General features: G+C 64.0%; 433 protein-coding genes, 12 tRNA genes, 2 other RNA genes, 7 pseudogenes and 3 riboswitches (2 of these 457 cut by a window edge). Of the genes and pseudogenes, 165 read left to right on the top strand and 289 right to left on the bottom strand.

Going from position 1 to position 456,365, the window contains the following annotated elements; translation table 11 throughout:
* The 4 genes from QFZ60_RS08700 to QFZ60_RS08685 all read left to right on the top strand — a co-directional run.
* A protein-coding gene (locus QFZ60_RS08700; protein ID WP_307089778.1) for a restriction endonuclease subunit S crosses the window boundary here: on the top strand, positions 1-220 show its 3' end. The gene continues 971 nt to the left of window position 1, outside the view; the window shows 220 of its 1,191 coding nt (coding positions 972-1,191); the start codon falls outside the window, past its left edge; the stop codon is at positions 218-220.
* Positions 221-308: 88 nt separating this feature from the next.
* Positions 309-3,497, top strand: a complete 3,189-nt coding sequence (locus QFZ60_RS08695) for a type I restriction endonuclease subunit R (protein WP_307089776.1) — start codon at positions 309-311, stop codon at positions 3,495-3,497.
* A gap of 56 nt (positions 3,498-3,553) precedes the next feature.
* Entirely contained in the window at positions 3,554-4,069 is a 516-nt protein-coding gene (locus QFZ60_RS08690) for a hypothetical protein (protein WP_307089774.1), read from the top strand.
* The gene (locus QFZ60_RS08685; RefSeq protein WP_307089772.1) at positions 4,066-4,668 is read left to right on the top strand and encodes a DUF4230 domain-containing protein; all 603 of its coding nucleotides are present in this window, start codon (positions 4,066-4,068) and stop codon (positions 4,666-4,668) included. The genes QFZ60_RS08690 and QFZ60_RS08685 overlap by 4 nt, the downstream gene beginning before the upstream one ends.
* 108 nt (positions 4,669-4,776) lie before the next feature.
* Here QFZ60_RS08685 and QFZ60_RS21660 read toward each other — a convergent pair whose 3' ends face one another.
* The 4 genes from QFZ60_RS21660 to QFZ60_RS08670 all read right to left on the bottom strand — a co-directional run bounded on the left by QFZ60_RS21660 (position 4,777) and on the right by QFZ60_RS08670 (position 10,661).
* On the bottom strand, positions 4,777-5,643 hold the full coding sequence (locus tag QFZ60_RS21660) for a zinc-ribbon domain-containing protein (RefSeq protein WP_373427716.1): 867 nt from the start codon (positions 5,641-5,643) through the stop codon (positions 4,777-4,779).
* A 1,093-nt stretch (positions 5,644-6,736) separates the two neighbouring features.
* Positions 6,737-7,687 carry a TniB family NTP-binding protein gene (locus QFZ60_RS08680; RefSeq protein ID WP_307089770.1) on the bottom strand — a complete coding sequence of 317 codons (951 nt, stop codon included), beginning with the start codon at positions 7,685-7,687 and terminating at the stop codon, positions 6,737-6,739.
* Positions 7,688-7,782: 95 nt separating this feature from the next.
* A complete protein-coding gene (locus QFZ60_RS08675; RefSeq protein WP_307089768.1) occupies positions 7,783-9,891 on the bottom strand; it encodes a Mu transposase C-terminal domain-containing protein in 2,109 nt (702 codons plus the stop codon).
* A complete protein-coding gene (locus tag QFZ60_RS08670) occupies positions 9,888-10,661 on the bottom strand; it encodes a hypothetical protein (protein ID WP_307089766.1) in 774 nt (257 codons plus the stop codon). Before QFZ60_RS08670 ends, QFZ60_RS08675 begins: the two co-directional genes overlap by 4 nt.
* Positions 10,662-11,182: 521 nt before the next feature.
* Here QFZ60_RS08670 and QFZ60_RS08665 point away from each other — a divergent pair.
* From QFZ60_RS08665 to QFZ60_RS08620, 10 genes are all read left to right on the top strand, one after another.
* Positions 11,183-11,860, top strand: a complete 678-nt coding sequence (locus QFZ60_RS08665; RefSeq protein WP_307089764.1) for a metallophosphoesterase — start codon at positions 11,183-11,185, stop codon at positions 11,858-11,860.
* Between the two features lie 558 nt (positions 11,861-12,418).
* Positions 12,419-12,736 carry a hypothetical protein gene (locus QFZ60_RS08660; protein WP_307089762.1) on the top strand — a complete coding sequence of 106 codons (318 nt, stop codon included), beginning with the start codon at positions 12,419-12,421 and terminating at the stop codon, positions 12,734-12,736.
* Positions 12,737-13,263: 527 nt separating this feature from the next.
* Positions 13,264-13,872, top strand: coding sequence for a hypothetical protein (locus QFZ60_RS08655; RefSeq protein ID WP_307089760.1), 609 nt, complete (start codon positions 13,264-13,266; stop codon positions 13,870-13,872).
* A gap of 93 nt (positions 13,873-13,965) precedes the next feature.
* Positions 13,966-14,460 (top strand): DM13 domain-containing protein, encoded by a 495-nt coding sequence (locus tag QFZ60_RS08650; RefSeq protein WP_307089758.1) that lies wholly within the window; start codon positions 13,966-13,968, stop codon positions 14,458-14,460.
* 71 nt (positions 14,461-14,531) lie between these two features.
* Positions 14,532-15,191, top strand: a complete 660-nt coding sequence (locus QFZ60_RS08645) for a hypothetical protein (RefSeq protein WP_307089756.1) — start codon at positions 14,532-14,534, stop codon at positions 15,189-15,191.
* Complete coding sequence (locus tag QFZ60_RS08640) at positions 15,188-15,934, top strand: hypothetical protein (RefSeq protein ID WP_307089754.1); 747 nt, start codon at positions 15,188-15,190, stop codon at positions 15,932-15,934. The genes QFZ60_RS08645 and QFZ60_RS08640 overlap by 4 nt, the downstream gene beginning before the upstream one ends.
* Positions 15,935-15,990: 56 nt before the next feature.
* Positions 15,991-16,857: a hypothetical protein gene (locus QFZ60_RS08635; protein ID WP_307089752.1), complete on the top strand. Its 867-nt coding sequence runs from the start codon at positions 15,991-15,993 to the stop codon at positions 16,855-16,857.
* 279 nt (positions 16,858-17,136) lie between these two features.
* Positions 17,137-18,138: a DUF6228 family protein gene (locus QFZ60_RS08630; RefSeq protein ID WP_307089750.1), complete on the top strand. Its 1,002-nt coding sequence runs from the start codon at positions 17,137-17,139 to the stop codon at positions 18,136-18,138.
* Complete coding sequence (locus QFZ60_RS08625; protein WP_307089748.1) at positions 18,135-18,794, top strand: helicase associated domain-containing protein; 660 nt, start codon at positions 18,135-18,137, stop codon at positions 18,792-18,794. Before QFZ60_RS08630 ends, QFZ60_RS08625 begins: the two co-directional genes overlap by 4 nt.
* A 52-nt stretch (positions 18,795-18,846) precedes the next feature.
* Positions 18,847-19,083 (top strand): hypothetical protein, encoded by a 237-nt coding sequence (locus QFZ60_RS08620; protein ID WP_307089746.1) that lies wholly within the window; start codon positions 18,847-18,849, stop codon positions 19,081-19,083.
* 523 nt (positions 19,084-19,606) lie between these two features.
* Here QFZ60_RS08620 and QFZ60_RS08615 read toward each other — a convergent pair.
* From QFZ60_RS08615 to QFZ60_RS08540, 17 genes and pseudogenes are all read right to left on the bottom strand, one after another.
* Entirely contained in the window at positions 19,607-20,152 is a 546-nt protein-coding gene (locus QFZ60_RS08615) for a hypothetical protein (protein WP_307089744.1), read from the bottom strand.
* Entirely contained in the window at positions 20,133-20,672 is a 540-nt protein-coding gene (locus tag QFZ60_RS08610; protein WP_307089742.1) for a hypothetical protein, read from the bottom strand. Before QFZ60_RS08610 ends, QFZ60_RS08615 begins: the two co-directional genes overlap by 20 nt.
* Entirely contained in the window at positions 20,669-20,929 is a 261-nt protein-coding gene (locus QFZ60_RS08605) for a helix-turn-helix domain-containing protein (protein ID WP_307089740.1), read from the bottom strand. Before QFZ60_RS08605 ends, QFZ60_RS08610 begins: the two co-directional genes overlap by 4 nt.
* A gap of 99 nt (positions 20,930-21,028) precedes the next feature.
* Positions 21,029-22,111, bottom strand: coding sequence for a hypothetical protein (locus QFZ60_RS08600; protein WP_307089738.1), 1,083 nt, complete (start codon positions 22,109-22,111; stop codon positions 21,029-21,031).
* A 241-nt stretch (positions 22,112-22,352) separates the two neighbouring features.
* A pseudogene (locus QFZ60_RS08595) lies at positions 22,353-22,822 on the bottom strand (PspA/IM30 family protein); the annotation flags it as partial.
* A 9-nt stretch (positions 22,823-22,831) separates the two neighbouring features.
* The gene (locus QFZ60_RS21655; protein WP_373427715.1) at positions 22,832-23,608 is read right to left on the bottom strand and encodes a TatD family hydrolase; all 777 of its coding nucleotides are present in this window, start codon (positions 23,606-23,608) and stop codon (positions 22,832-22,834) included.
* A 5-nt stretch (positions 23,609-23,613) separates the two neighbouring features.
* Positions 23,614-24,903, bottom strand: coding sequence for a hypothetical protein (locus QFZ60_RS08590; RefSeq protein ID WP_307089736.1), 1,290 nt, complete (start codon positions 24,901-24,903; stop codon positions 23,614-23,616).
* Positions 24,900-25,376 carry a hypothetical protein gene (locus QFZ60_RS08585; protein WP_307089733.1) on the bottom strand — a complete coding sequence of 159 codons (477 nt, stop codon included), beginning with the start codon at positions 25,374-25,376 and terminating at the stop codon, positions 24,900-24,902. Before QFZ60_RS08585 ends, QFZ60_RS08590 begins: the two co-directional genes overlap by 4 nt.
* Before the next feature lie 329 nt (positions 25,377-25,705).
* On the bottom strand, positions 25,706-27,556 hold the full coding sequence (locus QFZ60_RS08580) for a P-loop NTPase fold protein (RefSeq protein ID WP_307089731.1): 1,851 nt from the start codon (positions 27,554-27,556) through the stop codon (positions 25,706-25,708).
* A 421-nt stretch (positions 27,557-27,977) separates the two neighbouring features.
* A complete protein-coding gene (gene nrdF, locus QFZ60_RS08575; RefSeq protein WP_013601219.1) occupies positions 27,978-28,952 on the bottom strand; it encodes a class 1b ribonucleoside-diphosphate reductase subunit beta in 975 nt (324 codons plus the stop codon).
* Between the two features lie 98 nt (positions 28,953-29,050).
* Positions 29,051-31,171 (bottom strand): class 1b ribonucleoside-diphosphate reductase subunit alpha, encoded by a 2,121-nt coding sequence (nrdE, locus tag QFZ60_RS08570; protein ID WP_307093270.1) that lies wholly within the window; start codon positions 31,169-31,171, stop codon positions 29,051-29,053.
* Positions 31,172-31,191: 20 nt separating this feature from the next.
* A complete protein-coding gene (nrdI, locus tag QFZ60_RS08565; protein ID WP_307093268.1) occupies positions 31,192-31,662 on the bottom strand; it encodes a class Ib ribonucleoside-diphosphate reductase assembly flavoprotein NrdI in 471 nt (156 codons plus the stop codon).
* Between the two features lie 127 nt (positions 31,663-31,789).
* Positions 31,790-32,035, bottom strand: a complete 246-nt coding sequence (gene nrdH, locus QFZ60_RS08560; RefSeq protein WP_013601222.1) for a glutaredoxin-like protein NrdH — start codon at positions 32,033-32,035, stop codon at positions 31,790-31,792.
* Positions 32,036-32,403: 368 nt separating this feature from the next.
* Positions 32,404-32,925 carry a TspO/MBR family protein gene (locus tag QFZ60_RS08555; RefSeq protein ID WP_307089729.1) on the bottom strand — a complete coding sequence of 174 codons (522 nt, stop codon included), beginning with the start codon at positions 32,923-32,925 and terminating at the stop codon, positions 32,404-32,406.
* Between the two features lie 32 nt (positions 32,926-32,957).
* The gene (locus tag QFZ60_RS08550; RefSeq protein WP_307089727.1) at positions 32,958-34,334 is read right to left on the bottom strand and encodes a class I SAM-dependent methyltransferase; all 1,377 of its coding nucleotides are present in this window, start codon (positions 34,332-34,334) and stop codon (positions 32,958-32,960) included.
* Positions 34,331-35,062, bottom strand: a complete 732-nt coding sequence (locus QFZ60_RS08545; RefSeq protein WP_307093266.1) for a DUF1365 domain-containing protein — start codon at positions 35,060-35,062, stop codon at positions 34,331-34,333. Before QFZ60_RS08545 ends, QFZ60_RS08550 begins: the two co-directional genes overlap by 4 nt.
* Positions 35,059-36,456: an NAD(P)/FAD-dependent oxidoreductase gene (locus tag QFZ60_RS08540; RefSeq protein ID WP_307089725.1), complete on the bottom strand. Its 1,398-nt coding sequence runs from the start codon at positions 36,454-36,456 to the stop codon at positions 35,059-35,061. The genes QFZ60_RS08545 and QFZ60_RS08540 overlap by 4 nt, the downstream gene beginning before the upstream one ends.
* 96 nt (positions 36,457-36,552) lie before the next feature.
* Between QFZ60_RS08540 and QFZ60_RS08535 the strand changes: the two genes are divergently transcribed.
* From QFZ60_RS08535 to QFZ60_RS08525, 3 genes are read left to right on the top strand one after another with little or no spacing between them, the layout of a single operon-like run.
* Complete coding sequence (locus QFZ60_RS08535) at positions 36,553-37,470, top strand: LysR family transcriptional regulator (RefSeq protein WP_307089723.1); 918 nt, start codon at positions 36,553-36,555, stop codon at positions 37,468-37,470.
* Between the two features lie 45 nt (positions 37,471-37,515).
* Positions 37,516-38,022 carry a DUF2004 domain-containing protein gene (locus QFZ60_RS08530; protein ID WP_307089721.1) on the top strand — a complete coding sequence of 169 codons (507 nt, stop codon included), beginning with the start codon at positions 37,516-37,518 and terminating at the stop codon, positions 38,020-38,022.
* A 52-nt stretch (positions 38,023-38,074) separates the two neighbouring features.
* Positions 38,075-38,830, top strand: a complete 756-nt coding sequence (locus tag QFZ60_RS08525; protein WP_307089719.1) for a hypothetical protein — start codon at positions 38,075-38,077, stop codon at positions 38,828-38,830.
* Positions 38,831-38,998: 168 nt separating this feature from the next.
* Here the strand turns inward: QFZ60_RS08525 and metE are convergent, their stop codons facing one another.
* From metE to QFZ60_RS08490, 7 genes are all read right to left on the bottom strand, one after another.
* Positions 38,999-41,341 (bottom strand): 5-methyltetrahydropteroyltriglutamate--homocysteine S-methyltransferase, encoded by a 2,343-nt coding sequence (gene metE, locus QFZ60_RS08520; protein WP_307089717.1) that lies wholly within the window; start codon positions 41,339-41,341, stop codon positions 38,999-39,001.
* A gap of 140 nt (positions 41,342-41,481) precedes the next feature.
* On the bottom strand, positions 41,482-42,447 hold the full coding sequence (locus QFZ60_RS08515; protein ID WP_307089716.1) for a methylenetetrahydrofolate reductase: 966 nt from the start codon (positions 42,445-42,447) through the stop codon (positions 41,482-41,484).
* A gap of 331 nt (positions 42,448-42,778) precedes the next feature.
* Entirely contained in the window at positions 42,779-43,495 is a 717-nt protein-coding gene (locus QFZ60_RS08510; protein WP_307089713.1) for a hypothetical protein, read from the bottom strand.
* Positions 43,492-45,468 (bottom strand): VWA domain-containing protein, encoded by a 1,977-nt coding sequence (locus QFZ60_RS08505; RefSeq protein WP_307093264.1) that lies wholly within the window; start codon positions 45,466-45,468, stop codon positions 43,492-43,494. Before QFZ60_RS08505 ends, QFZ60_RS08510 begins: the two co-directional genes overlap by 4 nt.
* Positions 45,468-45,884 carry a hypothetical protein gene (locus tag QFZ60_RS08500; RefSeq protein ID WP_307089711.1) on the bottom strand — a complete coding sequence of 139 codons (417 nt, stop codon included), beginning with the start codon at positions 45,882-45,884 and terminating at the stop codon, positions 45,468-45,470. The genes QFZ60_RS08505 and QFZ60_RS08500 overlap by 1 nt, the downstream gene beginning before the upstream one ends.
* Positions 45,885-45,936: 52 nt before the next feature.
* Positions 45,937-46,857, bottom strand: a complete 921-nt coding sequence (locus QFZ60_RS08495; RefSeq protein ID WP_307089709.1) for a DUF58 domain-containing protein — start codon at positions 46,855-46,857, stop codon at positions 45,937-45,939.
* A 6-nt stretch (positions 46,858-46,863) separates the two neighbouring features.
* Entirely contained in the window at positions 46,864-47,871 is a 1,008-nt protein-coding gene (locus QFZ60_RS08490; RefSeq protein WP_307089707.1) for a MoxR family ATPase, read from the bottom strand.
* A gap of 139 nt (positions 47,872-48,010) precedes the next feature.
* On the opposite strand from QFZ60_RS08490, the gene QFZ60_RS08485 reads away from it, so the two are divergent.
* On the top strand, positions 48,011-48,208 hold the full coding sequence (locus tag QFZ60_RS08485) for a hypothetical protein (protein ID WP_307089705.1): 198 nt from the start codon (positions 48,011-48,013) through the stop codon (positions 48,206-48,208).
* Here QFZ60_RS08485 and QFZ60_RS08480 read toward each other — a convergent pair.
* The 6 genes from QFZ60_RS08480 to QFZ60_RS08455 all read right to left on the bottom strand — a co-directional run bounded on the left by QFZ60_RS08480 (position 48,205) and on the right by QFZ60_RS08455 (position 55,005).
* A complete protein-coding gene (locus QFZ60_RS08480) occupies positions 48,205-48,987 on the bottom strand; it encodes a carbohydrate ABC transporter permease (protein ID WP_307093263.1) in 783 nt (260 codons plus the stop codon). The two genes, QFZ60_RS08485 and QFZ60_RS08480, sit on opposite strands and share 4 nt — an antisense overlap.
* Before the next feature lie 98 nt (positions 48,988-49,085).
* Positions 49,086-49,967, bottom strand: coding sequence for a carbohydrate ABC transporter permease (locus tag QFZ60_RS08475; RefSeq protein ID WP_307089703.1), 882 nt, complete (start codon positions 49,965-49,967; stop codon positions 49,086-49,088).
* A gap of 2 nt (positions 49,968-49,969) precedes the next feature.
* Positions 49,970-51,322: an extracellular solute-binding protein gene (locus QFZ60_RS08470; protein ID WP_307089701.1), complete on the bottom strand. Its 1,353-nt coding sequence runs from the start codon at positions 51,320-51,322 to the stop codon at positions 49,970-49,972.
* A 6-nt stretch (positions 51,323-51,328) separates the two neighbouring features.
* Positions 51,329-52,531, bottom strand: a complete 1,203-nt coding sequence (locus QFZ60_RS08465; RefSeq protein WP_307089699.1) for an ROK family transcriptional regulator — start codon at positions 52,529-52,531, stop codon at positions 51,329-51,331.
* A gap of 204 nt (positions 52,532-52,735) precedes the next feature.
* Positions 52,736-53,872: a class I SAM-dependent methyltransferase gene (locus tag QFZ60_RS08460; RefSeq protein WP_307089696.1), complete on the bottom strand. Its 1,137-nt coding sequence runs from the start codon at positions 53,870-53,872 to the stop codon at positions 52,736-52,738.
* A gap of 50 nt (positions 53,873-53,922) precedes the next feature.
* On the bottom strand, positions 53,923-55,005 hold the full coding sequence (locus QFZ60_RS08455; RefSeq protein ID WP_307089695.1) for an FAD-dependent oxidoreductase: 1,083 nt from the start codon (positions 55,003-55,005) through the stop codon (positions 53,923-53,925).
* Between the two features lie 46 nt (positions 55,006-55,051).
* On the opposite strand from QFZ60_RS08455, the gene QFZ60_RS08450 reads away from it, so the two are divergent.
* Complete coding sequence (locus tag QFZ60_RS08450; RefSeq protein ID WP_307089693.1) at positions 55,052-56,437, top strand: class I SAM-dependent methyltransferase; 1,386 nt, start codon at positions 55,052-55,054, stop codon at positions 56,435-56,437.
* Between the two features lie 13 nt (positions 56,438-56,450).
* Here the strand turns inward: QFZ60_RS08450 and mctP are convergent, their stop codons facing one another.
* The 15 genes and pseudogenes from mctP to QFZ60_RS08375 form a co-directional block, all read right to left on the bottom strand.
* Positions 56,451-58,127, bottom strand: a complete 1,677-nt coding sequence (mctP, locus tag QFZ60_RS08445) for a monocarboxylate uptake permease MctP (protein WP_307089691.1) — start codon at positions 58,125-58,127, stop codon at positions 56,451-56,453.
* Positions 58,124-58,501 carry a DUF3311 domain-containing protein gene (locus QFZ60_RS08440; protein ID WP_142122341.1) on the bottom strand — a complete coding sequence of 126 codons (378 nt, stop codon included), beginning with the start codon at positions 58,499-58,501 and terminating at the stop codon, positions 58,124-58,126. Before QFZ60_RS08440 ends, mctP begins: the two co-directional genes overlap by 4 nt.
* A 228-nt stretch (positions 58,502-58,729) precedes the next feature.
* Positions 58,730-58,802, bottom strand: a tRNA-Ala gene (locus tag QFZ60_RS08435).
* Between the two features lie 211 nt (positions 58,803-59,013).
* A tRNA-Ala gene (locus QFZ60_RS08430) sits at positions 59,014-59,086 on the bottom strand.
* Positions 59,087-59,214: 128 nt separating this feature from the next.
* Positions 59,215-59,616, bottom strand: a complete 402-nt coding sequence (gene rsfS / locus QFZ60_RS08425; protein WP_056336274.1) for a ribosome silencing factor — start codon at positions 59,614-59,616, stop codon at positions 59,215-59,217.
* A gap of 39 nt (positions 59,617-59,655) precedes the next feature.
* A complete protein-coding gene (locus QFZ60_RS08420) occupies positions 59,656-61,044 on the bottom strand; it encodes a hypothetical protein (RefSeq protein WP_307089688.1) in 1,389 nt (462 codons plus the stop codon).
* Between the two features lie 7 nt (positions 61,045-61,051).
* Positions 61,052-61,723 (bottom strand): nicotinate-nucleotide adenylyltransferase, encoded by a 672-nt coding sequence (gene nadD / locus QFZ60_RS08415; RefSeq protein ID WP_373427714.1) that lies wholly within the window; start codon positions 61,721-61,723, stop codon positions 61,052-61,054.
* Between the two features lies 1 nt (position 61,724).
* Positions 61,725-61,964, bottom strand: a complete 240-nt coding sequence (locus QFZ60_RS08410) for a hypothetical protein (RefSeq protein WP_056336270.1) — start codon at positions 61,962-61,964, stop codon at positions 61,725-61,727.
* A gap of 79 nt (positions 61,965-62,043) precedes the next feature.
* Positions 62,044-63,408 carry a glutamate-5-semialdehyde dehydrogenase gene (locus tag QFZ60_RS08405; protein ID WP_307089686.1) on the bottom strand — a complete coding sequence of 455 codons (1,365 nt, stop codon included), beginning with the start codon at positions 63,406-63,408 and terminating at the stop codon, positions 62,044-62,046.
* Positions 63,409-63,434: 26 nt separating this feature from the next.
* The gene (gene proB, locus QFZ60_RS08400) at positions 63,435-64,586 is read right to left on the bottom strand and encodes a glutamate 5-kinase (RefSeq protein ID WP_307089684.1); all 1,152 of its coding nucleotides are present in this window, start codon (positions 64,584-64,586) and stop codon (positions 63,435-63,437) included.
* Positions 64,576-66,165: a GTPase ObgE gene (gene obgE, locus QFZ60_RS08395; protein WP_142122349.1), complete on the bottom strand. Its 1,590-nt coding sequence runs from the start codon at positions 66,163-66,165 to the stop codon at positions 64,576-64,578. The genes proB and obgE overlap by 11 nt, the downstream gene beginning before the upstream one ends.
* Before the next feature lie 117 nt (positions 66,166-66,282).
* Positions 66,283-66,546, bottom strand: coding sequence for a 50S ribosomal protein L27 (rpmA, locus tag QFZ60_RS08390; RefSeq protein ID WP_009372867.1), 264 nt, complete (start codon positions 66,544-66,546; stop codon positions 66,283-66,285).
* A gap of 61 nt (positions 66,547-66,607) precedes the next feature.
* Positions 66,608-66,916, bottom strand: a complete 309-nt coding sequence (gene rplU / locus QFZ60_RS08385; RefSeq protein ID WP_056336264.1) for a 50S ribosomal protein L21 — start codon at positions 66,914-66,916, stop codon at positions 66,608-66,610.
* A gap of 263 nt (positions 66,917-67,179) precedes the next feature.
* Positions 67,180-68,700 (bottom strand): bifunctional hydroxymethylpyrimidine kinase/phosphomethylpyrimidine kinase, encoded by a 1,521-nt coding sequence (gene thiD / locus QFZ60_RS08380; RefSeq protein ID WP_307093260.1) that lies wholly within the window; start codon positions 68,698-68,700, stop codon positions 67,180-67,182.
* Positions 68,701-68,707: 7 nt separating this feature from the next.
* Positions 68,708-68,805, bottom strand: a riboswitch (TPP riboswitch).
* Positions 68,806-68,956: 151 nt separating this feature from the next.
* A pseudogene (locus QFZ60_RS08375) lies at positions 68,957-72,398 on the bottom strand (Rne/Rng family ribonuclease).
* A 438-nt stretch (positions 72,399-72,836) separates the two neighbouring features.
* Here QFZ60_RS08375 and QFZ60_RS08370 point away from each other — a divergent pair.
* Positions 72,837-73,505 (top strand): vitamin K epoxide reductase family protein, encoded by a 669-nt coding sequence (locus QFZ60_RS08370; protein ID WP_307089682.1) that lies wholly within the window; start codon positions 72,837-72,839, stop codon positions 73,503-73,505.
* A 72-nt stretch (positions 73,506-73,577) separates the two neighbouring features.
* On the opposite strand, the gene ndk is transcribed toward QFZ60_RS08370, so the two are convergent.
* From ndk to ileS, 4 genes are read right to left on the bottom strand one after another with little or no spacing between them, the layout of a single operon-like run.
* Complete coding sequence (gene ndk / locus QFZ60_RS08365) at positions 73,578-73,997, bottom strand: nucleoside-diphosphate kinase (RefSeq protein WP_018769466.1); 420 nt, start codon at positions 73,995-73,997, stop codon at positions 73,578-73,580.
* 51 nt (positions 73,998-74,048) lie between these two features.
* Positions 74,049-74,513 (bottom strand): DUF4233 domain-containing protein, encoded by a 465-nt coding sequence (locus tag QFZ60_RS08360; RefSeq protein WP_307093258.1) that lies wholly within the window; start codon positions 74,511-74,513, stop codon positions 74,049-74,051.
* Positions 74,514-74,515: 2 nt separating this feature from the next.
* The gene (locus QFZ60_RS08355) at positions 74,516-75,874 is read right to left on the bottom strand and encodes a folylpolyglutamate synthase/dihydrofolate synthase family protein (RefSeq protein WP_307089680.1); all 1,359 of its coding nucleotides are present in this window, start codon (positions 75,872-75,874) and stop codon (positions 74,516-74,518) included.
* A 3-nt stretch (positions 75,875-75,877) separates the two neighbouring features.
* On the bottom strand, positions 75,878-79,198 hold the full coding sequence (gene ileS, locus QFZ60_RS08350) for an isoleucine--tRNA ligase (RefSeq protein ID WP_307089678.1): 3,321 nt from the start codon (positions 79,196-79,198) through the stop codon (positions 75,878-75,880).
* A gap of 396 nt (positions 79,199-79,594) precedes the next feature.
* Between ileS and QFZ60_RS08345 the strand changes: the two genes are divergently transcribed.
* A complete protein-coding gene (locus QFZ60_RS08345; protein WP_307089676.1) occupies positions 79,595-80,602 on the top strand; it encodes an endonuclease/exonuclease/phosphatase family protein in 1,008 nt (335 codons plus the stop codon).
* A gap of 15 nt (positions 80,603-80,617) precedes the next feature.
* Here QFZ60_RS08345 and QFZ60_RS08340 read toward each other — a convergent pair whose 3' ends face one another.
* Both QFZ60_RS08340 and QFZ60_RS08335 read right to left on the bottom strand, forming a co-directional pair.
* A complete protein-coding gene (locus QFZ60_RS08340; RefSeq protein WP_307089675.1) occupies positions 80,618-81,376 on the bottom strand; it encodes an SDR family oxidoreductase in 759 nt (252 codons plus the stop codon).
* A gap of 18 nt (positions 81,377-81,394) precedes the next feature.
* Entirely contained in the window at positions 81,395-81,775 is a 381-nt protein-coding gene (locus QFZ60_RS08335; RefSeq protein WP_307089674.1) for a DUF488 domain-containing protein, read from the bottom strand.
* A 72-nt stretch (positions 81,776-81,847) separates the two neighbouring features.
* Between QFZ60_RS08335 and valS the strand changes: the two genes are divergently transcribed.
* Entirely contained in the window at positions 81,848-84,469 is a 2,622-nt protein-coding gene (gene valS / locus QFZ60_RS08330; RefSeq protein WP_307089672.1) for a valine--tRNA ligase, read from the top strand.
* A gap of 358 nt (positions 84,470-84,827) precedes the next feature.
* Here the strand turns inward: valS and QFZ60_RS08325 are convergent, their stop codons facing one another.
* The 6 genes from QFZ60_RS08325 to QFZ60_RS08300 form a co-directional block, all read right to left on the bottom strand.
* Positions 84,828-85,442 (bottom strand): DsbA family protein, encoded by a 615-nt coding sequence (locus QFZ60_RS08325; RefSeq protein ID WP_307089670.1) that lies wholly within the window; start codon positions 85,440-85,442, stop codon positions 84,828-84,830.
* A gap of 14 nt (positions 85,443-85,456) precedes the next feature.
* Positions 85,457-86,737 (bottom strand): ATP-dependent Clp protease ATP-binding subunit ClpX, encoded by a 1,281-nt coding sequence (gene clpX / locus QFZ60_RS08320; RefSeq protein WP_142122372.1) that lies wholly within the window; start codon positions 86,735-86,737, stop codon positions 85,457-85,459.
* 175 nt (positions 86,738-86,912) lie between these two features.
* Positions 86,913-87,572, bottom strand: a complete 660-nt coding sequence (locus QFZ60_RS08315; RefSeq protein WP_018769476.1) for an ATP-dependent Clp protease proteolytic subunit — start codon at positions 87,570-87,572, stop codon at positions 86,913-86,915.
* 36 nt (positions 87,573-87,608) lie between these two features.
* Positions 87,609-88,232, bottom strand: coding sequence for an ATP-dependent Clp protease proteolytic subunit (locus tag QFZ60_RS08310; RefSeq protein ID WP_142122739.1), 624 nt, complete (start codon positions 88,230-88,232; stop codon positions 87,609-87,611).
* Positions 88,233-88,465: 233 nt separating this feature from the next.
* Complete coding sequence (gene tig, locus QFZ60_RS08305; protein WP_307089668.1) at positions 88,466-89,860, bottom strand: trigger factor; 1,395 nt, start codon at positions 89,858-89,860, stop codon at positions 88,466-88,468.
* Positions 89,861-89,941: 81 nt separating this feature from the next.
* Positions 89,942-90,016 (bottom strand) — tRNA-Pro (locus QFZ60_RS08300).
* 131 nt (positions 90,017-90,147) lie between these two features.
* On the opposite strand from QFZ60_RS08300, the gene QFZ60_RS08295 reads away from it, so the two are divergent.
* Positions 90,148-90,221: transfer RNA gene (locus QFZ60_RS08295), tRNA-Gly, on the top strand.
* 163 nt (positions 90,222-90,384) lie between these two features.
* Here the strand turns inward: QFZ60_RS08295 and QFZ60_RS08290 are convergent.
* From QFZ60_RS08290 to QFZ60_RS08280, 3 genes are all read right to left on the bottom strand, one after another.
* Complete coding sequence (locus tag QFZ60_RS08290; protein WP_307089665.1) at positions 90,385-91,344, bottom strand: Fpg/Nei family DNA glycosylase; 960 nt, start codon at positions 91,342-91,344, stop codon at positions 90,385-90,387.
* Complete coding sequence (locus QFZ60_RS08285) at positions 91,344-91,838, bottom strand: ribose-5-phosphate isomerase (protein WP_056336236.1); 495 nt, start codon at positions 91,836-91,838, stop codon at positions 91,344-91,346. The genes QFZ60_RS08290 and QFZ60_RS08285 overlap by 1 nt, the downstream gene beginning before the upstream one ends.
* An 87-nt stretch (positions 91,839-91,925) precedes the next feature.
* The gene (locus QFZ60_RS08280) at positions 91,926-92,945 is read right to left on the bottom strand and encodes a hypothetical protein (RefSeq protein WP_307089662.1); all 1,020 of its coding nucleotides are present in this window, start codon (positions 92,943-92,945) and stop codon (positions 91,926-91,928) included.
* A 172-nt stretch (positions 92,946-93,117) separates the two neighbouring features.
* Between QFZ60_RS08280 and pepN the strand changes: the two genes are divergently transcribed.
* Together pepN and QFZ60_RS08270 are read left to right on the top strand one after the other, a co-directional pair.
* Positions 93,118-95,691, top strand: a complete 2,574-nt coding sequence (gene pepN / locus QFZ60_RS08275) for an aminopeptidase N (RefSeq protein ID WP_307089660.1) — start codon at positions 93,118-93,120, stop codon at positions 95,689-95,691.
* Positions 95,688-96,161 carry an OsmC family protein gene (locus tag QFZ60_RS08270; protein WP_307089658.1) on the top strand — a complete coding sequence of 158 codons (474 nt, stop codon included), beginning with the start codon at positions 95,688-95,690 and terminating at the stop codon, positions 96,159-96,161. The genes pepN and QFZ60_RS08270 overlap by 4 nt, the downstream gene beginning before the upstream one ends.
* On the opposite strand, the gene QFZ60_RS08265 is transcribed toward QFZ60_RS08270, so the two are convergent.
* Complete coding sequence (locus QFZ60_RS08265) at positions 96,158-97,156, bottom strand: epimerase (protein ID WP_307089656.1); 999 nt, start codon at positions 97,154-97,156, stop codon at positions 96,158-96,160. The genes QFZ60_RS08270 and QFZ60_RS08265 overlap by 4 nt on opposite strands.
* A 67-nt stretch (positions 97,157-97,223) precedes the next feature.
* Here QFZ60_RS08265 and QFZ60_RS08260 point away from each other — a divergent pair, with 67 nt between their 5' ends.
* The gene (locus QFZ60_RS08260) at positions 97,224-97,907 is read left to right on the top strand and encodes a mechanosensitive ion channel family protein (RefSeq protein WP_142122389.1); all 684 of its coding nucleotides are present in this window, start codon (positions 97,224-97,226) and stop codon (positions 97,905-97,907) included.
* 1 nt (position 97,908) lies between these two features.
* On the top strand, positions 97,909-98,367 hold the full coding sequence (locus QFZ60_RS08255; protein WP_307089654.1) for a globin: 459 nt from the start codon (positions 97,909-97,911) through the stop codon (positions 98,365-98,367).
* Between the two features lie 44 nt (positions 98,368-98,411).
* Here QFZ60_RS08255 and QFZ60_RS08250 read toward each other — a convergent pair whose 3' ends face one another.
* The gene (locus tag QFZ60_RS08250; protein WP_307089652.1) at positions 98,412-99,071 is read right to left on the bottom strand and encodes a hypothetical protein; all 660 of its coding nucleotides are present in this window, start codon (positions 99,069-99,071) and stop codon (positions 98,412-98,414) included.
* A 64-nt stretch (positions 99,072-99,135) separates the two neighbouring features.
* Here QFZ60_RS08250 and QFZ60_RS08245 point away from each other — a divergent pair, with 64 nt between their 5' ends.
* Complete coding sequence (locus tag QFZ60_RS08245) at positions 99,136-100,056, top strand: acyl-CoA thioesterase II (RefSeq protein ID WP_307089650.1); 921 nt, start codon at positions 99,136-99,138, stop codon at positions 100,054-100,056.
* A 131-nt stretch (positions 100,057-100,187) separates the two neighbouring features.
* On the opposite strand, the gene ettA is transcribed toward QFZ60_RS08245, so the two are convergent.
* The 3 genes from ettA to QFZ60_RS08230 form a co-directional block, all read right to left on the bottom strand.
* Positions 100,188-101,870, bottom strand: a complete 1,683-nt coding sequence (gene ettA, locus QFZ60_RS08240) for an energy-dependent translational throttle protein EttA (RefSeq protein WP_307089648.1) — start codon at positions 101,868-101,870, stop codon at positions 100,188-100,190.
* A 61-nt stretch (positions 101,871-101,931) separates the two neighbouring features.
* Complete coding sequence (locus tag QFZ60_RS08235; RefSeq protein ID WP_307089646.1) at positions 101,932-102,498, bottom strand: hypothetical protein; 567 nt, start codon at positions 102,496-102,498, stop codon at positions 101,932-101,934.
* Positions 102,499-102,750: 252 nt separating this feature from the next.
* Positions 102,751-103,302: a single-stranded DNA-binding protein gene (locus QFZ60_RS08230; protein WP_142122401.1), complete on the bottom strand. Its 552-nt coding sequence runs from the start codon at positions 103,300-103,302 to the stop codon at positions 102,751-102,753.
* 206 nt (positions 103,303-103,508) lie between these two features.
* Here QFZ60_RS08230 and QFZ60_RS08225 point away from each other — a divergent pair.
* Positions 103,509-103,584, top strand: a tRNA-Arg gene (locus QFZ60_RS08225).
* Positions 103,585-103,632: 48 nt separating this feature from the next.
* On the opposite strand, the gene QFZ60_RS08220 is transcribed toward QFZ60_RS08225, so the two are convergent.
* Positions 103,633-104,859, bottom strand: a complete 1,227-nt coding sequence (locus tag QFZ60_RS08220) for an ROK family protein (RefSeq protein WP_307089643.1) — start codon at positions 104,857-104,859, stop codon at positions 103,633-103,635.
* A gap of 147 nt (positions 104,860-105,006) precedes the next feature.
* On the opposite strand from QFZ60_RS08220, the gene xylA reads away from it, so the two are divergent.
* Both xylA and xylB read left to right on the top strand, forming a co-directional pair.
* Entirely contained in the window at positions 105,007-106,194 is a 1,188-nt protein-coding gene (gene xylA / locus QFZ60_RS08215) for a xylose isomerase (RefSeq protein WP_307089641.1), read from the top strand.
* Between the two features lie 3 nt (positions 106,195-106,197).
* Positions 106,198-107,631, top strand: a complete 1,434-nt coding sequence (xylB, locus tag QFZ60_RS08210) for a xylulokinase (protein ID WP_307089638.1) — start codon at positions 106,198-106,200, stop codon at positions 107,629-107,631.
* Positions 107,632-107,745: 114 nt separating this feature from the next.
* Here the strand turns inward: xylB and QFZ60_RS08205 are convergent, their stop codons facing one another.
* Genes QFZ60_RS08205 through QFZ60_RS08195 form a run of 3 tightly spaced genes read right to left on the bottom strand, consistent with a single transcriptional unit; the run spans position 107,746 to position 110,965 of the window.
* Entirely contained in the window at positions 107,746-108,585 is an 840-nt protein-coding gene (locus tag QFZ60_RS08205; protein WP_307089636.1) for a sugar phosphate isomerase/epimerase, read from the bottom strand.
* Positions 108,582-109,796, bottom strand: coding sequence for a dihydrodipicolinate synthase family protein (locus QFZ60_RS08200; RefSeq protein ID WP_373427669.1), 1,215 nt, complete (start codon positions 109,794-109,796; stop codon positions 108,582-108,584). Before QFZ60_RS08200 ends, QFZ60_RS08205 begins: the two co-directional genes overlap by 4 nt.
* Positions 109,796-110,965 (bottom strand): Gfo/Idh/MocA family protein, encoded by a 1,170-nt coding sequence (locus QFZ60_RS08195; protein WP_307089635.1) that lies wholly within the window; start codon positions 110,963-110,965, stop codon positions 109,796-109,798. The genes QFZ60_RS08200 and QFZ60_RS08195 overlap by 1 nt, the downstream gene beginning before the upstream one ends.
* 167 nt (positions 110,966-111,132) lie before the next feature.
* Here QFZ60_RS08195 and QFZ60_RS08190 point away from each other — a divergent pair, with 167 nt between their 5' ends.
* On the top strand, positions 111,133-112,212 hold the full coding sequence (locus QFZ60_RS08190; RefSeq protein ID WP_307089633.1) for a LacI family DNA-binding transcriptional regulator: 1,080 nt from the start codon (positions 111,133-111,135) through the stop codon (positions 112,210-112,212).
* A complete protein-coding gene (locus QFZ60_RS08185; protein WP_307089631.1) occupies positions 112,212-112,970 on the top strand; it encodes an alpha/beta hydrolase in 759 nt (252 codons plus the stop codon). The genes QFZ60_RS08190 and QFZ60_RS08185 overlap by 1 nt, the downstream gene beginning before the upstream one ends.
* Positions 112,971-112,989: 19 nt before the next feature.
* On the opposite strand, the gene QFZ60_RS08180 is transcribed toward QFZ60_RS08185, so the two are convergent.
* Positions 112,990-113,904: an aldose 1-epimerase family protein gene (locus QFZ60_RS08180; RefSeq protein ID WP_307089628.1), complete on the bottom strand. Its 915-nt coding sequence runs from the start codon at positions 113,902-113,904 to the stop codon at positions 112,990-112,992.
* Positions 113,905-113,986: 82 nt separating this feature from the next.
* On the opposite strand from QFZ60_RS08180, the gene QFZ60_RS08175 reads away from it, so the two are divergent.
* The gene (locus QFZ60_RS08175; protein WP_307089626.1) at positions 113,987-114,694 is read left to right on the top strand and encodes a DNA alkylation repair protein; all 708 of its coding nucleotides are present in this window, start codon (positions 113,987-113,989) and stop codon (positions 114,692-114,694) included.
* A gap of 27 nt (positions 114,695-114,721) precedes the next feature.
* Here QFZ60_RS08175 and mptB read toward each other — a convergent pair whose 3' ends face one another.
* Entirely contained in the window at positions 114,722-116,278 is a 1,557-nt protein-coding gene (gene mptB, locus QFZ60_RS08170) for a polyprenol phosphomannose-dependent alpha 1,6 mannosyltransferase MptB (RefSeq protein ID WP_307089625.1), read from the bottom strand.
* 154 nt (positions 116,279-116,432) lie between these two features.
* On the opposite strand from mptB, the gene orn reads away from it, so the two are divergent.
* From orn to def, 3 genes are all read left to right on the top strand, one after another.
* Positions 116,433-117,062, top strand: a complete 630-nt coding sequence (gene orn / locus QFZ60_RS08165) for an oligoribonuclease (protein ID WP_307089622.1) — start codon at positions 116,433-116,435, stop codon at positions 117,060-117,062.
* 130 nt (positions 117,063-117,192) lie between these two features.
* Positions 117,193-117,265: transfer RNA gene (locus QFZ60_RS08160), tRNA-His, on the top strand.
* A 133-nt stretch (positions 117,266-117,398) separates the two neighbouring features.
* A complete protein-coding gene (gene def, locus QFZ60_RS08155; RefSeq protein ID WP_142116731.1) occupies positions 117,399-117,971 on the top strand; it encodes a peptide deformylase in 573 nt (190 codons plus the stop codon).
* Between the two features lie 38 nt (positions 117,972-118,009).
* Here the strand turns inward: def and QFZ60_RS08150 are convergent, their stop codons facing one another.
* The 5 genes from QFZ60_RS08150 to rnpB all read right to left on the bottom strand — a co-directional run bounded on the left by QFZ60_RS08150 (position 118,010) and on the right by rnpB (position 121,933).
* Positions 118,010-118,807 carry an HNH endonuclease family protein gene (locus tag QFZ60_RS08150; RefSeq protein WP_307089619.1) on the bottom strand — a complete coding sequence of 266 codons (798 nt, stop codon included), beginning with the start codon at positions 118,805-118,807 and terminating at the stop codon, positions 118,010-118,012.
* Positions 118,808-118,934: 127 nt separating this feature from the next.
* Complete coding sequence (locus tag QFZ60_RS08145; protein WP_307089617.1) at positions 118,935-119,144, bottom strand: hypothetical protein; 210 nt, start codon at positions 119,142-119,144, stop codon at positions 118,935-118,937.
* A 75-nt stretch (positions 119,145-119,219) separates the two neighbouring features.
* Entirely contained in the window at positions 119,220-120,698 is a 1,479-nt protein-coding gene (locus tag QFZ60_RS08140) for a glyceraldehyde-3-phosphate dehydrogenase (RefSeq protein ID WP_142116735.1), read from the bottom strand.
* Positions 120,699-120,967: 269 nt separating this feature from the next.
* The gene (locus QFZ60_RS08135; RefSeq protein WP_307089615.1) at positions 120,968-121,501 is read right to left on the bottom strand and encodes a TspO/MBR family protein; all 534 of its coding nucleotides are present in this window, start codon (positions 121,499-121,501) and stop codon (positions 120,968-120,970) included.
* 45 nt (positions 121,502-121,546) lie between these two features.
* An RNA gene (rnpB, locus tag QFZ60_RS08130) (RNase P RNA component class A) lies at positions 121,547-121,933 on the bottom strand.
* A 57-nt stretch (positions 121,934-121,990) separates the two neighbouring features.
* Between rnpB and QFZ60_RS08125 the strand changes: the two genes are divergently transcribed.
* Positions 121,991-122,755 carry a YaaA family protein gene (locus tag QFZ60_RS08125; RefSeq protein ID WP_307089613.1) on the top strand — a complete coding sequence of 255 codons (765 nt, stop codon included), beginning with the start codon at positions 121,991-121,993 and terminating at the stop codon, positions 122,753-122,755.
* A gap of 79 nt (positions 122,756-122,834) precedes the next feature.
* On the opposite strand, the gene QFZ60_RS08120 is transcribed toward QFZ60_RS08125, so the two are convergent.
* Together QFZ60_RS08120 and QFZ60_RS08115 are read right to left on the bottom strand one after the other, a co-directional pair.
* A complete protein-coding gene (locus QFZ60_RS08120; protein ID WP_307089611.1) occupies positions 122,835-123,572 on the bottom strand; it encodes a zinc ribbon domain-containing protein in 738 nt (245 codons plus the stop codon).
* A gap of 108 nt (positions 123,573-123,680) precedes the next feature.
* Positions 123,681-124,604, bottom strand: a complete 924-nt coding sequence (locus QFZ60_RS08115; RefSeq protein ID WP_307089609.1) for a Nif3-like dinuclear metal center hexameric protein — start codon at positions 124,602-124,604, stop codon at positions 123,681-123,683.
* A gap of 99 nt (positions 124,605-124,703) precedes the next feature.
* Here QFZ60_RS08115 and msrA point away from each other — a divergent pair, with 99 nt between their 5' ends.
* The 3 genes from msrA to epsC all read left to right on the top strand — a co-directional run bounded on the left by msrA (position 124,704) and on the right by epsC (position 126,853).
* Positions 124,704-125,228 carry a peptide-methionine (S)-S-oxide reductase MsrA gene (msrA, locus tag QFZ60_RS08110; protein ID WP_307089607.1) on the top strand — a complete coding sequence of 175 codons (525 nt, stop codon included), beginning with the start codon at positions 124,704-124,706 and terminating at the stop codon, positions 125,226-125,228.
* Between the two features lie 65 nt (positions 125,229-125,293).
* A complete protein-coding gene (gene cysK / locus QFZ60_RS08105; RefSeq protein WP_056336829.1) occupies positions 125,294-126,229 on the top strand; it encodes a cysteine synthase A in 936 nt (311 codons plus the stop codon).
* Positions 126,230-126,268: 39 nt separating this feature from the next.
* Complete coding sequence (gene epsC, locus QFZ60_RS08100) at positions 126,269-126,853, top strand: serine O-acetyltransferase EpsC (protein WP_142031517.1); 585 nt, start codon at positions 126,269-126,271, stop codon at positions 126,851-126,853.
* 107 nt (positions 126,854-126,960) lie between these two features.
* Here the strand turns inward: epsC and gndA are convergent, their stop codons facing one another.
* Positions 126,961-128,397 (bottom strand): NADP-dependent phosphogluconate dehydrogenase, encoded by a 1,437-nt coding sequence (gndA, locus tag QFZ60_RS08095; protein ID WP_307089605.1) that lies wholly within the window; start codon positions 128,395-128,397, stop codon positions 126,961-126,963.
* Positions 128,398-128,628: 231 nt separating this feature from the next.
* Between gndA and QFZ60_RS08090 the strand changes: the two genes are divergently transcribed.
* A complete protein-coding gene (locus QFZ60_RS08090) occupies positions 128,629-129,354 on the top strand; it encodes a FadR/GntR family transcriptional regulator (RefSeq protein ID WP_307089603.1) in 726 nt (241 codons plus the stop codon).
* A 204-nt stretch (positions 129,355-129,558) separates the two neighbouring features.
* On the opposite strand, the gene QFZ60_RS08085 is transcribed toward QFZ60_RS08090, so the two are convergent.
* From QFZ60_RS08085 to QFZ60_RS08065, 5 genes are all read right to left on the bottom strand, one after another.
* Complete coding sequence (locus QFZ60_RS08085) at positions 129,559-129,849, bottom strand: hypothetical protein (RefSeq protein ID WP_307089601.1); 291 nt, start codon at positions 129,847-129,849, stop codon at positions 129,559-129,561.
* A 97-nt stretch (positions 129,850-129,946) separates the two neighbouring features.
* A tRNA-Val gene (locus tag QFZ60_RS08080) sits at positions 129,947-130,022 on the bottom strand.
* Positions 130,023-130,126: 104 nt separating this feature from the next.
* Positions 130,127-131,047 carry an NAD-dependent protein deacetylase gene (locus tag QFZ60_RS08075; protein WP_307089599.1) on the bottom strand — a complete coding sequence of 307 codons (921 nt, stop codon included), beginning with the start codon at positions 131,045-131,047 and terminating at the stop codon, positions 130,127-130,129.
* Positions 131,048-131,060: 13 nt separating this feature from the next.
* Positions 131,061-131,555 carry a peroxiredoxin gene (locus tag QFZ60_RS08070; protein WP_307089598.1) on the bottom strand — a complete coding sequence of 165 codons (495 nt, stop codon included), beginning with the start codon at positions 131,553-131,555 and terminating at the stop codon, positions 131,061-131,063.
* Positions 131,552-131,971: a DUF3052 domain-containing protein gene (locus QFZ60_RS08065; protein WP_056336822.1), complete on the bottom strand. Its 420-nt coding sequence runs from the start codon at positions 131,969-131,971 to the stop codon at positions 131,552-131,554. Before QFZ60_RS08065 ends, QFZ60_RS08070 begins: the two co-directional genes overlap by 4 nt.
* Positions 131,972-132,400: 429 nt before the next feature.
* Between QFZ60_RS08065 and aceE the strand changes: the two genes are divergently transcribed.
* The 6 genes from aceE (at position 132,401) to fabF (ending at position 140,394) form a co-directional block, all read left to right on the top strand.
* On the top strand, positions 132,401-135,142 hold the full coding sequence (gene aceE, locus QFZ60_RS08060) for a pyruvate dehydrogenase (acetyl-transferring), homodimeric type (RefSeq protein ID WP_307089595.1): 2,742 nt from the start codon (positions 132,401-132,403) through the stop codon (positions 135,140-135,142).
* 195 nt (positions 135,143-135,337) lie between these two features.
* Complete coding sequence (locus QFZ60_RS08055; RefSeq protein WP_307089593.1) at positions 135,338-136,582, top strand: CdaR family transcriptional regulator; 1,245 nt, start codon at positions 135,338-135,340, stop codon at positions 136,580-136,582.
* A gap of 88 nt (positions 136,583-136,670) precedes the next feature.
* The gene (locus tag QFZ60_RS08050; RefSeq protein WP_307089592.1) at positions 136,671-137,600 is read left to right on the top strand and encodes an ACP S-malonyltransferase; all 930 of its coding nucleotides are present in this window, start codon (positions 136,671-136,673) and stop codon (positions 137,598-137,600) included.
* On the top strand, positions 137,597-138,658 hold the full coding sequence (locus QFZ60_RS08045; protein ID WP_307089590.1) for a beta-ketoacyl-ACP synthase III: 1,062 nt from the start codon (positions 137,597-137,599) through the stop codon (positions 138,656-138,658). Before QFZ60_RS08050 ends, QFZ60_RS08045 begins: the two co-directional genes overlap by 4 nt.
* Positions 138,659-138,735: 77 nt before the next feature.
* Positions 138,736-138,981 carry an acyl carrier protein gene (locus tag QFZ60_RS08040; RefSeq protein ID WP_066292130.1) on the top strand — a complete coding sequence of 82 codons (246 nt, stop codon included), beginning with the start codon at positions 138,736-138,738 and terminating at the stop codon, positions 138,979-138,981.
* 177 nt (positions 138,982-139,158) lie between these two features.
* Positions 139,159-140,394, top strand: coding sequence for a beta-ketoacyl-ACP synthase II (gene fabF / locus QFZ60_RS08035; RefSeq protein ID WP_142116768.1), 1,236 nt, complete (start codon positions 139,159-139,161; stop codon positions 140,392-140,394).
* A gap of 116 nt (positions 140,395-140,510) precedes the next feature.
* On the opposite strand, the gene QFZ60_RS08030 is transcribed toward fabF, so the two are convergent.
* From QFZ60_RS08030 to QFZ60_RS08015, 4 genes and pseudogenes are all read right to left on the bottom strand, one after another.
* Positions 140,511-141,014, bottom strand: a complete 504-nt coding sequence (locus tag QFZ60_RS08030; protein WP_159631751.1) for a DUF3145 domain-containing protein — start codon at positions 141,012-141,014, stop codon at positions 140,511-140,513.
* Between the two features lie 238 nt (positions 141,015-141,252).
* The gene (locus QFZ60_RS08025) at positions 141,253-142,179 is read right to left on the bottom strand and encodes a tyrosine recombinase XerC (protein ID WP_307089586.1); all 927 of its coding nucleotides are present in this window, start codon (positions 142,177-142,179) and stop codon (positions 141,253-141,255) included.
* A gap of 46 nt (positions 142,180-142,225) precedes the next feature.
* Positions 142,226-143,362: a DNA-processing protein DprA gene (dprA, locus tag QFZ60_RS08020; protein ID WP_307093255.1), complete on the bottom strand. Its 1,137-nt coding sequence runs from the start codon at positions 143,360-143,362 to the stop codon at positions 142,226-142,228.
* 152 nt (positions 143,363-143,514) lie between these two features.
* A pseudogene (locus tag QFZ60_RS08015) lies at positions 143,515-144,129 on the bottom strand (ATP-binding protein); the annotation flags it as partial.
* Positions 144,130-144,166: 37 nt separating this feature from the next.
* On the opposite strand from QFZ60_RS08015, the gene QFZ60_RS08010 reads away from it, so the two are divergent.
* The gene (locus tag QFZ60_RS08010; protein WP_307089583.1) at positions 144,167-145,621 is read left to right on the top strand and encodes a recombinase family protein; all 1,455 of its coding nucleotides are present in this window, start codon (positions 144,167-144,169) and stop codon (positions 145,619-145,621) included.
* Here QFZ60_RS08010 and QFZ60_RS08005 read toward each other — a convergent pair.
* Positions 145,584-146,216 carry a hypothetical protein gene (locus tag QFZ60_RS08005; protein WP_307089581.1) on the bottom strand — a complete coding sequence of 211 codons (633 nt, stop codon included), beginning with the start codon at positions 146,214-146,216 and terminating at the stop codon, positions 145,584-145,586. The two genes, QFZ60_RS08010 and QFZ60_RS08005, sit on opposite strands and share 38 nt — an antisense overlap.
* Before the next feature lie 130 nt (positions 146,217-146,346).
* On the opposite strand from QFZ60_RS08005, the gene QFZ60_RS08000 reads away from it, so the two are divergent.
* The 5 genes from QFZ60_RS08000 to QFZ60_RS07980 all read left to right on the top strand — a co-directional run bounded on the left by QFZ60_RS08000 (position 146,347) and on the right by QFZ60_RS07980 (position 149,350).
* Positions 146,347-146,523, top strand: coding sequence for a hypothetical protein (locus QFZ60_RS08000; RefSeq protein WP_307089579.1), 177 nt, complete (start codon positions 146,347-146,349; stop codon positions 146,521-146,523).
* On the top strand, positions 146,520-146,669 hold the full coding sequence (locus QFZ60_RS07995; RefSeq protein ID WP_307089578.1) for a hypothetical protein: 150 nt from the start codon (positions 146,520-146,522) through the stop codon (positions 146,667-146,669). Before QFZ60_RS08000 ends, QFZ60_RS07995 begins: the two co-directional genes overlap by 4 nt.
* Positions 146,670-146,672: 3 nt before the next feature.
* The gene (locus QFZ60_RS07990) at positions 146,673-146,873 is read left to right on the top strand and encodes a hypothetical protein (RefSeq protein ID WP_307089576.1); all 201 of its coding nucleotides are present in this window, start codon (positions 146,673-146,675) and stop codon (positions 146,871-146,873) included.
* Between the two features lie 33 nt (positions 146,874-146,906).
* Positions 146,907-147,077 carry a hypothetical protein gene (locus QFZ60_RS07985; RefSeq protein WP_307089574.1) on the top strand — a complete coding sequence of 57 codons (171 nt, stop codon included), beginning with the start codon at positions 146,907-146,909 and terminating at the stop codon, positions 147,075-147,077.
* Between the two features lie 110 nt (positions 147,078-147,187).
* Positions 147,188-149,350, top strand: coding sequence for a type IV secretory system conjugative DNA transfer family protein (locus QFZ60_RS07980; protein WP_307093253.1), 2,163 nt, complete (start codon positions 147,188-147,190; stop codon positions 149,348-149,350).
* A gap of 44 nt (positions 149,351-149,394) precedes the next feature.
* Here QFZ60_RS07980 and QFZ60_RS07975 read toward each other — a convergent pair whose 3' ends face one another.
* From QFZ60_RS07975 to QFZ60_RS07900, 16 genes are all read right to left on the bottom strand, one after another.
* Complete coding sequence (locus tag QFZ60_RS07975; RefSeq protein ID WP_307089573.1) at positions 149,395-149,730, bottom strand: Lsr2 family protein; 336 nt, start codon at positions 149,728-149,730, stop codon at positions 149,395-149,397.
* Positions 149,731-150,093: 363 nt separating this feature from the next.
* Positions 150,094-150,579, bottom strand: coding sequence for a hypothetical protein (locus QFZ60_RS07970; protein ID WP_307089572.1), 486 nt, complete (start codon positions 150,577-150,579; stop codon positions 150,094-150,096).
* Positions 150,579-151,283, bottom strand: coding sequence for a hypothetical protein (locus QFZ60_RS07965; protein WP_307089571.1), 705 nt, complete (start codon positions 151,281-151,283; stop codon positions 150,579-150,581). Before QFZ60_RS07965 ends, QFZ60_RS07970 begins: the two co-directional genes overlap by 1 nt.
* Positions 151,280-151,600, bottom strand: a complete 321-nt coding sequence (locus QFZ60_RS07960) for a hypothetical protein (RefSeq protein ID WP_307089570.1) — start codon at positions 151,598-151,600, stop codon at positions 151,280-151,282. The genes QFZ60_RS07965 and QFZ60_RS07960 overlap by 4 nt, the downstream gene beginning before the upstream one ends.
* 2 nt (positions 151,601-151,602) lie before the next feature.
* Complete coding sequence (locus QFZ60_RS07955) at positions 151,603-152,544, bottom strand: hypothetical protein (protein WP_307089569.1); 942 nt, start codon at positions 152,542-152,544, stop codon at positions 151,603-151,605.
* 506 nt (positions 152,545-153,050) lie between these two features.
* Positions 153,051-153,521, bottom strand: coding sequence for a hypothetical protein (locus QFZ60_RS07950; protein ID WP_307089568.1), 471 nt, complete (start codon positions 153,519-153,521; stop codon positions 153,051-153,053).
* An 11-nt stretch (positions 153,522-153,532) separates the two neighbouring features.
* Positions 153,533-154,009, bottom strand: coding sequence for a hypothetical protein (locus QFZ60_RS07945; RefSeq protein WP_307089567.1), 477 nt, complete (start codon positions 154,007-154,009; stop codon positions 153,533-153,535).
* Positions 154,002-155,141: a hypothetical protein gene (locus QFZ60_RS07940; RefSeq protein WP_307089566.1), complete on the bottom strand. Its 1,140-nt coding sequence runs from the start codon at positions 155,139-155,141 to the stop codon at positions 154,002-154,004. Before QFZ60_RS07940 ends, QFZ60_RS07945 begins: the two co-directional genes overlap by 8 nt.
* Positions 155,142-155,975: a phage tail domain-containing protein gene (locus QFZ60_RS07935; protein WP_307089565.1), complete on the bottom strand. Its 834-nt coding sequence runs from the start codon at positions 155,973-155,975 to the stop codon at positions 155,142-155,144.
* A complete protein-coding gene (locus QFZ60_RS07930) occupies positions 155,972-158,746 on the bottom strand; it encodes a tape measure protein (RefSeq protein ID WP_307089564.1) in 2,775 nt (924 codons plus the stop codon). Before QFZ60_RS07930 ends, QFZ60_RS07935 begins: the two co-directional genes overlap by 4 nt.
* Before the next feature lie 231 nt (positions 158,747-158,977).
* Positions 158,978-159,364 carry a hypothetical protein gene (locus tag QFZ60_RS07925; RefSeq protein ID WP_307089563.1) on the bottom strand — a complete coding sequence of 129 codons (387 nt, stop codon included), beginning with the start codon at positions 159,362-159,364 and terminating at the stop codon, positions 158,978-158,980.
* The gene (locus QFZ60_RS07920; RefSeq protein ID WP_307089562.1) at positions 159,357-160,349 is read right to left on the bottom strand and encodes a phage tail tube protein; all 993 of its coding nucleotides are present in this window, start codon (positions 160,347-160,349) and stop codon (positions 159,357-159,359) included. Before QFZ60_RS07920 ends, QFZ60_RS07925 begins: the two co-directional genes overlap by 8 nt.
* Entirely contained in the window at positions 160,339-160,533 is a 195-nt protein-coding gene (locus QFZ60_RS07915; protein WP_307089561.1) for a hypothetical protein, read from the bottom strand. The genes QFZ60_RS07920 and QFZ60_RS07915 overlap by 11 nt, the downstream gene beginning before the upstream one ends.
* Before the next feature lie 41 nt (positions 160,534-160,574).
* Positions 160,575-161,045, bottom strand: coding sequence for a hypothetical protein (locus QFZ60_RS07910; protein WP_307089560.1), 471 nt, complete (start codon positions 161,043-161,045; stop codon positions 160,575-160,577).
* Positions 161,045-161,503, bottom strand: coding sequence for a phage virion morphogenesis protein (locus QFZ60_RS07905; RefSeq protein WP_307089559.1), 459 nt, complete (start codon positions 161,501-161,503; stop codon positions 161,045-161,047). Before QFZ60_RS07905 ends, QFZ60_RS07910 begins: the two co-directional genes overlap by 1 nt.
* A complete protein-coding gene (locus QFZ60_RS07900) occupies positions 161,504-162,400 on the bottom strand; it encodes a phage protein Gp36 family protein (RefSeq protein WP_307089558.1) in 897 nt (298 codons plus the stop codon). It abuts the gene before it with no gap.
* Positions 162,401-162,466: 66 nt separating this feature from the next.
* Between QFZ60_RS07900 and QFZ60_RS07895 the strand changes: the two genes are divergently transcribed.
* On the top strand, positions 162,467-163,372 hold the full coding sequence (locus tag QFZ60_RS07895) for a hypothetical protein (RefSeq protein WP_307089557.1): 906 nt from the start codon (positions 162,467-162,469) through the stop codon (positions 163,370-163,372).
* A gap of 88 nt (positions 163,373-163,460) precedes the next feature.
* Here the strand turns inward: QFZ60_RS07895 and QFZ60_RS07890 are convergent, their stop codons facing one another.
* Genes QFZ60_RS07890 through QFZ60_RS07850 form a run of 9 tightly spaced genes read right to left on the bottom strand, consistent with a single transcriptional unit; the run spans position 163,461 to position 171,353 of the window.
* Positions 163,461-163,808 carry a hypothetical protein gene (locus QFZ60_RS07890; protein ID WP_307089556.1) on the bottom strand — a complete coding sequence of 116 codons (348 nt, stop codon included), beginning with the start codon at positions 163,806-163,808 and terminating at the stop codon, positions 163,461-163,463.
* A gap of 8 nt (positions 163,809-163,816) precedes the next feature.
* Entirely contained in the window at positions 163,817-164,740 is a 924-nt protein-coding gene (locus tag QFZ60_RS07885; RefSeq protein ID WP_307089555.1) for a hypothetical protein, read from the bottom strand.
* 33 nt (positions 164,741-164,773) lie between these two features.
* Positions 164,774-165,148 carry a hypothetical protein gene (locus QFZ60_RS07880; protein WP_307089554.1) on the bottom strand — a complete coding sequence of 125 codons (375 nt, stop codon included), beginning with the start codon at positions 165,146-165,148 and terminating at the stop codon, positions 164,774-164,776.
* A complete protein-coding gene (locus QFZ60_RS07875; RefSeq protein WP_307089553.1) occupies positions 165,148-166,368 on the bottom strand; it encodes a phage protease in 1,221 nt (406 codons plus the stop codon). Before QFZ60_RS07875 ends, QFZ60_RS07880 begins: the two co-directional genes overlap by 1 nt.
* Before the next feature lie 39 nt (positions 166,369-166,407).
* Positions 166,408-167,202 carry a phage minor head protein gene (locus tag QFZ60_RS07870; RefSeq protein ID WP_307089552.1) on the bottom strand — a complete coding sequence of 265 codons (795 nt, stop codon included), beginning with the start codon at positions 167,200-167,202 and terminating at the stop codon, positions 166,408-166,410.
* Positions 167,177-169,120 carry a DUF935 family protein gene (locus QFZ60_RS07865; protein WP_307089551.1) on the bottom strand — a complete coding sequence of 648 codons (1,944 nt, stop codon included), beginning with the start codon at positions 169,118-169,120 and terminating at the stop codon, positions 167,177-167,179. The genes QFZ60_RS07870 and QFZ60_RS07865 overlap by 26 nt, the downstream gene beginning before the upstream one ends.
* A gap of 16 nt (positions 169,121-169,136) precedes the next feature.
* The gene (locus QFZ60_RS07860) at positions 169,137-170,447 is read right to left on the bottom strand and encodes a PBSX family phage terminase large subunit (RefSeq protein WP_307089550.1); all 1,311 of its coding nucleotides are present in this window, start codon (positions 170,445-170,447) and stop codon (positions 169,137-169,139) included.
* Positions 170,422-170,859 carry a terminase small subunit gene (locus QFZ60_RS07855; RefSeq protein ID WP_307089549.1) on the bottom strand — a complete coding sequence of 146 codons (438 nt, stop codon included), beginning with the start codon at positions 170,857-170,859 and terminating at the stop codon, positions 170,422-170,424. The genes QFZ60_RS07860 and QFZ60_RS07855 overlap by 26 nt, the downstream gene beginning before the upstream one ends.
* Positions 170,859-171,353 carry a hypothetical protein gene (locus QFZ60_RS07850; protein ID WP_307089547.1) on the bottom strand — a complete coding sequence of 165 codons (495 nt, stop codon included), beginning with the start codon at positions 171,351-171,353 and terminating at the stop codon, positions 170,859-170,861. The genes QFZ60_RS07855 and QFZ60_RS07850 overlap by 1 nt, the downstream gene beginning before the upstream one ends.
* Before the next feature lie 127 nt (positions 171,354-171,480).
* On the opposite strand from QFZ60_RS07850, the gene QFZ60_RS07845 reads away from it, so the two are divergent.
* A complete protein-coding gene (locus tag QFZ60_RS07845; protein ID WP_307089543.1) occupies positions 171,481-171,804 on the top strand; it encodes a hypothetical protein in 324 nt (107 codons plus the stop codon).
* Positions 171,805-172,056: 252 nt separating this feature from the next.
* Here QFZ60_RS07845 and QFZ60_RS07840 read toward each other — a convergent pair whose 3' ends face one another.
* From QFZ60_RS07840 to QFZ60_RS07825, 4 genes are all read right to left on the bottom strand, one after another.
* Positions 172,057-172,491 (bottom strand): hypothetical protein, encoded by a 435-nt coding sequence (locus tag QFZ60_RS07840; protein ID WP_307089541.1) that lies wholly within the window; start codon positions 172,489-172,491, stop codon positions 172,057-172,059.
* A gap of 139 nt (positions 172,492-172,630) precedes the next feature.
* Positions 172,631-175,435, bottom strand: coding sequence for a DEAD/DEAH box helicase (locus QFZ60_RS07835; protein ID WP_307089539.1), 2,805 nt, complete (start codon positions 175,433-175,435; stop codon positions 172,631-172,633).
* 8 nt (positions 175,436-175,443) lie between these two features.
* The gene (locus QFZ60_RS07830; RefSeq protein ID WP_307089537.1) at positions 175,444-177,507 is read right to left on the bottom strand and encodes a site-specific DNA-methyltransferase; all 2,064 of its coding nucleotides are present in this window, start codon (positions 177,505-177,507) and stop codon (positions 175,444-175,446) included.
* Positions 177,508-177,648: 141 nt separating this feature from the next.
* Positions 177,649-178,599, bottom strand: coding sequence for a hypothetical protein (locus QFZ60_RS07825; RefSeq protein ID WP_307089535.1), 951 nt, complete (start codon positions 178,597-178,599; stop codon positions 177,649-177,651).
* A gap of 132 nt (positions 178,600-178,731) precedes the next feature.
* Here QFZ60_RS07825 and QFZ60_RS07820 point away from each other — a divergent pair, with 132 nt between their 5' ends.
* From QFZ60_RS07820 to QFZ60_RS07810, 3 genes are all read left to right on the top strand, one after another.
* Entirely contained in the window at positions 178,732-179,016 is a 285-nt protein-coding gene (locus tag QFZ60_RS07820; protein ID WP_307089534.1) for a hypothetical protein, read from the top strand.
* 192 nt (positions 179,017-179,208) lie between these two features.
* Positions 179,209-179,349 (top strand): hypothetical protein, encoded by a 141-nt coding sequence (locus QFZ60_RS07815; protein WP_307089532.1) that lies wholly within the window; start codon positions 179,209-179,211, stop codon positions 179,347-179,349.
* Positions 179,350-180,021 (top strand): biosynthetic peptidoglycan transglycosylase, encoded by a 672-nt coding sequence (locus QFZ60_RS07810; RefSeq protein ID WP_307089529.1) that lies wholly within the window; start codon positions 179,350-179,352, stop codon positions 180,019-180,021.
* Here the strand turns inward: QFZ60_RS07810 and QFZ60_RS21650 are convergent.
* The 6 genes from QFZ60_RS21650 to QFZ60_RS07785 all read right to left on the bottom strand — a co-directional run bounded on the left by QFZ60_RS21650 (position 180,018) and on the right by QFZ60_RS07785 (position 182,981).
* Positions 180,018-180,539 (bottom strand): HNH endonuclease, encoded by a 522-nt coding sequence (locus QFZ60_RS21650; RefSeq protein ID WP_373427668.1) that lies wholly within the window; start codon positions 180,537-180,539, stop codon positions 180,018-180,020. The two genes, QFZ60_RS07810 and QFZ60_RS21650, sit on opposite strands and share 4 nt — an antisense overlap.
* A 190-nt stretch (positions 180,540-180,729) precedes the next feature.
* Positions 180,730-181,242, bottom strand: a complete 513-nt coding sequence (locus tag QFZ60_RS07805; RefSeq protein WP_307089527.1) for a hypothetical protein — start codon at positions 181,240-181,242, stop codon at positions 180,730-180,732.
* Positions 181,239-181,430, bottom strand: coding sequence for a hypothetical protein (locus tag QFZ60_RS07800; protein WP_307089524.1), 192 nt, complete (start codon positions 181,428-181,430; stop codon positions 181,239-181,241). Before QFZ60_RS07800 ends, QFZ60_RS07805 begins: the two co-directional genes overlap by 4 nt.
* Positions 181,427-181,786: a YopX family protein gene (locus QFZ60_RS07795; RefSeq protein WP_307089523.1), complete on the bottom strand. Its 360-nt coding sequence runs from the start codon at positions 181,784-181,786 to the stop codon at positions 181,427-181,429. The genes QFZ60_RS07800 and QFZ60_RS07795 overlap by 4 nt, the downstream gene beginning before the upstream one ends.
* Positions 181,783-182,205: a hypothetical protein gene (locus QFZ60_RS07790; protein WP_307089521.1), complete on the bottom strand. Its 423-nt coding sequence runs from the start codon at positions 182,203-182,205 to the stop codon at positions 181,783-181,785. Before QFZ60_RS07790 ends, QFZ60_RS07795 begins: the two co-directional genes overlap by 4 nt.
* Before the next feature lie 566 nt (positions 182,206-182,771).
* Positions 182,772-182,981 (bottom strand): hypothetical protein, encoded by a 210-nt coding sequence (locus tag QFZ60_RS07785; RefSeq protein WP_307089519.1) that lies wholly within the window; start codon positions 182,979-182,981, stop codon positions 182,772-182,774.
* 306 nt (positions 182,982-183,287) lie between these two features.
* On the opposite strand from QFZ60_RS07785, the gene QFZ60_RS07780 reads away from it, so the two are divergent.
* Both QFZ60_RS07780 and QFZ60_RS07775 read left to right on the top strand, forming a co-directional pair.
* Complete coding sequence (locus QFZ60_RS07780) at positions 183,288-184,235, top strand: hypothetical protein (protein WP_307089516.1); 948 nt, start codon at positions 183,288-183,290, stop codon at positions 184,233-184,235.
* Positions 184,236-184,286: 51 nt separating this feature from the next.
* Positions 184,287-184,688, top strand: a complete 402-nt coding sequence (locus QFZ60_RS07775; protein WP_307089514.1) for a hypothetical protein — start codon at positions 184,287-184,289, stop codon at positions 184,686-184,688.
* Positions 184,689-184,738: 50 nt separating this feature from the next.
* On the opposite strand, the gene QFZ60_RS07770 is transcribed toward QFZ60_RS07775, so the two are convergent.
* From QFZ60_RS07770 to QFZ60_RS07755, 4 genes are all read right to left on the bottom strand, one after another.
* Positions 184,739-184,927, bottom strand: a complete 189-nt coding sequence (locus QFZ60_RS07770; RefSeq protein ID WP_307089512.1) for a hypothetical protein — start codon at positions 184,925-184,927, stop codon at positions 184,739-184,741.
* Positions 184,928-185,263: 336 nt separating this feature from the next.
* Complete coding sequence (locus QFZ60_RS07765; RefSeq protein ID WP_307089510.1) at positions 185,264-185,719, bottom strand: hypothetical protein; 456 nt, start codon at positions 185,717-185,719, stop codon at positions 185,264-185,266.
* A gap of 749 nt (positions 185,720-186,468) precedes the next feature.
* Positions 186,469-186,696: a hypothetical protein gene (locus tag QFZ60_RS07760; RefSeq protein WP_307089509.1), complete on the bottom strand. Its 228-nt coding sequence runs from the start codon at positions 186,694-186,696 to the stop codon at positions 186,469-186,471.
* Positions 186,697-186,784: 88 nt separating this feature from the next.
* On the bottom strand, positions 186,785-187,555 hold the full coding sequence (locus tag QFZ60_RS07755) for a replication-relaxation family protein (RefSeq protein ID WP_307089507.1): 771 nt from the start codon (positions 187,553-187,555) through the stop codon (positions 186,785-186,787).
* Between the two features lie 728 nt (positions 187,556-188,283).
* Here QFZ60_RS07755 and QFZ60_RS07750 point away from each other — a divergent pair.
* The 21 genes and pseudogenes from QFZ60_RS07750 to QFZ60_RS07650 all read left to right on the top strand — a co-directional run bounded on the left by QFZ60_RS07750 (position 188,284) and on the right by QFZ60_RS07650 (position 197,893).
* On the top strand, positions 188,284-188,529 hold the full coding sequence (locus tag QFZ60_RS07750) for a hypothetical protein (RefSeq protein ID WP_307089506.1): 246 nt from the start codon (positions 188,284-188,286) through the stop codon (positions 188,527-188,529).
* A gap of 15 nt (positions 188,530-188,544) precedes the next feature.
* Positions 188,545-189,453 (top strand): ERF family protein, encoded by a 909-nt coding sequence (locus QFZ60_RS07745; protein ID WP_307089504.1) that lies wholly within the window; start codon positions 188,545-188,547, stop codon positions 189,451-189,453.
* On the top strand, positions 189,454-189,759 hold the full coding sequence (locus QFZ60_RS07740; RefSeq protein ID WP_307089502.1) for a hypothetical protein: 306 nt from the start codon (positions 189,454-189,456) through the stop codon (positions 189,757-189,759).
* A gap of 25 nt (positions 189,760-189,784) precedes the next feature.
* On the top strand, positions 189,785-190,222 hold the full coding sequence (locus QFZ60_RS07735; protein WP_307089499.1) for a hypothetical protein: 438 nt from the start codon (positions 189,785-189,787) through the stop codon (positions 190,220-190,222).
* On the top strand, positions 190,219-190,476 hold the full coding sequence (locus QFZ60_RS07730) for a general stress protein (protein WP_307089498.1): 258 nt from the start codon (positions 190,219-190,221) through the stop codon (positions 190,474-190,476). The genes QFZ60_RS07735 and QFZ60_RS07730 overlap by 4 nt, the downstream gene beginning before the upstream one ends.
* A gap of 682 nt (positions 190,477-191,158) precedes the next feature.
* Positions 191,159-191,713: a hypothetical protein gene (locus QFZ60_RS07725; protein WP_307089496.1), complete on the top strand. Its 555-nt coding sequence runs from the start codon at positions 191,159-191,161 to the stop codon at positions 191,711-191,713.
* Positions 191,703-192,455, top strand: a complete 753-nt coding sequence (locus QFZ60_RS07720; protein ID WP_307089494.1) for a LemA family protein — start codon at positions 191,703-191,705, stop codon at positions 192,453-192,455. Before QFZ60_RS07725 ends, QFZ60_RS07720 begins: the two co-directional genes overlap by 11 nt.
* Positions 192,456-192,457: 2 nt before the next feature.
* Positions 192,458-192,829, top strand: coding sequence for a potassium channel family protein (locus QFZ60_RS07715; protein ID WP_307089492.1), 372 nt, complete (start codon positions 192,458-192,460; stop codon positions 192,827-192,829).
* Positions 192,830-192,860: 31 nt separating this feature from the next.
* Positions 192,861-193,001, top strand: coding sequence for a hypothetical protein (locus QFZ60_RS07710; RefSeq protein WP_307089490.1), 141 nt, complete (start codon positions 192,861-192,863; stop codon positions 192,999-193,001).
* The gene (locus tag QFZ60_RS07705) at positions 192,994-193,179 is read left to right on the top strand and encodes a hypothetical protein (protein ID WP_307089488.1); all 186 of its coding nucleotides are present in this window, start codon (positions 192,994-192,996) and stop codon (positions 193,177-193,179) included. The genes QFZ60_RS07710 and QFZ60_RS07705 overlap by 8 nt, the downstream gene beginning before the upstream one ends.
* An 84-nt stretch (positions 193,180-193,263) precedes the next feature.
* Positions 193,264-193,419: a hypothetical protein gene (locus tag QFZ60_RS07700; RefSeq protein ID WP_307089486.1), complete on the top strand. Its 156-nt coding sequence runs from the start codon at positions 193,264-193,266 to the stop codon at positions 193,417-193,419.
* On the top strand, positions 193,416-193,658 hold the full coding sequence (locus QFZ60_RS07695) for a helix-turn-helix domain-containing protein (RefSeq protein WP_307089484.1): 243 nt from the start codon (positions 193,416-193,418) through the stop codon (positions 193,656-193,658). Before QFZ60_RS07700 ends, QFZ60_RS07695 begins: the two co-directional genes overlap by 4 nt.
* A 235-nt stretch (positions 193,659-193,893) precedes the next feature.
* On the top strand, positions 193,894-194,265 hold the full coding sequence (locus QFZ60_RS07690; protein ID WP_307089483.1) for a YopX family protein: 372 nt from the start codon (positions 193,894-193,896) through the stop codon (positions 194,263-194,265).
* Positions 194,255-194,749 carry a WhiB family transcriptional regulator gene (locus QFZ60_RS07685; protein ID WP_307089481.1) on the top strand — a complete coding sequence of 165 codons (495 nt, stop codon included), beginning with the start codon at positions 194,255-194,257 and terminating at the stop codon, positions 194,747-194,749. Before QFZ60_RS07690 ends, QFZ60_RS07685 begins: the two co-directional genes overlap by 11 nt.
* A 107-nt stretch (positions 194,750-194,856) precedes the next feature.
* A pseudogene (locus tag QFZ60_RS07680) lies at positions 194,857-195,534 on the top strand (ArdC-like ssDNA-binding domain-containing protein); the annotation flags it as partial.
* A 1-nt stretch (position 195,535) separates the two neighbouring features.
* The gene (locus QFZ60_RS07675) at positions 195,536-195,844 is read left to right on the top strand and encodes a hypothetical protein (RefSeq protein ID WP_307089479.1); all 309 of its coding nucleotides are present in this window, start codon (positions 195,536-195,538) and stop codon (positions 195,842-195,844) included.
* Positions 195,841-196,299, top strand: a complete 459-nt coding sequence (locus QFZ60_RS07670) for a hypothetical protein (protein ID WP_307089477.1) — start codon at positions 195,841-195,843, stop codon at positions 196,297-196,299. The genes QFZ60_RS07675 and QFZ60_RS07670 overlap by 4 nt, the downstream gene beginning before the upstream one ends.
* Before the next feature lie 2 nt (positions 196,300-196,301).
* Complete coding sequence (locus QFZ60_RS07665) at positions 196,302-196,562, top strand: hypothetical protein (RefSeq protein ID WP_307089475.1); 261 nt, start codon at positions 196,302-196,304, stop codon at positions 196,560-196,562.
* A gap of 552 nt (positions 196,563-197,114) precedes the next feature.
* Positions 197,115-197,309, top strand: coding sequence for a hypothetical protein (locus tag QFZ60_RS07660; protein ID WP_307089473.1), 195 nt, complete (start codon positions 197,115-197,117; stop codon positions 197,307-197,309).
* Positions 197,302-197,475, top strand: coding sequence for a hypothetical protein (locus QFZ60_RS07655; protein ID WP_307089471.1), 174 nt, complete (start codon positions 197,302-197,304; stop codon positions 197,473-197,475). The genes QFZ60_RS07660 and QFZ60_RS07655 overlap by 8 nt, the downstream gene beginning before the upstream one ends.
* Positions 197,476-197,500: 25 nt before the next feature.
* A complete protein-coding gene (locus QFZ60_RS07650) occupies positions 197,501-197,893 on the top strand; it encodes a hypothetical protein (RefSeq protein ID WP_307089469.1) in 393 nt (130 codons plus the stop codon).
* On the opposite strand, the gene QFZ60_RS07645 is transcribed toward QFZ60_RS07650, so the two are convergent.
* From QFZ60_RS07645 to QFZ60_RS07640, 3 genes and pseudogenes are all read right to left on the bottom strand, one after another.
* A complete protein-coding gene (locus QFZ60_RS07645; RefSeq protein WP_307089468.1) occupies positions 197,890-198,084 on the bottom strand; it encodes an AP2 domain-containing protein in 195 nt (64 codons plus the stop codon). The genes QFZ60_RS07650 and QFZ60_RS07645 overlap by 4 nt on opposite strands.
* A gap of 78 nt (positions 198,085-198,162) precedes the next feature.
* Positions 198,163-198,210, bottom strand: a pseudogene (locus QFZ60_RS21645) (hypothetical protein); the annotation flags it as partial.
* Positions 198,211-198,221: 11 nt separating this feature from the next.
* Positions 198,222-198,374, bottom strand: coding sequence for a hypothetical protein (locus QFZ60_RS07640; protein WP_307089467.1), 153 nt, complete (start codon positions 198,372-198,374; stop codon positions 198,222-198,224).
* Positions 198,375-198,658: 284 nt separating this feature from the next.
* On the opposite strand from QFZ60_RS07640, the gene QFZ60_RS07635 reads away from it, so the two are divergent.
* Positions 198,659-199,159 carry a DUF3846 domain-containing protein gene (locus QFZ60_RS07635; protein WP_307089465.1) on the top strand — a complete coding sequence of 167 codons (501 nt, stop codon included), beginning with the start codon at positions 198,659-198,661 and terminating at the stop codon, positions 199,157-199,159.
* Positions 199,143-199,625, top strand: a complete 483-nt coding sequence (locus QFZ60_RS07630) for a hypothetical protein (protein WP_307089463.1) — start codon at positions 199,143-199,145, stop codon at positions 199,623-199,625. The genes QFZ60_RS07635 and QFZ60_RS07630 overlap by 17 nt, the downstream gene beginning before the upstream one ends.
* 148 nt (positions 199,626-199,773) lie before the next feature.
* On the opposite strand, the gene QFZ60_RS07625 is transcribed toward QFZ60_RS07630, so the two are convergent.
* The 18 genes from QFZ60_RS07625 to QFZ60_RS07540 all read right to left on the bottom strand — a co-directional run bounded on the left by QFZ60_RS07625 (position 199,774) and on the right by QFZ60_RS07540 (position 213,127).
* Entirely contained in the window at positions 199,774-200,076 is a 303-nt protein-coding gene (locus QFZ60_RS07625) for a hypothetical protein (RefSeq protein ID WP_307089461.1), read from the bottom strand.
* A gap of 246 nt (positions 200,077-200,322) precedes the next feature.
* Positions 200,323-201,300, bottom strand: a complete 978-nt coding sequence (locus QFZ60_RS07620) for a toll/interleukin-1 receptor domain-containing protein (protein ID WP_307089459.1) — start codon at positions 201,298-201,300, stop codon at positions 200,323-200,325.
* Positions 201,301-201,326: 26 nt separating this feature from the next.
* The gene (locus QFZ60_RS07615) at positions 201,327-202,082 is read right to left on the bottom strand and encodes a hypothetical protein (RefSeq protein ID WP_307089457.1); all 756 of its coding nucleotides are present in this window, start codon (positions 202,080-202,082) and stop codon (positions 201,327-201,329) included.
* A gap of 171 nt (positions 202,083-202,253) precedes the next feature.
* Complete coding sequence (locus tag QFZ60_RS07610; protein WP_307089455.1) at positions 202,254-203,276, bottom strand: hypothetical protein; 1,023 nt, start codon at positions 203,274-203,276, stop codon at positions 202,254-202,256.
* Positions 203,277-203,312: 36 nt separating this feature from the next.
* Complete coding sequence (locus QFZ60_RS07605; RefSeq protein WP_307089453.1) at positions 203,313-204,290, bottom strand: YifB family Mg chelatase-like AAA ATPase; 978 nt, start codon at positions 204,288-204,290, stop codon at positions 203,313-203,315.
* Entirely contained in the window at positions 204,290-204,646 is a 357-nt protein-coding gene (locus tag QFZ60_RS07600; protein WP_307089451.1) for a YraN family protein, read from the bottom strand. Before QFZ60_RS07600 ends, QFZ60_RS07605 begins: the two co-directional genes overlap by 1 nt.
* Before the next feature lie 109 nt (positions 204,647-204,755).
* Entirely contained in the window at positions 204,756-205,082 is a 327-nt protein-coding gene (locus tag QFZ60_RS07595) for a DUF2469 domain-containing protein (protein WP_056335405.1), read from the bottom strand.
* A 48-nt stretch (positions 205,083-205,130) separates the two neighbouring features.
* Entirely contained in the window at positions 205,131-205,886 is a 756-nt protein-coding gene (locus QFZ60_RS07590; protein ID WP_307093252.1) for a ribonuclease HII, read from the bottom strand.
* A gap of 50 nt (positions 205,887-205,936) precedes the next feature.
* Positions 205,937-206,761, bottom strand: coding sequence for a signal peptidase I (lepB, locus tag QFZ60_RS07585; RefSeq protein WP_307089449.1), 825 nt, complete (start codon positions 206,759-206,761; stop codon positions 205,937-205,939).
* Positions 206,762-207,439 (bottom strand): signal peptidase I, encoded by a 678-nt coding sequence (lepB, locus tag QFZ60_RS07580; protein WP_307089447.1) that lies wholly within the window; start codon positions 207,437-207,439, stop codon positions 206,762-206,764. It lies immediately after the preceding gene.
* Positions 207,440-207,523: 84 nt separating this feature from the next.
* Positions 207,524-207,883, bottom strand: a complete 360-nt coding sequence (rplS, locus tag QFZ60_RS07575; protein ID WP_018768283.1) for a 50S ribosomal protein L19 — start codon at positions 207,881-207,883, stop codon at positions 207,524-207,526.
* Positions 207,884-208,119: 236 nt separating this feature from the next.
* A complete protein-coding gene (trmD, locus tag QFZ60_RS07570; protein WP_307089445.1) occupies positions 208,120-208,932 on the bottom strand; it encodes a tRNA (guanosine(37)-N1)-methyltransferase TrmD in 813 nt (270 codons plus the stop codon).
* Positions 208,933-209,478: a ribosome maturation factor RimM gene (gene rimM / locus QFZ60_RS07565; protein WP_307089443.1), complete on the bottom strand. Its 546-nt coding sequence runs from the start codon at positions 209,476-209,478 to the stop codon at positions 208,933-208,935.
* Positions 209,479-209,596: 118 nt separating this feature from the next.
* Positions 209,597-209,839, bottom strand: coding sequence for an RNA-binding protein (locus QFZ60_RS07560; protein WP_142116785.1), 243 nt, complete (start codon positions 209,837-209,839; stop codon positions 209,597-209,599).
* A 1-nt stretch (position 209,840) separates the two neighbouring features.
* Positions 209,841-210,263, bottom strand: a complete 423-nt coding sequence (rpsP, locus tag QFZ60_RS07555; RefSeq protein WP_056335390.1) for a 30S ribosomal protein S16 — start codon at positions 210,261-210,263, stop codon at positions 209,841-209,843.
* 235 nt (positions 210,264-210,498) lie between these two features.
* On the bottom strand, positions 210,499-210,954 hold the full coding sequence (locus QFZ60_RS07550) for a hypothetical protein (RefSeq protein ID WP_307089442.1): 456 nt from the start codon (positions 210,952-210,954) through the stop codon (positions 210,499-210,501).
* A 116-nt stretch (positions 210,955-211,070) separates the two neighbouring features.
* The gene (locus QFZ60_RS07545) at positions 211,071-211,946 is read right to left on the bottom strand and encodes a VOC family protein (protein WP_307089440.1); all 876 of its coding nucleotides are present in this window, start codon (positions 211,944-211,946) and stop codon (positions 211,071-211,073) included.
* A gap of 98 nt (positions 211,947-212,044) precedes the next feature.
* Positions 212,045-213,127 carry an amidohydrolase family protein gene (locus tag QFZ60_RS07540; protein ID WP_307089438.1) on the bottom strand — a complete coding sequence of 361 codons (1,083 nt, stop codon included), beginning with the start codon at positions 213,125-213,127 and terminating at the stop codon, positions 212,045-212,047.
* Positions 213,128-213,206: 79 nt separating this feature from the next.
* A riboswitch (TPP riboswitch) is annotated at positions 213,207-213,314 on the top strand.
* Between QFZ60_RS07540 and thiC the strand changes: the two genes are divergently transcribed.
* Positions 213,310-215,136 carry a phosphomethylpyrimidine synthase ThiC gene (gene thiC / locus QFZ60_RS07535; RefSeq protein ID WP_373427667.1) on the top strand — a complete coding sequence of 609 codons (1,827 nt, stop codon included), beginning with the start codon at positions 213,310-213,312 and terminating at the stop codon, positions 215,134-215,136. Its footprint overlaps the riboswitch before it by 5 nt.
* Here the strand turns inward: thiC and QFZ60_RS07530 are convergent.
* Positions 215,133-215,867: an alpha/beta fold hydrolase gene (locus QFZ60_RS07530; RefSeq protein ID WP_307089437.1), complete on the bottom strand. Its 735-nt coding sequence runs from the start codon at positions 215,865-215,867 to the stop codon at positions 215,133-215,135. The genes thiC and QFZ60_RS07530 overlap by 4 nt on opposite strands.
* 105 nt (positions 215,868-215,972) lie before the next feature.
* Positions 215,973-217,559 carry a signal recognition particle protein gene (gene ffh / locus QFZ60_RS07525; RefSeq protein WP_307089435.1) on the bottom strand — a complete coding sequence of 529 codons (1,587 nt, stop codon included), beginning with the start codon at positions 217,557-217,559 and terminating at the stop codon, positions 215,973-215,975.
* Between the two features lie 84 nt (positions 217,560-217,643).
* Here ffh and QFZ60_RS07520 point away from each other — a divergent pair, with 84 nt between their 5' ends.
* Positions 217,644-219,047: a glucose-6-phosphate dehydrogenase gene (locus QFZ60_RS07520; RefSeq protein ID WP_307089433.1), complete on the top strand. Its 1,404-nt coding sequence runs from the start codon at positions 217,644-217,646 to the stop codon at positions 219,045-219,047.
* A gap of 107 nt (positions 219,048-219,154) precedes the next feature.
* On the opposite strand, the gene QFZ60_RS07515 is transcribed toward QFZ60_RS07520, so the two are convergent.
* Both QFZ60_RS07515 and QFZ60_RS07510 read right to left on the bottom strand, forming a co-directional pair.
* Positions 219,155-219,493 (bottom strand): P-II family nitrogen regulator, encoded by a 339-nt coding sequence (locus QFZ60_RS07515; protein WP_307089431.1) that lies wholly within the window; start codon positions 219,491-219,493, stop codon positions 219,155-219,157.
* A complete protein-coding gene (locus tag QFZ60_RS07510; RefSeq protein WP_307089429.1) occupies positions 219,490-220,842 on the bottom strand; it encodes an ammonium transporter in 1,353 nt (450 codons plus the stop codon). The genes QFZ60_RS07515 and QFZ60_RS07510 overlap by 4 nt, the downstream gene beginning before the upstream one ends.
* A 226-nt stretch (positions 220,843-221,068) precedes the next feature.
* Between QFZ60_RS07510 and QFZ60_RS07505 the strand changes: the two genes are divergently transcribed.
* A complete protein-coding gene (locus QFZ60_RS07505; RefSeq protein ID WP_307089427.1) occupies positions 221,069-222,313 on the top strand; it encodes an MFS transporter in 1,245 nt (414 codons plus the stop codon).
* Positions 222,314-222,348: 35 nt separating this feature from the next.
* On the opposite strand, the gene ftsY is transcribed toward QFZ60_RS07505, so the two are convergent.
* Positions 222,349-223,554, bottom strand: a complete 1,206-nt coding sequence (ftsY, locus tag QFZ60_RS07500) for a signal recognition particle-docking protein FtsY (RefSeq protein ID WP_307089426.1) — start codon at positions 223,552-223,554, stop codon at positions 222,349-222,351.
* Between the two features lie 101 nt (positions 223,555-223,655).
* Positions 223,656-227,243: a chromosome segregation protein SMC gene (gene smc, locus QFZ60_RS07495; protein WP_307089423.1), complete on the bottom strand. Its 3,588-nt coding sequence runs from the start codon at positions 227,241-227,243 to the stop codon at positions 223,656-223,658.
* Positions 227,244-227,470: 227 nt separating this feature from the next.
* Between smc and QFZ60_RS07490 the strand changes: the two genes are divergently transcribed.
* Genes QFZ60_RS07490 through QFZ60_RS07480 form a run of 3 tightly spaced genes read left to right on the top strand, consistent with a single transcriptional unit; the run spans position 227,471 to position 232,133 of the window.
* Positions 227,471-228,493 (top strand): 3-oxoacyl-ACP synthase III, encoded by a 1,023-nt coding sequence (locus QFZ60_RS07490; protein WP_200830407.1) that lies wholly within the window; start codon positions 227,471-227,473, stop codon positions 228,491-228,493.
* A complete protein-coding gene (locus QFZ60_RS07485; protein WP_307089421.1) occupies positions 228,487-231,165 on the top strand; it encodes an alpha/beta fold hydrolase in 2,679 nt (892 codons plus the stop codon). Before QFZ60_RS07490 ends, QFZ60_RS07485 begins: the two co-directional genes overlap by 7 nt.
* Complete coding sequence (locus tag QFZ60_RS07480) at positions 231,162-232,133, top strand: NAD(P)-dependent oxidoreductase (protein ID WP_307089420.1); 972 nt, start codon at positions 231,162-231,164, stop codon at positions 232,131-232,133. The genes QFZ60_RS07485 and QFZ60_RS07480 overlap by 4 nt, the downstream gene beginning before the upstream one ends.
* A 29-nt stretch (positions 232,134-232,162) precedes the next feature.
* On the opposite strand, the gene mutM is transcribed toward QFZ60_RS07480, so the two are convergent.
* The 5 genes from mutM to coaD all read right to left on the bottom strand — a co-directional run bounded on the left by mutM (position 232,163) and on the right by coaD (position 235,274).
* The gene (gene mutM, locus QFZ60_RS07475) at positions 232,163-233,131 is read right to left on the bottom strand and encodes a bifunctional DNA-formamidopyrimidine glycosylase/DNA-(apurinic or apyrimidinic site) lyase (protein WP_307089418.1); all 969 of its coding nucleotides are present in this window, start codon (positions 233,129-233,131) and stop codon (positions 232,163-232,165) included.
* A 6-nt stretch (positions 233,132-233,137) separates the two neighbouring features.
* Positions 233,138-233,866 carry a ribonuclease III gene (gene rnc, locus QFZ60_RS07470; protein ID WP_307089416.1) on the bottom strand — a complete coding sequence of 243 codons (729 nt, stop codon included), beginning with the start codon at positions 233,864-233,866 and terminating at the stop codon, positions 233,138-233,140.
* A gap of 20 nt (positions 233,867-233,886) precedes the next feature.
* Positions 233,887-234,090, bottom strand: a complete 204-nt coding sequence (rpmF, locus tag QFZ60_RS07465) for a 50S ribosomal protein L32 (protein ID WP_009356569.1) — start codon at positions 234,088-234,090, stop codon at positions 233,887-233,889.
* Positions 234,091-234,126: 36 nt separating this feature from the next.
* Positions 234,127-234,651 carry a DUF177 domain-containing protein gene (locus tag QFZ60_RS07460; protein WP_142116821.1) on the bottom strand — a complete coding sequence of 175 codons (525 nt, stop codon included), beginning with the start codon at positions 234,649-234,651 and terminating at the stop codon, positions 234,127-234,129.
* A gap of 122 nt (positions 234,652-234,773) precedes the next feature.
* A complete protein-coding gene (gene coaD, locus QFZ60_RS07455; protein ID WP_056335335.1) occupies positions 234,774-235,274 on the bottom strand; it encodes a pantetheine-phosphate adenylyltransferase in 501 nt (166 codons plus the stop codon).
* Positions 235,275-235,317: 43 nt separating this feature from the next.
* Between coaD and QFZ60_RS07450 the strand changes: the two genes are divergently transcribed.
* Together QFZ60_RS07450 and QFZ60_RS07445 are read left to right on the top strand one after the other, a co-directional pair.
* A complete protein-coding gene (locus tag QFZ60_RS07450; protein ID WP_307089413.1) occupies positions 235,318-236,547 on the top strand; it encodes an aminotransferase class I/II-fold pyridoxal phosphate-dependent enzyme in 1,230 nt (409 codons plus the stop codon).
* The gene (locus QFZ60_RS07445; protein WP_307089412.1) at positions 236,547-237,335 is read left to right on the top strand and encodes a spermidine synthase; all 789 of its coding nucleotides are present in this window, start codon (positions 236,547-236,549) and stop codon (positions 237,333-237,335) included. Before QFZ60_RS07450 ends, QFZ60_RS07445 begins: the two co-directional genes overlap by 1 nt.
* Here QFZ60_RS07445 and rsmD read toward each other — a convergent pair.
* From rsmD to thiL, 4 genes are read right to left on the bottom strand one after another with little or no spacing between them, the layout of a single operon-like run.
* Complete coding sequence (gene rsmD / locus QFZ60_RS07440; RefSeq protein ID WP_307089410.1) at positions 237,332-237,976, bottom strand: 16S rRNA (guanine(966)-N(2))-methyltransferase RsmD; 645 nt, start codon at positions 237,974-237,976, stop codon at positions 237,332-237,334. The genes QFZ60_RS07445 and rsmD overlap by 4 nt on opposite strands.
* A gap of 57 nt (positions 237,977-238,033) precedes the next feature.
* Entirely contained in the window at positions 238,034-240,304 is a 2,271-nt protein-coding gene (locus QFZ60_RS07435) for an ATP-dependent DNA helicase RecG (RefSeq protein ID WP_307089408.1), read from the bottom strand.
* Positions 240,294-241,280 carry a DAK2 domain-containing protein gene (locus QFZ60_RS07430; protein WP_307093249.1) on the bottom strand — a complete coding sequence of 329 codons (987 nt, stop codon included), beginning with the start codon at positions 241,278-241,280 and terminating at the stop codon, positions 240,294-240,296. The genes QFZ60_RS07435 and QFZ60_RS07430 overlap by 11 nt, the downstream gene beginning before the upstream one ends.
* 22 nt (positions 241,281-241,302) lie before the next feature.
* Positions 241,303-242,349: a thiamine-phosphate kinase gene (gene thiL / locus QFZ60_RS07425; RefSeq protein ID WP_307089406.1), complete on the bottom strand. Its 1,047-nt coding sequence runs from the start codon at positions 242,347-242,349 to the stop codon at positions 241,303-241,305.
* A gap of 69 nt (positions 242,350-242,418) precedes the next feature.
* Between thiL and QFZ60_RS07420 the strand changes: the two genes are divergently transcribed.
* The gene (locus tag QFZ60_RS07420) at positions 242,419-242,922 is read left to right on the top strand and encodes a DUF3515 domain-containing protein (protein WP_307089405.1); all 504 of its coding nucleotides are present in this window, start codon (positions 242,419-242,421) and stop codon (positions 242,920-242,922) included.
* A gap of 54 nt (positions 242,923-242,976) precedes the next feature.
* Here QFZ60_RS07420 and QFZ60_RS07415 read toward each other — a convergent pair whose 3' ends face one another.
* From QFZ60_RS07415 to leuC, 6 genes are all read right to left on the bottom strand, one after another.
* Positions 242,977-244,125: a D-alanine--D-alanine ligase family protein gene (locus tag QFZ60_RS07415; protein ID WP_307089404.1), complete on the bottom strand. Its 1,149-nt coding sequence runs from the start codon at positions 244,123-244,125 to the stop codon at positions 242,977-242,979.
* 2 nt (positions 244,126-244,127) lie between these two features.
* Positions 244,128-245,177 (bottom strand): NAD(P)H-dependent glycerol-3-phosphate dehydrogenase, encoded by a 1,050-nt coding sequence (locus tag QFZ60_RS07410; RefSeq protein ID WP_307089403.1) that lies wholly within the window; start codon positions 245,175-245,177, stop codon positions 244,128-244,130.
* Positions 245,174-245,944 carry a 1-acyl-sn-glycerol-3-phosphate acyltransferase gene (locus QFZ60_RS07405; RefSeq protein WP_307089402.1) on the bottom strand — a complete coding sequence of 257 codons (771 nt, stop codon included), beginning with the start codon at positions 245,942-245,944 and terminating at the stop codon, positions 245,174-245,176. Before QFZ60_RS07405 ends, QFZ60_RS07410 begins: the two co-directional genes overlap by 4 nt.
* A gap of 10 nt (positions 245,945-245,954) precedes the next feature.
* Positions 245,955-247,280 (bottom strand): UDP-N-acetylglucosamine 1-carboxyvinyltransferase, encoded by a 1,326-nt coding sequence (murA, locus tag QFZ60_RS07400; protein WP_307089401.1) that lies wholly within the window; start codon positions 247,278-247,280, stop codon positions 245,955-245,957.
* A 158-nt stretch (positions 247,281-247,438) separates the two neighbouring features.
* Positions 247,439-248,041 (bottom strand): 3-isopropylmalate dehydratase small subunit, encoded by a 603-nt coding sequence (leuD, locus tag QFZ60_RS07395; RefSeq protein WP_307089398.1) that lies wholly within the window; start codon positions 248,039-248,041, stop codon positions 247,439-247,441.
* Between the two features lie 9 nt (positions 248,042-248,050).
* Positions 248,051-249,505 carry a 3-isopropylmalate dehydratase large subunit gene (gene leuC / locus QFZ60_RS07390; protein WP_307089395.1) on the bottom strand — a complete coding sequence of 485 codons (1,455 nt, stop codon included), beginning with the start codon at positions 249,503-249,505 and terminating at the stop codon, positions 248,051-248,053.
* Between the two features lie 113 nt (positions 249,506-249,618).
* Between leuC and QFZ60_RS07385 the strand changes: the two genes are divergently transcribed.
* Positions 249,619-250,338: an IclR family transcriptional regulator gene (locus QFZ60_RS07385; protein ID WP_009356552.1), complete on the top strand. Its 720-nt coding sequence runs from the start codon at positions 249,619-249,621 to the stop codon at positions 250,336-250,338.
* A gap of 57 nt (positions 250,339-250,395) precedes the next feature.
* Positions 250,396-250,941 carry a DUF1697 domain-containing protein gene (locus tag QFZ60_RS07380; RefSeq protein WP_307089394.1) on the top strand — a complete coding sequence of 182 codons (546 nt, stop codon included), beginning with the start codon at positions 250,396-250,398 and terminating at the stop codon, positions 250,939-250,941.
* Between the two features lie 23 nt (positions 250,942-250,964).
* Here QFZ60_RS07380 and QFZ60_RS07375 read toward each other — a convergent pair whose 3' ends face one another.
* From QFZ60_RS07375 to QFZ60_RS07360, 4 genes are all read right to left on the bottom strand, one after another.
* Complete coding sequence (locus QFZ60_RS07375; protein ID WP_307089391.1) at positions 250,965-252,581, bottom strand: GTPase; 1,617 nt, start codon at positions 252,579-252,581, stop codon at positions 250,965-250,967.
* On the bottom strand, positions 252,578-254,344 hold the full coding sequence (locus tag QFZ60_RS07370; protein ID WP_307089390.1) for a dynamin family protein: 1,767 nt from the start codon (positions 254,342-254,344) through the stop codon (positions 252,578-252,580). The genes QFZ60_RS07375 and QFZ60_RS07370 overlap by 4 nt, the downstream gene beginning before the upstream one ends.
* A 190-nt stretch (positions 254,345-254,534) precedes the next feature.
* Positions 254,535-254,610, bottom strand: a tRNA-Glu gene (locus QFZ60_RS07365).
* A gap of 128 nt (positions 254,611-254,738) precedes the next feature.
* Positions 254,739-254,810: transfer RNA gene (locus QFZ60_RS07360), tRNA-Gln, on the bottom strand.
* Positions 254,811-255,118: 308 nt separating this feature from the next.
* Between QFZ60_RS07360 and QFZ60_RS07355 the strand changes: the two genes are divergently transcribed.
* Entirely contained in the window at positions 255,119-256,714 is a 1,596-nt protein-coding gene (locus tag QFZ60_RS07355) for a hypothetical protein (protein WP_307089388.1), read from the top strand.
* A 79-nt stretch (positions 256,715-256,793) separates the two neighbouring features.
* Here the strand turns inward: QFZ60_RS07355 and QFZ60_RS07350 are convergent, their stop codons facing one another.
* The 4 genes from QFZ60_RS07350 to QFZ60_RS07335 form a co-directional block, all read right to left on the bottom strand.
* Complete coding sequence (locus tag QFZ60_RS07350; protein ID WP_307089386.1) at positions 256,794-257,534, bottom strand: HAD family hydrolase; 741 nt, start codon at positions 257,532-257,534, stop codon at positions 256,794-256,796.
* Entirely contained in the window at positions 257,534-259,048 is a 1,515-nt protein-coding gene (gltX, locus tag QFZ60_RS07345) for a glutamate--tRNA ligase (protein ID WP_142031566.1), read from the bottom strand. Before gltX ends, QFZ60_RS07350 begins: the two co-directional genes overlap by 1 nt.
* Positions 259,049-259,126: 78 nt before the next feature.
* Positions 259,127-259,903: a fumarylacetoacetate hydrolase family protein gene (locus QFZ60_RS07340; protein WP_142116853.1), complete on the bottom strand. Its 777-nt coding sequence runs from the start codon at positions 259,901-259,903 to the stop codon at positions 259,127-259,129.
* A 5-nt stretch (positions 259,904-259,908) separates the two neighbouring features.
* Positions 259,909-260,736, bottom strand: a complete 828-nt coding sequence (locus QFZ60_RS07335) for an MBL fold metallo-hydrolase (protein ID WP_307089382.1) — start codon at positions 260,734-260,736, stop codon at positions 259,909-259,911.
* Between the two features lie 141 nt (positions 260,737-260,877).
* Between QFZ60_RS07335 and QFZ60_RS07330 the strand changes: the two genes are divergently transcribed.
* The gene (locus tag QFZ60_RS07330) at positions 260,878-261,471 is read left to right on the top strand and encodes a hypothetical protein (protein WP_307089380.1); all 594 of its coding nucleotides are present in this window, start codon (positions 260,878-260,880) and stop codon (positions 261,469-261,471) included.
* A 77-nt stretch (positions 261,472-261,548) separates the two neighbouring features.
* Here QFZ60_RS07330 and QFZ60_RS07325 read toward each other — a convergent pair whose 3' ends face one another.
* From QFZ60_RS07325 to ilvD, 10 genes are all read right to left on the bottom strand, one after another.
* Positions 261,549-262,661: a branched-chain amino acid aminotransferase gene (locus QFZ60_RS07325; protein ID WP_307089378.1), complete on the bottom strand. Its 1,113-nt coding sequence runs from the start codon at positions 262,659-262,661 to the stop codon at positions 261,549-261,551.
* Between the two features lie 103 nt (positions 262,662-262,764).
* Entirely contained in the window at positions 262,765-263,817 is a 1,053-nt protein-coding gene (locus QFZ60_RS07320; protein ID WP_307089376.1) for a 3-isopropylmalate dehydrogenase, read from the bottom strand.
* A gap of 91 nt (positions 263,818-263,908) precedes the next feature.
* Complete coding sequence (gene metG, locus QFZ60_RS07315; protein WP_307089374.1) at positions 263,909-265,465, bottom strand: methionine--tRNA ligase; 1,557 nt, start codon at positions 265,463-265,465, stop codon at positions 263,909-263,911.
* A 34-nt stretch (positions 265,466-265,499) separates the two neighbouring features.
* Complete coding sequence (locus QFZ60_RS07310) at positions 265,500-266,255, bottom strand: ABC transporter ATP-binding protein (RefSeq protein WP_056335262.1); 756 nt, start codon at positions 266,253-266,255, stop codon at positions 265,500-265,502.
* Positions 266,252-269,050 carry an ABC transporter permease gene (locus QFZ60_RS07305; RefSeq protein WP_307089372.1) on the bottom strand — a complete coding sequence of 933 codons (2,799 nt, stop codon included), beginning with the start codon at positions 269,048-269,050 and terminating at the stop codon, positions 266,252-266,254. The genes QFZ60_RS07310 and QFZ60_RS07305 overlap by 4 nt, the downstream gene beginning before the upstream one ends.
* Positions 269,051-269,264: 214 nt before the next feature.
* The gene (gene serA, locus QFZ60_RS07300; RefSeq protein ID WP_056335256.1) at positions 269,265-270,854 is read right to left on the bottom strand and encodes a phosphoglycerate dehydrogenase; all 1,590 of its coding nucleotides are present in this window, start codon (positions 270,852-270,854) and stop codon (positions 269,265-269,267) included.
* A gap of 125 nt (positions 270,855-270,979) precedes the next feature.
* Positions 270,980-272,005 (bottom strand): ketol-acid reductoisomerase, encoded by a 1,026-nt coding sequence (gene ilvC, locus QFZ60_RS07295; RefSeq protein WP_056335254.1) that lies wholly within the window; start codon positions 272,003-272,005, stop codon positions 270,980-270,982.
* Positions 272,006-272,087: 82 nt separating this feature from the next.
* On the bottom strand, positions 272,088-272,600 hold the full coding sequence (gene ilvN, locus QFZ60_RS07290; protein WP_018768340.1) for an acetolactate synthase small subunit: 513 nt from the start codon (positions 272,598-272,600) through the stop codon (positions 272,088-272,090).
* A gap of 2 nt (positions 272,601-272,602) precedes the next feature.
* Complete coding sequence (locus tag QFZ60_RS07285) at positions 272,603-274,510, bottom strand: acetolactate synthase large subunit (protein WP_307089369.1); 1,908 nt, start codon at positions 274,508-274,510, stop codon at positions 272,603-272,605.
* A 375-nt stretch (positions 274,511-274,885) separates the two neighbouring features.
* Positions 274,886-276,604: a dihydroxy-acid dehydratase gene (gene ilvD, locus QFZ60_RS07280; protein WP_307089367.1), complete on the bottom strand. Its 1,719-nt coding sequence runs from the start codon at positions 276,602-276,604 to the stop codon at positions 274,886-274,888.
* Between the two features lie 259 nt (positions 276,605-276,863).
* On the opposite strand from ilvD, the gene QFZ60_RS07275 reads away from it, so the two are divergent.
* The 3 genes from QFZ60_RS07275 to QFZ60_RS07265 all read left to right on the top strand — a co-directional run bounded on the left by QFZ60_RS07275 (position 276,864) and on the right by QFZ60_RS07265 (position 279,313).
* Positions 276,864-277,961 carry a hypothetical protein gene (locus tag QFZ60_RS07275; protein WP_307089365.1) on the top strand — a complete coding sequence of 366 codons (1,098 nt, stop codon included), beginning with the start codon at positions 276,864-276,866 and terminating at the stop codon, positions 277,959-277,961.
* A 40-nt stretch (positions 277,962-278,001) separates the two neighbouring features.
* On the top strand, positions 278,002-279,123 hold the full coding sequence (locus QFZ60_RS07270; RefSeq protein WP_307093247.1) for a sorbosone dehydrogenase family protein: 1,122 nt from the start codon (positions 278,002-278,004) through the stop codon (positions 279,121-279,123).
* 114 nt (positions 279,124-279,237) lie between these two features.
* Positions 279,238-279,313, top strand: a tRNA-Lys gene (locus QFZ60_RS07265).
* 369 nt (positions 279,314-279,682) lie between these two features.
* Here QFZ60_RS07265 and QFZ60_RS07260 read toward each other — a convergent pair.
* Entirely contained in the window at positions 279,683-280,141 is a 459-nt protein-coding gene (locus tag QFZ60_RS07260) for a MarR family winged helix-turn-helix transcriptional regulator (RefSeq protein ID WP_142033003.1), read from the bottom strand.
* Between the two features lie 96 nt (positions 280,142-280,237).
* Between QFZ60_RS07260 and bcp the strand changes: the two genes are divergently transcribed.
* Complete coding sequence (gene bcp, locus QFZ60_RS07255; RefSeq protein ID WP_307089364.1) at positions 280,238-280,711, top strand: thioredoxin-dependent thiol peroxidase; 474 nt, start codon at positions 280,238-280,240, stop codon at positions 280,709-280,711.
* 119 nt (positions 280,712-280,830) lie between these two features.
* Positions 280,831-280,912: transfer RNA gene (locus QFZ60_RS07250), tRNA-Leu, on the top strand.
* Positions 280,913-280,969: 57 nt separating this feature from the next.
* On the opposite strand, the gene QFZ60_RS07245 is transcribed toward QFZ60_RS07250, so the two are convergent.
* Positions 280,970-281,314: a hypothetical protein gene (locus QFZ60_RS07245; protein ID WP_307093429.1), complete on the bottom strand. Its 345-nt coding sequence runs from the start codon at positions 281,312-281,314 to the stop codon at positions 280,970-280,972.
* On the opposite strand from QFZ60_RS07245, the gene QFZ60_RS07240 reads away from it, so the two are divergent.
* The 6 genes from QFZ60_RS07240 to QFZ60_RS07215 all read left to right on the top strand — a co-directional run bounded on the left by QFZ60_RS07240 (position 281,199) and on the right by QFZ60_RS07215 (position 290,223).
* Positions 281,199-281,837: a fasciclin domain-containing protein gene (locus tag QFZ60_RS07240; RefSeq protein WP_307093246.1), complete on the top strand. Its 639-nt coding sequence runs from the start codon at positions 281,199-281,201 to the stop codon at positions 281,835-281,837. The genes QFZ60_RS07245 and QFZ60_RS07240 overlap by 116 nt on opposite strands.
* 154 nt (positions 281,838-281,991) lie before the next feature.
* Positions 281,992-283,659 (top strand): ABC transporter substrate-binding protein, encoded by a 1,668-nt coding sequence (locus tag QFZ60_RS07235; protein WP_307089363.1) that lies wholly within the window; start codon positions 281,992-281,994, stop codon positions 283,657-283,659.
* A 79-nt stretch (positions 283,660-283,738) separates the two neighbouring features.
* Entirely contained in the window at positions 283,739-285,241 is a 1,503-nt protein-coding gene (locus QFZ60_RS07230; RefSeq protein WP_307089361.1) for a malate:quinone oxidoreductase, read from the top strand.
* Positions 285,242-285,310: 69 nt separating this feature from the next.
* Positions 285,311-288,541: an efflux RND transporter permease subunit gene (locus tag QFZ60_RS07225; RefSeq protein WP_307089359.1), complete on the top strand. Its 3,231-nt coding sequence runs from the start codon at positions 285,311-285,313 to the stop codon at positions 288,539-288,541.
* A gap of 105 nt (positions 288,542-288,646) precedes the next feature.
* Complete coding sequence (locus tag QFZ60_RS07220) at positions 288,647-289,756, top strand: LLM class flavin-dependent oxidoreductase (RefSeq protein WP_307089356.1); 1,110 nt, start codon at positions 288,647-288,649, stop codon at positions 289,754-289,756.
* Positions 289,756-290,223: a MarR family winged helix-turn-helix transcriptional regulator gene (locus QFZ60_RS07215; protein WP_142031582.1), complete on the top strand. Its 468-nt coding sequence runs from the start codon at positions 289,756-289,758 to the stop codon at positions 290,221-290,223. The genes QFZ60_RS07220 and QFZ60_RS07215 overlap by 1 nt, the downstream gene beginning before the upstream one ends.
* A gap of 86 nt (positions 290,224-290,309) precedes the next feature.
* Here the strand turns inward: QFZ60_RS07215 and QFZ60_RS07210 are convergent, their stop codons facing one another.
* Positions 290,310-291,116 carry a transglutaminase family protein gene (locus QFZ60_RS07210; protein ID WP_307089353.1) on the bottom strand — a complete coding sequence of 269 codons (807 nt, stop codon included), beginning with the start codon at positions 291,114-291,116 and terminating at the stop codon, positions 290,310-290,312.
* Between the two features lie 70 nt (positions 291,117-291,186).
* Entirely contained in the window at positions 291,187-292,014 is an 828-nt protein-coding gene (locus tag QFZ60_RS07205; RefSeq protein WP_307089350.1) for a hypothetical protein, read from the bottom strand.
* A gap of 195 nt (positions 292,015-292,209) precedes the next feature.
* On the opposite strand from QFZ60_RS07205, the gene QFZ60_RS07200 reads away from it, so the two are divergent.
* The gene (locus QFZ60_RS07200; RefSeq protein WP_307089348.1) at positions 292,210-292,872 is read left to right on the top strand and encodes a DUF1684 domain-containing protein; all 663 of its coding nucleotides are present in this window, start codon (positions 292,210-292,212) and stop codon (positions 292,870-292,872) included.
* Positions 292,873-292,958: 86 nt separating this feature from the next.
* On the top strand, positions 292,959-293,447 hold the full coding sequence (locus QFZ60_RS07195; RefSeq protein ID WP_307089346.1) for a GtrA family protein: 489 nt from the start codon (positions 292,959-292,961) through the stop codon (positions 293,445-293,447).
* Between the two features lie 18 nt (positions 293,448-293,465).
* Here QFZ60_RS07195 and QFZ60_RS07190 read toward each other — a convergent pair whose 3' ends face one another.
* From QFZ60_RS07190 to QFZ60_RS07170, 5 genes are read right to left on the bottom strand one after another with little or no spacing between them, the layout of a single operon-like run.
* A complete protein-coding gene (locus tag QFZ60_RS07190; RefSeq protein WP_307089344.1) occupies positions 293,466-294,632 on the bottom strand; it encodes a cysteine desulfurase family protein in 1,167 nt (388 codons plus the stop codon).
* 7 nt (positions 294,633-294,639) lie between these two features.
* Positions 294,640-295,557: a carboxylating nicotinate-nucleotide diphosphorylase gene (gene nadC, locus QFZ60_RS07185; RefSeq protein ID WP_307089343.1), complete on the bottom strand. Its 918-nt coding sequence runs from the start codon at positions 295,555-295,557 to the stop codon at positions 294,640-294,642.
* Positions 295,550-297,328 carry an L-aspartate oxidase gene (locus QFZ60_RS07180; protein WP_307089341.1) on the bottom strand — a complete coding sequence of 593 codons (1,779 nt, stop codon included), beginning with the start codon at positions 297,326-297,328 and terminating at the stop codon, positions 295,550-295,552. Before QFZ60_RS07180 ends, nadC begins: the two co-directional genes overlap by 8 nt.
* Positions 297,328-298,632, bottom strand: coding sequence for a quinolinate synthase NadA (gene nadA, locus QFZ60_RS07175; RefSeq protein ID WP_307089340.1), 1,305 nt, complete (start codon positions 298,630-298,632; stop codon positions 297,328-297,330). Before nadA ends, QFZ60_RS07180 begins: the two co-directional genes overlap by 1 nt.
* A complete protein-coding gene (locus QFZ60_RS07170; protein ID WP_307089338.1) occupies positions 298,629-299,339 on the bottom strand; it encodes an NUDIX domain-containing protein in 711 nt (236 codons plus the stop codon). Before QFZ60_RS07170 ends, nadA begins: the two co-directional genes overlap by 4 nt.
* 306 nt (positions 299,340-299,645) lie before the next feature.
* Here QFZ60_RS07170 and QFZ60_RS07165 point away from each other — a divergent pair, with 306 nt between their 5' ends.
* The 3 genes from QFZ60_RS07165 to QFZ60_RS07155 all read left to right on the top strand — a co-directional run bounded on the left by QFZ60_RS07165 (position 299,646) and on the right by QFZ60_RS07155 (position 302,768).
* Positions 299,646-301,043, top strand: a complete 1,398-nt coding sequence (locus QFZ60_RS07165) for an amino acid permease (protein WP_307089335.1) — start codon at positions 299,646-299,648, stop codon at positions 301,041-301,043.
* Positions 301,044-301,126: 83 nt separating this feature from the next.
* A complete protein-coding gene (locus QFZ60_RS07160; RefSeq protein ID WP_307089334.1) occupies positions 301,127-301,954 on the top strand; it encodes an alpha/beta fold hydrolase in 828 nt (275 codons plus the stop codon).
* A 166-nt stretch (positions 301,955-302,120) separates the two neighbouring features.
* The gene (locus tag QFZ60_RS07155) at positions 302,121-302,768 is read left to right on the top strand and encodes a phosphoribosyltransferase (RefSeq protein ID WP_307089333.1); all 648 of its coding nucleotides are present in this window, start codon (positions 302,121-302,123) and stop codon (positions 302,766-302,768) included.
* 65 nt (positions 302,769-302,833) lie between these two features.
* On the opposite strand, the gene QFZ60_RS07150 is transcribed toward QFZ60_RS07155, so the two are convergent.
* On the bottom strand, positions 302,834-304,168 hold the full coding sequence (locus tag QFZ60_RS07150) for an MFS transporter (protein ID WP_307089332.1): 1,335 nt from the start codon (positions 304,166-304,168) through the stop codon (positions 302,834-302,836).
* Positions 304,169-304,421: 253 nt separating this feature from the next.
* Between QFZ60_RS07150 and QFZ60_RS07145 the strand changes: the two genes are divergently transcribed.
* The gene (locus tag QFZ60_RS07145) at positions 304,422-305,153 is read left to right on the top strand and encodes an IclR family transcriptional regulator (protein WP_307089331.1); all 732 of its coding nucleotides are present in this window, start codon (positions 304,422-304,424) and stop codon (positions 305,151-305,153) included.
* A gap of 34 nt (positions 305,154-305,187) precedes the next feature.
* Here the strand turns inward: QFZ60_RS07145 and QFZ60_RS07140 are convergent, their stop codons facing one another.
* The 4 genes from QFZ60_RS07140 to QFZ60_RS07125 all read right to left on the bottom strand — a co-directional run bounded on the left by QFZ60_RS07140 (position 305,188) and on the right by QFZ60_RS07125 (position 311,886).
* The gene (locus tag QFZ60_RS07140; RefSeq protein WP_373427666.1) at positions 305,188-306,525 is read right to left on the bottom strand and encodes an MFS transporter; all 1,338 of its coding nucleotides are present in this window, start codon (positions 306,523-306,525) and stop codon (positions 305,188-305,190) included.
* An 82-nt stretch (positions 306,526-306,607) separates the two neighbouring features.
* Positions 306,608-309,721: an SMC family ATPase gene (locus tag QFZ60_RS07135; RefSeq protein WP_307089329.1), complete on the bottom strand. Its 3,114-nt coding sequence runs from the start codon at positions 309,719-309,721 to the stop codon at positions 306,608-306,610.
* Positions 309,718-310,896 carry an exonuclease SbcCD subunit D gene (locus tag QFZ60_RS07130; RefSeq protein ID WP_307089328.1) on the bottom strand — a complete coding sequence of 393 codons (1,179 nt, stop codon included), beginning with the start codon at positions 310,894-310,896 and terminating at the stop codon, positions 309,718-309,720. Before QFZ60_RS07130 ends, QFZ60_RS07135 begins: the two co-directional genes overlap by 4 nt.
* 57 nt (positions 310,897-310,953) lie before the next feature.
* Entirely contained in the window at positions 310,954-311,886 is a 933-nt protein-coding gene (locus QFZ60_RS07125) for an aquaporin (RefSeq protein ID WP_307089326.1), read from the bottom strand.
* Positions 311,887-312,112: 226 nt separating this feature from the next.
* Here QFZ60_RS07125 and QFZ60_RS07120 point away from each other — a divergent pair, with 226 nt between their 5' ends.
* Positions 312,113-313,198, top strand: a complete 1,086-nt coding sequence (locus tag QFZ60_RS07120) for an ADP-ribosylglycohydrolase family protein (protein WP_307089324.1) — start codon at positions 312,113-312,115, stop codon at positions 313,196-313,198.
* Here the strand turns inward: QFZ60_RS07120 and QFZ60_RS07115 are convergent.
* Together QFZ60_RS07115 and QFZ60_RS07110 are read right to left on the bottom strand one after the other, a co-directional pair.
* On the bottom strand, positions 313,179-313,658 hold the full coding sequence (locus QFZ60_RS07115) for a DUF4395 domain-containing protein (protein ID WP_307089322.1): 480 nt from the start codon (positions 313,656-313,658) through the stop codon (positions 313,179-313,181). The two genes, QFZ60_RS07120 and QFZ60_RS07115, sit on opposite strands and share 20 nt — an antisense overlap.
* Positions 313,659-313,739: 81 nt before the next feature.
* The gene (locus tag QFZ60_RS07110; protein ID WP_307089320.1) at positions 313,740-314,798 is read right to left on the bottom strand and encodes an exonuclease domain-containing protein; all 1,059 of its coding nucleotides are present in this window, start codon (positions 314,796-314,798) and stop codon (positions 313,740-313,742) included.
* Between the two features lie 82 nt (positions 314,799-314,880).
* Here QFZ60_RS07110 and QFZ60_RS07105 point away from each other — a divergent pair, with 82 nt between their 5' ends.
* A complete protein-coding gene (locus QFZ60_RS07105; RefSeq protein ID WP_307093243.1) occupies positions 314,881-315,675 on the top strand; it encodes a VTT domain-containing protein in 795 nt (264 codons plus the stop codon).
* A gap of 91 nt (positions 315,676-315,766) precedes the next feature.
* Here the strand turns inward: QFZ60_RS07105 and rdgB are convergent, their stop codons facing one another.
* From rdgB to clpS, 6 genes are all read right to left on the bottom strand, one after another.
* Entirely contained in the window at positions 315,767-316,426 is a 660-nt protein-coding gene (rdgB, locus tag QFZ60_RS07100; protein ID WP_307089318.1) for an RdgB/HAM1 family non-canonical purine NTP pyrophosphatase, read from the bottom strand.
* Entirely contained in the window at positions 316,423-317,181 is a 759-nt protein-coding gene (gene rph / locus QFZ60_RS07095) for a ribonuclease PH (RefSeq protein ID WP_142116890.1), read from the bottom strand. Before rph ends, rdgB begins: the two co-directional genes overlap by 4 nt.
* Before the next feature lie 28 nt (positions 317,182-317,209).
* Positions 317,210-318,007, bottom strand: a complete 798-nt coding sequence (locus QFZ60_RS07090; RefSeq protein WP_142031605.1) for an MBL fold metallo-hydrolase — start codon at positions 318,005-318,007, stop codon at positions 317,210-317,212.
* The gene (gene murI, locus QFZ60_RS07085; RefSeq protein ID WP_373427713.1) at positions 318,004-319,017 is read right to left on the bottom strand and encodes a glutamate racemase; all 1,014 of its coding nucleotides are present in this window, start codon (positions 319,015-319,017) and stop codon (positions 318,004-318,006) included. The genes QFZ60_RS07090 and murI overlap by 4 nt, the downstream gene beginning before the upstream one ends.
* A 123-nt stretch (positions 319,018-319,140) precedes the next feature.
* Entirely contained in the window at positions 319,141-319,707 is a 567-nt protein-coding gene (locus tag QFZ60_RS07080) for a DUF2017 domain-containing protein (RefSeq protein WP_142116892.1), read from the bottom strand.
* Positions 319,700-320,083: an ATP-dependent Clp protease adapter ClpS gene (clpS, locus tag QFZ60_RS07075; RefSeq protein ID WP_307089313.1), complete on the bottom strand. Its 384-nt coding sequence runs from the start codon at positions 320,081-320,083 to the stop codon at positions 319,700-319,702. The genes QFZ60_RS07080 and clpS overlap by 8 nt, the downstream gene beginning before the upstream one ends.
* A gap of 95 nt (positions 320,084-320,178) precedes the next feature.
* Here clpS and QFZ60_RS07070 point away from each other — a divergent pair, with 95 nt between their 5' ends.
* Both QFZ60_RS07070 and QFZ60_RS07065 read left to right on the top strand, forming a co-directional pair.
* Positions 320,179-321,507 (top strand): nicotinate phosphoribosyltransferase, encoded by a 1,329-nt coding sequence (locus tag QFZ60_RS07070; RefSeq protein ID WP_307089311.1) that lies wholly within the window; start codon positions 320,179-320,181, stop codon positions 321,505-321,507.
* A 10-nt stretch (positions 321,508-321,517) separates the two neighbouring features.
* A complete protein-coding gene (locus QFZ60_RS07065; RefSeq protein ID WP_307089309.1) occupies positions 321,518-322,150 on the top strand; it encodes an isochorismatase family protein in 633 nt (210 codons plus the stop codon).
* A 4-nt stretch (positions 322,151-322,154) separates the two neighbouring features.
* Here the strand turns inward: QFZ60_RS07065 and QFZ60_RS07060 are convergent, their stop codons facing one another.
* From QFZ60_RS07060 to QFZ60_RS07040, 5 genes are all read right to left on the bottom strand, one after another.
* Positions 322,155-323,936, bottom strand: a complete 1,782-nt coding sequence (locus tag QFZ60_RS07060; RefSeq protein ID WP_307089307.1) for a DEAD/DEAH box helicase — start codon at positions 323,934-323,936, stop codon at positions 322,155-322,157.
* Complete coding sequence (locus QFZ60_RS07055; RefSeq protein WP_142031611.1) at positions 323,936-324,277, bottom strand: DUF3039 domain-containing protein; 342 nt, start codon at positions 324,275-324,277, stop codon at positions 323,936-323,938. Before QFZ60_RS07055 ends, QFZ60_RS07060 begins: the two co-directional genes overlap by 1 nt.
* A 108-nt stretch (positions 324,278-324,385) precedes the next feature.
* A complete protein-coding gene (gene nagB, locus QFZ60_RS07050) occupies positions 324,386-325,165 on the bottom strand; it encodes a glucosamine-6-phosphate deaminase (RefSeq protein ID WP_307089304.1) in 780 nt (259 codons plus the stop codon).
* Between the two features lie 21 nt (positions 325,166-325,186).
* Positions 325,187-326,758, bottom strand: coding sequence for a transporter (locus QFZ60_RS07045; RefSeq protein ID WP_307089302.1), 1,572 nt, complete (start codon positions 326,756-326,758; stop codon positions 325,187-325,189).
* Positions 326,740-327,534, bottom strand: coding sequence for an ABC transporter ATP-binding protein (locus QFZ60_RS07040; protein ID WP_307089300.1), 795 nt, complete (start codon positions 327,532-327,534; stop codon positions 326,740-326,742). Before QFZ60_RS07040 ends, QFZ60_RS07045 begins: the two co-directional genes overlap by 19 nt.
* Before the next feature lie 51 nt (positions 327,535-327,585).
* On the opposite strand from QFZ60_RS07040, the gene QFZ60_RS07035 reads away from it, so the two are divergent.
* Positions 327,586-329,460, top strand: coding sequence for a Na+/H+ antiporter (locus QFZ60_RS07035; protein WP_307089298.1), 1,875 nt, complete (start codon positions 327,586-327,588; stop codon positions 329,458-329,460).
* Positions 329,461-329,474: 14 nt separating this feature from the next.
* Here QFZ60_RS07035 and QFZ60_RS07030 read toward each other — a convergent pair whose 3' ends face one another.
* Genes QFZ60_RS07030 through QFZ60_RS07015 form a run of 4 tightly spaced genes read right to left on the bottom strand, consistent with a single transcriptional unit; the run spans position 329,475 to position 333,607 of the window.
* On the bottom strand, positions 329,475-329,768 hold the full coding sequence (locus QFZ60_RS07030; protein WP_307089296.1) for a DUF3253 domain-containing protein: 294 nt from the start codon (positions 329,766-329,768) through the stop codon (positions 329,475-329,477).
* A gap of 14 nt (positions 329,769-329,782) precedes the next feature.
* Complete coding sequence (locus QFZ60_RS07025) at positions 329,783-330,880, bottom strand: NADH:flavin oxidoreductase/NADH oxidase (protein WP_307089295.1); 1,098 nt, start codon at positions 330,878-330,880, stop codon at positions 329,783-329,785.
* Entirely contained in the window at positions 330,880-331,884 is a 1,005-nt protein-coding gene (locus QFZ60_RS07020) for a tetratricopeptide repeat protein (protein ID WP_307089292.1), read from the bottom strand. The genes QFZ60_RS07025 and QFZ60_RS07020 overlap by 1 nt, the downstream gene beginning before the upstream one ends.
* Positions 331,885-331,936: 52 nt before the next feature.
* Positions 331,937-333,607, bottom strand: coding sequence for a hypothetical protein (locus QFZ60_RS07015; RefSeq protein WP_307093240.1), 1,671 nt, complete (start codon positions 333,605-333,607; stop codon positions 331,937-331,939).
* A 234-nt stretch (positions 333,608-333,841) separates the two neighbouring features.
* On the opposite strand from QFZ60_RS07015, the gene QFZ60_RS07010 reads away from it, so the two are divergent.
* Positions 333,842-335,161 (top strand): AI-2E family transporter, encoded by a 1,320-nt coding sequence (locus QFZ60_RS07010; protein WP_373427665.1) that lies wholly within the window; start codon positions 333,842-333,844, stop codon positions 335,159-335,161.
* On the opposite strand, the gene QFZ60_RS07005 is transcribed toward QFZ60_RS07010, so the two are convergent.
* Both QFZ60_RS07005 and QFZ60_RS07000 read right to left on the bottom strand, forming a co-directional pair.
* Entirely contained in the window at positions 335,158-335,955 is a 798-nt protein-coding gene (locus tag QFZ60_RS07005; RefSeq protein ID WP_307089290.1) for an alpha/beta hydrolase, read from the bottom strand. The two genes, QFZ60_RS07010 and QFZ60_RS07005, sit on opposite strands and share 4 nt — an antisense overlap.
* An 81-nt stretch (positions 335,956-336,036) precedes the next feature.
* Positions 336,037-336,390 carry an ATP/GTP-binding protein gene (locus QFZ60_RS07000; protein ID WP_307089287.1) on the bottom strand — a complete coding sequence of 118 codons (354 nt, stop codon included), beginning with the start codon at positions 336,388-336,390 and terminating at the stop codon, positions 336,037-336,039.
* A 114-nt stretch (positions 336,391-336,504) separates the two neighbouring features.
* Between QFZ60_RS07000 and nucS the strand changes: the two genes are divergently transcribed.
* Both nucS and QFZ60_RS06990 read left to right on the top strand, forming a co-directional pair.
* On the top strand, positions 336,505-337,200 hold the full coding sequence (nucS, locus tag QFZ60_RS06995; protein WP_142031621.1) for an endonuclease NucS: 696 nt from the start codon (positions 336,505-336,507) through the stop codon (positions 337,198-337,200).
* 306 nt (positions 337,201-337,506) lie between these two features.
* On the top strand, positions 337,507-337,710 hold the full coding sequence (locus tag QFZ60_RS06990; protein WP_011692441.1) for a cold-shock protein: 204 nt from the start codon (positions 337,507-337,509) through the stop codon (positions 337,708-337,710).
* A 96-nt stretch (positions 337,711-337,806) separates the two neighbouring features.
* Here QFZ60_RS06990 and QFZ60_RS06985 read toward each other — a convergent pair whose 3' ends face one another.
* The 16 genes from QFZ60_RS06985 to QFZ60_RS06910 form a co-directional block, all read right to left on the bottom strand.
* A complete protein-coding gene (locus QFZ60_RS06985; protein WP_307089285.1) occupies positions 337,807-338,661 on the bottom strand; it encodes an IS3 family transposase in 855 nt (284 codons plus the stop codon).
* Positions 338,658-338,984 carry a helix-turn-helix domain-containing protein gene (locus QFZ60_RS06980; RefSeq protein ID WP_307089283.1) on the bottom strand — a complete coding sequence of 109 codons (327 nt, stop codon included), beginning with the start codon at positions 338,982-338,984 and terminating at the stop codon, positions 338,658-338,660. Before QFZ60_RS06980 ends, QFZ60_RS06985 begins: the two co-directional genes overlap by 4 nt.
* 324 nt (positions 338,985-339,308) lie before the next feature.
* Positions 339,309-341,879: a bifunctional lysylphosphatidylglycerol flippase/synthetase MprF gene (locus tag QFZ60_RS06975; protein WP_307093238.1), complete on the bottom strand. Its 2,571-nt coding sequence runs from the start codon at positions 341,877-341,879 to the stop codon at positions 339,309-339,311.
* Positions 341,880-341,911: 32 nt separating this feature from the next.
* Positions 341,912-343,240, bottom strand: a complete 1,329-nt coding sequence (locus QFZ60_RS06970) for an esterase family protein (RefSeq protein WP_307089281.1) — start codon at positions 343,238-343,240, stop codon at positions 341,912-341,914.
* A 5-nt stretch (positions 343,241-343,245) separates the two neighbouring features.
* A complete protein-coding gene (locus QFZ60_RS06965) occupies positions 343,246-343,677 on the bottom strand; it encodes a DUF2550 domain-containing protein (protein ID WP_307089279.1) in 432 nt (143 codons plus the stop codon).
* A 10-nt stretch (positions 343,678-343,687) separates the two neighbouring features.
* Complete coding sequence (locus tag QFZ60_RS06960; protein WP_056335099.1) at positions 343,688-343,972, bottom strand: F0F1 ATP synthase subunit epsilon; 285 nt, start codon at positions 343,970-343,972, stop codon at positions 343,688-343,690.
* Position 343,973: 1 nt separating this feature from the next.
* The gene (atpD, locus tag QFZ60_RS06955; protein WP_056335096.1) at positions 343,974-345,428 is read right to left on the bottom strand and encodes a F0F1 ATP synthase subunit beta; all 1,455 of its coding nucleotides are present in this window, start codon (positions 345,426-345,428) and stop codon (positions 343,974-343,976) included.
* Positions 345,429-345,510: 82 nt separating this feature from the next.
* Entirely contained in the window at positions 345,511-346,401 is an 891-nt protein-coding gene (locus tag QFZ60_RS06950; protein WP_307089275.1) for a F0F1 ATP synthase subunit gamma, read from the bottom strand.
* Between the two features lie 72 nt (positions 346,402-346,473).
* Positions 346,474-348,111, bottom strand: a complete 1,638-nt coding sequence (gene atpA / locus QFZ60_RS06945; RefSeq protein ID WP_307089273.1) for a F0F1 ATP synthase subunit alpha — start codon at positions 348,109-348,111, stop codon at positions 346,474-346,476.
* A 77-nt stretch (positions 348,112-348,188) separates the two neighbouring features.
* The gene (locus QFZ60_RS06940; RefSeq protein ID WP_307089272.1) at positions 348,189-349,016 is read right to left on the bottom strand and encodes a F0F1 ATP synthase subunit delta; all 828 of its coding nucleotides are present in this window, start codon (positions 349,014-349,016) and stop codon (positions 348,189-348,191) included.
* Positions 349,016-349,567, bottom strand: a complete 552-nt coding sequence (locus QFZ60_RS06935; protein WP_056335084.1) for a F0F1 ATP synthase subunit B — start codon at positions 349,565-349,567, stop codon at positions 349,016-349,018. Before QFZ60_RS06935 ends, QFZ60_RS06940 begins: the two co-directional genes overlap by 1 nt.
* 51 nt (positions 349,568-349,618) lie before the next feature.
* On the bottom strand, positions 349,619-349,822 hold the full coding sequence (gene atpE, locus QFZ60_RS06930; RefSeq protein ID WP_009356484.1) for an ATP synthase F0 subunit C: 204 nt from the start codon (positions 349,820-349,822) through the stop codon (positions 349,619-349,621).
* Between the two features lie 107 nt (positions 349,823-349,929).
* The gene (atpB, locus tag QFZ60_RS06925; RefSeq protein ID WP_056335080.1) at positions 349,930-350,730 is read right to left on the bottom strand and encodes a F0F1 ATP synthase subunit A; all 801 of its coding nucleotides are present in this window, start codon (positions 350,728-350,730) and stop codon (positions 349,930-349,932) included.
* A gap of 81 nt (positions 350,731-350,811) precedes the next feature.
* The gene (locus QFZ60_RS06920) at positions 350,812-351,150 is read right to left on the bottom strand and encodes an AtpZ/AtpI family protein (RefSeq protein WP_307089270.1); all 339 of its coding nucleotides are present in this window, start codon (positions 351,148-351,150) and stop codon (positions 350,812-350,814) included.
* A gap of 4 nt (positions 351,151-351,154) precedes the next feature.
* Positions 351,155-351,625 carry a hypothetical protein gene (locus tag QFZ60_RS06915; protein ID WP_307089268.1) on the bottom strand — a complete coding sequence of 157 codons (471 nt, stop codon included), beginning with the start codon at positions 351,623-351,625 and terminating at the stop codon, positions 351,155-351,157.
* Between the two features lie 111 nt (positions 351,626-351,736).
* Entirely contained in the window at positions 351,737-352,849 is a 1,113-nt protein-coding gene (locus tag QFZ60_RS06910; protein WP_142116909.1) for an MraY family glycosyltransferase, read from the bottom strand.
* 286 nt (positions 352,850-353,135) lie between these two features.
* On the opposite strand from QFZ60_RS06910, the gene QFZ60_RS06905 reads away from it, so the two are divergent.
* Positions 353,136-354,032, top strand: a complete 897-nt coding sequence (locus tag QFZ60_RS06905; protein WP_307089265.1) for a glycosyltransferase — start codon at positions 353,136-353,138, stop codon at positions 354,030-354,032.
* 52 nt (positions 354,033-354,084) lie between these two features.
* Here the strand turns inward: QFZ60_RS06905 and QFZ60_RS06900 are convergent, their stop codons facing one another.
* The 10 genes from QFZ60_RS06900 to argS all read right to left on the bottom strand — a co-directional run bounded on the left by QFZ60_RS06900 (position 354,085) and on the right by argS (position 366,799).
* Positions 354,085-354,849, bottom strand: a complete 765-nt coding sequence (locus QFZ60_RS06900) for a WecB/TagA/CpsF family glycosyltransferase (protein ID WP_307089264.1) — start codon at positions 354,847-354,849, stop codon at positions 354,085-354,087.
* Positions 354,849-355,661: an L-threonylcarbamoyladenylate synthase gene (locus QFZ60_RS06895; RefSeq protein WP_307089262.1), complete on the bottom strand. Its 813-nt coding sequence runs from the start codon at positions 355,659-355,661 to the stop codon at positions 354,849-354,851. Before QFZ60_RS06895 ends, QFZ60_RS06900 begins: the two co-directional genes overlap by 1 nt.
* Positions 355,658-356,557: a peptide chain release factor N(5)-glutamine methyltransferase gene (gene prmC, locus QFZ60_RS06890; RefSeq protein ID WP_307089260.1), complete on the bottom strand. Its 900-nt coding sequence runs from the start codon at positions 356,555-356,557 to the stop codon at positions 355,658-355,660. The genes QFZ60_RS06895 and prmC overlap by 4 nt, the downstream gene beginning before the upstream one ends.
* Before the next feature lie 13 nt (positions 356,558-356,570).
* Positions 356,571-357,644 carry a peptide chain release factor 1 gene (prfA, locus tag QFZ60_RS06885; RefSeq protein ID WP_307089258.1) on the bottom strand — a complete coding sequence of 358 codons (1,074 nt, stop codon included), beginning with the start codon at positions 357,642-357,644 and terminating at the stop codon, positions 356,571-356,573.
* 182 nt (positions 357,645-357,826) lie between these two features.
* Positions 357,827-359,977 (bottom strand): transcription termination factor Rho, encoded by a 2,151-nt coding sequence (gene rho / locus QFZ60_RS06880; RefSeq protein WP_307089256.1) that lies wholly within the window; start codon positions 359,975-359,977, stop codon positions 357,827-357,829.
* Between the two features lie 293 nt (positions 359,978-360,270).
* Positions 360,271-361,245, bottom strand: coding sequence for a homoserine kinase (thrB, locus tag QFZ60_RS06875; RefSeq protein ID WP_307089254.1), 975 nt, complete (start codon positions 361,243-361,245; stop codon positions 360,271-360,273).
* A 2-nt stretch (positions 361,246-361,247) separates the two neighbouring features.
* Positions 361,248-362,354 (bottom strand): threonine synthase, encoded by a 1,107-nt coding sequence (gene thrC / locus QFZ60_RS06870; RefSeq protein WP_307089252.1) that lies wholly within the window; start codon positions 362,352-362,354, stop codon positions 361,248-361,250.
* Complete coding sequence (locus QFZ60_RS06865) at positions 362,355-363,671, bottom strand: homoserine dehydrogenase (RefSeq protein WP_307089251.1); 1,317 nt, start codon at positions 363,669-363,671, stop codon at positions 362,355-362,357. It abuts the gene before it with no gap.
* On the bottom strand, positions 363,672-365,144 hold the full coding sequence (lysA, locus tag QFZ60_RS06860; protein WP_307089248.1) for a diaminopimelate decarboxylase: 1,473 nt from the start codon (positions 365,142-365,144) through the stop codon (positions 363,672-363,674).
* A gap of 5 nt (positions 365,145-365,149) precedes the next feature.
* Positions 365,150-366,799, bottom strand: coding sequence for an arginine--tRNA ligase (gene argS, locus QFZ60_RS06855; protein WP_307089245.1), 1,650 nt, complete (start codon positions 366,797-366,799; stop codon positions 365,150-365,152).
* Between the two features lie 165 nt (positions 366,800-366,964).
* On the opposite strand from argS, the gene QFZ60_RS06850 reads away from it, so the two are divergent.
* The 4 genes from QFZ60_RS06850 to QFZ60_RS06835 all read left to right on the top strand — a co-directional run bounded on the left by QFZ60_RS06850 (position 366,965) and on the right by QFZ60_RS06835 (position 370,095).
* A complete protein-coding gene (locus QFZ60_RS06850) occupies positions 366,965-367,456 on the top strand; it encodes a hypothetical protein (RefSeq protein ID WP_307089243.1) in 492 nt (163 codons plus the stop codon).
* 3 nt (positions 367,457-367,459) lie between these two features.
* Positions 367,460-368,332, top strand: a complete 873-nt coding sequence (locus QFZ60_RS06845) for an FAD:protein FMN transferase (RefSeq protein ID WP_307089241.1) — start codon at positions 367,460-367,462, stop codon at positions 368,330-368,332.
* Positions 368,329-369,912, top strand: a complete 1,584-nt coding sequence (locus QFZ60_RS06840) for a ferredoxin--NADP reductase (RefSeq protein WP_307089239.1) — start codon at positions 368,329-368,331, stop codon at positions 369,910-369,912. The genes QFZ60_RS06845 and QFZ60_RS06840 overlap by 4 nt, the downstream gene beginning before the upstream one ends.
* A 110-nt stretch (positions 369,913-370,022) precedes the next feature.
* Positions 370,023-370,095, top strand: a tRNA-Arg gene (locus tag QFZ60_RS06835).
* An 83-nt stretch (positions 370,096-370,178) separates the two neighbouring features.
* On the opposite strand, the gene QFZ60_RS06830 is transcribed toward QFZ60_RS06835, so the two are convergent.
* Positions 370,179-371,129: a cation diffusion facilitator family transporter gene (locus QFZ60_RS06830; protein ID WP_307089237.1), complete on the bottom strand. Its 951-nt coding sequence runs from the start codon at positions 371,127-371,129 to the stop codon at positions 370,179-370,181.
* 125 nt (positions 371,130-371,254) lie between these two features.
* On the opposite strand from QFZ60_RS06830, the gene QFZ60_RS06825 reads away from it, so the two are divergent.
* From QFZ60_RS06825 to QFZ60_RS06810, 4 genes are all read left to right on the top strand, one after another.
* On the top strand, positions 371,255-372,307 hold the full coding sequence (locus QFZ60_RS06825) for a M4 family metallopeptidase (protein WP_307089235.1): 1,053 nt from the start codon (positions 371,255-371,257) through the stop codon (positions 372,305-372,307).
* 59 nt (positions 372,308-372,366) lie between these two features.
* Complete coding sequence (locus QFZ60_RS06820; protein ID WP_307089233.1) at positions 372,367-372,705, top strand: protealysin inhibitor emfourin; 339 nt, start codon at positions 372,367-372,369, stop codon at positions 372,703-372,705.
* Between the two features lie 66 nt (positions 372,706-372,771).
* Positions 372,772-376,737, top strand: a complete 3,966-nt coding sequence (hrpA, locus tag QFZ60_RS06815; protein WP_307089231.1) for an ATP-dependent RNA helicase HrpA — start codon at positions 372,772-372,774, stop codon at positions 376,735-376,737.
* A gap of 30 nt (positions 376,738-376,767) precedes the next feature.
* Positions 376,768-377,751: a beta-ketoacyl-ACP synthase III gene (locus tag QFZ60_RS06810; RefSeq protein WP_142116926.1), complete on the top strand. Its 984-nt coding sequence runs from the start codon at positions 376,768-376,770 to the stop codon at positions 377,749-377,751.
* A gap of 14 nt (positions 377,752-377,765) precedes the next feature.
* Here QFZ60_RS06810 and QFZ60_RS06805 read toward each other — a convergent pair whose 3' ends face one another.
* The 3 genes from QFZ60_RS06805 to QFZ60_RS06795 are packed head-to-tail and all read right to left on the bottom strand — an operon-like array spanning position 377,766 to position 380,271.
* Complete coding sequence (locus tag QFZ60_RS06805; protein WP_307089228.1) at positions 377,766-378,200, bottom strand: HIT family protein; 435 nt, start codon at positions 378,198-378,200, stop codon at positions 377,766-377,768.
* A complete protein-coding gene (locus tag QFZ60_RS06800; RefSeq protein WP_307089226.1) occupies positions 378,197-379,357 on the bottom strand; it encodes an NAD(P)-dependent alcohol dehydrogenase in 1,161 nt (386 codons plus the stop codon). Before QFZ60_RS06800 ends, QFZ60_RS06805 begins: the two co-directional genes overlap by 4 nt.
* Complete coding sequence (locus QFZ60_RS06795) at positions 379,354-380,271, bottom strand: sulfurtransferase (protein ID WP_307089224.1); 918 nt, start codon at positions 380,269-380,271, stop codon at positions 379,354-379,356. Before QFZ60_RS06795 ends, QFZ60_RS06800 begins: the two co-directional genes overlap by 4 nt.
* Positions 380,272-380,379: 108 nt before the next feature.
* Here QFZ60_RS06795 and QFZ60_RS06790 point away from each other — a divergent pair, with 108 nt between their 5' ends.
* Complete coding sequence (locus QFZ60_RS06790) at positions 380,380-381,489, top strand: PLP-dependent cysteine synthase family protein (RefSeq protein WP_307089222.1); 1,110 nt, start codon at positions 380,380-380,382, stop codon at positions 381,487-381,489.
* Here QFZ60_RS06790 and QFZ60_RS06785 read toward each other — a convergent pair.
* Positions 381,486-382,142, bottom strand: a complete 657-nt coding sequence (locus QFZ60_RS06785; protein ID WP_307089219.1) for an MBL fold metallo-hydrolase — start codon at positions 382,140-382,142, stop codon at positions 381,486-381,488. The genes QFZ60_RS06790 and QFZ60_RS06785 overlap by 4 nt on opposite strands.
* 116 nt (positions 382,143-382,258) lie before the next feature.
* Here QFZ60_RS06785 and QFZ60_RS06780 point away from each other — a divergent pair, with 116 nt between their 5' ends.
* Positions 382,259-382,720 (top strand): Fur family transcriptional regulator, encoded by a 462-nt coding sequence (locus QFZ60_RS06780; protein WP_307093236.1) that lies wholly within the window; start codon positions 382,259-382,261, stop codon positions 382,718-382,720.
* Here the strand turns inward: QFZ60_RS06780 and QFZ60_RS06775 are convergent.
* The 5 genes from QFZ60_RS06775 to QFZ60_RS06755 form a co-directional block, all read right to left on the bottom strand.
* Positions 382,698-383,582, bottom strand: coding sequence for a metal ABC transporter permease (locus QFZ60_RS06775; protein ID WP_307089217.1), 885 nt, complete (start codon positions 383,580-383,582; stop codon positions 382,698-382,700). The genes QFZ60_RS06780 and QFZ60_RS06775 overlap by 23 nt on opposite strands.
* On the bottom strand, positions 383,582-384,397 hold the full coding sequence (locus tag QFZ60_RS06770; RefSeq protein ID WP_307089216.1) for a metal ABC transporter ATP-binding protein: 816 nt from the start codon (positions 384,395-384,397) through the stop codon (positions 383,582-383,584). The genes QFZ60_RS06775 and QFZ60_RS06770 overlap by 1 nt, the downstream gene beginning before the upstream one ends.
* Complete coding sequence (locus QFZ60_RS06765) at positions 384,394-385,371, bottom strand: metal ABC transporter solute-binding protein, Zn/Mn family (protein ID WP_307089215.1); 978 nt, start codon at positions 385,369-385,371, stop codon at positions 384,394-384,396. The genes QFZ60_RS06770 and QFZ60_RS06765 overlap by 4 nt, the downstream gene beginning before the upstream one ends.
* Before the next feature lie 67 nt (positions 385,372-385,438).
* Positions 385,439-386,518, bottom strand: a complete 1,080-nt coding sequence (locus QFZ60_RS06760) for a hemolysin family protein (RefSeq protein WP_056334992.1) — start codon at positions 386,516-386,518, stop codon at positions 385,439-385,441.
* Positions 386,515-387,849 carry a hemolysin family protein gene (locus tag QFZ60_RS06755; protein WP_307089213.1) on the bottom strand — a complete coding sequence of 445 codons (1,335 nt, stop codon included), beginning with the start codon at positions 387,847-387,849 and terminating at the stop codon, positions 386,515-386,517. Before QFZ60_RS06755 ends, QFZ60_RS06760 begins: the two co-directional genes overlap by 4 nt.
* Positions 387,850-388,442: 593 nt before the next feature.
* Between QFZ60_RS06755 and QFZ60_RS06750 the strand changes: the two genes are divergently transcribed.
* The 5 genes from QFZ60_RS06750 (at position 388,443) to QFZ60_RS21640 (ending at position 394,577) form a co-directional block, all read left to right on the top strand.
* Positions 388,443-392,252 (top strand): multifunctional oxoglutarate decarboxylase/oxoglutarate dehydrogenase thiamine pyrophosphate-binding subunit/dihydrolipoyllysine-residue succinyltransferase subunit, encoded by a 3,810-nt coding sequence (locus QFZ60_RS06750; RefSeq protein ID WP_307089212.1) that lies wholly within the window; start codon positions 388,443-388,445, stop codon positions 392,250-392,252.
* Positions 392,253-392,407: 155 nt separating this feature from the next.
* Positions 392,408-393,007, top strand: a complete 600-nt coding sequence (locus QFZ60_RS06745; RefSeq protein WP_056334984.1) for a GDSL-type esterase/lipase family protein — start codon at positions 392,408-392,410, stop codon at positions 393,005-393,007.
* 82 nt (positions 393,008-393,089) lie between these two features.
* Positions 393,090-393,920, top strand: a complete 831-nt coding sequence (locus QFZ60_RS06740) for a DUF4097 family beta strand repeat-containing protein (protein ID WP_307089208.1) — start codon at positions 393,090-393,092, stop codon at positions 393,918-393,920.
* Positions 393,920-394,381 (top strand): PadR family transcriptional regulator, encoded by a 462-nt coding sequence (locus QFZ60_RS06735; protein ID WP_307089206.1) that lies wholly within the window; start codon positions 393,920-393,922, stop codon positions 394,379-394,381. Before QFZ60_RS06740 ends, QFZ60_RS06735 begins: the two co-directional genes overlap by 1 nt.
* Positions 394,382-394,502: 121 nt before the next feature.
* Positions 394,503-394,577 carry a 50S ribosomal protein bL37 gene (locus QFZ60_RS21640; protein ID WP_369299106.1) on the top strand — a complete coding sequence of 25 codons (75 nt, stop codon included), beginning with the start codon at positions 394,503-394,505 and terminating at the stop codon, positions 394,575-394,577.
* A gap of 119 nt (positions 394,578-394,696) precedes the next feature.
* On the opposite strand, the gene rsrA is transcribed toward QFZ60_RS21640, so the two are convergent.
* A complete protein-coding gene (gene rsrA, locus QFZ60_RS06730) occupies positions 394,697-394,957 on the bottom strand; it encodes a mycothiol system anti-sigma-R factor (RefSeq protein WP_056334975.1) in 261 nt (86 codons plus the stop codon).
* Positions 394,954-395,727, bottom strand: coding sequence for a sigma-70 family RNA polymerase sigma factor (locus QFZ60_RS06725; RefSeq protein WP_235565178.1), 774 nt, complete (start codon positions 395,725-395,727; stop codon positions 394,954-394,956). Before QFZ60_RS06725 ends, rsrA begins: the two co-directional genes overlap by 4 nt.
* A 276-nt stretch (positions 395,728-396,003) precedes the next feature.
* On the opposite strand from QFZ60_RS06725, the gene QFZ60_RS06720 reads away from it, so the two are divergent.
* The 10 genes and pseudogenes from QFZ60_RS06720 to QFZ60_RS06675 all read left to right on the top strand — a co-directional run bounded on the left by QFZ60_RS06720 (position 396,004) and on the right by QFZ60_RS06675 (position 404,490).
* Entirely contained in the window at positions 396,004-396,552 is a 549-nt protein-coding gene (locus tag QFZ60_RS06720; RefSeq protein WP_307089204.1) for a DoxX family protein, read from the top strand.
* Positions 396,553-396,558: 6 nt separating this feature from the next.
* The gene (gene aroA, locus QFZ60_RS06715) at positions 396,559-397,941 is read left to right on the top strand and encodes a 3-phosphoshikimate 1-carboxyvinyltransferase (protein ID WP_307089202.1); all 1,383 of its coding nucleotides are present in this window, start codon (positions 396,559-396,561) and stop codon (positions 397,939-397,941) included.
* Positions 397,931-399,046, top strand: coding sequence for a ribosome small subunit-dependent GTPase A (locus tag QFZ60_RS06710; protein WP_307089200.1), 1,116 nt, complete (start codon positions 397,931-397,933; stop codon positions 399,044-399,046). Before aroA ends, QFZ60_RS06710 begins: the two co-directional genes overlap by 11 nt.
* A 44-nt stretch (positions 399,047-399,090) precedes the next feature.
* A pseudogene (gene hisN, locus QFZ60_RS06705) lies at positions 399,091-399,904 on the top strand (histidinol-phosphatase).
* A gap of 152 nt (positions 399,905-400,056) precedes the next feature.
* Positions 400,057-400,170, top strand: a riboswitch (SAM riboswitch).
* A gap of 37 nt (positions 400,171-400,207) precedes the next feature.
* Positions 400,208-401,626 (top strand): aminotransferase class V-fold PLP-dependent enzyme, encoded by a 1,419-nt coding sequence (locus tag QFZ60_RS06700; RefSeq protein ID WP_307089198.1) that lies wholly within the window; start codon positions 400,208-400,210, stop codon positions 401,624-401,626.
* A gap of 101 nt (positions 401,627-401,727) precedes the next feature.
* A complete protein-coding gene (locus tag QFZ60_RS06695) occupies positions 401,728-402,486 on the top strand; it encodes a class I SAM-dependent methyltransferase (RefSeq protein WP_307089196.1) in 759 nt (252 codons plus the stop codon).
* Between the two features lie 45 nt (positions 402,487-402,531).
* A complete protein-coding gene (locus QFZ60_RS06690) occupies positions 402,532-403,245 on the top strand; it encodes a metal-dependent transcriptional regulator (protein WP_307089194.1) in 714 nt (237 codons plus the stop codon).
* A gap of 7 nt (positions 403,246-403,252) precedes the next feature.
* Positions 403,253-403,654 carry a CrcB family protein gene (locus QFZ60_RS06685; RefSeq protein ID WP_307093234.1) on the top strand — a complete coding sequence of 134 codons (402 nt, stop codon included), beginning with the start codon at positions 403,253-403,255 and terminating at the stop codon, positions 403,652-403,654.
* A complete protein-coding gene (locus QFZ60_RS06680) occupies positions 403,651-404,049 on the top strand; it encodes a CrcB family protein (protein WP_307089192.1) in 399 nt (132 codons plus the stop codon). Before QFZ60_RS06685 ends, QFZ60_RS06680 begins: the two co-directional genes overlap by 4 nt.
* A 63-nt stretch (positions 404,050-404,112) precedes the next feature.
* Positions 404,113-404,490, top strand: coding sequence for a hypothetical protein (locus QFZ60_RS06675; RefSeq protein ID WP_307089191.1), 378 nt, complete (start codon positions 404,113-404,115; stop codon positions 404,488-404,490).
* A 97-nt stretch (positions 404,491-404,587) separates the two neighbouring features.
* Here QFZ60_RS06675 and QFZ60_RS06670 read toward each other — a convergent pair whose 3' ends face one another.
* Complete coding sequence (locus tag QFZ60_RS06670; RefSeq protein WP_307089189.1) at positions 404,588-405,571, bottom strand: S1C family serine protease; 984 nt, start codon at positions 405,569-405,571, stop codon at positions 404,588-404,590.
* A 163-nt stretch (positions 405,572-405,734) separates the two neighbouring features.
* Between QFZ60_RS06670 and QFZ60_RS06665 the strand changes: the two genes are divergently transcribed.
* Positions 405,735-406,199, top strand: a complete 465-nt coding sequence (locus QFZ60_RS06665; protein WP_307089187.1) for a pyridoxamine 5'-phosphate oxidase family protein — start codon at positions 405,735-405,737, stop codon at positions 406,197-406,199.
* 31 nt (positions 406,200-406,230) lie between these two features.
* On the opposite strand, the gene QFZ60_RS06660 is transcribed toward QFZ60_RS06665, so the two are convergent.
* Complete coding sequence (locus QFZ60_RS06660) at positions 406,231-407,286, bottom strand: zinc-dependent alcohol dehydrogenase family protein (RefSeq protein ID WP_307089186.1); 1,056 nt, start codon at positions 407,284-407,286, stop codon at positions 406,231-406,233.
* Entirely contained in the window at positions 407,283-408,203 is a 921-nt protein-coding gene (locus QFZ60_RS06655) for a hypothetical protein (RefSeq protein ID WP_307089184.1), read from the bottom strand. The genes QFZ60_RS06660 and QFZ60_RS06655 overlap by 4 nt, the downstream gene beginning before the upstream one ends.
* Before the next feature lie 148 nt (positions 408,204-408,351).
* Between QFZ60_RS06655 and QFZ60_RS06650 the strand changes: the two genes are divergently transcribed.
* Positions 408,352-408,822, top strand: coding sequence for a pyridoxamine 5'-phosphate oxidase family protein (locus QFZ60_RS06650; RefSeq protein WP_142116952.1), 471 nt, complete (start codon positions 408,352-408,354; stop codon positions 408,820-408,822).
* Between the two features lie 21 nt (positions 408,823-408,843).
* Positions 408,844-409,851, top strand: a complete 1,008-nt coding sequence (locus QFZ60_RS06645; RefSeq protein ID WP_307089181.1) for a zinc-dependent alcohol dehydrogenase family protein — start codon at positions 408,844-408,846, stop codon at positions 409,849-409,851.
* 9 nt (positions 409,852-409,860) lie between these two features.
* On the opposite strand, the gene QFZ60_RS06640 is transcribed toward QFZ60_RS06645, so the two are convergent.
* The 16 genes from QFZ60_RS06640 to QFZ60_RS06565 all read right to left on the bottom strand — a co-directional run bounded on the left by QFZ60_RS06640 (position 409,861) and on the right by QFZ60_RS06565 (position 425,170).
* Positions 409,861-410,886 (bottom strand): ATP-dependent 6-phosphofructokinase, encoded by a 1,026-nt coding sequence (locus tag QFZ60_RS06640; RefSeq protein ID WP_307089179.1) that lies wholly within the window; start codon positions 410,884-410,886, stop codon positions 409,861-409,863.
* A complete protein-coding gene (locus QFZ60_RS06635; RefSeq protein ID WP_307089177.1) occupies positions 410,883-414,068 on the bottom strand; it encodes an HAD-IA family hydrolase in 3,186 nt (1,061 codons plus the stop codon). The genes QFZ60_RS06640 and QFZ60_RS06635 overlap by 4 nt, the downstream gene beginning before the upstream one ends.
* A gap of 57 nt (positions 414,069-414,125) precedes the next feature.
* A complete protein-coding gene (locus QFZ60_RS06630; RefSeq protein WP_307089176.1) occupies positions 414,126-414,590 on the bottom strand; it encodes a pyridoxamine 5'-phosphate oxidase family protein in 465 nt (154 codons plus the stop codon).
* Between the two features lie 204 nt (positions 414,591-414,794).
* Positions 414,795-415,163, bottom strand: a transfer-messenger RNA (tmRNA) gene (gene ssrA, locus QFZ60_RS06625).
* 73 nt (positions 415,164-415,236) lie between these two features.
* Positions 415,237-415,710, bottom strand: a complete 474-nt coding sequence (smpB, locus tag QFZ60_RS06620) for an SsrA-binding protein SmpB (RefSeq protein ID WP_043453530.1) — start codon at positions 415,708-415,710, stop codon at positions 415,237-415,239.
* An 84-nt stretch (positions 415,711-415,794) separates the two neighbouring features.
* Complete coding sequence (locus tag QFZ60_RS06615) at positions 415,795-417,225, bottom strand: M23 family metallopeptidase (protein WP_307089174.1); 1,431 nt, start codon at positions 417,223-417,225, stop codon at positions 415,795-415,797.
* A 27-nt stretch (positions 417,226-417,252) separates the two neighbouring features.
* On the bottom strand, positions 417,253-418,167 hold the full coding sequence (ftsX, locus tag QFZ60_RS06610; protein ID WP_142116958.1) for a permease-like cell division protein FtsX: 915 nt from the start codon (positions 418,165-418,167) through the stop codon (positions 417,253-417,255).
* Positions 418,164-418,952, bottom strand: a complete 789-nt coding sequence (gene ftsE / locus QFZ60_RS06605; RefSeq protein ID WP_307089172.1) for a cell division ATP-binding protein FtsE — start codon at positions 418,950-418,952, stop codon at positions 418,164-418,166. Before ftsE ends, ftsX begins: the two co-directional genes overlap by 4 nt.
* Positions 418,953-419,136: 184 nt before the next feature.
* The gene (prfB, locus tag QFZ60_RS06600; RefSeq protein WP_307089170.1) at positions 419,137-420,252 is read right to left on the bottom strand and encodes a peptide chain release factor 2; all 1,116 of its coding nucleotides are present in this window, start codon (positions 420,250-420,252) and stop codon (positions 419,137-419,139) included.
* Positions 420,253-420,329: 77 nt separating this feature from the next.
* Positions 420,330-420,776, bottom strand: coding sequence for a pilus assembly protein TadG-related protein (locus QFZ60_RS06595; RefSeq protein WP_307089169.1), 447 nt, complete (start codon positions 420,774-420,776; stop codon positions 420,330-420,332).
* Positions 420,773-421,396: a TadE family protein gene (locus QFZ60_RS06590; RefSeq protein ID WP_307089168.1), complete on the bottom strand. Its 624-nt coding sequence runs from the start codon at positions 421,394-421,396 to the stop codon at positions 420,773-420,775. Before QFZ60_RS06590 ends, QFZ60_RS06595 begins: the two co-directional genes overlap by 4 nt.
* On the bottom strand, positions 421,377-421,790 hold the full coding sequence (locus tag QFZ60_RS06585) for a TadE family protein (RefSeq protein WP_142116962.1): 414 nt from the start codon (positions 421,788-421,790) through the stop codon (positions 421,377-421,379). The genes QFZ60_RS06590 and QFZ60_RS06585 overlap by 20 nt, the downstream gene beginning before the upstream one ends.
* Positions 421,791-421,793: 3 nt before the next feature.
* Positions 421,794-422,081: a hypothetical protein gene (locus QFZ60_RS06580; protein ID WP_307089167.1), complete on the bottom strand. Its 288-nt coding sequence runs from the start codon at positions 422,079-422,081 to the stop codon at positions 421,794-421,796.
* A 73-nt stretch (positions 422,082-422,154) separates the two neighbouring features.
* Complete coding sequence (locus tag QFZ60_RS06575; protein ID WP_307089165.1) at positions 422,155-423,096, bottom strand: type II secretion system F family protein; 942 nt, start codon at positions 423,094-423,096, stop codon at positions 422,155-422,157.
* Positions 423,093-423,950 carry a type II secretion system F family protein gene (locus QFZ60_RS06570; protein ID WP_307089164.1) on the bottom strand — a complete coding sequence of 286 codons (858 nt, stop codon included), beginning with the start codon at positions 423,948-423,950 and terminating at the stop codon, positions 423,093-423,095. Before QFZ60_RS06570 ends, QFZ60_RS06575 begins: the two co-directional genes overlap by 4 nt.
* Positions 423,947-425,170: a CpaF family protein gene (locus tag QFZ60_RS06565; RefSeq protein ID WP_307089161.1), complete on the bottom strand. Its 1,224-nt coding sequence runs from the start codon at positions 425,168-425,170 to the stop codon at positions 423,947-423,949. The genes QFZ60_RS06570 and QFZ60_RS06565 overlap by 4 nt, the downstream gene beginning before the upstream one ends.
* A 290-nt stretch (positions 425,171-425,460) precedes the next feature.
* Here QFZ60_RS06565 and QFZ60_RS06560 point away from each other — a divergent pair, with 290 nt between their 5' ends.
* Positions 425,461-427,917 carry a hypothetical protein gene (locus QFZ60_RS06560; protein ID WP_307089160.1) on the top strand — a complete coding sequence of 819 codons (2,457 nt, stop codon included), beginning with the start codon at positions 425,461-425,463 and terminating at the stop codon, positions 427,915-427,917.
* Between the two features lie 715 nt (positions 427,918-428,632).
* The gene (locus tag QFZ60_RS06555; protein WP_307093232.1) at positions 428,633-431,032 is read left to right on the top strand and encodes a lysozyme; all 2,400 of its coding nucleotides are present in this window, start codon (positions 428,633-428,635) and stop codon (positions 431,030-431,032) included.
* A 266-nt stretch (positions 431,033-431,298) separates the two neighbouring features.
* Here QFZ60_RS06555 and rfbA read toward each other — a convergent pair whose 3' ends face one another.
* Positions 431,299-432,186: a glucose-1-phosphate thymidylyltransferase RfbA gene (rfbA, locus tag QFZ60_RS06550; protein WP_307089158.1), complete on the bottom strand. Its 888-nt coding sequence runs from the start codon at positions 432,184-432,186 to the stop codon at positions 431,299-431,301.
* 55 nt (positions 432,187-432,241) lie between these two features.
* Here rfbA and rfbB point away from each other — a divergent pair, with 55 nt between their 5' ends.
* From rfbB to QFZ60_RS06530, 4 genes are read left to right on the top strand one after another with little or no spacing between them, the layout of a single operon-like run.
* Positions 432,242-433,240, top strand: a complete 999-nt coding sequence (gene rfbB, locus QFZ60_RS06545) for a dTDP-glucose 4,6-dehydratase (RefSeq protein WP_307089155.1) — start codon at positions 432,242-432,244, stop codon at positions 433,238-433,240.
* 3 nt (positions 433,241-433,243) lie between these two features.
* Positions 433,244-434,668: a bifunctional dTDP-4-dehydrorhamnose 3,5-epimerase family protein/NAD(P)-dependent oxidoreductase gene (locus QFZ60_RS06540; RefSeq protein WP_307089153.1), complete on the top strand. Its 1,425-nt coding sequence runs from the start codon at positions 433,244-433,246 to the stop codon at positions 434,666-434,668.
* Complete coding sequence (locus tag QFZ60_RS06535) at positions 434,665-435,396, top strand: glycosyltransferase family 2 protein (RefSeq protein WP_307089151.1); 732 nt, start codon at positions 434,665-434,667, stop codon at positions 435,394-435,396. The genes QFZ60_RS06540 and QFZ60_RS06535 overlap by 4 nt, the downstream gene beginning before the upstream one ends.
* An 8-nt stretch (positions 435,397-435,404) precedes the next feature.
* Positions 435,405-435,818, top strand: a complete 414-nt coding sequence (locus QFZ60_RS06530; RefSeq protein ID WP_307089149.1) for a DUF2304 domain-containing protein — start codon at positions 435,405-435,407, stop codon at positions 435,816-435,818.
* 64 nt (positions 435,819-435,882) lie between these two features.
* Here QFZ60_RS06530 and QFZ60_RS06525 read toward each other — a convergent pair whose 3' ends face one another.
* Positions 435,883-436,764 (bottom strand): glycosyltransferase, encoded by an 882-nt coding sequence (locus tag QFZ60_RS06525; protein ID WP_307089147.1) that lies wholly within the window; start codon positions 436,762-436,764, stop codon positions 435,883-435,885.
* A 206-nt stretch (positions 436,765-436,970) separates the two neighbouring features.
* Here QFZ60_RS06525 and QFZ60_RS06520 point away from each other — a divergent pair, with 206 nt between their 5' ends.
* Together QFZ60_RS06520 and QFZ60_RS06515 are read left to right on the top strand one after the other, a co-directional pair.
* Positions 436,971-437,750, top strand: a complete 780-nt coding sequence (locus QFZ60_RS06520) for a glycosyltransferase (RefSeq protein ID WP_307089146.1) — start codon at positions 436,971-436,973, stop codon at positions 437,748-437,750.
* A gap of 47 nt (positions 437,751-437,797) precedes the next feature.
* A complete protein-coding gene (locus QFZ60_RS06515; RefSeq protein ID WP_307089144.1) occupies positions 437,798-438,724 on the top strand; it encodes a glycosyltransferase in 927 nt (308 codons plus the stop codon).
* Positions 438,725-438,796: 72 nt separating this feature from the next.
* Here the strand turns inward: QFZ60_RS06515 and QFZ60_RS06510 are convergent, their stop codons facing one another.
* Positions 438,797-439,801 (bottom strand): glycosyltransferase, encoded by a 1,005-nt coding sequence (locus tag QFZ60_RS06510; RefSeq protein WP_307089143.1) that lies wholly within the window; start codon positions 439,799-439,801, stop codon positions 438,797-438,799.
* Between the two features lie 137 nt (positions 439,802-439,938).
* Between QFZ60_RS06510 and QFZ60_RS06505 the strand changes: the two genes are divergently transcribed.
* The 5 genes and pseudogenes from QFZ60_RS06505 to istB all read left to right on the top strand — a co-directional run bounded on the left by QFZ60_RS06505 (position 439,939) and on the right by istB (position 448,145).
* Positions 439,939-441,159 (top strand): lipopolysaccharide biosynthesis protein, encoded by a 1,221-nt coding sequence (locus QFZ60_RS06505; protein WP_307089141.1) that lies wholly within the window; start codon positions 439,939-439,941, stop codon positions 441,157-441,159.
* 406 nt (positions 441,160-441,565) lie between these two features.
* Positions 441,566-443,542, top strand: a complete 1,977-nt coding sequence (locus QFZ60_RS06500) for a DUF6541 family protein (RefSeq protein WP_307089139.1) — start codon at positions 441,566-441,568, stop codon at positions 443,540-443,542.
* A 28-nt stretch (positions 443,543-443,570) separates the two neighbouring features.
* Positions 443,571-445,721 (top strand): acyltransferase family protein, encoded by a 2,151-nt coding sequence (locus QFZ60_RS06495; RefSeq protein WP_307089138.1) that lies wholly within the window; start codon positions 443,571-443,573, stop codon positions 445,719-445,721.
* 591 nt (positions 445,722-446,312) lie between these two features.
* Positions 446,313-447,357: pseudogene (locus QFZ60_RS06490) on the top strand (DDE-type integrase/transposase/recombinase).
* Positions 447,357-448,145 carry an IS21-like element helper ATPase IstB gene (istB, locus tag QFZ60_RS06485; protein WP_307089137.1) on the top strand — a complete coding sequence of 263 codons (789 nt, stop codon included), beginning with the start codon at positions 447,357-447,359 and terminating at the stop codon, positions 448,143-448,145. Before QFZ60_RS06490 ends, istB begins: the two are co-directional and overlap by 1 nt.
* 198 nt (positions 448,146-448,343) lie before the next feature.
* Here the strand turns inward: istB and QFZ60_RS06480 are convergent, their stop codons facing one another.
* Genes QFZ60_RS06480 through glf form a run of 4 tightly spaced genes read right to left on the bottom strand, consistent with a single transcriptional unit; the run spans position 448,344 to position 453,156 of the window.
* Positions 448,344-449,069, bottom strand: coding sequence for an ABC transporter ATP-binding protein (locus QFZ60_RS06480; RefSeq protein ID WP_307089135.1), 726 nt, complete (start codon positions 449,067-449,069; stop codon positions 448,344-448,346).
* Positions 449,070-449,951, bottom strand: coding sequence for an ABC transporter permease (locus QFZ60_RS06475; protein WP_307089133.1), 882 nt, complete (start codon positions 449,949-449,951; stop codon positions 449,070-449,072).
* The gene (locus QFZ60_RS06470; RefSeq protein WP_307089131.1) at positions 449,948-451,972 is read right to left on the bottom strand and encodes a glycosyltransferase; all 2,025 of its coding nucleotides are present in this window, start codon (positions 451,970-451,972) and stop codon (positions 449,948-449,950) included. Before QFZ60_RS06470 ends, QFZ60_RS06475 begins: the two co-directional genes overlap by 4 nt.
* Positions 451,969-453,156 (bottom strand): UDP-galactopyranose mutase, encoded by a 1,188-nt coding sequence (glf, locus tag QFZ60_RS06465; RefSeq protein WP_307089130.1) that lies wholly within the window; start codon positions 453,154-453,156, stop codon positions 451,969-451,971. The genes QFZ60_RS06470 and glf overlap by 4 nt, the downstream gene beginning before the upstream one ends.
* Positions 453,157-453,400: 244 nt before the next feature.
* Here glf and QFZ60_RS06460 point away from each other — a divergent pair, with 244 nt between their 5' ends.
* On the top strand, positions 453,401-456,365 hold the 5' portion of the coding sequence (locus QFZ60_RS06460; RefSeq protein ID WP_307089129.1) for an FtsK/SpoIIIE domain-containing protein. Its footprint extends 1,124 nt past the window's final position; 2,965 of the gene's 4,089 nt are visible here — the first part of the coding sequence; the start codon lies at positions 453,401-453,403; the stop codon falls past the right edge of the window.

Below are 456,365 nucleotides of genomic sequence, written 5' to 3'. Positions count from 1 at the left end.
GAACAAGAAGGACCTCCAGGACGCCGAGATCCTGATCCCAGGCACCGATAGCTTGGCAATTTTCGAGGCTTCTGTTGAAGTTCTTTACTCGAAGCGGGTAGCGCTGGCAGCGGAAAACCGAAGGCTAGCTGCGACGCGAGACACTCTCCTCCCCCAGCTCATGTCGGGAAACCTCCGGGTTAAGGACGTGGAGAAAGTCCTGGAAAACGCCGGGGTGTAAACGCGGAGTGCGCTTGTAGGGGGCACCTCGGGATAGCCGCCCGAAGCCTGAGTATGCTGAAGAACAAATCGATTTTGGGGGAATTACCGTGACAGCACCAGCAGTAGCCTTTTCGGAAGCCGACTGGGAAGGCGCCGCGAAGGAAAGGCTCGGCGAGCTGGATTGGAAGCCCTTGGAAGGCCAGACCATCGCTCCCGGCAGCGGGGAACGCGAGTCCTGGTCCGAGCTTCTCATCCGGCCCCGCTTGCTCACCGCCCTCCAGCACCTTAACCCGGAGGTCCCCGCCCAGTACCTGCAGCAGGCACTGGCGGAAATTTCATCCCCCAAGTCGAACGACGCGGTGGCGGAGAACCACCGCATCCACAACTGCCTGGTCGACGGCTACCGGCTGACCTACATCGACTCCGACGGCAACGAAGCCAACCCAACCATCCGGCTGCTCAGCCAGTCTCCGGACCAGAACGACTGGCTCGCCGTCAACCAGGTCACCTTGGTGCAGGGCGACTATAAGCGGCGCTTCGACGTCGTGCTCTACTGCAACGGCATGCCCGTCAGCATCATCGAACTCAAGAAGGCCGGCAGCGCCCACGCCGACCTCCCCGGCGCCCACGCCCAGCTCCAGACCTACCTCCGCGAATTCCCCATGGCGTTCCGCTTCTGCGTCTTCACCCTCGCAAGCGACGGAATCCAGGCCAAGTACGGAACGCCGTTCACCCCCTTCAACCACTTCTCACCGTGGAATGTCGACGACGACGGCGTGCCGGTTCCGCAGGGCTACATGCTCGACGGCGATGCGGTCACCGCACTCGATACAGCGCTGGACGGTCTCTACAACCAGGAACGCTTCCTGCAGCTCGTCCGAAACTTCACAGCCTTCGACCAGGGCTCCGGCGGCCTCGCCAAGCGGATCGCCAAGCCGCACCAGTACTACGCCGTCACGAAGGCCGTGGCCAGCACCATCCAAGCTGTCGAAAGCAACGGCAAGGCAGGCGTCGTCTGGCACACCCAAGGCTCCGGCAAGTCCATGGAAATGGAACTGTACGCCAACATGGTGGCGCGGCAGCCGAAGCTGAAGAACCCGACCGTTGTGGTCATCACGGACCGCAACGAGCTGGACGGCCAGCTGTTTGAAGGCTTTGACCGCAGCCTGCTGCTCGCCGAGTCGCCCAAGCAGATCAAGAGGCGCTCCGAACTGCGGGATGAGTTGAGCAACAGGACGACCGGCGGCATCTATTTCACCACGCTGCAAAAGTTCGGCCGCAGCAAGTCCGAGAAGGACGCCGGTGCCGACCACCCTCTGCTGTCCGACCGCCGCAACATCATCGTCGTGGTGGATGAAGCGCACCGCTCCCACTACGACGACCTTGACGGCTACGCCCGGCACCTACGAGACGCACTCCCCCACGCCACGCTGATCGCCTTCACGGGCACCCCGATCTCCTTTGATGACCGGAACACCCAGGAAGTGTTCGGCGACTACATCGACATTTACGACCTGTCCCGGGCAGTTGAGGACGGCGCAACAGTGCCCGTGTACTTCGAGCCGCGCCTGATCAAGGTGGGACTGTCCGAAGGCGTCACTGAGGAGGATCTCGACAAATCAGCGGATGAACTGACACTCGGGCTCGACGACACGGAACGCGCGCGCATCGAGGCGAGCGTCGCCGTCGTCAATGCTGTTTATGGTGCCCCGCAACGCATCGCTGCCCTGGCCGAGGACCTGGTGGCACACTGGGAGAACCGGCGCGAACGGATGCTCAAATTCATCGAAGCTCCGGGCAAGGCAATGATCGTGGGCGGCACCCGGGAAATTTGCGCGAATCTCTACTCCGCCATCGTCGCACTGCGGCCCGACTGGCATTCGGACGACCTACCGAAGGGCAAGATCAAGGTGGTGTACTCGGGCGACGCGACTGACGTGCCGCCGGTGTCCGACCATGTGCGCCGTGATTCGTTGAACGCCCAGGTGAAAGAGCGACTCAAGGACGTCGACGACGAGCTTGAGCTGGTGATCGTTAAGGACATGATGCTCACCGGCTACGATTCTCCGCCGCTGCACACGCTGTACCTGGATCGGCCGCTCAAGGGCGCGCTGCTGATGCAGACGCTTGCCCGGGTCAACCGCACGTTCCGCGGCAAGGAAGACGGCCTGCTGGTGGCGTACGCGCCCCTGGCGGAGAACCTGTCCAAGGCGTTGAGCGAGTACACGCAGTCTGACCAGGCGAACAAGCCGGTGGGCAAGAACATCGAGGAGGCAGTGGGTCTGACGGTCTCCCTGGTGGAATCTCTGCGGTCCCTGCTGGCTGGCCATGACTGGAAATCCGCCCTGATGAAGGGCGGGCCGAAAGCCTTCCTGAACGCCGTGACCGGTGCGGTCAGTTACCTGCGGAATCCTGCGACACCAGGCAACCGGCCGGCGGACGGTGAGGAGTCGGTTGCCGCGAAGTACCGCAAGTTCTCCAGCCAGCTATCCCGGGCCTGGGCGCTGTGCTCCGGCTCGGACACGCTGGCGGAACTGCGTCCCGAGATCCAGGTGTACGAGGAGATCCGGGTCTGGATGGCTAAATACGACGCCGCCGACCGGCAGGCAAGCGGCGAACCGGTTCCGGAGGAGATCCAGCGGCTGTTGGGGAACCTCATTGCTTCCGCCACCTCTTCCGGTGAAGTACTCGACATCTACGATGCCGCGGGAATGCCCAAACCGTCGTTGGATGACCTGACACCGGAGTTTATTGCGAAGACGCAGGAGGCTCGGAACCCGCAGCTGGCTATCGAGGCGCTGCGGAAACTGATTGCCGATGAATCTGCGTCTTCCACGCGGAACAACGTGATCCGGCAGCGGGCATTCTCGGAGCGGATCACCGAGCTGATGAGGAAGTACACGAATCAGCAGCTGACGTCAGCCGAAGTTATCGCTGAACTGGTGGAGTTGGCCCGCGAGGTGGCCGCGGAGGGTAAGCGTGGTGAGCAGTTCACTCCCCCGCTGAACTCCGACGAGCTAGCGTTCTATGACGCCGTGGCCCAGAACGAGTCAGCCGTAGAAGTCCAGGGCGAAGGCGTTCTGGCTGAGATCGCCCGTGAACTGGTAGCTGTCATGCGGCGGGATGTGCGGACTGACTGGACCGTGCGCGACGACGTCCGGGCGAAGCTTCGCTCCTCCATCAAACGACTTCTTGTGCGGTTTGGTTACCCACCGGACAAGCAGCCCGCGGCAATAAAACTGGTCATGGAGCAGATGGAGTCCATGGCGCCAAGGTTTGCAGAGGCCCGCATTTAGCAACTAGATCTTCTGCCAACGGGCAGCAAGCAACAAATCACGAAAATGGGAAAACTATGTCGTCTTACGATCCGCCTACGAGCTACAACATCCCCGCCGTTCCTCCTGCCCCGGAGAGCGCTCCCCAAGTGAACGTCGGCAAAAGTAAAGGCCGGATTAGAAAATTTGCAGCGTCCGCAGGGCCAATCCAGCTGACCCGTGTCATCTTGGGCGCAGTCCTCGGATTGTTGTTCATCTTGACCTGGGTCGGCACCGGACCTGCTGCAGTCGACGCCGGCAGCCCTTCCAAGTGGAAGTCCGACCTCGCTGCTGCAAGCGTCAAGAACGATGTCAATAACGGGGAAACAAAGGGAGCCCCGCAGCAGTCGGTGGTCAACGGTTGGTACGCCAACGATATTGCTGCTATCACAGCCACGCAGAACACCTACATCGCCGCCAGCTCCGCCCGGAACGGCACCCTTCTGACGCTGCTCGGCCTCGGAGTTGCTGGTGAGCTGATCCTTCGAGGACTGGATCGTGCTCGTCTTTCGGCAGTGAATGCCGGGACGCCGCAAAGGACGCACATCCAGTGATCAAGCGCATCATGATGGTGCTGGTCGGCACCATCATCTTGGGATTAGCCGTAGTGGGCGTATCGAATATGGCAGGGTTCAACCCATTTCAGTCGCAACGGACCGACCGGAGCCAGCCCGCGTTGCTGAAGTCGATCAAAGACATCAGCCAGTATCACGCCGCCGTGGGTAACTTTGAAACAGTGCTGGACGTCGAGGACAACATCGCTGGCATCCCAACCCTCATTACTGGACGGCGGACCCTGTTCGTTGCCGCCGGCACGGTCGACGCCTATGTCGATCTCTCTGGTTTCGCGGACAACGACCTGACACTGTCAGCCGACGGGAAGTCGGTGACTGTTCGGTTGCCCGAGCCACAGCTGGACAAGCCCAACCTGGACCATGATCGTTCATATGTGTTCAGCCAGGACCGCGGTGTTTTGGATCGGATCGCCGACGCCATGGAGGCGCCCCAACAGGCACAGTTCTTTAAACTTGCCGAAACAAAGCTGGCCTCTGCCGCGGAGGAATCGAGACTGCGTGAACAGGCCGCCCAAAACACTAGGTCTATGTTAACGGGCATGTTGAGCTCCTTGGGAATACAAGCCACTTTCCTCTAGAAAGAACGACCCCGCATGCCCTGTAGTGTGCGGGGGCATTCAGTAGGCGGCAGCAATGAACCCCGCACGTGGCGCTATGTGTCCGAGGGGAGTGTGCGCCTGCCCCGTCTAGGATCCGGACCCGCCGGAGCGGCGCTGCCGCACCTTGTTTGGTAATGCCCGGCTGGCGGGCGGGCAGCTTGTGCATCCTCCTGCCCTGCGCCTGTTGACGACGGAGACATGTTTGGTGTGGCCAGCTGGGCAAGTCCAGCAATATTTTCTTGTTCCTGGCACCACTTCTGCAGGAGCAAAGCCGTTGCGATCGTGGTCCCAGTCGCGGACTAGTAACGGCTCGAGTGTGGCGAGGTCGGACACCCCAGGCTGCAGGATCTTCCCTGTCTCCACAGGGCACGTGAGTTTCGGGTACCTGCAGCGGTTTGAGATTCGCCGTTCGAATTCATGGCGATTGGGGCAGACCCACCACACCTTCGTGTCTGACCCGGCCAGGACTTGATCGGGGGTTAGTGTCCCGTTGCGGGTGTGGTGCCATTGTGCCGCGACATCCGGCCGCTTTGTGGCCAAGTCATTGAAGCCCGTTAGTAGAGTGCGGCCCGTGCAGATGTTGCAGCGACCGCCAGAAGAAACAAGGCGGACAGGTGTCCGAACGAAGCGATGTCCCTGGGCGCACCGCCAATTGATGCGATCCTTTGCGTTTCCTGCTGAGATTTGTTGGGGTGTCTTTCTATTGCTCTCAGAGTCCCACAACTTTGCTAACTCGGGGTGAGTGGTAGCGAGGTCATTTGTGCCTACGAGTACTTTGCCAAATCCACAGTGGGGGCAGCCGGTTCCCCTCGAGGCACGTTGAGCGAAGATTGCGTCATAATGGTGGTTTTGCGGGCAAATCCAGTGCCCTAATTTATTGCTGCCTGTTGACACTGTCCATGGCGTTGGTCCATGATCTGCGTCATGGTCCCACTCGGCAGCTAGCCAGGGCATCCTGTCAGCGAGTGAGTTGTATCCCGCGTACACCTGACGACCGGAACAAATCGAGCAGGCGGTGTCGTAGGGATCACGGAAACTGTTTTTCGGGGGGTGTCGTCGGCTCACGTGTCCTGCCGGGCACAGGTATCGCGTAATGATTCCTCTCTGCCGGTATCGATCGTCCCACCATTGCTGGTCTTGCCTCTCGCGTGCTCGAAGGCAGTCAAGGAATGTATGGAAAGGTTGCAGAGGTGGCCCCGCGCTGCTTCTCACATCAACAGGGTCAATCAGGGGGCAAGGGTCTTCTGTGTTCCATTCACCTCCGAATCGATACCGGCTGGCGGCCGCTGTCCACCGGAGCATTAACCAAGCCTGATCTGTACCAGCGTCTCCGACGGGATTTGCAGCCTCAGACATCCTTCGCGAGACTTCGTCGTACGCGTTACTGTACGGCCGAGTGTGGTCACTAATGGCGTGAATGACGCCTGAATCTGTAACGGATTCGAGTATGGCCGCCGCTGCTGTGAGGTCTCCGGGCTTTGGCTCTGAGTTGTTTTCGTTTCGGACCGCGGACGCTGCTCGGCGAAGTACTTCCTCGATGATTAGCCTCGGCGCGCTGCTGAGGCCGATGCGTGCGGCGGCTTCTGCAACTTCCTTGCCCACTGGTTGCGAATGTTCTGCCGCCGGCGGTGGGATAGCCCAAGGGGGAGGCGTATTCCGGCTCGTGATTACTGTTGGTCCGGTCCATGTTTGGTGGACGGGGCAGACCAGTTGTCCGTGGTCTGGGTGGAGCGAGAGGATCGCTCCATTGCTGCAGTTCTGACACGCATGCCACACGGTCCTTGAGGTGCGCCCTTGTAGTACCAGTCTGTCGGCCATGCTCCCGGCTACTTTGCGGCAGAGAGCTAGTGCTTCGCGCTCTGCAATCTCCTGACTGATGCGGCTACGGGCAGGTAGGTTTCGGTTTTGTCTGTAGGTCGAAACGGCAAGGCGCCAGAGGTGCCCCTGGTGGGCGGCAGTCGCGCCATCTAACCGTGCCGCATAGCTTGCGACAGTTTCCCCGGGAAAAGGAACTGGTGTCATAGTCAGAGGCAGGTCGCCGACTTCTTCAATGTCCAATGTGCGCTCCACGCCGCATAGCGGATTTGAAGAGACTTTCCTCGGCAATTTCTGCCGCTTTATCCTTCGCAATTCCGAATGTAAGGACCTCATCTTCAGGCTTACGAAGATCTATGAGGTCCAGTGCCGCGCGGCTGACGAGCGAGTTGAGTGCACCTATTCGGCCGTTCGTAAGTGTGTGCAAGTCAGCGCCTAGGGCCTTTAGCCCAAGTTGGTTTTCACCGAACAGGGGCATCGAGCTGACAAGGCTGCTGACGAGCATTTTCCAACCCTTGGAACTCCTCTTCTCGTAGGAAACCATTTCCGCCACCCGGTATCTCTCTGCAATCTGTGCTCCTTCCGGTCCGCTAAGCAAGTTGGTGTTCTGCAGCCCGATTCCTATCAGGAGTATGGGGCAATCTATGTCATCGCCGAGTCGTCGGATGGCTGCACTGACCTTACGGGAATGCGCTCCGCCGTACTTGAGATTATGAACGTCATCTATCACGAGCAATTCTGTGCGGCAGTCGTTGATCGCGTGCTGAACCATTCCCTCTAACCGTGCCTCGGTTTCGCGATGGCCGATCGGGAGCCCATAGAACTGGGCGATCATTCGATACAGCCCCAATGGCGTTCCGGTCGAGGGAAGGTTCACGTAGGCTACGGGCACCTCACCGCGTTCAACACAGCGAGGATCCTGATTCAGGCGTTGTGTCAGCAGGTCCAGCATTAGAATTCGGGCGACGGTTGTTTTGCCCGTGTACGAGTCTCCGGTCACGAGCACGCCATGACCGCCACCGCTGGCATACTGGTGTTCGCGCATGACCCTAGCGAGCACCCCCTGCACGTTCAGGTATGAGTCGTTTTTGACCATTACTCCACGAGTGATGATTCGCCGGCGCATGTCGTCAAATGCAATCCTTTGGAGCGAAGGCAGGGATAAGTATTCGTTAACGCTCACCGGGGTAGTACGCCTACCATGATCTAGGAGCTCTTCTGTAAATCCGCGGTGGTTTTTGAGGTCCAGCCCGCTACGCATACGAAGGGGGTATTCCATCATGTTCCCCACCCGTTCACACCCTCGAAGCCATCTAGATCGTCGTCGTCGGCTTCGTCATCTACCTCCTGGACGTGTTCATCGACCGGAGATGAATAACCCTCCTCACCGTGTAGGCTAACCATGTTGGGCAAGGTCCCCCGCTGTGCGTCCTGGATTCCACGTTCGAGGTCCATAGCTGCCTGCTTCTTCCGCTGCCGCCTGAGCTCCTGCAGCGCAACTTCAAGGAAGTTCCTCGTAGTTGAAGCCTCGGTAAAGGCAGGATCCACGCCTCCATCATCGAGAATTTGAAGTGCGAGATCACGGACGTCTTTTGAAAACGGCTTGTCGAGCCGGTCCTCTTTCCAATCGCAGGCGATGTAGTCCTGGACGGCTGGGTCATAGACCCAGACAACCCTTGGATCTGCTGGCATGTAGTGAACCTCCCACTTTCCGTTCAGCTCAGTACCTGACGTGCGTTGCCGGAGGTGCCCCAGGCCCGGAGCGTCGTACATTCGGTATTCGATCTGGATGCCGTCATTTTGGATTGTTCGGGTAACGACAGGCAGGAGCCCAACGTAGTCTTTGCGGCTCAGCGGTTTGGGTACAAATCCGACATAGGGAAACATGGCCCGGTATTCTGCATTTGGACTCAAGAGAGCACCACCGCCCAAGCGGGGATCGCGTAACCCGTCCGTGGGTGTGTTCTGCCAGTAATGGACAAGCCACCTGTCCAGTAACCAGGCAAATTCTCCCAAGGTCAACAAGTCTTTCCTGTTCGGTTTCTTGTCGCCCCCACTTGAGGTCGAGCCCCCGGTGAACCCCGGCAAGTGCGCCAAGAACATGGTTTTCAGTGTCCCGAACAAGCGCTCGGCAATTCCCTTATCTGTGGGGGAATATGGCGCTGCCCTGACGAGGGTGATGCCTAACTGCCGACACGTCGCGTCCACGACATTCGAGCGATAATCGCGTCCGTTATCGGTCATGATGAGCCGGGGCCGGATCAGCGGGACCATTCCGTCAAAGCGGCCCCGCTCTTCGAGATCGAACATCTGAACCCAGGGCAAGTCCCGGCGCCCCGTTTCCCACCGGTTCTTTAACTCCTCTGGCAAATCGTAGCGGGGGCGCGGCGTCATCGCCTGGGCGATCATGAAGGCAAGATCCGCTCCACATATATCCCTCGCCAACGCGAAGGCGCTTACTGTTCGGGTTCCTTGGTCGCTCATCATGGACGCATCGGGTCTTTGAACCGAGCCGTCAGGAAATATAAGCATTATGTCAAGGCGGGTGGAATCCACCTGCATGCGGGATCCCGGCATTAGAGCCGGATGGGAGCGATACATCCAATTCGGGGCGTTAGCTGCTGAGCGGCGGTTTGCGGCATCGCCATCCAAATACATCCCATGGGAGAGTTCGTCCAGGATTTGCTTCAATCGCCGGTCCCCCGGAATGCTGAAGTCTCTCTCTTTCATTTTCTCTAAGCGCCCCCGGACCATATCGACGCGCTGTCTTTTACTCACCCTTGGCCGGCGCACAAGTTCCTTGATAACACGTGCACAGACTTCCAGCACTTCCGGGGCGATTCCATCGGTCACTCTGTGATTAACCGTTTTGCGTCCGTCAATCAGGCCCGCCGGACCGTCCTGCAAATAGGCTGCTGCTCGGCGGAACAGCGTTGAACGAGATACGGCCACTTTCTTGGCCAGCTGCGGATCCCGTGACTTCAATTGCTCGCCCAGTGCTGCTAACTCGGCCGCTTTGAGACCCGCGCGGGACCAGGTCGAAGAACCTAAGCCGTAGCCTTCCCGGTAGCTTTCTGCTCCTGCCGGTTTACCTAGGGCTACTTCCTCGATGTCGACAAGGCTGCGTTCGATGTCCTTCAGGATCTCGGTCTGCTGTTTTGGCTTGCTTCCGTTGCGGCTGAGTTCCGACTCGGCTGCATTCAGCTTTGCGGTCCCTTGGCTGAGCCGATCGCTGGGCGGGTTCTCTTGGGCCACTCGGCTGATGGACGCGCTCAATCTCTCGTCCCCGTCAGCGTCGTAAAGGCCTAGGACACTTCCAGCGATGTCTGTGATTTCCCACGGTCGCTCCAAATACGTCACCACGTCGCCGATACTAAAGATGTTCATTTCTTACCTTTCCCATCTCCTGCAATAACCATGAGACCGGGGTATAAGGGGCCCTGCTCGAGCGGCACGACGCGGCGGTGGAACATCATGTTCGATAGCAGCGCGTAGCCAATGCCAAGGTCTGCACGGGGGTCGAGACGAAGGGCTGCTTCCTCCATCGTCCGCGGTACCGCCAAGAAGTCAGCAAGCTCAGTCGCTAAAGCTGGGGCAGGAATGTACTCCTCGTATCTGAAAGCGCACATCCATTCGAGGTTGTCTCTCTGCCACCCTTGGCAACCGTGCATAATGCAATATCGCCACTTCTGACTAGCGCAGGCCTTTTCAGTAAGAACGGCGGCGTGGACGAACCTGTCGTGAGTGGCAAATTCCAGAGGCTTGACATCTATAACCAAGGTCGTCCCATCGCGGAGCCGTGCGGCGAAATCAGGGTAGTGAATGGTCCGGTCGCCGAACACAAGGCCGAAGGGTTGCGCGGCGACACGCACGACTTCTCCCCTGTGATCCAACTCCATCAGGCAAGCGAGTTCGGTCAGCGACTCGAACATGACCATGTGTCGATCTTCGCCGAAGGGATACAGCCCAGGATAGTTGCGCCTGTGCGGAAACTCGTTACTACTTCGGCACGGTTCAAAGGTGACCGGATCCAAGTCGCGGGTGGGTTCATTCAGAAACCACCACTTGCGCCTTCCGCCCTTCCCCTTGGTGATCAACAAAGGATAGGGCGTGTCGTTGACGACGTCAGCGTACGGATTGTTGTGTAGGGTGGGCACTTTTTTGATCGTTCTCTTGATTCGTCTTCTCGCCATAAGCTGAGGACGGAAGACGCGGTGTTTAAATTTGCCCTTTCACGAAGTCGTAGACCACGAGCTTCGTCTGGCATATGTGAATTGAGCTTGCATTCGGCTAAGGCCGAGGGAAGTTAGTCTAATCCCGCTTGAAATAGGGCCATAGCTGCAAACCACCAAGCGAGGACTCTTGACGGTCCAGGCAGCGCAAAAATAAGGTTCTTCAATAAAGCTACGCCTTCCACACCAATTTGCAAGAGCAATAGAAAGATTTTGCCTCTGAACTAGATTTCTTTGCGTACAGGAAATAGAAGTATTAGAAGAAATAGAAGTATTAAAATTTGGAACATGAAACCTGTCAGCTGCGTATGCTGGCTATATGCCTGAAACTCATCCCCTAGCGCTCTTCGGGGACTGGCACGGCGCCTCCGGTTGGGCTCTGACAGCTATTCGTTCCGCAGCACGGGAAGGCGTCCGCACTGCGATCCATGTAGGGGACTTCGGGCTTGACTGGCCGGGCCCCTAAGCGGGGGCGTTACGAGGCAAAACTCAACAAGTACCTGACGGACTTGGGGGTCACGCTTGTCGTCTCAGGTGGCAACCACGACAACTGGGACACGATTGAGAAGCTCGTCGTCGAAGATGACGGCTTGGCAACCATCCGACCAAACATCCGGGTACTACCCCGTGGCGGCAGAACCATCATCGATGGCCTTGTCGTCGGGGGCCTGGGCGGCGCGTTCAGCGTCGACTATGAGTACAGGGTCGAGGGGAAGGATTGGTGGTCGAATGAGGAGCCCACCCGTCAGGAAGCTGAAGCCCTCATCGCCGGTGGTCCTGTCGACATCCTAGTAACGCACGATGCGCCTGAAGGTGTTCCGCTGAGGGGAGACTTTCAACTCAGTGCAGAACTAAGTGAGAAGGCGAACAGGACCCGCGGGCTTCTGCGAGAAGTAGTCGATGCGCTGGCAGTGCCTCATCTGTTTTGCGGCCACTGGCATCAGCGGCGCATCCACGATTTGAGCCATCCGAGCGGAATGGTCACGAGGGTAGACGTACTCAACATGGAAAACTCCCGTCACGGTAATGGAGTGCTCGTTTGGCCTGGCAAGCCTCCGCTTCGGATTGAACCGCTCGAAATCAGGGACCTTCCGGTACGTGCTTCTTCGCGAAGGCTGACCTAAAGTAGGCTGCATGGACGCGGCCGAGTGGGCGCACGAGCTGGCCTATTCCTTGCATGCTGGCCCAGGAACACCTTCCCTACTGACAATCGCTACGTGTGTCGGGCCCGCTGCCAGCAGGGAAGTCATAGAAACGGCCAAACGAGTAGTCGGGGAGGCCGGATGGCCGGTCTATGAGCTCGTCGCCCGCGAAGTATCCCCTGATCCGTCACTTCTGCGCGAAAGCGGCTTCCTAATCCTTCGGGACGTTCGCCAACCGCTAGCCCCAGCCGTGCCGGTTCTCATTGGCGCTCACCAACTGAATATCAGTCGGGGCCTGCCAGTCGGTCTCCTCATCGTCGGGTCTCCTGCCGGAATTAAGGGCCTGCGGAGACATCCCGGATTAGGCTTTCTTAGCCGCGCCGAGTGGGTGGTGCAGAACTAGCGTGGGAACAGTCTCCAGGTAAACACAGCCCACTTGTCCTCGGCACTACGCACTCGCAGGCATCACGGCAAGGCCGGGCATGCTTGGACTCCGCTGGCACCGCGAGCGGTGTCTGAGGCCGCCGCTACACTCTCTCCATGGTGCAAGAGCTACGCAATGACGATGCGGGCCGCTACCTTGTGACCACTGCGACCGGCAGCCAGTATCTGCTGGATCTGACCGCCAGGACAGTGCAGCGGGTTATGGCCGCGACCGCTCCACTCGTCGAGTATTTGGATGTGGGGTTTTCGCAGCTTCGCCGCGACGGGGAAACACTTGAACTGCTCATGCTTGAGTCTTGCAGCATAGGCTCGCCCGCCCGGTACTGGCTCCAAATCCGCGACGACCATATCGTGACGCTCCGAACCACCTCCCCTGTGGTGGGCATCCTCGCCGTGAACCAACTGGAAGCCTAACCTGTGTAGCCACGCTAATACCCAAGCTCGATGCCCCCCCCCCCCCCCCCCCCCCCCCCGCCAAGATCTTCTGAGCTGACGTGCAAGCCGCAGCAGCTGCAGCGTACTCGTGGCGTTATCGCTACGAATGTGCAGCGGCCCTTTGGAGCAAAGCATGCCCGCGAAGGGTTCGACCGAGATCTCCTGGTTACTGCCCGACCTAGACGTTCGGCTGGGCTGCTTCCGGGTATGCGTGAAGTTATGTTTCCCGCGGCGGGTCGGGGGCGGCGCAACAAGTTTTGGCGTAGACATGATGCCTGTGAAGGCCGCTACCGAAACACAGAACACGCCCAGCACCAATGTCGTAGCTGCATCGGGTGTTCATCAAGTCATTTTCTCGGATCCTAATGGCGTGAAGATGGATGGGGTAAGTGACTCACAGGTCCAGAAGGCCCTTCTGACGCCCGCCTTCTCACATCGCTGACTGAGCCCCGACAAGTGGGCTGCCTACGGTGATCAAAGTCGACGTCGTGTGAGAGGCTCAGCCCATGACAAAACCTGATGCAATAGCGCCTCTTTTGAATGAGCACACCTGGAGCCTCCTCCGTCAGGCACATGCCGACTTTCACTCCGAGGCGTCAGAGGTCTACGACGAGGTTCTCATCGAGGTATCCGACCGAATCCGCAGTTCGAGGTCGATTGGCAAGGCTGACATCGGGGCTTTGCTCTTCTGGAAACGTCTCCGCGCCGACACTCGTTGGGTCCGAGACCTCATGGCTTTGGCCGATTCCGAAGTTCGCGACACCACGGGTCACGCCGTCTCAGCGGTGAACGACGCTGCCCTGGACATTGCCTCAGCAGCCGCTGAAGGCCGAAAAGCTCTGAGCGCCTTGCCAGGCTTCGTCCGCGGTGATGCCCTTGCCTCAGCTCTGCTTACAGCGGCCGCCCCAGACCGCATGGCTGTCTACGATCGGAGGGCCCAGTCGGGGCTCGAAAAGCTTGGGCTTTCGCTGTCCGCTGCAAGGGGGCGGTACGGGAGGTACATGGCCATCGTCAATGGACTGGCGTCCGAGGCCGAACGTCGAGGTCACCCTTGGTCTCCCCGTCAGGTGGACCTGGCCCTGTTTGCCTTGGGCGGTCAAAAGAGGATCAGCTAAGGCGGTTTGAACCCACCCGGCCTTGGCGCTCAGCTGTGGCATCGGCTTTGCATGGCTTCCGGTAAGGTGCCAAGGAAACGAATCATTGGGGGAATGATGGAACTGATCCGACGTGTGCTGCTCGCTGGGGTCCTCGTTGTGGCACTCACCGGCTGTACCTACACAGACCAGGTGGAGACCCAGGAGAGCCGGCGGGTGGAAGCGTCTACGGCCGCCACTACTCCCCCGGCGGTGTCCTCCGCGATGCGGGGCGAGTTCCAGTCCCTGGCTGCCGCTACCACTGGCACGGCCATTCTGGAGGTCAACGAGTCCGGAGCAGTTCTGCAGCTCGACGACATGGCAACCGAACCCGGCAAGGACCTTCGGGTCATGCTGAGTCCCGGGGCTCTTACCGCCAGCGCAGGAGGGCAGGAATTGTCATCGACAAGAATGATTGAGATTGGACCGTTCCGAACCGGCGCCACCCAGCGTTTCGTGATGGATTCCCCAATGTGGTCTGCCATGAAGGAGCCGGTGCGGAGCGTGCTCATCTATGACTACTCCGCCAAGACCGCACGGGGCGTCGCAGTCCTCAGCGACCGAAAGTGAAGGCTCCGGCTGGTGCCGCGGTGAACCCCGCCGCGTGGGACCGCCCTTGGACCTTGGCCGCAGTCTGCGTCATGACCACTGCCGTAGCCTTCCTGTTGTTTGGATTGCGGCCAGTGTCGCTGATCGAGCTGTTGCCTGGCTATGTGACCGCATACCTGCTGATCGGGGCCTGTATCTTCGGCCCGATCAGGAAGGTCCCGTCGCTGCGGCAGGCCGTGGCGTTCCTGCTGCCCGGCACCCTGCTCGCCCCCCTGGCATTGCTGAACATGGGCTTCTGGGCCGGTTCATGGCTGCTCGGCCTGCCGGCGTGGGGACTGCTGCTGAGCCGGTGGACCGGGGAAAAGCCGCTGAGGCCCATCCAGCTGCTGAAGTTCCTGGGGCTGCTGGTGCTGGGACTGGTGGTCTTCACATTCAATGCCATCTACCCCGTGGCCAGCGTTGGCCTGTTCCTACTGCCGGTCATCCCACTGGTCCGGCTGGCCAGCCCCGAGCGCCGGCTGCAGGCCGGCGTCGAGTTGCTCCTGGGCGTCGCCACAGTCTGGATCGCCATCGCCATCCCCACCCCTGAGGGGGCATGGTCCTCGCCTTGCGTTCACGCTGGCGGGGCCGCGACTGTCGGGCTGATGATTGCCGTCTGGGCCCGGGGACTCCCCCGCCGGTCGCGCCGCCTGCAGTACAAAGCGGGACGGTCATCTAAGACCCGGAAAGCCCACATTGGGATGACGGCATGAATTTGGATGATGGCTACGGGGCGTTGCGGCGCCGTCCGGTGAAGCATTTCGGCGAAACCCTGCGTGCCAGCAAGTCCAGTTACCGGCTCAAGCGGCACGAGTACGCCGTACCCAATAAGAGGAACACGCTGTGGCGCCGGCGGGAGGACTGCACCGAGGCTCGCTGGGCCGCGGAGACATGGATGTACGAGGACGAGGACCACCGGATCTACTCGGACCAGTTCTGCGACCTATACCGGGCGGCAGCGCTGAAGAACTTCGACGCGAACATGGCCTTCTTCCGGCAGCTGTCCGGCAGTGGGTTCCTGGAAACCATCACTGCGATGCTCGAGCAACATCCCACTCTGCAACGTGTCACTGAGCTCTCGGTCTGGAAGGGCGTCGAGGGCGTCTATGTCATGGTGCTCGACCGGTACATGCAGGCATACGTCGGCCATGCCGGGGACATCCGGGCACGCATCATGAAGCACTGGAGCCGGACCATGGACTTCGACCATCTCATCTTCGGAACCCCCGAGAGCTCGGTCCTGCCCATCGACGCGTTTCGCGCCCTGGACACGACCCGCATCTTCGCCGTGAAAACGTCACGGCGGCAACAGATGGAGCAGCGCCTGGTCGACGACCTCCCCCCGGACTTTCTGCTCAACCGCGTTCCCGGCGGAGAACGACCCATGGGAGGCATGTTCCTGCCCTCGGAAGTGAAGCGGCGGCAGCTGCCGGCTGCTCCTGAAGGCAGCCAGTAGCCGGACTTCATTGGTAAAGTCAGGCCGGCGGCGCGGCCGCAGGACAAGGGGGATTCGTGGGAATTGGTTCCTGGCTTCGCGAAGCCATCGGTAGAGTGCAGTCCACCCAGGCAGAGACAGCGCCGCCGGCTTCGGCTCGGTCGGTCGTGACGTTCTCCATCGGTTTCCACCCGTGTGTTGAGGTGGCCGGCACGACGACGTTCGCCGCCAGCGCCGTGGCCGCCCTCGCGCACCGCAAGGGCCTGGCAGAGCGCGGCTACTTCGAGGGCCAGGCGCAACTGCAACGCCAACCTGAGAACCCGATCGATCCAAAGGCCGTCGCCGTCCTGGTGGATGGCGAGCAGGTAGGGTGCCTGCCGTCCTACGCCGCGAAGGACTTTCCGCTGCCGGTCGGGGCCAGCCACCCTGTCCCGTACCAACTGCACGTCGCGCCCGGAAAGAAGCTGCTCGCCAAGGCGTACGTCTGGCTGGGTGAAGGCAAGCCGGAATGGGCTCACACCCGCGATAACCCGCCGGCCCTGACGACAAAGGAGCGGATCAACGACTCCCATAACCAGAAGACCGCCATGGTCCGTGAGGCGCTGAGCGAAGGCGGCGCCCGGGCCCAGCAGTTCAGGCGCGGCATGGTAGATGGCGTCCACTACCTGGAGCTCGTGGAGCCGATCAAGCAGCTCAAGCGCGAAGGCCGACTGAACGAAGCACTGGTGCTCTGCTACAAGGCCATCGAGGCGGCCGAACGGGACCGCGACGGCCGGGAGCCTGCGCCCTGGTACACGGAGCAGGCGGCCATCGTGCACCGGAAGCTGGGCCAGAAGGATGAGGAAATCGCCGTACTGAAGCGGTGGATCGACAACACGCCGAAGTCGCGCCGGGCCGGCAGCCGGATCGCTGAACGCCTCGCGAAGCTAGAGGGCGTCCAGTAAAGCGGTACCGCGTGCCCTTCCTGATGATTTCGCATTGGTGGCGGGGCCGCTACGAATACGCAATCATCTTGACGAACTAACTATCAGCAGGCTTATGATATTGGTATTCGGATGGGGATCCGGGTGCGGGGAAGCGAAAAGGGTGCGCTCAGCGAACGGGGCGCACCCTTTCCCATGTCCGCTGGAGGACGTAGGCCCAAAACTCAAGCTTTCGCGAATTCATACCCGGTTGGCCCTGGTTTCGGTACGGTGGTCGAATCCGCGAAAAAGGGGTCCCACGTGAAGCGACCGCTTCGAATCGTCTTAGTGTTCCTCTTCATCGTCGTCGCATTCACCCTCATTACGCTCGCCCGTCCCCTGCTGAGCGGGGAAGACGTCGGACTGGACCGCGTACTTTCTGCCCTCGCCGTGGGTGTCGTCGTGGCTGCAGCCGCCTACGGGATCGTCCGCTGGCAGCAGGCCAGGGAAAACAAGAAGCCCCAAGGATTCCCGACGGTGACGCGGTTCAGGGCGGCGTTGTCCAAGGGACGGCTCCCCGCCGGCGCAGCCCCGGACCTCTGGCAGCGCGAACTGACCAAGACCATTCGAGTGGAAAAGCCCTTCATCTGGGCCGGCCCACTCATCTTCGGAGCCTTCGCCGTCCTAGGGGCTGTTCTCGCAGTTTCGAATCTTGACCATCCCTGGTTCTGGGTGATCTGCACCTGCCTCTTCCTTGGCTTGGCCATCTGGGCGCCCATCTCCGTCATCCACAGACGACGCACGATGGAATCGCTTATCTCCGAGCTGGCTGATTCCCCACCTCAGCGCGCAGTAATCCTTGACACCTTCCCCGGTAGGCTCGTCCTCATGGGGACGATGGACCGCGTTGAGGTTGGCCAGCCGCCGGAGCGCCTGATCTTCACCCAGGTCCAGCGCGGAACTGACGGCATACCGTTCAACATGGTCGTTGCCGTGGAACTCGGCGCCCTCACCGCCGGTCGCGAAGTGGCCTCCCACTACGCGACCGGTTTCGATGACCTCGCTCTGTTCTTTGCCGATCTGGCCGAGACCTGGCGCGGCTGGAACGGCACAAGGAACTATGAGTCGATGGAACGCGACTTCCTGCTGGAGGCCACCCACACCGGCAGCCACGTCGAGCTCCACTTCACGCTTCAGGATCCTGAGTCCAGCAGTGCGTGGTCATTGCGGGGCAAGCTGACGCTCGACGCCGGCGAAGAACTCAGCCGCGCCAGCGGAGACGTCCAGGACCTGCTCAGGCACGGACCGGCAAAGACTCCATGACCCAGATCAAGCGTCCGGCCCCGAACCCGGAGTGGGTGCAGATGTACCGGCAGGGAATCCCGACGGCGGAGATCGCCGTGGGTGCCGGCGTCGCCGAGAGCACTGTTCGGTTTCACCTGGCCAAGGCTTCAAAGAAGGAACCGGGCCTGCGGGCCGTGCACCAGGCCGCTCTGCCCCCGTCGGCGCCCCGGGTGACCGACGCGGGCCGGCGGAACCTGGAGGACATTCTGGCGTTCTACCGGGCCGAGGGTCGGCTCCCGGTGCACCGCCGGTCCACCCGGGAATCCAGTCTGGCGGGCTGGTTGGTCAGGCGCCGGGAAGAGGCAGCGGCCGGCACCCTCTCCCCCGTTTACGCCGCGGCCCTGGACACGATCCCGGGCTGGCGTGACCACCCGGCCAAAAGGGACGCCGACGCCGCCCGCTGGAACCAGCGCCTGGCCGGGGTCGCCGCGTGGCTGGCCGCCGGAAACGACTGGCCCCGACACAACAAGACCGACGACCAGGAAGAACGCACCCTGGGCGTGTGGCTGCACACCCAGCGCATCGACGCCCGTGCCGGGAAACTCACCGCCGCCAAAGAGGCGCAGCTGAACACGGTCATCCCCGGCTGGCGCGCGGGCAGGGTCCGGCGGGGACGCAACAGCTGCCTGCCTTGAAGCCGGCCGTCCTGTGACTGGCCATATGCGTGACCGGATGGGAGACTGCCGGATGGGGAAAATACCAGCAGATCCGTATCTTCAAAGCATTCGGGCCCAGGTGCTGGGCGTCCTTATGGGGGTGTGCCTCATCGCGCCGCCGCTGATCCGCTTGGGCGGAGGCCGGTGGACCGGCATCGATTGGATCTTCGTCATTGGCGGCGCTGCGTTCGTAGTGTTCTGGCTGTCCATGGGGCTTCTCGGCTGGCGGTCGAGGCGGAGGGACACCCGCCACCCGGAAGGGGAATAGAGGCTCTCCAGCGGAGCTTTGCTCGGGCGACTTCAGCCGACCCCGTGCAGACTCAATCGTCCTGGATGGATAAAGACGATGAACTTTTCGAACTCGACAGCGTCAAAGTCGATTCCTCTATTCGTCGGCGACTCCCCGAGTCAGAGGCTGAAATACGTTTCGACACTCCTCACAAGGACTAGTTTCCTTGGCCAGCGTCGCCGTGAACGGGCCAACGGCCGTCTACTCCGGCGATCCAACGCTCGGCACGGAAAAGGTTTGGCCCCTAAATAGCTGAGACCCGGTCAGAACCAATGCAAAACGTCCCTGGCCAGCCAAAAAAGGAAGGCGACGAAGGCAAAGGGTGGCAATAAGTACAACACCCAATTACCGTGCATCGCCCGCTTGCCCACACCTTGCTCCCATCCGATCTACCGGCGAGTGTACTGCGTTGCAGTCACACCGGGTACGTTCGACGACGCAACCCGAGTTTCCTCAGAGGGGTCAAGAATAACCGTCATGCCGGGGTCACTTTCGGCGCGGGCTATTGAGGGGCCGGCTCCACGGCTTTCTGGATCTTTTGGAGCGTGTCAGGGCTAGCCGCGATCTCGATGGGTCCGCCGTCAGAGTCGAAGGTGACGATCTGGAAGCCGAACGGGACGGCCTGCTTGTTGTCCCGACGGTCAGCCTTCCGAGGCTGGGACCCGGTGGCATGGAGTCCGGTGAGGGCCCGGCTTCGGCCGCTGGGGACCAGGTCTTCGTAGACGGCCGGCTGGAAGTCGATTCGGCCCTGCGAAGGGGTGGCCACCCCCATCTGCCAGACGCCGCTGAGGGACCCTGGCCTTGAGTCTGGGTACCTCAGGAACATGAGCGACTGGCCGTTCTCGTCCAGTCTGGCCTTGGTCTTCCGCGTGCGCTTCTGAGCGAAGTAACTGCTGCCCCAGAAGAACAGCATCCAAAACACTGTATTCGCGATAGCGGTATCCAGCTTTCGTCCCAGGAGTATGTCAACGATTAGGACGACGACGCCGGCGAGGAGGGCGAAAAGGGCGGACGACAGGACTGGATGCTTAGCGGCCCACTTCCTCATGGCCAGAGTCTAAGGGCGAACGCGGTCCGCCACTACGCTCTTCGTCTTCCGGGCCGGCGTCCACGATCTCGCTGGAGACCATGCGCTGGGAGTCTTGAAAACCCTGCCGACTCTTGGTTTCCAAGAGAGCGAGCAGGGAGCTGAACGGTTCGGGGTCGAATTCGACCTGCTTTCGCCCCGACCAGGCTTTGGCCGCGTCAACGGCTGCTCGCATGGCTTGAGCCCCATACGCATATGGGTTGTCCGGCGGATCGACCGGGACGCCTACCTGAACCTTTAGGAGGCGGTCAGCCTTCCGGAACGTTCCGGTACGAACTCCCTGAAAATCAGGGGCAATGAGGTGCCCGGGCACGTGGAACTCGACCGTCAGATTCAGGTCGGAGCTGAGTTGATCTCGCACGCCTGAAACGTCCCGCGACAGCCGCATGAGAGCCTCGCGCCAGATCCTGCTTTCGGGTGTGAAGCCGCCGACGATGACCCCCACGGAGAGTTGTTTGGGCCGGTCGGGTGAATCAGTCATGCCTCCTCGGCCTCTGACCCGGCGTCCTCGAGCTCACCGGCGGCGATCCGCTCAGCGGTGCGGCGGTAGGCTTCGGCGATGTAGTCCTCAAGGTCCTGCCGACCGATGCGCCACATCCCGCGTCCGCCAACCTGGAGGGCCCGCAGCTCCCCTGCCTTGATCATGGCGTGAATCTGGCTCGGCTTCACGTTCAGTTCTTCGGCAGCCTGGGTGGGCGTCATGAAGCGGGACGGCTTGCTTTCGGGTACGTCGGTCACCGTTTCATCCTATGTGCGGAGGTAAACGGCTTCACGGGCAGGGTGTAGCACCAGCGGCGCACAGGCCGCCGCGTAGCTCAGACGCGTCAGCTCATGGCCTCACGGTGGACCGGCATCGGGCATGGTCACTGGACCGGCCCATTTGCCAAGCAGAAGTTTGTTGGCCGCTCTGAGTGCATCAAACCCGCTTTCGGGATAGCCCTCCCGCCGGCCCCACCAGGCACTCGGGTCCCGGGAAATGATCATGCGCTTACCGCCGTCGAGGGGGAAAGTCTGCCAAGCATCCCCCGGTTTCATCTCCGGGTGGCCGGGTCCTAAGACCTGAAAGGCGAAAATCCCTGGCGCCGACGTCTTCACGAAAGAATGATCAGCTGCGAACTCAGAGTCTGAAGGACCTGGAACAGGCGACCTCACCATCACGCTGTTGGGTGTGACGGCTCCGAAATGGTTGAGTGTGACGGCGGCGTAGTCGTATAACGGCTCCAGCTCCTGAAGCAATGTAGTGAGAGCGTTGAGACCTTCCGGCGCCCCGTCCTTGTACTCGACCCCGACATGAAGCCACCCTTCTCGTGAAAAGTTCACGTACCAGTCACCGTGCTTTGTGGGAACGAGCAAATTGGCCCATCCGACGTCACCACAACACTGTTTGAGTACTGCGGCGGCCTGCTCTGGGCCGCACCTGATCATCGTGAAGTGGAGCCCGGCGAGGATCAGGCCTTTGGTGTTTTCGGCAGCCCACCCTGTCAGCCGATCCACCAAGGTCGAGAACGCCGACGATTCAGTAGCCCAACACGACTGGTTGTCTTTCACCTCGCGGAATGCAAGAGGCATCCGACTCTGATCGATCGCGGCATCAACTGCACAGATGGAGGCGTTGTAGGCAAATCGCGGCTTTTTGCGTGGCCGCGGACCTAGTCTGCCCGCGCATGCGGTGATGGTTCCAGCGAACCCCAATGGCTGCAGAGCTTGGGCGGTTGCCTGGGCGACGCGAATCGCGAAGCTGGGAGAGATCGGAGAAACGAAGAATGCGATTCCCTGAGCGACCTCTACGGCGTGGAACCGCTGATGTGGCGCCGAGGGAAGGGTGATTTGAGCAATGACATCGTTGACGTCGGCGAGTAAGGGCAGAACGGATTCCGGGGCAGGTGCACAGAGGAATCCCAGATCCAGGATGGAGTCCATGTTCTTCCGGCGGATCTTCCCAGCTTCGATGGTTACGGAGCCAACTGTCAGCCGGTTGCTCGGCGGAGTCCTCATGAAGCGATCCAAGCGGGAAGATCTGCCCGGAGCAAGGGATTCGACCAGCCTTGATCGAAAATTCGGGTACCAAAGGCACTCAGGCGAACGCGTCTGCGCAGTGGCTCCATGAGCCGACTCCGCCAGGCCCGGTCCGATGAAGGTCCGGGCCTAGGGCAGCCATCACCTAATACTCGATGGCCTTCCGGTCCATGGACTTGAGCGCGGCGAGCCGGGCTTCCACTTCGGTCTGCTCGCCGAGGTCTTCGAGGGAAGCGAACTGGGCGTCCAGGGAGGAGGCTGCGAGTCCCTGCTGGCCGCGGACGGTGGCTTCCTCGCGGCGGATTCGCTCCTCATACCGGCCGATGGCGGATGTCGGGTCACGGCATCCAGGGCTTTGAGCGCGTCGTTCACCTGCGTCTGGGTGGCGGCCACCCGGGCACGGTTGACCAGCTCGTTGCGCTTGGCGAACAGCTCGCCGAGCTTGCCGCGCATCTGGTCCAGGCCCTGCTTGAGCTTGTCGACGACCTCGTTCTGGGTGGCCAGGGCCGGTTCCTGAGTTCTGGCGGTCGTTTCGGCGGTCACCTGCCGGCCGATGGCGACCTTGGCCAGGGCGTCGAACTTGTCGGCGTCAGCGCTGTTGCCGGCGGCCCGGAACCACCTAAATCAGCTAGGTTGGGACCGTACCGCACTAAGCATCCGCTGAACAGGCTTAGGCATAAGGTGGGCGGTGTTTGTCGCATCTACTATGTGAACGAAATTTCGCCAGCATTGCAGTCGTACTTCATGACCTGTTAGGCCGTAATGATTGCCCAAGAGTGCCTCGACATCGCTAACGCTTCCGGGCTGACGAGGACGGGAAGAAAAACGGTCTCCAGAAGGATGATCCGTCTCAATCAGGAGTCGATTCAGGGGTATCTGTTTTAGAGTCCCATATGACTTAGCCATTGAATAATTAACTGAGAAGTAGCATCCAAGTTCCACCATTTCTTCCGTTTCAAGTTCGGTTCCTAGCCACCAATGCAAGATAATGCCGGAACGACGCATACTTTCGTTCTTCAACGCTTGGACCAGCTCTGCTGTTGCCCTGTAGCTGTGAAGGGAGACTATTCGCGGAAGCTGGCGCGTCGCGGCCAACACCGAATCCAAGACTGCACTCTGTGTTGTAAGTGGCACGCGCGAGGAGCCGTCCAAGCCTACTTCAGCTACATACGGTGTCTTCTCCAGCGCCGCTCGAAAGTCTTCATCACGAAAAGACCTTTGGGCCCGAACCAGGGAAGGGTGACATCCGACTCCCCAAACACTTACGAGGTCTTCGCGGTCCTGAACTACTCCGAACTCTTCTATTGATCGAGTCGCGATAAAGATTACGGCCCCAAGATTTTCAAGATCCCGGGTAGAGACTGCGAGGTCCACGTGGGCGTGTGTGTCGAGCGGGGGCATCTTCTTCACCCTACGAAGTCCGCCAATTCCCTCATCCCCCGCCGAGCCAGCTCCAAGGCGCTGCGTGCACTGTAATTGGGAGGGAGCGGCATGGACATTATCGTTGCTTCTTCAATGCCCGAGTCGATGAAGTCAGAGACGGCAGTCAAGACGGATTTTCCTTCCAGGTACTTCCCAGCGTCTAAGGTCGGCATGTTGTCCAGGTACGTCGTTTGATCGACAATGCCGGCGGCCATGAATGATGACCGCCGAACGACACAACCGAAACAAACGCCGCAGTGAGTTCCACTGGGAACGCCAAGGTAGTGCTGGTCGGTATGCGAACATGAGTTGGTCTCGCTCAGATAATGAGACGCCCCATCCGCACCCAAAATGGCTTTGACGCGGCCAAACATCTCGCCCTTGGTTAAACGCTCGTAGGGGTTGATGATGAGGCCGTGGCCACTCAGATCTGAGATCAAAGTACTTACACTCCAGAGAAACCAAGGTTGCGTTGTGCGAGTGGAGAGCGCCCCAACGCGTTCGGGCCCCAAAGGGGGATTTAATGAAGCAAATCCGTTCTCCGGAATCAGCAACGGACCACCGCTTTGACCAGCCACAGCGAGACCGAGGGCAAGGAACAGCAAAGACCTGGAACGGCTGGATCGCTCATTGCGGAACCTTGAGCCATCGAGGCGCTTCTTGCTCCTCCGAAGGAAGATTCGATGGTGGGTTGCGGTGGTTCCCGGGTATTGAGCATTGAGGGCGGCAGACACCCGCTGTTGGGCAGTCTTCGCGACCCCAGAACTGGCGTGAGAAACGAGGTTGTGTGTTTCTCCCGGGCGAAGACTTTCGGCGGAAAGCAGCGCTCCCGTTGCCGAATCCGCTCCACCACTAAGCAGGACAGTTCTGGGGGAACTGTCCTCAATCAACATGTCCGCCGCTAAAGGAATCTCTCCTGAACGAAAGTCGAGCGACCACTGGTCGCCCGTCAGATACGCGAGAAGGGTTGTGACAGACTCCCGGTGTGCAGTCCATATTGCGGGGTCACTGACCGGTACGGAGAGTTCTAACGTCCGCCGGTTCCAATTAGAGCCATGGAAGTCGCGGCGAACAGACTTATCCGCTGCGTATACTGCAAGTGCTAATCGGACGAAATCGGCATTTATACTTGTCACGGCCCCTAAAGAATTCAGCGAGGGCGAAAGCTTCGTTCTGAAGGTACCCAAACCGGTGGCAGGCCACAGGAAAACTTCGTCGAATCCAGCAAGGTCATCGGCCTCGCCCCGGTCCAGCACAAGCGCAATCCGTGTCATTTCTCGTCCCCATAGAAACTACTGAGCAATGTGACGTTGGTTTCAATAGCCTGTGAAATCTCCGTCGGAGTCGTCCCGAGCTCCCCCAGCGGAACCTGACTGGCCATTACGGCTGCAGCGCTCTTGATCTCGGCCTCGATGGCCCGGCGCTTGCTCTTGTCTTTTTCAGCACGGATCGTTGCGCCGACTTCGTTCACCGTCCCTTGGAAAATCATCAGTTCGATTGTGTGGCGAACGATGTCGTCTGGCTTACGGAGAGTTCCTTCCGGCGCTGACATCATCCAGGCGACCAAGTCGGACACTATTATCCGCGCTTCGCTGTCTTCTATTGAGCCGTCGGGTTGAGTTTGAAAGGCCGCGTCGGTTATGCGCTTCCCTATTTCCAAGGGGTCATTCAGTGCTCGAAGCTCGTCATAATCGAGACCGGATCGTCCAAGAGTAAGTCTGTCGCCAGCAACATAGGCGCGAACCATGCCGCTCGCGCGCCCTGCAGGGCCGGCCACCCTCCCAACAGACCGTTTAGGCCCTCCGGAGGAACGTCCTCCCGTTCTGCCCGATCCGCCGGCTCCAGCAGCTCCTCCCGGGCCGTCGCCACCACCCCCACGCCGCCATAGCCTTATGACGGGCGCCAGGCTTGCAGGGTCAAGGCCGGGTACGGATGCTGAATCTGCCCCCGAAGTCGCTTCGGTATCGGGCCCCTGTGCCCCTGGAGGCGCCTCACCGAGCCACCCCGAAATGACATCTCGTAAGCTGCCGGCGTCGGGGCCACCACTACCCTTGAACGCGCCACTGGTGCCCAAGTCTACTTAGCACCTGACGCGAGAACGGATTCGATCGCCTTTACCACAGGCTTGTGGGGAGTTCCAGATGCCCAAACTTCAAGGACTTCGCCGAATTGCGCCGCGCCAGAGGCGTTGAACAGCAGGACAGTCGATAGGTTCAGCTCCTGGGCGGGCAATTTCTGCAGCGCATTACGGGCCGCCTGCTTCAGATCAGGGTGAGTCTTTGTAAGCGTCAAAATGCCATTGACGGTACCCAGCTGCAGCGACGGATCGTCCTGCATTCTCCTGCCCAGATGCTGAAGGAGAGTGTCGACATCACCACGAGAAAGGGCGGCCAACTCTGCTTCTTTCACGGAGGATCGGTCCACTTGAGAGCTCGAAGTCATTGCGGCCGCAATGTCCCGAAGTTGCTGTGGCAGTGACTCGTCTATCAGCTGACGTCCTTTGAACGCTGCAGCCAGTGTCAGGTAGCCCGAAACTTCAGTGGCGTCGAGTTGCGGTGGCAACTTGGACCAACGAACCATCGTATCCGAGAAGCCGCCTAGCGAATCATCAACAGGATCAGCGTCGGTGGGCTTGCCTGGCTCAGCGCTCTTATCGTGGTTTTTCGTTTCCTGCACATGGGGTTCTTCTACAGCAGAAATCTTGTCGAGCGCCATAAGTTGTGGCCTGAGCGTGCCACCGGCCAACCAATCGAGAACCGTTGTGAAGTCATCCTCGAACAGCTTCTCAAGCACCATCAGTTTGGCAATTGCATCCGACGAAAGGGTGATTCCGCGCCGGGCAGCAACGGCTTGCCTAACATAAAGGTCATTCATGAACCGCTTGATCCGACGCGGGTTGCCTTTGAAGCGCTCGTAAAGTATTGGGGTGAGCCGCGATGCAGTTGCCGCCTCAAGCGCCAGGTCGATTCCCGAGGGCAATACTAGATCGTCGAGGCTACCAGCACCCAACCGCAGGGCATCACAGGAGGCAATCAAATCGGCGTACGCGCCATCGTCGAGCTTTCCGTTGGCAAGGAGAAGGAAAAGATAGGCACGCGTGTCGAAATTACTTAGCGCTGGCAATGGAACCGTCGTCTGGACTATCTTGTGCAGGTACAGGCTGGCAACGCTTTCCTCGTCCGCAGGCAGCTTCGGAGCCTGCAGCCTTTGCTGGATTGCCTCAGCCACGCGCACCTCGTCTGCAGCTATGACGAACGACATGCCTTCTACAGCAAGGAAGAGCCGAATCGCTTCGAGCGTCTCCACGACCGTCTCGGGCAGGCATCGGTCTAGGTCATCGACAAGTACGACGACTTGGGATACATGCTTGAGAGCGTCACCGTTGAGAAAATCAGCGAAGTCTTTTCGAAAAGCGGTCAACCCCTTTTCGTTATCGAGCGACTCCTTGTCGTCACTGACCAAATCGAAAAGGTCATCGAGACTCGGAAGCTGCAGGGTGATGCCAGTCTTGGCGGCCATTTTCAGAGCCTTCGACCAGTTAACTCGCTTCGCTAGGTTTTTAAGCGCTCCCTGGGCGTGGTGGTTTACTGGATCATCGGTGCGGTACTCCTCGGATAGTGCGCCGAGCACCTCAGTGATCAGGCTTTCCTTGGGTCCGACGGCAGGATCGAACCGCCATGGGTCCGAGCGGACGAAGACGATCTTCTGATCTTTATCGTCCCATCCCTGAAGACGCTTCTGAATGAGGTTGAGAACCGTGGTCTTGCCACTGCCCCAAGACCCAGAAACGCCAAGAGCAAGCGGATTAAGTCGCTCATCGAGAATCGCGTCAGCAACAGTAGCCGCTATGGCTTCGAAGGAAAGTAGGTCAGTTAAGGCCGGCTCGTCTGACCATAGAGGCATGATGTTGATGTCACGAACTGTCATTTGTTTCTCCTGGACAGCTACCTTCGCAGCCGAACCAGAACCCCCCAATACTTCGTTTCCGATTACTTCGTCGATTTAGCCCGGCTGCTGCCTCAGGACAATAAATTAAACCGCGGAAAGCCGCGCAGTTGCGTGGCATCCTGCCTCAGCCAGCGCCGCGCCAAACCGAGTGGCGGCACGGCGCTGACTAAAGCGTCAGGGGCCCAGATACGGACGTATGAGATTTCGGGAGCAGGCAGGCTGATCTCTGTTGGGCCAATCGTCAACGAAGCCAGTTTTTCGCCAATGGTTCAGGACGAAATCGCCAACTAGCTTCCGATCTCACACCATCTACAGCAACAGTTGGAAGACTTCCAACTAGCCTGGCAGCTTCTTCCATTTAGGCGCGGTTCTTCCACTTAGGTCTGCGTCTCACACGGACCTAGAAGTCCCAGTCCTCGTCTTCGGTGTTGACGGCCTTGCCGATCACGTACGAGGAGCCGGACCCGCTAAAGAAGTCGTGGTTCTCGTCGGCGTTCGGGGACAGCGCCGAGAGGATGGCAGGGTTCACGTCGGTGACGGATGCCGGGAACATCGCCTCGTAGCCCAGGTTCATCAGGGCCTTGTTGGCGTTGTAGTGCAGGAACTTCTTGACGTCCTCAGCCAGGCCGACGCCGTCGTAGAGGTCGTGCGTGTACTGGACCTCGTTCTCGTACAGCTCGAAGAGCAGCTCGAACGTGTAGTCCTTGATTTCCTGCCGCCGCTCCGGGGACACAGCCTCCAGGCCGCGCTGGAACTTGTAGCCGATGTAGTAGCCGTGCACGGCCTCATCGCGAATGATCAAGCGGATCAGGTCAGCCGTGTTCGTCAGCTTGGCGCGGGAGGACCAGTACATGGGCAGGTAGAAGCCCGAGTAGAACAGGAAGCTCTCCAGCAGCGTGGAAGCCACCTTGCGCTTCAGGGGGTCGTCGCCCTGGTAGTAGTCCATGACGATCTGGGCCTTCTTCTGAAGGTTCTCGTTCTCGGTGGACCAGCGGAACGCCTCGTCGATCTCCTTGGTGGAGGCCAGCGTGGAGAAGATCGAGGAGTAGCTCTTGGCGTGCACGGATTCCATGAACGCGATGTTCGTGTACACGGCTTCCTCGTGCGGGGTCAGCGCATCCGGGATCAGGGAGACAGCGCCCACCGTGCCCTGGATGGTGTCCAGCAGGGTCAGGCCGGTGAACACACGCATGGTGAGCTGCTGCTCAGCGGGCGTCAGCGTGTTCCATGACTGGACGTCGTTGGACAGCGGCACCTTCTCCGGCAGCCAGAAGTTGTTGACCAGGCGGTTCCAGACATCCACGTCCTTGTCGTCCTGGATGCGGTTCCAGTTGATGGCCTCGACGTGGCTCAGCAGCTTGACCTTCTCGGTCATGTCATCCCCTATGCGTTGGGTGGTTTTTCTCTAAGTTAAAGCGTACGACGGCGGGCGGGCACACGCCGTCGTACTTCACTAGTTAGTTGAAGAATCAACTAAAGCATGCAGCTGACGCAGCCCTCCACCTCAGTCCCTTCCAGCGCGAGCTGGCGGAGACGGATGTAGTAGATGGTCTTGATGCCCTTCTTCCAGGCGTAGATCTGGGCCTTGTTGATGTCGCGCGTGGTGGCGGTGTCCTTGAAGAACAGCGTCAGGGACAGGCCCTGGTCCACGTGCTGGGTGGCGGCAGCGTAGGTGTCGATGACCTTCTCGTAACCGATCTCATACGCGTCCTGGTAGTACTCCAGGTTGTCGTTGGTCAGGTACGGCGCCGGATAGTACACGCGGCCCAGCTTGCCTTCCTTGCGGATCTCGATCTTGGACGCCACCGGGTGGATCGAGGAGGTGGAGTTGTTGATGTAGGAGATCGAGCCGGTGGGCGGCACGGCCTGCAGGTTCTGGTTGTAGATGCCGTGCTCCATGACGGAGGCCTTCAGCGCCAGCCAGTCAGCCTGCGTGGGGATGTGGACGTTCTTGAACAGCTCGCGGACCTTCTCGGTCTGCGGCACCCATTCCTGCTCCGTGTACTTGTCGAAGAACTCACCCGACGCGTACTTGGACTTCTCGAAGCCGCCGAACGTCTGGCCGGTCTCGATGGCCAGCAGGTTCGAGGCACGGACGGCGTGGTACACCACCGAGTAGAAGTAGATGTTGGTGAAGTCCAGGCCCTCTTCGGACCCGTAGTGGACCCGCTCACGCGCCAGGTAGCCGTGCAGGTTCATCTGGCCCAGGCCGATGGCGTGGCTCTGGTCGTTGCCCTTGGCGATGGACGGCACCGAGGTGATGTTGGACATGTCCGAGACAGCCGAGAGCGAGCGGATGGCCGTCTCGATGGTCAGGCCGAAGTCCGGCGAGTCCATGGTCTTGGCGATGTTCAGCGAACCAAGGTTGCAGGAGATGTCCTTGCCGGTGTCGGCGTAGGAGAGGTCATCGTTGTACGTGGTGGGCTGGGAGACCTGGAGGATCTCCGAGCACAGGTTGGACATGATGATCTTGCCGTCGATCGGGTTGGCCCGGTTCACGGTGTCCTCGAACATGATGTACGGGTAACCGGACTCGAACTGGATCTCGGCGAGGGTCTGGAAGAACTCGCGGGCCTTGATCTTGGTCTTCTTGATCCGGGAATCGTCCACCATCTCGTAGTACTTCTCGGTAACCGAGACGTCGGAGAAGGGCATGCCGTAGACGCGTTCAACGTCGTAGGGCGAGAACAGGTACATGTCCTCGTCCTTCTTGGCCAGCTCGAACGTGATGTCCGGGATAACGACGCCCAGGGAGAGGGTCTTGATCCGGATCTTCTCGTCCGCGTTCTCGCGCTTGGTGTCCAGGAACCGGTAGATGTCCGGGTGGTGCGCGTGCAGGTACACCGCGCCGGCACCCTGGCGGGCACCGAGCTGGTTGGCGTAGGAGAAGCTGTCTTCGAGGAGCTTCATCACGGGGATGACGCCGGAGGACTGGTTCTCGATCTGCTTGATGGGCGCGCCCACCTCACGGATGTTGGTCAGGGCGAATGCCACGCCGCCGCCGCGCTTGGACAGCTGCAGGGCGGAGTTGATGGAGCGTCCGATCGACTCCATGTTGTCCTCGATCCGGAGCAGGAAGCAGGAGACCAGCTCGCCGCGCTGCTTCTTGCCCGCGTTCAGGAACGTGGGGGTGGCCGGCTGGAAGCGGCCCTCGATGATCTCATCCACCATCTGCAGGGCAAGCTGCTCGTTGCCGCGCGCCAAGTGCAGGGCCACCATGCAGACACGGTCCTCGTAGCGCTCCAGGAAGCGCTTGCCGTCGAACGTCTTCAGCGTGTACGAGGTGTAGAACTTGAAGGCGCCCAGGAAGGTCTCGAAGCGGAACTTCTTCTTGTAGGCGCGGTTGAACAGCTCACGGATGAAGTTCATCGTGTACTGGTCCAGGGTCTCGCGCTCGTAGTAGTCATTCTTGACCAGGTATTCGAGCTTCTCTTCCAGGTCATGGAAGAACACGGTGTTGTTGTTCACGTGCTGCAGGAAGTACTGGTGGGCGGCCTCGCGGTCGGCGCCGAACTGGATTTCGCCGTTGGGACCATAGAGGTTCAGCATGGCGTTCAGCTCGTGGTAACCCAGCCCCTTGTAGGCGGCGGGCATCTCAGGCTTCTGGGACCTGGTTACTTCTGTGTCTGCGACAGTCGTGTCCAAAACGTGTCCAATCCTTGGTTGACCCGGGTAACGTCTTCCGGCGTTCCCATAAGTTCGAATCGATAGAGGTGGGGTACCTGGCATTTCGCGGCGATGATGTCCGCGGCCATGCAGTAGTTGTCCCCGAAGTTTGTGTTGCCGGCACCAATCACGCCGCGGAGCAGTTTCCTGTTCTGCGGGTTGTTGAGGAACCGGATGACCTGCTTGGGAACCGAACCCTCTCCCCCGGTGCCACCGTACGTGGGCACCACCAGTACGAACGGCCGGGTGGCGAGGAGGGGTGCGTCCTTCGGATAGAGCGGGATCCGGGCCACCTCGCGGCCAAGCTTCGCGACGAAGCGACTGGTGTTCTCGGATGAGGAGGAAAAGTAGATGAGCTGGCTGCCGGTGGAAACCGGTGTAGCCTCATTCCGGGGTCCGGCCGGCGGGGACACCACCACGCGCTGAGCCGCGTGGATCGGAACAACCTGATGAATTGGTAAGGCCTCGTGGTCATGCTGTGCTGCTGGTGCTGCCACGTGAGTCACCTCGGCTGGTTGATGGTTGCCGGCAGGAAAAGCAGAACTCCTAGGCCACGGAGGAAACGGCGGACAATGCCAGTTCCTCGATCTTGTCGGGGCGGAAGCCTGACCAGTGGTCCTGGTCGGTGACAACAACGGGAGCCTGCATGTAGCCCAGTGCCTTCAGGCGCTCGAGTGCCTCGGCGTCCTGGGAGATGTCAACGCTCTGGTAGGTGATGCCCTTCTTGTCGAGCGCGCGGTAGGTGGCGTTGCACTGAACACAAGCAGGCTTCGTGTAAACCGTTACGGTCATTGTCCCTGTCCCCTTAGTTGAAATCTTTGCTGGTTCGGTGTCCCCGTCCAGCTGTATGTAGATACTACATGTAGTGCAGACGCCTCTTTGGAACCCCAAGATGATGTATTACAAGTATGTCATTTAATGCACCCTTAATCCACAGGCAGGAGCTGTAAAAATGCCCGTGACCGCGGGTTTTTTGCGGTCTGGGTCCACACCCTGTGGAGTACTTAGCCACATTTAAAGATCAGCGTGTCGCCGGGCAGCGGCGTGTCGCGCTCCGTTTCCCGGCAACAGGAAAGGGTCCCTGACCACTACATGTAGTGGTCAGGGACCCTCTGGTTCCGCACGCTGCCCGGAGGCTTTGCCGGCTGCCCGGAGCCGGCTTACCGTTTGGCCCGGTTGAGGCCCGCGATGGCCGTGGACAACGCAGTGGCGAAGCCGCACCACGCTGCATAGGGGGCCAGCGATACCCCTGCGGCACGGTTCAGCCGGTACGTCCGGCGCACCAGGTCGGCACTGCTGGCCGCCAGCACCGCAGCCTCGGCTGCTGCCAGCCAGGGCCTGCGTGAGCGCCAGAAGAACCAGCTCCATGATGCATTGAGGACAAGGTTTGCGGTCAGTGCACCTTGGTAGGCACGCACCTCCCGGCGGTGGTCCTTCCTGACGGGGCCCGGACTATCGTCAGCCCTATCCAGTTCAGCAGCCCGGTCCAGCGCCACCGCGGACGTCACCGCGAGGTCCGCATACAGCGCTGTCCACACCACCGGGAAGGCGATGGCGGGCGGCTGCCACTCCGGCTTCCGCAGTTTGAGGTACCAGCTGCTCTGCGGATCCGTGGCAACTCCGCCGGCCGCAGCTGTGGCCACCGTCGCCGCCGTCGTCCATGCCAGTGTCCTCAGTTTCATGCCCGAATCCTCCCTCTTGCTCCTCCGGAATGCTAGAGCTGCGCCTCCCGGCGGTCCAGCACAATCTGCTGCACATCCAGGTAGCCGGACTGGAATCCGGCACGCGAGTAGCAGAGGTAGAACAGCCACATCCGCTGGAAGACGGCGTCGAAGCCGAGCTCCCCTACTTCCCGTGACCGGGACAGGAACCGTTCCTCCCAGAGCCGCAGGGTGGCGGCATAGTGGTCGCCCATGCCCATGCGCTCCCGCACCCGCAGGGCGGTGTGCTGCTGGGTCACGCCCTCGATGGCGCGGACGGACGGCAGGAATCCGCCCGGGAAGATGTACTTGTGCACCCAGGTATAGGCATTGCGGGTGGCCAGCATGCGCCCGTGCGGCATGGTGATGGCCTGGATGGCCACCTTGCCGCCGGGTGCCAGGACGCGGTCGATGGTCTGGAAGTAGATGGGCCAGTACTCGTAGCCGACGGCCTCGATCATTTCCACCGACACCACGGCGTCGTACTCGCCTTCCACGGCGCGGTAGTCCTGCAGGGCCACCGTTACCCGGTCCGCGTATCCGGCATCCTCGATGCGTTCCTGCGCCAGCGCCTGCTGTTCGCTGGACAGCGTGACGCTGTAGACGGTGGCGCCTCGCGCAGCGGCACGGAGCGCAAGTTCGCCCCAGCCGGTGCCGATTTCCAGCAGCCGCGTCCCCTCACCCACCCCGGCCTTGTCCAGCAACCGGTCGATCTTGGCCTGCTGGGCCTCGGCCAGGAAGTCCCAGGTCACGGTGGAGAGCTGCCCCGCCTTGTCCGGGAACAGTGCCGAGGAGTAGCTCATGGTGGCATCCAGGAAGTTGAGAAACAGGTCGTTGGACAGGTCGTAGTGCCGGGAGATGTTGCTGCGGGTGTTTTGTTCGGCGTTGCGTTCCTGGCGGGGGGTTCGGGGCAGGTACAGCGAGCGAAGTTTCTGCAGCGGCATGGGGATCAGCGTGTCCACGGAGGCGGCGAAGACTTCCAGCAGGGCGGCCAGGTCCGAAGCTTCCCAGTCGCCGGCCATGAAGGATTCGCCCAGGCCGATCAGGCCGTTGTCGCCGATCCGCGCCTCGAAGGCGTCGGGCCGCAGCATGGTCATCCTAGGAGCGTCCAGTCCGCCGGTACCCAGGACGGAGCCGTCCGGGTATTCAACCCGCAACGGCAGCCGCTTGACCGCGCCCTTGAACAACAGCCCGGCAGCCTTTCCGGCCAGCTCGGCCTTCAGGCCCGACGGCGGCTGGTCAACACCGGGCCACAGGTCAGGGTCGATGGTGGCCGGCGCCGCCGGTACCCCGGTTGCGGTCCAGGCTTCGGGAACGCGGCCGGCGGGATCGCTGCCGGCCTTCTCTTCCAGACGGCCTGCGGTGGTGCCGTTATCGTCCGTCATGGTCATTGAACTGCCTCCTGTGAGGTGTGGTGTGGTCTGGCGACGACGGGCAGGCGTCTTGCCCAGAGTTTAATGCCCTGTACCCGGATCAGGGCGGATACCAGCAGCGGCGCGGCAGGCGCCGCGAAAGCCGCTGCCAGGATGTTGCGGCTGGTGGCAGGCCGGCGCCGGCCATCCATGGTGGCGACGAAGGGCCGGTGCCCCTCCCGCTCCAGGATGATGGAAACGGCCAGCCGGTCCCCCGGAGCCGGTAGCTTCATCCGGTACTCGCCGTCGACGTCGTTGAAGGGTGAAACGTAGAACGCCTTCGGCACCGAGGCGCGCCCGGACGGATCCGTCCGCAGCAGGTAGCAGTGCCGCTCCCCGTAGGTGTTGTGGACCTCGGCCACCACGCACTGCAGTTCCCCGGTGGACCGGTAGCACCAGAACAGGGTGAGCGGGTTGAAGACGTAGCCAAAGACCCTGGCACTGGTGAGCATGTGGATGGGACCGCCGTCGGGCTCCACGCCCTGCGTGCGAAGGTACCGCTCCACGTTGGCCCGGATGCCGGCGTCGGGATCGCCCAGGTGGTCCGCGGCGCGGAACACCGCCAGTGGACGGAGCAGGAACGGCAGCCGAGGAAGCTGGTCCAGGTCCACAAACCAGCTGTAGCTCCGGTAAGTGAACGCATTCTTTAAGGGGCTGCGACGCACATGGGAAATGGATGTGCGGTAGATCGAGGCGTCCATGGTCAGGCAGGTTCCGGGGCGAGCAGTTCCCGCTCCCCCTCGCCGAAGGACTCCGTGGAGTCCTCCGCGCGGACCACCGGCCAGCTGCGGCCAAGTTTCTCCGCGGCGCGCACACCGGAGAGGGCGCCGTCCTCGTGGAATCCCCAGCCAAGGTACGCCCCGGCGTAGGCGATCCGGCTGTTGCTCAGCGCGGTGATGGCCTGCTGGGCCTGGAGGGATTCGGGCGTGTACTGCGGGTGTTCGTAGACCATGCGCTCCAGCACTGCAGTGTCGCCAATCAGCTCCGACTCCCCCAGGCTCACCAGGTAAGGCTTGCCGTCCGCGGGGCTCAGCCGCTGCAGCCGGGTCAGGTCGTAGCTCACCAGGACCTTGTCCGGGCGGGCGTCGCAGGCCGGGAGCCGGTAGTTCCAGGACGCCTTGGCGTTGTCCGCCGCCGGGAGGACTGCAGGGTCCCGGTGGAACACCGTGTGGTTAACCGAGTACGGCATCCCGCCCAGCGCCTCCTTCTCCTCGGGTGTGGCGTCGGCCAGGAACCCCAGCGCCTGCGCAGGATGGGTGGCAATGACGACGGCGTCAAAGTCTTCCAGCCCGCTGTCCGTGGCGAGCTCCACACCGTCAGGCATGCGCCGGATGGCGGTGACGGGTGTGTTGAGCCGGACGTCGGCCAGCGTCGCGGCGAGCTTTTCGACGTACCGGGCTGAGCCGCCGGTGACGGTGCGCCACTGCGGCGAGCCCTTGACTCCCAGCATGCCGTGGTGGCCCAGGAACGTGAAGAGGTATCGCGCGGGATAAGCCAGGGCGGTGGTGGGGTCGCAGGACCAGACTGCGCTGACCACCGGGGTCATGAAGTGGGAGATGAAGTAGGGGCTGAACTTTTCCCGTTCCAGGAAAGCGCCCAGCGTCAGTTCCGGCGCCTCCACTTCGTGGCTGACAGCCGACGGCGGCGCGGTCCTGAGCAGTTCCCGTGCCTTCCGGTAAAAACGGGTGACCTCCAGCAGCATCAGCAGGTAGCGGCCTCGCAGCAGGCTGGAGGGCCTGGCGATGATGCCGCGGGCGCCGTCCCGGGCCCCCGCGTATTCCAGTCCGCAGCCGTCGCAGCGGATGGACATACTCATCTCGGAATCCTGGGTTTCGACGCCCAGCTCTGCGAACAACCGCAGCAGCGTGGGATAGGTCCGTTCGTTGTGCACGATGAACCCGGTGTCCACACCGATGGTGCTGCCATCGGGCTGTGGCATGTCGTGGGTGTGGGCATGGCCGCCCAGCCTCGAATCCGCCTCAAACAGGGTGACGTCGTCCTGCCGGTTCAAGACGTAGGCTGCCGTCAATCCGGCCACGCCACTGCCGATCACGGCAACGCGGCGCCGGCCGCCTGGACTTCCTGCTGGGTCAAGTGACAATTCATGCTCCTCTGCTGAACATTTGCCGCTGGGCTGGGTATACAGACGGTTGTTCGGTGCGGTACCGCCGGCGGATGGGTGCAGTACTGTGGGCTCGTGGTAAATCCGGTGCACCTGAAGACCCTCCTTGAAGTCACGCGGCTGGGCTCGTTCGCTGCGGCAGCCGCAACCCTCGGCTACACGGCCTCCGCCGTGTCCCAGCAGATGTCGGCTTTGGAGCGGGAAACGGGCGTAACCCTCTTCCAGCGTTCGGCGCGCGCCGTGATTCCCACGGAAGCCGCCGTCGTCATGACCCGGCACGCTGCTAAGGTGCTCACGGACATTGAGGCACTGATGGCCGCCGCCTCCAGGACGCAGGACTCGGGAAGCCAGGAACTGCGGCTGGGGATCTTTCCCAGCCTGGCCACGTACGTCCTGCCGCGGATCCTGAAGAACCCGGCGTGGAAGAAACTTGGAATCGACCTGCGGGTGTCCGTGGCTGAACCCGGCCAAACCATCCAGGGGCTGCGCACCGGAGGCGACCTGGACCTCGCAGTGGTGTTCCAGGTGGGCCAGACCGGCTTCGCGTGGCCCAATACCATCAACCGGCAATGGATTGGCGACGACGACTTCCGGGTGGTGCTGCCTGCCGGCTGGGGCTTCCGGGCCGACGCAAAGGTGGCCGCCGACCATCTCTCGGAGATGCCGTGGATCATGCATCATCCCGGCACCAGCGACGCCATGGTGATCGAGCGGCTGTTCGCGGGCTGCAACCTGCACCCCAGGGTGGTGGCGCACAGTGACGATTTCCATGCCAGCCTGGAGATGGCCGCCGCAGGCCTGGGCGCGGCCCTGGTTCCGGAGCTTGCCCTGCGGAACAAGCCGGCCGGCGTGGTGGTGCTGGACGTCCCGGAGATCCGGCTGGCGCGGAACGTGTTTGCACTGCTGATCAATGACCGGAAGACGGCGCGGGTGCAGCTTTTCGTTGACCTCCTGGCCGAAACCCTCGCCGGGATGCGCACCGCGGTCAATTAGGGCATAACGCTGGAATGGTCTGCCCTTGAGGTCTATGTTGAGAATATGAACAAGGTAGCGAGCCAGCACTTTGGGGAGATCGAGCTCAACCACGGCATTGATCATCTCTTTGCCGCCAAGCATGAGCTGCGAGGCCACCCGCTGGAACTCGACTTGAACATCACAGCCCACGACAACTTCGATGAAGCCGCGCTGCGCAAGGTGGAGTACCGGCTGCGTTTCCTTCCGGAACTGGTGGACGAGGTCCGCGAGATGATCGCGGAGGAACTTGAGCAGGAGGGCACCAGTCCCCAGGAGTACCTGCACTTCCACTGCAACGCGCTCAAGGACGAGCACCTGCACAAGGTGTTCGGCGTCCAGGACCGCAAACAGCTCACCAACGAGGTATTCCTTAAGGCCCTCAAACTCGGCCACGTGGCCATCTACCCCGGCCAGCCCGAACGCTACTTCGTCATGGATTTCACCCTGGGCGAGCACTTCACGGATGAGGTCCTGGTGGCCTCCGCCGACCAGGACGGCGTGGTGGACGACGAGATCGTCTGGGAGTCCTGAGCCCGCCGGCACCTTTGGATTAACGTCCCGGCACTAAGGATGGTGGGCGGTCATGGCTGTGGTTGATGACAGGCGTGCAACCTGGCGGCTGGCTTCCTCGCTGCTCCTTGCCGGCGTCGTGGTTTCGCTTGTGGCGGGCCTGCTGCATGCGGAGTCCCACGACGCGAACGACCATCTGGAGTCCTTCACCGCCTATGCCAACAGCGGCATCTGGACCACGGTGCACCTGGGCCAGTTCGTTGGCATGGCGTTGGTTGGCGCCGGGCTGGTTTCCTTGGCCACCGGGCTTGCTTCCTGGGGCACCGCACCCGGCGTCCAGCTCCGCCCACTGGGGTGGGCCGCACGGTTTGGTGCGGTTTCCGCCGCTGCCGCAGTTGCCCTCTACGCGGCCCTGCAGGCGGTGGATGGGGTGGCCCTGAAACAGGCGGTGGACGCCTGGGCTGCCGCTCCGGAGCCGGAAAAAGCGGCACGCTTTGCTACGGCTGAGGGCATCCGCTGGCTGGAATGGGGAATGCGCAGCTACCAAAGCATCCTGCTGGGCGCCGCCCTGGTGCTCGTGGGGGTTGCTGTGGCCGCGACACACCACGTGCCCCGCATGATCGGCTACCTCATGGCGCTGTCCGGGCTGGGCTACCTGGCGCAGGGCTGGATCATCGGGGAATCCGGATTTTCCGCCGGCAATGCCATACCCACGCTGGTCAGCATCCTGGCAATCGTCATTTCTGCCATTTGGCTGGCCGTCAGCACGTGGCGGATGAAGGAACAGACGACGAGACCGTCCGGGAGTCCTGAATCGATTGCTCCGTAAACGTCCTTTTGGGCGCCCAAAACGGCAGTTACGGAGCAATCGATGGTTAAAGCACGACGGCGGGTGGTCACCTTGCATGACCACCCGCCCGTTCGCCCGCTACTCAAAGCCCGGCGCGCTGGGCGCACCGGGCCTTGAGCCTCTGCGGGCTCTCTTAGCTCTGTTCGTCTACTTCGCTGCTGCTTCCAGCAGTTCCGCGCGGACCGTCTGCGTGGCCTTGACCAGGTTGCGCAGGGACTCCTCGGTCTCGGCGTAGCCGCGGGTCTTCAGGCCGCAGTCCGGGTTGACCCAGAGCTGGCGGGACGGGACGTGCTTGACGGCGGTTGCCAGCAGCTCGGTGACTTCCTGCTCGCCGGGAACACGCGGTGAGTGGATGTCGTAGACACCCGGGCCCACGCCTCGGCCGAAAGCGTGGGACTCGAGGTCGTGGACAACCTCCATCCGGGAGCGGGCAGCTTCAATGGAGGTGACGTCCGCGTCCAGGCCGTCGATCGCGTCGATGATCACGCCGAACTCCGAGTAGCAGAGGTGGGTGTGGATCTGTGTGGAATCGGCGGCACCTGCGGTGGCCAGGCGGAAGGAGTCAACGGACCACTTCAGGTAGTCCGCCTGGTCGGCCTTGCGCAGCGGGAGCAGTTCGCGCAGGGCTGGTTCGTCCACCTGGATGACCTTGATGCCGGCAGCTTCGAGGTCGGCGATCTCGTCGCGGAGGGCCAGGCCCACCTGGTTGGCGGTCTCGCCCAGCGGCTGGTCGTCGCGGACGAAGGACCAGGCCAGGATGGTGACGGGACCGGTGAGCATGCCCTTCATCGGCTTGTTCGTCAGCGACTGCGCGTACTTGGCCCATTCCACGGTGATCGGAGCGCTGCGGGTGACGTCGCCCCAGAGAATGGACGGCCTGGTGCAGCGTGAGCCGTAGGACTGGACCCAGCCGTGGACCGTCACGTCGAAGCCTTCGAGGTTCTCGGCAAAGTACTGCACCATGTCGTTGCGCTCCGGCTCGCCGTGCACCAGGACGTCGTAGCCAAGCTCTTCCTGCAGCTCCACCACGCGCTTGATCTCGTCCTTCATGAGCTGGGCGTACTGTTCGTCGGTGAGCTCACCCTTGTTGTTGCGGGCGCGGGCCGACCGGATTTCCGCGGTCTGCGGGAAGGAGCCGATGGTGGTGGTGGGCAGCGGCGGCAGGTGCAGCGCTTCCTCCTGGGCGGCTTCACGGACCGAATACTCGGAGCGTGAGAAGTCAGCTGCGGTCAGGGCTTCGGTGCGGGCACGGACGTCTGTGCGGCGGACGCCCTCGGCGGTGGCGCGGGAAGCGATCACGGCGGTTGCCTCGTCGATCGCAGCCTTGGCGGAAGCGGGATCGGACAGGTAGGAGGCCAGGGCCTTCACCTCCACGGCCTTCTGGTCCGAGAACGCCAGCCAGCTGCGGAGCTGTTCGGAAAGCTGGGTTTCCTCGGCAACGTCGTGCGGGACATGCTGGGTGGAGGTGGACGTGGAGACGGTGACCTTGCCGGCGGCGGCCTTGAGTTCGTCCAGTTTGGCGGCGGAGGCAGCGAGGTCGTTCCGCCAGATGTTGTGGCCGTCCACGACGCCGGCAACCAGGGTCTTGTTGCCAAGTCCCGCCAAAGCGGCGGCGGACGGAACGGCGCCCTTGAAGACGTCGATGTGCAGGGCGTCGATGTTGGTGGCGGCCAGGGTGCCCAGCTGCCCGTCCAGCGAGCCGTAGGGGCTGGAAACGAGGATCTGCGGGCGGTTGGCTGCAGCGGTCAGTACCTCGTAGGCGCGGGCCACGGCCGCCTCGACTTCGGCGGCCGGGGTGTCCTGGTCCACCACCAGCGCGGGCTCATCGAGCTGGACCCAGCCGGCGCCGGCAGCGGCGAGCTTTTCCAGCAGCTGCACGTAGACCGGCAGGATGTCCTCCAGGCGGGACAGCGGGGCAAAGCCGGCGGGGGCGTCGTCGGAAGCCTTGGACAGCAGCAGGTAGGTGACCGGGCCCACGATGTAGGGGCGGGTCTCGATGCCGTTGGCCAGGGCGAAGGCGAACTCGTCAACCTTGGCAGTGGAGGCCAGGGTGAACCCGGTCTCCGGGCCGATTTCCGGTACCAGGTAGTGGTAGTTGGTGTCGAACCACTTGGTCATTTCCAGCGGCTGCTGTTCCTTGTTGCCGCGGGCAAGCGTGAAGTAGCCGTCAATATCCAGCTGGCCTTCACCGTTGAGGAGCTTGCCGAAGCGGGCGGGCACGGCACCAAGGTGGGCGGTGGTGTCCAAAACCTGGTCGTAGTAGGAGAAGGTGCCCGGCACAGCGGCCGCTTCGGTCAGGCCCAGTTCCTGCAGGCGCCTGGCGGTGGCCAGCTGGATGTCCTTGGCGGCGGCGTCCAGGGCGACGGCGTCGATCTTCCCGGCCCAGTAGGCCTCGACGGCCTTCTTGAGCTCACGCCGGCGGCCGATGCGGGGGTAGCCGAGGAGCGAGGCTGCCGGGAAGGGGGTGCGGGCGGTGTTCTGTTCAGTCATGGGGTACTCCTAAAGGTCGAGTAACTGTGGAGGTGGGTATCGAGGGCGTGCCTGAATCAACGCAGCACGGACGGACGCGGCGTGTGCGAACGCTGCGCGAATGAATGGAAACTGCTGGGCGGCGCGGGCGGCCCAGCGGGTCAGCTGGCCAGCTGGCCGCGGGCGCTGGATTCGCGGCGGATGCCCGGACGGCTGCGCCGCGGAAGGGCCAGCTTGTCCAGCACCTCCAGCGCACTCTGGTGCTCGTTGAAGGTGTAGATGTGGATGCCGGGAGCACCCGCATCAAGGGCCGCATTGGCCAGGTCAACCGTGGCGTCGACTCCAATGCGGAGGCGTTCGGCGTCGGTATCGGCCGCAGCAAGCCGGGCCATCAGCTGCGGGGCCGGCTCCACCCCGGTCAGTTCGCCCAGCCGGTTGAGCCGGCGGAGGCTGGTGAGCGGCATGACGCCGGGGATGATCGGGATGGTCACGCCGGCACGGCGGGCCCGGGTGAGGAGGTCGGCATACTGTCTGGTTTCGAAGAACACCTGGGTGATGGCGAAATCGGCGCCGGAGCGCTGCTTCGCAAGCAGCACCTCGACGTCGTGCTCTTCGCTGGGTGACTCCGGATGCCGCGTTGGGTACGCTGCCACGCCCACTGCGATCTTTCCGGCGCAGAGCAGGGCCGAACGGCGCTGCTCCACCCGGCGGATGAGTTCGATCAGGTCCTGGGCGTACCGGAGGGACCCGCTGGCAGGGGCGCTGGCGTCCTTGGGAAGGTCGCCGCGCAGGGCAAGGATGCCCCGCACCCCGGTGTCCAGCAGTTCGCCGACGATGCCGGCGAGTTCCTGCGGGGTGTTGCCCACGCAGGTGAGGTGGGCCAGCGGCCGCAGCGTGGTTTCGAGCAGGAGCCGGTTGATGAGTTCGACGGCGGTGTCCCGGTTGGATCCGCTGGCGCCGTACGTGACGGAGACGTAGTCCGGTTCAGTTGCTTCCAGCTCGCGGATGGTGGTCCAGAGCGTCTCCGCTGCCGCAGGCGAACGCGGCGGGAACAGCTCATAGGAAAGCGCGACCGGAGCGGTGTCGGAAAGGTTGGGGTGTGCGTCAATCAGGCTTGGTGGTGACATTTGCGTCCTTGGCTTTGGGCCATTGGGGTCTCCGCCCGAGGGAACAGGTCAGGAAGCCGGCAATGAATTTGAGTTTGGGGAACACGGAGGGACTCCAGGAGGACGCAGCCGCGACTGTTACGCCTTGAATGAAGTAGTCCGTGAGCAAATGTCAGGCCCACATGGGGGCACCCACACCCTCCGGAACGGAGGATCGCTGACACGTTACCGCGGTAACTTGTCTACGACTCTAGGGGGCTGTGCGGGGTCGGGACAAGTCGGCGCCGAATTAAGACGCACTTTTACGGGCTGTTTCGGATGGCAACAGAATTTCCTTCGCCGGGAGGGCCTCCTACCAAGGCCGGTCCGGGGCCGTCCCATTGTCGTTGTCCAGGTACTCTTCCCGTTCGCGCCCGCTGTTCCGCTCCCGCTGGGCCTGCCGCGAATTGTCCTGGAGCTGGTCCAGTTGGCTCTGCTGCATCTCGGCCGGCCCGTTCTCGGGGGATTCGTCCCCCGCTCCATCCTCCGGGCCGGCAGGCCGGCCGGCGGCGCCGAGTTTTTCCTCCAGCCGTTCCCGGGCTTCCGCCAGCCGCCTGTCCGCTCCCGCTTCCGCATCCGGAGACAGGCAGGCTTCCGGTGCCTGGCCTGCCGTTGCCAGGGCTTCCCTGAAGAGCGGAAGGGCCGACGACGGGTCCCCGGCCTGGAGCCGCAGGTCGCCCAGGCGTTCGATGACCAGGACAAGGTTCACCCTGACCAGGCATTCGTCACCTGAGCCGGCAGGGACCGTGCCCAGCGCCTGATCGAACAGCTGCCGTGCGGTGCCGTAGTCCCCTGCCAGCACCGCGGCGTCGCCGGCGGCAAACGGCGCTTTATGCGGCTCTACCAGGTTGGCCACGCCCAGGCCATGGGCCGCAGCATCTACGGCGGACGCGTTTCCTGCTGCAAAGCCGGACGCGGCACGATCAGCGAGCACGCCAAGGCTGAGGAGTTTGGCGGTGAGAAGCATCACCAGGAGAACCGGCAGCGCCGACCACAGCAGCAGGCGGCGCCTGTGGGCCTTCGCATTCACCGGACACCTTCCTTTCCCGGCGCGCCCGGCAACGCGCGCAGCTGCCGGATGATGCCCACCGCTTCCGGCAAGGCCAGCAGGAAGGCGCCGGCGGCGAACATCCAGTAGACCTCGTGTCCAGCCGCAAGCGGGTCCCCTCCATCCGCCCGTTCCACCTTGCCGGGACGTGCCTGCTGCATCATGTCCACCACCGGTGCGCCGGCGGCGCGGTGGACGTAGGGCAGGCCGAGCTGGCCGGCAAGGTTCCGCAGCCGCTCCTCGTCGATGACCGACACTGCATCACCGCTGCTGCCGGCCCTGTTGTCCTGGACGTACGTACCGCCGTCGTTCTCCTGCGCGGCGTTTGCCTTCGATGCGGTGCCCTGCAGTCCGGTGTTCTCTTTCATCCGGCCGCCCGCGGCCGTGCCGTAGCCCAGCACCGCTCCCCCGGCCATCAGCCCGCCGTCCACCGTCATGGCCTCGGAGTCCCTGGCGCTGGTTTGTTCACCGTCTCCCAGGTAGTACACCAGCCGGGGCCTGCCGGGGTTGCTGTCGCGGGCAGCACGCAGCCGCTCGGACAGCACCTGCCTGGCTGCCGTGATGCTGCTGCCTTTGGCATAGTCAGTCACCTGGGGTTCCAGGACATCCGTAATGGTTTCCAGGGCCAGCGTATCCGTGCTGAGCGGCATGCGGACGTGCGCCGTGGTGTCGAAGGTGATGACCGAAAAGCGGGCGCCGGGCAGTTGTTCGGCGATGGCCATGATGTCTTTCCGGACGCCCTCCAGCCGCGGGCTGCCGTTGCCGTAGTCCTCGGCCACCATGCTGGTAGTGGTATCCACCACGAAGAACACGTTGAGGTCCGTGGTGGCAGCCCGCGCCGATCCGCCCGGGAGGCCCGGCCTCAGGGCCGCCACCAGGACCAGCAGGACCACCGCTCCCCGCCGCAGCCACGCCCTGCTGCCCCCGTGCCGGGATCCCTGCAGCCGCCACAAGACCGCATACAGGGCCAGGGCGGACAACAGCCCAAGAGCAAGCGGCAGGCCGGGTACGTCCGAGAACACTGCGCGCGGCGCCCCGTGGACCGCCGACGTTTCGGTCTGCTCCACGGCGGCGACGATTCCCGCCACTGCATCAGCGTTGTCCAGGGCGTAGTACAGGCCCCCGGTTGATTCCGCGGCAGCACGCAGTTGGGCACCCGGCTGGTCAGGACCACTGCCGTAGTCCAGGTCGCCCGGATTCAGTGCGTGAACGTGGACGGACCGTTCCCGGGCCAGCTGCGCAGCCTGCTCAAGAGACATGATCGGCTCGCCCGAAAGGAAGTTGTCTGTGGCCAGCACCACTGACCGCGAGCGCTGCGGTACGCCTTCCTGCCGGATATCTCCGCCGGCTTCGCTGGAGGTTTTTCCGGCTTGCCCGGGGAAGCTGTTGAGGCAGGATGCCACGCCGTCGCCAATCAGCGAGGACCCCCTGCCGCTCCAGGTGCCGTCGAGGAATCCGGAGCTGCCCGGCTTGCCGTCGAACGCGTCCTTCGCGAGATGAAGCTGCTCCTGGGCGTAGGCGTAGTCGTCGGTCAACGGAAAGACCTGGATGGCGGTGCTGTCAAAGATGGTCAGGCCGATCCGCTCGCCGTCGAAGGTCCTGGCCAGGCCGGCAAAGACATCCACCACTGCCGCATCGGCGCTGCTCATCGAACCGGAGGTGTCCAGGCAGAGCATGATGTCCCGGTTGTGCTGCTCCGGCCGGATGGTGGACACGTCAACCGGCCGTGCCGCCGCAACCGCCGTGGAGGCGAGCAGCAGGATACAGGCTGCGCCGGCCAGGAGCAGCCGCCGCCGGTGCCGGCGCAGGGCTGCCTGGTACTCCGGCAGCGCGGTGAGCCTCTCCGCATGGGCCACCGGCCGCCGTCGTATGTTGGACATCCGGTTGCTGAGCAGCGCAACCCATGCCGCCACTCCTGCCGCAGCGGCTGCAACCGGCAGCAGCCACCAGAACATCAGTTCCACGCGCGCACCGCCGCCGAGGCTTGTGCCGCCGACACGGTGACGGACGGCAACGGGCCCGGACCGAATTCCGCAGGGTACAGGGCTTCAACGACGCTGGCCGCCGCCGGGAGCGGGTGACGCGCCAGGTCCTGGTGCGTCATCCTGGTGGCGTCCACTCCGGTGGCATCGCGGACGAATCCGCGCAGCAGCAGGCTGATGTGCTGGTGCGCCATGCGTTCCTCAAGTTGCCCGGCAGCCACCGCATCCTCCACATCCTTGATGCGCTGCAGGCAGGCGGCTTTCAGGGCCGGCAGGTCGGTCAGGGCGGACCGGACCGGCGCAGAGTTGCCCTGCATGGAGCGTTTGGGGACGTGGGTGGAGGCAAGCACGAACACGAACCAGCCAGCCACCAGGGCGAGCAGTGCCATACCGCACCAGAGCCAGGCGGAACTGTATTGCAGCGGGCCATAGAATCCGGGATCAGCCTGCACGCCGGTGCCTCTCCAGGAGGGCGAAGAGACCCGTGATGACATCCGCGCTGCCCGCCACTTCCCCCTCAGTGATCCCCGCGCCCTGCAACATTGCCCTCCGCGCCGCGTCACGCTCTTCCCTGGCCTGCAGGTAAGCGGCCCTTACCCCCGCCGACATGGCCGGCTGCCAGGCCAGCAGCGAGGAATCAGCCACACTGTAGGAGTCCGCGGCAGCGTGGGAATTCGTGCCGGCGCCGGGAGTCCGTTCGGCGCCCGGCGGTGGTGCCAGCCCGGCGTCCCGAATGGTCAGCCAGAGGATCTCGTGCTGGGCGCGGAGCCTGCGCAGGAGTTGGCCGGTGGCAGCGTCTGCGGCAATTTCGTCCGCAACAACGAACAGCAGGTGACGGCCCTTGACGTTGCGCGCCGTGTACTCGAGTTGGTCCTGGATCCTGCTCGGTGCCGCCGCGAGGTTCGTGTGGGAGTCCACATGCCCCAGCAGCCGTTCCAGGTGGGCCTCGCCTCCCTTGGCCGGCAGGGAACGGGTGGCCGCCGTATCACCGTATACAAGGCCCACCAGGTCGCCGTGCCGGTGGGCCAGGTAGCCCAGGACCCCCAGTGCCAGCACTGCGACGTCCTTCTTCACTTCCCCTGACAGCGCCTCGGCTGCCATGTTGCGCCCTGTATCGGTGACCAGCAGGACAGTCTGCCGGCGGACGGCGACGTACCGCCTGATCAGGGGTGAGCCGTGGCGCGCAGAAGCCTTCCAGTCGATATCGCGGACCTCATCACCGGGGACGTAGGCGCGCAGGTCATCGAAGTCCAGGCTGCGGCCCCTGAACACGGAACCATATTCGCCGTCGAGCATGCCGCGGGCTTTGCGGTGCGCGAAGATGGCCATCTTCGACTTCACACGCTGGAGGAGACCGGCCATGGAGCGTCAGGGGGTCTGGACAGCGGCGACGACTGCGTCAATCACCGATTCCACCGGCACCTGCTCGGCCACCGCGTCAAAGTTCAGGATCAGCCGGTGCCGCAGCACCCGGTGGGCCAGCACCTTGACGTCCTCCGGGATGACGTGGTCGCGGCCGTCCAGCAGTGCCACGGCGCGGGCTGCCTGGCTGAAGGCGATGCTGGCACGGGGGCTGGCGCCAAACTCGATGAACCCGGCAAGCCTGGCATCAATGTAACGGGAGGCGTTCCGTGTCACGTACACCAAACCCACGATGTAGTTAATCACCGCCGGATCGATGTAGATGCGCCGGGCCAGGTCCTGGATCTCCCGGATGGCATCAAGGGAAGCGGCCGCCGGCGGCTTCTGTTCGGGGGTGAAGACGCCGGCGTCGATCCGGGCGATGATCCGGGCTTCTTCTTCGGGACTGGGGTAGTCCAGGACGTCCTTGAGCATGAAGCGGTCCATTTGCGCCTCCGGCAGCTGGTACGTGCCCTCCTGCTCGATGGGGTTCTGCGTGGCCAGGACCAGGAACGGCGACGGGAGGCGGTAGTCCTGGCCGCCGATGGACGTCTGGCGTTCCTGCATCGCCTCCAGCATGGCGCTCTGGGTTTTGGCGCTGGAGCGGTTGATTTCGTCGAGCAGCACGATGTTGGCGTGGACCGGGCCCAGCTGGGTGTGGAAGGTTCCCTTGGCGGCGTCATAGATCTGGGTTCCCACGATGTCGCTGGGCAGCAGGTCGGGCGTGCACTGGATCCGGCGGAATTCGGCGCTGACGGCGTCAGCCAGCGTTTGGGCCGCGGTGGTTTTGGCCAGTCCCGGGACGCTCTCGAGCAGAATGTGGCCGCCGGTCAGCAGGCCCACCAGCAATGATTCCCGCAGCCGGGACTGCCCCACCACCTTGGCCTCGAAAGTGCGTGAAATGTTGGCGGCCACCTGCTGCGCCCTGGCCAGCTCCGCAGGCTGGATTCTTGCGGGCACGCTGGTCGAAAGCACTGGTTCTCCCCCTGAAGACGGTGACGGGCGTGCGGTCCGGAAGGCCGTGTCCCGTCCGCCATCCTATCCAAGCCCGGGAGCCCGAACCCGGCAATGGGCACCCCTCCCCATCCAGGCCCCGCGGGTCTATCCTTTTGCCATGATCGAGCTTCCAGCCAGTTACAAGGAATATCTCGCCGGCAAGAGCCAGATGTTCGTCGACACCGTCAGGCCGGTCCTGATGCAGTCGGCGGCCGAAAAGCTGCACGGCGTGCGGGTGGTCAACAATCCCACCGGCCACCAGGCCCATCTCGACGACACCCTGCCGTTCGGCGTGGTGTTTGAGGATATCGACTAACCCCTGACTGCACCCGCAAGGGCCAGCGAATTCCCGGCACCCCGCGCCACGATGACGTAAAGAGCCAGGACCGGGATCGAATAGAGGATCGAGAATGCGGCCAGCTGGCCGTAGGCAACTGCTCCATGCTGGCCGAAGAAGCTGAAGATCGTTACCGCTGCGGGCTGCCTTGCCTCGGACAGCAGGAGTACGAACGGAACGAAGAAGTTCCCCCACGCCTGGATGAACACGAAGATGAACACCACGCCCAGGCCCGGGCGCATCAGCGGCAGCACGATGGACCGCAGGGCGGCCAGCCTGGAGGCGCCGTCTACCCACGCCGCCTCCTCCAGCGCCAGCGGCACGGCGTCCATGAAGTTCCTGGTCATCCAGATGGCCATAGGCAGGCTGGTGGCCGCCAGGAAGAGCACCGTTGCGGGCAGCGAATCCAGCAGCCGCAGCTGCACGAACAGTCCGTAGACCGGCACCATGATGGCGGTGACGGGAAGGCAGGTGCCAAAGAGGATGCCGTACATGAACGGGGTGTTGAAGCGGGACCGGTAGCGGGACAGGGGGTATGCGGCGAGCACGGCCGCCGCCAGGGTGACCATCCCCGTCCCGGCGGACAGCAACAGGCTGTTCCACAGCGGACGAAACAGCAGCTCCGGGGTGAGCACGGCGGCGAAATTGTCCAGGCCGGGCTGCTGCGGAACCTTGGTGCCGTGTCCGGCGGCCGAATCCACCGAACCCAGCACCAGCCACAACAGCGGCAGCAGGAAGCAGGCACCAATCACCAGCAGGGCCCCGTCTGCCCACGCATTGCCCCGCGTGTGGCGCGGAGCGGGCCGGCGGCGGGGCTGCTGGCCGGGGCGTTGCCGTGCCGCCTGTTGCGGAACCGTCACGGCTTCCGCTCCCTGAGAAGGCGGAGATAGGCCGCCCCGAACACGGCGCCAATCAGGATGAGGACCGACGCCACGGCGGTGCCGTAGCCGATTTCGCCGAACTTGAAGGCTTCCTGGTAGGCCAGGACGGGCAGGGTGGTGCTGCCATTGGCCGGTCCGCCCGCGGTCATGACCCAAATCAGGGTGAAGACCGCCAGGGTCTGCAGCGTGACCAGCATCAGGTTGGTGGCGATGCTGCCCCGGATCACCGGCAGCGTAATGAAGGCCAGCCGCTGCCAGGGCCCGGCACCGTCCATGTGCGCGGCCTCGGTCAGCTCCGCCGGGACTCCGTTAAGCGCGGCCCGGTACACCAGCATGGAAAAAGCCGTTCCGCGCCAAATGTTGGCCAGGATCACGGCGGCCATGGGCACGGTATAAAGCCAGTCCGTTTCCGAGGCCCCGAAATTGCCCAGCAGTTGGTTGAGCGTGCCGTCACGGCTGAAGAATGCATAGGCGGCGAACGCGGCCACGATTTCCGGCAGCACCCAGGCGGCCACGACGGCGGTGCCAACAGTTGCCGAGACAACGGGACGTGCGCGGCGCATGAGGACGGCAAGGGCCAGTCCCAGCACGTTCTGGCCCACGATGGCCGAGCCCGCGACGAACAGGACCGTCAGCGCCAGTGAGAGCGGGAAGACAGGGTCCTGCAGGAGCCGCTGGTAGTTCTCCAGCCCGACCCACTCGGGGTTCCTGGCGGAGCGGCCGGTGAGCCCGGCGTTGGTCAGCGAGGAGTGGAACGCCCACAGCACAGGGCCGGCAAGGAACACGAGCAGCAGCAGGACGGCAGGCAGGACGGGGAGGTAGCGGAGTAACTGCCGGGTCCGGTGGTTGGCCGCCACCGCTACTTCCGGATGGTTTTGTCGCCACCCACAATGCCGGCCACGGCCGTGTCATAGTCGGCCGCGGCCTGTTCGGGGGTCCTGCTGCCGGTGATCACAGCCTCGGTGGCTTCCTGGACTGCGGCGGAAATCCGTGGATAGTCGGAGGTGGCGGGCCGGTATTTGGTGACGCTGACCAAACCGGATACGTCCTTCACAAACGGGTTGGCGGACTGGTAGGCCGGGTCAGCGGCCACGTCGGACCGGACGGCGATCTGTGAGCTGGCCACCGTGAACGCCAGCGAGTTCTTCGCGTTGAGCGCCGTGGTGAGGAAGTTGAAGGCAAGATCGGGCTGTTTGGTTTCCGCACCCACGGCCAGGGTCCAGCCGCCGGACATGCTGACTGCGCCGGGGGCGCCGCCGTTCTGAGTCGGGAACGGCGCCACGCCCATCTCCTGTTCGTATGCCGGCCAGGCGTAGCTGCCGCCGTCCTGCCAGAACGACGGCGCGTAGGAGCCTTCCACGGTTGCCCCGAGTTGTGCTTTCGGGAACCATTCCCCGAACACCTTTTTCCAGACGTTGGGGTCCAGAGCCTCGGCAGGCCCCACCGCGAGGTTCTCGCTGTAGAGCGTCTTGAGGAACGTCAGGGAGTCCTTGAAGCCGGCGGAGCCAACAACCCACTTTTTCGAGTCGGGGTCGTAGAGGCCGGCGCCGGTTCCATACAGGAGTTCGTAAAACCCCTGCATGACAGTCCCTTCACCGGTGCCCTTGCCGGCATACATGTTGAAGGGGATCACGTCAGGGCTGGCGGCCTTGATCTTCCTGGCCGTGTCCAGGATGTCCTGCCAGCTGGACGGCCGCCATGGAAGCGCGACGCCTGCGGCCTCAAAAACTTTCCTGTTGTACCAGATGGCCCTCGTGTCGGTGCCCAGCGGCACGGCGTACGTGCCGCCGTCGTCCGCTTTCCCCGCCTCCTTGGCGGCGTCGTCGAACTTGTCCCACTCCCCCCATCCTGCCAGTCGGCTGTCCAGGTTCAGGAGGTAGCCCGCGTCCACGTCGGAGCGGACCTTGAAGGTGTCCTCGTAGAAGACGTCCGGCGCCGTGGAGGGTGACCGCAGGGCGAGGGCCAGCTTTGTGCCGTAGTCGTCGTCGTTGCCCTGGATGGGCTGCAGCTCCACGGTGACGCCCTGGTTCGCCGCTTCGAACTCCTTCTTCGCGTCCTGGAACATGGTGTCCAGGGCCGTGAACGAGTCCGTCTTCTGGTAAGCCACTTTGATGGTCTTGTTTCCCTCGGCCGGATTTCCGGGGGTGCAGGCCGCGAGCGCCAGCACTGCGGCGGCGAACAGGGAGACTGTTTTCGATGCCCGGCGAAGCATGTCCGGTCAGCTTTCCAGCAGGAGCCGCTGGGCACGGGGCGCCAGGGTATGTTCAAGGACCAGGGACGCGGCGCCGATGGCTCCGACGTCCTCCCCCACGCCCGTGCCCACAACCTCGATGGGGTGGATCAGCCGGACGTCGCTGTTGGCATCCAGCAATGGCGGAATCCGCTCCAGGTAACGCTCCGCCAGCCCGCTCCAGAAGGGGCCGCCGAAAACGACGCGTTCCACGTCCAGTGTGTTGGTGACAACGGAGACGGCCCGGGCCACCAGGACGGCGGACTTGTCCAGGATGGCCGCGGCACGTTCGTCCCCGCCGTCGGCCAGTGCGCACAGCCGGGAGAAGCTTTGCTGGACTTCGGCACCGCTGTTTCCTGCGCGGGAGCCGTCCAGGATCCCCGCTGCTTCCGCCTCCGCCACCAGGACCTGCGGGATGCAGGAGGACTTCACGCAGCCGCGCAGGCCGCAGTCGCAGGGCGGCCCGTCCGGGTCCACGATGATATGGCCGATCTCCCCCGCATTGCCGGACGTGCCGCGGACCACTTCGTCGTTCAGGACGATGCCGCAGCCGATGCCTGTGCCCATGTACATGAAGATGAAGCTGCCGGCGCCGCTGGGCCCGCCCGCCCACGTTTCCGCCACCGCGGCGCTGGTGACGTCCTTGTCAACGAGCACGGAGTAGCCGGTGGCCGCGGCCAGCGCTTCGCGCAGTTCCACCCTGTCCCAGCCGGGGAGCAGCGGCGGATCCACCACGGTGCCGTTGTCCAGGTCGATGGGGCCGGGGGCGGCCACGCCGAGGCCGGCGATACGGCTGCGGTCCACACCCGAATCCGCGACGAGCTGGTCGATTTCCGCGGCGATGGTGGTGATCACGGCGGACGGGTCATTTCCACCGGGGGTCTTGATCTGCGAGTGCCGCACCACCGAACCCACCAGGTCCAGCACCACGAACGTGGTCACTGCCGGGTCCAGGTGGACTCCCAGGGCGTACATGCCGCCGGGATTGAGGCGGAGGATGGTGCGCGGCTTGCCCGGCCCGCTGCCCTCTTTGCCTGCCTCGACAATCAGGTTCTGGTCCAGCAGCCGGCGCGAAATGTTGGAAATGGTTTGCGGGGACAGGCCCACGATCTGGGCCAGCTCCACCCGGCTCAGGCCGCCGGACGTCCGGCGGATCGCATCAAGGATGACGGTGAGGTTGAAATCCCCCATCCTGGGCAGGTTGGTTCCGCGTCTCGGAGAAGATTGGCGCATCTCAGACACTGTGTCCCCTAAACGTCTTCGGCTACCTCGTGATGGTGATGCTTTGAATCGTACGTTACCGGCACGTCGCCGCCCATATGTTGACCAGCGGCGCGGCGGAGCATCGCCTTGCCTCCAGGGCGCAGTCCCTGGTGGCCGGGCGGCCCGTTCCGGTCAGCGGGGGCTGCGGGTGCTGCGGGTGACGGTGAATTTGGCGTTCCTGCCCTCCACCACCGTGGGTCCCACCTGCCGTTCCAGGGCAGGCAGGTAGGCCAAGTGCCGGTTGTATACCGTCCACAGCTCACCCCCGGAAGCCAGCACCCGCCCCGCCGCTTCGATCATCTTGAGGCCGGCGCCGGCGTGGACGCCTGCACCAACATGGAAGGGCGGGTTGAGCAGCACCGCGTCCACGGAGCCATCAGGGAAGGTGCCCAGCGCATCGTCCTGCAGCACACTGATCCGGTCGGCCAGGCCGTTGGCGCGGGCGGTGGCAAGGGCGGACTGCACCGCGGCCGCGGACTGGTCCGTCGCTGTCACGGCCGCTGCCGGGAACTGGCGGGCGTACATCGCGGCGAGGATGCCGGTGCCGCAGCCCAGGTCGACGGCGTGCCGCACCGGTTTCATCGCGGGAAGGAAGGTCAGCAGGAAACGGGTGCCGATGTCCAGCCTGGGGCCGGCAAAAACAGCGCCGTGCGCGGCCACGTCCAGGTCCAGCTCCGCGACGTGCTCCACTACAGGGAAACGTGGCGCCGTGGTTGGGGGTTTGGGGCCGGCGGCAAGGAGGATCCGCGATTTTTGCCGTGCGAGTTGCGGCTGTACTGACAGGAAGTACCGTTCAAGGACCGCGTTCATGCCCAGGGACATGTGTTTCACCCGGCCTCCTGCCAGCAACCGGACATCCGGTGCCGCATGCAGGGCCACGGCGGCGGCAATTTCCTCCAGTTCCGCCAGGGTCTTGGGAAGCTGCAGCAGGATGGTGGCTGCTCCAGTCAGCAGCTCCTTCCCCAGGGGCAGCTGGACGAATGGGGTGCCGGCGCCCAGTTCTTCCGCGTTGAGCCGCAGCGCCCTTTCCCCTGTGATCAGGTCCTGATGCACCCGCAGTGACGCCGGGCCAAGCACCGCCGAAGCGCCGAGCGTCAGGGCCCCGTAGCGGTCACCGATCACGGCCACGGTGCTGCCCGCCCGCCCAAGCTGCACGGCGGTCTCCAGCAGCAGCCGGTCGGTGGCGTCCCAGGCCTGCAGATTCGGGGCTTCGACATCGGGCCGGCGGCGCAGGACCTGGAATATGTCCGCCAACATGTCTGCTGCCACCGGTGTCCTGCCGCCTTCTGTTGCCCTTGTCCGCCCCGGGTCCCGGAGCGTCACCCCCACGTTACCGTTTCCGCCGCCGTCGCCATTCCAGGCAGTTTCAGAATGGCCGCCACGGCTGCACGGCCTGCACGGTTGGCACCAATAGTGGACGACGACGGCCCGTAACCCACCAGGTGGACGCGCGGCTCGGCTGCCACCTGGGTTCCGTCCATGGCGATTCCGCCGCCGGGCCCCCGCAGGTGCAGCGGGGCGAGGTGTTCCAGTTCGGCCCTGAAGCCCGTGGCCCAGAGGATCACGTCCGCCGTGAGCAGGCTTCCGTCGGCGCGGCGGACCCCGTCCGGTTCGATCGACGTGAACATGGGTTGCCGGTCAAGGGCACCCCGTTCCCTGGCCGCGCGCAGGGCAGGTGTCCAGATGAGGCCTGTCACCGAAACGACGCTTTGCGGTGGAAGTCCCTTTCGGACGCGGTCCTCCACAAGCGCCACGGCATCGTGGCCGGCTTTGGCATCGAACGGAGCGTCGCGCCACACCGGTTCCCTGCGGGTGAACCAGCTGGTGGTGGTGAGGCGGGAAATCTCCTCCAGCAGGCCGACCGCTGAAATCCCGCCGCCCACCACGATCACGTGCTTGCCGCGGAACTCTTCCGCCGAGACGTAGTCGGCAACGTGGAGCTGCCTGCCCCGGAAGGAGGACTGGCCCGGGTAGATGGGCCAGAACGGGCGGGTCCAGGTGCCTGTGGCGTTGATGACTGCCCTGGCGCTCCAGTCCCCGTCCGTGGTTTCCACCCGCAAGCGCCCGGCCGGGTTGTCATCTTCACGCCTGACAGCCCGCACCTTCACGGGCCGGTGAACGGACAACCCCAGCTCAGCCTCGTAGCCGCCAAAGTAGCGGGTGAGGAACTCCGAGCTCGGTTCCGCCGGATCCACCTCAGGCTTGGCGATGCCCGGCAAATCGCTGATCCCGTTGACCGTGGACATGCGCAGGCTCCGCCAGCGGTGCCGCCACGCCCCGCCCGGACCTTCCTCGGCGTCGAGCACGGCAAAGCCAAGGCCCCGGCGCTGGAGGTGGTACGCGGCGGACAGGCCCGCCTGGCCTGCCCCGATGACCACCACGTCGGTTGGGTGAGGAATCACCTGCCCATGATAGTCGCGGAGGGCGGCGCGGCCTTAGGGTGGGCGCATGGACACTGGAGCAGCTGCACGGACCGGAACCGGAAGCACTGGGCATGCCGCCCGGCTGGAAAAGGCCCTGGGGGTGGTGCTTGGAACCGGGCAGATACCGCTGCGCCTGCGTGCGTGGGATGGTTCGGAAGCGGGACCGCCTGACGCGCCGGTCCTGGAGTTCAAGTCCCGACGGGCCCTGCGGCGCATTCTCTGGTCACCGGGGCAGCTGGGTCTGAGCCGTGCCTACGTGGCAGGTGAAATCGACACCCCGGGGGACATCTTCGCGGCGTTCACGGCGTTGAGCTCGGCAGGCAAGTTCGCCGAGCCCGGACCGTTCCGCCCTCTGTCCGCCGGCGAGCTCTGGCTGCTGCTGCGCACCGCTGTCCGGCTCGGCGCCATCGGGCCCAACCCTGCCCCGCCGCCGGAAGAAGCACGCATCGCCAAGAAAGGAAGGATGCACTCCCGGCGCCGCGATTCGGCCGCCATCTCGCACCATTACGACGTCGGCAACGACTTCTACGCCCTGGTGCTGGGACCGTCGATGGTTTATTCGTGCGCAGTGTGGCCGGACGACGGCGGCGGCGCTGCGGCAGCGACGGCAGGGGGCGGCACGAATGCGGGACCGGGTGCGGGGCCGGGCACGGGGCCGGCCGCCGGCCTCGATGCTGCCCAGGAAGCCAAGCTGGACCTGGTCTGCCGCAAACTGGGCCTTCAACCGGGGATGCGGGTCCTGGATGTGGGATGCGGCTGGGGCAGCTTCGCCCTGCACGCGGCAGCCCGCTACGGCGTCAGCGTGGTGGGAGTGACGCTCTCCAAGGAGCAGGCCGGCCTGGCCCGGAAGCGTGCGGCGGAGGCCGGCCTGACGGACAGGGTGGAAATCCGGGTGCAGGATTACCGTGACGTACCGGACGGGCCGTTTGACGCCATCAGTTCCATCGGAATGTCTGAACACGTGGGGCGGGCTCAGACGCCTGCTTACGCCGCGGCCCTGTACGGGCTGCTCCGGCCCGGCGGGCGGCTGCTGAACCATGCCATTTCCTGGAACGCGGGCCCCACCAGCCCGGACCCGGACTCCTTCATCCCCCGCTACGTCTTCCCTGATGGCGAGATGATCAGCCTGGGTGAGATGGTGGCCGCCCTGGAATCCGCACGCTTCGAAGTCCTGGATGTGGAGGCATTGCGCCGCCATTACGCCCTGACGCTGCGGGCGTGGGTAGGCCGGCTTGAGGAGAACTGGAACGAGGCCGTGAAGCTGGCCGGTGCGGGACGCGCGCGAGTATGGCGGCTCTACATGGCCAGCAGCGCCATTGGGTTCGAAAACGGGCTCACGGGAGTCAACCAGGTCCTGGTGCGCCGCCCCGGCGGGGAGGAACCGCCGCTGCGGCGCACCGCCTGGATGTGAGGCGCCCCTGCCGTCACGCCACCGGGGAAGGACCGCCGGGCTGGGTGAAGTGCTGGGTCTTTTCGATCTGCACCACCTTCGGGTCCGTTTCGTCGGCTTCGTAGTCCGTGGGCCGCGTGAGGTCCTTGCCTGTGCGGACCTTCAGGGCCCTCAACACCAGGGTCAGGACGGCGGCGACAATCAGGTTCAGGGCGAATGCCGAGACCGCGATGTAGACGCTGAAATCCGTCCCGGGAATGGTGGCCACGGAGCCGCCGAAGTGGGCCTTCGTGACCGGGTTGATCACGTTGTAGGCGGAGACGGTTCCGAAGATGATGCCCGCAGCCCAGCCGATCAGCAGCGCCCAGCGGTCGAACCACCGGGTGTAAAGGCCTGCCACCACGGCCGGGAAGGTCTGCAGGATCCAGATGCCGCCCAGCAGCTGCATGTTGATGGCCGCCGACTGGTCCATGGCGATCACGAAGACCAGTGCGCCCACCTTCACCACCAGCGAGACGATCTTTGACACCTTCGCCTCCGTCTTGGGATCGACGTCGGGCCGTATGAAGTCGCGGTAGATGTTGCGGGTGAACATGTTCGCCGCCGCAATGGACATGATGGCCGCGGGTACCAGCGCCCCGATGGCGATGGCAGCCAGCGCTATTCCCGCGAACCAGGCGGGGAAGTGGTCAAGGAACAGCTGCGGAACCACCAGCTGCGGGTTGACCGATCCGTCCAGGTCGATGGGCTTGGTGCCCGCCTTGATGGCCACGAAGCCCAGCAGGGCAAGGAAACCAAGCATCAGCGAGTACAGCGGCAGGATGGCGGCGTTGCGGCGGATGGTATTGCGGGCCTTTGACGCCAGCACTGCAGTCACTGAGTGCGGGTACATGAACAATGCCATGGCCGAGCCCAACGCCAGCGACCAATAGGCGGAGTAGTTGGCAGCCCCCGGGATGAACACCCCGGCGGGCTTTCCCGTGGCCTGGTTCACCGTGCCCAGCTTGGTCTGCGCCGAGCTGAAGATGCTGTCCCAGCCGCCGAACTTGATGGGCAGGTAGATGACCGCCACGATCACGGCAAGGTAGATCAGGAGGTCCTTGACGACGGCGATCATCGCCGGCGCCCGCAGCCCCGACGTGTAGGTGTACGCGGCGAGGACCACGAAGGCCAGGATCAGCGGCAGGTCGGTCAGGAACACGTTCCCGGAGCTGCCCAGCCCCAGGACCGTCAGTACGGCCTTGATGCCCACCAGCTGCAGCGCGATGTAGGGCATGGTGGCCACGATGCCCGTGACGGCAACCGCCAGGGAGAGCCAGCGGCTGCCGTAGCGTCCGCCCACGAAATCCGCCGAGGTGACGTAGCCGTGGCGGTGGGACACCGACCACAAACGGCTCATGATGATGAAGATGATCGGATACAGGACGATGGTGTAGGGCACGGCAAAGAAGCCGGTGACCGCACCCGTAGCCCACATGGCTGCCGGCACCGCCACGAAGGTGTACGCGGTGTAAAGGTCCCCGCCGAGCAGGAACCAGGTGATCCAGGTACCGAAGCCGCGGCCGCCAAGGCCCCATTCGTCCAGGCTGTGCAGGCCTTCCACTTCTGAGCTTCGGCGCCACTTTGCGGCCAGGAAGCCCATGACAGCCACGACGACGAAGAGCAGCACGACAATCACCAGGGCAGTCCAGTTGATCTCGCGTGCGTTCATGGCCGGTCCCCTCCCAACCCTGTGTCGGCTGAGGCGGTGCCTGCCCGGGGTGGGCCTCCGGCACGTACCTCGGCCCGCCGTCGTCGGTCTTCCCTGGTCACCAGCCAGTAGGCCGTGCCGGTCAGGATCGCCGAAATCGGCACCCAGAGCAATTGGTACCAGTAGAAGAAGGGCATCCCGGCCAGCCTGGGCGCATCAAAGGAATAGAGCTGCGGCATGAGCGGGAAGAGGATGGCGGCGCCCAGCAGGACGGCGGCGCCGATATACGGAGCGGGCCTTGCCGGGCCCCGGATGGCGGTATCGCGGGTCAGGCGCGATTCCTCGGGAAATGCATCGCCGTTCGGGCTGTAGCCGGAACCATCAGCATGGGACATCTGTGACCTCCTCGTCAGCCTGTCCCGCGTCCGGCGCTTCTTGGGTGAAAACGGCCAAGCGACGGGACGATGTGCCCTCCACCTCCAGTTGTACCCCGCTTTGACCTGCGCGGGAAGGGTTTTTCACAGTCACCGGGGGCTGATCCCGCCGGGAGAAAAGAGGGGCGCTGCAGACGAATAAAAAAGGGAACCATCACACATGTGATGGTTCCCTTTTCGGTGTTCCGGTGGAGCTGAGGGGACTCGAACCCCTGACCCCCTGCATGCCATGCAGGTGCGCTACCAGCTGCGCCACAGCCCCGTACTTTTGTTCCTTCCGGTCTGATTGGCCGGAGCAACCTGACCAGAGTAATGCACTTTTCCGCTGGACGCCAATCGGCCGCCGTCAGCATCCGAACCGACTTCTCCGTCGCCCCGCCCGGCCATTCAGCCCCAGCCAATGGAAGGTGTACAAAACCAACCGGAAACAAAAAAGTCCGCCGGAACCATCACGGTTCCGGCGGACTTGCCGGTGGAGCTGAGGGGACTCGAACCCCTGACCCCCTGCATGCCATGCAGGTGCGCTACCAGCTGCGCCACAGCCCCGGATTGTTGCTGCTCCGAGAAGCTTTCTTCAGGGTCTCCCCCGAAGCAACTCAAATATCTTAGAACAGCAATTCCGAAAATTCCAAATCGGGAATATTCACTTTCTGCACACCGTCAGGTTGCGGCGCCTACTCGGTGTCGGCGATTGCTCCGGCTTTGGCGGATGCATCATCCCCAAGCTGCAGGTCCACCACGGGGCAGTCCTTCCAGAGCCGCTCCAGGGCGTAGAACACGCGGTCCTCCTCATGCTGGACGTGGATGACAACGTCGGCATAATCCAGCAGGACCCACCGGCCGCCGGAGCGGCCCTCGCGGCGCACCGGACGCAGGTCCTGTTTGGCGAGTTCTTCCTCGATACCGTCAACGATCGCGTTGACCTGGCGTTCGCTGGGCGCGGACGCGATGAGGAAGACGTCGGCCAGGGCCAGTCGTTCGCTCACGTCCATGGCGACGATGTCCTGCGCAATCTTGTCGGCGGCGGCCTTGGCGGCCGTACGGGCTATGGCGATGGACGATTCTGTTGCAGTCACGGGACTCCTTGTTTCGTTAAGTGTTGATGCCGGTGCGGGTCAGCGGGACATGCCGCTGACGATCAGGATGATGCCGGCAACGAGGGCCAGGATCCCGAACGCGAGGATGCAGAACTGCAGGATCCGGTTCCGCCGCGCCCTAGTGAGGCCGGCAGTCGCGGCATCCAGGGGGTCGAGGCCGTAGGCGGAGCGGGCAGGAACGCGGGGCAGGTCCTCGAAGAGATCCTCGGGGTGGTTCTCTGCTTGGTTCTCGGGAACCGATACCCGTTTGGGACGGCTGGCTGCTTTGGCCGCCGCCTCAGCACGGGCAATCACCTGGGACCGCCCTGCGGCGGTATCAGGCGCGGGCGCCTTGGGACGGGGTGCCGGTTTCCGTTTTCCCGGAACCTTGGTGCCGGGCCGCGTGGTGACCGGGACATGCGAGGTTGCCGGCGGCTTCATCACCGGACGTTCGACGCCGGGCACCTGGACGAACTCAAGGGGTGTCACCATCGCCAGGTTGTTGGCGGTGGAGGGGCCGGGTTTGTCCTTGGGTGCGGCGTCCTTGGAAGCGGCATCCTTGGGAGCCGCATCCCTGACGGGTCCTGCAGGATTGCCGGCCTGTTCGGCAAGTTTCTGCCGGGCCATGGCCCTGCGGTTGAGGACCGCGGCCCGTTCGGCCAGGGCAATCTGCTCAGCGAGGATCTCCGGATCCACGGCTTCCGGATCCATGGAGGCAATGTGCTCCATTTTGGCGATCTGGTTCCTGGCCTGCGCAGCTATCAGCGCCCGCGCTTCCAGGGCCTGTTCCACCGTCATCCCTTCCGGCACGTTTCCGGAAGCCGGCGCCGGACTTTCAGCGGTGGCTGGGGCGTCCGATGCCGCGGGCCCGTCAGTCCTGGCTGGGCCGGCTGTCTTTGCCGGGCTGTCCGTTTTTGCTGTGCCGTCCGTCTTTGCCGGGCTGTCCGTTTTTGCTGTGCCGTCTGTCTTTGCCGGCGCAGCGGCATTCCGCGCGGGCTCCGCCGCCGGTGCCGGGGCAGCAGCGGGCGGCACTATGGGGTTGGCGGCGGTCAGCGCCTGCTCTTTGAGCTGCTGCAGCCGCAGCTGCCGACGGGTGGGCGGACCACCCGCAGCAAGCTGGCCTTCCTTTTCCTCGAGCTCCTTGATGGTGCGGAGCGCGGCCCGGTCGCGGGCCCGGATCTGGGAGGACCGCTGGGTGGCGGTCTGCTCTGCCGCCGCTTGGCCTGCAGCAATGGGCCGCGCGGGCGATGCGGTGCCTGCGGAGCGGGAGTTGGCCGTCGCATCCTGCCCTGCCTGTGCGGATGCCGGACCGGCCGGCCGGTCCGCGGCAGGCGGGCGCTGCCCAGCGGCGGGCACGGTGGCCTGCTGGGCATCCCTTGCCTTCCGGAGTTCCCGGCGGCTGCGGATTGGGGGCTGTTCCTGACTCATTGTGAACTCATTCAGTACTGGCTGGTTCGCGTGCTTCGGAAGTTGGTTCATCCGCGGTTGCAGGCGGCGGGTCCGAATACAGGCCGTACTTGGCGATGTATTGGACCACCCCGTCAGGGACCAGGTACCAGACCGGGTTGTTCGCCGCCACCCGTGCCCGGCAGTCCGTCGATGAAATGGCCATGGCCGGAACTTCCAGGAGGCTGACGTCGTCGCGGCCCATGCCGTCCAGGACGTGCCCGGGGCGGGTAACGCCCACGAAGTGGGCCAGCGACCACAGTTCGTCAATGTCCTTCCAGGACAAAATCTGTGCCAGGGCGTCCGCGCCGGTGATGAAGAAAAGGTCGGCGTCGGGGCGCTGGGCCCGGAGGTCGCGGAGGGTGTCGATGGTGTAGGTGGGACCTGGACGGTCAACATCGACGCGGCTGACGGTGAAGCGCGGATTGGACGCCGTGGCGATGACGGTCATCAGGTAGCGGTGCTCGGGCTCGCTGACCTGTTTATGGGACTTTTGCCATGGCTGCCCGGTGGGGACGAAGACCACCTCGTCGAGATCAAACTCCGCCGCGACTTCGCTGGCTGCGACAAGGTGACCGTGGTGGATGGGATCGAATGTCCCGCCCATCACGCCAAGCCGCAGCCGTCCCCGGGCACCATTGCGGTGCAGGTTGTGGGAAATCTTAGTGGCCCTGCCCGCGATCGTGCTTATTGGGGTGCTGGCGGTGGGGATCGGCGTGCTCGTCAGTGGCGGCGTGCCGGTTGCCCAGGTTGTTGTAGGACCAGGCGATGAACATCAGGACCAGCAGGATGGCGAACATGGACACGCCAAAGACCCACGGTTCGGCCCACAGCGGCGCAAGCTCCTCATGGCCTGATTCACCTGCGGCGGCGACGGACGTGGCAATCTGCTGGAGCAGCATTTTCTCCCCTATGTTCAAGGCTTTACGGACAGCGGAACCTTCCGCTGCTTTCCGGGTTCTGGTCTATGTTACCGCGTCGCTACCCGCGGACCTGGCCTTCGCCCTGGACAATCCACTTGGTGGTGGTGAGCTCGGTCAGGCCCATGGGACCGCGCGCGTGCAGCTTCTGCGTGGAAATGCCCACCTCCGCGCCGAGGCCCAGTTCCCCGCCGTCGGTAAACCGCGTGGAAGCGTTGACGATCACCGCCGCGGAATCCACCTCCGCGATGAACCGTTCGGCATTGGCAAGGCTGTTGGTGAGGATGGCTTCGGTGTGCCCGGTGGACCAGGTGCGGATGTGCTGGACGGCTCCATCGAGGCTGTCCACCATGGCCACGGCGAGGTCCAGGTCCATGTATTCGGTTCCCCAGTCCACGTCCGTGGCCGGCTGGGTCTCGATCCCGGGCAGCGCGGCGCTGATCCGTTCATCGACGTGCAGGCGGACGCCGGCGGCGCGCAGGGCGGCGGCGACGGAGGGCAGGACCGTTGAGCCCGAGTGGACCAGCAGCGTCTCCACGGTGTTGCAGACACTGGGGCGCTGGGTCTTGGCGTTGAGCAGGATCTCCACGGCCATGTTTTCGTCAGCGGACTCGTCGATGAAGATGTGGACGTTCCCCTCCCCCGTCTCGATGACGGGGACTGCCGAGTTGGTGACCACGGTCTGGATCAGGTCCCGGCCGCCGCGGGGAATCAGCACGTCCACCCGGCCACGGGCCTTCATCAGAACGTTGGCGCCGGCGCGGCCGAACTGGTCCACGGTCTGGACGGCATCGGCGGGCAGGCCAACGGATTCGAGCGCTTCGCGGAGCACCCGCACCAGGACCTGGTTGGTGGCCTCGGCAGCACTGCCGCCGCGCAGGATCACGGCGTTGCCGCTCTTGAGCGCCAGCCCCGCGATGTCCACCGTGACGTTGGGCCTTGCCTCGTAGATGGCTGCCACAACGCCCATGGGCACGTTGACCTGGCGGAGGCGGAGCCCATTGGGAAGGGTCTGGCCGCGGACTACGTTGCCCACGGGGTCCGGGAGGCTGGCCAGGTTTTCAAGGGCGGCCACCAGCCCGGAAATGCGTGTTTCGGTAAGGGTGAGGCGGTCCAGGAGCGCCTTGGAGGTGCCGTTGGCCTTGCCCTTGTCCACATCCATGGCGTTGGCCGTGAGGATGGCCTGGGCATTCTCCTGCAGGGCTGCTCCGACGGCACGGAGCGCACGGTCCTTCCAGGCCCGGTTGGCGGTGGCCATCCGGCGGGCGGCGTGGCGGGACCGGTCAGCAATGGCGTGGACTGCCGCTTCAACTTCTGCGGCGGAAAGCGGCGCCCCAGCTGATCCCGGTTCTGCCGCGGGACCCGGCTGCGTCTGTGCAGCAGTGGTTCCGGTGGTGTCAGCAGCATGGATCAGGGCTTCAGTCATGATCCAAGTTTAGGCGAGCCCTGGACTCAGACCAGCACCAGGTCGTCAACATGAACAACTTCGCGGTCGTAGCCGCTTCCCATTTCCTCGCCCAGCTCCCGCGTGGAACGCCCCAGCATGCGGGGCAGCTCGTCCGAGGAGTAGTTCACCAGGCCGCGGGCCACAACGGTGCCGTCGGCCCCTGCCAGCTCCACTGCGTCGCCCGCTTCAAAGTCCCCATGGACGGCAGAAATGCCGGCCGGCAGCAGGGAGGTGCGGTGGTGCCGTACGGCGCGCACCGCCCCTTCGTCCAGGACAAGGCGGCCCTGCACGGAGGCAACGTGGGCCAGCCACAGGAGGCGGACGGGCTTGCGGGAACCGTTGACGGAGAACCACGTGCCCACGTCCTCGCCGTTCAGGGCCGCGGCGGCGTTGGCCGTGGAGGTCACCAGCGCGTGGATGCCGGAACCGGCCGCCATGCTGGCAGCTTCCACTTTGGTCATCATTCCCCCGGTGCCCACGCCGGCCTTGCCGGCTTTGCCGATGGACACCCCTTCGAGGTCGTGCGCGCCGGTGACCAGGGGGATGCGCCGGGCACCCTGGGCGGGCGGCCCGTCATACAGGGAGTCGACGTCGGACAGCAGCACCAGTGCATCCGCGCGCACCAGGTGGGCCACCAGTGCCGCAAGCCGGTCGTTGTCACCAAAGCGGATTTCGTGGGTGGCCACGGTGTCGTTCTCGTTGACGACGGGGACCACGCCCAGGTTCAGCAGCCGGTCCATGGCGCGGAGGGCGTTGGTGTGCTGGCTGCGGCGCATCAGGTCCTCGGCCGTGAGCAGGACCTGGCTGACGGTGACGCCGTGAGCACCGAAGGCCTGCGTGTAGCGGGCCATCAGCAGTCCCTGGCCCACGCTGGCTGCCGCCTGCTGGGTGGCAAGATCGCGGGGCCTCTTGGCCAACCCCAACGGGGCCAGTCCGGCGGCGATGGCGCCGGAGGACACCAGGATGATTTCGGCGCCCGCGTTCCGTTTGGCTGCCAGCGCGTCGGCCAGGGCGGTCAGGGATTCCTCCGAAATGCCGCCCTTGATACTGGTGAGCGAGGAGGACCCCACCTTCACGACGATCCGGCGGGCACCCGCCAGGGCGCTTCTGTCGGAGGCGCGTTCAGCGGGTTCCGCGGCCATGCCCCTAGAGGTCATCGTCCGCTTCCAGTCCGCTCTCCTTCACGGGGTGGGCGGCGCGGCGGCCGCTGACAGATTCGGTCCAGATGCCGGCTTTCCGTTCCGCCTCGAGCTCGGCACGGGCGGCTGCCTTGGCATCCCGGCGCTCCTGCTGCTCTTCACGCTTCTGGCTGCGGGTGGGGCGGTCACCGATATCAGCGAACCGGACGTCCGTGCCACGCGGCGACGCCAGGAGTTCCGCCCCTGCCATCATGGTGGGCTCCCAGTCGAAGACCACGCCGTCGTCCTCGCCGATGACCACGGTGTCGCCCGGCTTGGCGCCCTGCTTGAACAGTTCGGTTTCCACGCCGAGCTTGGCCAGCCGGTCTGCCAGGTAGCCGATGGCTTCCTCGTTGGTGAAATCGGTCTGCTTGACCCAGCGCTCCGGCTTTTCGCCCAGGACGCGGAACAGCGGCTCCAGGTTCTTTTCCTCGCGGCGGATCTTGAAGCCGGTTTCGTTGACGGCGCGCGGACGCAGTACCGCGGGCTGGACCTTGGGCGGGGCGGCGGCCACGGCGTCGCGGGCGGCCTTGACGATTTCCGCCATGGCGAAGCCCAGCTGGCGCAGGCCCTCATGGCTGGTGGCGGACACCTCGAAGACGCGGTAGCCGCGTGATTCGAGTTCCGGGCGCACGAATTCGGCCATGTCCTTGCCGTCGGGAAGGTCCACCTTGTTCAGGGCGACCAGCCGCGGCCGGTGGTTCAGGGGCACCACTTCGCCGTCCTGGCCCGCGTAGCTCATGTCCACGGCGTACTTTTCCAGTTCGCCCTCGATGATGGCGAGGTCGGACAGCGGGTCGCGCTCGGACTCCAGGGTGCCGCAGTCGAGCACGTGGACCAGCGCTGCGCAACGTTCCACGTGCCGCAGGAAATGGTGGCCCAGGCCGCGTCCCTCACTGGCGCCTTCGATGAGGCCGGGAACGTCGGCGATGGTGAACCGCACGTCGCCGGCCTGCACCACGCCGAGGTTGGGAATCAGGGTGGTGAACGGGTAGTCGGCGATCTTGGGCCGGGCCGCGGACATCGCGGCGATGAGGCTGGACTTGCCGGCGGACGGGAAGCCCACCAGGGCGATGTCGGCGATGGACTTCAGCTCGAGGATGACGTCCCGGGATTCGCCTTCGATGCCCAGCAGCGCGAAGCCGGGCGCGCGGCGCTTCTGCGAGGAGAGGGCAGCATTGCCCAGGCCGCCAATGCCACCGGCAGCGGCCACAAACTCCGCCCCTTCGCCCACGAGGTCGGCCAGTACGGTGCCGTCCTTGGACTTGACCACTGTGCCGTCCGGAACGGGGAGGATGAGGGTTTCGCCGTTCTTGCCGCCGCGCCAGTCGCCCATGCCCGGGCCGCCGTTGCTGGCGTGCCGGTGCGGTGCGTGGTGGTAGTCGAGGAGGGTGGTGGTCTGGTGGTCCACGCGAAGGATGACGTCGCCGCCGTTGCCGCCGTCGCCGCCGTCGGGACCGCCCAGGGGCTTGAACTTCTCCCGGTGGACGGAGACGCACCCGTTGCCGCCGTTACCGCCGGATACGTGCAGTACTACCCGGTCTACAAAGCTGGCCACGTGGATCTCCTCAGAAGCTGTTTACCTGGCGCCCCGGGGCGCCACATCGATTGTAATGCGGTTAAAAGAACAGTGGAGCGGGCCCTCAGGCCCGCTCCACCGCTTCAGAACTTGGTGTTACTCTGCAGCTGCAGCAGCAACGATGTTGACCACGCGACGACCGCGGCGGGTACCGAATTCAACGGCGCCCGGGGTCAGTGCGAACAGGGTGTCGTCCCCGCCGCGGCCGACGCCGGCGCCCGGGTGGAAGTGGGTGCCGCGCTGGCGGACGATGATTTCGCCTGCGGAAACAACCTGGCCGCCGAAGCGCTTGACGCCGAGGTACTGAGCGTTGGAATCGCGACCGTTGCGAGTGGAGCTCGCGCCCTTTTTATGTGCCATCTGAAATGCCTGCCTCTAAATTCTGGGGAATCTGTTGAAATGCCTGAACACTAACCGGAGGTTAGCTGATGCCGGTGATCTTGACCTTGGTCAGTTCCTGGCGGTGACCCTGGCGCTTCTTGTAGCCGGTCTTGTTCTTGAACTTCTGGATGACAATCTTAGGACCACGCAGGTCCTGGAGGATTTCAGCCGTAACAGTTACCTTGGCCAGGTCGGCGGCGGCGGAGGTGACCTTGTCACCATCAACCAGGAGCAGTGCGGGCAGCTCAATGGTGCTGCCGGCTCCACCGGCGACGCGGTTCAGGGTAACGAAGTCTCCAACGGAAACCTTCTCTTGGCGGCCGCCTGCGCGGACAATCGCGTACACCACTTGGGAACTCACTTCTCTCGACGTTTATAACTAAATTTGCGTGCGGAACCGACTATCAAAAGCCTGGTTTCTCGCTGTGCCTCAACGCCGTGGGGTCATAACCCAAGTGTTGGCGTAAGCACCGAAGATCTAGATTACGCTAATTTTGTCTCCGGCCGCAAATGAGGCTGGTTCCCGGCGGGTTGCTGTGATAGGCACCACAGCTCAGGTCCGGCGTCCGCACCCTGCCCCACCATAGTACCGGCACAGCTGCCGGGCACGGGTCAGGAGTGCAGGCGCGGCGCGTCGAAGAAGTCCACTTCGAGCCGGCAGGACTGCTTGAACGCCGTCACCATCGCGGCCTTCTCCTGGTCTGAAGCCTGCCGTCCGGCCGCATCCACGATTGCGATGGCCTGGCGGGTCGCTTCGGCAAAGCCTTCATCCGCGTAGGTGCGGAGCCAGTCCGCGTAAGCGTGCCCGTCCGGTTCCCCTGACGCCAGGAACCGGGCGTGCAGCGTGGCGCCGACCTCGGCGTAGAGCCAGAAGCAGGGCAGGACGGCGGCGGCGAGGACCGCATAACTGCCCGACGACGACGCTGCGGTCAGGTGGTCCACATAGGACTTGGTGACCGGGCCCAGGCCGTTCGGGGCCGGGCGGGTGCTGAGCCACGAGCGGTGAAGTTCGGTTTCCACTTCAAGGCACTGCTGTGCGGACCGTGCCCAGAACAGCTGCTGGGCCTCCGAAGGGGCCAGGGCGCTGGCCCGTGCCAGCACGCGGGAGTAGCCGTTCAGGTAGAGGGCATCCTGCGCCAGGTAATAGGCAAAGTCCTTTTCGGAAAGATCGCCAGAGGCCAGTCCGTCGATGAAGTCCAGCGCGTAGATGTCGTCGAGGTCCTGGCGGGCTTCGGTCCACAGCCGGGCCGCGAAGCTGCCTTCCGCCGGGACGGGCCGCACGTGGTGGAAGTGGTGCACGGGTCCGTTCCCCTGGCCCACCTCCAGCTGGCCGGAGTTCTCGAGTGCGCCGGCCAGCCAGGGCTTGACGGTCCGCAGCGAGGCCTCCCAGTCACCCAGGCGGGCCTGGACGGTTGCCATGGCGGAGGACAGGGAACATCCGGTGCCGTGGCTGTTGCGCGTGGAAATGCGCTTCCCCTGCACTTCCACCACCTCCTGGACGAGGAGGCCCGCGGTGTTCACCAGCGCGTCCGGGCAGTCCAGGCCTGCGAGGTGGCCGCCTTTAACCAGTACGGTGGCTCCGGTGGCCTCGGCCAGGCGCCTGCCTTGGTCCAGCGCGGCCTCCCAGTTTTGGGCCGGCTCCGTGCCGAGCAGCAGCGCGAGCTCGGGCAGGTTGGGGGTGAGGAGGTGGGCAAGCGGCAGCAGTTCCCGGAGCGCGGCTTCGGCGGTTTCCTGCAGCAGCCGGTCCCCGCTGGTGGCCACCATCACGGGGTCAAGGACAACGACGGCGGGACGGACCATTCCGAGCCACTCGCGGACAGTCCGGATCACCGATTCGTCACCCAGCATGCCGATCTTGACGGCATCAATGCTGATGTCCGCGCTGACCGCGTCCAGCTGCTGGGCCAGGAACGCGGCCGGAGGGACGTGGACGGCCTGCACGCCGCGGGTGTTCTGCGCCGTGAGGGCGGTAATCGCCGCCATGCCGTATCCGCCGTGGGCGGCGATGCTTTTGAGGTCCGCCTGGATCCCGGCTCCCCCGGATGGATCGGAACCGGCGATGGAGAGGACGCGCGGGACGTCGCGGCCCGCGGGAACCCCAGAGGGAACGCCGGGCGCGGTTGGCAGGGGCATGGAAAGGGTCGAAGACAAGAGACATCCCTTCGCCGGTACTAGCCGGACAGGTTCAACGGGTCTGGATCTCAGCCGGCCTTCTGCGCGGCACCCCGTGTCGCTGTCCAGCGTAGCTGCTGGTGCCGACGCGGCGGAAAGGTGACAGCACCTGCCCATGCAGGAAGTCCCCGCACTGTGGTCCATTCCCCCCGAGATTCGGAGGGGAATAGTCCACATGGCGGGGACTTCCTTGGTGGTGCGTTGGTTTTGTCCTGGCTTAGAGCTCCGAGGCGGGGACTCCGACGCCGAGGATGATGGGTTCCGCTGCCGGCTTGGCAGCTTCAGCCTCGGCGGCGTCCTGTGCCTTGGCGGTGTCGGGGGCCTTGGCTGCGTGCGAATGCCCGGCACCCGTGGACTGGACGTTCTCGTGGTGCTGGACAGCTGTCTCGTTGGCTGCGCCCTGGGCACGGCTGGCAGCGCGGTGGCGCCGCGGCCTGCGTTGCCGGGTCTGCTCCAGGGTGTGGTCGGAGTAGTCCTTTTCCGCGGGCGCTTCCACGTTGGCGTGGGTTGCCGCTCCCCCGCCGGCCTGCTGTTGGGGCACTGCCGGTTCGGCTGCCTTCACGGCCTCTGCGGCTTTGGCCGGCGCATCCTCCATGGGTGACGCCGGCTGGCCGAGGTGGGCGAACGCTTCCGCCAGCCGGTCCAAGGTGAGGGCGGGCTTGGGGTGCTGCTCCTCGGCGTGCTCCACGAACGGTAGCGGGACTTCCTCGCCGCCGAAGGTCAGGACAGCTGCGGGGCGTGCGGGGGAATCGGCGTCGTGCTTCTCCTCTGCGGGAACCGGCGCAGGCTCGGCCTGCGGCGCCTGCCGGGTTGCTGCCACCTCATCGTCATGCAGGTGCGCCGCGTGGGCGGCAGCCGCAATGTTCGCCAGGGCAAGCCGGGTGGCCTCTGCCTTGGCGTGCCGCTCAGCATCCGCCGTGTCCGGCACGACGGTGTGGACGTGCACTGCAGGCGCCGGGACAGCCTCGGGCTGCTGGCCGCCGCGTCCGCGCCGCCGTTTGCGCTCGGGACGGACTCCGGGCTGGCCGGCATCGGGCCGCTGTGCGTCGGCGCGGTGGGCTTCCCCGCGGGCTTCGGGGCGGTTGTCCGCGCGCTGGACGTGGTGCTCGGCCGCCACGATGTTGGCACGGCGATGCTCCACGGGATCGTCATGGGTCACTACCCCGCGGCCCGCGCACGCCTCGCACTGCTCGCCGAAGACTTCCAGCAGGCCCGTGCCCATCCGCTTGCGGGTCATCTGGACCAGGCCCAGCGACGTGACCTCGGCAACCTGGTGCTTGGTCCGGTCGCGGCCCAGGCATTCCACCAGGCGGCGCAGGACCAGGTCGCGGTTGGATTCGAGCACCATGTCGATGAAGTCGATCACGATGATGCCGCCAATGTCGCGCAGCCGCAGCTGGCGCACCACTTCCTCGGCAGCTTCCAGGTTGTTCTTGGTGACGGTTTCCTCGAGGTTGCCGCCGCTGCCGGTGAACTTGCCGGTGTTGACGTCCACCACGGTCATGGCCTCGGTGCGGTCGATCACCAGGGAGCCGCCGGAGGGCAGGAAGACCTTGCGCTCAAGGGCCTTGTGGATCTGCTCGTCAATGCGCCAGGCGGAGAAAATGTCCTGGTCCTTGGTCCACTTCTCCAGGCGTCCCACCAGGTCCGGTGCCACGTAGGTGACGTAGGCCTCGATGGTGTCCCAGGCTTCCTCACCGGACACGATGAGCTTGGAGAAGTCCTCGTTGAAGACGTCGCGGACCACCTTGATGGTCAGGTCGGGTTCGCCGTAGAGCAGTTCGGGCGCCAGGATCTTGGTGGACGCGGACTGGCTTTCGATACCTTCCCACTGGGCGCGCAGCCGGTTGATGTCGTGCGTCAGCTCTTCCTCGGATGCGCCTTCCGCGGCGGTGCGGACAATGACGCCGGCATGCTCGGGCAGGCGGTCCTTGAGGATGCGCTTGAGGCGGTTGCGTTCGACGTCGGGCAGCTTGCGGGAGATGCCGGTCATCGAGCCGCCGGGCACGTACACCAGGTAACGGCCGGGAAGGGAGATCTGGCTGGTGAGCCGGGCGCCCTTGTGGCCCACGGGGTCCTTGGTCACCTGGACCAGGACGGTGTCGCCGGACTTCAGCGCGTTCTCGATCCGGCGCTGCTTGCCCTCGAGGTTCACCGCTTCCCAGTTCACTTCACCGGCATACAGCACGGCGTTGCGGCCGCGTCCGATGTCAACGAACGCCGCTTCCATGGACGGCAGCACGTTCTGGACCTTGCCCAGGTACACGTTGCCGATCAGCGAGTCCTGCTGGGTCTTGGACACGAAGTGCTCGGCCAGGACACCGTCCTCGAGGACGGCGATCTGGATCCTGTCGTCGCGCTGGCGGACGATCATTTGCCGGTCAACGGATTCGCGGCGGGCCAGGAACTCGGCCTCGGTGATCACCGTGCGGCGGCGGCCCGTGTCGCGGGACTCGCGGCGGCGCTGCTTCTTGGCCTCGAGGCGGGTGGAGCCCTTCACGCTGGTGACGCGGTTGTTGACGGGCGCTTCAGTGACGGCACGGGGCGCACGGACCCTCGTCACCGTGTTGGGCGGGTCATCATCCCCGCCGCCGGTGAGTTCAAGGTCCTGGTCTCCGCGGCGGCGGCGGCGACGGCGGCGGGACGTCACACCGTCCTCCAGCTGCGTGGCGCTGTCCTCGTCGGCGTCGTCCTCGGCGTCAACCTCGGCGCTGCCGCCCTCGCTGTCCTGGTCGGCAGTGTCGCCGATGCGGCTGCGGCCCCTGCGGCCCCGGCTGCGGCGCCGGCGGCGGCCGGAGGCATCGTCGCCGTCTTCGGCTTCTTCCTCTTCAGGCTCCTCGACGGCGGGCGCTGCGGGACGGACCACGGTGCTGAGGTCCGGTGCCTGGAAGAGCACGGACGTGGGCGATGCAGGTTCCAGGAAGAGGGAACCAAAGGGGCTGGCAGCCGCGGCGGGCGCAGACTCTCCCGTGTCCCCGGCCGGGGTTTCCTGGGCAGGCTCCTGAATGACGGAAGCCTCCGGGGCCGCGATGTCCGGTGCCGCGGCGGGCTCCTGGGCCTGCCCGGCGGCGGCAACAGCTTCCTGCCCGGCGACCTGTCCCTGCACCGCAACGTCTTCCTGTGCAGCCTCTTCCGGCGCAGCAACCTGGGCGGCGGCTTCCGGAGCCACTGATTCTGCACCCGCGGCGTCCGCTGCCCCGGATTCCGCTGCAGTCGCGGCGGCCGGGGACGCAGCCTTTCGGGTGGCTACCCGACGGCGGCGAACGGGCCTGGTTTCGGCGTCTGCCGTGGCGGTAGTGGCAGGGACTGCGGCAGGGCTTTCACCGGCTGTGGCCGGTTCCGCTGCCGTAGTGTCGGGGGCCGCAGCATCGGCGGGTGCCGCCGCTGCCGGTTCATCAGCGAAGGCGGGCAGGGGTTCGGCGGTGTCCGGCTTCCTGCGGGCACGTGTGCGGCGCACCTGGCGCCTTGGCCGCTTCCTCCACAGGCAAGTCGCCGCTTGCTTCGGGGACAGCGGGCTCCGGCGCCGTGGCCACCGCATCCGTCACGGCGTCGTCGGTCTTGGGAGCCGCTTTGCGGCGGGTGCGTACGGCCCTCTTGGGTGCAGCAGCCCCGGCAGCCGCTGCATCTTCGTTAACGGCCAGTTCCTGATCATTGTCCATATGTGGCAACACTCCTGCCCCTGACGTACCGCCACATCCGGCACCCATTGGGGCACATATTGTCAAAACCCGCAGGCGTTGACAGAAGTCAAGTGGATACTCCCAGGTTCGCACCGTCAGTGGGGTGCGGCAGCCCGTGGGAGCCGGCGGATGTTCTGAAAACCCGTTGTTCTGCGTGCCACAACCAGGTGCCGCCCAATGGAGTGGCGGGAGTGCCGGAAGAATCCGAAGCCTGCCCTGCCCATCATTGGCGGTCTTGGGAACATACCACCGGACCGGAGTCCGAATGTGGATCGGCTTCCAGCCACGTTCATTCTCTCACATCCGGGCCGGATCGCCGCGGAAGCAGGGGTTGCTGATCCTGTTGCTGTGTGGTGGCTCCAGCCTGCGGCGTTACAATCAGGCACAGGAGCACCGGACGAAAAGGACGCCACACCCATGCCCAGCACCTCCCCCGTCAGCGCCCATGAGCAGGAACGGGCCACGGATCCGCAGACTACTGCTGCCGCAGGCGTTCCACGGATGGCCCGGAACCGGCCCTTCGGCTGGCTCCTGGTCATCACCGGAATCGTGGGCTGGCTGGCCTCCGGAACCCTGGTCCTGGAAAAGCTCGAGGTACTCAAGGACCCCAACCACACCACAGTGTGCGACGTAAACCCCTGGATCTCCTGCGGCCAGGTCATGCAGACGTGGCAGAGTTCCCTGTTCGGTTTCCCCAACATGTTCATCGGCATCGTGGCCTTCGCCATCACCATCACCGTGGGCATGGCCTTGCTGTCAGGCGCCACCTTCGCCCGGTGGTACTGGGTGGGGCTACAGGTGGGCGTCACGCTCGGCTTTGCGTTCGTGGTCTGGCTGTGGTCGCAGGCGCTGTATTCCATCCACATCCTGTGCCCGTTCTGCATGATCGTCTGGGCGGCCATGATTCCGCTCTTCGTGTGGACCACCATCAGGAACATCAGCGCAGGCGTAATTCCCATGCCCGCGGGGGCCGCCCGGGTCCTGGGTGATTCCGGCTGGATCATCACGGCGCTGCTGTACGTGGCCGTCGTCGCCACCATCTTCTTCGCGTTCATCCAGGTCTTTGCGGGAACCTCCGGCTTCTAGAGCGCACCGCCAAATGACAGATAAGGCCAATGTTCGCGAAGAACATTGGCCTTATCTGTCATTTCGGTGGGGTCAGCCCTGGAACCAGATCTTGATCTCACGCTCGGCGGAGTCGGTGGAATCGGAGCCGTGCACCAGGTTCTGCTGAACCTTCAGGCCCCAGTCCCGGCCGAAGTCGCCGCGGATGGTGCCCGGGGCCGCCGTCGTGGGGTCCGTGGTACCGGCCAGCGAGCGGAAGCCTTCGATGACGCGGTGGCCTTCGAAGATGGCCGCCACCACGGGTCCGCTGAGCATGAACTCGACCAGCGGCTCGTAGAACGGCTTGCCCACGTGCTCCTCGTAGTGCTGTTCCAGCAGCTCACGGGTGGCGTCCACCTTCTTCAGCTCAACAAGGCTGTAGCCCTTGGCTTCGATCCGGGCCAGGATGGCGCCGGTCAGGTTACGGGCGACGCCGTCGGGCTTGATCAGGACGAGGGTGCGCTCTGTAGTCACAACTGCTCCAATGCGTTGGTGGGGTTTCGGGATAAGTCTAAGGGGATGGGGTTACGGTGACTGCGGCTGGGCGGGACCAGCGGCACCATCCGGATGGGCGGCTTCCCATTCTGCCTGTTCGCGGGCGCGCTGCGCGGCCTCCCGGTCCAGCCGGATGCCGGTCCGGATTCCGTACCACCACGCCACCGCGAAGAGCGCCCCCACCAGGAACATAGCGGGCTCGAAGATGCCGGTGAGGATCAGGACCAGTTGCAGGATCCATCCCAGGCCGATCCCCCAGGGCCTGTTGAGGACTGCACAGGCGAAGATCATGACCACGCTGAGGGCAATGCCCACGCCCAGGATCAGGGCCGGCGGAAACTCTCCGCGGCGCAAACCAAACACCACCAGGGTGGCAAAGAACATCACGAACGCTTCCAGGAGCAGCACGGTGGAGGCGAACATCACCTTGGTGGACCGGCGCTTCTTTGGCATGCCGGGGCGCCACTCGCGCTGTGCTTTGGTCAGTCTGGCCACGGTCACGCCTCCGTTTTTCCGAGCAGGATCCGCGCCTCTGCCACCAGGGTGATGGAACCCGTGACCAGCACGCCGCCGGAAAGGTCATCGTTGGCTTCGGCCCGTTCCACCGCCCATTCGAGCGCATCGTCCAGCTTTTCGGCGACGTGCACGTTGTCCTCACCGAATCCCAGGTCGATCGCCAGTTCGGCAAGCTCCGCAGCCGGAACCGCCCGCGGAGAGTTGGACTGGGTGAAGCAGTACTCCACCGCCATGTCCCCCAGCGATTCCCTGATTTCGCGCAGGATCTCCTCGGCGTCCTTCTCCTTGAGGACGCCAACCACCGGAACCAGCCTGGTGAAGGTGAATGCTTCCTGCAGTGCGGCGGCGGAGGCCTTGATGCCGTCGGGATTGTGGGCGGCGTCCACGATGATGGTGGGTGCGGTCCGGACCACCTCCAGGCGGCCGGGCGACGTTACCTCCGCGAAGCCTTCCTGCAGCACTTCGAGGTCGAGTTCCTTTTCACCGCCGAAGAACGCCTCCAAAGCGGCCACCGCCACGGCAGCGTTTTGTGCCTGGTGGGCACCGTGCAGCGGCACCAGGAGGTCCGGGTAGCGGCCGGCGATGCCCTGGATGGTCACCATCTGCCCGCCGACAGCAACGGTCCGCGACTCGACGCCGAACTCCACGCCCTCGAAGCGGAACGGAACGCCCACTTCCTTGGCCTTTTCCAGCAGCACCTGGGCTGCGTCGAGGGGCTGGGCAGCGCTGATGAGGTAGCCGCCGGGCTTGATGATGCCGGCCTTTTCGTGGGCGATGTCCTCCGTGGTGTCGCCCAGGAGGTCGGTGTGGTCAAGCGAGATCGGCGTGACTACCGATACCTGTCCGTCGCCAACGTTGGTGGCGTCGGTGATGCCGCCCAGGCCCACCTCGATGATGGCCACGTTGACTGGCTGGTCAGCGAAGATGGCGAAGCCCAGGATGGTGAGGCACTCGAAGTAGGTCAGGCGCGGCTGCCCCTCGGCTTCGAGCTCGGAATCCACGATCTGCAGGTAGGGCCTGATCTCGTCCCAGATTCTGACAAATGTCTCGTCGGATACCGGATGGCCGTCAATGCTGATCCGCTCGGTGACCTTGGACAGGTGCGGGCTGGTGTAGCGTCCGGTGCTCAGGCCGTGGGCGCGGAGGACCGATTCGATCATCCGGGACGTGGACGTCTTGCCGTTGGTTCCGGTCACGTGGATGATCGGGAACGCCTTGTTGGGCTCACCCAGCACGTCCATGGCGCGGAACAGCGGCGCCAGGCGGGGCTCCATCTTGTTTTCCGGCGCCCGTCCCAGCAGTTCGGCGTAGACGCTCTCTACAGAGAATTCGTCAGTCATGTCCTAGGCCTCCACTTTTTCAACCGCGACGGCGGGTTCAGCCACAATGCCCGGCTGGGCAGCCAGGTCAACCGTCAACGTCTCACCCTTGACCAGTTCGGCGTTGGCCAGCAGGGCATCCACGACGTTTTGCGGTGCGGTGACCGTGGTGCGGATCCGGTCGCTGACGTTGAGCCCGGCGTCCTTGCGGGCCTGCTGGATGGCGCGGACCATGTCGCGGGCCAGCCCTTCGGCCTCAAGTTCGGGGGTGACTTCCGTGTTCAGGACGACGAACCCGCCGCCAGGCAGCACCGCAACAGCGGCCGAAGCACCCTCGGACTCGGCCACCACTGTCTCCAGCGTGTACTCCTGGGGTTCCAGCTGAAGCCCTCCGGAGGTGACCACGCCGTCGTCGTTCACGGACCAGTCCCCTGACTTGGCCCCCTTGATGGCAACCTGGACGTTCTTGCCCAGGCGCGGCCCGGCAGCGCGGGCATTGACCACCAGCTTCTGCTGGATCCCGAACTCCTCCGGGGAAGCGGTGGCGGCGTCCAGCAGGCGGACGGAACGGAGGTTCAGTTCATCGGCGACGACGGCGGCGAACCCCTGCAGGGCGTCCGCGCCGGGTGCCACGACCGTCAGCTCCTGCAGCGGCAGCCGGACCCGCAGGTTGGCTGCCTTGCGGAGCGACGAGCCCGTGGAGCAGATCTGCTGGACCCGGTCCATGGCTTCCACCAGGGACGGGTTCGCGGGGAAGAGGTCCGCGTCCGGCCAGTCGGCAAGGTGCACGGACCGGCCGCCGGTCAGGCCGCGCCAGATTTCCTCGGAAACCAGCGGCAGCAGCGATGCCGCCGCACGGGTGACGGTCTCCAGCGCGGTGAACAGCGCGTCGAAGGCGTCCTGGTCCTCGTCGAAGAACCGCTGGCGGCTGCGGCGGACGTACCAGTTGGTGAGCATGTCCAGGTAGCTGCGCAGGGAGTCGCAGGCGCCGGAAATGTCATACGTGTCCAGCTGCGCCGTCATGTTGCGGACCAGGTCGCCGGTGTTGGCCAGCAGGTACTGGTCCAGGGTGTCCCGGTAGCCCTCGTAGCGGAGCTTGGCGTCGTAGCCGGCGCCACCGTTCGCGGCGTTCGTGTACAGGCTGAAGAAGCTGTACACGTTCCAGAGCGGCAGGATGACCTGGCGCACGCCGTCGCGGATGCCCTGCTCGGTGACGATCAGGTTGCCGCCCCGGAGGATGGGGCTGGACATGAGGAACCAGCGCATGGCGTCGGAGCCGTCGCGGTCCAGGACCTCGGAGACGTCCGGGTAGTTGCGGAGGCTCTTGGACATCTTCTGGCCGTCGGACCCCAGCACGATTCCATGGCTGATGACGTTCCGGAACGCGGGCCGGTCAAACAGCGCGGTGGACAGGATGTGCAGCATGTAGAACCAGCCGCGGGTCTGGCCGATGTACTCCACGATGAAGTCCGCCGGGTTGTGGGTGTTGAACCAGGCCTCGTTTTCGAACGGGTAGTGCACCTGGCCGTAGGGCATGGAGCCGGAGTCGAACCAGACGTCCAGGACATCCTCCACGCGGCGCATGACGGACTGGCCCTCTTCGGGGGTGCGGGGGTCATCCGGGTTGGGCCGGGTGAGTTCGTCGATGAACGGGCGGTGGAGGTCCACTTCGCCGTCCTTGTTCAGGGGGAGCCGGCCAAAGTCCGCCTCGATCTCGGCCAGGGAGCCGTAAACGTCGGTGCGCGGGTATTCGGGATCCGTGGACTGCCATACCGGGATGGGGCTGCCCCAGAAACGGTTGCGGCTGATGGACCAGTCGCGGGCGTTCTCCAGCCACTTGCCGAACTGGCCGTCCTTGACGTTGCCGGGGATCCAGTTGATCTCCTGGTTCAGTTCGGACATCCGGTCCTTGAACTTGGTGACCTCCACATACCAGGAGGACACCGCACGGTAGATCAGCGGGTTGCGGCAGCGCCAGCAGTGCGGGTAGCTGTGCTCGTAGCTGGCCTGCCGGACCAGCCGTCCCTGGGCGCGGAGCACCTGGGTGATGGGCTTGTTGGCCTCGAAGACCTGCAGGCCCACGATGTCGTGGAGGTCGCCGTGCTTGAACAACGGCAGGAATTTGGCGCCTTCGTCCACGGAGAGCACCACCGGGATGCCTGCCTCCTCGCAGACTTTCTGGTCGTCTTCGCCGTAGGCCGGCGCCTGGTGCACGATGCCGGTGCCATCGGTGGTGGTGACGTAGTCGGCCACCACGAAACGCCAGGCGTTCTCCATGCCGTATTTTTCGTTGTCGGCAAAGTCGTCCCACAGCCGCTGGTATTCAAGCCCTTCCAGTTCGGCGCCGGTGTGGGTGGAGACCACCGCGGCTTCCGCGTCTTCGAAGCTCCCGTATCCGAGGTCCTTGGCATAGGCGCCCAGGAGGTCGGCTGCGAGCAGGAAACTGCCGGTGACCGGGGCGTCGGCAGAGGCGGCCTTGATGCCGTTGGGGCCGGCGGGCAGCACGGCATAGGTGATGGAAGGCCCGACGGCGAGCGCGGCGTTGGTGGGCAGCGTCCAGGGGGTGGTGGTCCAGGCGAGCGCCTGCACGCCGGCAAGCTGCCTGGACAGTTCCGACTCCCCGGCAAGGATGGGGAACGTGACGGTGACGGTCTGGTCCTGGCGGTTCTTGTAGACGTCGTCGTCCATGCGCAGCTCATGGTTGGACAGCGGGGTCTCGTCCTTCCAGCAGTACGGCAGCACCCGGTAGCCGTTGTACGTCAGGCCCTTGTCGTGCAGCTGCTTGAATGCCCAGAGGACCGACTCCATGTACTCGACGTTGAGAGTCTTGTAGTCGTTGTCGAAGTCCACCCAGCGGGCCTGCCGGGTGACATAGCTGCGCCACTCATCGGCGTACTTCATCACCGAGGCGCGGCAGGCGTCATTGAACTTGTCGATGCCCATGGCCTCGATCTGGGTCTTGTCCGTCATGCCCAGCTGCTTCATGGCCTCCAGTTCGGCAGGCAGGCCGTGGGTGTCCCAGCCGAAGCGGCGTTCCACCCGCTTGCCGCGCTGCGTCTGGTAGCGGCCCACCAAGTCCTTGGCGTAACCGGTGAGCAGGTGGCCGTAGTGCGGCAGGCCGTTGGCGAAGGGAGGTCCGTCGTAAAAGACGAATTCGTTGCTGCCGGGCTCCCCGCCGGGCACGTCGGCGCTGCGCTGGTCGATGCTGGCCTGGAAGGTGCCGTCCTGGTCCCAGTACTTCAGGATGCGCTCTTCGATCTCCGGAAACTTCACGGAGGCGGAAACGCCGGCGCTGCTGCCGTTCGAAGAGGTGCTGGAGGCTGAGGCCTTGGGGTAAAACGTCATATTCGACATCCTGGGTTGAGCGTGGGTGAACTCCCGGCAGGGCCGGACGTTCCGTTCAGGATGCGAGGACGGCTGCCGTGCCGTCCGAAGACTGCACTTTGACCGCGGTACCACCTCACTTACCGGCGCTGCGGGTTCCCTGGGGAACGGCCGCTGGCCCCGGCCTCTCATTACTGCTGTGACGGGCTTACCCGTCCGGTTCTACTGGCACCCACCGCCCTGCATGGCGCGGCCGCGCGTTCTTCCGGAAGCTCACCGGTGATTGCCGGGTCATAGCCACTCCAGAGTCTACTATCGCCGCGGCGTACAGTGCCATTCCTGAGATGGTGGGCGTCCCCAGCGATCCGGGCTGGTCCGGGGCTGACGCCGCAAGGCCGCATTACCTAGACTCGCGTCATGACAGCTTCCGGACGTCCCCGCGGCCGACGGCGTGCGGCGACAGTGTGCAGGTGGCTGTTCATTCCTGTTGCCCTGCCGGTGGCGGCGGTGTCAACGGTCCGGGCGGTCCCTGCCGACTGGCCTGTGCTGGGGGTCCAGCTGGTGGCCTTCACGCCGTGGCTCGCGGTGCCCGCCGCCGCTGCCCTGCTCCTGGCCTTCGCGGGGCGGAGCCGCTGGCAGCAGATCCTGGCCGCAGTCCTGGCGGGCTGCCAGGCATTCTGGCTTTTCCCGCTGGACATCCGGGAACCTGCCGCCGAGGCCGCCGGCACGTCCGCCTCCCTGGTTGCCATGAGCATCAATGCGGAGCTGGGCGGCGCGGACGCAGGCGACATCGTGGCGCTGGTCCGTGAACTGCAGGTGGACCTGCTGGCGGTTGAGGAGTACACGCCTGGCCTGGCGCGAAAACTCACGGCGGCGGGACTGGACGGACTGCTCCCCCACCGCGTTGCCCTTGCCAGGGAGCGGGCCGGCGGCTCCGCCATCTACTCCTCATACAAGCTGACAGCCAGCGGAGTACTCCCGGATACCCGGTTCGCCATGCCGGTGGCGCGCCTTGACCTCGGCGACGGCGGCGGCAGCAGCCTGCGTGTGGTGGCCGTCCATGCCCTGGCCCCGGTGGAGGACGGCCTCGATCAATGGCGCAGCGACCTGTCCGCAGTGGCCAGGTCAGACAACGGATCCGGCCCGCTCTTGCTGGCGGGCGACTTCAACGCCACCTATGACCATCAGGAATTCCGCGGGCTGTTGTCCGGACAGGGCGGCACCCGGCCCCTGGTGGACGTGGCGGCTGCGGCGGGCCGCAGGCTGGTGCCTACCTGGCCGATGCGCGGCTACCGGCTGCCGGGCATAGCGCTGGACCACCTGGTCACCAGCCCGGACATCAGCGCTTCCGGCTACTCCGTCCACCGGATTGGCCGGACAGACCATGCCGCAGTGGCGGCCACGCTGAACGTCCGGGTCCCCTAGCACGTCCTTGGCGGCTCAGCCTTTCCGGATCAGCTTGTGATTGGCGGCCTGCGCCACCGGCCGGATGACGATCTGGTCCAGGTTGACGTGGTGCGGAACCGTGACGGCGTAGCGGACCACGTCGGCAACGTCCTCTGCGGTCAGCGGCTTCTCAACGCCCTGGTAGACCTTGTCCGCCGCCTGCGCATCCCCCAGGCGGTTCAGGGCGAATTCCTCGGTCTGCACCAGGCCCGGCGCCACCTCGATGACGCGGACGTTGTTCTCCACCTCTTCAAGCCGGAGCGCGTTGGTCATGGCGTGCTGGGCGAACTTCGCGGCGTTGTAGCCGCCGCCGCCCTCGTAGGCGTCCAGCCCGGCGGTGGAGGTGAGGTTCAGTACGGTTCCTTCGCCGGTGGCCCGCAGCATGGGCAGGAAGGCGCGGGTGAGCTTCATGGTGCCCAGGACGTTGACCTGGTACATCCATTCCCAATCGGCCGTACTGGCGTCACCAATCCTGTCGGCGCCGCGGGCACCGCCGGCGATGTTGATGAGCGTATCGATGCCGCCGGCGCCGGTGACCTGCGCCAGAAGCCGGGACACGTCGTCGTCCTCTGAAATGTCAGCAGGAAGCGCGACGGCGCCCGTTTCGGTTTCGAGGGACGCGAGGCGTTCGGCGCGGCGGGCCACGGCGAAGACCGTCCACCCGTCGGCGCGCAGCGCACGTACCGCCGCTTCACCGATCCCGCTGCTCGCGCCGGTCACAAGTGCTGCCTTTTTCTGCAAGTCCTTCGTCATGGCACCACCCTAACGGGATCAGCCGGCACGACGTCCCTGGAGGTAATCAAGCAGGACAAGCGCGTGGTTCGCGACGGTGTTGCGGGCAGCGTAGAGCAGGGTGACCCTGGGGTGTCCGGCGCCCAGTTCCAGCAGCGTCTCCACCGCGGGATTTGAATCCAGTTCCTGCCGGTAGCGTTCGCTGAATTCGGCGAACCGTTCGGGGCGGTGGTTGAAGTCCTTGCGCAGCCCGGCGGACGGGGCAACGTCCTTGAGCCAGAGGTCGATGGCCGCATCCTGCCTGGGCATCCCCCGCGGCCAGAGCCGGTCCACCAGCACCCGGCAGCCGTCGTCGTCCGCCGGTGGATCGTAGATGCGCTTGATACCGAAAGTGCCGTGCCGTTGGACCATACGCCGCATGCTACCCGCCTTCACATCCGGCCGGGCGGGACGGGTTGGGTGGGATGGAAGCAGGCATGAAAGAATTGCCCAATGGCTGAAGACACGCAGGGTACAGACACGCCCACCACCGCCCCCATCAACGTTCCGGACAAGCCGGCCCTCGAAGGCCTCGAAACGGCGCTCACCCAGCGCTGGCTGGCCGAGGGAACCTACAAGTTCAACCCCGACACCACGCGGGAGCAGGTCTACTCGATCGACACTCCCCCGCCCACCGCGTCGGGATCCCTGCATGTGGGCCACATGTTCTCCTTCACCCAGACTGACGTCCAGGCGCGCTACATGCGCATGACCGGCAAGAACGTCTTCTACCCCATGGGCTGGGATGACAACGGCCTTCCCACCGAACGCCGCGTCCAGAACTACTACGGCGTCCGCTGCGACCCCGCCATTCCCTACAACGCCGACTACCAGCCGCCCGCGCAGCCGGCCAAGAACCAGCGCGATTTCGACGTCGTGTCACGGCAGAACTTCATCGAGCTGTGCGAGGAACTCGCTGTTGAGGACGAGAAGGTCTTCGAAAACCTGTTCCAGACCCTGGGACTCTCCGTCGACTGGGACCTGACCTACCGCACCATCGACGACACCTCCCGGGCTGTGTCCCAGCGCGCCTTCCTGGCCAACCTGGCCGCCGGCGACGCCTACATGGCCGAAGCGCCCACGCTGTGGGACGTCACGTTCCGCACGGCGGTGGCCCAGGCTGAGCTTGAGGACCGCGAGGTTCCCGGCGCCTACTACCGGTACCCCTTCTTCACGGAGGACGGGGACAAGGTCTTCATCGAGACCACACGCCCCGAACTGCTGGCTGCCTGCGCCGCACTCGTGGCAAACCCCGACGACGAGCGGTACCAGCCGTTGTTCGGCAAGACCGTGAAGTCCCCGCTGTTCGACGTTGAACTTGAGGTCAAGGCCCACCCGCTGGCCAAGGCGGACAAGGGCTCCGGCATCGCCATGGTCTGCACCTTCGGCGACCTGACGGACGTCACCTGGTGGCGTGAACTCCAGCTTCCCACCCGCGCCATCATGGGCCGGGACGGCCGCATCATTGCCGAGACCCCCGAGTGGATCACCAGCGAGGCGGGCAAGGAAGCGTACGCCGCGATCGCCGGCAAGACCGCCTTCTCCGCCAAGGAAGCCGTGGTGGAACTGCTCAAGGAAGCCGACCTGCTGGACGGGGAGCCCAAGAAGATCACCCACCCGGTGAACTTCTTCGAGAAGGGCGACAAGCCCCTGGAAGTGGTCACCTCCCGCCAGTGGTACATCCGCAACGGCGGCCGCGACGAGGACCGCCGCGAACGCCTGATCGGCCGGGGCATGGAAATCGACTTCCACCCGTCCTTCATGCGCTCCCGCTACGAGAACTGGATCGCCGGCCTGAACGGTGACTGGTTGGTCTCCCGCCAGCGGTTCTTCGGCGTGCCTATCCCCGTCTGGTACCCGCTCGACGCACAGGGCAACCCGGACTACGACAATCCCATCCTGCCCTCGGACGCGATGCTTCCCGTGGACCCGGCTGCGGACGCCGCCCCCGGCTTCGAGGAGGCACAGCGCGACCAGCCCAACGGCTTCACGGGCGACGCCGACGTCCTGGACACGTGGGCCACGTCCTCGCTGACCCCGCAAATCGTGGGCGGCTGGAGCCGTGACGAGGACCTGTTCGCCAAGGTCTACCCGTTCGACCTCCGCCCCCAGGGCCACGACATCATCCGGACCTGGCTCTTCTCCTCAGTGGTGCGCGCCGATGCCCTGCAGGACTGCGCACCGTGGAAGCATGCGGCCATCTCCGGCTGGATCCTGGACCCGGACCGCAAAAAGATGTCCAAGTCCAAGGGCAACGTGGTGGTCCCCACCGATGTGCTCAACGAGTATGGCTCGGACGCGGTCCGCTACTGGGCTGCCTCGGCACGGCTTGGCGCCGATACCGCCTACGAGATCGCGCAGATGAAGATCGGCCGCCGCCTGGCCATCAAGCTGCTCAATGCTTCCAAGTTCGTGCTGAACCTCGGCGCCACCGAGAACTCGGTGCTTGGCAATGATCTCTCTGCCTTGACCAATCCCTTGGACCGGGCGCTGCTGGCCCAGCTGGCCGACGTCGTCACGCAGTCCACCAAGGCGTTCGACAACTACGACTACGCCCGCGCCCTGCAGCTCACCGAGACGTTCTTCTGGCAGTTCACGGACGACTACGTGGAGCTGATCAAGGACCGGGCCTACGGAGCGGCCGGCGAAGCCGAACAGGCATCCGTGCTGGCTGCCCTGGCCACCACCCTGGACACCTTGCTGCGGCTCTTCGCGCCGTTCCTGCCCTTCGCCACCGAAGAGGTCTGGAGCTGGTGGCGCAACGGGTCGGTGCACCGGGCCGCCTGGCCGGCTGCGCTGGAGATCCCCGGCGGGGACACCACCATGCTGGCCACCGTGGGCGTAGCCCTGAGCGGTGTCCGCAAGGCCAAGTCCGAGGCGAAGGTCAAGCAGCGCACGGAGGTCCTGTCTGCAACCATCACCGCCCCGGAGGCCCTGACTGCCCAGCTGCAGGCGGGACTGGCTGATTTGAAGGCTGCGTCCAACGCACGGGAGATCACGTTGGTGGTGGGTGACGGCGACCTCGCAGTGACCGACGTCGCCCTCGCTCCCAGCGACGAACCTGCCAAGGCCTGACGACCGTCCGGATCCAGCCAAGGCCCATTTCCGGGCAAAGGGGAAGCCCCATCAGCGTTTTGCCGTTGGTGGGGCTTCGACTTTCGGCCATCTTGTGACGTTATCTCGATGGTCTGGCAAGATCCTCTGAACTCCAGGTCTTGCTACACCGTCACTGGTAGCTTGCATTCAACTTTGCCGATGGCTGCGTCAAATTACATATCACTGGATCTTTGGTTCCTGCGTCCCGCTTCTTTCGAAGTGGGTAAAAACCATTGTTCTCCTGCCCCATGGCATGCACAAGGGCCCCGGAAGAACTACACTCTGGTAGTTCTTCCGGGGCCCTAGATGGGCCACCCGCCAGGCGGCGGGTGGGCGATCAGTCGAATTCAGGGCTCTCCGTGCGGCTGCGCTTCAGCTCGAAGAAATGCGGGTACGCGGCGATGGCAGTGGTGGCATCCCAGATCCTGCCGGCCTCTTCACCACGGGGAATCCGGGTCAGCACCGGCCCGAAGAACGCGGTCCCGTTGAACGCGACCACGGGCGTGCCTACGTCCTGGCCCACCAGCGAGATGCCTTCCTCGTGGCTGGCCCGCAGCTGCCGGTCATAGGCATCGGTGGTAGCGGCGTCGGCCAGGGACGCTGGCAGGCCACACTCAGCCAGGGCCTTGGTGATGACCTGTGTCCGGTCCTTTTCGCCCTGGTTATGGATCAGCGTGCCCATGGCATCGTAAAGCGGCTTGATGACCTGCGGGCCGTGCTCTTCACGGGCGGCGATGATCACGCGGACCATGCCCCAGGCGTTGTCCATGGACTCCCTGTAGGCGGGGTCCAGGTCGCGGCCCTCGTTCAGGACCGCCAGGCTCATGACGTGCCACTCCGTCTCAATATCCCGGACGGTTTCCACCTCGCCGATCCAGCGGGAGGTGACCCAGGCGAACGGGCAGAGGGGGTCGAACCAGAAGTCGGCTTTGTTCTTTGCAGGTGCAGTCACGAAGGTCCTCTCGGTCAGGCAGACTTACGGCGCTTGGCCACGTGCGGAATCATGGTGGGTTCGGCGCCCCGCAGGACCACGTCCTCGGTGATCACCACGCTGGCCACGTCCTCGCGGCTGGGGAGATCGAACATGACGGGAAGCAGGACTTCCTCCAGGATGGCGCGGAGGCCTCGGGCGCCGGTGCCGCGCTCCAGGGCCTGGTCGGCGATGGCTTCCAGGGCGGTGTCGTCGAACACCAGCTCCACGCCGTCGATCTGGAACATCTTCTGGTACTGCTTCACCAGCGCGTTCCGGGGAGTGGACAGGATCTGGATCAGGGCGTCCCTGTCCAGGTTGGACACCGTGGTGATCACCGGGAGGCGCCCGATGAATTCCGGGATCAGGCCGAATTTCAGCAAATCCTCCGGCATGACTTCGCCGTAGGAGTCAATCTTCTTGCTGGCCTCGTTCAGCGGGGCGCCGAAACCGATGCCCTTGCGGCCGGAGCGGGAGCCGATGATCTCTTCCAGGCCCGCGAAGGCGCCGGCCACGATGAACAGGACATTCGTGGTGTCGATCTGGATGAATTCCTGGTGCGGGTGCTTCCGTCCGCCCTGGGGCGGGACGGAGGCAACGGTGCCTTCCAGGATCTTGAGGAGGGCCTGCTGCACGCCCTCGCCGGACACGTCACGGGTGATGGAGGGGTTCTCGCTCTTGCGGGAGATCTTGTCGATCTCATCGATGTAGATGATGCCCTGTTCGGCCTTCTTGACGTCATAGTCAGCGGCCTGGATGAGTTTGAGGAGGATGTTCTCCACGTCCTCGCCCACATAGCCGGCCTCGGTCAGGGCGGTGGCGTCCGCAACGGCGAACGGCACGTTCAAGCGCCGGGCAAGCGTCTGGGCCAGGTAGGTCTTGCCGCAGCCGGTGGGGCCGATAAGGAGGATGTTCGACTTGGCGATTTCGACGTCGTCGTGGTGCGCGCTGTCCCCCAGGCTCCCGGACTTGGGCGCGTGGCCCGCCTGGATGCGCTTGTAGTGGTTGTAGACGGCGACGGCGAGGGAACGCTTTGCGGGCTCCTGGCCGATGACGTATTCCTGCAGGAAGTCGAAGATCTCACGCGGCTTGGGCAGTTCGAAGCTGCCGAGGTCTGCGACCTCCGCGAGCTCCTCTTCGATGATTTCGTTGCACAACTCGATGCATTCATCACAGATGTAGACACCGGGCCCGGCAATGAGCTTGCGCACCTGCTTCTGGCTCTTTCCACAGAAAGAGCACTTCAGCAGATCCGTGCTCTCGCCAATCCGAGCCATATGTGAACCCCTTAGTATCCTGCTGCCAGGCAGCCCTGCACCGTTGCTGAAATCGTTGGCCGGCCCCAGGGGGCCGGTTTGTGACAACATCCACTCTAGGTCACATTCGCCCTCAAGGGTGGAAAGAAAAGGCCGGTGCGGCCAAATGAACTGGCCGCACCGGCTTTGCGTACTGCTACCTCGTGATTGCCTGGGGCTTGATCTTGCGTGAATCAAGTACCTGGTCGATCAGGCCGTAGGCCTGTGCCTCTTCAGCCGTGAGGATCTTGTCGCGCTCGATGTCGTTGTTGACCTGCTCCGACGTGCGGCCGGAGTGGTGGGCCAGCGTGTCTTCGAGCCAGGACCGCATACGCATGACCTCGGCCGCCTGGATCTCCAGGTCGGAGGCCTGGCCGCCCTGGCCGCCGGACAGGGCCGGCTGGTGGATCAGGACGCGGGCGTTGGGCAGTGCCAGGCGCTTGCCCGGGGTACCGGCGGCCAGCAGGACGGCAGCGGCGCTGGCGGCCTGGCCCAGGCAGACGGTCTGGATTTCGGGCCGGATGTACTGCATGGTGTCGTAGATCGCCGTCATGGCCGTGAACGACCCGCCCGGGGAGTTGATGTAGAGGGTGATGTCGCGGTCCGGGTCGGTGGACTCAAGCACCAGCAGCTGGGCCATGATGTCGTCGGCGGAGGCGTCGTCGACCTGCACCCCCAGGAAGATGATGCGGTCCTCGAACAGCTTGGTGTACGGGTCCTGACGCTTGAAGCCGTAGGGCGTGCGCTCCTCGAACTGCGGCAGGACGTAGCGGCTGGACGGAAGATTGCCGGCGGACCACCCGAAGTTGTAGTTCATTGTCTTTGCTCCTGATCGAAGTGTTCTGGTTGCCGGTTAGTTCTGGGAGGCTGAGTCGCCGGAGGACCCGTTGGACGTTCCGCCGCCGCCGGACACCGAACCGGCGTGCGCGGCGATCTTGTCGAAGAAGCCGTATTCGAGGGCCTCGGTGGCGGTGAACCACTTGTCGCGGTCGTTGTCCTTGAGGATGGTCTCAACGGTCTGGCCGGTCTGGTCCGCCGTCAGTTCCGCCATGACCTTCTTCATGTGCAGGATGAGCTCGGCCTGGATCTTGATGTCCGAGGCCGTGCCGCCGATGCCGCCGGAGGGCTGGTGCATCAGGACGCGGGCGTTGGGCGTGGCGTACCGCTTGCCCTTGGTGCCCGAGGAGAGCAGGAACTGGCCCATGGACGCGGCCAGGCCGGTGGCGACGGTCACGACGTCATTGGGAATGAACTGCATGGTGTCGTAGATGGCCATGCCTGCGGTGACGGAGCCGCCCGGCGAGTTGATGTAGAGGTAAATGTCCTTTTCCGGGTTCTCGGCCGAAAGCAGGAGCAGCTGCGAGCAGATTGCGTTGGCGTTGTCGTCACGCACCTCCGAGCCCAGCCAGATGATCCGCTCCTTGAGAAGGCGGTTGTAAATGTAGTTGTCCTGGGCTGCAGGATCGACGGTCGCCATCCGGGGGGCCTCTGAGTGCTGTGACATGTTTACTTACCTCTCACTGGTGACGGTGACATCACTGAAAATCACTACTTGGACACTAACCGGTTTCCCCGGCGTTTTGTTCGTGCACCGACGGCTGTTCGCTGACGGCGCACGATGGCCGAATCACCGCCGTGCCGTTTCCGGTCCAACGCGAACGGCCCCCGGATCGGAAGGATCCAGGGGCCGCTGCTGCGGGTGATTTAGGACTAGGCCTTGGCCTCTGCGGTGGCGTCCTCAGCCTCGACAACCTCGGCCTCAGGGGCTTCGGCTGCGTCAGCGTCGGCTGCCTCTGCAGCGGGGGCTTCCTCGCCGCCGGGGCGGACGAAGTCGCTGAGGTCAACGGTGTTGCCCTCGGTGTCGGTCACCGTGGCCTGCCCCAGGACGACAGCCAGTGCCTTGCGGCGGCGGACCTCGGAGACCATCATGGGGACCTGGCCGCTCTGGTCGATGATCTGGGCGAACTGGTTGGGGTCCATGCCGTACTGGCTGGCGGTGGTGACGATGTAGTCGATCAGCTCGTTCTGGCTGACGTTGACTTCTTCCTTTTCGGCGATGGCGTCAAGGATGATCTCGTTCTGGAAGGCGCGGGCCGTGTTGGCGCGGACTTCTTCGCGGTGTTCCTCGGTGTCGTGCTCGCCGTCTCCGTGGCCGTTGCCCTCCTGGAAGTGGGCTTCGAGCTGCTCTTCGACCACCGAGTCCGGAACGGGAACCTCAACCATTTCAACCAGCTTGTCCAGGACCTTGTCGCGGGCCTCAACGCCCTGCTCCACGATCTTGGAGTCGGCGGCCTGCTTGGCCAGGTCCTCGCGGAGTTCGGCGAGGGTGTCGAATTCGGAGGCGAGCTGGGCGAAGTCATCGTTCGCCTCGGGCAGTTCGCGTTCCTTGACGGCCTTCACCACAACCTTGACCTGGGCGGCTTCGCCGGCGTGGTCGCCGCCAACCAGGGTGGTGTCGAAGATGGCGTCCTCGTCGGCGCTGAGGCCGGTCACGGCCTCGTCCATGCCTTCAAGCATGGTGCCGGCGCCAACCTGGTAGGACAGGCCGGCAGCGGAGTCCACTTCCTCGCCGTCGATCGTGGCGGTGATGTCGATGGTGAGGAAGTCACCGTCGGCTGCGGGACGGTCCACGGACTTCAGCGTGCCGAAGCGGCCGCGCAGTTCGTCCAGGGCCTTGTCCACGTCGGCTTCGGAGGATTCCGCAGCCGCAACCTGGACCTCGATGCCGGCGTAGTCCGGGAGTTCGATCTCGGGACGGACGTCAACCTCGGCGGCGAACTTCAGGCCGCCGTCGGTGGCGGAGGGATCGGGAACCTCGGTGATCTCCACCTCGGGACGGCTCAGGGGACGGATGCCGGATTCCTGCACGGCAGCCTGGTACCAGCCGTTGAGGCCGTCATTGATGGCCGTCTCCAGGACGTAGCCGCGGCCGACGCGCTGGTCGATGAGCTTGGCAGGAACCTTGCCCTTGCGGAACCCGGGAACCTGGATCTGCGACGCAACGGTCTTGTAGGCCGAGTCGATGCTGGGCTTCAGTTCCTCAAAGGGGACCTCAACATTGAGCTTGACCCGCGTGGGGGTGAGGTTCTCGACAGCGCTCTTCACGGTCTAAGTACTCCTGGGTTGTGGGATTGGTTTCTGCTAACGCAATGGATGTCCAGGCCTACCGGACCTGGTCACGCAGAGTCGGGGTGACAGGATTTGAACCTGCGACTTCCTGCTCCCAAAGCAGGCGCTCTAGCCAAGCTGAGCTACACCCCGTAAGTGCACAGGCAAGTCTACGGTGATACGCGTCGCGAATGCACATTTGACACGTAGGCCATGGATTAGGTTTAGTTGTATCCGGCTTGAACAGCCAGCCCGGAGTTTCCGCGAAAAACGGATCTTCCTTCGGGGACGTAGCTTAATGGTAAAGCCTCAGTCTTCCAAACTGATTACGCGGGTTCGATTCCCGTCGTCCCCTCCATAAACACGAAAAGACCCCTCCACGGAGGGGTCTTTTCGTGTTTAAGCCGGAGCCGGCAAGAACCTTCGTGGGGCGCTTTGGCGGCGTCAGGGCAACAATGGACGACGGCGGGCGGCGTGTCCGTGTCGAAGTGCCCCGTTTCTGCGTGTCTGGAGAGGAACGGCTAGTCCTCCGGCCGCTGGCAGTAGGGGCACCAGTAGAGGTTCCGCCCGGCCAGGTCGGCGATGAGCACGACCGTGCGGCACACCCTGCAGGGCAGGCCATGGCGTTTGTAGACGAAGTGGACATCGTCCCGGCCGGGGAAGTGGGCGCTTTTGGGCGGGACGGGCGCACCGGCTGCGGCAGCCTTGGCCGCGGTGGTGCCATCGAGGGTCCAGTATTTCGGCGGCGTGGTGATGATGCGGCCGTCCGCCACGCCGTCGCCCATGACATCAACAATGTCGCGCCAAAGCTTCCGGGCGTCGCTGTCCGGGAGTGACGTTCCGGGCAGCCAGGGGTCCAGCCGACGGCGGAACAGGACTTCCGCGCGGTAGACGTTCCCGACGCCGGCAATCACCTTCTGGTCCATCAGCAGGGCGGCCAGCGGCGCCTTCCGCGCCTGGACGTTGGCAGCAAAACGGCCTGCGTCGCCGCGGAGGTTCCGCAGGGGATCAGGACCCAGCCGCGCCAGGACGGCGCGGGCTTCTGCTGCGGTGATGGTTTCGCAGGTGGTGGCCCCCCGAAGATCGGCCCAGCCGTGGCTCCCGGCGAGCCGGACCCGCACGGCCCCGACGGGCGCCGGCGGGCCCGCGTATGGCGCGCCGCCGCCGTCGTCCCCGTCAGCGAAGGCCTCCTGCTCGCCGACGCGCCGCGGCGCGCCAATGCTGGAGGCTCCGGTGAAAGTGCTGTCACCGCCGAAGCTCCAGGCACCGTACAGGCCCAGGTGGACGTGCAGCACCAACGCGTTGTCGAAGTGCAGGAACAGGTGCTTTCCGTGCGCCTCGGCCGCGAGCAGGCTATGCCCGTCCAGCAGCGCCGCTCCCCCGCTGAACCTGCCCTGGGGGCTGGAAACGGCGAGCGTGTCACCCGCGAAGACGTCGCCGAACTGGCGGGCGAGCCTGCGGACGGAATGGCCCTCAGGCACTACTCGATGACCTCGCCGGTTGCCTCGTAGGCCGCAATCTTGCCGATCCTGCGCACATGGCGTTCGTCATTGCTGAACGGCTCGGACAGGAACGCCTCGATCAGTTCCGTGGCTTCCTCCACCGTGTGCTGGCGTCCGCCGACAGCCACCACGTTTGCGTCGTTGTGCTCCCGGGCCAGGGTGGCGGTGGAAAGGTTCCACGCGAGGGCCGCGCGGACGCCCTTGACCTTGTTGGCGGCGATCTGCTCACCGTTGCCCGAACCGCCGAGCACGATGCCGAGGGCGTGGACGCCCGCCTGCTGGTCTGCAACCACGGCCAGCGCAGCGTTGATGCAGAAGGAAGGGTAGTCGTCCTGGGCGTCGTACACCTTGGGCCCGTGGTCCACCACCTCGTATCCCTTGCCGGTCAGGTGGGACACCAGGTGGGCGCTGAGCTCCATGCCTGCATGGTCGGTGGCGATGTGGACCCGCGGGAAGGCAGGGGAAGAAGTCACGTGCAAAGTCCGTTCGGTTGTGGGAGCTGGCGGCCCGCCGTATGGAGGCCGGAACGACACCGATAAGGATACTAGGAGCGGCCCCGGTCAGGACTCCGGACGCCCTGCGGCGGGTGGAGCGTTTCCGCCGCCGCGGGCCCTGGCGGCCACACGGGTGAGGACTTCGGCCAGCCGCGCGGCGGAGTCCTGGCTGCCGCCGCTGACGGCCAGGCGCTGGCCATCAGTCTTACTCACGACGACGGCGGGGCCGCTGCTGACCAGCATGGCGGCGGTCCCGCGGTGGTGCCGGTAGCCCCACCCGCCATAGTCCGCGGCCCGCACTTCCGCGGCGCTGGCATCCGAAATGGCACCGGCGGGCACATCCATGACGGGGACTACCCCCGCCAGCAGGACCTTCAGCCCGCGCCGGTCGGCCCGGATGCGGGCAAAGAGGAACGCCGCCCCGACGAGGGCCAGAACCACCAGCAGGATTCCCAGCCACGGCACCGCCAGGGCGATAAGGACCGCCGGGAACAGGGAGGCAATGGCGATCATGACAAAGACCGAACTCCTGGCATGGACCCAGAGCCGGATGCTGTCCCGGGCTAGGTCGGGGTCCAGTTCCTTGGTAATGGCGGCCTGCAGCGCGCGGTCGTCGTCCGGCGACCATTGCCGGTCGGCCTTGTAGACCATTGCCATGGCGACGCCCAGCGACACGGCCGCACCGCTGCCGAGCGCGAGGACTGTCATGTCCACATGCGACTGCCGGGCATCGGCCAGCCCGGTCTGGCCGATGAGGCCGGCGGCAAGGGCTGAGGTAATGAACAGGCTGAGGAACAGCCCGGCCCCCATCATGATCCTGCGCATCATCACCGGCCTGCCCAGCGGCACGGCCTGGAGGAGTACCAGCCAGCCTGCGACCACAATGATTGCGGCGCCCACGCCCACGTAGGTGCCGAAGGGCGCGAAGTTGGCACCGCCGTCGTCCGCCCACTGGACGGCGAGCGGCTCCGGAAGGTCCGGGTGCAGCAGCGACGCGCAGTAGACGAAGGCGGCGGCCAGGACGAGGGGGAACCCGACGGCGAAGCGCAGGGCCTTGGTATCCACCGAATCCAGCAGCTTTCCCATGTATTTAACGCTACCCCTGCGGCCGCCCGGCCAACCGCAATGAGGGCAACGGAGGCGGCTGTGAGCTGTGCAACTTGCCAAGGATCCCAAGGATGAAAGAATGCATCACAGTGCCGGAACCGGGACCACCGGCCGGCAGCCGAACTTTTCTGGAGGCCCTCCTTTGCCAGGTATGAACCTGACGCGCGCCGAAGCCCGTGAGCGCGCCGAACTGATCACCGTCGAGTCCTACGATGTCAGCCTGGACCTGACCCGCGGCGGAGAGGTCTTTGGCAGCACCACCACCGTGCGATTCACGGCATCACCGGGTGCAGCCAGCTTCATCGATGCAGTGACCCGGACCGTCCACAGCGTGACCCTGAACGGGACCAGCCTGGATCCGGCCGCTGTATCGGATGGTGTCCGGATCCAGCTTCCCGGCCTTGCGGAGCACAACGAGCTGACCGTGGTGGCCGATCTGCCCTACATGAACACCGGCGAAGGCCTGCACCGGTTCGTGGACCCGGTGGACAACGAGGTCTACCTGTACACCCAGTTCGAGGTCCCCGACTCGCGCCGGATGTTCGCCGTCTTCGAGCAGCCGGACCTGAAGGCAACCTTCGCCTTCACCGTCACGGCGCCGTCGCACTGGGACGTCATCTCAAACTCCCCCACACCATCTCCGGAGGAAGCTGCCCCGGCAGAAGACGGCTCGGCCCGCTCCGTGTGGACGTTCGCGCCGACGCCCCGCCTGTCCTCCTACGTCACGGCCCTGATCGCCGGCCCGTACCAGTCCGTCCGCAGCGAGGTCACCAGCTCGGACGGCCGCGTCATCCCGCTCGGTGTCTTTGCGCGGAAGTCGCTGATGCAGTACATGGATGCGGAGAACATCTTCGAACTCACGCGGCAGGGCTTCGGGTTCTTCGAGGAACAGTTCGGCTGCCCCTACCCCTTCGAGAAGTACGACCAGCTGTTCGTGCCGGAGTTCAATGCCGGCGCCATGGAGAACGCCGGGGCCGTGACCATCCTGGAGGGCTACGTTTTCCGCAGCAAGGTTACCGGCGCCCAGATCGAGCGCCGCGCCATCACCGTGCTCCACGAGCTGGCGCACATGTGGTTCGGCGACCTGGTGACCATGCGGTGGTGGAACGACCTGTGGCTCAACGAGTCCTTCGCCGAATACATGTCCCACCTGGCAGCGGTGGAAGCCACGTCCTTCACCAGCGCCTGGACCACCTTTGCGTCAGTGGAGAAGTCCTGGGCCTACCGCCAGGACCAGCTGCCCACCACGCACCCGATCTTCGCCGAGATCAACGACCTGCAGGACGTGGAGGTCAACTTCGACGGCATCACCTACGCCAAGGGCGCCTCGGTGCTCCGGCAGCTGGTGGCCTGGGTTGGCCCCGAACAGTTCATGGCCGGCGTCCGCGAGTACTTCGCCAAGCACTCCTGGCAGAACACCGAACTCCGCGACCTGCTGGTGGAGCTGGAGAAGGCCAGCGGCCGGGACCTGGACGACTGGGGCCGGCAGTGGCTGGAAACGGCGGGCGTGAACACGCTGAGCCCGGAACTGGACGTGGATCCCGAGGGTAAGCTGCGGTCCGTCGCAATCCTGCAGTCCGCAGTGCCCGAGTGGCCCACCATCCGTCCGCACCGCCTTGCCGTGGGTTTCTACAATCTGGACGACGGCGGCAAGCTCACGCGGGTGCACCGTGAGGAGCTGGATGTTGACGGCGAACGCACCGAAGTGCCGGGACTGGACGGCATGGCCCAGCCGGACCTCATCCTCATCAATGACGACGACCTGGCGTACGCCAAAGTACGGCTGGATGCCAAGTCCCTGGCCACCGCCACCGCGCACCTCAAGGATTTCGGCGAGAGCCTGCCCCGGACCCTGGTGTGGAACTCCGCCTGGGATGCAGCCCGTGACGGCGAGACTCCTGCCCGAAAGTACGTGGAGCTGATCCTGTCCAACGTCGCCGCGGAAACGGACTCCTCCGTGATCCTGGTCCAGCTGCGCCAGCTGGCCACCACGCTGAACTTCTACGTGGCGGAGGAACACCGCGAAGCCACTGCGGTTGCCGCCGTTGACCGGCTCTGGGATTTGGCTTCGGAAGTTCCCGGCGGATCCGACGCACAGCTGCAGTTCATCAAGTCCTTCGCGCTGCTGGCCCGAAGCGCCTCCCAGCTGGACCGGGTCGCCGGCCTCCTGGACGGTTCGGTAGTCCTGGACGGGCTGGCCGTGGACCAGGACCTGCGGTGGGAACTCGTGGCATCCCTGGTGGCCGGCGGCCGGATGGGACAGGACGGGATCGACGCCGAACTGGCGCGGGACAACACCTCCAGCGGGCAGAATGCGGCGGCCCTGGCCAAGGCGGCCATCCCCACCCCGGAGGCGAAGGCCGCGGCCTGGGAGTCCATGGTGGTCAAGGGCGAGCTGTCCAACGCACTGCAGGGATCGGCGGTCACGGGCTTCATGCGCGTGCTGGACCGCACGCTGCTGGAACCGTACGCGGAAAAGTACTTCGCGGCCGTGCAGGGCATCGTGGCAACCCGCACCCACGCGCTCGCCCAGCAGATCGTCGTCGGCCTTTATCCGGCGCTGCTGACCACCCAGGCCACCATTGACCGGACGGACGGATTCCTGGCGTCGCTGCCGGCGGAAAGCGCCGCGCTGCGGCGGATGATGCTGGAGAACCGCGACGGCGTTGCGCGCGCCCTGCGTGCCCGGGCCGCCGATGTTGTCCAGGACGGCAGTCCGCAGTGAGTCTTGATGAGCACCGGTATGCGCTGACAGTCCAGTGGACCGGCAACCGGGGTGACGGCACGTCGTCCTACCGGGCCTATTCCCGGGACCACGATGTGCTCATTCCGGGCCTGCCGGTCCTTGAGGGCTCGGCGGACCCGACATTCCACGGGGACCGGGAACGCTACAACCCGGAACAGCTGCTCCTGGCTGCGCTGGCGCAGTGCCACATGCTGTCCTATTTGCACGTGGCGGTGAAGCACGGCGTGGTAGTCACAGATTACCGGGACGAGGCAACCGGGCTGATGCGGCTGAACCGGGACGGCAGCGGCCAGTTCGAGCGGGTGGTGCTGCATCCGCACGTGACGGTGGCCGATCCCGGGCAGGCCGGCCTGGCTGCGTCCCTGCACCACGAGGCGAACCAGGTCTGCTTCATCGCGCGCAGCGTGAATTTCCCGGTGGAGCACCAGCCCGTGACGGTGGCGGCTTAGGCTCCGCCTTCGTTGTGGAGCATCTCCACGAGGCGCCGTTCCGTGGCGGGTGAAAGGCCGGCCTTCCGGGGCCGGTCCAGCCCGCGGATGCGTTCATCGTCGAAGGTGGCAGCCAGGGTATCCCGCCAGGGCCGAAGCACCATTCCTGCCGCCTTGGCGTTCCGGTTGCTGCGGGCCATGAAGCCATCGTGGCCGGGCGGGAGCCAGAGCGGCAGGGACTCCGGCCCGGACCAGTAGTTGACGCCCTGTTCCACCAGCCAATCTTCACCGGCGGTGACGATGGTGCCGTTGAAGCCGGATGCTTCCCGGCAGGCGCTGATGAGTTCGGCAAAGGCCACCTGGTCCCCCATGGCGTTCAGTGGACCGGTGATCCCCTCATCCGCCGCGAGCAGGATCCAGGCCGCCAGGTCACGGACGTCGATCACCTGCGTGGGGTGGCGGCCGATGTCCGGGACCAGCACCGGCCCGCCATTACGGGCAAGGCGGCCAGGCCAGTAGCCGTAGCGGTCAGTGGGGTCACCGGGGCCGCTGATCAGCCCCGCCCGGCACAGGTGGGCCCCGCCGTTTGTTGCATTCAGGGTGGCCTCTTCAATGGCAACCTTGGACTCGCCGTAGTTTTCCGGCATAGACGTCTCCCCCGGGGCGAGCGCCGGCAGCAGCTCCGCGTCTTCCACCGCTCCCGGGACGGAGTGGTCAGCGTACGCCGAGCAACTGGAGACAAAAGTCCAATGCCCTGCTTTGTCCGCAAGGCCGGCCAACGCCTGCCGGGCAGGCTCGGGATCCCTGGCCACCTCGACCACCGCATCCCATTCGCCGGCGACTTCCGAGTAGGCGGCCGGACCCGTTGAGCGGTCGGCCCTGACCCAGTGGGTGCCCTGCGGCGGTTCGGCCGATGTTCCCCGCGCCAGGCACGTCACGTCATGCCCTGCGGCAACTGCTTGGCTGGCGATTTCCCTGGAGAGGAAGGCAGTTCCGCCGAGGATGAGAATGCGCATTGCCCCACGCTACAGCGGCTAGGGTTGAATGAGAACAGAGCAATATCCCTAGGAGCTATTTCCACCCATGGTCAGCATGTTGTCCATCCTTCCCCCTGCCACAACCCAGCCCGATGGCGTCAGCATTCCAGGCATCGTGATCAGCTTGGGCATCGGCGTCGCCGTCTGGCTGGTGGCCACGTTCATCATCTCCCGCATCACCAGGCGCATTGCCTCCGGAAGCAATTTCTTCAAGAAGCCGATGTTTAAATGGGTGGCGCCGGCCATCCGCGCCCTGGACCATGAGCGGCGGGTACAGCGCGCAGAAACCATCGGTTCACTGCTGAACAGCGTGGTGGGCGTGTTGGTGGTGGTCATCACCGGCATGTACGTCCTGCAGAACCTGGACATCAACATCGCACCGCTGCTGACCAGCGTGGGTATCCTGGGTGTGGCCATCGGCTTCGGCGCCCAACAGCTGATCCGCGACTTCCTGGCCGGCATCTTCATTACCATTGAAGACCAGTACGGGATTGGCGATGTCATCGAGACCAGCGAAGTGGTGGGCGTGGTGGAGTCCATGGGTTTGCGGATCACCCGCGTCCGCTCCGACGACGGCGCCATCTGGTACCTGCGCAACGGTGAGATCCTCCGCGTGGGCAACCGCTCGCAGGGCCGGTACGTTCCGCTGCACGAGTCCGACGACGGGACCACCGACCAGGGCTCGGCCCATGTTGAGACCAAGAAGACAGACCAGAAAGCCGGGGAATAGCATGTCGCTTCCCATTGAACCGCGCCCAGCGCAGCGGCCCCAGTTGATGCAGAACGATCCCTTCAGCAAGCCGGGCTACACCGACAGCTTCTATGACGCGGTGGGTGGCCACGAGACGTTCGTGAAGCTCATCGATGTTTTTTACGACGGCGTGGCCACCGATCCGCTGCTCCGCCCGATGTATCCGGAAGAGGACCTGGCGCCTGCAAAGCGCCGGTTCCTGATGTTCCTCGAGCAGTACTGGGGCGGGCCCACGACCTATGGCGAGGAGCGCGGCCACCCGCGCCTGCGCATGCGGCACATGCCGTTCAAGGTGACGCCCGAGGCCAAGGACCGCTGGCTGTTCCACATGCGCACGGCCGTGGACGCCCTGGAGCTGCCACCGCTCTACGAGGGCACGCTGTGGGAGTACATGGAGCGGGCGGCGCTGTCCATGGTGAACAGCGCTTCCGAGGCCTGAACCCCTCCCGGACCGCGGCCTGGAATGGTCCTGGCCGCCTTGAGCTACAGCAGGCCGCTGCCGGTCCGTGCCAGGACGTGGCCGCGTGGACCGGTCAGCCGGAACCAGCGGCCGGCGCGGTACAGCTTCTGGTCGCCGTCAGCAAGGAACCCCAGCGCGAAAGCCGCAAAGGCCGCTCCCGCTGGCAGGCCTGTGCCGTCCAGTTCCCGGCCCCACACGGATGCCCGGGCATTGTTCACGATGAGGGCGCCCGGTTTGTCCGGCACGATGCCGGCCACTTCCGCGATGCCCGCTTCAGCTGCCGTCTTCAATCCGGCGTCGCTGACAGCCCCAAGCAACTCCCATCCGCCCCGTGGGGCGCCCACTCCCGTCCATGATTCGGTGACGGTGGTGGGCGGAACCGGCAATTCGACGTCGGACTCCCCCGCACGTGCCAGCCGGTCCAGGACGGCTGACAGGGCAACGGTGACATCTGTTCCGGATGGTTCCGCAAGCGCCATGGTGCGCAGGCCCAGGATGGTGGGGGTCGATTCGCCGAGGAGCCTGGGCCGGAGGACACACACGTAGGCGGCCAGCACGGAACCGGCGGCCTGCAGGCGGATGGCGCCGTCGTCGATGGCCTTGGCCCTGGTGGCGAACGTCCTCAGGTCGGCAAGATCCCGGGGATCGGCGAAACGGAAGGACGAGGTGAGAAGTTCAGACACACCTAAAACACTACCGGCTGCGCTCCGGTTGAGTGGCTCCCCGGGCGCCGTCTAGAGTCGGACCATGACTGAAGCCGAAGCCGGACTCCTGGCCCCGCCAAGCGGAGACCCCACCTCATCGCTGATCGAACTGCTGGACCTTGGTGAGCTTGAGGGCGCCCGGACGGACGAGGACATTTTCCTGGGCCCCTCACAGCAGCAGCCGCACCACAGGGTGTTCGGCGGGCAGGTCCTGGCACAGTCACTCGTGGCGTCCATCCGGACAGTGGATCCTGAACGATTTGTCCACTCGATGCATGGCTACTTCCTGCGGCCCGGTGACGCCAACAAGCCCATTACCTTCGGTGTGCAGCGGCTGCGCGACGGCCGGTCGTTTTCCGCCCGGCGCGTCCACGCCTACCAGGACGGGGTGCCCATCCTGTCCATGATTGCCTCTTTCCAGGGCGAGGACGAAGGAATCGAGCATTCGCTGGCGATGCCGGAAGGGATCCCGGACCCCGAATCATTGCCCAGTACTGCAGACCTGCTGGGACGGTTCGACCATCCGGTGGCCCGGCACTGGGCGTATGAGCGGCCCTTCGACATCCGCCATGTCGATCCTCCGCTGTATGTTTCGGCAGGGGGGCCGCGGGAGGCCCGCAATGCCGTCTGGATGAAGACGTTCGGGCCGATGCCGGACAACTCCAACCTGCACCGCGCCGCCCTGGCCTACGCCAGCGACTACACGCTGCTCGAATCCATCCTTCGGCGGCATGGGCTTAGCTGGATCACCCCCGGCATGAACGTTGCCAGCCTGGACCACGCGATGTGGTGGCACCGCCCGGCGCGGGTGGACGAATGGCTGCTCTACGTCCAGGAGTCGCCCAGCGCGCAGGGCGCACGCGGCCTGGCCACCGGCAGGATCTTCAGCCGGGACGGCCAGCACGTAGCCACGGTGGCACAGGAGGGAATGGTGCGCGTTCCCGCCGATCCGGCGGACACGTAGGACCAGCACCCCGGCACCGGCCCAAGCCGTGGCGCCGGCGGATCCTTGCATGGGAAAGGCCGGCACCTGATCAGTTGAGATCAGATACCGGCCTTCCTTTTATGCTTTACGAGTCGCCGGGCGCCCGGCGGCTAGTCGCGGGTCAGGCGGCGGTGGGTAACACGGTGCGGCTTGGCGGCATCGGGACCCAGGCGCTCCACTTTGTTCTCCTCGTAGGATTCAAAGTTGCCCTCGAACCAGTACCACTTGGAGGGGTTCTCCTCGTCACCTTCATAGGCCAGGATGTGGGTGGCCACGCGGTCCAGGAACCACCGGTCGTGGGAGACCACCACGGCGCAGCCGGGGAATTCGAGCAGCGCGTTTTCCAGGCTGCTGAGGGTTTCGACGTCGAGGTCGTTGGTGGGCTCATCGAGGAGCAGCAGGTTTCCGCCCTGCTTCAGGGTCAGGGCCAGGTTCAGGCGGTTCCGCTCACCACCGGACAGGACACCTGCCTTCTTCTGCTGGTCCGGGCCCTTGAAGCCGAAAGCGGCCACATAGGCGCGGGACGGCATTTCCACGTTGCCCACCTGGATGAAGTCGAGTCCGTCGGAGACAACCTCCCACAGGGTCTTGTTGGGGTCGATGCCGCCGCGGCTCTGGTCGGCGTAGGAGATCTTGACGGAATCGCCGATCTTGAGATCGCCGCCGTCCAGCGGTTCCAGGCCCACGATCGTCTTGAACAGCGTGGTCTTGCCCACGCCGTTGGGGCCGATGACGCCCACGATGCCGTTGCGGGGCAGGGTGAAGGACAACCCGTCGATCAGCGTCCGGTCTTCAAAGCCCTTCTGGAGGTTCTTCGCCTCCAGCACCAGGCCGCCCAGGCGGGGTCCCGGCGGGATCTGGATTTCCTCGAAGTCAAGCTTGCGGGTCCGGTCCGCTTCGGCGGCCATTTCCTCGTAGCGTGCAAGGCGGGCCTTGGACTTGGTCTGGCGGCCCTTGGCGTTGGACCGTACCCATTCAAGTTCCTCGGCGAGGCGCTTGGCCTGCTTGGCGTCCTTCTTGCCCTGGATCTCCAGGCGGGCACGCTTCTTCTCCAGGTAGGTGGAGTAGTTGCCTTCGTACGGGTAGAGGTGGCCGCGGTCCACTTCAGCGATCCATTCCGCCACGTGGTCCAGGAAGTACCGGTCGTGGGTGACGGCGAGGACGGCGCCGGGGTAGCTGGAAAGGTGCTGTTCAAGCCACAGCACGCTCTCGGCGTCCAGGTGGTTGGTGGGTTCGTCGAGGAGCAGCAGGTCGGGCTTCTGAAGGAGAAGCTTGCAGAGCGCCACACGCCGGCGCTCACCGCCGGAGAGGTTGGTGACGTCGGCATCGGCCGCAGGGCACCGGAGGGCATCCATGGCCTGCTCCAGCTGGGAATCAAGATCCCAGGCGTCGGCGGCGTCGATTGCCTCCTGCAGCTTGCCCATCTCGTCGAGGAGGGTGTCATAGTCAGCGTCGGGGCTGGCCATTTCCTCGGAGATCTCGTTGAAGCGCTGGATCTTGCCGTAAATCTCGCCCACGCCTTCCTGGACGTTGCCCAGGACGGTCTTTTCCTCGTTCAGGGGCGGTTCCTGGAGCAGGATGCCCACGCTGTAGCCAGGGCTGAGCCGGGCCTCACCGTTGGAGGGCTGGTCCAGCCCGGCCATGATCTTGAGGATGGTGGACTTACCGGCACCGTTCGGGCCCACAACACCAATCTTGGCGCCCGGGAAGAAGGACATGCTTACGTCATCAAGAATGAGTTTTTCGCCAACGGCCTTGCGGGCCTTGGTCATTGTGTAGATAAATTCCGCCATGGTCTCAAATCTAGTGGGTTGGCGGGCAGATCTCACATTTGCAGCGGACCGGCCAGCCGGATCAGGAACCCACGAAGCACTTGCCGCTGGCCAGTACCGGAAGGACCGTAACGGTCACGGCGCCTTCTCGTACCTGCCCAATGACACAGTCCTTGCCCTCCACCACGGCCGCTTCGATGGCGTCCGCCTCCAGTCCGGTGGGAGTCCGGCTTTGCGAGACCTGGAGCGCCGCCGGTGCGATGCCCGCTCCGGTCAGGGCGTCGCTGACCTGGGCAGTGGCCGGTTTCGGCGTTCCCGTGGCCAGTTTGGTCAGGGTATCCGTTACGGTCCGTTTCACCGTGTCGGTTGCGGCAGCTGCGGCCGCTGGCGCACGTCCGGATGTATCGGCCAGCGGTTCGCTTCTGGCGCCGGCGCCTTGCCCCGCAGGGTCGGTGGCCTGCATGGTCGGCTGCTTGGCATCAGGGCCGGCAGCCGCTGCCGGAGACGATGCCCCTCCGCTGCTGTCCGCGGTTGCCGCTCCGTTCCCGGAGGGTCCGGCAACACAGCCTGACAGGAGACTGGCCAGGACGGCGCATGCAAGTGCTGCACCCGCCCGATTGTTCTGCCGGCGGTAAGGGGTGGGACGCATGGTGTCATTGTGCCATGGCTGCCGGCATGAACCGGCTGGGCGGCTGAGATCTGCAGGAGCCAGGGATACACGGAGCGTCGATGGCCATTCGCGCACCGGGCAACGGCACACCGGGCTTTTTCGTCGGCCAGCAGGTCGGCCACCGGCTTGATGTCGTCCTGGTTTGGCCGGGCGGGCGGAGGACGGCCGGGGGTGCCGGCCACTCAGCCCGCCCGGGACTGGATGGGAACGCTGATACCTGATGCTTCTTTCCTAGACTTCGGCCAGTTCCCCCGTTTCAAGGTCAAGGGAGGCGAGGCCTCCGTCGTTGTCCTCAACGACAATGGCGGCAGGGCCGTGGTCTTCGGGATTTTCGTCTTCGCGGTCTTCCGGCTCGTCCGGCATCTGGTCCATTCCAGGGACGTCCTCCGGGGCGGGCGGCTGCTCCACCAAGGAGAGTGCCGGCCTGGAAGCGGTCCGGATGAAGTTTGCCGATCCAAACGTGAGGTCGTGCCCCACGGCGTCGGCGTCGATGATGGTGGAGTGGTACACCCGCCCGTCCTTTTCCCAGGTGCGGATCTTCAGCTTGCCCACCACGATGACCGGCTGGCCCTTCCTGATGCTGCAGCCCAGGGTTCCGGCAAGCTGGCGGTAGCCCTGCACCGTGAACCAGTTGGTGTGCCCGTCGCCCCAGGTCCTGGATTCGCGGTCAAAACGGCGTGTGGTGGAGCCGATGCGGAAGGAAGCTGTTGCCACTCCCCCCGGCGTGGTGGAACTGGTTATCTCCGTGGCCACGAAGCCCCGGATGGTGATCGATTCGCTCATGTCTACGTCCTGTCTGGATGGTGGCGCCTGTAGCAGGCAAGACCAGCATCGCGCCGGACAACAGCTGGCAGGAGGTACATGTTGTTCTATGTGGACAACGTCCCTGCGGACAGCGGATGTGGAGGAGGAGTGGCCGCTTGATGACACGGCCGGCAGCCGGGCAATGTAAACTTTTTGAGGCGCCGACCTGATGGCCGGAAGCCAACGCCTCAGTAGCTCAGGGGATAGAGCAGCGGCCTTCTAATCCGCCGGTCGGGGGTTCGATTCCCTCCTGGGGCACCACGGTGCCCGGCGCCCCGGTCTTCGGACCGGGGCGCTGTGCATTGGCTGCTACGCGTGCAGCCGGTGCGGTGCTTCCATCAGGGACCGGATCACGCTGCCGGCTGCCCCCAGCAGGGCGCCCGACTCGCCCACCAGGGACACCGTCACCTGGCTGGAGGCATATTTGCCCGGCGCATACTTTTCCAGCCCCGCCAGCAACGGGGTGCGCAGCCACGGCTCAAGGACAGCGAAGTGGCCGCCAAGGACCACGGATTCGATGTTGACCACCCGCGCGGCCGAGGCGAGTGCTATTCCCAGGCAGCGGCCGGCCCGTTCGACGGCGGACGCTGCCCCGGGCTCCCCGGCCTGCAGCGCCTGCATGAGGGCGGACATATGGGCCGACCGTGAACCCCCATCCGGGGCCAGTCCGGCTGCCGTGAAGATGGCATCCTGGCCGGCAACCGTTTCCAGGCAGCCGGTTCCCCCACACGAACAATGCCCTCCGTCAGGGTCCACCACTATGTGCCCCACCTCGCCGGCGTGGCCGTGCGGCCCGGTGAACAGCTCGGATCCGATGACAATCCCGCCGCCGACGCCCACTTCACCGGAGACGAAGAGGAAGTTGGACGCACCGTCCGGCCGGTGCCGCAGTTCGGCAAGGGCTGCGGCGTTGGCCTCGTTGAACAGCTCCACGGCCAGGGGGGCTTCGGGCAGCAGGGCGTCAAGGTCGAGGTCCACGTTGACCCAGCCCAGGTTGGGGGCGGTGAGCACCCGCGCCCGGGCAGGGTCAACCAGTCCGGGCACTGCCAGTCCGCCGCCCAGGACCTCGACGCCCTGCTCCCCCGCCGCGCTCCGGACCCGGGCCGCCAGGGCTGCGAGCGCGGCCAGTACGGGCCCGTCCGGGCTGTTGCGGTTGTCTCGTTCCTGCTCCTCCCGGACCAGGACGGTCCCGGCGAGATTCACCACGGCTGCGGAGATGTAGTCCACGTTGATTTCCATCCCCATGACGGCCCGGCTGGGGCTAAGTTCCAGCCCTACACCCGGCCGGCCGCGCCCCTGCGGGTTGAGGCCTATCTCGCGGATGATCCCTGCGTCCAGGAGGTCCAGCACCAGGCTCGACACCGACGCCTTGGTCAGGCCGGTGGCGGCGGCCACCTGGGCGCGGCTGGGGTGGGCCCCGGGCGGGAACTCGGCGATTGCGCCCAGGACCAGTGCCAGGTTGCTGCGCCGGACATCGCCCACGCTTCCGGGGGCTGAGCCTCCCGGCCCCGCCACTGCAGGCGCCGGCATCACCATCACAAACCTCCATGGGTCAGGCTTCTCGCAAATTTTCCGGCTGTTTCCAGCCCGGACTCTTGACCCCACCCTACGTCCGCTCATATAGTTCAGGCAATGAACTAAAGCTTCGCAACCCCGCGGAGCGCACGATCGCAAGGACGCATCATGACTCTCTCGCCCACCCCCGCCGACAAATTCACTTTTGGCCTCTGGACCGTCGGCTGGACCGGCGCCGATCCGTTCGGCGTCGCCACCCGCTCCCCCCTTGACCCGGTGGAAGCCGTCCACCGCCTGGCGGAACTCGGTGCCTACGGCATCACCTTCCACGACAACGACCTGGTGCCGTTCGATGCCTCTGCTTCAGAGCGGGACCTGATCCTCAAGAACTTCCGGGCAGCGCTGGCAGAAACCGGGCTCAAGGTTCCGATGGTGACCACCAACCTCTTCAGCCACCCGGTCTTCAAGGACGGCGGCTTCACCTCCAACGACCGGTCGATCCGCCGCTTCGCCCTGTCCAAGGTCCTGCGCAATATCGACCTGGCCGCCGAACTCGGCGCCGAAACCTTTGTGATGTGGGGCGGCCGGGAAGGCAGCGAATACGACGGCTCCAAGGACCTCGCCGCCGCCCTGGACCGCATGAAGGAAGGCGTGGACACCGCCGCCGGCTACATCAAGGACAAGGGCTACAACCTGCGGATTGCCCTTGAGCCCAAGCCGAACGAGCCCCGCGGCGACATCTTCCTGCCTACCGTGGGCCACGGCCTGGCCTTCATTGCCCAGCTGGAGCACGGCGACATCGTGGGCCTGAACCCCGAAACCGGGCACGAGCAGATGGCCGGACTGAACTTCACCCACGGCATCGCCCAGGCCCTGTGGGCAGGCAAGCTCTTCCACATCGACCTCAACGGCCAGCGCGGCATCAAGTACGACCAGGACCTCGTCTTCGGCCACGGTGACCTGACCAGCGCCTTCTTCACCGTCGACCTCCTCGAGAACGGCTTCCCCGGCGGTGGCCCCAAGTACGACGGCCCCCGGCACTTCGACTACAAGCCCTCGCGCACCGACGGCTACGACGGCGTGTGGGAATCCGCGAAGTCCAACATGGCCATGTACCTGCTGCTGAAGGAACGGGCTCTGGCCTTCCGTGCCGACCCCCAGGTCCAGGAAGCCCTCAAGACCTCCGGCGTTTTCGAGCTCGGCGAGCCCACCCTCGGCGCCGGCGAAACCACCGCCGACCTGCTGGGCGACACCACGGCATTTGAGGACTTCGACGCCGACAAGGCCGCCGAACGCTCCTTCGCGTTCGTCCGCCTCAACCAGCTCGCCATCGAACACCTCCTGGGCGCCCGCTAGGCCATGGTGCTCGTCGCAGGCATCGACAGCTCCACCCAGTCCTGCAAGGTGGTGGTCCGCGATGCGGACACCGGAGCACTGGTCCGCCAGGGCCGCGCCACGCACCCTGCCGGGAGCGAGGTTCATCCGGACCACTGGTGGACGGCCCTCCAGAAGGCGGTGGCCGACGCCGGCGGGCTGGATGACGTCAGCGCCGTTTCGGTGGGCGGCCAGCAGCATGGCATGGTCTGCCTGGACAGCGACGGTGCCGTCATCCGCCCGGCGCTGCTGTGGAATGACACCCGCAGCGCCGGGGCGGCCGCGGAGCTCATCAGGAGTGCCGGCGGCGGCGATCCCGCTGCCGGTGCGGAGTATTGGGCGCGCGCCACCGGCACTGTTCCCGTTGCCTCACTGACCGTGACCAAACTGCGCTGGCTGGCAGAAAACGAACCGGAGAACGCGGCGAAGGTAACCGCCGTCTGCCTTCCTCATGACTGGCTGACCTGGCGGCTTGCGGGCTTCGGCCCGGGCAGTGGGGCCGAAGGGCTCGCCGCCCTGGCCACGGACCGCTCCGATGCCTCCGGCACCGGGTACTACTCGACGGCGGAGGGCCGGTACCTTCCGGACGTCCTGTCCGCGGCGCTCGGCCACGTTCCGGCCGTCCCCAGGGTGCTTGGCCCGCTGGAGGCGGCCGGACGCACCCCGGAGGGCAGCCTTCTGGCTGCGGGTGCCGGGGACAACGCGGCCGCCGCGCTCGGTGCCGGTGCGGGCCTGGGTGACGTCGTGATGTCCCTGGGCACGTCGGGCACAGTCTTTGCCGTGTCGGATACCCCGGCGGCAGACCCGTCGGGACTCGTGGCGGGGTTTGCCGACGCCGCCGGGCATTACCTGCCGCTGGTCTGCACCTTGAACGCTACCCGCGTTTTCGATGCCACGGCGGCCCTGCTGGGCGTGGACCTGCCGGAGTTCAACCGGCTGGCATTGTCTGCCGGGCCCGGCGCCGGAGGACTTACCCTGGTCCCCTACCTTGACGGGGAGAGGACGCCCAATCTGCCCGACGCCACGGGTTCCCTGCATGGCATTACCCGGGCCAACTACACCCCTGCCAACCTGGCGCGCGCCGCCGTCGAAGGCGTGGTGTGTTCCCTTGCCGACGGCCTGGCAGCACTGCAGGCCCAGGGCGTCTCTGCCCGCCGCATCATCCTGGTGGGCGGCGGCGCACAGTCCACCGCCGTGCAGGAAGCCGCGGCGGCCCTCCTGGGAACCGGCATCACGGTGCCGCAGCCGGGTGAGTATGTCGCCGACGGTGCTGCACGGCAGGCAGCGGCGGCGCTCACCGGACGTTTCCCCACCTGGGCGGCTGACGCCGTCGACCTTCCGCAGGGGACGGACGACGGCGGCGTGCTGGCCAGGTACCGGCGCTTCGCGTCGCTCCACACCCAGGACAGCAATAAGTAGCAGTAGAAAAAAGGACCCGGAACGGCGGTGGTGCATCCACCGCGGGTCCGGGTCCTTCCATGTGGGGCGCGAGCTCCTGCCGTGACGTAGCAGGAGCCCGCGGTCTGGATCAGGTCAGGCGTACGGGAGGACAAGCTCCGCGTAGCGCTCCTTCACTATGGCCAGAACGGTGCTGCCGTCCGTGTCCCAGATCTCCTGATTGAAAATTTCCACTTCGATGTCGCCGGTGTAGCCGGCGTCGCGCACCCAGGTGCCGATCGTGGCGAAGTCCACCACGCCGTCGCCCATGTAGCCGCGGGACAGCAAGGGATCGGCCGCGATGGGCATGTTGAAGTCGCACACCTGGTAGGAGGCAATGCGGTTCTCCCGGCCGGCACGCTCAATCTGCGCCTTCAGTTCCGGGTCCCACCAGACGTGGAAGGTATCGACGGCGACCCCCACCGTTGAAGCGTCGAAGGGCGCTGCGAGGTCCAGGGCCTGGCCCAGGGTGGAAATGAGCGCCCGGTCCGCGGCGTACATCGGGTGCAGGGGTTCCAGCACCAGGCGGACGCCGTGGTCCCGTGCGAAGGGAACCAGGTCGGCCAGCCGGTCCGCCACGCGCTGCCGTGCCGCCACCACGTCCTTCTCCCCCGGCGCCAGGCCGCCAACCACCAGGAACAGTTCCGTGGTGTCCAGTGCCACCGCCTCGAGGATGGCGGCCCGGTTGTCAGCGAGCGCCGCGGCCTGGCCTTCGGCGTCGGCCGCAGTAAGGAACCCGCCGCGGCACAGGGATGAAACCCGGAGCCCGGCGTCCTTGATCAGGCGGGCGGCCTTGTCCAGGCCGGCTTCCTCCACCCGGTCCCGCCAGGGGCCGATGGCAGGGATCCCGGCGTTGACGCAGCCCTCAACCACCTGGGCAAGCGTCCACTTCTTGGTGGTGGCGCTGTTGATGGAAAGGCGGGAGAAGTCGCTCATACTCCCACCCCGTTGATGCGCAGGTAGTCGGACATCCGGAAGGCAGCCAGTGCGGGGTCCTTCAGCAGGCCGGCCTGATCGGCCAGTTCGAAGGTCCTGGCCAGGTGGCAGACCGAGCGGCCGGAGTGGAGCCCGCCCACCATCTGGAAGCCCGGCTGTTTGCCGTTGAGCCAGGACATGAACGCAATGCCGGTCTTGTAGTAGAACGTTGGGGCGCTGAAGATGTGCTTGCCCAGTTCGCGAGTGGAGTCCAGGATTTCGCGCGCCTTGGCGGTGTTCCCGGCCTCGTAGTTCTGCAGGGCCACCGAGGCTGCCGGGTAGATGGCCGCGAAGATGCCCAGCAGGGCGTCCGAGTGGTGGGTGCCGTCGCCGTCGATCAGCTCCGGATAGTTGAAGTCGTCGCCCGTGTAGAGGCGCACGCCCTCGGGCAGCGCCGCGCGGAGGGCAACCTCGTGGCCTGCATCGAGCAGCGAGACCTTGACGCCGTCCACCTTGTCCGCGTTGTCCCTGATGAGTCCCAGGAAGGTTTCGGTGGCAGCGGGAACGTCATCTGAACCCCAGTAGCCGGCGAGGGCGGGATCGAACATGGTGCCCAGCCAGTGCAGGATGACCGGCTGGTCCACTTCCTGCAGCAGGGTGGAGTACACCTTCAGGTAGTCCTCGGGACCGCCGGCAACCCTGGCCAGGGCGCGGGAAGCCATGAGGATGACCTTGGGTCCGGCTTCGGTGATGACGGCGATCTGCTCACGGTACGCCTCGAGGACGGCCTTGATGCCCGCTTCGCCGGAGGGCAGGGCGTCCATGTCCAGCTGGTCCGTGCCGGCGCCGCAGGCGACCAGATCCCGGACGGATTTGCCGGCGGTGGCAGGGTTGTTGGCGGAAACCACCGAGGCGGCCTCCACTCCCGTGCGTTTGATGAGCTGCTGCGTCGCGGCCCAGTCCAGGCCCATTCCGCGCTGGGCGGTGTCCATGGCGTCGGCTACGCCCAGCCCGTAGGACCACAGTTCGTGGCGGTAGGCCATGGTGGCGTCCCAGTCCAGGCGGGCGGGAGCACCGGGAGTGTTGTCTGCCAGGACCTCGGGGATGACGTGGGCTGCTGCGTAGGCGCGCCGTGCGGTCAGGGGTGCGGTGGGCCGGGTCCAGCTGGTGCCGCCCTGGAGGCGGTATTCCCGGGTGCCGCCGTCTTCGGAGGGAAGGATGAGGGAAGTCATTAGAGGGTGATCTCCGGGATGTCGATGGTGCGGCGTTCGTCGCTGGACTGCAGGCCGAGTTCGGCGAGCTGGACGCCACGCGCGGCGGACAACAGGCCGAAGCGGTGCTCCCGGCCAGCCACCACGTCGCGGAGGAACTCTTCCCACTGCAGCTTGAAGCCGTTGTCCAGTTCTGCGTTGGCCGGAACTTCCTGCCACTGGTCACGGAAGGATTCCGTGACGGGCAGGTCCGGGTTCCACACCGGCTTGGGGGTGTGCGCGCGCTGCTGGGCCACACACTTGTTCAGGCCGGCGACGGCGGAACCGAGCGTGCCGTCCACCTGGAATTCCACCAGTTCGTCGCGGTACACGCGGACAGCCCAGGAGGAGTTGATCTGGCCGATGACCTGGTCCCCTGCGGGTGTTTCGAGTTCGAAGATGCCGTAGGACGCGTCGTCGGCCGTGGCCTTGTATTCCTTGCCCGCCTCGTCCCAGCGGGCGGGGATGTGGGTGGCGGTCTTGGCGTTGACGCTCTTGACCTTGCCGATGATGCCCTCGAGGACGTAGTTCCAGTGGCAGAACATGTCAGTGGTCATTCCGCCGCCGTCTTCCTTGCGGTAGTTCCAGGACGGCCGCTGGGCCGCCTGGATGTCGCCTTCGAAGACCCAGTAACCGAACTCGCCGCGGATGGAGAGGATGCGGCCGAAGAAGCCCTCATCCACCAGGCGGCGGAGCTTGACCAGGCCGGGGAGGTACAGCTTGTCGTGGACCACGCCTGCCGTGACGCCGGCTTCCTCGCCGATCCGGGCCAGCTCAATGGCTTCCTCGAGGGTTTCGGCCGTGGGCTTTTCGGTGAAGATGTGCTTGCCGGCCCGCATGGCCTTCTTCAGGGTGGCAGCGCGCAGGCTGGTCATGGAGGCATCGAAGACGACGTCGACAGTGGGGTCGCTGATCACGGCGTCCAGGTCGGTGCTCCATTCGGAGACCTTGTGCTTCTCCGCCAGTTCGCGGATCTTGGCCTCGTTGCGGCCCACCAGGATGGGTTCAACCTGGACCCGGGTGCCGTCCTCGAGGGTGAAGCCGCCGGCGTCTCGGATGGGAAGGATGGAGCGCAGCAGGTGCTGGCGGTAGCCCATCCGGCCGGTAATGCCGTTCATGGCGATGCGGATTGTTTTGGTTTCGAAGCCCATGTTTCCTCCACGGTGAGTGAGCAATGTACTCAAGCTGATTGGGAAAGCGCGTTCCCACTGCTTCAATGATGCACGGCGCGCTTTCAGTTGGCAAGCGCTTTCCGGAAGTAGTTTGAACTGCCATAATGTGCTTAGCCTTTGAGCCCGTTCGACGACCAGGAGATGCAGTGGCTGCAAGTACCCTTACAGAGGTGGCGCGCCTGGCCGGCGTCTCGCCCGCCACCGCTTCCCGCGTGCTGAACGGCTCGGCCCGTAAACCGGGCAAGGACATTGCCGAACGCGTGCGGCAGGCAGCGGATTCGCTGGGCTATATCCCCAACGCGCAGGCGCAGGGCCTGGCGAAGTCCAGTTCCGGCCTGATCGGGCTGATAGTCCACGACATCGCCGACCCCTATTTCGCCGCCATCGCCAGGGGCGTGCAGGAAGCCGCCCGGGAACAACGCAAAATGGTGCTGCTCGCCACCACCGGCGGCGGCCCGGCCGAGGAGAAGGAAGCGGTGGCCGCTTTCGCGGCGCGCCGCGCAGACTCTATTGTGATCGCCGGCTCACGTTCCTGCCGTGACGAGGACCGGGACGGCAACGCCGAACTGGCCGCCGAACTTGACCGGTACTGCCGCAACGGCGGGCAGGTTGCCGTGGTGGGACATCCGGTCGTGGGTGCAACCGCAACAGAGGGATACCACGTCGTCAAAGTCCCCAACCAGGAGCTTGCCCGGCAGCTCGCCACCGGGCTTGCGGAGGCCTGGGACGGTGACTTCGTCATTGTGGGTGGCCCTGAGGGACTCCTGACGTCGGATGACCGGGTCCGGGGCTTCCAGGAAGGACTGGAGCGCGCCGGGCGCCGGCCGGCAGAGGTGGTCCGGACAGGGTTCAACCGGTCCGGCGGATACGACGCCGGACTTCAACTGGCTGCCAGGATCAAGGCGGCCCGGTCCGGGGACGCACCGGCACCTCGGCTGTGCATCTTTGCCGTCAACGACGTCATGGCCATTGGCGCCGCGGCGGCGCTGCGGTCCGAGGGGCTGCGGATTCCGCGCGACGCCGCCATCGCCGGCTTTGACGACATTGAAACCCTCCGGGACTTCCGGCCGGCGCTTTCCACGGTCCGGCTGCCCCTGGAGGACATCGGGCGCATTGCCACCCGGTCCACCGGCCCGGGTAGCCACGCTGAAGAGGCGGAAGGCCCGGCTGCCAATGGCATCACCGGCGAGGTCACCCTGCGGCGCAGCACGGAAGCGGCAGCCTGATGGCACCACGGGGGCTGACAGCGGTTCCGGCGTGCCGGGAAGCCGACGGCGTGCGTCCTGCCATCCTGGTGCTTCCCGGCGGGGGCTATGCCCGCCAGGCCGACCATGAAGCGGAGCCGGTGGCACAGTGGCTTGCCTCGCTGGGGATCCATGCCTTTGTGCTCCGCTACCGGGTGGCCCCGGACCGGCATCCCGCTCCACTGGAGGACGCCAAGGAAGCCATGCTGCATATCCGGAACGGGCAGCACGGGCTCGCCGTGGACGCGGGCCGCGTTGGCGTCCTGGGGTTCTCCGCCGGCGGTCACCTGGCCGCCACTCTCAGCACGGCGGCGGCCACCGGAAACCAGGACCTTGACGTTCCCGCGGCAGTGCCGGACCTTTCGGTACTTTGCTACCCCGTCGCGTCCCTGACGCACGAAACGCACGAGGGATCGGTGGCGAACCTCCTTGGCGACGCGCCGCCGTCGGCCCTCCTCACGGCACTCTCCGCGGAGTTGAACGTCACGCCCGGCACCCCGCCGGCGTTCCTCTGGCACACGGCCGACGACGAGGCAGTCCCGGTCAGCAACAGCCTCAACTACGCCAGGGCGTTGATTGCCGCGGGGGTTCCGGCGGAACTGCACGTCTTCCCGGAAGGACGGCATGGGCTGGGACTGGCGGGCGGCGAACGGGGGCCGGAGCAATGGACATCACTGTGCGCAGCGTGGCTGGAGCGTGCAGGGTGGGCGAACTCCCCCGGCGGAGCGGCACGGAATTGAAGCGGGCCCGGCCGGCCGGTTAGCGGGCCTTTCCAGGCAGCGCCCGGATGGTCCACTCCGCTGAATGTGATGCGCCGGGCTGCAGGTGGACCAGGTCGGTGCCTGAATGCAGTGCGTCCGGCGGGCAGGTCATGGGCTCGACAGCCAGGCCCAGGCGGTCCGGGCCCACCGGCTTGTCCCCGGTGTGCACCTGGACCCAGGGCCACTCCGCCCCCCATTCCAGTTCCACTCCCGTTCCCGATGGATCCAGCACCCGGACCCGCGCCAGGCCGTGGCCATCGCGGGAGATGTCCTTAAACGCGTGGTCGATCTTCACGTCTCCCAGGCGCCGCGGCGAGCGGAAGTCGAAGGCTCCCCCGCCCACCTGCCGCATGCCCACGGGAAGCAGCCGGTCCGGCGTGACCTCAAGATAGGCATCGGCCGGAAGTTCCAGGGACCAGTCATCCAACGGGGACGGACCGGCCACCAGGTAGGGGTGGGGGCACACCCCGTACGGCGCGGCGGCGGAACCGGTGTTGACGGCCCGGACCATTCCGCGGAGCCCGTCATCGGAAAGCGAATAGGTGACGGTGAGTTCCAGTTCGCCCGGGTAGTCCGGTCCGGCGGGGATGCTGCAGCCCAGGACTGCCCGGTCCGCCGCTTCCTCCAGCACTTCCCAGGGCTGATGGATGGCCAGCCCGTGCAGCGCGGCCCCACGTTCGGGTTCATTGACTGTGGCGGCGTAGGGCTTGCCGGCGTAGGCGTAGGTGCCGTCGGCGAGCCGGTTGGGCCAGGGCGCGCAGATGACGCCCCGGTAATCGGGAATATCGCCTTCGGGCCCAAAGCCCACCACCAGGTCCCGGTTCCCGTGGCGCAGTTCGCGCAGCGCCCCGGCACGCCGGGTAACGACGGCGGAATAGGGTCCGTGGGCGAGATGGACGTCGGTGCCGGGCATGAATTCCCCCAGGTTCGGTATGTGTGTTAGCGCTCACTAGCGTACCGCACCTTCACCTGTCGTGGGTGGCTAGAGTTGCCTCATGGAAACGGCCGCCGACCAGGACCTCATCGCGGCCGTTAGAGATGCGCTGCGGGAACTCGCCAATCCTGAACGTGCCGCCGGCGCCCAGGCCTACATGAAGTCCGCGATCCCCTTCCTGGGCGTCCGGGTTCCTGACGTGCGGCGCATTGTGGCGCGTGCTGCGGCAGACTTTCCGCCCGTGTCCGCTGGGCAGCTGCGCGCCACCGTGCTGGAGTTGTGGCGCACAGCCGCGTTCCGGGAAGAGCGGTATGCGGCCATAGACCTGACGGGAATCCGGTTGGTTGCCCGGGATCTGGAGATGCTGCCCGTCTACGGGGAAATCATCCGCTCAGGGGCGTGGTGGGACTTTGTGGACGGCGTGTCCGGACGCATCTGCGCCCTGCTGCAGGCACACCCGGTGGCCGTGTCAGCCACAACTAGGGAGTGGAGCCGCGATCCGGACCTTTGGATCCGCAGGGCCGCCATCACCTCCCAACTGTGCGCGAAAGGGGCCACCGACACCGCACTGCTCGCCGCCGTGATCGAGCCGAACCTGGCGGACCGTGGGTTCTTCATCAGGAAGGCCATCGGCTGGGCTTTACGTGAATACGCCAAAACGGATCCCGGGTGGGTGGAAGCTTTCGTGGTCCGTCACCTGGACGCCTTGAGCCCGTTGTCCCGCAGGGAGGCCTTGCGCAGGATCGCCTCCCCGCGGGAGCCGCAGTAGGTACGCCGCCGGCTGTGCCGGGTACGGCTAGATCACGGGGCGTTCGACGACGGGCTCGTGCGTTTTCCGGAACAGCGTCCGGGTTCCGGGGTCCCAGAAAATCAGGTACAGGGCGAACAGGAGGGCCGTCAGCGCCGCGGCGATCCTGGCCAGGGCAAGGGCGAAACCCAGATCCTGGGTCTGCAGGTAGGGGAAGACGTCCAGCTGGTCCGAGATGGCGTAGATCATGAAAAAGGACACCACGAAGTACAAGGCCTTGACCTGCCAGTCATTGCGGATCCCGGTCACGGCGAAGAGCGGGATCAGCCAGACAACGTACCAGGACTGGATGATGGGGGCCAGCAGCACCACGGCGGCGAAACCGAGGGCCAGCCGGCGCATCAGCCGGTCGTAGTCCCCCTTGAATATCTGCCAGGCGACGATGGCCACGGCAAGCAGCTTCCCGGCGTCGAACACCCAGCCTGCGGGCACGGAGCCGTCCAGTCCGAACGCGTTGGCCAGGGACCCCACCACCATGCCGAGCAGTCCCACCGGGGCGTACCAGATGGAGATGCTGCCTGGAGCGGACAACCCGTTGATCCAGCCGAAGCCGAACCCGTTGACCATGCTCATCGCGGTCAGGAGCGCCAGGCTGATGCCGGCCGTCAGGGCCCAGAAGGCACCCTTCCGCAGCCAGCCTGCGTTCTTCCCTGCCCACAGGAGGCCGATGAACGGCAGGAAGACGATGGTGATGGGCTTCACGGCGATGGACAGGGTCACCAGCACGATGCCCCGGACCTCCCGGCGGGTGGCGGAGTAATAGAGTCCTGCCAGGGCCAGCCCGATCATCAGGGAATCGTTGTGGACGCTGGCGATGAAGTTGGTCAGGAACAGCGGGTTCGCCACGGTCAGCCAGAGGGCCCGGTGCGGGTTGACCCCATGCAGCTCGGCCAGCCGGGGCACGTAAATGACGCACAGCACCACACCGGCCAGTGCCACCAGCCGGAACAGCATGACGCAGGCCTCCGGCTGGACATTGGTGGCCCACACCACGAACTGCTCGATCCACAGGAACAGCTGCCCATAGGGAACCGGGGCTTCGGTCCACATTTTGTCTGCGCCGAGCTGGAAGTAGTTGGACAGGGCGGAGATGCCGTTCTCGTAAGGGTTGAAACCCTCCACCATCAGGCGGCCCTGCCCAATGTAGGCGTAAACGTCGCGGCTGAAGAGCGGCACGCTGAACATCATGGGGAGCCCCCACGCCATCACTGCGGCCAGGGTGGCGCGCCGGGCCTGCGGTCCCCATACACGGACTTTCTGGCCGAGCCGCAGCCAGGCGCGGACCAGCAGCATGCCCCCAGCCGCCACCAGGACAATGGACAGAGCCACGCCGGGGGCCTCAGTGCGCATCCAGATGAAGAGGGGCATTCGGCGCAGTTCCGAGACAGGGGCCAGCCAGCCCACGCCGAAGGATCCAATGACCATGAACATGGAGCCCAGGAAACCGGCGAGCAGGGATGAGCGTGGATTGTCCACCTCGGCACTGCCCATCCCGGCAAAGCCGGCCGCCGCCATCTCCCCCGTTGCGGGCACAGGCGCCGTCATCTCAGGATCGTCCAATCTTTTGCGTTTGCCGCGGTTTGCCCGGCGGACCGGGCGGTGCCGGCGGAGGGTGGTTCAGGGCGGAGGGGCGACCCGCCGCGTACCCGAAATCCTAGCATCGGCAAGGCGCCCGGAGGTGTAACGGTAGGCTGGTCCGGTGCCTATATCTAACGAACGAATCGTCTGGATCGACTGCGAAATGACCGGTCTGGACATCAAGAACGACGCCCTCATCGAGGTGGCAGCCCTGGTCACCGATTCGGAACTGAACATCCTGGGCGACGGCGTTGATGTGGTCATCAAACCCGACGACACCGCGGTGGCCCAGATGTCCGACTTCGTCCGGGACATGCACACCAAGTCCGGGCTCCTGGCGGAGCTTCCGCACGGCAGGACCATGGAGGAGGCGGAGGCCGCGGTCATGGAGTACATCTCCGCCTGGGTTCCGGACCCGCGCAAAGCACCGCTCGGCGGCAATTCGGTGGGGACGGACCGGGTGTTCCTCTCGCGGGACATGCCTGCCGTGGTGGAACATCTCCACTACCGGGTCATCGACGTCAGCACCATCAAGGAGTTGTCGCGCCGCTGGTACGCGCGCGCCTACTTCCAGTCCCCGGCAAAGAAGGGCGGCCACCGCGCCCTCGGGGACATTAAGGATTCGATCGATGAACTGCGGTACTACCGGGAAGCCGTGTTCGTCCCCGCGCCCGGGCCCGACAGTGCCACGGCCCAAAAGATCGCCCGGGGGATCACCGCCGGCGGGCCGGTTGAAGAGCCGGGCAAGTGATCTGCGCCATGTTCCCGTGAAATTTTGCTTCAAAAGGCTGAAAGTGGACAAAGCACCCCTTTCGAGCAGGTAAGCTATTTGAGTTGCGTTTCCAGGGAGCCGGTAAAGCGGATTTCCCTTGAGGCACATGGTGGGCGTAGCTCAGTTGGCAGAGCGCCTGGTTGTGGTCCAGGAGGTCGCGGGTTCAACCCCCGTCGCTCACCCTCACGGGGCGGCACATGCAGCCGTCAAAAAAGGAGGCCGCACCGGATATCCGGTGCGGCCTCCTTTTTTGTGCCCCACCGGGGTACGTGCAGGAATACCGGGGACACCGCGAAATGTTGAAGGACAACTGATATGACCGTTCTGCCAATCACCATCTGGGGCGAGCCTGTCCTGCACCGGCGCGCGGCCGAGGTGGAGGTCTTCGACGATGAACTGCGCACCCTGATTGCCGACATGTTCGAAACCAACGAGGCTGCCCATGGTGTGGGCCTCGCCGCCCCGCAGATCGGCGTGGGCAAGAGGATCTTCGTGTACAAGTACGCCAACGACGACGACGCTCCCCCAAGCGGCGTACTGGTGAATCCTGTCCTGACCCTGTCGAAGGTTTCCGGCGCCGCTCCCGACCCCGACGAGGAGGAAGAGGGCTGCCTGTCCTTCCCCGGTGAGCAGTATCCGCTCAAGCGGGCCGAGTGGGCACGGGTGGAAGGGTTTGACGGCTTTGGAAACCCGGTCAAGTTCGAGGCAACAGGCTGGTTCGCCAGGGTGATCCAGCACGAATACGACCACCTGGACGGCAAACTGTATGTCAACCGGCTGATCGACCGCTATTCCCGCAGGGCCATGAAGCAGGCCAAGAAGAACGGCTGGGGCGTGCCGGGGCTGACGTGGATGCCGGGAGTGGACCCGGACCCGTTCGGCCACTGACACCTTCCCGCCGCTGAACCCGTTCCGGGCCGGGACCGTCAGCGGGCCGTGATGGTTTCCTGCCCGGGGCAGGAGCCGAGCACCTTCTTCATGGCGTCCTTCTCAGCTGCCGTAACCCATAGCCCGTAGGCGGCCTTCACGGAAATCTGCCGGGCCACGTAATGGCAGCGCAGCGCAGTGTTCTTCGGCAGCCAGGTGGCGGCGTCACCGGCACTCTTCTGCTGGTTCGCCGCCCCGTCCGCCGCAATGAGGTTCAGCGGATCATTGGCCAGGCTCTGGCGCTCCTTCGGCCCCAGGCCCTGGGCTCCCTTTTGCCAGGCGTCACCCAGCGCCACCACATGGTCGATCTGGACGGCACGGCTGCTTTCGGAACCGCGGCGGAAGTCCACGTCCTGGCCGGTATAGGGCTCCCGGAAGTGGCCCGCCGTCACCTTGCACGTGGAGCCTTCGGAGAACACCACGTCGGCAAGGTCCCTGCGAAGGATGTCGTTGCGGGTATCGCAGCCGTTCCGGTCAACGTCCAGCCACGCCTGGCCGAAGGCCTCCCGGCTGTAACCGGTGTTCGGTGCACGGCCCTTCACGGCCAGGCCGTCCAGGGCGGCGAGGGCTGTGCCCGCCGGCACGGGGTTGGGTTCCTGGACCGGTTTCATCCAGGCGGCGTTGAAGACGGGCGCCTCCGTCGGTCCCTCCGGCGCCGGCCCGCCGGCCGCGAACTGTCCCGCTGTAAAGAACCAGGACAAGGCGGCGACGACGCATACAGCCGCCGTCACGAGCAGCGCCCACGCCTGGCGGGAACGGCGGCGGGCGCGTCGGTAGGCGGACCAGCTGACGGTCATGGCGTTGACGCCGGCAGGGGAAATTCAGGCACCCCAAGAGCCTAGGACAAAGGGCTTGCCCGTCCTCTGATATCCACACTGTTGGGGACGAGTGATGTCTCACACGTCCATGGCCACCGCCGTCGGGTTACTGCTCCCTGGTAACCCTTCGAAGGTCTTCCTCGGCAATGGCCAGCAGTCCCTCGAGCTGGCGCACGCGGTCCTCGCTGACATCCCCGGCCTTATGGGCGGCGCGGGCACGTTCGAGCAGCCGGACTGCTTCCTTATGGTTTGCCTTGGCCACGTCCAGGGCGTGTTCGAGGGTGGTGTCGTGCTGAAGCGTCGATTCGTTGTCCATGCCACCAGTGTGGTCCGGTTTCCCGGCTGATTCCAGAGAACCAGCCGGGAATTCCCGGGACGGCTGCGGAATTGGTCAGACGGCGATGGCGGCCAGGGCGGCGGCGCTTTCCTTGGCGGGGAACGACGGCGGGTTCACGCCGGCCATTTCCTCCATGACGCGCACCACCTGGCAGCTGTAACCGAATTCGTTGTCGTACCAGACGTAGAGGACCAGGTTCTTGTCGGTGGAGACCGTGGCGAGTCCGTCGACGATACCTGCGCGGCGGGAGCCGACGAAGTCGGTGGACACAACCTCCGGTGAGTCGATGTAGTCGATCTGCTTGCGGAGGTCCGAGTGCAGCGACATTTCACGCAGGTAGTTGTTGACCTCGTCCTTGGTGGTGCCGTTTTCCAGGCTGAGGTTCAGGATGGCCAGCGATACGTCCGGGGTGGGGACGCGGATGGAGCTGCCGGTCAGCTTGCCGAGCAGTTCGGGCAGGGCCTTGGCCACCGCCTTGGCGGCACCGGTTTCGGTGATGACCATGTTTAGGGCTGCGGAGCGGCCGCGGCGGTCACCCTTGTGGAAGTTGTCGATCAGGTTCTGGTCGTTGGTGAAGGAGTGGACGGTTTCCACGTGCCCGTGCACCACGCCGAACTTGTCGTTGATGGCCTTCAGCACCGGGGTGATGGCGTTGGTGGTGCAGGATGCCGCGGAGACGATCCGGTCTGAATCGTTGATGTCGCGGTGGTTGATGCCGTGGACGATGTTCTTGAGTTCGCCCTTGCCCGGTGCGGTCAGGAGGACCCGTGCCACGCCCTTGCTCTGCAGGTGCTGGGAAAGCCCCTCGGCGTCGCGCCAGCGGCCGGTGTTGTCCACCACCAGGGCGTTGTTGATGCCGTAGGCGGTGTAGTCGATCGTGGCGGGGTCGTTCGAGTAGATCACCTGGATCTGCACGCCGTTGGCGGTAATGGTGTTGGCGTCCTCGTCGATCCGGATGGTGCCCTCGAAGGATCCGTGGACGGAGTCGCGGCGCAGCAGGCTGGCGCGCTTGGAGAGGTCGTTGTCGGAGCCGCGGCGCACAACGATGGCGCGCAGGCGCAGTCCATGGCCACCGCCGGCCTTTTCGATGAGGATGCGGGCCAGGAGCCGGCCGATGCGGCCAAAGCCATAGAGTACGACGTCGGTGCTGGTGCGGTCATCGCCGCCCCGCTTGCCCACGATCTCGGCGAGCTCAGCGCGGAGGAATTCCTCCAGGGTGGCGCCGTTGCCTTCTTCCTTGAACTTCTGGTTCAGGCGGGCGATGTCGATCGCGGCAGCGCCCAGCTCGAGGTTGGCCAGCGTGTTCAGCAGGGGCGCCGTGTCCTCCAGGAGCAGTTCGTCCTTGCTCATCCGGCGCGCAAAGCGGTGTGCCTTGAGGATGTTCATGGTGGACTTGTTGATCAGGCTCCGGCCGTGGATGCTGGTCACCACGTTGTTTTCGCGGTACAGCCTGCCGATCACCGGGATCATGGCCTCGGCGAGGGCCTCCCGGCCCATCCACGTATCAAGACAAGAATCAGACGTCTGGCTCACAGAAATACCTTCCTCGGTTCAGCCGTGTACGTCCTCGTACACGGATGTAGGCCACCTGATGATGTCCAGGGGCACCGGCGCCTGCAGGGATGGCCCCCAGGCGCCTGGATCGCGTGCAAAGAAAAACCGCCGGCTGCGGACGCAACTTTCGGCGGTAGAACTCCTGCGTCCGTGAACCATTCTAATTTGGCCGGCTGCAGGGAACACGCTTGCGCTGCGTGAAATCACTCACATGGCCGCGGACCCGCACAGTCCTGCCGTTGTGGGCTTTAGTTGTGGACGGCTGAATAGAGGTTCAGGCTGGCGGAAAAGACGATCCAGGAAAAGTACGGCAGCACCAGGAAACCGGCGAGGGCGTCCACCGGCCCGAACCGCAGGATCAGGAAGGCAAGGGTTGCGGCGAGTGCGCAGATGACCAGGAAGGCGGCCCACAGGGCGGCAGCACCAAGCATCGGGTACAGGGCGAAAAAGGCCGCCGGCCACGCCGCGTTGAGGAGGAGCTGGACGACGTACCCTGCACGGGCGCCTCCGGTCAGGCCGCCCTTGCGCCAGACCAGCCATGCGGCTGCCGCCACCCCGGTGTACAGCAGCATCCAGGTGGTCCGGAACATCCACGTCGGCGGCATCCACGGTGCTTTCGCCGAACCGGCATACCAGCCGTTGGAATTGAGGATGATCGGAACCGACGCGAGAAGCCAGGCAATGCCGGACAGTGCAAGGAACCCGCCAAGTGCGATGATCTGGGAACGGACGCCGGGGACGCCCGCCCGGGCCGCGCGACGGGGATCAGGAGTTACAGGCACGGTCCAGCATCCCCAACACGGCGGCTCGTGGTCAAACCGGGTGTGCGGATGGGACAGCCGGTACGCCGGGTTCTGTTCTCCCCTCCCGTTGCCGGAAAGGGAGCGACGGCCATCCATCTACGAGTACCGTTGCCGGCACCCTCCAGCGGCCTACCCGGACACTCGGGCGGGCAGCCCTCGAACGTGTCCTGTCTGGCCTTGCTCCGGGTGGGGTTTACCTAGCCTTCCCGGTCACCCGGGAAGCTGGTGGTCTCTTACACCACCGTTTCACCCTTACCTGCCCTGCCGGCCAAAGCCGGACATGCAGGCGGTCTGTTTTCTGTGGCACTGGCCTGCGGGTTACCCCGAGTGGGCGTTACCCACCACCCTGCCCTGCGGAGCCCGGACGTTCCTCGAGTCACTTGCGTGGCGCGCGGCCGTCTGGCTGTCCCATCCACGACCAGTCTACCGGCGCCCGCAGGCCGCTTTTGTCGCCGGTAGGATCGGACGGTGCTGATTCTGCTTCCCCCTTCCGAAGGCAAGACACCTGCGCTCCGCGGGCCCGCCGTCGACTGGTCCTCGCTGGGCTTCCCGGAACTCAACCCGTACCGCGCCAAGGTCCTGGAGGCGTTGGGAACGGCCAGCGCGCACCAGGACGCCCTGGCCCTGCTGGGTGTGGGGGCCTCGCTGCGTGAAGATGTTGAACGCAATACGCGCCTGCATGCCGAACCGGCCGCGCCGGCCCACAGCATCTACTCGGGCGTCCTTTACGACGCGCTGGGCTACCGGAGCCTGACACCGGCCCAGCGGCGCAAGGCGGATGCGTCCGTCCTGGTGATTTCCGCACTGTGGGGAGCCCTTCGCTTCGGCGACAGCGTCCCCGCCTACCGGCTTTCCATGGGCACGGCCCTGCCCGACGTCGGCCGGCTGGCTCCATTCTGGAAGGCACAGCTTGGGCATACTCTGGGCGGCGTGGCCCAGGGACACCTGCTGGTGGACTGCCGCTCCAGCACCTACGCGGCCGCCTGGACGCCGCCACCGGGACAAACCGTGACGGTGAACGTTTTCACCGAAGCCGGTGGAGTCCGCAAGGTGGTGAGCCACTTTGCCAAGCACACCCGGGGCGAACTGGCGCGGCACCTGCTGTCGCGGCGCGGCAAAGCCCCGGCGGCGCCGTCGGACCTTTTGAAGGCTGCCCGGGAGAAATGGGACGCCGAACTGGTGCCGGGCACAGCCCGCAAGCCGCACGCCCTGAACATTATCCTGCCGGGCTGATCACCCATCCCCACCCAACTGAGTAGCGCCAAGTGCCGTTCTGACCCGTCAAAACGACATTTAGCGCTACTTACTTGGGTCAGGCCCACTCGTCGGAACGGACCAGGATGGCGCCCGAATCCGGGCAGAACACGATGTCGTCCGCGGCCGCGGCCTTGATCTCCGCGAGATCGCCGGGACTGAGCTTCATGCCGGAGGCTTCGGAGGTGCCGTGGAACAGCCGTGCCGCACCCACCCCGCGTTTTGCCAGGGTCTTTTCGTAGACCGCCACCATGCCCGCATCCAGGGCCGCGGCAAATTCAGCACGCTGGGCGCGAAGGCCTGCAGCTTCGGTTTCGACCTCGGCGAGGGCAGCGTCAAGCTCTGCCCTGATGGTGGCGAAGGAGCCCTGGATGTCGTCAACAATCTGCTGCTGGGCCGCCTGCCGTTCCCGCAGGCTGTCCAGCCGCTCCATGACTTCCAGTTCCACGTCTTCAAGGTCGGAGCGCCGCTTGTTGAGCGAGGCGATGTCCTTTTGCAGCGCAACCAGATCCTTGGAAAGGCCCGTGCCGCTGTTGAGCCTGGCTTCGTCGCGTTCGATCCGTGAAGCGACCTGTTCGACGTCGGCCTCCGCGCGCTTGAGCGCGGCTTCGGCGTCGTGCACAGCCACCTTCGCTGCACCCAGTTCACCATTGGCAACGGACAGGGCGGCCTCAAGGTCCGTGATGCGGGGATCGTTTTCCAGCGTGCGGCGGCGGTTGGCGAGGCCCTTCAGCCGGGCATCCAGCCCCTGCAGTTCGAGCAACTTCAACTGTTCCGCCGGTGCTGCCTTGGCCACTGTTACCTCCGCTAGATCCCTTCCGGCCGCAGCCGGGCACCGAACCGGCGCTTCCTAGACTCTAGCGCGTGGCCTGCTCCCCCGTTGTGCCGCATCCCCACCGCCCGTTTAGCCGGGGGTCAGGATGAAGTCCCACGGATCGCTGTTGGTGGTGCTGACCTGGATCTCCACCTCATGGCCCTGGTCGGCCAGGACGTTGCCCAGGGCTGCAGCGGCCGCGGGGAGCCACAGCCATTCACTGGCAAAGTGCGAAACATCCACCAAATAGGGCCGTCCGTTCAGGGCGGCCTCGCGTGCCTCGGAGGCCGGGTGGTGGCGAAGGTCCGCGGTGACGTAAACGTCCGCGTTGCTGGCCCGCACCTCATTAAAGAGGGAATCGCCGGCGCCGCCGCAGACCGCAATGCGCCGCACCAGTCCGTCCTTGTCGCCGGAGACCCGCACTCCCCCGGCCACGGACGGAAGGATTCCGAAGACCCGGGCGGCGAAGTCACCCAGGCTCATGGCGTCCGCGAGGTCGCCCACCCGGCCGATGCCTTCCTCCGGCAGTCCGTTGGCCGCCACCGTGAGCGGCGCGACGTCTTGGAGGCCCAGGGCGTCGGCCAGGACATCGGAAACGCCCCCGACGGCGGAGTCCCCGTTGGTGTGCACCGTCAGCAGTGCCGTCCCCGACTCGATGAGCCGGTGGACCGCGCGTCCCTTCGCCGAGGTTGCCGCGACCGACGTGACGCCCTTCAGCAGGAGGGGGTGATGGGTGATGAGCAGCTCCGCTCCCCACTCCACGGCTTCGTCGATGACTTCCAGGGTGGGATCCACCGCAAACATCACCTTGGTCACCGGGGCGGACGGATGGCCTGCAACAAGCCCTACTTCGTCCCAATTCTCCGCCAGCGACTCCGGCCACAATTCCTCCACCGCCAGGAGCAGTTCGGCCAACGTGGGCGCTTCCGCGGAACCGGCCGGAGCCGGCGTGTCCGGGGAGGCTTTGCCGTCGTGTTCTGCCTGGCCGGTAACGTCGGTGTCCACAGGTTCCATAGTCTTAGTTTTACCCCATCGGCTTCCGGCCGCCGCAGTTTATGGCGCCGGTCCCGGCCGCCGGGGAATGATCCGGGGCCGTCAACCATTGAAGAGGTCATGAAAACTTTTGTTCTTGGCGGAGGCTGCTTCTGGTGCCTTGACGCCGTCTACCAGAAGACCAGGGGCGTCACCTCGGTGGTGTCCGGCTATACCGGCGGGCACGATCCCCACCCGGACTACTACTCGGTCTGCAATGGAACCACCGGTCATGCCGAGGTGGTGGCGGTGACCTTCGACGAGGAGGTCATCCCTGCGGAAGTCATCCTGGACATGTTCTTCGCCCTGCATGACCCCACCACGCTGAACCGGCAGGGATACGACGTGGGTACCCAGTACCGTTCCTCGATGTTCTACGAGACCACCGAGGAGAAAATCCTGTTCGAGGAAGCCATCGAACGCAACCAGGCCCTGTGGCCGCACCCGATCGTCACGGAGGTCAGCCGGCTGCCGCGGTTTTACGTGGCCGAGGAATTCCACCAGGACTACTACGCCAAACACCCTGAGCAGGGGTACTGCCAGGTGATCATCAACCCCAAGCTGGCAAAGGCCCGGAAATATTACTCTGCGTGGCTTAACGCTTAGCCTGTCGTTACACGGCCTCGTTAGGCTGACCTCAGTATTCACCCCTTAGAGATAGGCGTATGTACATGGCACGGATCTATGACGATGTGACGCAACTGGTGGGCGGGACTCCGCTGGTCCGGCTTAACCGGCTCAGCGAGGGGCTGGACGCCACCGTTGCCGTGAAGCTGGAGTTCTACAACCCGGCCAACAGCGTCAAGGACCGCATCGGTGTTGCCATCATCGACGCCGCGGAAAAGTCAGGTGCCCTCAAGCCCGGCGGGACCATCGTCGAAGGCACATCCGGCAACACGGGCATCGCCCTGGCCATGGTAGGTGCCGCCCGCGGGTACAAGGTCATCCTCACCATGCCCGAGACCATGTCCACCGAGCGCCGGGTCATGCTGCGCGCCTTCGGTGCGGAGATCGTCCTTACCCCGGGCTCCGAAGGCATGCGCGGCGCCGTGGAAAAGGCCCAGGAGATCGTAGCCAACACCGAGAACTCCATCTGGGCCCAGCAGTTCGCCAACGAAGCCAACCCGGAGATCCACCGCAGGACCACCGCCGAGGAAGTCTGGGAAGACACCGACGGCGCCGTGGACATCTTCGTTGCAGGCATCGGCACCGGGGGAACCATCACCGGCGTCGGACAGGTGCTGAAGGAACGCAAGCCCGGCGTGCAGATCGTGGCCGTGGAGCCCAAGGACTCCCCCATCCTGAACGGCGGCGCCCCCGGCCCGCACAAAATCCAGGGACTGGGCGCCAACTTCATCCCGGAACTGCTGGACACCAACGTTTACGACGAGGTCATCGACGCAACCCTTGAGGACTCGGTCCGCGTGGCCCGCGAGCTCGGCATCAAGGAAGGCATCCTGGGCGGCATCTCCTCCGGAGCAATCGTCTGGGCCGCCCTGGAACTGGCAAAGCGCCCGGAAAATGCCGGGAAGCTGATCGTGGCGGTCGTGTGCGACTTCGGTGAGCGTTACATCTCCACCGTGCTCTATGACGACATCCGCGGCTGATCAGACCGCCGTCCGCCCGTTTCCTGTAGAAAGAACTTTGTGGGCTTTTTCGCAAGACTGAAGGAAGACCTCGACGCCGCCCGGTCCCACGACCCGGCGGCTCGAGGTTCTTTTGAGAACTTTTTCGCCTATTCCGGCCTTCATGCCATCTGGATCCACCGCTTGACGCACCGCATGTGGCAAAACCCGTCGCTGCGGTTTCCGGCGCGCCTCCTGTCCCAGCTGGGCCGGTCCTGGACCGGCATTGAGATCCATCCCGGTGCCACCATCGGCCGGAGGTTCTTCATTGACCACGGCATGGGGGTGGTAATCGGTGAGACCGCGGAGATCGGTGAGGACGTGATGATCTACCACGGCGTCACCCTTGGCGGGCGTTCACTGGCGAGGATCAAGCGCCACCCCACTATCGGGGACCGGGTCACCATCGGTGCGGGCGCGAAGATCCTGGGGCCCATCACCATCGGCCGGGACAGTGCCGTGGGCGCCAATGCCGTGGTGGTCAAGGACGCGCCGCCGGAATCGATCCTTACCGGTGTTCCTGCCAAATGGAGGCACCGGGACGCGCAGCGGGAGACCAAGCCCGCCGTGGACCCCGCCGAGTACGAGATCGAATACCATCTCTAGCCGTCCTGATCAGGCCTGAGGCCTGATCAGGACGCGCATGACAACAAAAGGCGGGCAGTTTCCGGATCACCGGAAACTGCCCGCCTTTTGCGTACCTGCAGCGGAACCTAGTGGGTGTCCACCGCTTCGATTTCGGACTTGTCCTCGCCCCAGAGGGTGTGGAAGGTCCCCTCAGTATCGATGCGGCCGTAGGTGTGCGCACCGAAGAGGTCGCGCTGGCCCTGGATCAGGGCAGCGGCCACGCGCTTGCGGCGCAGGCCGTCGTAGTATGCCAGCGATGAGGAGAACACCGGCACCGGGATGCCGAGCTGGACCGCGGTGGCAACAACGCGGCGCCAGGCCGGCAGGGCGTCGGCGATGGCCTTGGTGAACGCCGGGGCGAACAGCAGGTTTGCCGGCTTCTCATCCGCGGCGTACGCCTTGGTGATGTCCTTGAGGAGCTCGGCACGGATGATGCAGCCGGCGCGCCACAGGGAGGCGATCTCGTCCAGCTTCAGTTCCCAACCGTATTCCTTGGCGGCCGAGGTCAGCATGTCCAGGCCCTGGGCGTAGGAGACCAGCTTGGAGGCGTAAAGCGCCTGGCGGACGTCCTCAACGAACGTCTCCGGGATCTCGACGTCGGCCTCGTTGCCTGCCAGCAGTTCCTGGCCCAGCTTGCGCTGTTCACCCTGGGAAGAGAGGGCCCGGGCGAAGACCGATTCGGCGATGCCGGAAACCGGCGAGCCCAGTTCCAGGGCGGAGATGACGGTCCAGCGGCCCGTGCCCTTCTGTCCGGCAGCGTCTACGACGACATCAACGAACGGCTTGCCGGTCCTGGCATCCACATGGCCCAGGACCTCGGCGGAAATCTCGATCAGGAAGGAGGACAGCTCGCCCTGGTTCCATTCGGAGAAGATCTTCGCCTGCTCGGCGGGCTCGATGCCGGCGCCGGAGCGGAGCAGGTCGAAGGCCTCACCGATGACCTGCATGTCCGCGTATTCGATGCCGTTGTGGACCATCTTGACGAAGTGGCCCGCGCCGTCGGTGCCGATCCAGGCGCAGCAGGGCTCGCCGTCGACCTTTGCGGAGATCTTTTCCAGCAGCGGGCCGAGGGCCTTGTAGGACTCCTTGGAGCCGCCGGGCATGATGGAGGGACCGTTCAGGGCACCCTCTTCGCCCCCGGAGACGCCGACGCCCACGAAGTGCAGGTCCTTTTTGGCCAGCGCGGCTTCCCGGCGGCGGGTGTCCTCGTAGTGGGAGTTGCCGGCATCGATGATGATGTCGCCCGGCTCCAGCAGCGGCTCGAGCTGCTCAATGACCGAATCCACGGGCTTTCCGGCCTTGACCATGATGAGCACCCGGCGGGGCTTCTCGAGGGAGTCAACCAGTTCCTGGAGGGTTTCGGTCCGGATGAAGTCTCCGTCGGAGCCGTGCTTCTCCAGCAGCGCGTCCGTCTTCTCCACCGACCTGTTGTGCAGGGCAACCGTGAACCCGTTGCGGGCAAGGTTACGGGCAAGGTTGGCGCCCATGACGGCGAGGCCGGTGACACCGATGTGTGCAGACATCAATAACTCCAATTCATTGTTAGCCCCGGGTGCCGGCTTCCACAGGCGGGAAGACTCCGGGACGTATCAGGGGGTCGGAATAAAGCATATATATTCTGGCGGTGACGCGAAAGTAACGGGGGCGTAATGGAACATTTTGTGTCGGTGCCAGTTTAGGACTGGACCCTCCGATATCCCGCCGGCAGCGGTACAGGCGCAGCCGGGCGCGTGCCAGCAACTAGGCTTAGCAGCATGACCAGCAGCCTCCACCACCGTGCCATCGACAACCTTGGCACCCGCATTATCTCGGGGGATCTCCCTGCCGGCCACGTCATGCTCGCGGAGCAGTTGGAGGATGAGCTGAAGGTTTCCCGCTCCGTGATCCGGGAGGCCGTGCGGGTCCTCCAGTCACTTGGCCTGGTGGAAACCACCAAGCGTGTGGGCATCCGGGTGCTGCCGGCAAGCCGCTGGAATCCGTTCGATCCGCAGGTCATCCGCTGGCGGCTTGCAAGCGACGCCCGCGGCGCCCAGCTGCGTTCCCTCGCCGAACTGCGAGCCGCGGTGGAACCCGCTGCCGCCGAACTGGCCGCCCAGAATGCCCCGGCCGCGCTGCGGATGGAACTGGTGGACGTTGCCCGTGCCATGCGCGAGGCCGGCAACAACGGCGAGGTTGCGCGCTTCCTGGAACTGGACATCCGGTTCCATTCCCTGCTGCTTTCCGGTTCCGGCAACGAGATGTTCGCCAACCTCATGGGACAGGTGGCGGAGACCCTGACGGGCCGCACCGTCCATGGGCTGATGCCGGACCATCCGCATCAGGCCGCCCTCCAGTGGCACGAGGACGTGGCTCAGGCCATTGCCAGCGGTGATGCCGCGTCTGCGCGTGAGGCCTCGGACCGGATCATGCGGCGCACCATGTCGCAGATGGCCGATACCTGGACGGAGCAGCCGCGGGTCTTCATCCCTGTCCGGCAGTGATCAGCTGCCGCCAAAGCTGAGGAGGACTTTGCCGGAGGATCCAATCACACGGCGAGGGCTCCGACGGGATGACTTTTTGTTTCCGGCAGTTCACGGTATATTCATCCCAGGCCCTCCACCGCGGCATCCCCCAATAGTCGCGGTGGAGGGTTTTCCAATGCCCGAAAACAGCACCATCCGAAAGACACGGTGACCCGGGATTGTTCAGGCTGCACCCGCTGCCGTCTCCCTGAGCCGCCAGCCCCCACCGGCTCCACCGCGCTCCAGGTAGAGGGTGGTCAGGGCCGACTTGCTGTTGTTGCCCAGCCTCACCTGCAACTGCAGGACCTCGACGTCCACACCGCTGTTGCCCTTCGGCATCCGCCGGCTGGTTTCCCACCAGTTGATGCGTTCGAACCATCTGACCGGCTCGGCACCAACTGACCATTCCCTGCCCCGGCTCAGCACCGCCGTCGGCCTTCCACTGTTGTCTGTCCGCACTATGACATGTTCCATTCCTGCAACGTATGGCAGGGGTCCGACAATGGGGCAGGAGGTGCCCAACAAAAAACCCGCCGTCCCTGCCTGGAAGGCTGGGACAGCGGGTGTATTTTGGTGGGTCCTACCGGGATCGAACCGATGACATCCACGGTGTAAACGTGGCGCTCTACCAGCTGAGCTAAAGACCCAAAACACGCGGTTTCCGGCGATAATGCCGCAACCAACGAACATAAACTCTACCCGACAGTGGACCTGAAACGCGAATCCGCGCCCTGAGCCGGCCCGGGCGCCACTACAGGGAGGGAAGTTCACCGGCGAGGTACCCCAGCGCCTGGCTGACGCCGGTTTCGAGCTTGATGGTCGCCTTGTCATCACCCCGCGTTTGGCCCCGGTTGATGATCACCACCGGCTTGGACTCCCTGGCGGCGTGCCGCACGAACCGAAGGCCGCTCATGACCGTCAGCGATGAGCCGGCCACCACCAACGCGGCTGCCCGGTCCACCATTGCATAGGAACGCTCCACCCGGTCCTTGGGCACATTTTCTCCGAAGTACACAAAGTCCGGCTTCAGGGTCCCGCCGCAGGCAGGACAGACCGGCACCACGAAGCTGCTGATGAGGGCCTGGTCCTCCACGGTAGCGTCGGCGTCCGGGGCCATTTCCACCAGCCCGGAGGCCGCTGCCCGTTCCAGGAATCCGGGGTTGAGTTCCTCAAAAATGCCGGCCAGAAGGCGCCGGGTGTAGGTCCGCCCGCAGTCCAGGCAGATCACCTGGTCATACCGGCCATGGAGGTCGACGACGTTGGAGCTGCCCGCGTCCTGGTGCAGGCGGTCAACGTTCTGGGTGATCAGGCCGGTGAGGTAGCCGCGGCGTTCCAGTTCCGCCGCCGAATAATGCCCCTGGTTCGGGTCCGCGTGCCGCATGTGGGACCATCCGATATGGTTCCTGGCCCAGTAACGCCGCCTGTTGCCCGCATCCCGGACAAACTCCTGGTAGGTCATGGGCCGCCGGGGCGGCGAGTCCGGGCCGCGGTAGTCCGGGATCCCGGAGTCGGTGCTCAGGCCGGCGCCCGTCAGCAGCGCGAACGGGGCGCCGGCAAGAAGGTCACGGATCCTGGCGAGTACTTCCAGGTCATCGCTTGAGGGCGGAGCAGGGGCTACCGGCGGCATGCTTGCAAAGCCGGTAAGGCCCGTCCCCTGCCGCTGCTCCGCCATCTGCCCAGTCCTGTCAGTCCTGCTTCAAATCCGCCAGGGCTGCGCGGTATTCGCCAAAGTCCCGGGCCTGGCCGCGGGGATTCACGACGCAGTAGCGGATTCTGCCGTCAGTGTCGATGATGAACGTGGCCCGCTTGGCCATGCCGCTGTCGGCATCGAACACACCGTAGGCGTTGGCCACGGCTCCATGGGGCCAAAAGTCGGCAAGGAGGTCAAAGGTGTAGCCTTCCTGCGCGGCATAGGCACGGAGGCTGAACTTGCTGTCCACCGACACCGCCAGGACCACTGCGTTCGAACCCTCGAATGTGGCCAGGTTGTCCCGTATCTCGCACAGCTCGCCGGTACAGATCCCGGAGAACGCAAACGGATAGAAGACCAGCGCAACGTTTTGGCCCCGGAAGGATGACAGCTTCACCGGCTCGCCGTACTGGTTGGCAAGCTCAAAGTCAGGGGCTGTTGCCCCCAGCGCAGGGACAGCTGCGGAAGCGGCTTCAACCGCTGCCGTCATTTGTTCTTCCTGCTGACCAGGCGGGTGGCGCTCCAGTCCTTTGACACTCCCGCTGACGTGGTGACGTGGAGGCCGGCGGTGGGTGCAGCTTCCTGGATGTCAGCGGGCGAAACGTAGCCGTCCCTGCCCGACTTGGGGGTGAGGACCCAGACAACGCCCGTTTCGCTCAGGGTAGTGAGGGAATCCATCAGGCTGTCCACCAGGTCGCCGTCGCCGTCGCGCCACCAGAGGATGACGGCGTCCGCTACCTCATGATCGTCCTCGTCCAGCAACTCGGAACCGGTGAGGTCCTCAATATCGTCACGCAAGTCGAAATCGACATCGTCGTCGTAACCGAACTCCTGAATCAGATCCCCGTTTTTGAAACCCAATTTTTCCGCCACATTTACCGAAGTGGCGGCGTCGGCCTCGCTCACGTGTTCCTCCAATACCTCATATATGCGCTGTGCATAGTGATTTCCATTACTCCCCAAGCCAACACCCTTTGTGCCTGCGCTTCAAGCTGCCGCCCCCGGGACTGCGCATATTCTGCGTCACATCCCGCTGCGGCATCCCGGCGGAAGGGGCTTTTTGCCACACAACCAGTATGACGAACGAAATACAACTGCAGCACCTGGCCCGCAGCTACGCATCGTGCAGCGGTCAGGGCTAGAGTGGCTGATGACAACTATGGCTGCGGGACGACAACCTTGTGACTTTCGTGCAGGCATAGGAGCGCTAGGAAGCTGCCCGGCACACATGCCCGGGCTGTTGTAACCGATACGTCGCACACGGCGTATGTACGCCGGGCAGTCACCCTGCCTGGCCTGAGTGCGCCGATTCATGCGCGCAAAGAGAGGTTGGACGTGGCTGCAGGAGAAGATACCTCCCATATCCTCAGCGGGTTGACTAACCAGCTGCCTGATCGTGATCCGGAAGAGACTGCCGAGTGGGTTGAGTCCCTGGACGCGTTGATCAGGGAACAGGGCACCGAGCGTGCCCAATACATCATGCGGAGCCTGCTGCAGCGCGCGGGCGCGCAGAGCGTCGGGGTGCCGATGGTGACCACCACCGATTACGTGAACACGATCCCGGTGGACCAGGAAGCCGAATTCCCGGGCAACGAGGAGTACGAGCGCCGGTACCGGGCGTACATGCGGTGGAACGCCGCGGTCATGGTCCACCGGGCGCAGCGGCCCGATATCGGGGTCGGCGGGCACATCTCCACCTACGCCGGGGCCGCGACCCTGTACGAGGTCGGGTTCAACCACTTCTTCCGCGGCAAGGACCACCCCGGCGGCGGGGACCAGGTCTTCTTCCAGGGCCACGCCTCCCCCGGCATGTACGCCAGGGCGTTCATGGAAGGACGCCTGTCCGAGGAGGACCTGGACGGGTTCCGGCAGGAAAAGTCCCGGGCCGGCCACGCCCTGTCCTCCTACCCGCACCCGCGCCTGATGCCGCACTTCTGGGAATTCCCCACCGTGTCCATGGGCATCGGCCCGATGAACGCGATCTACCAGGCCCAGAACAACCGCTACCTGCACAACCGCGGCCTGAAAGACACCTCTGACCAGCAGGTCTGGGCGTTTCTGGGCGACGGCGAAATGGACGAGCCCGAGTCCCGCGGCCTGCTCCAGCTGGCAGCGAACGAGAACCTTGACAACCTGAACTTCGTGATCAACTGCAACCTCCAGCGCCTGGACGGCCCGGTGCGCGGCAACGGCAAGATCATGCAGGAACTCGAAGCGTTCTTCCGCGGCGCGGGCTGGAACGTGATCAAGGTCGTCTGGGGCCGGGAGTGGGATGACCTGCTCACCCGCGACACCGACGGGTCCCTGGTGAAGATCATGAACGAGACCGTCGACGGGGACTACCAGACCTACAAAGCCGAATCCGGCGGGTTCGTCCGCGAACACTTCTTCGGCAAGACCCCGCAGACCAAAGACCTCGTCGCGGACCTGACCGATGACCAGATCTGGAACCTCAAACGCGGCGGCCACGACTACCGCAAGGTCTACGCCGCCTACAAGGCCGCCACCGAATTCAAGGGCAAACCCACCGTCATCCTCGCCCACACCGTCAAGGGCTACGGCCTGGGCCCGCACTTCGAGGGCCGCAACGCGACCCACCAGATGAAGAAACTGACCCAGGATGACCTGAAGAAGTTCCGCGACCACCTCCGGATCCCCGTCACCGACGAACAGATCGAGAACGACGCGTACCGGCCGCCGTACTACCACCCCGGTAACGACGCCCCGGAAATCAAGTACATGATGGAACGCCGCGCCGCCCTCGGCGGGTCCGTGCCGGAGCGCCGGAACACCCACGCCGAGATCGCCTTGCCGGACGCGAAGTCCTACGAGGTGGCCAAGCGGGGTTCGGGCAAGCAGCAGGCCGCCACCACCATGGCCTTCGTCCGGCTCCTCAAGGACCTGATGCGGGATAAGAACTTCGGCAAGCACATCGCCCCGATCATCCCCGACGAAGCCCGTACGTTCGGCATGGATGCGTTCTTCCCGACCGCGAAGATCTACAACCCCAAGGGCCAGAACTACCTGTCCGTGGACCGGGACCTGGTCCTGGCCTACAAGGAATCCCCGGCCGGGCAGCTGATCCACCCCGGCATCAACGAAGCCGGCGCCGTGGCAGCCTTCACCGCCGCCGGGACCTCCTACGCCACCCACGGCGTTCCCCTGGTCCCGGTCTACGTGTTCTACTCCATGTTCGGCTTCCAGCGCACCGGCGACGCCTTCTGGGCAGCAGCGGACCAAATGACCCGCGGCTTCATCATCGGCGCCACCGCAGGACGGACCACCCTCACCGGCGAAGGCCTCCAGCACGCCGACGGCCACTCCCCCCTGCTGGCCTCCACCAACCCCGCCGTCATCACCTACGACCCCGCCTACGGCTACGAAATCGGGCACATCATGCGCTCGGGCCTGGAACGGATGTACGGTCCGGACTCGAACGACAAGAACGTCATGTACTACCTCACCGTGTACAACGAACCCATCGTCCAGCCCGCAGAACCGGAAAACCTCGACATCGAAGGCGTCATCAAGGGCATCTACCTGCTCGCCCCGGCAAAGATCGACGGTCCCCGCACCCAGATCCTCGCCTCCGGCGTCTCCGTGCCCTGGGCCATCGACGCCCAACGCATCCTGGCCGATGACTGGAACGTCTCCGCCGACGTCTGGTCCGTCACCTCCTGGAACGAACTGCGCCGCGACGGACTCGCCGCCGAAGAAGAAGCCTTCCTCAACCCCGGCCAACCCGCCCGCACCCCCTTCGTCACCCAGCAACTCGAAGGCGCCACCGGCCCCATCGTCGCCGTGTCCGACTACATGAAAGCCGTCCCGGACCAGATCCGCCAATTCGTCCCCAACGAATTCGCCACCCTCGGCGCCGACGGCTTCGGCTTCTCCGACACCCGCGCAGCAGCCCGCCGCTACTTCAAAAACGACACCCACTCCATCGTGGTACGCGCCCTCGAAATGCTGGCACGCCGCGGCGAGGTGGACGTTGATGCGCCGGTCAAGGCGATCGAGAAGTACAAGCTGCTCAACGTCAACGCCGGCACCACCGGCAATGCCGGAGGCGAAGCCTAGGCCCTTCGGGCTGTAAAGCAGGACCCAGCCAGCAGCATCACACGACGGCGGCCCCCACCCATTCGGTGGGGGCCGCCGTCGTCCTGTCAGGGACAGGTGGGACCGGGAGGGCAGAACCAGTTGTGATCCGCGACAAGGCGGATTGTAGCCTTCGCACAAATGGAGCTTGCGCGACCGTGGCCGTATGCTCAAAGAATGCCAGCACCAGCCAGCCCGTCTGCCAAGCGGAAACCTACCCCGCCAAAGGTCACGCCGGAGAAGTCCGAAACCCTCAAGCAGCTCCGCGCAAACGTCGGCCAACTCTCCACCAGCACCATGCGCAAGCTGGAGCAGTCGCTGCCCTGGTACAGCCGGCTCAGCGCTGATGAGCGATCGGCACTGGGCATGGTGGCCCAGAACGGTATCGCCGCCTTCGTTACCTGGTATGAGCGGCCGAGCTCGCCGTCGTGGATCCTCACGGATGTATTCGGGACAGCGCCCACGGAACTGACCCGTTCGATCAGCCTTCAAAAGGCGTTGCAGCTGATCAGGATCGTGGTGGAGGTGGTGGAAGACCAGGTACCGGTCATCGCGCCAGAAGCCGACCAGCCATCCCTGCGCGAGGCTGTCCTGCGATACTCACGGGAAGTGGCCTTTGCCGCCGCGGACGTCTATGCACGCGCTGCCGAATCCCGTGGTTCCTGGGATACCCGCCTGGAAGCGTTGATTGTTGACGCGATCCTGCGGGGCGAAAACACTGACGCCCTGCGCTCACGGATCGCAGCGCTTGGCTGGAAGGCACAGGAGCGCTTCACCGTGATGGTGGGGAACTCGCCGTCCGAACCCAGCGCCAGCTATGTCAGCGAACTGAGGCGGATGGCCGGGCGCTACGCCGAGGATGCACTGGTGGGGATCCAGGGCGACCGCCTGATTCTCATCCTTGGCGGCGTGCAGGACCGCGAAACGGCGTATGTGAAGCTGAGCGACATGTTCGCCCCCGGCCCCGTGGTGTACGGCCCCGAAGCCAGCTCGCTCCTGGAAGCCAGCAGTTCTGCGCAATCCGCCTTTGCCGGACTGACGGCAGCCCGCGCCTGGCCCTCCGCCCCGCGGCCGGTGGCCGCCGACGACCTGCTGCCGGAACGGGTTATTTCCGGCGATGACGCGGCCCGCCGCTCACTTGTGAAAAACATTTACCGGCCGCTCCTGGCAGCATCCAACGGCCTGGTGGAAACGCTTGGAACCTACCTTGAACTGGGACATTCGCTTGAGGCCACGGCACGGGAACTCTTCGTCCACGCCAACACCGTGCGTTACCGGTTGAAGCGGGTCTGCGACGTCACAGGCTGGGACCCGCTGCTGCCGAGGGAGGCATTCGTGCTGCAGGCCGCCCTGGTGGTGGGCCGCCTCTCGGCCCCGCCGAAGGCCGCCACGGAGCGGCAGGCGTCCCGTAACCAGCCGTGAGGCATTGTAGACTTCCTACAACCTGACCCCGTGAGCTTGGTGCGGTGAAACACCGCTGGATCACACAGTAATTTGGAAAGCTGGTTACGTGCTTGCAATAGTCTGCCCTGGACAGGGCGCACAGACCCCGGGTTTTCTGGCCCCCTGGCTGGAACTTCCCTCGGTGGCAGGCCAACTGGCCTCCCTGAGCGACATCGCAGGCATTGACCTGATCGCCCATGGGACCACCTCCGATGAGGAAACCATCAAGGACACTGCCGTGGCGCAGCCCCTGATCGTTGCCGCGGGCCTGGTCACCGCCGCCTCCCTCTTCGACGTCGAACTCAACTCCCTGCCCGTGATCCTCGCGGGCCACTCCGTGGGTGAGATTACTGCTTCCGCCCTTGCCGGAGTGCTCACGGAGCAGGAAGCCATGACCTTCGTCCGCGAACGTGCCAACAGCATGGCCGCCGCGGCCGCCGTCACCCCCACCGGCATGAGCGCCGTGGTGGGCGGTGACCCCGCCGAGGTGCTGGCTGCCATCGAGGCCGCCGGCGCTGCACCTGCCAATGTCAATGGTGCCGGGCAGACAGTCGCGGCCGGAACCTTTGACCAGTTGAAGGCCCTGGCCGACAACCCGCCCGCCAAGGCGCGCGTCATCCCGCTCAAGGTGGCCGGCGCCTTCCACACCAGCCACATGTCGCCCGCCGTCAGCGCGCTGGAGAAACTGAAGCCGCAGCTGAACCCGGTGGCGCCCAAGGTGCCCTTGCTGTCGAATTTCGACGGCGGCGAAGTCACCGACGGCGATGCCGCCGTCGAAAGCCTGATCGCCCAGGTGTCCCGGCCGGTCCGGTGGGACCTCTGCATGGAAACCATGGTCAACCGCGGTGTTACCGGCGTGATTGAACTCGCCCCTGCCGGCACGCTGGCCGGGCTGGCCAAGCGCGGCATGCCCGGCGTCAAGACCGTCGCGGTCAAGACCCCCGATGATCTCTCCGCCGCACTGGCACTCTTTGCAGAACTGGAGGGCAACGCATGAGCGTTCCCACGCTGAAACAGGCTCTGGTCCAGGAGCACAGCCGCATCCTTGGCCTGGGCGCTTACCGGCCCGACGTCATCGTCACCAATGAGGATGTCTGCCAGTGGATCGATTCCTCGGACGAGTGGATCCGCCAGCGCACCGGCATCGTCACCCGCCACCGCGCGGCCGCCGACGTCAGCGTGATCGACATGGCAGAGGGTGCCGCCCGGGAAGCCATGGCGAAGGCCGGTATTGAGGCCTCAGAGCTCGGTGCAGTCATTGTTTCCACCGTGACCCACCCCTACGCCACCCCTTCAGCCGCTGCCAGCCTGGCCGACCGGATCGGCGCCACGCCTGCTCCTGCCTTTGATATTTCCGCCGCCTGCGCCGGTTACTGCTACGGAATTGCACAGGCCGACGCCCTGGTCCGTTCCGGCACCGCAAAGTATGTCCTGGTGGTTGGTGCCGAAAAGCTTTCCGACGTCATCGACAACCGGGAACGCACCATCTCCTTCCTGCTCGGTGACGGTGCAGGCGCCGTCGTCATCGGCCCTTCCGACACCCCGGGCATCGCCCCGTCCGTGTGGGGCTCCGACGGCAGCAAGTGGGACGCCATCGGCATGACCCGCTCCCTGCTTGACGTCCGCGACCTCGGCCTGGCCGCCCGGCAGTCCGATTCCACCGGGGACCTGGCCCTCCTGGAAGAGGCGCAGGAGCTGTACCCCACCCTCCGGCAGGACGGCCAGACGGTGTTCCGCTGGGCGGTGTGGGAAATGGCCAAGGTGGCCCAGCAGGCACTCGATGCTGCCGGCATTGAGGCTGAGGACCTGGTTGCGTTCATCCCCCACCAGGCCAACATGCGCATCATCGACGAGATGGTGAAGAAGCTGAAGCTGCCGGAGACGGTTACAGTGGCACGGGACATTGCCGAAGCCGGCAACACTTCCGCTGCCTCCATCCCTCTGGCGACGCACCGGCTCCTGCAGGAGAACCCGGAGCTGAGCGGCGGGCTGGCCCTGCAGATCGGTTTCGGTGCCGGTCTGGTCTTCGGCGCACAGGTAATTGTCCTTCCCTAGATACGCCCAAGGGCCGCAACCGCGGCCCTGACCGTTTCCGGCAGCCCCTGCCGGCAATACAAGAAAAGGAGCCACCAATGGCTAGCAACGAAGAGATCCTGTCCGGGTTGGCTGAAATCGTCAACGAGGAAACCGGCCTGGCCCCCGAGGCCGTGGAGCTGGACAAGTCCTTCACCGAGGACCTGGACATCGACTCCATCTCCATGATGACCATCGTGGTCAACGCCGAAGAGAAGTTCGGCGTCCGCATTCCCGACGAAGAGGTCAAGAACCTGAAGACCGTCGGCGACGCCGTCAGCTTCATCGCCGGAGCACAGGCCTAGCCACAGGCTTCTCGCCGTCCCACGGCTTGGCAGGGCTGCCGGTCCGGACTGACCGGACCGGCAGCCCGCCGCATTTATCCGGCCCAGCACCCCCAACCGGGACTGGCCGATCAACAAACTGTGCGGGACCCTGCGACATCCGCAGGCGGATACCCCCACCGACGAAAGAGTGATCCCATGACACGCAAAGTAGTCATTACCGGTCTGGGCGCCACCACGCCCATCGGCGGCGACGTGCCCACAATGTGGAACAACGCCCTCAAAGGGGTCTCCGGTGCCCGCACCCTGGAGGACGACTGGGTAGCCAAGTACGAACTCCCCGTCCACTTCGCCGCCCGGTGCAGCACACCGGCCCTTGAGGTCCTCAGCCGTGTTGAGGCCAAGCGGATGGACCCCTCCACGCAGTTCGGCGTCATCGCTGCCCGTGAAGCATGGGCGGACTCCGGCATCACCGAATTCGACCAGGACCGGCTGGCGGTTGCCTTTGCCACGGGCATTGGCGGCGTCTGGACGCTGCTGGACGCTTGGGACACCCTGAAGGAAAAGGGTCCCCGCCGGGTCCTTCCCATGACGGTGCCCATGCTTATGCCCAATGGTGTTGCCGCGGCCGTCAGCCTGGACCTTGGCGCCCGGGCCGGCGCCCATACCCCGGTGTCCGCCTGCGCATCCGGCACGGAGGCCATGCACCTCGGCCTGGAGCTCATCCGATCAGGCAAGGCAGACGTGGTCATGTGCGGCGGCGCCGAGGCTGCCATCCACCCCATGCCCCTGGCGGCCTTTGCCTCGATGCAGGCACTGTCCCGCCGGAATGACGAACCCGAGCGCGCCTCACGCCCGTACGACACCGCCCGCGACGGCTTCGTCATGGGCGAAGGCGCCGGCGCGCTGGTGCTCGAGGCCGAGGAACATGCACTGGCCCGCGGAGCCCGCATCTATGCCGAGCTCGCCGGTACCTCCGTCACTGCCGACGCGTACCACATCACCGCCCCGGACCCCGAGGGCCTTGGCGCCACCCGCGCCCTGAAGGCGGCGATGTTCGACGGCCGGATCCAGGCTGAGGACGTGGTGCACGTCAACGCCCACGCCACCTCCACGCCCGTGGGCGACAAGCCTGAATACACGGCCCTGCGTGCCGCCCTTGGCGCCCATGTGGACAACGTGGCAGTCTCCGCCACCAAGTCGCAGATGGGCCACCTCCTGGGTGCTTCCGGCGCGGTTGAGGCCGTCCTCACCGTGCTGGCCGTCCATGAGCGGAAGGCGCCGGTCACCATCAACCTGGAAAACCAGGACCCGGAGATCCCGCTCGACGTGGTCACCTCCGCCCGTGACCTCCCTGCCGGCAGCATCGTGGCACTGAGCAACTCATTCGGTTTCGGCGGCCACAACGCCGTCGTGGCCATCCGCAGCATCTAGGCCTAGCCCGGGGGAACCACCCGGAATGGAAAAAGGAGGCCCCGCCGCCAGGCGGAGCCTCCTTTTGCGCTATGGAGGTGATGTGGTTTCGTCGCGGTGGGAACGGACGACGGCGGTCAGCCCACCTGGTGGAGCCAGCGGACAGGAGCGCCTTCAGCAGCGTGGCGGAACGGCTCAAGTTCTTCGTCCCAGGCCTCACCCAGGGCAAGGGACAGCTCGTGGTAGACGGCGGCAGGGTCACCGGCTCCGGATTCGTAGGCATAGCGGATGCGGTCCTCGGACACCATGATGTTGCCGTGGACATCCGTAACGGCATGGAAAATTCCCAGTTCGGGGGTGTGCGACCAGCGGCCGCCATCCACACCCTGGCTGGGCTCCTCCGTCACCTCATACCGGAGATGCGCCCAGCCACGGAGGCAGGACGCCAGTTTCGCTCCCGTGCCGGGGGTTCCGGTCCAGGACAGCTCCGCCCGGAACATTCCGGGCGCAGCAGGCTGCGGGGTCCACTCAAGGTCCGTCCGCTTGTCCACCACGGCGCCGACTGCCCACTCAACGTGGGGGCACAGCGCCGTAGGGGCTGAGTGAACGAACAGCACACCGCGGGTCATTGCAACAGACATTCCATCCTCCATAGCTCTAGGTACGTCTTCCCCAACGACCTCTGCCTGGATGGAACTGCCGTGCCTGCACTGCGGCGTGGTTCCCTGCCTGTATTCAGATGTATCAGATTAAGCTGTGTCCGGGCTTGCCGTGCGGTTCGAGGCCTTGTGAGCTTCAAGCCGCACTTGAAAGTTGCCGGACGTGACTCTTATTGTGCCGTACCCCATGGAATTACGCCAGTGCGATTAGCAGGTCGAATCAGGCACGGGGATGGGCCTGCTGATAACTCTTCCGAAGCCGGTCAACCGAGACGTGCGTATAGATCTGGGTGGTGGCCAGGCTGCTGTGCCCCAGAATCTCCTGTACGGCGCGGAGGTCCGCGCCGCCGTCGAGCAGGTGCGTGGCGGCCGAGTGCCGCAGGGCGTGGGGCCCGGACGCGGAGGTATCACCCAGCGCCTCGAACAGTGTGTTGACCAGGGCGCGTACCTGGCGCTGGTCGACCCTTCCCCCACGTGCGCCCAGGAAGAGCGCGGGCCCGCTGTTGTCCTTCACCAGGACCGGGCGCCCCCGCCGGAGCCAGTCATCGACGGCCACGGCGGCCGGCACTCCGAACGGAACCGTGCGCTCCTTGTTGCCCTTGCCGATGACCCGCAGTGTCCGGCGGTCCGGGTACAGGTCGTCGACGTCCAATCCGGTGAGTTCGCCTACCCGGATGCCCGTGGCGTAGAGGAGTTCCACGATGGCGCGGTTCCGCACGGCGAGCGGTTCGCCCTCCCCGGCTGCCCCCTCCAGGCCCTCCAGGATGCGTGTAAGTTGGGGTGCCTGCAGGACCCCCGGAAGGGATCCTTCGCGTTTGGGTGCCTTCAGCCGCAGGGCCGGGTCCGCATCGACGAGTTCTTCGCGGACAGCCCACGCGGTGAAGGCCCGTGCGGTGGCAGACCGGCGGGCGAGGGTTGCCCGCGAGGCGCCTGCGGAACTTTGGCTGCCAAGCCACCGTCGGAATGTTCCGAGTTCGAGATCCTGCAGTCCTGCGGCGCCTTCCGAGGCGGCGTGGGCAAGGAGGCTGCGCAGGTCGCCCAGGTACGCACGCCTTGTGTGGGCGGACACCGCACGTTCCCCCGACAGATAGCCGGCGAACGCGTCCAGTGCCTTGTGCAGTTCCCCGGGCAGTTCTTCATTGTCCACTCCCCTACTTTCCCAGTTGCCCGGCCTGTACCGCCGGTGGACACGGTCATGGCTTGCCGCGTTTCCAGCCGCCCCGCTCCGACACTGCAAGTCCCAGCAGTCCGAGCCTCCCAAGTCCTGCCCGTACCGAGTCCTGGCCGAGACCCGCCACGGCTGAGAGCTTTTCCACGGACGTGGTGGAGCGAAGCGGCAATGCGTCCAGCAGGATCAGGTCCTCCAGGGTCAATCCGTCCTGCACTGCCGCCTCCGCGGTGCGTTGCGCAGGCAACTCCGTTCCGCTGGGTGATGCCAACTCGGCCACTTCGGCCGCATCGGTGACGCAGACGGCTCCCCCGTCGCGGAGGAGGCGGTGACAGCCGGCGGAATTGGCGCTGTGGACAGAGCCGGGAACGGCGCCCACGGCACGGCCCAGGGTTTCGGCATGATGGGCCGTGTTGAGTGCACCGGAGCGCCACCGTGCCTCCACCACCACCGTCACCCCCGCCAGGGCGGCAATCAGACGGTTCCGCTGAAGGAAGCGGTAGCGGGTAGGGGCCGATCCCGGCGGTACCTCGGCCAGCACCGCTCCCTGGTTTGCCACGGCCCGCAGCAGGTCGTCGTTGCCGGATGGATAGAACCTGTCCACTCCCCCGGCCATGACGGCGATGGTGGGGACAGCCGAGGATCCGCCGGCAAGGGCGGCCCTGTGCGCATGCGCATCGATCCCGTAGGCCCCCCCTGACACCACCGTGAAGCCCCGCTGCGCCAGCGAGTAAGCGATGTCCCCGGTTACCGCCGCCCCGTAGCTGGTGCTGTCCCGGGATCCTACAAGGGCGATGCATTTCTCCGGTCCCGGCAGCGGTTGTTCCTGGCCGCGCCACCAGAGGCAGATGGGCTCCTGGATTCCCAGGTCCGCCAACTGGGCGGGCCACAGCTCATCACTGGGAATGATGAGGCGTCCGCCAAGCCGGGCCATGGTGGCAAGGTCGCGTTCCGGAGCAAGGTCAGGCAGCCGCGGCTGCCAGCGCTTCAAAGCGGCAGCAAGTCCGGCCCAGCTGCTGGCGGCCCCGCTGTCAGCCAGCAGCGATGTCATGCCGCGCTCCAGGTCAGGCCCTGCCGCCACCTGTCCGGTGGCGATGCGCAGGGCATCGGTTGCCCCTGCCAACTGGACGAGGGCCAGTCCCGCGGTGTCCTGGGGCTCCATCAGCCGTGAAAGGGCTGCCCGGGCCAGCCGCTCGGCATCGGTACCCCTTGCCTTCTTCGTGCCCTGTTCCGTCACCACAACCTGTTCCTTCGCCACAAACTGTTCCGTATCCACGCCCGTTTCCTTCACGTCGCTCCGCGCATCCTGGTGTCTCATGCCGCGGCCGCCGCAGCCTGGCGCAGGCCCAGAGCCTGTCCGATGTCGTTTGGGTCGGGTGTCTCGCGGTGCCCCAGGTCCGCCAGGGTCCAGGCGAGCCGAAGGACGCGGTCATACCCTCTTGCAGTCAGCACGCCCCGCTCCAGCGACTGGTCGAGGATCCGGGTGGCAGCCGGTGGAAGCCGCAACTCACCACGCAGGATGCGCCCGGGCACTTGCGAATTGGTCTCAAGGCCGTAGGGCTGCAATCGTTCCGCCTGGCGCGCACGCGCGTCCAGGACCCGCCGCGCCACTGATGTGGTGTCCTCTTCCGCGCCCGCCTGGCCGAACTCGGCCAGGGACACCCGCTCGACCTGCAGCTGGATATCCACCCGGTCCAGGAGGGGTCCGGACATCCTGGCGAGGTACCGGCGGCGCATCATGGGAGTGCAGGTGCAGTCCAGCCCCTTGCCCGCTGCTTTGCCGCAGGGGCAGGGGTTGGCCGCAAGTACCAGTTGGAAGCGGGCCGGATAGGCCGCTGTCCCGGCCGACCGGTGGATGACCAGCTCCCCGCTCTCCAGCGGCTGCCGGAGCGCGTCCAGGACACGCCGTTCGTATTCGGGCGCCTCGTCAAAACTATTGACGACGCACCCCGGAGGCCTCATAATCATGCGCGGAACTGAATATATGCAGAGCAAGCGATTCGCCATCTACACCAGGATCAGCCGAGACCGAGTCGGTGCCGGGTTAGGTGTGGAGCGGCAGCAGGAGGATTGCGAAGCGCTGGTGCAGCAGCTTGGCGGTACCGTCAGCGCTGCATATTCAGACAATGACATCAGCGCCTACTCGGGCAAGCATCGTCCTGGTTACGAAGCTCTTCTAGCTTCCATCAAGCAGGGGCAAGTGGATGCGGTAGCCGTCTGGCACCAGGATCGGCTATTGCGGCGAACCATAGACCTCGAGAACTACATCGACGTCTGCCAGCGACTGAACGTTCCCACGCATACGGTGAAGGCCGGCCACTTTGATCTCGCCACTCCATCGGGCCGAGCTGTCGCCAAGACTCTTGCAGCTTGGGCAGCATATGAAGTCGAAACCTCTACCGACCGTGTAAAAGCTGCCAAGCTCCAGGCAGCCAAGGCGGGCAAGTCATCCGGAGGGAACCGCGCCTACGGCTGGAACCAAGACGGCATGACTCTCAACGAGGCAGAGGCTCCCATCGTCAGGGAGATCGTCGACCGATTCGTCGCTGGCACTTCATGGAACAAGATCGCTCTCGACTTGAACGCCCGGTCTATCCCCACGGCTAAGGGGAAGATGTGGACAGCCATCAACGTAGCCAACGTAGCCAAACTCAAGCGCCACTATGGCATCCGAGAGCACAACGGCCAGGAGTACGAAGCGGCCTGGGCTCCCCTACTCAGCAGGGATAAATGGGAAGATCTACAGCTCGCCATCAAGCGCGGGCAAGCCTTGCACGGCAAGCGAACCTACGCCAGGGTGCACTTGCTAACCGGCTACGTCTTCTGCGGTCTGTGCGGCAATCGCATGAAGATCATCAATGCGCAGCAGCGTGACGGTAGCTACTCCCCCGCCTTCAGTTGTAGGAAGCTGGACCACCGCGGCCAAAAAGTCGGCTGTGGCAAGGTCAAGCGCAAGAAGGACCCAGTGGAATCGCTGGTCATCGACTGCATCATGTACCGCCTAGATACTCCCGACCTCACTGCGATGCTGGCGACGAGAGAGTCTGACGACGATCTGAAAGCGTTGGTACGGGATCACGAATCCCAGAGTCTTCGACTGCAGGAGATCTTGGACCTCTACTCAACCGGTGAGCTCACATTTGCCGAGTATCGGACTGCTAAAACCTCCGCACAAGATCGTCTCGATGCCCTGGGAAGCGAGATCGATCGAAAGACGAGTCGCAATACCATCGGCCTGATCCCCGCCGGCCAAAGTGTCCAGAAGGCATGGGAGAAAGCCGACTTTGAATGGCGAAGACAACTGCTGGATGTCCTCATAGACAAAGTGCTGATCTATCCCAAGCAACCTGGCGATGGCCGAGCTCGGTTCAAGCAGTGGATCTTCAATCCTGATCGGGTTGAGATTCGCTGGAAGGCGTAAATTCCTCCGGGAAACGCTCTTCGTAGGAGTGAACTGCAGCACCAACACGCGTCACGTAGGGCATGAATGTCCCCTTAGACGCTTTCATCAGCTTCTCCCTGAACTCGTCTTCCAATGGAAGTTCCTTTGGCAAGACAACAAGTGCGAGTAGCATCTCCAGGTCGCGCACCCGCTGCTCAAGCTTCTCAAGCGGCGTCTCACCCTGCCGCTCCCTCATGAGGATGCGGCGCACGATGTAGCCGGCCAAGTCTTCCGCACCCTGTTGCTCATGCCTGATGGCGGTGCTCATCGAGATCCCGGCCTTCTGCTTGTAGGCTTCCCGGCGCTCAGTGAGAGTCGTCGTCCCTTCGTAAGTGAAGCCAAGAGCGTTCCGGATGGCACGCATAGCAGGAGTATCTATGGCTTCCATGGCCATTCCAGTGAGCACCTCTACGACAGTCTCGGGATCATCGTCCTCAAAGATGCCAGCTTGTTCGCCCGTTCCAAGCCGCTGCACAGCAAGCTCGTTGAGTCCGTCGCCTAAAGCCAGCTTCTTGATGTACGCCGCGGTCCTCTCGATGAGGTCGCCTTCCTCCTCTGCCGTCAGCTCTTCCATGACTCTCCAATCAATCGCTACCGATCTGTTGACTACCGGATGAGTAGTCGTCTAAGGTCATTCTATCAGCACCGCTTCTTGAAAACTCCATAGAGAAAAAATAAAAACCTTCTACGAAAGGACCACTGAAATGTGGAACTTACCTCCAATGGAGCCGCGGGAGCTTTACTTCTCGTTGTTCCAGCAGGAAATCCAGGCCTTCGCTCTCATACTTGTTGAGCTTGGCTTTACCGCGATCATCACTTGGCCTTACTTCACGGAACGGCTGAGCCAGTTGAAAGCAGAGTTCAAGGAGGCAATGAAGTGACCAACGAAGAATTTGCGCAGATGTCGGTCGCATTCTTTATGCGATTCAATTCGGCATTGACCGTCGTGCTGGCAATCACGATGCTCGTCGCCATTGTTGTCGGCTTCAAACGCCTCAAGGACTACTACTACAGAGAAGAAGGATAGGTCATGGGAGAATCACTGGTTTTCTTCGCCGCCTGTGGCGCGATTCTTGCCATCGGCATCATCGTCAAGTACGTCCTGAGCTTGATCGACGTGGCGACCGGTAACACCAAGAAGAAAAAGCTCGACTACACCGCCCTTGCCTCCAAGACCGTACGCCGCCAAGCCCGGTACTACGGAAAAACCTTTAGGGACAGCTTCAAGTAAAAGAAAGAAGGCAATGAAATGATCCTCCACTACATGAGTGACGGACAAACGATCACGGCGGATGACGTCAACAACGGCATGATCAACGGTATCGGCCATATCTTTTCCGGGGCATGGACGATTCTCGCCCCTTTCGCAGCCGCCGCCTTGGTCCTGTTCCTCGGCACGCTGCTTGTCCGGTCTATCGTGAGCCGGAAGCGCTAGAAACAACCTTTAAGAAATAGCCACGTTATGCCAAAGTGAGGACAGGCATGACGTGGCTATTTCTATTTTCACTACCCTCCACTTTTCTCTTAGGAGTCACGTTGCTCAAGATGGCCAGTCAAGAAGAACTCGATAGGGGCCGTAAGACCTACCTCATTACGTTTCCCGCTGAACTCAAGACACCGGAACTGCTGAACTGGTTGCGCCAGGTCAGCGGCACTATCCACCGTGATTCCCTACTGACCATTCCCACCATCGTCTTTGAGACGTGGGCCAATGACCGGGAGATCATTCACCGCCTGTCGATGCCGTGGCAGGACGCGGACTACATCATCGGACAGTTGCAGGGCTTGATTCCTGGTATCGGGGCCATCCCTGATGAAGCCAGGCCGCGCAAAGAGTGGGATCTTGCAACCGAGTACCGAATCCATCGGACAGAGCACCCCATCGTCGTCAAGGACAGTATCAGCATGTCCACGTCGATGCTGCTCACCCTGGGCCACCTTGAAAAGGGAGAGTCAGCTATCCTGCAGTGGATCATCGCTCCGGCAGGCAAAGAGTCGATGGGCAAGCCGAATCTGACTATCACTGAGGCCTTGCTCGGTGTGAAGCCTCCCTCTAACGAACACATCGCCTCACTCAAGGCCAAGCAGGATGAACCAAACTTCCTGGGTTCATTTCGCATCGGAGTCAACGCGGTCTCGCCTGCCCGGCGCCGGCATCTGACTAACTTGCTCTTCCAGCCACTTGCTAGCACCGGACGCTTTAAAGTGGCCTTCAACTTTGATGGTCGGGCTTTGGCGCACGCCGTCACTCGTGCCGGGACTCCGTGGCTGTTTGGATGCCAGGTTTCAGCCAGTGAGCTGCTGGCCTTCATGACGTGGCCACTTGGCTCTCCCCTTATCTCGGGGCTGCCGAGCGGAGCAACCAGGCACTTGCCGCCGACTGAGGCTATCCCTCGCCAAGGACGCATCCTCGGTCTGTCCACGTATCCCGGCACCGAGCGTCCCATTGCTATGAGCCACCTTGCCGCTGCCACTCATGTCTTTATCGGTGGAGGTACCGGCGTCGGTAAGACAACGCTGATGGCGAATACAGCCAAGCAGGACATGGAAGCCGGGCACGGACTATTCGTCATGGAAGCTAAAGGCGACCTCTTCTATGAGGTGTCTGACTATGTGCCCTACAACCGCCTGGATGACGTGGTGATTATCGACTTCACGGACGGGCTTAGGCCGGTTGGCTTCAACCTGCTGGATCAAGGCAACCCGCGGACAGTCGTCGATGAGCTGGTGGAGCTCTTCCAGTTCAAATACAAAGACAACGGCGTCTGGTTCCGAGAGCTGATGTTCCACGGTCTGATGACCCTCGCTACCGTCAAAGGGCTGACCTTCAATGACTTGTCACCACTGATCTCACCGCGTGATCCAGACGAGAGGGCCTGGTCAGAACAGATCATCAAGGGCGTCAAGGATAGGGAGCTGATCAAGTTCTGGCACCGTTGGAACCAACTCAAAGACAGTGAACGCGTGCAGCACGCCGGAGTTGTTGAAAACCGCATCTGGCAGATCATCGGTCGGATCGAGCCCCGTTATCTCTTCGGCCAGAGTACGAGTAGCTTCCAAATGGAGGACGTTATCCGAGAGAACAAGATTCTGCTCGTCAATCTCTCGGGCATCCCCAAAGAGTCAGCGGAGATCGTAGGAACGCTGCTGTTCAATGCCTACTGGGAAGCCGCACAGCGGGTGCCGACTGAAAGAGAGAACTATGTCTACCTCGACGAGTTCCAGATGTTCGCCGACGTCCCTATGGGCTTTGATGACGTCCTTGCCCTCGCTCGTAAGTACAAGCTTGGGATGGTGCTGGCAACCCAGTATGTCGAACGGCTGCCGCAGAACCTGGCGCAGGCAATCAAGGCCAATGCCAGGACTAAGGTCATCATGCAGACGAACGCTGAGGGCGCGAATATCTGGCAGCATGAGTTTGGCTCCAAGGCAGTAGACCGGAGCGACATCACGAACCTCAAGGCCTACCAGGCTATTGCTCGTATCAACACGGAGAGCGGGATCAGCGCACCGGTCACCTTGAAGACACTGCCGCCTGCGAAGAAGGCCGGCACTGCCAAAGCCGCCACGATTAGGTCGAACAACAAGTACGGCAGGTCTGTGGCAGACATAGAGCGTCAAGAGATTGAGCGCCGCAAGGGTGCGCCTAGCAAACGAGCCCGCCCGACTATTGGCTGGAAGACGCTTGATGAACAAGACGGCGCATAGAAAAGAGGCCCGGCATAAGCACCGGGCCTCTTTCGTGTCTCAGATTAGTGAGCGGCGTGGTAAGCATCCTGGATCGTCTGGCTTACGCGTCCACGGTCGCTGACCTGGTGACCGTTATCTTTTGCCCACTGGCGAATCTTCTGAAGCTCTTCCTTGTTAGAAGAACTGCTCTTCGGTGCTGCTCCCCCACCACGGGGCAAACGAGCTGTCACCTTAGCAGCAGCATCAATGTACTTGGAGAGAAAATCCTGCAGGTCTTTCGCGTTCTTTTCACCCAAGTCAATCTCGTACTGGTCGTCCCCCCAGCCAAACTTGTACGACTTAGCGTTCTCTGAACCGTCTAGGTCATCACGAACAATCGTGATTGTTTCTTTAGCCATGAATAAAGACTAGCACTATAAAAGCCTCCAGAATGCACTGGAGGCTTTAGATGGATACTTTGCCCTCTTAGAGCTTGGAAGCTCTCCTAGCTCACGCAAAGTGCCTTAGACGGACTTATTTGCGGCTTGCTTCGTATGCGTTCCACAGCCATGACACTAGGCCTGATGGCGCGCCGATGGCTATAAGCAGCTGCACAGCGTTAGTGCTCAGCCAGTTCATAACTGCTTCTGGCACACCAGGAACTGCCCAAACTACGGTGACTAATGCGAGAAGAGCACCGGCTGCGGCCTGGATGCCGGTTCGAAGGCCTTTAACTGCTGAAGTACGGTTTGGTGATACTGATGGGGTCATAGATTCTCCTTTTACTTTATTGCTGTCTGCCAGTCGGTAGCGATGCGCTTCTGCGCCTCTCCTAGCGCCATGGCTCCCGAACAAACTGCGTCATGGAGTCTGTTCTCCACGGCGTCCTTTGGATTAGGTGCGGCTTCGGGTTGAGGCCACAGGTTCTTCGGGTCGGTTGGATGTCCGCCAATGCTTAACGGAATGAGATGGTCTTCCTCATGAGCGGCAGGACCATCGGTAAAGCCGTAGTCCTGCATCTGCTTCAATTTGAGGGTGTTGGTATAACTGACAGGCGGCCGCGCCGTAGCGGTCCAGCCACTAAGGCAGATCGTTTCCTTGAGATTGAGCACCGTCACGTTTGGATTGGTAGATCCAGGTGTACAGATAGGGTCAGGTAGGACACCGCGCATCTGGCAACGTCCCCCGATATTTCCCGGCTTCGCTGGCATATTGAGGCTCAGTACCAACAGCCCGCAGCACACGAGTAGAACGATGAGCAGTTTCATCACTCGATGCCGAGTGCGTCCCTAATCGCTTGAAGCTTCTTGTCGCTGTCACTCGCAGCTGTCACCGTGACGGCTGTCTTCGCCTCTGCTAGCTGCTTCTTCAGGTCTGCTATCTGCTGATCCTGTTGTCCAAGTCGGAGCATCAGGCCGTTGCCCTTTGAATAGTTCAACCAGTTCTGCAACATCTGGTCCAAGCTGTCCTGCGTCAGTTCTTTCCCTGTCCAGCGGTAGTCGTAGTCCTTACCTGGATATTCCCCCACTGCAAGGATGCTCAATGAGTTCTCTTGTTCTTTGGTGATCTTTGCCATGTCATCTCCTTTACTTATTACTGCTACGCCCTCCACGTCCTCAGTCCAGCCCAGATACGTCAGAGGATTCGCCTTGGCGTAGTACTGAATGAGTGCGTCTAGCGATGCATGGTGAACTGGCGTGGTCTTTGTTGGATGGCTGGAAGAGTAAACAGAACCGTCAGGAGCAAGCAGTGCAACATGGCCGGCTGGCTCATCCCGAAGGGAGAACCAGACTGCTACCCAGCATCCAGGAGGGAAGTTGTAATCCCAGTGTTTGGTGGTGCTGGCGTTCCAGGCGGCGGTGGCAGTTGGGTAAACGGGTGCGATGCCGAATGTGTCTTGGACGTACATCAGGCACCAGCCCGGCTTACACGAGACGTTTGGGTTAGGCGATATGAGCTGCCTGTAGGTCATCCCTTTGGCATCCCTACGACGTAACCGACTGCCCCGGCTACTGCCAGCAGTACGGCTACTACCGCGCCAACCAGCTTCTCGTTTTGAAACCACTTTTGCTGATATATAACCGTTCCAGCCTTAATTGTTGGCTGCTGCTCCTTTTTGTATTGCTCAACAGCCATCAAACCGTTTTTCCAGTCCTCGATAGAGTTGACGCGACCGTTGGTTTTTTCGGCCTGAGCTTTCGTAGCTTCCCCTGTTGCCTTTATCGAGGCAACTTCACTCGTCAAAGATACGATGGCATTCAGGATGTCGTTGTTAGTGACCGCCCCCATGACTAGGAAACTATCTCCGTTACCTTCAATACTGCTTGTTCAATAGAAACGGAGGAGGCTGCGGAAGCGTAGGCTAAGAACGTCCAAGTATGAGATCCAGCTGTTGGTGTGGAGGAAACGATAAAGCTGGCCGATGTTTGGCTACCGCCTCCGGAGTTGAGTAATGATTCCAGCCGGATGTCCGTAGGTGACACATCAACGCCGTCACACTGCACTTTGAAGAAGACATCGCGTACGCTACCCGAGTTACCGTTTGAAAAGATGAAGCGCACATCCGCTTCACACTCACCGCCGCCACTCGTGGCCGTGACCGTTGCGTAAGTTGCGTAAGAGACTGTCAGAAGAATCCCTGTCGTGTTCTTCTTTGCAATGCCGAGTCGAAGCTGTGTGCCAGGCAGGTTCTGCTGCTGCTTCACACGTATGAATGTGCGCTTATCGGTGATGTTCGCGTTGGTAATCTGGGTGACGTTGGCTCCTACGGCCAGCTGACCAACGATGATGTACGGGTTCGCTGCTCCAATGGCAGTTTGGATCTGGCTGACAGTAGGAACCACGGGTGATCCAGATGGCGTTCCTGCGACAGCGGCGAACTTGATGACGTTGTTTGAGTTGTTGACGTTGGCACCAGATGTTGAGCCGGCCACTGACTTGTCGACATATCCCACGATGTAATCGATTCGAGCGGATGCCGCCGCAGTAGAGATCGCCACTGGATAACTGGACGTATTACCGAACCAGTAGCCATAGTCCGTTGGATAGGTCCCGGTCGTGATACGCCCTGTACCCGTAGACACGTTAACGGTCATGTTCGGGGTGCCGTTAGCAACTACCTGAAGTCCCTCAGCAACATCGCCTTGTAGTAACCGGTGGAAGGTGAGGAACGTACCGAACTCGTCAGTCGTACTGCTTCCATTTGCTGTGTAGTTACTAAGGATTGTTGCCAAGGTTTTGTTCTCTATTTAGGTTTCTGTCCTTATCGTAAAACAGACGGCCTATTTTTAACAGGGCAATTATGGCGTGACTTCGGCAAAGGTGTACGTTCCTGGAGAGATAGTCCAGAAGGTGAACGCTAGGGCTATATCCTTGGTGACATCATTGCTCATTATGTAGACGCGAAACTTTTGTACGCCGGCTACTGGAGGCAGAGCGTCGAAGCGCTGAATTACTGTTCCGCCACTGGGAGACGTAAACGAGAAGCTGAAGTCGAACGCGATAACTGGGTTCGATGCCGCAGTCTGAGGCGTCAGTGTGACTTCTACACACCTGGGCGTGCTGGTCGTGACGTTACTGACGGTAATTTCCGTGTTAGTAGTGGCGTTGAATAAGCGATAGGTGCGAACGTTGCTGGAGCCGAACGTTTGGCTAGTCCGCATATCATTCAGCGTCGTCCGGAGATAAGTCAGCTTCTCGGCATACTGATTACCCGCGGCCATGTTCGGGCGGTTAGGAATCATATTTGCCTCGCATACGTGACGGTCACCGGCACGGTGGCATAGATGCGGGCTTTCAAATAGAACGTGCTGGCTGCCGTTCCTGAGGCCCTAGCCACGATCGAAAGGTAATACTGGGTCTTGCTCACATCGTCGGTGATGATCTTGTTGTACTGGATGTAATAGGCGCTGGTGAGGATGTCTTTGTACGGCGTACTCATATTGGGCATCCATAGCTCCGGCACGAAGGTCGAGATGAAGGCAGCGTTATCGACGGAGGTCGCGGTGACGATGAGTAGGGCGACCACCTGCTGCGGAGTTGTCGAAGCCGGCAGAGAACCGCTGAAGTCGTAGCTATTACCGCTGGAATACTCGTACATCTTTGCTTCCGCGTACTGGACGCCGGTTTTCAGCTCCCTAAGGCCGTCATCGATGTTCTTGACGCGTTGGATGATCTGGTTCTCTTGCTGCTGGTTGAGTCGTGGATTCATGTCAGTCTCCTTTAGTAGATGAGGTTTAGGACCGTTGCTTTGCAGGAGAGCTGGGCACGGAATTTCATGTATATCGATGCTGGGGTTGCCTGAGTCACCACGCCGATCGTCCATGCCATGGTGTTCACACTGCGGATGCCCGTATTGGGGAACCAGAAATACGAGACGCCGGTTGAGTCATTGATGTTGTAGTCCGACAGACGGTGGGCGGCGTCGGTCCCGTTGTTGTAGATCTGGCTGTATTGAATGCCGTAGGGCCACGCTTGTGTGTTGTCCCCTGTCAGCTGAAGAGAGAAGAACTTAGTGGTGTTGGCGGGGATGCTGTAAGCGCTCAGGTCGAACGTGCTGGCTGTTTGAACGAGATAGCTGCGCTTCACCAGCTCGCGCCCGATGCTTTGACGGCTCTTGAGCTCGCCAAGATCCTGCTCCAGGCTCTCAATCTCCGACCCGACGCTGTTCTGAAGCTGATGGTCTAAACGGTTATTCATTCTGGTTGACCCCGTAGTTATCGAAGGTCAGTGTGATGTCGCTTTCGAAGTCGTTCTCATCGATCGAAACGTCCATCTGTTCAATGCGGTACAGGCCGTTGATACTCGCTAACCAAGTGTGGTTGAGCACCTGCAGCGGGATTCGATCACCGGGGGTGATGAACGGGACACCCTTGAGCTCGTTGCCTGTGATGCTGACCTTTGGCAGCTCCAGGAGATCCTTAGCGAGGGCTACGGCCGTCTGCGTGTTCGCATCGAGAGTGCTCTGTTCGACCACAGAGTTGAACTGCTGGATCTGCTCACGGAGGTAGTAGTTGAGCTGGCTTGGAAGATCGACCTTAGTGGTTTGCAGCTGGTCGGTCCCGAAACCGGAACCCAGACCGTAGACCTTATTGAAGAGATTTATCCCGCTCCGGTCCACCGTAAAGCTAGCCACATTTGAGTAGGGGCCGCCCCAGATGAACTTGAGATCGGTCCGGCGTGCGCCGATCTGGCTATACGTCTGGAATACCTTGTTCCAAGTGAAGGAGAAGTCAAAGGGTGAATCGCTCAGCGCCGCGAGCTCCTGCAGTTTGAGCTTGACGTTGTCCCGCTGATACGTCCGATCAGCCGGCAGGCCAGTGGCGTATTGACTCCCCGCAATAGTCACGCCCACACTGCCGTTGGTCTGAGCCTGGGTGGTTGTCAGTAAATCCGTGGCAATCGCGGTGCGCTCAATCTGCGAGTACGTCTTGGTGACATAGCGGTCCTTGACCAAATTGAGGTATCCGGAGCATGTAATGGTTACCGACGCGTTCTGAGCCCCGCTAGAGCCCTGTCCAGGCGAAGATGAGTCCGCACTCAGGTTGAAGCTGATATCCACCACCTGCGCGCCGAAAAGGTATGATCCGGCACGTTTTACTTTGACGTCGGTGACGTACGGCTTGATGAGTACGTTCGGATCGGTTCCACCCAGGTTGATGAGGCAGTACCTTTCGAAGTCGTTGAGATCCAGATCAAAGGTCAGGGTCTCTGCCTCGTTGCGCTGCAGGGTGTATCTGCGCTTAGAACACAGGTGGGAAATGTCAGCAATACGGGAGCCTCCCGCGCTCCACAGTTCGATCTCGTAAAGGCGTGAACCTCCGAAATCCACTTAGATGCTCCTGTACCCGCTTCGCCAGCCCAGCGTCGCGACAGTGGTATCTGTTCCACTGTTGGTTGTCAGGTTGATCGAGTTGTTGCCAGGAAGCAGCGGCCACCATGAGCTCGTGCTTGTCACATAGGGCAGCACCGAACCGCCGTTGAGCAAGACGGTACGGTTCTTCATATCGATCTTGAGCACGTCGCCGGCTGCCGTCGTGAGGCCGGAAAGTGTGAAGAACTGGCCCGTCGTCTGGTTCGTGATGGTCGGGTTGGTCATGATGTCGGTCAGGGTGATCGTCGGATAGATCGTGACGTTACCGGTGTTGTTGACGGTCGTTGGTTGTGAACCGGCCGCCCAGTTGAGTTTCCAGGTAAGTGGCCACGTCAGACCGCCACCGCGAGCAGGTTGAACCGTGACGCTCATGGCACCAGAGGCCGAGTTGTCGTAGATGATCGGATCAGGGGCAATGAGGGAGAGCTTGAAAGGTGCCCTATTGAGGGAACGGATAATTGGCATGTCCAAGGAATCGAGCGAGCAGTACAGAACGTATTGAGACCCGGCGTTGGTGGTGATGTTGACCGGGAAGGATGCGTTGGTCACCGCGGCGGCCAAATTGCGTCGAGCCGTCTCCAGCGCTGCCGGTGTCCCGAAGAAATAGCCGGTCAAGGTGACGAGGCGCATCCCGAAGAATTGGGCGCCGATGTAGCCGCCATCTCGTCCCGAATAGTTGCCGCTTGAAGTGCGAACCGGAGGCATACCCAGTCCGTCGATTGGTTCATCCAGATAACAGCTGTTCACGCTGTTCGGATCGTTGATCGTGTAGCCGTTGACGGAGACGATCATGACAGCGCCAGCCTCCACCCGAGGTCTTTGAGGAATCGCTGCTGATCCATCTCGTTATGGATGTGGACGGAGCCAATTTGAATTGATGCACCTCCCCCGCCGCTGAGTATCTGTTTGGTCTCTCTCGCTGTGTGAACCTTTGCGCCGGTGGGCAGGTTATACAGGCCGGGAGCAGTCACGAGCTCGGCTCCGGTTTCCGCCAGGCCAGCGAGGCCACCAGGAGCAAAACTCGTACCGGTCGCATAGCCAGGAAAGCCGGTGTTGTGGAGGTATTGCCTTGCCAGTTCCTTTTGCCGAGGGCTACTAACGCCGTCGTTCAAGATGCCGAGGAAGTGCTGGCTTGTCTTGAGAGACTCCTGGTTGAACTGCGCTTGAGTGGCTTTCGCCTGCTCGATAGCGCTCATCATGTTGTTGTAGGCGTTCCAAACGCTGGCAATGGCAGCGAGAGCTGCCCCGACTGCAATAGCTGGCATGACGATTGGTGTCGCCACAAGCGCACTGAAAGCAGCAAACGACTGTGAGGAGGTAACCGCAGCGCTTACCCAGGCAGCGCTAGATACAGCTGCGTTCGCGACAGCCGAGGCGGAAGCAGCGATGAAACCAGAGATGATCCGAGGTAGCTCTGTGACCGCCCAGGCGACGGCTGATCTTGATGCACTTGCTACCCAGGCTGCGGAGCTGACGACCGCTTCCCTCGATGCACTGGAGGATGTAGCGATGAAGGCTGAAACAATTCTCGGCAGCTCAGTTGCTATCCAAGCGGCTGCTGACTGAGAGGCAGAGACTATCCAAGCAGCGGAGCTAACGACCGCCTGCTTGACTGCGCTGGCCGACGTCGTTACGAAGGCGGTAACGATTCGTGGCAGCTCAGTTGCTATCCAGACCGCTGAAGTCTTAGCCGCAGATGTTACCCAGGCGGCGGAGGTAGCTGCGGCATGAATTCCGGCCTTAGCTGCTGTCGTCGTAAAGGACGCAACTAGTTTTGGCATTTCAGTTGTGGTCCAAACGAGGGAGACCCGAACGGCGTTGAGTGTCCATGCCAGCGCCGTGTCGGCAGCATGAAGCGAGGCCTTCAGAGCCACGAGCGCGAAAGAGCCAATGATCTTTGGAAGCTCCGTGACCACCCATATGGCCGAAGTCTTAGCCGCCGAGGCAACCCAGGCCGCGGAGGTAGCAACGGCATGAACAGTTGCCTTTGCAGCTGTGGCTGCGAAAGAAGCGATAATTTTCGGGAGTTCAGTGACGACCCATGTCGTCGAGGTCTTTACAGCACTTACAGTCCAAGCTGTGGCCGTAACAACGGCATGGGCTACTGCCTGAGCCGAGACCATCGCGAAGCTGGCAATCTGTTTTGCTGCGACACCAGCACTTGAAGCGGCGATCGTATCCATCGTCGCGATGAGACTTGGAATCGTGACCAGCCGGAAGGTCGCAAATCCGACAGTCAGAGCGTCAAAGATGGCGTTGAAGGCCATCACCGTGGCCAAAGTGCCGAATGCTCCGATGAGCGTCCAGATGAGGGGATTGCCGTCTTTGATCTGCTGATAGACAAAGCCGATGCCCTTAAACAGACTGCTCGCGATATCAACAACCGCTCCTATCGCGCCGACAAGGGCGGTACCGAGGACCGGGATGAGCGGCTCAAGGACGTTGTGCCAGAGATCGGTCAGGATCGGGAGGATGTTGTCCTTGAATGATTTCCACAAGTCGGAAAGCTTCGGGCTGAGATAGTTAGAAACTGCGGTGTAGACGCGCATCAAGGACTGCGATGTTCGGTCGAACCAGTCGAGAATCTTAGGGACTACATCACCAGCCGCAGCGCCCCAAGCGGAGAAAGAGCCGGTCAGGTCCCCCATCATGCCCTTCATCCGGTCGAACAAGCCGCCCGGTTGAATCTGCAGACCAAGGGCCGGATCGATGTGAACCCCGATGAGTTTTTCGCCGAACTGAGTGGCTGAATCTTTGAGGGTAGACAGCCGTCCGTTGAAGGTGTCGGCCTGTTTGTTGGCTCCTTCAAAGGCGAAGCCGCCCTTTTGCGTGGACTGGGTGATCGCGTCAAAGAATTGCTGGGCCGGGATGCCACCCTTGTCGAACTCATCGGTCAGCTTCTGCATGCCGCCTGCGTTTTCCGCCATGACCTTGATGAGGCCAGCGCCGCCATCGTTGATGACCTGGTACATGTCCTGGGCGCGCATCTTGCCCTGAGCAAAGACCTGACCAGTTACCAGTGAGAGTGCCTGGAGGTCTCCCCCGCCCACGGAGGTCACGTCACCGAGCTGTTTGATAATGTCGACGGTCTGCTGGCCCTGGGTGCCGAAGCTCATCAGGGTTTGAGCAGCCTTTTCAATGTCCGCACTTTCAAACGGCGTGACATTGGCGTACTGAACCAGCTGAGCGAAGACTGAGTTGGCCATCTCGACATTGCCGGTCAGAGACTGGAAGGCTAGGTTGGTCTGCTCCAGTTGTCCCGCAGCCTGCACTGATGAGCTCGCAAAATCGGAGACCAGCTGGCCGAGCTTGTAGGTGAGAAAGGCAGTTGCAGCGAACCGCACCTGGCCGGCCAAAGTTCCGAGGCTTGAACCGAAACCGTCACTCTTCTTTGAAGCGGCTTCAAGGTCAGCGGCCGTGGTCTTGCCGGACTTACTGAGTTCTTTATTGGCCTCAGAAGCGCTGGCAGCGGCCTTCTCGATATTCTTTACGGCGTCATTGATAACTTTCGACGCCGCGTCTCTTGCTTGAATGAGGATGTCGATGGAGTTATTTGAGGCCATGCAGTTTTATTTAGTTATTACCTTCTGAATTTAATTTAGCACGTTTTTTATTATCTAAGCCCCATATGAGAAAGGCTTTTTCAACGATGTGGCGGGGCTCTTTTAGAGCCTCTTGATACGTCAAACTCATCCGCTCCATGTAACGGATGAGTTGAACTTCCTCTATCTGTTCGGCAGTGAGTCCAGATGCATCGTCAAAGACGATCGCATCTTCGTACTTCTCGTAAAGCTCTAAAGCTCTGTCGTAGGCTCGGGAGTTGGTGACGTTTCCATCGCTGTCGATAAACCTTTTGGGTCAAGGTCTAGCCCCACAGATTGAATGAACAGAAGATCGGCGAGTTCTTTGCTCGCGTCGATGTCTTCGGTCAGCAAGTCGTCGAGAACGAGGTTCCCGGAGTCATCAAGGACTTTCACCTTGCCTGAGACCAGATGCTTCTTGACGAATTCGATCTGCCACTTGAACTTGTCGATATTGCTCATATCTTCTGCCGCAGTCGTCGTGGTGAAGTCGATGTATTCCTCATTGCTTGGAGGCATGACGAGGGCGTAGCAGCTCTCGTCCCAGCCTTCAGCAACGCCAGCCAGCGATACGCGCTTAGTGATCGCCAGCCTACGCATGTGCGTATCCGTTCTTCAGGTTCGTCAGAACCGCCTGGATCATGTAGTTGGCTGTCGTGTCCAGTTCACAGTCGAAGTTGACGGTCTCGCTCAAAGTCTTGTCGAGAGGGTTGTCCAGGGTAATCGGTGAGAAACGGACTTTTGGCATCGTGAAGGTCAGGCTTGGATTTGTAGCTGATCCGATCGTCACATCTGTGTTGACCAAGGCGATGCTCAGCGCTTGCTGCGTGTTCAGGAATGCAACGTCTTCCAGTGACGTGTCTGTGTAGCGAAGAACCATCGAACCAGTTGCAGCGAAGTCGTTTGGATCAAAGGAAACTGGATCGATCGTGCCGAGCGGCGTGAAGCGGTCTGTTTTACGAGAGAGCTTCAATTTGATGCTCTTGAGTTGCATGGCGGTGGCACCCGTGAGGCCGGCAAGGCTCGTAGCCCGCTTTACGACCACATGCTTTGAGGTGAACTTGTTGAATCCTGGGATTAGGACCGTCTCAGTGCTTGTCGCGCCAGACTTGGCGGTGACCGTGGCGGTGAATTCAACAAAGCCGTTCTGCTTGATGTCGATTTCAAGATCAGTCAGTGTCCCCATGGCGAATCGTCGGGAACGTACGGGGCTTGTGCGAGCGAAGGTTAGTGATGGTGGCAAGACACCAGGACCGGCAACGGTGAAGGTGTTGTCGTAGACAATCGTTTCGCCACTGTGGAGTGCTGCCGCGACCTGGCCGAAGATGTTGACCAGTGGGTAGCCAATGGTCAGATCGTTGAGGATCGCATTGATCGAGCCTTCTACCCACTCTTCGGTCACTGCAGAATCACTGCGGCTCTCTGAGCGGCCCAGTGCGCTCTTATCTTCTTCGACGTTGGTCTTTGGGTCGAGGGTAACCGCGAGGTGCGGCTGGAACGTCTGCGGTGCTACTGCTGTTCCTGGAACGGTTTCAAGTCCGAAACCGATGGCTTCATCTCTTCCTCTAAACGGGTTATTTGGCATCACCTACCTTTTCTTCTTTCGTATTAGTTTGTTCTTCGACAATGAGCTCTAGCTTATGTGTCGCTTCTTCGAGTGACTCTGCTTCGACTGACCCATGGACGGGGCTAAAGAAGACTTGAGGCGCGATAGTGACCACAGGCTTTGCTTGCTTTTTTGCTGCTGGCTTATCTGAATTCTTGTTCATAAGTTTAATTTAACACTTTATATAATCACTGCCTATAGCTATTAGACGTCGACAGAAAACTCAACCTGCAAGGTAAGGTGCGCTTCTGCGGTAATGAGCTCGTTGGGACGCTCGATGATGCCGTAAGCGGTGCTCATACTCTTATTGATGCGGTTATTGCCATACACCTGAGACTGCAGGGCCCCTTTGACTGTATTGGGTAGATATTTCCCGGTTACGACATCTCTCGCCGCGATAACTTGGCGGATCTTATGCTCGGTCATGTTTAGAGGGTCTACCTTCTCCGACCAATCATCCTTCTTATCGAACACAACCTTGACGACAATGGTGTCGACTACGTCATCGCTGGCCGAATCCTCTGGTGTGGTGACGTCGCCTGTCTGCGTCACGATCAAGGCCGGCAGATTGAATGCCGGGATCATATCGGGATCGCCGTTGTAGAACTCGTTGAAGGGACCACCCTGGAAGGCGTTCTTCAGGATGCCGAGGATGAAGTCGACAGAGTCACCCATCAGGCGTTGACCTTTCGATTGATCTCAGCCTGGATGATGCGCAACACCTCCCGTCGGCGCATGTCATCGATTTTCATCATGACGCGACGAGGTAAGTTGCTGCTGCGTGGGTCGCTGCTCTGGTGGTACTTGAAGTAGGGCGTCGGGTTGTACATACGTGCTGAGTTTGCGTCGCTTTCAAAGCGAAAGTTCGACTGCATCTTTCCAGTCCTCATCAGAGGCGGGCGACCAGGCCATTTCCGTGCCTTCTCGGCTGCATAGTCTGGACTGAGGCGAGCCCAGGGTTCACCGATAACGCCACCCCGACTAGCAAAGACTTCACCGGCATAGAGGTGGGAGAGATAAAGCCCGATTGTGGACATGGATTCACTGAGATCCTTGACGCCGCGGGCCGTGCTTCGCAGGCGGTTGACCATCTGCTCCTGGCCGTCGAAGGTGAAGGCGACTTCAAAGCTCATCTAGAACTTGTCCCCTATTCGAAAGAACCGAGGATCGCTGTCGTCGAGGTTTGTGGTCACCGCCTCGGAGCTAGCCAGAGAAACACCCTGGCCATCAGTAAGTACCGAAGAGCGTGTCCTGTAGGCAGCGATAGCAGCTCGGGCGTCCTGAAGTTTCTGCTTGTTGCCCGGCGTCTGACCGTATGCGTCGGTCAGTAGGAGCGCGGCTGCCAGCTGGATGGTTAGGGTGTGGATGATCTCAGGGACAGTTGTGAAGGGGACGGTGTAGGCGCCTGCAAGTGAAGCGTTGATCTCGGCCTCGGCCATACGGCGCTGTTGGTCGATGACCGCGTCCTTCAAGTTGAAAGCGTTCTCGAAGCCGGCCTCGCGACGGATCTCGGACAAGGAGGCGTAGTGCCCGAAGTCGTCGCCTCGAAAGGCATCAAAGGCATTGAGAGGCGTTTCGTCCAGAGTGATCGGGTTGAAGTAGGTGTAGCGGTACCAGAAAGCACTCGATCCGGTCGAGTCCTTGAAGTAAGTGGATGTTTGATCGGCGTCGATAGTCCGGGTCGTCAGGATAGTGAACTGGTCGTCACTTGGAACCGTGCCATCAACGTTCGGTGCTCGGTAGATATGGATCGAGTCACCAAGTACGGCCGTGACGGGCTCAAAGCGCGCATGTGCAAGCTGCAAAGGCTCAACCAAGCTAATAGTCGTCTCATCTGCGATAGACGCAATGACGGCCTTCTCAATGCCTTCACGCGATAGTTGCCCGACGTAGATAGTCTGACCTGCAACAAGGTCATCAACACAACGGACTCCGAGAACTGACGAGCCCATCACCGAATCAAGGCTTAGTTCGCCGCGCTCAACAATGTTCAGTTCATCAAAGGAGTCGATTCGTAGGGTTGTTGCCATATATGTTCATTTAATCATTGCAACGAAACAATTAAAAGCTTTTCTAGCTCATGGTATGATGCCCGAATGAGCGCCGCCCCTGATAACTCCCCGGCTAAAGAAGATGCTGAAACGACTGGTGAAGGGGGAATGGAAACTCCTCCTACACAGTCCGGCACCTCCGCGCTCACTTGGCGAGGTTCCGACGAGTTCGCCACTTTCAAGCGGTCCGCCATCATCATGGGCGCAATTGCTGTTTTGCTTTTAGCCGCTATCACGGCCTATCTTTCGTTCTTCAAAAAACCCCTCATCGACCAGTATGGCACCGACTATGTTCTCAATAGCGGTGGCGGTTACTACAAAAGCAATGGTCTTGAGCTTATTCTCGATATGGTCACCTTTAGTGTCGCCATGGTCGTTGTGATGCTACTCGTAGCCATCTACTACCAGTATGGCGAACAGCAGAGACGTTTCCAGAACTCCGTGATCATCAGCCGGATAGCGGATGATGATGCGATCGATGCCGCTACGGACTTCAAGACGATTTGGAAAGGCAACCGGAAGCATCTCAAGAGTTACCACCAAATAGTTATGAACTACGCTGAATCAACAAAAAAGAGCACCGGGCTCTACATCATGATTGGCTTCATATTCATCTTGGTCACCGCTGCTTTTGCACTTTCCGCTCAATCAACTAGTGCAGCCATATCTTCTGCCGTAGTCGCAACGGCCGCTTCAGTACTCACGGGCTTCATCGCCAAAGCGGTTCTCACTAACTCCGCGACGTCATCCAAGGAGTTGCAGAACTTCTTCAACCACCCAATCGAAGTGGAGCGAGCCCTGGCTGCAGAACGTCTAATCGGAACCTTTGAATCTCCAGCGAGACGGGATGAAGCGAGGCTGCTTATCATCCAGTCCCTCACGCGTCAGGAGTCAGGCACTAAAGCTACATCCCTGGACGCACCTGCGTCTGACAGTGAGCCCAACACCTAGTTGCCTGCTGCCATTCCCTCTACGGGTCCGGCAATTACGAAGAGCGCCCGCATTGGGCGCTCTCGTGTGCTCTGTGACGTTCCAGTTCCTATTTGGTCTTGGTGTCGCTCTGAGTTGCTGGAGCCTTCTTAGCGGCTGCCTCTGCGTCCTTGACGATCTTCTCGGCCTGGGCCTGAGCATCAGCTAGAACTTTCTCAGCTGCGGCGGCTGTGTCAGCTGCCTTAGCCTCTGCGTCCTTGACGATCTTCTCGGCCTGGGCCTGAGCATCAGCTAGCTCGCTTGATTCTTGGACCGTCTTTTCACGGTCTGGATCTTCGAGAGCGCCGGCGGCGATGAGGGAGGCAACGACTTCTTCGCTCCCCTCAAATTTGTCGCCTACCTTGTAGTCTTTGTCGTTGTGGGTGATCGGGTTAAGTACGAGTAGTTTTGCCATCATTCAGCTCCTTACGCGACAGCGTTCTTGATTACGTAGAACGCTTCAGGCATTAAGATTTGGTAGTTGTAGTAGTCGTGGGCGACAACCTCAGTGAGGAGTGGGTTCTTCTTCTCTTCACGGGTGACGAATCGTCCGCCGTCGAGCTGGAACTTGTAGCCACCGTTGATTTCCTTGAGGCCTGGGCGTGGTGTGACGTAAGCCAGGACAACGTCTTTGCCCCAGATAGGTGCGAACGTCTGTGCCAGTCCCTCTACAGAGGTGTCATAGCGAGCGTCACCGATCAGCAGGTTCGTGATGCCGTACGGGCGGAAGAGGTTGAGGACCTGATCAGAAGTAACGGTGCCACCGACGGCGTACTTGTAGATGTCGAGCACTGACGGGTGAGTAGCGATCGCGAAGAACGTCTCGTAACCCATTGCAATGGTGTTGAACTGACGGAAGGCGCGGGCCTTGATGCCCGTCAGGATGTCAGCGATTGGGTTCGATGCTGAGTCATTCCACTGAGCTGTGCCACTGAGCGTGCGGTTGTTGGTGATGATCGAGGTGTTAGTAACCGTCTTGGCCATTTCCGCCTCGTCGATCAGCTGCATCTTGTGCATGATGTTCTCGACAGCGTCGCTCTCAGGCTTGAATGGGTCATCTGTCTGGTTGTAGTCATCTGCGTAGACCTGGTCTGACAGAGAGTGCTCAAGCAGTGGGTTAGCTGGTTTGAATTCAGTCGTGTAGCTGACGCTTTTCGCGAGTGATCCACCAGTGCGCAGGCTGTTTGTTGGAAGCTGCAAATTGAAGTTGATCTGTGGAACCAGGAAGGTTCGAGTTTTGACCGGTACGGTCGGCATGAGCAAGTTGGCGATGAAGCTAGTGTCAGCATTGACGTAAGCGTTCGCAACGTTGGTAAGGCCTTGGTCGATATATTGTGGTGCGTTTGCCATATTCAGTTGTTCCTATTAGTTTTTATCAGCGTCCTAAGCCACTGTGTCTAGTTTGTAGTATTCAGCGATTTCACCTGCCACGCTTGCTCGAAGTGTTCGACCGATGACTTTCTGTCCGGTAGTAGCGAGGACCGCCTGACCGTTTGCGTTAGCAGTGATCAATACGCCTGCTGCCAGGTTGGTTGCTGTCTTTACTTTGAAGGTGCCGGCGCCGTTAGCAAGCACGACATCTACGCTGTCAACAGCTGTTCGTGGTTCATAGTCCAGAACGCCAATGAGTGTGTCAGAGCCAGCTGAAGCCAGCACGATGTTGCAGTTAGAATCAAATTTCACAATGTGATATCGCTTGCCGCGCAGGTCTGCTCCTGTCAGGGCTGTATATCGTTCGCCTGGTTGTACTGTTGCCATTACTGGTTCTCCTTATTTTCGTTTTCTACACGGGCCTTGAGCGCTGCATCTTCTGCAAGGATCTGAGCCTGCGCGTCGTAGTAGCTCATCCTTTTTCCTTCAGCCGCGCTTGCCTTGATCTTTGCTGCGACCTTGGCGTTCAGCTCTTCGCGGGCACCGGTCGCAACGTCTGTGCCGGTGTCACCGATCTCCTTATCGATAGAGGCGTTCACTGGCAGGCCTTTGATGAAGGCTTCTAGTTCAGCGCGTTGTTCACCGCGGGATGCGAGGAGCAGGTTGACGGCTCGTTCGCTTTCACCACTCTTGATCTGCCCGGCTTTGACGCTGGCGTTGATGATGGTCTCTGCCTCGGTGCGAGCGAGTTTCTGCTGGGCTTCGCGGCCGGCAGCTGCGTCAGCACGTAGCTGAGCTAGTTCTTCTGCTGTGATGCCATTGATAGCGCTTGCTTCGACGCCTGTCGGCTTTTCTGGAGCTTCTGGTGTCTCGGGTACTTCTGGTGTCTCTGGAACTTCAGGTACTTCCGGTGTTTCGGGAGTCTCTGGGGTTTCAGCTTCTAGTCCGAATGTCGTCAGCTCTTCAGCTGTCAGTTCGGCTTTGTGCTCGGCCAGGAACGCTTTCTCTTCGTCGTTCAGGTCGGCTACTTGCTTGGCGCGAATTTCTTCTAACGTCATGTGTTCTCCTTGATTACGTTTATCACTGTTGCCAGCGGCATCAGCCTTGACCTTGCGGTTAGGCACACGCGACGCCGTGATTGGCTTCAGTTTCTTGAATAGTGGGATGTTTGTGAGGGCTGCGCCGGTCAGCACGTTGCTGACAAAGTTGTATTCCTGCTCCGGGTCTTCCCACGGCCAGCTGCGGGGATTGAACTCGGGAGAGATGTATTTCCACTCCCCGTCTTTGATTGCCTGCGCAGCAGCGGGAGTCCACTCTGGATCTCCCAGAAGGGCGTTGCCGTCTTCGCTCGCGTATAGCTTTGGAATCCATCCGGCTGCCTTGTCCCAGGACTCATGACCGTAGTTGAGGGGGACTTTTGGATCAGCTTCTACGAGGCCAGTTCCCTTATCTGCGTTGATTACGAACTGCTGGATGTCTTCGGGAGTGATCTCAAACTCGCCGTGCCAAGGTGTCTGCCAAGTACCGGTTCGAAGCAACTCGATAGTTTTAGGTGCGTTGCCTTGTTTGTCGGCATTGATTTTTATTAAGTTGTGGAATGCTTTCATATCTATCTATAACGTCTTATATGTTGGCCTAAAAGTCAATCAATAAATGTAGACTAACGAACAACGACAGCGTGGGTGTGCTGCTGGATGATCTAGTTCTGCCCCATTAGGAGTGGTGAAAAGCTCATCAATGTCGATCGTCTTACCTATTAGCGGAGTACATAGCTGGCAGGCCCCTCGTAGCCCGTCCCAGGTCTTTTTCTTTGCGCCTGTGGCGGAGGCATAGTGCCTGAGACCAGTCTGATAGGCATTCACTGGTTCGGTCTGAGCAATAAGGTCGGCACGAACTGGATTGTCGATCACGGTCCTCAGCCTGGCTGTGGCTTTCTGGGCGTCTTCTCCCAACGCGATGCTCTTTGCCACTGACTCGCGGATCAGCTTCCTGGTGGTTTCAGTAATGCCCTTGACCATCTGGGCGGTGTAGAGCCTGGCGGCCTGCATGATCGCGTCGTCAAGCGAGCTAAAGCCCATATGGATGCCGTAGAGATACTCGCCCGCGATTGCACCAGTAGCGATGAGTTCGGTGATCAGTTCGATCGTGGCGGCGGTTAGAAGGACCTGCTCTTGATTCCAGACAGGATCATCGTTGTTGGCGACAGGGCCGGCATCAGCTTTGATGGGCTCCGGTAAGCGGGACCAGTCCACATACTTGACCGCCCGATCGGACAGCTCGTGCAGATACTCCCCTACTGCCGTTTCTAACGACGCCTCAAGCTCAAGTAGTCGCCTGAAGGTATCCGGGCTTGCTTTGTAGCCGTCCTGCCATTCCTCCGAGGCGTGGATAGCTACGTGCAGCTCTTCACGAGCCTTAAGCAGCTCTGCTCTTGTTGCCATAGAGGAGCCTCGTAAGTGATGCTGATACTTTCGTCGCCAGGTTCTTCAGTGCGCTGGCCTCCTTGGGGCTGCCATCAGCGTCTGGCAGATCGCCGTAGTTAATGCCCGCTGTCTTCAGGGTCTTACCGTTGAAGGCGGTTCCCAAATAGTCCACCCAGTCATCGATGTCTGCGTCCTTCGAGACGTAGGCCAGGGTCAGATGGGGCTTGTACTCGCTGAAGGTTTGAATATGAGGCAATAGGGTGAGGCGCTCGTGGCCGTCAATGAGTTCAGGCGTCTTCTCGATGTGGGCTATGACAGCGAAGCTATCCCCAACATCGAAGTAGTCAACGTCTGCGATCGTGACTGAATCCAGGGACCACCCTTTGAGTACCGCATCAACCTTGTCTTTCCAAAGGTTGCCGTTCTCTAGGAGCCCATAGAGCAGTGTCACGTGCGCCTCAGTCTCCGCCACCGCACCCATAGCGTGGTCACTTGGCTTGGTCGATTGAATCAGGTCCGCTTCAAAATCAGCAGGCAGATGCGTCATCACGTTCAGAGTCTCAGTGTCCATCATGATGCAGCCGAGATTGCTTGGGTCGATGCCAAGATCGTCGTAGAGCCCCGGGACATCTTTGGAGCTAATCTGCGCTTCTATGCGGCGGGTCTCCTTACGTGCTGCAGTGATTGCCTCAGCTGAAGCCTTGTCTTTTGGTGTCGTGGCTGCCGACCTCGAAGGGCGAGGTCCATCCGGGCTCATCTCCGGGAAGCCAAGGAGGTTGCGGACGTGGGCCTCGTCTTCATCACTAGGAGTGATTAGTCCTGCGTCGTTGAACTTGGCAAAGGCATCGGCCAGTACCGTGATGTTCTTCTGGTCAACAGCGCCGGAGGCAACGGTCGGGTAGGTGTCCACGTTGTAGTTGAGGTCGACCAGCGTCTTGACCACGTAACCCATGGTGTCTTTGACGTAGTCGAGAACCGCTTGAACCGACTGGTTGAACAGCTCGTGGTGATCCTCGCTGGTGGACCGCGTGCCGCTTCCTCCAGCAGCGCCGATCTCCAGGAATTGAGCCAGGACGTTCTTGGTTATCTGGCGATCATGTCGGTCAATGGATGGCTGGATGTCCTTGAGGCTATTCCCCTGCATGTCCATGAAGTTGATGTCCCAGCCGTTGGGCTCCTCGATGTATGCCTCTTCATTGGCACGGAGGTTACGAGCAGCGTTCTGAGCTGCCGCGCGCTGAGTATCAGTAGCGGTTGAGGGGTACTTGATCTTGACGACACCGAGTGAGTGCCGTTCATGTCCGACTGCATCAATTTGGTAGTACTTGTCAACGTAGAACCAGTGTTTATAGGCCGTACGAAGGATGCTGCGGCCCGCATAATTGTCGCCCTCTTGCTCGTTGGTGAAGACCACGATCTTTTCCAATGGGATCGGGACCATCTTGCCGTCGGACTTCCTGAAGGTGATGCCAGGGGTGTTGTCGTCTGCTTGCCAACTAACAAGGCTGGTCTGCTTCCTGAAGGCTAGCTTTGTGAGCACCACACGGTCGACACCATCAACGGACTCAACGCCAAAGACCATCTCGTGCACCGAGAAGCCAAACTCCAGGTGCGTCAGGATCTCGCCCAGGATTTGTGACCACTTCAGGCGCTCGAAAAGGTTCCAGTGGACGAAGTCGCTGATCTCAACATCGAGATCGTCATCCGTTGCCGGCTTCATGAAGAACTTGGTGGACTTGATCGGCAGCTTCACTGCACGGAGGGAGGCGCCGACTGTTGCATCGGAGCGGCGCATTTCATCCCAGACAAGGAGGCCGCGGTAGCCAGTCAGATTCCGGTTGTATTCTTCGCCGGTAATGACGCCATTGAAAATCTGGACCCCGGTGTCTCCGATTTCTGAAGAAGTCAATATTTTCTTGTTTGACTGGCTTGCCATCTGTCTTCAGATTAAACTAGAACTTATTACTTAACAAGCCTGAAGTAATCGTTCCAAAGCCGGAATCCGTATCGTCATCTCGCTGATATTGAAAATCTCCGGGCATGACATTGTAAAAGCACATGATCAGGGCATCAGCCTTATCCGGAGATCTAAAGCCGCGCTTCTTATAGTCGCCCTTGCCTTCCACGGCTCGTCGCCCTTTGGTGTCCATCTTCCACTGCCTGGTGGTGAGCTCCATGAGCAGATCTTCGTCTAAGTCGAGCTGTATCTGATCCATAAGCTGGGCCAAGTGGAACCAGCCCTCGCTGATCATGTTCGGGTATCTGTCCGGGTCGTTGGCCGCGTCATTGAAGTTGAGAGGCACGACCCGGTAACCGCGCCGGATCATCTGGTCAGTCACTCCCCCACCGACGCCCGTGTCGTCGATCTTGATGATGATCGTCTTGTCGAAGTTGACGAACACTTCCAACTGATCCGCGACTTCATCCGTGCGTAGCTTGCTGTGGACCTGTTCGCCAATCTTCTTGTGACCGCGGCGCATCATGAAGACAGTTCGGTCATTGCCCATCCTGGCCACGTCGACCCCGACTTCTAAAGCACCTTCGTCATCCAGCTTTCGCTCCATAGCCATAAGCACTGAATCGCGACTAATAATCGCGTTGTCCGCTTGGGAACGAGGTTCGCCTAACCACACGTGGGCATAGAGACTGAGAGAGGTGGCTTTATCCGCCTCCATCTCTTCGCGCAGCTCATCGGGGAAGAGGCCGGCTCGGTCCAGAACGTCGTAGTTCACCCTGGCGACGTAGGTACGCTGACGTTCCGTGCGAACGTACCGGACATAGACCGGGTCGAGGTCATTCATGCGGTTGAAGGTGAAGATCAGCTGACTGCCTGGCTTACGGATAGTAGGGACCAAGACGTCCAGGCTGGACTCGCTGAGGCTTTGAGATTCCTCGCACCACACAATGTCGATGCCTTCCATGGACTTGATCTCCGTGGAGTTGTGCCGCAAACCCTTGAAGATGAACTCGGTGCCAGTGATCTTGTTCCGGATGGTCTTATCGGTGATCTCGTAGTCGGTGAAGCCGTTGTTGTTGATGATGTCGGAAAGTAGCTTGTGGACAGAATCACCGATCGTGTTCTGCAGCTCGCGCGTACAAAGGATGCGGAGCTTCTTCTGCCGGCCACGAAGTATCAGCGCCAGAGCGACGTGCTGGGACTTACCCGAGCCACGGCCACCGTAGAAGACGATGTTGCGCCAGGTCTCGTTGAAGAGCTCCTCGTATTCTTCGAGGAACTTAATCCGTACTTGGTTGGTCCCCACTACGGACGATCTCCACCAAGGCTGTCATTGGTTTGCCATCAGTCGTATGGTCAATCTGGGACTGCTCGACGTACTGATGTTTGTTCTTCAGATAGAACTGCGCAAAAGAGCCAACATAGCGACCTGCCATGGCGTTCCCGACGATCATCTGCTCTTGCAGCTGTTGGGCCTGACTGTACGCATTCGAAAACTCCTCGTGAGACTGCTTCCACTCCCACATAGTCGACATGGTGACGCCGATGGAAGAAGCGAATCGCTCAAAGGTCGGCAGCTCAGTTACCACAGTCCTAGTCACGGGGTATGGCTCGCCCTTGTAGTACTTTGTCTCTTCTTCCTGATACGTGAGCGGCTGGTCGAAGTATTCGATGATCGACTTGCAGAAGAGCTTCTTGTATTTGGTGGGCCTAGCCATTACGCCATCACCGCCCGCTGGTCCCTTGAGAAGACAATGACCTTGATCGGCAGCTCGTACTTGGTGATTACCTGGTATAGCACCTCATCGTACTGGGTCGTCAGGAGGTATAGCTGGTCCATATGAGCATTGTTTTGATTAGCGATCACTGAGTAGGAGAGGAGCTGGGAGATGCTTCGGGAGATGTCTGAGAATGATCCAGTTGGGCGTTTGCACTCTATGCCGATACGGCGGCCATCTTTGAGCCTTACCATCAGATCAATGCGCGGCTTGTTGGCACCGAATGGTTTGAGATCAGTTAGATACCACTCGCGAACGTGCGAGAGGTACGAGGCCCCGAGCTCCTCTTCCGCGAACTGCGCTAGGTTCACCTCCAGAAAGTCGACAAACTCGCGCTCTGACTTCCATCCGCAAGTTGACGTCCTAAAATCATCGACAGAAATACGACGATGATCACCATGGACTAAATTGTTTTGCAATGGTTGAGCTGCCATATTGCCACTATTTACTCATAAATAGTCTAAAATTAAAAGCAAAACACCTCAAATTAGCCCTATATTGTCAGTGCCATAGGGTATATTGTTATTGTCCGATAAAAACAAACAAGAAAGGAAAGAAGTAATGGCTCAACCAAATACTAGGAGGAGGGATGTCACAGTCGCGGCTACAGCGGGAATTATCGTCCTGTTTGTGGCTCAAGTAGTGACAAGAACATATCAGCAGGTGCCAGCAGGAGTTTGGAACTATTGCATTGGAGTAACCGGTGGCATCGTCGGCTTCATCGCCTCGATGGCATTATTCAACAAGTTCGTATTTGACCCGCTTGAAAGAAACTCCGACGGTCCAGTCTGGAAGGCGTTTACATGGATGGGCATCGCGTTTGTTGTCGTAATGGGCGTTACCTTGGGCACCACCTGGCTTGCACAGGAACTGTTCGCCAAATAAAGCACAGATGACCGCACCTTCAACTGGTGCGGTCATCTGCTGTCTGCGGTTGAACTACTTCTTCTTGGGTGCCGGAGGTGGGGTTCCCTTGGAACCGCCCCTGCTCTCGCTGAAAGTAGAACCGCCACCGGTTCCCTTGTGCGACAGCTCTCGTTCATTAGACTTTGACATCGCCATCGTAGTGCGCGGAATCCTGGTCGGAGGCTCAGGATTGTAGCGCGGTGATTCTTCTTTTCCCACCAAACCAACTCTCTAAATGATGTGTGCGCTCATGAGAGCCACAGTGACCGGCATCGCTAGCCAAGCTGCAACAAGTATCCCATAACCCCAAACAATCAACTTGGCGGCCTTTTCAATACGCTCCAGATCGTCTGTAAGTCCGTCCATACTGTCTTCAACGATGCTGTACTCGGTGCTGTACGGGTCCGCACTCAACCTTTCATGGAACGACAGTGTGGCGTTTGCATCGGTGCCCTTTGAGGGGCGCATCGACACGAGACCGATCACAGCAGCAGCGATCGAAAGGACGATGCCTATGAATTGCCAGCCCGTAGTCCAGTTGTTGGCTTGAACAGTGCTGTAGACGCCGGAAGCGGTAACCAGGATGGCGGCACGCGTGTGCATGTTTCCCATCCGGGCATTGACGGCAGTTCTTTGCCGGTCTACTTCTGAGTGCACGAGCTTCATTTGCTCCACTGGAAGTAGCGGCTCACTTGAGGAGCTTTTCGAAAAGGGCAGACGCAAGCTCATAACCCCACTAACCAGACGCCTCAGAGGTGGTGCCGACCGTGGGACGTCACTGTTGCGTCTCTCTTCAGACAATGCCTTAGTACTTCCCCGCGTACTCAAGGTATAAGGCCTCAGGCCGAGCCTCACGGTAACCCTCAACTGCTTCCTGGACTGCCCTGTCTTTCATGTTCAAGGCGTAAAAGACTTCATTGATCTTGATGATCGATTCAATCCGCTGGTACTGGTCACCGTGATCCTTGGCGTACTTTGCAAGCCCCTTCAGCTTTGGTACCGAGTCACTAAGGCTCTGGGCATGAGGGTCGAGGATCGACGCGACGATGCCGTCCTGTGTTTCGTGGAAGAACACGAAGTCTGGAGCCATGCCCTTGTGCTTCCCGTTCATCACATAAGGGACAGTCAGCGAGGCCGACCCAGAGTTCGGGTTACGGTACCAGGCGATGCAGCGATCGTCGTTGAGTTCGGAGTTCAACACGTGAATCTCCCACTCGTTGAGTTTCACTGGATAGTCCCCTGTAGCCGATGACAGCAAGTGCTTCGGCCACACCACCTCAGCCACGGGGAACGGCTTATTGGCGGGCAGGGACACGACAGTAGGCTCTGGCTCCGTCGCCTCCGACCGGATCTCGTCCAGCTGAGCCTTCAATGCGGCCGGGGACTTGTTGATCTCTGTCTGGAAGTCCTTGAACCATTCAAGGATGGTTTCGTTAGCCACCTTCTCCAGCTTGTCCTTGACGCTTGGCATATGAGCCACGACAGCCACAGACATCATCGCCGTGTAGACATCGCCATCTTCGCTCAGGCGTTCGTTGAGGTAGCCGTCAGCCATGGACTTACCAATGCGCCGGCCAGCCTGGGCAAACAAGTGTTCAACGCCCTTGGAGTCAATTTCAACTTCCTCCTGAGCATCAATGTCCAGAGCCTGTCCGCCCTCAAACAGCGTCGTCACCTGGTTCTCAATCAAGAAGTGGGCAAGTCTGGTTTCTTCATCGGCAAACTTGCCGCTGGCATCCAACTGCCAGCGGGCCTCACGAAGAACGGCCATCAGTCGTTCATTAGCCATCTTCGAGGCACCCTGGAGGATGGTGTTTGTGCCGCCGCCAGTGATAAGCGTTGCAAAGCTTTTCAGCCTGTCCACCTGGGAGCGGTATTGAACACCAGGAATGACATAAGAAGGCAGGGACAGCATGGTCTCGAAAACCTTGCTGTCAACTGACGGGTTATGTGTCAGGGTCACGGCTTCGCGAGTGAAAACACTCATGCCAGTCGGTCCCTTAGATTCGTCCTTGTCTGCGTCAGCATCGATGACGATGAGTTCCTCTTGGATCTCTACCGGAACCTGAGGCACCGGAGGAATCACCTCGCCCTCATTGTCCAAGATGGGCGTTGTCTGCTCTGCGGCTATCTGCTGGCGGATGCGCTCTTCCTGGAGTCCAGTGTTTACTGTCGTCGCGCGCTTAGCCAGTGTGGTTCCAGCCAGTGTCTCCTCGGTAGACGGGAAGAGAGGCAACATCTCATCTTCTACCGTCTCGCTATCGCTTCCCTGGGGATGCACCCACTCCTGGCGGAAGCTGTCATCCCCCAGTCTCAACCGGTCAGCGATTTGCTGAACGCCGGCCTTGTTGAAGCGAGGCAGGAAGCAGTGGACGTAGTTGAGCGTCTCGTTTTTCTCAATCCTCCGTGCCAATGGGGTCCGGAGCATGCGTCCAACAATCTGCGTGATGGCGTCCGGATCATCCACCTTGCGATAGGAAATCATGACTTCTGCCCTCGGGCAGTCCCAGCCAGTGGTGATTGCCTGCTTACACAGCACTACACGAATGTCGTGGTCATCCTGAATATCCTCAGGATTGGAGTACGCGATGCTGTGAGGCCCGGCCATCAAAGTTTTGTGGTCAGTAAGCGTATGGGCAATGTTTACCGTGCGGAGTCCTGGCCACGCCTCAAGAATCGTGGTCACAATCGGAGCCACGATCTCAGCCATCTCGGCGTCGTTGGAAGTGTTGGCAATCTGGACAACCAGTGCAGGCAGCACATGAGGCTCATTCGCGGCTTCGGAGTAGTCTCGCCATAACTCTTCGTACTTCACGGTCGTCGCGACTGCGTGGCGAAGCAAAGCCGACTCATTGAACGTCGCACCCGATTGCTCAGGTGATGAAAGGACCAGCCCGTCTTTGAGTAGGCCCGAATCCTGTACTTCTTCAACCGCAATCTTGGTGGCCATGACGCGGCGGTCTATGGCGTCCATGGCCTTTTCAAAGCGGCGTGGCGTCGCGGTGATGCCCACGATAACCGGCGCCGCGGGCCGACCAGTCCGCGCGCCACCAATAATCCTGGACACGATCGTGTCGCGCGTATTATCAGTCTTCATGCCCACGTGAGCTTCGTCGATCATGATGACCAATTTGTCCGGTCGGGTCCGGATAGTGTTGGTCAGCGTCGACCAGAAGGAATGCTGACGCTTATCTCCGCCTTCTTTTACGAGACGGCCGGTTGAGTTGAGCTTCTGAATATTGAGAAAGTAGACCTTGCCTGGATCGAGCACCTCTTGATCAAAGCTCGGTTCAATGATCTCCAAGCTGCCATGCGAAATCTTGTCGGAAGCGGTCAGAAACTTCCGTGAGGTCTGCTCGTTCAGCGAACGGTCATCTGAAACCCACAAGAAAGTCAGATCAGGCTGACCTAGAGCATCTTCTGATCCGAATAGGGCAGCCTCGATCACCGCAGCAGCGATAACCGTCTTGCCGGACCCCGTAGGGGCAGTGAGCTGAACCGCCGTTACTCGCTCACCGTCACTGGCCCTGTACCGGTTGAAGGCATCTCCGATGTCCTCAAGAATCTGGCGCTGGGCCTTTGCCTGGTAGCCACGAAGTTTGAATTTCATGAAAAGGTTTAGCCCTGCCTTGTGTTGATTTCGAAAGTCTGAAGGTAGTCGCTGTAGAGACGAACCGAGTCGATCCTCTGATCGATCTGCACGTTGATCGCTTCAAACTCAGCTTGGGAGTCGGTCACGATGAAGATGGAGCGGATTTCCGGCCGAGCGTTGACTGCCTCTACGAACGGCTCCCACTGGTCGATATCGGTTAGCAAGCCGTAGTAGCCGTAAGCCGGCACTGACCAACCCGTCTCGGGTAGTTGATCTATACGCTCGCCCTGTGCACCTGCGCGCATCCAAAGAATCGGTGCAATCGCCTCAAATCTGCGACCTAGTCTGACAAGATGGCTGTCCTCGTAAGTTAGCTTGAAGAACTCCACGTTCGCTGGTACTGCGTCCGTGGTTTCCGTCCCATCGGAACGTAACCCTGATGTCAGGGCCCTAAGACGAGGCAGAGTCACATGCTCGAAAACCCCGTTAGCTTCATACTCCGGGCTGCCCGGTTCAAAGCCAGCCCTGCGCAAACGTGCGTCGTCTCCTTCTGCCAGCTCGTTGTTAGTGACCAGGAAACACTGTCGAGCCCCGCCGTCGTCCTGATTGAGCCGAGCGATGGCCTCCACGGTGGTACCAGATCCGCCAAAAAAGTCGAGTACGATGCCTGATCGGCTCTGCAAGCAACTCCTAATTACATCCGTCACCAGACCCACTGGTTTGGGATAGGGAAATCGCTTATCGCCCAACAGAGTTTCGAGTTGTGCCGTGCCTTGAGTAGTGCGGAAATCCTTCTCCTGCCAAATCGTCGGCACCGCCATACCCTCAGTCGTATTCTCGCCAAAGGTCAAGGTTGGAGAACCGGCAACTTTGCCCGTAACCTCGAGCTCCCCACTCACTACCTTCTTAATGACTCCAGCTGGCAGGTGTTGGATGCTAAAAGCGTTGGGGTGATTCTCTACCTCATTTGGGATAATCCGGATGTACCCCTTCTCCCAGTCTTGCAAGAGACGCTTAGGGCTTTGTCGCCATACGCACTCCTCCAGCTTCCGGGAGATGGGCCAAACACATACTGAGCCGGCAGGACTCTCGTTGAAGTCATAGTGGAAGTCTTCTTTGCTGCCCGTATATGCCCCCGACTTGATGCGCTCCTCAAGCGAAGGGCCAACCCCGACGAGGTTGCCCGTCTTTATGTCTACGTAAATGGGGTAGGTCTGGTTGGCTCGATTCGTCTTCTTGAACGTAGTCAGTGTCAGAGCCTCAAACGGCGTACGCGTATTGCCGCCAGTAAACGACATTACCTCCGGGCTGAAATCCTTGGGGACGACGAAGATGAGATATTCATGTAGATATTTGAAACCGCCCGATGACTTGCCGCCGCTCGTTTGAACCGTAATTGTGTGCACGGCATGGGCTTTGAACTCTTCCTCACACAGCTGAGCCAGTCTATGGACTTCGTCGGAACCTATGCTGATAACTAAGCGTCCGCTAGGGGTCAGTAGCTTTCGGGCCAGTTTTAGACGCCTGGACATGAACGAGAGCCATTTAGAGTGACGATAATCGTCGCCGTCGGCTATGTAGTTGTCGTTATACTTCCATTCGGAATTTCCCGTGTTGTACGGGGGGTCCAAATAGATGAGATCTACTTTGCCAGCAAGAACGTACTGGAGCATCTCCAAGGCATGATGGTTCTCGGCGTTGATGACAGTATGAAAAGGCTTTTCTCCGCCACCTTCTACTCTCCCCACTGACTTAAGGCCAGGGTAGATGGGATCGCCAAACTCCCGGATAACCACCAGCTCATCTAAGGTCGCAGCCACACGTTCTTTACGATCGTCTTGGTTCATTAAGGTGGCCTTGTTGCCAGCAATCTCCGTGACGACCCAGATTCCCGCTCGAGACTTGTCTTTGAAAGCCACTTTGCCTCCACGACTTACCTCGAAGCCGGGCAGCGCTACTGTTTCAGGCCGATGCTCTTCGAACACCAGACCAAAGCTAGTCTTGGCCGCAAGCTTGTTGATCTGTTCCTGGATCTCGCTCCTGAGCTTTGAATCAGCGATCCTATCGATCAAGGTGTCGAGGTGTGCCACAGGTCTCCTTCAAAAATCAGCGAAGCTGCGCTGGTCCCATGATGGGTCTCCCAGCGCAGCTTCTATGACTTTACCCGCGCGGCGTTCCTGCTTCAGACATGACGCACCGCGCGACCAAAGGAGAGCAGTAAAGACATCCTTCTACATGCCAGCGATGCCCTGCTGCATCATGGCGCTCAAGGCATCGATGCCACCCTGGACGGTTCCAGTAGCAGCAAGCTCTGCCAGCTTCAGCAGCAGCGCTTTGACCTTGCCGCCGTCTGGAGCTGGAGAGTGGATCTCCTCTTCTACCTGGTTCGCGACAACCTGGGCTTCAGTAGTCACTTCCTCTGAGACACCGATGACTAACGGGTTCACCATCGCCCGAACGGAGCCGATGATCCGCTCCACTACTTCGATCTGCCCTTGGGTCATGGAGTTCGATTGCGTGACATTGGAGCTATCGATCGCGACGTTGACGCTCTGCGAGCCAGTGATGTTGACCTCTGTCCTAACGATCCCGGCTGAATCGAGCGCCTTGTTCACCGACTGTTCCGCCTCTACTACGCGGGTTCCCTTTGTAGTAACGGACGGACGGATCAGTTCACCGCCAGATGCCTTGTGGCCCGTGATGTATTCCTCTTCCAATAGCCACTTGGTTGCCCGGTAAAGCTCTTCCTGTGAGTACTTGCCGCCCAGGTAGTCGTTGCTGGTCGATTCCAGAAAGTCGCTGATGCCTGAGACATGACCCCCGCTTATATCCTGCTCGTAGAGCCAGTTGAGTACGTCGTCACGGAGGCGGCGGGCACGGCGGCTGGGGTTCGCTCGTAGTTCTTTGAACTCTTCCGCCACGTCTACACCAGTTTGATTCAAGACAACAGTCTGGATGCCGGCAGGCGGTGCTTCAAACCAGAGCCAGCCGCGTTCCTGAAGCGCGTGTAGGTCCCCCGTCACACTCTGACGCGGCAGACCGCGTTCCTTGGCTTCGGTAAACAATGCTCCAACACCGACCTGACGATTGCCGTCGAGGTGTTCGTAGTCGGTGAGAGCAGAAATCAGTTGAAGGTGACGCAGCCCGGTCTTGGACTGAGCGAGCGATTCAACTTCGGACAATGGGTCCCCCTAATAAGGCGCTAACTAGCTGGCTTCCTCACTGTAACGAGAGGGGGTGACATTTCCGCAGCCTTGCTCTCCGGTTAGATCCGACAGTCAGCGTGATTCGAACATATGTTCTAAGATTGGCTCGTGATCAAGTCAGGCTCCCCCGAGGACATGGAACGCATGATGGCCAGGCTAGAGGCCGACCAGAGCCGGCCGATAGACGATCCGGCTCCGATCCGAGAGTTTCCGAAGTATGGCAGGCCTCTGGTCTACGTCAGCGGGATCTACGGCAAGGCTGTTGCCTGGACGCACACCTACGGCCTGATTGAATGGCTGGACTCTTCCGGCAAGTACCACATGGGTTGGGCGCACTCTTCAAACATCAAGCGGGTGAAACCGGAAGACTGGAAGGGTGCCAGTGGCCTTTGACTTCACGGGTTCCGTCAAGGTTCTTCCCGGCATTGAATGACTTTGTTTACACTCAAAAAAGCACCATGATAAATCGCCGAATAAAGCTCTTCGGAAAATTCCCTACATAGCCAAACATTACCCACAAGCGTAAAATTGATGCTAATTCCCCCCGAATTCCCGAGGGGGTATTTCTCGTTAAAGGGAACATCAATGAAAGCGCTTCTCTGGGTACTCAAACTCCTCGTCGGCTTCATCGTCATCACAGAGCTGGCGACTGTCTCCTTCCTCTGGTTCGCTCCCCCGCGCACGTCCTACATGCTTAGGGACGGTGAGCCGATCGCCTACCAGTAGGTGTCCATTGACAACATCAGCCGGTTTGCCCTGGGTGCTGCTATCGCCCATGAGGATCAGCAGCTCGGCACACGGACAGGCGCTTTCGATATCAACGACTTCAACGCCAGAGTCAACGCCTACTTAGAGGGCAAGCCAGATCCCAGCGGCTCGACCATTCCTCAGCAGCTCGTGAAGAACATTTTTCTATGGCCCGACCAAGACGGATTCAGGAAAGGGCTGGAAGCCGGCCTCGCTACGGAGTTCAGCCTGACACTGCCTCCAAAGCGCATCCTGGAGCTCTACATGAACTACGCGCAGTTCGGTCCCCACCTTTACGGGATCTGCGCGGCGACTTGGTACTACTTTGGCCACGCCCCGTACAAGATGACCGAGAACGAGGCGGCGCAGCTGATGGGCGTTCTCCCGCTACCGAATCGCGTACGCCGAATGGAAGGTGGTGGCATCGTGCTGGATAAGGAAGCTGACAGCTTGGTGTGGGAGTACGTCAATGGTGCCGCCAACTACTGGGTGCCGAAGCAGCTTGAAGGGCTTGGCGGCTGGGAGGGTGCAGTCGCGACTGTTGGCATCACGGATAAAGCGTCAGATCATGCACTGACGCGTTCCGGGCCTGACGGATGTGCAACTATGCCTGAAAGCGTGAAGAGCATCAGTGGTCAGGGGGCAGGCTAAGCCTGTTGCTGGCCGAACCTGGCGTGTGCTCGCTCGCGTACATAATCCTCACCGAACATGATAGTCGCGCTAAGGGTCGTGTTGCACCACTTATGAGCCGTCCTTAGATTGTCCGGGTCATCGTCTCCCCCGTCGATGACGCGGATGACGTGATCCAAAGTTGGGTACAGGTCTGCAGACGGGCTGGCTTCAGGATCAGTAGGGAGGCCGCAGATCTGGCAAATGAAGTTGTCTCTTTCAAGGACGGTCTGACGGTGCTTGCCGTGGAACGTAGCGCGCCGCTGCCCCTTCTTCGGCAGTGCATCCGCGATATCTTTCCGCTTCTTGCACTCAGCGCATCGGCAGTCATCTTCCCGTCCCACTTCTTCGAGAAAAAGCGCCCGGCATGCGACATGCTGGGCCGGGAAGTCACCTAGGGGTGTGCCTGGTTCACTGCGGTACAGGCCGATTGAGTATTCAATGGGCAGCTGCTCTTTGCACTGGACGCATGTTCCGAGCTTCGCGAATCGGTAAGCCATTCTGCAGGACCAACAACAGAAGAGCCGGCTTTTTTGGTGAGACTCAAACGTCGTTTCACAGCCCTTACAGACCACTTGCGCCCTGTACACGGTCCCCCATTTGTCAGCGTTTGATTGTTTGAATCAGACCCTACCTGTGGGGCGAGTGATTAGGCACTCTGCCATGTGTAGCCAGGGGTGATTGGGGAGATCATGCCGAGACCTCTCCTATCTCTTTGATCGCCTCGATCAATGCGTTCAGTTCGTGATTCCGGAAGGCGCTTTCGGCATACACGACACCCTTGTCAAAGTGATAGCTGTTCGACTCCAGATACTCCTGCGCTGCCTTCTCTGTAAGGAACGCGACGCCGTCGTAGCCTCCCTGTGCAGGAAGTAGCTCCACATCGAAGGTCCAATGTGCTTCGTCAATGTAATTGCAGTCACAGCCATCCTCGCCGATTGACGGCAGCTTATCGAAGTCCATTTCCTCGCCGAGTAGGTCTTTACAATGGGAGCAGTAGTGATCCTCAGCCCCCTCGTAGTCAAGACGCTCCAGGTGGTCACCGCAACCATCGCGCTTCTCCACCTTGATCTCCTCGTAGATGCGGAATACTGGTGTGGCTGTATGCCGGTTGTTCTGAGTTTCTAGCTCACGAGCGGTTCGTTGCAGAAAAGCAAGCGTCGACTCACTGATTGTTATCGCTAGGGATTTTCCGGCTGTCATACCGTCTTCTCCGCGTGCTTCTGAGCAATCCAGTTGTAGAGACGTATCAGTCCGCCGAAGAGAAGTATGAGTCCGTCGGCGACCGCCAGGAGGAACAGCCCCGAGGCGAAGATGAAGGCGATGAAGATGCCCAGGCCTATGAGGGTCAGGATGCCGATGGCGTAGAGGTGTAGTAGATCGGGGCTCATGACTGAGCCTCCAGCAGTTCAGGGTTCTCGTAGATGTTGCCGATGACTTCCAGCTCAGGACCATCCTGGTCGTCGAAGCTGGCCGTGTCGTTCCAAGTGATCATGTCCATGAAGTACTTGTGGTGATCCCATTTCACTTCGGCGGTGAAGCTGTACTCGCCCTGGTTCGGCCATAGAACAATGTCCCCTTCGTAGATCTCCACACCGTTTTTGTCTTTGAGGCCGGTGTACCGCACGAGCTCCTGGGTACATGATGGCTTGATTAGCCCATATCGAAGGGCGCCGGGATGCAGGACTGGCTCAGCCCACCGGCCCAGTTCCTTGTCCCAAGCTCTGAACTTGATCTCCCCGCTCATTTCAATTCCCCCGCATCGGCTAGGGCGATGGTGAGCTTTAGGAGGGCTTTGAGTGGAGTGTCGGCTTCGACTTCAAAAGTCGTCTCTGCACTGTTAGGGCCAGTCATGTCATGCTTATACATTGCGTAGTAATAGTCACCTGATGCCATTACTAGCGGAGACAGCGGATATGCCTTGCCGTAAATGGTGGTTAGGCTCTTTGGCAGCTTCTCTAGTAGGTAGTCTGAGGTGTAGAGCGGGCAGATCGCGCTGCTACTTACTCCGGTTGCTTCCGCCCATGTTCCTTCATCGAGGATGACTACATTCGAGTGCTCCTGAGTCTTAGAGTCGTACTCGCTGTAGTAGCTTTCTACCGTGCCGGCCCACCCAATCCGCTTATACACTTCCTTACATAGCTCGAATAGTTCAGGATCGTTCATGATGACGCCTCCAGCAGCACCTGCCTTACGTCCTCGATAGTGATTGACTGTTCAAACTCTAAGTCTGTCATTGTGATTGTTCTCGTTTAGATTTATCTGTCCTTAGTATGCTCTTTCTGCTACAAAAGTAAATACTTTTATGTATGTAGCTGTGGATAACTACCACCAATTCCCTACGTCGCTACCATTGATAGGTACGCGGGCTAACCAGTGAGCTTTGGCAGCTGACCAGGTCTTGTATCTGCGCTGCATATAGCTGGTGAAGAAATCGTCCTGGCACGCGTAGTTGGTCTGCCAGTCAGGGCACTCAGCCTCTAGCTCTCCGTTACAGTCCTGGCCTAGTCCCTTGCATCCGGCGCTGTTGATCGCATCGATCCTGTTGCTGCTCTCGTGGGAGTAGATGAACGCCTTCGCTTCCGCTTCTGCGTCTGTGACCGCAGGAGAGGCCGGCTGAGGTGCTTCTACTGTCTGAGCCGGCTCATTTACCGTTTCTGCAACGGGAGCCGCTTGTACGGGCTCTATTACTGCTTCCGCCTGGATGGGCTTAGTAGTCGTGGCGGCTGTGACTACTGACCGTCTTTTGACGCTGCTGCAATGGATGCCTGATTGCTGATAGCTACGTTGCTATGGATGAACCAGCCAGTGATCGTGCCTGCTACTGCGAAGGTCATGATGGCTACGATGAACCAAGGGACTACTTCACGGACCATGAGGGTCTTAGGTGCTTTGATTTCCTGTGGACGAGCCTCTGTTGGTGTGGTTGTTGCTTTAGACATGTGATTGTTTTGCCTTGCCCACTTGGGGCGTTATGTTGATTTTGGCTTGTAGGGCCAGTGCCAGCAGCAAGACAGACATATTACTTGCGGCCAGCACTCGCCCGGCAAACTACTTGATACGAGCGAAGCGGACTTTGCTGGGGTTTCGATAGTCTTTGATCGTAAAAGTGTTGTTCATTTTGTTCTTCCTTGTTTATGTTCTGCCCTTACTTATACTCTTATGGTTATTAAAAGTCAATACTATTATTGGCTTTTCTGTGCGATAATACGTCTCCTACAGGGGTGGTACGAGCGTAGGAGCGCACGATGATCAACCTTCTCGATGGACTGCGGGACCTGAAAGCTCCGCTCGCTTCCGGCCTGATCATCTTGTTTGGCTTCTGGCTGATCTTTGCCAATGAAGTCGCCGCTGCTGGCCCTGGGCAATCCCTTGCTGGCAACATTCACCAACTGATTGATTATCTTGGGGCACCAGCGACGCTCGGCCTCGTTGCCTTCCTGGGGTACTTGATCGGACTCGTGCTCTCTTTAAACGCTGTGACCATGTTCTTGATCTTGGTTGTGCAGGAAGTAAGAGAAATGGCGCCACCGAGTCGAGAACCCATACGGTTCCTGCTTGAGATCAAACGTAATATCAACGTTCAGGTCAGCACGAACACAACTTCCGAGGACACCACACGTCGCCTCAATGAGCACATCGAAAACGCTCTGCAAGAGGCCGCCGAAAACAGGGGCTGGACACCGAGAGATATTCTTCAGGTCGTGAAACCATATCTCCTCGAGGAGTACGACCAGAAAAGTCCAGGTAACCCTCCCCTGCAGAAGGGCTTTCCTATCTGGCAAACCCCTCTGTTCGGTTCAGTTCATCAATATCTTTACGTTTCGATCGTCACCGAAATAGATCTCCTGGCTGTTCAGCTTCACGCGGAAAAGGACAAAATTTACGAAAAGTACGATAAAAACAAAACAGAAAGTGATTTCCGAGCTGCCGTCATCCTTCCGATACTTTTTGTCGCCCTCGTAACGATGATTCGATTCTTTGACGAGGGTCTAGCCATTCCAGCAATACTCACCATGCTGGCTATAGTCCTTATTGCAATCCGATTGGGTGCAAGTGCTCACCAAAGATTGATCGAAGCGAATGAAGCAGTCCTCAACGCGCTGCTCGCTAGGCAGATAAAGGCGCCGAGGTTGCAGATTTTCGAAGAAAACCGGTCCACCCACTTCAACGGTGAAGCTACGGTAACTCCCTAGTACTGTCAGCGATGATGTTGGGCCAGCAGAAAAGAAGGGTACTTTGGATGGGTGACTGAGCAGACTGAAGAAAAGGCGCCCGCCCGCGCCTGGCAGTGGCCCCTTGAATGGTGGCACGACGAGAAGTTCTGGCGCGACGTAGCGACAAGGACAGTCTCTGGTTTGGTAGTCCTGCTGATCGGCTACATTGTCGCCGTTGCTAGCGGCCTCCTGGGCATCCCGGACCTCCGAAAAGTCCTGGCTGTCCTCCTGGTCTTTGCCGGCGCAGCACTTGTGGTGTATCCCCTCGGTATGCTCTCCCGAAAAATCATCTTGTGGATCAAGAAACACGTCATTCCAAAGTGGGTTGGCGTCCTGATGATGACTGGATGGGGTCTAATCTACTTTGTACTGCTTGCTGCATGGGCGGTAATCACCCTCAACGTGACTAAGTGGGCGTACGAAAGCATCTGAGAGCTGCGGAGTATAGAGGAGTCCTCCCCGACCGGAACACCAGCTGCTCGTCACCACTCCTGCTGGCGCAGCCAAGCAAGCTCTTCATAAATCGGATCGTAAAAATTAGAACCTGGTTCAACGGTTCTAGCTCGTGAGACGGTGTTGTAGCGCGATACCAGTTGGCGAGGATCAACCTGGCACAGTCCGCCACCTCTCACCCGATACATGTCATAGGTCTTCATGTACTCAATGGTCATCGCATCTTCTACTTCGGCCGCCTTGCTAAGACTCCGTTAGTCCAATCCTACGAGTCTCTATAATCCGCAGGGGCTTATGGAGAGAACTCCACTTGGCGCCCTTACCCCTGAGGTGTTCGGTAAACCGCTTCTCAACACTGCTCCTGGCTGTGACGCCCACCTAGTACATACCGTCCTCAAGCGCCAGTACATATGCCTGATAGTCGCGGACCGGATTGTTCTCCTTTAGCCGGAGAACCCGCTGCTTTGACCTCTTATTCTTTCTGATGGTTCTAGCCTTTGACCGCTGAACGGCTACACGTCCGACCGTCCTACCCGATACACCAAGGATCGGCATCAGGCTCTCTCATCCACTACATAGCGAGGCAGCACGGTTGGCTTTGGCTTGTAGAGGCGATTCAAAACCTCAGACGCGGAAGCTCCTGTATTCTCTGTCATTCTATTGTTATTCTTGTACGAACTTTGTTCACCCCCTGGCGGAACTTTGTTCACCCCCCTACGAACTTTGTTCACCCCCCGATTCGCCGTGACGATGTCGAAGTACTTATCCGTAGTCTTCAAGTGCCCTTTGATATTCCGGCGCAAGTAGCCGGCGTCTATGAGCCGCGTTCTCATCTTCTGCAGCCCGCGAGAAGTTATCCGCATGTGTTTGGCGGCTTCCTCGACAGACTTAGTGCACCAGCGGTTGTGAGAGAGCTGGTGGACCATGTCAAGGTAGAAGTACTCAGCTATAGATACATCCAGCTGTTCGAGGACCCTGTACTTCAGGAGGGCATATAGGTCTTCTTGCACAAAGAAAAACCCCTTTCCTGACGGATTGGGGCGACCTTTTACAGTCCTATTTAATCAAATATAACCCCTTACGTCAATTACTTATGTTGGTCTTGATCGCTAGAGGTGTAAAAGGTCTCTGCTATCAGCCATCACTATGAGGCAAAGAGTGATCCGAGTCAATGGGAAAGTGTGACCACGATCATTTGATATCTAGCAAAATATGAGACAATAAGCCATAATCCAGATATGCAACCACCGAAACAAAAAGAGCTCTCACTATTCCGCACCATCAAAGTGCCGGCGTTAGTCATCCCGCGGCCGGCTTCTGCCATCGCTCAGGACCTCAAGGACGCAGAGAAAAAGAAGCGCTTGTTCTTGCCAAGACAGAACGATTGATTCATAGTGAAGGCATACCAGCTACTTTCTCGTTTGTAGCACGGCCGCACCTTCCAACCATCCTAAAAGATCAGAGCATATCCTCTCGCAGGGACATGACTCATCCTCAAACTACAAAGACCTGCCGTTACGTGATTGTCGGCAGGTCTTTTCTTATGGCTGGAACTAGTAGGCAATGAAGATGAACACGATGCTGGTGACTATGACCAGCACCAGCGGATCTGCACGGCTTAGGAGGCTTCTCACATCGTCCCAGGCTGTAGGGCGGCTTGTGCGGCGCTTAGAGATAGGTCTAAGTGATTGAAGTGCTGGGTGGCGATTAGATTCTGCAACTATTGCACCAGTCTTGGTGTCTGTGGTGACGTAGCGCATTATACGGCTTCTCCCCAGTACCCATGACGTGCCAAAGCGTCATAAACCTCATCATCGTAGGAAGCGGTAGTCATGCGTTCATCTGTGTATACGCAAAAGTTTTCCCATAGCAGCACTAGATATTCTCTGGTAAACACCTTATAGAAGAGATCTGCAGCATCTTCCAGCCCGTAGATGCTTTCAGCGGCAGTATTTAGTGCAAATAGCTTGTATTCAGCTTGTGTCATTGTGATTGTTCCTCGTTTATCTTTACTCTTTTATTATGCTCTTTTCTGTAGAAAAAGTACATACTTTTCTTAAGTCTTAAATACAACGCTAAGCAATCAACTTACAGAGGTAATCCTCGAACTTGTCTTGTACGTGCACATGGAATAGTTGCACCCATTCCTCTCCCCCGCCGTTGACGATCCGCTGTACTTCCGCTCGCCTGTATTCATCCGGCACTAGGAACACAATGAGAGGGAAGCTCTCAAGCTCTGCGTGCTTCCATGCCTGAAAGTACCGCTCCATCTTCTCTGTGAGCTGTTTACGGCGCTCCGTGGCGAGATCCACCTCTATATACAGGCCGAGCGTCCCCTTGCCCTCTACGGCAAATTCAATGTGGAGATCGGGGCGCAAATCCTGCCCAGCGATAACGCTGTGGGTTTCCGGCTCCGTGAGATAGCTACTAATAGTCCCCAGCCCTTGGCGCTCTAGGTTCAGTACGGACAGGTAGGCATCCATGATCGCCAGGCTGTGGTAGTTCACCGCATAGAGCCCAGGCCACCGCTTGCGGGTAAAGAGACGCCATCCCTCAGGTCCCAGCTGGTAGACGTACTGAGGACTGCCACCTTTGGGCCCACCAGGAAGCCGGCGGTTGATCCGAGCCAAGTACTTGTCTTTAGTCAGACGAGCTAGGACGCGAGTCTGTACGGTTTTTGAGGCATTTTCATAGAAATTCACAGCAGCAATTTGGGTTGCCGAGGCCTGGTTGAAGCGTCCGACGAGGCGGATGATGGCCAGGTCGCGGGAGGCAATTTGCATGCTGGAAGCGTAAGGGCGCTTAGTTGCGGCGCGCAACCCTGTGTTGTGGCTGGTCAGCGCCACGTTAGGGGTGCCTCGATGGACATGGTTGAAGGCCGGTTAGAACATACTGCATTTGCGCCTATTTAAGCACGTTTCTAAAGCCAAAAGAAGATAATACTAATTTACAACGCTAATGCTAAATAAAAGTATTGACTTTCATAACCACATGCCTCATAGTCTAGGCCAGGCGAAAGCGGAGCAAACAATTGTCCAGGCTCGACAGCTACTTCACCTGAAGCACATTCACAAGTCGTACAGATACATGGCCGTATCAGAGATTAATAACAGATCTGGAAGGATACGTTTTTGATTAACAACTACCTGGTGCGGGCACATGAACATACAAGTGGCGGAATAGGTAGACGCAGCAGATATCGCGACGCAAGGATGCGGCATAACGCAGTGCTATGCAGGGTGACTATACGAGTTTGAGGGCAGTGTGAGCATGAGCCTGACTCGGCAAATCCCTGCCTTGTATGTTCAACATGGCGATATAAGTACGGTGAGGGTCAAACATCTGGTGCACACAGAGAGCAGTTTCCCAATAGCCTTTCTATCGTCAGCTAGAGCGTAGCAGTGCTGAGTGTATATCACCGAGAGGTGGCGAGTGGTATTTTCTAAGTCACCTTGGTTTTCTAGACCCTGCCATATACACCAGCTCTCATACGTTCTAGCGGCCATGCGTCTGTATGACGATCAACAATCACATCTAAACGAGGTATCAATCATCGCTAACGGAGTACATCTATATGAACACACCACAACGACGCCCCGCTCAGTGGGGCAGGAAGGAACTGCAACCCTTTTCAGGTAAAGCACGCAAGGAAGAGTTACAGGCTCTCAAAGAGCTCAAGAAGCGCCTCCACACCAAGGCATCACTAGCCACCCTCCTTATCGAAGGACTCAAAGCCAGTAACCCGTGGTACGGAGAGCGCGTAGACACCCTTATAGCTAAGACCGAAGCAAAGGAAGCAGCCAAGCAACCGAAACTCTAAGAAGAAAGGAGGCCTATGGCCGAAACTGACAAAGACGTTTCACCCGAGACCGTCCAGGCGCTAAGCCCAACCCACATGCAGATACCTGCAGCAATAGCAGCAGCAATCGTGAAAGTTCAGCTAGAGGTAAAGGCGATGGGCAAGACCGCCAAGAATGGTCACTTTAACAACACATATGCCCCACTCGATGAAGTGATGGATACCGCTCTTCCCTTGCTCGCTAAGAACAAGCTGGGACTAATGCAGTGGCCGATCACCTTCAACGGCAAGCACTATCTACACACTGTCCTGGTGCACGAGACCGGCGTGAGCATGCAGTCCGATATAGAGCTGCTACTCGTCAAGCAAGATCCCCAGGGACTCGGCTCTTCACTGACCTACACAAAGCGACAGACCGTCATGGCCATTCTCGGCCTATCCGCTAAGGACGAAGATGACGACGGCAACAAGGCGAGCAATCACCTGCCGGCTCCTACCCAGGAGCAAATCGACCAGATAGTCGCGCTCTGCCGGGATCTCAAATATCCCGAAGAAGAAGTGACGAAGCGACTGATGTCGATTAGGACAGCCGACCACGCCACCGTAGCCATCAACAAGCTCAACATGGTGATCTCGGCCCGAGCTAAAGAAGTCATCGCAACGCAGCGAGCCATCGCCGTTAGCGAAGCACCTGACACTCCCGAAGACATACCGGTAGATAGCACTGAGCAAGTGCAGCAGCGTCTCCTAGCCATGGGCTTCAAAGACAACGCCACTATCAAGGCCTTCATCCGTACGGTGACGAAGAAGCCACTGCTCGGAAACTGCAAGGCGCCGGAACTAAAACTACTAAACGAAGCAATGGACCGATTCGAACGAGGCGAAGAGAAGCTTCCAGAAGATTGGTTCACTAAGGAGGTGTCTGACACCTCGGAGAACAACTAAATGTCACTTACAAAAGAAGCATATTGGAAGAACCGCCAAGAAGGTAAGCGCGGACAGGGCGAGCTAGAACGTGCAAAGTTCACTGAGTCGCAGACAGGTCACTTCATTCAGCTTGGAACACGGCTGATGCCCGCTAACAGAGGAGCAGCCCGACGCAAAGTTGTTGATCATAAGTTCACTACTAAAGGAATCCGCTCAACTAATCCCGAGCAGTCAGCAGCCATTCGTGAACGCGTCAAGCGGACAGAATCAGGTGAGCAGGCACGAGTAGCAGCTAAGAAGGCGCAAGCCACGGAGAACAACTAACATGCCCGCAAGAGGATCAAAGACAGTGACATCCCAGCTCTTCAATACCATCAGCGCCCAGCTGCGAGGAGCCAACCCTGATATCAACAGCATTGCCGAGGCAAACGGAGTAAAGCCACGAACGGTGGCTGATATCCGCAGGGCCGGTACTTGGAGGAACTGGATCGCCCGTAAAGAAGCGAAGAATGCTAGGGCGAAACTCGGCGTCCGCGTCGTCCCCCTACCAGCAGCTCCGGTAGAAGAACCTACGCCAACAGTAGAACCGATCGTTATCAACATCAGTCAGGAAGACTTGCAGCAGGTTCTCGCCCTGGTCGGTAAAGTACAGAAACTCCAGGAAGAAGTAGCCGGCCTCAAGCAAGGATTGAAGTCTGTCCGGGGTCTGATCAATCGCATGTCTACTTGGGTACAGCGGATCGATGAGTCTACCTTCAAGCTCCCTTGGAGGAAGAAAGAAGCATGAGCGGAACTGTTGAAGGCGGACGGAAAGCCGCCGCGAAGAATTTAGCAAGAGATCCAGACTTTTACCGCAAGAACGGTGCCAAAGGCGGCCGAATATCACGCACTGGTGGTTTCGCAGCCAACCCAGAGCTTGCCAGGATCGCCGGGGCAAAGGGTGGACGGATAAGCCGACGCAGAAAGAAGTCACCGGTCAGCGACAGTCATACACCGTCTACAGACGAACACCAGGTCACCGAGACTATCGCTGCGGCGTAACTCCCTGATCGCACCTTTATAACTAGAGCGCCGGTGGCAGCTTGAGCAGTAATACTCGTTGAGGCCACTGGCGACCATGTAGGCAACGACGCGAGCACGCACTGGATCATAAGCTTCAACGCTCTTGATCGTCGGACGCTTGCCGAAGTGAGCAGCTACGTACTTCTGGATAGTCCGCTCCCCCACGCTAAGACCAAGTGTCTCAATGATGCGGGGCGCGGAATAGCCGGCCTGTGCGTAGGCCAGCACTTCGTCACCATCGAAAGTTCTATATCGCATAACTTGCCGTCATTATGACACAAGGCGATAAGTTCGCATATCTCCGGAGCGTCCAATGTCTATTTCAAGGCCCGAACTTTTGGCGCTTACTACTGTTAGTAAGTCTTCACTAGCAAGACCATGAGACTACGGAAAGTCAAACGCCCAAAATTGACCCAAATGTTATTGACAGGTACACCGGCTGATTGCATAGCTCTTTACGAGACATATGATTCGGGTTTCTTGTCAAAGACGACGCATAGAGCGATAAGTTCGGGGACTTATCCACACCCTGGATCGTCGCTCGTTCCAAGCACCGCCGCTAAATAAATAACTGTTAGCACTTTACGCCCGGCGGTGTCTTGAACGGGCGGGGACCCACCATAAGCAAGTAACGACGGTTACCCGTCAGAAGAACCAATGAATGAAAAACGCTATTTATCTAGCCAAGGGCGGTGGCGGTGGCCACGCTAGCGGCGGTAGAGCTTCCAGCTCGGCAGGGCGTTCATCGTCCTCACGCTCGTCATCCGGCACCAGCCGAAGTTCCACCACGAGCAGGACCAAGGCCGGTGGCAGCTTCAGGTCGTCGAGCGGCAAAACAATCAAGACCAGTTCCACTAAGCCAAGCAACGGGAAGTACAGCAACCAGGCCGGCATCGTCGGTGCTGATGGATACACCCCGAAATTCCGCAGCGGCTACACAGCACCTGAGGGATCAGTCGTCTACTACCCACAACATTCGGGTCTCGACTACCTCCCGTGGATCTACCTGTTTAGCCAGCACTCCCCCGCTTACGACAACGCAACGGTGGTGCAGCCGGACAACAAGCAAATGGTCGCCACCCCTAGCAAGGAAGTTGACGGTATGGCCGTCTTCAATTGGATCTTGATCATCATCTTCATCGCCGCCGCAATCTGGGGCGTGATGTGGGTCGTGAACAAAGCCACCACCAAGGAGCAGCCGCGCTATGGATGGTGAGACCGCCAACATAAAACGCGGCGACAAGGTGTACTTCGACTTCCTAGGCATCGAGAACGGCACAGTGATGACTAACCCCGATTTAGCAGGCTACGTCATCGTAAAAAGTCCAACGTACGGGAGCCACCGGAGGCACATAAAAGATTTAACGCTCAGGAAGAGCAAGGAACAATTAAATATGAATAAGCCAGCAATCATCACGGGCGTTGCGCTCAGCCTTATCGCCATCGTCGGACTCGTGTTCGCAGGCAACTACAACTCACTAGTCTCATCAAAGGCCGAGGTCGACAACGCCTGGGCACAGGTAGAGACGCAATATCAGCGACGCCTTGACCTCATCGGCAACCTAGTCGCTTCAGTCAAGGGGGCGCAAGGTCAAGAGCAAAAGGTCTTCGGTGAACTGGCAGATGCCCGCAGTAAGTATGCCGGCGCCAGCAGTTCGAGCGATCGGGCCGAAGCTGCTAGCCAGACGGAATCAGCGCTTGGCCGACTCCTTGCGATCACCGAAAACTACCCTGAGTTGAAGAGCAATGGGACAGTAAAAGACCTGATGACGCAACTCACCGGCACAGAAGACGGCATTGCCAAGGCGCGCACTGACTACAACATCACTGCCAAGAGTTACAACGTCTCGATCATGAGTTGGCCGAAGAACATGTTCGCCGGCTGGTGGGGCTACAAACAGCAAGCACTATTCAAGGCCGATAGTGGTGCAGCGACGGCACCAAAGGTGAGCCTCTAGTCATGAGCTCTACCGGCAAGCACATCATGGCTGCCACGGACACCTTCCGCGAGTTGTTTCTGATCTTTGGATCTGTACTGCTCGCGGCGGCGGTCCTCTATGCAGTCTTCGAAGGCAAGAGCCTATGGGACGGCGTCTGGTGGGCTGTCGTGACTTCGATGACCGTGGGCTACGGCGATATGTTCCCGACGAGTCTCGGAGGGCGAATCGTTGGCATCGTCCTGATGGGCGTGACCGTGCTCTTTGTCATCCCGCTTATTACCGCCCGCCTGGCGAGTCGACTGATCCTGGATGACAACGCCTTCACAAGTGAAGAGCAGAACCAGATCAAGCGCGACCTGCGTGCCATCCGGAAATACTTAGAAAAGAAGTAATCGACGGCCTGACCGTCAAGGAAAACTGAATATGAATCGAGAACTAAGCCCAGGACCATCAGCTCTCGCCATCTGCGGCCTCGTCGTCCTCCTGCTGCTGTCCATCTGGTACGGCATCGCGATGATCATCGGCGCGACCGTCTGGCACTTCGCGGAGCAAAGGCATGACTGAAGAGAAAGTGGGATCTCTCAAGATCCGCATCAGGACCATAAGGAACATGGCAGCGACTGCAGAAACCAGAGAGCTATGCGACGTTGCCAGCGAACTGCTGAGAATCATCGTGGCGGCCGTCGAGCCAAAATCTGAAATGGGCTTCGGTGGAAAGGTGAAGGCACCCGATCATGAGTAACGACTTCCAACGCGGCGCAGTGTTCGGCTGCATCCTGACATTGATCGGCGTCCTACTAGCAGTGATCGTGTGGAGCCGCATGCCATGAGCGTCCGTCGTAAACCACTCCGGCTGGTGAAGGCCTACGACGAGTACCAGATCAAAACCGGCACCGCGGGCTTTGTCCAGCTAATCAAGAACGGGAAGCGCATCCAGCCGAAGAACTATGAGCGCACCTTCCGAGTAAGGAAGTCCGTATGAGCCTCCTGGATCTACTAAAGCCAGCACCAAAGCTGAGCCACACCGCTCGGATACTCAAGGTTCTGAAGACAGAGGGCCAGGCGACCAACCACCAGCTCAACAAGATCTGCTTCAGGTACGGCGCCAGGATTCACGAGCTACGAGCTGAAGGCCACGACATACTCAGCGTGAAAGAAAAGGACGGACTGTGGCGGTTTGTCTATAAGGGTCATAAAGATGACCAGGAGAATGCAGCGTGAGTAAGCCTCCATGCACCATGGCGGGATGCGACAAAGAACAGAGAGCCAAGACTCTCTGTAGCCTCCACTACGAACGAGCGAGGCGTCTGATCAGTCCGAGAAAACCGCTCACAGAAGATCAGAAGCTTCGTCTAAGTGTCTATTATCGCGCTTACCGTTTACGCAATGAGGAGAAAATAAAGCGGAGACAAGTGGAATGGTACAAACGCAAAAAACAAGTAACCAAGGAGGTGATATGAGAGAGATCAAGTTTAGAGCGTGGGACGGCGAGCAGATGCTCTATCGAGGCTTGTGTGACCGAAACTGGTACAACGCCGAAGACAAGCAGGTTTGCACGGCTCTTCCCGAGGACGCCCGTAATTGGAAAATCATGCAGTACACGGGTTTCAAGACTGAGGACGGCACGGAGATCTACGAGGACGACATCGTCCGCATAGGTACCGAGTACAACAACCTAAGCCAGAAGCATGGCACACCGGTCTACGAGGCTGTGCGGATGATTCATGGTCGCTGGGAGCCATTGTGCTTCTTCAAAGATGCACTGTTCAGTGTCTACGGCAGCATCTACGAAAACCCTGAACTACTGAGGGTCGGTGATGTCGCTTGATAAGTACCCAAACCTCGAAGGTGGCGCCTGTACAGATCTCGCCCCTGGCGTAGCCGATAAGTACTTCGACTCAAATGCCAGCAAAGATCCGTTCCTAGCCAAGACAGCCAAAGCCATATGTGCCCGCTGCGTCATCCAGCCCCAGTGCCTAGAAGCAGCGCTCCAGCGCACTTACCCTGATCGCGGTGTTGTCGGCGGCATGACCGCCTCTGCAATCCGACGAGCTAAAGAATGGGATGCCTGGGACAAAGGGCTGAGGACCAACCCGCCACAAGGTAGCCGACCAGATGTACCGAACTTCTACCAGCAAGCACCAGCTGTTGAAGATGCTGAGGCGTACCGGGAGCGCACCGCGCTGTCCTTTGAAGAGCAGGTTTACGGCATCTTCCTGGATGTAAAGCAGGGGAAGTACAAGACGCTCAACCAGGCCATCGGTGACATTGCGCTGATACATAGCCAGGTGATCGAGGACATGCAGTCATGACTGAGCGTCCTTCCTTAGATGTACCAAAGACCCGAGAGCTACTAGAGGGTCTACTGACTCTCCCAGGCTCGACCGGTGAGACGTATTCCTGATTCCACCGCTACTCCCCCAGGAACGTCGGCTTCCTAGCTCTACAGAACTGTCCGCCAGAGCCAGTAGCAACATTCAAGAAGTGGCAGGAGCTTGGCCGGCATGTGATCAAAGGCAGCAAGGCCTACTCCATCCTCCGACCTATCCAGGTCAAGGTAGAGACAGACGACAACAGCGACGAGCAGTTCAAGCTGATCAAACGTTTCAAGATTGTCCGCGCCCTCTTCGCCGTGAGCCAGACAGCCGGCGATGACCTTCCGCCTTACTGTCCCCCTGGCTGGAACGTAGATAGAGCCCTCGACACGCTGGGCATCGAGCGTGTGCCCTTTGAGAGCTATGACGGCAATACCGGAGGATACGCCACGGGTAAGACCATCGCGATCAATCCGGTTGCACCGTTCCCTCTGAGAACCACGGTGCACGAGGCGAGTCACGTCACCCACGGCGACACCACTCCCGAGAACCTGTCTCTGTACCAGGAACACCGTGGACTGTTCGAGTACCGCGCAGAAGCCAGTGCCTACGTCGTGCTGAACGAGATTGGCGCGCTGGATGAGCAGACCGCTACGGTCAGCCGCGGATACATCCAAGGGTGGCTAAAGGGTGAGCAACCGCCAGAGGATGATCTGCGCCGAGTACTGAACGTGAGCACACAAATATTAGAAGCAGGCTATGAGCCTAAGGAAGTTGAATAGCATGAAGGCATATTACATAGACATTAAAGATGATCCAGACCAAGGTGCAAATATAGTATTTGACACAAGCGTTCGCAATGCGCGGAAATATACTGGTGATTTGCAGTATGAAAGCTGGCTGGACGTTCACTGTCGCCGCTATCCGCAGTTCGACGGTATGGAGAACCTAAGCAAGCGTGAACTTGCGCTAGAGCAATGGAAAGCCGGTTGGTGGTTTGATTCAGATGAGCCAACGTTTGATAACTATGAAGAAAACACCGATGCTGATTTTTTAGCCTGGTACGACAAACGCCACGGGGCTGCTTCATGAGTGATACAGATAAGAGCGGACCGTGGCTTACAAAGCACGGAAACATCACACCGACCGCCCCAGCGTCTTTCATAGAGGCGCCAAGGAAGAAACTCGTCTCCGCGCAAGATTCAGAGATAGAGGACAAGCTTGACGATATTTTCGAGCGTAAAGGCGATCTGGTGGCCTATGGCGATTTGTACCAAACAGAGGAGCTTGAAGGAATCAAAGAAGAATTGGCCGCCCTCATCAGCCAGCAATGCAATCAAGCCAGGATAGATGAGCGTAAGAAGGTACGGAAGCCGTTTGGGGAGTTGATGGCTGGATTGTTCGCTATCGACTATTACATCAACAAGCCATTCCCTGACGACCCACGGTGGACGCCAAAGTCGCGATTTATAGAACCACGCGTACAGGATGTACTGGCCACTTTGAAAACACGCGACACCCAAGCAAAAGAAACGGAGGAAGCATAGACATGAACGAACACCTACCAATCAACCAAGAACAGCCCGTACCGCAGGAGCACATCCTCTTCCGCAGCCACGGCGAGCACAACGAGGCCGAGCCGATCTTGGAGGCAATCAAGGCAGCACCAGCCCTCTACGCCATCGCACCGGATGGCAGCGCCATTCAGCTCGACGGCACTGCAAGCGTGAGGTACAGCGACATCAAGACATTCAGTGTTGACGATGAAGGCGTCTATCTCTACCTAAAAGCTCTTGACGGAACAGATTGAAAGGACATAATAAGACCCAGACAATATGAGTAAGTTATCCGCTACGAATTTGTACTTTGAAACCCATGAAAAAGATGAGCCGTTCTTCCAGCAGGTAGAAGCCCGTATCAGGGCCAAGCACCGGCAGGAAACACAGCGGCTCAAAGAGCTTCTAGCGTTCCTGTTCGTCCTCGCGAACGCCAGACCGTAAGGCAGTTGCCCGTTGCCAGTGACCACCCCTGGCACGTCCGTTATGTATCCCATGCATAGGCAACCCCTATACTCCTTGGCCCATCTCGCCCCACAAGACCCCTTGCGCCTGCTGAGAGACAGGTACAAGCCTTGCGCAGCGTGATGGATGGATGAGGCCTCTCTACCCTCCGTCTCGTCCATTCAGACCCAGCTCATATCTAGCGCCCAGAGGCTACCGGTGGCGGCATAGAAACCCTCTTGCCATCTCACATGAGATGAAACCCCACGGATATGAGCTACCGAGTCCCCCCGATGACGTGTCGTTGTTGAACTACGTCGTCGGAGGAACTTGGTCATCAACAACTAAATAGAGAAACACACATGAGTGAATTACTCCGACCGATTTTTACCGAGACAGAGAACCTAGAAGAGATCCACCGGCAGCGACAGATCGCCGCAGCCTACCTCGGGGAGATTTCTGTCGCCCTGTGCACGGCCAACGCCGAATACAACCACACGATCAATACGATCATCAGCCTCAACATGAAGCTGCGGGAGCAAGGCGTCCATGAGTGATGCTGAGATCATCTACCTGCCGCAGCCGAAGCTAGAACGTGTCCGTAACCCGGACTGGCTCTGGGAAGAGCTGGAGCGCGCTGAGCGGCGCGTAGAGGACATCAAGCGCGTCCTGGGCATCCTGGCAGTGGAACGTGGACTGAGTGACGGTGATGAGACCGCGTAGGCCCATCAAGTACAACTCAGAGGCGATGCTGCATCAGCAGATCACCGAGTACCTCAAGATCCGTTATCCGCACGTTCTTTTCCGTACGGACTTCGCAGCCGGCCTCAAGCTCTCCATGCAGCAGGCGATCCTCCACAAGAAGCTTCAGGCTAGTCGGGCGTGGCCAGATCTCCAGGTAGCCGAGAAGAGTCATGTGCTTTACGGAGAGTATCCAGGGCTGTTTATCGAGCTCAAGGCTGATGGTGTCGAGCTGTACAAGAAGGACGGAACGCTTCGTAAGAACGAGCACTACGAAGAGCAAGCGGCCATGCTGCAACGGCTAAGAGACCGCGGATACAAGGCAGAGTTTGCAGTTGGTTTCGTCCAGGCGCGCAAGCTGATCGATGAGTATCTGACTGGCGGCTCACCCCTATTTTAGACGTACTCAAAGTTGGTGCTGACAAACTCGCCGTGAAGGGCAATGGCCCACTGGTCATACATCCAAGCCGCTTCCTCGGGGGTGGAGTATCCGCCAAGTCGATAGTTTTTGTCGTTGTATCGAATGTGCGATAGATACCGTTTGCCGCTCTTAGATATTTCGACGCCCTTGAAGCCAGTCCTGCTCTTCAATCTAGCGCCTCGATTCAAAGCATTAAAGCTCGCTGTGGTGACGCGTAAGTTGCTCCTGCTGTTGTTTAGTCTGTCTCGGTCTACGTGGTCTACGACTTCTCCCGCCACAAGTGGACGACCTAGCATCCGCTCGGCAATCATCCGGTGAAGAAAGCTCCGTCGCTTTCCCTTTCCAGGAACTCTAATTGTTCGACTTGCATATCCATCTTCATCGTATCGCCAGAAAAGCTTTTTAGCGGCGGCTTCGTCAACTGCATCAACGCGAGCATACGTACCCCGAAGAAGATCAACTAGACCTTCCATATGCTCTCTGGGAATATGCCGAGGCCCAGGCTTGATGTGCCCGCACGTGGGGCAAGCAACGCGTTCATTTGTGTTATTCATATACCTCTCTTTCCCGATTGGAGGCAATGTCTTATACTTGGGACATTAGCCCCGACCGCAACTCGGGGTTATTTGTTTGTATTGCTATTATCGCATTTTTCTGTATAAATGAAAACGTCCTTTATCGCGGAGGTAATTGCGTAGCCGACCGGCTGCGCTGAACACCCACGATCTAAGGAAGTGATCTACCGTGATCCATGCCGTTCAGATTCCAGTTGATGAAGATCGCCCGCTGTGCAAGGTCGCTATAGAAGGCCTGGCAGGTATGCAGGCAGCAGTCGGCGGTTACATCGAGATCGTTGACCTCACACCGCTGCAAGCCTCACTCGTAGTAAACGAAGAAGGCAAGCTCATGAGGATCAACATCAACCGGAGGGCCACACTGCTCTTCTGGCTGCTGTTCCCGAGCATCAGAGGCCGAGATGCAATCGTTGGTGACGCACTGATCGTCGGTTACCCCGACGGCCAGGGCAACACCACGGACGCACCAAAGGAGGTCGTCGATCTGCTGTTTGAAACCAAGTCCTACAAGGCGGAGTTCCAGACCTACGACGATCCCAATAAGTTCAACGGCAACCTGCGCCGCTTCGAGGACTACTTTGAGGCGGCGAACTACGCACTACTGAAGGCACAGAGCTGGACGGCGGTTCAACGGACCCGAGTGGTTCCAGCGGGTGACGAAGTTGCCTAAAGGGATCTTCATCCCGGTAGACAACGACAAGCCGCTTGAGGTTCGTGAGTTTACGGACCTTGAAAAGGACATAGGTGGAGCGGTAGAACGCTTCGCCATCCAGAGGCCTGATGCCTCGCTCATTCAGCTGGAGAGCGCACCGTACCTTGATCTGGACACCAACCGGCGTGGAACATTGCTCAGATGGGCCCACGCGACCTTCACAAGAGGCCGGCAAGTAGTCCAGGGAGACGTAGTGCTCCTAGGTGCTCAGAACGACTCTGGCGGCTTTGAGGCCGTACCTCACTGGTACGTCCGGCTGTTGCTAGAAGCCGTGCACTTCAAGGTGCATGCCTTGCGGTTAGAGGACAACCTCTGGCGAGAGCACGAGCGCGTCTTTGACGACTGGCAGCAGGCCTACACTTCGGTGCTGCTGCACGCTGAAAGGAACGCGATGGTTGCTTGTGTCCGAGTCGTTCCTGCATAGATCGTGGAAGAGCCGCTACAAAACGTAGCGGCTTTTTCAATGCAATCTTAAAGACCCGCCGCCTCAGAGAGTAAAACTCAAATCTGAGACGACGGGCCGTTGAAAGCAGTGATTTCTCACTGAGATGTTGGATCACGACCTTCCTTGATTAGTCGCCATTCCGTGCCGGCTTGAATCCGGTTCGCCGACCGCGAACGGTGTCTGCGCGGTGCAGCACATCCTCGGTCACGATCTTGTCGAACTCCGACCGGTTGACGATGATTTCTTCCTCGCGGCCGTCCGGGTGCTGCAGCTCGACCTCGATGACGTTAGTCAGCCGCTTCAAGCCAGCGAGCTCCTCGCCGGTTGCATCGAACTTCTTATCCAGAGAGCGAACAATGACGGTGATCACCTGATCGTCGTCAATGATCTGCCCGCTGATGTCGCTCGTGCGCTTCGATACGAAGCCCATGATCTTTCACCTACTTCTATCCGGTACGAGCAATCACGGAATTGCGATCACTTCTGCCGGGTATTATGAGGGAAAGCTATTCAAAGTCAACACCAAAAATGATAAAATAGATGCACATATGGAATGTTTTAACTTACGGAATTACTTGAAGACGTCAACGAAACAGAGTGGCGTTTCAACTAAGGTAGCAAGTAAGTCCGCACTTTCGCTTATAGTCACCCTTCTAGGAACTAACTAAGCCGCAACTTACGAAAGCTTGGGCAAATAGTGAACCCTAGCGCCAGCCAAATACACGGCTGAGTACACTTCACCGGTTTCAACAGTCATCGCACCTCTGGCAATTACCGTTCCTATTACGATGGCTAACTCACCGTCTTTTGGCATGGGAATATCCGGTGGTGTTCCAGGCGCGACCTCTGCAAGCCGTACATAGGCTATGCAATTCCGGTGATGTTCACTAATTGAGGCTATTCGGAGTACGTACTCGTGAAGCCCCCGGGCATGCGATCTGAGGACCTGCTGGCCTCCTTGGTGGCCCACGATGGCCACCATCTTGCCTTCATACAAGCTGGCGGCTTCGAACAAATCAGGCAACGACGGAGTCTGCAGGTCGCCCTTCACTTCCTCCGGTAAAGGCGCGTCGCGGCCTGCCCAGAACTCAACGAAATAGCGATCTACCAGCTGCAGCGAGTCCGGGAAGAACTCCGGCGGCTTAGCCCAGAGAAGTCCCACTCGCGCAGCTCGACGGAGCATTCCTGACCAATAGCCGTTATTGGCCATGTGGTGCTCCATAGAGTCCGAAATCTTTTGTGCTATCTCCTCCGGATCTTGTATGCCTGAGACTGAGAAGCGTGAAGACAGGATGGGCGAATAGTCCATCAGCTCCGAGTGCTCCATATCCAGCAACACTGGGATTAAATTCGTCCTTCCACCTGATTCGAGGCTGAAGATGGCATCGAGTTCAGATGCCGTCCAGTACTTTTCGAAGTACAGCTTGCTAAGTAGCACTACTCCAAAGCTAGAACGCCCCAGTCCTTGGTCAATCTGTACACGCAGTGAGGGGCCAGCCAATAGCTGTTCCCGGTCAAGCCAAACGTTCCAACCGTGATGTGCAGTTAGTGCATCTGTGATAGCCGCTGCCATCTCAAAGTCCTCACCCGTGTGTGAAATGAACGCGTGAAATTCAGGTGGGAGCGGACGGCCATCGGTCGGTGCACTGGTCATGGACTGAAGCTACACCATTAGCATCTCTAAGCTTCGTGCTCAGACGCCGTTTCGATAGAAGTTACTTCCTCTTCCCGGAAGATCTCGCGACCAGAAACATACCGCCAAATGACGTGGTCAAGCCGTCGGGGCTGAGTCGGGTATAGCTCCGCGACCTGCTGGATCAAATCGGCCGTCTCCATAGGGGTCAGCCTCTCCCCGTCGAGCCCCGCGTGTTCTGCCACGAACTGAATCACCATCCGGTCCGGCTTCACCGATTGGAAGCCTGCCAGGATCAGGAGGTAGTTGTAGGTGACTCCGGACCTCTGGCTGGGCAGATGCAGCCAGGCTTCCTTCAGCTTCTTACGTTTCTCTTTATCGGCATATGCTGCACGAAGCTCGTCCTGGGTGGTGATCCCGAGGTCCTCGGCCTGCAGACGCTCGGCCGCGCGCCGGATAACTTCAGCCTTTAGTGGAGCGTTCTTCTTGGTGTGCGCCGGTTTCCTGTTATTGACCAGTTCTGCCCAGCCCGCACTACCACCAGCCTCTTTGAAGGTCTGTAGCAGTTCGCTCGTGCCGTCTCGATCGGCGTCTCCACCCTGGGCTTTCCTATAGGCCCGATACTCGTTCACCACGTTGATGACGGACTGATATTTCGACCCCGTGGAGTAGATGGAATCGATTATTGAAAGCGCCAAGCTATCCGGATAACCGTCTGCAGTTATCCACCGCGCCTCATCGCCGAAGAGGGAACGGCACACTTCAGTAAGCCTTAGAGCTGCTGCGGTGAGGTCAGTCGTCATTTCTGGACTGTAGCAAGGTTTCTTCATCGGGATCGTCAGGACTCAAGTATCTGTACCAACGCAGTTCATCCAGGGTGCCAGGATTCAGAGAAAAGCCAGTTTCAGGATGAAGGGAGCAGAGCGGCTCACTTCCCCAGGCTTCGATAGTTGCATCACCGCCGCTACTGTCCGTCATAGGTCGGGAAGATTGGGGTGCTTGAAGGACCAGGACCCGACTATGTCCGGATCAGTGACGTCAAAAGGTTCAAGCCGCCGCTTTCGAAGCCGAGCGCTCACACGGAGAGGCTTCATAGCATCCAGTACCTCCAGCTCGATCTCTACGGAAACAGTGGATGTGGCAGCTAGTAACTTTCTCGCTCGGGGCAGTACACCCTCCAGTTTCATATGAATAGTTGCAGCGCCAGGACCGTTGATGACAATCGCTTCTCGTGTTCGGACCACCCCAATTTGCGACCGCAACCCCTGATCGTCCGAGTGATCGACGTCCAGAACCAACTGGATAGGGTAATTCTTTTGACTGATAGTGGCCGTGCCGCTCATTCCATGCGCAGGCAATGTCACTAGTTCCCGGCCGCTGTGTTCAAAATAAAGTTTAACGGTACCCCGGCACTCTATGCCTTCGGGCATGATATGCGTGCGTCCTTGCCCGGCATCTGTCTCCGTCGCAGGGTAGTAAGTCGCGTCAAGCATCGCATTAAGAACAACGACTGGCGGTACTTTTACAGCCGGAATCAGCAGTCGAAGCAGCTCATCACGTCGGGCGGTCCTGGTCCCGGTGCCTTCACGCATTGGAACTTCAAGGCTCGGGTTTGCGCTGCCTGTCTTTACGACGTAAGGCGCTCGATCGGAGGCAAAGGCAACCGCAATAACGTGCTCGCCGCCCTCCCCCACCGGCACCGATATGTGCCGAATCATCTCAGGCGGCATCTGATCAAACTTGGGAGTAATTTGCCCCCACCAATCGAGGACGTCTATTCCCGAAATGTCATGCACGTCTCCGGTCTTCTCGTCTATCCCGATGATGTAGACGACGGGATCACCACCAGCCCGGTTAAGACTTCCAGCCAACTGGCGGGCCTTGCTGTCCTGGGGCCAATCGCGCTTGCATTCGATAAAGTCATGCTCTGCCGACTGGCCAGCGCGAATCCGATCCACGGCGGAAATGACTCTGGCTTCAAGATCGATGGCGCGCATGGGTCCAACGCTATCTAATGGCAGCAACAACCTCTCTCAAGCCTTGACCGATACCGTGGTATGTCCTAAATTTGACGCCTCATCAAGGAACAGCACCCCCCGGTGGGCACGTGATGCCGCGCCAGGCCGGGGCAGCCCAGTCCCGCCGCCGATAATGGCTGCAGCAGTGGCTGAGTGGTGCGGGTTCTCGAACGGCGGCCGGCGCAGGAGCTGCACTGAGGATGCGGGCAGGCCGCACAGCGAGTGGATGGCCGTGACTTCCATGGACTCGTGGTCGCCAAGGTCCGGCAGGAGGCCGGGGAGCCGCTCCGCCAGCATGGTCTTGCCGGCACCCGGCGGACCGGTAAGGAGCAGATGATGGGCGCCGGCAGCTGCCACTTCCAACGCCCGGCGCGCTTCCCCCTGCCCGGAGACATCTGCCATATCCGGACACGGTCCGGGCAGGGCAGCGCCTTCACCGGCATCGTCGGCCTCCTCAGGTTCGAAGTCCAGGGCGAGCTCCTGCGGATCGGCCCCAAAGTCGAGGGCGAGCCGGGCCAGCGTACGGTAGCCTCGCACCTCCGCGCCCGGGACCAGGGAGGCCTCGGCAAGGTTGGCCTGCGCCACCACGATCTCCGGATAGCCCGCCTGGACGGCCGCCATGACCGCCGGCAGGATGCCCCGCACCGGCCGCAGCCTCCCGTCGAGTCCCAGTTCAGCGATAAAGACTGTGCGCCCGGTGGGCTTGATGTCGTTCGCTGCCCGTAGCACGGCCATGGTGACGGCGAGATCGAAGCCCGAGCCGCGCTTGGGCAGCGAAGCAGGAATGAGGTTGGCCGTGATCTTCCTGCGGCTGAGCGGAATCCCCGAGTTCTTCGCGGCTGACCGGATGCGCTCCCGGGCCTCATTCAGGGATGCGTCCGGCAGCCCAAGAATGACAAAGGCCGGAAGAGTCTGGCCGATGTCCGCCTCGACCTCCACCATGTAGCCGTTAAGCCCAACGAGGGCAATGGAGTAGGTCCGCCCGAGTGCCATCACCCCACCCCCTTGAGGTGTTCGACCGCGGGTTCCCCGACGCCGTCGTCCACGACGGCGACAACGTCAACGCGGCGAAGGGGCATCCGCAGCTCGCGGTCCCGGCACCAGGCAGCACCGAGACGGTGCAGCCGGGCCAGCTTTTCCGGGCCTACAGCTTCAAAGGGGTGGCCGTAGTCCAGCGAGCGGCGGGTTTTGACTTCGGCGATGACCAGGGCGTCACCGTCGAGGGCAACGATGTCGATCTCGCCCTCTGCGCACCTCCAGTTGCGCTCCACCACCAGCATGCCCAGTGCTTCAAGATAGCCCACGGCAAGGTCTTCGCCCCGCCGGCCCAACAGGTCTTTGGATTTCATTTCTACCTCCGCAACAAGCCTGGCGGCGGATGGCTGCGGACGGCAGGAGGCCCCTGCCGTATGTGGACAGGGGCCGGTGTGGAGGGGAAGTGAGGGTTCCCGGAGGGTCCTAGTTGCCCAGGTCGACGTCCTTGGGCAGGGCCAGTTCCTCGTTGCGGGGCAGTTCCTCCACGTTCACGTCCTTGAAGGTCAGGACCCTGACGCTTTTGACGAACCGTGCCGAGCGGTAGACATCCCATACCCAGGCGTCCTGGAGGGTCAGGTCGAAATAGACCTCACCATCGGCGCTGCGGGCCTGGAGGTCCACATGGTTGGCAAGGTAAAAGCGCCGCTCGGTCTCGACAACGTAGCTGAAGAGGCCGACGACGTCGCGGTATTCACGGTAGAGCTGAAGCTCCATGTCGGTTTCATAGTTCTCAAGATCCTCAGCACTCATGCTTCCATCTTGCACCATGTCCGGCATGGCTGACGCCGGGCCGCGGAGTCAGTCTTCGCAGGGCTCTTCGCCGTCGGGCACCTCGAGGTCCTGCAGTTCCCCGCCGAGCAGCCGCCAGCTGACCCGGTGGTAGGGAGTGGGGCCAGCGGCACGGAGGACGTCCCGGTGCGCTGCCGTGGCGTATCCCTTGTTGAGGTCCCAGCCGTAATCGGGAAATTCGCAGTGCAGCTCCCGCATCATACGGTCGCGTTCCACCTTGGCAATGACGCTCGCGGCCGCGACGCTGAGGCACTGCATGTCAGCCTTGACCTTGGTGTGGACGGGCGCGTCACAGGAAGCCTCAAGAACGGGCTGGTCGAACAGGGACAGCTGCTCCGCGGGGGAAAGCCAGTTGTGGCTTCCGTCCAACAGCACAGCGTCCGGAATGACGCCGGCAGCGAGGATGCTGCCCCAGGCCCGGGTTCCCGCGAGCCGAAGGGCGGCGATGATGCCGAGGGAATCAATCTCGCCGGCGGAGGCGTGCCCCACAGCTGAAGCGACACTCCAGCGCCGCACGAGGGGATCCAGCCGTTCCCGTTCCGCCGGGCTGAGGAGTTTGCTGTCCCGCACGCCGGCAAGCGGCTTTTGGCGTTCCAGGTCGACGACCGCGATTCCTACGCTGACGGGACCGGCGAGGGCACCACGGCCAACCTCGTCAACCCCGGCCAGTAGCCGTATCCCCTGGGCCTTGAAGGTCCGTTCGTGCCGAAGCGTGGGGGCCTTACCGCCGCGTACTGCCGGTTTTGACCCGGAACGTCCCTTCACCGCGGGGGATGCCTTCGCTGCTGCCGAAGCCTGTACTGCTGAAGGCACGGTCAGCGGGCCCCCGGGGCGGCACGGAACACGTCCGGGTAGTTGTCCAGCGTCTTGATCCTGTTCAGCGGCCAGGCGATGACCGCAGCCTTGCCTTCGAGGTCCTTGAGGTCGATGAATCCCCCGTCAGTCTCCATGTGGGCACGGGAATCGGCGGAATGGTTCCGGTTGTCACCCATCACCCACACCTTGCCTTCCGGTACGGTGACGTCAAAGTTGCGGATCTGCGGGACTTCCGCGGGATTGATGTACTTCTCGTCGATGGCGGTCCCGTTAATGGTCAGTTTACCGCCGGCGTCACAGCAGACCACGTGGTCACCAGGGAGCCCGATGACACGCTTGACCAGGTGCTGCTCCGAATTATCCGGCAGGAGGCCAACAAAGGTCAGGCCGTCCTGGACCCAGGTGAAGGGACCCTGCTCCTTGGCCGGGGCCGGCGGCAGCCAGCCCTTGGTGTCGCGGAACACCACAATGTCCCCGCGGCTGAGCGCAAAGGGCTCCGGAACCAGGAGGTTGACGAAGATCCGGTCATCCACGTCCAGGGTGTTCACCATGGACTCCGACGGGATGAAGAAAGCCCGGAACAGGAAAGTCTTGATCAGGAAGGACAGCACCACGGCAATGACCACCACTGTGGCGATTTCCCTCAGCCAGCCCAGCAAGGGATTGCCGCTGGACTTGCCGGCCTCCTTGGACGCCGCCCTGTCCCGCCGATGGACGTGTGCAGGTTCCGGGGACCCGCCGGGCACCGAGGAAGCTGGAACGGCGGGCGTCTCTGATGCGCCGTCGTGGCGCGGTTCAGGTTTCCGCGCGTGGTTCTCGGGCATTTACCGTCCGTTCTGTTTTGTCGGCCCCGATGCGGGCGGCCGTGATACTGGAGCAAATCTATCAAGCGGCCAAAGGATCTGGACCGGCCCGCCAATCACCCGGTCCAGCGGAACCAGCCCGCCGCCGGGGGCGCCCAGCAGGCTGCGCGAATCCGCGGACACGGAGCGGTGGTCCCCCATCAGCCACAGCCTCCCCTCCGGAACCAGCGTGCTGAACTTCTGAGTGCTGGGTGCATCCCCGGGGAAGATGTAGGGCTCGTCCAAGGGTTCGCCGTTGACGGTAACCTTGCCACCGGCGTCGCAACAGACCACGGTATCGCCGGGGAGGCCGATGACCCGTTTGACGTAGGTGGTGTCACTGCCGGTGAGGCCAAGCCACTGCATGGCTGCGGCTGCCCCATCCACCACCGGACCCTTGCCGCTGTTCAGCGGCGCAAAGCTGCCCCGCCCGTCGAAAACAACAACGTCCCCGTGCCGGATGGGTTCGGACTGGAAGTCCGTGCGTGACACCAGGATCCGGTCCCCGCCTTCGAGAAGCGGCTCCATGGACTCCGATGGAATGAAGTAGACGTCAAGCCACAGGGACCGGACCACCCCGCTGATGGCCACGGCGAGGACCACTGCCAGTAAAACAAAACGCCAGCCCGTTTTGCGGGGCTGGCGTTTTGTCTGGTGCATGGTCCGTATCCTGGCGCTGGGGCATTGCTCCGGCGCGTGCCGGCTACGGCCGCGCTCCGGCCTGGCGGTAAATCCGGGAAGGACTTACTTGGCGGAGCTGAAGTCGCGCTTTTCCTTGATCTTGGCAGCCTTGCCGCGCAGTGCACGCATGTAGTACAGCTTGGCGCGGCGGACATCACCCTTGGTGACAACCTCGATCTTTTCGATGATCGGAGAGTGCACCGGGAAGGTACGCTCCACGCCGACACCGAAGGAGACCTTGCGGACCGTGAAGGTTTCGCGCACGCCGTCGCCCTGGCGGCCCAGGACAAAGCCCTGGAAGACCTGGACACGCGTGTTCTTGCCTTCGATGATGTTCACGTGCACCTTGAGCGTGTCGCCGGCGCGGAATTCGGGAACATCGTTGCGCAGCGAGGCTGCATCGACGGAGTCGAGAATATGCATGATTGCACTCCTGGTGAACGCCACAGGTCATTCACTTTGGGTCACGGCTGGCAAGTCCGGCTGCCGCAAGGCATGCCGGGTCTCCCCGCCGAAAGTAAAATGGTCCGGCCGCTTCAAGGCTTGATGGGGCCGGTTGTCCGGCTGTTGGCCGCGCTACCCCCTGTGGCAGGTGCGGACCCAGCAGACACAAGGGTTAATTTTGCCACAGTGGCAGGGTTACGCCAATTCGCCGGGCACTAATCCTGCTGCCCGGCCGCCGGCTGCGGCCGGCGGGCCAGCCTGCCGTCCACAATGTCGTACCCCAGGTTATGCAATTCCGTGCGGTCGGCACGTGGGAGGCTGCCGGCGTCGAACCCTTCCAGGAGGTCCGGCCGCCGCTCTGCTGTCCGGCGGTATTGCTCGTGACGCCGCCACTGGGCGATCCTGCCATGGTTGCCGCTCAGGAGCACCGGCGGCACCTCCCGGTCGCGCCAAACGGAGGGCTTGGTGTAGACCGGATACTCCAGGAGCCCGTCGGAGTGGGATTCCTCCACCAGGGACTCCGGGTTGCCCACCACCCCGGGCAGCAGGCGGCCGATGGCTTCCACCATGGCCAGGACGGCCACTTCGCCGCCGTTCAGCACATAGTCGCCCAGGCTGACCGGCCGGACCGTGAAATGCTCCTGCGCCCATTCGATGACCCGTTCATCAATGCCCTCATACCGCCCGCAGGCAAACGCCAGATGCTGTTCCTCAGCAAGTTCGTAGGCGAGGGCCTGAGTGAACCGTTCGCCCGCCGGCGATGGAACGATCAGGACCGGCTTGCGTTCCGGATCCGGACGCCCCCCGGCCACTGCGGAGAGGGCCTGCGCCCAGGGCTCAGGCTTCATGACCATGCCGGCTCCGCCGCCATACGGGCTGTCATCGACGGACCGGTGCTTGTCGGTGGTGAAGCTGCGGAGGTCATGGACGTGCAGGTCCAGGATTCCGTCCTGGCGGGCCTTGCCGATCAGCGAGAGTTCGAGCGGGGCGAGGTATTCAGGAAAGATGCTGACGACGTCGATCCGCATCTAGTCCGTGCCTTCCGGTTCAGGGGCGGCGGCTTCGTCGGAGTTAAGTTCGAAGAGGCCGTCCGGCGGGGTGAGGAGGATGAAACCTTCCTCGATATTCACCTCGGGCACAATCTGCTCCACGAACGGGATGAGGATTTCCTTGCCGTCCGGGGTGGTGACCATGAGCAGATCCTGCACGGGCATGGTGTTCAATGCCGTCACCTTGCCCACCACCTGCGCCCCTACACGGGCCTCGAGGCCGACAAGCTCATGCTCGTACCATCCCTCGTCGTCGTCCACGTCCAATTCTTCTGTGTCAATGAACAGCTTGGCGCCGCGGAGGGTTTCGGCCTGGTTGCGGTCCGCCACTTCCTCGAAGCCGAGCAGCAGGATGTCCTTGTTCCACCGCGCACTGGACACGGTCAGGGGACCCGAAGCGGCAGGTTCAACGACGAATTCCGTTCCCGGAACAAACCGGTCCTGCGGTGCGTCGGTCAGCACCTGGACGGTGACTTCCCCGCGAATACCGTGCGGCTTGCCAATCCGTGCCACCTGAAGCTGCATCTGTTCCTCTGTTCCCGATTGTGGTGGTTCTGGTGAAAAGCAGTGTGTTGATCAAAGCACTCCGGCCCCTCCACCTGACGGTGAAGGGGCCGGAGCAAAGCTGAATGTTGCCGAGCGCTCAGCGGCGGCGGTCGGTATCGACGACGTCGACTCTCACCGGTTCGCCTCCGGCCAGTGCTGCCACCACGGTGCGCAATGCGCGGGCCGTGCGGCCCTGCCGGCCGATCACCCGTCCCAGGTCCTCCTGGTGAACGCGCACCTCGAGAGTGTCCCCGCGGCGGTTGTTCTTGGAGCTGACCTTGACGTCATCCGGGGAATCGACGATTCCGCGGACCAGGTGTTCCAGCGCTTCTGCCAGCAATTTACTCAGCCTCGGTGGTCTCAGCTTCGGCGTCGGCCGGGGCCTCGGCAGCGTCAGACTTGGAGGCCTTCTTGGTGATGGCTTCCGGGATGATGACCGAGCCCTTCTCCGGGGCAACGAAGGCTTCCTTCTCGACCTTGGTCTTGAGGGTGCCTTCCTGGCCCGGCAGGCCCTTGAACTTCTGCCAGTCACCGGTGATCTTCAGGATCGCGGCAACCTGCTCGGACGGCTGGGCGCCGACGGAGAGCCAGTACTGCGCACGCTCGGAGTTGACCTCGATGTACGAGGGCTCTTCGGTGGGGTGGTACTTGCCGATTTCCTCGATGGCACGGCCGTCACGCTTGGTGCGTGAGTCCGCGACGACGATGCGGTAGTACGGGGCGCGCATCTTGCCGAAGCGCTTAAGGCGAATCTTTACGGCCACTTTTGTGGTCACTCCTGTTTCAGAAAAAGGGGTGAACCCGGCTTTCTGCACCCGTGGGGCGGGCCATACTTGCGGGTTCGAAGGACAGGATCCGGACGCGGAGAGAGGGGCCACGCAGATCGAGTACCTGTTTATTGTGCCAGATGGGCGGCGTTATTTCGACTTGGCCCGCCGCGCGGGCCGCCGCAGCCGGCCCGTGGCGCACTGAAGGGTACCCATACCGGCATCACCCGGGTCAGGCCGACCAGACGTACAGTCCCGTCCGCTCGGAATCGTCGAGTGAAGCCGCCAGTTCGGCCACCTGCTGCACATAGGTCCTGGCCTGCGAGGCGCCGAACGGCATATCCTCCTGGCCGGCCCACTGTTCAGCGACGTCGTCAAGGACATTGCCTTCGCCTTCGGTCTCATAGGAGAGCAAGTCAGCCAGGGCGCGAACCATGGCCGGCGGAACGGCAAGGAGGGAATCGCTGGCGACGTCCACCATGGTGAGTTCATAGTCGGCGCCGCCGGCGTGGACCGCAGTCCCGGCAAGATCGCCCAACTGTTCAACTTCGAAGTCACTGATGCCCTGGATCCGCACCGCCTGGCCCGCAGGCCCGCTGTCCGCCGCGGAGCCACTTCCCTCGTCGAGGATGCCGGCGCGTTTCAGCGCGGCGTCATGGGTGGCGACAAAGATCTCGGTGAAGCCCATGGCGGGTGCCCTTCTTCCGTTGGCGGAGCTGCGTGCCGGCTGCCTGCAGCCCGGCCGTACGGAATCAGCCTAGTAGTTGCGGGCCCGCACACGCACGCCGGAGCCGGAGGAACCGGTCAGCGGACGGCCACCCGGAGCCGGTTGCGCCAGGGGTCCTCGAACCGGAGCTCCGCACCGGTGTGGTGGGCCGGCACCCCGGCGACTTTGAGTCGGTCAGCCAGCGCCCCGACGTCGTCACCGGAGGGAACCTCAATGAGCACCTCCCCCAGCCCAAGGGTGTCCTTTCGGGGGCCGGCGCCGCGACTGTTCCAGACGTTCATGGCCATGTGGTGGTGGTAACGGCCCGCGGAAACGAACAGCGCCTGCCCATGCCAGCCTGCCGTCTTCTCGAAGCCAAGGGTGCCCACATAGAAATCCCTGGCAGTCTGGACGTCGCCCACCTGAAGATGGACGTGCCCCACACCGGCGGACGTCTGCCGCTGGCCCTCGAGGTGCTTCTCGGTGAGGTGCTGCTCCAGGTAGCGCTGCGGCGGAAGCGCGAGGCTGTCCATCACCACGTCCGTCCCGTTCCAGGACCAGTTGCTGCGCGGCCGGTCCCAGTACAGCTCGATGCCGTTGCCCTCGGGATCGGTGAAGTAGAAGGCCTCACTGACCAGATGGTCGGCGCTGCCGGTGAAGGAGCGGGGCTCGTACTGGGCAGCCGTGGCGATGGTGGCGGCGAGAGACGCCTGATCCTCGAACAACAGGGCCGTGTGGAAGAGGCCCGCCTCTCCCCTGCCGGGAAGGTGCAGCCCGGGGGCCGGCGCCAGGTGGACCAACGGCCTGCCGAGCCTGCCGAGATACAGGCCGCCGTCCTGCTCGGCCACCACCTCGAGACCCAGGGCGCGCTGGTAGTAGTCGGTCATCACCTTCATGTCGCCCACCTTGAGCATCACCGTGCCCATGGCGAGGTCGGCAGGAAGAAGATCCCGGCTGCTGGCTGCTTCGGTCATTGAAGGCTCCTTGTATTGGCGACCGTCCCGTTGGCGGCCTGTCACACATTAAAATTACTTGAAGCTTCAATTTATTCCAAGTGCCGGGTTCATTCTGCTCATCGGATGATGCGGCCGCCCAGCACCACATGTTCCAGGGCCGTGATGGTTTCCGGGACGGCCCGCGGGTCTTCCCGGCACACCACGACGTCGGCCCGCGCACCTTCGGCCAGGTTGTCCGCTCCCAGCCAGGTGCGGGCTGCCCAGCAGGCAGCATCCAGGGCGGCCTCCATTGGCAGGCCCGCGCCGTGCAGGGCGAGGATCTCGTCGGCGATCCTGCCGTGGCGGACCACGCTGCCGGCATCCGTGCCGGCAAAGATGCGCACTCCGGCGGCATGGGCTTCGGCCACGCGTTCCAGCCTGCGTTCCCAGAGGGCGCGCATATGGGCTGCATAGCGCGGGAACTTGGCGTCTGCCTGGGCAGCGATCCCGGGGAAGGTGGCGATGTTGATGAGGGTGGGCACGATCGGCACATCCTGTTCCACAAACCGGGGCAGGTGGCGGGGCAGCAGCCCGGTGGCGTGCTCGATGCAGTCGATGCCGGCGTCCAGCATCTGGTCCAGGCTGTCCTCCGCGAAGCAATGCGCCGTGACCCGGGCACCTTCGTCATGGGCGGCCCGGACGGCATCACGCACGACGGCGGCAGGAAAGGAGGGAGCGAGGTCACCGGCGCTGCGGTCGATCCAGTCCCCCACCAGTTTGACCCAGCCGTCGCCGTCGCGCGCCTGTTTCCGCACGGCCTCCACAAGGCCTTCGGGCTCAACCTCCTCCGCGAAGCCGCGCAGGTAGCGGCGCGTGCGGGCCACGTGGCGCCCGGCTCGGATCAGCACCGGGAAGTCCCGGCCGCCCTGCATCCAGCGTGTATCGGCAGGTGAGCCGGCATCGCGGACCAGCAGGGTTCCGGCGTTGAGGTCGGCCAGCGCCTGGTCCCGGGCCACTGCGGGTTCCACCGGTCCGGCGGGACCCAGTCCAATGTGGCAGTGGGCGTCAGCGAACCCTGGCAGCACCCAGCCGTCGAACACCCGCCCCGGAACGGCACCAGGCCGGTTGAACGTGAGCTTGCCGTCCACCGACCAAAGTCCATGGCGGACCCGGTCCGGTGCGGTGAGGACGGGTCCGCGAAAGTAAATGATCTCTGCCATCGGGCTTCCTTTCGATGCCCGGTCAGGCTAGCACCCGCAAATGTGACAAGGCTCTTCGGGGCCCCTGTGGTAGCTTCTTTCCTGACCACACGGGTGCCCTTGCAGGGGCTGAGATCGGGCTGACGCAGCCTGCGACCGTTGAACCTGTCCGGGTAATGCCGGCGAAGGAAGTGAGTATTCCCTTGAGTACACAAAACACCCAGTTGAACCCTGCCCACCTGCCGTCCACCGGGAGGTCCGCCGCAGAATCCGGGCCACAGGTGACGCAGTCCCTGGCGTCGCATTCACTGGCGTTCATCGACGACACCGCGTCCGGAATCCACGTACCCGTCACGGAAATTGCCCTGGAGCCGTCACCCAACGGGCAGCCGAACGCACCTTTCCGGACCTACCGGACCGCCGGGCCGGGAAGCGACCCCGTCCGCGGCCTGCAGCCCTTCCGCGCGGAGTGGATCGCGGCGCGCGGGGACACCGAGGCGTACAGCGGCAGGGAACGCAACCTGCTCGACGACGGCCGCTCGGCCGTGCGACGTGGTGCTGCCTCGGCGGAGTGGAAGGGCGCGCAGCCGGTGCCCCGCCGCGCCGTCGACGGCCGGACGGTGACCCAGATGCACTATGCCCGGCAGGGAATCATCACGCAGGAGATGCGTTTCGTGGCGCTGCGCGAGAACTGCGACGTGGAGTTGGTCCGGGACGAACTGGCTGCCGGCCGCGCCATCATTCCTAGCAACATCAACCATCCGGAGTCCGAGCCGATGATCATCGGCAAGGCCTTCCTGGTGAAGATCAACGCCAACATCGGCAACTCGGCGGTGACCAGCTCCATCGCGGAGGAGGTGGACAAGCTGCAGTGGGCAACGCAGTGGGGAGCGGACACCGTGATGGACCTGTCCACCGGGGACGATATCCACACCACGCGGGAATGGATCATCCGCAACTCCCCCGTTCCCATCGGCACCGTGCCCATCTACCAGGCCCTGGAAAAAGTAAACGGCGAGGCCAATGCCCTCACCTGGGAAATCTTCCGCGACACCGTGATTGAACAGTGTGAGCAGGGCGTGGACTACATGACCATCCACGCCGGGGTCCTGCTTCGCTATGTGCCGCTGACCGCCGACCGGGTGACGGGCATCGTCTCGCGCGGCGGCTCCATCATGGCCGGCTGGTGCCTGGCCCACCACCAGGAGAACTTCCTCTACACGCACTTTGACGAGCTGTGCGAAATTTTCGCGAAGTACGACGTTGCCTTCTCCCTGGGCGACGGCCTGCGCCCCGGTTCCACGGCGGACGCCAACGACGCCGCCCAGTTCGCGGAACTGGACACGCTTGCCGAGCTCACCCAGCGCGCGTGGGAGTACGACGTGCAGGTGATGGTGGAAGGGCCCGGGCACGTTCCGTTCCACCTGGTCCGGGAAAACGTCGAGCGGCAGCAGGAACTGTGCAAAGGGGCGCCGTTCTACACCCTGGGGCCGCTGGTGACGGACATTGCTCCCGGCTATGACCACATCACGTCCGCAATCGGTGCCACCGAAATTGCCAGGTACGGCACGGCCATGCTGTGCTACGTCACGCCGAAGGAGCACCTGGGCCTGCCCAACAAGGACGACGTCAAGACCGGAGTGATCACCTACAAGATCGCCGCCCATGCAGCGGACCTGGCCAAGGGCCACCCGGGGGCGCACGAACGGGACGACGCATTGTCCAAAGCGCGGTTCGAGTTCCGCTGGCGGGACCAGTTCGCGCTGTCCCTTGACCCGGTGACGGCCGAGGCATTCCACGACGAGACCCTGCCGGCCGAGCCTGCCAAGACGGCGCACTTCTGTTCCATGTGCGGGCCCAAGTTTTGCTCGATGCGGATCAGCCAGGACATCCGGGACGAGTTCGGCTCCGCGGAGGCGCAGGCTGCCCGGGCCAATGCCGCATCGGGGATGCGGGAGAAAAGCGAGGAGTTCCTGGCGGCCGGCGGCAAGGTCTACCTGCCGGAACTCCGGGTTCCCGCTGACAGCTAGGAGGCCCGGGCGGGCTGGCTCCGGCTGACCTGGCTGATGAACTGCCGGATGGCCCGGTCCCCGTCCAGGGAGTCATGGGGCCGGTGCCCTCCCGCGGCAACGCGGTGCAGGGCACCGGTCTCCCGCAGGTAGCCGGCAATCTCCTCGTAGAGCGGTTCCCACCCGCCGGTCAGGACCAGCGTGGGCACACCGGGAACAATGTGCAGCGGCGCCTCCCACGAGGGGGCCTGGAGCCGCAGCCTGCGGGCGGACCTCTTTTCCTCCGTGGTGGCGGACTGCTGCAGGTCGGTGGCGAAGACCCGCCGGACGAATTCGCGCTGGAAGTCTTCGTCGCCGAGCTGCTGGCGGACGTCGAAGAGGGGCTGCATGAGGCTGATGTGGGCCGCCGTGGCGGGGAGCTCTGCCGTCAGGGAGAGGCAGGCCGGCTCCACGAGGGTCAACGAAAAGACCAGGTCCGGACGTTCAACAGCGGCCATCATGGCTGCGATGGCCCCCTGGGCGTGCGCCACCACATGCCCACCGGCGGCGCCGCGGCCATCGTCGGCGAGGGACCTGAGGATAATGGCGGTGTCCTCGGCGAAGGAGGACTCAAGTGGCTCCGCGACGGCATCAAAGCCATGCCGGCGGAGGAACAATGCGTCATAGGACAGTGCCATGCCGTGCTGGCGCGGCCATGCGGCGGCGCCAAAAGTCCCGGCGCCGTGCACGAACACTACCCTCTGCTTGAACATGTCCCAACCCTATTCCACGGCGCTGACATCCCATGTAAGTAGCAGCAGATGTCGTTTTGAGCCCTCATAACGACATCTGCTGCTACTTAGTTGGGCCGGGTGTGCTTATTTGCCGAGGAACTTGTCGAATCCCTTGGGGAGGTTCAGCTGGGACGGATCGAAGTCGCCGCCCTGCTGGCCAAAGGCGGCGCCGGTGGGCAGTGCCTTCGCAGCGTTGGCACGGCGGGCTTCCGCCTCCTTGCGCTCCTGGGCAGCCTTGGCCGGGTTGCCGGACTTTGCCTTCGCCTTCTTGGGCGCGTTCTTCGCGTTCTTCCGTGCACCGCCGCCGGCACCGGGCAGGCCAGGCATCCCGGGCATCCCCGGCATGCCGCCCTGCGCCATCTTCTTCATCATCTTCTGGGCCTGGGCGAAGCGCTCCAGCAGGCCGTTGACCTCGGAGACATGGACGCCGGAGCCGCGGGCGATGCGGGCCCGACGCGAGCCGTTGATGATCTTCGGTGCAAGCCGCTCGTGCGGCGTCATGGAGCGGACAATTGCCTCGACGCGGTCGATCTCGCGCTCGTCGAACTGCTCCAGCTGCTGCCGGATGTTCTGCGCACCCGGCATCATCATGAGCATCTTCTTCATGGAGCCCATGTTGCGGATCTGCTGCATCTGGGCCAGGAAGTCTTCCAGGGTGAAGTCTTCCTGGTCGGCGAACTTCTTCGCCATCCGGGCGGCTTCATCCTTGTCCCAGGCCTTTTCGGCCTGTTCGATGAGCGTGAGGATGTCGCCCATGTCCAGGATGCGCGAAGCCATCCGGTCCGGGTGGAAGAGTTCGAAATCGTCCAAACCTTCGCCGGTGGAGGCGAACATGACCGGCTTGCCGGTGACAGACGCGACCGAAAGCGCGGCACCGCCGCGGGCGTCGCCGTCGAGCTTGGACAGCACGATGCCGGTGAAGTTCACGCCTTCATCGAAGGCAAGCGCCGTGTTCACGGCGTCCTGGCCGATCATGGAGTCGATCACGAAGAGGACTTCGTTGGGCACGATGGCGCGGCGGATCTGGCGCGCCTGCTCCATCATGTCGGCGTCCACGCCCAGGCGGCCGGCCGTGTCGACGATGACGACGTCGTGCAGCTTCTGGCGGGCTTCCTCGACGCCGGCACGGGCGACGGCGACGGGATCGCCTGCGGGCTGGTCCAGCTCGGTGGAGGTGGCTCCGGGGTGCGGGGCGAAGACAGGCACGTTGGCACGCTGGCCAACCACCTGGAGCTGGGTGACGGCGTTGGGGCGCTGCAGGTCACAGGCCACCAGCATGGGGCTGTGGCCCTGGGCCTTCAGCCACTTGGACAGCTTGCCGGCAAGGGTGGTCTTGCCGGCACCCTGGAGGCCGGCGAGCATGATGACGGTGGGGCCGTTCTTGGCCAGCCGGATCCGCCGGGTTTCGCCGCCGAGGATCTCCTGGAGTTCCTCGTTGACGATCTTGACGATCTGCTGGCTGGGGTTCAGTGCAGCCGAGACCTCGGCACCCAGGGCGCGTTCACGGACCCGGCCAGTGAACTCACGCACCACGGGAACGGCAACATCGGCGTCCAGAAGGGCGCGGCGGATCTCCCGGACGGTGGCATCGACATCGGCCTCCGTGAGCCGGCCTTTACCGCGGAGATTCTTGAAGGTTGCTGTCAACCGGTCAGAGAGTGAATTGAACACGCGACGTGCACTTCTTTCAGTGGATGATCGGGACTCGACTATCTAGGGTATCAAGTCAGGCACGGTAGGTGGCATGCTGGCAAAATGACGAGCCAAACAACAGTGAAGACCCTGCTCATCCTCGGTGCCTCGGGCGACCTCACCGGCCGGCTCCTGCTGCCGGGCCTGGCGCGGCTGGTCGCTGCAGGGCGCGCGGAGGGCCTCACCCTGGTGGGTGCCGGCTCGGATCCGTGGACGCCGGAACAATGGCGGGAGCGGGTCCAGTCATCGTTCGCCGCTGCAGCCGGGGCCGCGGACAGGCCGGGGAAGGACGCCCTCGAGCTGCTGCAAAAAGAGACCGTGTACCACCAGGTGGACGTCACGGCCAAGGGTGCCCTCGCAGCCCTGCTCAAGGGACTGGAAGGCCCGGTGGCCGTCTACTTTGCGTTGCCCCCCAGGATCAGCCAGGCGGCCTGCGAGACGCTCCAGCCGGAAGAGGTCCCGGAAGGCACGCGCCTGGTGATGGAGAAGCCCTTCGGCTCCAGCGAGGAATCCGCACGGTCCCTCAACCGGACCCTGGCGCGGCTTGTCCCCGAGGACCACATCCACCGGGTGGACCACTTCCTGGGCAAGGCCACCGTCCTGAACATCCTGGGCCTGCGGTTCGCCAACAACTTCCTGGAGCCGGTGTGGAACCGGCAGCACGTGGAGAAGGTGGAGATCTTCTTTGACGAGGACCTGGCCCTGGAAGGCCGCGCACGCTACTACGACGGCGCCGGGGCCCTCCGCGACATGATCCAGAGCCACCTCCTGCAGGTCATGGCGATCATGGCCATCGAACCCCCGGCCACCATCGGCGAGCGCGACCTCCGCGATGCCGTCTCCACCGTCCTGCGGGCCAGCAGCGTCAAAGCCCCCTTCACCGAATCCACGCGCAGGGCGCGCTACACGGCGGGTTCCGTGGCAGGCAAGGATGTCCCCGACTACGCCAGGGAGGAAGGCGTGGATCCCGGACGGGAAACGGAAACACTTGCCGAAATCCAGGTGGGCATCGACAACTGGCGCTGGCAGGGCGTGCCCTTCATCCTCCGCTCGGGCAAGGCCTTGGGCGACAAACGCAAGGAAGCGGTGGTCACCTTCCTGCCGGTGCCCCACCTGCCCCAGGGCTTCACCGGGGTGGACTCCCCCAACCAGCTGCGGATCGGTTTCGGCCCCGACACGCTGGAGTTCGACGTCGACGTCAACGGCCCCGGCAACATCTTCAGCCTGGGCCGGGTCACCCTGGAAGCGGAACTCAGTGCCTCCGATCTCCTGCCCTACGGCGAAGTGCTGGAGGGCGTGCTGACCGGCGACCCGCTGCTGTCCGTCCGCGGTGACACCGCGGAGGACTGCTGGCGGATCGTTGAACCGGTGCTCAAGGCGTGGGAGCGGGGCGATGTCCCGCTTGAAGAGTACGACGCCGGTTCGGCCGGCCCGGCATCCTGGCCCACCAACCGGCGCAAGGGCTGAAGACGACCCGGCCCGGGCGGCAAGGGCACCTTTAACGACAGACAGGACGGGCGGGAACCTTTCGGTTCCCGCCCGTCCTGCTTTGCTGTTGTGCATACGGGTCCTGGCTAGATGGCGGCCACTCCGCGCTCCCCGGTCCGGACCCTTACTGCTTCATGGACATCCATGGTCCAGACCTTGCCGTCCCCGGCCCTGCCGGTATTGGAACTGGCAATGATCACGTCCAGGATGTCGTCGGCCTGCTCGTCCGTCGCCAGGACTTCCACCCGGATCTTGGGCAGGAGGTCCACGTTGTATTCCGCTCCGCGGTAGACCTCGGTGTAGCCGCGCTGCCGGCCGTATCCGCTGGCTGCGCTCACGGTCAGGCCCTGGACGCCGTAGGCTTCCAGCCCTTCCCTGACGGTTTCGAGCTTTTCCGGCCTGATGATTGCAGTAATCAGTTTCATGCCCCCACGCTTTCCTTACCTGTTGCTGACTGTGACTTCTGCGCACCGGGTGCCGCCTCGTGCGGCTCGCCCTGGCCCTTGCCGGTGATCATGTCGTGGAGCGGCTGGAAGCTTCCGCCGTGTCCGCTCAGGCCGAACTCGTAGGCAGTCTCGGCGTGCAGGCTGAGGTCCACACCCACCGTTTCCTGTTCCTGCGAGACGCGGAAGCCCATGGTTTTGTGGATGGCCAGCGCAATGATGGCGGTCAGGACCGCGGAGTAGGCGATGGCGATGCCGGCTGCCGCGAGCTGCGCCCAGAGCTGGGTCAGTCCGCCGCCGTAAAAGAGGCCGCCGCCAACACCGTCGGCGGGCAGTGCGATGAAGCCCAGGGCCACGGTGCCGATGATGCCCGAAACCAGGTGGACGCCGACGACGTCCAGCGAGTCGTCGAAGCCCCAGCGGAACTTGAGGCCGACTGCCAGGGCGGAGGCGACACCGGCCACCACGCCGAGGCCGAGGGCTCCGACCGGGCTGACGTTGGCGCAGGCGGGGGTGATGGCGACGAGGCCGGCAACAACACCGGAGGCTGCGCCCAGGGAGGTGGGGTGGCCGTCGCGGATGCGTTCGGTGACCAGCCAGCCGAGCATGGCCGCTGCCGGGGCCGCTAGGGTGTTGATCCAGATCAGGCCGCCCTGTTCAGCGGTGGTGGCCGCACCGCCGTTGAAGCCGAACCAGCCGAACCAGAGGATGGCTGCGCCGAGCATGACGAACGGGATGTTGTGCGGCCGGTGGTTCGGGTCCTTGCCGAAGCCCTTTCGGTTGCCGATGATCAGGACGAGGATGAGCGCTGCCACACCTGCGTTGATGTGGACTACGGTACCGCCGGCGAAGTCGATGGCGGGGCCGAGGGCCTTGCCGATGGCGCCTTCGGGGCCGAACAGACCGCCGCCCCACACCATGTAGGCCAGCGGGCAGTACACCAGGGTGACCCACACCGGGACGAAGACGGACCAGGCGCCGAACTTGGCTCGGTCGGCGATGGCGCCGCTGATCAATGCCACCGTGATGATGGCGAAGGTGGCGGCGTAGCCCACCTTGATCAGGCCGTCAGGGGTGGTGATGCCCTCAAGACCGAACGTGGCGAACGGATTGCCCACGATTTCCATGAATCCTTCACCGGAGCTCATGGAGGCGCCCCACAGCACCCAGACAACGCCCACCATGCCGATGGAGATGAAGCTCATCATCATCATGTTCAGGGCTGCCTTGGCGCGGGTCATGCCGCCGTAGAAAAATGCCAGACCGGGTGTCATGAACAGCACAAGGGCTGCCGCCACCATGACCCAAACGTGACCTGCGGTAAGTTCCATGGTGCACGTCCTCTCTCATCGAATCTTGCGGAGTATTCCGCCTGCCAACGCCTTTTTGCGTCCTGTAAAGAGTTTGTGGGCGGCGTGTTTCGCCCGCGGAGGATTTAGATTGCGGGGCTGTTACAACAACCTCTAGGAAGTAAATGGTGCATATCCGCCTTGTTACGGTTATGTTTCCGCACCACCGCAGCCACCCGGCTCCCTTTCCTGCAAGGACTCCTGCACCATGACGGCAACACCCCGCGAAAGCGGCGCCACTTCGAGGTTTCTGGCCCGGCTAAGGCCGCAGCGGGAGAAGCTTCCCCGCGACATTAAGGTGATGCTGGCCGCCGCGTTCCTCATTGCGCTTGGATTCGGCCTCGTTGCGCCTGTATTGCCCCAGTTCGCAACAACCTTCGGGGTGGGGAACACGGAGGCTGCGGTCATCGTGGCAATCTTCGCCTTCATGCGCCTCGCGTTCGCTCCCGCCGGCGGCGCCCTGATCGGCAGGCGCGGAGAGCGTCCGGTCTATGTGGCAGGGCTCTTGATCGTGGCATTGTCCACGGCGGCCTGCGCGTTCGCGCAGGACTACTGGCAGCTGCTGCTGTTCCGCGGCCTTGGCGGGGCCGGGTCCGTGATGTTCACCGTGGCGTCGATGGCCCTGGTGGTCCGGCTGGCGCCGCCCAAGAGCAGGGGAAGGGTGTCAGGAGCCTATGCGTCGGCTTTCCTGATCGGAAATGTGTGCGGACCGATTGTGGGCGGACTGTTGGCGGGGCTGGGTTTGCGGGTCCCGTTCCTTGCCTACGCGGCTGCCCTGCTGGTTGCCGCGTTCGTGGTGCAGACCCAGCTCAGCCATCAACGCCGGGACGGGGGCGAGTCCCGGCACCGTCCACCGGACATGCGCTTTGGCGAAGCCCTGGCCGCCGGAACCTACCGGTCGGCCCTCCTGTCCAGCTTCGCCAACGGCTGGGCCACGTTTGGCGTCCGGATGGCAACGGTGCCGCTGTTCGCAGCGGCCGCCTTCGGGGCAGGCCCGCAGGCGGCCGGGCTGGCGCTTGCCGTGTTTGCTGCCGGCAATGCAGCCGCACTCACCTTTTCGGGGCGGCTGGCGGACTCGCTGGGACGCAAGCCCATGATGATCTCCGGCCTGCTGGTGGCAGCCTTCTCAACTGCGGCGATCGGCATTACCTCCGACCTGCCCTGGTTCCTTGCGGCATCGACGCTTGCCGGCGTCGGGTCGTCCGGCCTTTTCGGCCCGGCCCAGCAGGCGACCGTGGCCGACGTCGTAGGCAACACCCGCTCAGGCGGCAAGGTGCTGGCCGTCTACCAGATGACGTCCGACGTCGGAGCGATCGTTGGCCCGGTGGCGGCCGGGCTGCTCGCGGACCGGCTGGGGTTTGGCTGGGCCTTCGGTGTGACCGGCGGCATCATGCTCCTGGCCGCCGCCGGCTGGCTGCCCACCCGCGAAAGCCTGCGGACGGCTGCTTCCTAGCCTTCCCCCGGACTTCCCGCTCCCGGCGCACCCTGCTAATTCAGCAGGGCGTCGACAAAGCCTTCGGTGTCGAACGGGGCCAGGTCGTCGGCGCCTTCGCCCAGTCCGATGAGTTTGACGGGCACGCCGAGGGTCTTCTGGATGGCGACGACGATGCCGCCTTTGGCGGTTCCGTCCAGCTTGGTCAGCACGATGCCGGTGATGTTGACCACCTCTGAGAAGACCCGCGCCTGGTTCAGGCCGTTCTGGCCGGTGGTGGCGTCGAGCACCAGCAGGACCTCGTCCACTTCGGCCAGCTTCTCCACGACGCGCTTGACCTTGCCCAGTTCGTCCATCAGACCCACCTTGTTCTGCAGGCGCCCGGCGGTGTCGATCATGACGACGTCAACTTCCTGCTCAATGCCGGCCTTCACGGCCTCATAGGCAACGGAGGCGGGGTCGGCGCCGTCGATGTCCGACTTCACGGTGGGAACGCCGACGCGCTGCCCCCACGTGGCCAGCTGTTCGGCAGCGGCAGCACGGAACGTGTCAGCGGCGCCCAGCAGGACGTCCTTGTCCTCGGCCACCAGCACGCGGGCCAGCTTCCCCACGGTGGTGGTCTTGCCCACGCCGTTCACGCCCACCACCATCATCACGGCAGGCTTGTCCGCATGCCGCTGGACATTCAGGCTGCGGTCCATGGAGGGGTCCACGAGCTTGATCAGTTCCTCGCGGAGCATGGCTTTGACGTGTTCGGGGGTGCGGGTGCCCAGCACCTTGACCCGTTCCCGCAGGGCATCCACCAGTTGCATGGTGGGTTCGGTTCCCAGATCCGCGAGCAGGAGTGTTTCCTCCACCTCGTCCCAGACGCTCTCGTCGATCCGGTCGCTGGACAGCAGCGCCAGCAGGCCCTTCCCCATGATGTTGTTGGAGCGGACCAGCCGCTCACGGAGCCGGGTGAGGCGTCCCGCGACGGGCAGCGGGGTTTCGACCGGGATGGTTTCCAGCCCGGCAGCGTCATCCGGAACCGTGGTGGTGTCCAGGCCTTCGACGTCCACGCCCGCCGGGGTTCCGCGTTCAATGGTGCCGGTGCGGTCCGCCACGGCGGTGCTGCCGCCGGAGCGGATCTCCGGGTCATTGGCGTCGCGGGTGCCGGGGTACCGGTTGATGTTCCTCCGCGTCTTGAGCAGGACCGGAATCAGCCCGCCGATGACCACCAGCGCAGCAAGAATGGACAGGACAATGGGAAGGATGTCATTCACTCCCCTAGCTTCTCACAAACGGCCCCGCCCGTTCCGGCGCCCGCTGCGCCCCTGACCTGCCCCTATGCGGCGCCCGCCGGCTGGCTGGACCCCGGCCGCTGCTACACCTCAGCGCCCAGGCGCTGGCTGATGACGGTGGAGACGCCGTCGCCCCTCATGGTCACGCCATACAGCGCGTCCGCCACTTCCATGGTCCGTTTCTGGTGGGTGATGACGATCAGCTGGCTGGACTCCCGGAGTTCCTCGAAGATGGTGATCAGCCGGCCGAGGTTGGTGTCGTCCAGCGCCGCCTCTACCTCGTCCATAACGTAGAACGGCGAGGGGCGCGCCTTGAAGATGGCCACCAGCAGGGCCACTGCGGTGAGGGACCGCTCGCCGCCGGACAGCAGTGACAGCCGTTTGATCTTCTTGCCGGCTGGGCGGGCCTCCACCTCGATGCCCGTGGTGAGCATGTCCTCCGGGTCGGTGAGGACCAGCCGGCCTTCGCCGCCGGGAAAGAGCCGCTCGAAAACGCGGACGAACTGGGCCTGGGTGTCCTCGAACGCCTCGGCGAAGACGCGCTGGACACGGTCATCCACTTCCTTGATGATGTCCAGCAGGTCCCGGCGGCTGGCCTTCAGGTCCTCAAGCTGGGTGCTGAGGAACTGGTGCCGCTCCTCCAGCGCCGCGAATTCCTCCAGCGCCAGGGGGTTCACCTTGCCCAGGCTGGCGAGGTCCCTTTCGGCCTTGCGCAGCCGCTTCTCCTGCTCCTGCCGGACGTAGGGCTTCCCTTCCAGGATCTCTTCCCCGCCGGCGTCAACGGGAGCGCGCAGTGCTGCCCACTTGTCGCCGGTCTCCTCCGCGGGTACGGGCACCGGGACATGCGGCCCAAACTCTGCCACCAGGGCTTCGGGGGTGATGCCCAGTTCGTCCACGGACCGGGTTTCCACCGCCTCGATCCTGGCCCGCTGCTGGGCCCGGGCCAGCTCGTCCCGGTGCACGTTGTCCGTGAGGTCAGCCAGTTCGCGGGCCAGGGCGTCGTTCGCTTCCCGGATGTCCCGCAGCCCACGGTCACGCTGTTCGCGGTTTTCCTCTGCCAGGTCCCGTTCGTGCCGGGAGAGGTCCACGGAGACGTCCACATACCGCAGTGCCATCTCGACCGCTGCGGAAACCGCGGCCGCACGCCTGGCCTGGACGCGGCGCCGGCGGGCGCGCTGGGCCGCTTCCTCCCGGGCGCGTCGTTCGGTGGCGGCGGCCCGCTCAAGGGATGCCACCCTGTTGCCGGTGGCGGCCAGTTGCTCCTCGGCACTGCGCAGGGACAACCGCGCCTCCACCTCGGCTGCGCGGGCGGCGGAAGCGGCATGGGCCAGGGCGTCCCGCTGTTCGGTGGAGGGCTCCTCTTCAACGGGAGCTTCCTGGGCAGCGGCCAGCCGGGTGGTGATGGCGGCGAGCGCTTCCTCCTCCGCGGCAACGTTCTCCCCCCCACGTGCCAGGGAGGCTGCCAGGCGCTCACTCTCGCCGACTGCGCTGCGCAGGACCGAATTGAGGTGGCCGAGGCGTTCAGCGACGGCGGCCAGGCGGGCATCGGATTCGTGCAGCCTGTCCAGGGCAGCGTCCGCCGCCTCCTGCGCCTCGGCGCGCTTGGCCTCGGCGGCGGCCAGGGCGAACCTGTTCCGCTCCAGGTCAGCCGTGACCGCCGACAGCCGCCGGTCGGCGTCGTCCAGTGCCGCCTGCACCTCAAGGAGGGACGGTGCCTTGGCCGAACCGCCGGCAATGGAGACAGCGGTGAACACGTCCCCTTCGCGGGTGACGGCCGTGAGCCCGGGCTGCGAGGCCACGAGCGCTGCCGCGGCATCAATGCCGGTGACGACGGCGGTTCCGGACAGCAGGTGCCGGACCAGCGGGATGTGCCCCGCAGGCCCGTCCACCAGGTCTGCAGCCCAGTGAGCCCCGTCCGGCAGCGGCACGTCCTGCCCGTCCTCCCGGTGGACCGCCACGGCCGATGCCAGGAGCAGCGACGCCCGCCCGGCGTCGTCGTCCTTGAGCACCTGCAGGACCGCGGCGGCCGTGTCCCCGTCCTGGACGAGGACTGCTTCGGATGCTTCCCCCAGCGCGGCGGCGACCGCCGCCTCGCAGCCGCCCTGCACGGTGATCCCGGCCGCCAGGGTCCCCAGCACTCCCGGCAGACCGGACTCCAGCACATGCCGGGCGCCATCCTTGCGGTCCAGTCCGAGCTTGAGAGCCTCGAGCCGGGCGGCGAGGGCGTCCCGCTTGCGGACTCCCTCATTGACGGCGGCCTTGAGGTCGGCGATCTCCTGGAGGACGGCGTCCAGTGCTTCGCTGGCAGCCTCATAATCGGCGTCGAGGGTTTCCTCCCCTTCCTCCACGCCGGCCACCTGGTTCTCCAGCGCCGTGAACTCGGCCTGGGCACGGGCACGCCGTTCCGTGCCGGCGGCAAGGGATTCCCGCAGCCTGCCCAGCTCCGCCTGCGCCGACTCCACCCGGGACCTCGCGGCGGCTACTTGTCCGGCCAGGCGGGCCAGGCCCTCCCGCCGGTCCGCTGCTGCCCGGAGCTGCGCCGTGAGCCGCCGGTCCTCGGCCTGGGCAGCCTGCTCTGCTTCCGCCTTGGCGGCGCTGGCGGCGTCCAGGGCCGCGCGCCTCGCCTGGATGTCCTGTTCAAGATCAGCCAGCTCCTGCCGTACCCTGGCTGCCTGGCGCTCGAGCTGTTCGGGATCCCGCCCGGAAGGCGCCACGGCGTCGTCGGACCCCAGCAGGCGGCTGCGTTCGGTGGCCAGCGAACCGAGCGATCGAAGACGTTCGCGTGCAGTGGAGAGCCGGTACCAGGTGTCCCGCGCGGCGTTGAGGCGGGGCGTGGCTTCGGCCGCCAGCTGCTCCAGTGCTGCCTGCTGCCTGCGCCCGGCTTCGAGTTCCTGCCCGACGGCGGTCCGCCGGGCTTTGAGCGCGGCCTCGTCCGCCACATCCTGCTCCAGCGCCTGTTGCAGCTGGACGAGGTCATCGGCGAGCAGCCGGGCCCGGGCATCCCTGACGTCGAACTGGACGCGCTGGGCGCGGCGGGCCACTTCCGCCTGTTTTCCCAAGGGTGTCAGCTGGCGGCGGATTTCCCCGGTGAGATCGGTAAGGCGCTGGAGGTTGGCCTGCATGGCCTCCAGCTTCCGGACTGTCCGTTCCTTGCGCCGGCGGTGCTTGAGGATCCCCGCCGCCTCTTCAATGAAGCCGCGCCGGTCCTCCGGGGTGGCATGCAGTACGCGGTCCAGCTGGCCCTGGCCCACGATGACATGCATTTCCCGGCCCAGCCCGGAGTCGGAAAGGAGTTCCTGGATGTCAAGCAGCCGGCAGCCGGCACCGTTAATGGCATATTCGGAGCCGCCTGTCCGGAACAGCGTCCGCGAAATGGTCACTTCGCTGTATTCAATGGGGAGCGCGCCGTCGGTGTTGTCGATGGTCAGCGAAACATGGGCGCGTCCCAAGGGCGGCCGCCCTGACGTCCCGGCAAAAATGACGTCCTCCATCTTGCCGCCGCGGAGGGTCTTGGCGCCCTGCTCGCCCATCACCCAGGCCAAAGCGTCCACCACGTTGGACTTGCCGGATCCGTTGGGACCCACCACGGCGGTGACGCCGGGTTCGAAGTCGAAGGTGGTGGCAGAGGCAAAGGACTTGAACCCCCGGACGGTGAGGCTTTTGAGGTGCAAGGCTTTTCTGGTCTCCTGGAGCGGGTGGGGCACTTTGCTGGATCCGGCTCACTACAATCTACTGCGCAGGACCGACATTTTCCGGCAGCAGCATCCGGAAGCCGGGCCCGCGCACGGCCGGATATGCCAGTTCCGGCCGGGCAAAGGCATAGTTAAGCTCTTGAGCCTGCGTTTATGTGGGTACAGTCACCGCATGAATGCGCCACGGAAACGAAGAGGGGCTTGAATTGGCAGGTAATGCAACCTTCCGCCACAGCAACACCGCGCTGCTTTCGGTGAGCAGCGTCGAGGCTCCGAGGATTGTCAGTTCCACGGACTTCGACCGCCACTTGGCGTCCACGCTGAAGCGGCTGAAGTTTCCGCCCCGCCTGCTTGAGCGCGTCGCGGGCATCACTCACCGCCGGTGGTGGGCCCCTGGAACATCGTTCGACGATGCCGCTGTCGAAGCCGGCGCCAAAGCACTGGCTGAGGCCGGCATCGAGGCCTCCGACGTCGGATTGCTGATCAACACCTCGGTGACGCGGCGCAACCTCGAACCGTCCGTGGCGGTGAAGATCCACCACGGCCTCGGCCTGCCGTCGTCGGCCATGAACTTCGACCTTGCCAACGCCTGCCTGGGGTTTGTGAATGCCCTGACCCTGGCTGCGAACATGATCGACTCGGGACAGATCCGGTATGCGGTCATCGTCAATGGCGAGGACGCCCAGCTGACGCAGGAAGCCACCTTGGCCCGGCTGCAGCGGCCCGAAACCACCCGCGACGACTTCAACCGTGAGTTCGCCACCCTGACGCTGGGATCCGGGGCCGCCGCGGCCGTCCTGGGACCGGCCGATGAGCACCCTGGTGCGCACCGGGTGGTGGGCGGCGTAATGCGTGCCGGCACCGAGCACCACGAATTGTGCGTCGGCGGCATCGACGGCATGCACACCGACACGAAAGGCCTGCTCGACGGCGGCCTTCAGCTGGTGGTCGATGCGTGGCACGAAGCGCAGCCCGAGTGGGACTGGGCTGCCATGGACCGCTACGTCACCCACCAGGTCAGCAACGCCTACACCCAGGCCATCATTGACGCGATCGACCTCGACCCCGGCAAGGTGCCCATCACATTCCCGCACTGGGGCAACGTTGGGCCTGCGTCGCTGCCCATGACGCTTGCGGCCGAGGCACAGTCCCTGGGAGCCGGGGACCGGGTCCTGTGCATGGGCGTGGGTTCGGGCCTGAACACCGCAATGCTGGAAATCGTTTGGTGATCGCGGACTGGCCGGGCGTGGACGCCCGATGGTCACGTGAAATCGATGTCCCCTCCACGGCGGGTGTGGACGCGCCAGGCACAGTGCGCCGCTGGCACGTACTGGACAACGGGGCAGAACTCAGCAGCAGCGGCCTGGCTCCCGCCGGAACCCTCCTGTGCGTCCACGGCAACCCCACCTGGTCCTACCTCTGGCGGAGCCTGCTGGCCGCCGGATCCAACCCCGCTCATCCATGGCGGGTTGTGGCGGTGGACCAGCTGGACATGGGCTTCTCCGAGCGTACGGGCACCTTCCGCCGGCTGGCGGACAGGATCCAGGACCTGGGCGACCTGAAGGACGCGCTGGCCCTGGACGGCCCGGTGGTAACGGTCGGCCACGACTGGGGCGGGGTGGTCAGCCTGGGCTGGGCCCTGGCCCATCAGGACCAACTGGCAGGCGTGGTGCTGACCAACACGGCCGTGCACCAGCCCGCAGGCTCGCCCATTCCCCCGGCGTTGCGCCTGGCCCTGCACCCGGCGGTGCACACCTGGGGAACCACCACCTCCGACGCCTTCCTGAGGGTGACGCATTCGTTGGCGGATCCGCCGTTGCCGGCAGATGTCCGCAACGCATACATGGCCCCCTACCGCACAGCCTCACGGCGTGAGGGAGTGGGCAACTTTGTTGCAGACATTCCCGTTGACGCTTCGCACCCCAGCTTTGCTGCGCTCAGCGGCGTCGCGGAAGGCCTCCGCAGCCTTGAGGTGCCTGCCCTGATGCTGTGGGGCCCGCGGGATCCGATCTTTTCCGACCGCTACCTGAAGGACCTCATCGGCCGCCTCCCGCACGCCGATGTGCACCGCTACGAAGGCGCGGGACACCTGCTCGCGGAAGACCGGGACATCGCACCGGCCGTCTTCGACTGGCTTGCCGGGCGGGTTACCGGTTCCGGGGAGGACTCACCAGCGGTTCGGCGCAGCATGCCGCAGGTACCGGCCGGCGAGGGTTTCCGGCCTCTATGGTCGCTCCTCACGGAACTGGCAGCCGGTCCCTCCCAAGGTGAACCGGCCGTCGTCGAAATGAAAGCCGACGGCACCGTTGCCCGTTCCCTTACATGGCAGCAGCTGGACAATGCTGTGGACCGCCTCGCCGCCGGCCTGGACCGGGCAGGCGTCAGGCCCGGCAGCCGGGTCAGCCTCATGGTCCCGCCCGGCGTCGACCTGACCGTAGCCTTGTATGCCTGCCTCAGGTTGGGAGCCGTGGTGGTCGTGGCCGATGCCGGGCTGGGCACCAGGGGGCTGAGCCGGGCAGTCAAGGGAGCCACCCCCGACTTCCTGATCGGCATCGACAAGGCGCTGGCCGCTGCCCGGGTGCTGGGTTGGCCGGGCAGGCGCATCAGCGTCCGCGACCTGCCGGCCGCCCGCCGCCGGGTCCTTGGGGTGGAGACCTCCCTCGCCGTACTGGCAGGGGACGGGTCCAGGCCCACCGCTTCGCCTGAAGGGGGTGCGTCACAGCCGGATCCGGACTCCCCCGCCGCCGTGCTCTTCACTTCCGGTTCCACCGGCCCGGCCAAGGGGGTGCTCTACACGCACCGGCAGCTCGCCGCGATGCGGGACACCGTGGCCGAAACCTTCGGGATCCATCCGGGCCAGCGGCTGGTGGCGGGCTTCGCGCCCTTCGCCCTGCTGGGGCCGGCACTGGGAACCGTATCCGTGACCCCTGCCATGGACGTCACCGCTCCCCGCACCCTGACGGCACGTGCCCTGGCGGACGCCGCGGCGGCCATCGATGCCACCGTGGTGTTCGCGTCCCCGGCTGCCCTGCGCAATGTTGCCGCCACCAGCGGCGGACTGACTGATGATGGGGCGGCCGCCCTGAAACGCGTTGAACTGCTGCTCTCCGCCGGCGCCCCCGTCCCGGAACCGCTCCTTGCCGGGGTCCAGCAGCTGCTGCCGGGCGCCTCCCTTCACACCCCCTACGGGATGACTGAGGCGCTGCCGGTCACGGACATCAGCCTGGAACAGATCCGGGCCGCCGCCGCCGACGCCGAATCCGGAACAAAACCCGGGGCCGCCAACGGCGTCTGCGTGGGCCGGCCCGTCCACGGCGCCCGGGTAGCGGTCATCCAGCTGGCACCGGACGGCACCGCCCCGGGCTCCGTGCCTGTGACGAAGGCCGGGATCACGGGGGAAATCCTGGTCAGTGCCCCGCACGTCAAGGAAGCGTATGACCGGCTCTGGCTGACCGAAGAAGCCAGTGCCGCTGTGCCTGGCTGGCACCGCACCGGCGACGTGGGCCACTTCGACGCCGACGGCCGGCTGTGGGTGGAAGGCCGCCTTGCGCACGTTGTTACCGCGCCGGCCGGAGTGGTAACCCCGGTGGGCGCCGAACAGGCCATCGAGCTCCTGGCGGGTATCCGCATGGCCGCGATTGTTGGCGTGGGACCGGCGGGGACGCAGGCTGTCACCTCCGTCGTGGAGACGGTCCCGCCCGCGCGCAAAGCCGGGCCCGCCGGCGTGGACCTGGCCGGAAAGGTCCGGGAAGCTGCCCGCACGGCAGGTGTTTCCGTGGCCGCTGTCCTGGTTGTCCCCACGCTGCCCACCGATATCCGGCACAACGCGAAGATTGACCGGACGCGCCTGTCCCGATGGGCTTCCTCCGTCCTGGCCGGCGGCCGCCCGGGGACCCCATGAAGATCCTGGTCACCGGCGCCAGCGGGCTCCTGGGCCGGGAAGTCGCGGGGCAACTGGTGCGCAGAGGCTACGACGTCACCACCTTCCAGCGGCGCCCTTCAGGGGTCGACGGCGCCACGGACCACTGCGGCTCCCTCGCCGACGATGCTGCCGTCAGGGGCGCCGTCCAGGGTGCCGAAGCAGTCATCCACCTGGCAGCAAAGGTCTCCTTCACCGGCCGTCCGGCGGAGTTTGACGAGGTAAACGTCCAGGGTACCGGCCGCCTGCTCCTGGCCGCCCGCGGGGCCGGGGTGCGGGACGTGGTTTTCGTGTCCTCGCCGTCAGTGGCCAACTCAGGTGCCGCCATCGCAGGCCTCGGCGCGGAACCGGCGGACCCGGACCGTGCCCATGGTGACTACTCCCGCACCAAGGCGCAGGCCGAACTGCTGGCCCTTGCCGCGGACGCCCCGGACTTTCGTGTTGCCGCCGTGCGGCCGCATGTGGTCTGGGGGCCCGGGGACACCCAGCTGGTGGAACGGGTGCTGGAGCGGGCGGCCCGGCACCGGCTGCCGCTGCTGGACGCGGGCGCCGCCCTGATCGACACCACCTACGTGGACAACGCTGCGGCAGCGATCGTTGCCGCGCTGAAGCGGATCAGCCACATCCATGGCAGGGCGCTGGTTGTCACCAACGGGGAGCCACGGCCGGTGGGCGAACTCATTGCCGGCATCTGCGCCGCCGGCGGCGTCCCCGCCCCGTCATGGTCCGTGCCGGGGCGGCTTGCCCGGGTGGCAGGATCGGCGGTGGAAAAGGCGTGGCTGAGGCTCGGAAAGCAGGACGAACCACCCATGACAAAGTTCCTTGCCGAACAGCTCTCCACCGCCCACTGGTTCGACCAACGCGAAACCCGGAAGCTCCTCGACTGGACCCCGGCCGTCTCGATCGATGAAGGCCTGGGACGGCTGGCCGCGCACTACGGCTCCCGCTGACAGGCGGTTCGGGGCCGGCCAATCCTGCGTTACCAGCGGCCGTTGCGGGGCCGCGGCTGGCACACCGGGCAGGTGTGGGACGAACGGTTCATGAACTGCTCGCGGCGGATGATCGCGTGGATTCCTGCTGCCGCACATCTCTTGCACGGCTCACCCTCCCGGCCGTAGGCGTTGAGGGACCGGTCGAAGTAGCCCGAGGCGCCGTTGACGTTGACGTACAGGGAATCGAAGCTCGTTCCTCCTGCCGCCAGGGCATCGAGCATTACCTCGCGGGCGCTGTCGAGGACCCGTTGCGCCTCGCCCCGGCGAAGGGTGTCCGTGGGCCGGGCATAATGCAGCTTGGCACGCCACAGGGCTTCATCAGCGTAGATGTTTCCGATTCCCGAGACCAGGCCCTGGTCCAGCAAAGCCCGTTTCAGCCCCGTTTTGCGTTTGCGCAGGCGGCGGTAGAAAACATCGAACGAGAACGCGGGGTCCAAGGGATCCCGGGCGATGTGGGCCGCTTCCTCTGCGATGAGTGGAAGGGGGGATTCCGCAAGGCCGCCCGGTCCGCCGTCGTCCGTGGGTACCAGGGCGGTGACAAAGAGGCCACCGAAGATCCGCTGGTCCACGAAGCGCAGCTGGTCCGGCATCCCGTCACGGGGGCTCAGCCGGAACCGGACCTTGAGGTGCTTTTCATCGGGAACGCCAGAGCCCTGCATCAACAGCTGCCCGCTCATGCCAAGGTGCGCCATGAGTGCCACGCCCGGCACGGGGGAATCCTCGGGGTTCCCGGGAAGCGGGGCGGCGGCGTCCACCAGCGGCATCCACAGGAACTTGCCGCGACGCACCACGTCGGACACCATGGCGCCTTCGAGGTTGCCGATGAAGTCCCCGGCCCCGAGGGCGTGGCGCCGGATGGAGCGTGGATCAATGACGTCCACGGCGCCGATGGTCCTGCCGCGGACCCAGTTCACCAGGCCGCGGCGCACCACTTCCACCTCGGGCAGTTCAGGCACGGGGCGCTACTTGGCTGCTACGGAGCCTGCGGAGGTGCCGGGTGCAACCTGGGTCGCGGCACCGGAGAGTACACGCCAGGCGTCGGCTGCCGCTTCCTGTTCGGCTTCCTTCTTGGAATGGCCCGAGCCTTTGCCATAGGCCGTGCCGCCGATGTTCAGCACCGCCGTGAAGGTGCGGGCATGGTCCGGGCCGGAGCCGTCCACTGCGTAGTGGATGCTGCCCAGCTGCCGGCTGGCGGCGAGCTCCTGGATGCTGGTCTTCCAGTCGGTGCCGGCGCCCAGGACGGCGGCGTCCTTCAGCAAGGGACCGACCAGACGCATGACCAGCTGGCGCGCGGTCTCGATGTCGTTGGAAACGTAGGTGGCCCCGATCAGGGCCTCCATGGTGTCCGCGAGGATGGAGGCCTTGTTCTTGCCGTGGGTGAGCTTTTCGCCCTGACCCAGGTAGATGTACTCCCCAATGCCGAGGCTCCGGCCGATGCCGGCCAGGGCCCGGGTGCTGACGACGGCGGAGCGGCGCTTGGCGAGTTCGCCTTCGGGCAGCTCCGGGTTGTCCCGGTAGAGGGCGTCGGTTACGGAGAATCCCAGAATGGAGTCGCCCAGGAACTCGAGCCGCTCGTTGGTGGGTATGCCGCCGTTCTCGTACGCGTATGAACGGTGGGTGAGCGCAAGACGAAGCGTCCCGGCGTCAATAGTGACACCGAGACGCTTCAGAAGCTCTTCAGTTGAAGACATCAGTCAGCCTGTTGGGCCGATTAGACGTCAGCGACCTTGCGGCCCTTGTACTCAAGGAACAGCGCAGTGCCAGCAGAGTCGGTAACGACCTTTGCCTGGTGCGGCAGGCTGTAGGTGACCTGGCCGTTCTCGACGGTCTTCACCAGGTGGGGGGCGGTCGCCTTCCACTGCGAGCGGCGGGCGCGGGTATTCGAGCGAGACATTTTCCGCTTGGGAACAGCCACGGCTAACTCATTTCTCTCTAGACAAACACGTACAAATCAATTTTGCCGGTCAGGCTTAGCCATATCAGCTAGGGCAGCCCAGCGAGGATCCAGGACCTCGTGGTGGTGCCCCGGCTCGTCTTCCAGGCGAACTCCGCATTCGGAGCAAAGGCCCTGGCAGTCTTCCCGGCACACCGGCTGGAACGGCAGATTGGTGACAACCGCGTCCCGCAACACCGGTTCAAGATCGATTACATCGTGCTCGACTCGACGTTGCTCTTCATCTTCTTCTCCGTCCGAAAGCGGGACGCCCTCGTAGAAGAAAAGTTCTTGCACATTGACCTCAAGGTCATACGCAAGGGGATCCAGGCATCGGCCGCACTCACCAGTAACTTCGGCAAGCACGGTTCCTGATACCAGAATTCCTTCGTGTACGGCCTCAAGCCTCAGATCCAGCTCGACATCCGAGCCTTCCTGAACACCAATGAGCGCCACACCAAGATCACCCGGTGCGGGTACATGTTCCTTCAGCGTCCGCATGCTTCCCGGACTGCGTCCGAGGTCCTTGACGTCGAACGCCAGGGGCGAACCAGCATCTCTGTTAATGAGAACTCCTGTTGAACATATGACCGACGTACCATCTTAGCCTGAAGAGCCGCAGCGACTCAAACCGGCAGGAGGAAGCGCCGAAGTACCGATCCAGCCTACCGCTTTGGCTGCTGATCCGGCGAAGGCTCGCCGGAAACCAGCCGGCGGTGCACCGATCGGGGAACATAGTCCGACACGCTGCCACCCAGGACCGACACCTCTTTGATCAGGGTGGAGGACAGATGGACGTAGCTGGCCTCGGCCGGGAGGAAGACGGTCTCCACCCCACTCAACTGCCGGTTCATGGTGGCCATGGGAAGCTCGTAGTCGAAGTCCGACGAGGATCTCAGTCCCTTGACGATGGCCGACACGCCCCGCTGGCGGCAGTACTCCGCCAGGAGCCCCTCGCCCACCGGCTCCACCACGATGCCTTTGAGCAGCGCCAGGGTTTCGCGCGCCATTTCCAGCCGTTCCTCCAGGCTGAACATGTACTTCTTGGCGTAGTTGGTGGAGATGGCCACGATGACCTCATCAAAGAGGCCGGCAGCCCGTGCGATGACTTCGAGATGGCCGTTGTGGATGGGGTCGAAGGATCCGGGGCACACAGCGCGTCTCATGCTCCGAACCTACCCCATGGAAAGCCCGGGATACCATGACTGGATGCATCCACCACGGGAACTTTCCACCCCCCTGGCACCTGCGCCCTGGCAGCGCACAGCGCTCGGAGCCAACCTCCTGGCCCCCGACGGCGGACTGGGTGTCACCATCTTCGAAGAGATGACCACCCTGGCCGTCCAGACCGGCGCGATCAACCTGGGGCAGGGCTTCCCAGACGAGGACGGGCCGGCCGAAATCCGGGAGGCGGCCCGGGCAGCCATCACAGCGGGGGCCAACCAGTACGCGCCCGGCAAGGGCCTGCCCGAACTCCGTGCGGCGGTGGCCGCGCACCAGGAACGCTTCTACGGGCTCAGGCCGGACCCGGCAACCGAGGTCATCATCACCACCGGGGCCACGGAAGGCATCGCCGCCTCCCTGCTGGCCTTCGCCGGACCGGGCGATGAGGTCCTGACGTTCGAGCCTTTCTACGACTCTTACGGCGCAGTCATTGGACTGTCCGGCGCCTCCCACGTGACCGTGCCGCTGGCTGCCCCGGACTTCATGCCGGACCTGGCAGCATTGGATGCGGCCTTCAACGAGCGGACCAAAGTGGTACTGCTGAACAATCCGCATAACCCCACCGGCGCTGTCTTTCCACCGGCCGTCCTGCAGCGCGTGGTGGAGCTGGCGGGAAAGCACGGCAGCATCATCATCACGGATGAGGTGTACGAGCACCTCACCTTCGGCGTGGCCCATACCCCGGTCGCCACCCTTCCGGGTGCCGCAGCCCGCACCATCACCATCTCCTCTGCCGGAAAGACGTTCTCGCTGACCGGCTGGAAGATCGGCTGGCTGAGCGGACCGGAAGAACTGGTCTCCGCCGTCCGCACGGTAAAGCAGTTCCTTACCTACAGCTCAGGCACGCCCTTCCAGGGAGCGATCGCCGCCGGCCTGGCCCTGCCCGACGATTTCTACACCGGCATCGCCGCCGCCCTTGGGAAGAAACGGGACATCCTCAGCGCCGGACTCCGGGCGGCGGGCTTTGACGTCTTCACACCGCAGGGAACCTACTTCGTCAACGTGGACACTGCTCCGCTGGGCATCACGGACGCCCTGGACCTGGCCCGCCGCCTGCCGGCACTGGTGGGCGTGGCGGCCATTCCGGTTCCCGTCTTCTGCCACCCGGAAGGTGCGGAGCGGATGCGAAGCCTGCTCCGGTTTGCCTTCTGCAAGAAGACCGAGGTCCTGGAGGAGGCCGCGGCGCGGCTGGCCACCCTGGGCGGCAGGCTCTGATGTCCGGCGGCAGCGGCGGGACTGCCAGCCGCTTCCTGCGGACCACGGGCCAGCACGCCACCATCGAAACCGATGCATTTACTGATGGCGGCTATGTCCTCAGCATCGGCGGAGCCGAACAGTCCCACGTCAACCTGGACCGGCCGGAGGACATCTTTTACGAGTACCTTCGCAGGATTGGGCACCTGGTGGATTTGGCGGCCCCGCCCGGCCGGCAGATCAGCGCCCTCCACCTCGGAGCCGGGGCCCTGACGCTGGCGCGGTACATTCAGGCCACCCGCCCCGGCTCGGTGCAGTACGCGGTTGAGCTGGAACGCGAGCTGCTGGACTTTGTCCTTCGGCACCTTCCCATGCCCGAGGGAACGGACCTGACCACCATTATCGGCGATGCCCGTGAGGCGCTCGGTGCGCTGGACCCCGGCCTGGGGTTCGACGTCGTAATCCTGGACATCTTTTCCGGCCCGGAAGCCCCGGCCCACATCGCCACCAGCGGGTTCTACCGGGAGGCCAGGGAACGTTTGCGCCCGGACGGCCTGCTGATCGTCAATGTGGGCGACGAAGCGGCCCTGACACTGGTCAGGAGCCAGGTGGCGGCGATGCGCGATGCGATGGCGGATGTGGGCGCCGTTGCGGAAGCCGGCATGTTCGAGGGCAGGTACCCGGGCAACATCATCCTGGCAGGGACGCAGGGCCCCTGGCCGGAGGCCTGGACAGCTGACCTGACCGCGCGCGGCCCCCACCCAGCACGTATCCTGGTGGGAGTGGACCTGGACCCCTTCTCGGGCTAGGCCCCCGGGGTGCCAGGCCCGGCAGTTTCAGGCCCGGCAGCGTCCGCCAGGTCATCCGCAGCGATGGCATCGGGCACAAATGGTTCGGCGTACCACAACCGGGTTTCCCCGTATTTCTTCTCGGCGAACCGCGTCATCCCGTCCGGCCATTGCGGTTCCGGGGAGCGCGAGGAGCGTTCCACCACGACAACGGCACCGGGGACCAGGTGTGCGGCCAGCTTCTGCAGCACAGCTGCCAGCGCGGCATCCTCCAATGGATACGGCGGATCGAGGAACACCAGGTCCCAGGAAGCGGATTCCGGGACGCGGCCCAGGAAAGGCTCCACCTTGGAGCGGTGCACGGTCACGGTTTTGCGGCCCAGCACCCCATTGATGAGGTCTGCATTGCGCTGGCATACACCGCTGGCCTTGGCATCCGACTCAACCAGGTCCACCGCCTTGGCTCCCCTGCTGGCGCTCTCCACTCCCAGCGACCCCGACCCCGCATAAAGGTCCAGCACCCGGGCACCGGCAATGATTTCAAAGGCGTCGAGGCGGGAAAACAGCGCTTCCTTCACCCGGTCCGTGGTTGGCCTGGTCAAGGACCCTGGAACGGCCGCCAGTGGGGTGCCGCCGGCAGCACCGGCAATAATCCTGGTCACCGCGCCCACCGCGATCCGCCGGCGCCCGGTGCGCTTATGCCCGCTGCGCTTCTCTTGCTAACCGCGTTCAAGGAACGCCTCCTTCTCAGGGTTGAGGTACTTCTCGATGGCATCGGCAAGCTCCGGGCAGCCGGACAGCAAGGGGTCCCCGGCAACGATTGCCTGCGCGTCTTCCCTGGCCCGGGCGATCACGTCCTCGTGTTCGAGGACCCGCAGCAGTTTCAACGTGGACCGTCCGCCGGATTGGGAAGCGCCCAGGATATCGCCCTCGCGCCGCAGCTTGAGGTCCTCCTGGGAGAGGACAAACCCGTCGGTGGTGGCCGCGACCGCATCGAGCCGCCGCCGGCTTGGATGACCGGGTTCCAGGGCGGTGACCAGCAGGCAGGTTCCCGGCAGGCCGCCGCGGCCCACACGGCCGCGGAGCTGGTGCAGCTGGGAAATACCGAACCTGTCGGCGTCGAGGATGACCATGAGGGTGGCGTTGTGGACGTCCACCCCCACCTCGATCACGGTGGTGGAGACGAGCAGCTTGATGCGGTTGGCGGTGAAGCCGGCCATGGTCTCCGTCTTCAGCTCCGGGTCCTGGCGCCCATGCAGGGGAGCCAGTGGAACCCCAGCCAGCGAGGGCTCGGAGAGCAGATGGTCCACGACGGCGGTGACCGACGCGAGCTCCCGCGCCTCCTCACCTTCCACTCCGGAAGGTGCCGCCTCCCCCGGGCTGAAGTCGCCGTCGTCGTCCGTTCCGATCTTGGGACAGACCACGTACACCTGGTGGCCGGCGTCGATCTCTTCCCTGGCGCGTGCCCAGATCCGCGCCGCCCAGGCGGGATTCTCCGCCAGGCCCACGAGGTGCGTGGTGATCGGGGCGCGCCCCTTCGGCAGTTCGTCGAGCGTGGAGGTCTCGAGGTCGCCGAACACTGTCATCGCCACGGTACGGGGAATGGGCGTGGCTGTCATGACCAGCAGGTGCGGCGGCTTCCGTGCCTTGGCCCGCAGGGCGTCCCGCTGTTCCACGCCGAAGCGGTGCTGTTCGTCCACCACGATCAGTCCGAGGTCGTAGAAGGAAACATTGTCGCTGAGCAGGGCATGGGTGCCGATGATGATTCCCGCCGTCCCCGAGGCGGCGTCCAACATCGCCTGTTTCCGCGCCGCCGTGGACATGGACCCGGTCAGGAGGGTGACCTGCACGGAAGGACCATCGCCCCCGGCCAGCCCGCCCAGGAGTCCGTCACTGGAGAGCACGCCCAGGGTGCGGCGGATGGAGTCGTAGTGCTGCGCGGCGAGCACTTCGGTGGGCGCCAGGAGCGCAGCCTGCCCGCCGGCGTCGATGACCTGCAGCATGGCCCGCAGCGCCACCACGGTCTTCCCCGAGCCCACTTCGCCCTGCAGCAGCCGGTTCATGGGGGCAGCCTGCGCCAGTTCCGCCGCGAGGGTGTTGCCGACGGCGGCCTGGCCGGCCGTGAGTGTGAAGGGCAGGTTTTGGTCGAAGGCAGCCAGGATACCGTCGCGGACAGGACGCCGGGCGGTGGCTTCCTCGGCGGCGAGCTGGGCCCGCCGCCTGGCCAGCGCGGATTGCAGCACCAGGGCTTCCTGGTAACGGAACCGGTCCCGTGCGCGTTTCCAGTCGGCGGCTGTTTCGGGCGCATGGATGAGCCTATAGGCATCCGCCACGGACAGGAAGGCTTCCCTCCCAGCGACTGCAGGCGGCACCGGGTCCGGCAGCGAGCCCAGGTCCGCGGTTTCGAGCAGGGTGTTGATGACTTTCTGGATCCGCCAGCTGGGCAGCTTTGCCGTGGCCGGATAGACCGGGATGGGCATCGCGGCGAGTTTCTCCGGATCACCGCTGCCCTGGACGAACGGGTCATCGTCAAGGAGCTGGAAGTCCGGGTTGGTGAGGCCCAGCTGGCCTTTGAAGCTGCTGACTTTCCCTGAGAACAGGGCGCGCCGTCCCTGCAGCAGTTCAGCTTTTGCCTTGTAGCCGTTGAAGAAGCTGATCTTGAGGGTCCCGGGCACTTTGCCGCGGTAGTCCGTTCCTCCCACCAGCCGGAGCCCCTGCTGCCCGTCGTCGTCGGAAACAATGACGTCGGTGATGGTCCCCCGTCGTGCCTGCATGTGCCGGGTGCTGCTGGAAAGCACCCGGGCAATGAGGGTGACCTCCTCATTGAGTGGCAGCCCGCTGATGGGCGTCAGCTCACCGCGCATGAGGTAACGCCGGGGGAAGTAGTTCAGGAGGCCCTCGACAGTGGTGATGCCGAGGTGTTTCTCGATGACGGCGGCGGAGCGCTTTCCGATCCGGCGCTCCAGGGCCAGGTCCAGCTCAGCGCTCATGCCCGCCGGTGTTCACCTTTTCCACATCCGGGTCCCGCGGAAGCGCCAGCTCACTGATGCTGATCTGGGACGGCTCACCCAGGGACCGGATGATCTCCACGGCCGGACCGGGATCCGGAACGTGCACGTGCACCCGCCACCGGTAGTTGCCCTCCTGATCCGGACCGCTGCCCACCTGGCTCATAATGACGGACTCGCCGATCTCGTCCAGCCGCTGCCGGAGCGTGGCGGCGTTCAGGGGCGAAAGGCTGATGGTGCACATGACCTCCATGCCGTCGTCGTCAGGCATGGAGGTATGGATGTGGGGGTCGGAGACGTCATAGCCGTGGAGGCCGTCGAGGAGTTCACTCTGCAGTTCTTCGCCCAGGACGGCGGAGCGGAGGCAGTCCAGGATCAGCAGCATGCCCACGCCGCCTGCATCCACGACATGGGCGGACTGCAGCGCATCGAGCTGTTCCTCGGTGCGGATCACGGCGGCCAGCGCGCCCTCCACCGCGGCGTCCAGGGCGAGGCCCAGCGCATGGTTGCTGTCATCGCCGTCCTGGGCGGCGTCGACGGCGGCTGCCGCACGGGCCGCCGCTTCCATGACCGACAGCATGGTTCCCGGAACCGGATCGCTGAGTGCGGACCAGGCGCGGATCTGGGCGCGGTTCAGTGCTGCCGACAGGAGCGTGGACGTCAACCGGGTATGGCCGGCCAAAGGCTCTGCCGCGGCACAAAGAAACACGGAAAAGAGAGTGCCGGAGTTTCCCCTTGCTTCCTCCATGGCGGCCTGCCCGGCGGTGGCGAGGACTTCCCCGACGTCGACCGGGGCCGGCTGGCCGTCTGCAAGGACCAGTGAACGGGCGGCAGCCCGGACGGTGAGATAGAGGTTGGTTCCGGTATCGCCGTCGGCCACCGGAAAGATGTTGATGGCGTTGAGCCGGTCACTGTGGTTTCCCAGGGCAGTTTCAGCCTTGCCCAGCCACCTCTTCATCGCCAGCGCGTTGGCGGCAACCTTAGTGTGCAAAGTGATCCCATCCCCCGTTGTCCGCGGTCCGGCCCGCTGTCAGGACGCCCGGGCCTTCGTCGGTACCGAGTGCATGTATCGAGCCTATCGCAGTGAATCCGGGTGGCAGCTGAACATGAGCCGGGAATGTGGCCAGCAGCCCGTGGTCCTCTCCCCCGCCCAGCACCCAGGCTGCGCCATCCACGCCCAGCCGGGCGGCGGCCGGGGCCAGGAGATTCGCCAGTTGGGTCAGCCCTGCCGGGTCGAGGGCCACAGCCACCTTGCTGGCGGCGGCCAGGCGCTTGCCGTCCCGCTGAAGTCCGTCCGAAATGTCCAGCATGGCCGTGGCACCTGCCGCCCGCGCAGCCGGTCCGGCCTGCAGCGGCGGACGCGGACGGCACTGCAGGTCCACGAAGGCGCGCTCCGCCGGGGTGAGCGTATCCAAGGCGATGTCCGATTCAAGCAGGGCCAGGCCCGCCGCGGCGTGTCCCACTGTTCCCGCCAGCGCCAGGATGTCCCCCGGCCTGGCGCCGGACCGGAGAACGGGCGGTCCGCCGTCCAGCGTTCCCAGCACCGCCGCGGTCACCGAAATCTCCCGGCCCCGGCCCAGGTCTCCGCCGGCCACCGAGCAGTGGCTGGCGCCAAGCTCGCGGATCCCCGCTGTCAGTCCATCCGCCAGGTCCTCCACCCAGGCCACCGGGGTATCAACGGGGAGCGTAAGGCTGACCACCATGGACGTTGCGTGTGCACCCATGGCGTTGATGTCGCTGAGGTTCTGTGCCGCCGCCTTCCACCCGACGTCGAACCCGGTGGTGCGGTAGCCGTTGGGCCACAGGAGGCGGAAATCCTGGTCCTGGACCTGGGTATCAATGCTGATGACGGTCCTGCCGTCCGGGGCTGCGATGACGGCGGCGTCATCGCCTGGCCCCAGCAGCGTGCTGGTGCTGTGGCCGTCCGTCATCTGAAGGCGCGGAAAAATCCGGTCCAGCAGCTCGGCTTCGGAAAGGCCGGCGACTGTGGGCTGGCGGTCAACGCGGTTACGGAGGTCTTCAGGCACGCCACTACGCTACCGCGCCCGGCCGACATCGTGTCCGGACGGGGGCGACGGCGGCGATAGGCTGGGATTATGCACCATCCCCAGCTGCCCCTGTCCGCCCGTGCCGCCAGGATGGCGCTGGCCGGGGGAATCGCCGCCCTTTCCCTGACCGCCTGCTCTCCTGCCGTGGACGTCACCGCGGCCAAGGACGCCGCCAATCCGTTGTGCGCGCCGATGATGGTGGCATTGCCGGACGTCATTGGGGATTCGAAACTGCGGAAGACCAACAGCCAGGCCACTGCTGCGTGGGGCGACCCATCGCTGGTCATCCTCCGCTGCGGTGTCAACGTGCCGGGGCCCACGACGGACCGCTGCGTCACCGTCAACGGCGTCGACTGGGTCATCAAGGAAGGCGACCCCGTGTGGACGCTGACCACCTACGGGCGCGAACCTGCCACGGAGATCCTGATGGACCCGGACAAGATCAGCTCCGCCACAGTCCTCGCAGACCTGTCGGCAGCGGCGGAAAAGGTGCCGTCCGCACGGAACTGTGTGGGCCAGGAAGACCTGCAGAACCTGCCGAAGAGCCAGTAGGCTCCAGCGGATCCTGCAGACCGTGGGCCCCACCCCGCCAGGGAGCCGGCGGGCTCAGCGCAGGCCGGTCCTGCGGTTAAGCGCCAGGTGGATGAGTTCATCGATCAGGTCCCCGTAGCCCAGCCCAGATGCTGCCCACATTTGCGGGTACATGCTCTTGGGCGTGAAGCCGGGCATCGTGTTGATCTCGTTGATGATCAGTTCGCCCTCGGCCGTGTAGAAGAAGTCCACGCGGCTCAGGCCCTCGGCACCCACCGCGTCAAAGGCGGCGGCAGCGAGTTCACGGACCCGGGAAATAGCTTCTGCCGGGATCTCTGCCGGGCAGCTCAGGGAGGCGGCATCATCCTCGACGTACTTGGCGTTGAAGTCGTAGAACTCGTGGGTTCCGCCGGCTACGGAGATTTCGCCGGGCATTGAGGTCCGCGGCGCATCGGTGCCCCTGCCTTCCAGGACTGCGCATTCGATTTCTCGGCCGACAATTCCGGCTTCGATCACCAGCTTCAGGTCATGGCGGCGCGCTTCTTCGATGGCGGGGTCCAGGTCCTCCAGGGAGTCAACCTTGGAGATACCCATCGACGAGCCTGCACGGGCCGGCTTGACGAAGACAGGGAAGCCGAGGCGGTCCACCTGCTTCCGGACGGATTCGGGGTCCCTGCGCCACTGCCTGTCGGTGACGGCAACGTAGGGTCCCACGCGGAGCCCGGCGGCTTCGAAGACCACCTTCATGTAGTGCTTGTCCATGCCCACGGCGGATGCAAGCACTCCGGCGCCGACGTAGCGGGTGTCCGAAAGTTCAAGGAGGCCCTGGATGGTGCCGTCCTCGCCGAAGGGCCCGTGCAGCAGCGGAAAGACGACGTCGACGGCGCCCAGTTCCTGGGGAACTTCATTGGGTGCCGCCACAATCAGCTGGTGCTCGCCGCCGATCTCGGCCAGTGTCACGGTCTGCGGCGAGGGCACGACTTCAGGAAGCGATGATGCCGCAAGCGACCACTGTGCCGTATCGGCCGGGGCAAGAACCCACTGGCCGGTCTTGGCGATCCCGATGGGGATCACCTCGTATTTGTCCTTGTTGATCGCGCCCAGCACGCCGGCTGCGGTCACGCAGCTGACGGCGTGTTCGCTGGAGCGGCCGCCGAAAAGCACTGCTACCCGCGGTTTCCTGGTGGTGGCCGTTTCAGCTGTGGTGGGTGTGTCGTGGGACATGGTCAGTAATCGCCTTCAGGTTTCAATTCCCGGGACAGCAGAACGGGCCCCAGTTGGTCAACGGACAGCTTGCCTGCCAGTACCGCGACGACGGCGGCAGTGATGGGCATTTCGACGCCGAGCTTGCCGGCGAGTTCATGGACGGCCTGGCCGGATTTGATGCCCTCGGCGGTCTGGGTCATCTTCCGGCCCACCTCCTCCAGCGTCAGGCCCTGGCCCAGCAGCCTCCCGGCGGTGTGGTTCCGGGACAGTGCGGACGAGCAGGTGGCCACGAGGTCGCCCAGCCCGGCGAGACCTGCCATGGTCTTGGCATCGCCGCCCAGTGCCAGGGCGAGGCGGGACGTTTCGGCGAGTCCGCGGGTAATCACCGATGCCTTAGTGTTGTCCCCCATCTGTTTGCCTTCACAGATGCCCACTGCCAGCGCGATCACGTTCTTGACGATGCCGCCGATTTCGACGCCGACCACATCGGATGTGGTGTAGGGGCGGAAGTAGGGGGCGGTGCAGGTCCTGGCGAGCCAGCCGGCATTGGCGGAGTCGGTACACGCCACCACGGATGCGGTGGGTTCCTGCCGCGCGATTTCCATGGCGAGGTTGGGCCCGGAGACAACCGCGATGCGTTCCAGCGGCAGGTCCAGCTCCTGGCCGATGACCTCGCTCATCCTGGCATCCGTGCCCAGCTCCAGGCCCTTCATCAGGGAGACCACAACAGCTCCGGGCGCAATCATGTCCTTCCATTCCCGCAGCTGCGGGCGGAGGGACTGGGCCGGAACAGCCACGACCACGAGCTCGGCGCCTGCCAGGACTGCGCGGACGTCGGTGGATGCAGTGATGCTTTCGGGCAGGACAATGTCCTTGAGGTAGTCACTGTTGCGGTGGCTGCTGTTGATCTCCTCCACCACTTCAGCGCGCCGGCCCCACAGCCTGATGGCACGCGGCGTGCCGGTGGCAATGGCGGCGTCGGCCAGGACCTTCGCAAAGGTCGTCCCCCACGATCCCGCTCCCAGGACGGCAACGGTACGGGCCGCCCCCGGCCTCGCGTCAGCGGTCACGGGGCTTCCGTTCCTGATCCCGGCTGCTGTCCGCGTTCAACGAACCGTCCGTGCTTGGCTTGCTGCTGCTTGGCCGGGTCCCAGCGTTCCGCGGGAGGCTGTTCACCGCGCAAACCTGCCAGCAGTGCCGTGATCGCATCCATGATCACCTCGGTGGCCTCCGCCAGGGTGGCCTTGTCCAGGGGACGCCCACTGAACGCGCTGAGGTCCACCGGATCGCCCACCACAACACGGGAGCGTTTGCGCGGGAAGATGTGGAACGACTTGCCGTACCGGGGGAACACTTCATGCGCGCCCCAGTGCGCGATGGGAACCACGGGAATGCCGCCTTCGAGGGCCAGCCGCGCCGCTCCCGTGTGGCCTTTCATGGGCCACAGGTCCGGGTCCCGCGTCAACGTGCCTTCAGGATAGATGATGATCGCGCCCCCTTCGGCGACAATCTCCTGGGCCACTTGCAGCGATCGGTTCGCTCCCGCCGTCGAGCGCTCCACCGGCACCTGCTTGGTGGCGCGCAGCAGCCAGCCCAGGGCCGGGACCTTGAACAGCCCGGCCTTGGCCAGGAAATGCGGGGCCCGCTTCTGGTTATAGAGCATGTGCCCCACCACCAGGGGGTCGATCTCCGTGCAGTGGTTGGGGGCGGCGATGAAGCCGCCGGCGGGAAGTTTTTCGGTGCCTTCCCACGTCTTGGCCATCATGACGTTCAGCAGCGGCCGGGCGACGGCGGCGATGAACACAAATGTGGCCCTGCTCTTGGCCGATTCCTTCACGGTCCCCGCGCTACTTCGCAGTGGTGATGTCGAAGTCGGCACCGAGGCCGGCGAGCTTTTCCGTGAAGCGCTCGTACCCCCGGTTGATGATGTCGATGCCGGTCACCCGGGAGGTTCCCGTGGCGGCCAGGGCGGCAATCAGGTGGCTGAATCCGCCGCGGAGGTCCGGAACGTCGATGTCGGTTCCCTTGAGCTGGGTGGGGCCCGAGATCACTGCGGAGTGCAGGAAGTTGCGCTGGCCGAAGCGGCAGGGCACGCTGCCCAGGCACTCGCGGTGCACCTGGATGCTGGCGCCCATGCGGATGAGAGCGTCGGTGAAGCCGAAGCGGTTTTCGTAGACCGTCTCGTGGACGATCGATACGCCCTCGGCCTGGGTCAGCGCCACAACGAGTGGCTGCTGCCAGTCAGTCATGAAGCCGGGGTGGACGTCCGTCTCCAGGACCAGCGGGTTCAGCTTTCCGCCCTTGTGGTAGAACCGGATGCCGTCCTCGCCGATGTCCATTCCGCCGCCCACCTTGCGGTAGGTGTTCAGGAAGGTCATCATGTCGCGCTGGGAGGCGCCTTCAACGAAGATGTCGCCACGGGTCACCAGTGCGGCCGAAGCCCAGGACGCCGATTCGTTGCGGTCCGACAGCGCACGGTGGTTGTAGCCGCCGAGGTCGCGGACGCCCTCGATCCGGATGGTGCGGTCCGTCTGCACGCTGATGATGGCACCCATCTTCTGCAGCACGGCGATAAGGTCGATGATTTCCGGTTCCGTGGCGGCACCTGAAAGCTCGGTGATGCCTTCGGCGCGGGTGGCGCTCAGCAGGACCTGCTCGGTGGCACCCACGGACGGGTACGGCAGCGAGATCTTGGCTCCGTGCAGGCCCTTTGCGGCCGAGATGTGGATGCCTCCGGGGCGCTTCTCCACGACGGCGCCGAACTGGCGCAGCACATCCAGGTGGTAGTCGATGGGACGGTCGCCGATCTTGCAGCCGCCCAGGTCCGGGATGAAGGCTTCACCAATCGCGTGGATCAACGGCCCGCACAGCAGGATGGGAATCCGGGAGTCCCCGGCATGGGCATCGATCGCGGTGCTCGGAGCTGTCTTTGCAGCCTTGGGATCCAGGGTGAGATCGCCGTTGACGGGGTCTTTCTCCACGGTCACGCCATGCAGCTGCAGCAGGGAGGTGACAACCTCCACGTCCTTGATCTCCGGCACGTTCCGCAACACCGAGGGTTCGTTGCCCAGCAACGCCGCCACCATGGCCTTGGGAACAAGATTCTTTGCCCCACGGACGCTGACGCGGCCAGTAAGCGGGACACCGCCGCGGATTGTCAGAACACTACTCATATACCGGTTTCCTCACGATCACTAGCCCCCAAAACCTTGCAAAGGCTCCAACCAAGCATAGGAGGTCGCGTTACCGAACCGAAATAAGGGGGCACCGGCGGCGGGGCGTGGCGGGAGCTGCGCCGGCCCCGCCACGCTGCCGGGGCGGTGGTACCGGGTCAGGAAAGCTTTGCCGGCAGGGTCTTCGGCTTGAAGGCCGGACGGGTCGCCTCGTAGGCGGTGATGTCGGCTTCGTGCTGGAGGGTCAGCCCGATGTCGTCCAGGCCTTCCAGGAGCCGCCACCGGGTGTAGTCATCGATGTCGAACGGCGCCACGATGTTGCCACAGACCACGGTCTTGGACTCGAGGTCCACCGTGACCTGGGTCCCCGGCGCGTTCTCGAGTTCCTTCCAGATGAGCTCGATGTCATCCTGGGCCACCTGGGCGGCCAGGAGCCCCTGCTTGCCCGAGTTGCCGCGGAAGATGTCGGCGAAGCGGGAGGACAGCACGGCTTTGAAGCCATAGTCCTTCAGCGCCCACACTGCGTGTTCGCGGGAGGAGCCGGTACCGAAATCGGGGCCGGCAACCAGGACCGACCCTGCGTTGAAAGGCTCCTGGTTCAGGATGAAGGAGGGGTCCTTGCGCCAGGCGGAGAACAGCGCATCCTCGAAGCCAGTCCGGGTAATGCGCTTAAGGTAAACCGCGGGGATGATCTGGTCGGTGTCGACGTTGCTCTGGCGCAGCGGGACGCCGATGCCGGTGTGCTTGGTGAACTTTTCCATAGTGCTGTCCTAGGCTGCGTCGGTGCGGATGGCGGCGGGTTCGGGAGCGGGTTCAAGGTCCGACGGCGAGCTGAGCGTGCCGCGTACTGCCGTGGCTGCTGCCACCACCGGTGAGACCAGGTGCGTGCGGCCGCCCTTGCCCTGGCGGCCTTCGAAGTTGCGGTTGGAGGTGGAAGCACAACGCTCCCCTACCTCCAGCTGGTCCGGGTTCATGCCCAGGCACATTGAGCAGCCCGCGAAACGCCATTCGGCGCCGAAGTCCTTGAAGACCTTGTCCAGGCCCTCGGCCTCGGCTTCCAGGCGGACGCGTGCGGAGCCCGGCACTACCAGCATCCGGATGTTGGGGTCCTTTTGGCGTCCGCGGATGATGTCCGCAGCGGCCCTCAGGTCCTCCATCCTGGAGTTGGTGCAGGAACCGAGGAACACGGTGTCCACCCGGATGTCCTTCATGGGTGTGCCGGCTTCGAGTCCCATGTACTGCAGGGCGCGTTCCGCGGCCGCCTTGGCGTTCTCGTCGCCGAAGTCCTCGGGCGACGGAACGGCCTCGGACAGGGAAACACCCTGGCCGGGGTTGGTGCCCCAGGTGACGAACGGCTCCAGCGTGTTGGCGTCCAGGTCAACCTGGACGTCGAAGGTGGCGTCGTCGTCGGTACGCAGGGTATTCCAGTACTCGACGGCGGCATCCCACTCCGCACCCTGCGGTGCATGCGGGCGGCCCTTCATGAATTCGTAGGTGGTTTCGTCCGGGGCCACCATTCCGGCGCGGGCGCCGGCCTCGATGGACATGTTGCAGATGGTCATCCGGGCGTCCATGGACAGGGCACGGATGGCCGAGCCGCGGTACTCCAGGACGTAGCCCTGGCCGCCGCCGGTGCCGATCTTGGCAATCACGGCGAGGATGATGTCCTTGGCAGTCACGCCGGGGCGCAGTGTGCCCTCAACGTTGATGGCCATGGTCTTGAACGGCTTCAGCGACAGGGTCTGGGTGGCCATGACGTGCTCCACCTCGGAGGTTCCGATGCCCATGGCCAGTGCACCGAAGGCGCCGTGGGTGGAGGTGTGGGAGTCGCCGCAGACCACCGTCATGCCGGGCTGGGTGAGGCCCAGCTGCGGGCCCACCACGTGGACGATGCCCTGTTCCGCATCGCCCAGGCTGTGCAGCCGGACGCCGAACTCCGCGCAGTTGTTGCGCAGGGTCTGGATCTGGGTGCGGCTGGTCAGGTCGGCAATCGGCTTGTCGATGTCCAGCGTGGGGGTGTTGTGGTCCTCGGTGGCAATGGTCAGGTCCGGCCGGCGCAGCTTGCGGCCGGCCAGCCGCAGGCCTTCGAACGCCTGCGGGGACGTGACCTCGTGGACCAGGTGAAGGTCGATGTACAGAAGGTCTGGCTGGGCGTTGGCACCGTCGCCGTCACCTTTGCGCACCACATGTGCGTCCCAGACTTTCTCGGCCAATGTCTTTGCCATGGCCATCTCCCTTCACTGCTGTTTGGCTGATTAGTCCAACTGAATCAGGACGGCTCCGCACTGCGCCAGCCGAAAGATTTGCATCTCAGATATTGAGACGGCAATATCATTACATGGACAATTCTAGTGGAGTCGGTGTCATTGATAAAGCGGCCCAGGTGCTCGATGCCCTTGAGGCCGGCCCGACCACGCTGGCGCAGCTGGTGGCCGCCACCGGCCTGGCCCGTCCCACTGTCCACCGCCTCGCTTTGGCACTGGTCCACCACCGGCTGGTCAGCCGCGACATCCAGGGCAGGTTCGTGCTTGGCAGCAGGCTCGTTGAGCTCGCCTCCGCCGCCGGCGAGGACCGCCTGATCGCTTCCGCAGGCCCTGTCCTGATGCAGCTGCGCGACGCCACCGGCGAAAGCGCGCAAATCTTCCGCAGGCAGGGTGACTGGCGCGTCTGTGTGGCATCCGCCGAGCGCCCCATCGGCCTGCGCGACACCATTCCGGTAGGTACCCAATTGTCCATGAAGGCCGGCTCCGCCGCGCAGGTCCTGCTCGCCTGGGAGGACCACGACCGGCTCCTTGAGGGCCTGCAGTCCGCCCGTTTCACGCCCACCGTCCTGGCAGGAGTACGACGCCGGGGCTGGGGACAGAGCCTGGGCGAGCGCGAGCCGGGGGTCGCCTCCGTTTCGGCACCAGTGCGGGGGCCGTCCGGCAGGGTGATTGCCGCCGTCTCCATTTCCGGCCCCATCGAGCGGCTGACCCGGCAGCCCGGGCGCCTGCACGCGGAAGTCGTCTGCAACGCCGGCCGCATCCTCACCGAGGCCCTGCGCAAGAACAACGACTAGGGCAGGACTGCCAGGCAGTTCCGGTCCGAGCGGACTTTCGGCCGCTAGGCTGTGCCCATGGGAAGCTATGCGGTGTTCCTCCGCGGCATCAACGTTGGCGGAATCAATATCAAAATGGCGGACCTGCGGGACGCCCTGAAGACCAGCGGTTTCACGGACGCAAAGACCCTGCTGGCCAGCGGAAACGTGGTGCTCGGCAGCCCGCTGGACGCAGCAGCCGTCAAACAGGAGTGCGAAAAGTGCCTCCGTGGCGCCTTCGGCTACGAAGCGTGGGTTGTGGTCCTGGAGGCTGCGCGGGTGGCCCAGCTGGTGGATGACTGCCCCTATCCGGATGACGACCGATCCACCCACACCTACATCACCTTGTCCTCAGATCCATCAGTCCTCGAGGAACTGGAGGCCGCAGGGGCGGCCCTGGAGGGCCAGGAGCAGCGGCGGCTGGGTCCGGAGGCGCTGGCCTGGCTGGCCCCCGCGGGCGGAACCCTGGACAGCCCCTTCAGCAAGGTGACTGCCAAGGCCAAGTTCAAGGCCGCAACCACCACGCGCAACCTGCGCACCCTGATCAAGGTCCGCGATGCAGCGGCCACCCTCGCCGCAGGCTAGGTCACCACGGGCAGGCAGCAGACCTACGGCCGCCCTGCTTTCTGCAGCGCCTTGTTGAAGGCTCCCAGCCTGGCAATCTCCTCCTCCACCGGCGCCACCACCAGTTCCTCCGCCGCGGCTGCCACGGCACTGTTCAGCCGGCGTCGTGCCTTTGCAGCCCGCGCCCTGGCCGCGCCGCCGGCAATGAAACGGCCGGTGATGGCCAGGAAGATCCCCAGCACCAGTCCGAAGACGATCATCAGGGTGGGTACCGGCCAGCCTTCAACGCGTGGCACCTCCGGCACCGGCAGCTGCAGGTAGGCCAGTCCGGCCAGGACGCCAAGCCAGCCCAGGCCGCCGAGCACCGTCAGGAGCGCCAGCCACTGCACGACATTGAACGCGCCCCACCACCACGCCTTGCGGTTGGCCCCGAGATCTGTCCCGGCGATGGCCTGGTCCAGCGCATCCGGCAGCCGTTCCCGGCCGGCCCTGGCAGCCCCCCGGATCGCCGCCCGCCATGGGCCCGGCGCTCCCTCGCTGGCTGTATCCGCAAAGTCCCGGACGGCAGCATCCGTCCGGGCCCGCTCCGGCGCGCCTGCCGGCGGCAGCGAGGTTCGGTTCAGCCCGGCAGGGGAATCCCTGCGCAGATTGAGGCGGCGCAGCGGGTCTGCGCGGAACCTGGAAAGCCAGCGGGTCACCGGCCAGCCGGTGCGCCGGACGGACTCCAGCCGGTAGGACTGCCCCACGGCCCGCACCACGGCAGGCACGTTCGCTGCCACGGCCAACTCCTCGGCGAGCCGGGACCTGGCTGCGTTCCGGACGCCGGCGGCCTCGCCGTCACCGGCCGCGCCCCGCAGGTCCTCCGCAGCCTTGGCGATGTCCGCCTCCAGCCGCCGGGACTGGGCCTGCCGCTGGACAGCCACCTTGCGAATCGCCGCACGCACTTCCCCAATACCGGCCCCCGTCACTGCCGATGATGCCAGGACGCGGACCTGCCCCAGCCCTTCACCTGCGAGGATTGCGCGCAGCGAGTCGAGCACCGGCTGCACATCGCGTTCGGGCAGCCGGTCCACCTGGTTCAGCACCACAAGCATGACCGCCCTATGCGAGGCGTGCGGCGCCAGGAACCCGTTGTGGACGGCGGCATCAGCGTACTTTTGCGGGTCAAGCACCCACACCAGGACGTCCACCATCCCCACCATCCGCTGCACAATCTCGCGGTTGGCGGCGTGGGTGGAGTCAAAGTCAGGAAGATCGAGCAGAATCAGCCCCGTCTGCTCATCGGCGAAGCCGTCCACCGGCGCGGCATGATGCCGGTTCCCCACCTCCAGCCAGTCGAGGAGGGCCTCGCTGCCTGCTGCTCCCCAAACGCCCGCCAAAGGTTCCGACGTCGTCGGACGCCGGGCCGCCGCCGTCGCAATCTCCCCGCCGCTCACCGCGTTGAAGAGCGAGGACTTGCCACTGCCGGTCGCCCCGAAAAACCCCACCACGGTATGGTCGCCGGACAATGAACGGCGGGAACTTGCCCGCTCCAGGACGTCGAATGCTTCCTGCAGTGACTGGTCCGGCAGGACCCCCTCCCCCAGCTCGCGGGCGTCCTCGAGCGCCTGCAGCCTGGCATCAAGCCGCGAGGAATCCCGCGCCCCGCTGTGGCGGCTCATGCGGCCTCCGCCAGCCGGGCCAGCTCCCCGGCGTGGGCAGTAAGACGTTGCGCAAGGGCGGGATTGCCCTCGGGCAGCCGCTGCAGGAATCTCTGTTGTTCGTCCGCCAGCAGGTTCCGGCAGCGCACGGCCAGGTCTTCACGGGCTTTGTCGGCCATGCGGCGGACGGCGTCCTCGCCGAAGACCGCCTCCAGCAGGCGCTGCCCCACGACGGCGGTACCGCCCGCCACGCCGATCTCCAGTCCGGTCAGGCCGGCGGTGGTAGAGAACACCACGATCATCAGTGCCGCGCCGAGCCCGTTAATGCCAAACGACAGCCATCGCGCCTGGGTCCGCTTTCCCTGCCCTTCGGTCCGGATGAGTTCCATGAGGGCTTCCTGCCATGCCCTGATTTCCGCTGCGGCCCGTTCGGGAAACCCGGGCCCAGTCCCGGAGAGGTCATCCGGACCCAGCAGCTGCCGGCCCGCGGGATCGGACCGCCAGCGCTGGTCGGTGTCTTCCGCGGCATTGGCTGCCTCGTCCACGATGACCGCCTGGAGGCCGGTTTCGATGGCGGCCTCCACCCGGACGGCAGGTGCCGGTTCACCGCGGAAGAAGGCCCCCAGCCGGTCCCGGAACCGGCCCACATTCTGCTCAACTGCGCGGAAGAATTCGCCGGTGCCCACAAAATCCTGCCACCGGGCCAGCACTTCGCCCCGCAGCAGTGCTCCGTCGCGGGTGGCGTCAAGGATCCGGGTGGCTGCATCTTCATATGCTGCCAGGGCGTCGGCCTCGAGCCGTGCGGCGGCCAGCTCCTGTTCACGGACGGCGCCGGCGATGTCCGGAATACGGAGGGCCAGGGCGCGGACGGTCCCGTTCAGAGTGCGGCGTGCCACCTCGGCCCGGCCGGCAGCGTCGGCGGCCAGGGAACCGAGCCAGTCCCGCAGCTCAGTGACAGCCCGGGGCGGGAGCATGCCGTGCGGATCCAGGACTGTCTCGGCGATGATGAACAGCCGGCTCGCGGCGAGGCCCTCCCGGTCGAGCAGGCCCCGGAGGTCCTGGCTCACTTCTTCCTCCGCGCCAGGGGGGACCCGGTCCAGCACCACCGCCACTGTAATGTCACGCGCCGCGGCATCCAGGAGGAGCTTCCAGGGAACAGCGTCCGCATACCGGTTGGCTGTGGTGACGAACACCCACAGGTCCGCGGCGGCCAGCAGCTGTCCGGCGAGCAGGCGGTTCTGGTCTGAAATGGAGTCGACGTCAGGAGCGTCGAGGAGGGCGATGCCTGCCGGTACCGCCGGATCGGCCAGCAACACCAGCGAAGAGGCCTCCCTCGGCTCCGGCATGGCGCTGGCTGCCACGGGACTGCCGGCGAGGGTGCCGCGGATCCGGCTCAGTCCAGGCAGGACCCGCTGGCCTTCAAACCACGTTCCCTCTGCGGGGTTGTGCAGCAGGATGGGCTGGCGGGTGGTAGGGCGGATGGCGCCCGCCCGCGTGACGGGATGCCCCACAAGTCCGTTCACCAGGGTGGATTTGCCCGCGCCCGTGGAACCGCCGACGACGGCAAGCAGCGGGGCGTCCAGGCTGCGGTACCGCGGGAGGATGTAGTCATCCAGCTGCGCCCTGGCGGCTGACGTGTCGCGGCGTGCCTGGTCTGCCCCCGGGAGGGCCAGCGGCAGGGCAACGTCGTCCAGGCCGCTGCGGATTTCTTCCAGCAGGGTTACCGCCGCCATCGCGTGCGGCACCGGCTGGGCGGGGCGGCCGTGCTCGTCATGGGAGGTCACAGCAACATCATGCCAGTTGAGCATTGGTCCGGGACTGCCACGGCGCGTCGGCCCAGCAGGATCCTCCCCCGCTGAAGGACAACTCCCCGCGAAACGATAAGGGGTTTTGTCCGAATGGCGGGGAAAGTCCAGGACCCTCGGTGTGCGAAAGCAAAAAATGGCCCCGGGCTGTTGCCCGGGACCATCTTGATGGTGACCCCAGCGGGATTCGAACCCGCGTTACCGCCGTGAGAGGGCGGCGTACTAGGCCGCTATACGATGGGGCCAGGTACTTTCGGCAGCGTTTCCGCCGCTCAAGCTCAGTGAGTATTTCACACACTTTGCCGTGGTTTCAAATCGGCGAACCGAGTGGAAACCTTCCGATTTTCAGCTGAATGCAGCTTTCAAAACAGCGCTGGGATACCAGGACTCGAACCTAGAATGACGGTACCAGAAACCGTAGTGTTGCCAATTACACCATATCCCAATGGCACTTTCGGGCCGGTTTTCAGGGGCTTTTCCCTGCTCCGTGCGCCTCAGCACGAGAAATTACTTTACCCGAGACTTTCGGCTCGCACAAATCGGGGTCAATGCTGGCCCACAGAGCCGGACACACTTCCCGCTCCAACCTCTTGCCCACAGTCCTGCCGTGTGGTTACTCTCGAGTAAGTTACCCATCAGTAACAAATTCCCCTTCCGTCCTCCGGACACCCACGAGGATTTGCCGAAGGCCAAACAACCACGGTTTACGCCGCCGGGCAGCGTCGCCCTGCGGACAGTTAGGAAGTGTCAGCGTTGACGACCCGCACAGAAACCATCGCAACAGCCAAGCTCAAACCCCGGTCCCAGTCCATTGCCATCGTGGCCCTGTCCCTGCTGCTGATTCTGTTCCTGGCCTTTTACACCTACCTCACGGGCCAGATCTCCCATGGAGCCGCCCAGCTGAGGGACGGAGCAGAGCAAGCCGCAGCAGGGGCCAACCAGCTCAGAGACGGCTCGGGCCAGCTGGCCGCAGGGGCCGGCGCCGCCAACCAAGGCGCATCGCAGGTGAAGGAGGGTTCGATCAAGGTCAAGGACGGCAGCAGCGATTTGAATGCCGGGGCAGCGGCGCTCCAGTCGGGAGCCGGAAGGATCTTCTCCGGAGTCCGTGACCAGTTGGCGCCCGGGGTGGACAAGCTCCATGCCGGCACCACCAAGCTGCAGAATGACGTCCTGAACAAGCTCGTCCCGGGCGTCTACCAGGTGGACGACGGCGCACGGAAGCTGCAGTCCGGCGCCGTGGCCCTTTCCGCGGCCCTGACCCCAACGGCTTCCGGAAACGCACCGAACAACCTTGCGGACGGCGCGGGCCAGCTGGCGGCAGGCACGGGTCAACTCGCCGCCGGTGCCGGGCAACTGGATGCCGGCGCCACTACCCTCAGCAACGGGACTGCAGCAGTGAAGGATGGCACGGGCCAGCTTGCCGCCGGAGCACGCCAGCTGAAGGGTTACCCGGGTGCGGGGAACGATCCCGCAAGAGGTGGCGGGCTCGCCGCGCTCAGCCAGGGGCTGGACCAGCTCGAAGCGGCCGCGAACGGGCCCCAGGGCCTGGTGCCGCTTGCGGTGATCAAGGACCAGATTGCCGAACTGGCCGACGGCGGCCGGAGGGCCTATGCCGGCGCCGTCCAGCTTGATGCCGGTGCGGCAAAGGTGAACGACGGGGCCGTGGCCCTGAACGACGGCGCAGGGCAGCTGAAGGCCGGGACTGCCAAGCTGAGCGCGGGAGCCGGCGAATTGAACAGCGGCGCCGGACGGTTGACGGCAGGATTCGCCACGTTGGCGGACAAGCTCAATGCGACGGATCCGCAGAACCCGGGCGTGGTGCTGGGTACTTCGATGCTGGCCGAGGGCACCGCGAAGATCCGGGTGGGAATGGACGGCGTGCCGGGCGACCCCGAGCGTCCCGGCCTGATCTACGCCGCCAACAACCTCCAGGACGGCACCACCCGGCTCAGCGCGGGAATCAACGGCAACGGCGACCCGGCAAACCCTGGCCTGCTGGCCGGCACGGAAGCCCTGTCCGACGGCACCGTCAAGCTCAGCAGTGGAACGGGGCAGCTGGAATCGGGGTCCGCCCGGCTCACCGAAGGAAGCGGCCAGCTGGCTGACGGCAACGGCAAGCTGGACGACGGCTCGGGCAAACTCGCGGAGGGCGCAGGCAAGCTGGCCGACGGCAACGCCAGAATAGCTGCCGGCACCCAGGAGCTCCACACGAAGGTGGCGGCCGTGTCGCCGTCGTCATGGCTGGACAACCCGGCAATCGCGTTGCTGCTGATCGGACTCCTGGTGGCCGGCGCCGTCGCGGCCTACCTGTTCCTGCGCCGCCGCGCCGTCCGGTTGCGGGCCGCCTGACAGCAAAAAGCAAAGCCGCCGGGACCGCCGCCTGAAACTCAGGCGGCGGTCCCGGCGGCTGTTGGAACAGTTGGTCCCGTTATTGCAGCAGTTCCTCCAGGGAAGCCACCATGCTGCCCTCGAAGCCCTCCACAACCTCACCCATGCGGTTGAGCCAAACGCCCACCAGCCCAGCCGCCGTCGAGCCTTCCGCATCCAGCAGCCGGTTATCACCCACGTAGAGCGTTTCACCTGGGGACGTGCCAAGGAGCCTGACGCCTTCGAGGTACATCGTCGGATTGGGCTTGGCCACGCCAAGGGTGTCGGTGCCCACCAGGTGCGTGACGCGCTCCAGCCCGGCGCCATCGAGCTTGGCGCGCTGGTAGTCGTGGACGTTGTTGCTGACGGCTCCGTACGGGACACCGGCATTGTCCAGGACGTCCAGGAGCGGGAGCACATCGGGGAACGGCTTCACGTATGCGGGCTGCTTTTCCATATAGGCCGCCAGCCACCGGTGCGATTCCTCGCCGTCGCCCAGTTCAACCCCGAAGTGCCCCAGCGCCGCCCGGCCACGGAGCAGGCGTTGTTCGTTGAACGTCAGCTCGCCGGCCAGGTAGCGGTCGTAGAAATGGGTGGTTTCGTGCGTGAAGATGCGCCCGAACCGCTCCCAGCCGGCCTGGTCCAGGCCGGGCAGGAGGTGTTCGCTGACCTCGCGCAGCGCGGTGGTCATCGAATACTCGAGATCCACCAGGGTGTCGTCAATGTCGAACAGGACACCGCGGACATCCCCAAAGGGTGTCTTGAGGATGCCGGCGCGTGCCGCTTCGCTGGGTGCTCTCATCAGCCGCGGAAGGCGCGGAGCCGGCGCAGGGACGACTCCTTGCCCAGGATCACCATGGATTCAAACAGCGGCGGCGAAACGCGGCGGCCGGAAACAGCCGTGCGCACGGGGCCAAAGGCCAGCCGCGGTTTGATGCCCATGTCCTCAACCAGTGCCTGCTTGAGCGCAGCCTGGATGTTTTCCGGCGTCCACTCGGCCACCGGTTCCAGGGCGGCGATGGCGGCATCAAGGACCTCGGGAAGGTTGGCCGGAAGGCCCTTGCGTGCGTCGTCGGCAACGTCAATGGCATCGTCGGCCTTGAACAGGAATGCCAGCATGTCCGGGGCTTCACCCAGGAGCGTGATGCGCTCCTGGATGAGGGGCGCGGCCTCGGTGAGGATCTCTTCCTCCCGGTCGGTCAGGATCTCCCCCACCAGGCCCGCTTCGCGCAGGTAGTGTGCAACCCGGTCGCGGAACACCTTGGGCTCGAGCATCCGGACGTGCGTGCCGTTGATGGCCTCGGCCTTCTTCAGGTCGAAGCGGGCGGGGTTGCCCAGGACGTCGTGGATGTCGAAGTGCTCCACGAGCTGCTCCACGGTGAAGATATCCTCGTCGGCGCTGAGGGACCAGCCCAGCAGGGACAGGTAGTTCAGCAGCCCTTCCGGGATGAAGCCCCGCTCACGGTGCAGGAACAGGCTGGACTCGGGGTCGCGCTTGGAAAGCTTCTTGTTGCCCTGGCCCATGACGTAGGGCAGGTGGCCGAACTCCGGCATGTATTCCGCGACGCCGATGGCGTACAGCGCCCGGTACAGCGCGATCTGGCGCGGCGTGGAGCTGAGTAGGTCCTCGCCGCGCAGCACGTGGGTGATGCCCATCAGCGCGTCGTCAACGGGGTTGACCAGCGTGTACAGGGGAGCGCCGTTGGCCCGCACCACAGCGAAGTCGGGGACGGAACCGGCCTTGAACGTGATGTCGCCGCGGACCAGGTCGGTGAACGTGATGTCCTCGTCGGGCATCCGGAGGCGGAGGACAGCCTGCCGGCCCTCTGCCCGGTACTGCGCCAGCTGTTCTTCCGTCAGGTGCCGGTCAAAGCCGTCGTAGCCAAGCTTCGGGTCCCGGCCGGCCGCACGGTGCCGCGCCTCGATCTCCTCCGGAGTGGAGAAGGACTCGTAGATGAACCCGCCGTCATGCAGCCGCTTGATGACGTCCTGGTAGATGTCGCCGCGCTGGGACTGCCGGTACGGCTCGTGCGGGCCGCCCACTTCCACGCCCTCGTCCCAGTCGATGCCGAGCCACTTCAGCGCGTCCAGCAGCTGGTGGTAGCTTTCCTCGCTGTCCCGCGCCGCATCCGTGTCCTCGATGCGGAAGACCAACGTGCCCTTGGTGTGGCGCGCGTAGGCCCAGTTGAACAGGGCCGTCCGGATCAGTCCGACGTGCGGGGTGCCCGTGGGCGAAGGGCAGAAACGGACCCGCACGGGCGTCTCGGCGGTGACGGGCGGGATGGCTGCGGCAGGTGACGAAGAAGCGATAGTCATAGTGGCTTCAACTTTACCCGCCTGGCCGGGGCCCGCCTTCCGCCGGCCAGGCCGGGCCAGTCCGCCGGACCGACAGTCTTAACGGCGGACGATGGGGTTGGAAAGCCGGCCGATTCCCTCGATTTCCACCTCGAAGCGGTCGCCCTCCTTGACCAGGCCCACACCGGCCGGCGTGCCGGTCATGATGACGTCACCCGGGAGCAGGGTAAATGCCTGGGAGACGATGGACACCAGTTCGCGCACGCCGCGGATCATCTGGCTGGTGCTCCCGTCCTGGCGCACCTCACCGTTGAGCCTGCCCTGGATCTGCAGGTCTTCCGTGTCAAGGTCGGTCTCGATCCAGGGACCCAGCGGGGCGGAGGTGTCGAAGCCCTTGGCGCGGGTCCACTGCAGGTCCGTCTTCTGGACATCGCGCGCAGTGAGGTCGTTGCCGCAGGTGTAACCGAAAATGACATCGTCCACGCGGTCTTCCGGCACGTCCTTGCAGATCCGCCCGATCACCACGCAGAGTTCAGCTTCGAAGGAAACCTCTTCCGAGAATTCCGGCAGCACCACGGGGTCGTTGGGGCCCACGACGGCGGTGTTGGGCTTCAGGAACAGCAGCGGCTGGGCGGGTACTTCGTTGCCGAGTTCATGGGCGTGCTCCACGAAGTTCCGACCCACGCCGATCACCTTGCTCCGCGGGATGATGGGGGCCAGCAGCCGGACGTCCTCCAGCTTGTGGCGCACGGAGGTGCGCTCCACCCCATTGAAGAAGGGGTCGCCATGGATGACAGTGATTTCCTCACTGCCCGGTTCACCTTCCACAACGCCGTACAGGGGATCAGAATCAACGACAAACCTGGCAATACGCATGGCTCCTACCCTACCGTTTCGCCGGGGCCGGGCCTGTCCGCGATGCCGCCGCCGCGCAGGTAGTCCAGCTGGGCGGCGACGGACAGCTCGGCGGCGCGCCGGACGGAAGGGCCGACGTCGGAATAGACGGCGTCAGCCACCTCCCCTACGGCTGCATCCTGGCCCAGCCGGTCCAGCGCGGCGCGGATCTGCGCCAGCCGTTCTTGCCGGTGCGTCCGGTAGTCCCGGACGATGGCTTCAAGGGAAGGCAGGACGGGGCCGTGGGCCGGGAGGACGGTTGCCGGCCCCAGGGCTTCGAGGCGGTCCAGGGATGCGAGATAGTCGCCCAGCGTGCCGTCCGGGTAGTCCAGGACGGTGGTGCCCCGGCCAAGGACAGTGTCGCCGGTCAGCACCGATCCGTTGTGCCCGTCGGCAGGCAGGTGGAAGCAGACGGAGTCGGAGGTGTGGCCCGGCGTTGCCAGGACAGCGATCTCCACCCCCGCAGCATGGATGACCTCGCCGTGGACCAGCGGTTCTCCCCCGCCGTGGCAGTGGTTGGGATCCGCGGCCCGGACCGGTGCGCCCGTCAGCGCATGCAGCCGGCCAGCACCCGCCGTATGGTCCGCGTGCCGGTGGGTCACCAGGATCAGTTCGACGACGCCGGCACTGGCCAGTGCGTTCAGGTGCGTTTCGTCCAAGGGACCCGGATCCACAATCACCAGGGACGGATGGCCGGGGGTTTGCAGGAGATAGGAGTTGGTGCCGTCGAGGCTCATGGGGCCGGGGTTGGGAGCCAGGATGAACTGCGTGAGGGCTGAGCTGCGCTGGAGGACGGGGCCGGAAGCTGAAGTCACCGTCCCATCCTTGCATCCGCGGCCCTTCCGGCCCCAGCCCCTGCAGGATGCGCTGCAGCAATGGAACCACGGAATAGAACACCGGCGGCCGCGGGTTGGCATCTGTGACAACCCATCGCCCCAGGAAGCCGGATACCACCAATGAGCACCCCAACCCTCGCAGACCTTCTCGCCCAGGCGGACGCTGACGGCCACGACCACTCGGCAACCGAAAAAGCCACCGGCCTCCTGCACATCCACAACCACGCGACGGGCGCCATCATCTGGTTTCCCACGTGGAAGAAGTTCCGCGAAACCGCCGACTGGCGGGAGGAAGTCGACGCTTTCGCCGAGGACTTGACCTCCGGTTCACAGGCCGTGGAGAAAGTGGCAGCCCGTTCCGTGGCCAGGGAGCTGGATACACTCCTGGAACGCGCGGCCGAAGCAAGTGATGCGACTATTTTTGTGCAGAAGAACCTGACCAGGCACCTTACACGGACCTGGGCTTTGGCCGATGCCGTGGCACAGGTCACAGGGAAGGATCTGCCCACGGGCGGTGCCACGCCTTCCGTCTTCGCCGGCTACCCCTATGACGTCTATGGCCAGGACGGCGGCGTCTTTGCCACCACCCTCTGGAACGACCTCCTCGACGCCCGACGCAAGAGGGCCTTGGAGGAGGAAGCGGCCAGGAAAGCCCTCAAGCCTGTTTCCCGCAAGGCCCTGAAGAACGCGGCGCGGAAAGCTGCGCGGCGCTAACCTTCCGATTGCGAAACGAAAGGCGCCTGCCGGACCTAAGTCCGGCAGGCGCCGTCGTACGTTGGACAAAAGCCGGGCTATGCCAGGCGGGTCAGCCAGCCGTGGGTGTCCGGCTCCGCGCCCGTCTGGATGCCAAGGAGCTTTTCGCGGATGGCCATGGTGGCCTCCCCCGCCTTGGCGTCCTCGGAACCGATGAACTCGGTGGCGTCCTTGAGAACGCCGATGGGGGTGATGACGGCAGCGGTGCCGCACGCAAAGACCTCGGCGATGTCGCCGGAGGCAACCCCATCACGCCACTCGTCAAGGGTGATCTTGCGCTCGGACACCTCGCGGCCCATGTCCTTGGCCACCTGGATCACGGACATCCTGGTGACGCCTTCCAGGATGGTGCCGGTGAGCGCGGGCGTCACCAGCGAGCCGTCCTTCATGACGAAGAAAACGTTCATGCCGCCGAGTTCTTCCACGGCGTTGTCGTTGGCCTGGTCCAGGAACAGGACCTGCTTGCACCCGTTGGCCTCGGCCTCCTGCTGTGCGATCAGCGAGGCCGCGTAGTTGCCGCCGCACTTGGCGTCCCCGGTACCGCCGCGGCCGGCGCGGGCATACTGGCGGGAGATCCAGATGGAGACGGGCTTCAGCTCGCCGCCGAAGTAGTTGCCGGCGGGAGAGGCGATCACGCGGAAGGACACCTCACGGGCAGCGCGGACGCCAAGGAATGCCTCCGTGGCGATCATGAAGGGCCGCAGGTACAGGGCTTCGCCGTCGCCGGAGGGTACCCATTCCTTGTCCGCGGCCACGAGCTCGCGGATGGCGCTGAGGAAGTATTCGGCCGGCAGTTCCGGAAGGGCCAGGCGGCGGGCTGACTTGTTCAGGCGGGCTGCGTTGGCCTCCGGCCGGAAGGTCCAGACCGAGCCGTCCGCGTGACGGTAGGCCTTGAGCCCCTCGAAAATCTCCTGGCCGTAGTGGAAGACGGCAGCGGAGGGGTCTAGGACGATCGGACCGTAGGGTTCGATCCTTGCATCGTGCCAGCCGCCATTGCCGTCCGCGTCCACGGTGTAGTCGACGATGGCGGTGTGGTCGGTGAAGTAGTTGCCAAATCCCGGGTTTGCCAGGATGGCTGCACGCTCTTCGGCGGACTTCGGGTTCTCCGAGGGCTGCCGGGTGAATTCGACGCCATGGGCGGTCTGAGTCATGGTTCCTCCACGATCGGCCGCCCGCGGTTCAGCGCTGAACAACGAGGCGGCATTTGGTGATTCGAGACAAGCTTACGCCCGAAGCCGGCGGCCCCTGCGCGGGCTAGAGGCCGGCGGCAATGGCGTCGCCGACCGCACTGGTGCTGCGTGCAGTGCCGTCGCGCTTTTCGACGTCGGCAACCACGGCGGCTTCGATCCTGCGGGCAGCGTCCGTGTAGCCCAGGTGGTCCAGCAGGAGGACCGCGGAGAGGATGGCGGCGGTGGGGTCTGCCTTGCCCTGGCCGGCAATGTCCGGCGCGGAACCATGGACCGGCTCGAACATGGAGGGTGCGGTGCGGTCCATGTTGATGTTGCCGGAGGCGGCCAGGCCGATGCCGCCGGTGATGGCTGCGGCGAGGTCGGTAATGATGTCGCCAAAGAGGTTGTCAGTCACGATGACATCGAAACGGGACGGGTCCGTGACCATGAAGATGGTAGCGGCATCCACGTGCAGGTAGTCGTGGGTGACCTCCGGGAATTCCAGGGCCACGGCCTCGACGGTGCGCTTCCACAGATGTCCGGCGAAGACCAAGACGTTGTGCTTGTGCACCAGGGTGACATGCTTGCGCTCACGTGCGCTGGCCCGGCGGAAGGCGTCCCGGACCACGCGCTCCACGCCGTGGGCTGTGTTCAGCGAGACTTCGGTGGCAACCTCGTGCGGGGTTCCTGCGCGCAGGGTTCCGCCGTTGCCGACGTAGGGACCCTCGGTTCCTTCACGCACGACGATGAAGTCGATGGTGCCGGGGTTGGCAAGGGGGCTGCCGACGGTGCCGTAGAGCCGGGAAGGCCGCAGGTTGACGTAGTGGTCCAGGCTGAACCGGAGCTTGAGGAGCAGCTCACGCTCGATGATCCCGGACGGGATGCGGGTGTCACCGGGCGCCGCCCCCACTGCACCGAAGAGGATGGCGTCGCGGGTCTTCAGGTCCGCCAGGACGTGGTCCGGGAGCGTTTCGCCGGTGCGCAGCCAGTGCTCGGCACCGAGTTCGTAGTGCGTGGGCTTGAGCTCCACACCCTCCGCAGCGATGGCCTTTTCCAGGACTTTGAGGGCTTCGGCAATGACCTCGGGGCCGATGCCGTCGCCGGGAATTACTGCAAGATCGATTGAGGATGCGCTCATGTTTTCAGGGTAGCCAAGACATCCATATGCTGGTCAAACCGTCTCAGCTTTTGGACAGGAGCGCACCCTCCGCCGGTTTTCGGTGCCGGACCTACTCCGCGGGTTCCTCGAACTTGGGGAAGACGGGAATGGGGGCAGGCAGCGCAGTTCCCGGAACGATCGGGGTGGCGATTGCGGTGAACTGGCGGGCATCGCCTTCGGCCTGGCCCAGCGCGTCCAGGAGCTTGGCAGTGGCGTTGGGCATGACCGGCTGGGCCAGGATGGCCACGATCCGCAGCACCTCCAGCGTCACGTACAGCACGGTGTTCATGCGTTCGACGTCGGTCTTCCGCAGGACCCAGGGCGCCTGCTCGGCGAAGTAGGCGTTGGTGTGGTGCAGCACTGCCCAGATGGCTTCCAGCGCCCGGCTGAATTCCTGCTTGTCGAAAGCGGCCCGGGCAGCCTCGAGCAACCCGTTTGCCTGCGCCAGGATGGCGGTGTCCGCCGCGGTGAACTCCCCCGGGGCGGGCACGGCCGCGCCGCAGTTCTTGGCCACCATGGACAGGGAGCGCTGGGCAAGGTTGCCGAAGTTGTTGGCCAGGTCCGAGTTCATGCGGCCCACGATGGCCTCGTGGTTGTAGCTGCCGTCCGCCCCGAACGGAACTTCGCGCAGGAAGAAGAACCGCACCTGGTCCAGGCCGTAGCGGGCCACGAAGTCCGCCGGTGCCACCACGTTGCCCAGGGACTTGGACATCTTGACCCCGTTGTTGTGCAGGAACCCGTGGATCATGACCCGCTTGGGCAGCTCAAGGCCTGCACTCATGAGGAAGGCCGGCCAGTAGATGGCGTGGAACCGGGAGATGTCCTTGCCGATGATGTGGACATCGGCCGGCCAGTACTTCCGGAACTTCTCCGATTCGGTATCCGGATAGCCGACGCCGGTGAGGTAGTTGGTGAGCGCGTCCACCCACACGTACATGACGTGCTTATCGTTTCCTGGAACGGGGACGCCCCAGTCGAAGGTGGTCCGGCTGATGGACAGGTCCTCCAGGCCGCGCTTGACGAAGCTGATGACCTCGTTGAACCGGTACTGCGGCGCGCCGAACTCCGGGTGGGACTCGTAGAGGGCCAACAGCTTGTCCTGGTAGGCGGACAGCCGGAAGAAGTAGCTCTCCTCCGCCGTCCACGTCACCTCGGTGTCCGTCTCTTTCGAGTAGCGAACGCCGTCGTCCTTCACCACCGTTTCATCCTCGGCATAGAAGGCCTCGTCCCGGACGGAATACCAGCCCTCGTACTTGTCGAGGTAGATGTCCCCGTTGGCTTCCATCTTTTTCCAGATGGCCTGGGACGCAGCGTAGTGGTCCTCGTCCGTGGTGCGGATGAAGCGGTCGTAGCTGATGCCCAGGGCGGCGTGCGCGGCCTTGTAGACCTCGGCGTTCCGGTTCACCAGTTCCTTGGGGGTGATGCCTTCCTTTTCGGCGGTCTGGGCAATCTTCATGCCGTGTTCGTCAGTGCCGGTCAGGAACATCACGTCATAGCCGTCCAGGCGCTTGAAGCGCGCCATGGCGTCGGTGGCAATGTACTCGTAGGCGTGCCCGATGTGCGGCACGCCGTTGGGGTAGGTGATGGCCGTGGTGATGTAGAACGGCGTTTTCTCTGAAGCTGTCACGGTCGGACGGTTACCTTCGGTACGGAGGGGTGGGCTAGATCAGTTCTGTCAGGGTATCGCTGAGCCGGACCAGCTCGTGATCGTGCGAAGCCACCAGCACGGCGATGCCGTCATTGGTGGTGTCCTTCAGGATGCTGATGATGCGGTTGGCGGAGGCACGGTCCAGGCTGGCGGTGGGCTCATCCACCACCAGGACCCGGGTGCCCAGGATCAGGGCGCGGGCGATCGCCACGCGCTGCCGTTCACCGCCGGACAGCTGCGCGGGACGGTGCCGCATGCGCCGGCCCAGGCCCACCAGGTCCAGGAGGTCCTTGGCCATGTCGCGCCGCTGGTCCACCTCGCCGTCGGGTACGGCGGGCAGGAGGACGTTCTCGAGCGCGCTCATGCCGTCGATCAGGGCGCCGCCCTGGTCCACGTAGCCGATCAGGGCACGACGGCGGTCGGCGATTTCGTCGTCGCCCATGCTTTCGAGGGAATCACCTTCCCAGAAGACACGGCCCGACGTCGGCAGGGTGAGTCCGGCGCCGACGGTCAGGATGCTGGTCTTGCCGGAGCCGCTTCGGCCGGCCACGCAGTGCATCTCGCCCGCGTGCAGGGTCAGGTCGAAGCCTTCCACCACGCTCACGGCCTCGGCGCCGCCTTTTCCACCGCCATAGCGGATGGTGATGTCGCGCATCTCCAGCGGGGTGGCGTGGTCCGCCGACTTGACGATGGTGTTGGCCCGGGTCTGCAGGGGGACCTCATTGGAGCCGCTCCTGCGGCTGCGCTGGAGGTTCGTCGGGTTTGTCATTGGACCACTTTCGTTGCAATCGGTATCCAGCAAATAACAGCCACCAGGCCTGCCGCGGCGGCCCAGATGGCCGCGTAGGGTGCCAGCAGCAGGCCGATGCCCAGGGCGCCCAGCACGCCCAGCGGCAAGGCCACGGTTCCCACCAGTGCGTTCTCGAACAAACGGACCTGGCGGAGCATGTCCGGGTTCCAGCCCATCGCCTGGAGGATGCCAAGGTACTGCCGCTTGGCATTGAGTTCGAAGCGCCCCGTCACCAGGGTAAGCACCAGCCCCACGGCCACGCCCGCAAGCGCCAGCAGGATGCTCGGCAGGGTCACGCTGGCCGCGGCCAGCCCGCTGAGGGCACTGGCTCCGGCGGCGCGCGGGATGTCGATCAGCAGGGCGATCAGCCCGCCGACGGCGGCACCGAAGACGCCCACCGCCACCGCCAGGGACAGCGTGTTGAACTTGTTGGTGCTGAGCTGCCGGTTTGCGAAGGTCAGCGGCGAGTCCACCGGGATGAGCCGTTCATCGTGCTGCGGCTCCTGGTCGATTTCGTCGCGGTGGCGCAGCTGCTGCGCGGCAAAGAGGGCCGCGCCGCAGTAGAGGACCAGGACGGCGGCGCATACCAATGCGGTGGAAAGGCTCCAGCTCAGCAGGCTCAGCACGATACCGGCGGCGGCGAGCAGCACTGCCCCTACGCCGAATTCCTCAAGCACCCAGCTGCGGATCCGCCGCTGGGTCCAGCCCATGGCCCGCAGGGTGCCGGCCTCGCTGCGGCGTTTCCGGATGTAGCTGACGGTGGAGGCACCGGTCAGCAGGGCCGCGCCGCACAGTGTCAGGAACAGCAGCGTGATGTTGGTGCCGGACAGTGCTCCGGCCACTGCTTCAGCGGCGTTCTGCCGGACCCAGGACTGCTGGACGGTGCCCAGCGCGGACTCCTTGCCGGCTCCGTCCTTGGAGTAGCCGGGAACGAAAATGCTGGTGTCCTCGCGGGCCGAACCGGCCACCACGGTGGCATCCAGGCCCATGTCCCGGATCTGGGCGGCGAGCTTCTCCACCTCGGGCTGCGCATCCTTCCAGCTGCCCGGGGCCTTGGCGCGGACGCGTACGGCGTCGATGACGGCCGCGTTCTGCTTGTAGCCGCGCGCTGCTGCGAGTCCGTAGTAGTCGGTGATGGCGCCGGCGGACTGGCTGGCCAGCCCGGTGGCGCTCAAGGAAGGTTTCAGGTCCGCGGCGGGAACATCCTTGCCGGCGGCATCCTTGACCAGGGTGAACGGCGTGGGGTCGTAGCCGCCCAGCGGGAGCTTGTTGACGTCGCCGGAGGCTGCCTCGACGGCGGCGGGGTCGAACGTGCCGTACACCATGGGCAGCGGCGTTGCGGCCTGCTGCTGGCCGGTGGAAAGGTTTTCCCGGTAGGACCGCTCGTCCACGGGGTTCCGCTGGGTCTGGTCCACGGGCGCGCCGTTGGCGGCCTTCTCAGGAAGGCGGTTGACAGTGACCCATTCGCCTGGCACCGCGGCCTTGTCCACGGCGCCGTTGGCGGCGGTCCCGCCGTCCGTGTATTTGGGGGCGCCGGCGAAAGCGGTGCTCCACTTGGCCGGGGTGTACAGGCCCGGGTTGAAGTTGCCGTTGTTGCCCAGCAGGGAGGAGTGGTCCGTGGAGCCCGGCCAGGACAATACGAAGGGGTCCTTTGACACGAACGGCAGGTAGTCCTTGCCCAGGGACTTCGAAACGGTGCCGACGTCCTTAACCACCTTGCCGGCGTCGTCAATTTCCTCGATCTTGACGTTGTACTTCAGGTCCAGGGACGTGCCGGAGCGCACGATCAGGGGGACGGCCTGGGAGCCGCTGGTCAGCTGGCCGGTGCGCTTGGCCTGCTGGTACTGGGTCATCAGCGGAGCCCAGTACTTGAGCTTGACGCCCAGGAAGTCAGGTCCTTCCTTGAGCTGGTCCATGCTGATGCCGTTGGTAAAGAGCCCTTCCAGGTAGCGGCCCACGGCGCCTGCGTCACGGGCGTCAGCGGGCGGAGCCTTCTCCAGCGGGGCCAGGAAGTCACCGGCCGAACCGAGCAGGGCCCGCTCGGACGCGGGGTCCACAGCCACCACGGATTCGGTGACCTCAGGGGCCAGCGGCAGTGACACCGAGAGGTTGAAGAGGTTGTGCTCGGAGCCGCCGGCGGGAGCGGGGAACTTGATGCCGGTCTCCCCTGCCGCGGGGGCGATGCGGATGCTGCTGCCGCCCTGCGCCTTTTCCTCCACGAGCCGGGCCTTGCCCAGCGTGCCCTCGGCGGTGGTCTTGAAGAGGGTCTGCTCCGAGCTGCCATCCGAGCTCACCGCACTGGCGGTCAGCCGGTACTTCTTGGCAGCGTCGGTCAGGACGGATTCCGCGGCTGGCCACTTGTCCGGCGCGGTGGCACCCGCTGCCTGGTCCGCGGTGGCGGTGCCGGCCAGGCCGGCGTTGTAGCCGAGGTAATCCATGGCATCGAGGCGGGGCGTCTCCAGGTTCTGCGTGACACGCGAAACCAGGCTGATGGGGGCCGCCACTGAGGTGCCGGACAGCTTCCGGATGGAGTCCAGCTGGTCGAAGCCGATGCCGCCGGCGCCGTTGGCAATCTCGGGCTGCAGGAGGGCACCGGAGGGCGCCTTCGCCTGGACCAGGATGTCGTAGAGCCCCCTCGAATTTTCATCAACCGTCCGGTTGAGCGCAGCCTGCGACTGGCTTTGGACGAGGACCGACAAGCACATGGCTGCGATCAAGATGGCCGCGGTCAACAGCAGCACTCTGCTTCTGATGAACCTCTGGACGGCGTTCATGGAACTCCCTGAAACCTGGATTGCGTGCGCACACTTTCATCCGCCCGAGGACGTGGACTATGACGGAGGGATGTGCAAAAGGTATTGGCCGGTCTGCCGGCTACGGTCCTGAATCAGGACCAAGCCATTGTAAGCAGACCGGCCAATCATACGTGGCTCCGCCTGTGCGGGGCCCGCGGAGGTGCGGCTACGGCGTTTCGGCCGGTGTGTCGCCTTAGTCTTCCAGGTCCACTTCCCTGACCATCTCGGCGCCGATGCCGGCCTTGATGGCATCGAGCACCTGCTGGGGAACGGAGCTGTCGATGGTCAGCAGGGCAAGGACCTGGCCGCCCTCGTTGGAGCGGGCCACCTGCATGCCGGCGATGTTGATGTTGTTCATGCCCAGGATGTGGCCGATGGTGCCGATCACGCCGGGGCGGTCGGTGTAGGCAACCACCACAAGGTGCTCGCTGATGGGGATTTCCACCTCGAAGCCGTTAATGCCCACCAGCTTCTCGATCTGCTTGGGGCCGGTCAGGGTGCCGGCCACGGAGATCTGGCTGCCGTCGCTGAGGGCGCCGCGCAGGGTCAGGACGTTGCGGTAGGACTCGGTCTCCGGGGTGGTGATCAGGCGGACGTTGATGCCGCGCTGCTCGGCGATGACCGGGGCGTTGACGTAGGACACCTGTTCCGTGACGACGTCGGCGAAGATGCCCTTAAGCGCCGCCAGCTCCAGCACCTTGACGTCCAGGGAGGAAATCTCGCCGGCCACCTCGACGTCGAACTGGGTCAGGGATGCGTGGGTCAGCGCCGTGAAGATGCGTCCCAGCTTCTCGATCAGGGGGATGCCCGGGCGGACGTCGGGGGCAATGACGCCGCCGGCAACGTTGACGGCGTCCGGTACCAGCTCGCCGGCGAGGGCCAGGCGGACGGACTTGGCCACGGAGACGCCGGCCTTTTCCTGGGCTTCGTCGGTGGAGGCGCCCAGGTGCGGGGTTACCACCACGTTGTCGAGCTTGAAGAACGGCAGGTCGGTGCTGGGCTCCTTGGCGAAGACGTCAACGCCGGCACCGGCGATTTCACCGTCCTGGAGGGCGGTGAAGAGGGCTTCCTCGTCCACCAGGCCGCCGCGGGCCACGTTGACCACGTAGGCCGTCTTCTTCATCTTCCTGAATGCGTCAGCGCCCAGCATGCCAACGGTCTCGGGCGTCTTGGGCATGTGGATGGTGATGAAATCGGACTGGGCCAGGAGTTCATCCAGGGTGACCAGCTGCACGCCCAGCTGCGCAGCGCGGGCGGAGGTGATGTAGGGATCGTAGGCCAGGATCTTGGTGTCGAAGCCCTTCAGGCGGGCTGCCACCAGGGCGCCGATGCGGCCGAGGCCGATGATGCCGATCTTCTTTTCGAACAGTTCAATGCCGGTGTACTTGGAGCGCTTCCATTCGCCGTCCTTGAGGGCGGCGCTGGCCTGCGGGATGTGGCGGGCCAGGCTCAGGATGTGGCCCACGGTGAGTTCAGCGGCGGAAACGATGTTGGACGTGGGCGCGTTGACCACCATGACGCCGGCCTGCGTGGCGGCCTTGATGTCCACGTTGTCCAGCCCCACGCCGGCGCGGGCGATGACCTTGAGGTTCTTGGCGGCGGCGATGGCTTCGGCATCAACCTGGGTGGCGGAGCGGACCAGGATCGCGTCTACGTCGCTGATCGCCGAGAGCAGCTGGGAACGGTCTGCGCCGTCGGTCTGGCGGATCTCAAAGTCCGGGCCAAGGGCCTCGACGGTGGCGGGGGAAAGTTCTTCGGCGAGCAGTACTACGGGTTTTGACACGGCTGATCCTCTGCGTTGCAGTCCTGGGGATGGAAACAAGTCTAGGCCGACGGAAAGGCCGGGCTCACATTGTTAAGTGTGAACCCGGCCTCACCGTTGCGGTCTGCGTGGTTGGGCTGGCAGCCTTAGCGGGCTGCGGAGCCTTCCACGTAGTCGACGTCCTGCTGCTGCCAGGAGAACAGGGAGCGCAGTTCGCGGCCAACAGCCTCGATGGGGTGCTGTTCTGCCTTGGCGCGCAGTTCCTTGAACTCAACGCCGCCGTTGTCCTGGTCCTCGATGAAGCGCTTGGCGAATGCACCGGACTGGATGTCGGCCAGGACGGCCTTCATGTTTTCCTTCACCTCGGGGGTGATGACGCGCGGGCCGGAGACGTAGTCGCCGTACTCTGCGGTGTCGGAGACGCTCCAGCGCTGCTTGGCGATGCCGCCCTCCCACATGAGGTCGACGATGAGCTTGAGCTCGTGCAGCACCTCGAAGTAGGCGATCTGCGGCTGGTAGCCGGCCTCGGTGAGGGTTTCGAAGCCGTACTGGATCAGCTGGGAGACGCCGCCGCAGAGGACGGACTGCTCGCCGAAGAGGTCGGTTTCGGTCTCTTCAGTGAAGGTGGTCTTGATGACGCCGGCGCGGGTGCCGCCGATGGCCTTGGCGTAGGACTTGGCCAGCTCCCAGGCGTTGCCGGACGCGTCCTGCTCGACGGCGATGATGTCCGGGATGCCACGGCCGGCTTCGAACTCGCGGCGGACGGTGTGGCCCGGAGCCTTCGGCGCCACCAGGATGACGTCAACGCCTTCCGGAGCCTGGATGTAGCCGAAGCGGATGTTGAAGCCGTGGGCGAAGGCCAGGGCCTTGCCGGGGGTCAGCTTGTCCTTGATGGAGTCGTTGTAGATCGAGCGCTGGTGCTGGTCCGGCGCCAGGATCATGATGACGTCCGCCCATTCGGCGGCGTCGGCAACGTTCTTTACCGTGAAGCCGGCATCCTGCGCCTTGGCGGTCGACTTGGAGCCGTCCTTCAGGGCGATGACGACCTCGACGCCGGAATCGCGCAGGTTGAGCGCGTGGGCGTGGCCCTGGGAGCCGTAGCCAACAATGGCAACCTTGCGGCCCTGGATGATCGACAGGTCGGCGTCGTCGTCGTAGAACATTTCAGTCACTTGCGTAACTCCTCTTGAGTGGTTGTAGATAGTGGTCTTGCGGTGCTGCGGTTACGGGCGCCAGTCCCGCCTTGGCAGGTGCCTAGGCGGAGCGGAGCGCCCGGTCACTCATGGAGCGGGATCCCCGTCCAACGGCCAGGGTGCCGGACTGCACAATTTCGCGGATGCCGAAGGGCTCCAGCACTGAGAGCAGGGCTGTGAGCTTTTCGGGGTGGCCGGTGGCCTCAATGACGACGGAGTCGGTGGAGACGTCAACCACTGAGGCGCGGAACAGGTCTGCGGCCTGGGTTACCTGCAGACGTGTTGCGGCATCCGCACGTACTTTGACCAGGATGTGGTCGCGCTGTACGGAAGATTCTGGGGTCAGCTCAACGATCTTGATCACGTTGATCAGTTTGTTGAGCTGCTTGGTGACCTGCTCGATGAGGTCACCGTCGGCGTCAACCACCACCGTCATGCGGGATACGCCCGGCACTTCGGTGGGGCCAACGGCCAGGGAGTTGATGTTGAAGGCGCGGCGGGCGAAGAGGCTGGCCACGCGGGTCAGGACGCCGGGCTTGTCCTCAACCAGGACGGAAAGTGTGTGGCGGCTCATGGTCAGTCTTCCTCTTCCCATTCCGGGGTCATGTTGCGGGCAACCTGGATCTGGTCGTTGCTCACGCCGGCGGGCACCATCGGCCACACCATGGAGTTGGGGCTCACTACGAAGTCGATGACCACGGGGCGGTCGTTGATCTCGAGGGCCTTTTGGATGGTGGCGTCGATGTCCTCTTCGCGTTCGCAACGGAACGAGGCGCAGCCGTAGGCCTCCCCCAGCTTGACGAAGTCCGGGATGCGGACGGTGTCATGGCCGGTGTTGAGGTCGGTGTTGGAGTAGCGGCCCTCGTAGAAGAGGGTCTGCCACTGGCGCACCATGCCCAACGAGGAGTTGTTGATGACAGCCACCTTGATGGGGATGTTGTTGATGGCGCAGGTGGCCAGTTCCTGGTTGGTCATTTGGAAGCATCCGTCGCCGTCGATGGCCCAGACCACCCGGTCCGGTTCGCCCACCTTCGCGCCCATGGCGGCCGGGACGGCGTACCCCATGGTGCCGGCGCCGCCGGAGTTCAGCCAGGCGTGGGGGCGCTCGTACTTGATGAACTGGGCGGCCCACATCTGGTGCTGGCCCACGCCGGCCACGTAGACGCCTTCGGGTCCGGTGAGGGCGCCGATCCGCTGGATGACCTTTTGCGGGGCGATGAGGCCGTCGTCCGGTTCAGTCCAGCCCAGCGGGTAGGTTTCCTTGAGGTTGTTCAGGAACGCCCACCAGGTGGTGAGGTCGGGGGTGCCTGAGGCCTCGAACTGGCCGCGCACGGCTTCGGTGAGTTCGGGGATGATCTCCTTGACGGACCCCACGATGGGCACGTCGGCGGTGCGGTTCTTGGAGATTTCGGCCGGGTCTATGTCCGCGTGGATGACCTTGGCATTGGGCGCGAAGGTCTTCAGTACGCCGGTGACGCGGTCATCGAAGCGGGCGCCGAGGGTTATCAGCAGGTCGGACTGCTGCAGCGCGGTGACGGCTGAGACGGTCCCGTGCATGCCGGGCATGCCCACGTGCTGGGGGTGCGAATCCGGGAAGGCGCCCTTGGCCATCAGGGTGGTGACTACAGGTGCCCCGGTCGCCTCGGCGAGGGCGAGCAGCTCGGCTGAGGCGTGCGCCTTGACCACGCCGCCGCCCACGTACAGAACGGGCTTGGTGGACGCCGCAATGAGCTTGGCGGCCTCGCGCACCTGCTTGTTGTGGCCGCGCGTGACCGGCCGGTAGCCGGGCAGGTCGATCTTCGGCGGCCAGGAGAACGTCATCTGGCCCACCTGGGCGTCCTTGGCGACGTCCACCAGCACCGGTCCGGGGCGGCCGGTGGACGCCAGGTGGAAGGCTTCGGCCATGACATGGGGGATGTCGTTGGGGTCGGTCACCAGGAAGGAGTGCTTGGTGATGGGCATGGTTATGCCCACGATGTCGGCTTCCTGGAAGGCGTCGGTGCCGATGACGCCGCTGGATACCTGGCCGGTGATGGCCACCAGGGGCACGGAGTCCATGTGGGCATCCATGATGGCGGTAACGAGGTTGGTGGCCCCGGGGCCGGAGGTGGCGATGCAGACGCCAACCCGCCCGGTGACCATGGCGTAGCCTTGCGCGGCGTGGCCGGCTCCCTGTTCGTGACGGACCAGCACGTGGTTCATGGTGGAGGCCATCAAGGGGTCGTAGGTGGGCAGGATTGCGCCACCGGGCAAACCGAAAATATCGTCGACGCCGAGTTCTTCGAGCGAGCGGACGATTGCTTGCGAGCCGGTCATCACCGTCGGGGGTACGACGTTGTTCGGCCCAAGGACAGGAGAGACGGCAGCAAGGTCGGCGACGACGGCGGCGTGGTCAGCCGTCCGGTCGGCGCGTTCCGGAGCCTTGGCGGCTCCAGCGGACTTGGTGGCCATCAGCGAGGGGCTGATGGGCGATCCTTTGCTCATCGGACTCTTCCTTGTGGATCTTCTGTGGTTTGTGGCTGGAGGAAATAAAAAAACCCCTCAGCCGGGTGGCTCTGTGAGGGGTTTCGCGCGTGACGGTTCGTTACCAGTGGAGGCTAATGTGCCACGCGCTTGGTAAGGACGACGACGGTGCCGGCGGTAACGAAAGTCATGCGTTCAGTCTTCCCTCTTGGCGAGATCAGTGTCAACGAGCGACAACCCAATCTCACCATGTGGACCCCATTGTCCACCCCGTGATGATCCTTCCCCAAGCTTCCGGCGCGAGCGCCGTCAGCCCGGGTCCCCTCGGACATCCCTTATTAAGCCCTGCCGCCTCCGGAAATCGCGTCGCCTCCCGAGGCTTGAGGTACTCGGGCATCAGCCGGTGTAGGCGCCCTGGCTGGCGCTGTGCACCAGCTTGGCGTACTTGGCGAGCACGCCCTTGGTGTACCTGGCCGGCAGCGGCTGCCAGCCCACTTTGCGGGCTTCGAGTTCGGCTTCGTCCACCAGCAGGTCGAAACTGCGGGCGGCGATGTCCACCCGGATCCGGTCGCCGTCCTTCACGAAGGCGATGGGGCCGCCGTCGACCGCTTCCGGCGCAACGTGGCCGATGCACAACCCTGTGGTGCCGCCGGAGAACCGGCCGTCGGTGAGCAGCAGGACATCCTTGCCGAGCCCTGCCCCCTTGATGGCACCGGTGATGGCGAGCATTTCGCGCATTCCCGGACCTCCCTTGGGCCCTTCGTAGCGGATGACCACAACGTCGCCGGCTTTGATGGCGCCGTTGTCCAGCGCGTCCAGGGCACCCTGCTCGCGCTCGAACACGCGCGCGGTTCCCTCGAAGACGTCGGCGTCGAAGCCGGCGCTCTTCACCACTGCGCCCTCAGGCGCCATGGAGCCGTGCAGGATGGTGATCCCTCCGGTCTTGTGGATGGGATTGTCCAGGGCGCGCAGGATCTTGCCGTCGACGTCAGGCGGGTTGATCGCCTCGAGGTTCTCCGCCACCGTCTTGCCGGTCACGGTGAGGCAGTCGCCGTGCAGCAGTCCGGCGTCGAGCAGTGCCTTCATGATCACCGGCACGCCGCCGATCCTGTCCACATCCGTCATGACGTAGCGGCCGAAGGGCTTGAGGTCGCCCAGGTGCGGGATCTTGTCGCCAATGCGGTTGAAGTCGTCAAGGGTCAGCTCAACTTCGGCCTCGCGGGCGATGGCAAGCAGGTGCAGGACGGCGTTGGTGGAGCCGCCGAAGGCCATGGTGACGGCGATGGCGTTCTCGAAGGCCTTCCTGGTCATGATGTCGCGGGCGGTGATGCCCTGGCGCAGCAGGTTGACCACCGCTTCACCGGATTTGCGGGCGAATTCATCACGACGGCGGTCTGCCGAAGGCGGGGCGGCCGAGCCGGGGAGGGACATACCGAGTGCTTCGCCGATGCAGGCCATGGTATTGGCCGTGTACATGCCGCCGCAGGCGCCTTCGCCGGGGCAGATGGCCTTCTCGATGCGGGTGAGGTCCTCCATGCTCATCTTGCCGGCCGCACACGCGCCGACCGCTTCGAAGGCGTCAATGAGGGTGACTTCCTTTTCGGAGCCGTCCTCGAGCTTGACCCACCCCGGCATGATGGAACCGGCGTAGAGGAACACGCTGGCCAGGTCCAGGCGGGCGGCGGCCATGAGCATGCCCGGGAGGGACTTGTCACAGCCTGCCAGCAGGACCGAACCGTCGATGCGTTCGGCCTGCATCACGGTCTCAACGGAGTCGGCGATGACTTCGCGGGAGACCAGGGAAAAGTGCATGCCTTCGTGGCCCATGGAAATACCGTCGGAGACGGAGATGGTGCCGAACTGCATGGGGAAACCGCCGCCCGCGTGGACGCCTTCCTTGGCACCCTGCGCGAGCCGGTTCAGGGAGAGGTTGCAGGGGGTGATTTCATTCCAGGAACTTGCCACGCCCACCTGCGGCTTGGCGAAGTCGTCATCCCCCATGCCGACTGCCCGGAACATGCCGCGTGCGGGGGCCGCATGGATCCCGTCGGTCACAACACGGCTGCGGGGCTTGATGTCAGGCGTGTTCTCGGTTGCGGTCTGGGCGTCACTCATAGGGGAAAGTCTAGGGCTCGGACCGTTGCGGAAACGACCGCCGGACCAGGGTTATGGCAAAAAAGCGCGAAATAGCTGCCAAATAGTGGACTTCCGTCTCATATTTTGAGACAGAGACTACAGGCGGGCCTGATGCGGCCGCCTGCAATGACCGCCCGGCAGCGCAGTCCCCGGCGTCGCACAGCACTCTGGACAGCAGTGGTGACCCGACGTAGCGTCGGGGACAGGACACCCAGCCACCTGGACCGAAAGGCCTGCCATGGACATTGTTTTCTGGATCATTCTCATAATTGTCATCGCCGTCATCATCTGGTGGCTGCTGAACCGCAACAAGTCCGCCGGCCCCACTGGCGGATCATCAGCAGGAACCAGGACAGACGGAGCGCTGGAGGGCGGCAGTGCCGCAGCGTCCGCCCAGGCGGCAGGCACCACCGGTATCCCTACGGCGGCAGGGTTCGGAAAGCCGGCCGAACCGCCCGCCCCTGCCACGGCTGAGGAACCGCTGGATTCGTCCGCCGCATCCAGCCCCACATCCCCCCGCAGCACTGCAGACAGCGGTGCCTCCGCCGGGCAGCGTCATCACCAGGACCAATCACACGGCCAATCGCAGAACGAGGCACAGAACCAGGCAGCGGACCAGGCCGAATGGGAAACCCAATGGTCCGAGGCCGGATCCAGGCCGGGCTCCTCGGTGGTGGGTTCGGCCGGAACTCCTGCGGGTCAGGCTGCCCGGAACGGCGCCTCCGCGGGGACGGATTCCGGTCAGGCTTCCCCGGCGGACGCCCGCCCCGTTCACCATGATGAGTACACGGCCCCCCACTCCCCCACCCTTCCCGGTGCTGAAACAGCTGCCGTGGAAGGCACTGACGACGGCGGCACATCGCCTGAGGTGCCGGCCGGCGGACAGGCGTCCCAGCACAGGGCCGAGTCCTCTGAATCAGGACACAGGCAGGAGGCCGCCGCGCCTGCAGCTGCCGATGGCAGCCAGGGGGAAGCCGCCGCGGCCGAAACGCTGGACCGCACCCAGTCCTCGGCGCTGGTGGAGAACGGTGCGGACCACCACCAGCCATCCGGGCAGGACCAGGACCTGGCTGCTGCCGCGCAGGCACGGGGCATGGACTCCGCTGCGCCTTCCGGGCACCTGGCAGCAGATGAGCCATATGGGGCAGGTTCGGCGGCGCCGGGCCCCGACGGAGGCGGACCGGCGGACTACACGGTCAAAGGCGACGCCGCCGCGATGGTCTACTACGAAGAAGGACATCCCGACTATGAGCAGACCCGGCCGGAAGTCTGGTTTGAATCTGCTGCGCACGCGGAGGCCGCCGGCTTCCGGGCTCCGCGTCGCAAACGGCTCTAGCAGCGGGAAGGCCCGGCGCAGTGCGGCGGGCCTTCCCTGCCTGGCCGTGTGCCTTGTTCTGGCCGCGTGCACGGGAAGTTCCGGGCCGCCCGAACCGGCCACAGGCACGGCAAGCAAGGGCACCGCGGCGGGAACCGCCGTCGTGCTCCCTCCGCCGGCCACCGGCTCTGCCGCTGCTTCTTCCCCTGCCCCAGCTCCTCCCCCTGTTCCCACGGTGCAGGAACGGCTGGAACTGCAGCTGAGCATTCCGTGGGCAGCGGTATTCCTTCCCGACGGCACTGCCATCATCTCGGAGCGCGAAACAGCACTGCTGAAGGCCGTGCGGAATGGAAAAGCCACAACGCTCGGCAAAGTACCGGACGTTGCGCCCTCCGGAGAAGGCGGCCTGCTGGGCCTGGCGCTGTCCCCGCATTTTGACGCGGACCACCTGCTCTACGCCTACCTGACGAGCCGTGAGGACAACCGGGTGGTCCGGCTTACCGTCGAGGGCGATGCCGACGGTTCCCTGGCCCTCGGCCAGCCCCAGGTGGTGTTGTCGGGAATACCAAAGGCCACCACCCACAACGGCGGCAGGATCCGCTTCGGTCCGGACGGCTTCCTGTATGTGGGCACCGGCGATGCCCAGCGCCGCGAACAGCCGCAGGACCCGAATGCGTTGGGCGGCAAAATACTCCGGCTCACCCCTGACGGCACCCCCGCCCCCGGCAACCCGTTTGGTAACGCCGCCTACAGCCTGGGGCACCGGAACGTCCAGGGCCTGGCCTGGGACGGAGCAGGCAGGCTGTGGGCCACCGAATTCGGCCCGGACGTGGACGACGAGCTGAACCTGATTCTGCCGGGCGCCAACTACGGCTGGCCGCAGGTGACGGGGGCTCCGCACCGCGCCGGGTTCCAGGACGCCAAGGTGGTGTGGCCTTCCACCCGCGACTCTTCACCCAGTGGACTGGAAATCGCCGGAGGTGTTGCCTACCTGGGCGCCCTCCGCGGTGAACGCTTCTGGACGGTCCCGCTCCAGGGGACGGAGGCAGGTGATCCTGTGGCCTATTTCACAGGTGAGTACGGCAGGATCCGGGACGTGATCCGGACGCCGGAGGGCGGGCTATGGCTGCTGACGAACAACGAAAACCCTGATTTCGTGCTGGTTTTGCGCCCCTTCCAGTGATGTAAACACCCCCTCCGGCGCCGATTTCACTTGCACCAAAAGTTCGTGTAGAGTTTCATGTCGTTGCGGAGATCAACGGGAAAGAAAAAGCCCGGGGATGGAAGCAAATAAGATGCACCTCTAGCTCAATTGGCAGAGCAATTGACTCTTAATCAATGGGTTCCGGGTTCAAGTCCCGGGGGGTGCACCACTGGGAAAACAGCCTCCGGCTTGTGGAAACACAAACCGGGGGCTGTTTTGTTTTGCCCCCATAGATTTTCCCGCCAAACGGACCGAACCCCTGACCGTTCCGCGGGGACGGTCCTTCTAGGGGGAAATCTGCGACTGTGACCGCCGCCCCGCGCACAGGGCCTCATCGATTGCTCCGTACCTGCCGTTTTGAGGGCGCAAAACGGCAGGTACGGAGCAATCGATGAGGCTGGGGCGGGGAGAAGTCCGACGACGGCCCGGCGGCTGGGCACGGCGGCGGGCACAAAAAGGGCGGGCAGGCACAAAAAAGCGCGGCCCGGCTTTATCAAGCCAGAGCCGCGCTTTCATCAAGCGGTCTGCGGCGCCACAGCTATTTGGCGGCGTTGTCCACCAAGGCAGCGGCGTTGCCGGGCGTCGTGGAAAACTGGCTGGCGAGTTCGCGCACCACAGCTTTAAGTTCCTGCCGCAGCAGTTCGGGGTCGATCGACGCAGAGGCCAGCACGGAGCGCTCCATCTCCACGGCCTGGGCCACGGCGTCCTTGCCCTGCTCGGTGAGCGACACCACATGGCTCCTGCGGTCCGAGGTGCTGCGCACCCGGACGATATGGCCGTGGGACTCGAGCCGGCTGAGCGTCTTGCCCATGGTCTGGGCCTGGACGCGGACATACTGGGCAAGCTGCGCCTGGGTCATGGGGCCTTGCGCGGCAAGGACTTCGATGGCGATAACACCGGCGTGGGTTAGTCCGATGGCGCCAAGTTTTTCGTTCCATGAGTGTTCAACGAGACGCGCAGCAGTGGACAGGAGGCGCCCTGTGGGCCAGTGATCCATATCAGGCATAGCAGCAAGTATAGCCAAGTGGCGATTAGCACTCGTCCCACCTGCTTACTAGGCTGTTGTGTCCCGCCCGCAACAAGGAGAAAAACAATGGCTGAAAGACTCGTGACCGGCGACAAAGCACCCGCTTTCACCCTGCAGGATTCAACCGGCAAGGACGTCAGCCTGGCTCCCCGGCCCGGCCGCTCCACCATTGTCTATTTCTACCCGGCCGCCTCCACGCCCGGCTGCACCAAGGAAGCCTGCGACTTCCGGGACAGCCTCGCCTCCCTGCAGGCCGCCGGCTATGACGTCCTGGGCATCTCCCCCGACCCCGTTGAGAAATTGGCCAAGTTTGCCGCGAACGAGTCGCTGACGTTCCCGCTGCTCTCCGACGCGGACCACGCGGTGGCCGAGGCTTATGGTGCCTGGGGCGAAAAGAAGAACTACGGCAAGACATACCAGGGCCTCATCCGGTCCACTGTGGTGGTGGACCCGTCCGGCACCGTTTCCCTTGCCCAGTACAACGTCCGGGCCACCGGCCACGTGGCCAAGCTGCGGCGGGACCTCAACCTCGACAATTAAGCCATCCGGCGTTGCCCTGGATGGCTGCCAGGGCAACGCCCGGGCAGGCACCCGGGGCAACGCTACAATGGACACTGGCATCCGCCGTCGAACGTTCAAGGTTCGCAGCGGGATGCCGCGCGCGAGTGGTGAAATTGGCAGACACGCAGGATTTAGGTTCCTGTGCCTTCGGGCGTGGGGGTTCAAGTCCCCCCTTGCGCACACTGGGGATCCCCCGGCTTCGGCCGGGGGATCTTTGCGTTAATCAGGCGCCGGTGCTCATGCCGGATTCGTGCCTCGATTCGAAAAACTCCAAAAGATCACCCATCCGCAGCCGGCCACCGGCCGAATAGCCATTGAGACACCAGCCAAGGGCAGGTGCTTACACAAAGCAAGGTGCAGGCCGCGGACAGCGTCCAAAAGCGGCAGGCAAAACGATCCAAGGAGAACCGAAATGCAGACCTTCAAGCGCACCACTTTCACCGTCGCCGGCGTTGCAGCGGCCGCTCTGCTCAGCCTCACCGCTTGTGGCGGTTCCGGCAGCGCCTCCGGGTCATCGGCGTCGTCGGCGCCGATGTCATCCTCCCCCAGCTCCAGCATGGCGTCCCCGTCCGCCAGCGCCATGGCCAGTTCCTCGGCCGGCACCATGGATCCGGCGGCAAACCTGGTGGGACCCGGCTGCGCCGCCTACGCCCAGCAGGTTCCCAGCGGTGCAGGCTCGGTGGAGGGAATGGCCCTTGATCCGGTGGCCGTGGCTGCCTCCAACAACCCGATCCTGACCACCCTCACGGCTGCGGTTTCCGGCAAGCTGAACCCCAAGGTGGACTTGGTTGACACCCTCAACGGCGGCGAGTTCACCGTCTTCGCACCGGTGGATGACGCCTTCAAGAAGATCGACGCCGCCACCATCGAGACCCTGAAAACAGACGACGCCCTGCTGAGCAAGATCCTGACCTACCACGTGGTTCCCGGCCAGATCACCCCTGACAAGATCGCCGGCACGCACGCCACGGTCCAGGGTGGCTCCGTCACGGTGACCGGCAGCGGCGACAAGCTCATGGTGGACAACGCCAACGTGGTTTGCGGCGGCGTCAAGACCAAGAACGCAACGGTCTACCTGATCGACTCGGTCCTCATGCCCAAGTAAGCACTCCCTCCAACAAGGCCGGGCCCCTCTGGAACGAGCGGGTCCGGCCTTGGCGCGTCCCGCGTGTACCTGGGGTTCGCCCCAGGTCCTGTCCTCTAGACTGGGTCCCGGCCCGCAAGCGGCGGAGCCGGCAGCATCCAGAGGTGATAAACGAGTGCCCAGCAGTACATCGCGGCGGACGGTCATCAAGGCCGGCGCCGTCCTCATGGCGCTGGGCATGACGTCATGCACGGGAATGCCGTCCCCTTCCCCCACCTCCGGAACGCCCAGTTCGACGGCCGCTGAGCCGGATGCCACGTTCAATTTCGGCACCGCCGCCCAGCCCCTGGGACTGGACCCGGCCCTGTCCAGCGATGTGGAGTCCCAGCGGATCACCCGCCAGATCCTTGAAGGCCTGGTGGGCGTTGACCAGACCACCGGCAAGCCCACCCCGCTGCTGGCCACGGAATGGAACGAGGCCAACGAAGGCAGGACCTACACCTTCAAGCTCCGCACGGGGGTGACCTTCCAGGACGGCACCCCCTTCAACGCCGACGCCGTCTGCACCAACTTCAACCGCTGGTTCGCCTTTCCCGCGGAGTTGCGGAAACAGGCGCCCGGCAGTTCGTTCAAGAGCGTGTTCAAGGCGCACTCTGACGAGCCCGCGCTGTCCATCTTCAAAAGCTGCACTGCGGTGTCCGCCGACACCGTCCAGATTGACCTGACGCAGCGCTTCACGGCGTTCCTCCAGGCACTGACCCTGCCGGCCTTCGCCATTGCGTCCCCGGCAGCCCTTGCCGCCGGCAGGGCCGACGTCCTGGACCAGAACCGGGGCGGCCAAGCAATGTCCGCGTTCGCCACCAACCCGGTGGGCACCGGACCCTTCACCCTGGCCGCATGGGGCAACGACGCGGTCACCCTGTCCAGCAACAAGACCTACTGGGGCGACCGCGGCCAGATCGCCACCATCAACTTCCTGGCCTACAACCATCCCCAGACCCGCCTCCAGGCCCTGCTGGACGGAAAGATCGACGGTTACGACGCCGTCACCGTCGGAAATTTCGATCAACTGGTCAAGCGAGGCAAGCAGATTGTGCAGCGCGACCCCTTCTCGGTGATGTACGTCGGCATGAACCAGGACATCCCGGTGCTCCAGAACCAGAAGGTCCGGCAGGCGGTGGAGCTGGCGATCGACAAGGAAACCCTGATCCGGAAGTTCTTCATCGACAACACTGCCAAGGCCACACAGTTCGTCCCGCCCAAGATCAGCGGGTTCAACAACGACGCGCCGGCCCTGGGACACGATCCGCTGAAGGCCAGGGATTACCTCAAGGAGGGCGGATACGCGGGCGAGGAACTGAAGTTCTACTACCCCATGAACGTCACCCGCCCCTACCTGCCCACGCCGGAGAAGGTTTACGCGGAGCTCAGCCGCCAGCTGACGGCGGTCGGCTTCAACATCCGGCCCATCCCGGTTGACTGGTCCGACGGCTACCTGCAGAAGGTCCAGTCCGCCGGCGACCACGCGCTCCACATCCTCGGCTGGAACGGCTCCTACTCCGACGCGGACAACTTCGTCGGCCCGCTCTTCGGCGAGAAGAACGGCGAGTTCGGCTACCAGGATCCCCAAGTCTTCTCAAAGATCAACAGGGCCCGGGGGCTGCCCGACGGCAAGGAGCGCGATGAGCTCTATCACAGCATCAACGCCCAGATCGCGGCGACCGTGCCGGCTGTTCCCATCGCCTTCCCCATCTCCGCGCTTGCCCTGTCAGACCGCGTGCTGAGCTACCCGGCATCCCCGGTCTTAAACGAAGTTTTCACGAAGGTCCAGCTAAAGCCTTGACGGCCCGGGCCAATTTCAGTATGCGGGCTGCGCGGGGATATTCTGTGACAGCCAGAGCCGCTGCAATCGGAGACTGATCGTGACCTTCATTTCCAAGACCCCACACGCCGACGTTGTCCTGATAGGCGGCGGCATCATGAGCGCCACGCTGGGGGCATTCCTCAAGCAGCTGGAGCCGGACTGGACCATCTCCCTGTTCGAACGGCTGGACCAGCCCGGGCTGGAAAGCTCAGATCCCTGGAACAATGCAGGAACGGGCCACGCCGCCCTCTGCGAGCTCAACTACTCCCCCGCAGCCAAAGACGGCTCGGTCAACCCCGCCAAGGCACTGCTCATCAACGAACAGTTCCAGCTCTCCCGCCAGTTCTGGTCCCACCTGGTGGACAACAACCTGATCGGTTCGCCCAAGGGCTTCATCAACACGGTCCCGCACATGAGCTTTGTGATCGGCGAGGACCACGCCCGGTTCCTGAAGACCCGCTATGAGGCGCTGAAGCCGCACACGCTGTTCCGCAGCATGGAGTACTCCGAGGACCACGCCCAGATTGCCAAGTGGGCGCCGCTGATCGTCAAGGGCCGCGACCCCCAGCAGCGCATCGCCGCCACCCGCGCCGCCGAGGGAACCGACGTCGACTTCGGGGCACTCACCCGCGAGCTGACCACCTACCTGGGGCACAACGGCGTCGAAATCAACTACAACCACGACGTCACCGGAATCTCCCGGGCGTCCGACGGCGGCTGGGACCTGACGCTGAAGCACCCCAAGTCCGGGGAACACGGCAAGATCCACGCCAAGTTCGTCTTTGTCGGGGCCGGCGGCGGCGCCCTGCACCTGCTGCAGGCCTCCGGCATCCCGGAAAGCAAGGGTTACGGCGGCTTCCCCGTCTCCGGCCAGTTCTTCCGCTGCACCGACGAGGCCATCGCGGCCCAGCACAGCGCCAAGGTCTACGGCCAGGCGTCAGTGGGCGCTCCGCCCATGTCCGTTCCGCACCTGGACACCCGCTACGTCAACGGGAAGCGCTCGCTCCTGTTCGGCCCGTACGCCGGATTCTCCACGAACTTCCTGAAGAACGGATCGTACCTGGACCTGCCGCTGTCCATCCGGCCGTCCAACATCATCCCGATGCTGGCAGTTGCCAAGGACAACATGGACCTCACCGCCTACCTGGTTAAGGAAGTGGTGAAGAAGCATGACCAGAAGGTCGAGGCACTGCGCGAGTACTACCCCGAGGCAAAGGGCGGGGACTGGGAACTCATTACGGCCGGCCAGCGTGTACAGATCATTAAGAAAGACCCTCAAAAGGGCGGCATCCTTCAGTTCGGAACCGAAGTGATCGCCGGCCGCGACGGCTCCATCGGTGCGCTCCTGGGCGCCTCGCCCGGAGCCTCAACCGCTGTCCCCATCATGATCGAGCTCCTGCAGAAGACGTTCCCCCGGAACTTCAAGGGCTGGCAGGGCAAGCTCAAGGACATGATGCCCGGCTACGGGGTGAAGCTGGATGAGAATCCGGACCTTGCCGCGGAGCTGGAACGGGCCACGGCCAAGTCACTCCAGCTGGAGAGCGTTTCCGCCAGCCACTGACCCTGCGGGGCCAGCGGCTGGCAACTCCCAGGGCATGTACCAGTCACTTAGACCCCCAGGAGACCACCCATGTTCCGGCTGGCGCACCTTTCCCTGGCGAACAGGGCCCTGATTGCCCTGATCACCGTCTTCGCCTCGGTCTTCGGCGTGATTACGATGTCATCGCTGAAGCAGGAGCTCATTCCGTCCATTGAGTTCCCGCAGATCACCGTGCTCAGCTCCATGCCCGGTGCGTCGCCGGAAGTGGTGGACAAGCAGGTCAGCGGCCCGCTCGAAAAGGCGCTGAACGGCGTGGAGGGGCTGGAATCCACCTCCTCCACATCGCGCACCGGCGTCTCCCAGATCACCATGGTGTTCACGTACGGATCGAACCTGGACCGGGCCCGGAACCAGATCGACCGGGCCATCTCCAACGCTAAGCGCACCCTGCCCAGCGATGTCCAGCCGCAGGCCATTGCCGGAAGCATCAGCGACTTCCCCATCGTTTTCCTCGCCGTCTCCTCGGACAAGCCGCTCAGCGGGCTGAACGCCGACCTGCAGCGCCTGAGCGTCCCCCGCTTGCAGAAGATCGACGGCGTCCGCAGCGCCGACGTGACCGGCGGCGCCTCCCAGCACATCGAGATCCTTCCAAAGCCCGACGCCATGACGGCAGCGGGGACAGGTGTCCCCTCCATCCGGGACGCCCTGTCCAACAACGGCGCACTGGTCCCTGCAGGCACCCTCCAGGACCAAGGCAAGACCCTGTCGCTCCAGATCGGCAGCCCGGTGGACTCCCTGGACGCCATCAAGGCACTGCCGCTGGCCGGTGCCAAGAACGGGGCAACCATCGGTACTGTCGCGGATGTGTCGCTCAAGGACGATGAACGCACCTCGATCACCCGCACCAACGGTGCCGAGACGCTGGCCATCTCCGTAACCAAGAAACCCGAAGGCGACACAGTAGGCATTTCGCACGCGGTGCGGGACTCCCTGAAGGACCTGGAATCCGAACTGGGATCCAACGCCAGGTTCACCCCTGTCTTCGACCAGGCACCGTTCATCGAAAAGTCCATCAAGGACCTCACCACGGAAGGCCTGCTGGGGCTGGGATTCGCCGTCGCCATTATCCTGCTCTTCCTGATGTCCGCCCGGTCCACGCTGGTCACGGCCGTATCCATTCCGCTGTCCCTGCTGATCACGTTCATCGGCCTGTCGGCCACGGGCTACTCGCTGAATATCCTGACGCTCGGCGCGCTCACCATCGCGATCGGGCGCGTGGTGGACGACTCCATCGTCGTTATCGAGAACATCAAGCGGCACCTCAGTTACGGCGAGGAAAAGTCGACGGCGATCCTCACCGCCATCAGGGAGGTGGCCGGCGCCATCACAGCCTCCACCCTGACCACGGTGGCGGTGTTCCTGCCGATCGCCTTCGTCGGCGAACTGGCCGGCGAACTCTTCAGGCCCTTCGCCTTGACGGTGACCATGGCGCTGCTGGCGTCGCTGCTGGTGTCCCTGACCATCGTCCCGGTGCTCGCCTACTGGTTCCTCAGGAACCCCAGGGGTGCGGCGGGCACGGCGGCGGCCGGCTCTCCGGAGGCCCGGCGGATCGCTGACGAGGCAAAAGCGAAGGCCCACGACGCCGAACAGCGCAGCCGCCTGCAGCGCGGCTACCTGCCCATCCTCCGGTCCACCCAGAAACATCCCGTCATCACCCTCGTGGCCGCGGTCCTGGTGCTGGGTGCCACCGGCGCCATGACACCCCTGCTGGCCACGAACCTCCTGGGCAATTCGGGACAGAACAGCCTGACCGTGCGCCAGGTACTGCCGGCCGGCACCAGCCTGGCCGACACCAGCGCCGCCGCAATCCGCCTCGAAGAGGTGCTGCGCGGGATCGACGGCATCAAGGATGTCCAGGTGACCTCCGGCAACGCCCAGGCGGGCTTTGCCGCACTCACCTCGACCGGTTCCTCCAACTCCACCTTCACGGTGGTGACGGACGAAAAGGCCAACCAGGCACGCCTGCAGGAGACCGTGCGCTCGGAGCTTGCGAAGGTGCCCGGCTCGGGCAAGGTATCCGTGGGCACCCAGCAGGGCGGCTTTGGCACCTCATCCACCGTGGACATCACGCTGAAGGCTGCTGACAGCGCCGACCTGCAGGCTGCCAGTGACACCATGGTGGCGGCCATGACAGGCGTGCCGGGCACCAGTGAGGTGGCCAGCAACCTGGCCGCCAGCAACCCTGTGGTGCAGGTCCGGGTGGACAGGGCCAAAGCCGCCGCCGCGGGCCTGAACGAGGAACAGGTGGGCGGGGTGCTGGCATCCACCATCAGCCCCATCCCTGCCGGCACCGTACGGATCGAGACCAATGATTTCCCCGTCCGCATCGGCCAGGGCACCAAGTTCACCAGCATCGAGGCCGTCCGGAACATTCCGCTGCCGGCGGGAGGCCGGCCGGTGACGCTGGGAAGCATCGCTTCCGTCGAGCAGGTGGACGTCCCCGTCTCCATCACCGCCAGCAACGGTGAGCGCACCGCCAAGGTGTCCATCACGCCGTCGGGCTCCAACTTGGGCGCGGTGAACACGGAAGTCCAGAAACGCCTTGCCGATGTCCAGCTGCCGGCGGGCGTCACGGCGGAGATCGGCGGCGCCACCACGCAGCAGGCGGAATCCTTCCGGCAGCTGGGCCTGGCGCTGCTGGCAGCCATCGCCATCGTGTACGTGATCATGGTGGCCACCTTCAAGTCCCTCATCCAGCCGCTGATCCTGCTGGTCTCGGTTCCGTTCGCCGCCACCGGCGCCGTGGCGCTGCTGCTGCTCACCGGAGTGCCCCTGGGCCTGCCGTCGCTCATCGGCATGCTGATGCTGGTGGGCATCGTGGTGACCAACGCCATCGTGCTGATCGACCTGATCAACCAGTACCGGCAGCCGCGTGACGGCCGGCCGGGCATGAACGTGGCGGACGCCATTACGAACGGTGCACGCCAGCGGCTCCGGCCCATCCTGATGACGGCACTTGCCACAGTGTTTGCCCTGACGCCCATGGCCCTGGGCCTCACGGGCGGCGGCGGGTTCATCTCGCAGCCGCTGGCCGTGGTGGTGATCGGCGGCCTGGTGTCCTCCACCGCGCTGACCCTGGTCCTGGTTCCGGTGCTGTACCGGCTGGTGGAGGGGCGGCGCGAGAAGAAGGCGCTGTTGCGCGACCTGAAGGCCCGCCCGGAGTTTGGTCCTGCCGCCGACGTGGACGCGGAGTTCCGCGACTGGACCACCGGCCAGGTTCCGAAGGTCAGCGGGCGGCGCGCCGCCCCCGGCGTCGAATAAAACAGCGGAATATTTTCAGCCGTACTGTGTTGTATCCGGCGATAGATGCAAATGCATCTACATTGGCCTATACTGGAGCCAAGCCCAGCAACGGAAAGGCACGCCATGCAGATCGGTGTTTTCAGCGTTAGCGACATCACCACGGACCCCACCACGGGCCGCACCCCCACCGAGCATGAACGCATCAAGGCCTCGGTGGCCATCGCCAAAAAGGTCGAGGAAATCGGCATGGATGTGTACGCCCTGGGCGAGCACCACAACCGGCCCTTCTTCTCTTCCTCCCCCACCACCACCCTCGCGTACATCGCGGCCCAGACCGAACGGATCATCCTCTCCACGGCCACCACGCTGATCACCACCAATGACCCGGTGAAGATCGCCGAGGACTTCGCCATGCTCCAGCACCTGTCCGACGGGCGCGTGGACCTGGTCCTGGGCCGCGGCAACACCGCCCCGGTGTACCCGTGGTTCGGGAAGAACATCCAGGACGGCGTGGAGCTGGCCATCGAGAACTACAGCCTCCTGCGCAAGCTGTGGGATGAGGACACTGTCAACTGGTCCGGCAAATTTCGTACCCCGCTGCAGAACTTCACCTCCACACCCCGGCCCCTGGACGGCGCGGCTCCCTTCGTGTGGCACGGCTCCATCCGCACCCCGCAGATCGCCGAGGTGGCCGCGTACTTTGGTGACGGTTTCTTCGCCAACAACATCTTCTGGCCCAAAGAGCACTACCAGCAGCTGATCGGCCTCTACCGCGAGCGGTACGAACACTACGGCCACGGCAAGGCGGACCAGGCGATCGTTGGGCTGGGCGGCCAGTTCTTCATGCGGAAGAACTCCCAGGATGCGGTGAACGAGTTCCGCCCGTACTTCGACAACGCCCCCGTGTACGGCCACGGCCCGTCCCTGGAGGACTTCACCTCCCAGACCCCGCTGACCGTGGGCAGCCCACAGGAAGTCATCGAAAAGACCCTGACCTTCCGGGAGTACTTCGGCGACTACCAGCGCCAGCTGTTCCTGATCGACCATGCCGGGCTGCCGCTGAAGACCGTCCTGGAGCAGCTGGACCTGTTCGGCGAGGAGGTCCTGCCCGTCCTCCGCAGGGAGTACGCGGCCCTCAAGCCGGCCCACGTTCCCGAACCGCCCACCCATGCCGGCCGCGTGGCCGCCCTGCTGGCCTCGCAGGACGCCGACAAAGCCGCCGCGGAGGCGTGATGGCTGCGGGAGGATCGGAATCGCCGGTGCGGCTGGCCGCCGAAACATGGGAGTCCCTGTTCCGGGCCCAGGTTGCCGTGATGCGCAGGCTGCAGTCCGGGCGGGCGTTCCGGAAGCTGGCGGTGAATGAATACGATGTCCTGTTCACGCTCTCCCGGTGTCCGTCCGGCTGGCTGCGGCTCAACGAGCTCAACGATAATGTGCTGTTGAGCCAGTCAAGCCTGAGCAGGCTGGTGGAGCGGCTCGAGAAGCGCGGACTCGTTGCCCGGATGCCGGCCCCGGAGGACGGCCGCGGCATCCTGCTGAAGCTGACTGACGAGGGACGGGAGCTGCAGAAGGAGATCGGCCGCGAGCACGTCCGGGACATCTCGGCGCTGGTGGGTCCTGCCCTGACGGCCGCGGAGCAGAAGGAACTGATGCGGCTCACGGACAAGCTGCGGAGCTCGCTGGGTCCCCTTCCCAAGTAGCAGGCGGCTGCCCGGCGGGCTTCCCGGCCGGCGGGAGAGCCGGCCGGCGGAGCCGTCAACGCGGGAGAGCAAGCCGGGCCGGGAAGTCAGGCCAGCGCCACCAGCTGTGCGGGATCCTCGACCGGGAGGTCGCCGTTGACCACGGCGGTGACACGCAGCTGGTTCAGCACCAGGCTTCCGCCCACCGTGGACAGGAAGGCGGTGTCAGACGAGTCCCTGCCGGCGGTGATGCGCAGCATCGACTCCCGCGGCGCAAGCCCGGTGGGGTCGATGATGTGCCACGCTCCCTCCACGTAGGCTTCGGCCACGGCATGGAAATCCATGGGACTCAGGCCCGGTGCGTAGACGGCCGCCAGCCGGGCAGGGATGTCCTTGGAGCGGAGCAGGGCGATGGCCAGGTGCGCGAAGTCCCGGCAGACGCCGCGCCTGCTGAGGAGGGTCTCCACCGCACCGTCCGTGCCGCGGGAGGAGCCGCTGATGTACCGGAGCTCACCGTTAACCCAGTTGCGGACGGCCTGCATCAGGTCCGCCCCCTGGACCCCTTCGAACTCGGCGTAGGCCGTAGGCAGGAGCCGGTCCGACTCGGCGTAGCGGCTGGGACGGACATAGCGGATCCGGTCAGCCAGGCTGGCGTCTTCGGGGACAGCGCGGCCGGCCACCGTGGCCGAGTAGTCCACGGTGACATCAGTTGGTTCGGCGAACTCCATGTAGTGGAACCGGCCGCCGTGGTGGTCCGAAACCTCGGTCAACGGAACCTCTGCCCCGCCGGCCGTGACGGAGAGGACCTCATCAAAGGATGAGTAGCCGCTGTTCCTTGCTACGGCAATGGCCATGGCCACCTTGGTGTTGGCAATGGTCCTGAAGGCCAGGCGTGCGGAAACAGAGCGTTCCATGTCTCTCCGGGGGTGTTGGGGGGCGGAAGGCAAGTCGCACGCCCCGCACTTGTGAGTGCCGGCGGCGGGACTAGTTTTTGACCTTCAGCGACATTAGCATCCGCTGGACGTTGGCGAAGTCAGGGCTTTCGTTGACGTACTGGGCGGCCTGGCCAAGGGTGTCGAAGGCCTTCGCCGGCGCCACTTTCTCCTCCGGGGCAAAGGCCTTGAGGTTCACCAGGTCCCCGAACGAGTAGTCGCCCTTGCCGGCCGGACCCCGCACCACATTGCGCAGCTCGCACGCCTGCCCATCCGTACCGCCCACCAGGTTGGTGATCCCGTACGAACCGAAATAGCGGTAGCCCTGGATTACCCGGTAGACCATGCGTGGCGGGATGGTCCCCTCCCCGCCCTGGGCGGGAAGATCAAAGGGTACGCTGCTGATCACCGTGTAGGGGTGCCGGGCGCTTTCCGGGCAATCAGCGGACGACGGCGGCAGTCCGGTGCGGAGCGCGGCAACAAAAGTTCCATCGGGCTTCTTGACCTCCACCTTCAGTCCGCCGGGAAGCACGCCGTCCTCCGGCGCCACGGACTGGGCGATCCAGTCCGCCGGCAGGTCGAAGCTGACGGTTTTTGCGGGGTCGGAGAACGTCTTCCAGGAAGCCGCGGTGGCAACACCCCGGGGTTCGCCGGATGTCGCGGAAGCGGAGTCCTGGACACTGCCGGAAGAATCGGGCGAGGCCGATGCCGTTCCCGACGTTGGACCGGGCGCTGCAGATCCGGAGGTTGCCCCAACGGATGATGTGGGCTGCGCCGTCCATCCCGGGCCGGCCGGGGATCCAGAGCATCCCGCCAGCAGGAACACCGCCGCCGCCAGGGACGTCCGGGAAAGGGCGGTCACTGCTGCCTTGCCTGTCATGGAAGCCAGCCTAGTAGTGCCGCGGCTGCTCCCCGGGCTGGCGCACTGGTGTTTCATGCACGCTGGAAGGGGTGCTTCATGCGCCTGCCGGGACGGCCCCCTCCCTGCCCTCCAGCCGTCCCTGACAGTGGGCACCCAGCCCGGCGTGTCGCCGTCGGGCACTTACCACCCCGGCCTGGGACTAGGCTGGACGTTATGGCGGAAGAGCAGCACGGCGCAGCCGAAGACAACCCGGCGGATATCTCCGCCCTGGACATCGCCGACTGGCGGCTGAGGACCTTCGCGCTCTATGACAACGTCCGCCGGTTCGCGGTGGAGAGCCCGTCGGAGGCGCACTCGTACTGGCGCCACCAGCGTGACCTGATGTTCGGCACCCACCCGGCGTCCGCGCTCACCGCCGCTGACAAGGCACGGTTCTCCGGGCTGAAGACTGCCGACTACGATCCCATCTACCGTTTCCATGTGCCGCTGACGAAAGAGGGCGCCGGCCGGGAGATGAGCGTCGAAACCGCCACCGACGGAGTGGTCCACTTTGTCCGGCTGGGGACGTTCGACCTGCCGGAAATGGGCCAGCTCGGGGTGTGGAAACTGCACGGGTACGGCGGCGGCATCTTCGTTCCGTTCCGCGATGCAACGGCCGGACAGCCGGGCGGAACCTATGGGGCCGGCCGCTACCTGCTGGACACCATCAAGGGCGCCTTCCACGGCGTCAACGGCACGGGCCCCGGTGCCACGTTCGTCCTGGATTTCAATTTTGCCTACAACCCGTCCTGCGCCTACAACGAGGCCTGGGCCTGCCCGCTGCCCGGGCCCTCCAACCGGCTGGCAGTGGAAATCCCCGTGGGCGAGCTGTACTGACGCATGATGGCTCGTCCCGGGCGCCCTGCCCGCAACCCCGTCCTCCTGCCTGCCCACGGCACTGAACGTGCAGCCGGGGCCGCCGGATGACGGAGCAACCCTCCGCAGCCGCTGTGCAGGAAACCACGCCCCGGCGCCTTCCGGCCACCAGACACTACCGGGGGATCCTGCGCTTTCCCGTCATCCGGCAGCTGATCCGCTTCTCCGGCGTAGGCGTCATCTGCACCGCGGCATCGCTTGGCCTCTACGCGCTGCTGCGGCCGTGGCTTGGCGCCCAGCTGGCCAACGCGGTGGCGCTGGTCCTGACCTCACTCTTGAACACCGCGCTGAACCGGCGGCTGACCTTCAAGATCGCCGGGCAGCAGCGCCGTACCCGTGACCACTTCAACGGCCTTGTGGTGATTGCCGTGGCGCTGCTGATCACCGGCAGCAGCCTGGGCGTGCTGCACTGGTTCAAGCCGGACGCCACCGTTGGGGACGAACTGCTGGCAACCACGTTGTCCGGCTTCCTGGCTACGGCGGTGCGCTTCAGCATGCTGCGGCACTGGATCTTCCGCCGGGCCCGCCACCGCTGACCCGGCCGCCCCGATCCGCTAGCGGGCCTGGCCCGCGCCGAGGTTCCTGACACTGGCGACGGCGGACCTTACCGCGTCCGCAGCCATGTCCAGCTCCTCCCGGGTCACTGACGCGTCGAAACTGAACCGGACGGCGGTCTGCGCCACTTCGGCGGAAATCCCCAGCGCGGTCAGCACGGGCGACGGCGCATCCGAACCGGCAGCGCAGGCCGAACCGCTGGAACACACCACGCCGTGCCGTTCCAGCTCCAGGAGCAGGGACTCACCGCTGGTTCCGGGGAAGCAGAAGGAGGCAACAGACGGCAGCCGTTCGGTGGGGTGGCCGGTCAGGACAGCGTCCGGCACCGCGCCCATCACTGCACCGATGAACCGGTCCCGCAGGGCGGCCACCCTTGCCTGCTGCTCCGGCTGCCGGTCCCTGGCCAGCGTGAGGGCGGTGGCCAGGCCTACCGCCCCGGCCACGTTTTCCGTTCCCGAGCGCCGGCCGCGTTCCTGGCCGCCGCCGTGGATGACCGGTTCCAGCCGTGTGCGGCTCCGGACGAAAAGCATGCCGCAGCCTTTGGGCGCCCCCAGCTTGTGCCCGGAGATGCTCATGGCATCAACGCCCAGGGCCTTGGTATCCAGCGGCAGCCAGCCGGCCGCTTGGACGGCGTCTGTATGAAAGGGGATTCCGTGGCGGTGGGCCAGGTCGGCGAGGGCGGCGACGGGCTGGATGGTGCCTACCTCATTGTTGGCGTACATGATGCTGACCAGCGCGGTCTCCGGGCGCAGCATGGCGGCCAGGGCATCGGGCGTCACCCGGCCGGTGGCGTCCACCGGCACCACATCCACCACAAAGCCGTGGTAGCGCTCGAGGAAGCGCGCGGATTCCTCCACGGCAGGGTGTTCGACGGCGCTGATCACCACCCGGTTCAACTCCGGGTTGGCGGCCTGCCGGGCCAGGGCGATGCCTTTGACGGCCAGGTTGTCCGCTTCCGTTCCTCCGGACGTGAACACCACCTCGCCCTGCCGGCAGCCCAGGACACCGGCAACTGCTGCCCGCGCCCCCGCGAGCGCCGCGGCTGCCGCTTCACCCAGGGTGTGGTGGCTGGAGGGGTTCCCGAATGAGCCCGTGAGGTAGGGCCACATGGCGTCCAGCACTTCACGGCGGACGGGGGTGGTGGCGGCGGCGTCAAGGAAGATCACGGCAGGCTCACCCGGCGGTCAGTTCGACGTCGAGGCCCAGGTCCAGTGCGGCCACGGTGTGGGTTAGCGCGCCGACGGAGATGACGTCAACGCCCGTGCCTGCAATGGCCGCGACAGTGCCGGGGTTGACGTTGCCGCTGGCTTCCACGCGGGCGCGTCCGGCCACGAGGGCCACGCCGGCCTTCAGCTCGGCCACGGTGAAGTTGTCCAGCATGATGGTGTCCACGCCGGCGGCAAGGACGGGTTCGATCTGGTCCATGCTGTCCACCTCGACCTCAAAATGGGTGGTGTGCCCCAGCTGGGCCTTGGCGGCCAGCAGGAGGTCGGTGAGCTTTGCGGGGTCTCCCCCGGTCATCACGGCCAGGTGGTTGTCCTTGGCCAGCACGGCGTCGGAGAGGCTGTACCGGTGGTTGGAGCCGCCGCCGCACCTTACCGCGAAACGTTCCAGGATGCGCAGACCCGGCGTGGTCTTGCGGGTGTCGGTGATGCGGGCCCGGGTCCCCTCCGCCAGCCGGACGAATTCGGCAGTCTTCGTGGCGATGGCGGACATCCGCTGGACCAGGTTGAGGGCCACGCGTTCGGCCATCAGCACCGAGCGGGCGCTGCCGCTGACCCGGGCAAGGTGCGTCCCGGCGTCGAACATTTCCCCGTCAGCCACGAGCAGCTCCACCTGGGTGGCGGGGTCCACGAGCTGCATCGCGTCGCGGAACACGGTCGCGCCGCTGAGCACGCCCGGGACCCGGGCATTGAGGACTGCTGTGGCGCGCGACTGGGCGGGGATGAGCAGCTGGGAGGTGATGTCGCCGGAGGGAGCATCCTCGGCGAAGGCCCGTTCCAGGATCTCCCTGACCGGTGCTGCCGGAAGGGTGAGGTCAAGTGCGGGGCGCAGGGTGGCTGCCCGGTCGATCACGGCGGGTTCAGTCATGGAGCAGGCTCGCTTTCGGGCGTGGAGGGTAAGGGGCTTCGGTGTGGACGGGCCCGTCGCTGCGGTAGTGGGCCCCGAGGGATTCCTGCCGGCGGAGGGCTCCGGCGACCAGCAGCTGCGCAGCCAACAGGAGGTTCCGGTCCTCATGCACCAGGGGGTCGGAGGAACGGCCAGCACCACGAAGGACGACGGCGGCCCACCGGTCAAGCGTGGCAGCAGCCTCAAGCAACAGCTCCCCGGAGCGCAGCACCCCGGCGTGCGAGGTCATAAGGCGACGAAGAGCGTCCCGGGAGAACGGCTCCCCGGCACTGATTTCCCCACCGAAGGTGGACGGCCAAGCCCCGCCGGGGGCACCAGACCCGGCCGCCGCGCCTTCTAAAGCAGCAGGGACGGTGACACGCGCACTTGCGTCCCGCGGCAGGGGTGCGGAAGCGTGCGTCAAGCGGAGGCCGCCCGCGGCCGAGGCAGCACGCGGAGCATCGCTGACGCGGGACGCGTCCCAGCCGGGGTCACCAGAGAGGAAGGCTTCAACAGCGCGGCGGCCGAAGACGAGTCCCTCGAGGAGGGAGTTGCTGGCCAGCCGGTTAGCCCCGTGGACCCCGGTGGAGGCAACTTCGCCGGCGGCGTAGAGGCCGGGGACGGTGGTGCGTCCGTGGGTGTCGGTCCGTACCCCGCCCATCCAGTAGTGGGCGGCGGGTGCGACGGGGACCAGTTCGCGGGTCCAGTCGATGCCGGCGTCGAGGGTCTTGCGGGTGAGGGTGGGGAACCGTTGCTGGAGGAAGCCGGAGCCCTTGGCCTGCTCGATGGCGCGCGCGTCGAGGTAGACGTGGCCGTTGGGGTCTCCGAGTTTGGCGAGGTGGAGGGCGATGCTGCGGGAGACGACGTCCCGGGGTGCCAGTTCGGCGTCGGGGTGGTAGGCCTTCATGAAACGGCGGCCGTTGGAGTCGAGCAGGACAGCGCCTTCGCCGCGGACGGCTTCTGAGATCAGCAGCGGGCCGTCCAGCCGGGCCGGGTGGACGGTGGCGGAGCTGACCAGGCAGGTGGGGTGGAACTGGAAGAATTCGAGGTCTGCGGTGGCTGCGCCGGCGCGGACGGCGAGCGCCAGCCCGTCGGCGGTGGCCACGGCAGGGTTGGTGGTCTGGGCGAACAGCTGGCCTGCTCCCCCGGTGGCGAGCAGGACGGCGTCAGCGTCCAGGCTGGCGTGGCGGCCGCCGTGCAGGTACTCGACCCCCGCCACGCGTCCTTCAGCGGTGGTGAGGGCTGTGGCGTGGGCGTGCGTGAGGAGCGTGAGCTTTCCTTCGTCCCGCCGGGACAGGACGGCCTGGATCAGGGCGCCGGCGACGCGCGCACCCGTGGCGTCCCCTCCCGCGTGCAGGATGCGGGCGGCACTGTGCGCTGCTTCGAGCCCAAGGGCAGGGCCGCCGTCGTGCGTCCCGTCCCCCTGTGCTTCCCTGGAGCCTGCGTCAAAGGCGACCCCGTAGCGCTGGAGGCCGGCGATGTCCTGCCGCGCCTGAGTGCACATGAGCCGGACGGCACCCTCGTTGCAGTGCCCCGCCCCGGCCCGGAGGGTGTCGGCGATGTGGGCGGCAACGGTGTCCCCCGGGGCGGGTTCAGCCAGGACCGCTGAAATGCCGCCCTGCGCGTACCAGGTGTTGCTGTGTTCCAGCGCGCCCTTGGTCAGCAGCACCACGTCGGCGCCGGCCTCCGCGCCAAGCAGTGCAGCATAGAGTCCCGCGATGCCGCTTCCCACCACGGCGAGCCGCCGGCTCATCAGGGCCTCGCAGCGAGCATGCGCTCGAGCGCCGTCCTGGCGTTGGCCTGCACGTTGTCGTCCACGGTGATGCGGTTGACGGTGCGGCCGGCCACCAGTTCCTCCAGGACCCAGGCCAGGTAGCCGGGGTGGATGCGGTACATCGTGGAGCACGGGCAGATCACCGGGTCCAGGCAGAAGATGGTGTGCTGCGGGTATTCGGCGGCAAGCCGGTTCACCATGTTGATTTCCGTGCCGATGGCGAACGTGGTGGGCTCCGTGGCTGCGGCGATGGCCTTCTTGATGAAGTCGGTGGAGCCGGCGGAATCAGCGGCGTCCACCACTTCCATGGGGCACTCCGGGTGCACGATGACCTGCACGCCGGGGAAGTCGGCGCGGGCTTTCTCGATCTGGGCCACGTTGAAGCGCTTGTGCACGGAGCAGAATCCGTGCCAGAGGATGACGCGGGAGTCCAGCAGGGCCTGTTCGTCGTTGCCGCCGAGTTCCTTGCGCGGGTTCCACATCGGCATCTGTTCGAGGGGCACGCCCATGGCCTTGGCGGTGTTGCGGCCCAGGTGCTGGTCGGGGAAGAACAGCACCCGCTGGCCGCGCTGGAAGGCCCACTCCAGGACGGTCCGGGCGTTGGAGGAGGTGCAGACGATGCCGCCGTGCTGGCCGCAGAAAGCCTTCAGGGCTGCGGAGGAGTTCATGTAGGTGACGGGGATGACCGGTACCCCGCCCTCGGCGTCGGGCTCGGTGCCGAAGATCTCCGCCAGCTGCTCCCAGCATTCCTCCACGGAGTCTGTGTCCGCCATGTCTGCCATGGAGCAGCCGGCGGCGAGGTTGGGCAGGATGACCGACTGCTCCGGGGTGGAAAGGATGTCCGCGGTCTCGGCCATGAAGTGGACGCCGCAGAAGATGATGGCCTCGGCTTCCGGCCTGGTGAGTGCCGCGTTGGCGAGCTGGAAGGAGTCACCCACGAAGTCCGCGTACTGGATCACTTCGTCGCGCTGGTAGAAGTGGCCCAGGATGACGGCCCGTTCGCCCAGCGCGGACTTGGCGGCCTTGATCCGTTTCCCGAGCTCGGCGTCGCCGGCAAGCTTGTACTCTTCGGGGAGCTGGCCCTGGCGCGGGGTGGTGGCGGGGGCGGGGTCGGCACTGGAGGCGCCTGGACCGTAGGCCGGGACACCGGCGAGCGCCTCGGCCAGGTCGTAGTCCCAGGGGCCCTTGGCCAATGCCGGGCTGCAGGTGCTGCGTTCAGCTGCTGCGCCTTTTTCGGCCTGTTCGCGCGTGATCAGCTGGATTGCCGTGTTGACGCTGCTCATGGTGTGCTCCTGTTGTCTGGGTCAAGGCCTGGCCTGCCGGTGTAGCGGTAGAGGCGGGGTGGACGGTGTTTGCCGCCCTGGAGGTATTCCCCGGTTTCTTCGATTTCCGGGGTCGATTTAAGTTGCCGGCGGAAATTGGCCGGATCCAGTTGGCGGTCAAGGACGGCTTCATAGACTTCACGGACCTGGGCCAGGGTGAAGTACTCGCCCAGCAGGTGGTACGCCACCGAGCCGTAGGCCAGCTTGTTGCGCAGGCGCCAGAGCGCATAGTCCACGATGGCGTTGTGGTCGAAGGCCAGTTCGCCGAGCCGGTCCGCGCGGAACCACCTGACGTTCTCGGACTCGTCCGCCAGGGCGGCTTCCGTCGGCTGGACCAGGGCCCAGTAGACAATCGAGACCACTCTTTGGGTGGGTGAGCGGTGCAGGCCGCCGAACGCGTACAACTGCTCGAGGTAGCGGGGTGCGAGGCCCGTGGTCTCCCGCAGGTTCCGCGCCGCGGCGTCCTGGAGGGATTCCTCATGGCTGAGGGGCCCGCCGGGCAATGCCCACAGCCCCTTGAAGGGCTCGCGGATGCGGCGTACCAAGGGCAGCCACAGCGTGGGACGGCCCGAGGATTCACTCGGCCGCAGGGCGAAAATCACCGTGGAGATGGCGAGCGACGGCGGCGCGGCCTGCCGCTCGGAAACATTTGCCGAGCTGTAGTACACGTCCACCGCCTTTCGTCGTGCTCATCGTGCCCGCCCCGGCGGTTCTTCAGAGTTATGGTCAACTTGACCAAAACTAATTCTACGGCGCGCAGCGACGGAATGGGAAATGTTTCTGCGACCTTCTGGTTGGCTGCGGCACGGCACGGCCAATAACACCGCTCCCGCTGCCGTGGCCACGTCCCACCGCCGGGGTCCCCTTCCGTTTTTGGCCCGCTCCCGGAAGCGGTAAATTCAAGAGGTCCCAAAAGGATCCCCGGACCATTCGGACCGGACCGTCGAACCAGCCCCCAGAAGGTGCACTGCCCCATGACGATGAAGTCTGACCGGACCGCGTCCGCCACACTCCCGCCGAAGATCACAGCCGTCCACAGCATGAAACCGCGCCAGCTCACCATGATGGGGCTGGGCAGTGCCATTGGTGCGGGCTTGTTCCTCGGATCTGGCGCCGGGGTCCAGGCAGCCGGGCCGGCAGTCCTCATCTCCTACCTTCTGGCCGGAACACTGATCATCCTGGTGATGTGGGCGCTGGGCGAGATGGCGGCCGCAAACCCGGCCAGCGGGGCCTTCTCCGTCTACGCCGAGCGGGCCCTTGGCCGTACCGCCGGCGCCACCATCGGATGGCTGTGGTGGCTGCAACTGGTGGTGGTGATCGCCGCCGAGGCACTGGGTGCCGCCGGACTGCTTTTCTCCGTCTGGCCCGTGGTCCCGGTCTGGGCGCTGGCACTGCTGTTCATGGTGGTGTTCACCGGCATCAACCTGGCCGGCGTCCGGAACTTCGGCGAGTTCGAGTTCTGGTTTGCCATCCTCAAGGTCGCCGTCATCGTGCTCTTCCTGGCCGTCGGTGCCGCTTTGCTCCTTGGCCTGCTGCCCGGCGTCGCCTCCCCCGGTGCCGGCAACCTCACTGAAAACTTTGCTCCCCAGGGCCTGGGGGGGGTTGCTTCCGCCCTGTTTGTAGTCATCTTCGCCTTCGGCGGGACGGAAATCGTCTCGGTGGCCGCAGCCGAAACCGAGGACCCGGAACGCAGCGTGGGAAAGGCCATCCGCACCGTGGTGTGGCGCATCCTGGTGTTCTACATCGGCTCCGTTTTCGTCATCGCCGCCGTCCTCCCCGCCACGTCCACGAGCCTTGCCTCACCCTTCGCCGGCGTCCTGGACGCTGCCAGGATCCCCGGCGCCTCCACCGCCATCACCCTGGTGGCCGTCGTCGCCCTCCTCTCGGCACTGAACGCCAACCTCTATGGCGCCTCCCGCATGGCCTACTCCCTGGCGCAGCGGGGTGAAGCGCCGCGTATCCTGACCCGCCTCAACCGCGCGGCCGTTCCCCTGCCCTCGGTGGCGGTATCGGTGGCCTTCGGCTTCATTGCCACGGTCCTGGAACTGCTGTTTCCGGAACGGATCCTGCCTGCCCTGTTCCAGCTGGTGGGCTCAACGTGCCTGGTGGTCTGGGGCAGCGCGCTGGTCTCCCAGCTGATCCTGCGCCGGCGGGCCGACCGGGACGGAATCCCGCTTCCCCTGCGGATGAAGGGCTTCCCCGCCCTCACCATCCTGGGCCTGGTCCTCCTGGGCCTGATATTCGCCGTCGGCTTCAGCGCGGAGACCAGCCGGGTGCAGCTCTTCAGCACCTTCGCACTGATCGCCGGCATCGCCCTGGCGTGTGCCGCCGGTGCCCGCCTCACCAGCAGGAGCCGGGCCGCCAGCAGGTAGAGTGGTGCGTACCTTTCCAAGGAAGACGCACCGACGCGCCGGGCCCCGCCCCAGGCGCCGAACCTGATTGGGGAACTGACACCATGAGCGGCAGGCACACCGGACAGCAGCACGCGCACACCGTTGAAGGGACCGACCCCCAGCTGTTCGTGGCAGTCCATGACCCCGCAACCGATGCCGGCCTGAGGCCTGTCCTGCTGCTGCACGGCTTTTCCTCCTCGTCCAAGCTCAACTGGGAGGACACCGGCTGGGTGTCCGCCCTGCTTGACGCCGGCCGCCGGGTCATCACCGTGGACCTTCCCGGCCACGGCCGCAGCGGCGCACCGGAGGACCGTGACTCCTACTCCCCCAGCCGGATCAGGGCGGACCTGCTCCAGGCAGCGTTCGACGCCGGCACACGCCCCCTCCAGGAAGGCGATCCTTCCAGCGGGCTGGACGTGGTGGGCTACTCGCTGGGATCGCGGCTCGCCTGGGAGTTCGCCGCAACCCAGCCCGAACTGGTGCACCGGCTGGTGCTTGGCGGGCCCAACGACTCCGATCCCCTGGCCGCGTTCGACCTCCGGGCTGCCCAGGATTACCTGGCGGACGGCACGCCGATCCAGGACGAATCGACAGCCCAGCTCCTGAAGATGGCATTGCTGCTGCCGAGCAACAACATTTTCGCGCTGCTGTCCCTGGTGGAAGCCATCAAGGCCGAGCCATACGACCCCGCCGAGGCAGTCCCCCACGTTCCCATGCTGCTGGTGGCCGGGGACAAGGACGAGCGCGCCGGCATCCTGCCCAAGCTCGCCGAACTGGCCCGCGGGGCCGGGTCCATGCCCGAACAGCTGGTCCTCCCGGGCCGGAACCACACCAACGCCATCACCAGCAGGGCCTTCAAACAGGCCGCCATCTCGTTCCTGGCCGTTTAGGCACGGGCCCGTCCAGGTACGCCCATTCAGGCGCGGATTGTTCGGGTACCCCTCCGTCCGGGCCTTGGCCGTCCGGGTGTTCGGGAAAACGCCGGCCGCTGCCGAACAGGCGGGGCACCCGGCAGTACGCTGGGGACAGTCACGCCACAGATGCCGGGAGGGGTACATGGGAACGCGTTTCGAAGACCGCAGCGACGCCGGCCAACGCCTGGCCGCTGCGCTTGGCCGGTTCCGGGAACATCCGGACACAGTGGTCCTGGGCCTGGCACGCGGGGGCATTCCCGTTGCCGCAGCGGCGGCAAGTGCCCTCCACCTGCCCCTGGGCACGGTCCTGGTGCGGAAGTTGGGAATCCCCGGGCACGACGAAACCGCCTATGGAGCCCTCGCCTGGGCGCGCGGGCGCACTGTCCGCTTGATCAACAAACCCCTGCTGGAGCGCGTCCTTGAACACGGCGTGCAGCAGGGATGGCTGGATGACGTCGAAAAGCGCGAACGGGAGGAACTGCTCCGCCGGGTGGAGCTGTATCCGGGAAGCAACACCGACGTGGCGGGCAGGACCGTTCTTTTGGTGGATGACGGACTGGCCACGGGGGCCACGATGCGTGCCGCCGTCGAGGCCGTGCGGGAAGGCGGCGCGGTTGCCGTGGTGGCGGCGGCGCCCGTGGGATCGATCGACGCCGAAGCCTCGCTGGAGCGGGTATGCGATGCCGTGGTGTGCCTGCACCTGCCGGGCAGGTTCCGGGCCGTGGGGAGCTACTACCGGCACTTCGGGCAGTTGAGTGACGACGACGCGGTGGCGCTGCTGGCGCACTGAGGGACCGGGAACACAGCAGGCCCGGACCTTTCGGTCCGGGCCTGCTGTGTTGTGGGACGGTGGGATCAGTGGTGGCTGCTGACTCCGAGCGGGCGGCCCTTGGTTTCCTTGGCCAGAACCACGCCGAGCGCCGAAATGACGCAGAGGACCATGATGTAGATGCCGATGGAACCGGTCCACTTGGTGGACTGCAGCAGGGTTTCAGCAATGGTGGCCGCGAAGGCCCCGCCCAGGATGGCCCCAAACGCGTAACCGATGGAGATGCCCGAGTAGCGGACGTGGGCAGGGAACATTTCGGCATACATGGCCGACATGGGGCCGTAGGACAGGCCCAGGCCAATGGTCAGGACGAACAGTGCAACGCCGTAAAGCAGGATGTTCTTGGTGTCGATGAGCGCGAACATCGGAATCATCCAGGCGAAGACGATGGCGTAGCCGGTCAGGAAGGTCTTCACGCGTCCGATCCGGTCCGAGAGCCAGCCGCCCACCAGGGTGAAGATCAGCCAGCCAAAGGACGCCAGCGTGGTGGCCAGGAGGATCTGCGGGGTGGGCATCTTCAGGGTCTTGGTCGCGTAGGAGATGAAGAATGCGATCAGCAGGTAGCCTGCGGCATTGTTGCCAATGAAGATCATGGTGGAGTACAGGACGGGCAGCTTGTGGTTCCGGATCAGCTCTCCCAGCGGCGCCTTGCTTTCCTTCTTCCGCAGGGCCATCTCCTGGAAGACCGGGCTCTCGGCCACGGCGCGGCGGATCAGGTAGCCCACCACGATCAGGACGATGGACAGCAGGAACGGCACCCGCCAGCCCCAGGCGGCGAAGTCTTCCTTGGACATGCTGGTGTTGAGGAAGAACAGCAGGCCGGTGGCCAGGATCATGCCCACGGGTACGCCGATCTGCGGGTAGGCACCGAACAGGCCACGGCGGCCGATCGGTGCATGCTCCACGGCCATCAGGGCAGCACCGCCCCATTCGCCGCCGGCTGAGAAGCCCTGGATGACGCGCAGCAGGATCAGGAGCACGGGGGCCCAGGCGCCGATCTGCGCATACGTGGGGAGCATGCCGATCAGGGCTGTCGCGGCGCCCATCATGACCAGGGTGAAGACCAGCATCGCCTTCCGTCCCAGGCGGTCGCCCAGGTGGCCGGCGATGACGGCGCCAAGGGGGCGGAACAGGAAGCTGATGCCGATGAGGGCAAAGGAGAGGATCTGCGCAAGGCCCGGGTTGGAATCGTTCAGCGGCGCCAGGAACAGCGGTGACAGCAGCGTTGCGGTCAGCTGGGCAAAGATGAAGAAGTCGTACCACTCGATGGTGGTTCCGACGAGGGTGCCGGCGAGGACCTTGCGTTCCTCCCGCCGGCTGCTGGGACCGGCGGGGGTATCCACCTTGGAAGGTGTGGTCATTGAAACTCCATTGTTCATTGGGCAGCAGTGCCGCCCGGACGCCTTCAGAATTACCGACAGAACGGTCAGTTAGTTAGTAGGGTACTACGGATTTGTGATACGGGACACGGGGTGGGGAAATTTTTACCGGGGATATCCGTAGGATTTGATGTTCTATATTGGAACGATCAATTCGTATAGAGGACAATACCGTGCAGCGGTTGATGAGACAAGAGTCACGGCGTGCTGTGCATTGCCACCTAGGATGGATTTCATGACACCTCCAGCAGCTGCGGCCAAGACGGCGGCGCCGCAGGCTTCGCCGTCCCAGACCCTTTCGCGCGGCATCCGCGCCCTTGAGATCCTGGCCGCTGCCCCGGGTCCGCTGACCATCGCCGAACTGGCCGACGCCATGGGCGTTCACCGGTCGGTGGCCTACCGGATCCTGCGTACCCTGGAAGACCACTCCCTCCTGGTGCGTGACGACGGCGGACGCGTCCAGCCCGGGCCCGGACTGGCAGTCCTGGCCCGCGGAGTGTCACGCAACCTGCAAAGCGCCGCACTCCCGGAGCTCACCCAGCTTGCAAACTCGCTGGACATGACGGCGTTCGTGGCGGTGTGGGACCACCATGACTGCATCACGCTGGTCACGGTTGAGCCCCGGCATTCAGGGGCAACCGTGGCACAGCACCCGGGTACGCGGCACCCCATTAACGCCGGCGCGCCCGGTATCGCCATCCAGTCGGCCCTTTCCGAGTCGGAGTGGGACCGGTTGGAAACGGGCATTCCTTACCGGCCTGAGGCGGTGGAAGCGCGGCGGAAGGGCTACTCGGCCAGCCATGACGAGGTCATCGCCGGGGTCTCCTCGCTGGCAGCCCCTGTGCGGGTACCCGGTGGGCGCCCGGCCGCACTCGCAGTGGTCTATATCCGTTCCGCCCACGATCCGGAAGCGGTGGGTGCGGCCATCGCCGAAAGCGCGGCGAGGATTGAGCGGCAACTGGCCTGACAACGCGGGATGCCGGCTGCCGGGGAGGCGGTGATCAGGCCCGCCGGCGGATTACGACGGCGGCCCCCGCCCCCAGCAGCGCGAGCGCCCCCGCCGCGCAGACCGGGACAAGGAAGGCGGCCGAGGGGCCGTAATGCTGGGCCAGCTGGCCGCCCACAGAGGAACCGATGGCGGTTCCGGCGACAATGCCGCTGGCCAGTCCGGTCATGACCATGCCAAGCCGGCCGGCGGGAGCCAGCTTTCCGCCCACCGCGAAGACGGTGACCATGACCGGACCCACCGGTAGGCCGAGGACCAGCAGGACGGCCGCCATCGAGGGCAGTGATGCCGGCAGCAGCAGCAGGACCGCAAGCCCCGCCATCAGGACCGCGCAGAGCACCCAGCGCAGTGCCAGGCCGGCGCGCCGCGGCCAGTAGGCAACCGAGAGCGCGGCCGCCGCAGAACTCAGGCCCATGACGGCGTACAGCAGGCCGGCTATTTCGGCGCCGGCGAGCCGGGCGGAGAAGGCGCTGAGGGCGGCCTGGGTGGAACCAAAGAAAGTCCCCATGCAGACCATGGCAACAACAGGCAGGGCCACGGCCCAGGGCAGTTTGGCGGCAGGTGCAGCACCCTTGCCCTTCCTGCCGCCCCGGCGCGTCGTAGCAGGCACGGCGTGATGCGTGGGGTGGATAGCGAAGGCAGGAACAAGGGTGATGGTCATGGCCGCCGCCAGTGCCAGCGGAAGCCAGGGCGCCACGAGGCTGGCCAGGATACCCACCAGGGCCGGTCCAAGGACAAACGTCACTTCGTCGGCCGTGCTCTCGTAGGAAAGGGCGGTATCCAGGTCGCGGGCAGCGCCGGCGGTCGGCGCCGAGGAACCTGTGGCGTCCGTTGTCAACGCCATCCATCTGACCCGGGCGAGCGGGCCCACTTGGGGGCAGGTGGCACCGGCGGCAAAGGCAGCCGCCAGGACGGCCGGTGGGAAGTCCCCCGCCCCGGTGGCGTTTGCGGCGACGACCAGGGCCAGCACCGCCACGGTGTTGAGCACCGCCGCCAGCAGCAGGACAGGCCGCTGTCCCCGCCTGTCTGCAAGGGATCCGAGCACCGGAGCGCCAAGTGCAGAGCCGATTCCCACGGCGCCCGCTGCGGCGCCACCGGCGGCGAATGAGCCGCTGACCGAGGTGACGAGGGTAAGGGTGCCCATGGCCAGCATGGCCAGGGGAAGCCGCGCAAAGAGTCCAAGCGGGATGAAGCTTCTGCCGGCAAGCTGCGGCAGCCGGGAGAACCGTCCCATTGCTGCCCGTTCCGCCGGGGCCGGGGCGGTGCCTTCCTGCCCTGTGATGCCTGGGGAAGGAGTGTTGCGGGTGGTCGAAGGGGTACTTTGAGGTGTCAATTCCGGGCTCGTTCAGTAGGTGCGCATCGTCCCTCCTCCCGATGCGCGCAACCCGGTAACGGGCTCCATTATATCGGCCGGGTCAGAGGAAGGCGTCCAGGCTTTCGGAGATCCGCAGCGTGGAGCCGTTCCGGTTCTTGAGCACCTGCAGCTGGGTACCGATGCGCTGTTTCATCTCCGCGACATGGCTGACCAGCCCCACCACCCTGCCGCCGTCGCGGAGCCCTTCGATGGCATCCATGACCTGCTCCAGGGACTGTTCGTCCAGGCTTCCGAAGCCCTCATCCACGAACAGGGTCTCGATTTCCACCCCTCCGGCCTCCTGCTGGACGACGTCCGCGAGCCCGAGTGCCAACGACAGCGATGCCATGAAGGACTCGCCCCCGGACAGGGTGGAGGTGTCCCGCCGGAATCCCGTCCACTGGTCCACAACTTCAAGGCCCAGCCCCGACTTGGCGCCGCGGGCCGCCTTGGCGTCGGTGTGCTGAAGCAGGTAGCGACCGTCACTCATGGCCACTAGGCGCTCTGACGCGGCGAGGGCCACCTGTTCCAGCCGGGCGGCCAGGACATAGCTGTTCAGGCTCATCCGGTAGGTGTTTTCGCCCCGGCCAGCTGCCGCGTCAGCCAAACCTGCCAGCATCTGCGCCCGCTCCGCCGGCTCCCGGCACGAACGGACCAGGTCATGGTATTCGGCGGTGATGGATTCCAGGGATTCCAGGCAGTGGGTGGCGAGCCCGGCAGCCAGGTCCGCTTCCCGCGCGGCGTTCTGGGCAGCAGCGGCCTCAAGGCGCAGCGCTGCCAGCTGGTCCTCGTCCGCCAGGAAACCGTCGGCGGCCTCTGCCAGGGCGAGCACAATGTCCTCGGACTCGAACAGTCCGGCCACGCGCGCCGCTTCGTCCTGGGCTGTACGAATGGCAGCTTCCAGGGCTGCCGCTTCAGCCGCTGCGAGGAGCTGGCCGCGGACTTCGCCGGCCGTGGCAAAACCGGCAGCCGGCAGTGCCAGCTCCAAATGTTCCTGCACTTCGGCGGACCGAAGGCGCGCCGCATCCAGCCGCGCCTGCGCTTCAACGGCCTTGTCCAGGACCGCCACGGCCTCCTCGAGTGCCCGCAGCCGGTGGTTCAGGCTGCGGTGGTGGCCACGCAGGCCGGCGAGCGCTTTGTCCAGTGCTGCGGCCTGCTCCGCCACGTCGGCAAGGGACAGGGTGGTCTGCGACAGCTCTGCCTCAGTTTCGGACAGTGTGGCATGCGCCTGCCCGATCCTGGCATCCAGCGCTTCCAGCCGTTGCCGCCTGTCCTGCAGCTCGTCCGCGGCCTGCTCTGCATCAGCCGCTGCAGCGAGCGCGGCATCGGCACCGGAACGTGCCTCCTCCACCGGAGTGGTCCCGCCCTGGCCGGCGAGGACTGCCACCGCCTGCTCCGCCTCGGCAAGATCAGCGGCAACCAGGGTGTGGGCTGCCTCTGCGGCCTCGTAGGCGCCGTGGGCCTCCTCCTCGGCCTGCGCAAGTCCCGGGCCCGCATTGCCACCATCTGCAGGACGGGGATGTTCCGCGCTTCCACAGACGGGACAGGGCTCCCCGCCCACCAGCTTCGCCGCCAACTCCGATGCCGCGTTGGCCAGACGCACCTCCCGCAGGTCCAGCCACTGGCGTTTGGCCTCCAGCAGTGTCTCCCGCGAATCGTCGTGGCGGATCCTGGCCTGGTTCCTGCGCCGGGCAGCTGTTTCATACTTCCGGACGACGTCCAGCAGCTCGGCCGCCGCCGCAGCTTCCTTGCGGCGCAGGGCCGCCTCGATGGAACGGGATTCCAGCTGCTCCATGCCCTCGGCCAGCGTTGCCCGCTGCTCCTGCAGCTGGGCCGCCCGGCTGTCCAGGGTTCCGATGGCCAGCCGGAGCTCTTCCTCCCGGCCGGCCAGGCTGCGGTGCCGCGTCCGGAGGTTCTGGAGCCTGTCCTCGTCCGGCAGCCGGGCTTCGACGACGGCCAGCAGTGACCGCAGGCGGCTTAGTTCGTCCGCTGCCCCGGACAGGCTTCCACCGGTGGCCCCCGTTTCCGGGTCTGGTGTTTCCGGGCCGGCCGGATCCAGGCCACCTGTTTCCCATCCACGTGTTTCCAGGCGCAGCTGGGCCAGCTCGCCGTCGTCACCGGCAGCCATGCGGAGCAATGTCATGGCAGATTCGGCAGCGGCCGCAGCGCTGCGGACCTTGGCAGCGGCCGCATCCACGGCCTGCAGTTGCCCCTGGAGGACCTCGGCCTGGCGGTGCCGGGCGAGGCGGGTGGAGAGCTCTTCCCGGTGTGCGGCGCCTTCCTCCACGGCGTTTCGCCGCGCCGTGGCCGCCTGCAGTTTCCGGTGCCGGTCATGCCGTGCGGCCTCGCGGTCCACAGCGTTGCGGCGGTCCTGGCTCACGGCCGCAGCAGCGGCGGCATGCCCGGTGAGTTCCCTCAGACGGCCGGCAACGGAAGCCTTCAGCCAGGCGAGGCGGCCGGGGATGTCGTCCTCCGGCGGTGCCCCGGCGCCCGGAAGCTGGAGCGGAGCGGCCTCGGTTTCGGCACGTGAGGCGAGAAGGGCGAGCTGCCCGGACAGTGTGGCCACGTCTTCCCGGGCAGCGGCGGCCTGCCGCGACAGTTCCTGTTCCAGCGCTTCGAAGCGCTGGGTGCCAAAAAGCTTCTGCAGCAGGTCCAGGCGGTCGGCAGCCTTGGAGCGGAGGAAGGCGGCGAAATCACCCTGCGGCAGCATTACCACCCGGGTGAACTGCTCGCGGTCCATGCCCAGCAGGGCCGTGATTTCCGCGCCCGCTTCGTCGTTGCGGGCCGACTTTTCCACCCAGGCGCCGCCCACCCGCTCACGGAGCAGCGTCTTGGCCTGCTGGACCGTAAAGCCGTTCTTGCCCCGCGCGCTGGGCTTGTCCCATGCCGGGGACCTGGTCACCTCGAAGCGACGGCCCTGGGACGAGAATTCGCACGTCACGGCAGGTTCCTGCGCGGGTTCCGCGTGGTCGCTGCGCAGCCGTTTGCCGTCCTGGCGGGCTCCGGGGACGGAACCGTACAGGGCAAAGCAGATGGCATCCAGCACGCTGGTCTTACCGGCACCGGTGGGTCCGTTCAGCAGGAACAGGCCGTGGGCGCCGAGGCGGTCAAAGTCGATGTCCTCGGTTCCGGCAAAGGGACCGAAGCCGCAGATGCGCAGGTGGTGGATCCTCACCGTGACGCCTCCAGCAGCCTGACGTTCTCCAGCGCGGCAGCGAGCGCGTTCTTTTCTGCCTGGTCCGCGGTGCGTCCCCGCACGTGTTCCAGGAATCCGCAGCACAGGGAGAGGTCGTCCGGCGCGCCGGCAAGCCTGCTGCTGTAGCTGGTCCGGGACGTGGCAGCCGCACCTTCCGGGTCGAATGCCAGGACCAGGGTGTCCGGGAACCTGGCGCGGAGCCGTTCCATGGCACGGGCGGGACGCTGGGGATCGGTCAATGTGATCTGGCAGTAGGCGGATTCAGCCCATGCATGGCCGGGATCCGCCAAGAGATCCTCAAGGGTTCCGCGCAGTACGGCCAGCGAACGCGGGGCCTCCCACAGCACCTCCGTAACGGCAGTGACTCCCTCCGCGCCGATGTCCACCAGCCAGGCACCCTTTTGATGGGCGGATTCGGAGAAGGAATAGGCCAAAGGTGAACCGGAGTACCGGACGGATCCGGACAGCTGCTGCCGCCCGTGCAGGTGGCCCAGGGCGGTGTAGCTGAAACCGTCGAACAGGTCCAGCGGCACCGCACCCACGCCGCCAATGCTGAGGTCCCGCTCGCTGTCCGAACTGATGCCGCCGCTGGCGAAGGTGTGGGCCAGGACCACCGAGTGGACGGTGGCGGAAGCCGCGCGCCGGGCGATGTCCCCGCGGATCAGCCCGGTGGCCACCCGGGTGACTTCGAAGTGGCTGGCCGTTTCAGCACCCAACTGTTCGGCAACCAGCCTGGGCTCAAGCCAGGGGATGCCGTAAAGCGCCAGGATGGCTTTCTTTCCGGCATCATCCGTGCCCAGCGGCAGGAGGAGCGGAGTGGCGAGGTCCTCCACCCTGGTGCGCAGGTGCACTCCCCCGCGTTCGAGCAGGCGGGAGGCGAAACCCAGGCGGATGGCGGAGTCGTGGTTCCCGCTGGTGAGCACTACCTTGGCGCCCGCGGCAGTCAGGCGGACCAGTGCGTCGTCGAGCAGGTGGACCACGTCCACGCCCGGCAGCGCACGGTCATAGACGTCCCCGGCGATCAGGACAACGTCCACGCCGTCCCGCTGGACCGCAGCCACCAGCTGGTCAACGAAAGCGCGCTGGGCATCGAGCATGCCAACGCCATGGAAGGATCGGCCCAGGTGCCAGTCCGAGGTGTGAAGTAACCGCATATCCCTAAGCTATCGGCAACCACTGACACTCAAAGAAACCGCCGCGGCCGGCACCGGTCAGGACCGTTTGCCCTCAAAGAATTCCTGTGCCTCACTGACGCTTCCTGCCTTCCCATGGCGGGCAGCCGGTGGGGGCACAGGCCCGTCCGCTCCGTCACTGTCCAGGCCCTCGTCGTCGGCATCGTCGTCAACCTCGGCCTCGGCGGCGTCGGCGTCCCCGCCGTCCCCGACGGCAGCAGCGGTCGCATCCACGCCGGTGATGCGGAACACCAGCCCGGCGATGGCAGCACCTGCCAGCGGCGCGACCACGAAGACCCACAGCTGCTCCACGGCCCAGCCGGAACTGAAGACCGCGGACGCCACCGCCCGGGCGGGGTTGTACGGCAGGTTCCCCACCGACTGGCCCAGCTGCAGCAGGGCTGCGAAGGACAGGCCGACAGCAACCGGCGCTGCGGTGCGGCCGCCGCCGGAGCGGCCGACGCCGAGGAAGACCGCCACGATAATGGCGGCCCCCAGCAGTTCCAGGAGCACGGCTGCGGCGAGCGGCGCCTGGATGATGGAGTGTTCACCGAAGCCGGCGGTCACGGTATCGAAGGCAGTGCGGCTGTCGGCGATGCCGGGCAGGGTGCGCAGGATCCCGAACAGGGCAAGCGCGCCCACCAGCGCTCCCACCACCTGCGCGGCGGCGTATGCTGCGGCGGCGCCGGCGCGGATGCGTCCCGACAGGAGGTGGCCCAGGGTGATGGCCGGATTGAAATGGCCGCCGGAGATGTGTCCGAACGCGAGCATTGCCGCGGTGATGGCCAGGCCGGCAGCAAGGGCGGCAGGCACAGGGCTGGACTGCGGAATGCTGAACAGCGGCACGCCCAGCCCGGCCACGGCCAGGAACAGGCTGCCGAAGGCCTCGGCCGCCAGGCGGGGCAGCAGGGCTGTCCGCCCGGCAGCCGTGCCGGGTTGCAGTGCGTCGCGGGCGGGGACGGGGGTGCTCATGATGGGACCTTCGCTTCCTGGGCTGGTACTTGCGTTGCCTGGTGTCCGGATGCTGCTGGTTCCGGTGCTTCCGGCCGGCGGGTGCGCGCGGGGCAACCCGTGAAGTATTCCAGCCCAGGCTGTGCATTTGCTGGACGGCCGCTGTCCGCGGCGCCTTGCCAGGAGGGAAGGGACGCCTCGAGGGGCAGCCGAACCGCAACCGGTATCCGGACGGTAAATTTACTGCATGAGCACAGACCACGGCACGCCCGCGCCCACCCTCAAGTCCCGGATCCATAGCGCCCTGGTGGGCGGGGCGCTCGGCGATGCACTGGGCTACGCCGTGGAGGCTGACTCCATCGACGCAATCCGGCAGCGGTTCGGAGCGGAGGGCCTGACCGGGTTTGACGCCCTCTCCGGTCCCTGGCCCTTTTCGGACGGCACGCAGTTGACCCTGTACACCGTGGACGGGCTCGTGGAGGCGTTGGAGTGGGCCAATTCCGGGGTGGGTGCGGACGTGAACGCCTGCCTCTGGCTGGCGTACCTGCGCTGGCTGGCCTCGCAGGGCAAGGACGCCGGGCCTGCGGCGCCTGCACCCCAGCCCCGCTGGATCGACGGCAACGAGGTGCTCCGCCAGCGCCGGCATCCGGACCAGGACTGCATCATAGGCCTCGCCACCGGCGAGATGGGTACCTCCGTCCGGCCCGTCAACCCCGAAGCGAAGGGCGCCGGGACGGTGGTGCGCTCGGCGCCTTTCGGGCTGGTTCCGCACATTGCGCCCGACGCCGTCTACAAGTTGAGTGCCGACGCCGCCTCCCTCACGCACGGACATCCTTCCGCCCGCCAGAGTGCCGGCATCTTCAGCCTCCTGATCCACAGGCTGGTTTCGGGTGAGGCGCTCCCGGATGCCGCGGCCGCGGTCACCGCGCACGCGGCCACCCTCCCGGACGTGGCACCGGAGCTCCCCCACCGGCTTGAGGCCGCACTCCGCCTCGCCGACAAAGCCATTGTTGCCCCGGAGGAACTTGTCCAGGTTCTCGGCGAAGGCTGGACGGCCGGGGAGGCCCTCGCCGTCGCGCTTTATGCAGTCCTTGCCACGTTGCCGGCCGACGGCGCAGAGGCGCAGCCGGCCCGGCATTTCCGGGACGCTGTGGCGCTGGCTGTGAACCACGGCGGCCCCAGCGACACCACAGGCTCGCTGGCGGGAAACATCCTGGGAGCCCTGTACGGGGAGGACTGCCTGCCGGCGCAGTGGCTCGGTGCCCTGGAAGCGCCGGAGGTAATCCGCGGCATGGCTGACCAGTTGGTGAAGGTTACGACCGGCGAAGGCTGATGTTGTTGCAGGCCTCGCAGACGTCCTCGGGGATCAGTCCGCGGCGCTGCAGGAAGCCGAAGATGGCGCACCCCAGGCAGAATCCGGCGAACGCCTCCAGCGACGCCGCGGCCACCAGGATCCCCAGGAGCGCCCAGGCTGCGGGCGCGGCACCTGCGGCGAACAGCAGCAGGGCGGCGGTGGATACGGCAGCGCCGATCCCCTGGGCAAAGCGCTTGGGCGGCCCGGGCACCAGTTTCACCTTTCCCAGCGCCGGGGTGATGACCTTGACCGAGAGCAGCGCCAGGGGTGAAATCCTGGGGCCGAAGAGCAGCCGCAGCCAGAACCCGATGCTGATAGCCAGCAGCCCGAGCCCGGAACCTGTCACGGCGGTGACGACGGCGAGCAGCACCACCAGCGCTGCCGTGACACGGGCGGCGTACTCGTTCACGGGATTGGGGAAAGCAAAGAGGGAGGCCATGACGAAAGGGTAGGAGTCTGCCGCGGGGCGGCCAAGCTGTGTTGCGCCGCATGACAGTGCGCCACTGCCGTACCGGCCGGATCAGGCGCTGATGGCAGCCGCGCCGTCCCGGACTTGCCCTGCATGGGCGTGCGCGGCCTGCGGGACGTCCCCGCCTCCCACCATCTGCAGGAACTCACCCTCGGACAGCACTTCGATGGCCTGTCCCCGCTCATGGAGCTCCAGGACGCGGCGCGCCTTGCCGGTGAGCCTGCCCGAACGCAGGTCCGAGGCCACGAACCCGTCCCCCACCACCAGGACCGTGGTACGTCCGGTGACCCGGCTCTCCGTCCGCGCCCCGCACCTGGCCGAGCGGAGCTTGGCTTCCGGGCGGTCGATGGAGAGCTGCCCCGTGAATACCACCGTCTGCGCGTACAGGGGATGGCCGGGCTCGGCGTCCAGGTCCGGTTCCGGATTCGGCCCCTCCTCGGGCCAGCCGGACTGGAACCGCTGCACCAGTGCCGCACCGTTGCCGGAAGCAGCCGCCATGGCCGCCAGGCTTGCCTTTGACAGCTCACCGGAGGCGGGATCGAAGGCCTGCTGGTGTGGCATGGCCAGTCCCAGGGAGAGGAAGAGTTCAGCGATGCTGTTGGCACCGTTGCGCGCGGCGATGTCGATGAGGATGCCGGCGCAGGCCCGGGCATCCTCGGCAGCGTCGTGGTGGTTCACCAGGGGCACACCGGCTTCCTCGGCGGCGAAGGGAAGGGAATTGGAGACAAGCGAGTAGCAGCGCCGCGACAGCATGACCGTGCAGACATAGTCATAGGCGGGACCGGGCAGGCCTGACACCTCCAGCGCGGACCGGATCACGCCCAGGTCAAAGGCGGCATTGTGCGCTGCGAGCACGTCATCACCGATGAACGCGCCAATTTCCGGGAACAGCTCGCCGAAGCGGGGGGTTCCGGCAACGTCCGCTGGGGTGATGCCGTGGATCCGGACGTTGTGGTAGTCGAAATGGTCATAGCCGGCCGGCGGGCGCATCAGCCAGGAGGCCTCTGCGACGATCCTCCCGCCCCGCACCTTGGTCAATCCCACGGAGCACGGGGAGCCGCGGAAGCCGTTGGCCGTTTCGAAGTCGATCGCCGTAAAGTCCAAACCCACGGCCCCTACCTTACCGCCGTCAACGTCCCAGCCGGGGAGGCACAGGCTGGTCAAGTACCCTTGAGGGGTGAACTTTCCTGTGATGAATGACCTCGCTGTGTCCATGCTGGGCGGTGCGGGACCGGTGCAGCCAAAAATGGCTTCCTTCCTGCCTGATTGGCTGAACCCCCAGGTCTTCCTGGCCGATCCCGCGCTCGCTCCCTGGGTGGTTCTGCTGGTGTGCGGAATCGTCTTCGCCGAAACCGGGCTGCTGGTGGGGTTCTTCCTCCCCGGGGACTCCATGCTGTTCACCGCGGGCCTGCTGGTGGCCACGGACACCATCAAATTCAACATCTGGCTCCTGGCCCTGCTGATCGTGGTTTCGGCGATCATCGGCAACCAGACCGGCTACCTCATCGGTTCCAAGGCCGGCCCCGCAATTTTCAACAAGCCAAACTCCCGGCTCTTCAAGCGTGAAAATGTCGAAAATGCGCATGCCTTCTTTGAAAAGCACGGCGGCAAGGCCCTGATCCTGGCCCGCTTTGTGCCCATCATCCGCACCTTTGTCCCCGTGATCGTTGGGGTCGCGCAGATGAGCAGGAAGAAGTTCTTCATCTACAACGTCATCGGCGCCGTGCTGTGGGGCGGCGGCGTGACGCTGCTCGGCTACCTGCTGGGCGACAAGGTTCCGTGGGTCCGGGACAACCTGGACATCATCTTCATCGCCATCGTGCTGCTCTCGGTGATTCCCATCGGCATCGAGGTCCTGCGCGGCCTGTCCGCCAAGCGCCAGGCGCAGGCCTACGGCACCGATCCGGTTGATGAGTTCATCGAGGAGCACGAGCCGGAAGAGGAGCAGAAGACTCCCCGCAACATCCGCGGCGGCCGCCCGGAGTAGCAGCCGTCCCGCCTCCATATTGCGAAAAGAAGGTGCCCACCCCGCCGGGGTGGGCACCTTCTTTTCGTTGGCTTGCCTCGCCGGCGGGCTCCTAGCCGGCTGCCTCCAGGGCTGCCACGATCGACGGCAGCAGTGCCCGGAGGGCCTTGCCGCGGTGGCTGATGGCATTCTTTTCCTCGGCGGAGAGTTCGGCGCAGCTCCGGTCCTCGCCTGCCGGCTGCAGCACGGGATCGTAGCCAAACCCGCCTGTCCCCCGGGGTTCACGCAGGAGGATGCCCTCCAGCTGCCCGTACTCCACCACTTCGCGCCCCGGGCCTTCCGCGCCGGGCGGCATGGCCAGCGCGGCGGCGCAGACGAACGCGGCGCCGCGATGCTCGTCCGGAACGTCGGAGAGCTGGTTCAGCAGCAGGTCCAGGTTGGCGGCGTCGTCCCCGTGGCGCCCTGCCCAGCGGGCGGAGAAGATCCCCGGAGCCCCGCCCATGACGTCCACGGCCAGCCCTGAGTCGTCGGCGATGGCCACCAGCCCGGTGGCGCCGGCCACCGCGCGCGCCTTCAGCAGCGAGTTCTCGGCGAACGTCACGCCGGTTTCTGCGACGTCCGGCGCACCTGCCGCCGCTGCGTCCACCACCTGGGTGTCGACGTCGAGCCCTGGTACCTGCCCGCGCAGCAGCTCACGGAGTTCGCGGAGTTTGCCTTTGTTGTGCGTCGCGAGCACCAGCCGTGGAGTGCTGCCCGCAGGGGTTCCGCTCACAGGGATTCCGCGAGGGTTTCGCGCTGGATGGCGGCGAGCTGGGCCGTTCCCAGCAGGGCCAGGTCGAGGAGCTGGTCCAGTTCCGCCCGGTCGAAGGGAGCACCCTCCGCTGTGCCCTGCACCTCCACGAACTTGCCGGAGCCGGTAACCACCACGTTCATGTCGGTCTCGGCGCGCACATCCTCCACGTAGGGCAGGTCCAGCATCGGAACGCCGTCGATAATCCCCACGGAGACGGCGGCAATGGTGTCCACCAGCGGCTCGGCGGTGCGGGCAATCAGCTTGTTGTCCCGGGCAAACCGGATGGAGTCGGCCAGCGCCACGTAGGCTCCGGTGATGGCCGCCGTGCGGGTGCCGCCGTCGGCCTGGAGGACGTCGCAGTCCAGGACGATGGTGTTCTCCCCCAGGGCCTTGGTGTCGATGATGGACCGCAGCGAGCGGCCGATCAGGCGCGAAATCTCGTGGGTGCGGCCGCCGATCTTTCCCTTGACGGATTCGCGGTCGGACCTGGTGTTGGTGGCGCGCGGCAGCATGGCGTATTCCGCCGTGACCCAGCCGCGGCCCTCGCCCTTCAGCCAGCGCGGGACACCGGGAGTCAGCGAGGCCGTGCACAGCACCCTGGTGTTGCCGAACTCGATCAGCGCCGATCCCTCAGCCTGGTTGGACCATCCGCGGGTGATGCTGATGGGCCGGAGCTGGTCGGGGGCACGGCCGTCCGCACGCACAATGGGCACTGCAGTTGCTTCAGATGTCATGCCCCCAGCTTATCGAGTGCCGGCGCGGCTAGATGGTGTAGTGGACACCCGCCACGGCAACGGCCACGTCGCCGGGGAACACGGGACGGGCTTCGGCCATGACGGTGGTCTGGGAGGTCCATACCGGGATATGGGTCAGCAGGAGCCGCCGGGCACCGGCCGCCGCTGCAGCCTCCCCCGCCCGCTTGCCGGTCAGGTGGACATCCTTGATGTCGGCGTCACGGCCCTCTTCGAAGGCTGCCTCGCACAGGAACAGGTCCGCGTCCTTGGCGGCTTCCTCAAGCCCTGCGCAGGAATCGGTGTCGCCGGAATAGGTCAGGACCCGGGACACCGGTGTGCCGTCCTTGCCGGGCTCCACCACCTCCACCCGCAGGGCGTAGGCCTCCTCGATGGGATGGTTGACGGCGAAGGGGGTCACGGTGAAGGGGCCCACGGTCACGGGTTCGCGCTCGGTCCAGTTGGTGAAGTCGAATTCCTCATGCATGCCGGGGTCCAGGTCCAGCCCGTAAGCGGTTGCCATCCTGTCCGCTGTGGCGGCGGGCCCCCACACGGGAATCCGGCCGCGGTCCCAGCCGCCGGGCTTCCAGCGGATGGCCACATGCAGCCCGCACAGGTCCATGCAGTGGTCCGGGTGCAGGTGGGTGAGGAAGATCGCGTCGATGTCTTCAAGGTCGGTGTAGCGCTGGATGGCCCCCAGCGCACCGCTGCCAAGGTCCATCACCACCTTCCACGTCCGTTCACCGTCCGTGGCGGTCAGGAGGTAGCACGACGCCGGGGAGCCCGGCCCGGGGAACGAGCCCGTGCATCCCACGATGGTCAGCTTCACAGGGCAGGCCCTCCGGCTGGGCGGGCACCGGCCAGCCCGCCCCCCACGAAGTTGGAGATCCGGGGGCGGTCCCGCGCACTCTGCGCAGCGGCGATCATCTCCGGGGTGATCCGCGCCAGGCTGCCCGTGGGGTACTGCGCCGCCACATGGTCCACGTGGCGGACGGACAGCACCTCTGGGCCCAGGAAACGCCGGGCCAGCGCCTCGAACTGTCCGGCGTCGCCGGTGGCCACGAAGTGGTGCTCGGGCGGGGTTTGGGTGGTTCGCTGCAGGTTGTGGGTGGCCAGGGCCCGGTACACGTCCTTGGCGGTTTCCTCGGCACTGGAGACCAGCGTGACGTCCGCGCCCATGACGTAGGAGATCACGCCCGTCAGCAGCGGGTAGTGCGTGCAGCCCAGGACCACGGTGTCCACACCGGCGGCCTTCAGCGGCGCAAGGTATTCCTCCGCCACGGCGAGCAGCGCCGGGCCCGTGGTGATTCCGGCCTCCACGTAGCTGACGAACTCCGGGCACGCCACGGAGGTGATCTCCAGGTCAGGCGCGGCGGCGAAGGTGTCCTCGTACGCGCGTGAACCAACGGTGGCCGACGTGCCGATGACGCCCACCCGTCCGCTGCGGGTGGCGGCAACGGCGCGCCGCACGGCGGGCTGGATGACCTCAATGACCGGGATGCCGTACTTGGCGGTGTAGCGCTCCCGGGCGTCCCTCAGGACAGCGGCCGACGCCGAGTTGCAGGCGATGGTGAGCAGCTTGACGCCGGAGTCCACCAGTTCGTCCATGACGCCCAGGGCGTTGGCCCGCACCTCCGCGATGGGCAGCGGCCCGTAAGGACCGTGGGCGGTGTCCCCCACGTAGAGGATTGACTCATTGGGCAACTGGTCGATGATGGAGCGGGCCACGGTGAGCCCGCCGACACCGGAATCGAACACACCGATGGGTCGGGTTTCCGGGGCAGCGTCCGGAAACCCGCTGCCGGGGTCCGTGTCCTGCGCTTCCGCCGGTGGTTCCATGCTCGGGGCTGTAGTCATGATTATTCGAGGATAGGTGTTCCCGGAAGCGTCAGCCATCATCTTGTGTCCTGCGACTCATGTCGTCTGCGTCACAGCGGACGGCCTCCCCCTGGCCGCCGTGGCTCACCGGCGGGATTCCATGGACTGCAGCATGGCCTGGACCAGGGACTCCTGAAGCCAGGTGGTGAAGTTGTATACGAGTGCCAGGTAGCTCTCCACGTCCTCGGCCTGGGACCAGTCCTGCATGCGGTGGACGTGCTCGGCGTCTGCCTCGTCCCGGATGTCCAGCCGCTCCGCCAGGACCAGCCGCACATCGTTCAGCGCCATGGACCAGTGCTGCGCCCCCTCCGGCGTCAGGACGATCTCGTCCCTGTCCAGGTCCAGCGCCGCGGCGCGCAGGGCCCCGATCTTTGTTTCCCGGAGAGAACGCTCGGTGAGCTGGCGGAACTCAAGGGACGCGCCGCCGTCGTCCTTCACCACGTTGGGGAGCAGCCGCTTTACCGCACGGTCCGTGGGTTCGGCCACGTCCATGTCCAGGCCGATCAGCGCTGCCAGCGGGTCCTGCCCGGTACGGTCCTCGGGCTCAAGCATGGAGATCACGTCGTCGATCAGGCTGCGCAGCAGGTCCCGTTCAGCCGGTTCCAGGTAGCCGGTGATGCCTTTGAGCCCGTATTTAAATGCCTTAGCCACGTTTTCCCTTACCCTGGCGCGGACCGCCGGACTTGCCTGATGCACCGCCGTTGCCGCCGCTGGCCTTTTCCACCGTGGCCCACAGGCCGAACCCGTGCATGGCCACGGCGTGGCGCTCCACCTGCTCCTTGCTGCCCGAGGCGACGATGGAGCGGCCCTTTTTGTGGACCTCCATCATCAATTTGTTGGCTTTCGTCTCGGAGTAGCCAAAGTAGCTTTGGAACACGTAGCTGACGTAGCTCATCAGATTGACGGGATCGTTCCAGATCACCAGGTTCCAGGGGATGTCCGGCGCGGTCAGGGAGTCGGTGGACTCTGCCGTGCCGGTCCGGGTGCCCTCCTGTGTACCAGTGCCGGGCGCAACGCTTATGGTCATCTGTCCATTCTATGTTGGGGTTGGGCCCACGCCGGCGAGGGCCCCGAGGCGAGCGAAGCGAGACTTGGGAGCCGGTGGGGATTAGAGTGACTTTCGTGAGCACCTCAGCCGGCTGGGACCATCCCCGCACGTCCTTTTACACCGACCACTACGAGCTGACCATGCTGCAGGCGTCCCTCCATTCCGGGGCCGCGCACCGCAGGTCCGTGTTCGAGGCGTTCGCGCGGCGGCTGCCCGACGGCCGGCGCTACGGCATCGTGGCCGGAACCGGACGGCTCCTGGAAGGCATCGCGCAGTTCCGCTTCGGCGACGCCGAACTGGAGTTCCTGGAGCGGACCCGGGTGGTCAACCGGGAGACGCTGGAGTACCTGGCCAACTACAAATTCGCGGGCGACATCTGGGGCTATGCCGAGGGCGAGGCGTACTTCCCCAACTCCCCCATCCTGATCGTCGAGGCTTCCTTCGCCGAAGCCTGCATGCTGGAGACCTACCTGCTGTCCGTGCTTAACCACGACACCGCCATTGCCTCCGCCGCTTCCCGGATGGTCAGTGCCGCCGGTGGCCGGCCCTGTATCGAGATGGGCTCGCGGCGCACCCATGAGGAAGCCGCCACGGCATCGGCCCGCGCGGCCATCATTGCCGGTTTTGACAGCACGTCAAACCTTGAAGCAGGCATCCGCTACGGCGTGAAGACCGTGGGCACCGCAGCCCACTCGTTCACGCTGCTGCACGACACCGAGCGGGAGGCCTTCGAGGCCCAGATTGCCTCGCTGGGAGAGGGAACGTCGCTGCTGGTGGATACGTACGACGTCGAAAAGGCAGTCCGCACGGCAGTGGACCTGGCAGGGCCTCGCCTGGGCGCCGTCCGGCTGGACTCCGGCGACCTCGTGGCCCAGGCGCAGTGGGTGCGCAGGCTGCTGGACGACCTCGGCAACGAACACACCAAGATCGTGGTGACCTCGGACCTGGACGAGTACGCCATCGCCGCGCTTCAGTCGGCACCCGTGGACTCCTACGGCGTGGGAACGTCGCTGGTTACCGGCTCCGGAGCTCCCACCGCCAGCATGGTCTACAAGCTGGTCAGCCGCGCCGGCGACGACGGCAACTTCGTGTCCGTGGCCAAGGCGGCCAAGAACAAGGCCAGCGTGGGCGGGCGCAAGTACGCGCTGCGGAAGCTGGATGAACGGGGCACGGCCACCGCCGAGGTGGTGGGCGTGGGCCACCGGCCCGAGGACGACGGCAATGACCGCCCACTGCTGCAGCAGTTCATGAAGAACGGCGAACTGCTGCCGGGCTGGACCGGCTACGACGGAGTGCTCCGCGCACGGCAGCGCCACGCCGACTCCATGGCCGAGCTGCCGTCCGTGGTCAACCGCCTGCAGCGGGGCGAGGCCGCCATCCCCACTGTCTACGAGGAAAACTGAAGGAGCACTGATGTCCCGCGCTTTGATCATCGTGGACGTGCAGAATGATTTCTGCGAGGGCGGCTCGCTCGCCGTTCCCGGCGGCGCGGCCGTGGCAGGCGCCATCAGCGAGTACCTGGATGCCCACAACAGCGAATACGACTACGTGGTTGCCACCCAGGACTGGCACGTGGACCCCGGCAGCCACTTCTCTGACACCCCTGATTTCAAGGAGAGCTGGCCGCCGCACTGCGTGGCCGGCACCCGCGGAGCCGATCTTCACCCGGATCTTGACACCGAGTACATCGATGCCTACTTCCGGAAAGGCCAGTTCGCCGCCGCCTACTCAGGCTTTGAGGGACTGCTGGCCCCGGAAGACGCCGTTCCCACCGGGGAACGGCAGGCCGGCGGACTGGCCGGCGCCAGGGAGTCGCTGGAGCCCGATGAGGACGCCATCGGCCTCGATGACTGGCTGCAGAGCCACGACGTGGAGGACGTGGTGGTGGTGGGCATCGCCACCGACTACTGTGTGAAGGCCACCGCGCTTGACGCCGTCCAGGCCGGCTACGGCGTCACAGTGGTACGGTCGCTGACCGCCGGCATCGCCGAGGACCTCGAAGACGCGGTGGCCGAACTGGAACTCGGCGGGGCCGACATCGCCTGAGCCGCTACTTGCGGCCCACGAACCAGTCCTGGAGCTTGCGCAGCCGCGACTTCAGCTGCTCCTCGTTGGCCTGCGCCACGGGGGGACCGCCGCAGACCGTGCGCAGCTTGGTGTGCACCACGCCGTGCGGAGTCCCGGTCCGGGCAGCCCAGGCGGCGACGTTCTTGGCCAGTTCATTGCGCAGGTCCATCAGCATCCGGTGGTCAGGAACGGCCGGGGCCTGGCTTTCGGCTGCAGTCGGCGATTTCCGGTTCTTCCGGTTCAGCTGCTCATGCTGGCGCTGGCGCAGCAGCGTCCCCACCTGCTCCGCGTCCAGCAGGCCGGGGATCCCCAGGAAGTCCAGCTCGTCGTCGGACCCCACTTCGCCGCCGGTGCCAAACTCGCCGCCGTCGAACAGGACCCGGTCAAAGGACGCCTGCGAGTCCAGCGCCTCGAACTTGCCCTTGGTCAGGCTGTCGGAGGCCTTTTCCTCGCGGTTGGCCTCCTCCATGAGCGAGTCTTCGGGATTGAACAGCCCGTCCCCGTCCTCCTTCTCCGGCCGGTCCAGGGCGTGGTCGCGTTCCATTTCCATGGAGTTGGCCAGCGCCATCAGCTGCGGCACCGAGGGCAGGAAGACCGACGCCGTCTCTCCCCTTTTACGGGCACGCACGAAGCGGCCCACGGCCTGGGCGAAGAACAGCGGCGTGGAGGTTGAGGTGGCGTAGACGCCGACGGAAAGGCGCGGAACGTCAACGCCTTCTGACACCATGCGCACGGCCACCATCCAGCGCTTCTCGCCGGCGGAGAATTCCTCGATCTTGCTGGAGGCCTTGGCGTCGTCGGACAGGATGACAGTTGGCGACTCCCCGGTGATCCTCTTCAACTGCCCCGCGTAGGCGCGGGCGTCCTCGTGGTCGGTGGCGATGACCAGGCCGCCGGCGTCCGGGACGGTGCGCCGGACCTCGCTGAGCCTTTTGTCCGCCCCGGCCAGGACCGCTGGAATCCACTCCCCTGCCGGGTTCAGCGCCGTCCGCCAGGCGTGGCTGGTGATGTCCTTGGTCACCGCTGCCTCACCGAGGGACGCCGCCATTTCCTCGCCCGCGCTGGTCCGCCAGCGCATCTGGCCGGAGTAGGCCATGAACATCACGGGCCGGACCACATGGTCGCGGAGGGCGTTGCCGTAGCCGTAGGTGTAGTCCGCCTTGGAGCGGCGGATGCCGTCCCGGTCCTCGGCGTATTCGACGAACGGGATGGGCGAGGTGTCGGACCGGAACGGGGTACCGGTCAGGGACAGCCGGCGCACGGCGGGATCGAACGCCTCGCGCAGGCCGTCGCCCCAGGACAGGGCTTCGCCGCCGTGGTGGATTTCGTCCAGGATCACCAGGGTCCGGGCCGCTTCAGTCTTGGCCCGGTGCAGCAGCGGCTTGCTGGCCACCTGGGCATAAGTGACGGCGACGCCGATGAAGCCGCGGCCGTGCTGGCCGTCGGAGTTCTTGAAGTTGGGGTCGATGGCGATCCCCACTTTGGCGGCAGCATCCGCCCACTGGCGCTTCAGGTGGTCAGTGGGCGCCACGATGGTCACCCGGTTCACGGCACCGGAGTCGATGAGCGTGGAGGCGATCCGCAGCGCGAAGGTGGTTTTACCGGCACCCGGGGTTGCCACCGCAAGGAAGTCCCGCGGACTGTTCTTCAGATAGAGGTCCAGGGCTTCCTGCTGCCAGGCACGGAGTTTCGGGGCGGTTCCCCAGGCTGCGCGTTCCGGATAGGCCGGAGGCAGGGTGGGGCCGCCAAAGAGCGTCTCCGTCACTACTTGTTGCTGCCCGAGTCCCCTCCGGGACCCTTGCCGCCGTCATTGCCCGGCCGGAGGCCTTCGTAGACCTCCTTGCACATGGGGCAGACCGGGAACTTCTGCGGGTCCCGGCCCGGCGTCCAGACCTTGCCGCAGAGGGCGATGACGGGCTCCCCGGTCAGCGCGGACTCCATGATCTTTTCCTTCCGCACATAGTGCGAAAAGCGCTCCCGGTCCCCGGGTTCCACTTCCTGGCGCAGTTCCTCGCGCTCAATGGTGGCCGTGGACGATCCAGCCCCGGAAAGCTCGCGCATCGGGTCGTTGTCGAGAGGGTCCGTCATGCTAGTCATGGCATTCATCTTAGCCGTTCCAGGGTCCGGGCGTTCGACGGCGGCACGCCCGTGGCAGGGTCCGGCACCGGCCGCCGTCGTACTTTTTCATGGCCGGCGGCAGCGCCTGCAAGGCATCTAAAGCCCCTGCCAGGCAGGCTTGTTCTCATAGGTGTGGCGGTAGAAATCCGCCAATTTCAGGGCGGAAGCGGCGGCCTCGTCCAGCAGGACGGTGGCGTGCGGATGGAACTGCAGCACGGACGCGGGGCAGATGGCTGCCACCGGCCCTTCCACGAAATCGCGGACAGCCTGGGCCTTTTGCGCCCCCGTTGCCAGCAGGATCACGTGCCTGGCCGCCATGATGGTGCCCAGTCCCTGGGTAATGACATGGTGCGGCACCTCCGCGAGGCTGTTGAAGAACCTGGCGTTGTCCCTGCGGGTCTGCTCGATCAGGCTCTTGATCCTGGTCCGGGATGCGAAGGAAGAGCCTGGTTCATTGAAGCCGATATGGCCGTCGGTGCCCACGCCCAGCAGCTGCAGGTCCACACCGCCCGCCGCGGCGATGGCCTGTTCGTACGCGTCGCACGCTGCGGGGATGTCGGTTGCGGTCCCGTCGGGGCCGTGGACGTTCTCCGGCGCGATGTTCACCCGGTTGGTGAATTCACGGCGGACCACCTCGCGGTAGGACTCGGGATGGCCTGCCGGCAGGCCAACGTATTCGTCCAGCGCGAATCCGGAGGCACGGCTGAAGTCCAGGCCCTGTTCGTGCCGGGCGGCCAGTTCGTCGTACACGGGCAGCGGCGAGGACCCCGTGGCCAGGCCTAGGACGCCGGCAGGCTTGCGCCGGAGCAGCTGTTCAATGGCGTCGGCTGCGAGTTTTCCGATCTGCCTGCTGCCGCCCAGGATGACGATTTCCATGGTGTTCCTTCCGGGACCTTGTCAGCGGTTGACGGTTACTTGCGCCAGGAGCTCGGGCCCCCGCGCCTCGATCCACTTGCCGCCCAGGCGGACGCCGGCCAGGAAGAGGGCCAGGCCAACGATTGTTCCTGCGGCCAGGTTGAGCCAGCCGAACAGGACGTTCCCCGTGACAGCCTGGGCAACCAGCAGCGCGGCCTCGGGCAGGACCAGGACCATCAGGACCAGCATCCCCACGAACTGCACAGCAAGGGTCTGGCCCACGTTGCCCGGCGGCTTCTTGAACGGGCTGTCGCCAGGCAGCGGGACCGTTACCGTGTACCGGGCCGAGACCACCGAGGACAGCCCCAGGCCCGTAAAGAGGATTCCCAGGCTGAATCCCAGCTGGCCCGGCAGCGCGGCCCAGTTCTGGGTGAAGGCCGCGTACCCCACGGAGAACACCAGCACCACCGGAAGCGCGAAGGTCAGGCACGCCAAGGCCCTGCCAAGCCGGTCCGCCACCCCGCGGACCCCGGTGGCCAGGTGCAGCGCAAAGGCTGTGTTGTCGTAGGAGACGTCCGCAGAGATGGACCAGGCCAGGATGAAGGCCGACACCGGGGCGAGGAACGCAAGGCTGCCGTAGCTGCCGGTCTGGGCCCCCTGGAAAGCCAGCACCACTGGAAGCAGCGGGATCACCACCAGCGAACCTGAATACCGCGGGTCCCGAAGCCAGTAGGTGAGCGACCTGGCCATCACGGCGCCGGCGGGGGTGGCCGGCAGCACGCCCAACAGACCCAGGCGGCCGCCCCTGCGCTTTCCGGCACCGGCAAATGGCGGGGTTACCAGCGCGCGCTCGAGCAGCAGCTTCCAGCACCAGGCCAGGGCGCCGAGGACCGCCACGGACACCAGCAGCTTCACAGCGGCCTGCCCGGGCCGGCCGGACGCGATGTCGCCGGCGAGCGCCCACGGTGCTCCGAGCGGGGTCCAGGACAACGTCCGGGCGAACCCGGGCAGGAACCCGGTGGACGCGCTGATGCCGCGGCCAACCCCCGCCACGATGGGTCCCAGCAGGACCAGGGGCACCATGAACGCGATGGCGCTTATGTCCTTGAAGCGCCGGGAAGCAGCAAGGCTTGCCGTTGCGGTGGTGACCACCTTGGCCAGCACGACGCAGGTCATCACGCCCAGGGCTGCGCCCAGGAGGGCTGCGAGCGCGGGAAGCACTCCGCGGGACCAGGTCACCACCGTGGACAGGGCCACGAGCGCGGTGGCCAGGCCCGGGATGCCGATCAACCCGCCCAGGGCCAGGCCGGCGAGCAGCTGCTTCATGGGAACCGCAAAAGTGGTGAAGCGCGCCGGATCAAGGGTCATGTCCGTGGCGGATGCCACCACCGGTATGACGCCCCAGCCAAGCACAGCGGCGGAGCCACCGAGGACAACTGCTGTGTGTGCGGTCTCGGGGCCTGCGTTGCGCAGCAGGACCAGGGCGATGATCAGTGTTGCCACGACCCCGAGGGCATAGAGCCCCGCGATGGCCATGCCCACCAGTTGCCAGGGGCTGCGGCGCAGCCCGTTGCGCAGCAGCGTGAGCTTGAGCCTCAGAAGGTTCGCAACCATTCCAGCCCTTCCGTGTGGCTGTGGCCGCCGACCAGTTGCACGAACCGGTCTTCAAGGGAGGCGCCGGCGCGGACCTCGTCCACGGTCCCCGCTGCCAGCAGCCGGCCACGGGCCACCACGGCAACGTGGTCGCACATGCGCTGCACCAGATCCATCACATGGCTGGACACGATGACGGTCCCGCCGGAGGCCACATACCGGTCCAGGATGGAGCGGATGTTCGCGGCTGATACCGGGTCGACCGCTTCGAAGGGCTCATCCAGGACCAGGAGCCGCGGGGCGTGGATCAGGGCGGAGGCCAGCGCGATTTTCTTGGTCATGCCGGCCGAATAGTCCACCACCAGCGTGCCGGCGTCCTGCGTCAGGTCCATGGCCGCCTGCAGCTCCCCCACCCGGGCGGCCACTACGGCTTTGTCCATGCCGCGCAGCAGCCCGGCGTACGTGATCAGCTGCTCCCCGGTGAGCCGGTCGAAGAGCCGGACGCCGTCAGGCAGGATTCCCATCAGCCGCTTGGCTTCCAGCGGGTGCTGCCAGACATCAACCCCATGCACCACCGCCGTGCCGAAGTCGGGGCGCAGGAGGCCGGTGGCCATGGAGAGTGTGGTGGTCTTGCCCGCACCGTTGGGGCCCACGATCCCGAAAAAGGAACCCGCGGGAACTTCCAGGCTGATGCCGTCCACCGCGATCTTCCCGCCGAACCGCTTGGCCAGCCCGCGGATGGAAAGGGCCGCCACGGGCCCGGTATTCGACGCCTGGTCAGGTATCGGTGCAGTCATGATGCCAGCCTAGCCGCGGACCGGGCCGGGCGGGGGTGGGAGACTAACCTCATGGACATTGCGTTGGGCCTGCTGGTGATCGTTGCTGTGGTCTGCGCCGGCAGCGCCGTGGGCCGCAGGTTCAACATCCCGGTTCCGCTGCTGCTGGTCCTGGCGGGAGTGGCGGGATCGTTCCTGCCGTTCATTCCGCCGGTGGAGCTGAACCCCGAGCTGGTGCTGGTGGGCCTGCTGCCGCCGCTGCTCTATGCGGCGGCGTTCCGCACCTCGCTGTTCGACTTCAAGACCAACCGCCGGTCCATCGGCCTGTTGTCCGTGGGCTACGTCATCTTCGGCACCCTGGGAGTCGGGTTGGTGGTGTGGTGGCTGTTCCCGGAAATCCCGCTGGCGGCTGCCATTGCCCTTGGCGCAGTGGTGGCGCCTCCGGACGCTGTGGCCGCTACGGCCATTGCGCGGAAGGTGGGAATGCCGCGCCGGATCGTGAACATCCTGGAAGGCGAATCACTGGTCAATGACGCCACGGCGCTGGTGTGCCTGCGCGCAGCCCTGGCGGCCATCGCCGGGTCCGTCTCAGTACTGGACGTGGCCGGCGGCTTTGTGGTGGCGGCCGGCGGGGGCCTCGCGGTGGGCCTCGCCGCCGCTTACCTCCTCACCGAAATCAGGAAACGGATCAGCAACGTTGCCATCAACACCTCAACATCGCTGATGGCACCGTTCGTTGCATTCCTTCCCGCCGAGGCGATCCACGCGTCCGGCGTGCTCGCCGTCGTCGTGACCGGCCTGGTGATGGGCACCAAGGCGCCCTCAATGCCCAACGGTGCCGCGCGGCAAAGCGCCCGGAGCAACTGGGACACCGTCCAGTTCCTGCTGGAGGACGCCGTGTTCCTGCTGATCGGCCTGCAGGTGCGCAGCATCATTGACAGCGTCCAGGACGATTCGCTGGGCGCCGGCCGGGTGTGGCTCGGGTGCGCCGTGATCCTGCTGGCGGTGCTGGTGCTGCGCCCCGTTTGGGTTTTTCCGGCCACCTACCTGCCCCGCCTGGTTCCTTCCGTGCAGCGGGCAGACCCCGCGCCGCCCTGGCAGTTTCCCGCCATTGTGTCCTGGGCGGGCATGCGCGGAGTGGTCACCCTTGCCGCCGTCCTGACGCTGCCGGATGACCTGGAGCACCGCAACGTGCTGGTCCTGGCCGCCATGGTGGTGGTGGCCGGCACCCTGGTGCTGCAGGGATTCACGCTGCCGGCCCTGGTCCGGGCCCTGGGGCTGCCGGGGCCGGACAAGCGGGAGGACGCGCTGAACCAGGCCTCACTGATGCAGCTGGCAACCGCCGCGGGGATGGACCGGCTGGAGCAGCTGCGGCGCGAGAGCGACCCGCCGGAGGTTATGGACATGCTGCGGCGGCGCACGCAGGAGCGGGGACTTGCGGCCTGGGAACGCCTGGGCAGGTCCGCGGCAGAGGCGGCCACCCCCAGCCAGCGGTACGCGCAGCTGCGGATGGCCATGCTGGAGGCCGAACGTGACAAGGTGCTGGAGCTCCGGCGCGGCGGGGACTTTGCCCATGAAGTCCTCAGCGAGGTCCTGGAACGGCTCGATGTGGAGGAGTCCATGCTGGACGCTTCCCTCCACGAACTGGGCGCTGCCGCTGAAGGCGCCGGCGAAGGGCTGTCCCAGCCCGGCGGCGTCTGCGACCACCTGACGGCAACCATGCCGTCGCCCGCCCCCGCCAACCCGTCCTGTGCTGGGTGTAAGCGGGAAGGGACCACACCGGTGCACCTGCGCATGTGCCTCGGGTGCGGAAACGTTGGCTGCTGCGACTCCTCCGCGGGCCGGCACGCCAGCCGCCACTTCAAGGAGACCGGCCATCCGGTCATGCGCAGCATCGAACCCGGCGAAGAGTGGCGCTGGTGCTACGTGGACGACCTTCTGGGCTGACGGCACCACACTGTTTACCCGCCGTCGCCTTGAGGGACCCTCCGGATCCTGATCGGCCCCTTCGCCGTGGCGGCATCAACCACCATCCCGCGTTGGGTGATGTGGACCAGCCCGGCATCGACCAGGCGCCGCGCGGCGTCGCGTGCTGGATCCATGAGCCCGCGCCAGTCATCTCCGCCCACCGCCCTGGCGGCATCGGAAGGGCAGATGGTGGAGGTGGGCGCCCGGGATGCCAGAAGTTCCAGGATCTTCGCTTCCAGTTGCCGGTCAACCGTGGTCTCAGGGCCATTCCCGCCAGGATGCGCCATGCCGGACGCCGCGGTCAGAAGGCCCGGCGCGGGATGGCCCGCTCGTACTGGGGCGGCCAGGCCATGTCATAGCCCAGGTCGAATGCGGCGCGGAGCCACCAGTGGGGGTCCCGCAGGGCCGCCCGGGCAATGAAGACGCCGTCTGCCTGCCCGGTGGCGATGGCGTGCTCCGCCTGACCGGGGGTGGTCACCAGGCCCACGGTGCCGGTGGCGATTCCTGCCTCCCCGCGGATGGCCGCCGAGAATCCGGTCTGATAGCCCAGGCCCGGCTTGATCTGCTGGTTGGCCACTGCCCCGCCGCTGGAGACATCCACCAGGTCCACGCCGTGCGCGGCAGCCTCCCGTGCCAGGCGGACCGACGCTGCCTGGTCCACGCCGCCAGGTGCCCAGTCCGTGGCCGAGATCCGGAGCAACAGGGGCATGGAATCGGGAATCACGGCTCGGACCGCGTCAACCACGGCCAGCATGAGCCGGTTCCGTCCGGCTTCGTCGCCGCCCCAGTCATCGCTGCGCTGGTTGATCAGCGGGCTCTGGAACTGGTGCAGGAGGTAGCCGTGCGCCCCGTGGATCTCCATGGTGTCAAAGCCCGCGTCCACGGCGCGGACAGCGGCAGCGGCGAAATCCGCAATGACGCCGTGGATCTGTTCCTCGGTCATGGCGGCAGGCGCCGCATAGCCTTCAAAGGCGGAGGTGGACGGGCCCACGGTGTCCCAGCCGCCGTCGGACGCCGGAACGCTGCCATGCTTGCCGGAAAACGGCCAGTACGTGGACGCTTTGCGCCCGGCGTGGGCCAGCTGCACGCCGATCTTCGTTCCGGCAACACCGTGCCGGTGGACAAAGGAAATGATCCGCTGCCAGGCCGCCGCCTGGTCGTCGTTGTAGATTCCGGCGTCGCGGGGACTGATCCGGCCGGCGGCGTTCACTGCCGCGGCCTCTGTGAGGATCATTGCCGCGCCGCCCGTGGCAAACCCGCCCAGGTGCACCAGGTGCCAATCGTTGGGCACTCCGGGGGCGTCGTCGGGATCGCAGCTGTACTGGCACATGGGCGACACCCAGCCGCGGTGCTCCAGCTCCATGGACCGCAGCGTCAGCGGCTGGAACAGGGCCGGCACTAGAAGAGCACCCGGGCAAGCGCCTGCCGAGCCTTTGCCACCCGCTCATCACCGGCGCCCACCACGTCGAACAGCTCCAGCAGCCGCACCCGTGCGGTCTCCCGCTCCGGGCCGAAGTTCCTGCCGATGAATGCCACCAGCCGGTTCAGCGCATCCTCGACGTGCCCGCCGGCCACGTCCAGGTCCGCCACCCCAAGCTGCGCCGCCAGGTTGTCCGGCTCATCGGCGGCCTGCGCGCGCAGGGCCTCGCTGTCCTGGGCCGACAAGGACTGCAGCCGGTCCATCAGCTCCACCTGCGCCAGCCCGGCCTTGGCCTCGTGGTCCGACGGCATCTCCTTCAGCGCCTGGCGGTAGGCCTCGGCGGCCGCGGCGTAGTCGCCGGCCTCAATGGCGTCGAAGGCGGCCTGGTGCAGCGGCGGCAGCGGCGCGGGCTCCGGCTCTCCGCCCGCTCCGCCGTCGAGGCTCCCGGTGACCCCGTTCGCCGCAGCCACCTTGAGGAGTTCGTCGAAGAGGCTGCGCACCTGCTGTTCCTCGGCCCCGCCCTGGAACAGCGGCACCGGCTGCCCCTTGAGGACGGCGACGGCGGTGGGGACGGCCTGCACCTGGAAGGCCTGGGCAAGCTGCGGGAAGGCTTCGATGTCCGCGGCGCCAAGGACCAGGCGGCCGCCGTAGCCGGCAACCACGCGCTCAAGGGTCTCGACCATCCTGCCGGACTCGGGCGAGTAGGGGGCCCACAGGGCAAACACCACCGGGACCTGGGCGGACAGTTCCACCAGCTGCTGGAAGTTGGCCTCGGTGACGTTGACCGTGAGCTCGGTTCCACCGGCGGGTGCCCCGGGCTGCGGGGCCTGCGGCGTTACTGCGGCAGGGGCGGAGGGGGCGGAGGGGGCGGAAGTACCGGAGGGTGATGCGGGGCGCTTCAGCGAGGAAAGGTCGACGGCGCCGCGCAGGTTAAGCGGGTTGGCAGCGGCAGGAGGGACTGGGCGGGAAGCTGGCGAACTCATGTTTCCCACTCTAGCCACTCCGGCCGCTGCCGGTGGTAATACAGCCAGGGGCCTACTTGAAGGAGGCTCCGACCAGGCCGCGGGTGGCGGCGACGAGCTTCATCGGGTCCGTGGATCCTGCCGGCGGAACGTAGACCGCCATGGATTCTGCGAAGCTCAGGACCATGCCGGTGGTGGTCTCCTTGCCGCCGGCCAGTGCTGCCGCGTCGTCGCCGATGCTCAGTTTGTCACCGGCCGCCTTGGGGGTGCCTTCGAAGCCGAAGTTGATCCGGCCCAGGACCAGGGCCCCGCCGTCGGAGGTGCGGAACACCACGGTGCTTTCGGGGACCACCTTGTGCGTGAAGGAGAAGTTCCCGTTCTCGCCCGCCTTGACCACCTCGGCCTGGTAGGACAGGGTATCGGCGATGTACGGGGAGGACTGGCCCTCGACCAGCTTGTCCTTGAAGGGCGAGTCCGCTGAGGTGAGTCTGTCAGCCAGGCCGGACATTGCTTCCTCGCCGCTGTAGAGCAGTCCGGTCTTGTCCGATGCGGCGAGCGTCTCGGTACCGCCCCGGCTGATGTTCGGGAAGGTGGTGCCCGGCTGAAGCGGGGTGGTTTCCATCAGCTTGTAGTTTTCACGCGGTGACTGCTGGACGAGGGTCAGGATCTGCGGAACCACGTTCCCTTCGCCCTGGGTCACGGCCAGCACCGAGCGCGGCCAGTCGCGGCCGCTGGTGACCACCGTGGTCAGCAGCTTGGTGGAGCGCACGGGCATGCGCGGCTCGTAGGAGCCCACCTGGGAGCGGATCTTGTAGTTCTGGGTACGGATTTCCAGTTCGGGTCCGCCCACGCGGTCCGACAGCTTGGCGGCATCCTTTGCTGCGTCGCCGGCGTCGGTGGCGCTGGAGACCTGTTCGAGGATCCGGCGGACCTGGGCGTCCAGCAGGACCGGCGATCCCGCTGCTTCCTTGGCTGCCGTGGCGCCCCCGGACGGCTGCGGGCTGGGAGTGGCGGCCTGGGCTGCGGTGCCCGATCCGGCGAGCAGGGCTGCAACCACACCGGCCGCCACCATGGTGGCCTTGGAAGAGGAGGACGACGACGGGGCCTGGCCCTGCGGAGCGGCGTTACGTTCACGGGCACGGCGGGCATAGCTGCTGTCGCCGCCTTCGCCGTCCTTCCGGCGGGCCGAGAGCAGTGCCAGGACGATTCCGCCCAGGATCAGCAGGCCGCCCAGGACCATCAGCGGAACGGCCCAGGGGGTGGAGGTGTCATTGGGGAAGGTCATGGAGACAGAGGCGGGGGCCGGCTTGGTGCCGTCGGAGGCGAGCAGCAGGCTCCAGTCACCGTCGGCAGGCGGGGTCCAGGTGTAGTCGAGCCCACCGCCTGCGTTCTCGGTGGAAACCCAGAGATCCGAACCGGCCGGGTTGGGTGCTGTGCCTTCGCCGTCGGCGTGCTCAACCACGAGGGATTTTTCATCCCCGGATACGCCCGTGATGGTGTTGTGCGCCGTCTGGCCCACCCAGGCTTTGATGTCATCAGGCCGTCCGGTGGCCAGCATGAAGTTTCCGTCGCCCTGGACGGTGATCTTGACCGGTCCGTCGTGGAGGGTGCGCAGCTTCTGATCAATGACGGTCAGGGGCGCGGCAGCGGAATCGGCCGGCACGGACGCGGTGAACGTCTCGGATGGAGCCCAGATGGTTCTCTGGCCGATGCCGGCCAAAAGTGTCAGGAGGCCGAGCAGCACAAGTGCGGCTGCAGTCTTTAAACGCAAGGGAAACACCTATCATCAGCGGGGGTTTGCCTCCAATAGTAACCTTTTTGTTACCGCTGGCCCCTTTTGGCCAGGCCCGCCCCTTCCGTTGGCGGACTCAAGGTGGCGGCTTCAGCTCGCGGTGACAAGCCTGCTGATAGTGTTTGCGATGATCATCACACCCGCCCGCAAACGCGGAGCCAAGCACGGAACAGGCCCCCAAAACCAGTGACAGACAAGACGGACCCGTCCTCGGCTGCAGCCGGAAAATCCGGGGATTCCAGGGGCCCTGTCCCTGCGCCGGTGCCTCCCCTCGGCATGGCAGCAGCCGCGCACCGCAGGGGTCACGCCACCGCCGCCCTTGGCCAGGTGGTCCGCAGGCTCCGCCAGCCCCTGCCAGGGGCACAGCCCAGGCTCCGCTTCGAAATGCCCCCCGAATACACCGGACAGGTGCCGGACGCGGAACAGGGCGGCGACGAGGAACCCCAGTTCGGCCACCCCGGGCCACGCATGTCCCCCCAACATCCGCTGTACATGGGCTTCATGGGGACCGTGGGCGTGGGACTGGCGCTGCTGGTCTACTGGATCGGGTCCCACACCACGCAATTGCTGCTGTGGATCGTCGCGGCGCTGTTCATCGCCCTGGGGCTTGAACCCGTGGTGGGCTGGCTCGAGAACCGCAGGATCCCCCGGCCGGCCGGCATCCTGGTCTCCGTGGCTGTCCTGATGGGCGCCGTCGTCGGATTCTTCGCCACGCTGATCCCCACCATTGTTGAACAGGTATCGGAGATCGTGCGGCAGGCACCGGACTGGGTGCGCAACTTCATGGACTCCGACTTCTTCCGCAGCCTCGATGACCAGTTCGGCGTGCGCGACCGCATTACCGAGGAACTGGACAAGTTCGTCAACGATCCCGCCGCCATGGGCGGGATTTTCGGCGGCGTGGTGGGATTCGGTTCCACTGTGGCCAACGGGCTGTTCGGCACCCTGATCGTCCTGGTGCTGAGCCTGTACTTCCTGGCAGCGCTGCCAGCGATGAAGAAGTGGGGCTACCGGCTGGCACCGCGCTCCCGCCGGAAACGGGTGGCCGCCCTCTCGGAGGAAATCACCCGGTCGGTGGGAAACTACGTGATCGGCCAGGCCTGCGTGGCCCTTCTCAATGCCACGTTCGCCTTCGTGGTGATGTCCATTGTGGGCATTCCGTTTGCCCTGCTCCTGGCGTTCGTGGTGGTCCTGCTCGCATTCATCCCGCTGGTTGGCGGCATGATTGCAGGCATCGTGGTGGTCCTCGTGTCCCTCACGGAGGGCTGGCAGGTGGCGGCCATCTATGCGGTCTGCTACTTTGCCTACCTGCAGTTCGAGGCCTACTTCATCTCACCGCGCATCATGCAGAAGGCAGTTGCCGTGCCCGGCGCGGTGGCGGTGATCTCCGTTATTGCCGGCGGCAGCCTGCTGGGCGTGCTCGGTGCCCTGATCGCCATTCCCACCGCCGCCGCCGTGCTGCTGCTCCTCCGGGAGATCTACATCGTCCGGCAGGACCAGCACTAAGCTCCGGCAGTGGCCGCCGGGCCCTCCCATTCCTGCGGCAGCGGGGCTGCGCCGGGGTCGGGGCTGACCAGCGCCACGATGTCGTTCAGGACCCGCCCTGCGTACTTCTCCCCCACCCACAGATGCTTGGCTCCGGCCACGCCCACCACGCGCGCCTGCGGCACCAGCCTGAACCGTTCGGCTGCCTCGGCAGGCTGGAGGAAGTCGTCATGTTCCGGCACCAGGACGGTCAGGGGCTTGCCCGATTCCGCCCACAGCTGCAGGTGCTTGTCCGTGGCCCGGTGCAGCGGCGGCGACAACAGCACCGCGCCCTCGATCTCCCCGGCCACCGGCTCCAGGGCACCGTACATCAGCGCCAGTTCTGTCCCGAATGACCAGCCGACCAGCCAGCGATTGGGAAGTCCCCGTTCAACGGCGAACCGCACGGCCGCCTCCACGTCATGCTGCTCCCCGATCCCTTCCTCGAACGCCCCGCTGCTTGTGCCGCGTGCGGAGGCGGTACCCCGCGTGTTGAACCGCAGCACCGCGATTCCCGCCAGCGCCGGCAACCGGTAGGAGGCCTTGCGGTAGACGTGGGAATCCATGAAGCCGCCGTGCGTCGGCAGCGGATGGAGCGTGATCAGCGTGGCCTTGACCGGACCCGATTCCGGCAGCGCCAGTTCGCCCACCAGCCTGTGGCCGTCCGCCGTCTGCAACTCGATGTTCTCGCGCCGGGCAGGCAGGACGGTGGAGGCGCGGATGGGGACAGGTCCCCGGGCCTGGGTGAATTGGTACGACGCCGGATCAAAAGTCATGCCTGCCAGCTTAGCGACAGTGGGCGCGTGGCTGCGTCACAGCAGGGGCTGCGGGGGGTGGCTGCCGGCGGCGGGGGGTGGTCAGCGGTACCGGTAGCTGCGCGTCATCCAGCAGTTGGTGTGCCAGTGCCGGCGCTCGGCCAGGCCGGCCGCCGCACCAAAGAGGTGGTCATCCTTCCAGACCACCAGATGTGCAACGCCGGGCAGCACGGCCGTGGAGCATTCCGGGCAGATGTAGGTCTTCTCCGCGTTCCTGGCGGTCATGGTCCGGACCATCCATTCACCGTCAGGGGCACTTTCCCGGCGGGCAATCCCCGCCCGCGCGCGTTCCAGGTCCAGCTCGGGGACGTCGCCGCTCCTTTTCCCTCCTGTGCCCCTGCCGGATGCGGAACCCTTGCCGGAAACGGGACGGCGGGGACGGTTGGAACGCGGCATGTATCCATTCTGCCCCAGCCCACTCACCCGTCCCGCTCCATGCCGCCCCTTCCGGCGCACCGGCCTCCCGCCGTCGGGCATGGCCTGCCGGGCCCACGCGGTAGTCTGTACGGCGTGCGACTTGTCATAGCCCATTGCTCCGTTGATTATGTTGGCCGGCTCAAAGCCCATCTCCCCCTCGCCACCCGGCTCCTGCTGGTCAAGGCGGACGGCTCCGTGCTGGTGCATTCCGACGGCGGTTCCTACAAGCCGCTGAACTGGATGAGCCCGCCTGCCACCCTGCGGGTCTCGTCCCCCGACGATGTGGACCTCGAACTTGGCGTGGTGGAGCAGTGGACCGTGCAGTCGGCCAAGACCGATGACCGGCTCATCATCAACATCCACGAGAAGATCACCGAGTCCTCCCATGACCTGGGCGTGGACCCCGGGCTGATCAAGGACGGAGTGGAAGCGGACCTGCAGCGGCTGCTCGCTGAACAGATCGAGACGCTCGGCCAGGGCTACTCGCTCATCAGGCGCGAGTACTTCACCGCCATTGGCCCCGTTGACATCCTGGCGCGGGACGCTGACGGTGCCACCGTGGCCATCGAGCTCAAGCGCCGGGGAGACATCGACGGTGTGGAGCAGCTGACCCGGTACCTGGAACTGCTCAACCGCGACCCCCTGCTGGCACCGGTCCGCGGAATCTTCGCGGCCCAGCAGATCAAGCCGCAGGCCAAGGTGCTGGCCAATGACCGCGGGATCGATTGCGTGACGCTGGATTACGACGCCATGCGCGGCGTTGACGACAGCGAATCCCGCCTCTTCTAGGTTTTCCATTCCTTGCCCAGGCATTTAATTGCCGGGCTTTGTCCGCGCGCTTCTGCGACATCTGTTTTTTACCCAAAATTTGTCCTTTTTGTCCTCCGGGCCGTTGACCTGCGGGAACGGGCATGAAATTCTTATCTCAGTCTTTGTGTAGGTGTTTTTCATGCTCGCAAGACATGTTGCGAGCGCGAAGCTCCTGCAGCGCCGGACCTCCCTTTGGGACAAGGCAATCAGGATTCTTCTCGCGGAGTGACCAAGGTCGGCACGAGGTGTGCCGGTCTTAAAAAGTTCCACAATGAGGAGAAATAAATGGCACAGGGAACCGTCAAGTGGTTCAACGCTGAAAAGGGCTTCGGCTTCATCACCCCGGATGACTCCGATGGCGATGTCTTCGTTCACTACTCCGAAATCCAGACCGGCGGCTTCAAGACCCTCGACGAGAACCAGCGCGTTCAGTTCGAAATCGGCCAGGGTGCCAAGGGCCCCCAGGCCACTGGCGTAACGCTGGTCTAGTACCCGCCCGGCCGCCCACCGCGGCTGTCAGCGAAACAAATGGTCCCCGGCAAAATTTGAACTGGTCCCCGGAAGTTGGACTGGCTAAATAAGAGCTTAAGCCGCGAGGGCCTGGGTCCGGTATTGCACCGGGCTCAGGCCCTTGAGCTTTGTCGAGATTCTTTCGGTGTTGTACCAGCGGATGTATTCGTGCAGTGCCGCTGTCAAGGCGTCGGTGCTGACGTATCGCACGTGATGGAAGAGCTCTTCCTTGAGGTGGCCGAAGAAGTTTTCCATCACGGCGTTGTCGTAGCAGTTGCCCTTGCGTGACATCGACTGGCTCGCGCCGGCTCCCTGTAAGAGTTTTCGCCACAAGACGTGCTGGTACTGGAAGCCCTGGTCCGAATGCACGAGCGGCTGCTGACCTTCCTCAAGGCAGGCAAGGGCCTGGCGCAGCGAATTATTGGTGAGCTCCAGATTCGGAGACGGGCTGATCGAGTAGGAGATGATCTGCCGGTCGAAAAGATCCATGACCGGCGAGAGATAGAGCTTACGGTCGCCGACGCTGAACTCCGTCACATCCGTTACCCACTTCCGGTTCGGGGCATCAGCCTCGAACTCCCTGTTCAACACGTTCGGAGCAACCCGGCCCTGCTCGCCCTGGTAGGAGTTGTAACGCTTCTTCCGCCGGACCTTGCACACCAGGTCCAGGGACCGCATGAGCTTCAGAACGGTCTTTTTCGCGACCGTCCACCCTTGCTTGACCATCTCGGTGTGGACCCGCCGGTGCCCGTACCGGCCATGGTTCTTCTCGAAAATTTCCCTGACAGCGGCCTTGATGGACTCCTGCGGATCAGCGCCCTGGATGCGCGCCTGATGATAGAAGAACGTGGATCTGGCAAGAGCTGCTGCCTGCAGCAGGACCGGAAGCGGGAAGTCAGCCTTGAGAGCGATGAGGGCTTGGACCTTCACCGTCGTTCCTGCGCCCTCAAGGCCCGCAATTTTCCCAGGTAAGCCACTTCCGCCCGCAACCGTTCGTTCTCCCGCCGCAACCGCTCCAGTTCCGATACCTTGGCCGGCTGCGCGGCACCGGGTGCCTTAGGCCTGCCCTTGGGCTTGGACCGCAACGCGTCCGGGCCCTCGCGGCGATACGCACGGGCCCACGTCTTCAGTAGCGTGGGCGAGGACAAACCAGCCTCAGCCGCGAGATCCGGGGCAGTCTCACCGGCGATAAACCGTTCAACCAGCGCGAGCTTGAATTCGAACGAGTACACCTGTTTCGTCGGCTTGGCCACCAGCGCTCCTCGACCATGGATCTTCCACCGCCGATAGAGAACCCTTACCGGCGGGCGGGACACGCCCAGCAACGTCGCTGCCGCACTATCCGCGATGCCCTTCTCAAACCACGCTACAGCGGCCTCACGCTGAATCTCAGACAACGAACTACGTGCATGCATAAAACTGCTCCCCGGAAGTCGGAACTGAAATTCTCAGTCCAACTTCCGGGGAGCAGTTCAATTGCCGGGGACCATTTGTTTATGCCGCAATTGCTGCCACAGAAACACTGCATTTCCGGCAAACCGCCACGACCATTGCCGGCCGTTCCCGCTTGGTGCGCGTCAGGTCACCAGTTTGCGGACCAGACGCGCGCCCTGTGCCAGGGAAAGTCCGGGCAGGTACGCCCGGGTCAGCGCCCTGCCGATGGCCGGCAGGTGCAGCGGGTCCTGGTAGTACAAGTAGAGGGCGCGGTACTCCGGCTTGAACCGGGATTTGAAGGCCGCCAGGGAGCGGAAGCCGTAGACCGGCTCAAGCGCGTGGCCCACCAGATCAAGGATCCTGACCAGATTCTGCGCGCCCTCATCGGGAGCCTCCTGCCCTGCGTCACCGGGCCCACCGATTCCTTCGGTGCCTGTGCCCTCTGCGCCTGTTCCCCGTTCCCGCGGCTCATCAGGCCGGCTGGCCAGCGGCGACCCCGACAGGGAGATCACGTCCACCGAACCCCGCAATTCCAGCACGGCGGAGGCAATCAGGAATTCCATCACTCCCGGAAATCCCTCACTCCCGCGGCGCATGACGTCCAGCGTCCTGCTCACCAGCCGCCCGCCGTCGTACACCGGCAGCCAACTGGTCACGCCATGGACGGCACCGCTGCCGTCCACGGCCAGGCAGCACAGCACTTCCTCGTCGTCGAGCTCGTCCACACCCCCCAGCGTGAAGCCCATCTCCGGAACGGACTTGCCGGCCGCCCATTCCTCGGACACTTCGCTCAGCCGTGACCGGAGCGTTGCGGGCAGCGAATGGTACGAACCCCAGACGGCATGGACCCCCAGCTTCGCGGCGCGGTTGAGGGCGGTCCTGACGTTCTGCCATTCCTTGCCCTTGAACTCAAGCTCGTTCAGAGCCAGCCGGGTCTCCTGGGCGACGGCCACGCGGGAAAAGCCGCGTTCCCTCAGCATGGGCCACATGGTGTCATCACAGGAATACAGCGCCGGTATCAAAGCCTGGCTGCGGCAGTAGTCCAGGAAGCCTTCGGTCACCCGCTGCTCTGCCTTGCGGTCACCGAACGCACCGCCCAGTGTCAGGGCCACGGTCCCGTGCTGCTGGAATGCCATGCCGCCTGCCCCGTCCGGGCTGAACCAGTACGTGTTGGGCTCCCAGAGGGCCATCCAGGATAAGGGGCCCCCGCCCTGGTGGAGCAGTTCCCGGGCACGGCTGCGGTCCTGCCGCCCGAAGTGGAGGCCGTGGTGCCGCCCCACCAGGATCCACCACACCGCAGCCAGGGCCACGAGCCAGAACACCGGACCCGAGTAGGCAAACAGCAGCGCCTCGGCGCTGTCGCGCTCGGGGAAGACCCGGCGGAAATGCTGCGGAATCGGGACCGGGACGTACTGCCGGGCCAGCTCGGCGAAAAGACCCAACAGCCCGCCGTCACGGGACAGCCCGCCGGACCAGAACCAGGCCACGGTGTATGAACTGGCCAGGACAAGCCACGTTCCACAGACCACCGCCGCGAGCGTGCGCCGGGCGCCGGGACGCGTCTGCACGCGGAACTGCCGGCGGTTCAGCCACAGGACCACCGCCAGCAGCAGCGGGACACCCACGAGTGGCAGCACATGGGCGAAGGCGGAGGACAGGGGCGTTGCGTGCGTGCCCTGCAGGCGTGAGGGAACAAGGGCGAACAGGGCAAGGTAGACCGCCGCGAGGGCGGTGACGGCCAGCTGGATGGCCAGCGCAATGTTCAGGGCCAGCCGGCGCCCCCGGCGCATCCCGTCCGCGCAGATCAGCAGCAGGATGACCGGCACCACGGCCAGCGCCAGGCCGAAGGGCCCGGCGAAGCCTGCCCTTCCCGTTTCCAGGCAGGTGGCGTCAACGGTGGCGCCGCAGTTGAAGATCAGTTCGTTCAGCGTGGGCATCGGGCTCAACACGACATCCCGCAGCAGGGCCAGCGGGCCGGTCGGCGCCCGCGTGATTCCGGTCAGGATGGGACCCACCGCAAACACGGCAACAGTCAGGGCCAGGAGGTTCCTGGTTTCCCGGCCGGTGGAACGGTGCCGGTGAAGCCGCCCCTGGTCCCCCTGGATCCACCAGCCGGCAAGGAGGCCAAGGAGGGCACCGATAAGGCCAATAACAGTTTCGGCGTGCCCCACATAGAGGACCAGCAGCAGGGAAATGGACAGCACCACGGTGCGGAGCCGGCGCTGCCACAGCAGGGTGATCCGGGCGCTGGCCGCCAGGCCCGCGGTGAGCACCGGGGCGTAGGGGCCGATGAGCCGGTCATCCACCATCGCGTCCAACCAGCCGTCGTCCACATACCCGGCCAGCTGGGTCACCAGGAGGAACACCGTGACGGCAGCGAACTGCCCGCCAAAGAACAGTCCGACGGCGGCCCGCCGGCCAAGCTTGCGCTCCGCCAGGCCCAGCAGCAGCACGATCATCAGCGATGCTGCAAGGTACGCGAGCGGGTTGGTGGCGAAGAAGAGGCTGGTGAACAGTGTCCACCACTGCCCGCCGCGCAGCCCGGGGCCGCTCACGGAGGCCAGTCCCAGGAGCTGCTCCGGCGGCCCGTCCAGGAAGCTTCCGGTCAGCGCCGCGGCGGCAAGGAAGGTGGCAAGCACGCCCAGGGTGAAGGGCATGGACTTGAGCGTGAGCAGCGCCTGCCGGGCTGCAGGGCGTCCGACGGCGGCCCACATCAGGGCGGCGGTACGCTCCGGGTTCCTGGTGCTCACCACTGCAGCCCCCACTGGGTGCCAAGGAACTGAAGGGCATCCGCGAACCGCTTGGACGAGGTGTCCCAGGAGTGGCCGGTATGCTCCACCTCGTGCGCCTGCACGGTGAAGCCCGCAGCCTCCGCCGCGGCGGCCAGCGTGTGGAGGTTCGCCACGAACTCAGGATCGTTCCGGCCTGCAGTGAGGTACATGCCGCTGGACTCAAACCGTTGGTGTTTCATGATCTCCAGTGGCGTCTGCCTGGTGAATTCGTCAGGGTTTCCGGGGAAGGCTGCGTCGATGGTCTTCTGCCGTTCCTTGGCAATGGCGGGCTCGGCCTCACTGGAAAAGGCCAGCACGTCGGCGTAGATGTCGGGATGCCTGGTTCCCATCTGCACGGCGCAGGTGCCGCCAAAGGAGAACCCGCCTATGGCCCAGTGGCTGTGGTTCGTATCGACCGCCAAAGTGGAACTGATCCACTGCGGAACGTCCCGCGCGAGGTAGGTGTCCGCGTTGGCAATGCGGCTGTCCATGCACATGGTGTTGGCGGACTGGGAGCCATTGGGATCCGGGATGACAACCACCGGGGACACCCCGCCGTGTGCCGCGGCAAAGGAATCCATGTGGCCACGGATCGCTCCCCCAGTAAGCCAGTCCGCAGGCCCTCCCGGCTGGCCTGCCACCAGGACCAGGACCGGCAGTGCAGGGCGGTTCGCGGCGAAGTAGGCCGGCGGGAGGTAGATGTAGGCGTCGCGGGTGTTCATTCCGGACAAGGTCCCGGGGATGGCGGACTTCCGGAGGACGCCCCCGGCCGGCAGCTCCCCCTCCGGCTTCCAGCCCTGGAGCGGTACGCCGTCGGATTGGCCCGGCAGGCGCATGAGCTTCTGTTCGAGGACCGGGATCCGGGCCTGGGCCGTGCCGAGCAAGTCGCTGACGGTCCTGTTCAACCCGAAATACGCGTTGATTTGGACCGCCGAGAGCAGCGCCACCAGCAGCGCTGCGAGGATCCCTCCCCCGCGTCCGCCCCAGCTGCTCCGCGGCAGCCGGAACAGGCCCAGGAAGACAGCAGCTACGCCGGGCACCAGCCACAGCAGCACAGGGTCCGGCAGGTCCTCGGGGAAGGTGGTGAAAATATTGATGAGCGCCCAGTGGACGGTACCCACCAGGGCAAAGGCAGCTGCCGCGGCGGCCAGGACGCGGGACGCCCAGGCAGTGGCCCGGTGTGCCGGCGTCATGGAGGCGCGCCAGGGTGGCACCAGGAGCCAGGCTGCGCCGCCCATTCCCAATACCAGGACAGTTCCATACAATGGACCGTCCGTGAGCCGAATGTCTGAAAGCCAGTCCACGTCGGCTAGCGCCAGGTCCCCACGCCTATCACCGGACCTGCTTCGAGCCAGGATGAAAGACCCGTATAGGCGTCGAACTTCATGGCAAGGTGCAGGTCCTGACCCTCATAGCGCAGTTCAACGATCACTACGTCCGGCTGGACCTTAACGGCCTCAGCCTCCGTGGGTTTTCGGCGGCCCAGCAGTTCCAGTGAACTGCGCTTGAACGTGTACTTGGGACGGACGCTCAGGGAGATGAGCCTGAACCATTCCAGGTCATTGTCCTGATAACGACAAACCCCCATTTGCCAGCTGTTTCCAGCCAGGCGAATGGAGGCGTCCACCGTGCCGAGGGCACGCCGCAGGTTGAAGCGGCGCGCCCCCGAAAGGCACAGTGCAATAATCAGCAATCCGAAGGCGATTGCCAGTGCGATGAACGGAATACCCGGAGCATCCATCAAGGTCGTGCTAGCGGATCCCAGCGGTAGCCGAGCCGCCCATCTGGGCATTGTCGGCAACGATCACCACGCGGTTGTTGTCAACGGAGAAGAACCCGCCGTCCACATCCACCGCAATACGGTCCCCGGACACCGGCTGGATGGCCAGTTCACCCTCGGCCAGGATCGCCAGCAGGGGCGAGTGGCCGGGCAGGATTCCGATTTCACCATCGCTGGTGCGGGCCTTGACCATCTTGGCCGCTCCGGACCACACGAAGTGGTCCGCTGCGACAATCTCAACCTCAAGCTCAGCCATATTACTTGGTCTGTTCCTGGATCTTGGCCCACTGGCGCTCAACGTCATCGAGGCCGCCGACGTTGAAGAACGCCTGCTCCGCGATGTGGTCCAGCTCGCCGTCGCAGATGGCTGCGAAGCCTTCAACGGTGTCCTTGATGGAAACCGTGGAGCCCTCGACGCCGGTGAACTGCTTGGCGGTGTAGGTGTTCTGCGAGAGGAACTGCTGGATGCGGCGTGCACGCGACACGACGATCTTGTCTTCTTCGGAAAGTTCATCGACACCGAGGATGGCGATGATGTCCTGGAGTTCCTTGTTCTTCTGCAGGATCTGCTTCACACGGACTGCCGTGTTGTAGTGGTCCTGTCCGATGTACTGGGGGTCCAGGATGCGGGAGGTGGACGTCAGCGGGTCAACGGCCGGGTACAGACCACGGGAGGCGATTTCACGGGAGAGTTCCGTGGTCGCGTCGAGGTGTGCGAAGGTCGTGGCCGGAGCCGGGTCGGTGTAGTCATCTGCGGGGACGTAGATGGCCTGCATCGAGGTGATGGAGTGGCCCTTGGTGGAGGTAATGCGCTCCTGCAGGAGGCCCATCTCATCCGCAAGGTTGGGCTGGTAGCCCACAGCCGAAGGCATGCGGCCCAGCAGGGTCGATACCTCGGAGCCGGCCTGGGTGAAGCGGAAGATGTTGTCGATGAAGAGCAGCACGTCCTGGTTCTGCACATCGCGGAAGTACTCCGCCATGGTCAGTGCAGACAGGGCCACGCGCAGACGCGTTCCCGGCGGCTCATCCATCTGGCCGAATACAAGGGCGGTGTCCTTGAGGACGCCCGCCTCTTCCATTTCAACCCAGAGGTCATTACCTTCACGCGTGCGCTCACCCACACCGGCGAAGACCGAGGTACCACCGAAGTTGCGTGCAACACGGGTGATCATTTCCTGGATCAGCACGGTCTTGCCCACGCCGGCACCGCCGAACAGGCCGATCTTTCCACCCTTGATGTACGGGGTGAGGAGGTCGATGACCTTGATGCCGGTTTCCAGCATCTCGGTGGAGCCTTCGAGCGAAGCGAAGCTCGGTGCCTTGCGGTGGATGGGCCAGCGTTCGCTGATTTCCAGCTCCGACTCGGCAACGTCAAGGGGCTGGCCCAGAACGTTGAAGATGTGGCCCTTGACGCCGTCGCCAACCGGGACGGAAATCGGGGCACCGGTGTCCACCACGTTGGTGCCGCGGACGAGGCCGTCGGTCGCCTGCAGCGAGATCGCGCGAATGAGGTTGTCGCCGAGGTGCAGCGCAACTTCGAAGGTGATGGTCTTGGTTTCACCGTTGAGAGTGATCTCGGTGGTGAGGGCGTTGTAGATTGACGGGATTGCGTCAGCCGGGAATTCGACGTCGACAACCGGGCCGATTACGCGCGCAATACGGCCGGTTGCACCGGACGTTGCGGCTACGTGTTCGGTAGCAGTGGCAGTCATCTCTCTCACTTCATTCAGTAGATGGCGTGGGGTTAAGTCTATCTGTGGTGGTGCTGGTTCCGCGGAACCGAGGCGGTGGAGGCTACGACGCGAGAGCGTCGGCGCCGGCAACAATCTCGGAGAGTTCCTGCGTGATTTCGGCCTGGCGGGCCGTGTTGCGCAGGCGCGTGTACTTCTTGATCAGGTCCGTCGCGTTGTCGCCTGCGGACTTCATCGCCCGCTGGCGGGCGGCGAGCTCGGAAGCTGCTGCCTGCAACATGGCTGCGAAGATACGGGATTCGATGTAGCGCGGGAGCAGGGCGTCAAGGACACGCTCCGTTTCCGGTTCGAATTCGTACAGCGGCAGGAGATCCGTCTCAGAGGCGGCCTGCTCTTCCACTACTTCAAGCGGGAGCAGGCGGATGACCGTCGGCTCCTGGGTGACCATGGACTTGAAGCGGGTGTAGACAACGTGGATTTCGTCCACGCCGCCGTCTTCGAAGTCGGTGGCAAATTCGGCAAGCAGCGCTTCGCCGATTTCGCGGGCGGTTGCGAACTCTGGTGCGTCGGTTCCTCCGGTCCAGACCCGTGCGTACTGCCGGTTCCGGAAATCGAAGTAGGCCTGGGCCTTACGGCCCACGACGTAGGTTTTGACTTCCTTGCCTTCGGCGTGGAGCAGCTCGTTGAGACCTTCCGCCTGCTTGAGGACGCTGGCGGAGTAGGAACCTGCCAAACCGCGGTCCGAGGTAATTACCAGGACGGCGGCGCGGCGGATCTGCTCCGGCTCAGTGGTCAGCGGGTGGTCGATTTCGCTTTGGCTGGCGACAGCAGAAACGGCGCGCGTGATCGCGTTCGCGTAAGGCAGTGAAGCTGCTACGCGCGCACGGGCCTTCCCGATGCGCGAGGTAGCGATCAGTTCCATCGCCTTGAAGATCTTGCGCATCGACGTGGTCGAGCTGATCTTCTGGCGGTAGACCCGGATCTGGGCTCCCATACTTATCCTTTCCTAACATTCCGTCGCCTGGTGTGCCGGGCCGTCTGGCCCGGCACACAAGGCGGTGCGGAACTAGCGCTTCTGCTTGACGATCTTTTCCTGGTCGACTTCGCCCTCGGAGATGGCGTCATGCTCCTCGTGGCCGGCGCCTACCAGGTGGTTGTCACCCTCGCCGAAGAAGCCCTTCTTGAAGTCCACGATCGAGGACTTCAAGGCAGCCACGGTGTCATCGTCCAGCACGTTGGTCTGGGCCAGCGTGGTCAGGATCGAGGACTTGTGGCGCAGGTGCTCCAGGAACTCGGACTCAAAGCGGCTGATGTCCTCCACCGGAACGTCGTCCAGGTAGCCGTTGGTGCCGGCCCAGATGGACACAACCTGGTTCTCGACCGGGAACGGCGAGTACTGGCCCTGCTTGAGCAGTTCCATCAGGCGGGCGCCACGGGTCAGCTGCTGGCGGGATGCTGCGTCCAGGTCGGATGCGAACATCGCGAACGCCTGCATGTCGCGGTACTGGGCCAGGTCCAGCTTCAATGTGCCGGAGACCTTCTTCATGGACTTCACCTGGGCGGCACCGCCAACGCGGGACACCGAGACACCCACGTCAACAGCGGGACGCTGGTTGGCGTTGAAGAGGTCGGACTGCAGGAAGATCTGGCCGTCCGTGATGGAGATGACGTTGGTCGGGATGTAGGCGGACACGTCGTTCGCCTTGGTCTCGATCAGCGGCAGGCCCGTCATGGAACCGGCACCGAGCTCATCGGAGAGCTTGGCACAACGCTCCAGCAGGCGGGAGTGCAGGTAGAAGACGTCGCCCGGGTAGGCTTCGCGTCCCGGCGGGCGGCGCAGCAGCAGCGACACGGCGCGGTAGGCTTCGGCCTGCTTGGACAGGTCATCGAACACGATCAGGACGTGCTTGCCGCCGTACATCCAGTGCTGGCCGATGGCCGAACCTGCGTACGGAGCCAGGTACTTGAAACCTGCGGGGTCGGAGGCGGGAGAAGCCACGATGGTGGTGTACTCCAGCGCGCCGTTGTCCTCGAGGGTCTGGCGGATGGCGGCAATGGTGGACGCCTTCTGCCCGATGGCCACGTAGATGCAGCGCACCTGCTTGGTTACATCGCCCGAAGCCCAGTTGGCCTTCTGGTTGATGATGGTGTCGATGGCGATGGCGGACTTACCGGTCTGGCGGTCACCAATGATGAGCTGGCGCTGGCCGCGGCCGATCGGGATCATGGCGTCGATCGCCTTGAGGCCGGTCTGCATCGGCTCGTGCACCGACTTGCGCTGGGTCACGCCGGGAGCCTGAAGCTCCAGGGCGCGGGTGGTCTCGGCCTTGATCTCGCCGAGGTCGTCGATGGGCATGCCCAGCGGGTCAACGACGCGGCCCAGGAAGGCGTCGCCCACGGGGACGGACAGAACCTGTCCGGTACGGTGCACTTCCTGGCCTTCTTCGATGCCGGTGAAGTCACCGAGGACGATGACGCCGATTTCGCGGACGTCGAGGTTCTGGGCGAGGCCCAGGGTGCCGTCCTCAAAACGAAGCAGCTCGTTCGCCATGACCGAGGGAAGGCCCTCAACACGGGCGATGCCGTCACCAGCGGTGGTTACGCGGCCGACCTCTACGCGCTCTGCGTTTCCGGGTTCGTAGGACGCCGCGAACTCGTTCAGCGCATTACGGACGTCGTCGGCGTTGATGGTCAATTCGGCCATCTGCAGTCCCTGCTCTCCTGTTTGTGGTCACCGCAATCGGTGACCGGGGTTTCTATCAGTTTGTTGTGCTTGTCCGGCTAGCCGGCCAGCTGGCGTTGCAGTTCGCCCAGCTTGGTGAGAACCGAAGCGTCAAGCACTTCGTCACCGACCTGGACGCGGATGCCGCCAATGAGTGCCGGGTCAACATTGACGTTGACCTTCAGTTCCCGTCCGTACAGGGCATTCAGGCCGGCCTGCAGGCGGGCAAGCTGCGTCTGGGTCAAAGGACGGGTCACGCTGACCGTTGCAATCCAGCGCTGCTGCCGCTTGGCTGCCAGCTCGGCAAACCGCTCAACAAGCCGGGTCGGCTTGATGCCACGGGGCTGGGTCACAGCCTGTGCAATGAGGACTTTGGCTTCCTCACTGGCAGCGGGCACAAGCTTCTCGGCAAGCGCAACCTGCGCTGCACCGCTGGCCTGTGGTTCGGACAGAGCACGTTGTACCTCATGGCTGGAGGCAACAGCCTGGTTGAAGGAGAACAGATCGTTCTCCAGCTCTTCCAGGCCAGTGATTCCGGAGGCAGAAACGGCCGACTTGTTTTCAGCAACGGAAATGACCACCGTTGCGGCAAGAGTCTCGAGTGCATCGCCGATATCACGGGCGTTTGCCCAGCGTGAGCTGGCCAGTCCGCCTGCGATGTCTGCAGCATCAGCGGAGACTTTCCCGCCAACCAGCTGCTTGACCAGCGCCGACTTTTCGTCACCGTTGCGGGACGGGTCAGTCAGGGCGCGGCGCAAGCCAGCCGAGCTGTCCACCATTCCCAGAATTCCGAAGAGTTCCTTTGCCAGCTGCAGCGACGCCGTCGGGAGCTTTGCTTCCAACTCCGCCAGCGCTGTTGCCAGCGATTCGCTCGATACGCCTGCCATTACTTAGCTGCACCTGCGTTCTGGGACTCCAGATCTGCCAGGAAACGGTCCACGACCCGTGCTGCACGCTCATCGTCATTGAGCGATTCGCCCACGATGCGGCCGGCAAGGGTTGTGGCCAGGGTGCCCACCTCAGAGCGCAGCGACACAACGGCCGCCTGGCGCTCGGATTCGATCTGTGCGTGGGCCTGCGCGGTGATGCGGGCAGACTCGGCTGCAGCCTTCTCCTTGAGATCCGCAAGGATCTGTGCACCTTCGGCGCGGGCTTCCTCACGGATGCGGTTGGCTTCGGTGCGGGCGTCGGTCAGCTGCTGCTTGTACTCTTCGAGTGCAGCAGACGCCTCAGCCTGTGCCTTTTCAGCCTTGGCGATGCCGCCTTCGATGGCCTCGGCACGCTCCGCGAAGGTCTTCTCGAACATCGGGACAACAAACTTGACCACGATGAACAAGAGGATGAGGAAGCCCACGAGGACAACGCCCATTTCCCAGAGGTTGGGCATGAGGGGGTTGACTTCGCCCTCAGTGGCGGCTGAGATGATCAGCTGATTCATATTTCACCCGTCCTTTTCTACTCGGTTCTGAAAGTTCGCTTCGCTCTAGGACTAGAGAACGAAGGCGAAGACCAGGCCGAGGATGGCAAGGGCTTCGGTCAGCGCAAGGCCAAGGAACGCGATCGGCTGCAGGACACGCTGTGCTTCCGGCTGGCGTGCAACGCCGTTGATGTAGGCAGCGAATACGAGGCCAACACCGATACCACCGCCGATTGCGGACAGACCGTAACCTACGAGGTTGAGATTGCCTTCCATTTTTCTTCCTTTCAAGATGCCACCCATGTGGCAGGTTGTTTGGGTTGCTTCATCCCCGCGAGGGGAAGTCTATGGTTGCCCCGAAGCTGCGCTTCGCCGGCGGGTGCCTAGTGGCTGTCCGCGTGCAGGGCGCCTTCGATGTAGATCGCGGTCAGCAGCGTAAAGACGTAGGCCTGCAGGACCATGATCAGGGCTTCAAGCATGTACATGGCGATGGCGCCGGCCAGGACCAGGACCGAGGTGCCCTTCAGCAGGACGTTCTCCTGCATCACCAGGTATTCGATGCCGGATCCGGCGATCATCACGATCAGGTGGCCGGCGAGCATGGTGGCGAACAGACGGAGGCTGTGCGTCACGGGCCGGACGAGGAAGTTGGAGATGATCTCGATGGGGATCACGATCGGCAGGATGAACCACGGCACGCCCGAGGGGACGGTTGCCAGCTTGAAGTAGCGCAGGCCGTTCTTCTTGACGCCGATGGCGATCCAGGTGAAGTACACCAGGCCGGCCAGCACATACGCTCCACCCACGTGCGAGAACGTGGGGAGCTGGATCAACGGGATGGCACCGTAGATGTTGTTGACCAGGATGAAGAAGAACAGGCTGAACAGGAGGGGAACATACTTGATGAAGTCCCTGCCGCCGATGATGTCCTTGGCAATTCCGTTGCGGACGAAGCCGTAGGCGGCCTCGCCGGCGAACTGGAGCTTGCCGGGTACCAGCTGCTGCTTGCGTGCAGCCAGCACGAAGAAGGTAGCGATAATTGCGACAGAGAGGAGGACCAGCAGCATCTGCTTGGAGAATCCTTCTGCGGCACCCCACGGCAGGATTGCCGGCAAATGCATTTCGTTAATACCAGGAGGAGTAAACTCTCCTGAATCTTGGGCCGGGAGCGCAAGCGCGATCAACGCGTTTCCTCTCTGCAGTGTCCATCATTGGGCGTTGGGCGGGGTCCGGCAGCATGAGCGCCTGCTGTTCCCCCTGTGAAATTATTTGGCACTATCTTTTCCGTCCTGGGACGGTGCGCTGGGAGCATGGCGCTCATCAGCATTTTTGCGGGAACTGGTGAGGCCATGCATGTGGGAAAGGTAGAAACCTCCGACGGCTCCGAGCAGAGCGCCTGCGAGCACAATCCAGCGCGTTCCCCACAGATAATCCAGTCCCCACCCTATCAAACTCCAGACGATGATTCCGCCAACGATGTAGCTGAAGACAGCTATTCCAGCGTTGTAGCCGCCGTCGGTGTTATCGGCTGCGACTCCGGGCGCGGACACCCCGCGTGTGAGTGCGGAGCGGTCCGCCTGCCCGCGTTTCCGTGTGTTGCGCATAGGGTTATTCCTTCCCCTCTGGATCGTTGTAGATCTGGAGGCGCGCCCTGCTAAAGCCGTGGATCTCCGCGGCCTGCCATAGGACCACCGCAACAACGGCGCCGGTGACGAACCAGCGTCTGTGGAGCCACTCCGGGGCGCCGATGACGAACAGGACGACGGCGAAGCCAACTACCTTGAGGAAGTACGTGGCCACGAACATCCCGATCGCGCCGGAAGGATTTCCGCGTCCCACGAAGTGGCCAACCAGCAGGCTGATCCCGAAGAACAGCATCACCAGCAGGCCTCCGAGTGAACTGGAAGCCGCGCCGGTTGCTCCATTGAGAAGTCCGGCAGGAACAGCACAGAGCGCAAGTCCGGCCGCAGCGGCAATCGAGCTGCGCTTAAGCAGGTTCAGCCACAGGGAAGGGGTGGGACCGGAGGCGCCAACGTGTCCGTTGCCGGAGGCAGGTCCGGACTCGGCGTTGGAGGTCATTCGATCCCAATCGTCGGCACCACATGGCAGCTGGCCAGGAGGCAGGGGGTGGAGTGGCAGCTTGGGCTGCCCCTAAATTCTACACGAGATAGAAATAATTCAGAACCGGCGTTACGCCACCGTTTGCCCATTGCCTCGGGACAGATACGGCCAAGCAGTCACCAGCCCCATGACCAGCGTGGCGAAGATGTCGACGGCGAGAACCACCTGCCAGGGGAAGATGGCGAACGCCAGGCCGCCAAAGGAAAGCACCGCGGTCCAGAGATACATCAGGATCACAGCGGTTCTGTGGGAGTAGCCGATGTCGAGCAGTTTATGGTGCAGATGCCCGCGGTCGGCGGACCAGGGCGAGCGCCCGCGGGCCGTGCGGCGGACCACTGCAAGGCCCAGGTCAAGCAGCGGCAGGAAGAGCACGGCGAAGGGAAGCAGGATCGGAATCACGGTGGAGATACCGTTGGCACGGTCGTAGAGGCCGGAGGAGATCTGTCCCGTGGATACGACACCGGCCGAGGCCATGAGCAGTCCGATCAGCATCGCCCCCGAATCGCCCATGAAGATCTTCGAGGGAAAGAAGTTGTGCGGCAGGAAGCCCAGGCAGCCGCCCACCAGGACGGCGGTAATGAGGGTTGCCAGGTCCGAGTAGTCCAGCAGCACGGCGTTCCGGTGCACCCAGTAGGCGGTGAAGAAGAACGCGGTGCCGCCGATGATGGCCACGCCTGCGGCCAGGCCGTCCAGTCCATCAATGAAATTGAAGGCATTCATGGTGGTGACGATCAGCCCCGCCGTCAGCACCACACGGAGCATTCCGTCCTGCAGATAGATGGGTTCGGGCACCCAGGGGACGATGGTCATCTGGACACCCCAGATGGCCACTGTCAGTCCGGCGGCGCTTTGCCCGATCAGTTTCACCCACCAGCGGATGTCCAGGAGGTCGTCTGCCACGCCTACCAGGACGATCACGGCAGCGCCGGCCAGGACGCCCCAGGGCGAGAAATTGTTCCGGTAGATGTCCCTGACGAAAAAGGACTGGCTGGCGACGACCAGCGCCACCAGGACGCCGAGGAAGATTGCCACGCCGCCCAGCCTGGAAACGGGGGTGGAATGCATGTCACGGCTGCGGATGGGCAGGTGCAGCTCCAGCCGGTGTCCCACGATGCGGGCACCCCAGGTGGCTGCGTAGGAGACGACGGCAGCCGTGAGCCCCATGAGCAGGTACATGATCATGGGACTGGAGCCGTTTCGGGAGTGGTGTCGAAGCCGTTCAGCTGCGTCGGCAGCCGGTCCGTGGTGGGTGGGCTCACTGGCCGGGAATCTGTTCTTCGATAAATGAAACTTCTCCGTCGCCGAGCACGCAGCAGGCAGTGCGCACAGACTTACGCGCAGTGCCTTACAGGGCTGTATTACAGTGGACTCTAGTCAAAGATACTAGTGCCACCGGCACCATGGCTCCGCGCCACACGGGCGCACATCAGGCGGGGAACTCCCTGGCGGCCATGCTGAAAGGACCCCCATGACCCCCCGCATTGCGGTTGCCGCGGTGACGTTCGACCGGCCCAAGGAACTCTCCGTTCTGCTGGATTCGATCAACGCGCAGACCCGGCATGTTGACACTATTTGCCTGGTGGACAGCGGTACAACACCTGCACGTGCCGTGGCCGAAAAACACGGCAACGTCGACTACGTCCGGTCCGAAGCCAACCTTGGCGGCGCAGGCGGGTTTGCGCTGGCCGCCCTCAAGGCCGTGGCCAGCGGTGCGCGCTGGATCTGGATGATGGACGACGACGCCGAGCCCGCTGATCCCGAATGCCTCGCCACGCTGCTGCGCGAGGCCGAGGCACGCGGCCTCGAGGCCGTGGTCCCCCTTGTTACGGCCCCCGGCCATCCCGACCGGCTGTCCTTTTTCTTCCGTCTTGACGGCAAGGTCACGCACGATCGGGCGGAGGTGGAGAAGCTCGGCTTCCTGCCGGACGACGGCCACTTCTTCAACGGCGCGCTGATCCGTTCAGACGTGTTCTTCAAGGTCGGTTTGCCGGACATGCGGCTGTTCATCCGCGGCGACGAGGTGGATTTCACCATTCGCCTCCGCCAGGCGGGAATCCGCTTCGGGACCGTGACCACCACTTCCATCACACATCCGCACGCATTCTCCGAGACGCAGCATGTCTATGGCGCCCGCTGGCACGTCATCGTCCCCGACTCCGCCTTCAAGCGCTATTACTACTACCGCAACCGCGGCTACCTGATCCGCCGGTACTTCCGGGTACGTTCTTTCGTGGCCGACGTCGGCGGGTACCTGGGCTACTTCCTGCAGCGCCGCGACCTGCCGGGCTTCCTGGGCTGGGCGCGTGCATTCGGCACCGGCCTGCGGGGCAAGGGGTTTGCCCCGCTGGAAGACCAGAAGTTCTAACCGGCCCTGCTTCGGCCCTCCGGCGTCAAGGTTCGGCCCTGCCGCTGCCTGTTCAGGCCTTGGACTTGGACTTCAGCCGGCGTGCTGCCAGGAGCCAGAGCAGGACCCATGGCTCACCCAAGACGCGGTAGGCCACACGGCGCGGATGCAGGAGCAGGCGCCAGGCCCACTCCAGTCCCATCCTGCCGAGCCACCGGGGCGCAAGCTTCTGGACTCCCGCCAACTGCTCGATCGCCCCGCCCACGGCACAGTACACAGCCGGCGGCATGTCACCCAGCCGGCGCTGCAGCACTTCCTCCTGCAGGGGCATGCCCAGGCCAAGCAGGACCAACTGCGGCTGTTCGCGGTGCAGCCAGGCAACGGCCGCTTCCTCCAGGGCAGGACCCCAGCCCTCCCCCGGAAAGCCCGAGACGCGGGCGCCCGGAACGATTGCCTCAAGCCGCCGCACAGCCCCGGCGTTCGCTTCCGGCCCCGCGCCGACCACAGCAATCCGGTCCAGCCCGCGGACCTGGTCCAGGGCCGGCAGCCAGTCGGTGGAGCCCAGCCGGTAATCCATGACGGGGCCGTCGGCATTGCCGGTCCTCCCCCACAGCCACAGCACCGGTGCCCCGTCCAGGAGCACCACATCGCTTTCCTCGTAGAGGCGGCGGAAGCCGTCGTTGGACAAGGCGAGCGTGACGCTGTGCAGGTTGTGGCCCAGCACGGTGCGCGTGGAGCCTTCCGCAATGTAGCTGTTCAGTTCTGCAACCAGCTCGGAAACCCGCAGTGGAGTGGCATGGACGTCCAGGACGGGTATCTGCTGGCGGTCAAGCGCCATCAAGGCTGTGTGTTCCCGGCAGGAGTGCCGGGTTCTGCTTCTGTACCCGTCACCGCGGACGAGCCGGAAGCGGTGGGCAAGGACCCAGCGTCGTTCCCCTCATCCCCAATTGCATCCTGCTCCGGGGCCGGTTCCTCCTCAGCCATGGGGATTTCGCCCAGGCCCAGGACGCCCGGGACGTGTTCGCGCAACCGGTCCAGGCTCACCGCCCCGTTGCGCACCACGCGCAGGATGGGGCCGGTGGCGTCCACGATGGTGGACGGTACGCCGGCTTCACCCTCCAGCGGTCGCGGCCCGCCCTCCAGGTACACCTCCACCGAGTCAGCCAGCTGTTCCCGTGCCGCTGCGGCGGTCTGGGCCGGAGCCTGGCCGGTGCGGTTGGCCGAGGAAACGGCGAGCGGTCCCGTCAGGGTCAGCAGTTCCAGGGCCACCTCGTCAGCGGGCATCCGGAGTGCCACAGTGCCTTTGGTTTCGCCGAGGTCCCAGTCCAGCGACGGCTGGGCGTGCAGGATCAGGGTCAGGCCGCCGGGCCAGAAGGCCTCCGCCAGCTTGCGGGCCTCGGCGGACACCTCGGTGGCCAGGCCGTCCAGTGCGTTAATGCGCGGAATCAGGACGGGCGGGGGCATGGTGCGGCTGCGCCCCTTGGATACCAGCAGCATGGTGACGGCCTGCGGCGAGAACGCATCCGTGCCGATGCCGTACACGGTGTCCGTGGGGAGCACGACGCACTTCTTCTCGCTGATGGCACGCTGGGCATGTTCCAGTCCCCGTGCCCGTTCGTCGTCAGTGGTGCAGTCATAAGTTGTGGTCACTGGCCCATTCTTTCATTCCGTAGGGCCTGGTCCGCGAGCAGGGCGCTGGTGGCGCGCTCCTTGCCGTTGAGGTCCAGGTGCGTCGTGATGGTTGTCCAGGAGCCCGTCCTGGCAAGCATTGCGGCGATCCAGCCAGACTGGACTTCCGCGTGTTCCATGACGAAGTAGCCCCCGGGACGCAGCAGCCGGGCAGCGGAGGCTGCCGCCGCCGTCGGAAGTTCCATGCCGTCCGCTCCCCCGCCGTACAAAGCCTCCGGGGGGTCGTGCAGGGCTACTTCGGGTTCGTTAGGGATGGCTTCAGCGGGGATGTACGGAGGATTCGAAACCACGACGTCGACCGTCCCGTTGAGTTCCGGAAAGGCGTCGCGCAGGTCCCCCATGACAAGGTTGACGCCCAGCGGAGCGAGGTTTTTCGCAGCCCAGGCGTGCGCAAACGGGCTGAACTCGACGGCATGCACCTCGGCGCCCGGTACCTCATGCGCAAGGGAACCGGCGATGGCACCGGAGCCGGTCCCGAGGTCCACGATCCGGGGGTGGGGCATGTCCCTGACGTGGTCGATGGCCAGCTGGACCACTGATTCTGTTTCCGGGCGCGGGATGAACACCCCGGGCCCCACGGCCAGTTCCAGGTAGCGGAAATGCGCCACCCCGGTGATGTGCTGCAGCGGGATGCGGCGCGCACGTTCGGCCACAAGGGCTTCGTAGCCTTCGGGCGCCGGCGTATCACCGAGCATCAGGGAGCGGAGGCGCCCCAGCCCGACGTTGAGGAGATGGTCCGCAAGCAGCTCCGCGTCCACACGGGGACTGGGGACACCGGCCTCGGCCAGTATTGCCGCGGCCTCGCGGACCGCCGCGGCCAGGGACTGGGAAGGCGCCGCGGAGGCGGGCTCAGTCATGCAAAGCTCCCGGTCAGTCGCCGATGGCGTCCAGCCGCGCCTGCTCATCCATCTCGATGGCGGACTGGATCACCGGTTCCAGGTCCCCGTTCATGACCTGGTCAAGGTTGTAGGCCTTGTAGCCGGTGCGGTGGTCAGCGATCCGGTTTTCCGGGTAGTTGTAGGTCCGGATGCGCTCCGAGCGGTCCATGGTGCGGATCTGGGACTTGCGCTGGGCAGAGTTCTCGGCGTCGATCTGCTCCTGCTGGTGCGCAAGGATGCGGGCGCGCAGGACGCGCATGCCGGCTTCGCGGTTCTGCAGCTGGGATTTCTCGTTTTGCATGGCCACCACGATCCCGGTGGGGAGGTGGGTGATGCGAACGGCGGAGTCCGTGGTGTTAACGGACTGCCCGCCGGGGCCGGAGGACCGGTAGACGTCGATCTTGAGGTCGTTCGGGCTGATTTCCAGCTCTTCGGGCTCATCAACCTCGGGCAGGACCAGCACGCCGGCGGCGGAGGTGTGGATGCGGCCCTGGGATTCCGTGACCGGGACGCGCTGGACGCGGTGCACGCCGCCTTCGAACTTGAGCCGGGCGTACACGCCCTCGGCGGGGTCGTTCGAGTTGCCCTTGACGGCCACCTGGACGTCCTTGTACCCGCCAAGGTCGGACTCGGTGGCGGAAATGATTTCGGTCTTCCAGCCGCGGGACTCCGCGTACCGGGTGTACATGCGCAGCAGGTCGCCGGCGAACAGGGCAGCCTCGTCGCCGCCTTCACCGCCCTTGACTTCAAGGATCACGTTGCGGGCATCATCGGGATCGCGCGGAATCAGCAGGCGGCGGAGCCTGGCGGCAGCAATCTCCAGAGCGGCTTCGAGTTCAGGCACCTCGGCAGCGAACTCGGGATCCTCGTCTGCCATCTCCTTGGCGGCAGCAAGGTCGTCCCGGATGCCTTCCCACTTGTGGTAGGCCTCAACAATGCCGTTGAGCTGAGCCGAACGCCGCCCGAGCTTCCGGGCAAGCCGCTGGTCAGCATAAACAGCAGGATCCCCCAGCTGCGCCTGGATAGCATCATGCTCATCAAGCAGGCCCTGTACGGACTCAAACATTCAAAACCTCTTTCGACTTGTACAAGTCTAGTAATGCGACGAAGTGGGTTAACGCCAAACCGCTCAAAATATGCCGGCCAGGGAGTGGCTTCGGGCCTGCCGGAGCCGGGTGGCTTGGGATCGTAGATCGCAAGCCACCCGGCGTAGGGGCGGGGCCGGCATATTTTGAGCGGTGAACTCAGCTACTTGTCGTTATCCGACTTCGCACCAAGCGTCGTCTTCTGGACCTGCATGAGGAACTCGACGTTGCTCTGGGTTTCCCGGATCTTGTTGGTGAGCAGTTCAAGGCTCTGCTGGGTCTCGAGTCCGGAGAGGACGCGGCGCAGCTTCCACATGATCTTGACTTCTTCGGGCGAGAGCAGGTTCTCCTCGCGGCGGGTGCCCGAGGCGTTGACGTCCACGGCGGGGAAGATGCGCTTGTCGGCCAGCTGGCGGGACAGGCGGAGCTCCATGTTGCCGGTGCCCTTGAACTCTTCGAAGATGACCTCGTCCATCTTGGATCCGGTCTCGACGAGTGCCGTGGCCAGGATGGTGAGCGAGCCACCGTTCTCGATGTTGCGGGCGGCACCGAAGAAGCGCTTGGGCGGGTAGAGGGCTGCGGAGTCGACGCCACCGGACAGGATGCGGCCGGAGGCCGGTGCTGCCAGGTTGTAGGCGCGGCCCAGGCGGGTCATGGAGTCCAGGAGGACCACCACGTCCATGCCCATTTCCACGAGGCGCTTGGCGCGTTCAATGGAGAGTTCGGCCACGGTGGTGTGGTCGTCGGCGGGACGGTCGAAGGTGGAGGCGATGACCTCACCCTTGACGGTGCGCTGCATGTCCGTGACTTCTTCGGGGCGTTCGTCAACCAGCACCATCATGAGGTGGACCTCAGGGTTGTTGGTGGTGATCGCGTTGGCGATGGACTGCAGGATGAGCGTCTTGCCGGCCTTGGGCGGGGAGACGATCAGGCCGCGCTGGCCCTTGCCGATGGGGGCAACGAGGTCGATGACGCGGGGACCGATCTTCTTGGGGTCGGTCTCCAGGCGCAGGCGCTCGGACGGGTACAGCGGAACCAGTTTGGCGAACTCTACGCGGTCCTTGAGCTCTTCCGGGGTCTTGCCGTTGACAGAGGTCACGCGCACCAGGGCGTTGAACTTCTGGCGGTTGGACTGCTGGCTGCGGTCTTCGCCGTCACGGGGAGCGCGGATGGCACCCACGACAGCGTCGCCCTTGCGGAGGTTGTACTTCTTGACCTGGGCCAGGGAGACGTAGACGTCGTTGGGGCCGGGCAGGTATCCGGAGGTCCGGATGAACGCGTAGTTCTCCAGCACGTCCAGGATGCCGGCGACGGGCAGCAGGACGTCGTCTTCGGTGACCTCGACGTCGTCGACGTCGGGGCCCTGGTTGCGGCCGCGGCGGCGGTCGTTGCGGTCGCGGAAGCGGTCGTTGCGGGAGTTGTCCCGGTCCTGGCCGCCGGAGCGGTCATTGCGGTCGTTCCGGTCGCGGCGGTTCCGGCGGTTGCGGCGGCTTCCGCCGTCGCTGTCGTCGTTGTCGCGGTTGTCCCGGCTGCCTTCGCGCTGGCCTGCATCGCGGCTGCCGCTGTTGTCACGGCCGCCGTCCGAGTCGCGCGAGGTGTTGTCGCGGCCGCGGGTGCGGCCGCCGTCGCGGCGTTCGGTGCGCTGGCCGGCGTCGCCCGTTTCAGTTGCGGGGGCTTCGGTGCGCTGTTCGCCCGAACGCTGCTCGCCTGAACGCTGTTCCGTGGCGGGCTGCTCCACCGGAGTTTCTGCCGGGGCTTCCTGGACGGCGGCGGCAGCAGCCTCGCTGCGGCGGCGGTTGCGGGTGCGGGGCTGGCGGCGCTCCTGGGCGCCTTCGGTTCCCTCCGCGGTTTCCGCAGGAGCGGCCGACGGCGCCTCAACGGTTGCGCCGGAAGGCGCGGCAGGGGTTTCCACGACGGGAGCTTCGGCTGCCGGGGCAACCACACCGTCACTGACGGCGCGGCGGCTGCGGCCGCGTCCGCGGGCACGGGTGCCCTCAGCGGCGGGAGCTTCGGCGGCCGGGGCCTCCGGAGCGGAAGCCGGTGCAGCTGAAGCCACTGCGGTTTCCGGAGCCTTTTCCGCTGCCTTTGCGGGGGCCTTGGCGGTGAGTGTTCCTGCACGGTGGGCGGAAATGGCCGAGACCAGGTCCCCCTTGCGCATGCGGGATCCGCCTGAGATACCGAGCTGGCTGGCCAGGGCCTGCAGCTGGGCGAGCTTCAGGCCGGCGAGGCCGCTGCTCTTGGCGGTTGCGGCCGGTGATTCGGCAGCAGAAGTTGTGTGTTCCACAGCTGGCGACAGCTCAGTGGTTTCGGTCACGAAGGATCCTTCCCCCTCGACGGCGTCCAGACTGGGAGCTGGGCGCGATGATTTGATCTGGGCTGCAGTTCAGATCTGCAGCCGGGATTTCGGCCTTGCCGGTTGGATTTCGGCCAGCAGGGCCGGATACTGATTCACCTTGCGCTGCGCCCAAGGCACAACGCCGGGCTGACGGTTCAGGGGCAGTTGGATGCTGCAGATTCCTGCGACAGACCAAGCAGGCGGCACCGGAATACATTCACAGTGGTAGATCAAATAGCAACTGAATGCAGGAGCAGATCAGATAGGCGGAATTACCGCCGGTGCAGTTCAACCTTAGCACCTTCAACGTCCACTGCCAGCTTCAGCAGGCGCCAGCCGATGTCCGGCGTGTTCTCCGCCGTATAGGCCTCTATGAAGGCGAGGGCGTTGCCTGCCTGCTCCTCACCGTTTGCCAGTACCAGGACGGTGGGCCCGGCCCCGGAAACCACTGCGGCATAGCCCGCTTTGCGGAGTGCGCCGATCAAAGCGGCGCTGGGCCGCATGGCGTCGGCTCGGTAGCTCTGGTGCAGGTAATCCTCCGTGCCCGGCAACAGGAATTCGGGCTGCTGCGTCAGTGCGTGGATCAGCAGGGCGGCGCGGCCGGAGTTCATGGCGGCCGCATGGTGTCCCACGGATGCCGGCAGCAGGGCGCGGGCCGCTTCAGTGGACAGTTCAAAGTTGGGTACCGCCACGATGGGGATCACGGACCCGGCCACGGTGGCACGGGTGCTGCTGTACTGCTCACTGTCCTGCCATGACAGCGCCAGTCCGCCGAAAAGGGCCGGTGCCACGTTGTCCGGATGGCCCTCCAGTTCACTGGTGAGCTGGAGGATCCAGTCCTTTCCGCGCTGGTCTTCGGCCGGCACCATGGCGTTGGCAGCCGAGACTGCGGCCACCACGGCAGATGCGGACGAGCCCAGTCCACGGCCGTGCGGGTTGACGTTGTCGGCAACAACCTTCAGTCCGCCGTGCCGGTAACCCAGCCGCTCAAAAGCCGCGTCCATGGCGCGTACCACCAGGTGGCTCGCATCGCGCGGCAGCGTGTCAGCGCCCTCGCCGCGGAGCTCGAACACGAGGCCCTCCGTGTCGAGGCTTTCCACGGTGAGGGTGTCGTGCAGGGCCAGTGCGAGCCCAAGGCTGTCATAGCCGGGGCCCAGGTTCGCGCTCGTGGCGGGGACCCGGACGGTGACGCGCTGCCCCGGCTCAATCAGGTGCAGTCCGACCGCGGCCTGCGAGGTGGTGTCCAAGGCTATTTTTCTTCCAGTCCCAGCTCAGCGGCAACGGTGACCACATCGTTCGGAACCTTCACGGGCTGGACGTCGCTGCCGACCTCCGTGCGCAGGGCCCACTGGGGATCCTTCAGGCCGTGGCCGGTGACGGTGATGACGATGGTCTTGCCGGAGGGCACTTCACCGGCGGCGTGCTTCTTGAGCAGGCCGGCCACCCCGGCGGCGGAGCCGGGCTCCACGAACACGCCTTCACGGGATGACAGCCAGCGGTGGGCGTTCAGGATTTCCTCATCGGTGACCGCTTCGATGAGTCCGCCGGATTCGTCACGCGCACCCACGGCCCCGTCCCAGGACGCGGGGTTTCCGATGCGGATGGCCGTGGCGATGGTGTCCGGCTCCGTGATGGGGTGGCCGGCTACGAACGGTGCTGCCCCGGCCGCCTGGAAGCCCCACATGGCGGGCGTCCTGGTGGAGACGGCGGGCAGGGTGCCGGCTGTTTCGGACTCGAACGGAGCCGAGTACTCCTTGTAGCCCTTCCAGTACGCGGTGATGTTGCCCGCATTGCCCACGGGCAGGACGTGAATGTCCGGTGCGTCACCCAGGGCGTCCACCACTTCGAAGGCGCCGGTTTTCTGGCCCTGGATGCGGGCAGGATTGACGGAGTTGACCAGGAAGACGGGGTAGGACTCCCCCAGCTTGCGGGCGATGTCCAGGCAGTTGTCGAAGTTGCCGTCCACCTGCAGGAGGGTGGCGCCGTGGGCGATGGCCTGGCTGAGCTTGCCCATCGAGATCTTGCCTTCAGGCACCAGGACGGCGCACTTCAGGCCGGCCGCTGTTGCGTAGGCAGCTGCGGACGCGGAGGTGTTGCCGGTGGAAGCGCATACAACGGCTTTGGCACCCGAGGCCACCGCTGCGGTCATGGCCATGGTCATGCCGCGGTCCTTGAAGGACCCGGTTGGGTTCATCCCTTCGACCTTCAGGTAGACCTCGGAACCGGTGAGTTCGGAGAGCTTCTGCGCGTGTACCAGGGGGGTACCGCCCTCGCCCAGGGTGATGACCCTGGTGGACTCCGTCACGGGCAGACGGTCAGCGTATTCGCGGATGACACCGCGCCATTGGTGAGCCACTTAGACTCCTTCTACCCGCAAAACGGATGTAACTGAATTGATGACGTCCAGGCCCTTCACGGCCTCGACGGTGGCTGCAAGGGCAGCCTCTGATGCGCGGTGGGTGACAATCCGCAGCTCCGCCGACTCCACGTTGGATTCGGCGTCGCGGTGGATGGTCTGCCGCATGATTTCGATGGACACACCGTGCCCGGCAAAGAGCTGGGCGATCCTCGCCAGTACGCCCGGCTGGTCTGCGACGTCCAGGCCGATGTAATAGCTGGTGGTGGCGGCGTCAATGGGAAGCGCCGGAACATGGCCGGTGGTGGTTTCGGTGCGTCCAGGGCCGCCCAGGACCAGGCGGCGGGCTGCCGAGACGAGGTCGCCCAGCACGGCGGATGCCGTGGGGGTGCCGCCGGCGCCCTGGCCGTAGAACATCAGCTCACCGGCGTTTTCGGCCTCGATGAACACGGCGTTGAATGCCCCGTGCACGGCGGCAAGCGGGTGCTCGCGCGGCAGGAGGGTGGGGTGGACGCGCACGGACACGCCTTCGTTGCCCTCGGCGTCGGTCAGTTTTTCCGCGATGGCCAGCAGCTTGATGACGAACCCGGCATCCTTGGCAGCGGCGATGTCCGCGGCGGTGACGGACGTGATGCCTTCACAGTGGACGTCGTCCAGGGCGAAGCGCGTGTGGAAGGACAGCGAGGCCAGGATCGCGGCCTTGGCTGCGGCGTCATGGCCTTCGACGTCGGCGGTGGGGTCCGCTTCGGCATAGCCAAGGCGCTGGGCCTCGGCGAGGGCGTCGGAGAACTGGGCGCCGGTGGTGTCCATCTGGTCAAGGATGAAGTTGGTGGTGCCGTTGACGATGCCCAGCACCCGGGTGATCCGGTCGCCCGAGAGGCTGTCGCGGATGGGGCGGAGGATGGGGATGGCTCCGGCCACGGCGGCTTCGTAGGACAGCTGGACGCCCGCCTTGTCCGCCTCCTCGTAGAGGGTGGGTCCATCCTGGGCCAGGAGCGCCTTGTTGCCCGTGACCACGCAGGCGGCGTTCCGCAGCGCGGAGAGGATCAGTGTGCGGGCCGGTTCAATGCCGCCCATCAGTTCGATCACCAGGTCGGCGTCCTTGACCAGGGTGTCGGCGTCGGTGGTGAAGAGCTCCTGCGGCAGGTCCACGTCGCGTGGGGCGTTGACGTTGCGCACGGCAATGCCGCTGAGCTGCAGGCGGGCACCGGTGCGGGCAGCGAGGGCATCGGCGTCCTCAATGAGGATCCGCGCAACCTGGGCCCCAACGTTGCCACAGCCCAGCAGGGCCACTTTCAGCGTTCGCATTTCCGTCATTCAGGCTCCCATGTCGCGGTTCAGCAGGTCTTCTTCGGTTTCCCCGCGGACAATCAGCCGGGCAGATCCGTCGCGCACCGCGACAACGCCCGGCCGGGCCAGATAGTTGTAGTTGCTCGAGAGGGCCCAGCAGTAGGCGCCGGTTCCCGGTACAGCAAGCAGATCACCGGCTGCCACGTCCTCGGGCAGATATACATCTCTAACAACTATGTCGCCGCTCTCGCAATGTTTGCCCACCACGCGGGACAGTTGCGGAGCCGCGCCGGACGTGCGCGAGGCCAGAACGGCCGAATAATCCGCGTCGTACAGCACCGGCCGGGCGTTATCGCTCATGCCGCCGTCAACCGAAACATACCGGCGCGGATACGTAACGTTGTTGCCCGCGTCACCGTCGGCGGAAGCAGCAGGGGCATCCACGCGCACGGTCTTCAACGTGCCCACCTCGTAGAGGGTGAAGGTGGTGCTGCCCACGATGGCGCGGCCGGGCTCAATGGAGATGCGGGGCGCGTCAATGCCCAGCTCGGCGCAGGTTGAACGGACGACGGCGGCCATCGCCGTCGCGATTTCTGCCGCGGGGCGGGGGGTGTCCACCGGGGTGTAGGCGATCCCGTACCCGCCGCCGAGGTCCAGTTCGGGCATGGTGATGGAGTACTTGTCCTGCATGGCGGCCAGGAAGCGCAGGAGCTTCTGGGCGGCCAGGGCAAAACCGTCAGGTTCGAAGATCTGCGAGCCGATGTGGCAGTGCAGGCCCAGCAGCTCGATGCCGGGGTGTGCTGCTGCCGCCGCCACTGCTTCCTCGGCGGCGGAGATGCCGGCCTCATCGGTGGTGTCAGCCGCCATGGAGAGGCCAAACTTCTGGTCCTCGTGGGCGGTGGCGATGAATTCGTGCGTGTGGGCGTGGACCCCGGGGGTGAGCCGAAGCATGACCTTCGCCTGTTCACCGCGGGCATGGGCAATGCTGCCCACGCGCTTCAGTTCGGCCAGGCTGTCCACCACGATCCGGCCCAGGCCCATGTCGAGGGCCCGGTGGATCTCGCCGTCGGACTTGTTGTTGCCGTGCAGGGCGACGTCCGCCCCCGGAATCCCGGCACGGTAGGCCACGGCGAGTTCCCCGCCCGATGCCGTGTCCAGGCGCAGCCCTTCCTCCTCCACCCACCGGACAACCGAGGTGCACAGGAACGACTTTCCGGCGTAGTAGACGTCCACTCCCCCGCAGATGTCCGCGAACGCGTCATTGAACGCGTCGCTGAAGGCCCTGGCCCGGGCACGGAAGTCGTTCTCGCTCATCACGAAAAGCGGCGTGCCGTACTGCCGCTGCAGCTCGCTGACGGGGACACCGTCAATACTGATTTCGCCATCTTCGTTGCGCGCCACGTCACGGGCCCACATGGGCTGGTGGAGGGCATTGAGGTCCGCCGGAACGGCGAGCCATTCCGGGGCAAGCGGAGAACCCTGTGCTGCTGTGTGCGTCATCAGTCCTACATCCGTTCCGGGGCTGAAACGCCCAGCAGGTCAAGTCCGTTGGCCAGCACCTGGCTGGTGGCGTCGTTGAGCCACAGCCGGGTGCGGTTGAGGTCGGTCACCGCTTCGTCACCCATGGGGGCAATGCGGCAGGCGTCGTACCAGCGGTGGTAGGCCCCCGCGATGGCTTCCAGGTGGCGGGCCACGCGGTGCGGTTCGCGCAGCTCTGCCGCCTTGGCCACGATGGACGGGTAGCTGCCCAGGTAGGACAACAGCTCGTTTTCGGTGGCGTGGTCCAGCAGCGAGGCCTCGAATGCGGAGCGGTCCACGCCTGCATCCACCGCATTGCGTGCGGCGCCGCGCGAACGGGCATGGGCGTACTGCACGTAGAAGACAGGGTTCTCGTTGCTGTGCTTCTTCAACAGCTCCGGATCAAGGGTCAGCGGCGAGTCGGCCGGGAACCGGGCCAGGGAGTAGCGGACGGCGTCCTTGCCCAGCCAGTCGATCAGGTCCTTGAGCTCGATGATGTTGCCGGCACGCTTGGACAGCTTGGCTCCGTTAACGGACACCAGCTGGCCGATCAGGACCTCGATGTTCATTTCGGGGTCATCGCCCGCAGCGGCAGCGATGGCCTTCAGCCGGTTGATGTAGCCGTGGTGGTCAGCGCCCAGGAGGTAGATCTTCTCAGTGAAGCCGCGGTCCTTCTTGGACAGGTAGTAGGCGGCATCCGCGGCGAAGTACGTGGGCTCACCGTTCGCACGGATCATCACGCGGTCCTTGTCATCGCCAAAGTCCGTGGTCCGCAGCCAGACCGCACCGCCGTCGTCGAACACGTGGCCCTGTTCGCGAAGGCGCGCCACGGCACTTTCGATGGCGCCGGCGTCGTGCAGTTCCTGCTCGGAGAAGAAGACGTCGAACTCGACGCCGAAGTCCGCCAGGGTGGCCTTAATGTCCTTCATCTGCGCTTCGTAGGCGGCGGCACGGATGACCGGCAGCGCAGCAACCTCGGTAAGTTCGCGGATGTCCGGGTGCGCGGTGAGCACTTCGTGGCCAAGGTCTGCGATGTACTGGCCCGGGTAGCCGCCGTCGGGCACGGGAAGGCCGTGCAGCCGGTTATAGACGGAGTGCGCGAAGGTGTTCATCTGCGAGCCGGCGTCGTTGATGTAGTACTCGGCCGTGACGTCGGCACCGGAGGCGCGCAGCACGCGGGCAATCGCATCCCCCAGGGCAGCCCAGCGGGTGTGGCCGATGTGCAGCGGCCCGGTGGGGTTTGCGGACACGAATTCCATGTTGACCGTGTGCCCGGCGAGCGCCGTGTTGGTCCCGTAGCCCTTGCCGGCCTCGACGATAACCTTTGCCAGTGCACCGGCGGCTGCGGCGTCCACGGTGATGTTCAGGAAGCCCGGGCCTGCGATGTCCACTGCGGAGACACCGTTGATTGACTTGAGGCGGGCGCTGAGCACGCTGGCGAACTCGCGCGGGTTGGTGCCCGCCTGCTTGGCCAGCTGCAGGGCGATGTTGGTGGCCCAGTCGCCGTGGTCCCGGTTCTTGGGCCGCTCCACGCGCACGTCCTCGGGAACTGCTGATGCCGCGAGGGCGATCTCGCCGGCGGCGACGGCGTCCTTGAGGCAGGCGGATATGGCGAGGGAAAGTTCTTCGGGAGTCACCCCTCTAGACTACCGGGGGCCAGTGACAGCAAAGAATTTGGCGCACATCGCCGGCCGTTCCGGCCGTACCGGAAGAGTGCGGTGAACCATTCGCGTGGATCCGGCGTTGACTAAACCGTAGCGAAAGTGAACGGTACAGCCCCAAAAAGTGAAACGAGAGCCTTCATGAGACCCTCCAGTCCCCAAAGCCACGCCGCCTCCGGCACTGCGTTCCGCAAAACTCTTTTCGCCGGTCTCGCAGGCCTGTCCCTCGCGGGAACGGTGGCGGGCTGTGCACCGTCCGCGGCGGACAGCACCCCCGGCACCGCGGGAACCCCGGCAACTCCTGCTTCGGGGCCTTCCGCCCTTGCCGGCAGCGGCGGCAGTTACAAGGACGGCACCTACAGCGCCGACGGGAACTATGTGTCCCCGAACGGCACGGAAACAGTGGGCGTGCAGCTGACGCTGGCGGCGGGAAGAGTCACAGACGTGCAGATCACCCAGCACCCGTCCAATCCAAACACCCGGAAGTTCCAGGGCCAGTTCGCCGGCGGCATCGCTGCGCAGGTGGTGGGCCGGAGCATCGACGAGCTGAACGTCTCCAAGGTTGCGGGGTCCTCGCTGACCAGCGGAGGCTTCAACCAGGCCGTCGACAGGATCAAGGCGGAGGCACAGTAGGCGGTGCCCGTCGCGGACTGGGAGGACTTTTCGTTCCAGGGGATTGGAACCGCGTGGGACATCACCACTGCGCGGCCATTGCCCCCGTCCCTTCGCGCACGCCTCCTGGACCGGGTTGAAAAGTTCGACGCCGACTGGTCGCGTTTCCGTGCCGACTCACGGGTAGCGGACCTGGCACGGACGCCGGGACGTTATGCCTTTCCGGATGAGGCCGCTCCGCTGGGCGAGCTGTACCGCCTGCTGTACCAGGCCACCGGCGGCGCCATGACCCCGCTGATTGGCGGCAGCCTGGAGCGTCTGGGGTATGGCGCAGCGTATTCGCTGCGGCCCGCCGGTCCGCCGCTGCCTGCACCGCCCTGGGAATCGGTGCTCACCTGGTCCGGGACAGTCCTGACCGCGAGTGCTCCCGTGCTGCTGGACATCGGCGCCGCCGGCAAGGGCCTGTTGGTGGACCTGCTGGCCGCGGAACTGGAGGACGCGGGGATTGGCGAATTCATCATCGATGCCAGCGGCGACCTGCTGGCCCGCGCGGCAGGACCTGTCAGCGTGGCGCTTGAACACCCCTACAACCCGGCCCAGGCCATCGGGAAGATCGACCTGGACGGCCGCGCCCTGTGTGCTTCCGCCGCCAACCGCCGGGTATGGGGCGACGGCCTGCACCACGTCCTGGACGGAACCACCGGGGAGCCGGTGCGGACCGCCGTCGCCACCTGGACACTGGCCGGGACGGCCATGCTGGCCGATGCCCTGGCGACGGCCCTGTTCTTTGTTCCCGGCGCCATGCTCCAGGAAACCTTTGATTTTTCGTGGCTGACCGTCTTTTCCGATGGCAGCGCCGCCTATTCCGCCGAATTCGAAGGGACACTGTTCTCATGAACCCCGTGGAAACGCCGCACGCCCGCCCGCCCGTGTCCCTGGCCGGCCGGATGGGGACTGCCGTGGGCAGGTTCACCATGTACCGGATTACCCTGGTGGTCCTGGCGGTGCTGGCCGCCTACAGCCTCCTGCTCAACCTCCTGGGCTGGCTGACGTTCGGCATCCCGGAAATGCTGGCCCACCTGGCACTGTGCCTGGGCTTGACCTACGCCTCCAACCGGGCACTGGCGTCGCTTTTCAGGGTGAACCCCCACACCGAGTCGTCCCTCATCACGGGGCTGCTGCTCTACTTCCTGTTCTGGCCGTCCCTGCAGCCACTGGACCTGGCCGGGGTGGCATTGGCCTGTGTCCTGGCGTCGGCCTCGAAATACGCACTGGCGTGGCGTGGCCGGCACATCTTCAATCCCGCTGCCGCCGGCGCCTTTGCCACCGGACTCACCGGGCTGAACATTGCTACGTGGTGGGCGGCCACTCCTGCCATGCTGTGGCTGCTGGTACCGGGCGTGCTGCTGGTCCTGTACCGGACCCGCAAAGTGCTGATGGCGTCCGTGTTCACGCTGGTGGCCACTGCCGTCATCACGCTGGAACTGCTTCGCTCGGGCATGACGGCGGGCATGGGCATCTACCAGGCCCTGGCACAGCGGCCGGTCCTGTTCTTCGTCGGATTCATGCTGACCGAGCCCCTGACCTTGCCACCCCGCCGCCGGCAACAGCTGGCGCTGGCTGCCGTGGTGGCGGTGCTCTTTGCAGTCCCCTGGAACCTTGGCATCTTCGCCAACTCACCCGAGGCCGCCCTGCTGGCCGGCAACCTGCTGGCCTTCCTGGCAGGCCAGCGGGGGGCCGTGAAGCTCCGGCTCGCCGGCACGCGGCAGCTGACGCCGGCTACCACCGAGTTCTCCTTCGAACCTGCCCGGCCGGTGCGCTTCCTTCCTGGCCAGTACATGGAAGTGGACCTGCCGCAGGCCAGGCCGGATGGCAAGGGCCGACGACGGGTGTTCAGTTTGACCGGTTCCCCCGGCGGGCGCCTGGTGAAGTTCGCCGTGCGGACGGCCGGCCCCTTGTCCGCGGCGAAGGAGGCGCTCCTGGCGCTGCGGCCGGGCGACGAAGTGGCAGCCACGGCAGTGGGTGGCGACTTTGTGCTGCCGCGGGATCCGCACCGCCAGGTGCTGCTCATCGCAGCGGGCATCGGGATCACACCCTTTGTTTCGCATCTGTCCTCCGGGGGCCTGCGGGAGCGGGACGCAGTACTCCTGCTGCTGGCCAGAAGTGCTGACGAAGTGGCCTATGCGGAAGAACTCCGGGATTCCGGCATCCGGGTGCTGGTGCGGACGGCGGACGGTTCGCAGCCGCCGCCCGGACTGGCCTCCGCTGCCGGACGCTCCGGTCCCGGGGACCGGCTCCCCGGGGACCGGCTCCCCGGGGACCGGCTGGACGGCGAAACCCTTGCGGCACTCGTGCCGGACATCGCCGCCCGCGAGGTCTATGTCTCGGGGTCCCCGGCAAGCGTTGCATCGCTGCGCCGCGCGGCCAGGAGCGCCGGTGCCCGCCGGGTCCGGACAGACTCTTTCTCCGGCTACTGAGGCCGCTTCCTTGCCTGCTCCTTCCCGCTCCCGCTGTCGGTTTTCCCTTGCGGGCCACCTTCCTGCTAAGCTCTAGGACGTCCCGCCGGGAACGGCAGGAAGTCCGGATTGCCCTCGTAGCTCAGGGGATAGAGCGTCTGCCTCCGGAGCAGAAGGCCGTAGGTTCGAATCCTACCGAGGGCACAGAAAACCCCCGCCGCTTCACTGAAGCGGCGGGGGTTCTTTCGTTCCATGCCTTGCCCGCTCCCACCGAGCGTGCCGCAGGGTCAAAACTTCAGGGCGGCCTCATCAAGCGTGGCCAGGGTCAGCACGGCTTCCTCGACCGTTTCGTGGTCTTCCAGCTCACGCTCGATCCGGCGGAGGGTTACGGCGGCTTCGTGTTCGGGATGGTCCCCCTGCAGGTCCACGGCCGCGACGAGATACAGCTTGCGGGGACCCACGAATTCCAGGTGCAGGTAGGTGAGCCGGGCGATGTCCGGGTGCTCCAGCACCCGGCGGGCCATGGACCGTTCGATGTCAGGGGTGACGCCCTGGCCCACCAGGAAGCGCCTGTTCCGGTCGATCAGGACGACGGCGACGACGGCCAGCAGTACGCCCACGGCGATCGAACCGATCGCATCCGGCAGCGGCGATCCCGTGACCTGGTGCAGGAACACGCCCACGAATGCCACAACGAGGCCGATCAGCGCGGCGGCGTCCTCGGCGAAGACGGCGCGCAGGGTGGGGTCGGAACTGATGAGTACCTGCTCCAGGGTGTGCCGGTCCAGCTCATGGGCCGCCTTCCTGGTCTGCCGGAATGCCTGGATGAAGGAGATTCCCTCGAAGACGAAAGCCACGGCCAGGACCACGTAGGCCACAACGAAATCGGCGGCCGGCTCCGGCTCGATGATCTGCTGGATGCCGTGCATGATGGACACCACGGCGCCGGCGGTAAAGAGGCCGAATGCAGCGAACATGGACCACACATAGGCTTCCCGGCCGTAGCCCATGGGATGGCTCTTGTCCCTGGGCCGGGCAGAACGGCGCTCGGCGAAGAACAGGAACACCTGGTTTCCCGTATCTGCCCAGGAGTGGGCGGCCTCCGCAGCCATCGAGGCCGAGCCCGTCAGGACAGCGGCCACCGACTTTGCCGCCGCCACGAGCGTATTGGCCACGAAGGCGATGATGACCGTCAGCAGGGTGGAGCTGGACGTGGATCCCTTTTCGGTTTCAGCCATGCGCTTACCGTACCCACCTGCGCCTGCTGCAGTACCCGGAAGGCTGCCCAATCTGCGGCCGCGGCCTGCCGTTGATTGTCGGTGGCTCCTCTTAAGCTGAAACCACCTAGCTGAGGGAGTACGCCATGCACGTTCAGTTCTGTTCCATCGTTCCGCCTTACCTGTTGCGCCGGCTGGCCCAGCAGGACGCGCCGGGATATTCTTCGGCCGCAAGCGCCGCCCGGAAGGCCCTGGGCCACGTCGAATCATTCCAGGCTGCACGCGCACAGGCTGTCCCGGTCCTCCCGCCCAGCCTGAGGCAGGCCACGCCGGGCCCGGTAAACCGCACCATCTACGATGCCGGCGGTGAAGAGACCCTGCCGGGCAGGCTGGTCCGAAAAGAAGGCGGACGTGCAACCGGCGATGCCGCCACCGATGAGGCCTACGACGGGCTGGGACACACGCACCGGCTGTATGCCGAGGCGTTCGGACGGGATTCGGTTGACGGACGCGGGCTGAAGCTTGATGCCACGGTGCACTTCGGAAATCTGTACGACAACGCTTTCTGGAACGGCACCCAAATGGTGTTTGGTGATGGCGACGGTGACGTCTTTGAACGGTTCACCAAGTCCATCAGCGTCATCGGCCACGAACTGGCGCACGGCGTTACCCAATACTCGGCCGGACTTGTTTACCGGAACCAGGCGGGTGCCCTGAATGAATCGATGTCGGATGTCTTCGGCGCGCTCGTTGAGCAATACGTCCGGAAGCAGACCGCGGCCCAGGCCAGCTGGCTGATCGGGGAAGGCCTCTTTACGCCCAACGTCCAGGGGCTGGCGCTTCGATCCATGAAAGCCCCCGGAACGGCATACGACGACGACGTGCTGGGCAAGGACCCGCAGCCCGATTCCATGGACTCCTACGTCCGGACCAGCGCTGACAATGGCGGCGTGCACATCAACTCCGGCATCCCCAACCGCGCGTTCTACCTGGTTGCGGATGCCCTGGGCGGCCATGCCTGGGAGGCACCGGGCCGCATCTGGTACGAGACCCTTACCAATGGATCGTTGCCGCCGGCCGCAACGTTTACCGTCTTTGCCCGCGCCACGGTACGTGCCGCCACGGACCTTTTTGGTTCGGACTCCAAAGAGCATGACGCCGTACGGGGTGCGTGGGAAACTGTAAGGGTCAAGGTTTAACCACCACCGGCTGCCGGGTAACAGGCCGCCGGGCCAGAGGGAAGCCCAGGGGCCAGGCCATGAAGATCAAGGTGGAGCGGAGCGGCGGGTTGGCTGCTGTGAAGCGGGTGTGGACCGTCGATGCCCAGTCAGACAGCGACCTCAGCCAGTGGCAGCCCCTTGTCGAGGCCTGCCCCTGGGACGCCGTTCCCAGCACGCCGCGGGCAGCCGCTGCGGCTTTCGAGGCGCCGCAGCCGGACCGCTTCATCTACTCCATCTCGGCAGGGCAGCGCCGGGCCGCCCTGCCGGAACAGGCCCTCACCGGCCCCTGGCGCGTCCTGGTTGATACCGCACGGGCGGCCGCAGAAGAATCTGCTGGCGGGGCCCGGCCCGGGGCTGGTGGAGGCGGTCCGGCCTGAAGGCCCGGCCGCAGCAGGGAGTCGAATGAATGGCTGTTTCCGTCCGGCAGTAGACTGTCTGCAGCCATGACTTTTCATATCTCCTATCCCGCCGAGCTGCCTGTTTCCGAGCGCCGCGAGGACCTGATGGCCGCGATCGCCGCCAACCAGGTGACCATCATCGCCGGCGAGACCGGCTCCGGAAAGACCACCCAGATCCCCAAGATGTGCCTGGAACTTGGCCTGGGCGAGAAGGGCCTGATCGGGCATACCCAGCCCCGGCGGCTGGCAGCACGGACCGTGGCCGAGCGCATTGCGGAAGAACTGGGCGTGGACATCGGCCAGGAGGTGGGCTTCCAGGTCCGTTTCACGGGCGAGGTCAGCAAGGCAACGAAGGTCAAGCTGATGACCGACGGCATCCTGCTCGCCGAGATCCAGCGGGACAGGCTGCTGCGCAAGTACAACACCATCATCATTGACGAGGCACACGAGCGAAGCCTCAACATCGACTTCATCCTGGGCTACCTGAAACGGATCCTGCCGCAGCGGCCGGACCTGAAAGTCATCATCACCTCGGCCACCATCGATCCCGAACGGTTTGCCAACCACTTCGGCACCCCCGAGGACCCAGCCCCCATTGTCGAGGTGTCGGGGCGGACCTATCCCGTGGAAATCCGCTACCGGCCCCTGTCCCAGCCGAAGGCGGATGACGACGAGGCCTCGGATGATGAACTCGAGGAGGACCGCGACCCCCTGGATGCCGTCTGCGATGCCGTGGACGAACTTGCAGCAGAGGCGCCCGGCGACATCCTGGTCTTCTTCTCCGGCGAGCGCGAAATCCGCGACGCCGCAGACGCACTGCAGGCCCGTATCCAGTCCAACCGCAGGCTGGCCAACACCGAGATCCTCCCCCTGTTCGCCCGCCTGAGCCTGCAGGAGCAGCACAAAGTGTTCCACCCGGGCGGCAAGCGCCGGATCGTGCTGGCCACCAACGTGGCGGAAACGTCGCTGACGGTCCCCGGCATCAAGTACGTCATCGACACCGGCACGGCCCGCATTTCCCGGTACTCACACCGCACCAAGGTCCAGCGCCTGCCCATCGAACGCGTCTCGCAGGCATCGGCCAACCAGCGTTCCGGCCGCTGCGGCCGCGTGTCTGACGGCATCGCCATCCGCCTTTACTCCGAAGAGGACTTCGAATCCCGGCCCCGGTTCACGGATCCGGAAATCCTGCGCACCAACCTCGCTGCCGTCATCCTCCAGATGACCGCAATGGGCGTGGCGAAAGGCCCCAAGGACGTTGAGGAGTTCCCCTTCGTCGAGCCGCCGGAAACCCGGGCGATCAACGACGGCGTCACCCTCCTTCGCGAGCTCGGCGCCCTGGCTCCCCCACGCCCCCAGGGAAAGGGCGGCAGGCCCGAGACAGGCGGTGGCCTCACCGCCGTCGGACAAAAACTCGCCCAGCTGCCTGTCGATCCCCGGCTGGGCCGGATGATCGTGGAGGCTGGGAAACGGGGCTGCGTCCGCGAAGTCATGGTCCTGGCCGCCGCCCTGACCATCCAGGACCCGCGTGAACGGCCCACGGACAAGCAGCAGCTGGCCGCGGAAAAGCACAACCGCTTCCGGGACGAGAACTCGGACTTCACCGGCTACCTCAACCTCTGGAACTATCTGCAGGAGAAGCAGCAGGAGCTGTCGTCGTCGGCCTTCCGCCGGTTGTGCCGCGCCGAATTCATCAACTACCTGCGGGTGCGGGAATGGCAGGACCTCTTCGCCCAGTTGCGCCAGCTCGCCCGGCCCCTGGGGATCTCCCTGGACAACAAGCGCCTGGCCGATCCCGTGGGCAACCATGACGGGGTCCACATCAGCCTGCTTTCCGGGCTGCTGAGCCACATCGGGATCCTGGACGAGCGCAAGCGCGAATATGCCGGTGCCCGCGGCAGCCGGTTCGCGATCTTCCCGGGCTCCGCCTTGTTCAAGAAGTCCCCCACGTTCGTCATGGCAGCGGAGCTGGTGGAAACCAGCCGGCTGTGGGCGAGGGTGGCTGCGAAATTCGATCCCCTGTGGGCCGAGCAGGTGGCGCCGGACCTGGTGAAGCGCAGCTACAGTGAACCGCACTGGTCCACCCGGCAGGGCGCCGTGATGGCCTACGAAAAGGTCACCCTCTACGGCGTTCCCATCATCGCCCAGCGGCGGATCAACTACGGCAGGGTGGACCCGGTGGTGGCCCGGGAACTGTTCATCCGCCACGCACTGGTGGAGGGCGACTGGAAGACCCACCACAAGTTCTTCCACCGCAACCGGGCGCTGCTGCACGAAGTGGAGGAACTCGAGGCACGGATGCGCCGCCGCGACCTGCTGGTGGACGACGAGACGCTGTTCGAGTTCTACGACGCCAGGATCGGCCCCGACGTGGTGTCCGAACGGCACTTCGACAAATGGTGGAAGGATGCCCGCCGGGAGAACCCCGACCTCCTGGACTACGACAAGTCGCTGCTGCTCAGCGACGACGCCGACGACCTGGATGAAGCGGCGTACCCCAAGACCTGGCTGCACAAGGGCTTCGAGCTTCCGCTGACGTACGAGTTCCACCCCGTGGCCCCGGGCTCGCCGCCCGATCCGTCCGACGGCGTCACGGCGGAAGTTCCGGTCCTGTTCCTCAACCAGCTGGATGACGCCCCGTTCCGCTGGCTGATCCCGGGCCAGCGCGTGGAGCTGGTGACCGCGCTGATCAAGTCGCTCCCCAAGCAGGTCCGGAAGAATTTCGTTCCTGCCCCCGACGTTGCCCGGCAGGCGGTGGCCTTGCTTGAGGCGGACTTCGATCCGGCCAGGGATGAGCTGGAGCCGTCGCTGGAGCTCGCGCTGCGGCGGATCCGCGGTGCCATCATCCCGCCGGGTTCCTGGAACTGGGATGCCGTGCCTGCCCACCTGCGCGTGAGTTTCAAGGTGGTGGACAGCAAGGGCAAGGTCCTCGGGGAGGGAAAGGACCTGGCCGAACTCCAGGAGCGGCTGGCTCCCGCCACCCGGCGTGCCATTGCCGAATCGCTCGGTGCCACCCCGGCCTCCGCTGCGCCCGGCGGCGGTGGCAAGGGGCAGCGCGGGAACGGCAAGGCGCCCGACGCCGGCGCACCCGTACGGCAGCAGGCGGCCGGGGTGCCGGGGGCCTCGGCCGGGGCCGGGTTCGTGGAGCAGGAGGGCCTGAAGGAATGGACCTTCGGCACCATCGAGCGCCAGGTGAGCAGCATGGTCAAAGGCCACACTGTTACCGGCTACCCCGCGCTGGTGGACAAGGGCGCGTCAGTGTCGCTGCGGGTCTTCCAGACCCAGGAGGAACAGCTCGACGCGATGCGCGGCGGTGTGATCCGCCTGCTGGCCCTGCGGGTTCCGGCGCCGGACCGCTATGTCCTGGAGCACCTGAGCAACACCGAAAAGCTGACGTTCAGCCAGAACCCGCACGGCTCGGTGTCCGCCCTCATTGCCGACTGCGCGCTGGCGGCCATCGACAAGCTCACGCCCGCCGACCTTCCGTGGGACCGGAAGGCCTTTGACCAGCTCTATGAGGTGGTGCGCGCCGAACTGATCGACACCGTCTTCACGGTCACCGCCGTCGTGGAGCGCATCCTGGCCAGCACCCGCCGGATTGAAAAGCAGCTCAAGGGCACTACCAGCCTGGCCCTGATCAGCGCCCTGAACGACATCAAGAGCCAGCTGGAGCAACTGGTGTATCCGGGGTTTGTGGCACGCACGGGCTACGCACAGCTCAGCCAGCTGCCCAGGTACCTGGCGGCCATCGAGAAACGGCTGGAACGCCTGCCCGGCAACGTCCAGCGCGACGCCCTCAACATGGCTGTGGTCCAGCGGCTTGAGGACGATTACGACCATGCCGCCTCGGCACTCCTGCCCGGACGCCGTGCGGGACGTGAGTTAACCCAGGTGCGCTGGATGATCGAGGAGCTCAGGGTGAGCCTGTTCGCCGTCGAGCTCGGCACGGCCTATTCGGTATCCGAGAAGCGGATCCGCGCCGTGCTCAACAAAGCACTGGCCCCCGCCTAGTGGCGGCCGGCCACCAATGAGAGGAATCCAATGAAGCTCACGCTTGCCCAGGGCCCGGCAGGGACCGAGATTGCCGGCCTCGGCCACGCCCAGCCCTCGCGCATCATGGACAACCATGAGCTCGAAGGCATGATGGAGACGAGCGACGAATGGATCCGCCAGCGCACCGGCATCGTCACACGGCGCATCGCCGGCGAGGGTGAAACCGTGGTGGACCTGGCCATTCCCGCGGCCCGGATGGCCCTGGCCGATTCGGGCGTCGCGCCCGGGGACATCGACCTCGTGGTGGTGGCCACCACCACGGCCGCCGAACGCTCCCCCAACACCGCAGGCCGGGTGGCGGACGCGCTGGGGCTGGGACGGGACGGCCGCGGCCCGGGAATCATGGACGTCAACACGGCCTGTTCGGGTTTTGAGTACGCCCTTGGCGTGGCCGACCAGGCCATCCGCAGCGGAAGTGCCTCCCACGCGATCGTGGTCGGCGCCGAAACCCTTTCGGCGGTGACCGACTGGACGGACCGCGCAACCGCCGTGCTCACCGCCGACGGCGCCGGCGCCGCCGTCGTACGCCCTTCGGAGGCGCCCCGGATCGGCCCGGTGGTGTGGGGTTCGGAGGGCGGCATGGCCGACGCTGTCCGGATCTCTCCACCCTCGGGAAGGTTTTCGCAGAACGGGCGCGAGGTATTGCGCTGGGCCCTGACCAAGGCGCCGGAACGTGCCCGCGAAACGGTGGCGAAGGCCGGACTGACCTTGGACGACATCCAGGTGCTGGCCGCCCACCAGGCCAACCTCCGCATCATCGAACCCCTCGCGGAGGCATTGGGACTCTCGGACCGGATCGTCATCACCGATGTCACCGAGTCGGGGAACACCTCCGCCGCCAGCGTGCCGCTCGGACTGAGCAAATGGTGGCACTCCGGGCGGATCCCGGCGGATGTCCCCGCACTGCTTTTCGGCTTCGGCGGCGGCTTTACCTACGCCGGCATGGTGGCGATGACCCCACGCCGGGACTGATGTCCGTGCCCGGCTTATCCCTGGCTGCCGGGTACGAACTCCCCGTACCCGGCGGCGCGGAGGCCTTCGCGCAGCTTTTCTGCGTTGGCGTCCAGGACGGCGGGGTCCGGGTTCTGGTCCGCGGAGCCAAAGTCGAAATCGGCCATGCTTTGCGACGGCCATACATGGACGTGCAGGTGGTTGATCTCGTAGCCCGCCACGATCAGGCCCGCCCGCCGGGCCCCGAAAATGTCCACCTGGACCGCGCCGATGCGCCGTGCCACTTCCATGACTTTGGCAAGGGTTTCCGGCGACGCGTCCGTCCAGCGGTCCACTTCCTCGGTGGGGACCACCAGCGTATGGCCGTCGGCGAGCGGGCCGGTGGTGAGGAACGCCGAAACGTCGTCCTCGCGCCACACAAACCGGCCGGGAATCTCGCCCTTGATGATCTTCGTGAACAGCGTGCTCATGCGTCTGCCTCCTCGGCGGCGGTGTGCAGCGTGCCGGCGTCCAGCACGAACCGGTACTTTACGTCTCCTGCGACCATCCGGTCGTAAGCTTCATTCAGCCTGCCGGCGGACACCACCTCGATGTCGGCCACCACGCCGTGCTCAGCACAGAAATCCAGCATCTCCTGGGTTTCCGCGATACCGCCAATCAGGGATCCCGCGTAGGCGATCCTGCGGCGGATCAGGGCCCCCGGGTTGACCGGGGGCATGGCTTCGGAGGGCAGCCCGAGCTGGAACAATGCCCCGTCCACCCGCAGCGTGCGGAAGAAGGGGTTCAGGTCGTGCCGGGCGGCAACGGTATCAATGATGAGGTCCACCGTGCGGTCCGCGGCGGCCATTGCAGCGTCATCCCGGGACAGGACAACCTGGTCCGCGCCCAGCTCCAGCGCAGCCGCCACCTTGGACTCCGACGTGGTGAACACCACCACCTTCGCCCCCATCGCCTTTGCAAGCTTGACGGCCATGTGGCCAAGCCCACCAAGACCGACGACGCCCACCACGTCCCCTTCCCCGGCGTCGAAATGCCTCAGCGGCGAGAAGGTGGTGACGCCGGCGCACAGCAGGGGCGCGACGGCGGCCGGGTCCAGTGACGCCGGTACGCGAAGGACGTAACGGCGGTCCACCACGATGGACGAGGAATACCCACCCTGGGTGATGGCATCGCCGTTGCGCCGGTCCTTTGCACCGTAGGTGCCGGTCATGCCGTTTTCGCAATACTGCTCCAGGCCGTCAAGGCAGCTGTCGCATTCGCGGCAGGAGTCCACCATGCAGCCCACACCCACCCGCTCACCCACGGCGAAGTCGGTAACGTCAGAACCCACCCTGCTGACGGTTCCCACGATTTCGTGGCCGGGAACCAGCGGGTACGCCTGGCCGCCCCATTCTCCGCGGGTGGCATGCACATCGGAGTGGCAGAGCCCGCAGAACTCGATCGCGATTTCCACGTCGTCCGGCTTGGGAGCACGCCGGTCCACGGTCAGCGGCACCAGTCCACTGTCCGGGGAGACTGCACCGTAGGCTGCGGCACGCACGCCGGCGTCTTCCGTGGACATGCCCGTGCGGTTGGCAGGGCTTATGGGTTTGGCGAGGGGCGGCGGTACGGGGCGTCCTGGTGTCATAGTGCGACCGTACCCCCGCCGCCCGCGGAGTTTCCAGCCGGCCGCCCGGGGTCTTCCCGGTTCTCCCCCGCCGCCGCACCCGGTTCCGGTCCAGTGGCCACCGGCAGCCCCGGCCGGTTGGACCACTCCGAAAAGGAGCCGGGGTACAGCGCGGCCGGGATCCCCGCGAGTTCCAGCGCAGCCACCTCATGGGCCGCCGTCACGCCGGAGCCGCAGTAGACGGCCACGGCCCGGCCGGCCGCGACGCCAAGGGACTCGAACCGCCGCCGCAGCTCTGCCCGGGAAAGGAACCGCCCGCCGTCGTCCACGTTCCCAGTGGTGGGGGCACTCAAAGCTCCCGGAATATGGCCGGCCCGGGGATCAACGGGTTCAACCTCGCCCCGGTACCTTTCCCCCGCCCTGGCATCAAGCAGCAGGCCATGGCGCGGCCAGGCGGCGGCAGCCCCGGCGTCGACCACCGGCATGTGTCCGCTGCCCAGCTCCACGTCACCCCGCGCGGGATGGACGGGGCCCGCTTCGACGGGCAGGCCCGCTGCACGCCACGCGCCCAGGCCGCCGTCGAGCAGGTAAACCTCGTCCAGGCCGGCATCGCGGAGCATCCACCACACCCTGGCGGCGGCCATGTTCGCGCTGTCATCGTAGGCCACCACCACGTCGCCCTTCCTGATGCCCCAGCGCCGGGCCGACTCCTGGAACTGCCCGGCGGAGGGCAGGGGGTGCCGTCCCCGGTCAGGGACCGCCGGATCCGAAAGCTCGGAGGCCAGGTCTACGAACACCGCACCCGGCAGATGGCCGGCGAGATAATGGTCGCGGCCGTGGGGATCGCCCAGCACCCAGCGCACGTCCAGCAGCACCGTCCGCTGCCCGGCGGCAAGCCTGGCTTCCAGGGCGGGAACGTCCATCAAGGGCTTCATCGGTGCTCCTTCTGTTGCATGGGGCGGCGGATGCGGAACGTCGTGCCGGGACGGCCAACGGTCCCACTCTAGACGGGCTGCTCCCGGTCCCGCGGGTAGGCTGGACCAGTGACGATCGAGGGCAGCACCGGCAGGAACCATGACGGCTCGGACCGGGACTGGGCCGACCAGGCCATCCGGACCATCAGGGCCGAAAACAACCGCTCGGCGGACACACACCTGTACTCCGTGCCGCTGCCGGAACAGTGGGGCATCCAGCTGTATCTCAAGGACGAATCCACGCACCGTTCCGGCAGCCTGAAGCACCGGCTGGCCAGGTCCCTGTTCCTGTTCGGCCTGGTCAACGGCCTGATCCGGGCGGACACCACCATCGTGGAGGCCTCGAGCGGCAGCACAGCGGTCTCGGAGGCATATTTCGCCCAGCTGCTGGGGCTCCCCTTTGTAGCCGTCATGGCGCGCACCACCAGCCCGGAAAAGATCGCGCTGATCGAAAAGTTCGGCGGCTCCTGCCTGCTGGTGGAGAATGCCTCGGATGTGTATGCGGCGGCCGAGGAAGTGGCTGCCACCTGCAACGGGCACTACATGGACCAGTTCACGTTCGCGGAGCGGGCCACGGACTGGCGCGGGAACAACAACATCGCCGAATCCATCTTCGGCCAGCTCAGCCTGGAGCAGCACCCGGTGCCGGAATGGATCGTGGTGGGCGCCGGCACGGGTGGAACCAGTGCCACGATCGGCCGGTACCTGCGCTACCACAGCCATGCCACACGGCTGCTGGTGGTGGACCCCGAGAACTCGGCGTTCTATCCAGGCTGGCTCGGGGAAACAGCCGGACGGCCCACCGGCCCCTCCCGCATTGAAGGCATTGGCAGGGCCCGGATGGAGCCGAGCTTCATCCCATCGGTCATCGACCGCATGGTCCAGGTCCCGGACGCCGCGTCAATCGCCGCGATGCGGCACCTCGATTCTTTCGCCGGGCTGCACGCCGGCCCGTCCACGGGCACCAACCTGTGGGGGGTTTGGCAGACGGTGGCGCAGATGCTGTCAGAGGGCCGCCGGGGCAGCGTCGTCTCCTTGATGTGCGACGGCGGCGAACGGTATGCGGGGACCTACTGGAACCAGGACTGGCTGGCTTCCCAGGGGCTGGATCCCGCGCCGTACGAGGCAGTGGTTTCGCGCTTCCTGGACACCGGCGAGTGGACCGGCGCTCCTGCCTAGACCTCCACGGACTCGCGGGCGGCCAGATGCCTGTACTCGGTGCCGTACTTGGCGCCGATCCGCTTGACGTGGCCTTCAACGATGCCCAGGCCGTTTTCATTGAGCAGCCCGTCATGGATCTGGAACGCGCGCGGCGCCCGCACCCCAATGACGAAGTCCACCACCTCGGCGGACTTGCTCCACGGCGCGTGCAGCGGAACCAGCAGCGTCCGGACTGGGATTCCGTCCGGGATGATGAACGAGTCCCCCGGGTGGTATACGTTGCCGTCCACCAGGAAACCGATGTTCGCCACAACGGGGATCTGCGGGTGGATCAGGGCATGCTGGCCGCCAAAGCTGCGGATATCGAAGCCGGCTGCCTGGAAGGACTGGCCCGGTTCCACCGTGTGGATGCGGTCTGCCGCAGCCGGAGCTTCCCCACGCAGTTGTTTGGCGACACCGTCGGGGGCATACAGGGCCAGGCCCTTGTCTCCGTCGAGGGCGGCCACCACGGCCTTGGTGTCGAGGTGGTCCGGGTGTTCGTGGGTCACCAGGACCGCCTGCGCCCCGGACAGCGCCTCGGCTGATTCGGAGAAGGTGCCTGGATCCAGGACCAGGACCCTGCCGTCCTTCTCGAGCCGGATGCAGGCGTGGGTGTATTTGGTCAGCTTCATAGCGCCAGCCTAGGGTCCGCCCCGGAAGCCTGTCCACGAACCCTGTCCCTAAGCCCTGCCCTTGAAGCTCCGGCTGGTAATCTTGATGTTTGCCCCCCACGGAAGCGAGTTCGTCCATGCCGATCGGCGTCAAGGCTGATTCCGCCGCCCCATCCCCGGCAGGAGGCGGCAGGGAACAACGCGTAACCAAGCAGCGCAAGGCCGTCAGCGCGGCGCTGGACCACTTGGACGACTTCGTCAGCACGCAGGAGCTTTACCGGATCCTGCAGAACCAGGGCGTATCCGTGTCACTGGCCACTGCCTACCGGATCCTGCAGTCGCTCGCCGACGAAGGGCTGGTGGATGTGCTGCGCAATGGTGACGGCGAAGCGGTGTACCGGCGCTGCGCTGTCACTGCCCACCACCACCACCTGCTGTGCAGGAACTGCGGGAAGGCCGTGGAAGTGGAAGCACCCGCCGTCGAAACGTGGGCAGTGCGCACGGCGGCGGACCATGGATTCACGGAGGTGGACCACACGGTGGAAATTTTTGGCCTGTGCCCGGACTGCACCGCCCTTAAGGCCGCCGGGAAGCTGTAAGGACCCGCCCGTTGATGCCGCGGGCGTCGCGCACTGAGCTGATGGCGCGGCACACGACGTAGATCAGGAATGACAGCGTGGTCACGTAGGGGCTGATGGGGATCCGTCCGCCCAATGCCAGCAGGATTCCGCCCACGGTTGCGGCCACCGCGAAGACGACGCTGAGCACCACGGCCGCTACCGGCGAGGACGTAACCCGCAGCGCCGCGGCTGCAGGCGTAATCAGCAGGGCAAGCACCAGGAGGGCACCAACCACCTGGATGGACAAGGCCACACTGACGCCCAGGACCACCATGAAGACGATGGCCAGCGTGCGTACCGGGACTCCCCGGGCCTCTGCGAGCTCGGGATCCACGCTGGCGAAGTTCAGCGGCCGCCAGATGGCCAGCAGCACGAGCATGACCACGACGGCGGTCCCGGCGAGGGCCTGGAGCTGGACGGTGTCCACGGAGACGATCTGCCCCGTGAGGAGCCCGAACTTGTTCGCGGCACGGCCCTGGTACAGGGACAGGAACAGGATTCCGAGGCCCAGGCCGAAGGGCATGATCACGCCGATGGTGGAGTTCTTGTCCCTGGCCCGGACTCCCATGAGGCCCAGGAGCAGTGCTGCGGCCACCGATCCGATGAGCGAGCCGAAGACCACGTCCGCGCCGACCAGCAGGGCGAAGGCGGCGCCCGCGAAGGAAAGTTCGGAGATGCCGTGGACCGCGAAGGCAAGGTCCCGCTTCATGACGAACGTGCCAACCAGGCCGCCAAGGAGCCCCAGGATGGCGCCGGCCCAGATGGAGTTCTGGACCAGCACCAGCAGTTCGCCGTAGTTGTCGAAGTTGAAGATGGCCCCAAGGATGCTGTCGGCGTCCACTACGCGGCCTCCCCTGCCAGGGCATCGGCCTCGGCGTGGTGGTGGGTGGTGGCATCGGGCAGGCCAACGACGACGATCCGCCCGTTGGCGTGGATCACCTCTACCTGGGTGCCGTACAGGTCGGAGAGCACTTCAGTGGTCATGACCTCTTCCGGCGTCCCCACCCGGAACCGTCCCCCTGCCAGGTACAGGACCCGGTCGACGTAGTCGATGATGGGGTTGATTTCGTGGGTAACGAAGACAACGGCGCTGTCGTGTTCACGGCTTTGTTTGTTAATCAGGGCGCTGACTGCCTGCTGGTGGTGCAGGTCAAGGGACAACAGCGGTTCGTCGCAGAGCAGGACCTGGGGGTCCGTTGCCAGCGCCTGCGCCACCCGCAGCCGCTGCTGTTCCCCGCCGGAGAGCTGGCCAACCGGAACCTTGGCGTAGTCGGAGGCGCCCACCAGCTCCAGGAGCTGGTCCACCTTGCGGTTTGTCTTGCCCGCCGACAGCCGGATGCCCCACCGGTGCCCGTCGACGCCCAGCGCCACCAGGTCGCGGGCACGCATGGGTGTGTCCTGCGGAAAGGACTTTTGCTGGGGAATGTAGCCGATCAGGTTGCTGCCGCGTTCCACGGGCCGTCCGCCCAGGGACGCCTTTCCGGAGTGCAGCTTCTGCAGCCCCAGGAGGACTTTCAGGAAACTGGTCTTGCCGCTGCCGTTGGGGCCCAGCACGGCGAAGAATTCACCGGGCTTGATCTCTAGGTCCAGGTCCTCCCAGAGCGTGCGCTGACCGAACTTGAGGCACGCCCCTTCGAGGCTGACGACGGATTTCACCTGTTTGACTCCAGAATTTTGCTGACGTTGTTCACATTGTCCGTCATCCACTGCAGGTAGGTCTTGCCCTCCGGCAGGGTTTCGGTGAAGTCCACCACCGGAACGCCTGCGGCTTCGGCCGCCTTCTTCAGCGTTTCCGTCTGCGGGCCTTCGGTCTGGGCGTTGTAGGCCAGCAGCCGCACGGTCCTGGACGCCACCAGGTCGGTGGCTTCCTTCATGGCGGCGGGCGGCACGTCAGTGCCCTCCTCGATCGCGGCAGTGTACTGCTCCGGCGTGGCGTTCTTCAGGCCGGCATCTTCGAGCAGGTACAGCGGGACGGGTTCGGTGACCGCAACCTGGCCTCCGGCCGCCGCGGCTTTCGCGGCGTCCAGCTTGCTGTGCAGCCCTGCGAGGGAAGATTTGAAGGCGTCGGCGTTGGCAGTGAATGTGGCAGCGGAACCGGGATCCAGCGCGCCGAGCTTCTCCGCAACACTGTCGGCCACCCGCTCCATGGCCGGCATGCTGTACCAGACGTGCTCGTTGACGTCGCCGTGATCGTGCCCGTCCGAACCTTCCGCCGCCGGCGGGGTCGCCGCCTGGGTCTCCTCTTCCGGGTGGGCAAGGCCGGAGATTTCGACGGCGGTCAGCACGGAGCCGCTGTCCAGCTTGCTGCTCTCCACCAGGGTATGGAGGAAATCGTCGTAGCCGCCGCCGTTTTCGATGACCAGCTGGGCTTTGGAAACGGTCAGGCGGTCCTGGGCGGTTGCCTCGTAGGAGTGCGGGTCCTGGCCGGCGCTGTTGATGATCGCGGTGACGTTGACCTTATCCCCGCCAATGGTCCTGGCGATGTCGCCGTACACATTCGTGGAAGCTACGACATTGATCCCCTGGGCGGAAGCAGGAGTCCCGGGCTGTTGCGGACTGCATGCAGTCAGCAACAGCCCAAGTCCCGTCAAGGCGGCAAGGAAAGAGCTGGCAGCGGCTGTACGGCGCACGGAAAACCTCAGTTCACACAGATGGGGAGGATGACAGTGCAAGCCTATACCTAAATGCGAATGATTCCTATTTAGGTCCGCTGCCGTTGGGCTGGCCCAGGCGCCGGATCCCGGTGGCCTGCGTCGCATCGCGGATTTCGCCAACGAGCTGTTCAATGACGTCCTCCAGGAAGAGCACACCGCGCGTCCTGCCGTCCGGGCCTATGACGCGGGCCAGGTGGGATCCCGTTCGCTGCATGACGGACATCGCCTTTTCGATCTCGTCACCCAGTGCCAGGTTGGCCAGCGACCGGATGCGGCTCTCGGCAATCGGCAGCTCGTAGGCAGACTCCGGAATGGACAGCACATCCTTGACGTGGAGGTAGCCGTAAAGCATGTCCTCGTCATCCAGCATGGGAAACCGGGAGAACCCCGTACGGCTGACGGTCTTTTCAAACTCCACCGGAGTGGTGGAAGCCCCCAGCATGACCAGGTTTTCGAGCGGCACCATGATGTCCTCCGCCGTGTGCTCCGAGAACTCGAGCGCACCGGTGATGAGCCCGGCGTCGTCGTCCACCAGCCCGTGGCGTGTGGACTCCTGGACGATCGACTGGACCTCCTCCAGGGTGAAGGAGGACGTCACTTCGTCCTTGGGCTCGATCCGCATGAGTTTGAGGATGTGGTTGGCCGACCAGTTGAGGACTGAAATCACCGGGTGGACCAGCCGCGAGATGAACAGCAGGGGCGGGGCCAGGACCAGTGCTGCCTTGTCCGCCACGGACACCGAAATGTTCTTGGGCACCATCTCGCCGAAGGTGACGTGCAGGAAGGTCACCAGCATCAGGGCCACGGCGAAGGCCGCAACGTCCGCGGCTTCCGCCGGCAGGCCCACTGCCTCCATGGGGGCGGCAAGCAGGTGGTGGATCGCCGGCTCGGCCACCAGCAGGATCAGCAGCGAACACACGGTGATGCCCAGCTGCGCGCAGGCCAGCATCAACGACACATTCTCCATGGCGCGCAGGGTGGTCTGGGCGCGCTTGGAGCCGGCATCGGCCAAAGGCTCGATCTGGCTGCGGCGCGCGGACATGATGGCGAATTCAGCGCCCACGAAAAAGGCGTTGCCCAGCAGGAGGAAGCCCAGCCAAAGTATTCCGGCCCAGTCGCTCATGGCTTGCTCCTGTCATTGGCGTCCTGCGCGGCGGGTTCTTCTGCGGGGTGGAAGCAGATGCGGTCGATCCTGCGGCCGTCCATCCTGGTGACGCTGAGGGTTCCGCCGCCCACGTCGACGGCGTCCCCCACCATGGCAATCCTGCCGAGCTTGCTCATGACGTAGCCGCCGACAGTCTCGTAGGCCGCTTCGTCCGGAACGCTCAGTCCCGGAATCTGTTCTGACAGCTCATCCGGGCGGAGGAGTCCGGGGAAGTACCAGTCGCCGGAGGCGCTTTGCAGGAGTCCGGGGCGGACCCTGTCGTGTTCATCCGCCACCTCGCCCACGATTTCCTCCACCAGGTCCTCGAGGGTGGCGATGCCTGCCGTGCCGCCATATTCATCAAGCACGACGGCCAGCTGGAGGTTTCCCTCCCGCAGTTCGGCCAGCAGTGCATCAAGGTGGATGGTCTCGGGCACCCGCAGCACCTCGGTCATGATGGCGCCGGCTTCAAGGTTGCGGCGCCGTTCCCACGGCACAGCGACGGCCTTCTTGACATGCACCAGGCCACGGATGTCATCGGCGGAATCACCTATGACGGGGAACCGGGAGTATCCGGTCCTCCGTGCGGCATCCACCACATCGGAGACCGGCTGGTCCGCGTCGATCGTCTCAAGCCGGATCCGCGGCGTCATGACGTCAGCGGCCGTCCGGGTCGAGAAATTAAGGGTGCGGGCGATGAAGTTGGCGGTTCCGGCGTCGAGCGTCCCCATCGCCGCGGACCTGCGAACCAGCGAGGCAAGCTCTGCAGGAGTCCGCGCTCCGGAGATTTCCTCCTTGGCTTCCAGCCCGAAGATGTGCAGGACCTTGTTGGAAAAGCCGTTGAGGACCAGGATGGCGGGCTTGAAGATGGCCGTGAAAACCAGCTGTGGCCCGGCCAGTGCCCGGCCCACGGGAAACGCCAGTGCAATCGCCATGTTCTTGGGCACCAGTTCGCCCAGGAGCATGGACAGCAATGTGGCCACCACCATCGCCAGGACCAGCGAGATGGACTGCACGGCCACAGCCGGAAGTCCGACGGCGGAAAGCGGCGCCTCGAGCAGGTGGCCTACCGAGGGTTCCATGACATAGCCGGTGAGCAGCGTGGTCAAGGTGATGCCCAGCTGGCAGCTTGAGAGCTGCGTCGACAGCGACTTAAGGCAGGCGAGCAACGGCGCGGCGCCGCTGTCGCCGTCGTCAATGGCGCGCTGGACGGTGGCCTGGTCGAGGGCGATGAGGGAGAACTCGACGGCAACGAAGAATCCGGTGCCGGCGATCAGCAGCAAGCCTGCTGCCAGGAGGAACCACTCCATTCAGCATCCCGCCTGGAGTGCCGAAAGGGGCCCAAGGTCAGTCAAACGGAGAGGGGGAAAGCTGTTTCGGCCCGGCGGAGGATGGTCGGCGGATCGCGATGACCGTTCCGTGCAGGCCGCGGCAAGCTGGGCCGTTGGCTGGTGATGGGCGCGTTGTCGGGGTTTGCCGGCTCTGGGGGCGCGCGCGGTGCTTCTCTTGGAGCTCCGCTGACAGCGCCCAGGCCGGCACCTAGATTTACTGTCCATAAGACTTTCAGTCTACAGGAGCGGCCCCCCTCCCCTGATGCGCGGCAGGGTGTCCTGGGTCGGCACGTTTTCCGGCCCCCGAAGCCCTCCCCGCGGCTGCGGGCAAGGCACGGCGCGCAGCGGGGGCTGCCGTCCCCGGGCCAATATTCGGACGCTTTTTTAGCCCTGCGTTTAGCCCCGCGAACGTCACTTCATGATTTGGGTCACCCTTATTGGCAGTTAACACAAGATGCTCACTAGACTTGCAAAGGGTCTGGGTTCAGAGGACGCAGAGACTGGTTCGATCGCAGTGCTGAAGCACCGGGGGGCCAAAGAGAAATCAAACTCATGGAAGAGGCGTATTTCAAGTGCCAGAGCAGCCAAGCCACCGTCTACCAGAGGAATTTGGCGGGAACGAGTGGCTCGTTGACGAACTGTACGAGCAGTACCAAAAGGACAAGAATGCTGTGGACGCCAAGTGGTGGCCGCTGTTTGAATCCTTCGACTCGGGTAACGGTTCTTCCAACAACGGAAATTCCGCTCACGCTGCCAACCCTCCTACCCGGGAACTCCCCGTGGTGAAGCCGGCACCCGCTGCTTCGGCACCGTCGCCGGCCGCAGCCCCTGCCGCTCCCCCGGCCGCCCCGGCACCCGCCGCTCCGGCAGCGGCGCCTGCACCTGTGAAGAAGGCCCCCGCCACGGAAGCACGCGACGGCGGCAAGAAGACCGAAGCAGGAACCGGCTCGCAGCCCATTCCGGCGCAGCTGCCCAAGAACGTCAAGGCTCCCACCGCGCCGGAGGAGGACGTCGTCTCCGTCCTCCGCGGACCGGCCAAGGCCATCGCCACCAACATGGTCACCAGCCTTCAGGTGCCCACCGCCACCAGCGTCCGCGCAATTCCCGCCAAGCTGCTGATCGACAACCGCGTTGTCATCAACTCCAACCTCGCCCGCGCCCGCGGCGGCAAGGTTTCCTTCACGCACCTCATTGGCTACGCCGTGATCCGCGCGCTGTCCCAGTTCCCGTCGATGAACGTCTACTACGACGAGGTGGACGGCAAGCCTGTCGCAGTCCAGCCGGCACACGTCAACTTCGGCATCGCCATCGACATGCCCAAGCCCGACGGCACCCGCCTGCTCATGGTCCCGAACATCAAGAAGGCCGAGACCCTCAACTTCGCCGAGTTCTGGCACACGTACGAGGACCTCATCAAGCGCGCCCGCAACGGCAAGCTCACCGCCGAGGACCACCAGGGCACCACCGTGTCCCTGACCAACCCCGGCGGCATCGGCACCGTGCACTCGGTACCGCGCCTCTCCAAGGGCCAGGCCGCCATCATCGGCGTCGGCGCCCTTGACTACCCCGCCGAGTTCCAGGGCGCCAGCGAAAAGATCATCGCGCAGAACGCCATCAGCAAGGTCCTCACGCTTACTTCGACGTACGACCACCGCGTCATCCAGGGCGCCGGCAGCGGCGAGTTCCTCAAGCTGGTGCACCAGCTGCTGCTCGGTGCGCAGAACTTCTACGACGAGATCTTCGAAGCCCTGCGCATCCCCTACGAGCCCGTGCGCTGGAGCCCGGACCTGCAGGTGGATCCGGCCGACGAGATCAACAAGGTGGCCCGGATCCAGCAGCTGATCCACTCCTTCCGCGTGCGCGGACACCTCATGGCGGATACCGATCCGCTGGAGTACGTCCAGCGCAAGCACCCGGACCTCGACGTCCTCACCTACGGCCTGACCCTCTGGGACCTGGACCGTGAATGGCCCACAGGCGGCTTCGGCGGCAAGCCGATGCTGAAGTTCCGCGACATCCTCGGAGTCCTGCGCGATGCCTACTGCCGCACCACCGGCATCGAATACATGCACATCCAGGAGCCTGCCGAGCGCAAGTGGTTCCAGGACCAGCTGGAGCACCCCTACTCCAAGCCCAGCCGTGAAGAGCAGCTGCGCATTGTCTCCAAGCTGAACGCGGCCGAGGCCTTCGAGACCTTCCTGCAGACCAAGTTCGTTGGGCAGAAGCGCTTCTCGCTGGAAGGCGGCGAGTCCCTGATCCCGCTGCTGGACGCCATCATGTCCGATGCAGCCGACGACGGCCTGGACGAAGTCGCCATCGGCATGGCCCACCGTGGCCGCCTCAACGTCCTGACCAACATTGCCGGCAAGACCTACGCGCAGGTCTTCCGGGAATTCGAAGGAACGCAGGATCCGCGCTCCGTCCAGGGTTCCGGTGACGTCAAGTACCACCTGGGCACCGAGGGCACCTTCACGTCGGACAACGGCAAGGAGACCAAGGTCTACCTCGCCGCCAACCCGTCCCACCTGGAAGCCGTGGACTCCGTCCTCGAAGGCATTGTCAGGGCCAAGCAGGACCGCCTGGACCAGGGCGAATCGTTCCCCGTCCTGCCCATCATGGTCCACGGCGATGCTGCCTTCGCCGGCCAGGGCGTGGTGGCGGAAACGCTCAACCTTTCCCAGCTGCGCGGCTACCGCACCGGCGGAACCATCCACATCGTGGTCAACAACCAGGTCGGCTTCACCACCGCCCCGTCGTCGTCGCGCTCGTCCACGTACTCCACCGACGTTGCCAAGATGATCCAGGCACCGGTCTTCCACGTGAACGGCGACGACCCCGAGGCTGTTGTCCGCATCGGCCAGCTTGCCTACGAATTCCGCCAGCGCTTCCACAAGGACGTCGTCATCGACATGGTGTGCTACCGGCGCCGTGGCCACAACGAGGGCGACGACCCCTCGATGACCCAGCCGCTGATGTACAACCTGATCGAGGCCAAGCGCTCCGTCCGCAAGCTGTACACCGAGTCGCTGATCGGCCGTGGGGACATCACCGAGGAAGAAGCCGAGCAGCTGCTCCGCGACTACCAGGAACGGCTGGAGCGGGTCTTTGCCGAGACCCACGCCGCCCAAACCTCCCCGATCCCGATCGTCACCGCGGATTCCGCCGCCGTGTCCGATATCGAGCGGCCCATGGCACAGCAGTCCGATTCCAGCGTCAGCGCTCCGGTCTCCACGGCCATCAGCGCCGAGACCCTGGCCCGGATCGGCAAGGCACACGTCGAGATCCCCGAGGGCTTCACGGTTCACCCGAAGCTGAAGCAGCTGCTGGAGAAGCGCGAGCAGATGTCCCGCCAGGGCGGCATCGACTGGGGCTTCGGCGAGATCGCAGCCTTCGGGTCCCTGATCATGGAAGGCGTGCCCGTACGCCTCGCCGGCCAGGACTCGCGCCGCGGCACGTTCGTTCAGCGCCACGCTGTCTTCCACGACCGCGCCAACGGCAAGGAATGGCTGCCGCTGGGCAACCTTTCCGATGACCAGGCCAAGCTGTGGATCTATGATTCGCTGCTGTCCGAATACGCTGCCATGGGCTTCGAGTACGGCTACTCCGTGGAGCGCCCGGACGCCCTGGTCCTCTGGGAAGCCCAGTTCGGCGACTTCGTCAACGGTGCACAGACCATCATCGACGAATTCATCTCCTCTGCCGAGCAGAAGTGGGGCCAGCGTTCCTCCTTGGTCCTGATGCTCCCGCACGGCTACGAAGGCCAGGGACCTGACCACTCCTCGGCGAGGATCGAGCGCTTCCTGCAGCTGTGTGCAGAAGACAACATGATCGTGGCCAACCCCACCACGGCGGCCTCGCACTTCCACCTGCTGCGCCGCCAGGCGTACAACCGCCCGCGGAAGCCGCTGATCATCTTCACGCCCAAGCAGCTGCTGCGCCTGAAGGCTGCCGCGTCTTCGGTGGAGGACTTCACCAACGGCACCTTCCGCCCCGTCATCGGTGAGCATGAGCAGCTGCCGGCGACCGCCGTCGAACGCGTCCTCCTGGTCTCCGGCCGCCTGTACTACGATCTCCTGTCCACCCGGCAGAAGACCGGCGACAAGACCACCGCCATCATCCGCGTGGAGCAGCTCTACCCGCTGCCGCACGAGGAGATCGCGGCTGAGCTCGCCAAGTACCCCAACGCCGAAGTGGTCTGGGCCCAGGACGAGCCTGCCAACCAGGGCCCCTGGCCGTTCATTGGCCTGAACCTGCCGGAGGTCCTCGACCGCCGCGTGCGCCTGGTATCCCGGCCGGCCTCCGCCTCCACGGCAGCCGGCTCCATGAAACGGCACGCCGCGGAACAGGATGTCCTCCTGAAGCAGGCATTTGCACGGAAGTAAGCAGTAAGGCTGCCCGGCCGGAGTCGAAATACCAGACTCCGGCCGGGCAGTTCTGTTTAATGGATGAACAGCGCCGCCCCGTACCTCCGCAGCCGCGGCGGCGACGATGCAGCGGCCGTACCGAAGCAAACCCGTACCGAAGTAAAGAGGAACGCGTGGAAGACAGGAAGCTGCGGATCGCAGCTGTAGGAGACGAACTGCTGGCCGGACTGGGCGATCCCAGGGCGCTTGGCTGGCTGGGCCGCGTCCTGGCCCGCACTCCCCAGGACGGCATGCTCCTGGAAAGCTACTCCCTCCCCTGTCCGCAGGAAGGTACGGAAGGGCTGGCCGCGCGGTGGCTGGATGAAGCCGGCCGGCGCTTCAGCGCCCAGGCGGAGAACAGGCTGGTCATCGGCCTGTCCGGACGGGACATCGAGTTTGGCCTCTCCACGGCACGGAGCAGGCTGAACCTGGCCAACATCCTGGACTCGGCTTCGCAGAACCGGATCGAGGTTTTCGTTGTGGGGCCGCCGCCCACACTTGACCCGGCGCAGAACCGGCGGCTTGACGAACTGAACACCGCCTTCGCTGACGTCACCACCCGCCGCAAGCACCTCTACGTCGACACGTTCTCGCCCTTGCTGAACCATGAACAGTGGCGCCAGGACCTTGCGGCCAACGGCGGTACGCCCGGCCAGGCAGGGTATGGCCTGATGGCATGGCTGGTGCTGCACCGCGGCTGGTTCCAGTGGCTCCGCCTGGATGCGCCCCAGTAAGCCCTTTCGAGATACCTTGACCACGCCTTCCGGCGGCATTACGTTTGAGGCCAACGCGATATATCGTCTTTTGGAGGGGACCATGACCGAGCAGGCCTGGACTGTTACAGAGCCGCAAACGATGGACATCGACGGCGTGACGTCCCTGAAGCTGGGCATGGTCCGGGGCAGGTTCCAGGTGGTGACGCACACCGGACCCGGGGTCCGGCTGGAGCTTGCCGAGATGCACGGCGATCCGGTGGCGGTATCGCTTAACAGCGGCAGGCTGGAAGTGCGGCATCAGCTGCACGGCGCCCAGGGCTGGTTCAAGAACTTCATGGAGACGGTCAACCACAACAGCGACAATTCCGCTGTCATCACCATCACCGTTCCCCACGGGGTGGACGTCGAGGCAGGCACCGTCAGCGGTGAGGGACTCGTTTCGGGTATCTCCGCCCATGTCAGACTGAACACAGTCTCAGGTTCGGTGGTGGCGGACAGCACATCCGGCGAGCTGCAGGTCAGCACCATCAGCGGCAGCGTGGACGTCAGGAACCACCGCGGTGTGCTCACCGCCAAGAGCGTCTCCGGAGCGGTTACCGCCTCCGGCCACTTCACCAATGTCCGCACCAACACCGTGAGCGGCCACCTCAGCTTCGAACTGCTTGGCTTTACCCGTGACTTCGGCTCCAACTCGGTGTCCGGGGACCTCAGCATCAGGCTGCCGCATGACGTCGGCGCCGACATTGTGGCCAAATCCGCCGGCGGAGCAGTGATCCTTGACGGCCAGCAGTGCCTCCTGGCCAACGGCAAAGTGGAGACCATTGCCGGACCGGACGGGCAACTGATGCTCGTCCGGACCAATTCGGTGTCGGGCAGGACTTCCATCGTCCATTCTCCCGAACCCGTTGGCGGCGGGGAAGCGCACGGCTGATGCCGCCCGTCTTCGCACACGGTGCGTTGCGCCTCTACCTCCTGGCCCTGCTGGAAAGCGGGCCCAGGCACGGCTATGAGCTCATCAAGGCGCTCAAGGACCGGTTCGGCGGGACCTACTCCCCCAGCGCCGGCACCATCTACCCCCGCTTGGGCAAGCTCGAGGAAGACGGCCTGGTGGCCACCGAGCGGGCCGGGCGGCGCACCAACTACTACATCACCGCCGCCGGCCTTGCTGAACTGGACCGGCGCCGGGAGGATGTGGCAGGGGTCGAGCATGACATTGCGGTCTCCCTGGAAAGGCTTGATGTGGAACTGATGGTGCAGAAGTTCCGCGACGAGTTGTGCGCAGACCTCCGGCAGCCGGGCATACGCCGTCCCATCAGCCCCGGCACACTGGAAACCGTCAGGGCAGCCCTGGACGAGGCCCGGGCTGCCATCCGGAGCACCCTCCAGTCCTAGGCATGGCGCTTCCTGCCGCGCTGCCGCAGGTCATCCGCCCCTTCCCGGTTCGCGGGCCGCCACATCATGTGGGAGACTTGAGGGCAGCTCTTTTTGAGTACCAACAGTAAGGAGGCCAGCTATGAGCAAGCGTGCACGCAAGCGTCGTGACCGTAAGCGTGGCGGCGCGAACCACGGGAAGCGCCCCAACACCTAGGCAAATGCCAGGAACTACGGTTCAGGCAAAGGACCCCGCAAGCCAATCGGGCTTCCGGGGTCCTTTGCTGTCTGCGGCCCTGATCCGCTCACGCGCTCCCTGCAAGGGGCTGCTTATACCTATGCCTCCACGGGACGGATGGCGTGGATCCTGTCCAGGATGGCGTTCTTCAGGTTGTCCGGCGCGGACTCGGTGCAGGAACGCTTGACCATGTTGCGGATGACGCACTCCAGGTCATACTGCTCCGTGCACTCAGGGCAGTCATCAAGGTGGTTCTTGATTTCCGTAATGTCCTCGCGGGTCAGTGCCCCGTCAAGGTATTCGTAGATGCGTTGCATCCGGGTGTCATCGCAATCGCCCAATCCCTGGCAGTCGCTCATTTCCTGTTCTCCTGTGCTTTGCTTCCTGCCGCATCGGTGGCGTCCGCGGCCGTTTTGAATCCCCGCTCGGCGGCGTATTCCGCGAGCATGTCCCGCAACATTCGCCGGCCGCGGTGGAGCCGGGACATCACAGTGCCGATGGGCGTATTCATGATGTCTGAAATTTCTTTGTAGGCGAAGCCCTCCACGTCGGCGAAGTAGACCGCCAGCCGGAACTCCTCCGGAATATCCTGCAGCGCCCGCTTCACGTCCGAATCGGGAAGATGGTCCAGCGCTTCCGCCTCGGCCGAACGCAGTCCGCTCGAGGTGTGTGATTCCGCCCGTGCCAGCTGCCAGTCCTCAATGCTGTCCGAGTTGGACTGCAGGGGCTCGCGCTGCCTCTTCCGGTAGAGGTTGATGTACGTGTTGGTCAGGATCCGGTACAACCAGGCTTTCAGGTTTGTACCCGGCTTGTACTGGTGGAAGGCCGAAAACGCCTTGGTGTAGGCCTCCTGCACCAGGTCTTCGGCGTCGGACGGGTTCCGCGCCATGCGCATGGCAGCGGAATACAGCTGGTCGACGTACTGCATGGCGTCCCGCTCAAAACGAAGGCGGCGTTGTTCGTCGCTCTCTTTGGAGACGTCCAGGGTACTGTCCTCGGTGTCCGCAGCAGCGGTCACCGAATCAGCGCCTGCTTTTCCCGCAGGCACAGGCGCGGAGCCGGCCTTCCCGTTCACTTCGCCGGGGGTAGCCTCATACATGGCCGCAACGGCCGGATCCAGGGTGTTCATTGCCTTCAAGTCTACTGTCAGGCTCCCTGCCCGGGGCATGCCGTACTCCGGGGGCTCTGAGGCCAGCTTGTCCACTGCCACCGGGCCCGCCTGTCTGGTTCCGTCCAACACCTTCCCCAAGGGCCAACTCCGCTCTGTATCGGGTGAATGATCGTCGGGCCCCATGTCACGGACCCGTTTGCCATAACCTGCTCCCACGGGCAAATATTCCCCAAAAGTGCAAGACTAGGACCGACTCCGCCGCTCGCCGCGGCTCGTCCATCCAGGAGGAAATCCATGCCCTTTGTCCGCACCCTCGCACGGCCCATGCTTGCCTCCAGTTTCGTTCTTGCCGGACTGGATAAGCTCAGGAACGCCGACGACACGGCACAGCAGCTCTCACCGCTGCTGCGCAAGGCCGCAGCAGCGCTCCCGTTCCAGGCGAACGAAAAGACCCTTGCCCGGGTTATCGGCGGCACGCAGGTGGGTGCCGGCGTCCTGTTCGGCCTTGGCAAGTTCTCCCGGCTCTCGGCCGGTCTGTTGACGGTGATTTCGCTCCTGAACACCTTTGTTGAGTGGCGCAGTGCGGACATCAGCAGCAAGGAAGGGCGCGAAGGCCGCCGGAACCAGCTGCTCAAGAACCTCTCGCTGAGCGGCGGCGCCCTGCTCGCTTCCGTGGACACCGCGGGGAAGCCCGGCCTGGCCTGGCGCGCCGAGCACCTGGCGGCCGATGCCCGCAGGAATGCATCGCACCTGGCAGCCGACGCCCGCAAAACCACCACCAAGAAGCTGAACAAGGCGGACAAGGCCGTGCGCCGCGCCGTCGAACACGCCACGGGAGCATAAGCACGAATGACCGCAGCAGCTGCCACCCGGGACGGCTCCGGAACACCTGTCCACCATTGGGCCGCGCCTTTCGCATCGCGGCCCGTTGACGCCACCGTGACGGTGCCCGGATCCAAATCCCTGACCAACAGGTACCTGGTCCTGGCGGCCCTCGCGGACGGCCCGTCCCGGCTGCGCGCGCCCCTGCATTCGAGGGACTCGGCGCTCATGGTCGACGCGCTCCGGCAGCTCGGTGCCGTCATCACCGAAGTGCCCGGGGACGGCGCTTTTGGGCCTGACCTGGAGGTGGTACCGCTGCCGGCGGCAGCGCCCGCCTCCCTGGCCAGGATCGACTGCGGACTCGCCGGCACCGTCATGCGGTTCGTCCCGCCGCTGGCGGCGCTCCGCAAGGGAGCCAGCGTATTCGACGGCGACCCCCACGCCCGTAAGCGGCCCATGGGAACCATCATCGAGGCCCTCAAGGCCCTGGGCGTGGCCGTATCCGCCGAGGACGGCAGCGCGCCGTCGTCGCTTCCCTTCACGGTGGACGGCAGCGGCGCAGTCCGCGGCGGCCACCTGGTGATCGACGCCAGTGCCTCGTCGCAGTTCGTCTCCGCTCTCCTCCTGGTAGGGGCGCGGTTCGACGAGGGCCTGCACCTGGAACACGTGGGCAAGCCGGTCCCCAGCCTGGACCACATCAACATGACGGTGGCCGTCCTGCGCGGCGCCGGCGTGTCAGTGGATGATTCCGTCCCCAACCACTGGGTGGTGGCGCCGGGTCCCATCCGCGCCTTCGACCAGCGGATCGAACAGGACCTGTCCAACGCCGGGCCATTCCTTGCGGCGGCCCTTGCCTCGCGGGGGACGGTCCGGATTCCCAACTGGCCGGCGGAAACCCAGCAGGTGGGAGACCTTTGGCGCGCAATCCTGGCCAGCATGGGCGCCACGGTGACCCTGGCTGACGGCGTCCTGACCGTCACCGGCGGCGCGGAGATCAAGGGCGGTGACTTCGCGGACACCAGTGAACTGGCACCGACGGTGGCAGCCCTGTGCGCCCTTGCCTCCGGACCTTCCCGGCTCAGCGGGATCGCCCACCTGCGGGGGCATGAGACGGACCGGCTCGCGGCCCTGGTGGCGGAGATCAACCGGCTCGGCGGCGACGCCGAGGAAACCAGCGACGGCCTGGTGATCCGGCCCGCCCCGCTGCATGCCGGCGTCGTGCACAGCTACGCGGACCACCGCATGGCCACGGCGGGTGCCATCCTGGGACTCGCGGTGGAGGGCGTCCAGGTGGAGGACATCGGCACCACCGCCAAGACCATGCCGGACTTCCCACAGCTGTGGGCCGGCATGCTGGCCCAGGAAGCGGGGTTCGCAGCCGGACCGGAAGGGCGCGTCAGTGGCGCGTAGCACTGGTTCCTGGGACGAATCGGACGTCCGCATCCGTCCCAGCAAGAAGGGTTCCCGGCCACGCACCAAGGACCGCCCCAGCCATGACGACGCCGTGACCGGACGGATCATCACGGTGGACCGCGGCCGGTATACCGCAGTGGTGGACGAGGACTCGGAGAACGAGCGCGTTGTCATTGCCGCGCGCGCCCGGGAACTGCGCCGCTCGCCAGTGGTTGCAGGCGATTTCGTGTCACTGGTGGGGGACGTGTCCGGCGCACCGAACACGTTGGCCCGGCTGGTGAAGATCCAGGACCGCCACACTCTCCTGCGCCGCAGCGCCGACGACACCGACCCCATTGAACGGGCGGTGGTGGCCAACGCGGACCAACTGGTGATCGTGGTGGCCGCGGCCAACCCGGAGCCCCGCACGGGATTCATCGACCGCGCACTGGTGGCCGCCTACGACGCAGGGATCGAGCCAATCCTGCTGGTCACCAAGGCCGACGTCAAAGACCCCGCGGAACTCCTTTCCAACTACACCCACCTGGACTTCCCGGTCATCATCAGCCGGACAGCCGATGCGCAGGCATCGGGCATCGACGCCCGGTCCGATGACGGCCTCTCGGCGCGGCTGGACAGCGCGGCGGTGGCTGCCCTCCGTGACCACCTGGACGGCAAGGTCACCGTGATGCTGGGTCACTCCGGTGTTGGGAAGTCCACCATGGTGAACGCGCTGACCGGCGCCGAGCGGGCCACCGGCGGAGTGAACGCCGTGACCGGACGCGGCCGCCACACGTCGTCGTCCGCCCTTGCCTTGCGGCTGGCGGATGCGCCGCCCGGCAGCTGGATCATCGACACCCCCGGCATCCGCTCCTTCGGCCTGGCGCACGTGGACCCGGACCGGATCCTGCGTTCCTTCCCGGACCTCTCCCCCGGCATCGAAAACTGCGAACGCGGCTGCAAGCACACGGCAGCCGCGGTGGACTGCGGCCTTGACGACTGGGTGGCGGGCGGACACGCAGGTCCCACCGGGGCTGCCCGTCTGGCGTCCCTGCGGCGGCTGCTGGGTGCGGATCCACGGATGGAAGCACAGGAAACCAAGGAGCTCGGCAGCGTCAACTGACGCGTTCTCCCGGCAGAACCGTTTGCAGACGGTAGTTTGGAACCATGATCCAACCCGCTTCGAGCTACAACGATGACCTGCGCCTGGCCCATGTCCTGGCCGACTCCGTGGATGACCAGACGATGAGCCGCTTCAAGGCCCTGGACCTCCACGTTGAGACCAAGCCGGACCTGACGCCGGTCACCGACGCGGACAAGGCCGCCGAGGAAGCCATCCGCGGCCAGCTCTCCCGTTCCCGCCCCCGCGACGCCGTCCTGGGCGAGGAATTCGGGAGCACCGGCCACGGTTCGCGGCGCTGGATCATCGATCCCATTGACGGGACCAAGAACTTTGTCCGCGGCGTTCCGGTGTGGGCCACGCTGATCGCCCTCGTGGATGAGGGCGAGCCGGTGGTGGGTGTGGTCAGTGCCCCGGCCCTTGGCAAGCGCTGGTGGGCGGCGAAAGGCATGGGCGCGTACATGGGAAGGTCCCTTGCCGCCGCCACCCGGCTCCGCGTCTCCGACGTGTCAAAGCTTTCCGATGCCTCCCTCTCGTACTCCAGCCTGGGCGGCTGGAAGGAACGCGGAAACCTTGACGAGTTCCTCGGCCTGACCGAGGATGTCTGGCGGACCCGGGCCTACGGCGATTTCTGGTGCGTACTGCATGGTGGCCGAAGGCTCGGTGGACATCGCCTGCGAACCGGAGCTGAACCTCTATGACATGGCGGCCCTGGTGCCGATCGTGGTGGAGGCCGGCGGCCGGTTCACGTCCCTGGAAGGCGAGGACGGCCCGTTCGGCGGAAACGCCCTGGCCACGAACTCAATCCTGCACTCGGAGGTCCTGCACCGCCTGAACCCGTATTTGGACGACCTGCTGTAGCTGACGCCCTTTCCGCAAAAAAGCGAATAATGCGACGCCGGACACCTTCCTGGGGAGGTGTCCGGCGTCGTTTATTCGGCTGCACGTAATAAACGCCTTAACAATCGCCGCGGCTTCAATCCTGGCCGCCCCATGTCCTACGCTTTTAGGCAGGTCACGAGTGCCAGCGCAAAACCCCGGTTTGCTGGCCGGCAACCCTCCATTCGCGGTGGGGTGCCCCGGGTGACGACCAGGCCGGTCCGGAGCGGATGCGGCAAGCGCGGATTCCCCCATGGCGGAGTCCTGTCATCAAGTGAGGTCTCTGTGACAACTGCCACCGTCTCCCCCCAGCCCGTCATTGCCGAAGCCGCCGTCCCCAACGGACGCCGCGCCGCGGCCGGCCGGCCGCTCGCCGCCGTCACCGGCGCTGAAATCCAGGCACCGCTGATTTCCGGCGGCCACGTGCGGTACGCCAACCTCGATTACGGCGCCTCCGCCCCGGCGTTGTCCGTGGTGTCGGCCTACCTTAACGAGATCCTCCCCTACTACGCGAGCGTCCACCGCGGGGCAGGATACGCATCCCAGATCAGCACCTCCGTGTATGAGAACGCGCGCAGCATCGTCAGGGATTTCGTCGGCGGCCGCGCGGATGATTCGGTCATCTTCACGCGCAACACCACGGATTCACTGAACCTGCTGGCCGGTTGCCTGCCGGTAACGGACGGCCGGCACGACGGCGAAGTGCTCTACCTGGACATCGAACACCACGCCAACCTCCTGCCGTGGCAGGGTGTCCCGCACCGCAGCATCGTCGCCGCGGACACCATCACCGGCACCCTGGAGGCTCTTCGGGCCGAACTTGCACAGGGCGGCGTCAGCCTGCTTGCGGTCACCGGAGCCTCCAACGTCACCGGCGAAATCCTGCCCATCCGTGCCCTGGCCGCGCTGGCCCATGAGCACGGCGCACGGATTGTGGTGGATGCCGCCCAGCTCGCCCCGCACCGCCGCGTGGACATCAGCGCGGACGACGTCGACTACCTCGCCTTCTCCGGCCACAAGCTGTACGCGCCCTTCGGCGCCGGCGTCCTGGTGGGACGCCCGGACTGGCTGGACGCCGGCGTCCCGCACCTCGCAGGCGGCGGCGCGGTCAAGGAAGCCAGGCTCGACGGCGTCAGCTGGGCCACCGGGCCGGCGCGCCATGAGGGGGGCTCACCGAACGTCCTCGGAGCCGCCACACTGGCCCGCGCCACCCAGGTGATTGCAGGCTTGGACCAGGAACGCTGGCATGCCCACGAGTCCGCCATCCGTTCCTTCCTGGTGGAGGGCCTGCAGGGGATCGACGGCGTCACCGTCCACCAGATCTTCAAGGACACCAACCCCGAAACGGACACCATCGGCGTGGTCAACTTCTCCGTTGAGGGCTACGACGCCGGACTGGTGGCGGCCTACCTCTCGGCAGAGCACGGGGTGGGACTGCGGGACGGCCGATTCTGCGCCCATCCCCTGCTCAAGCGCCTGGGCCTGCCGTCCGGTTCCCTCCGCGCCAGCTTCGGTGTCGGTTCACGCCTGGAGGACGCCGAACGCCTGCTCGCCGGCATCCGCGCCCTGCGGAGCAACGGTCTGGGCTGGGATTACGTGGTGGACGCCGGCCGCTGGGTGCCCGCCAATGACACCCGCACCTACCCGCACTGGGCACCCAACACCCCGGGCACCGCCGGCGCCGCGCCCTGCATCGACGACTGACACCCCGCCCAACCCCTGCCGCCCAGGCGATCGATCCGGCGGCCGGGAGGATGCGGTAAATTCGAAAGGTACCGCAGGATGCCAGGTGAAGGAGGCCACGCGTGGTTCGGGGTGGCCCCAAGCTTGATCACGGACGGCGCAGGGAACTGGGGCAGAGCTTCCAGGACGGCGGCAGGCACTACCAGCGCGTCCGGCCCGGCTACCCGGAAGAGGTGGCCCGGTGGCTGGTGCCCGCCGATGCCCACGATGCCCTCGACGTAGGCGCCGGAACCGGAAAGTTCACCGCTTTGCTGCTGGACATGGGACTGCACGTCACTGCCGTGGACCCCTCCGCGGACATGCTCGCCCAGCTCACTGAACACTATCCGGCCGCCACGGCCGTGCCGGGGACTGCCGAGGCGACAGGCCTGCCCGACGCCCGCTTCGACGTCGTCACCGTTGCCCAGGCGTGGCACTGGTGCGATGCCCTGGCGGCAAGCACCGAGCTGGCCCGCGTCCTGCGGCCGCACGGGACGCTGGCCCTGGTCTGGAACCAGCTGGACACCTCTGTTCCCTGGGTGCACCGGCTCTCCCGGATCATGCACGCAGGCGACGTCTACCGGCCCGGCCACAAACCCGTCGTCGGGCCCGAATTCCAAGGCCTCGAAGGGCACGTCACCCACTGGCAGGACACGGTGACCACCATGGACCTGATGGAACTCACCAAGTCCCGCAGCTACTACCTCCGCGCCGGCGAGGCCACCCGAGCCAAGGTCCTGGCCAACCTGGAATGGTACCTGCATGAACACCTGGCCTACACCCCTGACCAGGAAATCGACCTGCCCTACCTCACCCTGGCCTGGCGGGCGGTCAAGGCATGACCTCGCATCCCATGCGGCGCACGCCGAGCCGGTAGGCTTGACCGTGTGAAGACCAGCGCGCCCTCCTCCTCGATCGAGGACTACGTCAAGGTCATTTATTCGTTCACGGAATGGCAGGACAAGCCCATCACGTCCACCCAGCTTGCGCAGCGGCTGGGGGTGGCCAATTCCTCGGTGTCCGAGATGGTCCGCAAGCTCAAGGACCAGGGCCTGGTGGACCACAAACCCTACAGCGCCGTCACGCTCACCGAGGACGGCCTGCGGCTGGCCCTGGCCATGGTCCGGCGCCACCGGTTGATTGAGACCTACCTTGTCCAGCGGCTCGGATACAGCTGGGACGAAGTCCATGATGAGGCAGAACAACTCGAACACGCAGTGTCGGACACGTTCATCGAACGGGTCGCCGCCAAGCTCGGCAACCCAAAGCGTGACCCGCACGGCGACCCCATTCCCACTGCCGACGGGCAGGTGCTGATGCCGCGCGCGCACCTCCTCGCCGAACTGGACCCGGGCCATGCCGGCAGGATCACCAGGATCAGCGACGACAACCCGGAGCTGCTGCGCTACCTTGCCGCCCAGGACATCGACCTCGACGCCGATGTCGAGGTGGTGGGCCGCCGGCCCTTCGGCGGCGCTTTGGTGGTGCGGATCGGCGCTTCGGGCGGCGCCCGCGAGTTCGACCTCGCTGACGAGATCGCCTCCGCCCTGTGGGTCTCCAGCGACGCCCCGCACGCCGGCTGCAGCCTGGACGGTCCCTGACGTGGCGATGCCCACCGGCCGCGCCTGGCTGGCTGTGGCCGTCGGCGGTCTGGCCGGCAGTGAGCTGCGCTACGGGCTGGGGCTGGCGTTTCCGGACGTGCCCGGCTCGGTCCCGTGGGCCACGCTGGCTATCAACATCAGCGGCAGTTTCGTCCTCGCGGCGCTGACCACCGTCTGGATGGCCCGCCCGCATACTGCGTTCTGGCTGCGGGCAGGGATCGGGCCGGGCCTGCTGGGCTCCTTCACCACGTTTTCAGCGGTGATTTTCGCCTCGGACCAATTGGCCCGCGCAGGTGCACACCCGGTCTGGATCCTGTACCTGGGATTGTCACTGGGACTCGGTCTGGCGGCTGCCGGCCTGGGCTGGCGTTCCGGAAGGCTGATAGCCCGGAACCTCGGACTGCAATGATCACGGCAGCCCTGGTGGGAGTCTTTGGCGTGGCCGGCGCGCTCCTGCGGTTCGCGGTCGACAGCTGGTTCGCGCACCACAGCAGCATCCGCAGCGTCCGCAGGGCCGGCCATGTGGCACTGCACTGGCCCTGGGCCACGCTGGTGGTCAACGTCATGGGGTGCTTCATCATTGGCCTGGCACACGGGCTGACCGGCAGGCTGGGACTGGGCGCGGAATGGCAGGCGGGCCTGGCCACGGGACTGGCCGGCGGGCTCACCACCTTCAGCTCATGGACCACCGCCACCATCCGGCTGCTCAGCGAAGCCAGGTTCGGTGCCGCGGCCCTCAACGTGTCAGTCAACCTGGGCCTCGGGTTTGCCGCCGCAGCCGCGGGGATTGCGTTGGCCGCATAGGTACCGCTGTTTCCGGTGACGTTCCGGCCGGCGATTTGGCGGCCTCCCGTATGGTGGAAGGTGATGATCAGCAGACGCGACGCCGCAATAACCCTTGATGTCCCCCTTGAAATGGCGCAGCGCCACGGCCTGCCGAAATGGATGACGGAGGCCGAACTCCGCGGCATCCTGGACGATCCTCCGCCCTGGCTTGTGCAGTCGCGCGCCAACCGGACGGGCAAGCGGCCGGTGTGGGTGCACCTGGAATGCGCCGTCTGCGGTTACGAGGAGGCGGCCAGGCCCAAGAAGTGGTGGCCGGACTTCACCTACGTGGTGTGCGGCCACCATGCGCCGTCCGATGTTCCCGCCGTCCGCCCCGGCTGCGTCCGCAGCGAGTACGACGGCGTGGGGACGCGTTTCGTGGGCATCGCGGACGTGGAAGCCCCTCCGGTCAGCCGATAGCTCCCCCTGGGTGCGGTGCCCCGATGACGTGATCGATGACTGCCCCAGTAACCCGCCCGGGTGACGTGCCTGCTTACGGCCGGGCCGCCGTCGGCCATCAGGCCGGGCCGTTGCCCGTCATTTCCTCCGGGACAGCGGTGAGGTGCAGCTCTGTACCGTCGCGCAGCACGGCCACATCGAGCGGTTCGCCGATGGCATCGGAAAACAGGAGCCGCTGCAGGCTTTCGGCGTTGCTGACCGGGCGGCCTCCCGCGGTGACGATGATGTCGCCTGCGGACAGGCCCGCCTTGTCGGCCGGCGAGCCCGGCAGCACTTCGACGATGCGGAGCCCTTCCCGCCGCCCGCTGCGGATCACGGCGCTCGGGTTGAGCTGGATCGGGGTGCTCACAAGGCCCAGGTAGGCGCGGCGCACCCTTCCGTCCGACAACAGTGCCGAGATGATCCTGCGGGTGGTGGCGTTGATCGGGATGGCCAGGCCCAGGCCGGCGCCGGCCACTGCGGTGTTGATGCCGACAATCCTGGCATGGGTATCGGCCAGCGCTCCACCGGAGTTTCCGGGGTTCAGGGCAGCGTCTGTCTGGATGACATCCTCAATGACCCGCCGGTTGCCGCCCGACCAGACCGGGATGGCCCGGCCCAGGCCGCTGACCACGCCCGCGGTGACTGACCCCGCCAGGCCCAGCGGATTTCCAACGGCGACCACAAGCTGACCCACGCGCAGCGTCTCTGCCGCGCCGAATTCAGCGGGCGGCACCTTGGGCCGCGAACCGTGGACCACGGCGAGATCGGACAGGGGGTCGGCTCCCACCAGCTCCAGGTCCATCCGGCTGCCGTCTCCGAACGCGGCAAAACCGTGCCGGGTGCCGGCCACGACGTGTGAATTGGTGAGCAGGTACCCGTCCTGCGTAAAGAGCACCGCCGAGCCCGCGCCCACCCTGACCCTGCCGTTGCGGCGGTTTGCGGTCATTTCGATCGCTGCCACGTGCGGCGTAACGGCCGCGGCCACGCGCATGACTGTCTGCGAGTACGAGTCCAGGACGTCCTCGTCCCCGGTGGGTATGGGTTCCTGCGCCTGGTCCATGACGCACCTCCGGCTTGGTGCCGCTTCCGGCAATGGCCTGCCCTGTAGGGGCCTTATGGGACACAACAATGGATGGGCCCGGTCCACTCCCGGTACGGCTACGCCTTGGGTGAACGCCCCCATTGCGGTGGGCAGCACGAGTCCCAGGCTTTAGGATCGGAGCATGACTGACTCCCCCGCAGGGTCTCAAACAGAAATACTGAACGCCGAGGAATGCTGGCGGTATCTTCGGTCCTCCTATATCGGCCGGCTGGCGGTCATCAACGGTGACATTCCCGAGATTTTCCCCGTGAACTTTTCCGTTGCCGGAGAAACCCTGGTGTTCCGCACCGCACCCGGGACCAAGCTTCGCGCCCTGCTTGGCGGCGGAATTGCCGCCCTGGAGGTGGACGGCCTCAACCCCTATTCCACGGAGGTCTGGAGCGTTGTTGCCAAGGGCAGGCCGCAGCCCTTTGATGAAACCACCATGCAGCTTCCGGCCGGCGACGCCGACCGGGAACCGTGGGAGCCGGGGATCAAGGACCACCTGGTGGCCATTACCCCCACTGATGTCACAGGCCGCCGGTTCCCGGTCAGGCCGCGCTCCCGCTGGTGGCCGCCCGTCGATTTCTCCGCCGACTGGCTGTAGCGGCGGTCGAATCTGATCAGGGCCTGCCTCGTCAGGCCTTGAGGATTACCTTGAGTGCCTTGGTTTCGGCGGCCCGGGAGAACGTGTCGTAGGCATCAAGGAACTGGTCGAACCCAAAATGGTGGGTGGCGAAGTTTTCCGCCCGGATCTTTCCCTGGGCCACCAGCTTGAGCAGCATGGGGGTGGTGTTGGTGTTCACCAGGCCCATGCTGATGTTGATATTTTGGATCCAGAGGTTTTCCAGGTGCAGTTCCACCGGCTTTCCGTGCACTCCCACGTTCGCTACGGATCCGCCGGGCCGCACGATGTCGGTGCACATGGCAAATGTCCCCGGGACGCCGACGGCTTCGATGGCCACATCGACACCCTGTCCGCCTGTCAGGGCCAGGACCTGTTCCTTCCAGTCGCTGCTGGCGGAAAGGACCGTGTCCGTGGCGCCGAACTCCCTTGCCTTCTCCAGCCGGTTGGCGTCGAGGTCGATGGCCACGATGGTGGCCGCGCCGTACAGTCCTGCGGTGGAGATCGCTGCCAGGCCCACCGGGCCGGCGCCCACCACGGCAACCGTGTCGCCGGGCTTAACCCTGCCGTACTGGACGCCGATCTCGAATCCGGTGGGAAGGATGTCGGAGAGCATGACTGCTTGTTCGTCGCTGACCCCGGCGGGCAGCAGGTGCAGCGAGTTCTCCGCGTAGGGAACACGGACGTATTCGGCCTGGGTCCCGTCGATCAGGTGTCCGAAGATCCACCCGGTGCCTTCCTGCCCCTCACTTCCCAGGCAGTGCGAGTAGAGGCCGGCCTTGCAGTTTGCACAGTGGCCACAGGACTTGATGCACGAGATGATGACGCGGTCGTTTACCTTCAATCCGGTCACGGAAGGACCCGTTTCCACGATGGTACCTACTCCTTCATGGCCCAGGATCCGGCCCTTTTCGACGGCGGGAACGTCGCCTTTGAGGATATGCAGGTCTGTGCCGCAGATCGTGGTGGTGTCGACTTTGACGATGACGTCGCCGGGTTGCTGGATCCGGGGGTCCGGAACATCCGTCCATGACTTGTCACCGGGTCCGCCGTAGACGAGAGCTTTCATGATGTTTTTTCCTTACTCTGCGGAGGGCTTGGCGTTGGTTGCCAGCCTTGCGGGAATTCTTGCCGCGTGGAGTGTTGGCGGAAGGGCTGAGGACCGCCGGGCCGTGGACCGCCGGGACCCGCTGCGGGGGTCTGTGTCACCTGCAGTTTGGCCAGATGCAGGATTCCGAGCACCAGGAACAGCCCCGAGAGCCCAAGTGCCGGCAGCAGGGCTGACATGCTGGGCTCAGCGCTGAACAGGGGCTTAACCAGTTCACCCACCGCCAGCGAGAAGATGAGGGTGAAGCCGAGGACATACAGGGCCGGCAGGAGCAGCAGCCCCGCACGGTGGTTCCGGTAGGTCAGGAGGGACAGGACCAGGAATCCGGGCATGATGAAGCACAGGTCCAGGATGAAGATCGAGTAGAGGGAATCGATTTGCTCGCCGCTCCGCATCAGAGGCAGGAGCATCCCGATCCAGAGGGGATAGAAGATCAGCGGCTGGAGGATGGCGCCGGCGGCCGACACAATTCCCAGCCCACGGGGAAGGGAGGCGGACGGCGCGTCCCGGCCCATAGTGGCCCCGGCAGTGACCATGGCCCAGAACGACAGGGCGAAGACAGCCATGTAGACCAGGTACAGGCCGTTGTAGGTGCGCTCAATGACATAGATTCCGTAGGCATAGAACAAATAGCCAAGCAGTCCCAGGGCCACGATCTGGTGTTTGGGCCTGTCCGGCCTGGCAGCCCATGCCAGATACAGCAATCCGGTCCCGGCCGCCACGGAAAGCAGGTCCTGGGAGTAAGCACCGGGGACCAGTTCACTCGAGACCACCCGATCGTAAATCTCCGGCCGCCATATTCCGGTCCCCGCGGCGGCCAGCGCCAGCAGACCGGCAACAGCCCACAGCAAGCGGCTGAGGAACAAATGCGTCAGCATGGCCACCTTTCGCAGGAAGATCTGGATTTCCCGGGCGTTCCCCAGACTCCCATTGGTCCGTGCGGGCCCCAAGGGCCATAGGTCCTTCCTTGGAGGCCGGGCCTTTATGCCCTTACGGGAGGCAGGAGAGTTGCCTACGCTGTGCCCTATGACTGAGAAAACGAACGTGCCTGTACCGGAAATCCTTGATGCGGACGAGTGCTGGAACCTCCTTTCCCAAACAGGGGTGGGGCGCCTTGCAGTCATCGCCGATGGCCATCCGGATGTCTTTCCCGTTAATTACAAGGTGGACGGCCGCACGCTGGTATTCCGCACCGGCGGGGGCACCAAGCACCAGGCCCTGCAGTCGGAGGCCACCGTGGCCCTGGAAGCGGATGCGGTGAGTTCCCAGTTTGGCCTCGCCTGGAGCGTGGTGGTCAAAGGAACTGCAGCTGAGGCGACGCCTACCGGCCCTGACCTGGATGACGTCCGGCGGGCACTGTTTCCGTGGCAGGGCGTGGGGCAGGAACATTTAATCCGCATCACTCCGGAGTCGATAACGGGCAGGCGCTTCACCGTGGACGCGCCACTGCTGTGGCAGACCCCGCTGGATGACGCAACCCGCGCCGGTTTCGAGTAAGCCATCCGGACGGCAGGCACTGTGCGCGCCTGGTGGGTAAACGGGCCGGGCCCCATCTCCACCCGCCCACTGGTTCAGGGACTTCGTGACACTCCCACGCCTGCCGCCCACGAACTGCTGGTTGAAGTGAGTGTTTGCGGCATTTGCCGTACCGACCTCCACCTCGCAGAAGGAGACCTGGCTCCGCACCGCCCGCACACGGTGCCCGGGCATGAGGCAGTCGGCACCGTTGTTGAAACAGGGGCCGCCTGCTCCCGTTTCAGGACGGGTGACAGGGTGGGCGTGGCTTGGCTTGGCGGCGTCTGCGGCAGATGCGATTACTGCCGGCGCGGTGACGAAAATCTTTGCCTGTCGCCCCTCTTCACGGGTTGGGACCGGGATGGCGGCTATGCCGAGTATCTGACGGTTTCGGAGGACTTTGCCTACCCGCTGCCTCCTGGATTCCCGGACGAACAGGCTGCGCCGCTCCTGTGTTCGGGCATCATCGGCTATCGGGCCCTGAAGCGCGCCGCCCTCCCCGTGGGTGGCCGCCTGGGTATTTACGGCTTTGGGAGCTCAGCCCACATCACTGCCCAGCTGGCGCTCAAGCAGGGTGCCTCCGTATTTGTCATGACCCGGTCTGAAAATGCGCGGCGGCTCGCGCTGGAGCTGGGGGCGGACTATGTTGGGGAGGCATATGACCAGCCGCCGGTACCGCTCGATTCCGCCATCCTTTTTGCACCGGTGGGGAACCTTGTCCCGGCCGCGCTGCGTGCCCTGGACCGTGGCGGGACCCTGGCCATCGCCGGAATCCATCTGACTGACGTCCCGGCGCTTAATTACGGCCGGGAGCTCTTTTTCGAACGGCAGCTGCGGAGCGTCACCGCCAATACCCGGGCCGATGGACGTGAGTTCCTGGCCCTCGCGGCCAGGCTTTCCCTGGCCCTCACCACTACGGCGTACCCATTCGAGGCTGCGGACCAGGCACTGGATGACCTGGCGGCCGACAGGATTACCGGTTCGGCGGTCCTGCGGGTCCGGCCGGAATAACAGCCTGCCTCAACCGAACAGGACGGCGGCCTCCTGGTACCGGGCTTCCGGGACCACCTTCAGTTCTCCCAGCGCTTCGTCCAGACCGACGTTCACAATGTCCGTGCCGCGCAGGGACACCATGGTGCCCCACCTGCCGGCCGCGGCGGATTCGACGGCGGCGAGGCCAAGCCTGGTGGCAAGGACGCGGTCGAAGGCTGTGGGTTCGCCGCCGCGCTGGATGTGGCCCAGGACGGTGGCCCGCGTTTCGATGCCGGTCCGTATCTGCAGTTCTCCTTCCAGGAGCAACCCGATGCCGCCGAGGCGCGGCCGCCCGAAAGTGTCCAGGCCGCGGGGCGCGTACGGTGCCGCGTGCCCCTCGGGGGCAAAGGCCTCGGCCACCACCACAAGGGGTGCCCTGCCGCGGTCACGCGCTGACAGCACCCAGGAACAGACCTGGTCCAGGGACACTGGATGTTCAGGTATCAAGATGGCGTGCGCGCCCGACGCCATCCCGGAATGCAGTGCGATCCAGCCCGCGTTGCGGCCCATGACTTCGGCCACCATGCAGCGGTGGTGCGATTCACCGGTGGTCCGCAGCCGGTCAATGGCCTCGGTGGCGGTCTGGACCGCAGAATCGAAGCCGAATGTGTAATCCGTGGCGCCGAGGTCGTTATCGATGGTCTTGGGCACTCCCACCACCTTGATGCCTTGGGCGTACAGTTCCCGGGCCGCCGCCAGTGTGCCCTCTCCCCCAATGGCGATCAGGCCCTCAAGTTCGTTGTTCTGCAGGCAGGCACGGACGCCCTCGATGCCGCCGTCCACCAGCGGATTGGTCCGGGACGTGCCCAGGATGGTTCCGCCCAGGCGCGAAATCCCGCGGACGCCCGTCCGGGGCAGCGGAAAAACATCCTGCTCCAGGACGCCCCGCCACCCGTCCTTGAACCCCAGGAATTCGTAGCCATGCGCAATGTCCCCGCCCAGTACCGCTCCCCGGATCACGGCGTTCACCCCAGGGCAGTCACCACCACTGGTAAGGATCCCCAGCCGCTTCACGGCGCCACCACCTCCGGGGCCCTGACAGGCAACGTAAAGTGCCGCGTCTGGCCGGGAGGAAGTTCCTCATCGATGCCCCGCACCTGCACCTTTATCGGTCCGGCGTCGCCGGGGGCAGAGGCGATGCTCATGTCCCCGCCCTTGAGGTGCACGCGGAGGCGGTGCCCCCGGTACAGGACCTCAAAAGCGACGGCGCGCAGCCCCGTCGGGAGATTGGGGGCGAACAGGATGGTGTCGCCGCTGAACCGCAGCCCCGCAAAGCTGCGCTGAACCACGTCGATGCTTCCTGCCATTGCACCCAAATGGATACCGGCGCGTGTGGTGCCATGCTGGGTATCGTCAAGATCGGCGTCGAGCGCTTCACGGAAACTGTCCCACGCCCGGTCCGCATCCAGGCCTGCAAGGACGGATGCGTGGGCAACCCTGCTCAGGGTGGACCCGTGCGCGGTCCTGGCCAGGTAATACTCGATGGTGGTGTTGAGTTGTTCCTGCGTGAATGCATACTGCAACCGCTGAAGGATGGTGGCCAGCCCTTCGTGCCCCAGCAGGTATGGGAGCATCAGGACATCTGCCTGCTTTGCCAGCTTGTAGCAGTTGGTTGTGTCATTTTCGGCTTCGAGGATGAGGTCCAGCCGCTCAATATCGCCGTACGCGTCCCGGTAATGCTCCCAGTCAAGTTCCTTCAACGTCCCGTAGCCCTCGAACTGGCTGATGACGCCGTCCTCGTGAAATGGGACGTACATCGCCGTTCCCATGTGCGACCACCCCGCGGCTTCCTCTTCCGTGACGTTAAGGCGCTCCATCAGCACGGCACGCTCGCTGCCGTGCAGTATGTCCATGATCTCCCCTGCCTGGGAGCAGACCCAGGCAGCCATGACATTGGTGTAGGCGTTGTCGTCCAGGCCAGGTGAGTCGCTGCCGGGGTAGCCGGTGTGGTACTCGTCCGGTCCCACCACGCCCCGCAGGTGGTACCGGCCGCCCTGCTCGTCGTAGTCCGCCAGCGAACGGAAGAACCGGGCAACCTCGATCACCAGTTCAGCCCCCTTCTGGAGGAGCCAGATCTTGTTCCCGGTGGCCTGGAAATACTGCCAGGCATTGAAGGCGACGGCCAGTCCCGAGTGCACCTGCAGGTGTGAGTGGTCCTTGACCCACCTGCCGGACCTGTCGTTGTACAACCATTTTGGCGTTTCCTCGGTTCCGTCGCTGGCGCTTTGCCAAGGAAACTTCGCCCCTGCCAGGCCTTCACGTGCCGCTGCATGCCGGGCGGCGGGAAGCCGCCGCCACCTGTAATCGATCACGGACCTGGCAACCTCAGGCGTCCTTGAGGTCAGTACCGGCAGGACAAACAGCTCATCCCAAAAGACGTGGCCACGGTACCCCTCGCCGTGGAGCCCGCGCGCGGTCACGCCGGCATCCAGCTCGGCGGTGTGCTGGGTCAACGTCTGAAGCAGATGGAAGATATGCAGGTTCAGGACCAGGCGCACCTGGACCGGGGCATCAATTTCCACCATGAACGGACGCAGCTCGCGCCGCCAGGCCTCCTCGTGCGCCGCCAGCAGAGAGTCAAAGTCACCACCCGTACGCTCCAGGACAGCACGGGCTCCCGTCTCCGGGGAGGAGATGGCGCGGTCACGGGACGTCACCACCGCCACCGTCTTGGTGATCCGCACTGCGGTGCCGGCAGCAAGCGGCAGCAGAAGAGTTTGGAAATGGAAAGCTCCTTTCCTGCCGTCCTTCACTGCCGCTGCCTTCCCAGCGACGTAAGTTCGATAGGCTGCGGCGATCCGGATGAGGCTCTGGGTGGTTTCCACTTCGACGACGGAAGCAGCGTCCTGGAGGCGCCCTGGGCTGGAGCGGCGGGAGGCTGTCCTGTCAGCCAGGTGGAGGTCGGAGCCTTGGGCGGGTTCGGGCAGATTTGCGTTGCGGACGCCGGCGTTAACCCCGCTGCGGACTTCCACCTCACCGCTCCAGCCCAGGGCGGTAATCACCGTCTCCAGGACCAGCAGATGGGGTTCGGCCAGGGAAACAAAGCGGGTCTGCACCACTTCCAGGCGGCGGTGGTCGGCACTCTCCAGCAGCAGCCGCCGCTCGAGCACTGCCCGCTTGAGGTCCAGGACCCTGCCCTCACGGACGGGGCTCATTCCGCCTTCCGACCACCACTGCTGGCCGGACAGGCGCAGATCGAGCGGGAGGCAGTCGGGTGCGTTGACCATGTGTTCTTCCAGCAGCGTCTCGCCGGCCGCCGTCACCTGGACACGGTTGTAGACGCCCGCGAGGTACATTCCCGCGTAGCTGAAGTTGCCGCCTTCGGGCGCCGCCCCCCGAACGCCCAGATAGCCGTTGCCCAGGGTGGTGAGTGCCTCCCGATGGCCTTCGTGGGCGGCGTCGAAGCCTTCATAGACCAGGTGCCAGGCGTTGCCGATGACCTGTCCCAGGTCCAGCTCCCCAACATCGTTGAGGACAGTGTCGGCGCCGGCCGCCTCCAGTTGCCGGCGGTTGCCGGTCCTGTCGATTCCGACCACGAGGCCGAAGCCTCCTTGCCGGGCTGCCTCAACCCCTGCCGTGGAGTCCTCGACCACCACGGCGTGCGGCGGGGCCACGCCCAGACGCGATGCGGCCTCAAGAAAGATGTCCGGGGCCGGCTTTCCGCGCAGGCCCAGCCGTGCCGCCGTCGTTCCGTCCATAACTGCACGGAAGAGATCCTGGATGCCCGCCGCTTCCAGGACCACCCCGGCGTTGCGGCTCGAGGTGACCACCGCCGCAGGCACTGCCGCCTCTTTGAGCCTCCGCAGCAATTCAAGGGTGCCGGGGTAACTCTGGACGCCGTCGGCCCGCAGGTGCTGCAGGAACAGCTCGTTCTTCCATGCGCCCAGGCCGAACCCGGTCCAGGCGCCCGCATCATCCGTCTCCTGTCCCTTTTCAACCTGCACTCCCCTGGCGGCCAGGAACCGCACCACCCCCTCCTCGCGCGGCATACCGTCAATGAAGGTGAGGTAGTCCGCCCTGCTGAGCGGGGCGCGGTTGGCGCCCGGAGGCACCCTTGGATCATGCAGGATGCGGTCGAAGGCGTCTTTCCAGGCAGCTTGGTGGACCAGCGCCGTGTTGGTGACCACCCCGTCCAGGTCGAAAATGACGGCGTCAAAGGGTGGCCTGGCAGCAGCGGCGGTGGGAGACCCGATCATAGGTCAGTGGTACCAGCAAGCGCCCGTTCCGGACAGGGCCGTAGGGCCCGGCGGCGGCTACGCTGTGTCCGGATGGGATGCCCGCCCCACGTGGTTCCACCATGTCAGGGGCGAGGTGATGGTGAAGCGCCTGCCGGTTATTGAGGTGGGCTCGATCCGGACGTAGTGGTCCTTTTCACCGGCTTGCCAGGGAAAGAGCGTCAGCGCGGCCCCGGTCAGCAGTTCCTCCGAGGGCTCCAGGATGACGGCCTTGCCCTTGACCAGGACGCTCCATGCCTTGGCGTCATCGTGGCCGTCGGCTTCGAGGGCGACGGCCAGTGGTCCCCCGGCTGCCCGCAGTTTGGTTCCTTCGCCTGTGCGGAAGACCAGGGACTGCTGGTCAACCTTGTAGTTCACGGGAAAGACCTCCGGGTACCCGTTCACCAGTACTGCCAGGTGGCCAACGGACACACTGCGCAGGAGATCCCAGCACGTGCCGGGATCCAGGACTTCCGTGGGCGTTTGGGGCGGGTCGTTGTGCATGCTGTCGAAGTTAATGGCATGCCCGCTCCCCCGCTAGAGCATTTAGGCCCGCCGGGTATTCCGGGGCGGGCCGCTTGTGTGAGGGAGGGGGCCCTGGTGCGGCAAGGTCCCTCGTTGCAGGACAAAGAAAAACACCCCGGTCCGAAGACCGGGGTGTTACCGATGACTCGAGTCATCCGTGAAGGATGTCCCGACTCACCGCAGGGGTGGAGATGGGGGGAATTGAACCCCCGTCCGATGTCGTGTTGTCAGGGCTTCTCCGGGCGCAGTTTGCGTCGGATTTTCTCGGCCCCAGCCATGCTGCAAACAGCTGGCTGATCCGGGCCCAGTCATCTAAAAGTCCCGTTTACTCCGATGACGGGAGCAAACAGCAGTGGCTATCTAAATGACGCCAGGATCCGGGGCGATAGCAACCCCGGGCTGACGGACTGTCTTACTGCTTAGGCAGCAAGAGCGAAGTCAGTGCGCTTAGATTCGGCACTTATTGGTTTGCAGAAAGCGTTTACGAGATAATTCTGCATCCTCGGCCCGCTTCACCTGTCGCGACTAACACCGTCGAAACCGATCATCCCCGTATTTTGTTACCAAACCGGCTGGCAAGCCTGCCGGACTACCCATACTAACGCATGCCCCGCAGAAATAATTCCTACCGGCGCCGGTTGCGTTCCCGCATCTCGCGCTGGGCCTCGCGGTTGTCCTGCTGTTCCCGCAGCGTCTGGCGCTTGTCGTATTCGCGCTTACCGCGGGCAACGGCGATTTCCACCTTGGCGCGACCGTCCACAAAGTAAAGCTGGAGCGGCACTATGGTGTAACCGGCTTCCTGCACCTTGCGGGAGATCTTGATGAGTTCTTCCCGGTGCAGGAGCAGTTTGCGGCGTCGGCGGGCCGCGTGGTTGGTCCAGCTGCCCTGGTTGTACTCGGGAATGTGGATGGCTTCCATCCACAACTCGTCGTTGTAGAACGTACAGAATCCGTCCACCATGGAGGCGTGGCCCTCGCGCAGGGACTTCACTTCGGTGCCCATCAGCGCGATGCCGGCCTCGTAAGTGTCCAGCACGTGATAATCGTGCCGGGCCTTGCGGTTGGTGGCCACCACCTTACGGCCACTTTCTTTAGGCACGGGAAAACTCCTCGGGTTTCAGTTCGGGTGCCTCCGGGCCTGCGGCGCGGAGCCCTACCAGTCTACGGCAGCAGTGCCTGGCCCCTACAGCAGGCCCATGGGGTCGACGGCGGCGCCGTTGAGCCAGGTTTCGAAGTGGGCGTGGCAGCCCGTGGAGTTGCCGGTGCTGCCGGAGTAGGCGATGAGCTGGCCCTGGGAGACTCTTTGCCCATTCGAGACCACGATGCTGGAGTTGTGGTAGTAGATGGTGGTGAGTGTGTTGCCCTGTGCCAGCCCGTGGTCAATCTTGACGCGCCAGCCGCCGCCGTCCGCCGAGTTCCAGCCTGAGCTGAATACTTCACCGGCAGCTGCAGCGTACACGGGAGTGCCGCAGGCAGCACCAAAGTCGATTCCGGTGTGCATGTATCCGCCGGTGCCGTAGAAGTCGATGGTTCCCGGCGGAGTGGTGCGGTACCCAAAACCGGAGGTGATGGGGATGCTGCCGTCGAAAGGATGACGCAGGCCAAAGGCCGACGGCGATCCGGCAGCGGGCGGGACGTACGGCGGGGCGGGCGGTGCCGGGCGATTCGCCGCGGCGGCCGCAGCGGCTGCCGCAGCAGCCGCCGCGGCGGCCTGCCTGCGCTGTTCGGCTTCCCACGCCTCGCGGGCCCTGCGGTCGCGTTCGGCGATTTCGTTCGCCACCTGGTTCTGGTTGGCCTGGACACCGGCCAGTTGCGCCTGGATGCCGGGCTTGGCCGCCTGGAGCTCAGCGTCAAGACGGGTCGTATCCGCAATCAGCTGGTCGACCTGGGCCTTCTTGGAGGCGGCTTCGTCGCGTGCGGCCTTCTCCCGTTCCAGGGCTGCGTCGGCTTTGGCCTTGAGGTCCTTGATCTCGGCCTCCACGGCCTGAAGCCGTGCCTGCGAGTTGACGTTGGTCGCGTTCTGCTGGCTGAGCTTGTCCATGGCAGCGTTCTGGCTGCGCATGGCCTGGTCGGCGAGGTCCATGGTTTCGGTCAGGCTGCTGCCGCTGTTGGATCCGAAGAAGAGCGACAGGTTGGAGGGAACGCCGCCGGATTTGTAGGCCTGGGTAGCGATCTGGCCGATCAACTTCTTGGTGTCGGCGATCTTCTGCTTGTCCGTTTCCAGCTGCTGGGTAATCTTGGCCTTGTTCTGCTGGGCCATGTCCACACGGGCCGAAAGTGCTTCGACTTCCTTGACGGCGCCGGCTACGCGCCCCTGCGCCTCCAGGAGTGCCTGCTGGGCGCCGGGCAATTGGCCCTGGTAGATCACCAGGTCACCGGCAGCCTTCGCGATCCGGGAATCGACAAATTCAAGGGATGCCTGGACGCGGGCAGCTTCGGCCTCGAGCGCGGCCTTGCGGTCTTCGAGGTCGTCTGCGAACGCGACAGGAGTGGCGAGGGCCATCCCTGCTGAAAGGATGACGGTGAGCACGCCGCTGACGATCCCCAGACGGCGGGCAGCAGACCGCCCTCGGCTGCGCCGGGGGCGGGGCAAGTTTTGATCAGTCAGGTTCATGGGCATTCCTTGGTCGGTGTGCACAGCCTAAACGCGCAAATATCTACGTAAGGTCAAGAGAGACGAAATTCCTGCCAAGGATCCGCCAAGGATCAGCAGCGCCGGAACGAGGATCAGGGTCTGGCTGGATGAAATGAAGGCTGTGTCCGGGTACTGCCGGGACATGTAGTCGCCCAGGAAGAATTGCGCTACTGCCCACAGGGTGCCCGAGGCGAGGGCAGCGCCGATGACGGCTGCTATGACGCCTTCCAGGATGAACGGCAGCTGGATCACGGTCTTCGAGGCACCGACCAGGCGCATGATCCCGGTCTCGCGGCGCCGGCTGAACGCCGAGAGCCTGATGGTGGTGGCAATCAGCAGGATGGCGCAGACGATCATGACACCCGCGATGCCGACCGCCACGAGGGAGGCCCCGTTCATTACCGAGAAGAGGCGTTCGAGGAGCTGGCGCTGGTCAATCACCGTCTCCACACCAGGCTGCGAGGAGAAGGTTTCGCTGATGATCTGGTACTTCTCCGGGTCCTTCATGTTGATCCGGAACGATGCCGGCAACTGGTCCGGGGTCACGGAATCAACGATGGGCGAGTTCGAAAACTGGTCCTTGAAGTGCTTGTAGGCCTCATCCTTGGACTCGAATTGGAAGTCGTTGATGTACTGGGCCACTGCCGGAGATTCAAGGAGGGCGTTCAGGCCCTGTTGCTGCTCGGGGGTGACCGGCCCGGAAGCGCAGCCGGGCGCCGTCGAACCTTCACTGCAGAGGAAGATGGCCACCTGGACCTTGTCGTACCAGTAGCCCTTCATCTGGTTGATCTGCATCTGCAGCATCCCGGCCGCACCCACGAAGGTGAGGGACACGAACGTCACCAGGATGACCGAGACCACCATGGAAAGGTTGCGGCGCAGGCCGCTGCCGATCTCCGAAAGGATGAATGCGAGCCTCACCGCTGGGCCTCGCCTTCAACGCCATTGCCCGGCAGACCGCCGTCGGGCGCTTCCCTGCCGCTGGCGTCCTTCAGCCGCCTGGACTGGCCGACGACGGGGATCATCGACGTGTACAGGGCCTTGGCTTCGTCGCGGATCACCACGCCGTTCCTGAGTTCGACCACCCGTTTGCGCATCTCGTTGACGATGTCGTCATCGTGCGTGGCCATCACCACGGTGGTTCCGTTCTGGTTGATCTTGTCCAGCACGCCCATGATGCCCATGGACGTTGTGGGGTCCAGGTTTCCGGTGGGTTCGTCCGCGAGGAGGATCCCGGGCCGGTTGACCACGGCACGGGCGATCGCCACGCGCTGCTGCTCGCCGCCGGAGAGCTCGTGCGGCATGCGGTGTTCCTTGCCTTCCAGGCCGACAGTCTTGAGGACTTCCGGGACCGTGTCGCGGATGACGCTCCGGCTCTTGCCGATCACCTGCATGGCGAAGGCTACGTTGGCGAACACGTTCTTTTGGGGCAGGAGGCGGAAGTCCTGGAAGACGACGCCGATGCCGCGGCGAAGGCGCGGAACCCGCCAGCTGGAGATCTTGGCGACGTTCTGGCCGGCGACGTAGACAGCGCCGGACGTGGCGCGGTCTTCCTTCAGCACAAGGCGGAGGAAGGTGGACTTTCCGGAGCCGGACGCGCCCACGAGGAAGGCGAATTCGCCGCGGTCAATCTCAAGGTTGATGGAGTCCAGTGCCGGGCGGGCTTTCTGGTCGTAAACCTTGGTGACATTTTCGAATCGGATCATGGCCCTAAGTACCCTGCAGGGCATGGCTGATTCATGTGATGCAGCCCAGTTCTGCAGCCGGTGCACGGGTTTTCGTTTGGGGAAAGTAGGGCCCCGGCCCCTCGACTATACGCAGGATGCCCGGTGGTTGGGCCTGCTTTCAGGGGCGTGTCGCCGGATCAGCGGCGGCCTGCCGGCCTGGCGGCTACTTGTCGGCGTTGCGGTTGTCAGTACGCCAGCGGATGCCCGCGTCAATGAAGTCGTCGATTTCGCCGTCGAACACTGCCGACGTATTGCCCACTTCGTGTTCCGTACGCAGGTCCTTGACCATCTGGTACGGGTTCAGGACGTAGGACCGCATCTGGTCACCCCACGACGCTTTGACATCGCCGGCCAGCGCCTTCTTCTCCGCATCCTCCTGCTCCTTCTTCAACAGGAGGAGCCGGGACTGCAGCACGCGCATGGCGGCGGCACGGTTCTGCAGCTGTGATTTCTCGTTCTGCATCGACACCACCGTGCCGGTGGGGATGTGGGTCAGGCGGACGGCGGAGTCCGTGGTGTTGACCGACTGGCCGCCCGGGCCGGACGAACGGAACACGTCCACCCTGATTTCGTTGTCCGGGATGTCAATGGAGTCCGTCTGCTCGATCAGGGGGATGACCTCAACGGCGGCAAAGGACGTTTGGCGGCGGCCCTGGTTGTCGAACGGGCTGATTCTGACAAGACGGTGGGTTCCCGCTTCCACGCTCAGAGTGCCGTACGCATAGGGGGCCTTCACCTCGAAGGTGGCCGACTTGAGTCCGGCTTCCTCAGCGTAGGAGGTGTCCATGACCGTTGTGGGGTACCCGTGCCGCTCGGCCCAGCGGAGGTACATGCGCATGAGCATCTCGGCGAAGTCTGCAGCGTCCACTCCTCCCGCACCGGCGCGGATGGAGACGACAGCTTCGCGTTCGTCATATTCGCCGGACAGCAGCGTGACCACTTCCAGGTCCTTGAGCGCCTTCTTGATGGACTCGAGTTCAGCCGCGGCCTCCCCCATGGAGGCGGCGTCGTCCTCGTCCTGCCCAAGTTCCACCAGGACTTCGAGGTCGTCAATCCTGGATGCCAGGTTGGTGAGGCGCTCTAGTTCGGATTGGCGGTGGGAAAGCCGGGACGTGATTTTCTGCGCGGCCGCGGGATCGTCCCAAAGATCCGGCTCCCCTGCCCGCTCGCTGAGTTCGGCGATGTCTTCCTTGAGTGTCTCCACGTCGCTGACGCGTTCAATGGACTCGTAGGTGGCGCGAAGCGCGCGGATTTCAGCGGAAAAATCAATATTGGCCATGGTGGTTTAAGCCTACGCTATCGCCGGATACAGCCAGGCGTGCTGGCCCGGCGTCCTGCTTGGCGCAGCAGAGTCACTTATCGGGTGAGGCGCGAGCGCGCAGTGGACGCCGCCTCGATACGGATACCGTCCGGAACAAGGAAGTTCACCACAGGCGGGTGAACGGCTGCCGTGAGAACCACGACGGCGGTGGAACCGTCCGGTGTACCCGTTGCCCCAGTGACGGCAAGACCGGAGAAACGCTGTGAGGCGGGACTTCTTGCGACGAAGTCGGCAGCGACATTGCGGACGCGGGCGGGACTAAGGACGGCCGAGGGGCTTCCGCCCTGGGACGTGACTTCACCCAGGGTGTAGCTGTCGGCTGCCGCCAGCGAGGCGCCGTCCGCCAGGGACAACAGGCGCTTGTGCTCCAGGTAAACGGCAGATATTCCGATGACGACTGTCGCCACCAAGAGCGCCAGGACGATGTAGCCGAGGATCATGACCATCACTTGGCCGCTCTCATCCGGTTCGCCGCGATTCACCGGTACCTCCCCACCAGTTGAGTGGAGGACGCCTCAACCTCCGTGGCGGACAATCCCTCCGCAAACGGTATCAACGGCAGCGGCACGTTCAGCCTGACAGTCACCGTTATCGTCGTTCCGGCGGCCTGGCAGTCTGCCGGGTTGCAGCTGGTGGTCATGCTGGCCCTTTCTGCAGGGTGCCCGAAGTCGGAGAGGGCAAGGGCCACGGCCTGTTCCGCAGCCGCCTGGGCGGTGGGGGCATCGGGCTGGGCTACATAGACCTTGGCAGCCTGGTCGGCGGCACCCACCACGGCGAAGGAACCGCTTTGGATTTGGCCGACAGTGATGACGAAGTACACCAGCGGAACCATCAGCAGGAGTGCAAGGAACGTGAATTCGACGACCGCGCTTCCATCCTCATGCGTCAGCCCATGGTGCTCATGGTCGGGGCCCTGCTGCGGGTGCTCCCGATGCGCATGGCCGGGGCACGTGAACGTGTCACCCACACCTGTGGCCCCGGAACCCTCTCTGCAGAATGCTTCTGCCAGGCGGGTGCGGAACGGAAAAGCGTTGGAATCGGGCCGGGCATGGGAGCGGGGCAATGGGCGGGCGCTGGACGGATCAGGGCTGAACAGCCGCATGCCCTTTCACCTCCAGCATGTCCCGTGGGCCAATGAACCCGATAACCGGCATAGGAGACCGGACGGTTACTTCCAAAGTGCGCATGCCTTGGACCGTTATTTCCTGCGTGCTGACCTGTTCTGCGAACCCCTCATTCAGGGCCATGCCGATGAGGCTGCGGGTCCGTTCCCGGGCATCGGAGGCATTACGGTCAGCGAGTGTCCCGTACCGTGCACCAGAGGCCGCAGCATCGATGAGTGTGTTCCGGACGTGCAGAACCAGGGTCAGCTGGATGATCGCAAGGAAGAACATGGTCAGCAGCCCGCCAACCAGGACAAAGTCCACCACGGCTGAACCCCGCTCCCCCGGCCGGGACAGCTTGGGCTGCACCGGCCCGTGAGGGGACGCCACCATGGTTCAGTTCCCCACCTTGTCCATGGCCTGGTTGAACATAGTCTCCAAGGCGGGGCCCGCGAGCGCCAGCAGGGCTGCAACCAGGACGGCGGACATCAGGGTTATCATCACCCATCCCGGCACGTCTCCGCGCTCGGGATTATCATTTGCGCTTGCCGGAAGCGGCTGGCACCCTTCATTGGCATGCCAGCCTGCACGTCGACTCGCCCTGGCCGCGCGGGGCACCTTTAGCTGCAGTGTGGCCGTAAGGCCAAGAAGCAGCAGTAGACAGCGGGTTCCCATGTTTTGCATCTTGCGTCCTATTCCTGGTTCCTAGAGTGGCTTTTAGTAATCAAACAGAGTCCGGCGCTGGGCTTTTCTCGCATCAGAAGCCCAGATTGATGGCCGCGAGGCCGGGGAAGACAGCAAACACAACGGTGAGGGGAAGCACACCGAAAACCAGCGGCACCATCATCGCGATTTCCTTTTTCCCTGCCGCTTCCATAAGGTCCCGTTTGGCCGAATCACGTACGTCCTGTGCCTGCGCGCGGAGCACGTCTGCGAGGGGCGTCCCTCTTTCCACTGCAACGATGATGCCGTCAACAAACCGGACCAAGGGGGCAAGGTCGGTGCGGGCAGAAAACTCCTGCAAGGCCAGCACCAGGGGTTTGCCTGCTCTCGTCTCCGCGAGAATCTTTGAGAATTCCTTTGAAAGCTCACCGTTGGCACTCCTGCAAACGCGATCCAAAGCGCCCGTTGCGCTCTCCCCTGCGCCGACGGCCAGCGCCATCAGTTCGGCAAGGCTGGGAAACTCTGCCATCATCCGTGCCTCCCGCCGACGGACCTGGGCTCCCAGCCAGTAGTCCCGCAGCACAAAACCTGCTGCAGCACTGCCGATAATTACCGCAGCCGCCAGGAGCGGATTGAACCTCCCGGCTGCGGCTCCGATGAAGATGAGCGTCAACGAGAGGATAAAACCGGCAGCGGCACAGAGCAGCTGTTCGGCACGGAAGTCGATGGGTGACTTGTTGATCCCTGCCTGGGCCAAGCGGCGCCCGGTGGCCCCGGGCGAGGGGTTGAGTTTCCCCAATGCGGAGAGCCAGTCCCGGAAGACAGGGCGGAGAATCCGTTCCAGCGGGCCGAAAGGCGTCAGATTCTGCTCGCCTGCGCGGAGGAGCCGCGACTCCAGGTTCTGCGACTTCAGTTGCGGCTCGATGCGTTCAGAGAGCGTCATGGCACGCATTGGCGGTGACCGGAAGATCACGAGCCACAATCCGAAGCCAAGGCCGATGCCGCAAAGTACTGCTGCAGGCGGAACGATGATCATTGGAGCACCCTTTCGTCCTGCGGCAAGGCCCCGATCTTCAACATGACCGTGTAGCAAACCAGTGAGACCACCAGACCGCCGAGCAGGACTGCAGCGCCCATCGGTGTGTTGTAGGCCTGAATCGCCTCCGGCCTGGTGGCGAGCAGGATCATCACGATCCAGGGTGCTGCGACGGCAAGCCGGGCGGCATTAATGGTCCAGGACTGACGGGCCTCCAGTTCACTGCGCGTTCGGGCGTTTTCCCGCAGGAACTCGGCCAGTGTGCCCAGGAGCTTCCCCAGGTCTGAGCCGCCCACTTCCCGGGTCAGCCGGAGTGCTTCGATAATCCGGTCAGCTACAGGGTCGGCCAGCCGCCGTTTCAATTTGTTGAGAGAGCCATCGAATTGGCCGCCGGCCCGGTAGTCTGCGCCGAACTCACGAAAGATAGGCCGCAGTTCCTCAGGCCCCTTGTCTCCAAGTTGAATGAGGGCCTCGGGCAGCGGCAGTCCGGCGCGGATCGCCGACCGGAGGTGATCGACGACGTCGGGCCACAGCTGGCGCAGCATGGCCATCCTCTTTTTGGCCCGCCACCGGAGGATCGTGATTGGCAGCCATGCGCCGAAAAGCCCGAAGCAGGCGGCAATGGGCCACGAACGGCTGAGCCCATAGAAGATGAGTGCCACGAAAATTCCCAGCCCCAGGCACGTACCGGTTAGGCCACGCGCTGAGACCTTATCGACCCCGGCAGCCGCGAGCAGGTCAGCCAGTCGGGTGGGCTTACGCTTGCGGACCCCGCGGTCCGGCGTTTCCCAGCAGGACCACCAGATAAGGAAGAAGCCCACCCCCAACGCCGCCCCCACCAGCGCCGGGATCATCGCGGATCCAGCAGCGCAGCGACGTCGTATCCTGCCCGCGAGAACTTTTCCGCCGCCGGCATGGCATTGGCCCGGGGCTGCAGGACTCCATTCTCGAGGGCGAAGATCATTGACGACTCGATGATGCCGTTTTCCACGCGTCGGCCCAGCGACAGGATCTGAGTCACTTGCCGCCGCCCGTCGGCTTGCCTGCTGCAGTGCACCACAAGGTCTATGCAGGAGGCCACGGTGGGGACAACGAACGCGCTCGAGATGTTATCCCCCGCCAGCAGCGGCAGCGTACAGATCTTGGTGACGGCGTCGTGGGCCGAGTTCGCGTGGACGGTGCACATTCCTGGAAGCCCACTATTAAGTGCAATCAACATGTCCAGGCTCTCGGCTTCCCGCACCTCCCCTACAACCAGCCGGTCCGGGCGCATGCGCAAGGCTTCCTTCACCAAGCGACGGAGTGGGATTTCGCCCTCACCTTCAAAGTTTGGCTGCCTGCACTGCAGCCCCACCACGTCCCGGAGCGGAAACTGCAGTTCAAAGATTTCCTCGACTGTGATGACGCGCTCCCGGCTTCCGATGCTCGCCGCCAGACAGTTCAGCATGGTCGTCTTGCCTGCCTGCGTAGCCCCTGACACTAGGATGTTGAGGCCACTGGACACAGCCGCGCCGAGAAACCGCGCGGACTGCGGTGTCAGCGTTCCCAACTCCACCAAATGTTCCAGACGGCTGGCCCTCACGACGAACTTCCTGATGTTCACGGCCCAGTGGCGGCGGGTCACATCTGGAATGACGACGTGGAGCCTGGATCCATCGGGCAGAGCGGCATCGACGAACGGGGAGGACATGTCCAGGCGCCTGCCGGAGCTCTTGAGCATACGTTCCACAAGGTCCCGCACCTGCTGCTCCGAAAGGCTCAATGATGTCAGTTCTGATTCGCCGTTGCGTGCCACATAAATTTCGTTGGGCGCATTGAGCCAAATCTCTTCGATCGACGGATCATCGAGCAGCGGCTGCAGCACCCCAAAGCCCGCGACGGCATCGAACAGGAACCTGCGGGCTGCGTCCAGCGGTCCAAGAGGTGGGAGAGGCCCCATAAGTGCGCGCTCGTCATAGTCGGTGACAGCTGCTTCCACCAGCCTTCGGACCTCTCCGGCTTGCCTGAGCGGGTCCAGCCCGCGCCGGCGGATGAGCTCACGGACCTCGTCCTCGACAATTCCCAGCGCGTCCATATGTTTCCCCCATACAACTGCCGCCCCCGGCGGAGGCAGTGCGACTGGGTACAGCTTAAGTAGAGGGTCCTCCTCCAACAAGTCATTGCAGGGATGGTGTGGATAAACGCCGCCTTTCATCCAGCCGTTTCTGAGTACATTGATCCGTCGGACCGGTAGGCAAGAGCTCCTAATTGGAGTACTCGATACCCGTGCGCCAAGTGTTGCGAAAGAGGTTAATGGTCAGCGGGGGCACCAGCTTCCTTAGGGACCTGGACGCAGCAGCGTTGGGGCTGATTGTTAGGAGAATCGTGAAGATACGAATTACCCGCGCACTGAGCCAAGGACTGGCAACAGTTCTAATGATCTCAGGGCTGGCAACAGTTGTTGGGGGGACAGCAGGGGCAGCTACCCCAACCGTGGAAACACCTGCACCGAGCTATGGCTTCCCCAGCGTAAGTTACACAGGTTCGGGCCAGGCCGCTACTGAGGAAAAGCCCCAAAGCAAGCTGTGGTGGAATGACGGCTCATGGTGGGCCGACATGTGGACCACTGGAAGCGGTTGGCGTATTTACAAGCTTGATCGCTCCCTGGAAAAGTGGATGGACACAGGTGTGCCCATTGATAGCCGACCCAACACGTTGGGCGATACGTTATGGGACGGCACGCACCTCTACATTGCGTCCCACGTTGTTACGACATCAACCGAGAACGCTCCGGTGGCGTCTCTACCAAACCAGCCAGCCCGGCTATATCGGTACAGCTATGCCAACGGAAAGTACACCCTCGACAGCGGCTTCCCCACGACCATCACCTCCGACAGCAGCGAAACGATGACCATCGACCGGGACAGCACGGGGGCGATCTGGGCTACATGGACACATGTCACCGGTGACGCAACGGCGGGATACACCAACAGCGTTATGGTAAACAATTCCGCGCCCGGTGGTACGAACTGGGGCACCCCTACTGTCCTCCCGGTCAGCAACGTTCACCCCACCCCGGATGACATCTCCGCCGTTGTGGCCTTTGGCAAGAAGCAAGTTGGGGTTATGTGGTCCGACCAGTCCACAGGTTCTGTGTGGTGGGCCACCCACACTGATGGTCAGCCTGCCGGATCGTGGAAGGCCCAGCCAGCAGTCCAGGGCAAGGGTATTGCCGACGACCATCTCAACCTCAAGTCGTTGCAGGCCGACAGTGCCGGCCGCGTCTTCGCCGCGGTTAAGACGAGCCTCGATGAGACTGCGACGGACAAGACCCTTCCGCAGCTGCAGCTTCTGGTTTTCAAGCCCGGAACAGGGTCATTTTCACGCTCCACCATTTCCACCCTGGCTGACTGCCAAACCCGACCGCAGATCGTGCTTGATCCTGAAAACAACAAAGTGCACGCATTCCAAACGGGGCCCGCGACCTCAGTCAGTGGCTGCCCGTACACCGGCGTGTCAGGGGCCATTTACGAAAAGACAGCTGACATGGATAACCCCGTCTTCGCATCCGGCCGTGGAACCCCTGTTATCCAGGATGGCTCTTCGCTGAACATGAACAACGTGAGCACCAGCAAGCAACCCGTCAACCGCTCCACGGGAATTGTTGCGCTGGCTACCGACGACGTGGCCAAGCGCTACTGGTTCGCGGACCTTGCAGTTGGTGCCGCCAAAACCCCAACAGCGCCCGGCACTTTCGTCCCGGTCACGCCTTCACGGCTCATCGACACCCGAACCACCTCAGCCGTGTCCGCCAATTCCACGCTGTCTGTGCAAGTGGCCGGGGCCGCAGGAATTCCCAACAATATCTCCGCAGTGACCCTAAACCTCACTGTCACAGAACCGCAGGACACTGGTCATATCCGGGTTTACCCTTCCAAGACGACGGCGCCAACGACGTCGAATCTCAACTTCACCCGCAACCAAACCGTTGCCAACTCAGTTACAGTTCCGGTTGGTTCCGACGGTAAGGTGACGATGCTGAACACCTCATTCGGGAGCACCCACTTGATAGTGGATGTCAACGGCTACTACCTTGGCGGTACACCAGCGGTTGCTGGAGCCTTTGTCGCAGTGGGGCCCTCCCGCCTTCTGGACACCCGCACCAGTTCGCCACTGGCTCCCAACTCCGTCCAGTCCATCAGGGTAGCTGGAGTTAACGGGATACCCGCCGATGCCTCGGCCGTGGTCTTTAACCTAACCGTTACCCAGCCCACCAGCGTCGGCCATATTCGGGCATACCCGTCCGGAACCCAGGCGCCGAACACGTCCAATGTGAATTTCCTGCAGAACGATACGACAGCCAATGCGGTCACCGTGCCGATCGGGCCAGACGGACAGGTTTCCCTACTGAATACATCTGCTGGCACCACGCATCTAATCGCCGATATTAACGGCTACTACATTGGTGGTCAGCCCACAGCTGCCGGTGCATTTGTCGCAGTCGCACCATCACGGCTCGTGGACACGCGCAATACCTCTCCGGTGGCTCCCAATTCTGTGCTGCCGATCAAAGTAGGCGGGACCGCCGGCATCCCTGGAAACATCTCAGCAGTGGTCTTCAATTTGACAGTCACCCAGCCGACCAACGTTGGTCACGTGCGGGCCTACCCTTCCCAAACGAGCGCGCCGAGCACATCCAACATCAACTTTGCTCCCGGTCAAACAGTTGCCAATTCCGTAACCGTACGGGTGGGTTCGGATGGGATAGTCGATCTGCTGAATTCCTCCAGTGGGAGCACGCAGCTCATCAGTGACGTGAACGGGTTCTACTTAGGCGGGTAACTGCAGTGGAAATTCCAAGAGTGAAGAATACTTCCTTCTGAACCATCACATCACGCTCACTCCACGTAAGTTGAAGTAGCCGTTCAAGGGCCTGGGTACGGGATTTGCACCGCACCCAGGCCCTTCTATGTTTTGGCAGCCGGTGTTCGAGCAGGAACCGTTGGCATCTTTGGCCGCTTTTCTGGAATCCCTGGCCTACCACACCTACTTCAGGACGAGCTCGCGGCAAGAAGTAACAAATGGAACACTGGTCCCTCTAGCAACACGAGTGTTATGGTGAGCGCGTTATTTATCGAAATAGCACTATCAGGTGTCTTCCTGGGGGAATCACCTGAGCAGTATCCAAAGAGGCGCTTGGGGGAGCGCCGCATTGTCTTCCGGAGCACATATGAAGCGGAACCTGTCTCAGTCCCGTCGCCCACCCATGAAATCCCTTGGGATCGCCCTGTTAGCCGTCTCGTTGCTGAGCGGACCTGGCCTGGCCGGGGTCGCCTCCGCCGCAGAAGTCAGTCCAACACCGGCAGCACCGTCCCCAACATCGGCACCGGCGCCAACCACCTCCCCCAGCCCAACTGCCCTGCCCCAAAGCATGGCCGAAGTCGTTGGTACGGGCGGAGCTGAAATGGGTCAGCGTTCAGCCAGGGTCACGGCGTCAGCCGGGTCCGATCCAGCAAAGAAGCTAGGCGCCGAATCGCTCACAGCTCAGGGGACCTGGATGCCCTCCTTTGGCGTGCAAGGGCTTGATGTAAGCGGGCACCAACCCAGCGTGGACTGGCAGCAGCAGTGGAACATGGGTGCCAGGTTTGCCTACGTAAAAGCCTCCGAGGGCAACTACTTCACAAATGACCTTTTTAGTTCCCAATACCAAGGCGCGAGAAGCGTGGGTATGCTCCGCGGCGCCTACCACTTTGCCATTCCCAACTGGTCGTCCGGAGCCGACCAGGCCCGCTATTTCGTGAACAATGGCGGCGGCTGGTCCGCTGACGGTTATACCATGCCGCCAGTCCTGGATTTCGAGTTCAACCCATACGAGGGCAGAACCATAAACGGCTTCTACTTCGGGAACACTTGCTACGGCATGAGCCAAGGTCAACTTGCAGCTTGGGTGCAGGATTTTGGCAATACTATGAGGTCCCTGACGGGCCGGCTTCCCATGATCTACACGAACACCAGCTGGTGGAATCAGTGCTTGGGCAATCCTGCCGGTTTTGGTGACTATCCCTTGTGGGTCGCGGCCTACCCCTACTCGGCCACCAACGATGCCGGTGCCATCCCAACAGGAAGTTGGGGGACCTACAGCACATGGCAGTACAGCAGCACTGGGCCGTTTGCGGGCGACTCAAACGTATGGAATGGGGACTATGCCTCCTTGCGTACATTTGCGGGCGCCCCCTCTCCTGGCGGTTCCTTTGATGATATGTCGCTTCAACGCGATGGCTCAGTCGCGAAACTGAACGTTCGCGGCTGGGCGGTCGACTTTGCCAACTCATCTTCTTCGACACAGGCCCACGTCTATCTCACAGCTCCGGATGGTACTCGCAACCTATATGCCATTCCGGCAAATGTATCGCGCGCGGACGTGAACTTGGCATTGGCATTAAGCGGACAGCACGGCTTCGATCAGAGCATTCCCATTCAGAAGTCGGGCATATATCAAGCCTGTGCATACGCAATCGGGACATTCAGCAACTCTTTCCTAAGCTGCAAATCGACTGAGGCGAAAGGGGTTGAACCTCCAATTGGTTCCCTTGACGAGGCGAAGGAAGTACGAAGCCCGGATAAGGTCACACTGACGGTCCGTGGCTGGGCAATAGACGTGGTCAACCCATCGGCGTCGATCGAAACACGCGCGGACCTAACTGCGCCGGACGGCACGCGGACTTCGTACTCTATGACCGCTAATGTGTCCCGGCCTGACGTCGACCAGGTGTTGCATATGGGCGCCAACCATGGTTATCAGCGTGATATCGCCATCACAGCACCCGGCACTTACACTCTGTGCATGAACGCGGTTGGACAGTACAGCACATCGCAGGTCGGTTGCCGGCAGGTGTCTTTTGCCCCGGCTCCCGCTCCAATCGGAAGCCTCGACGAGTCGGCACTTATAAAGACTGCCACCACTGCAGCGCTGTCGGTCAAGGGCTGGGCTGTGGACGCTGGCGACCCAACCCGTTCAGTTACTGTTCACACATACGTGACGTCTCCTGACGGCTCAAGCAGGAGCTACCCCTTCACCGCTTCGCAACCACGAGCCGACGTGAACGCCGCCCTCGGCATCACGGGTAATCACGGGTATGCTGCCGCGATACCAATACAGTCGGCCGGGGCATACCAGGTGTGCACATACGCAATTGCTGTAAGCCCCCTTTCCTCCGGAAACTCATTCCTCGGCTGCCGCTCAGTCAGTGTTGGATCCGTTGATCCTCCTGTTGGCAGCTTGGACAGCCTCACGGTCGACAAAACGAGCACCTCGGCCTCTCTTACTGCTTCGGGGTGGGCACTCGACAGGTCCTACGCTACAAACTCCGTCGCTGTCCACGTTTACGTGACTGCGCCGGACGGCAGCATCAAGGCCTACCCCTTCGTCGCTTCACAACCGCGGGCAGACGTCAACACCGTAATGGGCGTAACAGGGGACCATGGCTACAAGGCTTCCATACCCATCAGCAGCCCAGGGATTTACACCCTGTGCGCCTACGCCATCGCCCCTAATCCGCTATCGACTTTGAACCCGCTTCTGGGTTGCCGCACAGTAGATGCGGGCAGAAGTGGAACACCAGTTGGCTACCTGGACTCAGTATCAGTCCGTTCCTCGAGTGGGGTTACGTCGTTGGAGGCCTCAGGCTGGACGTTCGACCCTGATGTCCCAGGCTCTCCCAATCCGGTACACGCCTACGTCACCGGCCCCGACGGAAAAACGTCAATCTCTGCGTTCACAACGACTGCTAACCGTCCCGACGTAAATCAAGCCTTTGGTATATCTGGCACTCACGGTTACACCGTTCAAGTCGCCGTAACGCAGCGGGGCGCCTACACCTTGTGCACCTATGGGATTGGAATATCCCCATTTACAACGGGGAACACTGCCTTGGGCTGTAGATCCTTGATCTACTAGAAAACACCAGTTGAAACCGAAAAGGAGAGCGGAGCCCCAGCTCCGCTCTCCTTTTCGTTAGATCTCAGAAATCTGTGAGTATCGACCATCGTCACTGCTGATCGCGCGAAATCGTTGGGTGGCGCGAAAAAACCTCCGGTCGCGTGGGTACCGTCCTGACTCCAAGCAGATGGAGCGATGTCTTCGAGCCTTCCCCGGTGGCTCTTCTGACGCCTCGCGGAACGCTTTCGGGCTTCTGGACCAACTGCCTCGTTGGTACCAACGGCTCAGTTCAATACAGTCGCATCAACTTGCTCCGCCAGCAATTCCAACAGGTAGGCACCGTAGCCGCTCTTGACCAGCGGCTCGGCCCTCTCGCGAAGCTCATCATCCGTCAGGAATCCCAGGCGCCAGGAGATTTCTTCCGGAGCACCTATCTTCAGCCCCTGCCGGTTTTCGACAGTGCGAATGAAGTTCGAAGCATCGTTAAGGTCATTGAAGGTTCCGGTATCAAGCCACGCCGTACCGCGCGGCAGGATCTCAACCTGCAGCTTCCCGGCATCCAAATACACGCGGTTGACATCGGTAATTTCCAGCTCGCCACGGGCAGAGGGTTTCAGGTTCTTGGCGATATCAACCACGTCGTTGTCGTAGAAATAGAGCCCCGGAACCGCGTAGTGACTCTTCGGAGCCGCCGGTTTCTCCTCGAGCGACAAAGCTTTGCCGTTGTCGTCGAACTCCACCACACCGTAAGCGGACGGATCCTTGACCCAATACCCGAAGACAGCTCCCCCCTCGATGGTTTTAAACCGGCGCAACTGGGTTCCCATCCCCTGGCCGTAAAAGATGTTGTCCCCCAGAACCAAAGCAACGTTGTCGCCTCCAATGTGGTCTGCACCCAGCACAAAGGCCTGTGCCAGTCCATCCGGAGACGGCTGCTGCTTGTAGGTGATGGAGACGCCAAAGCGGGAGCCGTCCCCCAGCAGGCGCTCAAACTGTTCTGCATCATGTGGCGTGGTGATGATGAGGATGTCCCGGATACCTGCCAGGATCAACGTCGACAGGGGGTAGTAGATCATCGGCTTGTCGTAGACGGGGACCAGCTGCTTGCTGACACCCAGCGTGATGGGATGAAGCCTGGAGCCGGTTCCGCCGGCGAGTATTATTCCGCGCATGCCCCCATCTTTCCCTTCGCTAAGGGCAGCAGCAAATCCGGTAGTCTAAGGAGTTATGCAGCGACTTCTAGTGACCGGCGGAGCCGGCTTCATCGGCTCAAACTTTGTCCACTATGTTCTTGAAAACACTGAGGACCATGTGACGGTTCTGGACAAGCTAACCTACGCCGGCAACCTTGAGTCGCTGAAGGACCTTCCCCAGGAGCGTTTCACCTTCGTTCAAGGTGATATCGCAGATGCAGCGCTTGTCGAGGGACTGGTAGAGGATTCCGACGTTGTAGTTCACTACGCTGCCGAATCGCACAACGACAACTCGTTGCACGATCCCCGCCCGTTCCTTGATACGAACATCATCGGCACGTACACCTTGATTGAAGCGGCACGTAAACACAATAAGCGCTTCCACCACATCTCCACTGATGAGGTCTACGGAGACCTGGAACTGGACGACCCTGAGCGCTTTACCGAGCAAACCCCTTACAACCCCTCCAGCCCGTACTCGTCCACCAAGGCAGGCTCTGATCTCCTGGTAAGGGCATGGGTACGCTCCTTCGGCCTTCAGGCCACCATCAGCAACTGCTCCAACAACTACGGCCCGTACCAGCATGTGGAGAAGTTCATCCCCCGGCAGATCACCAACGTGATCGACGGAATCCGTCCAAAGCTCTACGGCAAAGGCGAGAACGTCAGGGACTGGATCCATGCCAACGACCACTCCTCCGCCGTACTGGCCATCATTGCGAAGGGAACCATCGGCGAAACCTACCTGATCGGCGCCGACGGTGAGAAGAACAACAAAGACGTCGTCGAACTGATCCTCAAGCACATGGGCCAGTCGCCTGACGCTTACGACCACGTTGTTGACCGCCCGGGCCACGACCTGCGCTATGCCATTGACTCCACCAAGCTCCGCAACGAACTTGGCTGGGAGCCGCAGTTTTCGAATTTCGACGAAGGGATCGAAAACACCATCGCGTGGTACCGGGACAACGAGGCTTGGTGGCGCCCACAGAAAGCCGCCACGGAAGCCAAGTACAAGGAACAAGGCCAGTAGTCGATGTCGCTTGAGTTCGCCAAAAAGCTTGCCGCCCACGAAACCCCAATCCCTGGCGTCGTTCTTTACGACCTTCCCGTGCACGGCGACAACCGGGGATGGTTCAAGGAAAACTGGCAGCGCGAAAAGATGCTTGCTGTTGGGCTGCCGGACTTCCGGCCTGTCCAGAACAATATTTCCTTCAATGAGAAGGCCGGTACCACGCGCGGGATCCATGCGGAACCGTGGGACAAATTCATCTCGGTAGCCACAGGCCGGATTTTTGGTGCCTGGGTTGATCTTCGGGAAGGCCCCTCATTTGGGGCTGTTTTTACTGCCGAGCTGGATGCCAGCCAAGCCATCTTCATTCCACGCGGGGTGGGCAACGCCTTCCAAACCCTCGAGGACAACACGGCCTATACATACCTCGTGAACGACCACTGGTCAGCGGATGCGCAAGGGCAATACACCTTCCTCAATCTGGCAGACGAGACGGCTGCCATCGAGTGGCCGATTCCCCTTGCACAGGCGGAGCTATCGGAAAAGGACAAGGCACACCCGCGAATGGCGGACGTGGCACGGATGCCTGCCAAGAAGGTCCTTGTGGTAGGTGCAGACGGGCAGCTGGGCAAGGCTCTGCGCGGGGCGTACGACGGCGACGCAACAGTCGAGTTTGCAGGCCGGGCTGAGTTTGATCTCGCCTCCGCGGAAGCCTTTACCAACCGGAACTGGAACAATTACTCCACCATCGTCAATGCAGCGGCGTACACCGCTGTCGACGCTGCTGAAACGGCGGAAGGACGCGCCGCCGCCTGGGCCGTCAACGTAAGCGCGGTGGCGCAACTGGCCCGCGCCGCCGTCGAGCATAACCTCACCCTGGTCCACATCTCCTCGGACTATGTCTTTGACGGTACCCGGGAAGTCCACACCGAGGACGAAGCCTTCACACCCCTGGGCGTCTATGGGCAAACCAAGGCCGCCGGGGATGCTGTCGTGAGCGTTGTTCCCCGCCACTACATTGTGCGTACCAGTTGGGTCATCGGCGAAGGCAACAACTTTGTCCGCACCATGGCAAGCCTTGCAGCAAGAGGTGTAAAACCGTCCGTCGTGAACGACCAAACGGGGCGGTTGAGCTTCACCGACGACATCGCAGCCTTCATACGGCACCTGCTCGAGTCGAAAGCCCCCTACGGTGCCTACAATTTCAGTAACGACGGGCTCGTGAAAAGCTGGGCGGACATAGCTGCGGATGTTTACGAGCAGTCCGGAGCATCCAGACGAGACGTCTCCGGCGTGACGACCGCTGAATACTTCAAGGACAAGGCAGCTGCCCCGAGGCCACTGTCCAGTGTTCTCAGCCTTGCCAAAGCACAGTCAACAGGTTTTGATGTGGCAGATGCCGAAGCGCGGCTGACCGCCTACCTAAAGGCGGAAAACGATAAAGCATGACTCCCGCAGAGCAAGTCCACCGCACCCTGGTGATCATGCCGGCCTGGAATGAGTCGGAGGCCATAGGCAGCACCATCCGTGAGGTTTTCGAATTCGGACCCGACTGCGACGTCTTGGTTGTGGATGACGGCTCCCGTGACAATACGGCGCAGGTCGCCCGCCAGGCTGGCGCGCTGGTCGTACAACTCCCGTTCAACATGGGGGTGGGCGGTGCCATGAGGACCGGCTTCAAGTACGCCAAAATGCACGGCTACACGCGGGTAATTCAGGTCGACTCCGACGGCCAGCACGATCCACGCGACATCAAGGCCGTCCTCGATGGACTTCAGGACGCTGACATCGTCATCGGTGCCCGGTTTGCGGACAAAGGAAGCTACACTGTCCGCGGCCCGCGCAAGTGGGCAATGAAGGTGCTGGCCTGGACCGTATCAAGAATCGCCGGGACACAACTCACCGATGTCACCTCGGGATTCCGCGCAGCCAACGTGAAGGCAATCCGCCAGTATGTGGACCACTACCCTGCGGAGTACTTGGGAGACACCATAGATTCACTGGTTGTTGCCATCAGGTCGGGGTGCACTGTCCGTCAGGTAGGCGTCTCCATGCGTGAACGCCAGGGCGGAACGCCCAGCCATGACCCCATCAAAGCCGCCATCTACCTGGGTCGGTCCGCATTCGCCCTCCTCTTTGCACTGACGCGCAAGAAGAACGACGCCTCAACGAACTAGGAGTTCACATGGCCACCCTCGTTGGCTTTATTTTCGTGCTGGTCGTCCTGCTCATCATCTTTGAAATGCTTCGGCGCCGGCACTTGCGCGAAAAGTATGCTGTCCTTTGGATCGTTATCGGTATCGGCATGTTGGTCCTGGTTGCTTTCCCACAGCTCCTCTCCTGGGCGAGCGCCCTGCTCGGAGTGCAGGTGCCCTCCAACCTCCTCTTCGCCATGGCATTGCTGTTGCTCGTCCTGGTCTGTCTCCACCTGTCATTTGAGCAGTCCCAGGCTGAAGACGAGATCAGGGTATTGGCCGAAGAGGTGGGCATTCTTCGACTCAAGGTGCTTGAGCTGGAAGCCCATCAGGAGACTGACAATGCGCCGGATGCCGGATCGCAGCTCCCACCCCCCGGCAGCCCTCCCCAAAAGCCGGCTTAGCTTAAAGAAGAATCAGGTGGCGTCCCACAAGAGGGACGCCACCTGACTCGTTAAGACAAAAGGCCTAGGACACTACGTGCTTCAACAGCCTGGGCAGTGAATCGGTCTTTCCGATGGCCAACGAACGGGCCACCAGTGTAGCTGCGTTCAGCCTTGAGGTTGTGTGGAAAGCAGCGGCACGTGCTGTTCGTTGCCAGCCAAGCTCGCGGAAGCGCCGAGCCTGACCCTCGAAAAAGGCCCGTTCCTCATCAAAGCGGCGCCCGTCCAGAGCCTTCACTGACGAGTCCGACGCCGAGTGGCGCCGGTACAGGAATGCCAGGGTGGGATCAACTACCATCGAACCGTTTTCAGCAGCGATGTCAAGCAGGAGAGCGAGATCCTGTACGACGTGCAGGCCTTCTGTGAAGCCGATGCGCCGGATTACATCCGTCCGCCAGGCAAGGGAAGGAAAGTAGGCCCAGTCGGCCCGCATGAGACTAGTGGCCATCTTTTCGCCCTGCAGGAGGACCGGTTCCTTGGTCTTGGGGGCGTAGACCTTCTTCACAGCGTCGACCAACGGTGTGCAGGCAATGCCCTGTTCGTCAATGACCTGGACTCCCGGCTGCACCACGCTCGCCTCGGGGAACGTATCGAACGCCTTGGAGATGACATCGAGGTAATTCGGAAGCATGATGTCATCCGCGCCCATGACGACAACTATTGGTGCCTCCGCGAGGTCCAACGCCTTACGGTAGTTGCCGTTGGCTCCGAGGTTCTCCTCGTTCCTGAGATACGCGACTCGAGGGTCAGTTATCTCTGAGTACCATCGGGCGGGTTCCGGGTCAGGGTAGCCATCGTCGATTACGATCAACCGCCAGTCCTGGTTCTCCTGGTTCATCACGCTGCGGGCGGCAAGCTTCATCTGATCCACATCACCGTAGTACGGCAGCATAACGTCAACGGTCATAGACCTGGGATTCCTTCCGGTAGATTCAGCCGCTGCGAGATCCGCGGCTGAGACGCAACCCATCACGTGTTATCGGATTCCGGCGTGGGGACTGCGTCCTCACGATTATAGGGGACGGGGAGCGGCACAGCAGTCGAACATCCATTGCTAGACTTGCGCGGGTACTACCGTCCCGGATGCGGGAGAGAGAGAGTGGTTTTCTACCCATGCACGACGATTCAAAAACCGAGCCCCGGATAAGCGTCTGCATGGCCGCCTACAATGGTTCGCTTCACATTGAAGAGCAAATCTCCTCCATACTGTCCGAACTTGGCCCCCAGGATGAGCTCGTTATCGTGGATGACTGTTCCACTGATCGGACAATCGAATTGATTGCGGGAATGGTCGACCGGAGGATTCGTCTTGTACGTACCTCCAGGAACATGGGCTACGTCAAGACTTTCGAACGGGCACTACAAGAGGCCCGGGGCGAGTACGTTTTCCTCTCGGATCAAGACGACATCTGGATTCCGGGACGGGTTCAGCTTATGCTCGGCGCCCTGGAGGAAGTTGCTCTGGTTGTGAGCAACTGTAAGCACATAGAGGGGATCCCTGGCCGTTTCCAAAGTATCCGGCTCCGCGAAAAGGACTCGACGCACACTTTTCGTAATGCATTCGGGATCCTGGTTGGCTACCGATTGCATTGGGGCTGCGCTATGGCCTTCCGTCGTTCGCTGCTGGCGCAGGTACTTCCATTCCCCACCTACATGAAGGAATCGCACGACCAGTGGATCGCTATGGCGGGCATCGCAAATAGGTCTGTCCGCTACTTGGAAACGGACACGATACTTCATCGGCTCCATGGACAGAACCTCACCCCGAAGGGAATCCGTGGCTTTCGCCAAATCTTTGCGGCGCGTGTCGCTTTTCTTCGCAACTGGGTGACGGCAACGCGGAGAGCGAGGGGCGCCGCCCTGGCGCTGGACAGAAGTCCCATAGCCTCCTAGCCCCACGCCCCAACCATCCGATTCTGCAGATTGCGACCACCGACCCGATGACCAATGCCCGCAAAGATCCGGCCATTATTGCCGTGGTATCAGCGTTCAACCCTCCCTATGATTTGGTAGATCGGGTTCGGGGGCTTTCGAAACAGGTAAGCCATGTTGTGGTCGTCGATGATGGATCCGAAGACGGGGACGGTGAAATTTGGCGGAAGCTTGAAATTGTCGGCGCTGAAGTTATACATCACACCCAGAACCGAGGAATTGCCGCCGCACTCAACACAGGGATTGAGGCGGCATTCTCCTTCGATACTTACGGCTGGGTGCTCACAATGGATCAGGATTCAGAACTGACCGGCGGATACATCGAGAACTCGTTGATCACCTACAGGGCGGCCACTGCCAAAGGGGCCAAGGTTGGTCTGGTTGCACCTGGAACGCATAATGGCTATCCGGTTAAAATGCTTACGGGCTCTCAACGGATCCCGGAAGCCTTCGACCCCATGCAGTCCGGATGCCTCATCCCCGGCGACGTAATCAGGCAGGCAGGACAACTCGATGAGAGTCTGTTCATAGATTGCGTGGATACAGATTTCAATTCCAGGTTGCGGAGCCTGGGATATCTCCTGCCCGTCAGTCCGCGCTCGGACTTACGTCACGAACTTGGCAAGAAGACGAGCGTAAGAGTGTTCGACAGGGAAATCCAATTCCGGGGCCGCCCGCTGGCTTTGACCCATCACTCACCATTAAGGGTCTACTACATCACCCGTAACGCCATTGTCGTCAGCATACGCCACTTGCGTCACGACCCGGTGTGGATGCTCCGGAGACTGTGGATGGAAACCGAGAGTAATTTGATTCGCCTCGTGTTCGGGCCAAGCAGGCGCGCTTACGTTCTGGCTTGGCGCTTGGGCATCCGGGACGCACTGCGGCATGAGCTCGGGAAGGCCGATGAGGAGATCCTGAAACGGCTTCGCTGAAGACTTCAAAGCCCACGCTTAGGACACAGTATCAAGCCTCCATGGCCCGGGACCCCGGGATGGCCTGCCTGTTCAATCGCTCGGAGAGCTCGCCCGCTTAACGGCGTCCCCTCTTTTCAGGAGACCGGCAACATGTGTGAGGGCGGGCCCGAGTTCCATGCGCGAACTTGTAACGCCCTTCGCTAACAAAGCGAGAATCCTCGGAAGAGCGAAAACGCTGTCAAATGTATCAAGCGCTGCCGACAGGCCCTTGGTCCGAGCGGGTAACCGCTCTTCCAGAGTGCGCAACATGATCGCTTTCCAGCCGAAAGTCATCGTTGCCACCATCATTGCTACTGACTTGAAGGAGGAAGAACCTTCGTACCGTAATGCAAGCTCGCGGGCTCGACGTACGGACCTAACCGGGTTGAACGACTCTGTAGCCTCTCCGATTACATTCGACCCATGCTGGACGTAGTCCTGTACGACGTCGTCAATGATCTCATAACTGTCCCAAGCGGCTGCAGCGACACCTATCCAGTGATCATGGTTCTGCGTCAGGGTGGCGAGCTTTGGGAAGGGAAGAGCTACATCCAGCAATTCACGCCTAAAAAGGGATAACCCTCCCGTCACCTGGTTCTGCACGAGAAGGTCACAAATATCCGTACGCTGCCTATTAGTGGACGGAGAGATAACTTCCCCAGTGTCGGTTACTACCCGCGCCTGGCCCGAGACCAGCGAGACGTGCGCAAGACGGGGTATGAGCCGCTGAAGTTTTTCCGGATACCAGTAATCGTCCTGATCCGATAGCGCAACCCAAAGTGCGGACGGGTTAACGAGGGTCAGCCCACGCTCGAAGTTCCCGTAGAAGCCTAACCTCTTATCAAAGCCCGCGACCCGGAAGCGGACATCGTCGCACACGATATCGCGCACCAGACGCTGCACCTTCTCCGCTCCCCCGTCCGCGGTGATGACGCATTCAAAGTTCTCATGCGTCTGATTCCTAATCGACAAAAGCTGACGCTCGAACAAGATCGGATTCGGCTGGTAGGCAGCCAAGACTATTGTTCCGAAGGGGGCTGCAGCTTGAGGATCCACCCAGTGATGGTATCAGCCGTGTGAGGCCCTAGACTTGTTCACTGGCCCAGGCGGTTCCCGCGCAGCCAGGGACGGGACTGGAAGACTTTTGTACTAGGAGGAGCAGTGTGGGCCAGGGTGAACAGTAACAGCAAGTCATGAAAACAGTCATCAAACGTCTTGCCGGCTTCGCCGGTTTCCCGCTCTTGTCAGCCGTTGTTCCCCTTTTCGTTATGCCCATCCTGGCCAGGCTGGCCGGGGAGCAAGGGTGGTCCAGTATCAGCAGCGGGCTCGCCATCGGGATCTTTTCCTCGACCGTCATTGTCTTTGGCTGGAACATCGACGGTCCTGTCAGACTAGCGAGGACACCGCGCAGCGCTGAGCGCTTGGTCATCTACGGAGAGAGCCTCAGTTCCCGTTTGGTTCTCTGCGCTGTTGTATTTCCGATCACCACCCTCCTGGCGGGGGTTATATCGGCTCCATCACATCGTTTGGAAGCGATCCTGATAGCCCTTGCATCCGCTTCCGGCGGCTTGTCGCCCGCGTGGTATTTCATCGGAACAGGAAATCCGCGATTGCTGGGCTTCGTGGACACCATCCCCAGGGTTGTCGCATCTGTCGCCTCAATCCCGTTACTCCTCGTCACCGAACAGATCTGGACGTATGCGGTGATGCAACTGGCCGCCACAGCAGTCACACTGTGGTTTTTCTTTCAGGCTATTCCTGGGGCGCAGGGAAACCTTCCCAGCATCGTGTGGAGCCGGAAAGCCATCCAGCAGAATCTTCGGTCGCAGATGGCGGCAGCGGGCCTTAACCTCGCCGGGAACGCCTACGGTTCGACGCCGGTCCCAATTGCGACAGCAACGGTGTCAGGTACCGCTGCCAGCAACTTCGCTTCTGGTGACCAGCTTTACCGCTATGCCCTGTTCCCGGTGTCGGTTCTTGCCAACGCATTCCAAAGTTGGACCCTTGAAGTTGCCGGCGAAGCCGGCCGACGCCGCCAACTCGCTGCTATCACGGCTCACACAATATTGGGGATCGTGGGCGGGGTTTTGTTGGCCTCCCTCGGCCCCCTCGTGTCAGGGCTGATGTTTGGCCCTAACCTCGCAACTAACCAGCTCACGGCCATTTTTTACGGGTTGGCTTTGTGCTTCTTGAGCATCGCGGCCCCCCTTCAGCGCAACCTCCTGATACCGAACGGCCGGGGCGCATACGTGTTTTGGGTCACGGTGACGGCGGCGGCGACCGGAGTAACCACGATGCTGGTTTTTGGTCAGCTGAACTTTGTCGAAGGCATCGCTTTCGGGATGGCTGCGAGCGAGGCGCTGGTGCTCATACTGTTGCTCCCAGCGTCGATAAAAACGTTCCGGGCCAACTGACGGCCAAAAGTCGAAGTCACCAAACGGAGGAAGCGGGCCCCTGGGAGCGGTAGGGTGTCGACGACCGAAACGCCCGCGTTCTGCGGCTAGGATGGGGTCTGCGCCAAAGCCACGGAAGTCGGGCACCTGGACTATGGCTGGTTCACTCCGAACGGTTCAGCGCACCTCGGGAAAAGACTTGAGGGCTTTGGACAATCAGGCGTCGCATACTCGCTTCCCAGTGAAGCTAGGACTAATTCGTCACACGCGTACATAGGTCAAGTTGGAAGTGCCAACTGATCACGCAGAACGACTGGAAGGTACTTGTCGTGCAAAAAAACACCACTCGGTGTCCAGGCCAGGGGAAGTCGCCCTTACCCGCACCGCGGACCTCCGGTGGGCAGATACGACAGGCCTGGGATTCGTGATGTCTTGGGTCGCAGCACTACCCACAATAGCGATCGCGGCAGGACTAATCTTTATTCCCGGCTGGGCGGCTGCCCGCGCGATGGGTTTCATAGGGTTCGAAGCAATTGGACTGGCGCCGGCGTTCTCGACAGCTATTTGTGGTGGCTTTGGAGTCATCTCTGGTGCTGTAGGCATCCCGTGGTCTCCGTTGACCTTTGCAATTGCCTCAATCGCTTCCGTGGCATTGGCCTACGGGCTGGGGAGACTGCCAGTTGTTCCAACAACCGCTAAACGCCTGCGTCCTGGCCACTTCAACAGTGCTGTAGTACCGATTGCAACCGCTTTGTCTATTGCAGCAGCTGCCCTGATTGGAGGCGCCCGGCTTGTGCGGCTGTATGGCGCGCCGGACCATATCGCGCAAGTTTTCGACAATGTCTTTCATCTGAACGCTATCCGCTACATCCTGGAGTCAGGAAACGCATCATCGCTCACTCTGGCCTCCTTTCAGGGTAATAGTGGCCTCGAGGCTATATATCCTGCTGCGTGGCACGCATTCGCCGCCACCGTAGTGCAAATTTCAAGCGCCGATCTTCACGTGGCGGAGAACGCTCTAAATCTTGTCATCGGGGCATTGGTGTGGCCGGTTTCCTCCGTATTTTTCGTTCAGCTGGTCATTTCGCGTCACCCCTTGGCTAGCTTGTCTGCCGCTTTACTCTCCGTCAGTCAGATCGCTTTCCCATTCCTGATGAACGTTTGGGGACCGCTCTTTCCTTATGCTTTGGCGGTCAGCCTGCTGCCTGTCGCACTGGCAATCACTGCGGCACTCGTTGGTCTGTCCAGGACTGAAAGCACGTCTCGCATTAGATGGGCTCTGGCCCTCATTCCGGTTGTCGGCGGCATAGGTACGGCGCACATGAGCAGCTTCAACACGCTGATTGCACTCGCGTCTCCGCTCTTAATCCTCGCTTGGTGGAACTACCTCCGGTCTGTCCGCACTTCAAGTTGGCGCTCCAAGCGCGCTTTAGTTTTTATTGCCGTCTCAGTCACGGCTCCGCTGCTGGTCATCGCTTCCTGGACAAAGATCCGCCCTGCCCTTTACGACAATTGGGGTCCGACCGTGCGCTCGGGGGCGGCGCTGGGCGAGGTCCTGACCAACAGCACAATGCAGGAAGCGGCAGCTTGGATAGTATCGTTACTGGCGCTGGCCGGGATGGTTGCAGGTTTCCGGGAAAAGAGGCATCGCTGGTTGACGGCCAGCTACGCAGTGGCTGCTGCACTGTACGTTGTGGATGCAGCTTGGTCCAAGGGATTCTGGCGGGACTTCATAACTGGAACGTGGTACCAGGATACATACCGTCTCGCAGCGCTCCTGCCCATCCTTGTGACTCCCCTTGCGGCCTACGGCACATTGGCGCTTTGGCGTCAAAGCCTCGTGGCCCTGGCGCACCGCACCTCAGGACGTCGCCATCTGGCTATCGCCCTACCGGCTCTTCTTTCGGTGGTGGCGGCAGCTGTACCAGTCCTGGCTGCTTTCCACGGTCCGGTCGGAGCATACATCGCAAGGACCAAGGCGGTGTACAGCCTGGATGAAAATTCCGCCATTTTATCAAAGCAGGAATTAGCACTGACAGAACGTCTTGGCCAGCATGTTCCAAAAGGTGTCAAAATTGCCGATAATCCTTGGAATGGAAGCTCCTGGGCGTACGCTTTTGGCGGCAGCGAGGTTCTGACTCCGCACCTTTTCGCCACCCCGGATCCTGACCGGACCCTTATTTCACAACGCCTAAAGGATGCTGCCTCCGACCCAGCTGTGTGCAAGGCGCTACGCAACCAAAATGTCCAATATGTGCTGGACTTTGGCAGTCATTACCTCTTGAATTTGCCGCCTAGTGCTGACTACCCAGGCGTAACTGATATTGGAGAGCACGCCGGTTTCCAGGAAGTGGATTCTGAAGGGCCAGCAGCCAAGCTATACAAAATCACCGCATGCGGTTAGGAGCCCCGGGGGCTGAAGGGGACGTTACGTGATCGAACAGACTCTGGAGTATACGGCTCCGCAACGGACCAGAACCGCCAGGGCCGTACGCAAAGATATACAGGCATTGCGTGCCTTGGCCGTTGGTCTTGTAGTTCTCAATCACTTGTGGCCCGACAAGTTGACAGGCGGGTATGTTGGCGTTGACGTTTTCTTTGTGATCTCGGGCTTCCTCATATCCACGCACTTGCTTGTGGAGTTGAAGGAAACAGGGCGAATCGCATTGGGACGCTTCTACGCCCGCCGAATCAAGCGGCTTCTGCCTGCTGCAACGCTCGTCAGCGTTTTGTCCTTGGTCGCTGCCTGGCTTCTCCTGCCTTTTTCCCGCTGGTTCGGTATCGCGCAGGAGACCTTGGCCTCAGTTCTGTACATTGAGAATTGGCTGCTAGCCGCAAAGTCTGTGAATTATTCCTCTCACAACGACGCTGCGTCGACCGTGCAGCACTACTGGTCGCTCTCAGTTGAGGAGCAGTTCTACCTTGTCTGGCCGCTGCTGCTTATTGGCCTGGCTGTTGCAGCCCGGAGATATAGTCCTGTCCGGGCACCGCTTCTCTTCAGCGCTGTTGGCCTCCTAAGTGTCCTGTCCCTGGCATACTGCGTCTGGTTTACCTACACAGGCAGCACCCAAGCGTACTTCGTCACACCGGCGCGGGTTTGGGAGTTCGGGGCCGGCGCCATGGCGGCAATTGTCGGGCTCCGGCAACATACCTTGCGGCACGGGAAATTCCTGACCCTTCAGCCGCAAGTATCGGGTACCTTGCAGTGGCTTGGATATGGTCTCGTTATCGTGGCGGCTTTCAAGCTCACGAGCAACACCCCGTTCCCTGGTATTGCCGCAACCCTGCCGGTGCTTGGTGCACTCCTGGTCATTATGTCTGGACCCGAAGGGCCAGTATGGTCACCCGACATCCTCCTGCGCGCCAAACCAGTCCAAGTCGTGGGCGGCCTCTCCTACTCGCTCTACTTATGGCACTGGCCGCTCATCGTCCTTGCACCGAGCGTCTTGGGTACGGCCGCAGGGGTGGGAAATGCCCACAAAGCAGCTATCCTGGTCGTGTCGTTCGGCCTCGCCTACGTCACCAAGAGATTTGTTGAAGACCCCAATCGAGGTTCGTTTGGGGGCAGTACAGGCCTCCGCGGTGTCTTCATCAAACTGGCCGCGGCAATGTTAGCTGTATGTGCCCTTTGCGGAGCCCTTCTCATTGGCCTGGGGAAGGCTCAGGAAGCAGAAGCAGCAAAGCTGCAGAGCCTTGCCGGGCAGCCATGTTATGGAGCACGCAGCTTAGACCAGCAGTCATGTCCCGACCCGTTCGGTCCAGCACAGGTCAATGGAGTCAGCGCGGATGAGAGTCCTTGGTTTAATGCCAAGGAATGCGCGCCAGCGGCTGACCCGATAGTTGTTCAGGGCCGGACGCTGCTTGTGGATTGTGATTTCACTTCCGGCGAGAAACCGACTGCGACCGTGTGGCTGGTGGGCGACTCCCACGCGGAGCAATGGAAGGCTGCGATTTACGAACTGGCGAGACACCATAAATGGAAGGTCAGAGAATCTCTTCTGGGCGGTTGTCCCTTCATTGATGTCAAGCGAGTCGCCTTCAAGGGAGCCCAAAGCATGGACGCGCAATTCCAGCAGCAATGCCTGGAGTGGGGTAGGCAGGTCACAAGCCGTGTGATTGACGAGAAACCGGACATACTGTTCGTCTCCTCCTTTTCCGCCGGTGAGACGGTGGACGACGGGACTCGGCGGCCTCAACATGAGCAGTACAGCCAGGCCGTGGCCAGTCGCTTCACAAGCTGGGCAGAGTCCGGCGCCGCTATATATGTGCTTCGGGATACACCGCTTACACTTCAAAGAAGCAGTCCTGATTGCGTCGAACTGAATAAAGGCAACCCGGTGGAGTGCGCCAACCCTCGGTCCGAGGCATTGGTGGCAGACCCGGTTGCCGACGCAGCACGCGCGATGCGTAACCCAAAGATCCGGGTCATTGACCTTTCCGATCAATTCTGCACTGACATGACATGTCACGCCGTCATTGGCGGACTTCCGGTCTACTACGACACTGATCATATAGCGCGGAGCTATATGCATTCAATGGTCCCCATGTTGGCTCAGCGCTTCAACGAAGCGAGCATGTATTGATCGGTCATTTTGGTGGGACAAATGGATAGGTGCACCACAAGCGGTCGCCGGTTCCTCTGACGGCCCGGGCCGGCCTCCGCCATCCGCTACCAGTGTTCCGGACGCCCTATAGTCAGTGGCCTCATTTTCAGTTGGCGTCAACAGTTCGGGGTTGTCTTCGATGATGGACAGGTTGCCTGATACCGGCTGCTAAAGAAACCACTCGCCAGATCGAGCAATACTTCAGGGCGATGAAAGCACGCTGGAACCGGGAAGCAGCAGCTCGGCTCGCAGATCAAGCCCGTGAAGGAGGCTGGACTCACGAGGAGTACCTCGCCGTGAATATGTCCTGATAGCGGCCATGAAAACCGCCCGTAGGCGCGCCCATGAAATTGCCCACTGATGGCCAGTAGAACTGCTCACTTCCTTACTAAACCTGTCGCGTCTTAATCTTGGCGCCAGGAACGTGCCCTGGCACCCGTCGGAGCTGGTCGCCTACACAAACGTTTTCCGGACGATCCCCAAACGTGCCCGTCACGTTGTCGGTGACGGTCGGAAGTGCGCCATTGTGACGGTTGAAAACTGAGCCACCTGTTCCAAACGATTGGGTGGGTGATCACAGTGGAGGATTGGGCGCTTATTCGGCGGTTGCATCTGGCCGAGGGTGAGTCGATGAGGTCGATAGCGGCGCGGTTAGGGATCTCCAGGAACACTGTCGCGAAGGCAGTCAGCGCTGACGGTCCGCCAACTTACGTTCGGGCGCCGTAGGACTCCGGGATCAAGGCTGTGGAACCGGCAATTCGTGCGCTGCTGGTGGAGAATCCGCGGATGCCGGCGACGGTGTTGGCTGAACGGGTTGGCTGGTCTGGGTCTGCAGCCTGGTTCCGGGAGAACGTGGCCAGGATCAGGCCCGAGTATGCCCCGGCTGATCCTGCTGACCGGATCTCTTACGATCCCGGGGATCAGGCGCAGTGCGATCTGTGGTTTCCGGAGGTGCGGATACCCGTCGGTCCCGGCAAAGCCAGGGTGTTGCCGGTCCTGGTGATGGTCTGCTCGCATTCACGGTTCATCATGGCCCGGATGATCCCGTCCCGGATGACCGGGGAACCTGCTGGCCGGGATGTGGGAGCTGCTCGGATCCCTGGGTGCGGTTCCGCGGCGGCTGATCTGGGACAACGAAACGGGCATCGGCCACCAGCTCGGCCAGTGGCTGCCGAAAGCCAACGCCCGGCTAGTTAGGAGGACCGGCGCCCGCCCGGCGGACCTGCTCGCTGCGGACAAAACGGCAATGCTGGCGCTGCCGCCGGTTCCACCGGTCACCGGCTTCACCGCAAGGAGTCCGGCTGCCGAGGGACTACTACGTCCGGATGGGATCCAACGACTACTCCGTCCACCCGCAGGCCACCGGCCGGTTCGTCGACGTCACCGCGGATCTCGACACTGTGAGGATCAGCCTGGACGGCAGACCGGTCGGCACCCACCCCGGTCGTGGGGCGCCGGTCTGACCATCACCGACCCGGACCACGTCGAGGCGGCAAGGGCACTGCGGAAGGCCTTCCAAAACCCTCACCCGGTCGGCGAAACAACCGGGTTGCGGGACCTGGCGGACTACGACCGGGCGTTCGGGGTTGTCCTGGATGATGGGCAGGTTGCCTGATGCCGGCCGCGAAGGAAACCTTAGGCCAGATCGAGTACTACTCCCGTGCGATGAAAGCACCCCGGATCCGTGAAGCAGCGACCCGGCTCGCGGACCAGGCCCGTGAAGGAGGCTGGACGCACGAGGAATACCTCGCCGCTGTGCTGTCCCGGGAAGTCGCAGCCAGGGAAGCCTCCGGCGCCGAGATCAGGGCCCGGGCAGCTGGTTTCCCGGCCCAGAAATCACTCGAAGACTTCAACTTCGATCACCAGCCCGGCCTCAAACGCGACACCATCGCGCACCTGGCGACGGGCGCGTTCCTCACCGAAGCGTCCAACATCGTCCTGCTCGGACCGCCCGGCACCGGCAAAACCCACCTAGCCACCGGCCTGGGCATACGCGCCACCCAGCTCGGTCACCGGGTCCTGTTCGCCACCGCCATCGACTGGGTCGCCCGGCTCCAGGCAGCCCACCAGAACGGCCGGCTGCCCCAGGAACTGGTCAGGCTGCGCCGCTACGGCCTGATCATCGTGGACGAAGTCGGCTACATCCCCTTCGAGCAGGACGCCGCTAACCTGTTCTTCCAACTGGTCTCATCTCGCTACGAGCACGCCTCGCTGATCCTGACCTCGAACCTGCCCTTCGCCCGCTGGGGCGACGTCTTCGGCGATCAGGTTGTCGCCTCGGCCATGATCGACCGCATCGTCCACCACGCCGAAGTCATCACCCTCAAAGGCTCCAGCTACCGCCTCAAACACACCCAGGTCGACTCGCTGCCCTCGACAAAGCCGGAAAATACGGCAGAATAACCAGCGTCAAAGCGGCTCACTTTTCAGCCCGCGAAACGGCTCACTTTTCGACCATCGCTGACACACGTAGAGTCAACAGCCCGACCAATGTGAAGCGTTGAGAGGAATGTACGTCTTCTCGGCCGCAATGAGAGACAGGACCAGTGACCAGAGAAGTTGAGAGCACCGTGACCGGTACGGATACGTATGTTTGTGGAACTAGCCCCTGAGTAGTTGCACTGCCTCATGGATTGGACCGTCGAACTTCACATTTCCGTGCTCCATCAGAACGCCTCGATCACAAATACGGGCTACCAGATCAAGGTCGTGGCTGACCACAACCAGGGTCTTGCCGGCCCGCGCCAAATCCTGGATCTTGTCGATGCACTTCCGTTGGAAAGGCTCGTCTCCAACCGCGAGGATCTCGTCGATGAGGAACACCTCAGGGTCTGTGTGCACAGCTACCGAGAAGGCCAATCGCAGGTACATGCCGGAGGAGTAGAACTTGACCTCGGTATCGATGAACTGGCCGATCTCGGAAAATTCGACAATGTCATCGAATCGCTCCTTGATCTGCTGCTCCGTCATTCCCAGGATGGCGCCGTTGAGGAACACATTATCCCGCCCGGAGAGGTCAGGGTGGAAGCCAGCGCCTACTTCGATGAGTCCAGCAACCCGGCCCCTTGTCTTTACCGTCCCGCTGTCGGGGAGCATGACTCCCGAAATATGCTTGAGCAGAGTGGACTTGCCCGAACCGTTCAACCCCAGGAGCGCCACGGTCTCCCCGGCCTCGATGTTGAGGGAAACGTTCTTTAGTGCGTGGAACTTCTCTGAGAGGTCTCCCTTGCGTCCCTTGACGAGCCAAACAACGGCTTCTTTGATGGACCGCGTATGACGGAGGACAAATTGCTTGCTGATGTCAGAAACTTCAATTGCGTTGATCACTTAAAGCTCCTGCGCGAAGCGCCCCTCGAGGCGCCGAAAGGTGAATTGGCCCAGCACGAGGATCGCCAAGGCAAGTCCCAGCCCGACAGGCAGCCAAAGACTGAAAAGGTTCGGGGGCATGGCGGCAGATCCGTCGGTCGTCGGAAACCAGAAGGCATAGTGGAACAGTTCCACACCGATGGTGATCGGGTTCGCCTGATAGACAGCAAACCATGCTGTTCCCAGCTTCTCCTGCACCATCGACCATGCGTACATCACCGGTGAAGCCCAGGTGGCAATCATCAGGAGCATGTCCACCAGGTTCTCGGAATCGCGGAAGTAGACGTTGGCCGCGCCGAACAAGAGACCAAGTCCAGTGGCGAGCAGAGCCACGATGACGAAACCCGCAACCGCAGCCAGCAGCTGGATGAGGTTAGGATGCCAGCCGGCGAAAAGGCACCCGATCACCAGCACCACCAGCTGCGGGAAGAAGTGCACGGCCGACACCCAGACGGAAGCAATGGGAAAGAGCTCGCGCGGAAGATAGATCTTCTTGATGAGGTTCCCGTTATTGACTATTGACCGTGCGGCATTGCCCAGGGCCTCAGTGAAGAAGTTAATCAGGACAATGCCGGAGAACAGGTAGACCGCATAGTTTGAAAGCCCTTCCGGGTTCCGCGCACTGCGCTCAAGGCCGAGGAAAACCCCCAACGCCACATAGAAGACAATGAACTGCACACCGGGCTTAACGTATGACCAGACAAGGCCCAGCACAGAGCCCCGGTAACGCACCTTGAGCTCTTTGCGGACCAGCAGCTTAAGCAGGAAGCCGGACTGCCTGATGTCCCGCAGCCCACCGCCAAGTCCGGGAGTGGTTAACTCACCGGCTGCGATTGCGCTCACTTGATCTCGTTCTGGGTGTGTTGCTCGAACGTCTTCCTCCAGGACTCCATGGAGGTCAGCTCCGAAACGGCGGCTTTGTACTTCTTACTGAGAGCGGGCCAATCCTTCAGCAAGGCAGCGTGGAGCTTGCCGCTTTCGGCCAACATTTTCCGCAACTGCTTGGGATCGCGCCGATACCAGGAAGCACCCGTGCCCTCGGCGTTGGACACTACGGCGCTGTCATACTGCGCCATCCGCCACCACCGGTTGTCCTGGTGTGCGATGGTCGTTTGCGGCCGTTGCGCGCTGGTGCCCTTGACCGGGCTCGCCAGTTGCCGAACTACAGTCTTTGCTGCCCAGGGAAGGAGAGTCAGTTTTCCTGGCTGCGAGGGGCCGTGCCCCCGGCGGGGTGGCTTGTCCATCTTGGGCGCAGGGAAGTCCTCGGGGTCAGGACGGAAGACTGCATCCGAGTGTGCGGACATCATCTCGCGGATCTGGGGCAGCTTCGCTGACAGGAGTTCGGGAAGGGCGCCTGGACCCTTCAACACGTCCTCCAGCGCCCATTGCCGGCCCTGGGCTGTGGCGTACTGCATCGAGACGAGGTGCTTGACGTCGGCGTATTGCGACTCCTTCATGACCCTGCCGCCGAACTCGTAGGGACTATGCAGCAGCGCAGCTACCACCCGGTTGCGGGCATGGAAGTACGCCTGCCAACCAACCAAGTCGTCCTTGTCGATCCAGGAAACGTGCCAGACGGCCGAACCAGGCAGCGACACAGTGGGGTAACCGGCTGCCTTGGCCCGCAATCCGTACTCAGAGTCGTCCCATTTAATGAACAGCGGGAGTGAGAGACCAATCTCGCGGATTACCTGGGTGGGGATGAGGCACATCCACCAGCCGTTGTAGTCAACGTCGCAACGCCGGTGCAGCCACGGGGTCTGACGAAGGTTGGACGACAGGAAGTCGTGCCCAAGAATCATGTCCTCGCTCGGGAGCGACGGCTGGAACCTGTAGGGGTTAACAACTTCGCCGAAGGTATGCAGGACGGTGCGGTTGTAGAGGTCGAACATGTGTCCTCCGACGAGGGTCGGAGTCTTGCACCGGTCCGCGAAGGTCAGGAGCCGAATGATGCTTTCCGGCTCAACGACAACATCGTCATCCATCAACAAGGCGTAATCGCTGCCGTTCTCGACAGCTTCGAACATGCCCCGGGCAAAACCGCCGGACCCGCCCAGGTTGGACTGGTTGATGATGCGCAGCTTGCCCTTGAGCGATCGCTTAACGTCGTCGAAACCCTCAGCGTCAGAAAGTTTCTGTGTGCCCTGGTCAACAATCAGGATCTCCTGTACGTGGGCAAGAGCTTCTTCACTGTCGGCAAGGAGCCGCAGGTTGTTGAGGCAGAAATCCGTCTTGTTCAGGGTGGTGATCTGGAGCGTGACGGACCCAAGCGTTGTTTCTACTGCCGGACCCTGCCATTCGGCGTCGAGCATGATCAGGGGCTCGGTTCCGGCCAGCAGATCGAACCAGTACCACCCGCCGTCGCCGAAGGGCGCCAGTGAAAGTTCAAACGTGCTCTCAGCGTTGCCTTCGACCCGCCGGGTGTCCACCCGCTGCAGTGAGCCGCGGGCGTTTGACTTGTAAACGATAACGGAGCCTGCGCCCTGTGTCCGGACCTGGAGCCGGATCTTATCCACTGTCGTCCACCGGCGCCAGTAGCTGGCGGGGAAAGCGTTGAAGTAGGTGCCGAAGGAAACCCGTTCGCCGGAGCGGACAGAGGTTGATTGCCGCGAAAGGAAGTCCTCCACGTGCGCTTCTTTGGTGGGGCTGCTGATGGTCCGAGCCCTGGTCGCCTTCCCGTCCCCATCCCCCGCCGTCGGCAGCTGGATGCCGGTGGCGGTGCCCATGTCCATATACAGCGGTACCGTGTCCATCTGGCTGGCGCTGGGCAGAATCACGCGCTGAAGCGTCTGCCAGGCCTCCCGGGTCTTGCCCGCATCAGCTTTCACGGTGTTCTTCGCCTTGTTGTCGGTAGGGACGCTCATGCGTCGACTCCCCCACTCTCAAGCTGCACGCCGCTCTCGAAGTGCGGCCGGATCTTGTTGTCGAACATGCTGAGCGCGGAACCGATGGCCATGTGCATGTCAAGGTACTTGTACGTGCCCAGGCGCCCACCGAAGAGCACGTCCTTTTCGGCAGCGGCAAGATCGCGGTACTTGAGCAGCCGCTCCCTGTCGGCTGACGTATTGACCGGGTAGTAGGGCTCGTCGTCCTTCTCAGCAAAACGCGAGAATTCACGCATGATGATTGTCTTTTCGGTCTGGTAGTCGCGCTCGGGGTGGAAGTGGCGCGGTTCGATAATGCGCGTGTAAGAGACGTCGTCATCGTTGTAGTTCACAACGGATGTGCCCTGGAAGTCGCCCATGTCCAGGACTTCTTCCTCAAAATCGATAGTGCGCCAGGAGAGGTCGCCCTCTGTGTAGTCGAAGTACCGGTCGACCGGGCCCGTGTAGACGACCGGGATGTTGCCAACAACCTTGTTCTTGCTGTACTCGTGCGACTCATCGAAGAAGTCGGTGTTGAGCCGCACCTCGATATTGGGGTGTTCCGCCATCTTTTCGATCCAGGCAGTGTAGCCGTTGGTCGGCAGGCCCTCGTACTTGTCGTTGAAGTAGCGGTTGTCGTAGTTGTAGCGCACCGGTAGCCGGGAAATGATGCCTGCCGGCAGGTCCTTGGGATCCGTCTGCCACTGCTTGCCGGTGTAGTGCTTGATGAAAGCCTCGTAAAGCGGCCGGCCGATCAGCTGTATACCCTTGTCATTCAGGTTCTGCGGATCGGTGCCTGCCAGTTCCCCGGCCTGTTCCTGGATCAGTTCGCGGGCCTGGCCCGGGGTCATGTTGGCGCGGAAGAACTGGTTGATCGTGGCCAGGTTAATGGGCAGGGAGTAAACCTCACCCTTGTGCACGCCGTAGACCTTGTGAACGTAGTTGGTGAACGTCGTGAACCGGTTGACGTACTCCCACACGCGCTCGTTGGAGGTGTGGAAGAGGTGCGCACCATAGCGGTGCACCTCAATTCCGGTCTGCTCTTCCTTTTCGCTGTATGCGTTTCCGCCGATGTGATGGCGCCGGTCGAGGACAACGACCTTCAGGCCGAGCTCAGTGGCGGCCTGTTCTGCGATTGTCAGGCCAAAAAAGCCGGACCCTACGATGACAAGGTCAGCGGTCACAAAATCTCCTGGTTCGAATGCGGGCAGCGCAATGATGCGCATTGTCTGCTGCTCTAGCCTACCCGAGGGACTGTACGGCCCGTCGAATCAGCATTCCTGCTGTGACCCGGCACACGGGGCGGCAAGCAGCAGCCTAAAGACGCTCCCGTCAGCTTTGCAGCTTATCCACATAGGGGATGAAGCTCATGCCTTGAGTTGCCCCCGGCGGCTAGCGTGTGGGTACATCACCGAAGGATCAACACCCATGACGCTGAATTGCACTCTGGTGGGCGGACCGGGAACGCCACGCCCCCAGCCACCCGTGGAACTGTCCATAGATGCTCCTGCCGGGACGGCAGGCCACGTTGTCCATGAGCAGTTGATCCATAAGTTCGGTGTAGGCGCTGTCACTGTGGACGGGAAGGATCTCTGCTCCTTGGTCCTGGGCGTGCCGCCGCTCGTGGAAGCGGCGATCCTTGTCGACGGCGGCCCCAGCCCTTCGGACCGGCGTCTCCGGCGCCAGCCCGGTGCTGATGCTGCCCCTCCCCTGATCCTCGCCGTCGACAGTGGAGCAGCGGCGGGAACTGTCGTGCCGCTGCGGCGTGGCACGTACACCATCGGCCGAAGCGGCACACGAATCGTCATCCCTGACCCCGAGCTGTCCCGCGAACACGCACGTCTTGTCGTCACCGACACGAGGATCATGTTGGTTGACCTGGATAGTGCCAACGGCACCTACGTCGACGGCGAAAGGATACGGAGCACCATAATCTCGACGGACTCAGCCATCAGGTGCGGTCAGTCAAACTTGTCTCTGATATTCGCAGACGTGCAGGGGAAAGTCCTGGCGGATGCCGGAAAGTCGGTGGCTGAACCGATCGTGGTTCCCGGCCGTCCTGACACAGGAAGTCGAACGCTGATCCTTCTGACCGCAGTCCTCCCACTGGCCCTGGGGGTGCTGCTGGCCGTTCTCACAGGAATGTGGATGTTCCTTGCTTTCTCCGCAGCTTCCGTACTTTCAGCCCTGGTGCCCGCTGTCAGCGGGCGGCGGCAGAGGCGGGAACTGTTAGCCGCTGTGACGTCGGCTGTTGAGCAAGACAGGGAACGGCGACGGCGGAGTGCCCCTCCGCTGCCCATCGTCACCCTGGCAGCCCCAAAGGCTGAAGGGACGTCCATCCCGGACTCCTCCGGCGACAAAGTATGGTTGCGGCTTGGCCAGGGAGAACAACCGGCCAATATCAGGATTGAACCGGCCGGCCCGGCCCGGACAGTCCCAACGGCGGGAACCGTCCCAGTAGTGCTCGACCCTGGCCGCCCGCTCACCATCCTCGGCGGCCCTGGGTTGGCCATCGATGGCGCCCTTCGTTCCTGTCTGATGCAACTGGCGGGCTACCCGCGTGCGGACAAACTGCAGGTCCTTGTCTATGGCCCGCCGGCAGCCCTCCCCCTCGCAGCCCGGTATCTAAGCAGAGTGACGCTGGCTGCAACACTGGATGCCGCCCTCCATGTCGTGAACAGCTGCGATCAACTGGGCTGCGAGCGCGGAGTCCTGTTGATTCGTGGGGACAGCGCTGCAGCTGCGGCCGAACACGAGGTGCGTGAAGCAGCGGTCCAGCGGGGGTGGCAGGTTCTTCATTTCCTGCCTGAGGACGGGGAACCAGCCGCAGCGGATGTCTTCCTGTCCGAGCGCAGATCAACGCTGGCGCAGAACTACCGGGAGATTGTGTTTGTCCCGGACCTGGTGCCGGCCGAAGTGTTCACCGCTTTCTGCCGACGCCTGGCAGGCTCCCGGCACCAGGGCGAAGAACAGGTAAGGAGCGTTCCCGCTTCATGCAGTCTTGACGAAGTCCTGCCCCTGACGCTCGCGGCCACCGCTGACCGCTGGAGCTCCAGCACCAGGATTGAGGGGCTGCCCGTACCCGTGGGGGTGAGTACGTCAGGAACGAAGGTCCTGGACCTCCTCGCCGACGGCCCCCATCTGCTGGTGGCGGGCACAACAGGCTCAGGGAAGTCGGAACTGCTCCGGAGCCTGACCCTCGCGCTCTCCCTGACCTATCCGCCGGACCGGGTCAACTTCTACTTCATCGACTTCAAGGGAGGTTCAGGTCTTGGTCCGCTGAGCGGCCTGGTTCATTGCGTAGGACTGCAAACAGATCTTTCCGCCGACGAACTGGATCGGACCCTGAGGTCGCTTCGGGCCGAAGTGCAACTCCGTGAGCGGTGCCTCGCCGCGGCCCGCGTCCCTGACCTCTCCACATACCGCTCCACAGTGGCTGCCGAGGATTTTGTTCTCCCCCACCTGGTCATCGTCATTGATGAGTTCAGGATGCTGGTCGATGATGCACCGGAGGTTCTTCGTGAGCTGCTGCGGATAGCGTCGATCGGACGGTCGCTGGGCATCCACTTGATCATGGCCACGCAAAGACCGCAGGGAGCATTAACAGCTGACATCCGCGCAAACGTCACCTCAAGCATCGCCCTTCGGGTGCAGTCCGACATGGAATCTGTGGATATCGTCAACTCCAAGGACGCCGCGGCCATCAGTGTTGACACTCCCGGCCGCGCCTTCCTGGCCCGCGGGACGGAAGCGGCCGTGGAGTTCCAGGCGGCGTCCCTGTCGTCCGCTTCCAGGGGCAAACAGCCAAGCGCCGTTACGGTGCACCGGACAATGGAATATCTTGCCCGCCAGGCAGCCGGGCCAGGCGGCGGTCGCGCCTCCGCAGCCACCCCTGCGCAGGCAGTGGAACCGCTGGCAGCCCTGGTGAGGAGCCTGTGTGCTGCACTGCAGAAGCCCGTCCCGAGAAGGCCAGTGGCTCCTCCCCTGCCCGATGCACTGGAAGAACCCTCACGAAACGCGCCAACCATCAATTCAGGAGGCCCGCCACCCCTTTCCCTGGAATCGGAGACGCCGGCGGGGCAGGTGCGCCTTGGCCTGATGGACGTGCCCGAAAAACAAAGGCTTGAGCCCCTTGAGTGGAGCCCTGCCAGTCACGGCCACGCAGCATTCATTGGCAGTCCTGCATCCGGAGCGGGTTCGGCCCTGGAACTGACCGCCCATAAACTAATGGCCGGCCCAGACCAGGCCCACTTCTATTTCCTGGACACAACTGGGAATTTTTGCCCGTTGGCAGGTGAAGCCCGGGTGGGCGCGCATGCCGGACTCCATGACCTGCGGCGTGGAGTCCGTATTTTGGAGCGGCTAGTCCGTGAGCTGGGGCAACGGCTAGGCC

The sequence above is a fragment of the Arthrobacter sp. B2I5 genome, from assembly GCF_030816735.1.
Classification (GTDB): domain Bacteria; phylum Actinomycetota; class Actinomycetes; order Actinomycetales; family Micrococcaceae; genus Arthrobacter.
Note: the sequence above shows the minus strand (reverse complement) of the source record. Positions and strands in the feature narration are given on the sequence as shown.

Bases quoted from the DNA above. Each gene is read 5' to 3' on its own strand.
- QFZ60_RS06820 (WP_307089233.1), top strand. From the start codon at position 372,367: ATGAAGATCAAGGTGGAGCGGAGCGGCGGGTTGGCTGCTGTGAAGCGG.
- msrA (WP_307089607.1), top strand. From the start codon at position 124,704: ATGAAAACTTTTGTTCTTGGCGGAGGCTGCTTCTGGTGCCTTGACGCC.
- QFZ60_RS07805 (WP_307089527.1), bottom strand. From the start codon at position 181,242: ATGACAGCCGGAAAATCCCTAGCGATAACAATCAGTGAGTCGACGCTT.
- QFZ60_RS07985 (WP_307089574.1), top strand. From the start codon at position 146,907: ATGAGTGACGGACAAACGATCACGGCGGATGACGTCAACAACGGCATG.
- QFZ60_RS07115 (WP_307089322.1), bottom strand. From the start codon at position 313,658: ATGGCCTCCCTCTTTGCTTTCCCCAATCCCGTGAACGAGTACGCCGCC.
- xylB (WP_307089638.1), top strand. From the start codon at position 106,198: ATGGTGCTCGTCGCAGGCATCGACAGCTCCACCCAGTCCTGCAAGGTG.
- QFZ60_RS08055 (WP_307089593.1), top strand. From the start codon at position 135,338: ATGCCAGCACCAGCCAGCCCGTCTGCCAAGCGGAAACCTACCCCGCCA.
- QFZ60_RS08010 (WP_307089583.1), top strand. From the start codon at position 144,167: ATGCGCGGAACTGAATATATGCAGAGCAAGCGATTCGCCATCTACACC.
- QFZ60_RS08235 (WP_307089646.1), bottom strand. From the start codon at position 102,498: ATGCGTCCCACCCCTTACCGCCGGCAGAACAATCGGGCGGGTGCAGCA.
- leuC (WP_307089395.1), bottom strand. From the start codon at position 249,505: ATGGCAAAGACATTGGCCGAGAAAGTCTGGGACGCACATGTGGTGCGC.
- QFZ60_RS08220 (WP_307089643.1), bottom strand. From the start codon at position 104,859: ATGGTGATGCCGGCGCCTGCAGTGGCGGGGCCGGGAGGCTCAGCCCCC.
- QFZ60_RS07350 (WP_307089386.1), bottom strand. From the start codon at position 257,534: ATGAGAGCACCCAGCGAAGCGGCACGCGCCGGCATCCTCAAGACACCC.
- QFZ60_RS06650 (WP_142116952.1), top strand. From the start codon at position 408,352: ATGACTGAGAAAACGAACGTGCCTGTACCGGAAATCCTTGATGCGGAC.
- QFZ60_RS07615 (WP_307089457.1), bottom strand. From the start codon at position 202,082: ATGACGACTGACCTCACCGCAGCAGCTCTAAGGCTTACTGAAGTGTGC.
- QFZ60_RS07180 (WP_307089341.1), bottom strand. From the start codon at position 297,328: ATGAGCCGGCGGCTCGCCGTGGTGGGAAGCGGCATCGCGGGACTCTAT.
- QFZ60_RS06950 (WP_307089275.1), bottom strand. From the start codon at position 346,401: ATGGGAGCCCAGATCCGGGTCTACCGCCAGAAGATCAGCTCGACCACG.
- nadA (WP_307089340.1), bottom strand. From the start codon at position 298,632: ATGAGCAGCGTCAACACGGCAATCCAGCTGATCACGCGCGAACAGGCC.
- QFZ60_RS07480 (WP_307089420.1), top strand. From the start codon at position 231,162: ATGAAGATCCTGGTCACCGGCGCCAGCGGGCTCCTGGGCCGGGAAGTC.
- clpX (WP_142122372.1), bottom strand. From the start codon at position 86,737: ATGGCTCGGATTGGCGAGAGCACGGATCTGCTGAAGTGCTCTTTCTGT.
- QFZ60_RS07945 (WP_307089567.1), bottom strand. From the start codon at position 154,009: ATGAATAACCGTTTAGACCATCAGCTTCAGAACAGCGTCGGGTCGGAG.
- QFZ60_RS07030 (WP_307089296.1), bottom strand. From the start codon at position 329,768: ATGGCGCATCCTGGCGGGAATGGCCCTGAGACCACGGTTGACCGGCAA.
- xylA (WP_307089641.1), top strand. From the start codon at position 105,007: ATGACTCTCTCGCCCACCCCCGCCGACAAATTCACTTTTGGCCTCTGG.
- QFZ60_RS07510 (WP_307089429.1), bottom strand. From the start codon at position 220,842: ATGGAACTTACCGCAGGTCACGTTTGGGTCATGGTGGCGGCAGCCCTT.
- ilvN (WP_018768340.1), bottom strand. From the start codon at position 272,600: ATGAGCCGCCACACACTTTCCGTCCTGGTTGAGGACAAGCCCGGCGTC.
- QFZ60_RS08145 (WP_307089617.1), bottom strand. From the start codon at position 119,144: ATGGACAACGAATCGACGCTTCAGCACGACACCACCCTCGAACACGCC.
- QFZ60_RS06630 (WP_307089176.1), bottom strand. From the start codon at position 414,590: ATGCACAACGACCCGCCCCAAACGCCCACGGAAGTCCTGGATCCCGGC.
- nrdE (WP_307093270.1), bottom strand. From the start codon at position 31,171: ATGCCCGCCGCCTACAAGGGGCTGGGTTACCACGAGCTGAACGCCATG.
- QFZ60_RS06900 (WP_307089264.1), bottom strand. From the start codon at position 354,849: ATGGCGCTTGACCGCCAGCAGATACCCGTCCTGGACGTCCATGCCACT.
- nrdH (WP_013601222.1), bottom strand. From the start codon at position 32,035: ATGACCGTAACGGTTTACACGAAGCCTGCTTGTGTTCAGTGCAACGCC.
- QFZ60_RS07000 (WP_307089287.1), bottom strand. From the start codon at position 336,390: ATGCCGCGTTCCAACCGTCCCCGCCGTCCCGTTTCCGGCAAGGGTTCC.
- istB (WP_307089137.1), top strand. From the start codon at position 447,357: ATGCCGGCCGCGAAGGAAACCTTAGGCCAGATCGAGTACTACTCCCGT.
- QFZ60_RS08525 (WP_307089719.1), top strand. From the start codon at position 38,075: ATGGCTGTGGTTGATGACAGGCGTGCAACCTGGCGGCTGGCTTCCTCG.
- QFZ60_RS06675 (WP_307089191.1), top strand. From the start codon at position 404,113: ATGATCAGCAGACGCGACGCCGCAATAACCCTTGATGTCCCCCTTGAA.
- rfbA (WP_307089158.1), bottom strand. From the start codon at position 432,186: ATGCGCGGAATAATACTCGCCGGCGGAACCGGCTCCAGGCTTCATCCC.
- ftsE (WP_307089172.1), bottom strand. From the start codon at position 418,952: ATGATCCGATTCGAAAATGTCACCAAGGTTTACGACCAGAAAGCCCGC.
- QFZ60_RS07415 (WP_307089404.1), bottom strand. From the start codon at position 244,125: ATGTCCCACGACACACCCACCACAGCTGAAACGGCCACCACCAGGAAA.
- metE (WP_307089717.1), bottom strand. From the start codon at position 41,341: ATGACTGAACAGAACACCGCCCGCACCCCCTTCCCGGCAGCCTCGCTC.
- QFZ60_RS08465 (WP_307089699.1), bottom strand. From the start codon at position 52,531: ATGGGGGATTTCAACCTCACCGTCATCCTTGATGCGATCCGCCGGACG.
- trmD (WP_307089445.1), bottom strand. From the start codon at position 208,932: ATGCGGATCGACGTCGTCAGCATCTTTCCTGAATACCTCGCCCCGCTC.
- QFZ60_RS08370 (WP_307089682.1), top strand. From the start codon at position 72,837: ATGCCCAGCACCTCCCCCGTCAGCGCCCATGAGCAGGAACGGGCCACG.
- QFZ60_RS08440 (WP_142122341.1), bottom strand. From the start codon at position 58,501: ATGTCCCATGCTGATGGTTCCGGCTACAGCCCGAACGGCGATGCATTT.
- QFZ60_RS08000 (WP_307089579.1), top strand. From the start codon at position 146,347: ATGTGGAACTTACCTCCAATGGAGCCGCGGGAGCTTTACTTCTCGTTG.
- QFZ60_RS06915 (WP_307089268.1), bottom strand. From the start codon at position 351,625: ATGACCTCCAACGCCGAGTCCGGACCTGCCTCCGGCAACGGACACGTT.
- coaD (WP_056335335.1), bottom strand. From the start codon at position 235,274: ATGAGACGCGCTGTGTGCCCCGGATCCTTCGACCCCATCCACAACGGC.
- QFZ60_RS07195 (WP_307089346.1), top strand. From the start codon at position 292,959: ATGACGGAGCAACCCTCCGCAGCCGCTGTGCAGGAAACCACGCCCCGG.
- QFZ60_RS07610 (WP_307089455.1), bottom strand. From the start codon at position 203,276: ATGCGCGCCATCGATCTTGAAGCCAGAGTCATTTCCGCCGTGGATCGG.
- ettA (WP_307089648.1), bottom strand. From the start codon at position 101,870: ATGGCGGAATTTATCTACACAATGACCAAGGCCCGCAAGGCCGTTGGC.
- QFZ60_RS06940 (WP_307089272.1), bottom strand. From the start codon at position 349,016: ATGGCAGGCGTATCGAGCGAATCGCTGGCAACAGCGCTGGCGGAGTTG.
- QFZ60_RS07740 (WP_307089502.1), top strand. From the start codon at position 189,454: ATGTCACTTACAAAAGAAGCATATTGGAAGAACCGCCAAGAAGGTAAG.
- QFZ60_RS07215 (WP_142031582.1), top strand. From the start codon at position 289,756: ATGGCTGCGGGAGGATCGGAATCGCCGGTGCGGCTGGCCGCCGAAACA.
- rpmA (WP_009372867.1), bottom strand. From the start codon at position 66,546: ATGGCACATAAAAAGGGCGCGAGCTCCACTCGCAACGGTCGCGATTCC.
- prfA (WP_307089258.1), bottom strand. From the start codon at position 357,644: ATGTTTGAGTCCGTACAGGGCCTGCTTGATGAGCATGATGCTATCCAG.
- QFZ60_RS07045 (WP_307089302.1), bottom strand. From the start codon at position 326,758: ATGGTTGCGAACCTTCTGAGGCTCAAGCTCACGCTGCTGCGCAACGGG.
- atpA (WP_307089273.1), bottom strand. From the start codon at position 348,111: ATGGCCGAATTGACCATCAACGCCGACGACGTCCGTAATGCGCTGAAC.
- QFZ60_RS06840 (WP_307089239.1), top strand. From the start codon at position 368,329: ATGAACCCCGTGGAAACGCCGCACGCCCGCCCGCCCGTGTCCCTGGCC.
- QFZ60_RS08650 (WP_307089758.1), top strand. From the start codon at position 13,966: ATGATGGAACTGATCCGACGTGTGCTGCTCGCTGGGGTCCTCGTTGTG.
- nadC (WP_307089343.1), bottom strand. From the start codon at position 295,557: ATGACTGAACCCGCCGTGATCGACCGGGCAGCCACCCTGCGCCCCGCA.
- QFZ60_RS07155 (WP_307089333.1), top strand. From the start codon at position 302,121: ATGGGAACGCGTTTCGAAGACCGCAGCGACGCCGGCCAACGCCTGGCC.
- nrdF (WP_013601219.1), bottom strand. From the start codon at position 28,952: ATGACCGAGAAGGTCAAGCTGCTGAGCCACGTCGAGGCCATCAACTGG.
- QFZ60_RS07515 (WP_307089431.1), bottom strand. From the start codon at position 219,493: ATGAAACTGATTACTGCAATCATCAGGCCGGAAAAGCTCGAAACCGTC.
- QFZ60_RS07905 (WP_307089559.1), bottom strand. From the start codon at position 161,503: ATGAGCTTTGAAGTCGCCTTCACCTTCGACGGCCAGGAGCAGATGGTC.
- QFZ60_RS06525 (WP_307089147.1), bottom strand. From the start codon at position 436,764: ATGACCGTTGACGTTATGCTGCCGTACTACGGTGATGTGGATCAGATG.
- clpS (WP_307089313.1), bottom strand. From the start codon at position 320,083: ATGACCATAAGCGTTGCGCCCGGCACTGGTACACAGGAGGGCACCCGG.
- QFZ60_RS06680 (WP_307089192.1), top strand. From the start codon at position 403,651: ATGATCACGGCAGCCCTGGTGGGAGTCTTTGGCGTGGCCGGCGCGCTC.
- cysK (WP_056336829.1), top strand. From the start codon at position 125,294: ATGGCACGGATCTATGACGATGTGACGCAACTGGTGGGCGGGACTCCG.
- QFZ60_RS07725 (WP_307089496.1), top strand. From the start codon at position 191,159: ATGAAAAACGCTATTTATCTAGCCAAGGGCGGTGGCGGTGGCCACGCT.
- QFZ60_RS07595 (WP_056335405.1), bottom strand. From the start codon at position 205,082: ATGAGTGCTGAGGATCTTGAGAACTATGAAACCGACATGGAGCTTCAG.
- dprA (WP_307093255.1), bottom strand. From the start codon at position 143,362: ATGGAGCCCCAGGACACCGCGGGACTGGCCCTCGTCCAGTTGGCAGGG.
- QFZ60_RS07705 (WP_307089488.1), top strand. From the start codon at position 192,994: ATGACTGAAGAGAAAGTGGGATCTCTCAAGATCCGCATCAGGACCATA.
- QFZ60_RS07275 (WP_307089365.1), top strand. From the start codon at position 276,864: ATGGACATTGTTTTCTGGATCATTCTCATAATTGTCATCGCCGTCATC.
- atpD (WP_056335096.1), bottom strand. From the start codon at position 345,428: ATGACTGCCACTGCTACCGAACACGTAGCCGCAACGTCCGGTGCAACC.
- QFZ60_RS08355 (WP_307089680.1), bottom strand. From the start codon at position 75,874: ATGACTGACGAATTCTCTGTAGAGAGCGTCTACGCCGAACTGCTGGGA.
- QFZ60_RS06910 (WP_142116909.1), bottom strand. From the start codon at position 352,849: ATGATCATGTACCTGCTCATGGGGCTCACGGCTGCCGTCGTCTCCTAC.
- QFZ60_RS08485 (WP_307089705.1), top strand. From the start codon at position 48,011: ATGATCGAGCTTCCAGCCAGTTACAAGGAATATCTCGCCGGCAAGAGC.
- QFZ60_RS21660 (WP_373427716.1), bottom strand. From the start codon at position 5,643: ATGCCCTGGCTAGCTGCCGAGTGGGACCATGACGCAGATCATGGACCA.
- QFZ60_RS08230 (WP_142122401.1), bottom strand. From the start codon at position 103,302: ATGAGCGAATCGATCACCATCCGGGGCTTCGTGGCCACGGAGATAACC.
- QFZ60_RS06570 (WP_307089164.1), bottom strand. From the start codon at position 423,950: ATGATCCCGGCGCTGGTGGGGGCGGCGTTGGGGGTGGGCTTCTTCCTT.
- QFZ60_RS07750 (WP_307089506.1), top strand. From the start codon at position 188,284: ATGAACACACCACAACGACGCCCCGCTCAGTGGGGCAGGAAGGAACTG.
- QFZ60_RS08590 (WP_307089736.1), bottom strand. From the start codon at position 24,903: ATGACACGGATTGCGCTTGTGCTGGACCGGGGCGAGGCCGATGACCTT.
- QFZ60_RS08315 (WP_018769476.1), bottom strand. From the start codon at position 87,572: ATGAACTACAACTTCGGGTGGTCCGCCGGCAATCTTCCGTCCAGCCGC.
- QFZ60_RS08175 (WP_307089626.1), top strand. From the start codon at position 113,987: ATGGAAACGGCCGCCGACCAGGACCTCATCGCGGCCGTTAGAGATGCG.
- QFZ60_RS08470 (WP_307089701.1), bottom strand. From the start codon at position 51,322: ATGCTTCGCCGGGCATCGAAAACAGTCTCCCTGTTCGCCGCCGCAGTG.
- QFZ60_RS07225 (WP_307089359.1), top strand. From the start codon at position 285,311: ATGTTCCGGCTGGCGCACCTTTCCCTGGCGAACAGGGCCCTGATTGCC.
- QFZ60_RS06830 (WP_307089237.1), bottom strand. From the start codon at position 371,129: ATGGCTGAAACCGAAAAGGGATCCACGTCCAGCTCCACCCTGCTGACG.
- prmC (WP_307089260.1), bottom strand. From the start codon at position 356,557: ATGACTGAGCCCGCCTCCGCGGCGCCTTCCCAGTCCCTGGCCGCGGCG.
- QFZ60_RS06795 (WP_307089224.1), bottom strand. From the start codon at position 380,271: ATGAAGCCCTTGATGGACGTTCCCGCCCTGGAAGCCAGGCTTGCCGCC.
- QFZ60_RS07530 (WP_307089437.1), bottom strand. From the start codon at position 215,867: ATGTTCAAGCAGAGGGTAGTGTTCGTGCACGGCGCCGGGACTTTTGGC.
- QFZ60_RS07520 (WP_307089433.1), top strand. From the start codon at position 217,644: ATGACGAGCCAAACAACAGTGAAGACCCTGCTCATCCTCGGTGCCTCG.
- QFZ60_RS06470 (WP_307089131.1), bottom strand. From the start codon at position 451,972: ATGAGCGTCCCTACCGACAACAAGGCGAAGAACACCGTGAAAGCTGAT.
- QFZ60_RS06990 (WP_011692441.1), top strand. From the start codon at position 337,507: ATGGCACAGGGAACCGTCAAGTGGTTCAACGCTGAAAAGGGCTTCGGC.
- QFZ60_RS06755 (WP_307089213.1), bottom strand. From the start codon at position 387,849: ATGGAGTGGTTCCTCCTGGCAGCAGGCTTGCTGCTGATCGCCGGCACC.
- QFZ60_RS06975 (WP_307093238.1), bottom strand. From the start codon at position 341,879: ATGTGGGCCGCCGTCGGACGCCCTGCAGCCCGGCAGGCGCTGCTCACG.
- QFZ60_RS08550 (WP_307089727.1), bottom strand. From the start codon at position 34,334: ATGACCATGACGGACGATAACGGCACCACCGCAGGCCGTCTGGAAGAG.
- QFZ60_RS07200 (WP_307089348.1), top strand. From the start codon at position 292,210: ATGGCGGAAGAGCAGCACGGCGCAGCCGAAGACAACCCGGCGGATATC.
- QFZ60_RS08495 (WP_307089709.1), bottom strand. From the start codon at position 46,857: ATGGCCGGTCTCCTCCAGCGTGTGAAGTCGAAGATGGCCATCTTCGCG.
- QFZ60_RS07330 (WP_307089380.1), top strand. From the start codon at position 260,878: ATGAGCACCCCAACCCTCGCAGACCTTCTCGCCCAGGCGGACGCTGAC.
- QFZ60_RS08625 (WP_307089748.1), top strand. From the start codon at position 18,135: ATGACCCAGATCAAGCGTCCGGCCCCGAACCCGGAGTGGGTGCAGATG.
- QFZ60_RS07150 (WP_307089332.1), bottom strand. From the start codon at position 304,168: ATGACCACACCTTCCAAGGTGGATACCCCCGCCGGTCCCAGCAGCCGG.
- QFZ60_RS08260 (WP_142122389.1), top strand. From the start codon at position 97,224: ATGGTCAGCATGTTGTCCATCCTTCCCCCTGCCACAACCCAGCCCGAT.
- bcp (WP_307089364.1), top strand. From the start codon at position 280,238: ATGGCTGAAAGACTCGTGACCGGCGACAAAGCACCCGCTTTCACCCTG.
- QFZ60_RS08245 (WP_307089650.1), top strand. From the start codon at position 99,136: ATGACTGAAGCCGAAGCCGGACTCCTGGCCCCGCCAAGCGGAGACCCC.
- QFZ60_RS07960 (WP_307089570.1), bottom strand. From the start codon at position 151,600: ATGGGGGCGGTCACTAACAACGACATCCTGAATGCCATCGTATCTTTG.
- mctP (WP_307089691.1), bottom strand. From the start codon at position 58,127: ATGAACGCACGCGAGATCAACTGGACTGCCCTGGTGATTGTCGTGCTG.
- QFZ60_RS08585 (WP_307089733.1), bottom strand. From the start codon at position 25,376: ATGGTTCGCGCCTATGTTGCTGGCGACAGACTTACTCTTGGACGATCC.
- QFZ60_RS06555 (WP_307093232.1), top strand. From the start codon at position 428,633: ATGCCCTCCTTTGGCGTGCAAGGGCTTGATGTAAGCGGGCACCAACCC.
- ileS (WP_307089678.1), bottom strand. From the start codon at position 79,198: ATGACGTTTTACCCCAAGGCCTCAGCCTCCAGCACCTCTTCGAACGGC.
- QFZ60_RS07105 (WP_307093243.1), top strand. From the start codon at position 314,881: ATGAATGACCTCGCTGTGTCCATGCTGGGCGGTGCGGGACCGGTGCAG.
- QFZ60_RS07285 (WP_307089369.1), bottom strand. From the start codon at position 274,510: ATGAGCAAAGGATCGCCCATCAGCCCCTCGCTGATGGCCACCAAGTCC.
- QFZ60_RS06580 (WP_307089167.1), bottom strand. From the start codon at position 422,081: ATGCAAAACATGGGAACCCGCTGTCTACTGCTGCTTCTTGGCCTTACG.
- QFZ60_RS08620 (WP_307089746.1), top strand. From the start codon at position 18,847: ATGGGGAAAATACCAGCAGATCCGTATCTTCAAAGCATTCGGGCCCAG.
- QFZ60_RS07305 (WP_307089372.1), bottom strand. From the start codon at position 269,050: ATGAACGCCGTCCAGAGGTTCATCAGAAGCAGAGTGCTGCTGTTGACC.
- QFZ60_RS07245 (WP_307093429.1), bottom strand. From the start codon at position 281,314: ATGGCGCTGGCGGACGGGGACGCCATGCTGGAGCTGGGGGAGGATGAC.
- valS (WP_307089672.1), top strand. From the start codon at position 81,848: ATGGCTGAAGACACGCAGGGTACAGACACGCCCACCACCGCCCCCATC.
- aroA (WP_307089202.1), top strand. From the start codon at position 396,559: ATGACCGCAGCAGCTGCCACCCGGGACGGCTCCGGAACACCTGTCCAC.
- QFZ60_RS07670 (WP_307089477.1), top strand. From the start codon at position 195,841: ATGAGTGATACAGATAAGAGCGGACCGTGGCTTACAAAGCACGGAAAC.
- thiD (WP_307093260.1), bottom strand. From the start codon at position 68,700: ATGCCCCTGCCAACCGCGCCCGGCGTTCCCTCTGGGGTTCCCGCGGGC.
- QFZ60_RS21655 (WP_373427715.1), bottom strand. From the start codon at position 23,608: ATGCCCCCGCTCGACACACACGCCCACGTGGACCTCGCAGTCTCTACC.
- QFZ60_RS07875 (WP_307089553.1), bottom strand. From the start codon at position 166,368: ATGAAAGCATTCCACAACTTAATAAAAATCAATGCCGACAAACAAGGC.
- QFZ60_RS07120 (WP_307089324.1), top strand. From the start codon at position 312,113: ATGAGCACAGACCACGGCACGCCCGCGCCCACCCTCAAGTCCCGGATC.
- atpE (WP_009356484.1), bottom strand. From the start codon at position 349,822: ATGGAAGGCAATCTCAACCTCGTAGGTTACGGTCTGTCCGCAATCGGC.
- QFZ60_RS06720 (WP_307089204.1), top strand. From the start codon at position 396,004: ATGCCCTTTGTCCGCACCCTCGCACGGCCCATGCTTGCCTCCAGTTTC.
- QFZ60_RS07505 (WP_307089427.1), top strand. From the start codon at position 221,069: ATGACGGCAACACCCCGCGAAAGCGGCGCCACTTCGAGGTTTCTGGCC.
- QFZ60_RS07210 (WP_307089353.1), bottom strand. From the start codon at position 291,116: ATGGAACGCTCTGTTTCCGCACGCCTGGCCTTCAGGACCATTGCCAAC.
- QFZ60_RS08115 (WP_307089609.1), bottom strand. From the start codon at position 124,604: ATGGAACCTGTGGACACCGACGTTACCGGCCAGGCAGAACACGACGGC.
- QFZ60_RS08340 (WP_307089675.1), bottom strand. From the start codon at position 81,376: ATGACGAAGGACTTGCAGAAAAAGGCAGCACTTGTGACCGGCGCGAGC.
- QFZ60_RS07920 (WP_307089562.1), bottom strand. From the start codon at position 160,349: ATGCCAAATAACCCGTTTAGAGGAAGAGATGAAGCCATCGGTTTCGGA.
- QFZ60_RS07710 (WP_307089490.1), top strand. From the start codon at position 192,861: ATGAATCGAGAACTAAGCCCAGGACCATCAGCTCTCGCCATCTGCGGC.
- prfB (WP_307089170.1), bottom strand. From the start codon at position 420,252: ATGGCCAATATTGATTTTTCCGCTGAAATCCGCGCGCTTCGCGCCACC.
- proB (WP_307089684.1), bottom strand. From the start codon at position 64,586: ATGACCTCTAGGGGCATGGCCGCGGAACCCGCTGAACGCGCCTCCGAC.
- QFZ60_RS06615 (WP_307089174.1), bottom strand. From the start codon at position 417,225: ATGAACCTGACTGATCAAAACTTGCCCCGCCCCCGGCGCAGCCGAGGG.
- QFZ60_RS07780 (WP_307089516.1), top strand. From the start codon at position 183,288: ATGATCAACCTTCTCGATGGACTGCGGGACCTGAAAGCTCCGCTCGCT.
- QFZ60_RS08515 (WP_307089716.1), bottom strand. From the start codon at position 42,447: ATGTCACCACCAAGCCTGATTGACGCACACCCCAACCTTTCCGACACC.
- QFZ60_RS07720 (WP_307089494.1), top strand. From the start codon at position 191,703: ATGGATGGTGAGACCGCCAACATAAAACGCGGCGACAAGGTGTACTTC.
- QFZ60_RS06665 (WP_307089187.1), top strand. From the start codon at position 405,735: ATGACTGACTCCCCCGCAGGGTCTCAAACAGAAATACTGAACGCCGAG.
- QFZ60_RS08200 (WP_373427669.1), bottom strand. From the start codon at position 109,796: ATGACTTCCCTCATCCTTCCCTCCGAAGACGGCGGCACCCGGGAATAC.
- QFZ60_RS07540 (WP_307089438.1), bottom strand. From the start codon at position 213,127: ATGGCAGAGATCATTTACTTTCGCGGACCCGTCCTCACCGCACCGGAC.
- QFZ60_RS07130 (WP_307089328.1), bottom strand. From the start codon at position 310,896: ATGCGGTTACTTCACACCTCGGACTGGCACCTGGGCCGATCCTTCCAT.
- QFZ60_RS08090 (WP_307089603.1), top strand. From the start codon at position 128,629: ATGACCAGCAGCCTCCACCACCGTGCCATCGACAACCTTGGCACCCGC.
- nagB (WP_307089304.1), bottom strand. From the start codon at position 325,165: ATGGAAATCGTCATCCTGGGCGGCAGCAGGCAGATCGGAAAACTCGCA.
- QFZ60_RS07605 (WP_307089453.1), bottom strand. From the start codon at position 204,290: ATGGCACTCGGGCGGACCTACTCCATTGCCCTCGTTGGGCTTAACGGC.
- QFZ60_RS08600 (WP_307089738.1), bottom strand. From the start codon at position 22,111: ATGGACTCCATCCTGGATCTGGGATTCCTCTGTGCACCTGCCCCGGAA.
- QFZ60_RS08030 (WP_159631751.1), bottom strand. From the start codon at position 141,014: ATGTCTGTTGCAATGACCCGCGGTGTGCTGTTCGTTCACTCAGCCCCT.
- gndA (WP_307089605.1), bottom strand. From the start codon at position 128,397: ATGTCTGCACACATCGGTGTCACCGGCCTCGCCGTCATGGGCGCCAAC.
- QFZ60_RS07880 (WP_307089554.1), bottom strand. From the start codon at position 165,148: ATGGCAACAGTACAACCAGGCGAACGATATACAGCCCTGACAGGAGCA.
- def (WP_142116731.1), top strand. From the start codon at position 117,399: ATGACCGTTCTGCCAATCACCATCTGGGGCGAGCCTGTCCTGCACCGG.
- QFZ60_RS08005 (WP_307089581.1), bottom strand. From the start codon at position 146,216: ATGGAAGAGCTGACGGCAGAGGAGGAAGGCGACCTCATCGAGAGGACC.
- QFZ60_RS08255 (WP_307089654.1), top strand. From the start codon at position 97,909: ATGTCGCTTCCCATTGAACCGCGCCCAGCGCAGCGGCCCCAGTTGATG.
- gltX (WP_142031566.1), bottom strand. From the start codon at position 259,048: ATGACTATCGCTTCTTCGTCACCTGCCGCAGCCATCCCGCCCGTCACC.
- QFZ60_RS06965 (WP_307089279.1), bottom strand. From the start codon at position 343,677: ATGGATGCTCCGGGTATTCCGTTCATCGCACTGGCAATCGCCTTCGGA.
- QFZ60_RS08185 (WP_307089631.1), top strand. From the start codon at position 112,212: ATGGCACCACGGGGGCTGACAGCGGTTCCGGCGTGCCGGGAAGCCGAC.
- QFZ60_RS08335 (WP_307089674.1), bottom strand. From the start codon at position 81,775: ATGCGGCGTATGGTCCAACGGCACGGCACTTTCGGTATCAAGCGCATC.
- QFZ60_RS07865 (WP_307089551.1), bottom strand. From the start codon at position 169,120: ATGGCAAGCCAGTCAAACAAGAAAATATTGACTTCTTCAGAAATCGGA.
- QFZ60_RS07840 (WP_307089541.1), bottom strand. From the start codon at position 172,491: ATGAAGCTCGTGCACTCAGAAGTAGACCGGCAAAGAACTGCCGTCAAT.
- QFZ60_RS06585 (WP_142116962.1), bottom strand. From the start codon at position 421,790: ATGGTGGCGTCCCCTCACGGGCCGGTGCAGCCCAAGCTGTCCCGGCCG.
- QFZ60_RS07125 (WP_307089326.1), bottom strand. From the start codon at position 311,886: ATGAGCACCCCCGTCCCCGCCCGCGACGCACTGCAACCCGGCACGGCT.
- QFZ60_RS08505 (WP_307093264.1), bottom strand. From the start codon at position 45,468: ATGTTCTGGTGGCTGCTGCCGGTTGCAGCCGCTGCGGCAGGAGTGGCG.
- QFZ60_RS06780 (WP_307093236.1), top strand. From the start codon at position 382,259: ATGCCGATCGGCGTCAAGGCTGATTCCGCCGCCCCATCCCCGGCAGGA.
- QFZ60_RS08610 (WP_307089742.1), bottom strand. From the start codon at position 20,672: ATGACTGATTCACCCGACCGGCCCAAACAACTCTCCGTGGGGGTCATC.
- QFZ60_RS07625 (WP_307089461.1), bottom strand. From the start codon at position 200,076: ATGGGCTTCGTATCGAAGCGCACGAGCGACATCAGCGGGCAGATCATT.
- QFZ60_RS08645 (WP_307089756.1), top strand. From the start codon at position 14,532: ATGACCACTGCCGTAGCCTTCCTGTTGTTTGGATTGCGGCCAGTGTCG.
- QFZ60_RS07690 (WP_307089483.1), top strand. From the start codon at position 193,894: ATGAGAGAGATCAAGTTTAGAGCGTGGGACGGCGAGCAGATGCTCTAT.
- QFZ60_RS06575 (WP_307089165.1), bottom strand. From the start codon at position 423,096: ATGATCATCGTTCCGCCTGCAGCAGTACTTTGCGGCATCGGCCTTGGC.
- QFZ60_RS08045 (WP_307089590.1), top strand. From the start codon at position 137,597: ATGAGCGTTCCCACGCTGAAACAGGCTCTGGTCCAGGAGCACAGCCGC.
- QFZ60_RS08195 (WP_307089635.1), bottom strand. From the start codon at position 110,965: ATGGGCTTCGAAACCAAAACAATCCGCATCGCCATGAACGGCATTACC.
- QFZ60_RS06505 (WP_307089141.1), top strand. From the start codon at position 439,939: ATGAAAACAGTCATCAAACGTCTTGCCGGCTTCGCCGGTTTCCCGCTC.
- QFZ60_RS08205 (WP_307089636.1), bottom strand. From the start codon at position 108,585: ATGAGCGACTTCTCCCGCCTTTCCATCAACAGCGCCACCACCAAGAAG.
- QFZ60_RS06935 (WP_056335084.1), bottom strand. From the start codon at position 349,567: ATGAATCAGCTGATCATCTCAGCCGCCACTGAGGGCGAAGTCAACCCC.
- QFZ60_RS07770 (WP_307089512.1), bottom strand. From the start codon at position 184,927: ATGACCATTGAGTACATGAAGACCTATGACATGTATCGGGTGAGAGGT.
- QFZ60_RS07160 (WP_307089334.1), top strand. From the start codon at position 301,127: ATGAGCGGCAGGCACACCGGACAGCAGCACGCGCACACCGTTGAAGGG.
- QFZ60_RS06805 (WP_307089228.1), bottom strand. From the start codon at position 378,200: ATGAGCACGCTGTTCACGAAGATCATCAAGGGCGAGATTCCCGGCCGG.
- QFZ60_RS07990 (WP_307089576.1), top strand. From the start codon at position 146,673: ATGGGAGAATCACTGGTTTTCTTCGCCGCCTGTGGCGCGATTCTTGCC.
- QFZ60_RS07220 (WP_307089356.1), top strand. From the start codon at position 288,647: ATGCAGATCGGTGTTTTCAGCGTTAGCGACATCACCACGGACCCCACC.
- QFZ60_RS07145 (WP_307089331.1), top strand. From the start codon at position 304,422: ATGACACCTCCAGCAGCTGCGGCCAAGACGGCGGCGCCGCAGGCTTCG.
- QFZ60_RS08675 (WP_307089768.1), bottom strand. From the start codon at position 9,891: ATGAACATCTTTAGTATCGGCGACGTGGTGACGTATTTGGAGCGACCG.
- QFZ60_RS08555 (WP_307089729.1), bottom strand. From the start codon at position 32,925: ATGAAACTGAGGACACTGGCATGGACGACGGCGGCGACGGTGGCCACA.
- QFZ60_RS07375 (WP_307089391.1), bottom strand. From the start codon at position 252,581: ATGAGCCGCCACAGCGGGGCGCGGGATTCCTCGCGGCTTGATGCCAGG.
- QFZ60_RS07665 (WP_307089475.1), top strand. From the start codon at position 196,302: ATGAACGAACACCTACCAATCAACCAAGAACAGCCCGTACCGCAGGAG.
- QFZ60_RS06535 (WP_307089151.1), top strand. From the start codon at position 434,665: ATGACTCCCGCAGAGCAAGTCCACCGCACCCTGGTGATCATGCCGGCC.
- QFZ60_RS06530 (WP_307089149.1), top strand. From the start codon at position 435,405: ATGGCCACCCTCGTTGGCTTTATTTTCGTGCTGGTCGTCCTGCTCATC.
- QFZ60_RS07700 (WP_307089486.1), top strand. From the start codon at position 193,264: ATGAGCGTCCGTCGTAAACCACTCCGGCTGGTGAAGGCCTACGACGAG.
- QFZ60_RS07325 (WP_307089378.1), bottom strand. From the start codon at position 262,661: ATGACTCAGACCGCCCATGGCGTCGAATTCACCCGGCAGCCCTCGGAG.
- QFZ60_RS06865 (WP_307089251.1), bottom strand. From the start codon at position 363,671: ATGACGGAAATGCGAACGCTGAAAGTGGCCCTGCTGGGCTGTGGCAAC.
- QFZ60_RS07715 (WP_307089492.1), top strand. From the start codon at position 192,458: ATGAGCTCTACCGGCAAGCACATCATGGCTGCCACGGACACCTTCCGC.
- QFZ60_RS07915 (WP_307089561.1), bottom strand. From the start codon at position 160,533: ATGAACAAGAATTCAGATAAGCCAGCAGCAAAAAAGCAAGCAAAGCCT.
- QFZ60_RS07430 (WP_307093249.1), bottom strand. From the start codon at position 241,280: ATGAAGAGGTGGCTGGGCAAGGCTGAAACTGCCCTGGGAAACCACAGT.
- QFZ60_RS07790 (WP_307089521.1), bottom strand. From the start codon at position 182,205: ATGAACGATCCTGAACTATTCGAGCTATGTAAGGAAGTGTATAAGCGG.
- pepN (WP_307089660.1), top strand. From the start codon at position 93,118: ATGAACCTGACGCGCGCCGAAGCCCGTGAGCGCGCCGAACTGATCACC.
- QFZ60_RS07885 (WP_307089555.1), bottom strand. From the start codon at position 164,740: ATGGCAAACGCACCACAATATATCGACCAAGGCCTTACCAACGTTGCG.
- QFZ60_RS06810 (WP_142116926.1), top strand. From the start codon at position 376,768: ATGAAGCTCACGCTTGCCCAGGGCCCGGCAGGGACCGAGATTGCCGGC.
- QFZ60_RS07685 (WP_307089481.1), top strand. From the start codon at position 194,255: ATGTCGCTTGATAAGTACCCAAACCTCGAAGGTGGCGCCTGTACAGAT.
- QFZ60_RS07925 (WP_307089563.1), bottom strand. From the start codon at position 159,364: ATGCGTAGGCTGGCGATCACTAAGCGCGTATCGCTGGCTGGCGTTGCT.
- QFZ60_RS08530 (WP_307089721.1), top strand. From the start codon at position 37,516: ATGAACAAGGTAGCGAGCCAGCACTTTGGGGAGATCGAGCTCAACCAC.
- QFZ60_RS08420 (WP_307089688.1), bottom strand. From the start codon at position 61,044: ATGAGTCAGGAACAGCCCCCAATCCGCAGCCGCCGGGAACTCCGGAAG.
- murA (WP_307089401.1), bottom strand. From the start codon at position 247,280: ATGAGTAGTGTTCTGACAATCCGCGGCGGTGTCCCGCTTACTGGCCGC.
- mptB (WP_307089625.1), bottom strand. From the start codon at position 116,278: ATGACGGCGCCTGTGCCCGCAACGGGGGAGATGGCGGCGGCCGGCTTT.
- QFZ60_RS06920 (WP_307089270.1), bottom strand. From the start codon at position 351,150: ATGCGCAACACACGGAAACGCGGGCAGGCGGACCGCTCCGCACTCACA.
- QFZ60_RS07935 (WP_307089565.1), bottom strand. From the start codon at position 155,975: ATGATCGTCTCCGTCAACGGCTACACGATCAACGATCCGAACAGCGTG.
- lepB (WP_307089447.1), bottom strand. From the start codon at position 207,439: ATGCACCAGACAAAACGCCAGCCCCGCAAAACGGGCTGGCGTTTTGTT.
- QFZ60_RS06850 (WP_307089243.1), top strand. From the start codon at position 366,965: ATGAGACCCTCCAGTCCCCAAAGCCACGCCGCCTCCGGCACTGCGTTC.
- QFZ60_RS08040 (WP_066292130.1), top strand. From the start codon at position 138,736: ATGGCTAGCAACGAAGAGATCCTGTCCGGGTTGGCTGAAATCGTCAAC.
- lysA (WP_307089248.1), bottom strand. From the start codon at position 365,144: ATGACGCACACAGCAGCACAGGGTTCTCCGCTTGCCCCGGAATGGCTC.
- QFZ60_RS08345 (WP_307089676.1), top strand. From the start codon at position 79,595: ATGACAGCTTCCGGACGTCCCCGCGGCCGACGGCGTGCGGCGACAGTG.
- QFZ60_RS08150 (WP_307089619.1), bottom strand. From the start codon at position 118,807: ATGACCGTCAGCTGGTCCGCCTACCGACGCGCCCGCCGCCGTTCCCGC.
- QFZ60_RS08070 (WP_307089598.1), bottom strand. From the start codon at position 131,555: ATGACGGCAGCGGTTGAAGCCGCTTCCGCAGCTGTCCCTGCGCTGGGG.
- QFZ60_RS08265 (WP_307089656.1), bottom strand. From the start codon at position 97,156: ATGCGCATTCTCATCCTCGGCGGAACTGCCTTCCTCTCCAGGGAAATC.
- murI (WP_373427713.1), bottom strand. From the start codon at position 319,017: ATGGAACCACCGGCGGAAGCGCAGGACACGGACCCCGGCAGCGGGTTT.
- QFZ60_RS08180 (WP_307089628.1), bottom strand. From the start codon at position 113,904: ATGCCCGGCACCGACGTCCATCTCGCCCACGGACCCTATTCCGCCGTC.
- QFZ60_RS06800 (WP_307089226.1), bottom strand. From the start codon at position 379,357: ATGACACCAGGACGCCCCGTACCGCCGCCCCTCGCCAAACCCATAAGC.
- ilvD (WP_307089367.1), bottom strand. From the start codon at position 276,604: ATGAGTGACGCCCAGACCGCAACCGAGAACACGCCTGACATCAAGCCC.
- QFZ60_RS07620 (WP_307089459.1), bottom strand. From the start codon at position 201,300: ATGACCAGTGCACCGACCGATGGCCGTCCGCTCCCACCTGAATTTCAC.
- QFZ60_RS06760 (WP_056334992.1), bottom strand. From the start codon at position 386,518: ATGAGCGACTGGGCCGGAATACTTTGGCTGGGCTTCCTCCTGCTGGGC.
- QFZ60_RS07445 (WP_307089412.1), top strand. From the start codon at position 236,547: ATGTCCGGCGGCAGCGGCGGGACTGCCAGCCGCTTCCTGCGGACCACG.
- QFZ60_RS07930 (WP_307089564.1), bottom strand. From the start codon at position 158,746: ATGGCCTCAAATAACTCCATCGACATCCTCATTCAAGCAAGAGACGCG.
- QFZ60_RS07760 (WP_307089509.1), bottom strand. From the start codon at position 186,696: ATGACACAAGCTGAATACAAGCTATTTGCACTAAATACTGCCGCTGAA.
- QFZ60_RS08410 (WP_056336270.1), bottom strand. From the start codon at position 61,964: ATGCTGCTCCAGCAGATTGCCACGTCCGTCGCCGCCGCAGGTGAATCA.
- QFZ60_RS07970 (WP_307089572.1), bottom strand. From the start codon at position 150,579: ATGAAACTGCTCATCGTTCTACTCGTGTGCTGCGGGCTGTTGGTACTG.
- lepB (WP_307089449.1), bottom strand. From the start codon at position 206,761: ATGCCCGAGAACCACGCGCGGAAACCTGAACCGCGCCACGACGGCGCA.
- QFZ60_RS07675 (WP_307089479.1), top strand. From the start codon at position 195,536: ATGAAGGCATATTACATAGACATTAAAGATGATCCAGACCAAGGTGCA.
- QFZ60_RS06655 (WP_307089184.1), bottom strand. From the start codon at position 408,203: ATGCTGACGCATTTGTTCCTCAGCCGCTTGCTGTGGGCTGTTGCCGGT.
- fabF (WP_142116768.1), top strand. From the start codon at position 139,159: ATGACACGCAAAGTAGTCATTACCGGTCTGGGCGCCACCACGCCCATC.
- QFZ60_RS08310 (WP_142122739.1), bottom strand. From the start codon at position 88,232: ATGGCGACCGTCGATCCTGCAGCCCAGGACAACTACATTTACAACCGC.
- QFZ60_RS07650 (WP_307089469.1), top strand. From the start codon at position 197,501: ATGCTGCATCAGCAGATCACCGAGTACCTCAAGATCCGTTATCCGCAC.
- QFZ60_RS08280 (WP_307089662.1), bottom strand. From the start codon at position 92,945: ATGGGAAAGCTGCTGGATTCGGTGGATACCAAGGCCCTGCGCTTCGCC.
- QFZ60_RS07900 (WP_307089558.1), bottom strand. From the start codon at position 162,400: ATGGCAACAACCCTACGAATCGACTCCTTTGATGAACTGAACATTGTT.
- QFZ60_RS07545 (WP_307089440.1), bottom strand. From the start codon at position 211,946: ATGACCGAAGCAGCCAGCAGCCGGGATCTTCTTCCTGCCGACCTCGCC.
- QFZ60_RS07380 (WP_307089394.1), top strand. From the start codon at position 250,396: ATGGGAAGCTATGCGGTGTTCCTCCGCGGCATCAACGTTGGCGGAATC.
- QFZ60_RS06590 (WP_307089168.1), bottom strand. From the start codon at position 421,396: ATGCGGCTGTTCAGCCCTGATCCGTCCAGCGCCCGCCCATTGCCCCGC.
- QFZ60_RS07835 (WP_307089539.1), bottom strand. From the start codon at position 175,435: ATGAAATTCAAACTTCGTGGCTACCAGGCAAAGGCCCAGCGCCAGATT.
- QFZ60_RS06825 (WP_307089235.1), top strand. From the start codon at position 371,255: ATGCACGTTCAGTTCTGTTCCATCGTTCCGCCTTACCTGTTGCGCCGG.
- rplS (WP_018768283.1), bottom strand. From the start codon at position 207,883: ATGCATATTCTCGACTCCGTCGATGCAGCCTCGCTGCGCAACGATGTT.
- QFZ60_RS08405 (WP_307089686.1), bottom strand. From the start codon at position 63,408: ATGACTGAAGCCCTGATCCATGCTGCTGACACCACCGGAACCACTGCT.
- QFZ60_RS07895 (WP_307089557.1), top strand. From the start codon at position 162,467: ATGAGCGCCGCCCCTGATAACTCCCCGGCTAAAGAAGATGCTGAAACG.
- QFZ60_RS06905 (WP_307089265.1), top strand. From the start codon at position 353,136: ATGACCCCCCGCATTGCGGTTGCCGCGGTGACGTTCGACCGGCCCAAG.
- QFZ60_RS21650 (WP_373427668.1), bottom strand. From the start codon at position 180,539: ATGGCTTACCGATTCGCGAAGCTCGGAACATGCGTCCAGTGCAAAGAG.
- QFZ60_RS08500 (WP_307089711.1), bottom strand. From the start codon at position 45,884: ATGGCACTGCTCGCCCTGGTGGCTGGCTGGTTCGTGTTCGTGCTTGCC.
- QFZ60_RS07815 (WP_307089532.1), top strand. From the start codon at position 179,209: ATGAAAGCGCTTCTCTGGGTACTCAAACTCCTCGTCGGCTTCATCGTC.
- QFZ60_RS07785 (WP_307089519.1), bottom strand. From the start codon at position 182,981: ATGTCTAAAGCAACAACCACACCAACAGAGGCTCGTCCACAGGAAATC.
- QFZ60_RS08580 (WP_307089731.1), bottom strand. From the start codon at position 27,556: ATGACAGTTCGTGACATCAACATCATGCCTCTATGGTCAGACGAGCCG.
- QFZ60_RS07020 (WP_307089292.1), bottom strand. From the start codon at position 331,884: ATGAGTTCGCCAGCTTCCCGCCCAGTCCCTCCTGCCGCTGCCAACCCG.
- QFZ60_RS07855 (WP_307089549.1), bottom strand. From the start codon at position 170,859: ATGGCTAGGCCCACCAAATACAAGAAGCTCTTCTGCAAGTCGATCATC.
- QFZ60_RS07845 (WP_307089543.1), top strand. From the start codon at position 171,481: ATGGCTCAACCAAATACTAGGAGGAGGGATGTCACAGTCGCGGCTACA.
- QFZ60_RS07980 (WP_307093253.1), top strand. From the start codon at position 147,188: ATGGCCAGTCAAGAAGAACTCGATAGGGGCCGTAAGACCTACCTCATT.
- rnc (WP_307089416.1), bottom strand. From the start codon at position 233,866: ATGTCTTCAACTGAAGAGCTTCTGAAGCGTCTCGGTGTCACTATTGAC.
- QFZ60_RS07730 (WP_307089498.1), top strand. From the start codon at position 190,219: ATGAGCGGAACTGTTGAAGGCGGACGGAAAGCCGCCGCGAAGAATTTA.
- QFZ60_RS08690 (WP_307089774.1), top strand. From the start codon at position 3,554: ATGTCGTCTTACGATCCGCCTACGAGCTACAACATCCCCGCCGTTCCT.
- QFZ60_RS06785 (WP_307089219.1), bottom strand. From the start codon at position 382,142: ATGAAGCTGACCAAATACACCCACGCCTGCATCCGGCTCGAGAAGGAC.
- QFZ60_RS07795 (WP_307089523.1), bottom strand. From the start codon at position 181,786: ATGAGCGGGGAGATCAAGTTCAGAGCTTGGGACAAGGAACTGGGCCGG.
- QFZ60_RS06670 (WP_307089189.1), bottom strand. From the start codon at position 405,571: ATGGACCAGGCGCAGGAACCCATACCCACCGGGGACGAGGACGTCCTG.
- QFZ60_RS07065 (WP_307089309.1), top strand. From the start codon at position 321,518: ATGTCCCGCGCTTTGATCATCGTGGACGTGCAGAATGATTTCTGCGAG.
- QFZ60_RS06500 (WP_307089139.1), top strand. From the start codon at position 441,566: ATGTCTTGGGTCGCAGCACTACCCACAATAGCGATCGCGGCAGGACTA.
- QFZ60_RS06565 (WP_307089161.1), bottom strand. From the start codon at position 425,170: ATGGACGCGCTGGGAATTGTCGAGGACGAGGTCCGTGAGCTCATCCGC.
- QFZ60_RS06685 (WP_307093234.1), top strand. From the start codon at position 403,253: ATGCCCACCGGCCGCGCCTGGCTGGCTGTGGCCGTCGGCGGTCTGGCC.
- QFZ60_RS07385 (WP_009356552.1), top strand. From the start codon at position 249,619: ATGGACAATTCTAGTGGAGTCGGTGTCATTGATAAAGCGGCCCAGGTG.
- QFZ60_RS07035 (WP_307089298.1), top strand. From the start codon at position 327,586: ATGGACATTGCGTTGGGCCTGCTGGTGATCGTTGCTGTGGTCTGCGCC.
- leuD (WP_307089398.1), bottom strand. From the start codon at position 248,041: ATGGAAAAGTTCACCAAGCACACCGGCATCGGCGTCCCGCTGCGCCAG.
- QFZ60_RS08640 (WP_307089754.1), top strand. From the start codon at position 15,188: ATGAATTTGGATGATGGCTACGGGGCGTTGCGGCGCCGTCCGGTGAAG.
- QFZ60_RS06520 (WP_307089146.1), top strand. From the start codon at position 436,971: ATGCACGACGATTCAAAAACCGAGCCCCGGATAAGCGTCTGCATGGCC.
- rimM (WP_307089443.1), bottom strand. From the start codon at position 209,478: ATGCAGCTTCAGGTGGCACGGATTGGCAAGCCGCACGGTATTCGCGGG.
- QFZ60_RS07800 (WP_307089524.1), bottom strand. From the start codon at position 181,430: ATGAGCCCCGATCTACTACACCTCTACGCCATCGGCATCCTGACCCTC.
- rph (WP_142116890.1), bottom strand. From the start codon at position 317,181: ATGACATCTGAAGCAACTGCAGTGCCCATTGTGCGTGCGGACGGCCGT.
- QFZ60_RS08450 (WP_307089693.1), top strand. From the start codon at position 55,052: ATGGACACTGGAGCAGCTGCACGGACCGGAACCGGAAGCACTGGGCAT.
- QFZ60_RS07420 (WP_307089405.1), top strand. From the start codon at position 242,419: ATGCACCATCCCCAGCTGCCCCTGTCCGCCCGTGCCGCCAGGATGGCG.
- QFZ60_RS07745 (WP_307089504.1), top strand. From the start codon at position 188,545: ATGGCCGAAACTGACAAAGACGTTTCACCCGAGACCGTCCAGGCGCTA.
- QFZ60_RS07910 (WP_307089560.1), bottom strand. From the start codon at position 161,045: ATGGGTGACTCTGTCGACTTCATCCTCGGCATCCTGAAGAACGCCTTC.
- QFZ60_RS07450 (WP_307089413.1), top strand. From the start codon at position 235,318: ATGCATCCACCACGGGAACTTTCCACCCCCCTGGCACCTGCGCCCTGG.
- QFZ60_RS07975 (WP_307089573.1), bottom strand. From the start codon at position 149,730: ATGGCTAAAGAAACAATCACGATTGTTCGTGATGACCTAGACGGTTCA.
- QFZ60_RS08655 (WP_307089760.1), top strand. From the start codon at position 13,264: ATGACAAAACCTGATGCAATAGCGCCTCTTTTGAATGAGCACACCTGG.
- QFZ60_RS07600 (WP_307089451.1), bottom strand. From the start codon at position 204,646: ATGAAATCCAAAGACCTGTTGGGCCGGCGGGGCGAAGACCTTGCCGTG.
- QFZ60_RS06540 (WP_307089153.1), top strand. From the start codon at position 433,244: ATGTCGCTTGAGTTCGCCAAAAAGCTTGCCGCCCACGAAACCCCAATC.
- QFZ60_RS08615 (WP_307089744.1), bottom strand. From the start codon at position 20,152: ATGAGGAAGTGGGCCGCTAAGCATCCAGTCCTGTCGTCCGCCCTTTTC.
- QFZ60_RS08085 (WP_307089601.1), bottom strand. From the start codon at position 129,849: ATGGAACATGTCATAGTGCGGACAGACAACAGTGGAAGGCCGACGGCG.
- QFZ60_RS07165 (WP_307089335.1), top strand. From the start codon at position 299,646: ATGACGATGAAGTCTGACCGGACCGCGTCCGCCACACTCCCGCCGAAG.
- QFZ60_RS06735 (WP_307089206.1), top strand. From the start codon at position 393,920: ATGCCGCCCGTCTTCGCACACGGTGCGTTGCGCCTCTACCTCCTGGCC.
- QFZ60_RS07320 (WP_307089376.1), bottom strand. From the start codon at position 263,817: ATGAGCGCATCCTCAATCGATCTTGCAGTAATTCCCGGCGACGGCATC.
- rfbB (WP_307089155.1), top strand. From the start codon at position 432,242: ATGCAGCGACTTCTAGTGACCGGCGGAGCCGGCTTCATCGGCTCAAAC.
- QFZ60_RS07850 (WP_307089547.1), bottom strand. From the start codon at position 171,353: ATGGCAGCTCAACCATTGCAAAACAATTTAGTCCATGGTGATCATCGT.
- rsrA (WP_056334975.1), bottom strand. From the start codon at position 394,957: ATGAGCGACTGCCAGGGATTGGGCGATTGCGATGACACCCGGATGCAA.
- QFZ60_RS07660 (WP_307089473.1), top strand. From the start codon at position 197,115: ATGAGTGAATTACTCCGACCGATTTTTACCGAGACAGAGAACCTAGAA.
- QFZ60_RS08660 (WP_307089762.1), top strand. From the start codon at position 12,419: ATGGTGCAAGAGCTACGCAATGACGATGCGGGCCGCTACCTTGTGACC.
- QFZ60_RS07870 (WP_307089552.1), bottom strand. From the start codon at position 167,202: ATGGCAACAAGAGCAGAGCTGCTTAAGGCTCGTGAAGAGCTGCACGTA.
- QFZ60_RS06740 (WP_307089208.1), top strand. From the start codon at position 393,090: ATGACCGAGCAGGCCTGGACTGTTACAGAGCCGCAAACGATGGACATC.
- QFZ60_RS07550 (WP_307089442.1), bottom strand. From the start codon at position 210,954: ATGGGCTTCACCGAGATCTTTGTCGCCACCCATGACGCCGCGCTGAAA.
- QFZ60_RS06725 (WP_235565178.1), bottom strand. From the start codon at position 395,727: ATGAACACCCTGGATCCGGCCGTTGCGGCCATGTATGAGGCTACCCCC.
- QFZ60_RS07055 (WP_142031611.1), bottom strand. From the start codon at position 324,277: ATGAATGCCATGACTAGCATGACGGACCCTCTCGACAACGACCCGATG.
- QFZ60_RS08075 (WP_307089599.1), bottom strand. From the start codon at position 131,047: ATGGCGGAGCAGCGGCAGGGGACGGGCCTTACCGGCTTTGCAAGCATG.
- QFZ60_RS07005 (WP_307089290.1), bottom strand. From the start codon at position 335,955: ATGACTTTTGATCCGGCGTCGTACCAATTCACCCAGGCCCGGGGACCT.
- QFZ60_RS07695 (WP_307089484.1), top strand. From the start codon at position 193,416: ATGAGCCTCCTGGATCTACTAAAGCCAGCACCAAAGCTGAGCCACACC.
- QFZ60_RS07340 (WP_142116853.1), bottom strand. From the start codon at position 259,903: ATGCGTATTGCCAGGTTTGTCGTTGATTCTGATCCCCTGTACGGCGTT.
- hrpA (WP_307089231.1), top strand. From the start codon at position 372,772: ATGACTTTTCATATCTCCTATCCCGCCGAGCTGCCTGTTTCCGAGCGC.
- QFZ60_RS07950 (WP_307089568.1), bottom strand. From the start codon at position 153,521: ATGAATCCACGACTCAACCAGCAGCAAGAGAACCAGATCATCCAACGC.
- QFZ60_RS06515 (WP_307089144.1), top strand. From the start codon at position 437,798: ATGACCAATGCCCGCAAAGATCCGGCCATTATTGCCGTGGTATCAGCG.
- QFZ60_RS07205 (WP_307089350.1), bottom strand. From the start codon at position 292,014: ATGACAGGCAAGGCAGCAGTGACCGCCCTTTCCCGGACGTCCCTGGCG.
- QFZ60_RS07260 (WP_142033003.1), bottom strand. From the start codon at position 280,141: ATGGATCACTGGCCCACAGGGCGCCTCCTGTCCACTGCTGCGCGTCTC.
- QFZ60_RS07310 (WP_056335262.1), bottom strand. From the start codon at position 266,255: ATGACAAACCCGACGAACCTCCAGCGCAGCCGCAGGAGCGGCTCCAAT.
- QFZ60_RS07655 (WP_307089471.1), top strand. From the start codon at position 197,302: ATGAGTGATGCTGAGATCATCTACCTGCCGCAGCCGAAGCTAGAACGT.
- QFZ60_RS07040 (WP_307089300.1), bottom strand. From the start codon at position 327,534: ATGACTGCACCGATACCTGACCAGGCGTCGAATACCGGGCCCGTGGCG.
- QFZ60_RS06660 (WP_307089186.1), bottom strand. From the start codon at position 407,286: ATGAAAGCTCTCGTCTACGGCGGACCCGGTGACAAGTCATGGACGGAT.
- QFZ60_RS06960 (WP_056335099.1), bottom strand. From the start codon at position 343,972: ATGGCTGAGCTTGAGGTTGAGATTGTCGCAGCGGACCACTTCGTGTGG.
- QFZ60_RS06635 (WP_307089177.1), bottom strand. From the start codon at position 414,068: ATGATCGGGTCTCCCACCGCCGCTGCTGCCAGGCCACCCTTTGACGCC.
- QFZ60_RS07435 (WP_307089408.1), bottom strand. From the start codon at position 240,304: ATGAGCGCTGAGCTGGACCTGGCCCTGGAGCGCCGGATCGGAAAGCGC.
- QFZ60_RS07965 (WP_307089571.1), bottom strand. From the start codon at position 151,283: ATGACCTACAGGCAGCTCATATCGCCTAACCCAAACGTCTCGTGTAAG.
- QFZ60_RS07890 (WP_307089556.1), bottom strand. From the start codon at position 163,808: ATGATGGCAAAACTACTCGTACTTAACCCGATCACCCACAACGACAAA.